The organism is Streptomyces sp. NPDC023157, assembly GCF_055560575.1.
In genome coordinates, this window is sequence record NZ_JBVHIL010000005.1 from 54,917 (window position 1) to 503,116 (window position 448,200).

Annotated in this window: 406 protein-coding genes, 6 tRNA genes, 3 pseudogenes and 1 riboswitch (2 of these 416 only partly in view); of the genes and pseudogenes, 180 read left to right on the forward strand and 235 right to left on the reverse strand. The window is 72.1% G+C overall.

Translation table 11 applies throughout. The annotated features are described in order from the left end of the window. Window positions 1-171, reverse strand: the 5' end (the start) of a protein-coding gene (locus tag ACZ3ZE_RS18885) for an ABC transporter permease (RefSeq protein WP_361620782.1). It extends 519 nt beyond the left edge of the window; only the first 171 of its 690 coding nucleotides appear in the window; its start codon is at window positions 169-171; its stop codon lies off the left edge, out of view. 139 nt (window positions 172-310) lie between these two features. Between ACZ3ZE_RS18885 and ACZ3ZE_RS18890 the strand changes: the two genes are divergently transcribed. Next, window positions 311-1,279 (forward strand): ABC transporter ATP-binding protein, encoded by a 969-nt coding sequence (locus tag ACZ3ZE_RS18890; RefSeq protein WP_361620783.1) that lies wholly within the window; start codon window positions 311-313, stop codon window positions 1,277-1,279. On the opposite strand, the gene ACZ3ZE_RS18895 is transcribed toward ACZ3ZE_RS18890, so the two are convergent. Beyond that, window positions 1,266-2,378 carry an alpha/beta hydrolase gene (locus tag ACZ3ZE_RS18895; RefSeq protein WP_361620784.1) on the reverse strand — a complete coding sequence of 371 codons (1,113 nt, stop codon included), beginning with the start codon at window positions 2,376-2,378 and terminating at the stop codon, window positions 1,266-1,268. The two genes, ACZ3ZE_RS18890 and ACZ3ZE_RS18895, sit on opposite strands and share 14 nt — an antisense overlap. Before the next feature lie 170 nt (window positions 2,379-2,548). On the opposite strand from ACZ3ZE_RS18895, the gene ACZ3ZE_RS18900 reads away from it, so the two are divergent. The 6 genes from ACZ3ZE_RS18900 to ACZ3ZE_RS18925 all read left to right on the forward strand — a co-directional run bounded on the left by ACZ3ZE_RS18900 (window position 2,549) and on the right by ACZ3ZE_RS18925 (window position 7,385). Then, window positions 2,549-4,390 (forward strand): phosphatidylglycerol lysyltransferase domain-containing protein, encoded by a 1,842-nt coding sequence (locus tag ACZ3ZE_RS18900; RefSeq protein ID WP_361176660.1) that lies wholly within the window; start codon window positions 2,549-2,551, stop codon window positions 4,388-4,390. A 28-nt stretch (window positions 4,391-4,418) separates the two neighbouring features. Beyond that, complete coding sequence (gene folP, locus ACZ3ZE_RS18905) at window positions 4,419-5,279, forward strand: dihydropteroate synthase (RefSeq protein ID WP_361176662.1); 861 nt, start codon at window positions 4,419-4,421, stop codon at window positions 5,277-5,279. Beyond that, a complete protein-coding gene (locus ACZ3ZE_RS18910; protein ID WP_361176664.1) occupies window positions 5,276-5,758 on the forward strand; it encodes a nuclear transport factor 2 family protein in 483 nt (160 codons plus the stop codon). The genes folP and ACZ3ZE_RS18910 overlap by 4 nt, the downstream gene beginning before the upstream one ends. Window positions 5,759-5,891: 133 nt before the next feature. Continuing rightward, on the forward strand, window positions 5,892-6,251 hold the full coding sequence (folB, locus tag ACZ3ZE_RS18915; RefSeq protein WP_361176666.1) for a dihydroneopterin aldolase: 360 nt from the start codon (window positions 5,892-5,894) through the stop codon (window positions 6,249-6,251). Further along, window positions 6,248-6,847, forward strand: coding sequence for a 2-amino-4-hydroxy-6-hydroxymethyldihydropteridine diphosphokinase (gene folK / locus ACZ3ZE_RS18920; RefSeq protein WP_361176668.1), 600 nt, complete (start codon window positions 6,248-6,250; stop codon window positions 6,845-6,847). The genes folB and folK overlap by 4 nt, the downstream gene beginning before the upstream one ends. A gap of 49 nt (window positions 6,848-6,896) precedes the next feature. Next, window positions 6,897-7,385 carry a DUF3180 domain-containing protein gene (locus ACZ3ZE_RS18925; RefSeq protein ID WP_361176670.1) on the forward strand — a complete coding sequence of 163 codons (489 nt, stop codon included), beginning with the start codon at window positions 6,897-6,899 and terminating at the stop codon, window positions 7,383-7,385. Between the two features lie 3 nt (window positions 7,386-7,388). On the opposite strand, the gene ACZ3ZE_RS18930 is transcribed toward ACZ3ZE_RS18925, so the two are convergent. The 7 genes from ACZ3ZE_RS18930 to dacB all read right to left on the reverse strand — a co-directional run bounded on the left by ACZ3ZE_RS18930 (window position 7,389) and on the right by dacB (window position 15,949). Continuing rightward, window positions 7,389-8,381 (reverse strand): hypothetical protein, encoded by a 993-nt coding sequence (locus ACZ3ZE_RS18930; RefSeq protein WP_467259860.1) that lies wholly within the window; start codon window positions 8,379-8,381, stop codon window positions 7,389-7,391. Between the two features lie 71 nt (window positions 8,382-8,452). Continuing rightward, on the reverse strand, window positions 8,453-9,058 hold the full coding sequence (gene folE, locus ACZ3ZE_RS18935) for a GTP cyclohydrolase I FolE (protein ID WP_361176674.1): 606 nt from the start codon (window positions 9,056-9,058) through the stop codon (window positions 8,453-8,455). A 101-nt stretch (window positions 9,059-9,159) separates the two neighbouring features. Further along, window positions 9,160-11,184 (reverse strand): ATP-dependent zinc metalloprotease FtsH, encoded by a 2,025-nt coding sequence (ftsH, locus tag ACZ3ZE_RS18940; protein ID WP_361176676.1) that lies wholly within the window; start codon window positions 11,182-11,184, stop codon window positions 9,160-9,162. A gap of 163 nt (window positions 11,185-11,347) precedes the next feature. Beyond that, on the reverse strand, window positions 11,348-11,887 hold the full coding sequence (gene hpt / locus ACZ3ZE_RS18945) for a hypoxanthine phosphoribosyltransferase (protein WP_132917781.1): 540 nt from the start codon (window positions 11,885-11,887) through the stop codon (window positions 11,348-11,350). Window positions 11,888-11,929: 42 nt separating this feature from the next. After that, the gene (tilS, locus tag ACZ3ZE_RS18950; RefSeq protein WP_361176678.1) at window positions 11,930-12,973 is read right to left on the reverse strand and encodes a tRNA lysidine(34) synthetase TilS; all 1,044 of its coding nucleotides are present in this window, start codon (window positions 12,971-12,973) and stop codon (window positions 11,930-11,932) included. A gap of 196 nt (window positions 12,974-13,169) precedes the next feature. After that, a complete protein-coding gene (locus ACZ3ZE_RS18955; protein WP_361176680.1) occupies window positions 13,170-14,312 on the reverse strand; it encodes a zinc-dependent metalloprotease in 1,143 nt (380 codons plus the stop codon). Window positions 14,313-14,449: 137 nt separating this feature from the next. Next, complete coding sequence (dacB, locus tag ACZ3ZE_RS18960) at window positions 14,450-15,949, reverse strand: D-alanyl-D-alanine carboxypeptidase/D-alanyl-D-alanine endopeptidase (protein WP_467259862.1); 1,500 nt, start codon at window positions 15,947-15,949, stop codon at window positions 14,450-14,452. Window positions 15,950-16,054: 105 nt separating this feature from the next. On the opposite strand from dacB, the gene ACZ3ZE_RS18965 reads away from it, so the two are divergent. After that, window positions 16,055-16,546: an inorganic diphosphatase gene (locus ACZ3ZE_RS18965; RefSeq protein ID WP_024758444.1), complete on the forward strand. Its 492-nt coding sequence runs from the start codon at window positions 16,055-16,057 to the stop codon at window positions 16,544-16,546. Between the two features lie 116 nt (window positions 16,547-16,662). Beyond that, entirely contained in the window at window positions 16,663-18,321 is a 1,659-nt protein-coding gene (locus tag ACZ3ZE_RS18970; protein ID WP_361176685.1) for a threonine/serine exporter family protein, read from the forward strand. A gap of 66 nt (window positions 18,322-18,387) precedes the next feature. Here ACZ3ZE_RS18970 and ACZ3ZE_RS18975 read toward each other — a convergent pair whose 3' ends face one another. Continuing rightward, on the reverse strand, window positions 18,388-19,092 hold the full coding sequence (locus ACZ3ZE_RS18975) for a DedA family protein (protein WP_361176687.1): 705 nt from the start codon (window positions 19,090-19,092) through the stop codon (window positions 18,388-18,390). A gap of 263 nt (window positions 19,093-19,355) precedes the next feature. On the opposite strand from ACZ3ZE_RS18975, the gene ACZ3ZE_RS18980 reads away from it, so the two are divergent. Then, window positions 19,356-19,724, forward strand: coding sequence for a YbjQ family protein (locus ACZ3ZE_RS18980; protein WP_351665998.1), 369 nt, complete (start codon window positions 19,356-19,358; stop codon window positions 19,722-19,724). A gap of 52 nt (window positions 19,725-19,776) precedes the next feature. Here the strand turns inward: ACZ3ZE_RS18980 and ACZ3ZE_RS18985 are convergent, their stop codons facing one another. After that, window positions 19,777-20,538: a MerR family transcriptional regulator gene (locus tag ACZ3ZE_RS18985; protein ID WP_361176689.1), complete on the reverse strand. Its 762-nt coding sequence runs from the start codon at window positions 20,536-20,538 to the stop codon at window positions 19,777-19,779. Window positions 20,539-20,674: 136 nt separating this feature from the next. On the opposite strand from ACZ3ZE_RS18985, the gene ACZ3ZE_RS18990 reads away from it, so the two are divergent. Both ACZ3ZE_RS18990 and ACZ3ZE_RS18995 read left to right on the forward strand, forming a co-directional pair. Continuing rightward, complete coding sequence (locus ACZ3ZE_RS18990) at window positions 20,675-21,961, forward strand: ion channel protein (RefSeq protein ID WP_361176691.1); 1,287 nt, start codon at window positions 20,675-20,677, stop codon at window positions 21,959-21,961. A 42-nt stretch (window positions 21,962-22,003) separates the two neighbouring features. Then, entirely contained in the window at window positions 22,004-23,422 is a 1,419-nt protein-coding gene (locus ACZ3ZE_RS18995) for a glutamate decarboxylase (protein ID WP_361176693.1), read from the forward strand. A 31-nt stretch (window positions 23,423-23,453) separates the two neighbouring features. Here ACZ3ZE_RS18995 and ACZ3ZE_RS19000 read toward each other — a convergent pair whose 3' ends face one another. The 4 genes from ACZ3ZE_RS19000 to ACZ3ZE_RS19015 all read right to left on the reverse strand — a co-directional run bounded on the left by ACZ3ZE_RS19000 (window position 23,454) and on the right by ACZ3ZE_RS19015 (window position 27,237). After that, window positions 23,454-24,068, reverse strand: coding sequence for a PadR family transcriptional regulator (locus ACZ3ZE_RS19000; RefSeq protein ID WP_467259864.1), 615 nt, complete (start codon window positions 24,066-24,068; stop codon window positions 23,454-23,456). Window positions 24,069-24,121: 53 nt separating this feature from the next. Then, the gene (locus ACZ3ZE_RS19005; protein WP_361176697.1) at window positions 24,122-24,661 is read right to left on the reverse strand and encodes a DinB family protein; all 540 of its coding nucleotides are present in this window, start codon (window positions 24,659-24,661) and stop codon (window positions 24,122-24,124) included. Window positions 24,662-24,791: 130 nt separating this feature from the next. Next, window positions 24,792-26,261 (reverse strand): aldehyde dehydrogenase family protein, encoded by a 1,470-nt coding sequence (locus tag ACZ3ZE_RS19010; RefSeq protein WP_467259865.1) that lies wholly within the window; start codon window positions 26,259-26,261, stop codon window positions 24,792-24,794. A gap of 103 nt (window positions 26,262-26,364) precedes the next feature. Next, on the reverse strand, window positions 26,365-27,237 hold the full coding sequence (locus ACZ3ZE_RS19015; RefSeq protein ID WP_361176701.1) for a helix-turn-helix domain-containing protein: 873 nt from the start codon (window positions 27,235-27,237) through the stop codon (window positions 26,365-26,367). A 348-nt stretch (window positions 27,238-27,585) separates the two neighbouring features. Here ACZ3ZE_RS19015 and ACZ3ZE_RS19020 point away from each other — a divergent pair, with 348 nt between their 5' ends. Further along, window positions 27,586-28,089 (forward strand): ATP-binding protein, encoded by a 504-nt coding sequence (locus ACZ3ZE_RS19020; RefSeq protein ID WP_361176703.1) that lies wholly within the window; start codon window positions 27,586-27,588, stop codon window positions 28,087-28,089. A gap of 90 nt (window positions 28,090-28,179) precedes the next feature. On the opposite strand, the gene ACZ3ZE_RS19025 is transcribed toward ACZ3ZE_RS19020, so the two are convergent. The 3 genes from ACZ3ZE_RS19025 to ACZ3ZE_RS19035 form a co-directional block, all read right to left on the reverse strand. After that, a complete protein-coding gene (locus tag ACZ3ZE_RS19025) occupies window positions 28,180-28,392 on the reverse strand; it encodes a DUF397 domain-containing protein (protein WP_063992029.1) in 213 nt (70 codons plus the stop codon). A 211-nt stretch (window positions 28,393-28,603) separates the two neighbouring features. Then, complete coding sequence (locus ACZ3ZE_RS19030) at window positions 28,604-30,661, reverse strand: FUSC family protein (protein WP_361620788.1); 2,058 nt, start codon at window positions 30,659-30,661, stop codon at window positions 28,604-28,606. Between the two features lie 109 nt (window positions 30,662-30,770). Continuing rightward, complete coding sequence (locus ACZ3ZE_RS19035; protein ID WP_467259867.1) at window positions 30,771-32,042, reverse strand: DUF2786 domain-containing protein; 1,272 nt, start codon at window positions 32,040-32,042, stop codon at window positions 30,771-30,773. A 158-nt stretch (window positions 32,043-32,200) separates the two neighbouring features. Between ACZ3ZE_RS19035 and ACZ3ZE_RS19040 the strand changes: the two genes are divergently transcribed. The 3 genes from ACZ3ZE_RS19040 (at window position 32,201) to ACZ3ZE_RS19050 (ending at window position 35,788) form a co-directional block, all read left to right on the forward strand. Then, entirely contained in the window at window positions 32,201-32,938 is a 738-nt protein-coding gene (locus ACZ3ZE_RS19040) for an ABC transporter ATP-binding protein (RefSeq protein WP_467259869.1), read from the forward strand. After that, window positions 32,932-35,100 (forward strand): ABC transporter permease, encoded by a 2,169-nt coding sequence (locus tag ACZ3ZE_RS19045; RefSeq protein ID WP_467259871.1) that lies wholly within the window; start codon window positions 32,932-32,934, stop codon window positions 35,098-35,100. Before ACZ3ZE_RS19040 ends, ACZ3ZE_RS19045 begins: the two co-directional genes overlap by 7 nt. A 205-nt stretch (window positions 35,101-35,305) precedes the next feature. Further along, the gene (locus tag ACZ3ZE_RS19050; protein ID WP_361176713.1) at window positions 35,306-35,788 is read left to right on the forward strand and encodes a DUF1877 family protein; all 483 of its coding nucleotides are present in this window, start codon (window positions 35,306-35,308) and stop codon (window positions 35,786-35,788) included. A gap of 77 nt (window positions 35,789-35,865) precedes the next feature. Here ACZ3ZE_RS19050 and ACZ3ZE_RS19055 read toward each other — a convergent pair whose 3' ends face one another. Further along, window positions 35,866-36,783: an NADP-dependent oxidoreductase gene (locus ACZ3ZE_RS19055; protein WP_361176715.1), complete on the reverse strand. Its 918-nt coding sequence runs from the start codon at window positions 36,781-36,783 to the stop codon at window positions 35,866-35,868. A gap of 158 nt (window positions 36,784-36,941) precedes the next feature. Between ACZ3ZE_RS19055 and ACZ3ZE_RS19060 the strand changes: the two genes are divergently transcribed. Next, on the forward strand, window positions 36,942-38,198 hold the full coding sequence (locus ACZ3ZE_RS19060; RefSeq protein WP_361176717.1) for a helix-turn-helix transcriptional regulator: 1,257 nt from the start codon (window positions 36,942-36,944) through the stop codon (window positions 38,196-38,198). A 60-nt stretch (window positions 38,199-38,258) separates the two neighbouring features. Then, window positions 38,259-39,947 carry a bifunctional 3'-5' exonuclease/DNA polymerase gene (locus ACZ3ZE_RS19065; protein WP_361176719.1) on the forward strand — a complete coding sequence of 563 codons (1,689 nt, stop codon included), beginning with the start codon at window positions 38,259-38,261 and terminating at the stop codon, window positions 39,945-39,947. Between the two features lie 70 nt (window positions 39,948-40,017). Here ACZ3ZE_RS19065 and ACZ3ZE_RS19070 read toward each other — a convergent pair whose 3' ends face one another. Together ACZ3ZE_RS19070 and ACZ3ZE_RS19075 are read right to left on the reverse strand one after the other, a co-directional pair. Then, complete coding sequence (locus ACZ3ZE_RS19070; RefSeq protein ID WP_467259874.1) at window positions 40,018-41,286, reverse strand: hypothetical protein; 1,269 nt, start codon at window positions 41,284-41,286, stop codon at window positions 40,018-40,020. 74 nt (window positions 41,287-41,360) lie between these two features. Further along, a complete protein-coding gene (locus ACZ3ZE_RS19075) occupies window positions 41,361-41,870 on the reverse strand; it encodes a SigE family RNA polymerase sigma factor (RefSeq protein ID WP_361176723.1) in 510 nt (169 codons plus the stop codon). Between the two features lie 135 nt (window positions 41,871-42,005). On the opposite strand from ACZ3ZE_RS19075, the gene ACZ3ZE_RS19080 reads away from it, so the two are divergent. Together ACZ3ZE_RS19080 and ACZ3ZE_RS19085 are read left to right on the forward strand one after the other, a co-directional pair. Beyond that, window positions 42,006-42,398 (forward strand): DUF6479 family protein, encoded by a 393-nt coding sequence (locus ACZ3ZE_RS19080; RefSeq protein ID WP_361176725.1) that lies wholly within the window; start codon window positions 42,006-42,008, stop codon window positions 42,396-42,398. 2 nt (window positions 42,399-42,400) lie between these two features. Further along, window positions 42,401-42,895 carry a sigma factor-like helix-turn-helix DNA-binding protein gene (locus tag ACZ3ZE_RS19085; protein ID WP_361620794.1) on the forward strand — a complete coding sequence of 165 codons (495 nt, stop codon included), beginning with the start codon at window positions 42,401-42,403 and terminating at the stop codon, window positions 42,893-42,895. Window positions 42,896-42,971: 76 nt separating this feature from the next. Here the strand turns inward: ACZ3ZE_RS19085 and ACZ3ZE_RS19090 are convergent, their stop codons facing one another. The 18 genes from ACZ3ZE_RS19090 to ACZ3ZE_RS19175 form a co-directional block, all read right to left on the reverse strand. Further along, a complete protein-coding gene (locus tag ACZ3ZE_RS19090) occupies window positions 42,972-43,172 on the reverse strand; it encodes a hypothetical protein (RefSeq protein ID WP_361620795.1) in 201 nt (66 codons plus the stop codon). Next, window positions 43,172-44,467: a cation:proton antiporter gene (locus ACZ3ZE_RS19095; RefSeq protein ID WP_467259876.1), complete on the reverse strand. Its 1,296-nt coding sequence runs from the start codon at window positions 44,465-44,467 to the stop codon at window positions 43,172-43,174. Before ACZ3ZE_RS19095 ends, ACZ3ZE_RS19090 begins: the two co-directional genes overlap by 1 nt. A gap of 31 nt (window positions 44,468-44,498) precedes the next feature. Further along, window positions 44,499-45,521 carry a guanitoxin biosynthesis L-enduracididine beta-hydroxylase GntD gene (gene gntD / locus ACZ3ZE_RS19100; protein WP_467259879.1) on the reverse strand — a complete coding sequence of 341 codons (1,023 nt, stop codon included), beginning with the start codon at window positions 45,519-45,521 and terminating at the stop codon, window positions 44,499-44,501. 51 nt (window positions 45,522-45,572) lie between these two features. Then, window positions 45,573-45,722, reverse strand: a complete 150-nt coding sequence (locus ACZ3ZE_RS19105) for a hypothetical protein (protein ID WP_165591009.1) — start codon at window positions 45,720-45,722, stop codon at window positions 45,573-45,575. A gap of 198 nt (window positions 45,723-45,920) precedes the next feature. After that, window positions 45,921-47,045 (reverse strand): ribosome small subunit-dependent GTPase A, encoded by a 1,125-nt coding sequence (gene rsgA, locus ACZ3ZE_RS19110; protein WP_467259881.1) that lies wholly within the window; start codon window positions 47,043-47,045, stop codon window positions 45,921-45,923. Further along, window positions 47,042-47,749 carry a 4'-phosphopantetheinyl transferase family protein gene (locus tag ACZ3ZE_RS19115; RefSeq protein ID WP_467259883.1) on the reverse strand — a complete coding sequence of 236 codons (708 nt, stop codon included), beginning with the start codon at window positions 47,747-47,749 and terminating at the stop codon, window positions 47,042-47,044. Before ACZ3ZE_RS19115 ends, rsgA begins: the two co-directional genes overlap by 4 nt. Before the next feature lie 5 nt (window positions 47,750-47,754). Further along, a complete protein-coding gene (locus ACZ3ZE_RS19120) occupies window positions 47,755-48,441 on the reverse strand; it encodes a hypothetical protein (RefSeq protein ID WP_467259886.1) in 687 nt (228 codons plus the stop codon). A gap of 7 nt (window positions 48,442-48,448) precedes the next feature. Then, window positions 48,449-49,708, reverse strand: coding sequence for an MFS transporter (locus tag ACZ3ZE_RS19125; protein WP_361176741.1), 1,260 nt, complete (start codon window positions 49,706-49,708; stop codon window positions 48,449-48,451). Next, window positions 49,705-57,954: an amino acid adenylation domain-containing protein gene (locus ACZ3ZE_RS19130; RefSeq protein WP_467259889.1), complete on the reverse strand. Its 8,250-nt coding sequence runs from the start codon at window positions 57,952-57,954 to the stop codon at window positions 49,705-49,707. The genes ACZ3ZE_RS19125 and ACZ3ZE_RS19130 overlap by 4 nt, the downstream gene beginning before the upstream one ends. Continuing rightward, window positions 57,951-58,190 (reverse strand): MbtH family protein, encoded by a 240-nt coding sequence (locus ACZ3ZE_RS19135; RefSeq protein ID WP_361176745.1) that lies wholly within the window; start codon window positions 58,188-58,190, stop codon window positions 57,951-57,953. Before ACZ3ZE_RS19135 ends, ACZ3ZE_RS19130 begins: the two co-directional genes overlap by 4 nt. 5 nt (window positions 58,191-58,195) lie before the next feature. Continuing rightward, the gene (locus tag ACZ3ZE_RS19140) at window positions 58,196-59,281 is read right to left on the reverse strand and encodes a thioesterase domain-containing protein (RefSeq protein ID WP_361176747.1); all 1,086 of its coding nucleotides are present in this window, start codon (window positions 59,279-59,281) and stop codon (window positions 58,196-58,198) included. Between the two features lie 58 nt (window positions 59,282-59,339). Beyond that, complete coding sequence (locus ACZ3ZE_RS19145) at window positions 59,340-60,122, reverse strand: SDR family oxidoreductase (RefSeq protein ID WP_361176749.1); 783 nt, start codon at window positions 60,120-60,122, stop codon at window positions 59,340-59,342. Further along, window positions 60,119-61,297 (reverse strand): alpha/beta fold hydrolase, encoded by a 1,179-nt coding sequence (locus ACZ3ZE_RS19150; RefSeq protein WP_361620798.1) that lies wholly within the window; start codon window positions 61,295-61,297, stop codon window positions 60,119-60,121. Before ACZ3ZE_RS19150 ends, ACZ3ZE_RS19145 begins: the two co-directional genes overlap by 4 nt. A 1-nt stretch (window position 61,298) precedes the next feature. After that, window positions 61,299-62,231, reverse strand: coding sequence for a chlorinating enzyme (locus tag ACZ3ZE_RS19155; protein WP_361176753.1), 933 nt, complete (start codon window positions 62,229-62,231; stop codon window positions 61,299-61,301). Between the two features lie 11 nt (window positions 62,232-62,242). Beyond that, the gene (locus ACZ3ZE_RS19160; RefSeq protein ID WP_361620799.1) at window positions 62,243-64,057 is read right to left on the reverse strand and encodes an amino acid adenylation domain-containing protein; all 1,815 of its coding nucleotides are present in this window, start codon (window positions 64,055-64,057) and stop codon (window positions 62,243-62,245) included. 259 nt (window positions 64,058-64,316) lie between these two features. Then, window positions 64,317-64,637: a hypothetical protein gene (locus ACZ3ZE_RS19165; RefSeq protein ID WP_361176757.1), complete on the reverse strand. Its 321-nt coding sequence runs from the start codon at window positions 64,635-64,637 to the stop codon at window positions 64,317-64,319. Window positions 64,638-64,842: 205 nt separating this feature from the next. Then, window positions 64,843-65,898, reverse strand: coding sequence for a helix-turn-helix transcriptional regulator (locus ACZ3ZE_RS19170; protein ID WP_361176759.1), 1,056 nt, complete (start codon window positions 65,896-65,898; stop codon window positions 64,843-64,845). 406 nt (window positions 65,899-66,304) lie between these two features. After that, window positions 66,305-66,931: a pyridoxamine 5'-phosphate oxidase family protein gene (locus ACZ3ZE_RS19175; protein WP_361176862.1), complete on the reverse strand. Its 627-nt coding sequence runs from the start codon at window positions 66,929-66,931 to the stop codon at window positions 66,305-66,307. Window positions 66,932-67,110: 179 nt separating this feature from the next. Between ACZ3ZE_RS19175 and ACZ3ZE_RS19180 the strand changes: the two genes are divergently transcribed. From ACZ3ZE_RS19180 to ACZ3ZE_RS19205, 6 genes are all read left to right on the forward strand, one after another. After that, window positions 67,111-67,515, forward strand: a complete 405-nt coding sequence (locus ACZ3ZE_RS19180) for an SHOCT domain-containing protein (protein WP_361176761.1) — start codon at window positions 67,111-67,113, stop codon at window positions 67,513-67,515. A 21-nt stretch (window positions 67,516-67,536) separates the two neighbouring features. Next, complete coding sequence (locus tag ACZ3ZE_RS19185) at window positions 67,537-67,956, forward strand: DUF6325 family protein (protein ID WP_361176763.1); 420 nt, start codon at window positions 67,537-67,539, stop codon at window positions 67,954-67,956. A gap of 238 nt (window positions 67,957-68,194) precedes the next feature. Continuing rightward, window positions 68,195-68,308, forward strand: coding sequence for an SHOCT domain-containing protein (locus ACZ3ZE_RS19190; RefSeq protein ID WP_361176765.1), 114 nt, complete (start codon window positions 68,195-68,197; stop codon window positions 68,306-68,308). Between the two features lie 29 nt (window positions 68,309-68,337). After that, a complete protein-coding gene (locus tag ACZ3ZE_RS19195; protein ID WP_361176767.1) occupies window positions 68,338-68,751 on the forward strand; it encodes a DUF7144 family membrane protein in 414 nt (137 codons plus the stop codon). 190 nt (window positions 68,752-68,941) lie between these two features. Continuing rightward, window positions 68,942-69,868, forward strand: a complete 927-nt coding sequence (locus ACZ3ZE_RS19200) for a hypothetical protein (RefSeq protein ID WP_442303668.1) — start codon at window positions 68,942-68,944, stop codon at window positions 69,866-69,868. A gap of 256 nt (window positions 69,869-70,124) precedes the next feature. Further along, window positions 70,125-70,322 (forward strand): hypothetical protein, encoded by a 198-nt coding sequence (locus ACZ3ZE_RS19205; protein ID WP_467260215.1) that lies wholly within the window; start codon window positions 70,125-70,127, stop codon window positions 70,320-70,322. Window positions 70,323-70,369: 47 nt separating this feature from the next. Here ACZ3ZE_RS19205 and ACZ3ZE_RS19210 read toward each other — a convergent pair. The 4 genes from ACZ3ZE_RS19210 to ACZ3ZE_RS19225 form a co-directional block, all read right to left on the reverse strand. Then, window positions 70,370-70,443, reverse strand: a tRNA-Thr gene (locus tag ACZ3ZE_RS19210). Window positions 70,444-70,538: 95 nt separating this feature from the next. Then, the gene (locus ACZ3ZE_RS19215; protein ID WP_467259891.1) at window positions 70,539-72,086 is read right to left on the reverse strand and encodes an alpha/beta hydrolase; all 1,548 of its coding nucleotides are present in this window, start codon (window positions 72,084-72,086) and stop codon (window positions 70,539-70,541) included. A gap of 79 nt (window positions 72,087-72,165) precedes the next feature. Beyond that, window positions 72,166-73,368 carry a DNA polymerase III subunit delta' gene (locus ACZ3ZE_RS19220; RefSeq protein WP_361176773.1) on the reverse strand — a complete coding sequence of 401 codons (1,203 nt, stop codon included), beginning with the start codon at window positions 73,366-73,368 and terminating at the stop codon, window positions 72,166-72,168. Window positions 73,369-73,462: 94 nt separating this feature from the next. After that, window positions 73,463-73,642 carry a hypothetical protein gene (locus ACZ3ZE_RS19225; protein WP_361176775.1) on the reverse strand — a complete coding sequence of 60 codons (180 nt, stop codon included), beginning with the start codon at window positions 73,640-73,642 and terminating at the stop codon, window positions 73,463-73,465. 295 nt (window positions 73,643-73,937) lie between these two features. Between ACZ3ZE_RS19225 and ACZ3ZE_RS19230 the strand changes: the two genes are divergently transcribed. Further along, on the forward strand, window positions 73,938-75,176 hold the full coding sequence (locus tag ACZ3ZE_RS19230) for a sensor histidine kinase (RefSeq protein WP_467259894.1): 1,239 nt from the start codon (window positions 73,938-73,940) through the stop codon (window positions 75,174-75,176). Further along, window positions 75,164-75,805, forward strand: a complete 642-nt coding sequence (locus tag ACZ3ZE_RS19235; RefSeq protein ID WP_361176779.1) for a response regulator transcription factor — start codon at window positions 75,164-75,166, stop codon at window positions 75,803-75,805. Before ACZ3ZE_RS19230 ends, ACZ3ZE_RS19235 begins: the two co-directional genes overlap by 13 nt. A 230-nt stretch (window positions 75,806-76,035) precedes the next feature. Here ACZ3ZE_RS19235 and ACZ3ZE_RS19240 read toward each other — a convergent pair whose 3' ends face one another. The 10 genes from ACZ3ZE_RS19240 to ACZ3ZE_RS19285 all read right to left on the reverse strand — a co-directional run bounded on the left by ACZ3ZE_RS19240 (window position 76,036) and on the right by ACZ3ZE_RS19285 (window position 92,522). Continuing rightward, a complete protein-coding gene (locus ACZ3ZE_RS19240; protein ID WP_467259896.1) occupies window positions 76,036-78,651 on the reverse strand; it encodes an FtsX-like permease family protein in 2,616 nt (871 codons plus the stop codon). Beyond that, window positions 78,648-79,403 carry an ABC transporter ATP-binding protein gene (locus tag ACZ3ZE_RS19245; RefSeq protein ID WP_361620825.1) on the reverse strand — a complete coding sequence of 252 codons (756 nt, stop codon included), beginning with the start codon at window positions 79,401-79,403 and terminating at the stop codon, window positions 78,648-78,650. The genes ACZ3ZE_RS19240 and ACZ3ZE_RS19245 overlap by 4 nt, the downstream gene beginning before the upstream one ends. Window positions 79,404-79,503: 100 nt before the next feature. After that, on the reverse strand, window positions 79,504-82,926 hold the full coding sequence (tmk, locus tag ACZ3ZE_RS19250) for a dTMP kinase (RefSeq protein ID WP_467259899.1): 3,423 nt from the start codon (window positions 82,924-82,926) through the stop codon (window positions 79,504-79,506). A 106-nt stretch (window positions 82,927-83,032) separates the two neighbouring features. Continuing rightward, window positions 83,033-85,882, reverse strand: coding sequence for a type I DNA topoisomerase (topA, locus tag ACZ3ZE_RS19255; protein ID WP_361176787.1), 2,850 nt, complete (start codon window positions 85,880-85,882; stop codon window positions 83,033-83,035). A 235-nt stretch (window positions 85,883-86,117) separates the two neighbouring features. Then, window positions 86,118-86,315, reverse strand: coding sequence for a hypothetical protein (locus ACZ3ZE_RS19260; RefSeq protein ID WP_361176864.1), 198 nt, complete (start codon window positions 86,313-86,315; stop codon window positions 86,118-86,120). Between the two features lie 269 nt (window positions 86,316-86,584). Then, window positions 86,585-88,117 carry a DUF7059 domain-containing protein gene (locus ACZ3ZE_RS19265; RefSeq protein ID WP_361176789.1) on the reverse strand — a complete coding sequence of 511 codons (1,533 nt, stop codon included), beginning with the start codon at window positions 88,115-88,117 and terminating at the stop codon, window positions 86,585-86,587. An 80-nt stretch (window positions 88,118-88,197) separates the two neighbouring features. After that, complete coding sequence (locus ACZ3ZE_RS19270) at window positions 88,198-88,821, reverse strand: prolipoprotein diacylglyceryl transferase (RefSeq protein WP_361620827.1); 624 nt, start codon at window positions 88,819-88,821, stop codon at window positions 88,198-88,200. Between the two features lie 235 nt (window positions 88,822-89,056). After that, window positions 89,057-91,411, reverse strand: coding sequence for a sodium-translocating pyrophosphatase (locus tag ACZ3ZE_RS19275; protein ID WP_467259901.1), 2,355 nt, complete (start codon window positions 91,409-91,411; stop codon window positions 89,057-89,059). Window positions 91,412-91,655: 244 nt separating this feature from the next. Then, on the reverse strand, window positions 91,656-92,114 hold the full coding sequence (locus ACZ3ZE_RS19280) for an ATP-binding protein (RefSeq protein ID WP_361176795.1): 459 nt from the start codon (window positions 92,112-92,114) through the stop codon (window positions 91,656-91,658). Window positions 92,115-92,168: 54 nt separating this feature from the next. After that, window positions 92,169-92,522, reverse strand: coding sequence for an STAS domain-containing protein (locus tag ACZ3ZE_RS19285; protein ID WP_361176797.1), 354 nt, complete (start codon window positions 92,520-92,522; stop codon window positions 92,169-92,171). A gap of 79 nt (window positions 92,523-92,601) precedes the next feature. Between ACZ3ZE_RS19285 and ACZ3ZE_RS19290 the strand changes: the two genes are divergently transcribed. Beyond that, window positions 92,602-95,217 (forward strand): DEAD/DEAH box helicase, encoded by a 2,616-nt coding sequence (locus ACZ3ZE_RS19290; RefSeq protein ID WP_467259904.1) that lies wholly within the window; start codon window positions 92,602-92,604, stop codon window positions 95,215-95,217. Between the two features lie 97 nt (window positions 95,218-95,314). Here ACZ3ZE_RS19290 and ACZ3ZE_RS19295 read toward each other — a convergent pair. The 7 genes and pseudogenes from ACZ3ZE_RS19295 to ssd all read right to left on the reverse strand — a co-directional run. Then, window positions 95,315-95,689, reverse strand: a pseudogene (locus ACZ3ZE_RS19295) (Rv3654c family TadE-like protein); the annotation flags it as partial. Further along, complete coding sequence (locus tag ACZ3ZE_RS19300) at window positions 95,578-95,934, reverse strand: TadE family type IV pilus minor pilin (protein ID WP_361176801.1); 357 nt, start codon at window positions 95,932-95,934, stop codon at window positions 95,578-95,580. The pseudogene ACZ3ZE_RS19295 and the gene ACZ3ZE_RS19300, both read right to left, overlap by 112 nt. Next, on the reverse strand, window positions 95,921-96,160 hold the full coding sequence (locus tag ACZ3ZE_RS19305; RefSeq protein WP_361176866.1) for a DUF4244 domain-containing protein: 240 nt from the start codon (window positions 96,158-96,160) through the stop codon (window positions 95,921-95,923). Before ACZ3ZE_RS19305 ends, ACZ3ZE_RS19300 begins: the two co-directional genes overlap by 14 nt. A gap of 207 nt (window positions 96,161-96,367) precedes the next feature. Further along, window positions 96,368-97,120, reverse strand: a complete 753-nt coding sequence (locus tag ACZ3ZE_RS19310; RefSeq protein WP_467259906.1) for a type II secretion system F family protein — start codon at window positions 97,118-97,120, stop codon at window positions 96,368-96,370. Then, entirely contained in the window at window positions 97,117-97,980 is an 864-nt protein-coding gene (locus ACZ3ZE_RS19315) for a type II secretion system F family protein (RefSeq protein WP_467259909.1), read from the reverse strand. The genes ACZ3ZE_RS19310 and ACZ3ZE_RS19315 overlap by 4 nt, the downstream gene beginning before the upstream one ends. After that, window positions 97,977-99,149 carry a TadA family conjugal transfer-associated ATPase gene (locus tag ACZ3ZE_RS19320; protein WP_361620831.1) on the reverse strand — a complete coding sequence of 391 codons (1,173 nt, stop codon included), beginning with the start codon at window positions 99,147-99,149 and terminating at the stop codon, window positions 97,977-97,979. The genes ACZ3ZE_RS19315 and ACZ3ZE_RS19320 overlap by 4 nt, the downstream gene beginning before the upstream one ends. After that, the gene (gene ssd, locus ACZ3ZE_RS19325; protein ID WP_467259912.1) at window positions 99,146-100,183 is read right to left on the reverse strand and encodes a septum site-determining protein Ssd; all 1,038 of its coding nucleotides are present in this window, start codon (window positions 100,181-100,183) and stop codon (window positions 99,146-99,148) included. Before ssd ends, ACZ3ZE_RS19320 begins: the two co-directional genes overlap by 4 nt. A 604-nt stretch (window positions 100,184-100,787) precedes the next feature. Here ssd and ACZ3ZE_RS19330 point away from each other — a divergent pair. Then, window positions 100,788-101,687, forward strand: coding sequence for an HAD family hydrolase (locus ACZ3ZE_RS19330; protein WP_361176809.1), 900 nt, complete (start codon window positions 100,788-100,790; stop codon window positions 101,685-101,687). A 348-nt stretch (window positions 101,688-102,035) separates the two neighbouring features. Here ACZ3ZE_RS19330 and ACZ3ZE_RS19335 read toward each other — a convergent pair whose 3' ends face one another. Next, on the reverse strand, window positions 102,036-102,854 hold the full coding sequence (locus ACZ3ZE_RS19335) for a Fic family protein (protein WP_361176811.1): 819 nt from the start codon (window positions 102,852-102,854) through the stop codon (window positions 102,036-102,038). Window positions 102,855-102,956: 102 nt separating this feature from the next. On the opposite strand from ACZ3ZE_RS19335, the gene ACZ3ZE_RS19340 reads away from it, so the two are divergent. Beyond that, entirely contained in the window at window positions 102,957-103,943 is a 987-nt protein-coding gene (locus tag ACZ3ZE_RS19340) for an ATP-binding protein (RefSeq protein WP_361176813.1), read from the forward strand. Here the strand turns inward: ACZ3ZE_RS19340 and ACZ3ZE_RS19345 are convergent. Beyond that, window positions 103,921-105,225 carry a polysaccharide deacetylase family protein gene (locus tag ACZ3ZE_RS19345; protein WP_361176815.1) on the reverse strand — a complete coding sequence of 435 codons (1,305 nt, stop codon included), beginning with the start codon at window positions 105,223-105,225 and terminating at the stop codon, window positions 103,921-103,923. The two genes, ACZ3ZE_RS19340 and ACZ3ZE_RS19345, sit on opposite strands and share 23 nt — an antisense overlap. 284 nt (window positions 105,226-105,509) lie before the next feature. On the opposite strand from ACZ3ZE_RS19345, the gene ACZ3ZE_RS19350 reads away from it, so the two are divergent. From ACZ3ZE_RS19350 to ACZ3ZE_RS19375, 6 genes are all read left to right on the forward strand, one after another. Beyond that, a complete protein-coding gene (locus ACZ3ZE_RS19350; RefSeq protein ID WP_442303658.1) occupies window positions 105,510-107,963 on the forward strand; it encodes a SulP family inorganic anion transporter in 2,454 nt (817 codons plus the stop codon). Window positions 107,964-108,106: 143 nt separating this feature from the next. Continuing rightward, the gene (gene acs / locus ACZ3ZE_RS19355) at window positions 108,107-110,113 is read left to right on the forward strand and encodes an acetate--CoA ligase (protein ID WP_361620834.1); all 2,007 of its coding nucleotides are present in this window, start codon (window positions 108,107-108,109) and stop codon (window positions 110,111-110,113) included. 269 nt (window positions 110,114-110,382) lie between these two features. After that, complete coding sequence (gene nhaA / locus ACZ3ZE_RS19360; protein ID WP_361176821.1) at window positions 110,383-111,786, forward strand: Na+/H+ antiporter NhaA; 1,404 nt, start codon at window positions 110,383-110,385, stop codon at window positions 111,784-111,786. Window positions 111,787-111,824: 38 nt separating this feature from the next. Continuing rightward, complete coding sequence (locus tag ACZ3ZE_RS19365) at window positions 111,825-112,289, forward strand: phage holin family protein (protein WP_361176823.1); 465 nt, start codon at window positions 111,825-111,827, stop codon at window positions 112,287-112,289. Continuing rightward, window positions 112,286-113,254 carry an alpha/beta fold hydrolase gene (locus ACZ3ZE_RS19370; RefSeq protein WP_361176825.1) on the forward strand — a complete coding sequence of 323 codons (969 nt, stop codon included), beginning with the start codon at window positions 112,286-112,288 and terminating at the stop codon, window positions 113,252-113,254. The genes ACZ3ZE_RS19365 and ACZ3ZE_RS19370 overlap by 4 nt, the downstream gene beginning before the upstream one ends. A 99-nt stretch (window positions 113,255-113,353) precedes the next feature. Then, a complete protein-coding gene (locus tag ACZ3ZE_RS19375) occupies window positions 113,354-113,542 on the forward strand; it encodes a hypothetical protein (RefSeq protein ID WP_329421752.1) in 189 nt (62 codons plus the stop codon). Window positions 113,543-113,566: 24 nt separating this feature from the next. Here the strand turns inward: ACZ3ZE_RS19375 and ACZ3ZE_RS19380 are convergent, their stop codons facing one another. From ACZ3ZE_RS19380 to nth, 3 genes are all read right to left on the reverse strand, one after another. After that, complete coding sequence (locus ACZ3ZE_RS19380) at window positions 113,567-114,766, reverse strand: MarP family serine protease (protein WP_361176828.1); 1,200 nt, start codon at window positions 114,764-114,766, stop codon at window positions 113,567-113,569. Window positions 114,767-114,813: 47 nt separating this feature from the next. Next, the gene (locus ACZ3ZE_RS19385; protein WP_361176830.1) at window positions 114,814-115,512 is read right to left on the reverse strand and encodes an NUDIX hydrolase; all 699 of its coding nucleotides are present in this window, start codon (window positions 115,510-115,512) and stop codon (window positions 114,814-114,816) included. Between the two features lie 95 nt (window positions 115,513-115,607). Next, window positions 115,608-116,684 (reverse strand): endonuclease III, encoded by a 1,077-nt coding sequence (gene nth / locus ACZ3ZE_RS19390; RefSeq protein WP_467259915.1) that lies wholly within the window; start codon window positions 116,682-116,684, stop codon window positions 115,608-115,610. Window positions 116,685-116,828: 144 nt separating this feature from the next. Here nth and ACZ3ZE_RS19395 point away from each other — a divergent pair, with 144 nt between their 5' ends. Then, window positions 116,829-117,503 carry a Crp/Fnr family transcriptional regulator gene (locus ACZ3ZE_RS19395; protein ID WP_361176834.1) on the forward strand — a complete coding sequence of 225 codons (675 nt, stop codon included), beginning with the start codon at window positions 116,829-116,831 and terminating at the stop codon, window positions 117,501-117,503. 77 nt (window positions 117,504-117,580) lie between these two features. On the opposite strand, the gene ACZ3ZE_RS19400 is transcribed toward ACZ3ZE_RS19395, so the two are convergent. The 5 genes from ACZ3ZE_RS19400 to ACZ3ZE_RS19420 all read right to left on the reverse strand — a co-directional run bounded on the left by ACZ3ZE_RS19400 (window position 117,581) and on the right by ACZ3ZE_RS19420 (window position 121,035). Then, the gene (locus ACZ3ZE_RS19400; RefSeq protein ID WP_361620836.1) at window positions 117,581-118,465 is read right to left on the reverse strand and encodes a prohibitin family protein; all 885 of its coding nucleotides are present in this window, start codon (window positions 118,463-118,465) and stop codon (window positions 117,581-117,583) included. A 118-nt stretch (window positions 118,466-118,583) separates the two neighbouring features. Further along, window positions 118,584-119,414: an MBL fold metallo-hydrolase gene (locus tag ACZ3ZE_RS19405; RefSeq protein ID WP_361620837.1), complete on the reverse strand. Its 831-nt coding sequence runs from the start codon at window positions 119,412-119,414 to the stop codon at window positions 118,584-118,586. Then, the gene (locus ACZ3ZE_RS19410; protein ID WP_361176840.1) at window positions 119,411-120,289 is read right to left on the reverse strand and encodes an NUDIX hydrolase; all 879 of its coding nucleotides are present in this window, start codon (window positions 120,287-120,289) and stop codon (window positions 119,411-119,413) included. Before ACZ3ZE_RS19410 ends, ACZ3ZE_RS19405 begins: the two co-directional genes overlap by 4 nt. 120 nt (window positions 120,290-120,409) lie before the next feature. Next, window positions 120,410-120,880, reverse strand: a complete 471-nt coding sequence (locus ACZ3ZE_RS19415; protein ID WP_351665834.1) for a RidA family protein — start codon at window positions 120,878-120,880, stop codon at window positions 120,410-120,412. Then, window positions 120,877-121,035, reverse strand: a complete 159-nt coding sequence (locus ACZ3ZE_RS19420; RefSeq protein ID WP_123954897.1) for a DUF4177 domain-containing protein — start codon at window positions 121,033-121,035, stop codon at window positions 120,877-120,879. Before ACZ3ZE_RS19420 ends, ACZ3ZE_RS19415 begins: the two co-directional genes overlap by 4 nt. A 179-nt stretch (window positions 121,036-121,214) precedes the next feature. Here ACZ3ZE_RS19420 and bagA point away from each other — a divergent pair, with 179 nt between their 5' ends. Together bagA and bagB are read left to right on the forward strand one after the other, a co-directional pair. Next, the gene (gene bagA / locus ACZ3ZE_RS19425; protein WP_361176842.1) at window positions 121,215-122,177 is read left to right on the forward strand and encodes an ATPase BagA; all 963 of its coding nucleotides are present in this window, start codon (window positions 121,215-121,217) and stop codon (window positions 122,175-122,177) included. After that, entirely contained in the window at window positions 122,174-123,472 is a 1,299-nt protein-coding gene (gene bagB, locus ACZ3ZE_RS19430; protein WP_361176844.1) for an ATPase BagB, read from the forward strand. Before bagA ends, bagB begins: the two co-directional genes overlap by 4 nt. 141 nt (window positions 123,473-123,613) lie before the next feature. Here bagB and ACZ3ZE_RS19435 read toward each other — a convergent pair whose 3' ends face one another. After that, on the reverse strand, window positions 123,614-123,958 hold the full coding sequence (locus ACZ3ZE_RS19435) for a WhiB family transcriptional regulator (RefSeq protein ID WP_207926774.1): 345 nt from the start codon (window positions 123,956-123,958) through the stop codon (window positions 123,614-123,616). A gap of 361 nt (window positions 123,959-124,319) precedes the next feature. On the opposite strand from ACZ3ZE_RS19435, the gene ACZ3ZE_RS19440 reads away from it, so the two are divergent. Beyond that, a complete protein-coding gene (locus ACZ3ZE_RS19440; protein ID WP_361176846.1) occupies window positions 124,320-126,554 on the forward strand; it encodes a transglycosylase domain-containing protein in 2,235 nt (744 codons plus the stop codon). A 94-nt stretch (window positions 126,555-126,648) separates the two neighbouring features. Here ACZ3ZE_RS19440 and ACZ3ZE_RS19445 read toward each other — a convergent pair whose 3' ends face one another. Continuing rightward, entirely contained in the window at window positions 126,649-127,113 is a 465-nt protein-coding gene (locus tag ACZ3ZE_RS19445; protein ID WP_361169017.1) for a GatB/YqeY domain-containing protein, read from the reverse strand. 74 nt (window positions 127,114-127,187) lie between these two features. Here ACZ3ZE_RS19445 and ACZ3ZE_RS19450 point away from each other — a divergent pair, with 74 nt between their 5' ends. The 3 genes from ACZ3ZE_RS19450 to ACZ3ZE_RS19460 all read left to right on the forward strand — a co-directional run bounded on the left by ACZ3ZE_RS19450 (window position 127,188) and on the right by ACZ3ZE_RS19460 (window position 128,972). Then, window positions 127,188-128,126 (forward strand): metallophosphoesterase, encoded by a 939-nt coding sequence (locus tag ACZ3ZE_RS19450; protein ID WP_361169014.1) that lies wholly within the window; start codon window positions 127,188-127,190, stop codon window positions 128,124-128,126. A gap of 47 nt (window positions 128,127-128,173) precedes the next feature. Further along, the gene (locus ACZ3ZE_RS19455; RefSeq protein ID WP_361620838.1) at window positions 128,174-128,860 is read left to right on the forward strand and encodes a Pr6Pr family membrane protein; all 687 of its coding nucleotides are present in this window, start codon (window positions 128,174-128,176) and stop codon (window positions 128,858-128,860) included. Between the two features lie 38 nt (window positions 128,861-128,898). Beyond that, window positions 128,899-128,972 (forward strand) — tRNA-Pro (locus ACZ3ZE_RS19460). 143 nt (window positions 128,973-129,115) lie between these two features. On the opposite strand, the gene ACZ3ZE_RS19465 is transcribed toward ACZ3ZE_RS19460, so the two are convergent. Further along, window positions 129,116-129,622, reverse strand: coding sequence for a MarR family winged helix-turn-helix transcriptional regulator (locus tag ACZ3ZE_RS19465; RefSeq protein WP_361169007.1), 507 nt, complete (start codon window positions 129,620-129,622; stop codon window positions 129,116-129,118). A gap of 116 nt (window positions 129,623-129,738) precedes the next feature. On the opposite strand from ACZ3ZE_RS19465, the gene ACZ3ZE_RS19470 reads away from it, so the two are divergent. The 3 genes from ACZ3ZE_RS19470 (at window position 129,739) to ACZ3ZE_RS19480 (ending at window position 132,861) form a co-directional block, all read left to right on the forward strand. Then, the gene (locus ACZ3ZE_RS19470) at window positions 129,739-130,332 is read left to right on the forward strand and encodes a malonic semialdehyde reductase (protein ID WP_467259917.1); all 594 of its coding nucleotides are present in this window, start codon (window positions 129,739-129,741) and stop codon (window positions 130,330-130,332) included. A 145-nt stretch (window positions 130,333-130,477) separates the two neighbouring features. Next, window positions 130,478-131,695 (forward strand): MFS transporter, encoded by a 1,218-nt coding sequence (locus ACZ3ZE_RS19475; RefSeq protein WP_467259920.1) that lies wholly within the window; start codon window positions 130,478-130,480, stop codon window positions 131,693-131,695. A gap of 140 nt (window positions 131,696-131,835) precedes the next feature. Then, window positions 131,836-132,861: a serine/threonine-protein kinase gene (locus ACZ3ZE_RS19480; RefSeq protein WP_442303650.1), complete on the forward strand. Its 1,026-nt coding sequence runs from the start codon at window positions 131,836-131,838 to the stop codon at window positions 132,859-132,861. Window positions 132,862-132,976: 115 nt separating this feature from the next. Here the strand turns inward: ACZ3ZE_RS19480 and ACZ3ZE_RS19485 are convergent, their stop codons facing one another. The 3 genes from ACZ3ZE_RS19485 to ACZ3ZE_RS19495 form a co-directional block, all read right to left on the reverse strand. After that, the gene (locus tag ACZ3ZE_RS19485) at window positions 132,977-133,258 is read right to left on the reverse strand and encodes a hypothetical protein (RefSeq protein WP_361620841.1); all 282 of its coding nucleotides are present in this window, start codon (window positions 133,256-133,258) and stop codon (window positions 132,977-132,979) included. Between the two features lie 64 nt (window positions 133,259-133,322). After that, window positions 133,323-134,336 (reverse strand): YdcF family protein, encoded by a 1,014-nt coding sequence (locus ACZ3ZE_RS19490; protein WP_361168992.1) that lies wholly within the window; start codon window positions 134,334-134,336, stop codon window positions 133,323-133,325. Between the two features lie 60 nt (window positions 134,337-134,396). Further along, window positions 134,397-136,232, reverse strand: coding sequence for a tetratricopeptide repeat protein (locus ACZ3ZE_RS19495; protein WP_361620842.1), 1,836 nt, complete (start codon window positions 136,230-136,232; stop codon window positions 134,397-134,399). Between the two features lie 611 nt (window positions 136,233-136,843). Between ACZ3ZE_RS19495 and ACZ3ZE_RS19500 the strand changes: the two genes are divergently transcribed. Next, window positions 136,844-137,206, forward strand: coding sequence for a DUF6191 domain-containing protein (locus ACZ3ZE_RS19500; protein ID WP_361168986.1), 363 nt, complete (start codon window positions 136,844-136,846; stop codon window positions 137,204-137,206). Here the strand turns inward: ACZ3ZE_RS19500 and ACZ3ZE_RS19505 are convergent. Continuing rightward, the gene (locus ACZ3ZE_RS19505; RefSeq protein ID WP_361168983.1) at window positions 137,175-138,014 is read right to left on the reverse strand and encodes a class I SAM-dependent methyltransferase; all 840 of its coding nucleotides are present in this window, start codon (window positions 138,012-138,014) and stop codon (window positions 137,175-137,177) included. The genes ACZ3ZE_RS19500 and ACZ3ZE_RS19505 overlap by 32 nt on opposite strands. A gap of 193 nt (window positions 138,015-138,207) precedes the next feature. On the opposite strand from ACZ3ZE_RS19505, the gene ACZ3ZE_RS19510 reads away from it, so the two are divergent. Together ACZ3ZE_RS19510 and ACZ3ZE_RS19515 are read left to right on the forward strand one after the other, a co-directional pair. Next, window positions 138,208-140,013 carry a S9 family peptidase gene (locus ACZ3ZE_RS19510; RefSeq protein WP_361169125.1) on the forward strand — a complete coding sequence of 602 codons (1,806 nt, stop codon included), beginning with the start codon at window positions 138,208-138,210 and terminating at the stop codon, window positions 140,011-140,013. 23 nt (window positions 140,014-140,036) lie between these two features. Beyond that, window positions 140,037-140,777, forward strand: coding sequence for an SURF1 family protein (locus ACZ3ZE_RS19515; protein ID WP_467259922.1), 741 nt, complete (start codon window positions 140,037-140,039; stop codon window positions 140,775-140,777). A gap of 24 nt (window positions 140,778-140,801) precedes the next feature. On the opposite strand, the gene ACZ3ZE_RS19520 is transcribed toward ACZ3ZE_RS19515, so the two are convergent. From ACZ3ZE_RS19520 to ACZ3ZE_RS19535, 4 genes are all read right to left on the reverse strand, one after another. Next, window positions 140,802-141,911, reverse strand: a complete 1,110-nt coding sequence (locus tag ACZ3ZE_RS19520) for a hypothetical protein (protein WP_361620845.1) — start codon at window positions 141,909-141,911, stop codon at window positions 140,802-140,804. Next, window positions 141,908-142,492 carry a SigE family RNA polymerase sigma factor gene (locus ACZ3ZE_RS19525; protein ID WP_361169122.1) on the reverse strand — a complete coding sequence of 195 codons (585 nt, stop codon included), beginning with the start codon at window positions 142,490-142,492 and terminating at the stop codon, window positions 141,908-141,910. The genes ACZ3ZE_RS19520 and ACZ3ZE_RS19525 overlap by 4 nt, the downstream gene beginning before the upstream one ends. A 473-nt stretch (window positions 142,493-142,965) precedes the next feature. Next, window positions 142,966-143,985 (reverse strand): aspartate-semialdehyde dehydrogenase, encoded by a 1,020-nt coding sequence (locus ACZ3ZE_RS19530; RefSeq protein WP_361169119.1) that lies wholly within the window; start codon window positions 143,983-143,985, stop codon window positions 142,966-142,968. Between the two features lie 130 nt (window positions 143,986-144,115). Then, window positions 144,116-145,396, reverse strand: coding sequence for an aspartate kinase (locus tag ACZ3ZE_RS19535; protein ID WP_329421824.1), 1,281 nt, complete (start codon window positions 145,394-145,396; stop codon window positions 144,116-144,118). Between the two features lie 280 nt (window positions 145,397-145,676). Between ACZ3ZE_RS19535 and ACZ3ZE_RS19540 the strand changes: the two genes are divergently transcribed. Genes ACZ3ZE_RS19540 through ACZ3ZE_RS19550 form a run of 3 tightly spaced genes read left to right on the forward strand, consistent with a single transcriptional unit; the run spans window position 145,677 to window position 148,257 of the window. Continuing rightward, a complete protein-coding gene (locus ACZ3ZE_RS19540) occupies window positions 145,677-146,570 on the forward strand; it encodes an ABC transporter substrate-binding protein (protein ID WP_361168973.1) in 894 nt (297 codons plus the stop codon). A gap of 38 nt (window positions 146,571-146,608) precedes the next feature. Next, window positions 146,609-147,454, forward strand: coding sequence for an amino acid ABC transporter permease (locus ACZ3ZE_RS19545; RefSeq protein ID WP_363290579.1), 846 nt, complete (start codon window positions 146,609-146,611; stop codon window positions 147,452-147,454). Further along, on the forward strand, window positions 147,451-148,257 hold the full coding sequence (locus tag ACZ3ZE_RS19550) for an amino acid ABC transporter ATP-binding protein (RefSeq protein ID WP_363290454.1): 807 nt from the start codon (window positions 147,451-147,453) through the stop codon (window positions 148,255-148,257). Before ACZ3ZE_RS19545 ends, ACZ3ZE_RS19550 begins: the two co-directional genes overlap by 4 nt. Window positions 148,258-148,422: 165 nt before the next feature. On the opposite strand, the gene ACZ3ZE_RS19555 is transcribed toward ACZ3ZE_RS19550, so the two are convergent. The 3 genes from ACZ3ZE_RS19555 to ACZ3ZE_RS19565 all read right to left on the reverse strand — a co-directional run bounded on the left by ACZ3ZE_RS19555 (window position 148,423) and on the right by ACZ3ZE_RS19565 (window position 150,172). Continuing rightward, complete coding sequence (locus tag ACZ3ZE_RS19555; RefSeq protein ID WP_363290455.1) at window positions 148,423-149,085, reverse strand: DUF5063 domain-containing protein; 663 nt, start codon at window positions 149,083-149,085, stop codon at window positions 148,423-148,425. A 47-nt stretch (window positions 149,086-149,132) separates the two neighbouring features. Beyond that, window positions 149,133-149,732: a recombination mediator RecR gene (gene recR / locus ACZ3ZE_RS19560; RefSeq protein ID WP_046911841.1), complete on the reverse strand. Its 600-nt coding sequence runs from the start codon at window positions 149,730-149,732 to the stop codon at window positions 149,133-149,135. A 104-nt stretch (window positions 149,733-149,836) separates the two neighbouring features. Further along, window positions 149,837-150,172: a YbaB/EbfC family nucleoid-associated protein gene (locus ACZ3ZE_RS19565; RefSeq protein WP_329428382.1), complete on the reverse strand. Its 336-nt coding sequence runs from the start codon at window positions 150,170-150,172 to the stop codon at window positions 149,837-149,839. A 279-nt stretch (window positions 150,173-150,451) separates the two neighbouring features. Here ACZ3ZE_RS19565 and ACZ3ZE_RS19570 point away from each other — a divergent pair, with 279 nt between their 5' ends. Further along, window positions 150,452-151,219, forward strand: a complete 768-nt coding sequence (locus ACZ3ZE_RS19570; RefSeq protein WP_467260217.1) for an SLATT domain-containing protein — start codon at window positions 150,452-150,454, stop codon at window positions 151,217-151,219. A gap of 88 nt (window positions 151,220-151,307) precedes the next feature. Here ACZ3ZE_RS19570 and ACZ3ZE_RS19575 read toward each other — a convergent pair whose 3' ends face one another. The 3 genes from ACZ3ZE_RS19575 to ACZ3ZE_RS19585 form a co-directional block, all read right to left on the reverse strand. Further along, complete coding sequence (locus tag ACZ3ZE_RS19575) at window positions 151,308-151,961, reverse strand: hypothetical protein (protein ID WP_361168960.1); 654 nt, start codon at window positions 151,959-151,961, stop codon at window positions 151,308-151,310. Window positions 151,962-152,147: 186 nt separating this feature from the next. Then, entirely contained in the window at window positions 152,148-152,894 is a 747-nt protein-coding gene (locus ACZ3ZE_RS19580) for a GntR family transcriptional regulator (RefSeq protein ID WP_363290457.1), read from the reverse strand. Between the two features lie 66 nt (window positions 152,895-152,960). Continuing rightward, on the reverse strand, window positions 152,961-154,322 hold the full coding sequence (locus ACZ3ZE_RS19585; RefSeq protein ID WP_361168954.1) for an aspartate aminotransferase family protein: 1,362 nt from the start codon (window positions 154,320-154,322) through the stop codon (window positions 152,961-152,963). Window positions 154,323-154,475: 153 nt separating this feature from the next. On the opposite strand from ACZ3ZE_RS19585, the gene ACZ3ZE_RS19590 reads away from it, so the two are divergent. Together ACZ3ZE_RS19590 and ACZ3ZE_RS19595 are read left to right on the forward strand one after the other, a co-directional pair. Then, a complete protein-coding gene (locus ACZ3ZE_RS19590) occupies window positions 154,476-155,069 on the forward strand; it encodes a DJ-1/PfpI family protein (RefSeq protein WP_361621003.1) in 594 nt (197 codons plus the stop codon). After that, entirely contained in the window at window positions 155,066-155,530 is a 465-nt protein-coding gene (locus tag ACZ3ZE_RS19595) for a MarR family winged helix-turn-helix transcriptional regulator (protein ID WP_361168951.1), read from the forward strand. Before ACZ3ZE_RS19590 ends, ACZ3ZE_RS19595 begins: the two co-directional genes overlap by 4 nt. Window positions 155,531-155,541: 11 nt before the next feature. Here the strand turns inward: ACZ3ZE_RS19595 and ACZ3ZE_RS19600 are convergent, their stop codons facing one another. After that, window positions 155,542-156,333 carry a DUF2785 domain-containing protein gene (locus tag ACZ3ZE_RS19600; RefSeq protein WP_363290458.1) on the reverse strand — a complete coding sequence of 264 codons (792 nt, stop codon included), beginning with the start codon at window positions 156,331-156,333 and terminating at the stop codon, window positions 155,542-155,544. 39 nt (window positions 156,334-156,372) lie between these two features. Then, entirely contained in the window at window positions 156,373-156,726 is a 354-nt protein-coding gene (locus ACZ3ZE_RS19605) for a hypothetical protein (protein ID WP_442303646.1), read from the reverse strand. Between the two features lie 237 nt (window positions 156,727-156,963). On the opposite strand from ACZ3ZE_RS19605, the gene ACZ3ZE_RS19610 reads away from it, so the two are divergent. Then, window positions 156,964-157,803, forward strand: a complete 840-nt coding sequence (locus ACZ3ZE_RS19610) for a helix-turn-helix domain-containing protein (protein WP_467259925.1) — start codon at window positions 156,964-156,966, stop codon at window positions 157,801-157,803. Next, window positions 157,800-158,036: a DUF397 domain-containing protein gene (locus tag ACZ3ZE_RS19615; RefSeq protein ID WP_467259928.1), complete on the forward strand. Its 237-nt coding sequence runs from the start codon at window positions 157,800-157,802 to the stop codon at window positions 158,034-158,036. Before ACZ3ZE_RS19610 ends, ACZ3ZE_RS19615 begins: the two co-directional genes overlap by 4 nt. Here the strand turns inward: ACZ3ZE_RS19615 and ACZ3ZE_RS19620 are convergent, their stop codons facing one another. Beyond that, on the reverse strand, window positions 158,037-158,930 hold the full coding sequence (locus ACZ3ZE_RS19620) for a glycoside hydrolase family 19 protein (RefSeq protein WP_361620849.1): 894 nt from the start codon (window positions 158,928-158,930) through the stop codon (window positions 158,037-158,039). Window positions 158,931-159,164: 234 nt separating this feature from the next. Here ACZ3ZE_RS19620 and ACZ3ZE_RS19625 point away from each other — a divergent pair, with 234 nt between their 5' ends. Beyond that, window positions 159,165-162,581: a hypothetical protein gene (locus ACZ3ZE_RS19625; RefSeq protein WP_467259931.1), complete on the forward strand. Its 3,417-nt coding sequence runs from the start codon at window positions 159,165-159,167 to the stop codon at window positions 162,579-162,581. A 39-nt stretch (window positions 162,582-162,620) separates the two neighbouring features. Here the strand turns inward: ACZ3ZE_RS19625 and ACZ3ZE_RS19630 are convergent, their stop codons facing one another. Beyond that, a complete protein-coding gene (locus tag ACZ3ZE_RS19630) occupies window positions 162,621-163,574 on the reverse strand; it encodes an NADP-dependent oxidoreductase (protein ID WP_361168927.1) in 954 nt (317 codons plus the stop codon). A gap of 183 nt (window positions 163,575-163,757) precedes the next feature. Between ACZ3ZE_RS19630 and ACZ3ZE_RS19635 the strand changes: the two genes are divergently transcribed. Together ACZ3ZE_RS19635 and ACZ3ZE_RS19640 are read left to right on the forward strand one after the other, a co-directional pair. Then, the gene (locus ACZ3ZE_RS19635) at window positions 163,758-165,239 is read left to right on the forward strand and encodes a substrate-binding domain-containing protein (RefSeq protein ID WP_467259933.1); all 1,482 of its coding nucleotides are present in this window, start codon (window positions 163,758-163,760) and stop codon (window positions 165,237-165,239) included. Between the two features lie 42 nt (window positions 165,240-165,281). Beyond that, entirely contained in the window at window positions 165,282-167,171 is a 1,890-nt protein-coding gene (locus ACZ3ZE_RS19640) for a serine/threonine-protein kinase (RefSeq protein ID WP_467259936.1), read from the forward strand. Between the two features lie 44 nt (window positions 167,172-167,215). On the opposite strand, the gene ACZ3ZE_RS19645 is transcribed toward ACZ3ZE_RS19640, so the two are convergent. Next, entirely contained in the window at window positions 167,216-168,166 is a 951-nt protein-coding gene (locus tag ACZ3ZE_RS19645; RefSeq protein ID WP_361168918.1) for a LysR family transcriptional regulator, read from the reverse strand. A gap of 93 nt (window positions 168,167-168,259) precedes the next feature. Here ACZ3ZE_RS19645 and ACZ3ZE_RS19650 point away from each other — a divergent pair, with 93 nt between their 5' ends. Beyond that, a complete protein-coding gene (locus tag ACZ3ZE_RS19650; protein WP_442303639.1) occupies window positions 168,260-169,090 on the forward strand; it encodes an oxidoreductase in 831 nt (276 codons plus the stop codon). Window positions 169,091-169,222: 132 nt separating this feature from the next. Here the strand turns inward: ACZ3ZE_RS19650 and ACZ3ZE_RS19655 are convergent, their stop codons facing one another. Beyond that, on the reverse strand, window positions 169,223-170,506 hold the full coding sequence (locus ACZ3ZE_RS19655; RefSeq protein WP_361168912.1) for an adenylosuccinate synthase: 1,284 nt from the start codon (window positions 170,504-170,506) through the stop codon (window positions 169,223-169,225). Window positions 170,507-170,649: 143 nt separating this feature from the next. On the opposite strand from ACZ3ZE_RS19655, the gene ACZ3ZE_RS19660 reads away from it, so the two are divergent. Together ACZ3ZE_RS19660 and ACZ3ZE_RS19665 are read left to right on the forward strand one after the other, a co-directional pair. Then, window positions 170,650-171,459, forward strand: coding sequence for a diacylglycerol kinase family protein (locus tag ACZ3ZE_RS19660; protein WP_361168909.1), 810 nt, complete (start codon window positions 170,650-170,652; stop codon window positions 171,457-171,459). 42 nt (window positions 171,460-171,501) lie between these two features. Then, window positions 171,502-172,953 (forward strand): hypothetical protein, encoded by a 1,452-nt coding sequence (locus tag ACZ3ZE_RS19665; protein WP_467259939.1) that lies wholly within the window; start codon window positions 171,502-171,504, stop codon window positions 172,951-172,953. On the opposite strand, the gene ACZ3ZE_RS19670 is transcribed toward ACZ3ZE_RS19665, so the two are convergent. Next, window positions 172,923-173,417, reverse strand: a complete 495-nt coding sequence (locus tag ACZ3ZE_RS19670) for a GbsR/MarR family transcriptional regulator (protein WP_361168904.1) — start codon at window positions 173,415-173,417, stop codon at window positions 172,923-172,925. The two genes, ACZ3ZE_RS19665 and ACZ3ZE_RS19670, sit on opposite strands and share 31 nt — an antisense overlap. A gap of 75 nt (window positions 173,418-173,492) precedes the next feature. On the opposite strand from ACZ3ZE_RS19670, the gene ACZ3ZE_RS19675 reads away from it, so the two are divergent. Next, the gene (locus ACZ3ZE_RS19675; protein ID WP_361168901.1) at window positions 173,493-174,425 is read left to right on the forward strand and encodes an ABC transporter ATP-binding protein; all 933 of its coding nucleotides are present in this window, start codon (window positions 173,493-173,495) and stop codon (window positions 174,423-174,425) included. Continuing rightward, complete coding sequence (locus tag ACZ3ZE_RS19680) at window positions 174,422-175,996, forward strand: ABC transporter permease (RefSeq protein WP_361168898.1); 1,575 nt, start codon at window positions 174,422-174,424, stop codon at window positions 175,994-175,996. The genes ACZ3ZE_RS19675 and ACZ3ZE_RS19680 overlap by 4 nt, the downstream gene beginning before the upstream one ends. A 96-nt stretch (window positions 175,997-176,092) precedes the next feature. On the opposite strand, the gene ACZ3ZE_RS19685 is transcribed toward ACZ3ZE_RS19680, so the two are convergent. From ACZ3ZE_RS19685 to ACZ3ZE_RS19765, 17 genes are all read right to left on the reverse strand, one after another. Further along, window positions 176,093-177,280: a cytochrome P450 gene (locus ACZ3ZE_RS19685; protein ID WP_467259941.1), complete on the reverse strand. Its 1,188-nt coding sequence runs from the start codon at window positions 177,278-177,280 to the stop codon at window positions 176,093-176,095. Window positions 177,281-177,355: 75 nt separating this feature from the next. After that, entirely contained in the window at window positions 177,356-178,018 is a 663-nt protein-coding gene (locus tag ACZ3ZE_RS19690; protein WP_361168892.1) for a response regulator transcription factor, read from the reverse strand. Continuing rightward, complete coding sequence (locus ACZ3ZE_RS19695; RefSeq protein WP_361621004.1) at window positions 178,015-179,280, reverse strand: sensor histidine kinase; 1,266 nt, start codon at window positions 179,278-179,280, stop codon at window positions 178,015-178,017. Before ACZ3ZE_RS19695 ends, ACZ3ZE_RS19690 begins: the two co-directional genes overlap by 4 nt. Before the next feature lie 221 nt (window positions 179,281-179,501). Continuing rightward, window positions 179,502-180,371: an alpha/beta hydrolase family protein gene (locus ACZ3ZE_RS19700; protein ID WP_361620858.1), complete on the reverse strand. Its 870-nt coding sequence runs from the start codon at window positions 180,369-180,371 to the stop codon at window positions 179,502-179,504. A 96-nt stretch (window positions 180,372-180,467) separates the two neighbouring features. Next, complete coding sequence (kynU, locus tag ACZ3ZE_RS19705; protein WP_361168886.1) at window positions 180,468-181,685, reverse strand: kynureninase; 1,218 nt, start codon at window positions 181,683-181,685, stop codon at window positions 180,468-180,470. Further along, window positions 181,678-182,538, reverse strand: a complete 861-nt coding sequence (locus tag ACZ3ZE_RS19710) for a tryptophan 2,3-dioxygenase family protein (protein ID WP_361168883.1) — start codon at window positions 182,536-182,538, stop codon at window positions 181,678-181,680. Before ACZ3ZE_RS19710 ends, kynU begins: the two co-directional genes overlap by 8 nt. A 117-nt stretch (window positions 182,539-182,655) precedes the next feature. Continuing rightward, a complete protein-coding gene (locus ACZ3ZE_RS19715) occupies window positions 182,656-183,225 on the reverse strand; it encodes a DUF3152 domain-containing protein (protein WP_361168880.1) in 570 nt (189 codons plus the stop codon). A 471-nt stretch (window positions 183,226-183,696) separates the two neighbouring features. Then, window positions 183,697-184,110 carry a DUF3151 domain-containing protein gene (locus tag ACZ3ZE_RS19720; RefSeq protein WP_361168877.1) on the reverse strand — a complete coding sequence of 138 codons (414 nt, stop codon included), beginning with the start codon at window positions 184,108-184,110 and terminating at the stop codon, window positions 183,697-183,699. A 47-nt stretch (window positions 184,111-184,157) separates the two neighbouring features. Then, window positions 184,158-185,636, reverse strand: a complete 1,479-nt coding sequence (locus ACZ3ZE_RS19725; protein ID WP_467259944.1) for an MFS transporter — start codon at window positions 185,634-185,636, stop codon at window positions 184,158-184,160. Window positions 185,637-185,708: 72 nt separating this feature from the next. Next, window positions 185,709-187,697 (reverse strand): WD40 repeat domain-containing protein, encoded by a 1,989-nt coding sequence (locus ACZ3ZE_RS19730; RefSeq protein ID WP_467259946.1) that lies wholly within the window; start codon window positions 187,695-187,697, stop codon window positions 185,709-185,711. A gap of 141 nt (window positions 187,698-187,838) precedes the next feature. Further along, entirely contained in the window at window positions 187,839-189,002 is a 1,164-nt protein-coding gene (locus tag ACZ3ZE_RS19735) for a MalY/PatB family protein (protein WP_361168869.1), read from the reverse strand. Between the two features lie 155 nt (window positions 189,003-189,157). After that, on the reverse strand, window positions 189,158-190,180 hold the full coding sequence (gene fbaA / locus ACZ3ZE_RS19740; RefSeq protein ID WP_361168866.1) for a class II fructose-bisphosphate aldolase: 1,023 nt from the start codon (window positions 190,178-190,180) through the stop codon (window positions 189,158-189,160). Window positions 190,181-190,401: 221 nt separating this feature from the next. Then, window positions 190,402-190,941, reverse strand: a complete 540-nt coding sequence (gene pyrE / locus ACZ3ZE_RS19745) for an orotate phosphoribosyltransferase (RefSeq protein WP_361168863.1) — start codon at window positions 190,939-190,941, stop codon at window positions 190,402-190,404. A gap of 24 nt (window positions 190,942-190,965) precedes the next feature. Beyond that, entirely contained in the window at window positions 190,966-191,757 is a 792-nt protein-coding gene (locus tag ACZ3ZE_RS19750) for an aldose epimerase family protein (protein WP_467259949.1), read from the reverse strand. 32 nt (window positions 191,758-191,789) lie between these two features. Next, entirely contained in the window at window positions 191,790-192,611 is an 822-nt protein-coding gene (locus ACZ3ZE_RS19755) for an SRPBCC family protein (protein WP_361168857.1), read from the reverse strand. A gap of 75 nt (window positions 192,612-192,686) precedes the next feature. Beyond that, on the reverse strand, window positions 192,687-194,306 hold the full coding sequence (locus ACZ3ZE_RS19760; protein ID WP_467259952.1) for a polyamine aminopropyltransferase: 1,620 nt from the start codon (window positions 194,304-194,306) through the stop codon (window positions 192,687-192,689). A gap of 75 nt (window positions 194,307-194,381) precedes the next feature. Continuing rightward, window positions 194,382-194,900, reverse strand: coding sequence for a DUF2617 family protein (locus ACZ3ZE_RS19765; RefSeq protein WP_329421895.1), 519 nt, complete (start codon window positions 194,898-194,900; stop codon window positions 194,382-194,384). 682 nt (window positions 194,901-195,582) lie between these two features. Between ACZ3ZE_RS19765 and ACZ3ZE_RS19770 the strand changes: the two genes are divergently transcribed. The 3 genes from ACZ3ZE_RS19770 to ACZ3ZE_RS19780 all read left to right on the forward strand — a co-directional run bounded on the left by ACZ3ZE_RS19770 (window position 195,583) and on the right by ACZ3ZE_RS19780 (window position 199,888). Then, a complete protein-coding gene (locus tag ACZ3ZE_RS19770; RefSeq protein WP_361620863.1) occupies window positions 195,583-196,764 on the forward strand; it encodes a pyridoxal phosphate-dependent aminotransferase in 1,182 nt (393 codons plus the stop codon). A gap of 82 nt (window positions 196,765-196,846) precedes the next feature. Further along, window positions 196,847-198,607 (forward strand): hypothetical protein, encoded by a 1,761-nt coding sequence (locus tag ACZ3ZE_RS19775; RefSeq protein WP_467259955.1) that lies wholly within the window; start codon window positions 196,847-196,849, stop codon window positions 198,605-198,607. Between the two features lie 150 nt (window positions 198,608-198,757). Continuing rightward, window positions 198,758-199,888, forward strand: coding sequence for a glycosyltransferase family 39 protein (locus ACZ3ZE_RS19780; protein WP_361168841.1), 1,131 nt, complete (start codon window positions 198,758-198,760; stop codon window positions 199,886-199,888). A gap of 24 nt (window positions 199,889-199,912) precedes the next feature. On the opposite strand, the gene ACZ3ZE_RS19785 is transcribed toward ACZ3ZE_RS19780, so the two are convergent. Beyond that, a complete protein-coding gene (locus tag ACZ3ZE_RS19785) occupies window positions 199,913-200,440 on the reverse strand; it encodes a type III secretion system chaperone family protein (protein ID WP_361168838.1) in 528 nt (175 codons plus the stop codon). A 122-nt stretch (window positions 200,441-200,562) separates the two neighbouring features. Next, entirely contained in the window at window positions 200,563-203,151 is a 2,589-nt protein-coding gene (clpB, locus tag ACZ3ZE_RS19790) for an ATP-dependent chaperone ClpB (RefSeq protein WP_361168835.1), read from the reverse strand. Between the two features lie 128 nt (window positions 203,152-203,279). On the opposite strand from clpB, the gene ACZ3ZE_RS19795 reads away from it, so the two are divergent. Next, the gene (locus ACZ3ZE_RS19795; RefSeq protein ID WP_361168832.1) at window positions 203,280-203,684 is read left to right on the forward strand and encodes a pyridoxamine 5'-phosphate oxidase family protein; all 405 of its coding nucleotides are present in this window, start codon (window positions 203,280-203,282) and stop codon (window positions 203,682-203,684) included. Window positions 203,685-203,866: 182 nt separating this feature from the next. Here ACZ3ZE_RS19795 and ACZ3ZE_RS19800 read toward each other — a convergent pair whose 3' ends face one another. Further along, entirely contained in the window at window positions 203,867-204,187 is a 321-nt protein-coding gene (locus ACZ3ZE_RS19800) for a Rieske (2Fe-2S) protein (RefSeq protein ID WP_046910328.1), read from the reverse strand. Further along, complete coding sequence (locus ACZ3ZE_RS19805) at window positions 204,184-204,387, reverse strand: hypothetical protein (RefSeq protein WP_467259957.1); 204 nt, start codon at window positions 204,385-204,387, stop codon at window positions 204,184-204,186. Before ACZ3ZE_RS19805 ends, ACZ3ZE_RS19800 begins: the two co-directional genes overlap by 4 nt. 127 nt (window positions 204,388-204,514) lie before the next feature. Here ACZ3ZE_RS19805 and ACZ3ZE_RS19810 point away from each other — a divergent pair, with 127 nt between their 5' ends. Next, window positions 204,515-205,525 (forward strand): helix-turn-helix transcriptional regulator, encoded by a 1,011-nt coding sequence (locus ACZ3ZE_RS19810; RefSeq protein ID WP_361168825.1) that lies wholly within the window; start codon window positions 204,515-204,517, stop codon window positions 205,523-205,525. Window positions 205,526-205,643: 118 nt separating this feature from the next. Here ACZ3ZE_RS19810 and ACZ3ZE_RS19815 read toward each other — a convergent pair whose 3' ends face one another. From ACZ3ZE_RS19815 to dnaK, 4 genes are read right to left on the reverse strand one after another with little or no spacing between them, the layout of a single operon-like run. Beyond that, window positions 205,644-206,111 (reverse strand): heat shock protein transcriptional repressor HspR, encoded by a 468-nt coding sequence (locus tag ACZ3ZE_RS19815; protein ID WP_361168822.1) that lies wholly within the window; start codon window positions 206,109-206,111, stop codon window positions 205,644-205,646. Window positions 206,112-206,115: 4 nt separating this feature from the next. Further along, window positions 206,116-207,300: a molecular chaperone DnaJ gene (dnaJ, locus tag ACZ3ZE_RS19820; RefSeq protein WP_361168819.1), complete on the reverse strand. Its 1,185-nt coding sequence runs from the start codon at window positions 207,298-207,300 to the stop codon at window positions 206,116-206,118. Between the two features lie 30 nt (window positions 207,301-207,330). Next, the gene (gene grpE / locus ACZ3ZE_RS19825) at window positions 207,331-207,981 is read right to left on the reverse strand and encodes a nucleotide exchange factor GrpE (protein WP_361168816.1); all 651 of its coding nucleotides are present in this window, start codon (window positions 207,979-207,981) and stop codon (window positions 207,331-207,333) included. After that, a complete protein-coding gene (dnaK, locus tag ACZ3ZE_RS19830; protein ID WP_361168813.1) occupies window positions 207,981-209,822 on the reverse strand; it encodes a molecular chaperone DnaK in 1,842 nt (613 codons plus the stop codon). The genes grpE and dnaK overlap by 1 nt, the downstream gene beginning before the upstream one ends. Before the next feature lie 227 nt (window positions 209,823-210,049). Here dnaK and ACZ3ZE_RS19835 point away from each other — a divergent pair, with 227 nt between their 5' ends. The 3 genes from ACZ3ZE_RS19835 to ACZ3ZE_RS19845 all read left to right on the forward strand — a co-directional run bounded on the left by ACZ3ZE_RS19835 (window position 210,050) and on the right by ACZ3ZE_RS19845 (window position 213,963). Further along, window positions 210,050-210,547: a sugar transferase gene (locus ACZ3ZE_RS19835; protein ID WP_361168810.1), complete on the forward strand. Its 498-nt coding sequence runs from the start codon at window positions 210,050-210,052 to the stop codon at window positions 210,545-210,547. 118 nt (window positions 210,548-210,665) lie between these two features. After that, complete coding sequence (locus ACZ3ZE_RS19840; protein WP_361168807.1) at window positions 210,666-212,927, forward strand: (Fe-S)-binding protein; 2,262 nt, start codon at window positions 210,666-210,668, stop codon at window positions 212,925-212,927. Between the two features lie 103 nt (window positions 212,928-213,030). Further along, window positions 213,031-213,963, forward strand: coding sequence for a Yip1 family protein (locus ACZ3ZE_RS19845; RefSeq protein ID WP_442303632.1), 933 nt, complete (start codon window positions 213,031-213,033; stop codon window positions 213,961-213,963). 99 nt (window positions 213,964-214,062) lie between these two features. Here ACZ3ZE_RS19845 and ACZ3ZE_RS19850 read toward each other — a convergent pair whose 3' ends face one another. Next, the gene (locus ACZ3ZE_RS19850; RefSeq protein WP_317596877.1) at window positions 214,063-214,560 is read right to left on the reverse strand and encodes a phosphoribosyltransferase; all 498 of its coding nucleotides are present in this window, start codon (window positions 214,558-214,560) and stop codon (window positions 214,063-214,065) included. Between the two features lie 13 nt (window positions 214,561-214,573). Then, entirely contained in the window at window positions 214,574-215,149 is a 576-nt protein-coding gene (gene dcd, locus ACZ3ZE_RS19855; RefSeq protein ID WP_361168801.1) for a dCTP deaminase, read from the reverse strand. Window positions 215,150-215,558: 409 nt separating this feature from the next. Here dcd and ACZ3ZE_RS19860 point away from each other — a divergent pair. After that, window positions 215,559-215,632: transfer RNA gene (locus tag ACZ3ZE_RS19860), tRNA-Gly, on the forward strand. A 120-nt stretch (window positions 215,633-215,752) separates the two neighbouring features. On the opposite strand, the gene ACZ3ZE_RS19865 is transcribed toward ACZ3ZE_RS19860, so the two are convergent. Then, window positions 215,753-216,388 (reverse strand): TetR/AcrR family transcriptional regulator, encoded by a 636-nt coding sequence (locus ACZ3ZE_RS19865; protein ID WP_361168798.1) that lies wholly within the window; start codon window positions 216,386-216,388, stop codon window positions 215,753-215,755. 123 nt (window positions 216,389-216,511) lie between these two features. On the opposite strand from ACZ3ZE_RS19865, the gene ACZ3ZE_RS19870 reads away from it, so the two are divergent. The 6 genes from ACZ3ZE_RS19870 to ACZ3ZE_RS19895 all read left to right on the forward strand — a co-directional run bounded on the left by ACZ3ZE_RS19870 (window position 216,512) and on the right by ACZ3ZE_RS19895 (window position 222,325). Then, a complete protein-coding gene (locus tag ACZ3ZE_RS19870) occupies window positions 216,512-217,450 on the forward strand; it encodes an alpha/beta fold hydrolase (RefSeq protein ID WP_467259960.1) in 939 nt (312 codons plus the stop codon). 512 nt (window positions 217,451-217,962) lie between these two features. Next, window positions 217,963-218,166: a cold-shock protein gene (locus ACZ3ZE_RS19875; RefSeq protein ID WP_266976802.1), complete on the forward strand. Its 204-nt coding sequence runs from the start codon at window positions 217,963-217,965 to the stop codon at window positions 218,164-218,166. A gap of 310 nt (window positions 218,167-218,476) precedes the next feature. Then, window positions 218,477-219,991 carry a DEAD/DEAH box helicase gene (locus ACZ3ZE_RS19880; RefSeq protein WP_361620867.1) on the forward strand — a complete coding sequence of 505 codons (1,515 nt, stop codon included), beginning with the start codon at window positions 218,477-218,479 and terminating at the stop codon, window positions 219,989-219,991. 46 nt (window positions 219,992-220,037) lie between these two features. Beyond that, window positions 220,038-220,442: a CBS domain-containing protein gene (locus ACZ3ZE_RS19885; protein WP_361168789.1), complete on the forward strand. Its 405-nt coding sequence runs from the start codon at window positions 220,038-220,040 to the stop codon at window positions 220,440-220,442. Window positions 220,443-220,685: 243 nt separating this feature from the next. Beyond that, a complete protein-coding gene (locus ACZ3ZE_RS19890) occupies window positions 220,686-222,023 on the forward strand; it encodes a S41 family peptidase (RefSeq protein ID WP_467259963.1) in 1,338 nt (445 codons plus the stop codon). A gap of 80 nt (window positions 222,024-222,103) precedes the next feature. Continuing rightward, on the forward strand, window positions 222,104-222,325 hold the full coding sequence (locus ACZ3ZE_RS19895) for a hypothetical protein (protein WP_361168783.1): 222 nt from the start codon (window positions 222,104-222,106) through the stop codon (window positions 222,323-222,325). Window positions 222,326-223,115: 790 nt separating this feature from the next. Here the strand turns inward: ACZ3ZE_RS19895 and ACZ3ZE_RS19900 are convergent. The 9 genes from ACZ3ZE_RS19900 to ACZ3ZE_RS19940 all read right to left on the reverse strand — a co-directional run bounded on the left by ACZ3ZE_RS19900 (window position 223,116) and on the right by ACZ3ZE_RS19940 (window position 231,481). Beyond that, window positions 223,116-224,297 (reverse strand): HTTM domain-containing protein, encoded by a 1,182-nt coding sequence (locus ACZ3ZE_RS19900; RefSeq protein ID WP_363290486.1) that lies wholly within the window; start codon window positions 224,295-224,297, stop codon window positions 223,116-223,118. Next, window positions 224,287-224,844: a DUF5819 family protein gene (locus tag ACZ3ZE_RS19905; RefSeq protein ID WP_442303629.1), complete on the reverse strand. Its 558-nt coding sequence runs from the start codon at window positions 224,842-224,844 to the stop codon at window positions 224,287-224,289. The genes ACZ3ZE_RS19900 and ACZ3ZE_RS19905 overlap by 11 nt, the downstream gene beginning before the upstream one ends. A 299-nt stretch (window positions 224,845-225,143) precedes the next feature. Beyond that, window positions 225,144-226,442: an ice-binding family protein gene (locus ACZ3ZE_RS19910; protein WP_467259966.1), complete on the reverse strand. Its 1,299-nt coding sequence runs from the start codon at window positions 226,440-226,442 to the stop codon at window positions 225,144-225,146. Between the two features lie 370 nt (window positions 226,443-226,812). Then, a complete protein-coding gene (locus ACZ3ZE_RS19915; RefSeq protein ID WP_361168771.1) occupies window positions 226,813-227,010 on the reverse strand; it encodes a helix-turn-helix domain-containing protein in 198 nt (65 codons plus the stop codon). Window positions 227,011-227,020: 10 nt separating this feature from the next. Continuing rightward, the gene (locus tag ACZ3ZE_RS19920; protein WP_467259969.1) at window positions 227,021-227,395 is read right to left on the reverse strand and encodes a hypothetical protein; all 375 of its coding nucleotides are present in this window, start codon (window positions 227,393-227,395) and stop codon (window positions 227,021-227,023) included. A 117-nt stretch (window positions 227,396-227,512) separates the two neighbouring features. Then, a complete protein-coding gene (locus ACZ3ZE_RS19925; protein ID WP_361620871.1) occupies window positions 227,513-228,283 on the reverse strand; it encodes a GNAT family N-acetyltransferase in 771 nt (256 codons plus the stop codon). A 141-nt stretch (window positions 228,284-228,424) separates the two neighbouring features. Next, window positions 228,425-229,381, reverse strand: a complete 957-nt coding sequence (locus tag ACZ3ZE_RS19930) for a sigma-70 family RNA polymerase sigma factor (RefSeq protein WP_361168762.1) — start codon at window positions 229,379-229,381, stop codon at window positions 228,425-228,427. 29 nt (window positions 229,382-229,410) lie between these two features. Continuing rightward, a complete protein-coding gene (locus tag ACZ3ZE_RS19935; protein WP_467259972.1) occupies window positions 229,411-230,667 on the reverse strand; it encodes an NAD(P)/FAD-dependent oxidoreductase in 1,257 nt (418 codons plus the stop codon). Window positions 230,668-230,812: 145 nt separating this feature from the next. After that, entirely contained in the window at window positions 230,813-231,481 is a 669-nt protein-coding gene (locus ACZ3ZE_RS19940) for an HSP18 transcriptional regulator (protein ID WP_361168757.1), read from the reverse strand. A 125-nt stretch (window positions 231,482-231,606) separates the two neighbouring features. Between ACZ3ZE_RS19940 and ACZ3ZE_RS19945 the strand changes: the two genes are divergently transcribed. From ACZ3ZE_RS19945 to ACZ3ZE_RS19970, 6 genes are all read left to right on the forward strand, one after another. After that, complete coding sequence (locus ACZ3ZE_RS19945) at window positions 231,607-232,041, forward strand: Hsp20/alpha crystallin family protein (RefSeq protein ID WP_361620874.1); 435 nt, start codon at window positions 231,607-231,609, stop codon at window positions 232,039-232,041. 101 nt (window positions 232,042-232,142) lie between these two features. Continuing rightward, complete coding sequence (locus tag ACZ3ZE_RS19950) at window positions 232,143-232,538, forward strand: DUF2267 domain-containing protein (RefSeq protein ID WP_361168751.1); 396 nt, start codon at window positions 232,143-232,145, stop codon at window positions 232,536-232,538. Between the two features lie 70 nt (window positions 232,539-232,608). Then, window positions 232,609-233,049, forward strand: a complete 441-nt coding sequence (locus tag ACZ3ZE_RS19955) for a DUF2267 domain-containing protein (RefSeq protein ID WP_442303623.1) — start codon at window positions 232,609-232,611, stop codon at window positions 233,047-233,049. Between the two features lie 298 nt (window positions 233,050-233,347). Then, entirely contained in the window at window positions 233,348-233,551 is a 204-nt protein-coding gene (locus tag ACZ3ZE_RS19960; protein WP_361168745.1) for a cold-shock protein, read from the forward strand. Window positions 233,552-233,800: 249 nt separating this feature from the next. Next, entirely contained in the window at window positions 233,801-235,300 is a 1,500-nt protein-coding gene (locus tag ACZ3ZE_RS19965) for a DEAD/DEAH box helicase (protein WP_361168742.1), read from the forward strand. Between the two features lie 145 nt (window positions 235,301-235,445). Then, window positions 235,446-235,757, forward strand: coding sequence for an SCO5918 family protein (locus tag ACZ3ZE_RS19970; protein WP_361168739.1), 312 nt, complete (start codon window positions 235,446-235,448; stop codon window positions 235,755-235,757). A 129-nt stretch (window positions 235,758-235,886) separates the two neighbouring features. Here the strand turns inward: ACZ3ZE_RS19970 and ACZ3ZE_RS19975 are convergent, their stop codons facing one another. Further along, complete coding sequence (locus tag ACZ3ZE_RS19975; protein ID WP_361168736.1) at window positions 235,887-236,246, reverse strand: hypothetical protein; 360 nt, start codon at window positions 236,244-236,246, stop codon at window positions 235,887-235,889. Between the two features lie 655 nt (window positions 236,247-236,901). Here ACZ3ZE_RS19975 and ACZ3ZE_RS19980 point away from each other — a divergent pair. Beyond that, window positions 236,902-237,240 (forward strand): MerR family transcriptional regulator, encoded by a 339-nt coding sequence (locus ACZ3ZE_RS19980; protein WP_361620876.1) that lies wholly within the window; start codon window positions 236,902-236,904, stop codon window positions 237,238-237,240. 60 nt (window positions 237,241-237,300) lie between these two features. Here the strand turns inward: ACZ3ZE_RS19980 and ACZ3ZE_RS19985 are convergent, their stop codons facing one another. From ACZ3ZE_RS19985 to ACZ3ZE_RS20000, 4 genes are all read right to left on the reverse strand, one after another. After that, window positions 237,301-237,915 (reverse strand): hypothetical protein, encoded by a 615-nt coding sequence (locus ACZ3ZE_RS19985; RefSeq protein WP_467259975.1) that lies wholly within the window; start codon window positions 237,913-237,915, stop codon window positions 237,301-237,303. Next, window positions 237,912-239,162 (reverse strand): MAB_1171c family putative transporter, encoded by a 1,251-nt coding sequence (locus ACZ3ZE_RS19990; RefSeq protein ID WP_361620877.1) that lies wholly within the window; start codon window positions 239,160-239,162, stop codon window positions 237,912-237,914. Before ACZ3ZE_RS19990 ends, ACZ3ZE_RS19985 begins: the two co-directional genes overlap by 4 nt. A 69-nt stretch (window positions 239,163-239,231) precedes the next feature. Next, window positions 239,232-239,780, reverse strand: a complete 549-nt coding sequence (locus ACZ3ZE_RS19995; protein WP_361168724.1) for a toxin — start codon at window positions 239,778-239,780, stop codon at window positions 239,232-239,234. An 86-nt stretch (window positions 239,781-239,866) separates the two neighbouring features. Beyond that, window positions 239,867-240,325: a hypothetical protein gene (locus ACZ3ZE_RS20000; RefSeq protein WP_361168721.1), complete on the reverse strand. Its 459-nt coding sequence runs from the start codon at window positions 240,323-240,325 to the stop codon at window positions 239,867-239,869. A gap of 746 nt (window positions 240,326-241,071) precedes the next feature. Here ACZ3ZE_RS20000 and ACZ3ZE_RS20005 point away from each other — a divergent pair. Then, window positions 241,072-242,727 (forward strand): glycosyltransferase family 2 protein, encoded by a 1,656-nt coding sequence (locus tag ACZ3ZE_RS20005; protein ID WP_361168718.1) that lies wholly within the window; start codon window positions 241,072-241,074, stop codon window positions 242,725-242,727. On the opposite strand, the gene ACZ3ZE_RS20010 is transcribed toward ACZ3ZE_RS20005, so the two are convergent. Further along, the gene (locus ACZ3ZE_RS20010; protein ID WP_361620878.1) at window positions 242,714-244,063 is read right to left on the reverse strand and encodes a hypothetical protein; all 1,350 of its coding nucleotides are present in this window, start codon (window positions 244,061-244,063) and stop codon (window positions 242,714-242,716) included. The two genes, ACZ3ZE_RS20005 and ACZ3ZE_RS20010, sit on opposite strands and share 14 nt — an antisense overlap. Window positions 244,064-244,178: 115 nt before the next feature. Here ACZ3ZE_RS20010 and ACZ3ZE_RS20015 point away from each other — a divergent pair, with 115 nt between their 5' ends. Further along, window positions 244,179-245,174, forward strand: a complete 996-nt coding sequence (locus ACZ3ZE_RS20015) for a D-2-hydroxyacid dehydrogenase family protein (protein WP_361620879.1) — start codon at window positions 244,179-244,181, stop codon at window positions 245,172-245,174. 121 nt (window positions 245,175-245,295) lie between these two features. Here the strand turns inward: ACZ3ZE_RS20015 and ACZ3ZE_RS20020 are convergent, their stop codons facing one another. After that, complete coding sequence (locus ACZ3ZE_RS20020; protein WP_361168709.1) at window positions 245,296-246,147, reverse strand: CbtA family protein; 852 nt, start codon at window positions 246,145-246,147, stop codon at window positions 245,296-245,298. Window positions 246,148-246,162: 15 nt separating this feature from the next. After that, window positions 246,163-246,393 carry a CbtB domain-containing protein gene (locus ACZ3ZE_RS20025; protein WP_361168706.1) on the reverse strand — a complete coding sequence of 77 codons (231 nt, stop codon included), beginning with the start codon at window positions 246,391-246,393 and terminating at the stop codon, window positions 246,163-246,165. A 257-nt stretch (window positions 246,394-246,650) separates the two neighbouring features. Between ACZ3ZE_RS20025 and ACZ3ZE_RS20030 the strand changes: the two genes are divergently transcribed. Next, window positions 246,651-247,205, forward strand: coding sequence for a histidine phosphatase family protein (locus ACZ3ZE_RS20030; protein WP_361169101.1), 555 nt, complete (start codon window positions 246,651-246,653; stop codon window positions 247,203-247,205). A 34-nt stretch (window positions 247,206-247,239) separates the two neighbouring features. Here ACZ3ZE_RS20030 and ACZ3ZE_RS20035 read toward each other — a convergent pair whose 3' ends face one another. Next, entirely contained in the window at window positions 247,240-247,596 is a 357-nt protein-coding gene (locus ACZ3ZE_RS20035; protein WP_361168703.1) for a GntR family transcriptional regulator, read from the reverse strand. A 2-nt stretch (window positions 247,597-247,598) separates the two neighbouring features. Further along, a complete protein-coding gene (locus ACZ3ZE_RS20040) occupies window positions 247,599-248,600 on the reverse strand; it encodes a DUF1648 domain-containing protein (RefSeq protein WP_361620880.1) in 1,002 nt (333 codons plus the stop codon). Window positions 248,601-248,777: 177 nt separating this feature from the next. On the opposite strand from ACZ3ZE_RS20040, the gene ACZ3ZE_RS20045 reads away from it, so the two are divergent. Continuing rightward, window positions 248,778-249,758 carry a nucleoside hydrolase gene (locus ACZ3ZE_RS20045; RefSeq protein ID WP_467259978.1) on the forward strand — a complete coding sequence of 327 codons (981 nt, stop codon included), beginning with the start codon at window positions 248,778-248,780 and terminating at the stop codon, window positions 249,756-249,758. 164 nt (window positions 249,759-249,922) lie between these two features. Next, entirely contained in the window at window positions 249,923-251,569 is a 1,647-nt protein-coding gene (locus ACZ3ZE_RS20050) for an ABC-F family ATP-binding cassette domain-containing protein (protein WP_467259981.1), read from the forward strand. Here ACZ3ZE_RS20050 and ACZ3ZE_RS20055 read toward each other — a convergent pair. Further along, window positions 251,547-252,032, reverse strand: a complete 486-nt coding sequence (locus ACZ3ZE_RS20055; RefSeq protein WP_467259984.1) for a hypothetical protein — start codon at window positions 252,030-252,032, stop codon at window positions 251,547-251,549. The genes ACZ3ZE_RS20050 and ACZ3ZE_RS20055 overlap by 23 nt on opposite strands. Before the next feature lie 128 nt (window positions 252,033-252,160). Continuing rightward, window positions 252,161-255,805, reverse strand: coding sequence for a cobaltochelatase subunit CobN (cobN, locus tag ACZ3ZE_RS20060; protein WP_361168688.1), 3,645 nt, complete (start codon window positions 255,803-255,805; stop codon window positions 252,161-252,163). 38 nt (window positions 255,806-255,843) lie between these two features. After that, window positions 255,844-255,986: riboswitch (cobalamin riboswitch) on the reverse strand. 140 nt (window positions 255,987-256,126) lie between these two features. Between cobN and ACZ3ZE_RS20065 the strand changes: the two genes are divergently transcribed. From ACZ3ZE_RS20065 to ACZ3ZE_RS20080, 4 genes are all read left to right on the forward strand, one after another. Then, on the forward strand, window positions 256,127-257,371 hold the full coding sequence (locus tag ACZ3ZE_RS20065) for a cobalamin biosynthesis protein CobG (protein WP_363290497.1): 1,245 nt from the start codon (window positions 256,127-256,129) through the stop codon (window positions 257,369-257,371). Beyond that, window positions 257,368-258,021 carry a precorrin-8X methylmutase gene (locus tag ACZ3ZE_RS20070; protein ID WP_467259987.1) on the forward strand — a complete coding sequence of 218 codons (654 nt, stop codon included), beginning with the start codon at window positions 257,368-257,370 and terminating at the stop codon, window positions 258,019-258,021. Before ACZ3ZE_RS20065 ends, ACZ3ZE_RS20070 begins: the two co-directional genes overlap by 4 nt. A 47-nt stretch (window positions 258,022-258,068) precedes the next feature. After that, a complete protein-coding gene (gene cobJ, locus ACZ3ZE_RS20075) occupies window positions 258,069-259,502 on the forward strand; it encodes a precorrin-3B C(17)-methyltransferase (RefSeq protein ID WP_442303686.1) in 1,434 nt (477 codons plus the stop codon). A 212-nt stretch (window positions 259,503-259,714) separates the two neighbouring features. After that, the gene (locus ACZ3ZE_RS20080; RefSeq protein WP_467259990.1) at window positions 259,715-261,430 is read left to right on the forward strand and encodes a PA14 domain-containing protein; all 1,716 of its coding nucleotides are present in this window, start codon (window positions 259,715-259,717) and stop codon (window positions 261,428-261,430) included. Here ACZ3ZE_RS20080 and ACZ3ZE_RS20085 read toward each other — a convergent pair. Next, entirely contained in the window at window positions 261,420-262,958 is a 1,539-nt protein-coding gene (locus tag ACZ3ZE_RS20085) for a serine hydrolase (protein WP_467259993.1), read from the reverse strand. The two genes, ACZ3ZE_RS20080 and ACZ3ZE_RS20085, sit on opposite strands and share 11 nt — an antisense overlap. A gap of 8 nt (window positions 262,959-262,966) precedes the next feature. After that, a complete protein-coding gene (locus tag ACZ3ZE_RS20090; RefSeq protein ID WP_363290500.1) occupies window positions 262,967-263,758 on the reverse strand; it encodes a cobalt-precorrin-6A reductase in 792 nt (263 codons plus the stop codon). Window positions 263,759-263,770: 12 nt separating this feature from the next. Here ACZ3ZE_RS20090 and ACZ3ZE_RS20095 point away from each other — a divergent pair, with 12 nt between their 5' ends. The 3 genes from ACZ3ZE_RS20095 to ACZ3ZE_RS20105 all read left to right on the forward strand — a co-directional run bounded on the left by ACZ3ZE_RS20095 (window position 263,771) and on the right by ACZ3ZE_RS20105 (window position 265,952). Further along, window positions 263,771-264,910: a cobalt-precorrin-5B (C(1))-methyltransferase gene (locus ACZ3ZE_RS20095; protein WP_467259995.1), complete on the forward strand. Its 1,140-nt coding sequence runs from the start codon at window positions 263,771-263,773 to the stop codon at window positions 264,908-264,910. 161 nt (window positions 264,911-265,071) lie between these two features. Beyond that, window positions 265,072-265,626, forward strand: coding sequence for a GNAT family N-acetyltransferase (locus tag ACZ3ZE_RS20100; RefSeq protein WP_361168664.1), 555 nt, complete (start codon window positions 265,072-265,074; stop codon window positions 265,624-265,626). Window positions 265,627-265,877: 251 nt separating this feature from the next. After that, window positions 265,878-265,952 (forward strand): 50S ribosomal protein bL37, encoded by a 75-nt coding sequence (locus ACZ3ZE_RS20105; protein WP_372460710.1) that lies wholly within the window; start codon window positions 265,878-265,880, stop codon window positions 265,950-265,952. 26 nt (window positions 265,953-265,978) lie between these two features. Here ACZ3ZE_RS20105 and cobM read toward each other — a convergent pair whose 3' ends face one another. From cobM to ACZ3ZE_RS20120, 3 genes are all read right to left on the reverse strand, one after another. Then, complete coding sequence (gene cobM / locus ACZ3ZE_RS20110) at window positions 265,979-266,728, reverse strand: precorrin-4 C(11)-methyltransferase (protein WP_467259998.1); 750 nt, start codon at window positions 266,726-266,728, stop codon at window positions 265,979-265,981. An 8-nt stretch (window positions 266,729-266,736) separates the two neighbouring features. Continuing rightward, window positions 266,737-267,951, reverse strand: coding sequence for a precorrin-6y C5,15-methyltransferase (decarboxylating) subunit CbiE (gene cbiE, locus ACZ3ZE_RS20115; RefSeq protein ID WP_361620889.1), 1,215 nt, complete (start codon window positions 267,949-267,951; stop codon window positions 266,737-266,739). Between the two features lie 66 nt (window positions 267,952-268,017). Further along, window positions 268,018-268,137: a DUF6126 family protein gene (locus tag ACZ3ZE_RS20120; protein ID WP_318110168.1), complete on the reverse strand. Its 120-nt coding sequence runs from the start codon at window positions 268,135-268,137 to the stop codon at window positions 268,018-268,020. A gap of 196 nt (window positions 268,138-268,333) precedes the next feature. On the opposite strand from ACZ3ZE_RS20120, the gene ACZ3ZE_RS20125 reads away from it, so the two are divergent. From ACZ3ZE_RS20125 to ACZ3ZE_RS20135, 3 genes are all read left to right on the forward strand, one after another. Continuing rightward, entirely contained in the window at window positions 268,334-269,422 is a 1,089-nt protein-coding gene (locus ACZ3ZE_RS20125; protein ID WP_361169097.1) for an LLM class flavin-dependent oxidoreductase, read from the forward strand. A 3-nt stretch (window positions 269,423-269,425) separates the two neighbouring features. Further along, a complete protein-coding gene (locus tag ACZ3ZE_RS20130; protein ID WP_467260001.1) occupies window positions 269,426-270,094 on the forward strand; it encodes an FMN reductase in 669 nt (222 codons plus the stop codon). Between the two features lie 66 nt (window positions 270,095-270,160). Next, a complete protein-coding gene (locus ACZ3ZE_RS20135; RefSeq protein ID WP_361168649.1) occupies window positions 270,161-270,604 on the forward strand; it encodes a universal stress protein in 444 nt (147 codons plus the stop codon). Between the two features lie 38 nt (window positions 270,605-270,642). Here ACZ3ZE_RS20135 and ACZ3ZE_RS20140 read toward each other — a convergent pair whose 3' ends face one another. Next, complete coding sequence (locus tag ACZ3ZE_RS20140; RefSeq protein WP_467260004.1) at window positions 270,643-271,770, reverse strand: protein phosphatase 2C domain-containing protein; 1,128 nt, start codon at window positions 271,768-271,770, stop codon at window positions 270,643-270,645. Window positions 271,771-271,987: 217 nt separating this feature from the next. On the opposite strand from ACZ3ZE_RS20140, the gene ACZ3ZE_RS20145 reads away from it, so the two are divergent. Beyond that, entirely contained in the window at window positions 271,988-272,521 is a 534-nt protein-coding gene (locus ACZ3ZE_RS20145) for a hypothetical protein (protein ID WP_361620891.1), read from the forward strand. Here the strand turns inward: ACZ3ZE_RS20145 and ACZ3ZE_RS20150 are convergent. Both ACZ3ZE_RS20150 and ACZ3ZE_RS20155 read right to left on the reverse strand, forming a co-directional pair. Continuing rightward, window positions 272,515-272,922, reverse strand: coding sequence for a hypothetical protein (locus ACZ3ZE_RS20150; RefSeq protein WP_361168641.1), 408 nt, complete (start codon window positions 272,920-272,922; stop codon window positions 272,515-272,517). The two genes, ACZ3ZE_RS20145 and ACZ3ZE_RS20150, sit on opposite strands and share 7 nt — an antisense overlap. Before the next feature lie 89 nt (window positions 272,923-273,011). Next, window positions 273,012-273,288: pseudogene (locus ACZ3ZE_RS20155) on the reverse strand (RrF2 family transcriptional regulator); the annotation flags it as partial. Window positions 273,289-273,358: 70 nt separating this feature from the next. Here ACZ3ZE_RS20155 and ACZ3ZE_RS20160 point away from each other — a divergent pair. The 6 genes from ACZ3ZE_RS20160 to ACZ3ZE_RS20185 all read left to right on the forward strand — a co-directional run bounded on the left by ACZ3ZE_RS20160 (window position 273,359) and on the right by ACZ3ZE_RS20185 (window position 279,273). Continuing rightward, window positions 273,359-273,790, forward strand: coding sequence for a DUF7144 family membrane protein (locus tag ACZ3ZE_RS20160; protein WP_361168638.1), 432 nt, complete (start codon window positions 273,359-273,361; stop codon window positions 273,788-273,790). Then, window positions 273,787-274,224 carry a hypothetical protein gene (locus tag ACZ3ZE_RS20165; RefSeq protein ID WP_363290507.1) on the forward strand — a complete coding sequence of 146 codons (438 nt, stop codon included), beginning with the start codon at window positions 273,787-273,789 and terminating at the stop codon, window positions 274,222-274,224. Before ACZ3ZE_RS20160 ends, ACZ3ZE_RS20165 begins: the two co-directional genes overlap by 4 nt. A 65-nt stretch (window positions 274,225-274,289) precedes the next feature. Beyond that, window positions 274,290-274,526, forward strand: coding sequence for a DUF2630 family protein (locus ACZ3ZE_RS20170; RefSeq protein WP_361168632.1), 237 nt, complete (start codon window positions 274,290-274,292; stop codon window positions 274,524-274,526). Between the two features lie 57 nt (window positions 274,527-274,583). Continuing rightward, on the forward strand, window positions 274,584-276,527 hold the full coding sequence (locus tag ACZ3ZE_RS20175; protein ID WP_361620893.1) for an FUSC family protein: 1,944 nt from the start codon (window positions 274,584-274,586) through the stop codon (window positions 276,525-276,527). Between the two features lie 253 nt (window positions 276,528-276,780). Beyond that, window positions 276,781-278,256 (forward strand): APC family permease, encoded by a 1,476-nt coding sequence (locus ACZ3ZE_RS20180; RefSeq protein WP_361168626.1) that lies wholly within the window; start codon window positions 276,781-276,783, stop codon window positions 278,254-278,256. 27 nt (window positions 278,257-278,283) lie between these two features. Further along, a complete protein-coding gene (locus ACZ3ZE_RS20185) occupies window positions 278,284-279,273 on the forward strand; it encodes a hypothetical protein (protein WP_361168623.1) in 990 nt (329 codons plus the stop codon). Window positions 279,274-279,299: 26 nt separating this feature from the next. Here ACZ3ZE_RS20185 and ACZ3ZE_RS20190 read toward each other — a convergent pair whose 3' ends face one another. After that, window positions 279,300-281,360, reverse strand: a complete 2,061-nt coding sequence (locus ACZ3ZE_RS20190) for a PhoX family protein (protein WP_467260219.1) — start codon at window positions 281,358-281,360, stop codon at window positions 279,300-279,302. A gap of 227 nt (window positions 281,361-281,587) precedes the next feature. Here ACZ3ZE_RS20190 and ACZ3ZE_RS20195 point away from each other — a divergent pair, with 227 nt between their 5' ends. The 3 genes from ACZ3ZE_RS20195 to ACZ3ZE_RS20205 all read left to right on the forward strand — a co-directional run bounded on the left by ACZ3ZE_RS20195 (window position 281,588) and on the right by ACZ3ZE_RS20205 (window position 286,014). Continuing rightward, a complete protein-coding gene (locus ACZ3ZE_RS20195) occupies window positions 281,588-283,450 on the forward strand; it encodes a VWA domain-containing protein (RefSeq protein WP_467260006.1) in 1,863 nt (620 codons plus the stop codon). Window positions 283,451-283,579: 129 nt separating this feature from the next. Then, window positions 283,580-285,187: a methionine--tRNA ligase gene (gene metG / locus ACZ3ZE_RS20200; protein WP_361168617.1), complete on the forward strand. Its 1,608-nt coding sequence runs from the start codon at window positions 283,580-283,582 to the stop codon at window positions 285,185-285,187. 269 nt (window positions 285,188-285,456) lie between these two features. Beyond that, entirely contained in the window at window positions 285,457-286,014 is a 558-nt protein-coding gene (locus tag ACZ3ZE_RS20205; protein ID WP_467260222.1) for a Uma2 family endonuclease, read from the forward strand. A gap of 84 nt (window positions 286,015-286,098) precedes the next feature. On the opposite strand, the gene aspS is transcribed toward ACZ3ZE_RS20205, so the two are convergent. Then, window positions 286,099-287,919 carry an aspartate--tRNA ligase gene (aspS, locus tag ACZ3ZE_RS20210; RefSeq protein ID WP_361168614.1) on the reverse strand — a complete coding sequence of 607 codons (1,821 nt, stop codon included), beginning with the start codon at window positions 287,917-287,919 and terminating at the stop codon, window positions 286,099-286,101. A gap of 139 nt (window positions 287,920-288,058) precedes the next feature. On the opposite strand from aspS, the gene ACZ3ZE_RS20215 reads away from it, so the two are divergent. Beyond that, window positions 288,059-290,197: a SpoIIE family protein phosphatase gene (locus ACZ3ZE_RS20215; RefSeq protein WP_361620895.1), complete on the forward strand. Its 2,139-nt coding sequence runs from the start codon at window positions 288,059-288,061 to the stop codon at window positions 290,195-290,197. Window positions 290,198-290,265: 68 nt separating this feature from the next. Next, window positions 290,266-291,078, forward strand: coding sequence for an MBL fold metallo-hydrolase (locus tag ACZ3ZE_RS20220; protein ID WP_361168608.1), 813 nt, complete (start codon window positions 290,266-290,268; stop codon window positions 291,076-291,078). Here the strand turns inward: ACZ3ZE_RS20220 and ACZ3ZE_RS20225 are convergent, their stop codons facing one another. The 3 genes from ACZ3ZE_RS20225 to ACZ3ZE_RS20235 form a co-directional block, all read right to left on the reverse strand. Beyond that, the gene (locus ACZ3ZE_RS20225) at window positions 291,079-292,143 is read right to left on the reverse strand and encodes an AI-2E family transporter (RefSeq protein ID WP_361168605.1); all 1,065 of its coding nucleotides are present in this window, start codon (window positions 292,141-292,143) and stop codon (window positions 291,079-291,081) included. It abuts the gene before it with no gap. 157 nt (window positions 292,144-292,300) lie between these two features. Further along, window positions 292,301-293,263, reverse strand: coding sequence for a pirin family protein (locus tag ACZ3ZE_RS20230; RefSeq protein ID WP_361168602.1), 963 nt, complete (start codon window positions 293,261-293,263; stop codon window positions 292,301-292,303). 170 nt (window positions 293,264-293,433) lie between these two features. Then, window positions 293,434-293,952 carry an SseB family protein gene (locus ACZ3ZE_RS20235; protein WP_046909367.1) on the reverse strand — a complete coding sequence of 173 codons (519 nt, stop codon included), beginning with the start codon at window positions 293,950-293,952 and terminating at the stop codon, window positions 293,434-293,436. A 125-nt stretch (window positions 293,953-294,077) separates the two neighbouring features. Here ACZ3ZE_RS20235 and ACZ3ZE_RS20240 point away from each other — a divergent pair, with 125 nt between their 5' ends. The 5 genes from ACZ3ZE_RS20240 (at window position 294,078) to ACZ3ZE_RS20260 (ending at window position 300,425) form a co-directional block, all read left to right on the forward strand. Continuing rightward, window positions 294,078-294,503, forward strand: coding sequence for a hypothetical protein (locus ACZ3ZE_RS20240; protein WP_361168598.1), 426 nt, complete (start codon window positions 294,078-294,080; stop codon window positions 294,501-294,503). A 5-nt stretch (window positions 294,504-294,508) separates the two neighbouring features. Further along, window positions 294,509-296,425, forward strand: coding sequence for an alpha/beta hydrolase (locus ACZ3ZE_RS20245; RefSeq protein WP_361168595.1), 1,917 nt, complete (start codon window positions 294,509-294,511; stop codon window positions 296,423-296,425). Further along, window positions 296,422-296,982, forward strand: a complete 561-nt coding sequence (locus ACZ3ZE_RS20250) for a hypothetical protein (protein WP_361620896.1) — start codon at window positions 296,422-296,424, stop codon at window positions 296,980-296,982. The genes ACZ3ZE_RS20245 and ACZ3ZE_RS20250 overlap by 4 nt, the downstream gene beginning before the upstream one ends. 192 nt (window positions 296,983-297,174) lie before the next feature. Further along, complete coding sequence (locus ACZ3ZE_RS20255; RefSeq protein WP_361169088.1) at window positions 297,175-299,004, forward strand: acyl-CoA dehydrogenase; 1,830 nt, start codon at window positions 297,175-297,177, stop codon at window positions 299,002-299,004. 128 nt (window positions 299,005-299,132) lie between these two features. Further along, a complete protein-coding gene (locus ACZ3ZE_RS20260; protein ID WP_361168590.1) occupies window positions 299,133-300,425 on the forward strand; it encodes a M18 family aminopeptidase in 1,293 nt (430 codons plus the stop codon). Between the two features lie 73 nt (window positions 300,426-300,498). Here ACZ3ZE_RS20260 and ACZ3ZE_RS20265 read toward each other — a convergent pair whose 3' ends face one another. Next, window positions 300,499-302,310 (reverse strand): NHL domain-containing thioredoxin family protein, encoded by a 1,812-nt coding sequence (locus ACZ3ZE_RS20265; RefSeq protein WP_361620897.1) that lies wholly within the window; start codon window positions 302,308-302,310, stop codon window positions 300,499-300,501. Window positions 302,311-302,462: 152 nt separating this feature from the next. Here ACZ3ZE_RS20265 and ACZ3ZE_RS20270 point away from each other — a divergent pair, with 152 nt between their 5' ends. From ACZ3ZE_RS20270 to ACZ3ZE_RS20280, 3 genes are read left to right on the forward strand one after another with little or no spacing between them, the layout of a single operon-like run. Continuing rightward, on the forward strand, window positions 302,463-303,923 hold the full coding sequence (locus ACZ3ZE_RS20270) for a hypothetical protein (RefSeq protein WP_467260009.1): 1,461 nt from the start codon (window positions 302,463-302,465) through the stop codon (window positions 303,921-303,923). Window positions 303,924-303,931: 8 nt separating this feature from the next. Beyond that, window positions 303,932-304,684 (forward strand): bestrophin-like domain, encoded by a 753-nt coding sequence (locus ACZ3ZE_RS20275; protein ID WP_361168581.1) that lies wholly within the window; start codon window positions 303,932-303,934, stop codon window positions 304,682-304,684. An 18-nt stretch (window positions 304,685-304,702) separates the two neighbouring features. After that, entirely contained in the window at window positions 304,703-305,194 is a 492-nt protein-coding gene (locus ACZ3ZE_RS20280) for an LURP-one-related/scramblase family protein (protein ID WP_361168578.1), read from the forward strand. Window positions 305,195-305,224: 30 nt separating this feature from the next. Here ACZ3ZE_RS20280 and ACZ3ZE_RS20285 read toward each other — a convergent pair whose 3' ends face one another. Next, window positions 305,225-306,424: a trans-sulfuration enzyme family protein gene (locus ACZ3ZE_RS20285; protein ID WP_361168575.1), complete on the reverse strand. Its 1,200-nt coding sequence runs from the start codon at window positions 306,422-306,424 to the stop codon at window positions 305,225-305,227. Window positions 306,425-306,496: 72 nt separating this feature from the next. Here ACZ3ZE_RS20285 and ACZ3ZE_RS20290 point away from each other — a divergent pair, with 72 nt between their 5' ends. Further along, the gene (locus ACZ3ZE_RS20290; protein ID WP_467260011.1) at window positions 306,497-307,966 is read left to right on the forward strand and encodes an aminotransferase-like domain-containing protein; all 1,470 of its coding nucleotides are present in this window, start codon (window positions 306,497-306,499) and stop codon (window positions 307,964-307,966) included. Window positions 307,967-308,102: 136 nt separating this feature from the next. On the opposite strand, the gene ACZ3ZE_RS20295 is transcribed toward ACZ3ZE_RS20290, so the two are convergent. Then, window positions 308,103-308,876: a carbon-nitrogen family hydrolase gene (locus ACZ3ZE_RS20295; RefSeq protein ID WP_361168569.1), complete on the reverse strand. Its 774-nt coding sequence runs from the start codon at window positions 308,874-308,876 to the stop codon at window positions 308,103-308,105. 159 nt (window positions 308,877-309,035) lie between these two features. On the opposite strand from ACZ3ZE_RS20295, the gene ACZ3ZE_RS20300 reads away from it, so the two are divergent. After that, a complete protein-coding gene (locus ACZ3ZE_RS20300) occupies window positions 309,036-309,863 on the forward strand; it encodes a maleylpyruvate isomerase family mycothiol-dependent enzyme (protein ID WP_361620902.1) in 828 nt (275 codons plus the stop codon). A gap of 51 nt (window positions 309,864-309,914) precedes the next feature. On the opposite strand, the gene ACZ3ZE_RS20305 is transcribed toward ACZ3ZE_RS20300, so the two are convergent. The 5 genes from ACZ3ZE_RS20305 to pdhA (ACZ3ZE_RS20325) form a co-directional block, all read right to left on the reverse strand. Next, complete coding sequence (locus ACZ3ZE_RS20305; RefSeq protein WP_361168563.1) at window positions 309,915-311,231, reverse strand: MFS transporter; 1,317 nt, start codon at window positions 311,229-311,231, stop codon at window positions 309,915-309,917. After that, on the reverse strand, window positions 311,228-311,899 hold the full coding sequence (locus ACZ3ZE_RS20310; protein WP_361620903.1) for a GntR family transcriptional regulator: 672 nt from the start codon (window positions 311,897-311,899) through the stop codon (window positions 311,228-311,230). Before ACZ3ZE_RS20310 ends, ACZ3ZE_RS20305 begins: the two co-directional genes overlap by 4 nt. A 90-nt stretch (window positions 311,900-311,989) precedes the next feature. After that, window positions 311,990-313,399 carry a dihydrolipoamide acetyltransferase family protein gene (locus ACZ3ZE_RS20315; protein ID WP_467260224.1) on the reverse strand — a complete coding sequence of 470 codons (1,410 nt, stop codon included), beginning with the start codon at window positions 313,397-313,399 and terminating at the stop codon, window positions 311,990-311,992. A 31-nt stretch (window positions 313,400-313,430) separates the two neighbouring features. Next, on the reverse strand, window positions 313,431-314,411 hold the full coding sequence (locus tag ACZ3ZE_RS20320) for an alpha-ketoacid dehydrogenase subunit beta (RefSeq protein ID WP_361168557.1): 981 nt from the start codon (window positions 314,409-314,411) through the stop codon (window positions 313,431-313,433). A 2-nt stretch (window positions 314,412-314,413) separates the two neighbouring features. Next, complete coding sequence (pdhA, locus tag ACZ3ZE_RS20325; protein ID WP_361168554.1) at window positions 314,414-315,595, reverse strand: pyruvate dehydrogenase (acetyl-transferring) E1 component subunit alpha; 1,182 nt, start codon at window positions 315,593-315,595, stop codon at window positions 314,414-314,416. A 343-nt stretch (window positions 315,596-315,938) separates the two neighbouring features. Here pdhA (ACZ3ZE_RS20325) and ACZ3ZE_RS20330 point away from each other — a divergent pair, with 343 nt between their 5' ends. From ACZ3ZE_RS20330 to ACZ3ZE_RS20340, 3 genes are all read left to right on the forward strand, one after another. Next, window positions 315,939-316,598: a response regulator transcription factor gene (locus ACZ3ZE_RS20330; RefSeq protein ID WP_361168551.1), complete on the forward strand. Its 660-nt coding sequence runs from the start codon at window positions 315,939-315,941 to the stop codon at window positions 316,596-316,598. 143 nt (window positions 316,599-316,741) lie between these two features. After that, window positions 316,742-317,194, forward strand: a complete 453-nt coding sequence (locus tag ACZ3ZE_RS20335; protein WP_361168548.1) for a pyridoxamine 5'-phosphate oxidase family protein — start codon at window positions 316,742-316,744, stop codon at window positions 317,192-317,194. 15 nt (window positions 317,195-317,209) lie between these two features. Next, window positions 317,210-318,250 (forward strand): phosphotransferase, encoded by a 1,041-nt coding sequence (locus tag ACZ3ZE_RS20340; RefSeq protein ID WP_361168545.1) that lies wholly within the window; start codon window positions 317,210-317,212, stop codon window positions 318,248-318,250. A 46-nt stretch (window positions 318,251-318,296) separates the two neighbouring features. Here ACZ3ZE_RS20340 and ACZ3ZE_RS20345 read toward each other — a convergent pair whose 3' ends face one another. Then, complete coding sequence (locus tag ACZ3ZE_RS20345) at window positions 318,297-320,012, reverse strand: protein kinase domain-containing protein (RefSeq protein ID WP_467260014.1); 1,716 nt, start codon at window positions 320,010-320,012, stop codon at window positions 318,297-318,299. 288 nt (window positions 320,013-320,300) lie between these two features. On the opposite strand from ACZ3ZE_RS20345, the gene ACZ3ZE_RS20350 reads away from it, so the two are divergent. The 6 genes from ACZ3ZE_RS20350 (at window position 320,301) to ACZ3ZE_RS20375 (ending at window position 328,117) form a co-directional block, all read left to right on the forward strand. After that, window positions 320,301-321,935 (forward strand): protein kinase domain-containing protein, encoded by a 1,635-nt coding sequence (locus tag ACZ3ZE_RS20350; RefSeq protein WP_361168539.1) that lies wholly within the window; start codon window positions 320,301-320,303, stop codon window positions 321,933-321,935. Window positions 321,936-322,124: 189 nt separating this feature from the next. Continuing rightward, the gene (locus ACZ3ZE_RS20355; protein ID WP_467260017.1) at window positions 322,125-322,913 is read left to right on the forward strand and encodes a hypothetical protein; all 789 of its coding nucleotides are present in this window, start codon (window positions 322,125-322,127) and stop codon (window positions 322,911-322,913) included. A 96-nt stretch (window positions 322,914-323,009) separates the two neighbouring features. Continuing rightward, entirely contained in the window at window positions 323,010-323,669 is a 660-nt protein-coding gene (locus tag ACZ3ZE_RS20360; RefSeq protein ID WP_361168533.1) for a PadR family transcriptional regulator, read from the forward strand. A gap of 180 nt (window positions 323,670-323,849) precedes the next feature. Beyond that, on the forward strand, window positions 323,850-324,587 hold the full coding sequence (locus ACZ3ZE_RS20365; RefSeq protein ID WP_467260020.1) for an ABC transporter ATP-binding protein: 738 nt from the start codon (window positions 323,850-323,852) through the stop codon (window positions 324,585-324,587). Then, window positions 324,584-327,448 carry an FtsX-like permease family protein gene (locus ACZ3ZE_RS20370; protein ID WP_467260023.1) on the forward strand — a complete coding sequence of 955 codons (2,865 nt, stop codon included), beginning with the start codon at window positions 324,584-324,586 and terminating at the stop codon, window positions 327,446-327,448. The genes ACZ3ZE_RS20365 and ACZ3ZE_RS20370 overlap by 4 nt, the downstream gene beginning before the upstream one ends. 114 nt (window positions 327,449-327,562) lie before the next feature. Then, window positions 327,563-328,117 (forward strand): bacterial proteasome activator family protein, encoded by a 555-nt coding sequence (locus ACZ3ZE_RS20375; RefSeq protein WP_361168523.1) that lies wholly within the window; start codon window positions 327,563-327,565, stop codon window positions 328,115-328,117. A gap of 104 nt (window positions 328,118-328,221) precedes the next feature. On the opposite strand, the gene ACZ3ZE_RS20380 is transcribed toward ACZ3ZE_RS20375, so the two are convergent. The 7 genes from ACZ3ZE_RS20380 to pdhA (ACZ3ZE_RS20410) form a co-directional block, all read right to left on the reverse strand. After that, window positions 328,222-329,208: an NAD(P)H-quinone oxidoreductase gene (locus ACZ3ZE_RS20380; RefSeq protein WP_363290518.1), complete on the reverse strand. Its 987-nt coding sequence runs from the start codon at window positions 329,206-329,208 to the stop codon at window positions 328,222-328,224. A 102-nt stretch (window positions 329,209-329,310) separates the two neighbouring features. After that, window positions 329,311-330,396 (reverse strand): potassium channel family protein, encoded by a 1,086-nt coding sequence (locus tag ACZ3ZE_RS20385; RefSeq protein ID WP_361168517.1) that lies wholly within the window; start codon window positions 330,394-330,396, stop codon window positions 329,311-329,313. Then, window positions 330,393-331,796, reverse strand: a complete 1,404-nt coding sequence (locus tag ACZ3ZE_RS20390) for a molybdopterin molybdotransferase MoeA (protein ID WP_467260025.1) — start codon at window positions 331,794-331,796, stop codon at window positions 330,393-330,395. The genes ACZ3ZE_RS20385 and ACZ3ZE_RS20390 overlap by 4 nt, the downstream gene beginning before the upstream one ends. After that, entirely contained in the window at window positions 331,793-332,863 is a 1,071-nt protein-coding gene (locus tag ACZ3ZE_RS20395; protein ID WP_467260028.1) for a DUF6457 domain-containing protein, read from the reverse strand. Before ACZ3ZE_RS20395 ends, ACZ3ZE_RS20390 begins: the two co-directional genes overlap by 4 nt. Window positions 332,864-333,162: 299 nt before the next feature. Continuing rightward, window positions 333,163-334,545, reverse strand: coding sequence for a dihydrolipoamide acetyltransferase family protein (locus ACZ3ZE_RS20400; protein WP_361168508.1), 1,383 nt, complete (start codon window positions 334,543-334,545; stop codon window positions 333,163-333,165). Then, window positions 334,545-335,576, reverse strand: coding sequence for an alpha-ketoacid dehydrogenase subunit beta (locus ACZ3ZE_RS20405; protein WP_361168505.1), 1,032 nt, complete (start codon window positions 335,574-335,576; stop codon window positions 334,545-334,547). Before ACZ3ZE_RS20405 ends, ACZ3ZE_RS20400 begins: the two co-directional genes overlap by 1 nt. After that, complete coding sequence (gene pdhA / locus ACZ3ZE_RS20410) at window positions 335,573-336,736, reverse strand: pyruvate dehydrogenase (acetyl-transferring) E1 component subunit alpha (RefSeq protein ID WP_361168502.1); 1,164 nt, start codon at window positions 336,734-336,736, stop codon at window positions 335,573-335,575. The genes ACZ3ZE_RS20405 and pdhA (ACZ3ZE_RS20410) overlap by 4 nt, the downstream gene beginning before the upstream one ends. Window positions 336,737-336,914: 178 nt before the next feature. On the opposite strand from pdhA (ACZ3ZE_RS20410), the gene ACZ3ZE_RS20415 reads away from it, so the two are divergent. Next, on the forward strand, window positions 336,915-337,520 hold the full coding sequence (locus tag ACZ3ZE_RS20415; RefSeq protein WP_442303599.1) for an Lrp/AsnC family transcriptional regulator: 606 nt from the start codon (window positions 336,915-336,917) through the stop codon (window positions 337,518-337,520). Window positions 337,521-337,591: 71 nt separating this feature from the next. Here the strand turns inward: ACZ3ZE_RS20415 and ACZ3ZE_RS20420 are convergent, their stop codons facing one another. Together ACZ3ZE_RS20420 and ACZ3ZE_RS20425 are read right to left on the reverse strand one after the other, a co-directional pair. Next, the gene (locus ACZ3ZE_RS20420) at window positions 337,592-338,185 is read right to left on the reverse strand and encodes a TetR/AcrR family transcriptional regulator (protein ID WP_361168499.1); all 594 of its coding nucleotides are present in this window, start codon (window positions 338,183-338,185) and stop codon (window positions 337,592-337,594) included. Then, entirely contained in the window at window positions 338,182-339,753 is a 1,572-nt protein-coding gene (locus tag ACZ3ZE_RS20425; RefSeq protein ID WP_361168496.1) for a 3-hydroxyacyl-CoA dehydrogenase, read from the reverse strand. The genes ACZ3ZE_RS20420 and ACZ3ZE_RS20425 overlap by 4 nt, the downstream gene beginning before the upstream one ends. 121 nt (window positions 339,754-339,874) lie before the next feature. On the opposite strand from ACZ3ZE_RS20425, the gene paaN reads away from it, so the two are divergent. Beyond that, entirely contained in the window at window positions 339,875-341,572 is a 1,698-nt protein-coding gene (gene paaN / locus ACZ3ZE_RS20430; RefSeq protein ID WP_361168493.1) for a phenylacetic acid degradation protein PaaN, read from the forward strand. Between the two features lie 72 nt (window positions 341,573-341,644). Here paaN and ACZ3ZE_RS20435 read toward each other — a convergent pair whose 3' ends face one another. The 3 genes from ACZ3ZE_RS20435 to ACZ3ZE_RS20445 all read right to left on the reverse strand — a co-directional run bounded on the left by ACZ3ZE_RS20435 (window position 341,645) and on the right by ACZ3ZE_RS20445 (window position 344,534). Beyond that, window positions 341,645-342,319 carry a TrmH family RNA methyltransferase gene (locus tag ACZ3ZE_RS20435; protein ID WP_363290583.1) on the reverse strand — a complete coding sequence of 225 codons (675 nt, stop codon included), beginning with the start codon at window positions 342,317-342,319 and terminating at the stop codon, window positions 341,645-341,647. A gap of 86 nt (window positions 342,320-342,405) precedes the next feature. Then, entirely contained in the window at window positions 342,406-343,629 is a 1,224-nt protein-coding gene (locus ACZ3ZE_RS20440) for an HTTM domain-containing protein (protein WP_363290523.1), read from the reverse strand. Further along, a complete protein-coding gene (locus ACZ3ZE_RS20445) occupies window positions 343,626-344,534 on the reverse strand; it encodes a DUF5819 family protein (RefSeq protein ID WP_467260031.1) in 909 nt (302 codons plus the stop codon). Before ACZ3ZE_RS20445 ends, ACZ3ZE_RS20440 begins: the two co-directional genes overlap by 4 nt. A gap of 112 nt (window positions 344,535-344,646) precedes the next feature. On the opposite strand from ACZ3ZE_RS20445, the gene paaA reads away from it, so the two are divergent. The 6 genes from paaA to ACZ3ZE_RS20475 all read left to right on the forward strand — a co-directional run bounded on the left by paaA (window position 344,647) and on the right by ACZ3ZE_RS20475 (window position 349,508). Continuing rightward, window positions 344,647-345,663: a 1,2-phenylacetyl-CoA epoxidase subunit PaaA gene (gene paaA, locus ACZ3ZE_RS20450; RefSeq protein WP_361620905.1), complete on the forward strand. Its 1,017-nt coding sequence runs from the start codon at window positions 344,647-344,649 to the stop codon at window positions 345,661-345,663. Then, window positions 345,660-345,947, forward strand: coding sequence for a 1,2-phenylacetyl-CoA epoxidase subunit PaaB (gene paaB / locus ACZ3ZE_RS20455; protein WP_361168481.1), 288 nt, complete (start codon window positions 345,660-345,662; stop codon window positions 345,945-345,947). The genes paaA and paaB overlap by 4 nt, the downstream gene beginning before the upstream one ends. Next, a complete protein-coding gene (gene paaC / locus ACZ3ZE_RS20460; protein ID WP_361168478.1) occupies window positions 345,944-346,678 on the forward strand; it encodes a 1,2-phenylacetyl-CoA epoxidase subunit PaaC in 735 nt (244 codons plus the stop codon). Before paaB ends, paaC begins: the two co-directional genes overlap by 4 nt. After that, a complete protein-coding gene (gene paaD / locus ACZ3ZE_RS20465) occupies window positions 346,672-347,199 on the forward strand; it encodes a 1,2-phenylacetyl-CoA epoxidase subunit PaaD (protein WP_361168475.1) in 528 nt (175 codons plus the stop codon). Before paaC ends, paaD begins: the two co-directional genes overlap by 7 nt. Further along, the gene (locus ACZ3ZE_RS20470; protein WP_467260034.1) at window positions 347,200-348,288 is read left to right on the forward strand and encodes a 2Fe-2S iron-sulfur cluster-binding protein; all 1,089 of its coding nucleotides are present in this window, start codon (window positions 347,200-347,202) and stop codon (window positions 348,286-348,288) included. A gap of 86 nt (window positions 348,289-348,374) precedes the next feature. Continuing rightward, window positions 348,375-349,508 (forward strand): acyl-CoA dehydrogenase family protein, encoded by a 1,134-nt coding sequence (locus ACZ3ZE_RS20475; RefSeq protein ID WP_467260037.1) that lies wholly within the window; start codon window positions 348,375-348,377, stop codon window positions 349,506-349,508. A gap of 12 nt (window positions 349,509-349,520) precedes the next feature. On the opposite strand, the gene ACZ3ZE_RS20480 is transcribed toward ACZ3ZE_RS20475, so the two are convergent. The 4 genes from ACZ3ZE_RS20480 to ACZ3ZE_RS20495 form a co-directional block, all read right to left on the reverse strand. Next, a complete protein-coding gene (locus ACZ3ZE_RS20480) occupies window positions 349,521-349,865 on the reverse strand; it encodes a rhodanese-like domain-containing protein (RefSeq protein WP_361168465.1) in 345 nt (114 codons plus the stop codon). Between the two features lie 65 nt (window positions 349,866-349,930). Then, entirely contained in the window at window positions 349,931-350,962 is a 1,032-nt protein-coding gene (locus ACZ3ZE_RS20485; RefSeq protein ID WP_467260040.1) for a hypothetical protein, read from the reverse strand. A 139-nt stretch (window positions 350,963-351,101) separates the two neighbouring features. Further along, window positions 351,102-352,568 (reverse strand): DUF2252 domain-containing protein, encoded by a 1,467-nt coding sequence (locus ACZ3ZE_RS20490; RefSeq protein ID WP_361620909.1) that lies wholly within the window; start codon window positions 352,566-352,568, stop codon window positions 351,102-351,104. 144 nt (window positions 352,569-352,712) lie between these two features. After that, window positions 352,713-353,840: an ABC-2 transporter permease gene (locus ACZ3ZE_RS20495; RefSeq protein ID WP_442303594.1), complete on the reverse strand. Its 1,128-nt coding sequence runs from the start codon at window positions 353,838-353,840 to the stop codon at window positions 352,713-352,715. A 114-nt stretch (window positions 353,841-353,954) separates the two neighbouring features. Between ACZ3ZE_RS20495 and ACZ3ZE_RS20500 the strand changes: the two genes are divergently transcribed. Further along, on the forward strand, window positions 353,955-354,428 hold the full coding sequence (locus tag ACZ3ZE_RS20500) for a MarR family winged helix-turn-helix transcriptional regulator (RefSeq protein WP_363290530.1): 474 nt from the start codon (window positions 353,955-353,957) through the stop codon (window positions 354,426-354,428). A gap of 1 nt (window position 354,429) precedes the next feature. On the opposite strand, the gene ACZ3ZE_RS20505 is transcribed toward ACZ3ZE_RS20500, so the two are convergent. The 3 genes from ACZ3ZE_RS20505 to ACZ3ZE_RS20515 form a co-directional block, all read right to left on the reverse strand. After that, a complete protein-coding gene (locus ACZ3ZE_RS20505; protein ID WP_361169076.1) occupies window positions 354,430-355,092 on the reverse strand; it encodes a response regulator transcription factor in 663 nt (220 codons plus the stop codon). A 73-nt stretch (window positions 355,093-355,165) separates the two neighbouring features. Continuing rightward, window positions 355,166-356,896 carry a sensor histidine kinase gene (locus ACZ3ZE_RS20510; RefSeq protein WP_363290584.1) on the reverse strand — a complete coding sequence of 577 codons (1,731 nt, stop codon included), beginning with the start codon at window positions 356,894-356,896 and terminating at the stop codon, window positions 355,166-355,168. A 280-nt stretch (window positions 356,897-357,176) separates the two neighbouring features. Next, window positions 357,177-357,263 (reverse strand) — tRNA-Leu (locus tag ACZ3ZE_RS20515). A 469-nt stretch (window positions 357,264-357,732) separates the two neighbouring features. Between ACZ3ZE_RS20515 and ACZ3ZE_RS20520 the strand changes: the two genes are divergently transcribed. The 6 genes from ACZ3ZE_RS20520 to pknB all read left to right on the forward strand — a co-directional run bounded on the left by ACZ3ZE_RS20520 (window position 357,733) and on the right by pknB (window position 365,920). Further along, window positions 357,733-358,650, forward strand: a complete 918-nt coding sequence (locus ACZ3ZE_RS20520) for a DUF3662 and FHA domain-containing protein (protein ID WP_361168453.1) — start codon at window positions 357,733-357,735, stop codon at window positions 358,648-358,650. Window positions 358,651-358,660: 10 nt separating this feature from the next. Next, window positions 358,661-359,185 carry an FHA domain-containing protein FhaB/FipA gene (locus ACZ3ZE_RS20525; RefSeq protein WP_361168450.1) on the forward strand — a complete coding sequence of 175 codons (525 nt, stop codon included), beginning with the start codon at window positions 358,661-358,663 and terminating at the stop codon, window positions 359,183-359,185. Between the two features lie 185 nt (window positions 359,186-359,370). Next, entirely contained in the window at window positions 359,371-360,861 is a 1,491-nt protein-coding gene (locus ACZ3ZE_RS20530) for a Stp1/IreP family PP2C-type Ser/Thr phosphatase (protein ID WP_361168447.1), read from the forward strand. A gap of 28 nt (window positions 360,862-360,889) precedes the next feature. Then, window positions 360,890-362,332: an FtsW/RodA/SpoVE family cell cycle protein gene (locus ACZ3ZE_RS20535; protein ID WP_361168444.1), complete on the forward strand. Its 1,443-nt coding sequence runs from the start codon at window positions 360,890-360,892 to the stop codon at window positions 362,330-362,332. Further along, window positions 362,329-363,795, forward strand: a complete 1,467-nt coding sequence (locus ACZ3ZE_RS20540; RefSeq protein WP_361168441.1) for a peptidoglycan D,D-transpeptidase FtsI family protein — start codon at window positions 362,329-362,331, stop codon at window positions 363,793-363,795. The genes ACZ3ZE_RS20535 and ACZ3ZE_RS20540 overlap by 4 nt, the downstream gene beginning before the upstream one ends. Window positions 363,796-363,952: 157 nt before the next feature. Further along, window positions 363,953-365,920 (forward strand): Stk1 family PASTA domain-containing Ser/Thr kinase, encoded by a 1,968-nt coding sequence (gene pknB, locus ACZ3ZE_RS20545; protein WP_361168438.1) that lies wholly within the window; start codon window positions 363,953-363,955, stop codon window positions 365,918-365,920. A 115-nt stretch (window positions 365,921-366,035) separates the two neighbouring features. On the opposite strand, the gene ACZ3ZE_RS20550 is transcribed toward pknB, so the two are convergent. From ACZ3ZE_RS20550 to ACZ3ZE_RS20575, 6 genes are all read right to left on the reverse strand, one after another. Next, window positions 366,036-366,713, reverse strand: a complete 678-nt coding sequence (locus ACZ3ZE_RS20550; RefSeq protein WP_361168435.1) for a class E sortase — start codon at window positions 366,711-366,713, stop codon at window positions 366,036-366,038. 39 nt (window positions 366,714-366,752) lie between these two features. Then, complete coding sequence (locus ACZ3ZE_RS20555) at window positions 366,753-368,021, reverse strand: class E sortase (protein WP_467260042.1); 1,269 nt, start codon at window positions 368,019-368,021, stop codon at window positions 366,753-366,755. Continuing rightward, window positions 368,018-368,656 carry an aminodeoxychorismate/anthranilate synthase component II gene (locus ACZ3ZE_RS20560; protein WP_361620912.1) on the reverse strand — a complete coding sequence of 213 codons (639 nt, stop codon included), beginning with the start codon at window positions 368,654-368,656 and terminating at the stop codon, window positions 368,018-368,020. The genes ACZ3ZE_RS20555 and ACZ3ZE_RS20560 overlap by 4 nt, the downstream gene beginning before the upstream one ends. Next, window positions 368,653-368,814 (reverse strand): hypothetical protein, encoded by a 162-nt coding sequence (locus tag ACZ3ZE_RS20565; protein WP_361168429.1) that lies wholly within the window; start codon window positions 368,812-368,814, stop codon window positions 368,653-368,655. Before ACZ3ZE_RS20565 ends, ACZ3ZE_RS20560 begins: the two co-directional genes overlap by 4 nt. Before the next feature lie 64 nt (window positions 368,815-368,878). After that, window positions 368,879-369,625 carry a class E sortase gene (locus ACZ3ZE_RS20570; RefSeq protein WP_442304594.1) on the reverse strand — a complete coding sequence of 249 codons (747 nt, stop codon included), beginning with the start codon at window positions 369,623-369,625 and terminating at the stop codon, window positions 368,879-368,881. Window positions 369,626-369,669: 44 nt separating this feature from the next. Beyond that, window positions 369,670-370,437: a DUF881 domain-containing protein gene (locus ACZ3ZE_RS20575; protein WP_361620914.1), complete on the reverse strand. Its 768-nt coding sequence runs from the start codon at window positions 370,435-370,437 to the stop codon at window positions 369,670-369,672. A 140-nt stretch (window positions 370,438-370,577) separates the two neighbouring features. Here ACZ3ZE_RS20575 and crgA point away from each other — a divergent pair, with 140 nt between their 5' ends. Then, the gene (gene crgA, locus ACZ3ZE_RS20580; RefSeq protein ID WP_046908700.1) at window positions 370,578-370,835 is read left to right on the forward strand and encodes a cell division protein CrgA; all 258 of its coding nucleotides are present in this window, start codon (window positions 370,578-370,580) and stop codon (window positions 370,833-370,835) included. Window positions 370,836-371,129: 294 nt separating this feature from the next. Here crgA and ACZ3ZE_RS20585 read toward each other — a convergent pair whose 3' ends face one another. Continuing rightward, complete coding sequence (locus ACZ3ZE_RS20585) at window positions 371,130-371,996, reverse strand: rhomboid family intramembrane serine protease (protein WP_361168419.1); 867 nt, start codon at window positions 371,994-371,996, stop codon at window positions 371,130-371,132. 209 nt (window positions 371,997-372,205) lie between these two features. Next, window positions 372,206-372,733 (reverse strand): peptidylprolyl isomerase, encoded by a 528-nt coding sequence (locus tag ACZ3ZE_RS20590; protein WP_361168416.1) that lies wholly within the window; start codon window positions 372,731-372,733, stop codon window positions 372,206-372,208. A 164-nt stretch (window positions 372,734-372,897) separates the two neighbouring features. Here ACZ3ZE_RS20590 and ACZ3ZE_RS20595 point away from each other — a divergent pair, with 164 nt between their 5' ends. Next, on the forward strand, window positions 372,898-373,590 hold the full coding sequence (locus ACZ3ZE_RS20595; RefSeq protein WP_361620915.1) for a DUF5324 family protein: 693 nt from the start codon (window positions 372,898-372,900) through the stop codon (window positions 373,588-373,590). 307 nt (window positions 373,591-373,897) lie between these two features. Here ACZ3ZE_RS20595 and ACZ3ZE_RS20600 read toward each other — a convergent pair. The 4 genes and pseudogenes from ACZ3ZE_RS20600 to ACZ3ZE_RS20615 form a co-directional block, all read right to left on the reverse strand. Next, window positions 373,898-374,206, reverse strand: a pseudogene (locus ACZ3ZE_RS20600) (DUF6344 domain-containing protein); the annotation flags it as partial. A gap of 159 nt (window positions 374,207-374,365) precedes the next feature. Beyond that, window positions 374,366-375,049, reverse strand: coding sequence for an MFS transporter (locus ACZ3ZE_RS20605; RefSeq protein WP_467260045.1), 684 nt, complete (start codon window positions 375,047-375,049; stop codon window positions 374,366-374,368). Next, window positions 375,025-375,600 (reverse strand): MFS transporter, encoded by a 576-nt coding sequence (locus ACZ3ZE_RS20610; protein ID WP_467260046.1) that lies wholly within the window; start codon window positions 375,598-375,600, stop codon window positions 375,025-375,027. The genes ACZ3ZE_RS20605 and ACZ3ZE_RS20610 overlap by 25 nt, the downstream gene beginning before the upstream one ends. Before the next feature lie 154 nt (window positions 375,601-375,754). Continuing rightward, window positions 375,755-375,827: transfer RNA gene (locus tag ACZ3ZE_RS20615), tRNA-Ala, on the reverse strand. 129 nt (window positions 375,828-375,956) lie between these two features. Between ACZ3ZE_RS20615 and ACZ3ZE_RS20620 the strand changes: the two genes are divergently transcribed. Next, on the forward strand, window positions 375,957-376,505 hold the full coding sequence (locus ACZ3ZE_RS20620) for a helix-turn-helix domain-containing protein (RefSeq protein ID WP_361168404.1): 549 nt from the start codon (window positions 375,957-375,959) through the stop codon (window positions 376,503-376,505). Window positions 376,506-376,536: 31 nt separating this feature from the next. Then, window positions 376,537-377,832, forward strand: coding sequence for a serine/threonine-protein kinase (locus tag ACZ3ZE_RS20625; protein WP_467260048.1), 1,296 nt, complete (start codon window positions 376,537-376,539; stop codon window positions 377,830-377,832). Here the strand turns inward: ACZ3ZE_RS20625 and ACZ3ZE_RS20630 are convergent. The 11 genes from ACZ3ZE_RS20630 to dnaA form a co-directional block, all read right to left on the reverse strand. Further along, entirely contained in the window at window positions 377,819-379,105 is a 1,287-nt protein-coding gene (locus tag ACZ3ZE_RS20630; RefSeq protein ID WP_361168398.1) for a hypothetical protein, read from the reverse strand. The two genes, ACZ3ZE_RS20625 and ACZ3ZE_RS20630, sit on opposite strands and share 14 nt — an antisense overlap. A 160-nt stretch (window positions 379,106-379,265) precedes the next feature. After that, on the reverse strand, window positions 379,266-379,400 hold the full coding sequence (locus ACZ3ZE_RS20635) for a DLW-39 family protein (protein WP_003958712.1): 135 nt from the start codon (window positions 379,398-379,400) through the stop codon (window positions 379,266-379,268). 146 nt (window positions 379,401-379,546) lie between these two features. Continuing rightward, window positions 379,547-379,620, reverse strand: a tRNA-Ile gene (locus ACZ3ZE_RS20640). Window positions 379,621-379,717: 97 nt separating this feature from the next. After that, window positions 379,718-380,284: a DUF3566 domain-containing protein gene (locus ACZ3ZE_RS20645; protein WP_329422168.1), complete on the reverse strand. Its 567-nt coding sequence runs from the start codon at window positions 380,282-380,284 to the stop codon at window positions 379,718-379,720. Between the two features lie 96 nt (window positions 380,285-380,380). Next, window positions 380,381-382,969: a DNA gyrase subunit A gene (gene gyrA, locus ACZ3ZE_RS20650; protein WP_361168394.1), complete on the reverse strand. Its 2,589-nt coding sequence runs from the start codon at window positions 382,967-382,969 to the stop codon at window positions 380,381-380,383. A gap of 41 nt (window positions 382,970-383,010) precedes the next feature. Beyond that, entirely contained in the window at window positions 383,011-385,041 is a 2,031-nt protein-coding gene (gene gyrB / locus ACZ3ZE_RS20655) for a DNA topoisomerase (ATP-hydrolyzing) subunit B (protein ID WP_361168391.1), read from the reverse strand. A gap of 393 nt (window positions 385,042-385,434) precedes the next feature. After that, window positions 385,435-385,989 (reverse strand): DciA family protein, encoded by a 555-nt coding sequence (locus ACZ3ZE_RS20660; protein ID WP_361168388.1) that lies wholly within the window; start codon window positions 385,987-385,989, stop codon window positions 385,435-385,437. A gap of 5 nt (window positions 385,990-385,994) precedes the next feature. Then, window positions 385,995-387,116 (reverse strand): DNA replication/repair protein RecF, encoded by a 1,122-nt coding sequence (gene recF / locus ACZ3ZE_RS20665; protein WP_467260050.1) that lies wholly within the window; start codon window positions 387,114-387,116, stop codon window positions 385,995-385,997. A gap of 59 nt (window positions 387,117-387,175) precedes the next feature. Beyond that, window positions 387,176-388,057 (reverse strand): phosphogluconate dehydrogenase (NAD(+)-dependent, decarboxylating), encoded by an 882-nt coding sequence (gnd, locus tag ACZ3ZE_RS20670; protein ID WP_467260227.1) that lies wholly within the window; start codon window positions 388,055-388,057, stop codon window positions 387,176-387,178. Between the two features lie 76 nt (window positions 388,058-388,133). After that, window positions 388,134-389,264, reverse strand: coding sequence for a DNA polymerase III subunit beta (gene dnaN / locus ACZ3ZE_RS20675; protein ID WP_189804961.1), 1,131 nt, complete (start codon window positions 389,262-389,264; stop codon window positions 388,134-388,136). A 951-nt stretch (window positions 389,265-390,215) separates the two neighbouring features. Beyond that, window positions 390,216-392,033: a chromosomal replication initiator protein DnaA gene (gene dnaA, locus ACZ3ZE_RS20680; RefSeq protein ID WP_361168378.1), complete on the reverse strand. Its 1,818-nt coding sequence runs from the start codon at window positions 392,031-392,033 to the stop codon at window positions 390,216-390,218. A gap of 379 nt (window positions 392,034-392,412) precedes the next feature. Between dnaA and rpmH the strand changes: the two genes are divergently transcribed. From rpmH to ACZ3ZE_RS20725, 9 genes are all read left to right on the forward strand, one after another. Continuing rightward, window positions 392,413-392,550: a 50S ribosomal protein L34 gene (rpmH, locus tag ACZ3ZE_RS20685; RefSeq protein ID WP_046908686.1), complete on the forward strand. Its 138-nt coding sequence runs from the start codon at window positions 392,413-392,415 to the stop codon at window positions 392,548-392,550. 21 nt (window positions 392,551-392,571) lie between these two features. Further along, window positions 392,572-392,943 (forward strand): ribonuclease P protein component, encoded by a 372-nt coding sequence (gene rnpA / locus ACZ3ZE_RS20690; RefSeq protein WP_361168375.1) that lies wholly within the window; start codon window positions 392,572-392,574, stop codon window positions 392,941-392,943. After that, on the forward strand, window positions 392,940-393,266 hold the full coding sequence (gene yidD, locus ACZ3ZE_RS20695; RefSeq protein WP_361168372.1) for a membrane protein insertion efficiency factor YidD: 327 nt from the start codon (window positions 392,940-392,942) through the stop codon (window positions 393,264-393,266). The genes rnpA and yidD overlap by 4 nt, the downstream gene beginning before the upstream one ends. 3 nt (window positions 393,267-393,269) lie before the next feature. After that, a complete protein-coding gene (gene yidC / locus ACZ3ZE_RS20700; RefSeq protein ID WP_361168369.1) occupies window positions 393,270-394,589 on the forward strand; it encodes a membrane protein insertase YidC in 1,320 nt (439 codons plus the stop codon). Between the two features lie 29 nt (window positions 394,590-394,618). Next, the gene (locus ACZ3ZE_RS20705; protein WP_361168366.1) at window positions 394,619-395,131 is read left to right on the forward strand and encodes a Jag family protein; all 513 of its coding nucleotides are present in this window, start codon (window positions 394,619-394,621) and stop codon (window positions 395,129-395,131) included. Between the two features lie 117 nt (window positions 395,132-395,248). Then, window positions 395,249-395,968: a 16S rRNA (guanine(527)-N(7))-methyltransferase RsmG gene (rsmG, locus tag ACZ3ZE_RS20710; protein ID WP_361168363.1), complete on the forward strand. Its 720-nt coding sequence runs from the start codon at window positions 395,249-395,251 to the stop codon at window positions 395,966-395,968. A gap of 259 nt (window positions 395,969-396,227) precedes the next feature. After that, a complete protein-coding gene (locus ACZ3ZE_RS20715) occupies window positions 396,228-397,316 on the forward strand; it encodes a ParA family protein (RefSeq protein ID WP_361168360.1) in 1,089 nt (362 codons plus the stop codon). Continuing rightward, on the forward strand, window positions 397,313-398,434 hold the full coding sequence (locus ACZ3ZE_RS20720) for a ParB/RepB/Spo0J family partition protein (RefSeq protein WP_361168357.1): 1,122 nt from the start codon (window positions 397,313-397,315) through the stop codon (window positions 398,432-398,434). The genes ACZ3ZE_RS20715 and ACZ3ZE_RS20720 overlap by 4 nt, the downstream gene beginning before the upstream one ends. 155 nt (window positions 398,435-398,589) lie before the next feature. Beyond that, the gene (locus ACZ3ZE_RS20725) at window positions 398,590-399,207 is read left to right on the forward strand and encodes a GNAT family N-acetyltransferase (protein ID WP_361168354.1); all 618 of its coding nucleotides are present in this window, start codon (window positions 398,590-398,592) and stop codon (window positions 399,205-399,207) included. 90 nt (window positions 399,208-399,297) lie between these two features. On the opposite strand, the gene trxA is transcribed toward ACZ3ZE_RS20725, so the two are convergent. From trxA to ACZ3ZE_RS20760, 7 genes are all read right to left on the reverse strand, one after another. Next, a complete protein-coding gene (gene trxA, locus ACZ3ZE_RS20730) occupies window positions 399,298-399,633 on the reverse strand; it encodes a thioredoxin (RefSeq protein WP_361168351.1) in 336 nt (111 codons plus the stop codon). 47 nt (window positions 399,634-399,680) lie between these two features. Beyond that, complete coding sequence (gene trxB / locus ACZ3ZE_RS20735; protein ID WP_361168348.1) at window positions 399,681-400,646, reverse strand: thioredoxin-disulfide reductase; 966 nt, start codon at window positions 400,644-400,646, stop codon at window positions 399,681-399,683. A 128-nt stretch (window positions 400,647-400,774) separates the two neighbouring features. Continuing rightward, the gene (locus ACZ3ZE_RS20740) at window positions 400,775-401,686 is read right to left on the reverse strand and encodes a hypothetical protein (RefSeq protein ID WP_361168345.1); all 912 of its coding nucleotides are present in this window, start codon (window positions 401,684-401,686) and stop codon (window positions 400,775-400,777) included. Beyond that, window positions 401,683-402,387: an RNA polymerase sigma factor SigM gene (gene sigM, locus ACZ3ZE_RS20745; protein ID WP_361168342.1), complete on the reverse strand. Its 705-nt coding sequence runs from the start codon at window positions 402,385-402,387 to the stop codon at window positions 401,683-401,685. Before sigM ends, ACZ3ZE_RS20740 begins: the two co-directional genes overlap by 4 nt. Before the next feature lie 25 nt (window positions 402,388-402,412). Then, window positions 402,413-404,119 carry a protein kinase family protein gene (locus ACZ3ZE_RS20750; protein ID WP_467260052.1) on the reverse strand — a complete coding sequence of 569 codons (1,707 nt, stop codon included), beginning with the start codon at window positions 404,117-404,119 and terminating at the stop codon, window positions 402,413-402,415. A gap of 117 nt (window positions 404,120-404,236) precedes the next feature. Further along, window positions 404,237-406,450, reverse strand: a complete 2,214-nt coding sequence (gene murJ, locus ACZ3ZE_RS20755) for a murein biosynthesis integral membrane protein MurJ (RefSeq protein ID WP_361620921.1) — start codon at window positions 406,448-406,450, stop codon at window positions 404,237-404,239. 45 nt (window positions 406,451-406,495) lie between these two features. Continuing rightward, window positions 406,496-408,856, reverse strand: coding sequence for a DUF6049 family protein (locus ACZ3ZE_RS20760; RefSeq protein WP_467260055.1), 2,361 nt, complete (start codon window positions 408,854-408,856; stop codon window positions 406,496-406,498). Between the two features lie 213 nt (window positions 408,857-409,069). Here ACZ3ZE_RS20760 and ACZ3ZE_RS20765 point away from each other — a divergent pair, with 213 nt between their 5' ends. Continuing rightward, window positions 409,070-410,539 (forward strand): CCA tRNA nucleotidyltransferase, encoded by a 1,470-nt coding sequence (locus ACZ3ZE_RS20765; protein WP_361168330.1) that lies wholly within the window; start codon window positions 409,070-409,072, stop codon window positions 410,537-410,539. Between the two features lie 99 nt (window positions 410,540-410,638). Here ACZ3ZE_RS20765 and ACZ3ZE_RS20770 read toward each other — a convergent pair whose 3' ends face one another. The 3 genes from ACZ3ZE_RS20770 to ACZ3ZE_RS20780 all read right to left on the reverse strand — a co-directional run bounded on the left by ACZ3ZE_RS20770 (window position 410,639) and on the right by ACZ3ZE_RS20780 (window position 413,796). Then, a complete protein-coding gene (locus ACZ3ZE_RS20770) occupies window positions 410,639-411,907 on the reverse strand; it encodes an MFS transporter (protein ID WP_467260057.1) in 1,269 nt (422 codons plus the stop codon). A gap of 79 nt (window positions 411,908-411,986) precedes the next feature. Further along, a complete protein-coding gene (locus ACZ3ZE_RS20775; RefSeq protein ID WP_361168324.1) occupies window positions 411,987-413,069 on the reverse strand; it encodes an inositol-3-phosphate synthase in 1,083 nt (360 codons plus the stop codon). A gap of 46 nt (window positions 413,070-413,115) precedes the next feature. Next, window positions 413,116-413,796, reverse strand: a complete 681-nt coding sequence (locus ACZ3ZE_RS20780; protein WP_361168321.1) for a PadR family transcriptional regulator — start codon at window positions 413,794-413,796, stop codon at window positions 413,116-413,118. A 403-nt stretch (window positions 413,797-414,199) separates the two neighbouring features. On the opposite strand from ACZ3ZE_RS20780, the gene ACZ3ZE_RS20785 reads away from it, so the two are divergent. Together ACZ3ZE_RS20785 and ACZ3ZE_RS20790 are read left to right on the forward strand one after the other, a co-directional pair. Then, a complete protein-coding gene (locus tag ACZ3ZE_RS20785) occupies window positions 414,200-416,950 on the forward strand; it encodes a transglycosylase domain-containing protein (protein WP_467260060.1) in 2,751 nt (916 codons plus the stop codon). 119 nt (window positions 416,951-417,069) lie between these two features. Beyond that, the gene (locus ACZ3ZE_RS20790; RefSeq protein WP_363290540.1) at window positions 417,070-418,632 is read left to right on the forward strand and encodes a glycosyltransferase family 87 protein; all 1,563 of its coding nucleotides are present in this window, start codon (window positions 417,070-417,072) and stop codon (window positions 418,630-418,632) included. A gap of 84 nt (window positions 418,633-418,716) precedes the next feature. Here the strand turns inward: ACZ3ZE_RS20790 and ACZ3ZE_RS20795 are convergent, their stop codons facing one another. The 3 genes from ACZ3ZE_RS20795 to ACZ3ZE_RS20805 form a co-directional block, all read right to left on the reverse strand. After that, entirely contained in the window at window positions 418,717-419,748 is a 1,032-nt protein-coding gene (locus ACZ3ZE_RS20795; protein ID WP_361168312.1) for an alanine racemase, read from the reverse strand. 98 nt (window positions 419,749-419,846) lie between these two features. Then, window positions 419,847-420,965, reverse strand: coding sequence for a lipid II:glycine glycyltransferase FemX (locus tag ACZ3ZE_RS20800; protein ID WP_329422232.1), 1,119 nt, complete (start codon window positions 420,963-420,965; stop codon window positions 419,847-419,849). A gap of 131 nt (window positions 420,966-421,096) precedes the next feature. Continuing rightward, window positions 421,097-421,396 carry a hypothetical protein gene (locus tag ACZ3ZE_RS20805; protein WP_361168309.1) on the reverse strand — a complete coding sequence of 100 codons (300 nt, stop codon included), beginning with the start codon at window positions 421,394-421,396 and terminating at the stop codon, window positions 421,097-421,099. Window positions 421,397-421,680: 284 nt separating this feature from the next. Between ACZ3ZE_RS20805 and rpsF the strand changes: the two genes are divergently transcribed. The 4 genes from rpsF (at window position 421,681) to rplI (ending at window position 423,386) form a co-directional block, all read left to right on the forward strand. Further along, entirely contained in the window at window positions 421,681-421,971 is a 291-nt protein-coding gene (gene rpsF / locus ACZ3ZE_RS20810; RefSeq protein WP_004950685.1) for a 30S ribosomal protein S6, read from the forward strand. A gap of 73 nt (window positions 421,972-422,044) precedes the next feature. Beyond that, window positions 422,045-422,626: a single-stranded DNA-binding protein gene (locus tag ACZ3ZE_RS20815; RefSeq protein ID WP_361168306.1), complete on the forward strand. Its 582-nt coding sequence runs from the start codon at window positions 422,045-422,047 to the stop codon at window positions 422,624-422,626. A 58-nt stretch (window positions 422,627-422,684) separates the two neighbouring features. Further along, entirely contained in the window at window positions 422,685-422,921 is a 237-nt protein-coding gene (gene rpsR, locus ACZ3ZE_RS20820) for a 30S ribosomal protein S18 (RefSeq protein ID WP_128983236.1), read from the forward strand. 18 nt (window positions 422,922-422,939) lie between these two features. After that, window positions 422,940-423,386 carry a 50S ribosomal protein L9 gene (rplI, locus tag ACZ3ZE_RS20825; protein ID WP_361168303.1) on the forward strand — a complete coding sequence of 149 codons (447 nt, stop codon included), beginning with the start codon at window positions 422,940-422,942 and terminating at the stop codon, window positions 423,384-423,386. A 115-nt stretch (window positions 423,387-423,501) separates the two neighbouring features. Here the strand turns inward: rplI and ACZ3ZE_RS20830 are convergent, their stop codons facing one another. Continuing rightward, complete coding sequence (locus ACZ3ZE_RS20830) at window positions 423,502-424,839, reverse strand: MATE family efflux transporter (RefSeq protein WP_361168300.1); 1,338 nt, start codon at window positions 424,837-424,839, stop codon at window positions 423,502-423,504. Window positions 424,840-425,280: 441 nt separating this feature from the next. Between ACZ3ZE_RS20830 and dnaB the strand changes: the two genes are divergently transcribed. Continuing rightward, entirely contained in the window at window positions 425,281-426,744 is a 1,464-nt protein-coding gene (dnaB, locus tag ACZ3ZE_RS20835; RefSeq protein WP_361169070.1) for a replicative DNA helicase, read from the forward strand. Between the two features lie 35 nt (window positions 426,745-426,779). Then, window positions 426,780-428,162 carry a serine hydrolase domain-containing protein gene (locus tag ACZ3ZE_RS20840; protein ID WP_467260062.1) on the forward strand — a complete coding sequence of 461 codons (1,383 nt, stop codon included), beginning with the start codon at window positions 426,780-426,782 and terminating at the stop codon, window positions 428,160-428,162. Between the two features lie 40 nt (window positions 428,163-428,202). Here the strand turns inward: ACZ3ZE_RS20840 and ACZ3ZE_RS20845 are convergent, their stop codons facing one another. The 4 genes from ACZ3ZE_RS20845 to ACZ3ZE_RS20860 all read right to left on the reverse strand — a co-directional run bounded on the left by ACZ3ZE_RS20845 (window position 428,203) and on the right by ACZ3ZE_RS20860 (window position 430,648). After that, a complete protein-coding gene (locus ACZ3ZE_RS20845; RefSeq protein ID WP_361168294.1) occupies window positions 428,203-428,655 on the reverse strand; it encodes a GNAT family N-acetyltransferase in 453 nt (150 codons plus the stop codon). 29 nt (window positions 428,656-428,684) lie between these two features. After that, the gene (locus tag ACZ3ZE_RS20850) at window positions 428,685-429,143 is read right to left on the reverse strand and encodes a MarR family winged helix-turn-helix transcriptional regulator (RefSeq protein ID WP_467260064.1); all 459 of its coding nucleotides are present in this window, start codon (window positions 429,141-429,143) and stop codon (window positions 428,685-428,687) included. 108 nt (window positions 429,144-429,251) lie between these two features. After that, window positions 429,252-430,115 (reverse strand): GNAT family N-acetyltransferase, encoded by an 864-nt coding sequence (locus ACZ3ZE_RS20855; protein WP_361168288.1) that lies wholly within the window; start codon window positions 430,113-430,115, stop codon window positions 429,252-429,254. Between the two features lie 5 nt (window positions 430,116-430,120). Further along, complete coding sequence (locus ACZ3ZE_RS20860) at window positions 430,121-430,648, reverse strand: DUF2269 domain-containing protein (RefSeq protein ID WP_361168285.1); 528 nt, start codon at window positions 430,646-430,648, stop codon at window positions 430,121-430,123. A 77-nt stretch (window positions 430,649-430,725) separates the two neighbouring features. Between ACZ3ZE_RS20860 and ACZ3ZE_RS20865 the strand changes: the two genes are divergently transcribed. Further along, window positions 430,726-431,379 (forward strand): HAD family hydrolase, encoded by a 654-nt coding sequence (locus ACZ3ZE_RS20865; RefSeq protein ID WP_467260067.1) that lies wholly within the window; start codon window positions 430,726-430,728, stop codon window positions 431,377-431,379. Between the two features lie 116 nt (window positions 431,380-431,495). Continuing rightward, on the forward strand, window positions 431,496-432,668 hold the full coding sequence (locus ACZ3ZE_RS20870; RefSeq protein WP_361168279.1) for a globin domain-containing protein: 1,173 nt from the start codon (window positions 431,496-431,498) through the stop codon (window positions 432,666-432,668). Window positions 432,669-432,723: 55 nt separating this feature from the next. Here the strand turns inward: ACZ3ZE_RS20870 and ACZ3ZE_RS20875 are convergent, their stop codons facing one another. The 5 genes from ACZ3ZE_RS20875 to ACZ3ZE_RS20895 form a co-directional block, all read right to left on the reverse strand. Further along, complete coding sequence (locus ACZ3ZE_RS20875; protein WP_361168276.1) at window positions 432,724-433,203, reverse strand: NUDIX hydrolase; 480 nt, start codon at window positions 433,201-433,203, stop codon at window positions 432,724-432,726. 35 nt (window positions 433,204-433,238) lie between these two features. Next, the gene (locus ACZ3ZE_RS20880; protein WP_467260069.1) at window positions 433,239-434,135 is read right to left on the reverse strand and encodes a LysR family transcriptional regulator; all 897 of its coding nucleotides are present in this window, start codon (window positions 434,133-434,135) and stop codon (window positions 433,239-433,241) included. A 252-nt stretch (window positions 434,136-434,387) separates the two neighbouring features. After that, entirely contained in the window at window positions 434,388-435,563 is a 1,176-nt protein-coding gene (locus ACZ3ZE_RS20885) for a cystathionine gamma-lyase (RefSeq protein ID WP_361168270.1), read from the reverse strand. Then, window positions 435,560-436,051 carry a low molecular weight protein-tyrosine-phosphatase gene (locus tag ACZ3ZE_RS20890; protein ID WP_467260071.1) on the reverse strand — a complete coding sequence of 164 codons (492 nt, stop codon included), beginning with the start codon at window positions 436,049-436,051 and terminating at the stop codon, window positions 435,560-435,562. The genes ACZ3ZE_RS20885 and ACZ3ZE_RS20890 overlap by 4 nt, the downstream gene beginning before the upstream one ends. Window positions 436,052-436,060: 9 nt before the next feature. Beyond that, entirely contained in the window at window positions 436,061-436,438 is a 378-nt protein-coding gene (locus tag ACZ3ZE_RS20895; RefSeq protein ID WP_361168264.1) for a phage holin family protein, read from the reverse strand. A gap of 50 nt (window positions 436,439-436,488) precedes the next feature. On the opposite strand from ACZ3ZE_RS20895, the gene ACZ3ZE_RS20900 reads away from it, so the two are divergent. The 4 genes from ACZ3ZE_RS20900 to ACZ3ZE_RS20915 all read left to right on the forward strand — a co-directional run bounded on the left by ACZ3ZE_RS20900 (window position 436,489) and on the right by ACZ3ZE_RS20915 (window position 438,767). Beyond that, window positions 436,489-436,806 carry a cupin domain-containing protein gene (locus ACZ3ZE_RS20900; protein WP_361168261.1) on the forward strand — a complete coding sequence of 106 codons (318 nt, stop codon included), beginning with the start codon at window positions 436,489-436,491 and terminating at the stop codon, window positions 436,804-436,806. A 181-nt stretch (window positions 436,807-436,987) separates the two neighbouring features. Beyond that, a complete protein-coding gene (locus ACZ3ZE_RS20905; RefSeq protein WP_361169067.1) occupies window positions 436,988-437,200 on the forward strand; it encodes a DUF5326 family protein in 213 nt (70 codons plus the stop codon). A 223-nt stretch (window positions 437,201-437,423) separates the two neighbouring features. Continuing rightward, window positions 437,424-438,194, forward strand: coding sequence for an IclR family transcriptional regulator (locus tag ACZ3ZE_RS20910; RefSeq protein ID WP_361168258.1), 771 nt, complete (start codon window positions 437,424-437,426; stop codon window positions 438,192-438,194). Window positions 438,195-438,332: 138 nt separating this feature from the next. After that, window positions 438,333-438,767, forward strand: a complete 435-nt coding sequence (locus ACZ3ZE_RS20915) for an SsgA family sporulation/cell division regulator (RefSeq protein ID WP_361169064.1) — start codon at window positions 438,333-438,335, stop codon at window positions 438,765-438,767. Between the two features lie 55 nt (window positions 438,768-438,822). Here ACZ3ZE_RS20915 and ACZ3ZE_RS20920 read toward each other — a convergent pair whose 3' ends face one another. Then, the gene (locus ACZ3ZE_RS20920; protein ID WP_467260074.1) at window positions 438,823-440,223 is read right to left on the reverse strand and encodes a YibE/F family protein; all 1,401 of its coding nucleotides are present in this window, start codon (window positions 440,221-440,223) and stop codon (window positions 438,823-438,825) included. Between the two features lie 214 nt (window positions 440,224-440,437). Between ACZ3ZE_RS20920 and thiC the strand changes: the two genes are divergently transcribed. Next, entirely contained in the window at window positions 440,438-442,222 is a 1,785-nt protein-coding gene (gene thiC / locus ACZ3ZE_RS20925) for a phosphomethylpyrimidine synthase ThiC (RefSeq protein ID WP_361168252.1), read from the forward strand. Between the two features lie 74 nt (window positions 442,223-442,296). Here the strand turns inward: thiC and ACZ3ZE_RS20930 are convergent, their stop codons facing one another. The 3 genes from ACZ3ZE_RS20930 to ACZ3ZE_RS20940 form a co-directional block, all read right to left on the reverse strand. Then, window positions 442,297-443,109: a hypothetical protein gene (locus ACZ3ZE_RS20930; protein ID WP_467260077.1), complete on the reverse strand. Its 813-nt coding sequence runs from the start codon at window positions 443,107-443,109 to the stop codon at window positions 442,297-442,299. 160 nt (window positions 443,110-443,269) lie between these two features. Continuing rightward, the gene (locus ACZ3ZE_RS20935) at window positions 443,270-444,637 is read right to left on the reverse strand and encodes a metallophosphoesterase (protein WP_467260079.1); all 1,368 of its coding nucleotides are present in this window, start codon (window positions 444,635-444,637) and stop codon (window positions 443,270-443,272) included. Between the two features lie 279 nt (window positions 444,638-444,916). Then, on the reverse strand, window positions 444,917-446,023 hold the full coding sequence (locus ACZ3ZE_RS20940) for a LacI family DNA-binding transcriptional regulator (RefSeq protein WP_361168246.1): 1,107 nt from the start codon (window positions 446,021-446,023) through the stop codon (window positions 444,917-444,919). A gap of 358 nt (window positions 446,024-446,381) precedes the next feature. On the opposite strand from ACZ3ZE_RS20940, the gene hisC reads away from it, so the two are divergent. After that, complete coding sequence (hisC, locus tag ACZ3ZE_RS20945; RefSeq protein ID WP_467260081.1) at window positions 446,382-447,479, forward strand: histidinol-phosphate transaminase; 1,098 nt, start codon at window positions 446,382-446,384, stop codon at window positions 447,477-447,479. A gap of 32 nt (window positions 447,480-447,511) precedes the next feature. Here hisC and ACZ3ZE_RS20950 read toward each other — a convergent pair whose 3' ends face one another. Then, window positions 447,512-447,892, reverse strand: coding sequence for a cyclophilin-like fold protein (locus ACZ3ZE_RS20950; RefSeq protein WP_361168240.1), 381 nt, complete (start codon window positions 447,890-447,892; stop codon window positions 447,512-447,514). 205 nt (window positions 447,893-448,097) lie between these two features. Between ACZ3ZE_RS20950 and ACZ3ZE_RS20955 the strand changes: the two genes are divergently transcribed. Further along, window positions 448,098-448,200, forward strand: the start of a protein-coding gene (locus ACZ3ZE_RS20955; RefSeq protein WP_361168237.1) for a cytochrome ubiquinol oxidase subunit I. Its footprint extends 1,403 nt past the window's final position; the window shows 103 of its 1,506 coding nt (coding positions 1-103); its start codon is at window positions 448,098-448,100; its stop codon lies off the right edge, out of view.

Sequence of the window (448,200 nt, forward strand, 5' to 3'; positions counted from 1 at the left end):
CCGGGCCCGCACGAGCAGGGCGAGCGGGAAGGCGACCGCGATCCCGAGGAGCACCGACACCGCGGTGATTCCCACATGCTGGACGGTGGCGTCGGTCAGCTCCTGGGAACGGGTGCGCAGATACTCCCCGCAGATCCAGTCGTTCGTCACCAGGCAGTTCGCCGCGGCCATGCGCACCCCCCTCCCACGCGCCTCACGAACATCTGTCCGGCGACCCTAACCCCCGCCACTGACAATCACCGAGGAGCGCCACAATGTGGAAATACTTCCTTCACACAACGCGGGCCGCGAAGGGTCAGAATGGGGAACCATGATCCGGTTCGAGCAGGTGACCAAGCGGTACGCGGACGGCACCCTCGCCGTCGACGACCTCTCCTTCGAGGTCGCCGAGGGGGAGCTGGTGACCCTCGTCGGCCCGTCCGGCTGTGGCAAGACGACCACCATGAAGATGGTCAACCGGCTCGTCGAGCCCACCGAGGGGCGGGTCCTGCTCGGCGGTGAGGACGTCGCCGCCGTCGACCCCGTACGGCTGCGCCGCACCATCGGGTACGTCATCCAGCAGGTCGGCCTCTTCCCGCACCGGACCGTCCTCGACAACACGGCCACCGTGCCCGCGCTGCTCGGCTGGAAGAAGGCCCGGGCCCGCGAACGCGCCGCCGAACTCCTCGACCTGGTCGGCCTCGACCCCGCCGTCCACGGGCACCGCTACCCCGAACAGCTCTCCGGCGGCCAGCGCCAGCGGGTCGGGGTGGCCCGCGCGCTCGCCGCCGACCCGCCCGTCCTGCTGATGGACGAGCCGTTCGGCGCCGTCGACCCGGTGGTCCGCGAGCGGCTCCAGACCGAGTTCCTGAACCTCCAGGCGACCGTCCGCAAGACGGTGCTGCTCGTCACCCACGACCTGGAGGAGGCCGTCCGGCTCGGCGACCGCATCGCCGTCTACGGACAGGGCCGCATCGAACAGTTCGACACCCCGGCCACCGTCCTCGGCGCCCCCGCCACCCCGTACGTCGCCGACTTCGTCGGCGCGGACCGCGGCCTCAAGCGGCTCGCCGTCACCCCGGTCACCGAGGCGGACCTGGAACCCGCCGCGGACGGTGCCGTCCCCACGCTCCCCCTGGGCGGCTCCCTCAAGGACGCCCTCGCGCTGCTCCTCCAGCACGACGCCGGCCGGATCGCCGTGCACGCCCCCGGAGACCCGGGCCGGGTCCTCGGCTCGCTCACCACGGCCGGTGTGCACCGGGCCCTGCGCCGGGCCCGGCCGGAGCTCAGCTCGCGCTGAGCTTCCCGCTCATCCAGACCAGGCCCGGCGGGATCTCGCGGTTCCACGTGTTGAAGTTGTGGCCGCCGCTCTCCAGCGTGATCGAGGAGACGCTCGCCGGGGCCTTCACCTTCTTGATGAAGGCCAGCGTCCCCTTGAGGTTGCCCTCGCCGTGCTTCGACGTGGTCACCAGGAAGGACGACGAGCCCTGGGGCACGTGGTCCAGGCTCCACAGCAGGTCGGCCCGCTTCTTCTCGGCCTGGTCGCCCTGGAACAGGTCGCCGGTCGTCACGTCGTCCGCCGCCCGGTAGTACGCGGAGAAGCCCGCGCCCGCGGCGAACCGGTCCGGGTGGTGCAGCACGATCTTCAGCGCGCAGTAGCCGCCGGTCGAGTTCCCCATGAAGCCCCAGTTCCGCGGCTTCGTGCCCACCCGGTAGGTCTGCGCGATCGCCTGCGGCAGGTCCTCGGCGAAGAAGGTCTCCGTCTGCGGCCCGCCCGGCACGTCCACGCACTCGGTGTCCCGGGGCGGCGCGACGGTCGGCCGCAGCATCACCAGGATCATCGGCTGCATCTTCTTCTCCTTGGCCTGCTGGAAGGCCGTCTTCGGGTACTTCAGCCCCTTCAGCAGGTTCTCCGCCGTGCCCGGGTACCCGGTCAGCACCACGGACACGGGAAAGGTCGACTTCGCGTACCGCCCCTGGAAGTACTCCGGCGGCAGGTACACGTACGCCTGCGAGTCGATCTTCGACTTCTCGCCCGCTATGACGACCTTCTGTATCTGTCCGCCGACCGAGGGACGCCCCCCGCCCGGCACGTCCATCGCCTGCGTGCCGACGACCTTCACGTCCTTGGAGCCGGCCGAGTGGTCGACCACCACGCCCATGTCCTGCTCCTGACCGAAGAGGTCCGCCCAGGAGCCGTAGAAGAGGAAGGAGTTGTTGGCGGCCAGACCGACCGAGGCGAACAGGGCCAACTGGGTGGCGAGCAGCAGCCCGACCCGCCCCAGGACCGCGCGCCAGCCGCCGCGCGCCAGCCTGGGCCACAGCCAGACCGTGGCGACGAAGAGCACCACGGCCAGCGCGACCGCCAACGCGAGAACTTTGTTGCTGGTGAGACCCATGAGACGTCCGAGCTTTCTGCCTGATTTTTCCCTGAGATTTCCCCGGCGGGGAGTGAACCCGCCCCATCGCTGCTCCGTCCTAGAAGGCGCAAACCTTCCGGTACGCCCACGATCCGCGCGGCCTACCGGATCAACGATCTCTCGCGGAGCCACGGGAAGCACGGGAAGCAATGTCTGTCACGGTAGATGGGGACAAATCCGGATCGGTTCCGGATCACGTACGCCGGATTCTGCGCGGACCCCGACCCGAAAGGGTCCCCGCGCTGATCGGCACGGCCTGCACACTGATCGGTCTGATCGACGTCGCCGCGGGAGTCTTCCCCCGGTTCCGGGCCAGCCGCATGCACGCCGTCGCGGAGATCCTGCCCGGCACCCTCGGACCGCTCTCCGCGGCCCTCTCCCTCAGCGCAGGCGTCCTCCTGCTGCTGCTCGCCCACGGCCTCAAGCGCAACAAGCGCCGCGCCTGGCGCGCCGCCGTGGTCCTGCTGCCGCTCGGCGCCCTCGCCCAGTTCGTCTGGCGCCACTCGATCACCGGAGCCCTGCTCTCCGTCGCGCTCCTCGCCCTGCTCGTACGCCACCGGGACCAGTTCGCGGCCCTCCCCGACCCCCGCAGCCGCTGGCGCGCACTCGCCAACTTCGTCCTCATGGGCGCCGGCTCCATCGCCCTCGGCCTCGTGATCGTCAGCGCCCACCCGCGCCGCGTCGTCGGCAGCCCCAGCCTCACCGACCGCCTCGAACACGTCCTGTACGGCCTCTTCGGCATCGAAGGCCCCGTCGCCTACACCGGCGACGTCGACTGGACCGTCGGCTACTCCCTCGGCGCCCTCGGCATGCTCACCGCCCTCACCACCATCTACCTCGCCTTCCGGCCCGAGCACCCCGCCGCCAGGCTCACCGAGGACGACGAGACCCGCCTGCGGGCCCTCCTCGCCCAGCACGGCGCCCGCGACTCCCTCGGCCACTTCGCCCTCCGCCGCGACAAGGGCGTCGTCTTCTCCCCCAGCGGCAAAGCCGCCGTCTGCTACCGCGTCGTCTCCGGCGTCATGCTCGCCAGCGGCGACCCCATCGGCGACGTCGAAGCCTGGCCCGGCGCCATCGAACGCTTCATGGACGAGGCCAAGGCCCACTCCTGGACCCCCGCCGTCATGGGCTGCTCCGAGACCGGCGGCCAGGTCTGGACCCGCGAGACCGGCCTCGACGCCCTCGAACTCGGCGACGAAGCCGTCGTCGACGTCGCCGACTTCTCCCTCTCCGGCCGCGCCATGCGCAACGTCCGCCAAATGGTCAAGCGCATCGAACGCAACGGCTACACCACCAAAGTGCGCCGCGTCGCCGACCTCAGCGACGGCGAACTCGCCCGCGTCCGCCGCGCCGCCGAGGACTGGCGCGGCACCGACACCGAACGCGGCTTCTCCATGGCCCTCGGCCGCATCGGCGACGCCGGCGACGGTGACGCCGTCATAGCGACCGCCCACAAAGAGGACCCCGAAGGAACCGACTCCCCCTACGGCGACCTGAAGGCGATCATCCACTTCGTGCCCTGGGGCAAGAACGGCATGTCCCTGGAGCTCATGCGCCGCGACCGCGCCGCCGACCCCGGCATGAACGAACTCCTCATCGTCGCCTCCCTCCAGGACGCCCCCCGCCTCGGCATCCAGCAGGTCTCCCTCAACTTCGCCATGTTCCGGGCCGCCCTCGCCCGCGGCGAGAAGATCGGCGCCGGCCCCGTCCTGCGCCTCTGGCGCGGCCTCCTCGTCTTCCTCTCACGCTGGTTCCAGATCGAATCGCTCTACAAGTTCAACGCCAAGTTCCAGCCCCGCTGGGAACCCCGCTTCGTCGTCTACCGCAAGAGCCGCGACCTCCCCCGCATCGGCTTCGCCGCCATGCAGGCCGAAGGCTTCGTGAACTTCACCCTCCCCCGCCCCTTCCGCCGCCGCTCCCACACCCCGACCCCCCGCCCCTGCGCCCACATCGTCGCCGCCCAGACCGAGCACGAGGTCCACGCGGCTTAAAGACGCCGCCGGGCCCTACGCTGGACGCATGAGTACGACGATCGACCGGGGCACGGCACTCGGCCTGCCGGAGTGGGACCGCTGCGCGGTCATGGGCGTGGTCAACGTGACCCCCGACTCCTTCTCCGACGGCGGCCGCTGGTTCGACACCACGGCCGCCGTCAAACACGGCCTCGACCTCGCCGCCCAAGGCGCCGACCTCATCGACGTCGGCGGCGAATCCACCCGCCCCGGCGCCAGCCGCGTCGACGCCGAGGAAGAACTCCGCCGCGTCGTCCCCGTCGTCCGCGGCCTCGCCGCCGAAGGCGTCACCGTCTCCGTCGACACCATGCGCGCCACCGTCGCCGCCCGCGCCGTCGCCGCCGGCGCCACCCTCGTCAACGACGTCAGCGGCGGCCTCGCCGACCCCGGCATGGTCGCCGCCGTCGCCGCCGCCGAAGTCCCCTTCGTCGTCATGCACTGGCGCGGCTTCAGCGACAACATGAACAGCCTCGCCGTCTACGACGACGTCGTCGACGAGGTCGTCACCGAACTCCGCACCCGCATGGAAGCCGTCATCGACGGCGGCATCGCCCCCGAACGCATCGTCCTCGACCCCGGCCTCGGCTTCGCCAAACTCGCCCCCCACGACCTGGCCCTCGTCGCCCACCTCCCCCGGCTCCGCGCCCTCGGCCGCCCCCTCCTCGTCGCCGCCTCCCGCAAACGCTTCCTCGGCCACGTCCTCGCCCACGACGGCGCCGCCCCGCCGCCCGCCCGCGAACGCGACGCCGCCACCGCCGCCGTCTCCGCCATCGCCGCCCACGAAGGCGCCTGGGCCGTCCGCGTCCACGAGGTCCGCGCCACCGCCGACGCCGTACGCGTCGCCAGAGCCGTCGAGGGAGCCGCGTGAGCCGCGCCCGCGAAGCCGACCGCGCCGCCGTCGAAGCGGCCAACACCGCCTTCTACGAAGCGATGGAACAGGGCGACTTCGACACCATCACCGACCTCTGGCTCGACGACGGCGCCACCCCCATCTCCTGCGTCCACCCCGGCTGGCCCGTCCTGTCCGGCCGCGGCGAAGTGCTCCGCTCGTACGCCCTGATCATGGCGAACACCGACTACATCCAGTTCTTCCTCACCGACGTCGAGGTCTCCCTCACCTCGGACGTGGCGGTCGTCACGTGCACCGAGAACATCCTCAGCGGCGGCCCCGCCGAGGACGGCGCCTCCCTCGGCCCCCTCGTCGGACAGCTCGTCGTCGCCACCAACGTGTTCCGCCGCACGTCGGAGGGGTGGAAGGTCTGGTCCCACCACGGCTCCCCGGTGATCCCCGAGAGCGACGACAACGACAACGACGGCACCACGGGCCCCGCCGACTCCGCCGACTGAGCCACCCCGACCGGCCGGACACCCCGGCCGCCGACCCGGCTGTCGGTGCCCGCAGGTAGATTCGTGGGTGGACACCCGGCCGTCCGCACCCGGCTGCGTGGCCACCCGTACTACGACAGCAGGAGTGATTCGCGTGGATCGTGTCGCGCTGCGCGGCCTCAAGGCCCGAGGACACCACGGCGTCTTCCCCAAGGAACGCGAGGAAGGCCAGACCTTCATCGTCGACCTCACCCTCGGCCTGGACACCCGCCCCGCCGCCGCCGGAGACGACCTGACGAAGACCGTGCACTACGGCGTCGTCGCCGAAGAGGTCGTCGACGTCGTCCAGGGCGAGCCCGTGGACCTCATCGAGACGCTCGCCGAGCGGATCGCCCAGCAGTGCCTCAAGCACGCCGGCGTCCAGGAGGTCGAGGTCGTCGTCCACAAGCCGGACGCGCCCATCACGGTCCCCTTCGACGACGTGACCGTCACCATCACCCGGAGCCGCGCATGAAGCCCCAGCACAGCGATCCGACCGTCCAGCCCGTCCCGGCGGCCGTCACCGCCGCCGTCGACGCGGCGGACGTCACCCTCTCCAACCCCAAATGGGCCGTCCTCGCCCTCGGCGCCAACCTCGGCAACCGCCTGGAGACCCTCCAGGGCACCGTCGACGCCCTGGAGGACACCCCCGGCCTGCGGGTCAAGGCCGTCTCCCCCGTCTACGAGACAGAGCCCTGGGGCGTCGACCCCGGCAGCCAGCCCACATACCTGAACGCGGTCATCCTCGTGAAGACCACCCTCCCCCCGGCCTCGCTCCTGGAGCGCGCACACGCCGTCGAGGAGGCCTTCCACCGGGTCCGCGACGAGCGCTGGGGCTCCCGCACCATCGACGTCGACATCATCACGTACGCCGACGTCCTCTCCGACGACCCCGTCCTCACCCTCCCGCACCCCCGCGCCCACCAGCGCGCCTTCGTCCTCGCGCCCTGGCACGACGTGGACCCCGAAGCCCAGCTCCCCGGCCACGGCCCGGTCGCCACCCTCCTCGCCACACTCGGCGGCGAGGGAATCACGCCGCGCACCGACCTGGAACTCCGACTCCCCGAGTAGTCGTTACGCTCGTCAGAGATCGTCGCTCCGACCACGCGAAGGACACCCGGTGAAACAACTGCGGCTCAAGGTGCTCGCCGGACTCTTCGTCGTCGCCGGCATCCTCTCCTGGGGCGCCGCCCGGCTCTGGGACGCGATCGGCACCCTCCCGAGCGTGCCGCTCGCCGCCCCCATCGTCCTGGCGGCCATCGCCGTCGTCCTCACCGCCACCGCCCTCTCGCTGCGCGCCCGCCTCAGGGCCCAGCGCGAGCGCCGCCCCGGCGCCAAGGGCGTCGAACCCCTGATGGCCGCCCGCGCGGTCGTCTTCGCCCAGGCCAGCGCCCTCGTCGCCGCCCTCGTCGCCGGCATGTACGGCGGCACGGGCGTCTTCCTCCTCGGCTCCCTCGACATCCCGGCCCGCCGCGACCAGGCCCTCTACGCCGCCTTCGCCGTCCTCGCCGGCATCGCCGTCATCGCCGCCGCCCTCTTCCTCGAACACGTCTGCAAGCTCCCGGAGGACGAGGACGACAACGGCCCGAACCGCGCGCCGGTGAGCTAGCCCCTACCAGGGCTCCCGCACCAGGTGCCCGTTCACCAGGAACGTGGGGTGCGGGGACAGCCGGTAGCTGTAGAAGGTGAAGGGCTTGGTACCGCCCGCCGGGCGGGGACGGACCTCGCGGACCTGGACCCAGGTGGACTCGGGCGGCTCGGTGGGGTGGTGCTCGGGGGCGAAGGTGTTGCGGCTCTGCCAGCGGTCCGATACGCACAGTTGTGACGCCACACTGTGCTTCGACGGGGTGAACCGGGCTCCGATGATGGGAGCGATCTCGGCGAGGAACGGGACATTGGCGCTCGTGATCATGCTCGCGGCCCAGTGCCGGAGGCGACAGCCGTCACCCTCTACGTACCCATCGAGGAACCCGCTGAAGGTTTCCATGTCACGAAGCACGACCCGTGGAAAGCGCTGCCGCATGTGGTGGGGGTCGCCTCCCACGTAGTGCCTGAGCGCGTCGGAGAGGTACGAGGACACCACGCGCACGCGGAAGCCCGCCAGGTCCCGCTTCAGGTAGCCGGAAGGCCGGCTCACCGGCTCCAGTCGCGCGGGAAGGCCCGTGCAGGCGGTCAGAGCGGTCGCGTACCGCGCCGCGAACCGTTCCTCGTTCACGACCAGCGAGACGTAGTTCTTTCCGACAGTCCCGTCGGCGCAGGTAGCACCTACGAAATAGCCGAACTCGTACCCCGCCCGGATAGCGAATCGTTCCCGGCACAGCTTCCGCGCCGGCGTCCAGGCAACCGTCGCTCCCGCCGCGTCCCTCGCGTGTGTCCACCCGTCCGGTGTGGCCAGCAGCAGATCCGGGCTCGCGACGAAGCCCATGTGGTCCGTGACCACCTCGACGGCCTGGCGAGCCTTGGCTCCCGTGACCTCCGTGACGGTGGTCCGCACGGCCCGGTCACCGTCCAGCGTCCACATCGCTGCCCCAGGCACCACGTTCTTCGCCTGAGCGCAGCCGTCGACCAGGTTCACCAGCATCTTGCTGGTCAGCCCGTACCCCATACCGGTCCCCCTTGATCAGCGATCAACTCCACTGATCGGGGACGGTATGGAGCAAGGCGGGCAGTCCGCTGCTAACGGGCCAATATCAGGGACATGGCCTCGGCGCGTGTAGTAGCGTCACGTAGTTGGCCACGTACCGCCGAGGTCGTCGTCTTCGCGCCGGGCTTGCGAATGCCGCGCACGGACATGCACATGTGCTCGGCCTCGATCACGACGATCGCGCCGCGTGCCTCAAGGATCCTCATGAGCGAATCGGCGATCTGCGTCGTCAGACGCTCCTGCACCTGCGGGCGACGGGCGAAGACATCGACCAGCCGCGCCAGCTTCGACAGCCCGGTGATCTTGCCGCTCTCTGCCGGGATGTAGCCCACGTGGGCCACGCCATGGAACGGGAGCAAATGATGTTCACAGAAGCTCACGAGCTCGATGTCCTTCACGAGGACCATTTCGTCGTGACCGAGGTCAAACGTCGTGGTCAGGACGTCTTCAGGTTCCTGCCTCATTCCCGCCAAGAGTTCCCTGTATGCACGTGCAACGCGTGCGGGCGTCTCACGCAAACCCTCGCGGTCCGGGTTCTCACCGACCGCGATGAGGAGCTCCCGTACGGCGTTCTCGGCGCGCTTCTCATCGAACTCGCCGATCGGGCCTTCGCCGTCCAGCGTCACCGGGTCGGTCATCTGTGCCTCGTTCCGTCTGTCTGAACATGACGCGAATAAGCCGCGCCCCCTCAGGCTAGAACCTGAGGGGGCGCGGCTTCCATTCCGGGTCCGGGGATCCGTCAGACCTCGGGGTGCTCCTCGGGGAGGGCGTCCGGGGTCTTGGTGGTGTCGACCGGGGTCGTCGCCGAGGAGGAGCCGTTGGCGCTGTTGGTCAGGGCCAGCTCCTTCGGGGAGAGGACCGGCGGGCGGGTGGACGGGGTCCGGCGGGCGGAACCGGTCCAGGCCGGGCGGGCCGGGCGCTTGGTGATGGCGGTGAAGATCTCGGCGATCTCCTCCTTGCCCAGGGTCTCCTTCTCCAGGAGCGCCAGGACCAGGTTGTCGAGGACGTCGCGGTTCTCGACGAGGATCTCCCACGCCTCGTTGTGCGCGGTCTCGATGAGCTTCTTGACCTCTTCGTCGACCAGCGCGGCGACCTCTTCCGAGTAGTCGCGCTGGTGCGCCATCTCGCGGCCGAGGAAGGGCTCGGTGTTGTCGCCGCCGAACTTGATGGCGCCGAGCCGCTCGGTCATGCCGTACTGGGTGACCATCGCGCGGGCCGTGGCGGTGGCCTTCTCGATGTCGTTGGCGGCGCCGGTGGTCGGGTCGTGGAAGACCAGTTCCTCCGCGGCGCGGCCGCCCAGCATGTAGGCCAGCTGGTCGAGCATCTCGTTGCGGGTGGTCGAGTACTTGTCCTCGTCCGGCAGGACCATCGTGTAGCCCAGGGCGCGGCCGCGGGACAGGATGGTGATCTTGTGGACCGGGTCGGAGTTCGGCGAGGCCGCCGCGACCAGGGCGTGTCCGCCCTCGTGGTACGCGGTGATCTTCTTCTCCTTGTCCGACATGATCCGGGTCCGCTTCTGCGGGCCCGCGACCACGCGGTCGATCGCCTCGTCCAGCGCCTTGTTGTCGATCAGCTTCTGATCGCTGCGGGCGGTGAGGAGCGCCGCCTCGTTGAGGACGTTGGAGAGGTCCGCGCCGGTGAAGCCGGGGGTGCGGCGGGCGACGGCGCCGAGGTCCACGTCGGGGGCGACGGGCTTGCCCTTCTGGTGGACCTTGAGGATCTCCAGGCGGCCCAGCATGTCGGGGCGGTCGACGGCGATCTGCCGGTCGAAGCGGCCCGGGCGCAGGAGCGCGGGGTCGAGGATGTCGGGGCGGTTCGTGGCGGCGATGAGGATGACGCCGCCCTTCACGTCGAAGCCGTCCATCTCGACGAGCAGCTGGTTGAGGGTCTGCTCGCGCTCGTCGTGTCCGCCGCCGAGGCCGGCGCCGCGGTGGCGGCCGACCGCGTCGATCTCGTCGACGAAGACGATGGCCGGGGCGTTGGCCTTGGCCTGCTCGAAGAGGTCGCGGACGCGGGAGGCGCCGACGCCGACGAACATCTCGACGAAGTCGGAGCCGGAGATCGAGTAGAACGGCACGCCGGCCTCGCCGGCGACGGCGCGCGCGAGGAGCGTCTTGCCGGTTCCGGGCGGGCCGTACAGCAGTACGCCCTTGGGGATCTTGGCGCCGACGGCCTGGAACTTGGCCGGCTCCTGGAGGAATTCCTTGATCTCGTGGAGTTCCTCGACGGCCTCGTCGGCGCCGGCGACGTCGGCGAAGGTCGTCTTCGGCGTGTCCTTGGTGATGAGCTTCGCCTTGGACTTGCCGAACTGCATGACGCGGGAGCCGCCGCCCTGCATCTGGTTCATCAGGAACAGGAAGACGACCACGATCAGGACGAAGGGCAGGAGCGAGAGCAGGACCGAGACGAAGGGGGACTGCTTCGTCGGCGAGACGGTGTAGCCCTTCTCGATCTGTCCGGCCTCGAACTTCTCCTGCAGCTTGTCGGCGAGGTCGGCGCCCTGGGTGCCGATGTAGCTGGCCTGGACCTTGCCCGACTTGTTGATCTGCTGACCGTCGACGAGGTCGATCTTGATGACCTGCTCGTCACCGGTCGTCAGCTTTGCGGATTTGACCTGGTTCTTGTCGATCGCCTGGACGACCTGGGAGGTGTCCACCGTCTTGTAGCCCTCGGACGAGCCGACGACCTGCATCAGCACGACCACGGCGAGGACGGCCAGCACGATCCACATGACCGGCCCACGGAAGTATCGCTTCACGTCCATCCATACGGGGCGCCAGGCACCCCGTCCCTCCTGCCCGTAGGTAAATGCTGCTGTGTGAGAAAAAGCTGTTCTTCGGACGGTACCCCAGCATTGTCACCCGCGGCCGTCTTCCCTTGCTTCAACGGAGGGAAGACGGTGCGGGTTCCCCTGGGGGCGGCGGGTGTCAGCCGCCGTAGACGTGGGGGGCGAGGGTGCCGACGAACGGGAGATTGCGGTACTTCTCGGCGTAGTCGAGGCCGTATCCGACGACGAACTCGTTCGGGATGTCGAAGCCGATCCACTTCACGTCGATGGCGACCTTGGCCGCGTCCGGCTTGCGCAGCAGGGTGCAGACCTCGAGGGAGGCCGGCTCGCGCGAGCCGAGGTTGGACAGGAGCCAGGACAGGGTCAGGCCCGAGTCGATGATGTCCTCGACGATCAGGACGTGCTTGCCCTTGATGTCGGTGTCGAGGTCCTTGAGGATGCGGACGACGCCGGAGGACTGGGTGCCGGCGCCGTAGGAGGAGACGGCCATCCAGTCCATGGTGACGGGGGTGGACAGCGCGCGCGCCAGGTCCGCCATCACCATCACGGCGCCCTTGAGGACTCCGACGATGAGCAGGTCCTTGCCCGCGTACTCCGCGTCGATCTTCGCGGCCAGCTCGGCCAGCTTCGCGTCGATCTCTTCCTTGGTGATGAGCACCGACTTGAGGTCGGTGCCCATGTCCTTCTCGTTCACCCGGGTCACTTTCGTTGCAGCCTTGCTTCAGCCTTGCCGAATGACCAGTCTGCCACCCTGGCGGCGTGCCTCGACGCGCCCGGGCAGGTTGATGGCCCCTTGGCCGCGCCAGCCGGTGATCAGCCGGTCGACCTCTTCGATGTGGCGGGCGAAGAGGGATCCGGCGGGGGCGCCTTCGGCGATGACGGCGCGGCGCAGGACGCGGCGGCGTACGGCGGGGGGAAGTCCGGAGAGTTTGGCGCATTCGAGGCGGCCGGTGTCGTCGCGTACGGAGGCTTCGGCGTCGGCGGCCCAGGAGTCGAGGGCGTCGGCGTCGTCGCGGGACAGCTGGGCCGTTCGGGCGAGGGCTTCGACGACTCCCTTGCCGAGGGCCTTCTCGAGGGCGGGGAGGCCTTCGTGGCGGAGGCGGGAGCGGGTGTAGGCGGGGTCGCTGTTGTGGGGGTCGTCCCAGACGGCGAGTTCCTGGGCGATGCAGGCCTTGCGGACGGTCTGGCGGTCCAGCTCCAGGAAGGGGCGGCGGTAGCGGCGGGCGGTGCCGGAGACCGCGGCCATGCCGGAGAGGGAGCGGATGCCGGAGCCGCGGGCGAGGCCGAGGAGGACGGTCTCGGCCTGGTCGTCGCGGGTGTGGCCGAGGAGGATCGCGGTGGCGCCGTGGCGTTCGGCGGCGGCGTCGAGGGCGGCGTAGCGGGCGTCGCGGGCGGCGGCTTCGGGTCCTCCGTCGCGTCCGACGGTGACCGTGACGGCTTCGACGGGGTCGAGGCCGAGGGCGGTCATGCGGTCGGCGACTTCGCCGGCGCGCTGTTCGGAGCCGGTCTGGAGTCCGTGGTCGACGGTGATGCCGCCGGCGCGGAGGTCGAGTTTGCGGGCTTCGAAGGCGAGGGCGGAGGCGAGTGCCATGGAGTCGGCGCCGCCGGAGCAGGCGACGAGGACCAGGGGGCGGGCGTCGGGCCGGCCGTGGTGGCCGCCGTCGGCGTGCCGGGTGGTGTGCTCGGTGGTGTGCTCGGTGAGGACGTCGTGGAGTACGCGGCGGACCGCCAGGCGTATCGCCGCGACCGCAGGATGGGGACCCATGTCCGGTGCCCTTCGTGGAGGAGTGCAGTGCCTCGGTCGGAGTCTTAACGGTCGGAAGTGGGGGTTCGGTCACTCAGAGTGCGTCGATGGTGACAGAACCTGGCCGTTACCCGAGCATTGCACGCCTTACCCGCCGTCTACGGTCCCTCGGATGGGTGATTGGTGGGGTGTTCTTACGCCATCAGGCTCATCCGCCTCAGGAGTCTGCCTTACGGTGCACCCTCGCGACCCAGTCGGCGGGGGCGGCGATCTCGGCCTTGGTGGGGAGTGTGTTGGGGGAGGTCCAGACGCGGTTGAAGCCGTCCATGCCGACCTGGTCGACGACGGCGCGGACGAAGCGCTCGCCGTCGCGGTACTGGCGCAGCTTGGCGTCGAGGCCGAGCAGTTTGCGCAGGGCGAGGTCGAGGCGGGAGGCGCCGCGGGCGCGGCGCTGCTGGAATTTCTCGCGGATCTCGGCGACGGAGGGCACGACGTCGGGGCCGACGCCGTCCATGACGTAGTCGGCGTGGCCTTCGAGCAGGGACATGACGGCGGTGAGGCGGCCGAGGATCTCGCGCTGTTCGGGGGTCTGGACGAGTTCGACGAGGGAGGGGGCGGGTTCGCCCTGTTCGCCTTCGGGGCGGCCGCCGGCGAGGGCCTGGGCGGCTTCGCGGAGGCGTTCGACGACGGTGGAGGGGTCGACGTCGGTGGCGGCGAGGAATGACTGGATCTCGCCTTGGAGGTGGTCGCGCAGCCAGGGGACGGCGGTGAACTGGGTGCGGTGGGTCTCCTCGTGGAGGCAGACCCAGAGCCGGAAGTCGTGCGGGGAGACGTCGAGTTCGCGTTCGACGTGGACGATGTTGGGGGCGACGAGCAGGAGGCGTCCGGCGCTGTCGGCGGGCAGGTCGCGGCCGGCGGGGGCGAAGGTCTCGTACTGGCCGAGGATGCGGGAGGCCAGGAACGACAGGAGCATGCCGAGTTCGACGCCGGTGACCTTGCCGCCGACGCTGCTGAGGACGGCGCCGCCGGTGGAGCCGGAGCGGCGTTCCTGCATCTTGTCGAGGAGCGGGGAGAGCAGTTCGCGGAAGCCGGCGACGTTGGCCTTGATCCAGCCGGCGCGGTCGACGACGAGGACGGGCGTGTCGGGGGTGTCGGCGGGGTCGCGGTCCTCGGGGATCATCCGGGTGTAGGCGCGGACGTGTGCCTCGGCGGCCTTGGCGTGTCTGCGGAGTTCGGCGACGACCTCGCGGGCCTCCTCCCGGGTCACCTCGGGGCCCGGGCGCACCAGGCGGGTCGCCGTCGCGACGGCGAGATTCCAGTCGACCATCCCCGATGTGCCTGCACCACCGATGCTCGTCATGCGTCAACCGTACGGTCTCGGCGCCCGTTCGGTGAGGGTTCGGGCGAGTGTTCCCCCGGGTCGGCGAGGGGTCGGCCCGGGATGGGCGCGGGGTGGGCGAGGGACGGGCGGGGGAGGGGCGCGGGGTCGGTGCCGGCTCAGCGGGCGGGGGCGAGGGCGGCCGAGAGGCGGTCGAGGGCGGGCTGGGCGGTGTCGGCGGAGCTGGTGCGGCCGGCGAGGAAGGCGAAGGCGAGCAGGCGTCCGTCGGCGGTGACGACGGTTCCGGCGAGGGTGTTCACTCCGGTGAGGGTGCCGGTCTTGGCGCGGACGAGGCCCGCGCCGCGGGCGGTGGTGTCGGTGCCGAAGCGTCCGGCGAGGGTGCCGCTGAAGCCGCCGACGGGCAGTCCGGTGAGGACGGGCCGCAGGGCGGGGTGTGCGGGGTCGGCCGCCCGGGTGAGGATGCCGGTGAGCAGGGCGGCGGAGACGCGGTCGCGCCGGTCGAGCCCGCTGCCGTCGGCGAAGCGGGCGCCGGCGAGGGGCAGGCCGAGGCGGGCGAGTTCGGCGTGGACGGCCTTGCCGGCCGCGTCGGCACTGGCCGGCTGCTTGCGGGCGAGGGCGGTCTGCCGGGCGAGGGCTTCGGCGAGGTCGTTGTCGCTGTTCGTGAGGGTGCGTTCGACGAGGTCGGCGAGGGGTGCGGAGTCGGTGCGGGCCAGGGGCGCGGCCTGCGGGCCCCGGGGGGCGCGGCCGGGGGCGGGGGCGCCCTGGACGGTGAGGCCGGCGGCGCGCAGGAGGCCGGCGAAGGCGGTGGCGGTGTCGCCGGCCGGGTCGGTGGTGCGGGGCGCGGGTCCGCTGTGGCTGCCGTCGAGGCGGCCCTCGTCGGTCATGAGGGCGCTGAGCGGGGCGAGGTTCTCGTTGGGGCCGATGGGGTGGAGTGCGGGGCCCCGGTAGAGGCTGGTGTCGTAGGTGAGGCGGATGGGGCCGGGGGTGCCGCCGCGGGCTTTGAGGGTGCGGGCGGTGGCGGTGGCGAGGGCTGTGAGGCGGGCCTTGTCGAGGGTGGGGTCGCCGCCGCCGACGAGGGTGACGGTGCGGCCGTCGGCGGTGCCCACGGTGGTGGTGGCGATGCGGTGGTCGGGGCCGAGGGCGGAGAGCGCGGCGGCCGCGGTGGCGATCTTGACGGTGGAGGCGGGGGTCATCGGGGTGCCCTCGCCCTCCCCGTACAGCCGGCGGCCGGTGGTGGCGTCGACGACGGAGGCGGTGCGGAGCGGGCCGAGGCCGGGGTCGGCGAGGAGCGGGACGAGGACGGCGGCCCAGTCGACCGGGCGGGCGGGGCGGTCCGGGGCTGTGGGGCTGGTGGGGTCGCCCGTCCGGGTGGTGCCCGGGGGGTCCGTGGTGCCGGTGGCGCCGGTGGTCCCGGGGGCGCCGAGGGCGCGGAGGACTCCGGCGGCGCTCGGGGCGGGGGCGGGGCGGTGGGGGGCGGCGGGGCCGGGGGCTCCGGCGTGATGTACGCCACCCCTGAGGTCGGCGGCGGCCGCGCGGGCCCGCTCGGCCTTACGCTGACCGGAGTCCCACGGGCCGGCCACGGTCACCGCTCCGGCGGCCAGGGCCAGTCCGAGCACGGCGGAGCCCGCCGCGAGCTGCCAGGTTCTCGGCTCCGGCATGTGATGACCAGCCCCTTTCGCGATCAAGCCCCTGCGTGAGGGACACTTAACCACCGCGCGTCGTCGCGAGCATTGACATGTGTTGATTCAGGAGGAGATCCACCCGTGGAGTTCGACGTTCTCATCGAGATCCCCAAGGGATCGCGGAACAAGTACGAGGTCGACCACGAGACCGGTCGGATCCGCCTGGACCGCCGTCTCTTCACCTCGACCGCCTACCCGACGGACTACGGCTACGTCGAGAACACCCTCGGCGAGGACGGCGACCCGCTGGACGCGCTCGTCATCCTGGACGAGCCGACGTTCCCGGGCTGCCTCATCAAGTGCCGCGCCATCGGCATGTTCCGCATGACGGACGAGGCCGGCGGCGACGACAAGCTGCTGTGCGTCCCGGCGACGGACCCGCGCATGGAGCACCTGCGCGACATCCACCACGTGGCCGAGTTCGACCGCCTGGAGATCCAGCACTTCTTCGAGGTCTACAAGGACCTGGAGCCGGGCAAGTCCGTCGAGGGCGCCGACTGGGTCGGCCGCGCCGAGGCCGAGGAAGAGATCGAGAAGTCCTACGCGCGCGCCAAGGAGCAGGGCGGCCACTGAGCCCTCTCTGTCGTGATCGTGTGAAGGCGGTGCACCTCTCCGGGTGCACCGCCTTTCGCACATCCGTCGCACCTTCATACTGGAATCCACGATTCCCTGGGGATGAGGCGGAGAGAGTGGTGGCGGAGCCGGAGGGCCCGAACGAGGCTCCGGAGGACCGGAAGCCGCAGTCGGACGAGGCGCGGAGCGCGTTCGTCCCGCCCGCCGGGGTGGCGCAGCCGGCGCCGCCCGAGGAGGAGCATCCGACCTCCGAGTTCGCCCTGCCGCCGGGTCTGACGGCGGAGCCGCCGCCGGAGCAGGAGGGTTCGGCGTTCGCGACGCCGGCCACGTATTCGGCGAAGACCTCGCCGCCCGCGTTCACCCCGGCGTACGGGATACCGCTGGTGCGGCTCTCCCAGGACGCGCCGTGGCAGGACCGGATGCGGACCATGCTGCGGCTGCCGGTGCACGAGCGGCCGGTGCCGGAGCCCTCCCGCAAGGGGGACGAGTCCGGGCCCTCGGTGCCGCGCGTGCTCGACCTGACGCTGCGTATCGGCGAGCTGCTGCTCGCGGGCGGGGAGGGCGCGGAGGACGTCGAGGCGGCGATGTTCGCGATCTGCCGCTCGTACGGTCTGGACCGGGTCGAGCCGACGGTGACGTTCACCCTGTTGGCCGTCACCTACCAGCCGTCCCTCGTGGACGATCCGGTGACGGCGAACCGGACGGTACGGCGCCGGGGCACGGACTACACACGGCTCGCGGCGGTGTACCAGCTGCTCGCGGACATCAACGCGCAGGCGCACGAGGTGACGCCCGAGGAGGCGTACCGGCGGCTCGCGGAGATACGGCGCAACCGGCACCCGTACCCCGGCTGGGTGCTGACGGCGGCGGCCGGGATGCTGGCGGGGGCGGCGTCGGTGCTGCTCGGCGGCGGGGCGACGGTGTTCTTCGTGGCGGCGCTGGGCGCGGTGCTGGGCGACCGGCTGGCGTGGCTGTGCGCGGGGCGCGGGCTGCCGGAGTTCTACCAGTTCCTGGTGGCGGCGATGCCCCCGGCGGCGATGGGGGTGGCGCTGACGCTGCTGCACGCCGATCTGCGGCCCTCTGCGGTCATCACGGGTGGCCTGTTCGCGCTGATCCCGGGGCGGGCGCTGGTGGCGGCCGTGCAGGACGGTCTGACCGGCTTCTACATCACGGCCTCGGCCCGGCTCCTGGAGGTCGGCTACTTCTTCGTGGCGATCGTGGTGGGCGTGCTGTCGGTGCTGTACCTGGCGGTGCAGTTCGGGGCGCAGCTGAACCCGGAGGGGGTGCTGCGGCCGGTCGAGCGGCCGGTGACGCAGATCGTGGCGTCGATGGTGCTGTGCGCGACCTTCGCGATCCTGTTGCAGCAGTCGCGGGCGACGGTGCTGTTCGCGACGCTGAACGGCGGGGTGGCCTGGGTGATCTACGCGTCGATCGCGGTGACCGCGGGCGGCTCGACGGTGATGGCGACGGCGGTGGCGGCCGGTCTGGTGGGCCTGTTCGGGCAGCTGATCGCCCGCTACCACCACACCTCGTCGCTGCCGTACGTGACGGCGGCGATCGGTCCGCTGCTGCCCGGTTCGGCGACGTACTTCGGTGTGCTGGCGATCGCCCAGAACAACCTGGACGGGGGCTTCGCCTCGCTGGCGAAGGCGGCGGCCCTGGCCCTGGCGATCGCGATCGGGGTGAACCTGGGAAGCGAGCTGGCCCGCCTGTTCATGCAGGCGCCGGGCGCGGCGGCGGCCCGCCGGGCGGCGAAACGCACCAGGGGCTTCTAGGACGACAGGCCCAGGCCTGTACGGCCCCGGAAGCCCCCGGTGGGTGGTGCGTGTGCGGCCGGGCGGTCAGCGCTTGGCGTGGCGGCCGCGCTCGGCCGGGGGGTTCGGGGTGCCGGGGGCGTCGTGGCCGGTGTCCTCGCCCCGCTTCTTCTTCGACTGGGAGCGGGCCCGCAGGTACTCGATCACGATCGGGACGACGGAGATCAGCACGATCGCGACGAGGATCAGCTCGATGTGCTTGTGCACGAAGTCGATCTTGCCGAGGGAGGCGCCGAGCAGGGTCACGCCGGCGCCCCAGAGGAGGCCGCCGATGACGTTGAAGGTGATGAAGGAGCGGTAGTTCATCCGGCTGACACCGGCGATGATCGGCGTGAACGTGCGCACGATCGGCACGAAGCGGGCCAGGATCAGCGACTTCGGGCCGTGCTTCTCGAAGAACTCGTGTGCCTTCTCGACGTTCTCCTGCTTGAACAGCTTGGAGTCGGGGCGGCTGAAGAGGGCCGGTCCGACCTTGCGGCCGAACAGGTAGCCCACCTGGTCGCCGATGATCGCCGCGGCCACCACCAGGGTGCACACCAGCCACAGCGGGCTGTCCAGCTTGCCCGTGGTGACGAGCAGGCCGGTGGTGAAGAGCAGCGAGTCGCCCGGCAGGAAGAAGCCGATGAGGAGTCCGGACTCGGCGAAGACGATGACGAGGACACCGATCAGACCGAAGGTCTGGATCAGATAGTCCGGGTCCAGCCAGCTCGGACCGAGGGCAAGCGTGTTCACGGGTTCCGGGCTCCTGCGATCTGTGGGGGCGGAGAAGGACGGGGCAAGGGCGGGGCAACGACGGGTTCCAGACAGGGGGACGCGCGGGCGCGTCGAGGAGATTGTCATACGGAACCGCCGCCCCAAGCTATCAACGCGGAGCGAACCCTCCGGGTTCCACCCGCGCCCACCCGGCTCAGGGCGGCCCCGTGGCCCCCGCGGCGGCCCTCCGGATGCGCCCCCGCCGTCCCGCCCCCAGGCTGAGGGCCAGGAGGTGGATGCGGATGAGCATCGACGAGTACGGCGGCGGCCAGGGCCCCCAGTCGGACGTGCTGGTGGTCACGACGAACGACGTGCCCGGCTACGAGGTGCGCCAGGTGATCGGCGAGGTCTTCGGCCTGACGGTGCGCTCCCGGCATCTGGGCAGCCAGATCGGCGCGGGCCTGAAGTCGATGATCGGCGGGGAGCTGAAGGGTCTGACGAAGACCCTGGTGCAGACCCGCAACCAGGCGATGGAACGGCTGGTGGAGCAGGCGAAGGCGCGGGGCGCGAACGCGGTCCTGATGTTCCGCTTCGATGTCACGGAGGCCGCCGACGTGGGCACCGAGGTGTGCGCCTACGGCACCGCCGTGGTCATCGCGCCGCGCGCCTGAGGCCCCGCGGCCGTGCTCCCCGGGCGCGGGCTCGCGCGCCCGGGGCCCGGTCTCAGCCGGCGAGGCGGCGCGCGTTGGCGTGGATCGCGGCGCGCAGGTGCTCGGCGAGGCCCTCGTGGATCGAGTCGTAGAAGGCCCGGAAGTTCTCCTCGGAGACGTACATCTCGGCCAGGCCCTGGTGGGTCCTCGGGTGGCAGTCGAAGAACCAGGTGGTGATGTGGGCGCGGTGGGCCTCGGCGAGGTCCATGGCGGCCGGGGAGCCGGGGGCCTCGCCCGCGTCCATGAGGGCGCCGTAGGCGGTGCCCCAGGCGTCGATCTCCTCCTTCATGCGCCGCCAGTCGTCCTTGGTGTACGTGGCGACGCGGGCCTGTGTCTCCTCGTGGGTGTGGGTGCCGCCCCAGCGGCGGGCGGACTCCTCCGCGTACCGCTCGGGGTCCTTGTGGCCGAAGACCTCGAACTTCTCCTCGGGCGTGAGGTTGATGCCCATGCGTCTCGCCTCCATGGCGTGTTCGACGGCCGCCGCCATCCGTCGCAGTTCCCCGATGCGCTCGGTCAGCAGCCGGTGCTGCCGCCGCAGGTGCTCCCGCGGGTCGGCGCGGGGGTCGTCGAGGAGGACGGCGACCTCTTCGAGGGGGAAGCCGAGCTCCCGGTAGAACAGGATCTGCTGGAGCCGGTCGAGGTCCGCGTCGGCGTAGCGGCGGTGGCCCGCCGGGCTGCGTCCGCCGGGCGAGAGCAGCCCGATCGCGTCGTAGTGGTGCAGGGTGCGCACCGTGACCCCGGCGAAGCCGGCGACCTGTCCCACGGAGTAGCTCATCGGCTCCCCGCCCCTTCTCTGTGTCGGTTCGCGTGCCAGCCTCGGTCCTGACGCGGCGTGAGGTGCAAGCCCGACCCGCCCGACTCCGCAGGCCTCTCGGGATGTTGTACGGCTTTTGTCCACTTATGGTGAGTCGGTGGCCACCGATACCCCCGCTACACCCGCTGCCCCCGTCCCCGAGGCACCCCACCGGATCCTGCTGCCCCAGATCCTGCCCGCCCTCGTGGTCGGCGTGGGATCGGCCCTGCTGTTCCTCGGGATCAGCGCGATCGCCGAGCAGCTCCAGCACGTGCTGTGGCACACCCTTCCGGACGCGCTCGGCATCGGGAACTACTCCTCGCTGTGGATGATCTCCACGCTCACCGCGACCGGCATCGCGGTCGGGCTCGTCGTCTGGAAGGTGTACGGGCACGCCGGCGGCGACCCGGCCGAGGGCGGGCTCGGCGGGCCGCCGATCGCGCCCTCGATCGTCCCCGGCCTGCTCCTCGCCAGCACCCTGTCGCTGGCCGGTGGTGTCAGCCTCGGACCCGAGAACCCGACGATCGTCTCGGCCATCGCCCTCGCCTTCTGGCTGGGCGGCCGGCTGCTGCCCGCCGTGCCGGGGCTGCTGTGGGTGTCGCTGGCCACCGCCGGCACCTTCGGCGCCCTGTTCGGCACCCCGGTGGCCGCCGCCCTCGTCCTCTCCGAGGCGCTGGCCACCCGGCCGGGCAAGGGCTCGCTGTGGGACCGGCTGTTCGCCCCGCTGGTCGCCGCCGGAGCCGGGGCCATGACCACCCAGCTCATCTCCGACCCCAGCTTCGACATCGGGCTTCCACCGCTGGACGACCCCGGCGTCTCCGACCTCCTCGCCGCGCTGATCGTCGCCACCCTCGCCGCCGCCTTCGGCCTGCTCGCCTGCTACGCCTTCCCGTACGTCCACCGGGCCTTCGAGCGGCTGCGGCACCCCATGGTGATGCTGCCGCTCGGCGGGCTCGTGCTGGGCCTCCTCGGCGCCCTGGGCGGGCATCTGACGCTCTTCAAGGGCCTGGACGAGACCAGGGAGCTCGCCGAGAACATCGGCGTCTACGGCTCCGGCGAGCTGGCCAAGATGGCCGTGGTCAAGACCGTCGCCCTGCTCGTCGCCGCGGCCTGCGGCTTCCGCGGCGGCCGGGTCTTCCCCGCCGTCTTCATCGGCGCGGCGTTCGGCCTGTGCGCGCAGGCCCTCGTCCCCGAGATCCACCCGGCGGTGGCCGTCTCCGCCGGCGTCCTCGGCATCCTGCTCGCCACCACCCGGCAGGGCTGGGTGAGCCTCTTCGTCGCCGCCGTCCTCGCCTCCTCCCCCTCGATGGTCGCCGTGCTCTGCGTGGCGATCCTGCCCGCCTGGCTGGTCGTCACCGGCCGCCCGTTCCTGGAACTCGACGAGCACGGCAAGTCCCTCCGCTGACCAACAACATCTGATCTCCCCCACCGCGAAGAAGGAGTCACCGTGGCACTGCACAAGGGACCCGCAGAGCAGGAGAGCGAGCACCACCGCCGGCTCTCCCTCAACCCCTTCTACGGCGAGGCCAACCCGGTCAGCGGCATGACCGAGGCCCCGCCCCGCCACCGGATGCCCGACCGGCCGCTGCCGCCGATGAGCGCCTATCAGCTCGTCCACGACGAGCTGATGCTCGACGGCAACTCCCGCCTCAACCTCGCCACCTTCGTCACCACCTGGATGGAGCCGCAGGCCGGGGTGCTGATGGCCGAGTGCCGCGACAAGAACATGATCGACAAGGACGAGTACCCGCGCACCGCAGAACTGGAGCGCCGCTGCGTCTCGATGCTCGCCAACCTGTGGAACGCCCCCGACCCGGCGGCCGCCGTCGGCTGCTCCACCACCGGCTCCAGCGAGGCCTGCATGCTCGCCGGCATGGCCCTCAAGCGCCGCTGGACCACCCGCAACGCCGACCGCTACCGGGGCGGCGCCCGCCCCAACCTGGTGATGGGCATCAACGTCCAGGTCTGCTGGGAGAAGTTCTGCAACTTCTGGGAGGTCGAGCCCCGGCTCGTCCCCATGGACGGCGAGCGCTTCCACCTCGACGCCGAGACCGCCGCCGCGCTCTGCGACGAGAACACCATCGGCGTCGTCGCCGTCCTCGGCTCCACCTTCGACGGCTCCTACGAACCCGTCGCCGAGATCTGCGCCGCCCTCGACGCGCTCCAGGAGCGCACCGGGCTCGACATCCCCGTCCACGTGGACGGGGCCTCCGGCGCCATGGTCGCGCCCTTCGTCGACGACGAGCTGGTGTGGGACTTCCGGCTCCCCCGCGTCTCCTCGATCAACACCTCCGGCCACAAGTACGGGCTCGTCTACCCGGGCGTCGGCTGGGCGCTGTGGCGCTCCTCCGCCGAGCTCCCCGAGGAGCTGGTCTTCCGGGTCAACTACCTGGGCGGCGACATGCCCACCTTCGCCCTCAACTTCTCCCGGCCGGGCGCCCAGGTCGTCGCGCAGTACTACACGTTCCTCCGGCTGGGCCGGGAGGGCTACCGGGCGGTCCAGCAGACCAGCCGGGACGTGGCCAGGGGCCTGGCCGAACGGATCGACGCGATGGGCGACTTCCGGCTTCTGACGCGCGGTGACGAGCTGCCGGTCTTCGCCTTCACCACCGCGCCCGAGGTCACCAACTTCGACGTCTTCGACGTCTCCCGGCGCCTGCGCGAGAGCGGCTGGCTCGTCCCCGCGTACACCTTCCCCGCCAACCGCGAGGACCTGTCCGTGCTGCGGATCGTCTGCCGCAACGGCTTCTCCGCCGACCTGGCGGGCCTCCTCACCGAGGAACTGGAGCGGATCCTGCCCGACCTCCGCCGCCAGTCCCACCCGTTCACCCACGACAAGCAGGCGGCGACGTCCTTCCACCACTGACCGGCACCCCGGCGGGCGTGCGGCGGGCGGGTCACTCCGTGAACGGGTTCTCCTCGCCCTCCGCCAGCACGCCCACGAAGGGCTCGCCCTCGCCCGCGAACACGTACGCCCCGCCCTCGATCCGGTCGATCAGGCCGAGCGTCCACGCGCGGCCCGCGTCGGCGGAGTGCACCCACAGGTGCATGATCTCCCCGATGTGACCGAGCTGCTCCGGCCCGCCCTCGGGGGTGTAGTACGTGGTGACCTCCGTCCGCCACGCGTCCAGGCCCCGCAGCCGCGCCCGCAGCAGCTCCACGGCCTCGGCCCGCGGCAGGTCCACGATGAAGCCGATGCCCGCCGACAGGACGTCCATCCGCTGGTCGTACGTGGAGAGCGCCTCGCGCAGCAGCCGCAGGTACTCCTCGCGGCCGGCGTCCGTGATCTCGTACTCGACCCGCGGCGGGCCGCCCGCCGTGCTGGGCGCGCTCTCGTCGGCGCGCAGCAGTCCCTGCTGCGCCATCCGCTTGAGCGCGTGGTAGATCGAGCCCGGCTTCGCCTGGGACCACTCGTGCGCGCCCCAGTACTCCAGGTCGTTGCGCACCTGGTAGCCGTGGGCGCGGCCGTGCTGCTTGACCGCGCCCAGGACGAGAAGGCGGATCGCCGTCATCCCACGGACCTCCCTGACTCACTGGTCAACGTTGACCAGGGTAGGGCGGGGGCTCAGCCCTGGCGCTCCAGGTCGATCAGTTCGAAGGAGCCCTTGCCGTCCAGGGACTCCCGGATGATGTCCGCGTGACCCGCGTGCCGGCCCGCCTCCTGGACCAGGTGCAGCAGCATCCAGCGGATCGAGACCCGTCCGTTCTCGGGGAACCAGGGCGCGGGCGGCAGCGGGAAGGTGTCGTCCAGGCTGGGCACGCTCCGGACGAACTCCTCGGTCTCCTTGGCCACGCCCTCCCAGAAGGCGACGATCTCCGGGATCGTCTCGCCGTCGACGAGCCGGAAGCCCTCGGCCCAGGTGCTCTCGTCGCGCTGCCGCTCGTTCGGGCGCTGCTGGGCCAGCCGGAGCCAGTTGAGCTCGACCTCGGCGACGTGCTTGATCAGGCCGGACAGGCTGAGCTCGCTGGCGCTCGGGCGGCTCGCCGCCTGCTCCTCCGTGAGGCCGTAGGAGGCCCGGATCAGCGCCTCGCGCTGCGACTGCACGAAGTTCAGGAACGCGCCCCGCTCGTCACCCTGCTGCTCCATGGGAACCAGAGCCACCATGATGTCCACCCTCCGTAGGTCGGTGTCGGCTTCTCTCCGACACCGACCAACTTACGGGCCATCTAGGTCAGATGATGTCCTAGACGCGAGGATCCGGCGGACGTGCCGGGCGGACGGCCCAAGAGACGACTTAGAACGGGAAGCGGCTGCGGCTGTACTGGATCGAGATCCACTTCTGGGTGGTGAAGGCCTCGATCATCGCCTCGCCGTTGAGCCGCCCGATGCCGGAGCGCTTCTCGCCGCCGAACGGGACGATCGGCTCGTCGTGCACGGTGCCGTCGTTGATGTGGATCATGCCGGTGTGGATGCGCTTGGCGATCCGTACACCCCGCTCGATGTCCCCGGTGTGGACGGCGCCGCTGAGCCCGTACGGGGTGTCGTTGGCGATCCGTACGGCCTCGTCCTCGCCGTCGAAGGGGACGATCAGGGCCACCGGGCCGAAGATCTCCTGGCCGAGGACCGGCGCGTCGGGGGCGATGCCGGTGAGGACGGAGGGCGACACGACGTTGCCCTCGACCGTGCCGCGCAGCAGCGCGGTCGCGCCGGCCTCGACCGTCTGGTCGACGAGCGCCGCGACGGCCTCCGCCTGCCGGGAGTTGATGAGCGGGCCGATGTGGGTGGCGGGGTCGGCCGGGTCGCCGACCCGCAGGGTCTTCACCTTCGCCACGAACCTCTCGCTGAACTCCGGCTCCAGCCGGCGGTCCACCAGGATGCGGTTGGCGGCCATGCACACCTGGCCCTGGTGCACGAAGCGGCTGAAGACGGCCGCGTCCACCGCGTAGTCGAGGTCGGCGTCGTCGAGGACGATCAGGGCGCTGTTGCCACCGAGTTCGAGCACGGTGTGCTTGAAGTTCTGGGCGCAGACGGTGGCGACGTGGCGGCCGACCTCGTCGGAGCCGGTGAAGGAGATGACCTTCGGGACCGGGTGGGTCAGCAGGGCGTCGCCGATCTCGGCGATGTCGGTGACGACGACGTTGAGCAGGCCGGCCGGCAGACCGGCCTCCTCCATGACCTTGGCGACGAGGGTGCCGCCGCAGACCGGGGTGTTCTGGTGGGGCTTGAGGACGACGCCGTTGCCCAGGGCGAGGGCCGGGGCGACCGACTTGATCGACAGCAGGAAGGGGAAGTTGAACGGCGAGATGACGCCGACGACCCCGACCGGCAGGCGGTAGACCCGGTTCTCCTTGCCGTCCACCGGCGAGGGCAGGATGCGGCCCTCGGGGCGCAGCGACAGCTGGATCGCCTCGCGCAGGAACTCCTTGGCCAGGTGCAGCTCGAAGGCGGCCTTGAGGCGGGTGCCGCCGAGTTCGGCGACGATCGCCTCGGCGATCTCCTCCTCGCTGTCCTCGACGACCCGCAGCGCCCGCTCGAAGACGAGCCGGCGGCTGTACGGGTTGGTCTGCGCCCACTCCGCCTGGGCCCGCTCGGCGGCCCGGTAGGCCTGGTCGACCTCGGCTGCGGTCGCGATGGTGATCGAGGCCAGCTTCTCCCCGGTGTACGGGTTGAAGTCGATGATGTCCCAGGAGCCGCTGCCGGGCTTCCACTCGCCGTCGATGTACTGGTGGGCCAGTTCGGTGAAGCCGGAGAAGACAGACGACATGAACAAGACCCCTTACCCGCTGCGGCGGACGTCGGCACGGACGGGCACGTCGGTGACGCACTGACCCACTGACGCACTGATGTCACGTCATCGTACTGACGTATCAGGAGAGTTGGAGGAGTCCCCGCAGAAGATCGCGGCTTTCGGCCGGGTCGGGGCTGTCCTCGCGCAGTCGCTCCATGACCCGCGCGTACTGCGCGACCTCCTCGCGCTTGTCGAGGTAGAGGGCGCTGGTCAGCTGTTCCAGGTAGACGACGTCCGAGAGGTCGGACTCGGGGAAGCTCAGCATGGTGAAGGCGCCGCTCTCGCCCGCGTGGCCGCCGAAGCTGAAGGGCATGACCTGGAGCGTGACGTGGGGGTGCTCCGAGATCTCGATGAGATGCCTCAACTGCCCCCGCATGACGGACCGGTCGCCGTACGGGCGGCGCAGCGCGGCCTCGTCGAGCACGGCGTGGAACTGCGGGGCGCGCTCGGAGACCAGGACCTTCTGGCGCTCCAGGCGCAGGGCGACCCGGCGGTCGATCTCGGCGCGCGGGGCGCCGGGCATGCCGCGGGTGACGACGGCGTGGGCGTAGGCCTCGGTCTGCAGCAGGCCGTGGATGAACTGCACCTCGTAGATACGGATGAGGGAGGCGGCGCCTTCGAGGCCGATGTAGGTCTGGAACCAGCCGGGCAGGACGTCGCCGAAGCTGTGCCACCAGCCGGCCACGTTCGCCTCGCGGGCCAGACCGAGGAGCGAACCGCGCTCGGTCTCGTCGCCGACTCCGTAGAGGGTGAGCAGATCCTCGACGTCCCTGGCCTTGAAGCTCACCCTTCCCAACTCCATACGGCTGATCTTGGATTCGGACGCGCGGATCGAATAACCGGCCGCCTCCCGGGTGATGCCGCGCGATTCACGCAGCCGCCTCAACTGGGACCCCAGCAGGATGCGGCGCACCACGCTCCCGCTCGCCCCGCTCGATTCGCCTGCCGTCACGGCTCCAGCCTCCCCATCACGGTGCTCCCGCCCCTCAAGATCAATCTGGATCAATCCGATGCCGAGCCCCCGTCGAGCCCCGGATTCTGCCACTAAACGCTTCAGCGCGTACACATTCGATTACGCATAGGGGGCGGGTTCCGGGCAGCGGGGTCACTCGTCCGGGGAGACTTATGCACAGATTCGGCACGGGGGCGGACAGGTCCGGCGCGTGCACGTGCATCTGCCCTTGCATCCCCACCGCGCATTCGGAACCATGGGGCCCGCACAGCCGTGTACTCGCGCGTGCTGCCGCACCGTTGTCGCACCGTTGTCGCACCACAGTCGCGATTCCCGGGAGTGCCTCGCATGGGACCGAATGGATCGACCATGCTCGAGCCGTTACGGCAGGGCCTCCCGCCGATCGATCCCGCGGCCGTCTCCAACTCCGCCTCCTGCGCCCTGCCGCCCCGCTACGAAGCGGTGCGCGGCGCACGGAAGTTCACCAGTCGGACGCTCACCAACTGGGATCTCGCGGACCGCTTCGACGACGTGGCCCTCGTCGTCTCGGAGCTCGTCACCAACGCGCTGCGGCACGCGGTGCCGGCGGACTCGCCCCCGGCGTACGAGGACGGCCTGAATCCACCCGTCCGCCTGCACCTCATGCGCTGGGCCTCACGCCTCGTGTGCGCCGTGCGCGACCCCAGCCAGGAGAGCCCGGAGGCGCGCGAGGGCGGCGAGGACTTCGCCGCCGAGTCGGGCCGGGGGCTGTTCCTGGTGGACTCCTTCAGCGACAGCTGGGGCTGGCACCCGCTGGCGGGCACCCTGCACGGCAAGGTCGTGTGGGCGCTGTTCCGGCTGGGCCCGGAGTAGCCGCGGGACACGAGGGACGTACGTACGTACGAGGTACGGGAAGGGCCCCGGTGGCAGTCGCCGCCGGGGCCCTTCCCGTACACCCATGCCTCAGACCAGGTGGTCGAACTCCCCGTCCTTCACGCCCAGCAGCAGGGCCTCTATCTCCGCGGGCGTGTAGACGAGCGCGGGGCCGTCGGGATGGCGCGAGTTGCGGACGGCGACGTCACCCCCGGGCAGCTTGGCGAACTCCACGCAGGAGCCCTGGGAGTTGCTGTGCCGGCTCTTCTGCCACACGACACCACGAAGCTCCGTGGCCGCCATGCCGTTGTACGCGTGATGCGCGTGGTGCACTGGTAGCTCCCCGGGATGCTTGGTGCATGTGTCAACTTCCTCGGATCATAGCTGCGTTCATATACCGATGCATGAGCAGATGCACGTGCACGCGGGGTGGCGTAGTGACTACGCGACTCAGCGTGCGGAGACTTGACGGCACGTCAGCGCAGGTGGGGGCCGGTGGGGCCGGGACGGCCGGCTAGCGGTGGGACGACTCCGTCAGCGCCAGCGCCAGGTCGTCCAGCGCCTCCAGGAGCAGCGGGGCGCCCTTGCGCAGCAGGAAGTGGTCCGGCGCCCCCTCCCCCGCGGCCCACGCCCCGACCGTCTCCCGCAGCTCGTCCCAGCGTGGCACCTTGCGCTCCCGGACCGCCTTCGCGCCCCGCTCCGTGCTGCGCCGCAGCGCCTCCGCCAGGGCCGCGGCCTCCGGGACGGGCGGCGCGCCGCGCTCGGGCAGATGGGCCTCCAGGAGCATGGCCACCCGGCCGAGCTGGGCCAGAGCGGCCTCGGCCCCGTCCGCCGCCGCGTGCGACAGGCCCCGGTGGCGGACCGGCTCGTGGGCGGCCCGGGCCAGCCCCTCCTGCCAGGCGATCCGGGCGGTGCGGGTGCCGAGCAGCGCCTCGCGCACATCGGGGCAGGAGGGCCCGGTGGGGTCGGCGTAGTGGGCGACGACGGCGGCCGCGTACCGCCCGTCGGCGACCAGCCAGTCCGCGAGCCGGCCGCGCAGCCTCGGCGTCTCCCAGGCCGGGTAGACCGCGTACGAGAGCATCGCGAGGACGCCGCCGAGAAGGGTCAGCAGGAGGCGGTCGCGGATGGTCTGGGAGAGGCCCTCGCCGGCCATGCCGAGCAGGAAGACGACGTACGCGGCGACGAAGACCTGGCTCATCGCGTAGCCCGTGCGCATCAGCAGGTACATCCCGAACGCGCACAGCACCGCGAGCGCCGCCGAGCCGTACACGCCCGGGTGCGCGGCCTGGACGATCCCCGACGCGAGGGTGACCCCGACGAGGGTGCCGCCGAAGCGGGCGACGGACCGCGCGTACGTCTGCGTGAAGTCCGGGCGCATCACCATCACCGAGGCCATCGGCGCCCAGTAGCCGTGCCCGAGCGGCAGGGCCGTCCCGATCAGATATCCGGCGCAGGCGACCGCCGTGACCCGGACCGCGTGGCGCAGGATCGGCGACTCGTGGCGCAGCTCGGCGCGCATCCTCGCGAGCGCCACCGGCACGAGCGCGACCAGGGTCGGGCGGCTGCGGGCCTCGGCGGCCGTCTCCGTGCGGGGCTCGGCGGTCTCCGTCACGTCGCCGAGCAGCGCGGCGAGCCGGATCGCGGCCCGGCGGGGCGCACCCGTCAGGATCGCGCCGGTGTCCGGGGTGCGCAGCGCGGCGACGGCCGCGGGCGGCAGCTCGACCGGTTCGCCGTGCCGGATGGCGTGCGCGGCGGCGTCCAGCACCTCGGCCGCCGCGGCCAGCAGCTCGCGCACCCGGTCCCGTTGCGGGCCCTCGGCGGGCGCGCCGACAGCCGGGTCGGCGAGGGAGGCGAGCACCGGCCGGATCCGCTCGGCCAGGCCACGGGCCCCGTGGAGTTCGGCGGGGCGGCGGCGGGCCTGGCGCGGGGTGACGGCGGCGGCACTGCGGGCCGTCATCAGCGGGACGGGGTCGAAGGAGGCGATCGGGTCGTGGCGCAGCCGCCGGGCGTAGTCGGCCTCCGCCGCGAGCGCGTCGGCGAGCGCGTCGCGCTGGGCGCCCCAGCGGCGCACCGGCAGGGCGACGATCAGCGCGGCCTGCACGAGACCGCCGACGGCGATCATCGCGGCGTGCCCGGCGGCGGTGGCGACCGAGGTCGGCAGGGTCACCGTGACCAGCATGATCGCCACGTTGGAGGCGGCGATGATGCCGACGGTCGGCCCGACGGCCCAGGCCAGGCCCGCGAGGAAGGTCCACACGGCGAGCAGGACGAGGAAGAGGGCCGGGTGGGAGGCGGTGAGGTAGCCGATGAAGGTCGAGACGGCGAGGCTCGCGCCGGAGGCCAGCGCGAGAGTGGGGCGCGGCCGGTACGAGCGCTGGAAGGTCGCGATCGCCGCCTGGAACGCGCCGAACGCGGACGACGCCGCCACCGCGGGCCCGAACAGCGCGAGCGACACCCCGACGACGAGCGCCAGCCCCAGCGCCCCGCGCGCGGCCACGGCGGGTTCCAGCCGCCGCCGCTCGACGGAGAGCCCCGAGCGCGCGGTCTCCTTCAGCGCCCGGAGCCAGCTCATGAGGGCGAGCCTAGTCGCGATGTGGGGCGAAACGGGCATTCGGGCGGTGTGGCCCCTGCCCGAGGGGGGGCGGGGTGCACGATCGTGGCGCGGTTGCCGCGCCCCCGCCTCAGTCGATCTCGCCCCTCGCCCGCGCCCCCAGGCCCGCCCGGTCCGCCGCCGTCGTGCCGTGGTTCCAGCCGTCCTCGTCCCAGGCGGCCCGGACCCTGCTGGTGCGGGTCTCCGGGAAGAGCTCGTCCGTGCGGGCGGTGACCGCGACGTCGCGGGTGGCGAGGGCCGGGAGGAGGGTCGGGGCCTCGGCGGCGACGCGGCGGGAGGTGGCGGAGAGGCGGGCGCCGAGCCGGTTCGCGTAGGCGAGGAGGAAGGACTGGCGGAACGACTTGGTGCGCTTGCGGCCGCCGGCCCGCTGCTCCGCCTCCGCCCGGGTCATCGCGGCCGTGCCCTGCACGAGCAGCGAGGTGTAGAGCAGTTCCACCGGGTCCAGGTCGGCCTCGAAGCCGACGACCGTCGAGAAGCCGAGCCCCTCGCTCCACACCGCCCGGCAGTGGTTCGCCGTCGCCACCGCGTCCAGCAGGATCGCCTTCGCCTGCTCGTACGGCGCGTCGACGCCGATCCGCAGCGCCCCCGGCGTCTCCGGCGAGGGCGCGCCCGCCGCGAGGGTCGCCTCGTCGAGGCTGTGGCGGGCCATCAGTTCCTGGGCCTTGGCGGTCAGCGCCTCGGCCTCCTCCGCGTACGTCGTCGCCTCGGCCTTCGCGAGCAGCGCGCGGATCCGGCTCAGCGTCTTGGGCTCGCCCGCGACGGGCGGCGGCAGGGCCTCGCCCGGCACGGGGCCGACCGCGTCGAGGCGGGGCAGCCGGACCAGGAGCCGGTACAGCTCCAGGACACCCGTCGCGTACGAGAAGCGGTCGGCGGTCCAGCCGGCCGGTTCGAGCGCGTCGAGCTGGGCCTGCCAGCGGTGCGGGAGGCGTTCGTAGCGGGCCGTCTCGGCGCGGACGAGGCCGGAGAGGAGCCGGACGTGCTCCTCGGCCAGGTCGCGGCGGGCCATCCGGACGAGGTCGGCCGGCTGCCAGCCGCGCGTCCACAGGGAGCGGACGAACTCCTCGCCGCGCCGGGCCAGTTCGGCGTCCGCGCCGGGGGCGGCGGCGAGCAGGGAGGCCGCCGTGTCCAGGGCCCGGTCGTCGTTCCCGTACAGCGCCTTGAGCGCCTCCTCGACGACGCGGATGGCCTCGCCCGTACCGTCGCCGCCGGTGCCGGTGCCGGTGCCAGTGCCGGGGGCGGATCGCGCGCCGGATCCGGTACCGGAGCCCTTGCCGCCGCCGGATCGGGCGCCGTTGCCGGTGTCCGCGCCCCCGCGCCTGCCGTTGCCGGTGCCTCTGCTCATGCCGGGTGCCTCCTCGACCGCACTGCGCCTCGCTCCTCCACACCCTGTGTGTCCCCCCGCCATCGTCCCAGGTCGCCGCCGGGGGTAGGGCCGGCCCTACCCCCGGGACGCCCGCCAGAGGGCGTGATCCGGGACGGCGCGGACGGTTCGCTGGGACCATGACCTCCTACGCCGTCCGGCTCCGCGGCCTGCGCCGCCACCACCGAGACGTCCGCGCCCTCGACGGCGTCGACCTCGACTTCCCCACCGGCAGCTTCACCGCCGTGATGGGCCCCTCCGGCTCGGGGAAGTCCACACTGCTCCAGTGCGCGGCCGGCCTGGACCGGCCCACCGCCGGAACGGTCGAGGTCGGCGGGGTCGCCCTGGACGGCCTGAGCGAACGGCGGCGCACGCTGCTGCGGCGGGACCGGATCGGCTTCGTCTTCCAGTCGTTCAACCTGCTGCCCTCCCTGACCGCCGCCCAGAACGTGGCCCTGCCCCTGCTGCTCGCCGGCCGCCGCCCGTCCCGGGCCCGGGTGCGGGACGCCCTCGGCCGGGTGGGCCTCGCCGGGCGCGAGCGGCACCGGCCGGGCGAACTGTCCGGCGGCCAGCAGCAGCGGGTCGCGCTGGCCCGCGCGCTGATCACCGCCCCCGCCGTCCTGTTCGGCGACGAACCGACCGGCGCGCTCGACTCCACGACCGGCCGCGAGGTCCTCGACATGCTGCGCGCGCTCGTCGACGACGACGGGCAGACCCTCGTCATGGTCACCCACGACCCGGTGGCCGCGGCCAGCGCGGACCGGGTGGTCTTCCTGGTCGACGGCCGCGTGCGCGGCGAACTCCACGCGCCCACGGCGGAGTCGGTCGCGGCCCGGATGGCGGGACTGGAGACGCGGAGCGGAGGCCGCGCGTGCTGACCGTCGTCGTCGCCGGGCTGCGGGCCCGCTGGGCGTCCTTCCTCGGCGGGTTCCTCGCGCTCGCGCTCGGGACGGGGCTGCTCGTCGTCATGGGGCTCGGTCTCGCCGCCACCGCGCACGCGCCCGAACGGGCCCCGCAGCGATTCGCGTCCTCGCCCGTCGTCGTGCAGGGTCAGGACCGGCTCTCCGCCGAGGTGCGGCGCGGGCCGGGGAGCGCCGTCGTCGCCCTCCCGCTCGACCGTCCACAGCCTGTGGATACCGAACTCCTGCGCGAGCTGCGGGCCCGCTGGACCGTCACCGTCTCCGGCGGACCGGACGCCGTCGGGGTCGACGCCCCCGCCGCCGAGGTCCTGGCCCTGGCCGACGGGCGGGCCCGCGTGCTCACCGGCGCCGAGCGGCGGCTCGCCGACCCCGACGCGGGCCGCGACGCGCAGGCGCTCGTCACCCTCAACGCCCTGCTCGGCACCGCGGGCGGCGTCACCGCCTTCGTCTCCGTCTTCGTCGTCGCCTCCACCTTCGCCTTCGCGGTCGCCCTGCGCGGGCGCGAGTACGGGCTGCTGCGCACCGCCGGGGCCACCACCGGGCAGGTGCGGCGGACGCTGCTCGCCGAGGCGGCCTGCGTCGGCGCCCTCGCCTCGGCGACCGGGTGCCTGCTCGGCTCGGCCGGCGCGCCGCGGCTCGCCCGGGTCCTGGTGGCCGGCGGGGTGGCCCCCGACTGGTTCACGATCGGGGCCGGTGGCGTCACCTGGCCGTTCCCCGCCGCCTTCGGCACGGGGGTGACGGTCGCCCTCGCGGGCGCCTTCGCCGCCTCCCGCCGGGCCGGGCGGATCGGCCCGGCGGCCGCGCTCCGCGAGGCGGACGTCGACGCGGGCGTCCTCCCCCTCGGCCGGGCGCTGCTCGGCGCGGGCCTGCTCCTCGGCGGCCTGGGCCTGCTGGCGTGGACGTGCGCGACGGACCCGTCCACGCTCCTGAAGCGCAAGACGTACGTCACCCAGCCCATGCTCCTCATCACCGGCACCGCCCTGCTCGCCCCGCTCCTCGTCCGCCCCGCCGCCCGCGCGCTGCGGCTGCCGGGGGCGGTCGGGACGCTCGTACGCGAGAACGGCGCGGCGGCCGTCCGCCGCACCGCCGCGGTCGCCGCCCCCGTCCTGGTGACGGTCGCCCTCACCGGCACCCTGCTCGGCTCGGCGGCCACCGTGACCGGCGCGAAGGCGGCGGAGGCACGGGCGCAGACGGGCGCCGCGTACGTCACGACGGGCACGGGGCTGCCCCGGGACGGGGCGGCGGCAGCCCGGGGCGGGGCCGGGGCGGTCCGGGCCGGGGCCCCAGCAACCACGGCCGGGTCCGGGGCAGTCCGCCCCCCGTCCCCCACCGGCCCGACCTCCGTCTTCGTACGGGAGGGCGGGGAGGCGCTGGTCAAGTACGGGGCGCGGGCCGTGGCCGACCCCGCCGCCTGGGCCTCGTACGCCCGGCTGCCGGTCGTCGCGGGTGATCCGCGCGAGCTGGACGACCGGTCGATCGTCGTCACCGAGGAGTTCGAGCGGCACACGGTCGGCGAGTGGGTGGAGGTGTGGACGGCGGACGGCCGGGGGCCGGTGCGGCTGCGGGTCGCGGCGGTGCTCGCGCGCGGGACCGGGGACAACGGACCGTTTGTGACCTGGGCGAACGCCCCGGGCGCGACCGTGGACCGGATCGACGCCGACCGGCCCGTGCCGGTGCCCGGCGGGACCGTCCGTACCGCGGACGCCTGGGCGGCGGCGGCCTTCCCCGCCGGCGCCGCGAGCACCCCGCAGACCCGCCTCGGCCTGCTCCTGGTGCTCGGCATCGCCGTCCTCTACACGGTGATCGCCCTGGCCAACACGCTGCTCATGGCGACCTCCGCGCGCGGCCCGGAACTGGCCTCGCTGCGCCTGGCCGGTGCCACCCGGGCGCAGGTCCTGCGGGTGGTCGCGGGCGAGACGCTGCTCGCCGTCGGCATCGGGGCGGTCCTGGGGCTGGTCGTCGCCGGGGTCTGCCTCGCCGGTCTGGGGGCGGGGCTCGCGGTGCTCTCCGCGCCGGTCGCGGTCACGGTTCCGTGGGCGTGGGCGGGGGCCGTGGCGGGGGCGTGCGCGGTGGTTGCGACGGGCGCCGCCGCGCTCCCCGCGTGGCGGCTCTCGCGCTGACGGGAGAGGCTGGGGAGTCGGGACGGGACAGGGACCGGGGTCGGAGCCGGGTCCCTGTCCCGTGCCGTCCGGCGGGGCCGCACCCCCGTGTCGCCCCCTCCGGTCCTGGTGGCCCCCGTGACGGCGGAGGCCGGGTCGGATGTCTGTGCGGGCGGGTAGGTTTTCGCCGGTCGGCCCGGTGTGCGGGCCGTCGAACGGGGGAACCATGCACATGCATCTGCGGGCCGCCGCGGAGGCCGAGATCCTGGACGACCACGCCTGGCTCGAAGCCTTCATGGCGACGGCCTGGGAACACCACCAGGTGGAGTACGCGGCGGGGGTCGCCGAGTCGCTGGAGAAGGACTTCGACCTGGTCCACGAGCTGTTCTCGGCGAGCGGGGACGCCGCCGGGTGGCTGCCGGTCTTCGGCGGCAGACAGCCGGCCGGGGCGCCCGACGGCCACCGTGCGCACCCGCCGCTGCTCCTCCTCGAACCGGCCGAGGTCCGTACCGCCGCCGCGTTCCTGGCGGAGGTCCCCTTCGACGCGCTGTGGGAGGCGGCGGGCGCCAAGATCCTCGCCGCCTTCGGCCCCGGCTGGGCCGAGGCCCTGGTCCTGGAGATCTTCCGGGGCCGTCACCGCGACCTGCGGGCGTTCTACGGGCGGGCGGCGGCGGCCGGGCACACGGTGGTCAAGGCCGGCTGGTTCTGAGCCGCCGCGACACCGCCCCGGGGAGCGGCCCACGGACGCCCCCCTGGACGCCCTCTTGGGCACCTCCTCGGACGCCCCTAGAGCAGGATCACCAGCTTGCCGCGGACGTGTCCCGACTCGCTGAGCTCCTGGGCGCGGGCGGCCTCCTTGAGGGGGAAGGTCTCCGCGAGGTCGAGGCGGAGCCGGCCGTCGGCCACCAGGGCGGCCAGCTCGGTGAGGAGGCGGCGTGCGACGGGCGCCTCGACGGTGACGCCGGAGAAGACGATGCCGTGCTCGTGGGCGTCGGGGGCGGCGATGGTCACGATGCGGGACTTCTCGCCGCCGAGCAGCTCGACGGAGACCGGCAGGGTGTCGTGGCCCGCCGCGTCGAAGACCGCGTCGACGCCCTGCGGGGCGGCCTCGCGGACCCGGTCCGCGAGGCCCTCGCCGTAGGTCACGGGGGTCACGCCGAGCTCCCGCAGGAAGGCGTGGTTCCGCTCCGAGGCCGTGCCGATCACCGTCACGCCCGCCGCGACGGCCAGCTGCGCGGCCACCGCGCCGACGGCACCGGCGGCGCCGTGCAGGAGCAGCGTCTCGCCCGCCCCGACGTCCAGCAGGTCGAGGACCCGCCGGGCGGTCTCGCCGGCGACGGGGATGCTCGCGGCCTGCTCCCAGGAGAGGGCGGCGGGCTTGGGGGCGAAGACCCCGGCGAGGGCGTACTCGGCGTAGGCGCCGGTCGTCGTCCAGCCGAACACCTCGTCGCCGACGCGCACTCCGGTCACGCCCTCGCCGAGCGCGTCGACGGTGCCCGCGAACTCCAGGCCGGGGACGGCGGGGAAGGTCGTCGGGTAGAACTCCTCGACCCAGCCGTAACGGCGCTTCCAGTCCACCGGGTTGACGCCGACCGCCGCCACCTTGACCCGTACCTCGCCCGCGCCGGGCTCGGGCACGGCCACGGCCGACTCGTGGCGCAGGACCTCGTGGCCGCCGAACTCCCCGTACACGATCGCTTCCATGACTCCCCGTCTCCCTGCTCCGGATCCGTCTTCGGTGATCCGCAGAAGTGCGTTGTGATCCGTTTCGATGGATCAAGCATCCGTCCGGGACCACCCCCGCCCCGCCATCCGAACGGACAGTCCCACCTGACCGAAAGGACGGCCGTACGCTGTCCCTCATGGAACTGACCGCCACCGGCGCCCTGTTGGCCGCTCACGACGTCATCCGGCAGCCGCTGGGCGAGATCCTGCCGCGCCTCTCCGAGGTCCTGGAGCCGCTGATCCCGCACCGCGCGGCGGTCGAACTGTCCACGCACTGCGCGCACTCGCCGTTCAAGCGGAGCGGCGGCGCCGAGCTGCCGTTCACCGCCGCCGAGCTCACCCCACTGCTCGCCGCCGGGGTCCCCGGCGAGCCCTGGCAGGGGCCCGCCTGGGTGGGCGGGGCGGAGCGTGAGGTGGTCGCGGTACGGAGCGACGCCACGCCCCGCGGGTCGGTCCTCGTCCTCGTACGGGAGGAGGGCGCCGAACCGGCGGGCGCCGCCGAACTCGGCCTGGCGCAGGCCCTGTGGGACCTGGTGACCAGCCACTTCGACCGCTTCGCGAGCGAGGCCGTGCCGGACGCCCTGGCCCGCTCGCGGACGGCGGCCGACACCCGGGCGCGGGTGACCGCCGAACTCACCACCGCGCACGCCGCCGCGCTCTCCGGGCTCCTCGGGGTGCTGCGCAGCCGCGCCCTGGACGACTCCGCCGCCCGCGCGACCGCCACCGACCTGGCCGTGTCGTCCCTGATCGAGCTGCGGGCCGAGTCCCAGCGGGACAGGTCGGTCGCCGAGGAACCCGCCCTGGAGGCCTTCGCCCGGCTCTCCGACGTGCTGCGCCCGATGCTGCGGCACAGCCCCGTACGCCTCGAACTCGGCCCGCCGGAGTCCGTCCGCACGCTGCCCGCGGACGTGGCGCACGGCACGCGGGCGATCGTCCGGGCGCTGCTCCTGATCGTCCTGGAGCAGGAGGCCGTCTCCCGGGTGCACGTCGGCTGGACCCTGACCGAGCACGAACTGCGGGCCACCGTCCGGGACGACGGGCCGGGGCTGCTCGACTCCTGCCCGCTCGGCGCGGGCAGCGTCACCGATCGCCTGGAGGTGCTCGGCGGGCGCCTGGAGCTGGACGCCGTGCCCGGCTGGGGCACCACGCTCACGGCGACCGTGCCGCTCGCCACGCCGGACGCCCCGGCCGCCGCGATGAGCCCGCTGACCGGGCTCGGGGAGCGCGAGGTCGAGGTGCTGACCCATCTGGCGCTCGGGCACCGCAACCGGCAGATCGCGCAGGAGCTGCACATCAGCGAGTCCACCGTGAAGTTCCACGTCGCCAACATCCTGAACAAGCTGGGCGTCGGCTCCCGGGGCGAGGCCGCGGCCCTCTTCCACAAGGCCGCCTGAGCGGCGGTGGCGTGGCTCGCCTCCCGCTGATTGTCAGTGGCGGGTGCCAGACTCGCACTCGTGACCGAGAGGTGGGCACTCGCGCCCGAGCCGGAGGGGGACGGGGCGCTGCTCGTCGCCCTCGGGCCCGACGGGCTGCCCGCCGGTGAGGTGCGGCGCGAGCCGGACCTGGTGGCGGCCGTCCGCTCCCGCCCGGACGTCACCCGCTGGGTCTGGCGCGCCACCTCCGAGGTGTACCCGCGGCTGCTCGCCGCCGGCGTCCGCGTCGAGCGCTGCTACGACATCGAGGTGGCCGAACAGCTCCTCCTCGGCCACGAGGGGCGGCTCGGCGAGCCCCGCTCGGCCGCCGCCGCCTGCGCCCGCCTGCACAACGCGCCGGTGCCGCCCGACCCGCCGCCGCGCGCCGCCGAACCCGGCTCGCAGGACTCCCTCTTCGAGCCGGTGCCCTCCGCCGGCCTCCCCTTCGACGCGCTCCTCGACGTGTACGCGGAACAGCAGCGGCGCCACGACCGGGCCGAGCACCCGGGGCGGATGCGGCTGCTCACCGCCGCCGAGTCCGCCGGCATGCTGGTCGCCGCCGAGATGAACCGGGCCGGGCTGCCCTGGCGGGCCGACGTGCACCGGGAGGTGCTGCACGGACTGCTCGGCGAGCGGTACGCGGGCGGCGGCGAGCCGCGCCGCCTCACGGAGCTGGCCGACGAGGTGTCCGCCGCGTTCGGGCACCGGGTGCGGCCCGACCTGCCCGCCGACGTGCTGCGGGCCTTCGCGCGGGCCGGGATCCGGGTGCGGTCCACCCGGCGCTGGGAGCTGGAGGAGCTCGACCACCCGGCGGTCGCCCCCCTCATCGCGTACAAGAAGCTCTACCGGATCTGGACCGCCCACGGCTGGTCCTGGCTCGCCGACTGGGTGCGCGACGGGCGCTTCCGCCCCGAGTACCAGCCGGGCGGCACGGTCACCGGGCGCTGGACCACCAACGGCGGCGGGGCACTCCAGATCCCCAAGGTGATCCGGCAGGCCGTGGTCGCCGACGAGGGCTGGCGGCTGGTCGTCGCCGACGCCGACCAGATGGAGCCCAGGGTGCTGGCCGCGATCTCCCGCGACCCCGGCCTGATGGAGGTCGCGGGACACCCCGACGACCTGTACACCCGGCTCTCCGACCGGGCCTTCTCCGGCGACCGCGACCACGCCAAACTGGCGCTGCTCGGCGCGGTCTACGGGCAGACCAGCGGCGACGGCCTGAAGAACCTGGCCGCGCTGCGCCGCCGCTTCCCGCGCGCCGTGGCGTACGTGGACGACGCGGCGAAGGCGGGCGAGGAGGGGCGCCTGGTGCGCACCTGGCTGGGCCGCACCAGCCCGAAGGCGGCGGGCGGCGGCGAGGACGAGGAGGCGGGCCTGCCGCAGGCCGCCGCCGTGGAGGACGCCCCCGAGCAGTACGTGCCGGGGTACGCGTCGACCGACGCCCGCGCCCGGGGCCGCTTCACCCGTAACTTCGTGGTCCAGGGCAGCGCCGCCGAGTGGGCCCTGCTGATGCTCGCGTCGCTGCGCCGCGCCCTCGCCGGGATGCGGGCCGAGCTGGTCTTCTTCCAGCACGACGAGGTCATCGTGCACTGCCCGGCCGAGGAGGCCGCGGCCGTCACGGAGGCGATCCGCGCGGCGGGCGACGAGGCGGGGCGGATCGCGTTCGGGGAGACGCCGGTGCGTTTCCCGTTCACGACGGCGACGGTGGAGCGGTATTCGGAGGCGAAGTGAGGCGGGGCCGGGCCGGGCGAAGGGGGGACGGGCCGGACCTCCGCCGAGGTCCGGCCCGTCGTTCAGGGGGTCACTTCCCGGTCAGCGCACGCCACTTCGGGCTCAGCGCGATCGTCTTCATCTGCTCCGTCGTCAGCGCCGGCTCGGGGCGGGTCGCCGCGTCGTGCTGGGTGCCGGAGTTGAACGCGGAGACGACGACCCGGAAGTCGTCGGGGGCCAGGGTGTCGGCGCTCCACCAGACGACGCCCTCGCCACCCTTCTCGCCCGGCCGCTCACTCAGGCTCACCAGCGTGCCGTCGGCCTCGGTGGTGACGCCGGGGACGCCGAAGACGTCGCCGCGGATGCCCGTCATGCCCGGCTGGACGTTGATCTGGACGAGGCTCCTGCCCTTGCCGTCGTCGACGACCAGGTAGGCGTAGCTGCCCTGGCCGCCCTTGTCGACGACCCGGAGGCCCTGGTTCTTGGGCAGCAGCGAGCGCAGCGTCGCCTGGACGGCGGCGCCGCTCGGCTCGTGCGCGCCGGGGTCCGTGGTGGAGCCGCCGGGCTTGGTCTGCGGGGGCGGCAGCTGCTCCAGGAGCGGACGCCAGCCGCCCGCCGTGACCAGGGTCTTCAGCTGCGTCGCGGAGAACGGGGGGTTCTCGCGGGTGATCGGGGAGTCCTTCTCGGCCGCCGCGTTGTACTCGCTCGCGTCGACGATGAAGCCCTCCTTGGTCTGCAGCAGCGCACGCCAGTTCTTGGTCTCCACGCGCTTGTCGGGGTACTCGTACCCCTCGACGATCAGCAGCCGGGAGCCGCCGGGCAGCTTCTCCGCGACGCAACGGTCGTAGGGGACGGCGACCCTGTCCGGGCAGCTCATCTGGTCCGCCGACCAGGCGCCCTCGGCGCGGTAGAGGCCGACCGTGACGCCCGCCTTGCCCCTGCCGTCGTCGTACACGGCGGTGACGCTCTGGCCCCGGCCCTCGGGGTCCTGGATCTCCCAGGTGCCGGCCGGGGTGTTGGCCTTGAGGACGGCGGCGAGGGAGGCGACGGGGATCCGCGGCTCGTCGCCCGGCTTCTCGCCCGTTTCGCCGCCGCTGGGCTTGGGGCCCGCCGCCACCGAGACGCCCGCGTCGTCGGTCGTACCGCCGCCGCCGAGCAGGGAGCCGCCGTACACCCCGCCCACGCCGATCGCGGCGAGGGCGAAGGCGCCGCCGGTCACGGCGAGGCGGCGGCGCAGCAGCCGGCGGCGGCCGCGGGCCAGGCCACCCGTGGCCAGCTCGCGGCGGTCCTCGGCGGCGAAGCCGTCGCCGGTGCGGCGCAGGACCGCGCCCAGTTCCTCCTCGAATCGTCCGTTCGTCACGTCGTGCTCCTCGTGCTGAGGCATGGCGGGATCACCGTCTCGGGTTCGTGGGTCGGGAAAGTGTGTGGGCCGGGTCAGCGGGCGGCGAACTCGGCGATGCTGCCGCCGAGCCGCCGGCGCAGCGTGGCCAGGGCGCGGGTGGAGCGGGTGCGGACCGCCGCCGAGCTGACGTGCAGGGCGTCGGCGGTCTCCTCGACGCTGCGGTCCTCCCAGTAGCGCAGGACGACCACCGCCCGGTCCTTGGGCGCGAGCTGGGCGAGGGCGTCGAGCAGGGCGATCCGCAGGGCCGGGTCCTCCCCGGTGTCGGGGGCCCGGTCGGGCAGCTCGCCGAGGGGGCGCTCGGTGGCCGAGCGGCGCCTGCGGTGGCTGAGGAAGCCGCGTACGAGCACGGTCTGCGCGTACCCGGCCGGGTTGCCGATCCGGGTCATGCGTCCCCAGTGGACGTACATCCGGCCGAGCGTGTCCTGCACCAGGTCCTCGGCGAGATGGGTGTCGCCGCTGGTCAGCAGGCATGCCGAGCGGAACAGGTGGCCCGAACGGGCTGCGGCGAACTCCAGGAACTCGTCCGCGCGGGAGTGCGTCATGTCCCCCCTTCCGTCGCGTGTCGTGTTCGCTGTCGGTGCGCTTACACCTCACATACGCGATGGGCTCCGGGAAATGTTTCAGAACCGGATTCCCCCCGCAGGACGAAACGGAGCAAAACGGGGTATCCCTGGAGTATGAACACTTTCCTCGTGGGTTCCGCCCAGGTCACCACGGCGGCCGGTGTCTGGCAGTCCGGTCTCGCCCAGGTCCTCGGCGGGCTGATCGTGGTCGTCGTCCTCATCGGCGCCTTCATACTCGGCATGCGCCTCAAGGACCGCGAGTCCAAGCCACCCGCCCCGGAGGAGCAGCCGCACCGCCCCGAGACCGACGCGCTGCCCGGCGAGATGTCCGAGTACCGCAGGCCGGCGGAGATGCCCCAGACCGACGGCGAACACCGGCTCATGCCGTACCAGCTCAAGGAATCCGGCAGCGAGACCTCACCCGACCCGCCGAGCGAGGAGAAGCGCAAGTGGGGCGGCATCTCCAGCGGCGGCTTCGGCAGCGGCGGGACCGGACACGGCGACTGACCGTGGACACCCATGCCGTACGCACCGGTACGCGACCGCGCGCGGTCGCGTACCGCCTGCTCGGCTCCGACGCCGAGGCCGACGCGGCCCTGCGGGAGGCGGAGCGCGGCGCCGGGCCCGGCGCGCCCGCCCCCGCCCCGGCCGGCCCACCCCCTGCCACCCTGCCCGGCCCCTCTGACCCCACCTTGTCCGGCCCCCCTGATCCCACCCTGTCCGCCCTGGTCCAGGTCTGTCTGGCCCGGCTGCGCGAGCGCGAGGCCGCCTGGAGCGGGCCCGAGCCGGGTCCCCTGGGCGCCGGTCCCGGTGAGGAGGCCGTCCTGGACGCCCTGCCGCCGGCCGAGCGGGTCGCGTACGTGCTGCACGACGACTTCGGGGTCCCCTTCGACGAGATCGCCCCGGCCATGGGGCTCACCCCGGCCGCCACCCGGCAGCTGGCCGCCCGCGCCCGGCGCCGGGTCGCGGAGACCGACGAGATGCCCGAGCCCGACCGGTCCTGAGACACGGAACGGACTGGAGCGGAACGGAACACCGCAGGGCCAGCCCCCGGTCCGGGGGACAGGCCCTGCGGTGCGTTCACACGGCCGGTACAGCGCCGGTCACCCAGCGGGCGAGCACCTGCTGTCTGCCGCTGCCCGCCGTGGCCTCGGCCAGTTCGGCCAGGAAGCGGTCGACCTCGCCGTCGCCGCGGACGACGGAGGCGATGCGACAGCCGCGGGTGATCACGACGGTGCCGTTGGCGCGGTGTTCGTAGCCGAAGAGGCGGGAGGGGTGCATCAGGCGGCTCCGATCGTTTCCTTGGCCGGCGTGCCGGTGAGCGGGGCGCGCTCCGGGTCGGGTGTCGGGCCGCCCACACCGAGCAGGCGCAGGATCGGGCCCGCCATGGCCGTGGTGACCAGGGCCATCAGGACCATCATGGTGAACAGCTCCGGCCCGATCAGGCCCAGTTCGCGGCCGATGCCGAGGATGACGATCTCGGTGAGGCCGCGGGTGTTCATCAGCGTGCCGAAGGCCCCCGCGTCCCGCCAGCTCATCCCGGAGAACCGGGCCGGGATCGCGGCGCCCGCGAACTTCCCGACCACCGCGGCGACCAGCACCAGGAGCAGGGCCGCGAGGCCGGACCAGCCGAGCCCGCCGATGTCGACGGAGAGGCCGGTGACCACGAAGAAGACCGGCAGGAGCAGCGAGGAGACCTTCTCCAGCGGCAGTTCGATCTGCCGGTGCAGCGCGGCGTGCTCGGCGCCCGCCCGCTGCCTCGGCATGATCAGGCCGAAGGCGAAGGCCCCGAAGATGGCGTGGATGCCGACCCACGAGGTGGCGTAGGCGGAGAGCAGCACACCGGCGGCCACGACGGCGAGCCGGCCGCTGCCGGACCAGCGCAGCGCCCTGTGCAGCAGGGGCCGCACGACGAAGAGCATCGCCGCCGCGTACGCCGCCGTCCAGGCCAGGACCTGGAAGAACCCGCCGGTGCCGCCGGAGCCGGCCATGGCGACCACCAGGACCAGCACGCACCAGGCGACCACGTCACCGGCCGCGGCGCAGGCCATGGCGGTGGTGCCGACCCGGGTGGTGCCGAGGTTCTGGTCCCGGATGATCCGGGCGAGCACCGGGAACGCGGTGATCGAGAAGGCGGTGGCCAGGTAGAGCACGAACATGTCGTGGCCGACCCCGGCCGGTGCCATCGAGTCGTACAGCAGCGCCGCCGCCCCGGCGCCCACCGCGAAGGGGACGCCCATCGCGAGGACCGCCGTGGAGCCGACGGAGGCGGTGCGGCCGCGCAGCTTGCCCAGGTCGAGCTCCCAGCCGGCCAGGAACATGAAGAGCGCCAGGCCGACCTGGGCGACGGCCGACAGCATCGGTCTGGCCTCGGGCGGGAAGAGCAGCGCGGGCAGGTTCCCCGGCAGGAGCCCCAGCAGGCTGGGCCCGAGCACCAGTCCGGCGGCGATCTCCGCCACCACGGGCGGCTGGTGGACCCGCCGGGCGAGCCGGACCATGACGGCCCCGACCAGCAGGACGATCGCCACGTCGGCCAGGACCACCGCCTCGATGGGTACAGCATGGGACGCCGCCATCGCGCCTCTCCCCCTTCTCCTGTCTGGTGGATCAGATCAGGACACGGCCGGCGGCGGTGTCCCGGGTCTCCCGCGACTTGCGCAGGTCACGGGTGATGATCGCCTTCTGGAGCCAGCGGTCCGTGCCGTCGTAGCGGGCGGTGAAGGCCTTGCGGCCGTGCACGGCGAGGTAGTTGTCGACGACGAGCAGCGTGCCGGCCTCGACCACCACGTCCCGGGTGGCCCGCTCCAGCTCGGCGACGAGCTCCTTCAGGGCCTGCTCGGCGCCCGCGTCACCGTCGACGCACCGCATGAAGAAGGGGTCGATCCGCAGGTACGGGGAGTCGGGGGAGCCGAAGAGGACGGCGACCGGCTCGGGGGTCTCGCGCATGGCCCGCATCCGGAGCAGCCCCGGGTGGTCGGGCTGCTGGACGGCGAGCTGACGCAGGTGCTCGTCGTCCGGAAGGATGTAGAAGCGGGGCTCGGACAGCGTCTTGCGGGTCTCCGCGCTGAGGGTCACGTCACGGATGGAGGCGACGGTGGTCGGCACCCGGTCGTGGTTGCGGATTCCGAAAAGGGCCAGATAGTCACAGCGGTACGGGTGGAATCCGTCCTCGGTGTGCCATTCCAGCAGGACATCGCTGCCGTGACCGCTCTGTTCGTTCTCCTCGCCGGCGATCGGCAGCACATTCTGGATCATCCGGCCGGACTGCAGGGTGGGCCAGCTGAATATCTCACCGAGGCATTTCCCGATGAGCGAGAGGAAGATTTCCTCGCGCCGGGTGTTCAACGAGGAGGCGGCGTCCGCCCAGTTACCGGGAGTAGGTCCGACGCCCTGGTCGTCGACGTGGAATCCCCGGATCTTGAACGCGGCGGCCGGGTCGTCGCGGCGGAACTCCGCGAGGAACTTCCGCAGCCCCACGGGCAGCCGGCCGGTCAGCTCCCAGGCCTCGTCGTGGAAGCTCGGGTGGCCCGGGTCGCAGTCCGCCTGCGTCACTTCGGCGATCAGCGCGTCCAGCTGGGCGACTTCGTCGGTGGACAAGTCGTAGTGGAGTACGCCCTGGTCAATGGTCACGGGAATTCGCCCTCTCTGGCATGGTGGGTAGGGGCCGTGGGCGGCCCTGGGCTAGTCCCAGCCCCAGCTGTCGCCGCTGTCGGTCACGCTCGTCTTGCTCGTGTGCAGGGTGTCCGCGGCCTGTGCGGCGGAGGCGCCCATCACCGTCGCCGAGAGGGCCACGGCGCACGAGACCAGGTAGACAAAAGCCTTGCGTCGCATTTCTTACCGTCCGATTCCCTCGAAGTGGCTTGTGGCTTACTCGATTTAGCCCGACAGAGGTTTGTGACCTGCCGTCGTCGAGTAATCTTCCAGGGCCGAACGGGCGCTACAAGAAGTTCGGTTGGCACCAAGGTGCAGTGGCTGCAAGTGGCCACATCCGCCGCCCTTGTCCGAGAAGCGGGTGTGGCCGGACCACCATCAGAACGCCTTACGGTGTTTCCCGCCGCGCTTGCGCTCGTACATCTCACGCCCCGCGGCCTCGCGTCGACGCCATTCACGGCCGAGCTCGGCGCGCAGCCGGGCATCGGTGCGCGAGGCGATCCAGGCGCTTTCGCGCAGCAGCTTGCGGTAGCTCTCGAACCGGCGGTGCGAGAGGGTGCCGTCCTCGACGGCGGCGAGGACCGCGCAGCCGGGTTCGGCGTGGTGCTCGCAGTTGTGGAAGCGGCAGCGGGCGGCCAGCTCCTCGATCTCGGCGAACACCTGGGTGAGACCGTCGTTCGCCTCCCACAGGCCGACCCCGCGCAGCCCCGGGGTGTCGATGAGCAGCCCGCCGGCGGGCAGCGGCAGCAGATCGCGGGCGGTGGTGGTGTGCCGGCCCTTGCCGTCGCTGCCGCGCACCTCCCCCGACTCCTGCTCCTCGGTCCCCAGCAGGGCGTTGACCAGCGTGGACTTGCCGACGCCCGACTGGCCGAGCAGGGCGGACGTCCGGCCGGCGAGGGCCGCGGCGAGGGCGTCCAGGCCGTATCCGTCGAAGGCGCTGACGGGGAAGACCTCCGCCCCCGGGCCGGCCTCGGCGACATCGGTCACCAGGTGGGTGATGTCGGGGACGAGGTCGGTCTTGGTCAGCACGACCAGGGGCTGGGCGCCGCTGGACCAGGCCAGCGAGAGGAAGCGTTCCAGGCGCCCGAGGTCCAGCTCGACGGCGAGCGAGACCGCGATGACCGCCAGGTCGATGTTGGCGGCGAGCACCTGCCCCTCGGAGCGGGCCGAGGAGGTGGAGCGCGTGAAGCGGGTGCGGCGGGGCAGCAGCGCCCGGACGACCGGCCCGCCGCCGGTGGCGGGGGCCGCCTCGACGGCCGCCCAGTCCCCGGTGCAGGGCGCGGTGGTGGGGTCGGCGCCCAGCACGGGCCCGGTGTCGGCGCGTAACGGCGCCACGGGCGCGAAGGCGTCGGCGGTGGCGGCGGCGACCACCTCGCAGCGGCCGCGGTCGACCCGTACGACCCGGGCCGGGACGAGCCCGGCCCCGGCGTGCGGGGCGAACGTGTCCGCCCAGTCGGAGTCCCACCCGTAGGAGGCGAGTGTCGGTTCAAAGGCGCTGGTCACAGCGGTCCCCTCGATCGGTGGTGCGGATCGGGGCCATTGTCGGGCCGCCGTACGGTCGTGGCCGTGAGGACCAGACCGTCCTTGACGAGAAACCCTCCTTCGAACCCGGTCAGCCGTACGCCGTCCACCACCGGCCCCTCGACGAGGAGCCGGGCGGTGAAGGTCGAGGTGCGCGGCTGGAAGGCGACGACGGCCTCCTTGAAGTCCAGCCACCGGCCGGTCAGCGGCGACCAGGCCTTGAAGACGCTCTCCTTCGCGCTGAACAGGGCCCGGTCCCAGTGGACGTCCGGCCGGACCTCGGCCAGTTCGGCCAGGTGGGCCCGCTCCTGTTCGCCGGTGACCAGGCCCAGCACCCCGGTGCGGTCGAGCGCGGCGTGCGGTTCGGCGTCGAAGCCGAGCGCCGCCAGGTCCGTGGCGCGGGCCACGGCCGCCGCCCGGTAGCCGGTGCAGTGGGTGATGCTCCCGACGATCCCGGCCGGCCAGCGGGGGGCCCGGTCGGTCCCGTACGGGATGGCGACGGGGGCCACGCCGAGCCGGCCGAGGGCCCGCCGGGCGCAGGCCCGGGCGGTGGTGAACTCGCGGAGCCGCGCGGGGACGGCGCGGGCGAGCAGGTGCTCCTCGCCCGGGAAGGGGACCGGCGCCCCGGCCGGGTCGCCGAACGCTTCCGCGGTCGCGACCGGCCGGGGCAGCAGTTCCTCGATCATCGGAGCTAGCCGGCCTTCCGCAGCTCGACCTTCGGACGCCCGGTCGGCTCGGCCCGCCCGGTCAGCGACGTCAGCGCCGTCACGGTCGCCTCGTCCTCCCACCACCGGACGGGGCGGTCGATCGGGTCGATCGGCATGACGGACTTGAACATGTCGTTCTCGAGGTTGGCGAGCTCCGCGTCGTACGGCTTGCCGGTCGCCTTGAAGGCGCGCTGGATGCGGACCCGGCGGCGGTCGATCAGCTCGGCGTTCCGCTCGAAGGTGGAGGCCGGCTGGAGCAGGAAGTAGGTCTGCGGGCTGCCGAAGTTGTACCGCGGCGAGTGCTCCGGGTAGCAGGGTGCGAAGGAGACGACGAAGAAGCGCTCGCCGCCGATCATCGCGTACCAGGTCTCGTCCGGATCCGGGTCGTCCTGGATGTACACCGACGGGTAGATCGCGCACAGGGCCTCGAAGAAGCGCCGGGTGAGCCGGGTCAGGGCCGGCAGGGTGGCGCCGAGCTCCGGATCCTCGAAGGTGAGCAGCATGCCGTCGAACTTCCGCTCGCGCGCCGAGGCGAAGAACTCCTCGATGGTGTCGCGGTGTTCGCGCAGTCCGGCCTCGACGTCGGTGCCGGTGACGCTGACCGGGGTGCCCATGCGGGACGGCTTGGCGAAGGGACAGTGGGTCGTCTGGACGATCTGGTCGAAACTCATGCTGACCTCACAGCTTCACTTTCTGCGGTTCGGTGACGGGTGCGGAGGCGCGGCAGCCGAGCACGTAGAACCACCAGCCGAGGACGACCAGGGCGATCAGAGCGGCGAACATCGCGGCCGGGGAGGCGTGCACGAGGAGGAAGCCACAGATGATCGGACCGATCGCGACCCCGATGTGGACGAGGTTCTGCGCGCCGAAGTAGCTGCCGCGGAGGTTCGCGGGAGCGATGTTGTCGATGAACATGTACTCGGCGGGGACCACGATGACCTCGCCGATCGTGAAGACCACGATCGCCGCGACGATGATCCACAGGTCGGTGGAGAGCGCCATGCCGGCCAGGCCGAGGACGAAGGCCCCGGTGCCCCAGGTGAGCCAGCGCAGCAGGGTCTTCTCCTTGAGCCGGCTGCCGATGACGTACTGGGTGGAGATCACGACGATCGCGTTGGCGGCCGAGATGTACGCGACGAGCCGGTAGGCGGTGTCACGGGACTCGACCAGGACCAGGTACTGGGACATGTAGGTCAGCAGCGGCCCGTAGACCACGATGCTGAGGATGCCGCCGAGGGTGAACAGGCCGAGCCGGCGGTCGGCCCGCATGACCCGCAGCACCTCGCGGAAGTTCATCGACTCGTCGGAGTCGGAGGACTCCTCGGCCGGCTCGGCGCCCGCGGCGGCCTTCGCCGGGCCCGCCGTGAACAGCCTGCGGAAGATGATCAGCGGCAGCAGGGCCAGGAAGATGACGCCGGCCGCGAGCCAGAACGGGCCGCCGGTGCCGGCCTTGACCGTGAACACGCCGAGGAAGGGGCCGACGGCCGCGCCGATGTTCTGCAGCGAGTAGCGCAGCGAGAACACCTTGGCGCGGTTCTCCGAGGGCAGCAGGTCGGCGAGGAGCGCGTTGGCGGTGACGCTCATCGAGGAGGAGGCCGTGTTGGCGACCAGCAGCACGCCGATGACCAGGACCGGGGAGTCCAGGAAGGGCAGCGTGCCGTAGAGGCCGGTGAGCAGCACGTCCAGGACGATCATGAAGTCGACCTTGACGAACCGGTCGGCGAGGTAGCCGCCGTAGACGCTCACCATGGTGCCGATGAGCAGGCAGACACCCAGGACGTAGCCGACGGTGGCGCCGTTCATGCCGAGCGAGTCGTTCAGGTAGATCGGCAGATAGGCGAGGATGCCGAAGAAGCTGATCGCGCGTGCCATGGCGCAGAGCAGCATGATCCGTACGGCGGTGGGCAGTTCGCGGACCAGCTGGACGAAGTTCTTCATGCCCGAGCCTCCCCCGCGATGGTCTCGATGATCTCGATGAGTGTGTCCTTGACGAATTCGATCTTCTTCTCGTCGAAGAGATCGGGGTGGTGGCCGAAGAGCAGTTCCAGGCGCTCCCCGGGGATCACGGTGATGCCGAGCGGGTAGTGCGAGACGCCCTTGGCGCCGTCGGTGCGTTCGCTCGCGCGCAGCCCGCCGAGGTCGGCGGCCTCGTCCTCCTGGTCGGGGTAGTTCTGGAATACGTAGTACGAGTCGAACAGCTCGCCCGTGCCCGCCAGGCGCTGGATCTCGGTGAGCCCCAGGTGGCGGTGGGGGAAGACGTCGAGCTGGGCGGACTGTACCCGGGTCAGGGTGGTCCGCAGCGGCTCGCCGGCCTCGGCGCGCACCCGCAGCGGCACGGTGTTGATGAGCAGGCCCACGACGGACTCGATGCCGTCGATCTCGGCCGGCCGCTCGGAGACGGTGGTGCCGAAGACGACGTCCTCCGTCCCGGTGAGCCGCCCGAGCAGCAGGCCCCAGGCGGTCTGCACGGCCGTGTTGAGGGTGATCCCGAGGCGGCCGCAGGCCCGCTCCAGGTCCCGGGTCAGCTCGGCCGGCAGCACCGCGCCCGTCATCCGGGGCAGCACGTGGGAGGCGAGCCCCGGGGTGCCGACGCGGGTCGGCCCGGCGAGCCCGTCGAGGTACGCCTGCCAGGCCGTGACGGCCTCGGCCGCGTCCTGCCCGGCCAGCCAGGCCAGGTAGGCGCGGTACGGGGTGACCGGCGGCAGTTGCTCGCCGCGGCCCGCGTACAGCTCGAACAGGTCGTGCCAGACGACCGGCATGGACCAGCCGTCGAGCAGGATGTGGTGGTCGGCGACGAGGAGTTCGTGCCGGGTGGCGGCGTAGCGGATCAGGCTGAAGCGGAGCATCGGCCCGTGTGCCAGGTCGAAGCGCAGCGCCGCGTCCTCGGCGACGATCCGGTCCCGCTCGGCCTGCTGGTCGGCGGGCGGCAGGCCGGTCAGGTCGTGCAGCCGCCACGGCATCTCGACGGTGGAGCGGATGACCTGGACCGGGTTCTCCAGGCCGCGGACGGCGAAGGAGGCCCGCAGGTTGGCGTGGCGCATGAGCAGCCCGTGGGCGGCGGCGCGCAGCCGCTCGGCGTCGAGCGGCCCCGCCAGGTCGAAGACGGTCTGCCCCTGGTAGGGGTCGTCGTCGTGCTCGGGGTCGGCGGAGGCGCTGACGTGCAGGAGCAGGCCCTGCTGGAGCGGGGCGAGCGGCAGGACGTCGGCGAGGCCGGGGTAGCTCCGCTCCAGTTCGGTGAGCGTGGACTGCTTGAGCGGCAGCAGGGTGATGTCGGAGGGGGTGAGCCCGCCGAGCTCGGGGTGGCCGGTGAGGCCCGCGAGGGCGGCGAGGAGCTGCTCGAAGCGGTCGGCGAGGGCGGCGACCTCCTCCGCGCCGAACAGCCCGGTGTCCCAGCGCCAGCGGACCGCCACGGCCTCGCCCTCGGGGCGGACCTCCACGAGCAGGGCGTACGGGGCCGCCGGGTCGGCCGGCTCGCCGGAGCCGTACCGGAAGGCGACCCGCGACGGTCCGAACCCCGCGTTGGCCGCAGCGAGTTCCGCGTAGTTGCGGCCCTCGGCCGGGGCCTGGCGGACCTGTTCCTTGACGCGCTTGAGGGCGCGGGCGAGGCCCTTCGGGTCGGTCAGGGCCCGGTCGATTCCGGCCAGGCCCGGGGTCAGCTTGACCGGGTACGGGTACGGGGCCGGGTCCGTCGCCAGGTCGACGCGGAGCGCGGACTGGGCGGCGGGCAGGCGGCGGGCTCGCCACTCGATGAGCGCGGGCGCGAACGCGGCGAGCGCGATGTGCTCGGGCGCGGCGTGGAAGATCCCGGGCAGCGCGCCGAGCAGCGCACCGGCCGCCTCCGCGCCGAGGTTCCGGTCGAACGCGGCGGATTCCAGGGCCGGTTCGCCGTACGAAGGGTCGGGGGTCTCCAGGGTCTTCAGCCAGTGCGGCAGCTCGGTCGCGGCGGCCGCGGCCGGGTCGACCGCCTCGGCGGCCTGCGCGGCGCAGGCGATCAGCGCCTCCACCGTCTGGTGCTGGAAGACATCGCGCGGGGTGATGACGAAGCCCTCCGCGCGGGCCCGGCTGACCAGCTGGATGGAGCGGATCGAGTCGCCGCCCAGGTCGAAGAACTGGTCGTCGACGCCGACCGTCTCCAGGCCCAGGACCTCCGCGAACAGCCGGGCGAGGGTGATCTCCCGCTCGGTGCGCGGCGGCCGGACGGCCCGCGAGGTGAAGTCGGGCGCGGGCAGCCTGCGGGTGTCCAGCTTGCCGTTCGGGGTGAGCGGCAGCCGGTCGAGGAGCACGACCGCCGCGGGCACCATGTGCTCGGGCAGCTGCCGGGCCGCGTGCCGGCGCACCTCCAGGGCCAGCGTGCGGGTGCGCTCCTCGGCGCGCGGGTCGTTGCCGTGCGCGTACAGGCCGCGGCCCTCGGCGGGCGTGTGCCGGAAGACGTCGGTGAGCCAGGGCGCACCGGCCCGCTCCGGTCCGAGGAGGACGGCGTCGAACAGGTCGCCGTCGGCGGCGTCGGTCCAGGTGAGCCGGGCCTCGTAGCCGTACTCGGCGGCCAGCGCGTGCAGGGCCTCCGGGTCGGTGCCGGGCCGCTGGGCGGGGACGAGGGCGCGGACGGTGGCCGTGCTCTCGGTGCGGATGCGCCGGGCGGTGACGACCTCGGCGGCGACCCGCCGGTTGGGGATGCCGGTGACGCGCAGCAGACCGGGCCGGCCGTCCGCGAGGTGCGCGCGCAGCGCCTCGGGTCCGTCCCAGGGCAGCTCGGCGGCTTCGGCGACGGAGACCAGCTCGGCGCCCTGCTTGTGCAGGACGACCTCGTAGCGGAAGTCGGTCAGCTCGTTGCTGTGGTGGCCGCGCTTGAGCTGGATGTCGACGCCCGCGACCTCGGGGATCTCCTCGCCGATGCGGCTGAAGAAGGCCGGGTCCAGGAGGAGTTCGCTCTCCAGGGCCATGGTGTGTTCGACCAGCTCGCGCACCACCGCGGCCTGCTCGTCCGCGTGCGCCCCGCCGTGCAGGGCGATCGCGGTGAGGAAGGGGTGGAGCAGTCCGAGGTGGCGGATGTCGCCGAGGAAGATCCGGCCGCCGGGCTCCAGGAGTGCCATGGCCTGCCGGATCACGTCGATCAGGTAGGGGACGCTGGGGAAGTACTGGGCGACGGAGTTGATGACGACGGTGTCGTAGCGGTGGCCCGCGAGGTCGCCGATCTCGTGGCCGGCGAGGCTGCGCAGCATGATCTTGTCGCGCAGTTCCCCGGAGGCGGCGGCCCGGTTGCCGAGGGTCTGGATGAGCGAGGGCGAGAAGTCGACGCCGGTGTAGTGGTCGACGTGCGGGGCGACCTTCCACAGGATGAGGCCGGAGCCGACGCCGACCTCCAGGACGCGGCGCGGCTTCAGGGCGAGGATGCGGCCGATGGTGGCGTCCTGCCACTCGCGCATCTCGTCCAGCGGGATGGGCCCGTTGTCGTAGCTGCTGTTCCAGCCGGTGAAGTCCTGCTCGACGCCCAGGTCCTCCTGCTCGCTGTACCCCTGCTCGTGGATCTCCTGCCACTTGTCGACGTGCTCGATGTCCTCGGCGAGGTCGTGCGCCCGCTCCTCGCCGCTCTTCGCCACGACGTAGCCGATGAGCTGCTTGTGGTCGGGGGTGTCCTCGCGGACGACGACGACGGACTGGGCGATGTCGTCGTGGGTGTCGAGGACGGCCTCGATCTCGCCGAGTTCGATCCGCATGCCGCGGATCTTGACCTGGTCGTCGGCGCGGCCGACGAAGTCGACGACGCCCTCGCCGGAGGGCAGGGTGCGCCACTTGGCGAGGTCGCCGGTGCGGTACATCCGGCCGCCGGGCTCCCCGTACGGGCAGGCCACGAAGCGCTCGGAGGTCAGTCCGGGCCGGTTGAGGTAGCCGCGGGCCAGGCCGTGGCCGGCGAGGTACAGCTCGCCGACGACACCGGGCGGCACGGGCCGCAGCGCCGCGTCGAGCACGTACACGCGGGTGTTGCGCAGCGGGCGGCCGACCGGCACCGAGTCGGCCTCGAAGGCGCTCCCGGCGTCGCCGACCCGCCAGTACAGCGCGTCGACGGTCGCCTCGGTCGGCCCGTACGCGTTGATCATCGTCCGGCCGCGCGACCAGGTCGCGGCGAGCCCCGGCGGGCAGGCCTCGCCGGCCACCATGAGGTACGGGACGGCGGCCAGCGCGTCCTGGGCCATCGAGCCGAGGATCGTCGGCGAGAAGGTGATGTGGGTCGGCCGGTAGCGGGCGGTCAGCGCCCGCTGGCGGTCCGGCGACAGCAGCTCCTCCGGCGAGGTGAGGATGACGGCCGCGCCCGAGAGCAGGGTGCAGCACATCTCGCAGAACGTCGGGTCGAAGTTGATCGACGAGAACTGCAGGAAGCGGGAGTCGGCGTCGAGCCCGAACCGCTCGATGTAGCTGCGGGCCAGGTTGGGGATGCCCCGGTGGGTGACGGCGACGCCCTTGGGGCGGCCCGTCGAGCCCGAGGTGTAGATGACGTACGCCAGGTCGTCGGCGCGCAGCGGGGCGCGCCGCTCGGCGTCGGTGGGCGCGTGCTCCGGGCGCGCGTCGAGCTCCGCCCGTACGGCCGCGTCGTCGAGTTCGAGCCGGAGCACGTCCCGGGCCTCGGCGGGCAGCTTGGCGAGGACGTCGCCGGTGGTGATGAGGACCCGCGGGCGGGTGTCCTCGACCATGAACGCCAGGCGCTCCGGCGGGTAGTCGGGGTCGAGCGGCAGATACACGCCGCCGGCCTTGAGGATGCCGAGGAGGCTCGCCAGCAGGTCGGGCGAGCGGCGCAGCGACAGGCCCACGACCTCGTCCCGGCCGACGCCCCGCTCGATCAGCCAGTGCGCGACCCGGTTGGCGCGCCGGTCGAGTTCGGCGTAGCTCAGCTCGGTGTCCTCGTGGACGAGGGCGAGCGCGTCGGGGGTCTTCGCGACCTGCGCCTCGAAGAGGGCGGGGAAGGTGGCGTCGGGCAGGTCGAGCGCCGTCGCGTTCCAGCCGTCGAGGACGGTGGCCCGCTCCTCGCCGTCGAGCAGGTCGATCGAGTCGAGGCGCCGCGCGGGGTCGGCGACGACCAGGTCGAGGACGCGCAGCAGGTAGCGGGAGAACCGCTCGACGGTGGCCCGGTCGAACAGGTCGGTGGCGTACTCGATCTCGCCGCGCAGACCGTCCGGGCGGCCCGCCCGGTCGAAGCGCTCGGTGAGCTCGACCGTCAGGTCGAACTTGGCGGTCCGGGTCGGCACCGTCTCGTGGACGGCGTCGAGTCCGGGCAGCCGCCAGTCGGGCTCCACGTTGTTCTGGAGCACCAGCATCACCTGGAACAGCGGGTGGTGGCTGGTGGTGCGGGCCGGGTTGAGGACCTCCACCAGGTACTCGAACGGCAGGTCCTGGTGGTCGTAGGCGGCCAGGTTCGACGCGTTGACGCGGGCCAGCAGCTCGGTGAAGGCCGGGTTGCCGGAGGTGTCGGTGCGCAGCACCAGCGTGTTGACGAAGAAGCCGACGAGTTCGTCGAGCGCGCTGTCGGCGCGGCCCGCGAGCGGCGAGCCGAGCGGGATGTCGGTGCCCGCGCCCAGCTTGCTCAGCATGGTCGCGGCGGCGGCCTGGAGCACCATGAAGAGGCTGGCCCGCTCGCGCTGGGCCAGTGCGAGGAGCCGCTCGGTCAGCTCCGCGCCCACCTCGAAGGGCACGACGTCGCCGCGGAAGGTGGCGAGCGCCGGGCGCGGCCGGTCGGTGGGCAGGTCGAGCAGCTCGGGCGCACCGGCCAGCCGCTCGCGCCAGTAGGCGAGCTGCCGGGACATGGCCGATTCCGGGTCGTCGGTGGAGCCGAGCAGCTCGCGCTGCCACAGCGTGTAGTCGGCGTACTGGACCGCGAGCGGCGCGGTCTCGGGCGCGGCGCCGCGCCGGGCCGCCTCGTACGCCTCGCACAGGTCCTTGACGAGCGGGGCGAGCGACCAGCCGTCGGAGGCGATGTGGTGGATGCAGAGCAGCAGGACGTGCGCGTCGGGGCCGGTGCGGAACAGGTCGACGCGGGTGGGGATCTCCGCCGACAGGTCGAAGAGGTATCCGGCGGCCTTGTCGACGGCGGCCCGCACCTCCGCCTCGGCGACCTCGTGGACCGTGAGGTCGACCCGGGCCTCGGCGGCCGGCACCACGATCTGCTCGGCGCCCTCGGGGCCCTCGCCGAAGTAGGTGCGCAGGCTCTCGTGCCGGGCGACCAGGTGGTCCACGGCCTCGCGCAGGGCGTCCGTGTCGAGCGCGCCGGTGAGACGGACCGCGATCGGCAGGTTGTAGGTGGTGCTGGGGCCCTCCAGGCGGTGCAGGAACCACAGGCGTCCCTGCGCGTACGAGACGGGCAGGTGCGCGCCGCGCTCCCGCACGCGGGGCGCGGGCCGGGCCGGGGCGCCCGCGTCGAGGCGGAGCGCGAGGGCGGCCGGGGTGCGCTCCTCGAAGACGGTACGGAGGGGGAGTTCGACGCCGAGCTCGGCGCGGACGCGGGCCACCAGGCGGGTGGCGAGCAGCGAGTTGCCGCCGAGGTCGAAGAAGGCGTCGTCGGCGCCGACCCGGTCGACGCGCAGCACCTCGCCGAAGAGCGCGGCCAGCGCCCGCTCGCCCTCGGTGCCGGGCGCGCGGTACGCGGTGGCGGTGCCGAACTCCAGCGGCGGCAGGGCCTTGCGGTCGACCTTGCCGGCCGGGGTGAGCGGGAAGCGGTCCAGGACGGCGACTCCGGCCGGGACCATGTGCTCGGGCAGCCAGGCGGCGAGCGCGGTGCGCAGCGCGGCCGGCTCGGGGCGGTGGCCGGCGGCGGGCACCACGTAGCCGGCGAGGTGGGTGGCGCCGGGGCCGTCGTCCTCGCGGACCACGACCCGGGCCTGCGCGACCTCGGGCAGGCGGCGCAGCGCCTCCTCGATCTCGCCGAGCTCGATGCGGTAGCCGCGGATCTTGACCTGCTCGTCGACGCGGCCGAGGAAGTCGAGGGCGCCGTCCGGGCGGCGCCGCACGACGTCGCCGGTGCGGTACATGCGGGCGCCGGGGGTGTCGCCGAACGGGCAGGCGACGAAGCGTTCGGCGGTCAGGCCGGGGCGCCCGTGGTAGCCGCGGGCCAGGCCGTCGCCGGACAGGTACAGCTCGCCTGGCTCGCCGTCGGCGACCGGCCGCAGCCGCTCGTCGAGGACATGGACGCCGGTGTTCCACATCGGGGTGCCGATGGTGACGGGCTCGCCCGCGCGGACCGGGGCGAGCAGCGACCAGATGGTGGTCTCGGTCGGGCCGTACAGGTTCCACACCTCGGCGTGCCCGTCGGCCGCGAGGAAGTCGGCGAGGTCCTGCGGCAGCGCCTCGCCGCCGCACAGCAGGCGGATGCCCGCCGGGAGTTCGGCCGGCGACCAGCCCGCCTCGCGCAGCAGCTGCCACAGCGCCGGGGTGCCCTGGACCAGGGTCGGCCCGGCCTCGGCGAGCCGGCGGCGCAGCGCGGCGCCGTCCACGGCGGTCTCCCGGGGCACCAGGTGCAGGGTGGCCCCGGCGACCAGGGGCAGGTACAGCTCCAGGCCCGCGATGTCGAAGGAGATCGGGGTCGTCGACAGGACCGTGTCGGCCTCGCCCACCGCGTACCGGTCCGCCATGAAGGCGAGGAAGTTGCCCAGCGAGCGGTGGGTGACGACGACGCCCTTGGGGCGGCCGGTCGAGCCGGAGGTGTAGATCGTGTACGCGCCCTGGCCGGGCCCGGTGGCGCGGCCCCGGGGGGCGGTGTCCGGCTCGGCGCTCTCGTCGCCCGGGTACAGCCGGGCCGTGCCGGCGTCCACCGGGCCGAGGCCCGGCTCGACGGCCGGGGTGGTGATCAGGGCCCGGGGGCGGGCGTCGGCCGTCATGTAGGCCAGCCGCTCGCTCGGGTAACCCGGGTCGAGCGGCAGGTACATGGCGCCCGCCTTGAGGGTGCCGAGCAGCGCGGCGACCAGCTCGGGCGAGGACGGCAGCGCGACGGCGACGGTGTCGCCGGGGCGTATGCCGAGGCCGCCGAGCCGGTGCGCGATCCGGTTGGCGCGGGCGTCGAGCTGCGCGTACGTCAGCTCGGTCGTGCCGTCGGTGACGGCGACGGCGGCCGGGACCCGGGCGGCCGTCGCCTCGAAGCGGCCGACGAGCCCGTCGGCCCACGGGGCGGCGGCGCCCGCGGCGTGCTCCAGCTGTGCGGTCATGAGTGCAGGTCCTGTCCGGTGGTCGCGGCCGGCGCGAGGGCCGTCCAGTGCTCCTCCACGTACCCGAGGCAGGCCGTGCGCGTCCCGGGGCCGAACGCGGCCTCCCAGCCGGCCGGCACCTCGGCGAACTCGGGCCACAGCGAATGCTCGCCGGCGGCGTTGGTCAGGACGCGGTAGACGCCCGCCTCGTTCTCGAACGGGTTGGTCGCCTCGTCCGTCTGCTGTGCCTTGCCCATGGTCCTCAGCCCTCGCCCACGAAGTCGTCGATGCGCGCGGCGATCTGGACCGCGTCGGTCATGCAGAGCTTCACGCCGTACGAGTCGGAGTCCATGACCTCGGCGGTCAGCTCCCCGGTGATCGCCGCACGCCACTGCCCGAAGGTCTCGTTGTCCTTGGCGAGCAGCATCAGCGCGTCCACGTCGAACGGCTCCGGACGGTAGGTCTCCAGGGCCCGGGCGGTGGTGCGGAAGGCCCGGTAGACGCGCTCGGCGAAGAGGGTCGCGCCGCCGCCCCGCGCCGCGGCCTCGGCGCCGAACAGCACCGCCGCCACCTCCGCGTACACCTTCTCGTGCTCGGCGTCGGCCGGGTCGAGCGAGGCGTGCTCGGTGTGCGGGGCGATGAGCCGCAGCATGTCGTAGCGGTAGTCGACCAGCCGGACCTGCTCCGTGCCGGGCTCCTCCGCGCCGGTGCGGGAGCCGTCCAGGTAGCCGTCGACGATCACCAGTTTCCGCAGGCCCAGGCCGCGTTCCTCTGCGATCCGGGCGATCTCGTAGCCGATCACCCCGCCCGCGCAGGCGCCCACGAGGTGGAAGTCGTCCTCGCCGAACTCGTCCTCGATCAGGTCCGCGTACTGCTGGGCCAGCTCCCGCATGTCGTCGGAGACGGACACGTCGCTGATGTGCGGGGACTGGATGCCGTAGCAGGCGCGGTCGGAGCCGAGCAGCCGCACCAGGTGCCCGTAGCCGTCGACCAGGCCGGTGCCCGGGTGGATGAAGACCAGCGGGGTGTGCGCGCCCTGGTTGCTCATCCGGATCATGGAGCGCTCGGTGGGCGCGGCCTGGAGTATCGCCTTGTTGGCGCACAGCTTGCCGATGGTGCGGTACCGCAGCAGGTCGCCCATGTTGAGGGACCAGCCGAGCCGCTGGTTGATCTGCTCGATGGTGACGAGCGCCAGGAGGGAGTCGCCCCCGGTCGCGAAGAAGTCGTCGTCGAGCCCGACGGTCTCCCGGTCCAGCGTGGTCTTCCAGATCTCGACGAGGGTCTGCTCCACCAGGCTCCGACCCGGCGTGACCTCGGACTCCTCGATGGTTGTCTGCCGAGCACTCACAGCGGAACTCTCACTTTCGTCGCTAAGGACAGCTATGGGGGGGACCGGACCGGCGGGGCTACGCCCAGCCGCCCGTGAAGGGGATGACGTCGCCGGTCAGGAAGTCGGCGGAACCACTGGCCAGGAAGACCACCAGGTCGCCGATCTCGCGGGCGGTACCGAGCCGGCCGGCCGGCAGCAGGCCGCGGAGCTTCTCCCGGCCCTCGTCCGTCGCCCACGCCTCCGGCGGGTAATAGGTCTCGGACTCCAGGAAGTTGGGGGCGACCGCGTGCACGACCACCCCGTGCGGCGCGAGTTCGCGAGCCGCGGCCTGCGCGTACACGGAGGCCGCGGCGCGCAGCGAGCTGTAGACGGAGAAACCGTGCTCGGGCCGGAGCGGGGCGGCCGAGGTCAGCACCACGATGTGGCCGCTCCCCCGCCGCTTCATGTGCGCGGCGGCCTTGCCGAGGACCGCCGCCGGGGTGACGAGCAGCGCCTCGGCGGCCCGCCGCAGCTCGGCCGCGTCGGGCTGGTCGACGGGCTGGAAGCGGGCCGGGTAGACGTCGTTGCTGACCAGCACGTCGAGCCGCCCGTACCGCTTCACGGCCTGCCCGACCGCCCCGGCCGGGGTCCTCGCGTCACTCGCGACGGCGCCGTCCCGGGCGTCCTCGAAGGCGGCCCTGGCCGCCTCGTCGAGGAAGTCGTCGTCCTGGCAGAACACCGTGTACCCGGCCTTGCGCAGCGCCTCGACCGCGCCGGGCCCGGCGTAGCGCGTCGCCTGCGTGACCAGGGCGACGCGCTCCGCCGGGGCGGCCGTGCGGGAGCCGGGGGGACCGGCGGCCGAAGGGGTGTCCGCGCTCACGCGCCACCGCCGATGAACTCCCGCAGCATCGTGTAGACCTCGGGGTCCGGGATCAGGATGTCGTGGTGGGTCCCCGACTCCCGCTCCTCGACCCGGGCCTCGCCCGGCACCACGTCGCCGAAGTGGCGGGCGGTGTCGGGGTGGGTCATCCGGTCCGTGCTGCTCGTGGCGATGAGCACCCGCTGGGTGATCGCCCGGGCCGCCTCGTTCGCGTCGTACGCCATGAGCGCGTAGTTCTGCTTCGCGTACCGGTGGAACAGCTCCACGTCCCCGTACGGGTAGAGGATGAACGGCGCGAGCCGCGGCTCCACGCCGAACAGCATGTTGGGGTCGAGGAAGAGGCTCAGCGTGTTCCGGGCCCGCTCGACGCCGGCCGCGGCCGTGGCCAGCACGCTCTGGAACTGCTTCTGGAACGGGGTGCGCATGACGCCCGCGCCGAAGTTCAGGTCGGGGTGGAGCACCGTGAGGGTCTCCACCCGGTCGCCGAACTCGGCCGCCGCGGCGACACCGACCGGCGCCCCGCCGCAGATCCCGACGAGGTGGGCGCGGGTGATCCCGTACTCCGTGAGCAGCGCGCCCATCAGGGCGGTCTCCTCGGCGAAGTCGCCCACCGGGGTGTCCAGGTCACGCCAGTCGCCGAACAGGTACGGGTTCTCGTACGTGACGACGAGCCGGCCGTCGGGGCCCGAGGACAGCTCCTCCAGCCAGGGCCGGAACAGCGTGGCCGGCACACCGGAGGGCAGGATCAGGACGATCGCCTCCTCGCCGGCCGGGCCCGCGGAGAAGGCCTCGAAGGCGGGCACGCCCGCCGCCTCGATCCGGCGCCGGCCCGGGAGGGCGGCGAGCCCCGACGGGCCCGCCGCGAGATCCTCCGGGTGCCCCGAGCTCTCGGCGACGGGACGCCAGCTGCCCAGCTCCAGGTCGACATAGGTGCTGAGGGCGACCTCCAGGGCGGACGGCTGCTGGGGTGCGGTGGCCTCGAACCACGGGACGACCAGGCCGTACGCGTCGCCGACGGCGGCCAGGACCTCGTTGCAGCGGGCCGCCTCGGCCGCGGAGTACTCCTCCGCGGCCCGCTCGCCGGCCGGGAAGACCCGCAGGGTCTTCGACGACGCGGCGAGCAGCGGCTGGCACAGTTCGAGGACCTCGACCACGCTCAGGGTCTTGGTGGTCATGTCAGAACTTCTTCCCCCGGGTGGTCTCCGTGACCATGCGGTTGTCGGCGTTGTTGTTCTCGCCGCTGACCAGGACGGAGCCGTAGCGCTCCAGGCTGATCCGGCCGCCGTACTCCTCGATGTGCTCGCTGTCCGGGTAGACCGTGACGGTGGACGGCACGTAGCGGGAGGCGAAGCCCATCCGCATCTCGTTGGTCTTGCCCTCGTGCGGGTGCGAGGCGTGCATCAGCGTCGACCAGAAGATGATGAACTGGCCCGGCCGCATGACCTGCGAGACGGCCTGGTCCTCGTCCGGCGTCCAGTTCGGGTCCTTCTGCAGCTGGCGGTAGTCGTAGCCGAAGAAGCCGCGGCGGACGCCGTCCTTGTCGACCGAGTTGATCGAGTTGGGGTCGTAGTGCATCCGCTTGGTCTCGTCGTAGTTCATCGACTCGTGCGTGCCGGGGATGAACTGCAGGCAGCCGTTCTCGACGGCGGCCTCGGTGAACGCCGACCAGACGGTGATGGTGCCGCCGAAGTCGGAGTTGTCCGGCCACAGGATCTGCGGGGTGCCCGAGGCGTTGGCGAAGGTGTCCGCCTGGTGCCAGTCGGTGCCCTCGTCACCCGGGTGCTTCGGGAAGAACTCGGTGCGCCAGCAGATGACGTCCGGGCCCAGGATGGAGTTCACCCGGTCGACGATCTCGGCGCGCCCGATGTGGGAGGCGAGGAAGTCGTTGTCGAGGTGACGGTCGTAGTTGGAGATGTTGGTGGCGCCGGCCAGCGCGTCGTCCGGGTACACGGCGTCGCTGCGGTCCAGCAGCTGCAGGCGCGTCTTGCGCCACTGCGCCTTCATCTCCTCCGGCGTGTAGAGCGTGAACGGGCCGATGAAGCCCTGCCGGTGGAACTGCTCGATCTCCTCGGGGGAGAGAGCGAAGGTCTTCTTGGCTTCGGTGGTCATGTCCTGGTCTCCTAGCGCGAGGTGAGGGAGAGCTGCTGCTGGACGGCGGCGGCGAGGGCGGCGATGTTCGCGCCCTCGGCGAGCGTCCCGACGTTGAGGCTCAGCCGGTAGCGGTCGTTGACGACGCTGAGCATGTGGATCAGGGAGAACGAGGTGCCGCCGAGGTCGAAGAACTCGTCGGTGTCCGCGATCGCGCCCGGGTCCCCGGTGCCGAGGACCTCGGCCCAGATGCCGCGCAGGGCGTCCTCGACGGAACCGCCGGCCGCGCTCTGCTCGCGGGCGCTGTCGGCGGCCTCGGCGAGCCGCAGCTCCAGCCGCTTGCGCAGGACGCTCTCGTCCAGCTTGCCGTTGACGGTGACCGGGAGTTCGTCGATGGCGAGGTACGTGGAGGGCGCCATGTACGCGGGCAGCGCGGCCGCCACGGCCTCCTTCAGCTCCGCGGCGAGGGCCTCGGCGTCCGTGCCGGCCTCGACGACCGGGTACGCCACCAGACGCGGGTCGCCGGAACCGAAGTCGGCGACGAGGACGACCGCGTCGCGGACGGCGGCGTGCTGCTGGAGCACGGCCTCGATCTCGCCCGGCTCCACGCGGTAACCGCGGATCTTCACCTGGCGGTCGGCACGGCCCGCGTAGGCGAACTGGCCCGGGGCGATCTGCACACCGCGGTCGCCGGAGTCGTACCAGCGCGCGGTGGAGCCGTCGGCCAGGGTCCGCTCGACGAAGCGCTCGGCGGTCAGCTCGGGGTGGCCGAGGTAGCCGCGGGCGACGCCCTCGCCGGCCACGTGCAGCCCGCCCTCGGCGCCGATCGGCAGCTCCGCGCCCGACTCGTCGAGGACGGCGAGCCGCAGGTCCCCGATGGGACGGCCGATGAGGCTGTCGCCCTCGCCGGCCAGGTCGCGCTCGGAGATGACCTTCCAGGTGACGTGCACCGTGGTCTCGGTGATCCCGTACATGTTGACCAGCGCGGGCGTCTCGATGCCGTGCCGCTCCACCCACGGCTTCAGCGAGCGGTAGTCCAGCTTCTCGCCGCCGAAGACGACGTACCGCAGGTCCAGCGGCTGCCCCTCGTCGACGTTGATCAGGTTGCGGAAGGCCGACGGCGTCTGGTTGAGCACCGTGACGCGCTCGCGGCGCAGCAGCGTGAGGAAGGCCTGCGGGTCGCGGGCTGTGTCGCGGTCCACGATCACCAGGCGGCCACCGAAGAACAGCGCGCCCCAGATCTCCCACACGGAGAAGTCGAAGGCGGTGGAGTGGAAGTTGGTCCACACGTCGGTCTCGTCGAACGCGAAGACCGGGGCGGTGGCGGTGAACAGCCGGACCGCGTTGCGGTGTTCGATCTCGACACCCTTGGGCTCGCCCGTCGAACCCGAGGTGAAGATGACGTACGCGAGGCTCTCGGCGTCCGCACCCCGGTGCCCGGCCGGCGCCTCGGCGGCGGCCTCCGGCAGCGCGTCCACCCGGACGACCTGACGGCCCTCGACGAGGGAGGCGGTCGCGGCGTGGGCGACGACCAGACCGGAGTCGCAGTGGCCGAGAACGAACTCACGCCGCTCGGCCGGGTAGGCGGGGTCGACCGGCACGTATCCGGCCCCGGCCTTCAGGATGCCGAGCAGACCGACGACGAGCTCGGCCCCCCGCTCGACGCAGAGCCCGACCCGCTGGTCCCGCCCCGCGCCCGCGGCCCGCAGCGCCCCGGCGAGCCGCTCGGCCCGCTCGTCCAGCTCGCGGTAGGTGAGCTGGGTACGGCCATCGGTGACGGCGACGGATTCCGGGAAACGGGAGGCGGTCCGCTCGAAATTCTCGTGGAGGGTGACACCGGGTTTCATTGGACGGAATACCTTTCCCAGAAATGAACGAGGACAGGAGGACAGCGGAATACGCAGGCGGAATGCACAAATGAATGCGCGGGTGGAATTCGGCGGGGCTCGCTGGCCTTCTCGAATGTGTCAGGAGCCGGAGGGCCCTACAAGGGATGCGCGCTGGCACCAAGGTGCAGTGGCTGCAAGTGGCCAGGAGGTGCGGGGGCGACGGGGGGCGGCGGGAGGCCCGACGGCGGGCGCCGCCGGTGCCAGGGGCGCCGGGGGCTCAGAGCGGCAGCGGAAGCCCGGCGTCCTCGACGACGGACACGACGCCATGGCAGAGCCCGATGTCCCGCCCCTCACGGGGAACCCGCAGCTCGACCCGTACCCGTTCACCGGGTGGCGGCCGCAGGAGCAGGTGCTGTACGGCGGCGAGGACCCCGGTGCCGGCCTCGGGGGCGGAGCCGGCGGTGACGTAGAGGACCGTCCGGTAGACGTGCTCCACGTGGCATCTGGAGACCTGGGGGACCACCCGGGCGAGATCGTCGAGATCGATCCGCGCCTGCCCGAATTCACCGGGCGGGAGGTCGAGATGGATGGCGTACATGGCAGAGAGAATCCCAGTCGCATACCGGACTTCGGCACGTTCTCCGGGGCAGCTTGATGCCATGGCAGCAAAGGGCCCACCGATATCCGGTGAGCCCTTTGTAATGTTCGGACCGTATACGACGAAACGGCGAACGACGCAGACGAACGATGCAGGGCGAACGATGCGGGACGAACGCCGAACGCCGAACGTATACGGCGAGGGGTCAGAGCCAGCCGGCCCGTTCGGCCAGCACGCCGGTCTCGAACCGGCTCCGGGCGCCGAGACGTTGGGAGATGGTGGACATCATGCGGCGGGCGGTACGGAGCGAGAGGCCCAGCTTGCGGGCGGCGACCTCGTCGGTGTGCCCCTTCTGCAGCAGCCGGAGCAACTCGATCTCCTGCTGGGTGGGTTCGTCGGTGACGGGCTGCTGTTTGCCGTGCAGCGGGACGGCGCTCTCCCAGACCATCTCGAAGAGGGCGAGGAGGGCGGTGACGACCCCGGGGGCGCGGAGGATGACCGCCCCGGCCCGGGTGTCCTCGGGGCTGACCGGGAGGAGCGCCACGTTCCGGTCGGCGATCAGCATGCGCAGCGGCAGCGAGGGCGTGGTCCTGATCTCGCCGCCCAGTTCGGAGAGCCAGCGGGCGTACTCGGTGGTGGCCCGGTCGTTGCGGACGCTGTCGAGGTAGATGGTGCGCAGTTTCACGCCGGAGGCCAGGGTCTGCTCGTCGAGCGGACGGCTGGCCTCCAGCGCCTCGGGGCTCTGGGCGCCGCCGGGCATGAAGGCCAGGATCTCGGTGTCGGCGTGCCGGGCGAGTTCGGACAGCCGGGCGCGCACCTCGTTGACGCCCTCCAGCTGCTCCAGACCGACATTGCCGTGCCGGGCGCGCTGTGAGGCGTAGATCGCGGTGAGCTCGGCGGTGGCGGCCCGTACGGCGGCCAACTCCAGCTGCTGTGAATGGATTTCGGTTTCCCGCCGGTGAATGTAGGAGGCGAGTCCGACCTCCGGACTTATCGGAGCGACGTCCGTGGCGTCCTTGGCGGGATAGAGCATGGACAGTTCCGCGAGTTTGTCCAGGCAGCCGCGGACGGTGGATTCGGCCGCCCCCAGCTCCGTGGCGATCTCGGTGATCCCCCACCGCGGTTGGGTGATCACGAGCCGGTAGACGTCGACACAGGTCTCGTCCTGCCCGATCAGCGACGCCAGCGACGAGAGCCCGGCACCTTGGCGCGTCCCTCCGCAAGGGTCGGCGAAGCCCCCCATTTTCTCACCTTCAGTCATCGGGTCGATCTTTCGAACCATTTGATCGCCCCGAATCAGTCGGCCCCGGAGTGGTCATTTCCGGCGGGAAGTTCAGGGCACCCTTTCGGGTGAGTGACATTACAGGACGGGGCCAGTACTGGATACTGCGTCAAAACGATGTTTAGAAACCGGACCCATGGGAACCGCCCGGCGAATGATGAAAAATAAATGAACGTCAGCCAGGGCGGGAGCGGCCCAGGTGATCGCGGGTAGCCTCATGGTTTCGGACAGCCCGGGAAGGCCCTTCCCGGCCGAGGGCTGGTGGGGGGCCTGCAAGCCCTCCCCGGCCCCCGCCCGGGAACGGACTCCAGGCCTCCCCGGCCCCCCGCCCGGGAACGACCTGACAGCGATACGGCAAGAACCGGCCACCGGCCCGGGAGGAGGGCTACGCCTCCCCGAGGACCCGCCCCGCCCTCCCGGCGACATGCGCGGGTGGCTCGATCCCGACGGGCAGTACGGGATCGGGGACGGGCGCGCCGAAGGTGGTGACGACCGGCAGGACGCCCGCCCACAAGCCCAGCTCGGCGTCGGGCGAGTCCCCGTCGTCCGGAGGCCCGGCGGCGACCTTGACGGAGGCCTCGGTGAGGTCGAGCGCGACGAGGGAGGTCGCGGCGAGTTCCTTGCGGCTGGGCCGCCGGGCGTACTCCCACTGTCCCGGCGTCGACTGCTCGGTGAGGGCGCGCAGCCCGCGCAGCTTCTCGTCGGGGTCGGTGACGACGCGCGGGACGCCGTAGATCATCGCGCAGCGGTAGTTCACGCCGTGCTCGAACACGGACCGGGCGAGCACCAGCCCGTCCACGTGGGTCACGGTGACGCAGACGACCCCGTCGGGCGCCCGCACGAGGCTGCGGCTCGCGACCGAGCCGTGCACGTAGATCGTGTCGCCCTCGACGCCGTACACGGTCGGCACGACCATCGGCGCGCCGTCCACGACCACCCCGAGGTGGCAGAGGAACCCGGCGCCGAGCACCGCGTCCAGGTCCTCCCGCCGATGGCTGCCCTTCTCCCGCATGCGCCGCAGCCGCGTCCGCTCGGTGACCTCCACGCCGTTCCCCTTCCCCCTGGCCGGCCTCCCGGCCGGCTCCTTCGCGATCTTCCCGCCGTGCGATCAAACCCCGGCGGGGCGAGAATGAATAGTGCGGACATCACACGTCCCGGCGGCTTCCCCTGCCGTCGACAAGGAGGCCGACCATGGACTATCCCCTCCTGAACATGTTCTGGACGATCATGTGGGTCTTCCTCTGGGTCCTCTGGTTCATGCTGCTCTTCCGCATCATCGGCGACATCTTCCGCGACGACGGCATGGGCGGCTGGGGCAAGGCGGGCTGGACGGCCTTCGTCGTCCTCCTCCCGTTCCTGGGCTGCTTCGTGTACCTCATCGCCCGCGGCAAGGACATGGGCATGCGCGAGATGCAGCGGGCCCGCAGCAACGAGCGGGAGTTCCAGGAGTACATCCGCGCCGCCGCCACCGCGAACGAACAGCCGCCCGGCGCCGGCCACGCCGACCAGCTGGCGAAGCTGGCCGAGCTGAAGGACCGCGGAGCCATCACGCCCGAGGAGTACGCGCGGGCCAAGGAGAAGGTCCTGTCCGGCTGAGAAGAAGGAGACGCCGACCCCATGGACGTAGGAGCGGTCGAATACGTCGTCATCGCGTTCCCGGGCAACCGCTTCCGCGGCGAGATCGCCCCGGAGCTGAGGAACCTGGTGGCGAGCGGCACGGTACGGATCCTCGACCTGACCTTCATCAAGAAGGAAGCCGACGGATCGGTCTCGTACATCGAACTGGACGCGCTGGACCCGACGGAGGCGTCGGTCTTCGACGACATCGACGGCGAGATCGGCGGCCTGTTCAGCGACCAGGACCTGGCCCTGATCGCCGAGGAACTCGCACCGGACTCGTCGGCCGCGGTCCTGCTGTGGGAGGACACCTGGGCGGCCGGGATCACCAGCGCGATCCGCAGGGCGGGCGGTGAACTCCTCGCCCACGAACGCATCCCCGCCGAGGCGGTGGAGCGCGCGTACGAGGACGCCGCCTGACGCGGTCTGACGCCAACTGACGCTGTCTGAAGAGGAGAGGGTGAGAACCATGCTGGGTCGTGGTCTCCGGCGCGAAGGGCGCCCCGGACTGATCGGAGTGGCGGCACGATCGGCCGTCGCGGCCGGCACGGCGACCGCGGTCTCGAACCGCGTGGCCCGCCGCCAGGCCGAACGAGCGGCACCCGCCCAAGCCCCGGAACCGATGCGGGCCCCTGAACCACCGGCCCCGGAACCGGCAATGCTCACGGACGAAGCCCTCAGCAGCCTGGAACGCCTGGGAAAGCTCCACGACCAGGGCGTGCTGTCGGACGAGGAATTCGCCCTCGGAAAGGACCGGATTCTCAGGCGCTGACGCGCCCCGCGACGAAGAAGGAGCAGGCCATGACCGAGCAACCGAGGGCGTCGAGGACGGGCGCCGAGAAATGGGCGTCGGGGGGCACCCTCTTCGGAGGTGTCGTGCTCAGCGTCGTGGGTGTCCTGGACATCTTCCAGGGAATCGCGGCGATCGCGAAGGACGACGTCTACACCCGCGTAGGCGACTACGTCTTCAAATTCGACCTGACCGCCTGGGGCTGGATCCACCTGATCCTCGGCATTCTCGGCGTCCTGGTAGGCCTCGGCCTCCTGAAGGGCATGAGCTGGGCCCGCGCCGCCGGCATCTTCATCGCCGCCCTCACCATCATCACCAACTTCATGTGGCTCCCCTACACCCCCTGGTGGGCCCTCATCCTGATCGGCGTCTCCATCTTCGTCATCTGGTCCCTGTGCAAGGACTGGGGCCACGAACACGGCTGACCCCCACAGCGATTACCCGGACGCCTCGGTGACACCACCGGGGCGTCCGTCGCGTGCATCCCGATGCGATTTCCCTCTCCTCGGAACAGGGTCGAACGGAAGGGTTCCACTTTCCCGGACATGCCCTGCCCGGCCCCCGACCGGCGGTAGCCTGACGCCCGGTCAGCTCGACTGGCGGAGGGAATGCCACGTGGCCGTAGCCATGTACCAGGCCGTCGTGCTCAAGCGAAGAAACGCACAGCGCCACGAGAAGCTGAGCGCCCGTCGCAAGAAGCTCGACCGGCACATCGTCCAGGAGAACGCGGCACAGGAGCAGCAGCGGCAGGCCACGTACGACCGTGCCCTCGTCCCCTTCCGGGACGCGTTCGAGCGGCTCAAGCAGGTGGATCTCGCCGAACTGGCCCCGGTGACACCCGCCGGGCACGCCACCGCCGACGTCGAACTGCGAGAGATACAGCGGCTCGCGATGTCCGCGGTCGGGTCACTCCTCGGCGGCGGGGTCGCCGGAGCGGGCATCGGCACGGCCACGTACCTGGCGGTCGGCGCCTTCGCCACCGCGTCCACGGGCACGGCCATCTCCGGCCTCTCCGGCGCCGCGGCGAGCAGCGCCACCCTGGCCTGGCTGGGCGGCGGTTCGCTCGCGGCGGGCGGCGGCGGAATGGCCGCCGGGACGATGGTCCTGGCCGCGGCCGTCGCCGTCCCCGCGCTGGTCGTGGGCGGCGTCCTCCTCGAATGGCGGGGCCGCTCGGCCCGCGGCGACCAGGAGAAGGTCGCCGAGGAACTGGAAGCGGCGGATTCCGAACTGGCCGCGGCCCGCCGGACCCTGTCGGAGGTGTTCCAGCGCAGCCGGGAGATCCGCCTCGTGCTCAAGGACCTCTGCGTGGCCATGGAGGACCGGCTTCCCGCCTTCGCGGCACTGGTCGCCGCCCGTGCCGACTACGGCACGTACGACGAGCGGCAGCGCGCCCAGGTCAAGGAGATCTTCGATCTCGCCTGCACGACCGTCACGGTGATGGCGGCCCCGCCGGCCGGGGAGGACGGCCGGGTCAGCGAGGTGTCCGGCCGCGTCGTCGCGGACGCCCGCGCCCACCTGGCCGAACTGGCCGCCGCCGCATGAGCCGTACGCTGCTGCCCGGCGCCGCCGACCAGGCCGCCTGGACGGTCGCGGACACCGCCACCCGCCGACTGGCCGAGGCCACCGTCGAGACCTGCGGAGGAATCGACCCAGGTCGCCGGTCGGCGTCCGGTCTCGCTCGGCATGTGCACCCCCTGCGCCTACCCCGAACCGTCGCAGGCCGCCTGACCAGCCCCTACACAAGCTCCAGCAGGCTGGTGTCGGCTTCGGCCCGCTGCTCGTCGGCGCGCTGACCGCGATCGCCGCGAACCTCGCCAACCTCGCGTTCCTCGCCGTCGCCCTCGCCCTCGCCCTCGCCATGCGGCGGATGGGAGACGCCTTCCTCCCGCAGCTCCAGGCGTCGGCCATCGAGGCCCCGCAGGGCCAAACTGAGACCGGGACTGAGACCGGTGACACTCGATCGGCCCGCGCGAAGCTACGCCGTCGCGTCCGCTGAAAGCAAAAGCCCCAGGTCACGGCGAGTGAGTCCTGGGGCTTTCACGGAGCCGCCTTCGGGATTCGAACCCGAGACCTACGCATTACGAGTGCGTTGCTCTGGCCAACTGAGCTAAGGCGGCATGCTGTGCGGTCCCATGGTGGGTGCAGCAGCGTCGCCAAGTCTACACAGTTTCCGGGGGTGCTCCGACCAGGGGCGGAGTGCGGGGGTGGGGGGCTATGAGCAGCGCTTTCCGTCGGTGGGGGCGGTGCCTTCCAGGAGGTACGTGTTGATCGCCGTGTCGATGCAGTCGCTGCCTCGGCCGTACGCGGTGTGGCCGTCGCCCTCGTAGGTGAGGAGGGTGCCCGAGGAGAGCTGGGCGGCCAGGGAGCGGGCCCACTTGTAGGGGGTGGCCGGGTCGCGGGTGGTGCCGACGACGACGATCGGGGGTGCGCCCTCGGCGGTGATGCGGTGGGGGCGGCCGGTGGCGGGGGTGGGCCAGTAGGTGCAGTTCAGGGCGGCCCAGGCGAGGCCGCGGCCGAAGACCGGCGAGGCCTGCTCGAAGGACGGCACCGCCTTCTCCGCGGCCTCGGGGCCCGTGTAGGCGGGCGGGAGGTCGAGGCAGTTCACGGCGGCGTTCGCGGACATCAGGTTCGCGTACGAGCCGTCCGCCTCCCGCTCGTAGTAGCTGTCGGCCAGCGCCAGCAGCGACGAGCCCTCCCCGCCCATCGCCCGGGTCAGCGCCTCCCGCAGCTGCGGCCACGCCGCCTCGTCGTACATCGCGGCGATGACGCCCGTCGTCGCCAGCGACTCGCCGAGCGGCCGGCTCTCCCCCGTCGGCACCGGCTTCGCGTCCACGTCGTGGAAGAAGCGCCGCAGTGCCGCCGTGGCCGCCGGGACGGACTCCGTGCCGAGCGGGCAGTCCCGCTGCCGGACGCAGTCCGCGGCGAAGGCCTTGAACGCGGTCTCGAAGCCGCCGGTCTGGTCGCGGTTCAGGTCCACCGCCGACAGCGACGGGTCCATCGCCCCGTCGAGGACGAGCCGCCCCGTCTTGTCGGGGAACAGCTCCGCGTACGTCGCCCCCAGGAACGTCCCGTACGACGCCCCCACGTACGTCAGCTTCCGGTCGCCGAGCACCTCCCGTACGACGTCCATGTCCCGGGCCGCCGCCACGGTGGAGACGTACGGCAGCACCCGGCCCGAGCGCTTCTCGCACGCCGCCGCGAACTCCTTGAACGCCGCTTCGAGCGCGCGTGTCTCCGCGGCGTCGTCGGGGGTCTGGTCGACCTGCGTGTACGCGTCCATCCGCGGGCCCGTCAGGCATTCCACCGGCTCGCTGCGGGCCACGCCCCTCGGGTCGACGCCCACGATGTCGTAGCGGGCCCGGACCGGGGCCGGGTAGCCGATGCCCGCGTACCCCTGGAGGTAGCCGACGGCCGAGCCGCCCGGGCCGCCCGGGTTGACCAGCAGCGAACCCAGCCGCTTGCCGGGGCCCGTCGCCCGCACCCGCGACACCGCCAGCTTCACGTCGCCCGCCTCGGGCTTCGCGTAGTCGAGCGGGACGAGCACGGTGCCGCACTGGAAGTCCGCCACCCCGCAGTCACGCCAGGACACCTTCTGCCCGTAGTACTTCTGCAGCGCCGTCGCACCCGCCGCCCCCGACGCCGTCCCGCCGCCGGACGAGGACGGCGCGGCGGCGTCACTGCCGCCCGTGCAGCCGGAGAGGATCAGGCCGGCGGCCGCGAGGGCCGTGGCGGAGATGCGGAACAGGCGCCTGGAGTCCATTCCCGGAGCGTATCGGGACGGGTACGGACCGTGTCCAATCACCCACCCCGTGGGTCGCCTCAGGCGCGTGGAACGGATCTCAGTCCCGCAGCTCCATCGTCATCGCCTCCACCGCCAGCAGCGGCGCCACGTTCCGGTCGAGGGCCTCACGGCACGCCAGCACCGCCTCGATCCGGCGCAGCGTCCGCTCCGGTGTCGTGTCGCGGGCGATCGTCTCCAGCGCGTCCCGCACGTCCTCGTTGGCCAGGGGGCTCGCCGCGCGCAGCTGCATCGCCAGCACATCGCGGTAGAAGCCGGTCAGGTCGGTGAGCGCGAGGTCCAGGCTGTCGCGCTGCGTCCTGGTCCGCCGCCGCTTCTGCCGGTCCTCCAGCTCCTTCATCGCCCCGGCCGTGCCCCGCGGCATCCGGCCGCCCTGTACCGCGCCGAGCGCCGCCTTCAGGTCCTCGGTCTCCTTGACGTCGACCTCCTCCGCGACCTGCTTCGCGTCCTCGGCCGCCGCGTCGACCAGCTCCTGCGCCGCGCGCAGACCGCCGCCCACGTCACCCACCCGCATCGGCAGCTTCAGCACCACCGCGCGGCGGGCGCGCGCCCGCTCGTCCGTGGCGAGGCGCCGGGCCCGGTCGATGTGCCCCTGCGTGGCCCGCGCCGCCGCCTGCGCCACCTCCGGCTCGATGCCGTCCCGGCGGATCAGCAGGTCCGCGACCGCCTGCACCGACGGAGTGCTCAGCGTCAGGTGCCGGCAGCGGGACCGGATCGTGGGCAGCACATCCTCCAGCGAGGGCGCGCACAGCAGCCAGACCGTCCGCGGCGCGGGCTCCTCCACCGCCTTCAGGAGCACGTTGGCCGCGCCTTCGGTCAGCCGGTCGGCGTCCTCCAGGACGATGACCTGCCAGCGCCGGCCGGCCGGCGACAGCTGGGCGCGCCGCACCAGTTCACGCGTCTCCTTCACGCCGATCGAGAGCAGATCCGTACGGACCACCTCGACATCGGCGTGGGTGCCGATCAGGGCCGTGTGGCACCCGTCGCAGAAGCCGCACCCCGGCGCGCCGCCCAGCGCCCGGTCCGGGCTCACGCACTGCAGGGCCGCCGCGAACGCCCGCGCCGCGGTGTCCCGGCCCGACCCCGGAGGGCCCGTGAACAGCCAGGCGTGCGTCATCTTCGAGGCCTCGGGAGCGGGCTCGCCGGCGGCCTGGGCGGTCACGAGCGCGTCGGCGTCCCGCGCGGCGGCCGCGAGCTGCTCCTCCACGCGCGCCTGTCCCACCAGGTCGTCCCATACGGCCATGTCTACAGCCCCTCCTCGGCCCCCTCACGTACGTCTCCCATTGTGGGGCACGGCACCGACAACCCGGCCTGACCTCCGAACGGGCGGGACCCACTCACGCCCGCCCCTCCACCCGAGCCCGGGTCAGCCACAGGCCCACACCCGCGCCGATGGCCACCACGCCCGTACCGACGCTCGCGACGATCTCGGTGGCCCCGGTGTAGCCGGAGAGGCTGGTGACGAAGACGTTGGCGACGACACCGACAGCGAGCAGGAGCCAGAGCAGGGGCCTCATGAGGAACCTCCAGGAGGAAGAGCGAAGGGGGGAGGGGACGGGGGCGGGGCGGGAGCGGGGGTGGAGGGAGGAAGGAGCGGGTCGCTCCCCCTGCTTCTCCGGTACCTCTCCGGTACCTGTCCGGTACCTCGTCCGGTACCTGTCCGTACCTCTCCGGTACGTCTTCGATCCTCCCCGTCCCGCCCCGCCCGCACAGCCGTGCCCGCTTCCCGGCCGAGGGTGTAGCCCGCTCCACCGTCCCGCTCCGCCGTCCCGCTCCACCGTCCCGCTCCGGCGCGTCGCCTAGCCTGGACCCATGCGTGAGTCGATCAAGGATGCGGCGAGGGCGACGCTCCACCTCCTCCTGGGAGCGGCCGTCTCCCTCCTCTGCTATCTGATGATCGGCGTCGTCCTCTTCACCGGCATCCTCGCGGTCACCGTCATCGGCGCCGGCGTGCTGCCGGAGAGCGTCCTGCTGCTGCGCCGCCTCGCCGGCTGGGAGCGCCGCCGTACGGCCGTACGTTCCGGGGCGCCGGTCCCGGAGGCGTATCTGCCGCTCGAAGGCTCCCTCCCCGAGCGGGTACGCACGGCCCTCGCCGACCCGTCCACCGTCGGGGACCTGCGATGGATGGTGGCGCAGCTCCTGTACGGCATGGTCCTCATGTACGGGGCGCTGGTGCTGTGGGCCCCGGCCCTGCTCGTCGACGGCGTCTGGGCCGGTCTCGCGGGCCGCCGCCCGGTCCTGCTGCCGCTGATCGGCCGGCTCGCCGACCTGGAGGCCGACTGGTCGCGGACCCTGCTGACCCCCGCCCCCTCCACCGCGCGGGACGCCGCGCTGGCCGCCCGTATCGAACAGCTGACCGCGACCCGGGCGGGTGCGGTCGCCGCGCACGGCGCGGAACTGCGCCGCATCGAACGCGACCTGCACGACGGCGCCCAGGCCCGGCTCGTGGCGCTCTCCATGCGCATCGGGCTCGCCCGCCGTGCGTACGACTCCGACCCGGCGACCGCCCGCGAACTGCTCGACGACGCCCAGGACCAGGCCGAGGAGGCCCTGGCCGAACTGCGGCACGTGGTGCGGGGCATCCACCCGCCGATCCTGACCGACCGCGGCCTGACCGGCGCCGTCCGGGCCCTCGCGGCGAGCAGCGGCCTGGAGGTGACGGTGAGTGTGTCGGTGACCGCCGGCACCGAGACGCCGCCGGGCGCCACGCCCGGGACCCCCTCCGAAGCCGCACCCGGCACCCCGCCCGACACCCCCCGCGCTCCCGCCGCCGTCGAAGCCGCCGCCTACTTCGCCGTCGCCGAGGCCCTCACCAACGCCGCCAAGCACAGCGGCGCCACCCACGCCTCCGTCCAACTCGCCCGCACCCCCACGGGTCTGCGCGCCGCCGTACGGGACGAGGGCCGGGGCGGTGCCGAGGGGCGCGAGGGCGCGGGGTCCGGGCTGCTCGGGCTGCGGCGCCGGGTCGCCGCGCTCGACGGGACCGTACGTCTGACCAGCCCCGTCGGGGGCCCGACCGTGATCGAAGTGGAGCTTCCGTGCGTGTGGTGATCGCCGAGGACAACGCCCTCCTCAGAGAAGGGCTCGTCCTCCTGCTGACCTCGGCGGGACACGAGGTGGCGGGGGTGGCGGCGACCGGCCCCGAGATCCTTCCGCTGCTCCTGGAGCAGCGGCCCGACGTGGCCGTCCTCGACGTCCGGCTGCCGCCCGGCTTCCGCGACGAGGGCCTGCGCGCGGCGCTCGCGGCCCGCACCGAACTCCCGTTCCTGCCGGTCCTCGTGCTGTCCCAGTACGTGGAGGAGACCTACGCCGCCGAGCTGCTCGGCGGCGGCGCGCGGGGCGTCGGCTACCTGCTGAAGGACCGGGTGGGCCGGGTCGACGAGTTCCTGGACGCGCTGGAACGGGTCGCCGCGGGCGGCACGGCGCTCGACCCCGAGGTCGTCACCGAACTGATGGCCCGACGCCGCGACGACCCCCTGGACTCGCTGACCCCGCGCGAACGCGAGTGCCTCGCGCTGATGGCCCAGGGCCACGACAACGCGACGATCGCCCGCTCGATGGTGGTGACCGAACGGGCCGTCCACAAACACGTCGGCAACGTCTTCGCGAAACTGGCCCTGCCCCCGAGCGACAGCGGCCACCGCCGGGTCCTCGCCGTCCTGGCGTACCTCAACGCGTAGGCCGTGGACGGAAAGTCGCGCCGTCTGCCGGCGGGGCGGGGCGGTCTGCCGACAGGGCGGGGCTCGCGTCGCCGGGCGCGAGGCACCGAGGTCCGTGCGAGCGCGAGGCGCCGGGGTGCCCTCGCAGCACAGCTACGTGGGCACCCCGGCAACGCGGCGATCGTGCGTGCCAGGCGCCGCGAACCAGGCGGGACTTTCCGGACCCGGCCTGGGGACGGCCGCCCGCCGTCTCAGCGGCGCCCGACAGGGCTCAGGACCACCGTCCCCGCGTACGTCGTGAGGATCACCGTTCCCGCGATCAGCGCGGCCTGGAGCGGCGGCAGGTACGGCGGACCGCCGGTCAGCGCCCAGCTGAACGCGGCCAGCGGGAGCGCCGCGACGACACCGCCGATCACGAGTCCGGTCCCGGCCAGGAACGCCGCCTCCAGGCGCAGCATGCGGCGCAGTTGGCGGCGGGAGGCGCCGACCTGGTGGAGCAGGCCGAGTTCGCCCCGGCGGCCGGCGGCGACGAGGGCGAGGGTGCTCAGGACCGAGAGCACCGTGAGCGCGCCGATCGCGGCGACGACGCACGCCGACACCAGACCGCTCGCCTCGGCCTCGTCCGGGACCACCTGTTCGGGCTCCGGGCGGGCCATGGCCCCGGCGACGGCGGCCCCGCCCGGACCCGCCACGAGGACGCGGGCGGGGCGTGGGTCGGCCATGTGCGCGGCGAGTTCGGCGCGGGGCAGAAGAAACTCCCCTAGGGCGAGGGACCGTTCGTAGACGGCCACCACCGTGAGCCGCCGCAGTGCCCCGTCGTCGAAGCGCACTTCCACCGTGGAACCGGGCCGCACCTCAAGGGAGTCGGCCCGGTCCGCGCCGACGGCGACCGTACCGGGCCGGGCGAGCCCCGCGAGGTCCCCGGCGACGACCGCCGGATCGAGCGTCTCGGCCAACCCTTCGGCGTCCACGCCCAGCACGGGCAGCCGGTCGAGCCGGGGCGAACCCGCCTCGGTACGCGCCAGGACGACCGTGGACCGCACCAGGCCGGTCACGGCCGTGACACCGGGCATCCGCCGGATGTCGGCCACGGAGACAGCGGCGGCGGCAGTGCCCTCGCTCCGGCCGGACGGGCCGGACCGGCCGGAGCCGTCGGAGCCGACGGGCGCGCCGGACCCGCCAACCGCGTAGTCCGCCACCATCGCCGCCCGCGCCTGCTCCGCAGTGGCCCGTTCCATCGTGGCGCCCGCCGCGAGTTGCACGGTCGCGAAGGCGCTGACCAGGACGATCGGGACCAGCGCGGCTCCGAGTCGGCGCGAGTGTGCGACCGCCCCGGCCGCCACGAGCCGTCCCGGCGCGCCGCCGAACCTGCGCGGTACCGGCCCCAGCACCCGCATCGCCGCTGCCGCGAGCCACGGCCCGAGCAGCGCGCACCCGGCCACGAGCGTCACGGTCGCCGCCCCGGCCGCCGCCCCCGCGGCCTGCCCCGCCTGGAGCGTGGCGGTCCCGGCCGACCCCGCCCCGACGACGAGCAGGGCGACACCGAACCCCTGCCGCACGCCCCCGGGCCGGCGGGCGGGCGTCCGGTCGCGCCGCGCCGCCGCGAGCACGACCACGCACCGCGCGAGCCCCACCGTCAGGCCGGCGGTCACGAGCGTCCCGGTGAACAGCCAGGGCGGGGCGGGGAGTTCGAGCGTGGCGGGCAGCAGGCCCCGGCCGCGCAGTTCGGCCCGGAGAGCCAGGAACGCCGGTACGGCCCCGAGGGCGCCCAGGACCGCCGCCGCGCCCGCCACCCGGTTCACCTCACGCCCGACGGCGGCCCGCACCTGCCGGGGCGTGGCGCCGATGGCGTACAGCAACTCGCGTTCGGGCGCGCGCTGTTGGAGGGCCTGGGCGACGAGCGAGGTCAGGACGAGGACGGTGACCAGGACGACGGTCGCGGCCACGGCCGCGAGGAGCTGGAGCAGGCCGTCCCGAGCGGGCAGGGCCCGCAGGTCCTCGACACCTCCCCTGCCGTTCCCCGTGAAAGCCCGCAACTCCCCCGCTCCGGAAGCGTCGAGGGCCTGTCGCACCCGCGCGTGGAGGGTGGCCACGGGGACGCCGGGCGCGCCGAGCACCCCGATCGCGTCGTGCCGTCCGGGATGCCCCGCGAGCCGCCCCGCCTCAGCCGCGCTGAAGTAGAGGGCGGCGGGCCCGTCGGCGAGGCCGACGACCCGATGCCCGGCGACGTACTGCCCGATCCGCGGCCCGGTCCCAGCGCCCTGACCCGCACCCGGGCCCTCCCCAGGGCCCGCGCCCAGCCCCGCACCGGCCACCACCTCCCCCGCGCCCGCTGGCGCCCGCCCGGCGGTGAGCCCGTACCCGCCGAGCCGCGCGGTCTCCCACGAGCGCCCGGGGTGCTCCCGTACGCCCTGGGGGTCCCGTACGGCCGCCTGGGCATCCCGCGCAGCCACCTGCGCACCCCGTACGTCACGGGGATCCCGTACGTCACCCGCATCCCGTACGACGAACCCGTCGTCCGGCACCACCGCCCGCACCCCCTCCACTCCCCGCAGCAGCTCCGCGACCGCGGTCGGCACCCCGATGCGTTCGGTCAGCGGGGCGGTGGTGGTGACGGGCTCGCTGGCCCAGGGCTTGGTGGTCCAGCGGACGTTCTGGTCGGCCGCGACGACGACGTCGGCCGCCGCGTACCGTTCCACGCGCGCGTGGGCCAGTCCCAGTGAACCGGCGGTCAGCGCGAGGGAGCCGAGCAGCAGCGAGACGAGGGTGACGGCCGCGAACACCGCCGCCCAGGCCCTGCGGTGGGCCCGCAGCGAGCGGGCCGCCAGCAGCCGGACGGCGGTCGGGGAGCCACGGAGTCCGCTCATCGCGCCATCGCCCCCGCCCCAGCCCCCGCCATCCCCGCCGTCCCCGCCACCGGCGCGAACATCCCCCGGACCCGTTCCGCGTCCGGCCGGTCGAGGTGGGCCGTGATCCTGCCGCGGGTGAGGAAGACCGCCTCGTCCGCCCAGGCCGCCGCGGCAGGGTCGTGGGTGACGAGGACGACCGTGCGGCCGTGCTCGTCGACGGCCCGGCGCAGCAGGGTGAGGACCTCCGTCGCGGTGACCGGGTCGAGGGCGGCGGTCGGCTCGTCGGCGAAGATCACCTCCGGTTCGGTGACCAGCGCCCGCGCGATGGCCACGCGCTGTCGCTGGCCGCCGGAGAGGGTGTCGGGCGCGTCGCCCGCGCGGTCGGCGAGGCCCACGGCGGCGAGACCGGCGAGGGCGCGGCCGCCGTCGTCGCGGGCGCCGGCGAGGAGCAGCGGCAGGGCGACGTTCTCGCGCACGTCGAGGGCGGAGACGAGGTTCAGCGACTGGAACACGAATCCGATCCGGTCCCGCCGCAGCCGGGTCAGCGCGGCGGGCTTCAGCCGGCCGAGCTCCGTGTCCCCGATGCGTACCGTGCCGGAGGTCGGGCGTTCGAGCCCGGCGGCGCAGCGCAGCAGCGTGGACTTGCCGGAGCCGGAACCGCCCATGACGGCGAGGAGGCGGCCGCGTGGCACGGTGAGGCTGACCGAGTCGAGCGCGGTGAGCCCGCCGTAGACCCGGCTGACCGCGTCGAGGGAAAGTGCTGTCTCCATACCGACAACGCTAGAAAAGCGCAGGTCAGATCGGTATGGAGCAGGCCGCCCGGTCAGGGGTGGAGCAGGCTCCACCCCTGACCGGCGACGGTCTCAGCGGTCAGCGGCGCCCTCGGCGCCCCTTCCCCTCGCCGTCCTCTTCGTCGTGCGGGCCGAGCAGCTCGTCCGCGAGGGTCGGGAGGTCGTCGAGCGGGGTCTCCTCGGCCCAGTCGGAGCGGCGCCGGGGTTGCCCCTTCTCGTCGAGCTGGGGCAGTTCGCGGGTGCGCTCGTTGGCGCCCTCCGGGGCGGCTCCGGCGTCGCGGAAGAAGTCCTGCGGAACCCGGTCGGCCGGGGCCGCGTCGTCCCGCACGGTCGGCAGCACGGCCGTCCGCTCGGCCTCGCTGTCGGTGTCGGCTCCGGCGCCGGCGCCGGAGCGGGAGCCGGAGCGCGAGCCGGAGCCACTGTCGACGCCCGCGCCCGCGTCCCGCCCGGAACGGATCCGGGGCAGCACCGTGGTCTCCTCGTCCAGCCGCACGATGGGCGTCGGCACGGTGACCTCGTTGGGCGACACGGTCGGCGCGTCGTCCGCGCCGGGGGCCGCCGGTCCGTCCGGCCGCACGATCGGCGTGGCGACGGTGATCTCGTTCGCCGACTCCTCCACCGACTTCGCGGACCTCGGTGACGTCGCCGACTTGGCAGCCGTCCCCGCCGCCGCAGCCGTCCCCGCCGTTGCGGCCTTCGCGGCCTTCGCGGCAGCCTCAGCTCCAACGGCAGCCGCCTCGGCCCGCTCGGCGGCACGCTTCTCCGCCGCGGCGGCCCGGTCGGCGGCGGCCCTCTCCGCCGCCGCGCGCTCCTCCTCGGCCTTCGCCGCGGCCTGCGCGGACGCGGCCTTCCGCTGGGCCTCGGCGGCCAGCGCGGCCGCGGCTGCCTCTTCCGCGGCTGCCTTGCGGGCGGCTTCCTCGGCGGCCTTGCGGGCGGTCTCCTCCGCGGCCTTCGCGGCGGCGGCCTCCGCCAGGCGGCGGGCCTCCTCGGCGCGGACGAGGGCGGCCTCGGCCTTGCGCTGCTTCTCCAGGCGCCGTTCCTCGGCCTCGGCGCGCAGCCGGGACTCCTCTTCGGCCTGCTTGCGGCGCCGCTCCTCCTCCTGGAGGCGGGCCTTCTCCTCGGCCTCGCGCCGCTTGTGCTCTTCCTCGGCGGCGATCCGGGCCTCCTCGGCGCGCTGCCGGGCCTCCTCCGCCTGGCGTTCGGCTTCCAGGCGGCGGGCCTCTTCCTCCTCGGCCTTGCGGCGGGCCTCCTCCTCGGCGCGCAGCTTGGCGAGCTGCTCCTGGCGCTCGCGCTCCAGGCGCTCTTCCTCGGCCTTGCGGGCGGCCTCTTCCTCGGCGCGGCGGCGGGCGTCCTCCTCGGCCTTGCGGCGGGCCTCTTCCTGGGCCTTCACCTCGGCTTCGGAGAGCGGCAGTACGCGGTCGAGCCGGTGGCGTACGACGGTGGTGACGGCCTCCGGTTCCTGGCCGGCGTCGACGACGAGGTAGCGGCCGGGGTCGCCGGCGGCGAGGGCCAGGAACCCGGCCCGTACGCGCGCGTGGAACTCGGGCGGCTCGGACTCCAGCCGGTCCGGCGCCTCGGTGAACCGCTCCCGGGCGGTCTCCGGGGAGACGTCGAGGAGGACGGTGAGGTGCGGGACGAGGCCGCCGGTGGCCCAGCGGTTGATGCGGGCGATCTCGGTCGGCGACAGGTCGCGGCCGGCGCCCTGGTAGGCCACCGAGGAGTCGATGTACCGGTCGGTGATGACGACGGCGCCCCGCTCCAGGGCGGGCCGGACCAGCGAGTCGACGTGCTCGGCGCGGTCGGCCGCGTACAGCAGCGCCTCGGCGCGGTTGGACAGGCCGGCGCTGGACACGTCGAGCAGGATCGAGCGGAGCCGCTTGCCGATCGGGGTGGCGCCGGGCTCGCGGGTGACGACCACCTCGTGGCCCTTGGCCCTGATCCACTCGGCGAGCGCCTCGACCTGGGTGGACTTGCCGGCGCCGTCGCCGCCCTCCAGGGCGATGAAGAAGCCGGTCGGGGAGGGCGCCTGGGCCGGGTCGGCGCCGCGCAGGGCGTCGCCGAGGTCGCGGCGCAGCGGGACGCCCGCCCGGTCGTCGGTCTTGGCGAGGACGATGGCGGCGACGGGCAGCAGCAGCGCGCCGATCAGCATCAGGGTGAAGGCCGCGCCGCCGTGGGCGAAGACGAAGCCGCCGGAGGCGAGCCGGTGCGGGCCGATCGCGGCGGCGAGCAGCGGGGCGACGAGCGCGCCCGCGCCGATGGCGACGCGGGAGACGGCCTGGAGGTGCTCGGTGACGCGGGGCCTGCGGGCCTCCTCGGTCTCCTGGTCGACGAGGCTGTGCCCGGTGCGGGCGGCGACGCCGGCCGCGTACCCGGCGAGGACGGCCAGGGCCAGCACGGTCGCCGTGTCCGGCACGAGGCCCATGGCGAGCAGCGCGACACCGGTGACGGCGACGGCGAGGGCGAGCAGGCGGCGCCGGGAGAGCACGGTGAGGACCGAGCCCGCGGTGCGGATGCCGACGGCGGTGGCGCCGCTGAGCGCGAGGATCAGCAGGGCGTACGTGACGGGCCCGCCGCCCAGGTCGTACGCGTGGAGCACGGCGACGGACGCCGCGGCGGCGATGGCGCCGGCGACGGTGCCGCAGGCGAGCACGAACAGCGGGAGCGCGCCGGTGCGGCCCTTGTCGGCGGGGAGCCGCAGGCCCTCCAGGGGCGAGCGGGGCCGCGGGGTCTGGCCGCCGGGCAGCGTGAGCGGGAACAGGACGGAGACGGAAGCGGCGAACATTCCGGCGGCGACGTACGCGCCGAGGGCCGCCTGGTGCTGCGAGAACCAGTCGATGCCGCTGCCGAGCAGGTTGCCGACGAGCGTGGCGAGCAGCAGCACGCCGGCCGCGGCGGGCACCGCGAGGAACGAGGTGCGCAGGCTGAGCGTGCGCAGCGCGCCCAGGTGGTCCGGGAGCGGCCGTACGGCGGCGCCCTCGGCCGGCGGGGCGGGCAGCAGCGCGGGGGCCGCGCCGTCCTTGGCGATCGTCCACACGCGTTCGGCCGCGCCGGTGACGAAGACGGTGCCGAGCAGGAACCAGAGCGCCTTGTCGGGGGTCCAGTCGATCCACAGCGGGGCGACGACGAGCAGCGCGAGCCGCAGCCCGTCGGCGCCGATCATGGTCCAGCGGCGGTCGAGCGGGCCGCCGGGCGCGGTCAGCGCGGTGAGCGGGCCGAGCAGGACGGCGCCGAAGAGGACGGCGGCGAGGATCCGCGTACCGATGACGGCGGCCACGGCGAACGCGGCGCCCCGGTAGCCCCCGCCCAGGGCCCCGTCGGCCACGGCCGCCTGGAGCCCGAGCAGGGTGAGGACGAGCACGGCGAGCGCGTCGCCCGTGCCGCCGACCGCCTGGGCGCCCCACAGACGCCGCAGCGGCTGATGGCGCAACAGGGCCCGTACGGCACGCTCCCGGGAATCGGCGACGAGTGCGGCGTCGGTTTCTGGCTGCTCTGCTCGCGTCATCCGTCCACCCTATCCGGACGCTCTTGCTCCCCGCGGCCTTCACCCGAACAAACAGACGGGGAGGGCGGGGGCCACGGCCCCTGCCCTCCCCGTCATGTCAGGAGAGTCACTCCGGCTTGGCGGCCGCCGTCTTCTTCGCGGCCGTCGTCTTCTTCGCCGTCGTGGTCTTGGCCGTCGTGGTCTTCTTGGCGGCCGTCTTCTTCGCCGCGGCCGTCTTGGTCGCGGTGGTCTTCTTGGCGGCGGTCTTCTTCGCCGTGGCCTTCTTGGCGGGCGCCTTCTTGGCCGCCTTCTTCGCCGGGCCCTTGGCCCGCTTCTCGGCCAGCAGCTCGTAGCCGCGCTCGGGCGTGATCGTCTCGACGCTGTCGTCGGTGCGCAGGGTCGCGTTGGTCTCGCCGTCGGTCACGTACGGGCCGAAGCGCCCGTCCTTGACGACCACGGGCTTCTCGCTGACGGGGTCGGTGCCGAGCTCCTTCAGCGGGGGCTTGGCGGCGGCCCGGCCACGCTGCTTGGGCTGGGCGTAGATCGCCAGCGCCTCTTCCAGCGTGATCGTGAACAGCTGCTCCTCGTCGGTGAGCGACCGCGAGTCCGTGCCCTTCTTCAGGTACGGGCCGTAGCGGCCGTTCTGCGCCGTGATCTCGACGCCCTCGGCGTCGGCGCCGACGACGCGGGGCAGCGACATCAGCTTGAGCGCCTCGTCCAGGGTCACCGTGTCGATGGACATCGACTTGAAGAGCGAGGCAGTGCGCGGCTTGACCGCGTTCTTGCCGGTCTTCGGGGTGTCCTCGGGGAGGATCTCGGTGACGTACGGGCCGTAGCGGCCGTCCTTGGCGACGATCTGGTTGCCGCTGACGGGGTCGGCGCCCAGCTCGAAGTCGCCGCTCGGCTTGGCGAGCAGCTCCTCCGCGTGGGCGACGGTCAGCTCGTCGGGCGCGAGGTCCTCGGGGACGTCGGCGCGCTGGTGGCCCTCGGTGTCCTTCTCGCCGCGCTCGACGTACGGGCCGTAGCGGCCGACGCGCAGCACGATGCCGTCGCCGACGGGGAAGGAGGAGATCTCCCGGGCGTCGATGGCGCCGAGGTCGGTGACGAGCTCCTTGAGTCCGCCGAGGTGGTCGCCGTCGCCGTTGCCGGCGTCGGCCGCGCCGCCCTCGCCGGAGCCGCCGCCCTCACCGAAGTAGAAACGCCTCAGCCACGGCACGGCCTGGGCCTCGCCGCGCGCGATGCGGTCGAGGTCGTCCTCCATCCGGGCGGTGAAGTCGTAGTCGACGAGCCGCCCGAAGTGCTTCTCCAGGAGGTTGACGACGGCGAAGGAGAGGAACGACGGCACGAGCGCCGTCCCCTTCTTGAAGACGTAGCCGCGGTCGAGGATGGTGCCGATGATCGAGGCGTACGTCGACGGGCGGCCGATCTCGCGCTCTTCGAGCTCCTTGACCAGGCTGGCCTCGGTGTAGCGGGCCGGCGGCTTGGTCGCGTGGCCGTCCACCGTGATCTGCTCGGCGGCCAGCGCGTCGCCCTCGGCGACCTGCGGCAGGCGCCGCTCGCGGTCGTCGAGCTCGGCGTTCGGGTCGTCGGCCCCTTCGACGTACGCCTTCATGAAGCCGTGGAAGGTGATCGTCTTGCCGGAGGCGGAGAACTCGGCGTCCCGGCCGTCGGCGGCGGTGCCGCCGATCTTCACGGTGACGGAGTTGCCGGTCGCGTCCTTCATCTGGGAGGCGACGGTCCGCTTCCAGATGAGCTCGTAGAGGCGGAACTGGTCGCCGGTCAGGCCCGTCTCCGCCGGGGTGCGGAAACGATCACCCGAAGGACGAATCGCCTCGTGCGCCTCCTGGGCGTTCTTGACCTTGCCGGCGTAGACGCGCGGCTTCTCCGGCAGGTAGTCGGCGCCGTAGAGCTGCGTGACCTGCGCACGGGCCGCGCCGACGGCCGTGTCGGACAGGATCGTGGAGTCCGTACGCATGTAGGTGATGAAGCCGTTCTCGTACAGCTTCTGCGCCACCTGCATGGTCGCCTTCGCGCCGAAGCCCAGCTTCCGGCTCGCCTCCTGCTGGAGGGTCGTGGTGCGGAAGGGGGCGTACGGGGAGCGGCGGTACGGCTTCGACTCGACCGAGCGGACGGCGAAGCGGGTGTCGGCGAGGGAGGCGGCGAGCGCGCGGGCCTTCTCCTCGTCGAGGTGGAGCACGTTCTCGCTCTTCAGACGGCCGTCGGCGCCGAAGTCACGGCCCTGCGCGACACGCTTCCCGTCGACGTTCGCGAGGCGCGCGACCAGGGAGGACGGGTCGGAGGGGTCACCGGCGCGGCCGGTGGAGAAGGTGCCGGTGAGGTCCCAGTACTCGGCCGAGCGGAAGGCGATCCGCTCGCGCTCGCGCTCGACGACGAGCCGGGTCGCGACGGACTGGACGCGGCCCGCGGACAGGCCCCGCATGACCTTCTTCCACAGGACCGGCGAGACCTCGTAGCCGTACAGGCGGTCGAGGATGCGGCGGGTCTCCTGGGCGTCGACCATGCGCTTGTTCAGCTCGCGCGGGTTGGCGACGGCCTCCTGGATCGCGTCCTTGGTGATCTCGTGGAAGACCATCCGGTGGACCGGGACCTTGGGCTTCAGGACTTCCTGGAGGTGCCACGCGATGGCCTCGCCCTCGCGGTCCTCATCGGTGGCGAGGAAGAGCTCGTCGGACTCGGCGAGCAGCTCCTTGAGCTTCCTGACCTGCGCCTTCTTGTCGGCGTTGACGACATAGATGGGCTGGAAGTCATGGTCGACGTCGACGCCGAGGCGGCGCACCTCGCCGGTGTACTTCTCGGGCACCTCGGCGGCGCCGCTGGGGAGGTCCCGGATGTGTCCGACGCTCGCCTCGACGACGTAGCCAGGGCCGAGGTAGCCCTTGATCGTCTTCGCCTTGGCAGGCGACTCGACGATGACGAGTCGGCGGCCGCCCTGTGCGGTCTCGCTGGTCGGGGACAACTTCGCTCTTCTCTCCGGTCGACGCTCTCCGGCACGTACTGCGTACGTTCGGCGCTGGCACGCACGGCAGCGGCACATACGGTGCACTGCCGTCGCTGCGGAGTGTGACGGTACAACCCGCCCCCGTGTCAAACGGCGAAAGCCCGCAACGGCCACTCGAACGGTAACCCGAGTCCTGCCCTTCCTGCCGCCCGGACTGCCGGACCGGCGGGGCGGGGCTCCCGCCCGGACGTCCTCACGGACGCCCGAAGCACCAGATCCCGAGGAGGAGGAAGGCGGCGCCGAACAGGCCCGACAGGACGGCGGCGGGCTTCGGCGCGACCCCGAGCGCGACGGGCTCGCCCTGCGCCACCCGGACCCCCGTCCACACCAGCAGTGCGGCCCCGAACAGCGTGAACGCCCCTCCCGCGAAGATCGCCGGCCCGCTCTCCATGCCCGTACCCCGTTCCGTCGCCATGCCGTCTCCGGCTCCCGGAGCCGAGGCTGGCACCTCCCGGCGTCAGGGGGGCGAAATCGCGGTGAACGGCGCGGAGGGCACCGCACGGTTTCACGAGGATGGCCGGTACTCCCCTGTCGTTCCGGCCTTCTTCGTCACGTCATCGGGTGTCGGACGGGGCGGATCCGGTCGGGAAGGCGACACGAAACGGTCGGTCCCGGTCGGTCGCCGACCCGTCAGGGTCGGCCGGTCGCCGCTCATTCGCCCTAGGTCGCCGGCAGCAGGAAGCCCTCCTCCACCAGGAGCCGGATCGCCTGCGGGGTGCGGTCCCGCAGGACGACCGGGTCCTCGCCGGTGAGCTGGCCGATGGCGTCGAGGATCCGGCCGGCGCTGAGCGTGCCGTCGCAGACGCCCGCGAAGCCGGCCGCCACGTGGTCCACCCGGGTGGCCCGGCGCATCCCGCGGTTCTGGCGCAGCAGCACGTGCTCGGGGTCCTCGGCGCCGGGCAGGCCGACCTGCTCCTGGACGACCTCGGGCGCGAGGGTGAACCGGTCGGCGAGCAGGGCCGCGTCGTCCCGGCCGCGCAGGTAGTCCTGGCGCTCGAAGTGGTCCCGTACGGTGTCACCGAGGGGCTGCTCGACGGGGTGCGGCCACTCCTCGATGACGATCGAGGGCTCGGCCGCTCCGGAGGCGACGGCCGCGCTCTTGCGCAGGGTGATCCAGCCGAAGCCGATCCCCCGGGTCTTGCGGGCCTCGAACTCGTCCAGCCACCGCCCGTACGCCAGCCGGTACGCGTCCGGGTCGCCGCGGTGGTCGCCGCTGTCGCGCAGCCACAGCTCGGTGTACTGGGTGACGTCCTGGACCTCGCGCTGCACGATCCACGCGTCGCAGCCGCGCGGCACCCAGGAGCGGAGCCGGTCCTGCCACTCCTCGCCCTCGACGTGCTGCCAGTTGGCGAGGAACTGGGCGTAACCGCCGTCGTTGAGCCGCTCCCCGGCCTCCTGCACGAGCGTGCGGCACAGGTCGTCGCCGCCCATGCCGCCGTCCCGGTAGGTGAGTCCGGAGCCGGGGGAGATCACGAACGGCGGGTTGGAGACGATCAGGTCGTACGTGTCGCCGTCGACGGGCTCGAAGAGCGAGCCGGTCAGCAGCTCGGCGCCCCGGGCCCCGGAGAGGGCGAGGGTGAGCCGGGTGAAGTCGAGGGCGCGCGGGTTGAGGTCGGTGGCGGTCACCAGCGTGGCGTGCTGGGCGGCGTGCAGCGCCTGGATGCCGGAGCCGGTGCCCAGGTCGAGGGCGGTGGCGACCGGGGTGCGGACGGTGATCCCGGCGAGGGTGGTGGAGGCCCCGCCGACGCCGAGGACGACCCCTTCGTCCTTCGTGCCGATGCCGCCGGCCCCGCCGACCGCACAGCCGAGGTCGGAGACGATGAACCAGTCCTCGCCGTCCGGGCCGCCGTACGGCCGTACGTCGACGGTGGCGCGCACGGTGTCGTCCTCGCGGACGACCCAGCCGTCGGCGAGCGCCTCCGCCAGGGGCAGCGCGGCGGCGGCCCGCTCGTGCTCCACGGCGCGCTGGAGCAGGAAGAGCCGGACCAGGGTCTCCAGCGGGGAGTCCCCGCGGGTCGCCCGGAGGGCGGGCACGGTCTCGCTGCGGGCGAGCGCGGCGTAGGCCTGGGCGCCGAGCAGGTCGAGCAGACCGTCGGCGGTGAAGTCGGCGGCGAGCAGGGCCTCGCGCAGGCGGACGGCGTGCGTGGGCACCGGGAGGCTGGGGTTCGTGCTGGTCGTACTCACGTGCCCCATTGTGACGGGCGCCACCGACAACGGCCGCCATCGACAGGGGGCGGGCCGGTCCGGCGGACGCGCCGGACCGGCCCGGGCGCCTACGGCTTGGGCGAGGCGGTCGACTTGGTGACCGGGGTGGAGCCCGTCTTCGGGGAGGCCGGGCCGCCCGGCTTCGGGGAGGCCGACGGGGTCTGGCAGCCGGGCTGCTTGGCCATGGCCTGGCCGAGTTCGCCGGCCTGCAGCTTGGCGACGGCGTCCTGGTCCATGTTCTGGATCTTGCCGAGGTTCTCGGAGACGACCTTGAGCCCGTCCGCGAACTTCTGCTGGTTGCCCGTGTCGAGCGCGTCGACCTGCTTCTTCAGACCCTCGTACGCCACGGCCGTGGCGTTGAGCTCCTTGATCGCGTCCTGCTGGATCTTCTCGCCGTTGTCGACCGGCGGGGCGCCCGCGGACTCCACGGCCTTGGCCAGGGCGCGGTCGGCGGCGGCGATGTCGGCGAAGGCCTTCGAGTCGGCGGCCTTGATCGTGACGGGCTTGCTGTCGGCCGCCGTGGAGATGATCAGCTGGTTCGCGTCGGCGCGCTTCTGGATCTGGGGCTGTGCCTGGTCACAGAACGTCTTGGCCCAGTCGTTGACCTTGTCGCCCTTGTCGTCACTGCACCCCGACAGCGCGAGCACCAGTACCGCGCAGCCGGACAACGCGGCCGCAAGATTCTTGTTCACCGGATCGGTCCCTTCCAAGGCTCTCGGCCCCGGAACATACACGCCGTACGGAGGACATCCACCGTTCGTGGGACCGATTCATCCGATATTGCAGCCTTTTGCACCAAGGAGACAGGGGCGGACGTCACGTCAGAACGCGCCGTCCGCGCCTGTTCTGACCGCACGTCACGACGACGGGGAGGCGGCGGGACTCCGGCCCGGCTACCGGCAGCGCGGTGGACGGGACCCGGCCCGGCTACGGCAGCGCCGTGGCGTCCCGTGAGGTCCCGTTCCGCTCCGCCGAGCCGTCGTCCACGGCCACCGAACGCCGCTTGGAGACCCGGACCGCGCCCACGACGACCAGGATCGCGAGGGCGGCGACCAGCGCCCGCAGGCCGCCACTGGCGTCGTCCCCGTAGCTGAACTGCACCACGGCGGGGGCGATCAGCAGCGCGACCAGGTTCATCACCTTCAGGAGCGGGTTGATCGCCGGTCCCGCGGTGTCCTTGAACGGGTCGCCGACCGTGTCTCCGATGACGGTCGCCTCATGGGCCGGGCTGCCCTTGCCGCCGTAGTGCCCGTCCTCGACCAGCTTCTTCGCGTTGTCCCAGGCGCCACCGGAGTTGGCGAGGAAGACGGCCATCAGCGAGCCGGTGGCGATGGCCCCGGCGAGGTACGAGCCGAGCGCCCCGACCCCGAGCGAGAAGCCGACCGCGATCGGCGCGAGGACGGCGAGCAGTCCGGGCGTGGCGAGTTCACGCAGCGCGTCCTTGGTGCAGATGTCGACGACCCGTCCGTACTCGGGCTGCTCCGTGTAGTTCATGATTCCGGGGTGCTCGCGGAACTGCCGCCGCACCTCGTAGACCACCGCGCCGGCCGACCGGGACACGGCGTTGATGGCGAGCCCGGAGAACAGGAAGACGACGGCCGCGCCGAGCACCATCCCGAACAGGTTGTTGGGCTGGGAGATGTCCATGGACAGGTTCATCTCGGTGGCCTTCGCGCCCACTTCGGCGACCGAGGTGGCGATGGCGTCACGGTACGAGCCGAAGAGCGCGGCCGCGGCGAGGACGGCGGTGGCGATCGCGATGCCCTTGGTGATCGCCTTGGTGGTGTTGCCGACGGCGTCGAGCTCGGTGAGGACCTGCGCGCCGGCGCCCTGGACGTCGCCGGACATCTCGGCGATGCCCTGGGCGTTGTCGGAGACCGGCCCGAAGGTGTCCATGGCCACGATCACGCCGACCGTGGTGAGCAGCCCGGTGCCCGCGAGGGCGATCGCGAACAGCGCCAGCATGATGGAGGTGCCGCCGAGCAGGAACGCCCCGTAGACGGCGAGGCCGATCAGCAGCGCCGTGTAGACGGCGGACTCGAGACCGAGGGAGACACCGGCCAGGACGACGGTGGCGGGGCCGGTCAGCGAGGACTTCCCGATGTCCCGGACCGGGCGCCGGCGGGTCTCGGTGAAGTAGCCGGTGAGCTGCTGGATCAACGCGGCCAGCACGATGCCGATGGCGACCGCGACCAGGGCGAGGACCCGCGGGTCGCCGCCGTGGGTGGGGATGCCGGGCTCGGTGACGCCCTCCAGGTCCGCGTAGGAGGACGGCAGGTAGACGAAGGCGGCGACGGCGACGAGGGCCAGCGAGATCAGCGCGGAGAGGAAGAAGCCCCGGTTGATGGCGGTCATGCCGCTGCGGTCGGTACGCCGCGGGGCGACGGCGAAGATGCCGATCATCGCGGTCACGACGCCGATCGCGGGCACCATCAGCGGGAACGCGAGCCCCAGGTCTCCGAAGGCGGCCTTGCCGAGGATGAGGGCGGCGACGAGCGTCACGGCGTACGACTCGAAGAGGTCGGCGGCCATGCCGGCGCAGTCGCCGACGTTGTCGCCCACGTTGTCGGCGATGGTGGCGGCGTTGCGCGGGTCGTCCTCGGGGATGCCCTGCTCGACCTTGCCGACGAGGTCGGCGCCGACGTCGGCGGCCTTGGTGAAGATGCCGCCGCCGACCCGCATGAACATCGCGATGAGCGCGGCCCCGAGACCGAAGCCCTCCAGGACCTTGGGCGCGTCGGCGGCGTAGACGAGCACGACGCAGGAGGCGCCGAGCAGGCCGAGGCCGACGGTGCACATGCCGACCACGCCACCCGTACGAAACGCGATCTTCATCGCCCGGTGCGCGACATCCGTCAGGTCCCGCTCCGGTTCCCCCGGCGCGGGCGTGGCCTCCCGGGCCGCCGCCGCGACCCGTACGTTCGCGCGGACGGCGAGCCGCATGCCGAGATACCCGGTGACCGCCGAGAAAAGCGCGCCCACCAGGAAGAACAGCGAGCGCCCGGCCCGCTGCGACCAGGTGTCGGCGGGCAGCAGAAACAGCAGGAAGAACACGACGACGGCGAAAATGCCGATGGTGCGCAGTTGCCGGGCGAGATAGGCGTTGGCACCCTCCTGCACGGCGGCCGCGATCTTCCGCATGGATTCCGTGCCCTCGCCGGCCGCCAGCACCTGGCGGACGAGCAGCCGGGCCACGACCAGCGCCGCGAGCGCCACCACCGCGACGACGCCCACGATCACGCGGTTCTCCTGAGTAAGCACCGCGGCTGCGAGACCCGCCATTCCGTCCTCCTTGACGTTGCGAGGTCAAGACAGAACGGATTCTAGGGAGGGAAACCCACAGAAAAGGGATGATGGCGGTGGTAATTCCCGAATACCTCATAAGTACCGCCGAATGCGGTAATACGGCGGCGGGGGCGGGAGGTCTGCGCGGTCCGGGAAATGGCGAAGAGGCCCTGCGGGGCAGGGCCTCTTCGCTCGGTCGCGGGGTCGGCCGGGATCGTCCGGTCCTGGGACTCCGGCCGGATCAGCTGAACGGGGCGTCCGGGTTGGCCGGCCAGCTCATGCGGATGGTGCCGCCGTCCTCGCCGGCGCTCACCTCCACGTCGTCGACGAGCCCGCGGATCACCGCGAGCCCCATCTCGTCCTCGCCGTCGGCGTCGTCGAAGTCCTCGGCCGGGGCGGCGTCGCGCGCACCGGGCACGCCGACGGCGTCCGCGGCCGCCACGCCCGCGCCGGGCACCTCGTCGCCGACCTCGATGGAGAAGGTCTTCTCCTCCTCGGTCAGCACGACCCGGACGGGGGTGGCGACCCCGTTGCTCCGATGCAGCCCGACCGCCCGGGAACACGCCTCGCCGACGGCGAGCCTGACCTCGTCGAGGACCGCTTCGTCGACCCCGGCCCGGCGGGCGACCGCGGCGGCCACGAGACGGGCCGTGCGGACGTGCTCGGGCTGAGCACTGAAGAGGAGTTCAACGGTGGCCATGCGATCCCCCTGGGGTTCTGGACGGCTACACGGGGCGAGGACGGCGCGTCGGCCTCAGTCGGCCGCTTGGACGGCGTCCTCGACGGAGGTGTGAATGGGGAACACCTTGGTGAGTCCGGTGATCCGGAAGATCTTCAGAATGCGCTCCTGGTTGCAGACCAGACGCAGCGATCCCTCATGCGCGCGCACGCGCTTCAGACCGCCCACCAGCACGCCGAGGCCGGTCGAGTCGAGGAAGTCCACCCGCTCCATGTCGACAACCAGGTGGTAGCTGCCGTCGTTCACCAACTCGACCAACTGCTCGCGCAGCTTGGGCGCGGTATACACATCAATCTCGCCACCGACCTCGACGACCGTACGGTCGCCGGCCGGGCCAGTCACAGTGCGAGTCGACAGAGACAGGTCCACGGGTCCTCCAGCACCTAGCTATCGAGCGGCCGCCCCTCGGAACTCCCGTGCGGAGTCACGGGACGGAACGCCGGCCGCGATGGCATTCAATCACTTACCGACTGCCATGCACGACGCCTTGGAAGCATTGTCCGTCACGCCGGTGACACACTCGATGCCGATGGCCAAGAATCACCGCCCCCGCCGACCCGCCGGGGAGACGGGCGACCGCCCCTCTCCAGGTCAGGTCCTCGACCGGCTCTCCGCAGGCGAGAGCCGGGCCGCGCGCATCACCCATACGGAGCATCTGCCCGCCCGAGCGGGCCGTCATGCCGTCTGGCCGCACCGCATCCGCGCGGAGGTGATCAACGCCATCCAGGCCGCCGGGATCGACCACCCGTGGGCGCACCAGGCCGAAGCCGTCGAGCACGCTCTGGACGGCACTTCTGTGGTGATCGCCACGGGAACCGCCTCGGGCAAGTCGCTCGCCTATCTCACCCCCGTCCTGTCCACCCTCCTAGACGGCGCCGAGGCCGCCAACGGACGCGGCACCACCGCCCTGTACCTGGCCCCCACCAAGGCCCTCGCCGCCGACCAGTGCCGTGCCGTACGGGAACTCGCCGCCCCGCTCGGCAACCGGATCCGGCCCGCCGTCTACGACGGCGACACCCCGGTCGAGGAGCGCGAGTGGGTCCGCCAGTACGCGAACTACGTGCTCACCAACCCCGACATGCTCCACCGGGGCATACTCCCGTCCCACCCCAGGTGGTCCTCCTTCCTGCGCTCCCTGCGCTATGTCGTCATCGACGAGTGCCACACCTACCGGGGCGTCTTCGGCTCCCACGTCGCCCAGGTACTGCGCCGCCTCCGGCGTGTCTGCGCCCGGTACGGCGCCGACCCCGTCTTCCTCCTCGCCTCGGCCACCTCCGCCGACCCCTCCCACGCCGCCGCCCGCCTCACCGGCCTGCCCGTCACCGAGGTCTCCGACGACGCCTCCCCGCGCGGCGAACTGGTCTTCGCCCTGTGGGAGCCGCCGCTGACCGAGCTCCACGGCGAGCAGGGCGCCCCGGTCCGCCGCACCGCCACCGCCGAGACCGCCGACCTGCTGACCGACCTCACGGTCCAGGGCGTGCGCTCGGTCGCCTTCGTCCGTTCCCGGCGCGGCGCCGAGCTGATCTCGGTCATCGCCCAGGAACGCCTCGCCGAGGTCGACCGCTCCCTGGCCCGCCGGGTCGCCGCCTACCGGGGCGGCTACCTGCCCGAGGAGCGCCGCGCCCTGGAGCGCGCCCTGCACTCGGGCGAACTCCTCGGCCTGGCCGCCACGACCGCCCTGGAGCTGGGCGTGGACGTCTCGGGCCTGGACGCCGTCGTCATCGCCGGCTATCCCGGCACCCGCGCCTCCCTGTGGCAGCAGGCGGGCCGCGCCGGCCGCTCCGGCGAGGGCGCGCTGGCGATCCTGGTCGCCCGCGACGACCCGCTGGACACCTTCCTGGTCCACCACCCCGAGGCGATCTTCCGCCGCCCGGTCGAGTCGACCGTCCTGGACCCCGACAACCCCTACGTCCTCGCCCCCCATCTCTGCGCCGCCGCCGCGGAGCTGCCGCTGACCGAGGCCGACCTGGCCCTCTTCGGCCCCGCCGTGCCCGAACTCCTCCCCCAGCTGGAGTCGGCCGGCCTGCTGCGCCGCCGCTCCACCGGCTGGTACTGGACCCGCCGGGAGCGGGCCGCCGACCTCACCGACATCCGGGGCGGCAGCGGCAGCCCCGTCCGGATCGTCGAGGCCGGCACCGGCCGGCTGCTCGGCACGGTCGACGAGGCCGCCTCCCACGCCTCCGTCCACGAGGGCGCGGTCCATCTCCACCAGGGCCGCACCTATCTGGTCCGCGAGCTCGACCTGAAGGACTCCGTGGCCCTCGTCGAAGAGGCGAGCCCGCCCTACTCGACCACCGCCCGCGACACCACCTCCCTCTCCGTCCTGTCCACCGACACCGAGATCCCCTGGGGAGCCGGGCGCCTCTGCTACGGCTCCGTCGAGGTCACCAACCAGGTCGTCTCCTTCCTCCGCCGCCGCCTGATCACCGGCGAGGTGCTCGGCGAGACCAAGCTGGACCTGCCGCCCCGCACCCTGCGCACCCGGGCCGTGTGGTGGACGGTCACCGAGGACCAGCTCGACGCCGCCCGGATCAGCCCGGAGATCCTCGGCGGCGCCCTGCACGCCGCCGAACACGCCTCCATCGGCATGCTGCCGCTCTTCGCCACCTGCGACCGCTGGGACATCGGCGGCGTCTCCGTCCCGCTCCACCCCGACACGCTGCTCCCGACCGTCTTCGTCTACGACGGCCACCCCGGCGGCGCCGGCTTCGCCGAACGCGCCTTCCACACCGCCCGCGCCTGGCTGACCGCCACCCGCGAGGCCATCGCCTCCTGCGAATGCGACTCCGGCTGCCCGTCCTGCATCCAGTCCCCCAAGTGCGGCAACGGCAACGACCCCCTCCACAAACGAGGCGCGATCCGGTTGCTCACGGAGCTGCTTCGGGAGGCGGAGGGCGAGGAGCCGGCGGGCGCGGAGACGTCGGGTGCCGAGTCGGAGGGGCCGGAGGTGCCGGAGGTGCGGGTCCCGGAAGCCGGGGAGGCTCCGGAGCCAGGGCGAGGCCAGGAGGCTCTGGATCCGGAGGGGCGGGGTCCGGCGGCATCGGGCTCGCCCGAGGCCACGTAAGGCCCGGTAGAGGGGCCTGAAGGCCCGCGGGGCCCGGCGGGCCCGCTCTGGAGGTGACCTCGGGGGACCACGCGCCGACCGACACGCGGGCGGTGACGTCCGCGATGTCCTCGCGCACCCGGCACCGGACCACCTCGGCCCCCTGCGCGGCGGCCACCCGCGCCGCGGCCGCACAGGCGTCCGCCTCGCCCCACAGCGCCCGGTCGGCGGCCGCGAGGGCCGCCAGGTCGGCCGCACCGCCCGCCCGGTGCCGGGCGGCCACCGCCTGGCCCAGCGCGAGCACGGCCCCGAACACCACGCACAGGGCGCAGGCCGCGAACGCCGTCCACACGGTCGCCGCTCCCCGGTCGCCGCCGCCCCTCACAGCGCCGCCACCCCCACCGTGTCCTCGGCGAGCGCCGCCGCACCGGCCCGCAGGGTCAGCCCCAGGCCGCCCGGGCCGGGCGCCGACGCCTCCACCGTCACCCGCCACAGCTCGCCCGACCGCTCGACGATGACCCTGGCCCCGTCCGGGGCGGCGGCCCGCGCCGCCGCCTCCGCCGCGGCCACCGGCTCGGAACGGGCGACCGCCCGCGCCCCGGCCCGGGCCGCGTCCACACATCGGATCTGCGCTCCGGCCGCGCCCAGGGCCCAGAGCAGGGCCGCCGTGAACAGCACCAGGGCCGGCAGCGCGACCGCCGTCTCCGCGGTCACCGAACCCCGGTCAGAACGGCGCATCGAGAGCCTTCCCGATCACCGACTCCAGGGCCTTCGTGACCGCCCCGCTGGTGAGCACCTTGTAGAGCACGGCCGCGAACGCCGCCGCCGCGATCGTGCCCATCGCGTACTCCGTGGTGCTCATGCCCGCGTCCCGGCGCGCCGCCGTCCGCCGGACCCGCCACCAGCCGTGGAGCACCGTCCTGAACGTGCCGACCTTCACCAGGTCCACCGCCCGCTCCGTCATCGTCCGAGTCATCGCCCACATCACGTCCGTCTCCTTCGCTTTCCTCGCGTTCATGGCGGTCACGGCCGTCGTGGCCGCCGTGGCTGTCACGGCCGTCATGGCCTTGGTCTCCGTCATCCCGGCTCCCCTTCGTCTCGTCGTCCCGGCTTCCCGTCATCCCGGCTTCCTCGTTCGCCCGCCGTCCGCCTTCCGCCTTCCGCCTTCCTCTCACCTCCCGCCGCCGAGCAGCCCGCTCGCCAGACCGATGACCACCGGGGCCACCCCCACCGCCAGGAAGGCGGGCAGGAAGCAGAGCCCCACCGGTGCGGTGATCAGGACCTGCGCCCGCTGTGCGCGGGCCGCCGCCGCTCGGGCGCGGGCCGCTCTCAGGCCCTCCGCGTGCCGGGCCACCGCGTCGGCCGCGGGTGCCCCGGAGGAGGCGGCCCGCTCCAGGCATCTGGCGAGCCCCTCCGCGCCCGGTATCGCGCCGAACCTCCGCCACACCTCGGCCGGTTCGCCGCCGAGCCGCAGTTCGGCCGCCGTGCGGATCAGGCGTTCGCCGACGGGCCCGCCCAAGGACCGGCCCACCGCCTCCGCCGATTCCCCGGGCCCGGCGCCGGCCGAGGCACAGGCCGCCAAAAGGTCGGCGGCCAGCGGGAGCTGACGGACGATCTCCGGGTCCTCCGGTGCCGCGCCCGCCGCGCGCCGGGTCCGCAGCCACCGCAGCGCCCAGGCCGTGGCGATCCCGGCGGCCAGGCCGGGCACCCCGCCGATCAGCACCCATCCGCCGAGACCCGCCGCGCAGGGCACGGCCCGGGCCCGCAACCGGGGTGGCAGGGAGGGGCGGGGTGCCCGCGTCGGTGTCGGCGTGGTCGCGAGGAGGGTCTCGATGCGGCGACGCAGCCGCCGTTCGCGGCGTCGGTCGGCCACGAGGCTCGCCGCCCACGCGACGGCGCAGAGCGCCACGAGTGCCGTTGTCACGGGCGCTCCCCTCGTCGCACGATCCGGGCCGCCCACCCCAGCCCCAGGGCTTCGAGGGCCCCGCCGACGGCCAGGCAGCCGAGGCCCGCCGGGGTGTGCAGGAGGACCCGCAGGGGGTGTGCGCCGAGCGCGGCTCCGAGGCCCAGTCCGGCGACCGGCAGCACCGCGAGGACCGCGACCGTCGCCCAGGCCCCGGCCAACTGGGCGCGCAGCCGCTCCCGCTGGTCCCGGTGGGCCCGCAGGGCCGCCTCCAGGCGGTCGAGTCCGGCGGCCAGGCCCGCGCCGCCGTCGACCGCGACCTGCCAGCAGGCCGCCATCCCGGCGAGCCCGTCGGCGCCGTCCCGTCGTGCCGCCCGGCGCAGCGCCTCGGGCACGTCCCCGCCGAACTGGGCCGCCGCCAGGACCGCTGCCTCCTGTCCGCCGAGCGCCCCTGTCGTGCGGGCGGCGAACGCGAGCGCCTGGGCGGGCTGCCATCCGGCTCTCAGCTCGCCCGCGACGGCCCCGCAGAGGGCCACCACCCCGTCGCCACGGGCCTCGCGTTCGCGCCGGCTCCGGGCGGCACGCAGCCGGCGGCCCACGAGCGGCACCGCCGCCGCGCCCACGAGCAGCGGCAGGAACGAGGCTCCCAGCAGCGCGAGGACCGCCGCCACGGGCAGGCACAACCACTCCGGGCGCTTCCGGGCGGCGTCCCGCCACCGTCCGAAGACCGTCGGCCAGGGGGCCGCGCCTCCGCCCGGTACCGCGAGGACCGTGCGTGCCCGGCGGAGCGCCCGCTCGCGTTCGGCCGTCCACCACAGCGCGCCGCCCGCGCACAGCGCTGCCGCTCCCTGCGCGGCGGCTCCGCCCGTGATCCCCGTCATCGGTGCTCCTCCTCTCCCGTCATGGCTGCTCCGATCAGCGCCCGCAGCCGCTCCCAGCCCCGCTCCCGTACGAAGCCCTCCGCTCCCCAGCGCAGCGCGGGGACGGTCACGACCAGCCCCTCCCGGTCCCGTGCGAGGACGTGCACCTCGGCGACGCGCCGCTGCCCCGAGCGGTCCCGCACCAGGTGCAGCACCGCCGAGAGTCCGGCGCCCAACTGACTGTGCAGGGCCGCCCGGTCGAGTCCCGCCGCCGTGCCGAGGGCCTCCAGACGGGCCGGGACGTCGGCCGCCGTGTTGGCGTGGACGGTCCCGCACCCGCCTTCGTGGCCCGTGTTGAGGGCGGCCAGCAGATCGACCGCCTCGGGGCCTCGGACCTCGCCGACCACCAGCCGGTCCGGCCGCATCCGCAGCGCCTGCCGCACCAGGTCCCGCAGGGTCACGGAACCGGCGCCCTCCTGGTTGGGCGGGCGGGCCTCCAGGCGCACCACGTGCGGGTGGTCGGGGCGCAGTTCGGCCGAGTCCTCGGCGATGACGATGCGCTCCCGCTCACCGACCAGGCCGAGGAGGGTGGACAGCAGGGTGGTCTTGCCCGATCCGGTGCCGCCGCTGACGAGGAAGGAGACCCGGGCCTCGACGAGCGCCCGCAGCAGCGGCGCGCCGCCCGGCGGGACGGTGCCGGCCTCCGCGAGCTCCGTCACGGAGAAGGCCCTCGGCCGCACCACCCGCAGCGACAGGCAGGTCGAGCCGACCGCGACCGGCGGCAGGACGGCGTGCATCCGGGTGCCGTCCGGCAGTCGGGCGTCCACCCAGGGCCTGGCGTCGTCGAGGCGGCGCCCGGCGACCGCCGCGAGCCGCTGCGCGAGGCGCCGGACGGCCGCCGCGTCCGGGAACGTCACCCTCGTCGGTTCGAGGCCCGCGCCCCGGTCCACCCAGACGCGGTCGGGCGCCGAGACCAGCACGTCGGTGACGCGCGGGTCGGCGAGCAGCGGCTCCAGGGGGCCGGTGCCGACCAGTTCGCTCCGCAACTCCTCCGCCGCGCCGAGCACTTCGGCGTCCCCGAGCAGGCGCCCCTGGGCCCGCAGCGCGGCCGCGACGCGCGCCGGGGTCGGGTCGGCGCCGCTCTCGGCGAGCCGCTGCCGCACGGCGTCGAGGAGCCCCGCCCCGCTCATGACGCCCGCTCCGGCACGAGGACCCGCTCCCAGAAGGCGGTGCAGAAGCGGGCGAGCCCGCCCCGGGCGTCGGCGCCGGGCGGTGGGTCGCCGTCCCGGGCCGCCGAGAGGCCGGGGTCGTAGGGGAGTTCACCGGCGAGGGGCAGGCGCAGGGCGTCGGCGATCCACCGCTCGTCGAGTCCGGGCGCGTACGGTCCGCGGACCACCGCGCGCAGGTCGCGCAGCACCATCCCGACCGTCGAGGCCACCCGGTGCGCGGCGGCGACCGCCCGCAACTCGCCGGGGACCAGAAGGAGTCCGAGGTCGAGCTGGGCCAGGGCTTCGGCGATCGCCCCGTCGACCCGGCGGGGCAGGTCGACCACGACCACTCCGCCGCGCCTGCGGGCCGCGGCGAGCACCGAGCGCATGGCCGCGGGCGGCACGACCACCGAGTCGCCCCGGTCCCAGCTGAGGACGCGGAGCCCCCGGACCGAGGGCAGGGACTCCTCCAGGGCCCCGCCGGCCACCCGCCCCTTCGAGGCGGCGAAGTCGGGCCAGCGCCGTCCTTCGGCCCGCTCCCCGCCGAGCAGCACGTCCAGTCCGCCGCCGAGCGGGTCGCCGTCGACGAGCAGGGTGCGCCGTCCGGCCCGCGCGGCGGCGAGCGCGAGGGCACAGGCGAGGGTGGAGGCGCCCGCGCCGCCGCGCCCGCCGATGACGCCGACGGTCAGTGCCTGCCTGCCGATGCCCTCGGCCGCGTCGGCGATGCGGTCGACGAGCCGGGTCTCGTCGCCGGGGAGTGTCAGCACCTCGTCCGCGCCGAGCTCGACGGCGCGCCGCCACACGCCCGGGTCGTCGGGGTCGCGGCCGACGAGCAGCACACCCGGCCTGCGGGTGGCGCCGCGGCACCGGGCCGCGGCGTCGTCTCCGACGAGGACGAGCGGCGGGTCGGTCCAGCCGCCGCCGCGCTCGGGCACGGTGTGGTGCACCTCGGCCTCGGCGCCCGCCGCGGCGCACAGCCGCAGCAGGTCGTCGAGGAGCGCGAGGTCCTCGGTCACGATCAGCGGCCTGGCCGGCCTGGCCCCTCCGCCGCCCGCGCCCGGCCCCGGCCGTGCCCCGCCGCCGGCCCGTCCACCCTCACCCCAGTCCGCACGCGACCCCGCGCCCGAACCCGCGTTCTCCGGCGTTCCGGAAGCCTTCGGTCCCTCCACGGCACCCACCCCTCACGTGATTCCTGCGGTCCGCGAACTTCGCGACCGGAATCACCGTGACGCCGACTGGGAAATCATGTGGATCTTGCTCGAAAACTGTGGATAACCCAGCGCTTGTGAATAACTTCGCCACCCGAACAGGGACTGCCCGGAGAGCAGCGCGACAACTACGCTGAGTAGCGAAATGAGGAGACACCCGTCCGCCCGGCCCTCGCCGGGACCCGGGTCGAGAGGAGGTGCGGAAGTAGTGGAACGACGGACTAAAACGTGTCCGGACATGCGACGACCCCCGCCGGGGGGGAGAGCGGGGGTCGTCTCTCCGGCCGACTCGGGGGGGGAGGAGCCGGACCGGGTTAGCACGGTCGCGAACGATCCGTGACTTCCATGGTGTACCCGAGAGCCTTCTCAGGCAAACCCACGCGCCCCAGCGTACGCCGAATGGCGGGCACCTATGCTCGGGCTCGTGGAAAACCACTCGATGCCGCGCGCGGCCGCCTTCTTTGACCTGGACAAGACGGTCATTGCGAAGTCCTCGACGCTGACCTTCAGCAAGTCCTTCTACCGGGGCGGACTGATCAGTCGCCGTGCCGCGCTGCGGACGGCGTACATCCAGTTCGTGTTCCTGGTGGGCGGAGCCGATCACGACCAGATGGAGCGGATGCGCGAATATCTTTCCGCGCTCTGCAAAGGCTGGAACGTCGCGCAGGTCAAGGAGCTCGTCGCCGAGACCCTGCACGACCTGATCGACCCGATCATCTACGACGAGGCGGCCTCCCTCATCGAGAGCCATCACGCCGCCGGGCGCGACGTCGTGATCGTCTCGACCTCGGGCGCGGAGGTGGTCGAGCCGATCGGGGAGATGCTGGGCGCCGACCGGGTGGTCGCCACCCGGATGGTGGTCGGCGACGACGGCTGCTTCACCGGCGAGGTGGAGTACTACGCCTACGGCCCGACGAAGGCCGAGGCGGTGCGCGCGCTCGCGGAGTCCGAGGGCTACGACCTCGCGCGCTGTTTCGCCTACAGCGACTCGGCGACCGATCTGCCGATGCTGGAGGCGGTGGGTCACCCGTACGCCGTGAACCCCGACCGGGCCCTGCGGCGCGAGGCGACCGCCCGGGACTGGCCGGTGCTCGCCTTCGACAAGCCGGTCCGGCTCAAGCAGCGGCTGCCGGAGTTCCGCATGCCGCCCCGGCCGGCGCTGGTCGCCGCGGCGGCGGTGGGAGCGGCCGCGGCCACCGCGGGCCTCGTCTGGTACGCCAGCCGCCGCAGACACGCCGCGCTCGCTCAGGCGGCCGGTGCCGGCAAGGCGGCCGGGACCACCGCACTTGCCCATCGCTTTGCCCGGATTTGAGGCGAAAGCAAAGAAGCGGAGTCAGGACTTTCGCTTCCTCCCGGACAGGAGTAGAAAGGAATCAGGCCCGCGAGACCTAGGACATCCGAGAGGATCACCTGTTGAGCATCACGGCCCCACGGACCTAAGCACAGAAACCTGGCACCCACGCGACGTCGACCCTTCGATTAAGGGCCAGCCGCACCAGGCGATGGGCAAAGTTCCCCGCCTGATGGGCACATATCGAGGACGCTTGGTAACTGGGTAGACGTGCCAGCGGCGGTACCGCTCCTTGGTACCGCCGCAACCCATGTTCCGGGCCGGTCCGGGCCGGTCCGGGCCGATCCGAGTCGGGCCCCGGACGGAGGATCAGGCCGCGCCGCGCTGCAGCGCCTCACAGACGGCCGTCGACTCCCGGACCCCCAGCTCCACCGCGCGCCCGCAGTGCGCGATCCAGGCGCCCACGCCCTCCGGGGTGCCGGACAGATAGCCCTCGAAGGCGGCGACATAGGCCGCCCGCCCCAGCTCCGCGTGGCCGACCTCGGCCGGGCAGATCGCCTTCGGGTCCAGTCCGCTGCCGATCAGCACGATCCGCTCGGCGGCCCGCGCGATCAGGCCGTTGCGCGAGGTGAAGGGGCGGAGGGCGAGCAGTTCGCCGTGCACCACGGCGGCCGTGACCAGGGCCGGGGCGTCGCCGCCCGCGATGATCAGGTCCGCGAGACCGTCGAGCCGGCCCGAGACCTCCGCCGGGTCCGGCAGCGGCGCCTCGATCAGCGGCTCGACGACCGGTTCGCCCGCCTGCCGCGGCCGGCCCGTCGTGTCGCGCGGCTCGCCTTCGGCGACGAGGTGCAACCGGGCGAGCACCCGCAGCGGCGACTGGCGCCAGATGGACAGCAGCTGGCCGCACTCGGCACCGAGCCGCAGGGCGGCGCCGACCGTGCGGGCCTCCTCGTCGCCGCTGAAGTCGGTGCGCCGGCGGACTTCTTCCAGGGCCCAGTCGGCACCCGAGAGGGCGGCCGAGCCGCGCGCGCCGCGCAGGGCCGCCTCGCCGGTGATCTCGTTGCTGCGGCGGCGCATCACGCGGTGGCCGTAGACCCGGTCGACGGCCTTGCGTACGGAGTCCACCGAGTCGGCGACGCCCGGCAGGGAGCCGAGGGCGGCCAGGGGGTCAGAGGCGTGCGTACTCATAAGTAGGGAGGCTACGCGCCCGGGGCCGCCGCCCCACCTTGGAGTGGTCTTCTTCACGCACTTCGACCACGGGGTGCGATGAACCCACTACCCTAGGTGAACATGAAGATCGCTTTCGTGGGGAAGGGCGGCAGCGGCAAGACCACGCTGTCCTCGCTCTTCATCCGACACCTCGCCGCCGCCGGGGCTCCGGTCGTCGCGGTGGACGCCGACATCAACCAGCACCTCGGAGCGGCGCTCGGCCTCTCCGACGAGGAGGCCGCCGCGCTGCCCGCGATGGGCGCGCACCTGCCGCTGATCAAGGAGTACCTGAGGGGCTCCAATCCGCGGATCGCCTCCCCCGACACGATGATCAAGACCACTCCGCCCGGGGAGGGTTCGCGGCTGCTCCGGGTCCGCGAGGAGAACCCCGTCTACGAGGCCTGCGCCCGGTCCGTGACGCTCGACGACGGCGCGATCCGCCTGATGGCGACGGGGCCGTTCACGGAGTCGGACCTCGGGGTGGCCTGCTACCACTCGAAGGTCGGCGCGGTGGAGCTGTGCCTGAACCACCTGGTGGACGGGGCCGACGAGTACGTGGTCGTCGACATGACGGCCGGCTCGGACTCGTTCGCCTCGGGGATGTTCACCCGCTTCGACATGACCTTCCTGGTCGCCGAGCCGACCCGCAAGGGTGTCTCCGTCTACCGCCAGTACAAGGAGTACGCGCGGGACTTCGGCGTCGCGCTGCGCGTGGTCGGCAACAAGGTGCAGGGCGCGGACGACGTGGAGTTCCTGCGCGCCGAGGTCGGCGACGACCTGCTGGTGACGGTCGGCCACTCCGACTGGGTCCGCTCCATGGAGAAGGGCCGTCCGCCCCGTTTCGAGCTCCTGGAGGCCACCAACCGCATGGCCCTGCAGGCCCTCCAGAACGCGGCGGACGACTCGTACGCCCAGCGCGACTGGGAGCGCTACACGCGCCAGATGGTCCACTTCCATCTGAAGAACGCGGAGAGCTGGGGCAACGCCAAAACGGGGGCCGACCTGGCGGCGCAGGTCGACCCCGGGTTCGTGCTGTCCGAAGGGGTCAGTGCCGTGCAGCCGGCTTGACCGCTGCCGGGGCGCCCGCGGGGGCGGCCGGCTGGGGGGTCAGGAAGGCCTTCCAGCCGGCCGGCGGTGCCTCGCCGACCTTCAGGGTGCGCATCTTGGCGATGACGTCCGGGTCCTGGGCGTCGAGCCAGTCGGCGAGCTGGCGGAAGGAGACGCACTTGACGTCCTTCTGCACGCAGACCGTGGCGATCGTGTCCTCGATGGCGCGCATGTACGTGCCGCCGTTCCAGGACTCGAAGTGGTTGCCGATGATCAGCGGCGCCCGGTTGCCCCGGTAGGAGCGCTCGAAGGCCTGCACGAGGCCGTCACGCATCTGCTTGCCCCAGTACTCGTGCTGGGACGGGTCACCCTGCGTCGTGCCGGACTGGTTGACGAGGAAGTTGTAGTCCATCGACAGCGTCTGGAAGGCGCGGCCCGGGACGGGGACGAGCTGCATCGACAGGTCCCACAGGCCCACGTCCTTCTTGGGCCAGATCTGGTCGTTGACGCCGCTGGTGTCGTAGCGGAAGCCCATCTGGGCCGCCGCCTGGACGAAGTTCTTGCGGCCCTCCAGGCAGGGGGTGCGGGCGCCGACGAGCTCCTTGTCGTAGTCGAACGGGAGCGGCTGCTCGCCCTTCAGTCCGGCGTTCGTCTTCCAGTTCTTGACGAAGGACTTGGCCTGGTTGATCTCGCTCTTCCACTCCTCGACCGACCAGGTGCCCACGCCCCCGTCCTTGCCGCAGAAGTGCCCGTTGAAGTGCGTGCCGACCTCGTTGCCCTCCTGCCAGGCGCCGCGCAGCTCGCGCACGGTGTCGCGGATGCCCTGGACGTCGTTGAAGCCGATGTCGGAGCGGCCCGCGGAGTGCTGCGGCGGGTCGTACATCTCGCGCTTGGACTCCGGCAGCAGGTACACGCCGCTGAGGAAGTACGTCATCGCCGCGCCGTACTGCTTGCCCACCTTGCGGAAGTGGGAGAAGAGCTTCTGACTGTCCTCGCCGGCGCCGTCCCAGGAGAACACCACGAACTGCGGCGGTTCCTGACCCGGCTTCAGGCGCTGCCAGACGGGCTGGTTCGGCTGACGGCCGGTGAAGGCGGTGGAGCCGTCGCCGATCAGCCGCACCGCGCTCTGCGGGGCCGCGGCCGGCGCCTTCTTCGCGCCCGCACCGCCCGGCACGCCCTGGTGGGCCGTGTCGCCGGAGCCCGAGCAGCCGGCGAGACCGGCGGTCAGGGCGACGGCGAGGGCGCCGACGGCGAGCGTCCTCCTGGGCGTACGGACAGGGTCTCTTCTCCCGGCGGCTGACATCCGCCCACCTCTCCTCGGATCCTCGGATTTCCGTACAAGCGGCGTCAACGTCGCACCGGAGCGGCCGAGGAGCGTCAACGACAAGCGGCATACCTACGTTCTGTCACTGGATCCAGTGATTCATTGCCCTATTTGCCCCGAAAATAATGCCGGAGTCTTTACTCCATTACCATCCATTTACCGAGCGTCATCAGGCGTTGACTCGACGCCCCCGATGTCACTCGGTGTCCCGCCGCTGCACCCCGCACGAGCCGCGACCGCGCCGCCCCGGAGGAGACGGGAACATGACCCTCTGCCCCCCTGCCCGAACGACCACGACGACCCGGCCCCGCGTCCAGCGGCCCCACGGACCGCCGGACGGACCGCCACGCCGCTTCCGTATCGCGGGCGCCGATTTCTCCGCCTCGATCGCCGTCTTCCTGATCGCCCTGCCGCTCTCCCTCGGCATCGCCCTCGCCACCGGAGCCCCGCTCCAGGCCGGGCTCGTGGCCGCCGCCGTCGGCGGCATCGTCGCCGGCCGCCTCGGCGGCTCACCGCTCCAGGTCAGCGGCCCCGCCGCCGGACTGACCGTGGTCACCGCCGAGCTGATCCAGCGCTACGGCTGGCGCACCACCTGCGCCATCACCGTCCTCGCCGGACTCGCCCAACTCGGGCTCGCCGCCCTGCGGGTGGCCCGGTCCGCACTCGCCGTCTCGCCCGCCATCGTGCACGGGATGCTCGCGGGCATCGGCGTCACCATCGCCCTCGCGCAGCTGCACATCGTGCTCGGCGGCACCCCCCAGAGCTCCACCGTGGACAACGCCCTCGGCCTGCCCGCCCAGCTGGCGGGCGCGTCCGCCGCCGCGCTCGCCGTCAGCGGCCTCACCGTCGCGCTGCTGCTGCTCTGGCCCCGCCTGCCCGGCCGTGCGGGTCGGATGCTGCGTACGGTGCCCGCCGCGCTCGCCGCGGTGGCCGCCGCCACGACGCTCGCCGCCCTCGCCGGGCTCGGCGTGCCCCGGGTCGACCTGCCGTCCTGGAGCAGCCACGCCCTTCCCGGTCTGCCGGAGGGCCCGGTCCTCGGCATCGCGGCCGGGGTGCTCACCATCACGCTGGTCACCAGCGTGCAGTCGCTGCTGTCCGCGGTGGCCGTCGACAAGCTGGCGGCGAAGCGCGCCGCCGGGGCCGGGGCGGGCAGCACCGCCCCGCGCTCCCGGCTCGACCGCGAACTCGCGGGCCAGGGCGCGGCGAACATGGTCTCGGGGGCGCTCGGCGGCCTACCGGTCGCCGGGGTCGCGGTGCGCAGCGTGGCGAACGTGTCGGCGGGAGCGGTCAGCCGCAACTCCTCGATCCTGCACGGCCTGTGGATCGTGCTGGCCGCCCTGCTGCTCGTCCCCGTCCTCGATCTCATCCCGCTGCCGGCGCTGGCCGCGCTGGTGATGGTCGTCGGCATCCAGATGGTCAGCATCACCCACATCCGCACGGTCACCCGTCACCGTGAAGTCCTGGTGTACGTGGTGACGCTGGCCGGCGTGGTGTTCGTCGGCATCCTGGAGGGCGTGGCCCTCGGCATCGCGGTGGCGGTCGCCGTCGCCATGCACCGCCTCGCCCGGACCCGGATCACCCGCGAGGAACGGGACGGACGGCATGTGGTCCGCATCCGGGGCCAGTTGACCTTCCTCGCCGTGCCCCGCCTGAGCCGGGCCCTGCACCAGATCCCGTCGGGCGCCGACGCGGTGGTGGAGCTGGACGGCTCGTTCATGGACCACGCGGCGTTCGAGACGCTGCACGACTGGCAGGCGGCCCATCTCGCCCTCGGCGGCACGGTGGAGACGACCGGCCCCGGCGGTGGCCGGATCGCCGAGCCCGCCCCGGCGGGACGGTCCGCCGCGGTCCCCGGCGCCGAGGCGGCCGACGGGCCGGGCACCGGGAGCTCCGCGGCCCGCTCCGGCTCGCACGCGGCGGGCGGCCACTCCTGCTGCCGCCCCTGGACGCCCTGGCGCAACCACCAGTGCGGCGAGCGGCCGCCGGCCGACGAGACCGGCGGCACCACCGGGCAGCGGCTGGCCAGCGGCATCGGCGCGTTCCAGCGGAACACGGCCCCGCTGGTCCGTGACGAGCTGGCCCGGCTGGCCCGGGAGGGCCAGCGCCCCTCCCAGCTCTTCCTGACCTGCGCCGACTCCCGCCTGGTGACCAGCATGATCACCTCCAGCGGCCCCGGCGACCTGTTCACCGTGCGCAACGTGGGCAATCTGGTGCCGCTGCCGGGCGAGGAGAGCGGCGACGACTCCGTGGCGGCGGCGATCGAGTACGCGGTGGAGGTGCTGCGGGTCGAGTCGATCACGGTCTGCGGGCACTCCGGCTGCGGCGCGATGCAGGCCCTGCTGAACAGCCGTGCGGACGACCCGCCGAGCCCGCTGCGCCGCTGGCTGCGGCACGGCATGCCGAGCCTGGAGCGGATGGCGAGCCGCAGACACGCCTGGGCGCGGATCTCGGGGCGGCTGCCCGCAGACGCGGTCGAGCAGCTGTGCCTGACCAACGTGGTGCAGCAGTTGGAGCACCTGCGGGCGTACGAGCCGGTGGCGCGGCGGCTCGCCGAGGGGACGCTGACCCTGCACGGGATGTACTTCCATGTGGGCGAGGCCCAGGCGTATCTGCTGGCCGGCACGGACGAGGTGCACAGCTACGACGACGTGTTCAACCAGGTCCCGCCGGGGGCCGCTTCGCAGGAGCGTCCCCTGGAGGCGGCCCGCGCGTCCTGAACCATTCGTTCCGTTCCCGCGTGAAAGTGTGTGGCCCCCGTTCCCCTCCGCTCGGGGAACGGGGGCCACCTCCGCGTGTCGCCTCACAGGTCTAAACCAATTACCCGGATGCTCTTGTCACCCGGGCATCCGCCTGATGAGCTATGACACGGGACACACAGGCACATACGGACGCCCTGGGAAAGGGAGATGTCGTGAGCAACGAATCCTTGGCCAATCTGCTCAAGGAAGAGCGCCGCTTCGCGCCGCCGGCCGCACTGGCCGCGGACGCCAACGTGACGGCGGAGGCCTACGAGCAGGCCAAGGCGGACAGGCTCGGCTTCTGGGCCGAGCAGGCCAAGCGGCTCTCCTGGGCCACCGAGCCGACCGAGACCCTCGACTGGTCGAACCCGCCGTTCGCCAAGTGGTTCGCCGACGGCGAGCTGAACGTCGCGTACAACTGCGTCGACCGCCACGTCGAGGCCGGCAACGGCGACCGGGTCGCCATCCACTTCGAGGGCGAGCCCGGCGACAGCCGGTCCCTCACCTACGCCGAGCTCAAGGACGAGGTCTCCCGGGCCGCGAACGCGCTGACCGAGCTGGGCGTCCGCAAGGGCGACCGGGTCGCGGTCTACCTGCCGATGATCCCCGAGGCGGCCGTCACCATGCTGGCCTGCGCCCGCATCGGCGCCGCCCACTCGGTCGTCTTCGGCGGCTTCTCGGCCGACGCCGTCGCCTCCCGCATCCAGGACGCCGACGCCAAGCTGGTCGTGACCGCCGACGGCGGCTACCGCCGCGGCAAGCCCTCCGCGCTCAAGCCGGCGATCGACGAGGCCGTGGCCCGTTGTCCGCAGGTCGAGCACGTCCTCGTGGTCCGCCGCACCGGCCAGGAGACCGCCTTCACCGAGGGCCGGGACGTCTGGTGGGACGACATCGTCGCCCGCCAGTCCCCCGAGCACACCCCGGAGGCCTTCGACGCGGAGCACCCGCTCTTCATCCTCTACACCTCCGGCACCACCGGTAAGCCGAAGGGCATCCTGCACACCTCCGGCGGCTACCTCACCCAGGCCGCGTACACCCACCACGCCGTCTTCGACCTCAAGCCGGAGACCGACGTCTACTGGTGCACGGCCGACATCGGCTGGGTCACCGGCCACTCGTACATCGTGTACGGCCCGCTGGCGAACGGCGCCACCCAGGTCATGTACGAGGGCACCCCGGACACCCCGCACCAGGGGCGGCTGTGGGAGATCATCCAGAAGTACAAGGTCAGCATCTTCTACACGGCGCCGACCGCCATCCGGATGTTCATGAAGTGGGGCGACGACATCCCCGCCAAGTACGACCTGTCGTCGCTGCGCGTGCTCGGTTCGGTCGGCGAGCCGATCAACCCCGAGGCCTGGATGTGGTACCGGAAGCACATCGGTGCCGACAACTGCCCGATCGTGGACACCTGGTGGCAGACCGAGACCGGCGCGATGATGATCGCCCCGCTGCCCGGCGTCACGGAGACCAAGCCCGGCTCCGCCCAGCGCGCGCTGCCCGGCATCTCCGCCACCGTCGTCGACGACGACGCGAACGAGGTCCCGAACGGGGGCGGCGGCTACCTGGTCCTCACCGAGCCGTGGCCGTCGATGCTCCGTACCATCTGGGGCGACGACCAGCGGTTCATCGACACCTACTGGTCCCGCTTCGAGGGCAAGTACTTCGCGGGCGACGGCGCCAAGAAGGACGAGGACGGCGACATCTGGCTGCTCGGCCGGGTCGACGACGTCATGCTCGTCTCGGGCCACAACATCTCCACCACCGAGGTCGAGTCCGCGCTGGTCTCCCACCCGGCCGTCGCCGAGGCCGCCGTGGTCGGCGCCGCCGACGAGACGACCGGCCAGGCCATCGTCGCCTTCGTGATCCTGCGCGGTACGGCCAGCGAGGACGAGGCCCTCGTCGCCGACCTGCGCAACCACGTCGGCAAGACCCTCGGCCCGATCGCCAAGCCGAAGCGCGTCCTGCCGGTGGCCGAGCTGCCGAAGACCCGCTCGGGCAAGATCATGCGCCGCCTGCTGCGGGACGTCGCCGAGAACCGTGAGCTGGGCGACGTCACCACCCTGACGGACTCCTCGGTCATGGACCTCATCCAGACCAAGCTGCCGGCCTCCTCCAGCGAGGACTGAGCCCCGGCACCCGCCCGAAGGCGCCCGCCCCGCACCCCGCGGGGCGGGCGCCTTCGCGTTGTCCACAGGCCCGGAGAGCGGTTGTCCACAGATGCGGGCGCACACATGCCCGCGTCCTGTTATGCACCTAAAGTGAAGATCGCCGGACACCACCGCGCGTCGTTAGGTAAAGTAAGGAACGCGTCAGTGACGCGACAAGAAAACCTAGGTGCGCCGGGAAGTCTGGTCGGCATGTGCTTCGTCCTGCCCACCGACCGGAGGTTCTCACCGTGTCCGCGCCCGAGCCCACCACCACCGACCGCAAGTTCCTCGGCCGCCTGTCGCTCCCGGAGCGCCGCTACCTCGCCGACGCGCTGCGCACCGAGACCGTCGGTGGCGTGCTGCTGCTCCTCGCCGCCATCGCCGCACTCATCTGGGCCAACACGCCCCTGAAGGAGAGCTACGCGACGATCCGGGACTTCCACATAGGCCCGGCCGCCCTCGGGCTCGACCTGTCGATCCAGCACTGGGCCGCCGACGGCCTGCTCGCGATCTTCTTCTTCGTCGCCGGCATCGAGCTCAAGCGCGAGCTCGTCGCGGGCGAGCTGCGCGACCCCAAGGCCGCGGCCCTCCCCGTGATCGCCGCCGTCTGCGGCATGGCCGTGCCCGCCCTGGTCTACACGCTGGTCAACGTGGTCGGCGACGGCTCCCTCAACGGCTGGGCGGTGCCCACCGCCACGGACATCGCCTTCGCGCTCGCCGTCCTCGCCGTGATCGGCACCTCGCTGCCCTCGGCCCTGCGCGCCTTCCTGCTCACCCTCGCCGTCGTCGACGACCTGTTCGCCATCCTGATCATCGCGGTCTTCTTCACCAGCGACCTGAACTTCGCCGCCCTCGGCGGCGCCTTCGCCGGACTCGTCGTCTTCTGGCTGCTGCTGCGCAAGGGCGTCCGCGGCTGGTACGTGTACGTCCCGCTCGCCCTGGTCATCTGGGGCCTGATGTACAACAGCGGCGTCCACGCCACCATCGCCGGCGTCGCCATGGGCCTGATGCTGCGCTGCACCACCCGGGAGGGCGAGGAGCACTCCCCCGGCGAGCACATCGAGCACCTGGTCCGCCCGATCTCCGCCGGTCTCGCCGTGCCGCTGTTCGCGCTGTTCTCCGCCGGTGTCACGGTCTCCGGCGGCGCACTCCGCGACGTCTTCACCCAGCCCGTCACCCTCGGCGTGGTGCTCGGCCTCGTCGTCGGCAAGGCGCTCGGCATCTTCGGCGGCACCTGGCTCGCCGCCCGCTTCACCAGGGCCTCGCTCAACCCCGAGCTCGCGTGGCCGGACGTCTTCGCCGTCGCCTCCCTCGCCGGCATCGGCTTCACCGTGTCGCTGCTCATCGGCGAGCTGGCCTTCGTCGACGACCCCGCCCTGATGGAGGAGGTGAAGGCCTCCGTCCTGGTCGGCTCCCTGATAGCCGCGGTGCTCGCCTCCATGCTGCTGAAGCTGCGGGTCCGCAAGTACCGGACGCTGATCGAGGAAGAGGAGCGCGACGAGGACCACGACGGCATCCCGGACATCTACGAGGAGCACAACCCCGAGTTCCATCTGCGGATGGCGGAGATCTACGAGAAGAAGGCCGCCGAACACCGGCAGCGCGCCGAACTGGCGGGGGCACCGCGCGACGAGGCCGACCGTCCGGCATGATCTGAGGTCGGACCGTTACAGGAGGAGAGGGAGCCGCGATGAGCGACCCGTTCGACGGAGCCGAGCGCAGCCTCGGCCAACTGGTCGCCTCGGCGACCGCCGAGATGTCCGCCCTGGTGCACGACGAGATCGCCCTGGCCAAGGCGGAGATCAAACAGGACGTCAAGCGCGGGGCGACGGGCAGCGCGGCCGGCCTGGTGGCCGTCGTGGTGCTGCTCTTCTCGCTGCCGCTGCTGAGCTTCGCGCTCGCGTACGGCATCCAGGCGTGGAGCCACTGGCACATCTCGGTCTGCTTCCTGCTCTCCTTCGCGGCGAACGTGCTGCTCGCCACGCTGCTCGGGCTCGTGGCGTACGCGAAGTTCCGCAAGATGAAGCCGCCGGAGAAGTCCATCGCCTCCGCCAAGCAGACCGCGGCGATCATGCAGAACGTCAAGCCGCACCCCCGTTCGGCCGACACCGCGGCGCAGGACAAGGCCGCGGTTGTGGCACGCTCGTCTGCATGACCGTCCCTGAGCGCAGCAACGGCAGCGGCACCGGAACCGGGCCCGGCACCGGAGGTCCGGTGCGGATCGAGGGACCGTGGACCCATCGCGACGTGGCGGCCAACGGTGCCCGTTTCCACATCGCCGAGATGGGCGACGGCCCGCTGGTGCTGCTGCTGCACGGCTTCCCGCAGTTCTGGTGGACCTGGCGCCACCAGCTGCCCGTGCTCGCCGAGGCCGGTTTCCGGGCCGTGGCGATGGACCTGCGGGGCGTGGGCGGCAGCGACCGTACGCCGCGGGGTTACGACCCGGCCAACCTGGCCCTCGACATCACCGGCGTGATCCGCTCCCTCGGCGAGCCCGACGCGGCGCTCGTCGGCCACGACCTGGGCGGCTACCTCGCCTGGACGGCGGCCGTGATGCGCCCGAAGCTGGTGCGCCGGCTCGTCGTGTCCTCGATGCCGCACCCGCGCCGCTGGCGCTCGGCGATGCTGTCCGACTTCGGGCAGTCGCGCGCCGGCTCCCACGTCTGGGGCTTCCAGCGCCCGTGGCTGCCGGAACGTCAGCTCGTCGCGGACGACGCGGCGCTGGTGGGGCGTCTGATCGAGGACTGGTCCGGGCCGCATCCCCGGTCGGCGGCGGACGACGAGGCACTCGACGTCTACCGGCGGGCGATGTGCATCCCGTCGACGGCGCACTGCTCGATCGAGCCGTACCGCTGGATGGTGCGCTCCCTGGCCCGGCCCGACGGGGTGCAGTTCAACCGGCGCATGAAGCGGCCGGTGCGGGTGCCGACGCTGCATCTGCACGGCTCGCTCGACCCGGTCATGCGGACGCGTAGCGCGGCCGGTTCCGGGCAGTATGTGGAGGCGCCGTACCGCTGGCGGCTCTTCGACGGCCTCGGGCACTTCCCCCACGAGGAGGACCCGGTGGCGTTCTCCACGGAGCTCGTCAACTGGCTGAAGGACCCCGAGCCGGACCGCTGACGCGCGGGCGTTCATCGAACTGCCATGTGCCCCGCGCATACGCCAATTGGCGGGCCCCCGGGCGGTTACCGACCTTGGGCCCCGGGCAGACGTCCCGGTATGGGCTGGACGCACGACTACGGTGACACCGCACGCGACCGCCGCTCGATCGGCGGCTCGGAGGCCCCGGAGGGGGGCGGCACGCGAGAGCACGGCCACGCGCACCCAGCGCGGGACGTGGGCATCTCGCGCATCCTGCGACGCAGGGCCCGCTGGGTCTCGGCCCGGCTGCGCCACCCGCGCACATAGGGCGCGGCCCCGGGCCGCGTCCGGCTAGAGGGCGCACCCCTGGGTGTCGACCTGCTGGTTGGCGGCGCGGCCCCGGGAGATGTCGTCCTGGATCTCGTCGACCGTCAGCGCGTAGCCGGTGTCGGCGTCATCGAGGGAGCGGGCGAAGATCACGCCGTACACCTCGCCCTCCGGGGTGAGCAGCGGTCCGCCGGAGTTGCCCTGACGGACCGTCGCGTACAGCGAGTACACATCCCTGCGCACCTCGCCGCGGTGGTAGATGTCGGGGCCCTTGGCGCTGATCCGGCCGCGGACGCGGGCCGAGCGGACGTCGTAGGCGCCGTTCTCCGGGAAGCCGGCCACGATGGCGCCGTCGCCGCTGTGGGCGTCCTCGTCGGTGAAGCGGAGCGGGGTGGCGTCGAGGGCGGGCACGTCGAGCACGGCGATGTCGCGCTTCCAGTCGTAGAGCACGACCTTGGCGTCGTACAGCTTGCCCTCGCCGCCTATCTGCACGGTCGGCTCGTCGACCCCGCCGACGACGTGGGCGTTGGTCATGACGCGGCGGTCGGCGAAGACGAAGCCGGTGCCTTCGAGGACCTTGCCGCAGCTCGGGGCGGTGCCGACGACCTTGACGATCGAGCGCTGCGCGCGGGCGGCGACGGGGCTGCCGGCGAGCGCCGGGTCGGGCGGGCGGACCTCGGTGATGGGCTCGTTCGCGAACGGGCTGAAGACCTGCGGGAAGCCGTTCTGGGCCAGGGTCGAGGTGAAGTTCGCGAACCAGGTGGACGCCTGATCGGGCATCAACTGCTCGACCCCGAGCAGCACCCTGGAGGTGCGCACCTCCTTGCCGACCGTGGGCATCGCGGTGCGGGCGAGCGCGGAGCCGAGCAGCCAGGCCACCAGCAGCATCGCCACCACGTTGACCAGGGCGCCGCCGGTGGCGTCCAGGGCGCGCATGGGTGACCAGGTGATGTGCCGGCGCAGCTTGTTGCCGAGGTGGGTGGTGAAGGCCTGGCCGACCGAGGCGCAGACGATGACCACGACCACGAAGATCACGGTCGCCGTGGTGGTGACCTGGCTGTGGTCGGTCAGCGCGTTCCAGGCGACGGGGAGCAGCAGGACGGCGACGAGGCCGCCGCCGAGGAACCCGATGACCGACAGGATGCCGACCACGAATCCCTGGCGGTAACCGATGATCGCGAACCACACGGCGGCGAGCAGCAAGATGATGTCCAGCACGTTCACCGTCAATAGCCTCGCAGATTCGTCTTCGGTCGACCGGGGTCAGCCTGTCATGAGCGCCAGTCGAGCGGGACCTGCTTGGACCGGTCCCAGGGAAGCTCCCAGCCGGCGAAGTGCAGGATCCGGTCGATCACTCCGGCGGTGAAACCCCAGACCAGGGCCGATTCGACGAGGAACGCCGGGCCGGTGTGGCCGCTCGGGTGGAGCGAGGTCGCGCGGTTCGCGGGGTCCGTGAGATCCGCCACGGGGACGGTGAAGACCCGGGCGGTCTCGGCGGGGTCGACGGCCCCGACCGGGCTGGGGGAGCGCCACCAGCCGAGCACGGGGGTCACCACGAAGCCGCTCACCGGGATGTAGAGCCGGGGCAGCACGCCGAAGAGCTGGACGCCGGAGGGGTCGAGGCCGGTCTCCTCCCGCGCCTCCCGCAGCGCGGCCCGCAGCAGCCCGCCGTCGGCCGGGTCGCCGTCCTCGGGGTCGAGGGCGCCGCCCGGGAAGGAGGGCTGCCCGGCGTGCGAGCGGAGGGTGCCGGCGCGCTCCATGAGCAGCAGCTCGGGGCCGCGCTCGCCCTCGCCGAAGAGGATGAGCACCGCCGACTGCCGGCCTCCGCCGTCCTCGGGCGGCAGGAAGCGGCTCAGCTGCTCGGGCGCGACGGTGCGCGCGGCCCGCTCGACCGGCGCCAGCCAGTCGGGCAGGCCCGAGCCCGTGATCAGCCCGCCCGTTCCGTGGATCTCTTCACCAGTGCGCGTCATAGGCACCCCCGTGGTTCACAACGCGATCGGAGTGTGGGTTCGTTCCCCGGGACGGGCCGTCGCCGGACGCCCGTCCCGGCCGGGCGCCCGCCCGCTCACGAGCTCGCGCCCAGCGGCGGGGCCGGTCGGCCGGGGTAGTCCGGGGGCGGGTTGAGCCGCTGGCCCGGGAAGCCGCCCTTCTCGTACTTCAGCAGCTTCTTCGCCTTCTCCGGGTCCGTCTCGCCCTCCCCGTATGCCGGGCAGAGGTGGGTGATCGGGCAGGCGCCGCAGGCGGGCTTGCGGGCGTGGCAGATGCGGCGGCCGTGGAAGATCACCCGGTGCGAGAGCATCGTCCACTCGCTCTTCGGGAAGATCTCGGCGACCTCCGCCTCGATCTTCACCGGGTCGTCCTGCTCGGTCCACTTCCAGCGGCGGGCGAGCCGCATGAAGTGGGTGTCGACGGTGATGCCGGGCACTCCGTAGGCGTTGCCGAGGACGACGAAGGCGGTCTTGCGGCCGACTCCGGGCAGCTTGACCAGGTCCTCCAGGCGGCCGGGGACCTCGCCCCCGAAGTCGTCCCGGAGGGCGGCGGCCAGGCCCATGATCGACTTGGTCTTGGCGCGGAAGAACCCGGTCGGCCGGATCAGCTCCTCGACCTCCTCGGGGACGGCGGCGGCCAGGTCCTCGGGGGTCGGGTACTTCGCGAAGAGCGCCGGGGTGGTCTGGTTGACCCGCAGGTCGGTGGTCTGGGCGGACAGGACCGTGGCGACCAGGAGCTCGAAGGGATTGCGGAAGTCGAGCTCCGGATGGGCGTACGGGTAGACCTCGGCCAGCTCCCGGTTGATCTTCCTGGCTCTTCGCACCATGGCGAGGTGCGACTCGGGCTTGGCCGCCCTGGGCGCCTTGGCGGTCTTCGGCGGGCTCGCGGCGGCCTTCACGGGCTTCGCCGAGGCCTTCACGGGCTTCGCGGGGGCCTTCACCACGGGCTTCACCACGGCCTTCGTCGTCTTGGGCTTCGACGCGGCCGTTTCCGGCGTCGGCTTCGCCGCCGGCCTCGCCCCGGAGGGCTTCACCGCTGCGCGTTTCGTCGCTTTCGTCTGTTTCGACACGCCGTGTTCGCCCACGGCGGAATTACCTTTGTCCGGCACTCTTCCAGCCCCCTTGGCCTGTGCTCTCACCGGCGAGTTGGACACCCGGCCAGCCTAGGCGTCGCCACCGACATCCGCCCCGCACGGTCCGGATCACGACCCAATCGGGCCCCTGACGTACGGAAAGGCCGTCCGGTGAGTCAAACTTGTTGTGATTGATCGCACTGAGGTCGACATAGGAGAGAACTCGTGGACGACGTTCTGCGACGCGCCCCGCTGTTCGCGGCGCTCGACGACGAGCAGGCCGCCGAGCTGCGCGCCTCGATGAGTGAGGCGACGCTCGCCCGCGGCGACGCGCTGTTCCACGAGGGCGACCCGGGTGACCGGCTCTACGTGGTCACCGAGGGCAAGGTGAAGCTGCACCGCACCTCGCCCGACGGGCGCGAGAACATGCTGGCGGTCCTGGGCCCCGGCGAGCTCATCGGCGAGCTGTCCCTCTTCGACCCGGGCCCGCGCACCGCCACCGCGACCGCGCTGACCGAGGTCAAGCTGCTCGGCCTCGGCCACGGCGACCTCCAGCCCTGGCTGAACGTCCGCCCCGAGGTGGCCAGCGCCCTGCTGCGCGCGGTCGCCCGCCGGCTGCGCAAGACCAACGACCAGATGTCCGACCTGGTCTTCTCCGACGTGCCGGGCCGTGTCGCCCGCGCGCTCCTCGACCTGTCGCGCCGCTTCGGCGTGCAGTCCGAGGAGGGCATCCACGTCGTCCACGACCTCACCCAGGAGGAGCTGGCCCAGCTGGTCGGCGCCTCCCGCGAGACGGTCAACAAGGCGCTCGCCGACTTCGCCCAGCGCGGCTGGCTGCGCCTGGAGGCCCGCGCCGTGATCCTGCTGGACGTCGAGCGCCTCGCGAAGCGCTCGCGCTAGTCGCGACGCACCCGACGCACGAGGAGGGGCCGCCCGGTCGAACCGGGCGGCCCCTCCTCGTGCGTCGTGCCTGGCTACTAGCGCTTCGTGCCGTCCACGATCAGCGGGTTCGCGCTGCCCCCGCCGCAAGGCACGGTGTAGACCGGGTTCTTGGCCGCGGCCTCCTTGTACGCGTCGATGCACTGGTTCATGAGGACCTTGTCGGTCAGCGAGTCGTTGAGGATCTTGTTGGCGCGGGCGATGCCCTCGGCCTCGATGCGGCGCCGGTCGGACTCGGCCTTCGCCGTACGGGCGGCCTCAAGGGCCCGCTCGGTGGCCTGCTGCTGCTGGATCTTGCGGTCGATCTGGCCCTGGAGGGCGTCCGAGGGCTTCACGTTGCGCAGGTTGACCGTGGTGACGTCTATGCCGCGCGGAGCCAGGCGCTCCTTGATGAGCCGGGCTATCTCCGCGTTGATCTTCTCGCGGTCGGAGGCGTACCCCTGCTCGCTGCTGTAGCGGGCGAAGACGTTGCGGACGATCTCCCGGCTGTCCGGGTAGACGAGACGCTGCTGGATGGCGTCCTCGCTGCCGGCCAGCTTGTACAGCTCGACGGCCTTGGACGGGTGTACCGCCCATTTCACGGTGACCTCGGCGTACATGACCCCGCCCTGCGAGGAGCGGACCTCGACCACGTCCTTGTCGGAGAGGTTGAGGTCCACCGGCCGCGTCGAGAAGGTCGTGACGTCGGTGAACGGCGACTTGACGTGCATCCCGGACGACATCGGCGAGCCGACCTTGCCGAAGGCGACCGGGACGCCGACCTCGTACGCGCTGATCACGTACGTCATGCTCACGATCAGCGAGAACAGGCCGGCGATCGCGGCGCCGAGGCCGCCGAACTTGAGACCGCGGGAGTCGTTCACGCGGCCGATGATGTAGAGCACCACCGCGGTGATGACCAACAGGATGGCAAGGACGAACACGGGCTTCCCCCCAGAGCTACGGCCATGTGTAAGCGGAGCGTAAGACACGCCCCAGGGCCGCCCGGTTGCGGGGCCGCCCTCACCGGACCGGCGGCCCTCCCCCCGGCGGACCGGCCCGCTAGATCAGCCCCCGCTCCTTCAGATAGTCCAGCTGCGCCCGTACGGAGAGCTCGGCGGCCGGCCAGAGCGAGCGGTCCACCGCCGCGTACACCTGGGCGACGATCTCCGGGGCCGACCGGGCCCCGTTCTCGACGGCCGTCTCCACCTGCGCGAGCCGGCTCGCTCGGTGGGCGAGGTAGAACTCCACGGCTCCCTGGGCGTCCTCCAGGACCGGGCCGTGCCCCGGCAGGACCGTGTGCACCCCGTCGTCGACGGTGAGCGAGCGCAGCCGCCGCAGCGAGTCCAGGTACTCCCCGAGCCGCCCGTCCGGGTGGGCCACCATCGTCGTCCCGCGCCCCAGGACGGTGTCCCCCGTCAGCACCGCCCGGTCCGCGGGGAGATGGAAGGAGAGCGAGTCGGAGGTGTGCCCGGGCGTCGCCACGACCCGCAGCTCCAGCCCTCCGGTCGTGATCACGTCGCCCTCGGCGAGGCCCTCGTCGCCCAACCGCAGCGCGGGGTCGAGCGCCCGCACCGCGCTGCGGGTGAGCTCGGCGAAGCGTGTGGCGCCCTCGGCGTGGTCCGGGTGCCCGTGGGTGAGCAGGGTGAGCCCGATCCGCTTGCCCAGCTGCTCGGCGGTCTCCACGACCCGCCGCAGATGCCCCTCGTCCAGCGGACCGGGGTCGATGACGACGGCCAGGTCGGACCCGGGCTCGGCGACGATCCAGGTGTTGGTGCCGTCCAGGGTCATCGCCGACGGGTTCGGCGCGAGGACGTTCACCGCGCGGGCGGTCGCCGGGCCGGAGACGACGCTGCCGCGCGGCTGCCCGGGGAGGTCGGAGGCGGTGCTCACGAGGCTCCGCCCGCCGGGATGTGCTTGGTGAACTCGTCGTGACCCGGCCAGCTCAGGACCAGCTCGTCGCCGTCCAGGCGCGCCTGCGCGAGGACCGGCGTCAGGTCCTGCTCCCCGGCGGCGGCGAGGGCCTCGCCCGCCGTGCCGAACCGCTCCAGGCCCCGCAGGGTCGAGATGGTCGGCGGCATCATCGTCAGCTCGCCCCGGTCGTAGCCGGCCGCCGCGTCCACGGGGCGGATCCAGACGGTGCGGTCGGCCTCGGTGGACGCGTTACGGGTGCGCTGGCCGGCCGGGAGGGCCGCGACGAAGAACCAGGTGTCGTAGCGCCGGGGTTCGAACTCGGGCGTGATCCAGCGGGCCCAGGCGCCGAGGAGGTCGGAGCGCAGCACGAGCCCGCGCCGGTCGAGGAAGTCCGCGAAGGACAGCTCGCGGGCGACCAGCGCCGCCCGGTCCTTCTCCCACGCGTCCCCGGTCGTGTCGCCGACCACGCTGTCGGGCGTCTCACCGGCGAGCAGCACGCCCGCCTCCTCGTACGTCTCGCGCACGGCGGCGCAGACGACGGCCTGGGCCTGCGCGGGGTCGGTGAGGCCGAGGCGGGCCGCCCACTCCTCGCGGGAGGGTCCGGCCCAGCGCACGGGGTGCTCGTCCCGGGGGTCGACCCCGCCGCCGGGATACGCGTACGCCCCGCCCGCGAAGGCCATGGAGGCGCGCCGCCGCAGCATGTGCACGGAGGGGCCCTCGGCGCCGTCCCTCAGGAGGAGCACGGTGGCTGCCCGCCTGGGTGTGGCGGGGACCAGCTCACCGGCGGCGAGGGCGCGGATGCGGTCGGGCCATTCCGGTGGGTACCACTGACCATTCGACTGACCATTCGACATGGCCGGATGCTATGCGCAAGCATCGAAATGCACGAGAGCCGATCCCCCGCCTGTGGAAAACCACCTGTGGAGAACCGGCTCTGCGCACGCCCGCGAACGCGGGCGGAATGCCTGGGGGCGTCAGTCCTGGACGAGCTCGACCTGGACCTCGACCTCGACCGGCGCGTCCAGCGGGAGCACGGCGACGCCGACGGCGCTTCGCGCGTGCACGCCCTTCTCGCCGAGGACGGCGCCGAGCAGCTCGCTGGCGCCGTTGATGACGCCCGGCTGGCCGGTGAAGTCGGCGGCGGAGGCGACGAAGCCGACGACCTTCACGACGCGCTTGACGCGGTCGAGGTCACCGGCGACCGACTTCACGGCCGCGAGCGCGTTCAGCGCGCAGGTGGCCGCGAGCTCCTTGGCCTCCTCGGCGGTGACCTCGGCGCCGACCTTGCCGGTGACCGGCAGCTTGCCCGCCACCATCGGGAGCTGGCCCGAGGTGTAGACGTACACGCCCGACTGCACGGCCGGCTGGTAGGCGGCCAGCGGCGGCACGACCTCCGGCAGGGTCAGGCCCAGTTCGGCCAGCTTGGCCTCGACGGCCCCGCTCACGACTTGGCCCGCTTCAGGTAGGCCACGAGCTGCTCGGGGTTGTTCGGCCCGGGCACGACCTGGACGAGCTCCCAGCCGTCCTCGCCCCAGGTGTCCAGAATCTGCTTCGTCGCGTGCACCAGCAGCGGCACAGTCGCGTACTCCCACTTGGTCATGAGCCGACTGTAGCCGCTGCCGGGGGCCCCTCCCGCCGGGACGGTCCCCCGACGGGAGGCCCGGAGGCCCCCTCGGGGCCGGGTCGGGGTCGGGTGGGGGACGGGTGGGGGACGGGTGGGGGTCTTCTCCGGGGCGGCCCTCTGATTGGGCCGGGCCGGCAGTGGTTAGGCTCGAAGGCGTGAGCAGGCTCCAGGTCGTCAGCGGCAAGGGCGGTACCGGTAAGACCACGGTCGCCGCCGCACTCGCGCTCGCCCTCGCGACCGAGGGCAAGCGCACCCTTCTCGTGGAGGTCGAGGGCAGGCAGGGCATCGCGCAGATCTTCGAGACGGAGCCACTGCCGTACGAGGAGCGCAAGATCGCCGTCGCGCCCGGCGGCGGCGAGGTGTTCGCCCTGGCCATCGACGCCGAGCGGGCCCTCCTCGACTACCTCCAGATGTTCTACAAACTGGGCGGCGCGGGCCGGGCCCTGAAGAAGCTGGGCGCGATCGACTTCGCGACGACGATAGCCCCGGGCGTCCGGGACGTGCTGCTGACCGGGAAGGCCTGCGAGGCGGTGCGGCGGCGCGAGAAGCAGGGCGGCTTCACGTACGACTACGTGGTGATGGACGCCCCGCCGACGGGCCGCATCACCCGCTTCCTCAACGTGAACGACGAGGTGGCCGGGCTGGCCCGGATCGGCCCGATACACAATCAGGCCCAGGCGGTCATGCGCTTCCTGAAGTCCCCCGATACGGCGGTGCACCTGGTGACGCTCCTGGAGGAGATGCCCGTCCAGGAGACCGCGGACGGCATCGCGGAGCTCCGCGCGGCCGAACTGCCGGTGGGCCGCGCCATCGTGAACATGGTCCGCCCGCACGTCCTCGACGAGGCGGCGGTACGGGCCGCCTCCGGCGACCACCGCGCCGCGATCGCCGCCACCCTGGCGGCGGCGGGCGTCAAGGGCGGGACGAAGCTGGTCGAGCCGCTGCTCGACCAGGCCGCGGAGCACGCCCAGCGGGTGGAGCTGGAGCGGGCCCAGCGCGAGGTGCTGGACGGCATCGGGGTGCCGACGTACGAACTGCCCTTCCTGGGCGACGGGGCGGACATCGCCGGTCTCTACCGGCTGGCGAAGGAACTGCGGAGGCAAGGGGTGGGCGCGTGACGGAGGCGCAGAAGGCCGCGACGGCGAACGGTCTCGACGCGGTCCCCGTCCTGGAGCTCGACCCACTGATCGACGACCCGGCCACCCGCATCATCGTGTGCTGCGGCGCGGGCGGGGTCGGCAAGACGACGACCGCGGCGGCGCTCGGCGTGCGGGCGGCGGAGCGCGGCCGGCGGGTCGTGGTGCTCACCATCGACCCGGCGCGCCGGCTGGCGCAGTCGATGGGCATCGACTCCCTGGACAACGTGCCCAGGAAGGTCGAGGGCATCAAGGGCTCCGACGGCGGTGAACTGCACGCCATGATGCTCGACATGAAGCGGACCTTCGACGAGATCGTCGAGGCGCACGCGGACGGCGACCGGGCCCGGGCGATCCTGGAGAACCCCTTCTACCAGTCCCTGTCGGCCGGTTTCGCCGGTACGCAGGAGTACATGGCGATGGAGAAGCTGGGCCAGCTGCGGGCCAGGGACGAGTGGGACCTGATCGTGGTGGACACGCCGCCGTCCCGGTCGGCGCTGGACTTCCTGGACGCGCCGAAGCGGCTCGGTTCCTTCCTGGACGGGAAGTTCATCAAGCTGCTGATGGCGCCGGCGAAGGTGGGCGGCCGGGCCGGGATGAAGTTCCTCAACGTCGGCATGTCGATGATGACGGGGACGCTGGGGAAGCTGCTGGGCGGTCAGTTCCTGAAGGACGTGCAGACCTTCGTGGCGGCGATGGACACGATGTTCGGCGGCTTCCGCACGCGCGCGGACGCCACGTACAAGCTGCTCCAGGCGCCGGGAACGGCCTTCCTCGTGGTGGCGACGCCGGAGCGCGACGCGCTGCGCGAGGCGGCGTACTTCGTGGAGCGGCTGGCCGCGGAGGAGATGCCGCTGGCCGGTCTCGTCATCAACCGCGTCCACGCCAGCGGCGCCGCCCGGCTGTCGGCCGAGCGGGCGCGGGCCGCCGCGGAAAATATTGACGAGGGGCGCATTGTGGATCAGGAGGGCGGGAAGACTGCTGGGCGTGGCCCCCGAGCCACCTCGCCCGAGACCGCCGCCGTACCGCCCGTGTCCGAGGCTGCCCCCACAGCCGAAGCGGACACGGATGTCCCACAGCTCACCGCAGGACTGCTCCGTCTCCATGCCGAGCGGATGCAGGTGCTCGCGCGCGAACAGCGCACGCGCGATCGCTTCACCGCGCTCCACCCCGAGGTGGCGGTCGCCGAAGTGGCCGCTCTGCCCGGCGATGTGCACGACCTCGCCGGTCTGCGGGCCATCGGTGACCGTCTGGCGACGGGTCGCATGCCGTCGTAAGCCGGACCCGTGCCGTGGACCGGACCAGTGCTGATCAGCGCTGACCGGTTCCGACCGGTGCCGACAGGCCAGACCCGTGCTGACGGGTCCTGACCGGAGCCGTCGTCCCGGTGTCGTCCGGTGCCGACCGGGTGGGCGGGCCTAGCCCGCCGCCGCGTACGTCTCGTACGTCGCGTCGTCGTCCATGGCCACGGGCAGCAGGCCCGCGCCCCGCTCGTACTCGGTACGCGCGGTCTCCAGGAGCCGGCGCCACGAGGTGACGGTCGGCCGGCGGCGCAGCAGGGCGCGGCGCTCGCGCTCGGTCATGCCGCCCCACACGCCGAATTCCACACGGTTGTCGAGGGCGTCGGCGAGGCATTCGGTCCGCACCGGGCATCCGGTGCACACCGCCTTTGCCCTGTTCTGCGCCGCTCCCTGTACGAAAAGTTCATCCGGATCGGTAGTGCGGCAGGCCGCCTGCGCACTCCAGTCAGCTACCCAGCCCATACCGGCGCCGTCCTCTCCCGAATCGAGGCTCCCCCACGGCGGTAGCGGCATATTCACCGCTGCCAGTTGGGACGTTACGGAAGGTGGGCACAGCGCAACACCCCCTTCGGGCCCAATCTTGAATGGTCCGAACGGACTATGCGTACGCGTCAGATCACCCAGGGGAGTGACCCGAGGACATAACGCCCCTATCGGACATGGGCCGAATTCGGGCATGAAGTTCCCGCGCTTCGGGTACACGGAATTTCACACCGACGTCACGCACGGGTCTTGATGCGAGACCACACTGCTGTGACAGTTGGGAGCAGCTTAGGCCAAGGCATATACGTGTGTCCGGCGAATGAGAACGTAGGCTGCCCCCATGGCAAAGAAGCGCTCGGGCGGTGGTCTGACCGGGACCCAGCAGGCCGCCAAGTTCCTTGGTGTCAGTGTGCTCTCCGGAGCCGTGCTGGCGGGCATCGCCCTGCCCGCGGCCGGAGCACTCGGACTGGCCGCCAAGGGCACGGTCGAGGGATTCGACGAGATCCCGTCCAACCTGAAGACGCCCCCGCTGAGTCAGCGCACCACCATCCTCGACTCACAGGGCGGCCACATCGCCACCGTGTACTCGCGGGACCGCAAGGTCGTGCCGATCGAGAAGATCTCGCCGTACATGCAGAAGGCGATCGTCGCGATCGAGGACTCGCGCTTCTACGAGCACGGCGCGATCGACCTCAAGGGCGTGCTGCGCGCCATCAACCGCAACGCGCAGTCGGGCGGGGTGTCGCAGGGTGCCTCCACCCTGACCCAGCAGTACGTGAAGAACGTCTTCGTCGAGGAGGCGGGCGACGACCCCGAGAAGGTCGCGCAGGCCACCCAGCAGACCATGGGCCGCAAGGTGCGCGAGCTGAAGTTCGCGATCCAGGTCGAGGAGGAGCTCGGCAAGAAGAAGATCCTGGAGAACTACCTCAACATCACGTTCTTCGGGCAGCAGGCGTACGGCATCGAGGCCGCCTCGCAGCGCTACTTCTCCAAGCCGGCCGCCGACCTCACCCTCGCCGAGTCCGCGATGATGGCCGGCCTCGTGCAGTCGCCGAGCCGCTACGACCCGGTCAACGACATCCAGGAGGCGACCAAGCGCCGCAACATCGTCCTCCAGCGCATGGCCGACGTGAAGGACGTCAGCCAGGCGGAGGCCGACCAGGCGAAGGCCACCCCGATCAAGCTGAAGGTGAAGACGCCGAAGAACGGCTGCATCACCGCCGTGGACGGGGCCGGCTTCTTCTGCGACTACGTCCGCAAGACGATCCTCAACGACCCGGTCTTCGGCAAGACGGCCGAGGAGCGCACGAAGCGGTGGAACCTGGGTGGTCTCACCATCCGCACCACGCTCGACCCGCGCGCCCAGGCCGCCGCCAACGAGGCCGCCGTCGCCAAGATCGACAAGGACGACAAGGTCGCCGCCTCGGTCGTCCAGGTCCAGCCCAACAGCGGCAAGATCCTGTCGATGGGCCAGTCCCGCCCGTACGGCCTCGACCAGAAGCTGCACCAGACGACGCTCAACCTCGCCGTCGGCAAGAAGATGGGCGGCACGACGTACGGCTTCCAGGTCGGTTCGACCTTCAAGCCGATCACGGCCGCGGCGGCCCTGGAGAAGGGGCTGAGCCCGGCGCAGTCGTTCTCGACGCCGTGGAAGATCTCGGTGCCGATGAGCTCGTACACCACCTGCAAGGGCGGCCCGTCCGGCGGCGGCAACTGGGACCTGCAGAACGAGATGCAGTCCGAGGCCGGCAGCTGGGACATGACCAGCGCGCTCGGCAAGTCCATCAACACGTACTTCGCGCAGCTGGAGCAGATGACCGGGCTCTGCGAGACGGTCCAGATGGCGAAGAAGATGGGGTACGAGAAGGAGCTCGGCAAGGACCTGAAGGAGCTCCCCTCCATCACCCTCGGCGGCCAGGAGTCCACCCCGCTCGACATGGCGGCGGTGTACGCGACCTTCGCCAACCGGGGCACGTACTGCACGCCCGTCGCCATCGAGTCGATCACGACGGCCAACGGCGAGAAGCTGAAGGTCCCGCAGACCGAGTGCTCGCGGGCGATGACCGAGAAGACCGCGGACACCGTCAACCAGATGCTCAAGGGCGTCGTCGAGGACGGCACGGGTACCCGGGCCGGTCTGAGCGACCGCGACAACGCGGGCAAGACGGGTACGACCAACGACCGCAAGGACGCCTGGTTCGTCGGCTACACGCCGAACCTGTCCACCGCGGTGTGGGTCGGTGACGACGTCGGCGAGAAGACCTCGATGTACGACATCACCATCGGCGGCCAGTACTACGACAAGGTCTGCGGTGGCTGCCTCCCGGGCCCGATCTGGAAGATCGCGATGACCGGGGCGCTCGACGCCTCCGAGACGCCGGGCTTCGTGCCGATCAACGTGCCTCGCGGCGCCCAGCCGGAGGACAAGGAGAAGGACAAGAACAAGCGCCCCGGCGACGACAACAAGCCGGGCGACCGGCGCCCCGGCGGCACCACCCTTCCGGGCGGCATCACCATCCCGCCGGACCTGATCGGCGGCAACACCGGGCGCGGCAACGGCCGCGGTCATGGATAGCGGCGCTTTCCAGGACGAGCACACGTGACACAAGAGGGGCGCCCCTCCCGGATTCCGGGAGGGGCGCCCCTCTGCGTACGGACACGGGGTCAGGTCACCCGGCGAGGAGGCGCTTCACCGTGGCGGCGACACGGCCGCCCTCGGCCTGGCCGGCGACCTTGGGGTTGACGATCTTCATGACGGCGCCCATGGCCCGCGGCCCCTCGGCACCGGCACCCTTGGCCTCCGCGACGGCGGCGGCCACGATGGCCTCCAGCTCGGCGTCGGAGAGCTGCTTGGGCAGGTACGCGTCGAGGATCACGCCCTCGGCGCGCTCCCGGGCGGCCTGCTCGGGGCGGTCGCCCTGGGTGAATGCCTCCGCGGCCTCACGGCGCTTCTTCGCCTCCTTGGCGATCACCGTCTGCACCTCGTCGTCGGAGAGCTCGCGCTTGGTCTTGCCCGCGACCTCCTCCTTGGTGATGGCGGTGATGGTCAGCCGCAGGGTCGAGGAGCGCAGCTCGTCGCGCTCCTTGATCGCGGCGTTGAGGTCGTCCTTGAGCTTGGCCTTCAGCGTGGTCATGGATCCAAGTGTGTCAGGTGCCGCGCCCGGACCGCCCGCGCATTTCCGCCCATCGGGTCTGCGACGATAAGGGGATGCGCGCACGGTACGGGATCCCCCTGAAGATCACGGCAGGCCTCACGGCGACGGCCGCGGCCGGCATCGTCTACGCGGCGGGCTTCGAAGCCCGCTCGTTCCGGCTCCGCCGGGTGACCGTCCCGGTGCTGCCCCGGGGCATGCGTGACCTGCGGGTCCTCCAGGTCTCCGACATCCACATGGTGAGCGGCCAGAACAAGAAGCGTGCCTGGCTCCAGTCTCTGGCGGGGCTCCGCCCGGACTTCGTGGTCAACACCGGCGACAACCTCTCCGACCCGAACGCCGTGCCCGAGGTGCTCGACGCGCTGGGCCCGCTGATGGAGTTCCCGGGCGTGTACGTCTTCGGCTCCAACGACTACTACGGGCCGCGGCTGCGCAACCCCGCCCTCTATCTCAAGGAGAAGATGCACGGCCGGCACGGCCTCAACGGCAACCCGCCGGTGGTCGGCGCCGTCCACAACCCCTGGGAGGGGCTGCGGGACGCGTTCGACGCGGCGGGCTGGGTGAACCTCACCAACACCCGCGGCCGGCTGAAGCTGCCGGACCTCGACCTCGCCTTCACCGGCGTCGACGACCCGCACATCAAGCGGGACCGGTACGAGCGGGTCGCGGGCGGCCCCGACCAGGACGCCGACTTCTCGGTGGGCGTGGTGCACGCGCCGTACCTGCGGGCGCTGGACGCGTTCACGGCGGACGGCTACGAGCTGCTGCTGGCCGGCCACACCCACGGCGGGCAGCTGTGCATCCCCTTCTACGGGGCGCTGGTCACCAACTGCGACCTGGACACCGACCGCGTGAAGGGCCTCTCCACCCACACCGTCGACGGGCGCACCTCGTACCTCCACGTCTCGGCCGGCTGCGGCACCAACCGCTTCACCCCGGTCCGCTTCGCCTGCCCGCCCGAGGTGACCCTGCTGACGCTGACGGCCCGCGGCTGAGGCCGCGATCCCGTACGGACGACCCGTACGGCGCATACGGTGACCCCATGCCGAACACCGTCGTCACCGCCCTGTTCCGCGGCCTGATCGCGCTGGCCGCGGTCACCGGCATCGTGATCGAGTGCGTCGAGGGGAACCCCCTCGTCGTGTTCAGCTTCTTCACGATCTGGTCGAACACCGCCGTCGCCGTGGTCCTCGGCCTGGGCGCCGTCCGCGCCTGGCAGGGCCGCCCGGCGCTGCCGCCGCTGTGGACCGGCGGGGTGCTGCTGTGCGTCTCGGTGGTCGGGCTCGTCTTCCACCTGGTCCTGGACAACGCGGCGAGCGAGTTCAACGAGGCCGCCGCGATCGCCCGCCTCACCGGCGCCCGCGCCGTCGCCAACCAGCTTCTCCACACCGTCACCCCGATCGGCGTCGTCCTCGACTGGCTGGTGCTCACCCGCCCCGGCGCCCTCCAGTGGCGCCACGCGGCCCAGTGGCTCGCCGCCCCCGGCACGTACCTGGTCTTCGCCCTGCTCCGCGGCGCCCTCGTCTCCCCCGACACGCCGACCCGCTACACGTACCCCTTCCTCGACGTCACCGCCCACGGCTACCTGGGCGTCCTCACCAACGCCGTCGTCCTGGGCCTGGCCTTCTACGCCCTGGGCCTGATCCTGGTCACGGTGGACCGTTTCCGGCCGTCTCTCGTGGGCCGCGAGAAACGGATTTCGTCTCTGGGCGCGGGTGGGCTAGAGTAATCGATGTCGCCGCGACGTGAAGAACAAAGCAGCGACATCGGGGTGTAGCGCAGCTTGGCAGCGCGCTTCGTTCGGGACGAAGAGGTCGTGGGTTCAAATCCCGCCACCCCGACAGCCGTAAGACCAGTAAGGGCCTGATTCGAGAGATCGAATCGGGCCCTTGCTGCTTTCCTCGCCGGTTTCGCGGGGCACGCGGGCGAGGTGCCGCGGCGTCAGGTTCGTTCGACGCCGCGGCGGACAGGTCCCGGGGTGGGGTCATTCGATGGTGGTGTCGCCCAGGGACTCAAGGACCTGGCGGAGGCCGTCGGCGGTGGTGGCGATCAGGGTGCGGTCCATGTCGGCGAGGAGGGTCGCGTAGCTCGCCAGGTGGTCGGCGAAGGCTGCGCGGGTCACCTCGTGGCCGTGGGCGGTGAGGCGGATCTGGATGGTGCGGCGGTCGTCGCCGTCGCGTACGCGTTCGACCAGGCCCTTGGCCTCCATCCTGTCGATGCGGTTGGTGATCGCGCCCGAGGTCACCATCGAGGCCTTCAGGAACGCGCCGGCGGTGAGGGTGTAGGGCGGGCCCGAGCGCTGGAGCGTCGTGAGCACGTCGAACTCGCCGTGCTCCACTCCGTGGGCTGCCGCCGCGGCCTTGGCCGACTTGTCGATCACCCGGGCCAGGCGCTGGATCCGCCCGAAGAGCTCGACGGGCCAGAGGTCCTCCGCCACATCGGGGCGTTCCTTGACCCACTGGCCGATGATCGCGTCCACGGCATCGCTCATCGCCGTCACTCCTCTCAATGGACATCTTCTCAACGTTAAGACACTTGACGTTGAGAGAGTCGCGGTGCTTTTATCTCAACGTTGAGATTATCAAGGCTGAACGACAGGAGCACCCCATGTCCCCGCTCGCCCTCCACCCCGCCGCCCAGGACCTCCTCTTCCGCGAGGCGCGCACCGCCAACACCTTCACCGACGAGCCGGTCACCGAAGAGCAGGTCCAGGCGGTCTACGACCTGGTCAAGTACGCCCCCACCGCCTACAACCAGTCCCCGCTGCGCGTGGTCCTGATCCGCTCCGACGACGCCCGCGAGCGGCTCCTGGAGCTCATGGCCGAGGGGAACCGGCGCAAGACCGCCGCTGCCCCGCTGGTCGCCCTCCTCGCCGCCGACAACGAGTTCCACCAGGAACTCCCCACGCTCCTCCCGCACTTCCCCCAGGCCAAGGACGCCCTCTTCGCCGACCGCCCGGTCCGCGAGGAGTCCGCGCTGCTCAACGCCACGCTCCAGGCGGCGTACTTCATCCTCGGCGTACGCGCGGCCGGGCTCGCCGCCGGGCCCATGACCGGCTTCGACTTCCCGGGCGTCCAGAAGGAGTTCCTCGACGCCGACCACACGCCCCTGATGGTCGTGAACATCGGCCGTCCTGGTGTGGACGCCTGGTTCCCGCGTGCGCCTCGGCTCGCGTTCGACGAGGTCGTCACCACGCTCTGAGGCGGGTGAGGCGACCGAGGCACCTGAGGCGTCTGAGGCGTCTGGCCTTGCCTGAGTTGTCTGAGTTATCTGAGTTGCCTGTGTCTCGCTCTTCGTCTGCGTCGTCTGCCCCGCCTCGCCTTCCTCTCGCCCTTCGGAGCCCGTCGTGTCCCTGCTCGCCCGTACGCGTCCCCGCCCCGCCGTCCCGGATGCGCGCCATGTTCCCGTCGCCTGGCTGGCCTTGCTCGCCGCTCCGATCGCCGCCAGTGCCAACAGCCCGGTCCTGATCCTGCCCGACATGGCCGGCTCGCTCGGGGTCCGTACGGCCACGGCCACCTGGCTCGTCACCGTCTTCGCCTGGGCCATGGCGGTCGGCACCCCGCTGATGGCGGGGCTGCTGCGGCGCCGGGGTCTGGGCGCCGCGCTCCGGCTGAGTGCGGTCCTGATCACGGCCGGCACCGCCGTCGTCGCCCTCGCGCCCTGGCTTCCGCTGGCCATGGCGGGCCGGGCCGCCCAGGCCGTGGGCGGCGCGGGCCTGGTCACCGCCGCGATGAGCCTCGCCGGATCGGTCCGCCGCATGGGGGTGATCACCGCCGGGTTCGGGACACTGGGCGCGGTCGGGCCGCTGCTCGGGTCGGCCGTGGCCGGTGCGCTCTCCTGGCGGGTGTCGCTCGCCGTCGGGGCCGTGGCCCTGCTGGCCCTGCCCGCGGTCATGCGCCGCGCCGACCTGTCCGCACCCGAGCGGACCACCCCCTTCGACGGCCGGGGCGCGGCCCTGCTGGTCCTGACCGCGACCGCCCTGGTGCTCATCCCGCGCCACCCGCTCCCCGCGGTGGCCGGCGCCCTGCTGGCGGGCGCGCTGCTGGCCCTGCACGTCCGGTCCCACCCCACCGGCTTCGTCCCCGCGACGCTGCTGCGCACCCGGGCGTTCACCCTCTCCGCCCTGCTCGCCTGCGCCTTCTCCACCTCGTACTTCACTCTGCTCTTCACCGTCCCGCAGCTGCTGCGCGACCGTACCGACTGGTCCACCTCCCTGATCGGCACCGGCCAGCTCGTCGCCCTCCTCACCGGCTCCGTGCTCTCCATGCTGATGGCCGCCGCCGCGGCCCGGCTGGGCCGCCCGAAGGTCCTTGCGATCCTGCTCACGGTCGGGGCGCTGGCCCCGCTCACCGCCGTACTGAGCCCCTGGGCGCCGCTGCTGCTGCCCGTCGCGACGCTGGCCGTCTTCACGACCAGCGCCGGACAGGCCACCCTCGCGGTGTACGCCACCCAGGCGGCACCGGCCGCCCAGCGCCCCACAGCGATCGGCCTGTTCAACCTCTGCTACCAGCTCGGCGGCGCCTTCGGCCCGGCCATCGCGGCCCTCATCACGCTGGGCGGCTGATCCGCCGACCCGCGATGCGCCGGGCGGAGTGGGCGTGCGCGTCCCCGGCCTGAGGTTGCCTCAGGAAGCCGCTCTACGATGGGGCGTCGAGAAGAAGGGTGGGTCAACTGGTGCTGGTCGCGGACCGATATCGGCTCCACATGTGTGTCGGGCGTGGCGGCATGGGCGAGGTGTGGCGAGCCACCGACGAGGTGCTCGGACGCGACGTGGCCGTGAAGCTGATGCTGGGTCACGAGCACGACCCGTCCGCCGCCGAGCGGTTCCGGATGGAGGCCCAGACCGCGGCGCGGCTGAGCCACCCGCACGTCGTCGGCGTCTTCGACTTCGGTACGTGGGACGGCAAGCTGTACCTCGTCATGGAGCTGGTCCACGGCGACAGCCTCGCCGGGGACCGGGGGCAGGCACCGGTGCTGTCGGCCGAGCAGGTCGCGACCGTCGCCGCGCACGCGGCGGCCGGGCTCGCCGCCGCGCACCGGCAGGGCGTCGTGCACCGGGACATCAAGCCGGGGAACCTGCTGCGGGACGCCGACGGGACGGTGAAGCTGGCCGACTTCGGTATCGCCCGCTTCGTCGACGACCCGTCGGCCGCGCTCACCACCACCGGGCAGATCGTCGGTACCGGCCTGTACCTGGCGCCCGAGCGGGCCCTCGGGCAGCCCGCCTCGTCCGCCTCCGACGTGTACTCGCTGGGCTGCGTTCTCTACCAACTGCTCACCGGGCAGCCGCCGTTCCGCGGCGACACGGCGACGGCTCTGCTCTACCAGCACATCGACACCCCGCCGGCGCCGCCGCGGCAGGTCGGGGTCGCGATGCCGGCCGCGTTCGAGTCCTTCCTGCTGACGCTGCTGGCCAAGCAGCCGGAGCAGCGGCCGGGGGCACAGGCCATCGCCGAGTGGTTCAGCTCCGGGGCGTGGCGGGACCAGCCGCTGCCACTGCCGCAGGCCGTGACCCCCGTCCCGGCCCCACCCGTACACCAGCGGCCGCAGCACGCGCCGGCGCAGCACCCGCCGCCGACCGCGCCCGTGTCCCGGGGGCGGCGGGCGCAGGCACCGGCCGAGAACCCGCTGGCCGCGATCTCGCGGCGGCGGCCCCGCAGGACCGCCGCGGTCGCCGGGGCGATCGCCTTCGTCGTCTTCCTGCTGATCGGGATGGCCTGGGTCTCCTGAGGCGGGCGGGCCGGGCAGCCCCGCCTGGGTAGCGCCGGCCCAGCCCCGGCGGCCCGGCCCCGGGAGCCCGGCCGAAAGCAGTCCCGCCCAGGACCGCCGGCGGACGCGCGCGCCGTCAGTAGATACGGGGGGCCATGACATGCCCGTCCGGGTGTTCCGGGGCGAGCAGCAGGCAGCGGGGTACTCCCGGGCCCGGGGTCGCCCGGACGGTGACCGGGGTCGGCGGGTCGGTGGGGAGCTCGATGCGGACCGTCACCGGGCGGTCGTCCCGGGTCGTGGCGTGGCCCGTCTCCTTGCCGTCCACCAGGACCTCGACGACCGGGGTGTGGCCGGTCTGGACGGTCGCGCTGACCGAGTGGCCCCGGTAGTCGATGTGGAAGTGGTGCCGTGCTCTCATGACGTCGCCTCCGCCGCGCGTGGCCGCCCCTTCGTTCCAGCGTAGGGCGGCGCCGCGGGGAACGTCAGCTGACGGCCCAGGCCAGGCCGCCCAGGAGGACCAGGGCCGCGCAGATGCCCAGGTTCACCACCCGGTACTCCAGGAAGACCGCCGCGAACTCGCGGATGGTCGCGCTCGGCCAGAAGTACGCGGCCGTCGGCGAGCCCACCACCTGCCCGTTCACCCCGGCCTTGCGGGCCATCAGCGCGGCCCGGAAGGCGTGGAAGTTGTTGGTGACGATCACGCACTCGGAGCCCGGGCGGTCCCGCTCCATCAGGCCCTTGCTGAAGAGCATGTTCTCCTCGGTCGTGCGCGAGCGGTCCTCCCTCAGGACGCGGTCCGCCGGGAAACCCCGCTCCACCAGGTAGTCCGCCATGGCGTGCGACTCCGGCAGCTCCTCGTCCGGGCCCTGCCCGCCGGAGGTGATGAGCACCGGCGTCCGGTCCACCTCGCGGCGCGCGGCGAGCGTCTCGTACACCTCGCGACCCCGGTCCAGACGGCTCGCGAGCAGCGGCGGAACCCGCCGGCCGCCGATCAGGCCCGAGCCGAGGACCACCACGTAGTCCGCGTCGCGGCGGATGCGCATCCTGCCGTACAGGAAGGCGTAGCCGATGAAGCAGAGGAAGAGGAACGAGACGTACGCGAGGACCATCACGAGCGTGCCCGCGACGATGCCCAGCGACGTCGAGTGGGTGATCACCGCGGCGGCCATCAGGGCGATGACGCCGAAGATGCCCAGGCCGGCCAGGAGCGAGAGCAGGTTGGCGGGGCGGCGGCCCTCCTTGCGGACCATCTTCACGCCGTTCGCGCACAGCAGCCCGGCCAGGACGACAGGGCCGAGAGACAGCACCAGCAGCAGGACGACCATCACCGTCACGGAGATGCCGGGGTGGGCGTCGTCGAGGCCGGCGAGCAGACCGAGGCCGAAGAACGTGACGGCGAGGCCCAGATACACCGCGTTGCCGAAGCGGCGCCGGTCGCGCAGCACACCTGCCCCGAAGAGCAGCAGGAACACGGCGCACACGACGTAGGCGAACATGCGCTCATCGTAGACAGCGCCGCCGACACCGTCGTCGATCACGCAGGTGCCCGCGTACGGTCAGGGCTCCGCGACCAGCGCGTGCAGGCCGCGCCGCGCGCCCTCCTCGTACGCCCGGCGCAGCTCGCCGGCCGAGAGGTGCTCGCGCAGGGCCGACTCGCTGCGCTCGCGCGACGGCGAGCAGAAGCCCGCGGGGTGGTAGCCGTCCTCGAAGGCGGAGGAACGCAGCACGTCGACCGCGCCCAGGAGATGGGCCGCAGTGGTGGGACGACCGCGCAGGATCCGCATCTGGGCGAGGAGCTCCGCCGCGCAGGCCGCTCCGGTGACGCAGCCGATCCGCAGGTGCTCCCGCAGGGCACGCGTGGCGCGCTCCGCCGCACGGCCCGGCTCGCCGTCCCAGTAGTGCAGCTCGGCGCGCGCGTACTGGGCCCAGGCGTCGGCCCAGACGTCCCGCCCGGCCCAGCTGTGCACGTCGGCCCGGTCCAAGGCCTCCTGGGCGGCCTCCGGGTCGGTGCGGACCCGCGCCAAGGCGAGAGCGGTCCAGCACAGCTGCCGGGTCGGGCCGAGGTCCGGGTACTCGGCGAGCTCCTCCAAGGCGTCGCGGAACTCGGCCGCGGCCGCCTCCGTACGGCCCTGGTACAGGGCGGTGGAGCCGCGCAGATGGGCCAGCAGCGTCAGGCACTTGTCGTCGCCGTCCCTCACGGCCGCCGCCCAGGACCGCACGAGCAGCGGGTCGGCGTCCTCGGGGTGGCCGGACTCCAGCTCCAGATAGGCGGCGAGCCACAGGGCGCGCGCGGGGAGCGGGCCCGGGTGGAGGGCGAGCGCGTGGCGCAGCCGGGAGCGGCCCTCGGTGACCCGGCCGCAGGCCACCCACAGGAACCACAGCGAGACGGCGATCTCGACGGCGGTGTCCGCCTCCGCGGCCGGAGACAGCGGCGCGGTCGTCGGGTCCATGGCGGCGGCCAGGTCGGGGAGTTCGAGCAGGGCGAGCGCGCGGGCGTCGAGCTGCCGCCCGCCCTGCCACCAGTCGTTCGCCCGCCGGGCCACCTTCACGTACCACCTCCGGTGGTGGAGGACGACGGCCCAGCGGTCCCCGCGCTCGGTGAGCCGGCGGGCGCCGACCGCGCGCATCGGCGGCGGCATCCAGTAGCGCTCCTCGCCGGGATCGCCGTCGTCCACGGGGAGCAGGGCGAGCCGGGCCAGCCGGTCCAGGACGTCGAGGACGATGCCGGCGGGCAGCGCCCCGGAGGCGCACACCTCACGGACGGCCTCGCGGCCGAAGGAGCCCTCGAAGACGGAGATCCGCTCCCATAGGAGCTGTTCCAACGGGTCGCACTGGGCGTAGCCGCGTTCGGCGGCGGCTAGTTGGGGGGCGGACGGGTTGTCTTGCGGGGTGGCTTGCGGGGTGTTTTGCGGGGTGGCTTGAGAGCTGTTCTGCGGGGTGGCTTGCGGGCCGTTCTGCGGGCTGTTCTGCGGGGTGGCTTGCGGGCCGTCTTCTGGGCCGGGGACCGCCAAGACCTGCTCCTCCGCGAGCCGTAGCGCCCTCAGCGCCGTGACCAGCACCGTCAGGCCGGGGGCGAAGGTGGATGCCTCGCGCAGCAGGCCCGCCACCAGGGCCGCGCCGCGGGGCCCGAGCCGTTCCCAGCCGTCCAGGACGAGGACGCGGGGTGCTCCGGGGGCGGCGAGTCTGCGGCGCAGCGTCCGGGCGAGCGCGGGCAGGTTCTCGGGGGTGAGGAGGTCGGCCGGCTCCCAAAGGGCCTCGACGCCCTCGCGCCGCAACGCCTCCCGTATGAGGCGGGACTTGAGCGGACCCGGGGGCCCGGTCAGGGTCAGCAGCCTCGCCCGGTCGCGTATCCACCCTCGCAGAACCGCGAGTTCCTGCTCTCGGCCCGCCAACGAACGCCCCGTTTCCGCCATCTGCCCCTGCCCGCCCCGTTGCCGTGGATCCGGTCTCTCCAGCCTGACTTCATGGCAGGGCACCGCCAGTACGGCTTGAATGCATATGCCCCTGGGACAAAATCCTGGAGGCCCGAAGCAAACCGGCCAAGCAATTGTCGTGAATCGCCCAAGGAGACGCATGCCATCCGGGGAATCCGTCCTGGAAGAGCCGGATCTGGCGCTGATCCACGCATTGCAGCTCGTTCCGCGGGCGAGCTGGACCCAGCTTTCGGCCGTTCTCGGCGCCGGCCCCGACACCCTCGCGCGCCGCTGGGAGCACCTGACGGCCGGCGGCTACGCGGGACCACGGTGCCCGTGCAGGGCGGGGCAGGGCGCGTTGCGGCGGCGATGGAGCGGGCGGCGCCCGCGCTGCGGATCACCGGGACCGCGCTGAGCCCGCGGACCCACAAGTCGGGCGCGCAGGTGCTGGGGCCCGACGGGCGCCGACTGCACCACGTACGTCCGGATCGCGCCGCTGTGGCACGACCGTCTCGTCTGAGGCTTTCCCCCGGCCGGTCTTTGCCTCGGTGAGGCTTTCCCCGCGTGAGGGCGACAGTAAGAATGGCGGCATGGAGTTCGCCGTGTTCGTGACCCTGCCGGGGCTCGTCATCCTGCTGACCGCGCTCGCGTTCGGCGACCAGCTCCTGCGTGCCACCGGGCGCGGGCGGCGGTCGGGCCAGATCTCCTCCACCGGCTTCGAGCAGCTGCACGCCACCTTCTCGCAGGGCAAGCAGAACGAGCTCAAGGAGCGGCAGAGCGCCCTCGTGATGCGTGACGACGAGGAGGACGGCGCCCCGCCGCACCACTCCACGGTGGATCTGGCGGGCGGGCACGCCGTCATCAGGATGCCGTCCTCGGCGCCGGTCACCACGGTCACGCCGCCCACCCCGGTCACCCCGGTTACGCGGCCTTCGGCGCCTTCGACGCCTTGATCGAGTACATCAGCGGGATCCGGGGCCGGTCGGCCGCGAAGCGGTAGTAGCCGTCCTCGTGCCGGGCGAGGGTCTCGAAGCGCGGGTACAGGGTCGCGTCGTGCTCGTGCAGGAACTCGATGCGCAGGCCCGCCTTCGCGAGGGCCGTGACGACCTCGCCGACCGGGTGGACCCACTCCACGCTGCGGTTGTGGACGGTCGCGGCGTCGAGGTCCGCGTACGTGCCGGACGAGGTGTCCACCCAGGGCTCGCGCACGAAGTAGTCGTTGACGATCCTGGTCCCGGTCTCGTCGTCGAAGGAGTCCGCCATCGGGTGGAACTCGGCGACGTACAGGAAGCCGCCGGGCGCGACCAGCGAGGCGGCCGTCTCCGCCCAGCGGTCGAGGTCGGGCAGCCAGCACAGCGCGCCGCCGCCGGTGTAGACGATGTCGTACGAGGAGTCCGGCACCGCCTCGGCGGCGTCGTAGGCGTCGGCCGCGACGAACGCCGCCCGGTCGGGCGTGAGGCCGAGGTCGGCGGCGAGGGACCGGGCGGTCTCGACGGCCGGTTCGGAGAAGTCCAGGCCGACGACGCGCGAGGCGCCGTGGCGGGCCCAGGACAGGGTGTCGAGGCCGATGTGGCACTGGAGGTGCAGCAGGGAGCGCCCGGAGACGTCGCCGACCTCCGCGAGCTCGAAGTCGCGCAGGGCTTCCTTTCCGGCGCGGAAGTCGTCGAGGCCGTAGAAGTCGCTGGCCACGTGGATCGGGACGCGTTCGTCCCAGCGGGCGCGGTTGGCGGCGTGCCAGTCGTCGGGGGTCGGTGCGTACATGTCCGGGAGGTTATCCACAGGCTGCGGACGCGGCGAACGAATTGTCGGCCGGGCGGAGCATCATGGCTGCATGACTGAGCGCAAGGCGACTGAGAGCACGGCGACCGACACGACGACGGAGAGCACGACGGCCGGCAGCACGACGGGCGGGAGCCCGGGCGGGGGCACGGCCGGGGGCGGCGGGGTCGCCGGGATGCCGCGGTGGGAGCAGCGGTTCCGTGCGCCGCGGGTCTCGCTGCCCGAGTGGGCCGAGGAGGCCCCGGACCGCTCGCTGTTCGTGTCGAACGCGACGGGGACGTACGAGCTGTACGCGTGGGACCGGGCGACCGGCCGGCAGCGGCAGGTGACCGACCGGCCGAACGGGACGACGGACGGCACGCTCTCGCCCGACGGGCAGTGGATCTGGTGGTTCGCGGACACCGACGGCGACGAGTTCGGGGTGTGGATGCGCCAGCCCTTCCACCAGGGTGAGGGCGAGGGCGGCGGGGACGAGCCGGCCGTGCCGGGGCTCGACGCCTCCTATCCGGCGGGGCTCGCCATCGGCCGCGACGGCACCGTCGTGGTGGGCCGGTCCACGGACGAGGACGGCTCGACCGTGCACCTGCTGCGGCCGGGCGCGGCCGGGCCGGTGGAGATCTACCGGCACCGCGAGTCGGCCGGGGTCGGCGACCTGTCGCACGACGGGAGCCTGATCGCGGTCGAGCACACCGAGCACGGCGACTCGATGCACTCCTCGATCCGGATCCTGCGCGCGGCCGACGCCTCGGTGCTGGCCGAGCTCGACGACACCAAGGGCGGCACGGAGGAGCTGGGGCTGAGCGTCCTCGGCTTCGCGCCGGTCGACGGCGACACCCGGCTGCTCGTCGGGCACCAGCGGCGGGGGCGCTGGGAGCCGATGCTGTGGGACGTGGCGACGGGCGCCGAGACCGACCTGCGTCTGGACCTGCCGGGTGACGTGTCGGCCGAGTGGTATCCGGACGGCTCGGGGCTGCTCGTCGTGCACAGCTTCGAGGCCCGCAGCGAGCTGTGGCGGTACGAGATCGGCACCGGCGCCCTGGTCCGGGTGGAGACCCCGGCCGGCTCCGTGTCGAGCGCGACGGCCCGCCCGGACGGCTCGGTGGAGTACCTGTGGTCCTCGGCCGCCCAGCCGCCGGTGGTGCGTTCCACGGACGGCTCGGTCGTCCTGGACCCGCCCGGCCCGAAGGCGCCGCCGTCGCTGCCCGTGACGGACGTGTGGGTGGACGGCCCCGGCGGGCGGGTGCACGCGCTGGTGCAGCGCCCGGCGGAGGGCGAGGGCCCGTTCCCGACGGTGTTCGAGGTGCACGGCGGCCCGACCTGGCACGACAGCGACGCCTTCGCGTCCGGTCCGGCGGCCTGGCTCGACCACGGCTACGCGGTCGTGCGGGTCAACTACCGCGGCTCCACCGGCTACGGCCGGGAGTGGACGGACGCGCTGAAGCACCGGGTCGGCCTGATCGAGCTGGAGGACATCGGCGCGGTCCGCGCGTGGGCGGTGGAGAGCGGCCTCGCCGACCCGGAGCGGCTCGTCCTGTCCGGCGGCTCCTGGGGCGGCTATCTCACGCTGCTCGGCCTCGGCACCCAGCCGGAGGCCTGGGCGGTGGGTCTGGCCGCCGTGCCCGTCGCCGACTACGTGGCGGCGTACGAGGACGAGATGGAGGGCCTGAAGGCGCTGGACCGGACCCTGCTCGGCGGCTCGCCCGAGGAGGTGCCGGAGCGGTTCGCCGCCTCCTCGCCGATCACCTACGTGGACGCGGTGAAGGCCCCGGTGCACATCACGGCCGGCGTCAACGACCCGCGCTGCCCGATCCGGCAGATCGACAACTACGTGGACCGGCTCGCCGCCCGGGGCGCCGTGCACGACGTGTACCGGTACGACGCGGGGCACGGCTCGCTGGTCGTGGAGGAGCGGATCAAGCAGGTCGCCCTGGACCTGGCCTTCGCGGCGAAGCACCTGGGGACCCGGTCGCAGGAGGGCTGAGCCCGCTTGCGTACCGTGGGGGTGTGTACCGGTTCCTGAGAACGCCCCGCTGGTGGGGGATCAACGTCTTCGTCCTGCTGGCGATCCCGTTCTGCGTGTTCATGGGGACCTGGCAGCTGGGCAAGTTCGAGGACCGCGTCGACTCCCACCGGGAGGCCGAGCGGCGACCCGACCCGGCGACCCAGCGCACCGAGCCGCTGGACGTGCTGCTGCCCGTCGACAAGGAGACCTCGGGCCGTGTGGCGCAGGCCAGCGGACGGTACGGGGAGCAGTTCCTGGTCCCCGACCGGGCGCTCGACGGGCGCTCCGGCGCGTACGTCCTCACCCTCCTGAAGACGGACGGCGGCAAGGTGCTGCCGGTGGTCCGGGGCTGGCTGCCCACGGGCGCCGCGGCGCCGGCCCCGCCGTCCGGCGAGGTCACCGTGTCGGGCGCGCTGCAGGCCTCGGAGAACCCGGGCACCAAGGGCGTCAACACGGCCGGCGGGCTGCCGACCGGGCAGCTCGGCATGATCAGCGCCGCGGCGCTGGTCAACGTCGTGCCGGACGACGTCTACGACGCCTGGATCACCCTCCTGGACTCCCCCGCCGGGCTCACCCCGGTGCCCGCGTCGGCGGCCGCCGGGACGAGCCTGGACATGAAGGCCTTCCAGAACCTGGGCTACACGGCCGAGTGGTTCGTCTTCGCCGGCTTCGTGGTCTTCATGTGGTTCCGGCTGGTCCGCCGCGAGGCGGAGGCCTCCCGGGACGCGGCCCTCGGGCTGTAGCGCCCGGGGCCGGTCGCCGGTCCCTCAGGACGCGTCCAGGACCCCGGTCCGGTAGATCGTGCCCGCGCACGCGTTGGGGATGGTCGCCTCGGCCACCGGGCCGCCGCCCTCCGCCGTGTGGGTCACGGCGACGCTGCCGTCGGCCGGGGTGCCGTCCGTCAGGAGCTGGCTGCTCGCCGTGTTGCCGGTCGTGCCCGTGCCCGCCGAGCCTCCGGTCGCACCGCCGTTGGACGCCGGGCCGCCGCTGCCGCCCGTGCTCGGGGTCGGGGTGGGCGTCGGCTCGGGGCCGGTGGTGGGGCAGGTCTCGCTGGGCACCCAGGCGAACCGCACCTCGTAGGCGTTGGCCGGGGTCAGGACCAGGGTGGGCGACTCCTGCGTGGGGTCGGGCAGCCCGCTCGCCGCGTCGCCGAAGGTGTGCTCGACGACCGCGATCTTCCCCGCGTCGGCCGCGCCGCGCGCCTGGAAGGCGACCCGGCCCGGGCCGCCGACCATGCAGTCCTTGCCGGACACGTTGGCGATGCGGAAGCTGCCGTACACCTTGCCGTCGGCGTCGGGCGTGCCCGCCTGGACGGCGCTGACGCTGAGCTGGCCGGCCTCGCAGGTCGGTGAGGGGACCGGCGGGCTCGTCGGGGTGCCGGCCTCGCCGCCGGAGCCGCCGCCGCCCGAACCGGGCACCGGGACGCTGGGCTTGCCCGCTCCCCCGGTCCCGCCCTGTTCCGGCGCCGCGGTCCCGACGGGCGGCGTGTGGCTCTTCTGCCCGCCCTCGACACCGGTCTCGGTGCCGGTGCCGCCCTGGGCCTGCTCGCCGTGGCCCGCGTTGACCGCCTTGTCGGCGCTGGTCCCGCCCGAGGAGGCCACGTGCACCAGCGCCGGGACGGCCGTGCCGACGAGGACGACGGCGGCGGCGATGCCGACGACGGCCTGCCGCTTGCGGGCCCGGCGCGCGGGCACGGCACGCCGCAGGTGCTCCAGCGTGCCGTCGGAGGGTTCGAGCCCGGACACCGCGCCCTGGAGCAGTCGCCGCAGCGCCAGCTCGTCGGCCGTGCCGGAATCCGGCCCTTCGTTCAGCATTCCGCGTCCGCTCAGGTCGTTCCGGTCATCGTGCTCGTCGCCGTCCCGCGGCCCGCCGCTCATGACGTCGCCTCCATCGCGACGCGCAGCGCCGCGATCCCGCGCGAGCCGTACGCCTTCACGGAGCCCAGGGAGATCCCGAGCGTCTCGGCGACCTGTGCCTCCGTCATGTCCGCGAAGTAGCGCAGCACCAGGACCTCGCGCTGCCGGCGCTGGAGCCCGCGCATCGCCTTGATGAGCGCGTCCCGCTCCAGCTGGTCGTAGGCGCCCTCCTCGGCGCTCGCCATGTCGGGCATCGGCTTCGAGAGCAGCTTGAGCCCGAGGATGCGGCGGCGCAGCGCGGAGCGCGAGAGGTTGACGACGGTCTGGCGGAGGTAGGCCAGGGTCTTCTCGGGCTCGCGCACCCGGCTGCGCGCCGAGTGGACCCGGATGAAGGCCTCCTGGACGACGTCCTCGCAGGAGGCGGTGTCGTCGAGGAGGAGCGCGGCGAGGCCGAGGAGCGAGCGGTAGTGCGCGCGGTAGGTCTCGGTGAGGTGGTCGACGGTGGTGCCGGCGGCCATCGCGTCGTCAGCGCCCTCGCGGGGCGACGGGACGCCGTTCACGGTCGGTCGGGTGCGGATGGGCATGGGGGCGATCACCGGCATGCCGCCGGCCGGGCGCGGCCGCCGGAGCGGGCGCACCGCGGTGCCGCGCAGCGGGATGACCGCCGTGATGTCGAGTACCTCTGCCACGCCTGTTGGACACGCATCCCCCCGTCAGGGTTGTACGCGTACGGCACCGTTTTTGACGGTGCGTCGTTTGTCCTCATGCGTACCCGTTCTCCCCCGATGCCCCGCTTTCGCGGTGTGCTTCGCGCTGTCCGGACGGCCACATAGTGATGGGTGCACCCGAAGACGCCGCCTGCCCGACCGCCGGTTGCGGAGGGAAGGGAACAGCATCGTCGTCCAGGACATCTGACCTGTTCAAGAGGCATCCGAAGCCGAATTGCTCACAAGGGCTTCACAGATCCTACAAAGTTGAGCGGTGCCGCGATGCCGATTTCCGGACGCTTACGGCCCTCGCGGACGCTTCGGGGCGCTCGGACAGCGAGGCCTCAGGGCCGTCCTGCCGGCAGGCGTTACGCGCCGATGATCGATTCGGCGATCTGCAGGGCGTTCAGGGCGGCCCCCTTGCGCAGGTTGTCCGCGCACACGAAGAGCTCCAGGGCCCGCTCGTCGTCCATCGACCGCCGCACCCGCCCCACCCAGGCCGGATCGGTGCCCACGACGTCGGCCGGCGTCGGGTAGTCGCCCAGGCCGGGGTCGTCGTACAGCACCACGCCGGGCGAGGTGGCCAGGATCTCGTGGGCGCGGGCGACGGTGACGGGCCGTTCGAAGCGGGCGTGCACCGAGACGGCGTGCCCGGTCACGACGGGGACCCGGACGCAGGTGGCCGCGACGCGCAGCCCCGGCAGGCCCAGGACCTTGCGGGTCTCCTCGCGGACGGCCAGCTCCTCCGAGGACCAGCCGTCGGCGGCGAGCTCCCCGGACCAGGGCAGCACGTTGAGGGCGACGGGCCCGGGGAAGGGGCCGGTGTGGTCGCCGACGGCCCGTCGTACGTCTCCGGGATGGTTGCCGAGCTCGCTGCCGGTGACCAGGGCCAGCTGGTGGCGGAGCGCGGCGGTGCCCGCGCGTCCGGCGCCGCTCGCGGCCTGCTGGGCGGTGACGACCAGCTCGTCGAGACCGAACTCGGCGTGCAGGGCGCCCACCGAGACGATCAGCGCCAGGGTGGAACAGCCGGGGCTCGCGACGATGCCCCGCGGGCGTACGCGTGCGGCGGGGGCGTTGAGCTCCGGGACCACGAGCGGTACGTCGGGGTCGGCCCGGAAGGCCGTGGACGTGTCCACGACCACCGCGCCCTTGGCGGCGGCGATCGGCGCCCACTGGGCGGCGACGTTCTCGGGTACGAGGAAGAGGGCGAGGTCGACGCCGTGCAGGGCGTCCTCGCTCAGCGCCAGGACCTCGCACTCCTCCCCGCGCACGGCCAGCTTGCGGCCGGCCGAGCGGGGGGAGGCGAGGAGACGAATCTCGCCCCAGACGTCGGCGTGGTGCGTGAGCATCTGGAGGAGCACCGCCCCGACGGCCCCGGTCGCTCCCACGACCGCGAGCGTCGGCCGGGCGGCGCCCGGAGCTTCGGCGAGGTCCCGCGCCTCGGCGAAGTCCCGCGCCTCCGTGACACCCCGCGCCTCCGTGACACCCCGCGCCTCCGCGTCGTCTAGCGGGGGCACGTCACCGGCCGGTGCCGCCGTAGACGACGGCCTCGTCCGAGTCGCTGTCCAGACCGAAGGCGGTGTGGACGGCGCGCACGGCCTCGTTGACGTCGTCGGCGCGGGTGACGACCGAGATGCGGATCTCCGAGGTGGAGATCAGCTCGATGTTCACGCCCGCGTCGGACAGCGCCTTGAAGAAGTCCGCGGTGACGCCGGGGTTGGTCTTCATGCCGGCGCCGACCAGGGAGATCTTGCCGATCTGGTCGTCGTAGCGCAGCGAGTCGAAGCCGATCACGGGCTTCGTCTTCTCCAGGGCGTCGATGGCCTTGCGGCCCTCGGCCTTGGGGAGCGTGAAGGAGATGTCCGTGAGGCCGGTGGAGGCCGCCGACACGTTCTGCACGATCATGTCGATGTTGATCTCGGCGTCCGCGACCGCGCGGAAGATCGCGGCGGCCTCGCCCGGCTTGTCCGGGACGCCGACGACGGTGATCTTCGCCTCGGAGGTGTCGTGGGCGACACCGGAGATGATGGCCTGCTCCACCTGCTCGGCTCCTTGCTCGACGGGTCGTGCGTTGCTGACCCAGGTGCCCTGCAGTCCGGAGAAGGACGAGCGGACGTGGATCGGGATGTTGTAGCGGCGCGCGTACTCGACGCAGCGGTGCAGCAGCACCTTGGAGCCGGAGGCCGCGAGCTCCAGCATGTCCTCGAAGGAGATCCAGTCGATCTTCTTCGCCTTCTTCACCACGCGCGGGTCGGCGGTGAAGACGCCGTCGACGTCCGTGTAGATCTCGCAGACCTCGGCGTCGAGCGCGGCGGCGAGGGCGACGGCGGTCGTGTCCGAGCCGCCGCGGCCGAGGGTGGTGATGTCCTTCTTGTCGGCGGACACACCCTGGAAGCCGGCGACGATGGCGATGTTGCCCTCGTCGAGCGCGGTGCGGATACGGCCCGGCGTGACATCGATGATGCGCGCTTTGTTGTGGACCGAGTCGGTGATGACACCGGCCTGACTGCCCGTGAACGACTGGGCCTCGTGGCCCAGGTTTTTGATCGCCATGGCCAGCAGGGCCATGGAGATCCGCTCTCCGGCGGTCAGCAGCATGTCGAACTCACGTCCGGCCGGCATCGGGGATACCTGCTCGGCGAGATCGATCAACTCGTCCGTCGTGTCGCCCATCGCGGAGACCACGACCACCACCTGGTGGCCGTTCTTCTTGGCTTCCACGATTCGCTTGGCGACGCGCTTGATGCCTTCGGCATCGGCAACGGAGGAGCCTCCGTACTTCTGCACGACAAGGCCCACGTGCGCTCCTCGCTCAGTCCTCGCCGCAGCACACGCTGCGGTCGGCTCAGTCTAACGAGGGACCGGGAAACGCCGACCTGATATCAGATGCTGAGATAGCGTGCTCAGAGAATGATCAGAATGATCCGAGGGGGTCGGCAGGCCGGCCGGAGCCGCCCGGCAGCCGTTCTTCCGGAGCAGCTCATAGCGCTTGGCAACACCCCTTTCACAAACGTTCCGGCATCCGAGACGGCAGCGGTGTGACCTGGACACATGCCCGTACGACTGCCACTCTCCCGCCATGCGCTCTCGCTCCGCCGCCATAGCCGCGGCCTCCGTCCTCGCCGCCCTCGTAGCGTCCGGCTGCGCGCCCCAGCCGACGGCCGGCAGCGCCTCGGGAGCGTCCGGCCCGGCCTCCGCGGGCGCCAAGCCCGGCGGCTCCTGCGCGGCGGACGCGCTCGCCACCAAGGCGAAGGGGAAGCTGACCGTCGGCACCGACACGCCCGCGTACGCCCCCTGGTTCCAGGACGACGACCCGGCCAACGGCAAGGGGTACGAGTCCGCCGTCGCGTACGCCGTCGCGCAGAAGCTGGGCTTCGCCAAGGGCGACGTCGTCTGGCAGAAGGTCGCCTTCAACAACGCCTTCGCCCCCGGCGCCAAGACCTTCGACTTCGACGTCAACCAGGTGTCGATCAACGAGGACCGGCGCAAGGCCGTGGACCTGTCCTCCGGCTACTACGACGTCCGCCAGACGATCATCGCGCTGAAGAACTCCAAGGCCGCCAAGGCGACCAGCCTCGCCGACCTCAAGGGCGCCAAGCTGGGCGCCCAGGTCGGCACCACCAGCCTCGACGTCATCAACGACCTGATCAAGCCGGACCAGGAGCCGTCCGTCTTCCAGAAGAACGACCTCGCCAAGGCCGCCCTCAAGAACGGCCAGGTCGACGCGATCGTCGTCGACCTGCCCACCGCGTTCTACATCACCGGCGCCGAGGTCACCGAGGCCAAGGTCGTCGGCCAGTTCGAGACCCCCGCCGGAGCCGCCAAGGAGCAGTTCGGCCTCGTCCTCGACAAGGACAGCGCGCTGACCTCCTGCGTCTCGCAGGCCGTCGACGCGCTGCGCGAGGACGGCACGCTCGCCGCCATCGAGAAGCAGTGGCTGTCCGACGCCGCGGGCGCCCCGGTGCTCAAGTGACCCTCACGGAGAAGACCGGGGAGGACACCCCCGGCCACATGTACCGGCCGTCGCAGCGGCGGATCGAGCGCGAACGCTACAAGCGCTCCCGCACCCGCCGCGCGACGGCGGTCGCCACCCTGAGCACCGTCCTCACCCTGGCGGTGCTCTACTTCGTCGTCACCGGCTCCCCGGGCTGGCCGCGCACGAAGGAGACCTTCTTCGACGCGGAGTACGCGCGCCAGGCGCTGCCGCTGGTCCTCGACGGCCTCTGGCTCAACCTGCGCCTCCTCCTCGTCTGCGGCGCCGTCACCCTGGTCCTCGGCCTGCTGCTCGCCGTCGCCCGCACCCTGCGCGGCCCGGCGTTCTTCCCGCTGCGTGCGCTGGCCACCGCGTACGTCGACTTCTTCCGCGGCCTGCCGCTCATCATCTGCCTGCTCGCCGTGATCTTCGGCGTGCCCGCGCTGCGCCTCCAGGGCGTCCCCACCGACCCCGTCGTGCTCGGCGGCACCGCCCTCGTGCTCACCTACTCGGCGTACATGGCCGAGGTGTTCCGGGCCGGCATCGAGAGCGTCCACCCCAGCCAGCGGGCCGCCGCCCGTTCGCTCGGCCTCTCCACCGCGCAGACCATGCGCTTCGTCGTCCTGCCGCAGGCCGTCCGCAGGGTCGTGCCGCCGCTCCTCAACGACCTGGTGTCGCTCCAGAAGGACACCGGCCTGGTCTCCATCGCGGGCGCGGTCGACGCCGTGTACGCGGCGCAGATCCTCGCCAGCAAGACCTTCAACTACACCCCGTACGTCGTCGCGGGCCTCGTGTTCGTCGTGCTCACCATCCCCATGACCCGCTTCACCGACTGGGTCACGGCACGCATGACCCGGCGCCAGTCGCAGGGAGGCACCGTATGACGGACGTGACGGACGCGACGAACGCGACGGACGTGACGGACCTGAAGGCCGGCCCCGAGAGCCCCGTCCTCCGCCTGGAGGCCGTCCGCAAGACGTACGGCGGGCATCCTGTCCTGCGCGAGGTGGACCTGGAGGTCCCGCCGCACACGGTCACCGTGCTCATCGGCGCCTCCGGCTCCGGCAAGTCGACGCTGCTGCGGTGCGCCAACCTCCTGGAGGAGATCGACGACGGCGCGATCTTCCTGGACGGCGAGGAGATCACCGACCCGCGCGTCGACGCCGACACCGTACGGCGCCGGATCGGCGTGGTCTTCCAGGCGTACAACCTCTTCCCGCACATGAGCGTGCTCGACAACATCACGCTCGCCCCGCGCCGCGTCCACAAGGCCGGACGCCGCGAGGCCGAGGAGCGGGCCCGCGAACTGCTCGTCCGGCTCGGTCTCGGCGACAAGGCCGGCGAGTACCCGGACCGGCTCAGCGGCGGGCAGCAGCAGCGCGTCGCCATCGCCCGCGCCCTCGCGAGCCGCCCGCGCCTGCTGCTCCTCGACGAGGTGACGGCTGCACTCGACCCGGAGCTGGTGGGCGAGGTCCTGAACGTGGTGCGGGACCTCAAGGAGGAGGGCATGACGATGGTCATCGCCACCCACGAGATGGGCTTCGCCCGGGAGGTCGCCGACCAGGTCTGCTTCCTGGCCGACGGCGTCGTCCTGGAGCGCGGCACCCCCGCGGAGGTCTTCGGCGCGCCCTCGCACGAGCGGACGCAGCGCTTCCTGAGGCGGATCGTGGAGGCGGGGCGGCTGTAGGGGCCGCCCCGAGGGGGCTGTCGACGGGAAGGGGCCGTGATGGAGAGCGCCGCTCCCCACCAGGGGAAGCCAGGCCCCTCTCCTGGATAGCGCCGCTCCCCACCAGGGGAAGCCAGGCCCCTCTCCTGGATAGCGCCGCTCCCCAAAAGCAGCCGCGCTCCCCCGTCAGCCCTTCGGGCCCCCCAGCCCCAGCGGTCCCGCGATCTCCTCGGCCATCACACGCCCCGCCTCCTCGGCGAGGTCGTCCTCGGTCAGGTCCTCGTCCGTGTCGAGGCCGTCCAGCGCGGCGAGCGGCTGGTCCAGGCGGACGTGGGAGACCAGGGACTGGAGGGCGCGCAGGGTGGCGGAGGCGGTGGGGCCCCAGTTGGAGAAGTACGAGAACTGCCACCACCACAGCGCCTCGCTGGTCCGGCCGGCCCGGTAGTGGGCCAGGCCGTGCCGCAGGTCCGTGACGATGTCGGCGAGGTTGTCGGAGATCCGGGCCGGGACCGGCGCCTTGCGCGGCTCGTACGGGTCGAAGACCTCCGAGAACACGTCCACCGGCTCCAGGAGCACCGCGAACCGCAGGCGCAGCTCGTCCACGTCCACGTCCGGGCCCGTGTCCGGCTCGTACCGCTCGTCCGGGACGATGTCCTCGTGCGCGCCGAGCCGCCCGCCGGCGAGCAGCAGCTGGGAGACCTCCAGGAGCAGGAAGGGCACCGCGCTGTCCGGCTCGTCGCCCTTGGCGACCTCGTTCGTCGCGACGATGAAGCTCTCGATCGAGTCCGCGATCTGGACGGCGAAGTCGTCAGGATCCTGCGTGATGGAGTGCAGTGTGGCGTCAGACATCGAGGAGCCTCCCTGAGAGTGCGCCGTCGTGCGCACGGACCCGGTCGTCATACATCTAGCAGCCGCCGCCCCTCGAAGGCACGCCCCAGGGTGACCTCGTCCGCGTATTCGAGGTCGCCGCCGACCGGCAGCCCGCTCGCCAGACGCGTCACCTTGAGGCCCATGGGCTTGATCATCCGCGCCAGGTACGTCGCGGTGGCCTCGCCCTCCAGGTTGGGATCGGTCGCCAGGATCAGCTCGGTGACCGCTCCGTCCGCAAGCCGCGCCAGCAGCTCGCGGATCCGCAGGTCGTCCGGGCCGACGCCCTCGATGGGGCTGATCGCGCCGCCGAGCACGTGGTAGCGGCCGCGGAACTCACGGGTCCGCTCGATCGCCACGACGTCCTTCGGCTCCTCGACCACGCAGATGACCGTCAGGTCGCGGCGCGGGTCGCGGCAGATGTTGCACTGCTCCTGCTGCGCCACGTTGCCGCAGACCGCGCAGAACCGGACCTTCTCCTTGACCTCCAGGAGGGCCTGCGCGAGCCGCCGCACATCGGTCGGCTCGGCCTGGAGGATGTGGAAGGCGATCCGCTGCGCGCTCTTGGGACCGACGCCGGGCAGCCTGCCCAGCTCGTCGATGAGGTCCTGAACCACGCCTTCGTACAACGGAACGCCCTTCTCGGGAGTGCTTGATTCTTACGGTAGTGGCTGGAAACCGGCCACAGAAGGTGTACGGGGAAGCCGACCGCGCCGCGGGCCCGGCGTACGGGTCAGAAACCCAGCCCCGGCATGCCGCCCAGCCCCTGCGCCAGCGGGCCCAGCTTGGCCTGCTGGAGCTGCTGCGCGTTGTCGTTGGCGGCCTGCACGGCGGCCACGATCAGGTCGGCCAGCGTCTCGGTGTCCTCCGGGTCGACCGCCTTCGGGTCGATGACCAGGCCGCGCAGCTCGCCGGAGCCGGTCACGGTCGCCTTCACCAGGCCACCGCCCGCCTGTCCCTCGACCTCGGTGCGCCCCAGCTCCTCCTGGGCGCGGGCGAGGTCCTGCTGCATCTTCTGAGCCTGCTGGAGGAGCTGCTGCATGTTGGGCTGGCCACCACCGGGGATCACGGTCACTCACTCCTGCGGGTCTGCGTAGACGGATACGAAAAGGGGATACGCCGAGCCTACGTGGTCGCCGACCGGCCTGCCGACACAACACTTTCGAGTGAGAAACTGCGGGCTCCTCTACCTGATCAACAGCTTCTTGCAGGCGGAATTCGCGGGATTCCGGGCCCACAGCCCACCATTCGGCGGTAGGAAGGGCAGGCACCACGTGCACCGCACGTCACAGAAGGACACGAGCGCTGAGCTGAACAGAGGAGTTCCCCGGTGAGCCAGCAGCCGGACATGCAGCCGCAGCCGGGGAATCCCGAAGACCCGGGCGACCCAGGCAGGGGCCAGGGCCAGGGCCAGGGCCAGGGCCAGGACGAGGGTCCGGCGCCGGACCGCGACCTGACCGGGGCGCCCTTCCCCCTCGGCGACTGGGGCGAGCCCGCCGAACGCCTCGACGAGCTCTACCGCTGGGTCGAGTCGAACGCGCTGCGCACCGCCGAGTGGTACCTCGCCGACCGCGTCTGGAAGCGCCGCTGCGCCCGCGCGCTGCGGATGGGTACGGCCCTCGGGGTGATCGCGGGCGCCGCGCTGCCGCTGCTCGACCTGACCAAGGCCGCCGAGGGCACCGCCGGCTGGGGCTACCTCTCGCTGCTGCTCGGCGCGGCCTGCCTGGCCTGCGACCGGTACTTCGGGCTCACCTCGGGCTGGATAAGGGACGTGGCGACCGCGCAGGCGGTGCAGCGGCGCCTCCAGGCGCTCCAGTTCGACTGGGCGTCGGAGAGCGTCCGCGAGGTCCTCGGCCCCACCGAGGGCACGGCCAGCGAGGCCGCCGAACGCTGCCTGGGCGTGCTGCGCCGCTTCTCGGAGGACGTGACGGAGCTGGTCCGGGCGGAGACGGCGGACTGGATGGTCGAGTTCCGCTCGGGCCCGGCGCCGCTGGCCCTCCAGTCGGTCGGCACCTCGGCGCCCCGCCCCGAGAGCGGACACCCCTCGGGCCGCTTCCCGCTGCCCCCGGGCACCCGCCCGAACATGCCGCGGCAACGCCCGCCGGAGCCGCGCTGAGGCCGTGGGGGACGGCCCGGGGCCTGGCCGTCAGCCGGGCGGGGGCGTCAGCCGGACGAGGGTGCCGGCCGGACGAGGGACGAGGACGTCAGCTCAGGACGATCATCGAGCCCTGGGCCAGGCTGCGGGTGGCCGCCGCGTGGAGGCCGAGCCAGACGTGCCGCTCGCGGGCGAAGGGGCTGTCGTCCTGGTACGGGACGGGGGCGGCGGGCTCTTCCAGGGCGGTGGGGCGCTCCGGGGCCTGGGGCGCGGCGGGCGGGTTGGCGGGGTCTATGCCGATCGCGGGCGCGACGAACTGCAGCTCGCGCAGCAGGCCGTGCGAGGAGCCCAGCGGGCCGCCGCCCTCCAGGAGCTCGTCGTTCGAGAGGGGTACGGGGAAGTCGACCGGCACGTAGGCGCCCGCGTGGTCGTAGTGCCAGACCAGGTGGGACTGCTGGGCGGTCGCCTCGAACATCTCCAGGAGCTGCTCGTAGTCGCCGCCGAGCTCCCCGACGGGTTCGACGGGCAGTCCGCACATCTGCAGCAGGTAGGCCCGGCGCAGGAAGTGCAGGGCCTCGTAGTCGAAGCCGGCGACGGGGGCGACGTCCCCGGAGAGTCCCGGCATGTACGCGTAGACGGGCACGGCCGGCAGCCCGGCCGTGGTGAGGGCGTGGTCGTAGGCGGCGATCTCTTCGGCGAAGGGGTTGTCGGCGCTGTGGCACAACACGTCGACGAGGGGGACCAGCCACAGGTCACAGGCCAAGGGAGGCTCGCTCTCCGTCAGTTCTGGGGTCGGTACGGGCGGTATGCAGGGACGGCCAGGGTAGTCGGGCCCTCCGGCCCGGCACACCCCGCCGGGGAACTGCCCCTGGAGGAACCACCTCAACCCGCCGCGGCCCGGCCCGGCGAGGCCCGGCCGTCGCGGCCCGCCCCGCGGCCCGCCCGGCGCTCAGCCGGTCCGCCGCTCCAGGCGGTCCGGGCGGTCCGGTCGGTCCGGTCGCCCCAGGCCGTCCAGGTGCTCCGCCCACTCCAGCGACCGGGCGTTGTACTCCCGTACGACCGTGACGGCGGCCTCCGCGTCGCCGCGCGTGATCGCGTCGACGAGTTCGACGTGGCCGCTCCACAGCCAGCGGGTGAACTCGCGGTCGGCGCGCAGGTGCGGGACGGAGAAGACCCAGGCCTGGACGCGCAGCCGGTGCAGAAAGCCGGCGATGTGCTCGTTGGCGGAGATCAGCCGGCCCAGTTCGCGCCAGTAGCGGATGTCGTAGCCGATGAGGACTTCCAGTTCGCCGGCGCGGGCCGCGCGGGCGGCGGCCTCGCCCCGGCGCCGTATGGAGACCAGCGTGACCCCGTACGACAGGTCGGGCTCGGCGGGCGTCTTCCGGGTGGCGGGGGCGTCGCGGCGGAAGATGCCGTCGACGACGAGCATGCGGGCCTCGACCATGCCCCGGTAGTCGGCGACCGAGAACTCGTGGACGCGGAAGCCGCGGTGCTGGTCGGAGTCGAGCAGCCCCTGGGCGCAGAGGTCGACGAGGGCTTCGCGCACGGGGGTCGCGGACACCCCGTACTGCTCGGCGATCTGCTTGACGGTGAATTCCTCGCCGGGGCGCAGACGCCCCGCGAGGACTTCGTCACGCAGCGCGTCCGCGATCTGCTGCCGCAAGGTGTTGCGGGTGACAGCTCCGCTCGCGGGCATGGTGGTCGGCCCCCTCCGTCCGGCTCCCGGACACCCTAGTCCAGGGCACGGAGGGGGCCGCTCTCGTCACACCGTGTGTTCGTCGGCCACGGTCAGGGCCGCGTCGAGGGCCGCCAGGCCCTCCTTGGCCTCCGCCTCGGAGACGTTGCAGGCGGGGACGGCGTGGGTGCGGTTCATGTTGACGAAGGGCCACAGGCCGTTCTTCTTCGCCGTGGCCGCGAAGGCCGCCATGGGGGCGAAGTCCGCGCCGGCCGCGTTGTACGGGACGAGCGGCTCGCGGGTCTCGCGGTTCTTGACCAGCTCAAGCGCCCAGAAGACGCCCAGGCCGCGCACGTCGCCGACGGACGGGTGGCGCTCGGCCAGCTCGCGCAGGCCGGGGCCGAGGACGGTCTCGCCGATGCGGGCGGCGTTCTCGACGACCTTCTCGTCCTCCATGACGTTGATCGTGGCGACGGCGGCGGCGCAGGCCAGCGGGTGACCGGAGTAGGTCAGTCCGCCCGGGTAGGGCCGCTTGTCGAAGGTCGCGGCGATCTTCTCGCTGATGGCGACGCCACCGAGCGGCACGTAGCCGGAGTTCACGCCCTTGGCGAAGGTCAGCAGGTCGGGCACGACGCCGTAGTGCTCGGCGGCGAACCACTTGCCGGTGCGGCCGAAGCCGGACATGACCTCGTCGAGGATGAGGACGATGCCGTACTTGTCGCAGATCTCGCGCACGCCGGTCAGGTAGCCGGGCGGCGGGGTCATGATGCCGGCGGTGCCCGGCACGGACTCCAGGATGATCGCGGCGACCGTCTGCGGGCCCTCGAACGCGATCGTGTCCTCGAGGTGCTGGAGGGCGCGGGCGCTCTCCTCGGCCTCGTTCGTCGAGTAGAACGCCGAGCGGTACAGGAACGGCGCCCAGAAGTGCTTCACACCGGCGGAGGCCGTGTCGGAGGCCCAGCGGCGCGGGTCACCGGTCAGGTTGATCGCGGTGGAGGTGGCGCCGTGGTACGAGCGGTAGGCCGAGAGCAGCTTCGTCCGGCCCGTGTGCAGACGGGCCATGCGGACGGCGTTCTCGACGGCCTCGGCGCCGCCGTTGGTGAAGAAGATCTTGTCCAGGTCGCCCGGGGTGCGCTCGGCGATCAGGCGCGCGGCCTCGGAGCGGACGTCCACGGCGAAGGCGGGCGCGAAGGTCGCCAGCTTCCCGGCCTGCTCCTGGATCGCGGCGACGACCTTGGGGTGCTGGTAGCCGACGTTGGTGTAGACGAGACCGCTGGTGAAATCGAGGTAGCGGTTTCCTTCGTAGTCCCAGAAGTACGAACCCTCGGCGCCGGCGACGGCGAGCGGGTCGATCAGGCCCTGGGCGGACCAGGAGTGGAACACGTGCGCGCGGTCGGCGGCCTTGACGGCCGCACCGGCCTGGGGGTCGGGCTCGACATGAGGGGTCATGTTTCGAGGGTAAGGAACCGCAGGTGGGGCGGGCCATGGCCATCTTGTCCACCGAGACCGGGACGGACGAGACAGGTTGCCGGACGGCCCGCACCAGGAGACCACATTGACAGCAGGCTGTCATCATGACAGTCTGCTGTCATGGATGCAAAGATGACCTCCCGGACCGTTCATCTCGCCGTCTACGACACGCTCGCCGACTGGGAGACGGGCCACGCCACCGCCTGGCTCGCCCGCGCCGGTTTCACCGTCCGCACGGTCGGCCCGGCCGCCGAGAAGCCCGTCACCACCCTCGCCGGGATCCGGATCCTCCCGGACCTCTCCCTCGACGAGCTCGACCCCGCCGACAGCGCGCTGCTGATCCTCCCGGGCGCCGAGAAGTACGACGAGGGCGACGAGCTCGCCCCCTTCACCGCCAAGGCCCGCGCCTTCCTCGACGCGGGCGTCCCGGTCGCCGCGATCTGCGGCGCCACGGCCGGTCTCGCCCGCGCGGGCCTGCTCGACGCGCTCCCCCACACCAGCGCGGCCTCCTTCTACCTCGCCGCCACCGGCTACGCGGGCGCCGCGCACTACGTGGAGGCCGACGCCGTCACCGCCGGCGACCTCATCACCGCCGGCCCGACCGAACCGGTGGCCTTCGCCCGCGAGATCTTCGCCCGCCTCGGCGCGTACGAGGGCAAGCGGGACGCCTGGTTCCGCCTGTTCCACGACTCGGACCCGGCCGCCTTCGCGGAGCTGAACGCGTGAGCCGCCGCCCCCAGGACGCCCTCTCCCGTACGGCCCTCGGCGTCTTCCGGCTCAACGGGCAGTTCCTCGCCGTGTCGGAACGCCTCGCCGAACCCGCCGGACTCACCGCCGCCTGGTGGCAGGTCCTCGGCGCCGTCCTGCACGAACCCCTCCCCGTCTCCGGGATCGCCCGCGCCATGGGCATCACCCGCCAGAGCGTCCAGCGGATCGCGGACCTCCTGGTCAAGGAGGGCCTCGCCGCCTACCAGCCGAACCCGGCGCACCGCCGCGCCAAACTCCTCACCCCCACCGACACCGGCCGCGCCGCCATCGGCCGGATCAACCCCGGCCACGCGGAACTGGCCGACCGGCTCCTGCGGGAGCTGGGCGGCCAGGAGGCGTTCGACGAGACGGTACGGGTGCTGGAGCGGCTGATCGGAGCGATGGACGCGATCGAGGCGGATGCGCCCGGCCCCTCCTGACCAGCGCCGGATCAGCGCTTGACGATCCTGTCCAGGACCTCGGCGAGGCGGGCCTTCACGGCCGCGCCGTGGTGCAGGGGTCGCAGCTCCTCCTCCCCGGGCGTGCGGACGCCCCGGTCCGCGAGGACGTAGAGCAGGCGGAGGGTGCGCAGGCAGTTGGTGAGGTGGGCGGGCACCGGCGTGACGATCCGGTCCGCCCCGAACTCCGCCTCGATCGCGTCCAGCCACCCGGTCGCGTCCCGCTCACTCAGGTCGGTCCGGGTGAGGACACGGGCGACCGCCCGCGCCAGCCGGTCGTCCTCCAGCTGGTCCAGGACGTGCCCGGTCGGCGCCGTCAGCCGCGCGGCGGCCAGCTCCAGCATCCGCGCCGGGTCCACCTCGGCGTGGCGCCCGAACCGGTCGAGCAGGTCCGCGCCGTGCGCGACCGCGTGCAGCCAGCCCAACTTCTCGTCGTAGCCGCGCAGATCCTCCTCCGCCGGGTACCAGCGCGCGAACGCGTCCACCCAGGCCGAGCTGAAACCGCCCGCCTCCACGATCATGTCGAGGACGAGCGGCGCGAAGGTACGGGCCTGGATCTCCGCGTCCCCGAACCGGGCGGCCATCTCGTCGCCCAGCTCCAGCCGCCGCCGCTCGTCGATCACCCCGCTCTGGAGCCAGGTGTACAGGACCCCGTAGGGCGCTCCGTCCCGGACCTCCGGGTCCGGATCGGCGAGGGCACGGGACAGCTCCCCCACGAGTTCGCCCAGGTCACGGTCGGCGGGCACGGCGTATTCGGCGTCGACGACGCCACTCCAGTCGGTCACGCCCGCACGATAATCGGACAGGGGTCGGCCGCGCCGGGATTAATTCCCGCCGTACGGATCGGCGAACAGCTCCGTCACCGCGCTCCTCAGGAGTAACGGGTGCACCAGCCGCCCCGGTTCCGTCGGCGGGAACCGCCACGAGAGCGGCCAGGTCTTCCCCGTCAGCGCCGGCACCGGCACGTAACTCACATGGGCCGGACCCGCGTTGAACCGCGTCACCCCTCGCGGCCACGCGCGGTGCGTCGTCGAGCCCGGCGGCACCAGGAAATACACCCCGCGCCGCCCGTTCGCCTCCATCACGACCGGCCCCGGGTCGCCCCCCGTAAGGGACTCCATCCAGTCGGCGAGGCGGCGGCCCTCGTCTCCGTCGACGCGGACGGCGTCGAATTGCACTCCCGCCTTGCGGAGGTGGAATCCGGAAAGCGGAATCCAATCACACGGCCCGGAGTCGCGCTCACTCTTCGAAGCATTCACAGGGACATGGTGACGCCTCGACGCTAGCGTTTTCCACGACTGCGGGGGCGCGTCGGCAAACCGTTGACCTGCGTCAACGCGCCTTGTCGGCAGTCGAATTCGGCGGGGAGCAGTTGAGACCGGTTGAGTCCGGTTGAGTTCGATTGGGGAACGTGGATGGCACGTGAGGAAATCAGGGAAAACGTCGGCCCGATGGCCCGAATGGCCGCGACATTGGCCAAAAAGATGCGGTTGCGAAAGGGGCTCACTCAGGAGCGAGAAGGGGCGCTCATGGGGTACACGGGGGCCGCGATCAGCGCGATGGAGCGGTTCGTCCATCCCGTCAGCGACGAGATGCTGGTGCAGCTGGAACGCGTGCTCGGGGACGGGCTCGGCATCTTCGAGGAGCTGCGGGTGCCGGTGAGCCTGGAGAAGCTGCCGGAGCAGTTCCGCAACTACTCGCAGATCGAGCAGAAGGCCGTCGCCCTGTGGCTGTACGCGAACCACGTCGTCCACGGGCTGTTCCAGACCGAGGCGTACATGCGGGCGCTCATCGCGGGCGGGTTCCCGGAGCCGACCCTTGAGCGGGTCGAGGAACTGGTCGTCGGCCGGATGGCTCGTAAGGCCCTGTTCGACCGCGAGAAGCCGGTGTGTCAGATCGAGCTGGTTCTCGACGAGTCGGTGCTGCGACGGCCGATCGGGAGCGAGGAGGTCATGCGGGAGCAGTTGCTGTATCTGGCGGAGTGCGCGAGGCGGAGGAACGTGAATCTGCAGGTGCTGCCGTTGGATGCGGGGCTGGGAGGCGAGTACGCGGCGGCCAGGGGCAACCTGAGCGTGGTCGAGACCCCCGCGCACGACCATGCGGTCTACCTGGAGATCCAGGACGAGAGCGTGCTCGTCTCCGACCGGTCGAAGGTGAGTACGTACATGCAGCGGTATGCGAAGATCCGGGCACAGGCCCTGGACCCGCGCACGTCACTGGGTCTCATCGAACGGTTGGCGGGAGTAGAGAGTTGAGCGACACCCTGCACTGGTTCAAGTCCAGCTTCAGCAGCGACAGCGGCGGCGAGTGCATCGAAGTCGCCTTCGACTGGCACAAGTCCTCCTACAGCGACGACGGCGGCGGTAGCTGCGTCGAAGTCGCCACCTGCCCCCACTCCGTCCACCTCCGTGACTCCAAGGTCCAGGACGGCCCGACCTTCGCGGTCGAGCCGTCCGTCTGGAGTTCGTTCCTCGCCTGGCAGGGCTGATCAGCAGGACAGGTTCGACCCGGCGGGGACGCCCAGGATCTGGGTGAACTGCTGGTACTTGGTGACCCGGCTCTGCACCTGGGCCGGGTTGCCGCCGTTGCACTCGAGGCTGCCGTTGATCGCCCAGATGGTCTGGCCGAAGCCCGCGCCGTTGACCATGGCGTTGTGGGCGGTCATGGTGCCGGGGCCCTTCTGGGTGTTCCAGTACCAGAGGCCGGTGGCCATGGCGATGGCCGGCTCGCGCTCGACGCGCCAGGGGTTGTTCAGCAGGTCGATGCCGAGGGCGTCACCGGCCGCCTTGTAGTTGAAGTTCCAGGAGAGCTGGATCGGGCCGCGGCCGTAGTAGGCGGCCTGGCCGGCGGGGCAGCCGTAGGACTGGGTCGTGTCGCAGTAGTGGGGGTAGTTGGCGGTGTTCTGCTCGACGATGTAGTAGAGGCCGCCGGTCTCGTGGCTGACGTTGGCGAGGAAGGCCGCGGCCTCCTGCTTCTTCACGGTGTCGCCGCCGGTGGTGGCGAAGGCCGGGTACGACTTGAGGGCTTCGACGAGTCCGGCGTACGTGTAGAAGGGGTTCCGGTTCGGGAACATCTGGTTGAACTGGGCTTCCGAGACGACGAATCCGGACGGGTCCGGGTTGCCGCCGCCGTCGCCGCAGGCGCCCTGGTCGGCCCAGACGCCCCATGGGCCGGTCGTGCCGGGGGTCTCGTTCTGGGTCCACCATTTGGCCTGCCAGTTGTGGCCGTTGTACGAGGCGGTCATGCCGCCGGTGTAGACCGCGCCGGAGCTCCAGGCCGCCGCGCAGGCGGGCGCGGCGGCGGCGGAGGTGGCGGGGAGGAGTACGGCGAGGCCGACGACCGTACAGATCGCGGCGAGAACGGTGAGAAGACGTCGCAACACGCGGTTCTTCCTTCCGGTGGGGGAAGGGCCAGCGAAGCGTGATTGGTCTGGACCCGTCAAGGTCTAGACCAAACGTAAAAGGCACGGGGACGGGGCGAGACGCGCTGTTAGGCTCCTTTTCGGCCTGCGCGGGGGAACGCGTGGACACGACTGTGGCAACACAGGCCACACAAACAACAGCGGGAGCCGGGGGGAACACCTGACTCCCGCAGGGGAACACGGGGAGAACACCAGGTGGTTCGTCATACCCTCGCGCGGAAGGCATCCCTCACCGCGCTCGGACTCTCGGTCGCCGCAGGTGGCCTGATACCGCTGGCCGCTCCGGCGGTCGCGGACACGCCGGAGGTGCCGCAGGAGCTGGTCATCCCGGCGGCCGTCAAGAACAACCCGCTCTGGGAGCGGGTCTACCAGGCCGGACAGGCCGAGTACGGCGACGCCGACAGCGTCGGCACCGAGGGCGTCTTCGTCCGCGAGGACGGGCGCAACCAGCCCGTCTGGACGCGCTACTCCGACGGCAGGACCTTCGACATCCCCGGCATCGCCTCCGCGACCGGCTCCGGACGCGGCACCGGCACGGACGCGCTCGCCTTCGTGACGGCCGACAAGGCCGAACTACGGCACGCCGACGGCCGGGTGGAGACCCTCGCCCTGCCCGCCGGGCTCAAGGACACGAACGTCTACGGCCTGCGCGCGGTCGGCGACGACGCCCAGGGCCGCACCCACATCCTCTCGGCGACGCCCGAAGGCGGCACCGCCGACCTGCTCGTCGAGGAGCCGGACGGCGTCGAGTACGGGCCCGCCGTCGCGGGCGACACGTCCTCAGTCCTGCTCCAGGGCCCCGACCTGGGCGGCCACCGCGCCTACACCCTGATCGACGCCACGACCGGCAAGGCCCAGGGCCGCTTCCCGGCCGTCCCCGCGGGCTACACGCGGGCCCGGATCTCGTCGAAGTACGTCCTGTTCTACGGCGACTACCGCACCGGCAAGGTCCTCGTCGGCTCCCGCGCCAACCCCACGGCCCCGCTCGTCGAGGTCCCCCTCGCCGTGTACGGCAACGAGGTCGCCCTCGTCGGCGACTGGGTCGTGCACAACCCGTACGGCAAGATCCAGGCCGTCCCCCTCAAGGGCGGCGCGCCCATCGACCTGCTCACCGGCCAGACCTGGGGCGGCATCGGCCAGGGCGCCGACAGCGCGGTCGTCGTCGGCGGCCCCGACAACTCCGACTGGGCCGTCCGCCGCATCACCGCCGGCCCCGACGGCAAGCCCGCGATCTCGGTCCTGAAGAAGGTCCCCGGCACGCCCGTCCCCGTCGAGCGCCTCGCGCTCGCCCAGGGACAGCTCGCCGTCATCGACCGCAGCGACGACTCGTCCGCCAACGGCAGGGCGTGGAGCCGCGGCCTGAGCACCAGCGGCGCCCTCACCGCCGGCAAGCGCGCCACCGAGAGCCTGTGGATCGACCCCTGCCCGGCCGGCGACACCGCGTGCGAGGAGTACTGGCCCACCGGCGACGGCGGCTTCCTCACCCACATCGGCGGCAGCGACGGCTACCTCACCGTCCAGGGCTGGGACAAGCCGACCTTCCGCACCGCCTACCCGGGCGGCGTGGCGCGCGTCCGCGACCTCAGCGGCTCGTACGTCGTCGTGGACAGCAAGAAGGACACGTCCACGAAGCAGCGCGTGCTGCTGATGACGCAGGACGCCGCGAAGACCCAGGTCCTGGAGGAGCGCACGCCCGTCGCGTCCGCCCTGTGGGGATCCTGGCTGTGGAGCGCGGGCGCCGACAAGGGCGCGGTCACCGCGAAGGACCTGAAGACCGGCAAGACCGTCGAGACCCTCAACACCGGCGCGCCGTGCGTGCCCGAGGAGCTCCAGGCCGTCGGCCGCTGGCTCTACTGGTCCTGCGGCGCGAGCGGCCCCGCCGGCGTCTACGACCGTACGGAGAAGGCCAACCGGACCGTGCCGTCCGACGAAGCCCTCCTCGGCGACGGCTACGTCGTCACCCACGACAAGGCCGCCGGGAAACTGGTCCTCACCGGCACCGACACCGCCGGGCCCGCCGTCAGCCGCGTCGTCGGCAGCCTCCCCGACACGGGCAGCTCCCAGCGCCGGATCACCTGGACCGTCGACAAGTTCGGCGGCCACCTCGCGTACGCCGACGCCCAGGGGCAGGTGCACGTGGTGCCGAGCGGCATCGCGCGCCAGCCGCTGACGCTGCTCACCCGCGAGGACACGCCGGCCGCGCTCGTCGACGGCCGCAAGCCGGAGAACCCGACCGTCCTCACCACCCTGATGCCCTCCCGCCCCCTCGGCGACTGGACCCTGACGGCCCGCCACCACACCACCGGCAAGGTCACCACCCTCGCCACCGGCACGGACGGGCGGGCGCTGCGCCCGGCCTGGAACGGCAAGGACAAGGCCGGCGCGCTCATGGCGAACGGCGCCTACACGTGGACGCTGACCGCCCGCCCCGACGGCGCCGCCGGCGCGCCGACGACGGTGAGCGGCGACGCCGTACTCCGCGGCGGCACGTCCCCCGCCGAGTCCAGCTTCACCAGCCTCCCGCCGCGCCGGGTCCTCGACACCCGTAACGGCACCGGCGTCGTCAAGGGCAAGGTCGGCGCCAAGGGCACGATCACCCTCGACCTGTCCGGCGTGCCGGGCGTCGACAAGAACACGACCACCTCCGTGGCCCTCCACGTCACCGCGACCAACGCGACCTCCGGGACCTTCGTCTCCGCGTACAACGGCTCCATCGGCCGCTCCGCCGCCTCCAACCTCAACGTCGCGGCCGGCCAGACGGTCTCCAACCTGGTCGTCGCCAACCTCGACCACGGCAAGGTCACCTTCTACAACCACGCGGGCACCGTCGACCTCGTCGCGGACCTCGCCGGGGCGAACACCGCGAACGACGCCAACGCGCTGTACCGGCCGATGACCCCCTGGCGGGCGCTCGACACCCGCGGCGGACTCGGCGCACCCAAGGCGAAGATCACGGGCGGCAACCGGGCCCACCTGTCCTTCACCGGCACCGAGCTCGACGCCCCCGGCGTCACCGCGGTCGTCCTCAACGTGACCGCCACCAACGTCTCCACCGGCACCTTCGTCACCGCCCTCCCCAAGGGCGCGGCGGTCGTCGGCTCCCACCTCAACCCCGGCGCGGGCGAGACCCGCTCCAACCTGGTGATCGTCCCCGTCAAGGACGGCGGCGTCGACCTCTACAACCACGCCGGCGCGGTCGACCTGATCGCCGACGTGGCCGGCTACTACACCAGCGACCGGGTGGGCTCCCTCTACTCGTCGCTGTACCCGCAGCGCCTCCTCGACACCCGCGCGGGCACCGGCACCCCCAAGGCGAAGCTGGGCGCGGGCGGCACGGTCACCCTGACGGTCGCCGGCAAGGCGGGCATCCCGGCGACGGGCACGACGGCGGTCGTCCTCAACGTGACCGCCACCAACACGACGACGAACACGTACGTCACCGCCTACCCCTACGACACCACCCGCACCAGCGCGTCGAACCTGAACGTGCCGGCCGGGGCGACGGTCTCGAACCTGGTGATCGTGCCGGTGAAGGACGGGAAGGTGACGTTCTACAACCACGGCGGGACGGCCGACGTGATCGCGGACGTGCAGGGGTTCTTCGCCGAGTAGCCCGTACGGACGGCGGCGGGCGCACCGGCCCCGGGCGGGTCAGATCATCAGTACGATCCGCCCCGGCCGGTGCCCCGACTCCGCTCTGCGGTGGGCCTCGGTGGCCTCCTCCAGGGGCATCACGTCGGCCACCCGGGTGATGAGCTCGCGGGCCGCGACCTGTTCCAGGATCGTCGTCAGGGCCGCCGCGTCGGGGCGGCCCACGACCGTGTGGACCTCGATGGCGCGTTCGGCCGTCGGGGTGCGGTCGGCGGCCAGGGAGACGAAGCGGCCGCCGTCCTTCAGGGCGGCCATCACCGGGGTGCCGACGAGGGCGCCGTCGAAGACGCCGTCGACGCGCTCGGGGGCGTAGTCCAGGATCCCGGTGAGCATCTGGGCCGGTTCTCCGCGGGGCACGCAGTGCTGGGCGCCGAGGACCTTCAGTTCGCTCTCGTCGCCCTCGTAGGTGACGGCCACCACCCGCAGGCCGGCCGCCGCCGCCAACTGGACGGCGAAGCGGCCGACGACGCCGCTGGCGCCGGTGACGAGGAGGGTGGAGCCGGCGGGGAGGGCGAGTCTGGCGAGGCCCTGGCGGGCGGTGATCGCGGCCAGGGGCACGGACGCGGCGGCGGTGAAGTCGACGTCGTCGGGGAGCGGGGCCAGCCATGCCGGGTCGACGCGGATGACCTCCGCGTACGTGCCCTCGCCGGTCAGCTCGTCGAACCAGGGCATGAAGCCCGCCACCCGGGTGCCGGCCGCGAGGGTGCCGGTCGGGCCGGGCGCCGGGTCGAGGAGGCGGCCCGCGAAGTCCGTGCCGAGGACGAAGGGCGGGCGCAGGCCCCCGATCGCGTCGACGTACCGGCCGGACCTGATCCTCAGGTCCGCCACGGTCACACCGGCCGCCTTGAGCCGTACCCGTACCTTGCCCGGCACGTCCCCGGCCTCGGGTTCCGGGCGGCGGGCCATGCTCAGGACCTCGGGTCCGCCGTAGGCGGTGACTTCGACGACACGCATGGGGTTTCTCCTCCTGCGGCAGCCCCCTCGTGGCCATTACACCCACGCCCGGCAGCCCCGGCAACAGGTGTGGGGGATTGGGGGACGCGGGGGAACCCCCGAAGTTGAAGGAAGGACGAACTCCGGGTGGCGGGAGCGGCGACCGCCCCGTCCGCTCGCACTCCTGTCCGTACCGTGGCGCTCGTGGACTGGGTCAGCCCCGAGAACGTCATCGCCGTCGTCACCGCGCTGCTCGGCGTCGTGGTGACCTTCGGCGTGCTCGCCATCGAGCGGCGGGTGCCGCGCCGCAAGCGGATCGGCTACCGCGTGCAACTGGACACCCCCGTGGGTGAGCGGGACAACCCCGACGTGGGGCTCTTCCACGGGCAGCCGGACATGGCGGACGCCACCCTCGTGCTGCTGCGGATCGAGAACGACGGCGCCGTCTCCATCGGCCGCGAGGACTACCAGCTGGAGGAACACGGGCTGACGGTGGAGTTCGGCCCCCGGCAGGTGCGGGCGGTCGCCGCGACCGAGGCGCCGTTCACCGCCGCCGCCCTGAGCCACGGCGGCAGCCAGGTCCGGCTCCCCAAGGTGCCGCTCAACCGGGGCCAGTACTTCAAGCTGCTCGCCCTGCTCACCGGCGGGCCCGTCGACACCCCCGTCACCGTCTCCGGCGGCCTCCGCGACGGTGACATCCACACCAACCACAGCACCACCCTGGACCACACCCCGCCCACCTTCAGCCGGGCCGCCCGGGCCGTGACGATCGTCCTCACCGCCTGCGTCATGGTCCTCGCCACGATCATCGTGGTCCGCGACGACGCCCCGCCGCCCATGGGCTGCGCCCACGGCACCCTCACCGTCACCGGCTCCACGGCCTTCGCGCCCGTCATGCGCGACCTGGCCCGGCAGTACGAGGAGGACTGCGAGGGCGCCACCGTCCTCGTCGACGTGCACGGCTCCACCGCCGGGATACGGGAACTCGCCGAACAGGGCACCAAGAACACCAAGGGCGCGCCCGCGCTCATCGCCCTCTCCGACGGGCGCAAGCCCGACGGCTACCCGCAGCTGCGCGAGAACATGGTCGCCGTCTCCCTCTTCACCCTCGTCCTCAACGACGACGTGCCGCTGCGCGACCTGTCGCTGGACGCCGTACGCCGGATCTACCGCGGCGACGTCGTCAACTGGAGCGAGCTCGGCGGACCCGACCTCCCCGTCCGGCTGGTCAGCCGCGACGCCAACTCCGGCACCCGCGAGGTCTTCCAGCGGCGGGTCCTCGGCCGCAACGAGCCCGCCAACTCCTCCCGCGACTGCACCCACACGGACGACCCCGAGGCACGGGTCGTGCGCTGCGAGCTCGACAGCACCGACCAGGTCCTGTCGACGGTCGCCACCGTCCCCGGCGCCATCGGCTACAGCGAACTGCGCTCCGGCAGCGGCTTGAAGGGCCTGCACCGGATCGGCATCGACGGGCGCCAGCCGAACGTGGACGAGATCGGCTCCTCGCCCTACCCGTACCGGGAGATCGAGTACGCCTACACCTGGGGCGTGCCGCCCGCGGACTCGCTGAGCTCCAGCTTCCTCACCTTCCTCAGCCGGGGCGGCGGCCAGGCCGTCATCAGCACCCACGGGCACCTGCCGTGCGCCACCCCGAAGGGGCTGAAGATCTGCGGCGAGGGGTGAGCGGGACCGCGTCCGCCGCCCCGTCTGGCATTCTCTGTCGACGTGGATCCCTTGAACGCGGAAGACCCGGTCACCATAGGGCCGTTCCGGCTGATCGGCCGGCTCGGCGTGGGCGGCATGGGCCGGGTGTTCCTGGCCCGGTCGGCGGGCGGGCGTACGGTCGCCGTGAAGGTCGTGCACGCGGAGCTCGCCGCGCAGGACGAGTTCCGGCGCCGGTTCGCCCGTGAGGTCGCCGCCCTGGAGCGGGTCGGCGGCACCGGCACCGCGCCCGTGCTCGGCTCGGACACCGGGGCCGAACTGCCCTGGGTCGCCGTCGGCTACGTGCCGGGGCCCTCGCTGCGGTCCGTCGTCGGAGACGCGTTCGGGCCGCTGCCGCCCGACAGCGTCCGCACCCTCGCGTCCGGGCTGGCCCGCGCCCTCGTCCATGTGCACGCGGCGGGGCTCGTCCACCGCGATCTGAAGCCCTCGAACGTCCTGCTGACGGTCGACGGTCCGAAGATCATCGACTTCGGCATCGCGCGGGCCGTCGACACCGTCACCGACGGCGGCCTCACCAGCACCGGCGCGGTCGTCGGCTCCCCCGGCTTCATGTCCCCCGAACAGGTGCGGGGCGAGAAGCTGACGCCCGCCTCCGACGTGTTCTGCCTGGGCTCCGTCCTCGCGTACGCGGCGACCGGGCGCACCCCGTTCGGCGGGGCGGACAGCGGCGTGCACGCCACCATGTTCCGCATCGCGCACGACGAGCCCGACCTGACGGACCTCGCGCCCGAACTCAGCGGGCTCATCCGGGCCTGCCTCACCAAGGACGCCGCCGGGCGGCCCACCGCGACCGAGCTCGTCGACACCCTCCAGGTCACCGAACCCTGGCTGCCCGCCGACCTCCTCGCCCGGCTCGGCCGGCACGCGGCCCTGCTCCTGGAGACCGAGGCGGAGGCCACACCGCTCCCGGAGCGCACCGCGCCGACCGATCGGCCCGATCCGGCCACGCCGGCCGCACCGACCGATCCGACCGCACCGGAGACCGCCCCGCGCCGCCCCCGTCGGCGCGGGCTCACCGCCGCCCTCACGGCCCTCGCCGTCGCGGGCGCAGCCGTCCTCGCGTACACCTACTGGCCGAGCCCGGGCGGCGGGACCGGCGGGCCGGACGGCAAGGGAGGGAACGGCAGGGGGAGTTCCGCCTCGGGCCGCCCCGCCGGGATCGTCCCGGCCGCGTTCCTCGGCGCCTGGGAGGGCGTCCTACGGGGCGCCGCGGACGCCCCGTACGAGACCAGCCGGATCGAGATCACGCAGGGCGCGGCGGGCAGCAGGAGCGCCGTCTACACCCATGTCACCGGGGAACGCCTGTGCATCGGGCGGGCCGTGCTGCTCTCCGCCACCGACGCCGAACTCGTCCTGGGCGACGCGGAGATCACCGCGAGCGTCCCCGGTCGGCGCTGCACCCCGGCCGCCCGCCAGACGCTCCGGCTGCGGGCGAACGACGTCGTCGAGTGGAGTTCCGGTGTCGCCCGGAGCACGTTCCAGCGGGCCAGGACCGGCGCGTCCGTCGTCCCGACCCCGCTGCTCGGCACCTGGAACCAGGTGCCGCTCGGTGGGATCGCGCCCCCCGACGCCGACCGCTGGGTCAACCGCCTGACCGTCTCCCAGGGCCCGGTCGGCGCCGCGCTGGTCCGCGTCGAGCAGGTCTACCCGCGCACCGACGCCGACGGCAACAACACCCCCGAGAACGTCCACTGCACCGCCACCGCCGTCGTCGGCGGCGCGGGCCCCCTCCTCGTCGTCGGCCCGCAGACCCGGGACCCCGACGTCTGGGACCCGGACTGCGTGGAGGACGGCTCCACCAACCTGCGGATCGTCCGCTACCAGGACAAGGACCGGCTCCTCGTCTACGGGATGTCCGCGGACGGGGAGCCGGGGGAGTACCAGCGGGGCTGAAGGGTGTTGCAGAAGGCTCAGTTCTGGGCATTTTGCAACACCCTTCAGGGGGCGGACGCCCCGGCCGCCGTCCCTGAAGGCGACCAGGCGGCCGCCGCCCCCGTCACCGCCCCCGCCGCGCGCGCGTAGTCGTGGACGGCCGGGCGGGGGTCGTCGGCGCGCCAGGCGAGGGCGAAGCGGCATTCCGCGATGCCGTCGACGGGGCGGGTGACGACGCCGTCGCGGGCGAGGAGAGGGGCGTTGCCGGTGGCGACCAGGCAGATGCCCCGGCCGTCGACGAGGGCCTCGTACGTCTCGTCGGCGGAGGCGATCTCGGCGCCGATGCGGGGCGGGCGGCCGCCGCGGGCATCGACGGCGAGCCAGTGGTCGCGCAGTTCGGGGCTGTCCTCAGGAAGGGCGAGGAAGGGTTCGTCGAGGAGGTCGGTGAAGGGGACGCGGTCGCGGGCGGCGAGCGGGTGGGTCTCGGGGAGGGCCAGCAGGCGGGGTTCGGTGGCGACGACGACCCAGCGGTAGCGCTCGGCGTCGGCGAGCGGCAGCCACACGAAGGCCACGTCGCTGGTGCCGTCGGCGAGGCCGGCCGTGGGGTCCTCCCAGCCGACCTGGCGCAGCCGGAGCCGGGCCTCGGGGTGCCGTTCGGTGAAGCGGGAGCGGATCGCGGGGAGCAGGCCGCCGCGGCCGGGGCTGGTGGACATGCCGATGACGAGCGTGGCGTGCCGGGCCGCCCTGACCTGCCGCAGCGCCTCCTCCCCCGCCTCCCAGGCCGCAAGGACCGTCCGCGCGTGCGGCAGCAGGGCCGTACCGGCGTCGGTGAGGCGTACGGTGCGCCGGTCGCGGTCGAACAGGGCGGTGCCGAGCTGCCGTTCCAGGGCGCGGATCTGTTTGCTGAGCGCGGGCTGGGAGACGTAGAGGCGTTCGGCGGCGCGGGTGAAGTGGAGCTCCTCGGCCACGGCGACGAAGTAGCGCAGATCCCGGCCGTGCACGTCGATGCTCGTCATGTCCTCTGGTTATCACAGTGGATCTTGGACGGGCAACGCCCTTCAGGCGCAGTCTTGTTGACAGAGATCGGGCTACGAGGGGAACGGAACACCATGAGCAAGGTCTGGCTGATCACCGGGGCGAACAGCGGCTTCGGGCGCGCCTTCGCCGAGGCCGCGATCGGCGCCGGCGACGTCGTGGTCGCCGCCGCCCGCCGTACGGGCACCCTGGACGACCTGGTCGCCGCCCACCCGGACCAGGTCGAGGCGGTCGCCCTGGACGTCACCGACCACGCCGCCGTCGACCGGGTGGTCGCCGGGATCGCCGAGCGCCACGGGCGGATCGACGTCCTGGTCAACAACGCGGGCCGGACCCACGTCGGTTCGGTGGAGGAGACGGACGACGCCGAGCTGCGCTCGCTCTTCGACGTGCACGTCTTCGGTCCTGCCGCGCTGACCCGGGCCGTCCTGCCGCACATGCGGGCCCGCCGCTCCGGCGCGATCGTGCAGCTCAGCAGCGTCGGCGGGCAGATGTCGATGGCCGGCTTCGGCGCCTACAGCGCCACCAAGTTCGCCCTGGAGGGCCTGTCCGAGGCGCTCGCCGCCGAGGTGAACCCGCTCGGCATCCGCGTCCTCATCGTGGAGCCCGGCGCCTTCCGCACGTCCCTCTTCGGCAACGGCAGCCTCAGCACCGACACCGTCGCCGACTACGCCGACACGGTCGGCGCCACCCGCGCGTTCGTCGAGGGCGGCGACGGCGGCCAGGCCGGCGACCCCGCGAAGGCCGCGGCGGCCGTCCTCGCCGCCCTGGACGCCGAGGAGCCGCCGCTGCGCCTCGCGCTCGGCTCCGACTCGATCGACACGATCTACGGGCACCTGGAGCAGGTGCGGGGCGACCTGGCGGCCTGGGAGAAGGTCGGGCGGGAGACCGGGTTCGACGCGTAGGGAACAGCCAGGCCGGTCGAAACGGCAGAGACGGCAGAGACGGCAGAAACGGCAGAAACGGTAGAGACGGTAGAAACGCAGAGGGCCCGTGCCCCGTCTTCACGACGGGGTACGGGCCCTCGGCTGTGCGGCCTAGAGGAACGAGTTGATCTCGATCGTCTCGGTGCGGCCCGGGCCCACGCCGATCGCGGAGATCGGGGCGCCGGACATCTCCTCCAGGGCCTTCACGTACGCCTGCGCGTTCTTCGGCAGGTCGGCGAAGGTCTTGGCCTTGGTGATGTCCTCGGACCAGCCCGGCAGCATCTCGTAGATCGGCTTCGCGTGGTGGAAGTCGGTCTGCGAGTAGGGCAGCTCCTCGACGCGCTTGCCGTCGATCTCGTACGCGACGCAGACCGGGATCTGCTCCCAGCCGGTCAGCACGTCCAGCTTGGTGAGGAAGAAGTCGGTCAGGCCGTTCACGCGGGTCGCGTAGCGGGCGATGACCGCGTCGAACCAGCCGCAGCGGCGGTCACGGCCGGTGGTCACACCGCGCTCGCCGCCGATGCGGCGCAGGGCCTCGCCGTCCGCGTCGAAGAGCTCCGTCGGGAACGGGCCGGCGCCGACGCGGGTCGTGTACGCCTTGAGGATGCCGATGACGCGGCTGATCTTCGTCGGGCCCACGCCCGCACCCGTGCAGGCGCCGCCCGCGGTCGGGTTCGAGGAGGTGACGAAGGGGTACGTGCCGTGGTCGACGTCGAGCAGGGTGCCCTGGCCGCCCTCGAAGAGCACGACCTTGTCGTCGTCGAGCGCCTTGTTGAGGATCAGCGTGGTGTCCGCGACGAACGGCTTGATCTGCTCCGCGTACTGGAGCATCTCCTCCACGATCTGCTCCGCCTCGATCGCGCGGCGGTTGTACAGCTTGGCGAGCAGCTGGTTCTTGCCCTCCAGCGCCGCCTCGACCTTCTGGGTGAGGATCGACTCGTCGTACAGGTCCTGGACCCGGATGCCGACGCGGTTGATCTTGTCGGCGTAGGTCGGACCGATGCCGCGACCGGTGGTACCGATCTTCCGCTTGCCGAGGAACCGTTCCGTCACCTTGTCGAGCGTGACGTTGTACGGGGTGATCAGGTGGGCGTTGCCGCTGATCAGGAGCTTCGACGTGTCCACGCCGCGCTCGTTCAGTCCGCTCAGCTCGGAGAGCAGGACCGCCGGGTCGACGACGACACCGTTTCCGATCACCGGGGTGCACCCCGGGGAGAGGATTCCGGAAGGGAGAAGATGCAGCGCGTACTTCTGGTCGCCTACGACGACCGTGTGGCCGGCGTTGTTGCCGCCCTGGTAGCGCACCACATAGTCAACGGATCCACCGAGGAGGTCGGTGGCCTTTCCCTTGCCCTCGTCACCCCACTGAGCACCGAGCAGCACAAGTGCGGGCACAGGCGTACACCCCTTCCGGGTGGGGCATGTCCAAGGTCAGGGGGCATACGCCGCCTCACCGGTGTGCCCCGGAATAGACGAAGCCCCTGGCGCAATAGCGCAAGGGGCTCTTGCACAAAGATGCTACCCGAGGAAGGACCGAGGTGTCGGATCACGACCAGCTGCTGGTCATCATCGACCCGGTCGCCCGCCGAATGGACGGCGAGTCCGTGCGCATCGCGAAGGATGTGCTGTCCGCCGGCGCGGAAACGAAGATCTGCCTGCCGGACGGTCCCGAGGAATTCGCCAGGATCCTGTCCCGGCGCGGCTCCCGGCGCCCCGTCGTCCTCGGCGACGACCGCGCGCTGCTCCGTGCGGTGACCCTGCTGCACCGGGACCGCGAGCCCTCCCCCGCGCCCCTCGCGCTCGTCCCGATCGGCGCCCCCGACCGGCTCCAGGTCGCCCGCGCGCTCGGCGTGCCGCCCGGCACCGTGGCCGCCGCCCGCGCGGTCCTGTACGGCGTGGCGCGCCGCCTGGACCTGCTCGTGGACGACAGCGGCGGAGTCGTCCTGCACCGCCTGGACGTCCCGGCCGCCCGCCTGCTCGCCGCCGCGCCGCCCACCGTCTGGGACACCTGCCGCTCCCTGGTCCGCACCCTGGTCCGCCCGGCGCCCGCACCGGTCCTGGCGCGCGCCCACCGGCTGCGGGTGGAGGCGGACGGGGTGCTGCTCAGCGACGTGGACACCCCGCTGGAGGGCCTGACCGTGCGCGCCCTGGGCGGCGCGGCCGCCCTCACCCTCGCCCCGGCCGGCGCCCCGCCCGTGCACGCCACCGCCCAGACCCTCACGGTCACCGGACCCGACTTCCGCTACCGCGCCGACGCCCTGGTGTCGGGGCCGGTGCGGCGGCGGGAGTGGACGGTGCGGGCCGGGGCCTGGGGGCTGACCCTTCCCCGGGAGGCGGGCGCGGTCTAGCCTCCCCCAGGGGTACGTGATCACACGGAAAACGGGGGGTTCGTGGTGGAGTGCGCGCTGGACCGGGAGGCGACCGGGCGGGGGCTCGGACGCTACCGGCGGCAGGCCGCGCGGGGCGCCGGGGCGGGGGCGGCCCTAGTGGTCCTCGGCCTCGTCTTCGTCCTGCTGCCGATCGACGCCTCCTGGGCCTCGGACCTGGCCGCCGGCCTCGGCGTCAGCGGCCTGATCGTGCTCGGCATCGGGCTCAGCGCCCTGCGGAACGCCGGGCGGATGCGACGGGCCCTGGCCGCCGGACCGTGGTCGGCCCACCCGGCCGTGGAGGTCGTCCGCGGCGGCATGGTGCCCCCGTCGGTCGTCCTCGGCGACCCGGACGGCGGACAGGCGTGGCCGTTCGCCATCGCGGCGACGAAGCAGCGCTACGAGCGGGTCCGGCCGGGCCCCGACGCCGTCCTGTGGTGGTGCGGCGACCCGGACCACGGCGGCGTACTCGCCGCGCCGGGCGGCGAGGAGCTGGTCTGGGCGCGGGCGGTACGGGGCCACCACACGCGTAACCGGACCATCGGGCTCGCGGGGGCCGCGGGTCTCTTCGGACGACCGGCGGCCGGGCGGCCGGCGGGCCCGGGGGCGGTGGACTCGGGGGCGGTGGACTCGGGGGCGGCGGGCTCGGGGCCGGCGGGTTCCGGGCCGGCCGGCTCCGGGCCGGCCGGCTCCCACGCCGAGCCCCGCCCCGAAGCCCGCCCCGAGCCCGAGGGCCAGAACCGGGACCAGGACCGGGACCGGGATCAGCCCCAGTCCCAGGACCACGACCCACTCCTCCCGACCCACGCCACCCTCGCCGCCGCCGCCCGGCGCCAGGCCCTCCCCCCGGCCGCCCGGCCCCGCCGCGAGGCGGACGTGCGGGTCGTGCCGTGGTGGCGGGTGCGGTCGTTGCGGCACGTGTCGGGGCTGCCGCGGCTGCTGGTGTCGCCGGTGCCCGTCGTGACCGGGCTGTTGATGCTGGGCGGTACGGGGGACTATCCCGCCGTGGTGGCGTACGCCGTCATCGCGCTCGGGGTGGGCGTCCTCGCGCACTCCGGGTGGCGTTTCCTCGGCTCCGGCCGCGCCACCGCCCAGCGGCTCGCCCGGGCCGCGCGGGGCCCCGAGCCCGTACCGAAGCGGTACGTCCTGCTGTTCGATCCGGTCGGCGGCGGGCCGGTCCTGGTGCTGTTCCCGTACGGCGGCGGGCCGGAGGACCTGCCCGAGGCGGTGCTCCGGCTGTACCCGCCGGGCACGCTGAAGGAGCCCCGCAAGGGGCTGCCCTCGGCCCCGTCCGGTCTGGCGGAGCTGCGGGGCGTGACCAGCCAGGGCACTCCGGTCGTCGTCCCCTGGATCGAGGGGCGGCCGGTGTGGCCCTGGGGTCCGTTCGAGGAGCTGCGGCCGGGTGACCGGGCGGCGCGGGAGTACCTGGAGCGGCTCGCGCCGCCTCAGGGGGCTTCGGGGGTCCCGGCTCGCTGAGCCTCCTTACGGGCCCGCCAGCGGTCCATGAGGCTGAGCATCTCCTCCTGGAGGAACTCGAAGAACTCGGCCGTCTCGGCCGTCCGGCTGCCCGCCGCCGTGTCGGGGCCGAGGGCCTCGGCGCCGTCCCTGAGGACCTTCTCCCAGCGGGTGAGGATCTGGTCGCGGCGGGTGAAGGTCTCGTACCAGAGCTCGTTGTGCAGGACGTAGCGGTCCCGGCGGGTGCCGGGGTCGCGCTCGCGGGTGACCATGCTGACCTGGCTGAGGTAGCGGATCGCGCCGGAGACGGCGGCGGGACTGATCTGCAGCCGTTCGGCGAGCTCGGCGGAGGTCATCGAGGCCGTCTCGGAGGCGAGCAGCGCCGCGAAGACGCGGGCGGCCATGCGCTGCATGCCGGCCTCCGTGAGTTCGGCGGCGAAGCGCTCGACGAAGCGGGAGACCGCCTCTTCGTTGGTCGTCGTCATGCCTTCCACTATCTCACCAACTTTCTACGCTTCCTTAACTTCACAAGTTTGTGAAAGTAGCGTACGTTCTGAAGCATGACGAAGGCAATCACGGTGGCCGGGCTCCACAAGGCGTTCGGCCGCACCCACGCGCTGGACGGCCTCGACCTCGATGTCGCCACCGGCGAGGTCCACGGCTTCCTCGGCCCGAACGGCGCCGGCAAGTCCACCACCATCCGGGTCCTGCTCGGCCTGCTCCGCGCCGACTCCGGACAGGTCCGGCTGCTCGGCGGGGACCCCTGGGCCGACGCCGTCGCCCTGCACCGCCGGATCGCCTACGTCCCCGGCGACGTCACCCTCTGGCGCAACCTCTCCGGCGGCGAGGTCATCGACCTGTACGGGCGGCTGCGCGGCGGCCTCGACCCGGCGCGGCGGGCCCGCCTCGTCGAACGCTTCGAGCTCGACCCGACCAAGAAGGGCCGGACCTACTCCAAGGGCAACCGTCAGAAGGTCGCCCTGGTCGCCGCCTTCGCCTCCGACGCGGACCTCTTCGTCCTCGACGAGCCCACCAGCGGCCTCGACCCGCTGATGGAGGAGGTCTTCCAGCAGTGCGTCACCGAGGCGCGCGAGCGCGGCGCGACCGTCCTGCTGTCCAGCCACATCCTCAGCGAGGTCGAGACCCTCTGCGACCGGGTCAGCATCATCCGCAAGGGCCGCACCGTCGAGACGGGCTCCCTCGCCGAGCTGCGCCACCTCACCCGTACCAGCGTCGTCGCCGAACTCGCCGCACCGCCCGCCGGGCTCGACCGGCTGCCCGGCGTCCACGGCCTCGACGTGCGGGGCCCGCGGGTGTCGCTCCAGGTCGACACCGACAAGCTCGACGCGGTCCTGCGCGCGCTCACCGACGCCGGGGTCCGCAGCCTCACCTCCACCCCGCCCACCCTGGAGGAGCTCTTCCTCCGCCACTACGACGACTCCGCCGCCACGGCCACGGAGTCCGGCGCGGAAGCCGGGGCGGTCGCGCGATGAGTACGGCCACCCTCACCGGCACCGGGTCCCTCACCCGGCTCGCCCTGCGCCGCGACCGGCTGACGCTGCCGGTCTGGGCCCTGGTCACCGGCGGCATGGTCGCCGGCGGGGCGGGATCCCTCGAAAGCCTCTACGGAACCGCCGCCCAACGCGCCGAACTCGCCGCCTCCATGAACGCCAACAGCTCGATGCGCTCCCTGTACGGGCCGGTCTTCGACGACTCGCTCGGCGGGCTCGTCGCCTGGCGGTTCGGCACCTTCGGCGCCGTGCTCGCCGCCGTGATGAGCCTGATCATCGTCGTACGGCACACCCGCGAGGAGGAGGAGACGGGCCGCCAGGAGATGCTGTCGGCCACCGCGGTGGGCCGCCGGGCCCCGCTGACCGCCGCCCTGCTCGCCGCGCTCACCGCCAACGCGGCCGTCGCCCTCATCGTCACCGCCGGGCTCGCCGGACAGGGCGCCGCCGGGGCGCTCGCCCTGGGCCTCGCGATCGGCGGGACCGGGATGGTCTTCGCGACCCTCGCCGCGATCGTCGCCCAGCTCACCGAGAGCGCCCGGCTCGCCAAGGGCCTGACGGCGGGCCTCCTCGGCCTCGCCTTCACGCTCCGCGCGGCCGGCGACGCGGGGGCGGCGGACGGCGGGTCGGCGCTCACCTGGCTCTCCCCCGTCGGCTGGGCCGAACACGTCCGCGCCTTCGCCGGCGAACGCTGGTGGGTGCTGCTCCTGACCGCCGCGGCCATCGGCGTCCAGACCTGCGCCGCGTACGCGCTGACCGCCCGCCGTGACGTCGGCATGAGCTTCCTGGCCACCCGCCCCGGCCCCGCCACCGGGCGGCTCGCGACGGCCGGCGCCCTCGCCTGGCGGCTCCAGCGCGGCACGCTGCTCGGCTGGTCCCTCGGCTTCCTGCTCGGCGGCCTGGTCTTCGGCGGCATGGCCGAGGGCGCGGCCGACCTCGTCGGCGACAACGCGCAGGCCCGGGAGATCTTCGAGCGGATGGGCGGACAGAGCGCCCTCACCGACGCCTTCCTCGCCACCCTGGGCGGCCTGTTCGGCATGGTCGCCGCCCTGTTCGCGGTCGGCTCGGTGCTGCGGCTGCACGGCGAGGAGACCTCGCAGCGCGCCGAACCGCTGCTCGCCGCCCCCGTCGGCCGGCTCCGCTGGGCGGCCGGGCACCTGGTCGTCGCGTTCGCCGGCTCGGCGCTGATCCTGCTGCTCAGCGGGGTGGGCCTGGCCCTCTCGTACGGGCACGACGTCGGCCCGGTCGTGGGCGCCTCGCTCGCCCAGCTGCCCGCCGTCTGGACCCTGGCCGGGCTCGCGGTGCTCCTCTGGGGCGCCGTCCCGAGGGCCGCCGTCGGCGCCTGGGGCGTGGCCGGGGTGTGCCTGGCGCTCGGCTGGGTCGGCCCGGCGCTCGGCCTGCCGCAGACCGTCCTGAACCTCTCGCCCTTCGCCCACCTGCCGAAGCTGCCCGGCCACGAGCTCGCCTGGACCCCGCTGCTCGCCCTCACGGCGCTCGCGGCGGCCCTGGTCGCGGGCGGCCTGGCGGGGCTGCGGCGGCGGGACATGACGAGCTGAGGAGCGTACGTACAGGAGGCTGCCACCTCGTACGTACGGGAGGGCCCCCGCCGGAACGATCCGGTGGGGGCCCTCCCGTATCCGCGCCTCCGCCGCTCACACCTCCACCAGCAGCTCCTCGACGCCCCGGATGACGTACCCCGGCTTCCACACCGGCTCGGCCGCGAGCCGCATCCCCGGCGCCCGCCGCAGCAGTTCGCCGAAGACGGCGGTCAGCTCCAGGCGGGCGAGCGGGGCGCCGAGGCAGTAGTGGATGCCGGCGCCGAAGGTGAGGTGCGGGTTGTCGGCGCGGGTGAGGTCGAGCCGGTCGGCGGTCGGGCCGAAGCGGGCGGGGTCGCGGTTGGCGGAGCCGAAGAGCAGGGCGACCTCGGAGCCGCGCGGGATGACCTGGCCGCCGAGCTCGATGTCGTCGAGGACCCAGCGCTCGAACATCTGGAGCGGGGTGTCGTACCGCAGAAGTTCGTCCACAGCTGTGGACAACTTTTCGGGATCCGGCCGCACGTCCTCCCGCAGCAGCGTCCACCAGCCGTTGACCGTGGTGTTCACGGTGGCCTCGTGGCCGGCGTTCAGGAGCAGCACGCAGGTGGAGATCATCTCCTGCTCCGACAGCTCCGCCACGCCGACCAGCCCCGAGATCAGATCGTCCCCCGGATCCCTGCGGCGGCGGGCGATCAACTCCCGCAGGTAGTCGGAGAACTCGATCGAGGCGGCGACCGCGCGGCGGGCCGTCTCCGCCGAGGGGTTCAGCTCGAACATGCCGCAGATGTCCGCCGACCACGGGCGCAGCCGCGCCCGCTCCTCGTCGCTCTCCGGGATGCCGAGCATCTCGGCGATCACCGCCACGGGGAGCGGTTCGGCGACCGCCGCGAGCAGGTCGCCGCCGCCGTTCGCGACCAGCTCCCCCACCAGCTCACCGGCGAGCCGCCGCACCGTCGGCGCCAGGTCCGCCACGGTCCGGGGCGTGAACGCCTTGGAGACCAGCCGCCGGATCCGGGAGTGGTCGGCGCCCTCCAGGTCGAGCAGCCCGTGGTCGTTGAGCGTGTGGAAGGGCTCGTGGGCGGCGTCCGGGGCCTCGCGCCCGAACTCCGCGTGGCTGAAGCGGTGCGTGTACGTACGCCCGAGGCGGCGGTCCCGCAGCAGCGCCGACACGTCCGCGTGGTGCGGGATCAGCCACTGGCGGGTCGGCGCGTACCAGTGGGCACGGCCGGCGGCGCGCAACTCCGCGTACGCGGGGTAGGGATCGGCGACGAACTCCGGGGACCAGGGGTCGAAGGCAGCGTCCATGACCGGACGCTACCCCCGTCGGCGGCCCCGGCCCCGTCCGACGCCGACCGCCACCGAGGCCTCGGGCCGCCGGTCTCAGCCGCCGACCTGCACCAGTCGTGCCTCGTACGCGAAGACCGCCGCCTGGGTCCGGTCCCGCAGGCCCAGCTTCACCAGGATGCGGCTGACGTGCGTCTTGATCGTGGACTCGGCGACCACCAGGTGGTCGGCGATCTCCACGTTCGACAGGCCCTGCGCGATCAGCACCAGGACCTCCGTCTCGCGCTCGGTCAGCTCGCCGATCTGCGCCATGGCGGGCGGCCGCGGGGAGACCGCGGAGCGGGCGAACTCCGTGATCAGGCGCTTGGTGACGGTCGGCGCGAGCAGCGCCTCGCCGGCCGCGACGACCCGGACGCCGTCGGCGAGCTGCCGGGCCGAGGCGTCCTTCAGGAGGAAGCCGGAGGCCCCGGCGCGCAGCGCCTGGTACACGTACTCGTCGAGGTCGAAGGTGGTGAGGACGAGGACCTTCGCGTCGGCGTCGGCGGCGACGATCTCGCGGGTGGCGTCGATGCCGTTCAGCTCCGGCATGCGGATGTCCATGAGCACCACGTCGGGGCGGAGCGCGGCGACCTGCGTGACGGCCTCGCGCCCGTTGACGGCCTCGCCGACCACCTCGATGTCCGGCATGGCGCCGAGCAGCACGGAGAAACCCTCGCGGACCATCATCTGGTCGTCGACGATCAGGACCCGGATCGTCATTCGACGACCTCCTCACGGGGGACGGGGATGTACGCGGTGACGGCGTAGCCGCCCTCGTCGGTGGGCTCGGCCGTCATCTCGCCGTTCAGCATGGCGACCCGCTCCCGCATGCCGGTGATGCCGTGCCCGGCGCCCGGCGAGGGCTTCACCAGACCCCGCGCGGGGCCGTTGACGATCCGCAGCCCGAGCCCCCCGAGGACATGGCTGACCTCGACCTTCGCCCCGGCGCCCGGCGCGTGCCGCAGCACGTTCGACAGGGCCTCCTGCACGATCCGGTACGCCGAGAGCTCCACGCCCTGGGGCAGCTCCCGCACCGCGCCGGTGACCGTCAGCCGCACGTCCAGACCGGCCTCGCGGACGTTGCCGACCAGGTGGTCGAGGTCGGCGAGGGTGGGCTGCGGGGCGTCCGGGGCCTCGTAGTCCTCCGCGCGGACGACGCCGAGGACCCGGCGCAGCTCGGTCAGGGCGGCCACGGCGTTCTCGCGGATGGTCACGAAGGCCTGCTCCAGCTCCGGCGGCGGGTTCTCGACCCGGTACGGGGCGGCCTCGGCCTGGATCGCGACCACCGACATGTGGTGGGCGACGACGTCGTGCAGCTCGCGGGCGATGGTGGTCCGCTCCTCCAGGAGCGTCCGCTTCGACCGCTCCACCGCGGTCACCGACTGCTGCGCGGTGACCTCCAGGGCGGCCTCGCGGCGGACCTGGCGGACGGTGACGACGAGCAGGATCAGCGCGGAGAAGAACAGCAGTTGGGGAGCGTCGTTGGTGAGGCCGATGCCGAGGAGGAAGCTGGTGACGAACGCGTACCCCGCGGTGATCAGCCACATCCAGCCGGCCGTGCGGGGGCGGGTGCGCATGGCGACGACGGTGAGGACGACGAGGTGGGCGGCGAGGGAGTTCGGCTCCCACGGCCACATGCCCGTGGAACCCATGTAGGCGAGGAACGGGGTCGCGGCGAGCGACAGCCAGAACGCGAGCACCGGCCGTACGAGGGTGAGCAGCACCGTCGCGGCGGGCAAGCCCGCGTAGAACATGCCGGTCAGGCCGCGGTAGCCGGCGCCGCCGGTGGTGAAGCCGATGGCGAAGACGATCACGGCGAGGCAGATGACCACGGCGTGCGGGAGCAGGCCGGCGTGGACCCGTATGCGCTGCGGGAGGAAGCGGGTCAGCCCGCGCTCCACGTCCATGCGGGGCAGCGGGCGGTAGGTGTTCGCGTGGTCGAGAAGATCCGCCCGCAGACCGCCGAGCGCCTTCATCGTCATGCGGAGCTCGGGGCTGCCGCTCGTTTCGGGGGTCCGGGTCGTCGAAGTCACCCGACCACGGTACGGGTGGGGGGTGACGGGGGTCGTCCCGCTGGATACGGATCCTCCGGGGTCCGCCTTGAGGACTACGGCGGGGGCGGACCGCGCGGAGGCGCGGGCGTGTCCCCGCCGGCGCCCGGCCCGCACCGGCGCCCGGCCCGCAGCGGACCGCGGGCCCCGGGCTACCAGGCCAGCTGGGCGATCTCCTCCGCGACGACCGCGCACGCGTCCGCCGCCGGGTCGATGAGGGGGAAGTGGCCGGCGTCCTCCAGGAGGGTGAAGCCGACCATCTCGCCCGCCTTGGCCGCCGCGTCGACGTAGGCCTCGGCGACGGCGGGCGGGACGACGGTGTCCTCGCGGCCCTGGACGACGGTGGTGGCGATGCCGGTCGGGAGGAGCAGCGAGGGGTCGGCGAAGGCCGCGCGGGCTTCCGACTCGGCGGAGCCGCCCAGGAGTTGGGTCACCGCGCCGCCGCACACGTCCAGTTCGACGGCCCGCGCGAAGTGCGCGATCGGGGCGAGGGCGACCACGCCGCGCAGCGCGGGCGGGGCGGGCAGGCGCCAGGGGGACCCGGCGGGCAGGACGTGGCGGGCGGCGGCCCACAGGGCCAGGTGGCCGCCGGCGGAGTGCCCGGTGAGGACGATCCGGCGCGGATCGGCGGCCGGGAGTGCCCGCGCCGCCAGGTCGGGGAGGGCGTCGAGGGCGGCGGCCACGTCGTCGAAGGTCTCGGGCCAGCGCCCGGCGACCGGCGCGGTGCCGCCCTGCCGGGGGATGTCGCCGCCGCGCCGGTACTCGACGTTCGCCACGGCGAAGCCGTGCCGGGCGAGGAAGTCCACGAAGGGGGTGAGGTGTTGCCGGTCGTAGGGGCCGCGCCAGGCGCCGCCGTGGAGGGCGACCACGAGCGGCGCGTTCGTGCGCCCGTCGCGTGGGGCGTAGAAGTCGACGACCTGGTCGGGGTGGGCACCGTACGCGGCGGAGGCGTCCGGGGCGACGGCCGGGTGCGAGAGGGCCGAGGCCTCTTCGGCGGCGTCGCGCGCGGCGGGGTCCGGCATCTCTGCTTCCAACCTCTCGGATTCGAGGCCGAATTGGCCTGACCTGCGGGGACGGTACCAGGAGTCCGGCACCCGCAGATCAGGCGATCATCTGACCTATGCCGGAGGCAGGTCCGCGGGGATGTCCGTCAGGACCTCCCCGAGCACCCGCGCCGCCCGCTCCGCGTCCGCGAAGCCGACGTACAGCGGGGTGAAACCGAAGCGGAGGATGTCCGGGCGGCGCAGGTCGCCGACCACTCCGCGCCGGATGAGTTCCGCCATCACGCGCGGCGCCTCGGCGCAGCGCAGCGCGACCTGGCTGCCCCGCTCCCCGTGGGCGCCGGGTGTCACGGAGACGACCCGGCCCTCGGGGGCGTACGCCTCGACGCACTCCAGGAAGAAGTCGGTGAGGGCGAGGGACTTGGCCCGTACGTCCTCGACGCGGACGCCGTCCCAGACGTCGAGCGCCGACTCCAGGGCGAGCGTCGAGAGGATGTCGGGGGTGCCGACCCGGCCCCGGAGCGCGCCGTCGGCGGCCCGGTAGCCGGGGGTCATCCCGAACGGGTCGGCGTGCGAGTTCCAGCCGGGCAGGGGCGAGTCGAAGCCGGCCTGGTGGCGTTCGGCGACGTACAGGTACGCGGGCGAACCGGGGCCGCCGTTCAGGTACTTGTAGGTGCAGCCGACGGCCAGGTCGACCCCGTGGGCGTCCAGGCCGACGGGCAGCGCGCCCGCGCTGTGGCACAGGTCCCAGACGGCCAGCGCGCCCGCCGCGTGGAGCGCGGCGGTGAGCCCGGGCAGGTCCTGGAGCCGGCCGGTGCGGTAGTCGACGTGGTTGACGAGCGCGGCGGCCGTGCGGCCGCTCACCGCCGCCGCCATGTCGGCCGGGTCGCACGGCACGAGCTCGTGCCCGGTCATCCGGGCCGCGGACCGCGCGATGTACCCGTCCGTGGGAAAGGTCGTGGCGTCGACGAGGATCTCGTCGCGGTCGTCACCGTTCAGACGGGCGGCGGCGACGACGGCCTTGAAGACGTTGACGCTGGTCGAGTCGCCGACCACGATCTGCCCGGGGGCGGCGCCGACGAGCGGCGCGATCCGGTCGCCGATCCGCTCGGGCGCGGTCCACCAGCCGGACTCGTCCCAGGAGCGGATGCGCAGCTCGCCCCACTCGCGGGTGATGACGTCGGCCATCCGGGCGGGGACGTGGGCGGGCAGCGCGCCGAGCGAGTTGCCGTCGAGGTACACGGTGTCGGCGTCGAGGGCGAACTTCTCACGGTGCGCGGCGAGTCCGTCGGCCCCGTCGAGCTTCAGGGCCCGCTCGGCGAGGAGGTCAGACATGGCTGCGCGCCGTCCACAGCTCGGGGAACACGTTCTTCTGGGCGCGCTTCTCCAGCCAGGCCACGCCGGCGGAGCCGCCGGTGCCGGTCTTGGCGCCCATCGCGCGCCGGGTCGCCACCAGGTGGTCGTTGCGCCAGCGCCAGACCAGCTCGGCGACGTCGCTCAACGCCTCGCCGAGGCGGACGAGTTCGGCGTTCTGGTCGGCGTCGGCGTAGATGCCGGCCCAGACCCGCTCGACCTCGGGGTGCGGCTCGTAGCGCAGCGCCAGGTCGCGGTCGAGGACCTCGGCCGGGACGGGCAGGCCGCGCCGGGCGAGCAGCCGCAGCGCCTCGTCGTACAGGCTGGGCTCCTGGAGCGCCTTCTCCAGCTCGGCGTGGACGCGGGGCGCGCCCCGGTGCGGCACCAGCATGGACGCCGACTTCTCGCCGAGCAGGAACTCCATGCGCCGGTACATCGCCGACTGGAAGCCGGAGCCCTCGCCGAGCGCGGAGCGGTAGGCGTTGAACTGGCCGGGGGTGAGCTGGGCGAGCGGCCGCCAGGAGTGGTTGAGGGCCTCCAGCTCGCGCACGGAGCGCTTGAGCGCGTCCCGGGCGACGGCCAGGTCGTCCTGGCGGAGGGCGCGGCTCGCGGTCTCCCACTCGTGGACGATCACCGTGAACCACAGCTCCATGACCTGGGTGGTGACCAGGAAGACCATCTCGCCCGGGTCGTCGGAGCGCAGGTGCTGGAGGTGGGTGAGGACGTCCGCCTGGACGTAGTCCTCGTACGGCGTGGTGCCCGCGAAGTCCAGGTTCGGGTCGTCAGTGACCGAACCGGCTCCGGAGGCATCGGGAGAACCTTGGAAGGTCGACATTTCTGTCTCCTCGATACGTACTTCCAGGTAGCGGTCCGCTCCTTCCGCGTGCCGTCCGGCACGGGGAGCCCCGGTCCCCTCAGGAGGCGTGCCTCGTCGCACGGCCTCCCACGCGCATCATGACACGATCGGGCCGGTGATGTAGATCCCGTCTTCGTCATACGGATACGCATTCGAACGACAGCCGTCCAGACCCTTGATCTGCTGCATCATCACCGGCGCCGGCCTGCCCGGACCCGGGCAGCCCAGGTGCCGGCGGAGGCCGATCTCGTGGCCGACCTCGTGGTTGATGATCAGGTGCCGGTACTCGGCGGGGGCGCCCGCGAAGGTCGGGGAGCCGAGCATCCAGCGCCGCAGGTTGACCACGACGCCCGCCGTGGTCTCGCAGTTCAGCTCGCCGTGGGTGTCCAGTCCGTTCTCCAGGCACAGCCTGTCGGCGGTGGCGGGGGTGGCGATCCGGATGACGAAGTCGGCGTCCCCGGAGACCAGCTGGAACCGGCCACGGCCGTGCGCGGCCCAGCCGCGCGGATGCGCCAGGATCCGCTGGATCTCGGCGGCGGCCTCCCGCGCGGAGACACCGACGCCGTCCTCGACCTGCACGCGGTAGCGCCGCAGCGCACCCCCGCTGCCGACGGGCGCGCCGGTGGCCTGGGCGGTGCCGAAGGTGCCCGGCCCCGAGCGCGGCACACCGGTCTTCCCCGCCGTCTGCCTCGCACTCGGCTTCGGGGCCGGTCTCGGCGGCGGCTCCGGCGCGGGGGTCACGGGCTTCGCCGTGGTCGCGCGGGGACGGGGCGGGCCGGTCGTGGGCCGTGGGCCGGCCAAGTCCGCCGAGCCACCGCCCTCATAGTGCGCGAGCGCCGCACCCCCGCCGAGCGAGACCACGATCAGTGCCAGCACGGACAGAAGCAGTCTCGCTCCCCGGCCCGGTCGGTCACGCCTGCGGCGGCGGCTCTGCGGAACGGCGCGCTTGCCCAAGACAGACTTCTCCCCCTGGCGGGGCCGGGGTGGGGAGAGGGACGTGGGGGCCTCTGCACCGGCCGCTCGGTACTGCGCGGTCCCGCAGGATCGTACCGGCCCGTTCGAACACCTCGAACGGCCCAAGGAGCGATGTCCGGAAATCCCCCGTCACGAGGACGGGGGCTCCGGGTACGGGGGAACTCAGCCCAGGGTGTCGGCCGCCGTCTGCGAGGAGTCCCGCAGGAAGGTGGAGCAGCGCTCGTACTCCTCCTTCTCGCCGATGTCGCCGGCCGCGCGGGCCAGGGCGTGCAGGGCGCGCAGGAAGCCGCGGTTCGGCTCGTGCTCCCACGGCACCGGCCCGTGGCCCTTCCAGCCGTTGCGGCGCAGGGCGTCGAGCCCGCGGTGGTAGCCCGTACGGGCGTAGGCGTACGACTCGACGACGCTGCCGCGCTCGTACGCGTCGTCGGCGAGCTGCGCCCAGGCGAGCGAGGAGGTCGGGTACTTCGCGGCGACGTCCGCCGGCGCGGTCCCGCCCGCCAGGAGCTCACGCGGCTCCGGGTCGTCGGGCAGGTGGGTGGGGGCCGGTCCCCCCAGGAGGTTCTCGTGGATGGCCATGGGGCCCAGTCTGCCTCAGGCGGCGACGGGGGGCCGTCGCCTGGCCCTCAGCCCCCGCCCCGCACCGCCGGCGGCTCCCCCGGCGCCTCCCCCAGCGTCCTCCCCGGATCCAGCGGCGGCGACGCCACCCCGCAGTGGTAGCGGCACTCCGGGTGGCAGGTCAGCGGGGGCGGGGTGCGGACGAGCGTCCAGGCCAGGGCGGCGCCCGCGACGAGGAGGCCCGCGCACAGGGGCATCGCCTTGCGGAAGGTGTCGCCGAACTCCTCCGCCGAGCGGTACGCCTCCGGGCTCATGCCGGTCAGCGCGGGCAGCGCCGCCACCGCGAGCAGCCCCGCGGCCCGCGCCGCCGCGTTGTTGATGCCGCTGGCCAGACCCGCCCGGGTCACCGGCACCGAGGCCAGCACGGTCGCCGTCAGCGGGGCGACCAGGGTCGTCATGCCCAGGCCCAGCACGACCATGGCGGGCAGCACGTCCGTCAGGTACACGGCGTCCTCCCCGACCCGCAGCATCAGCAGCATCCCCGCCGCGCACAGCAGCGGCCCCACGGTGAGCGGGAGCCGCGGCCCGGTGCGCTCGCCGAGCTCGCCCGACTTCGCGGAGCCCAGCAGCATCAGGACCGTCGCCGGCAGCATGGCCGTCCCGGCGGCGAGCGCCGAGTAGCCGGACACCACCTGGAGCTGGAGCGCGGCCAGGAAGAAGAAACCGCCGAAGGCCCCGTACACGCACAGGGTGACCAGGTTGACCGAGGTGAAGAGCCGGGACCGGAACACCGAGGGCGGCGCCATCGCGTCCTCGCCACGCCGCCGCTCCACGAACGCGAAGGCGGCGCCGACGCCCGCCCCGGCCACCCCCGCCCACCAGACCTGCGCGATCAGCGCGTACGTCACGAGCGCGAGCGCCGAGGCGCCCAGGGCCGCGCCGAGCACGTCGAAGCGCCCACGGGCGGTCTCGTCGCGGGACTCGGGCACGTGCCGCAGCGCGACCGGCACGCAGATCAGCGCGAGCGGCACGTTCAGGAAGAAGACCCAGCGCCAGCCGGGGCCGTCCACCAGCCAGCCGCCCACGAAGGGCCCGACGGCCGCGCCGACGCCGCCGAAGCCGGACCACAGGCCGACCGCCTTGGCCCGGTCGTCCTCGTGGAAACTGGCCTGGATCAGCGCCAGCGAGCCGGGGGTGAGCAGGGCCCCGCCGACGCCCTGGAGGGCCCGTGCGGCGACCAGGACGCCCGCGTTCGGGGCGAGCCCGCACAGCAGCGAGGCCACCGCGAACCAGACGACGCCGATCACGAAGACCCGCCGCCGCCCGTACCGGTCGCCGAGCGAGCCGCCGAGGAGGATGAGCCCGGCGAGGGTCAGCATGTAGGCGTTGACGGTCCACTGGAGGTCGGCGATGTCGGCGCCGAGGTCCTCGCCGATGTGGGGCAGGGCGACGTTGACGACGGTCGAGTCGAGCAGCGCCATTCCTGAGCCGAGGACCGTGGTGAACACGATCCAGCGCCCCGTCCCCGAGGCGAGCCGGATGTCCATGCCTGCATGGTCCCGCGAACGGCGGAGCCCCGCCCACCGGAGCGGTGGACGGGGCCCGTCGGGACGTGAGGGTCAGCGGGTGAAGTTGAAGTACTTCCAGGGCCCGTAGACCGTGCTGTTCACGTTGTCGCCCGCGGCGCCGTCGATGTACGCCGAGCGGACGCGGAACTTGTAGCCGGCCAGGGCCGGGTCGCCGTCGAAGCGGACGTACGACTTGCCGAACTGGTCCAGCTTGAAGTACTCGGGACCGAGGTCGCGCCAGGCGCCCGCGTAGAACATCTGGGCGTCGAGGCGGGTGCTGCGGTTCGGGTACGCGTTGTGCCAGGTGGTGATCAGCGCGTAGTTCGACGTACGGAACGTCTGGTAGTTGACGGTGCCGAACTTCGTCCACTTGTAGTGGCGCGAGAGCGAGGTGCTGACACCGGCGCGGGTGTAGACACCCGACACCGCCTGCGCCCAGCCGTAGCGCGCGTCACCGGCGAAGACGGCGGTCACCGTGGTGTCGCGGGACATCCACATCGACGCGGACAGCTTGCCCTGCGCGTTGACCGTGCCGCGCTTGAGGAGCCGCTTGGGCTCGTAGCCCCACGGGTCGGCCCAGATCTCCACGACGCGGTTCTTGTATGTCGGGCCGAGGGTGGCCGTGTACGTGACGGTGGTCGCGTAGTTGTACGTGCTCTTGTTCTTGTCGAGCGTGATCGCGGTCCTGTTGTGCGCGACCTTGACCAGCGCCGAACCGGAGGCCGCGGAACGCTGCGCGTCGCCCGCGTACGCCACCTTGTAGGTGACGTTGCCGGCGACGGCCGGGGTGTCGGCGAAGGAGAACGCGCCGTTCGCCCCGAGCGTCCTGGTGCCGAGGGACTTGCCCTGCGGGTTCTCGACGTCGAAGCGGGTCACCGCGAGCGGCGTCCCGGCCGGCAGCGGCACGGTGGCCGTGAGCGAGCCGCTCACGGTCAGCGGCTTCTGGACCGGCGCGGTGGCCGGGACCTTCACGGTGAGCGCCGGGGCGGACTTGGTCGGCTCGTCCAGGACGTGCAGACGGACCGAGCCGTTGTAGTTGCTCGTCACGGCGAAGAGGCGGCTGCCGCCCGGCTCCCAGACGAGACCGCCGTCGGCGAGGTTGTCCCCGCCGCTGCTGGTCCCGGTGGACGGGAAGTCGTAGGTGCGGACCGCGGTCTTGGCCGCCGGCTTGTAGACGAAGACGTCGTCGCCGTAGGACGAGTCGGAGCCGGCCGCGACGGTGCCGTCCGGGGCGATCGCCACGGCGGCGCCGTGGTAGTCGCTCGGGAGGGTGCCGGCCTCGACGAGGTCCGAGCTCTGCCACACGTGGTGCACGTTGCCCGCGTTGGCCGTGATGAGACGGGTGCCGTCCGGCGTGAACGCCAGGTCGTTGGTCATGCCGGACACCGTGCTGTCGTTGCGCGCGGTGCGGCTGGCCGTGCCCGTGGTCACGTCGTACTCCGCCAGCTTGAAGCGGTGGTAGTACGAGGAGGCCGCGGCGATCGTGTTCGGGTTGGCCGGCGAGGCGGCGAGCCTCGGGGCGCCCGAGTAGTTCGTCTCGGCGTCCTGGGCCAGCGCCACCACCGGCTCGGTGCCGGTGATGTCGAGCGAGCCGATGTCGCCGTGGTCGCTGGTCCCGTATCCGAACCAGATCTTGCCGCCCGCGAGGGCGAGGAACTGCGGATCGGTGCCGTCGCCGGTCGCGTAACGGGCCGTCTCGGTGCCCGTCGCGGTCTCCAGGGCGACGACGGAGTCCGCGCCCGGAACGGCGGCGTACAGGCTCGACGAGTCGGCGGAGAGCGCGAGGCCGGTGACACCCTGCAGACCCGTGGTGGTCCCGAGGACCTTGCCCGCGTAGTCGGTGGCGACGACCTTCCCGAGGTACGGGTCGCTGATGAAGATCTTCTGGTGGACGCCGTCCACCACGACGTCGCCCACGGACGACACCGGCAGGACGACGCTGCTGTCCGCAGCCGCCGAACCCGCCGTACCCGCGACCAGTGCCGCGGAGCTGAAGAGGACCGCGAGCGATGTCGCGGCCGAGAGAGTGCGCTTACGCACGATGAAGAGACCCCCCAAAAATGGCCTCCGGCCCCCAGATACGGGGCACGGTGATCCGCAGCCTAGATCACCCCTCGGACAGCGCGCCTCCCGGTATCCGTCAAACGGTCAACTTCGGCAAAAGTCGACTTCTCGACCCTCTCAGCCGCGCAGCCGCGCCGCCGCCCGCACCAGCGCGTCCACGCCCCGCTCGGCCTTGGCGCGCGGGCAGCCCACGTTGAGGCGCAGGAAGCCGGGGGTGCCGTACACCCCGCCCGGCATGATCGCGACCCGCTCGACGCTCACCAGCTCCTCCTGGAGCGCGGACTCGTCGATGCCCAGCGGGCGCAGGTCGATCCAGGCGAGGTAGCCGGCCTGCGGCGGGGACCAGACGACGCCCGGGAGGCCGTCGGCGATCCGCTCCTCGACCAGGCGCATGGTGCCCGCGACATAGCCGCGCAGCGCGTCCAGCCACGGCGCGCCGTGCCGGTAGGCGGCGATGTGGGCGGTGAGGGAGAGCACCGCGGGGGAGGCCAGGCCCTCGCCGGTCTCCATGCGCCGGACGAACGCGACCCGCTCGTCGGGGTCGCCGAGGAAGCCGTACGAGCCGGAGAGCGCGGGGAAGTTGAAGGCCTTCGTGCCGGAGGTGACCATCGCCCAGCGGCGGCCCCGGCCCGCTTCCGCGACGGCCGCCCACGGCACGTGGCGGTGGCCCTCGGCGGTCAGGTCGGCGTGGATCTCGTCGCTGACGACGGCGACGCCGTACCGCTCGGCGAGCCGCGCGAACTCCTTCAGCTCGTCCGCCCGCCACACCCGGCCGGTCGGGTTGTGCGGGGAGCAGAGCAGCAGCATCCGGCTGCCGGGCCGGGCCAGCTCGCGCTCCAGGGCCTCGGGGTCGTCGAGCGGCACCCCGCGCAGCTCGCGGCCGAGTCCGGTGACCGCCTTGCGGAAGCCGTCGTACGTGGGGGTGTGGACGACGACGCCGTCACCGGGTTCGGTCCACATCCGCAGCAGCTGGGAGAGCTGGCTGAGCACGGAGGGCGCGTAGACCATGGCCTCCGGGTCGACGACGGTCCCGTACCGCTCCGCGTACCAGTCCCGGACGGCCTCCCGGAACTCCCCGAGCCGCCAGTCGGTGTAGCCGAAGACGCCGTGGGCGACCCGCTCGCGCAGGGCGTCGAGGACGGCCGGCGGGGAGGTGAAGTCCATGTCGGAGATGGTGAACGGCAGCAGATCGGGGACGCCGAAGCGGTCGGCTATGCCGTCCCACTGCACGGACCAGGTCCCGCGCCGGTCTGTCTCCCGGTCGAAGTCGAACTCGGACACCCTGCCTCACTTCCGGATACGACGAGGGGCCCGGCCCCGTCGGAACGGTGCCGGGCCCTCGTGGACTGCCTGACTGCTACGGCGTGCTGCTCACATCAGCCGCTGACTTCAGCCGCTGACATCAGCCGCTGACTTCAGCTGCCTACTTCAGCTGCCTACTTCAGCTTCGTGCCGGCCGAGCGCAGCGCGACACAGGCCTCGCCGACGCGGGCGGCCATGCCGGCCTCGGCCAGCTTGCCCCAGGTGCGCGGGTCGTAGGTGGACTTCGTGCCGACCTCGCCGTCGACCTTCAGGACGCCGTCGTAGTTGCGGAACATGTGGTCCACGACCGGGCGGGTGAAGGCGTACTGGGTGTCGGTGTCGAGGTTCATCTTGACCACGCCGTTCTCCAGCGCGGTGGCGATCTCCTCGGCGGTGGAGCCGGAGCCGCCGTGGAAGACGAAGTCGAACGGGGAGGTCTTGCCGAACTTCTCGGCGACGCCCGCCTGCAGGTCCTTGAGCAGCTCGGGGCGGAGCACGACGTTGCCCGGCTTGTAGACGCCGTGGACGTTGCCGAAGGAGGCGGCCAGCAGGTAGCGGCCCTTCTCGCCCAGGCCGAGGGCCTCGGCGGTGCGGATGGCGTCGTCGACGGTGGTGTACAGCTCGTCGTTGATCTCGTGGCTGACGCCGTCCTCCTCGCCACCGGTCGGGGTGATCTCGACCTCAAGGATGATCTTGGCGGCGACGGCCTTGGCCAGCAGCTCCTGGCCGATGGCCAGGTTGTCGGCGAGGGTCTCGGCGGAGCCGTCCCACATGTGCGACTGGAACAGCGGGTTCAGACCCTTGGCCACGCGCTCGGCGGAGATGTCGAGCAGCGGGCGGACGTAGCCGTCCAGCTTGTCCTTGGGGCAGTGGTCGGTGTGCAGCGCGACCGTGATGTCGTACTTCGCGGCGACGATGTGCGCGAACTCGGCCAGGGCGACGGCGCCCGTAACCATGTCCTTCTTGTACTGGCCACCCAGGAACTCGGCGCCACCGGTCGAGATCTGGATGATGCCGTCGCTCTCGGCCTCCGCGAAGCCGCGCAGGGCGGCGTGGAGGGTCTGGGACGAGGTCACGTTGATGGCCGGGTAGGCGAACTTGCCTGCCTTCGCCCGGTCGAGCATCTCGTTGTAGACCTCGGGGGTTGCGATGGGCATTCGTCCGCTCCTTGTGATGTGCGGGTGTGTGGTGCTAGGCCCTGACCTAGAGGCGACGTCATCGTCGCCGCCCATCTTTCCAGACTCCTGTACGGGCTCCCACGGGCCGTACGGACACGAAGACGGGGTGTTTCACGTGAAACACCCCGCCTCTGGATAAAAACGCAGGTCAGGACCGCAATACCGGGGGTCCCGGGACCTAAGTCACGACTTGATGGCGGTTACGCCAGTCCGAGATCCCCCAGCTGGTAGCCGGTGAGGTACGGGAGACCCGCCTCGGCGATCGCGTCGGCCGCGCCCCGGTCGACGATGGTCGCCACGGCGACGACCTCGCCACCCGCCTCACGGACCGCCTCGACGGCGGTCAGCGGCGAGCCGCCCGTGGTGGAGGTGTCCTCCACCACCAGGCAGCGGCGGCCCTTCACGTCGGTGCCCTCGATACGGCGCTGCATGCCGTGGGCCTTCTGCGCCTTGCGCACGACGAACGCGTCCAGACGCGCACCGCGCGCGGCCGAGGCGTGCAGCATCGAGGTCGCGACCGGGTCGGCGCCCAGCGTCAGACCGCCCACGCAGTCGAAGTCCAGGTCGGCGGTCAGGTCCAGCATGACCTGACCGACCAGCGGCGCGGCCTCGCCGTCCAGGGTGATCCGGCGCAGGTCGATGTAGTAGTCGGCCTCACGACCCGAGGAGAGGGTCACCTTGCCGTGCACCACGGCCTTGTCCTTGATCTGCTGGAGCAGCTCAGCGCGTACGTCAGTCATGCTGACGAGCTTAAAGCCGCTTCCTCAGAGGCGACGCCAGCGCCAGGTCGTCGCGAGCTCCAGCGGGTCGATCGGGGTGACCAGGCGCGGGAGGGTGTTGAGGCCGTTCGGGGGGCCGGACTGCGGCTCGACGCAGACCGCGTCCGCCGGCTCGTCGTAGATCACCAGCCACTGGGCCCGGCTGGTCAGGCGCAGCTCCAGCTGCCCCGGCCAGGTGAGGGTGATGTCGACGCCGTCGGGCATCCCGAAGCAGTCGTCCCAGGGCCGGGGGGTCGGCTCGATGCGGCGGCCGGTGGGGAGGTGGTCGTCGCCGCGCTCCTCCTGCCAGCCGGGCGTGAAGTCGAGCTCGACGTCCTGGCCGCCGAGGTCGCGGCGGAACCAGGGGTGCCAGCCGGCCTGCGCCGGGAAGGAGCCCTCCGTCGCCTCGATGCCGAGCTGGAGCGTGAGGGAGTCCTCGGTCAGCTCGAAGGTCTGGGTGACCCGGCCCGGGTACGGCCACGGGGCGGCCAGGTCGGTGGTGAAGGCGGCGGTGGCCCCGGTGACCTCGGCGGTCTTCCACGGCACGTCGCGGACGGTGCCGTGCAGGGCGTGCGGGGCGGCGTGCTCGCTGACGGGGAGCTGGTGGACGGTGCCGCCGTTGCGGAACCGCCCGTTCGCGGTGCGGCCCGCCCAGGGTGCCATCACGAAGGAGCCGTACCGCTCTCCCTGGAGCAGGAGTTCGGTGCCTCCGATGCGCAGGCCGTCGATACGGCAGCCGTGCTCGGGGTCGATGGTCAACTCGGCGTCGCCGGCCGTCAGTCGCGTCAGATTGCTCACGCCACGACCTTATGGCCTGCCCCGACGCCTCGTCAGCGACGCCGCCGCAGGGCCCGGCCGACGACGACGGCGGACGCGATGGCCAGCACGGCGGCGGGGGCGATCCAGCGCAGGGTGGCGGTGGCACCGGAGGCCTCGGGGGCCGGAACGGGGGCGTACCGGCCGCGCGGCGGGGCGTGGTCGACCTCCTCCGCGCTGCGCCCGATCATCGTGCGGCGCGCGTGGGCGGCTTCGGCGGCCGGGGGGCGGGCGTCCAGGGGGTCGGTGCCGTCCACGGCACCGGCGGCGCCGGCGGCGTCATCGGAGGTCCGCGCCGTGTCGAGGGGGGTGTCCGCCGACGGGCGGGAGGGCTCCTCCACGCCGTCGTCCACCCCGTCGTCGTCGGTGTCGGTCCCGGCCGCCAGTTCCGCCGCCAGCTCGGCCTCCACGTCGGCCACGGCCACCAGCGCCTCGGCGAACCGGTCGAGCAGCCGGGCGCCCGCCGCGCCGCGGGCCTCGGGGCCGGCCTCGGCGAGCCGGCCGTCCGCCTTCACCGAGCCGGTGAAGGTGAGCGTGGTGCCCTCGGCCACCGGGGTGAGCGTGAGCGTCAGGTCCAGCGCCGCGGAGCCCTTGCCGCGCACCTCGCTGCCCGCGCCCTCGACGGCGAAGGCCCCGTTCCGCTCGCCGATCCGCAGCGCGCCGCGGTAGGTGATGGTGTTGCCGCCGACCCGGATCTTCAGCCGTCCGGCGAGCGGGTCCGCGTCCGGTTCGGCGTCCTGCTGGAGGCCGGGGACGCAGCGCGCGACCCGCGCCGGGTCCGTCAGGGTGGCGCGCAGGACCTCGGCCGGGACCGGGACGAACACCTCATGCTCCATGGGAGCCGAGCCTACTCAGGCGCGGGCCGCCCGTCGCCTGTTTGCGTCCCCCCGGGGGCCGGGGCTCCGCCGTGCTCAGTAGCGGGGGTGGACGAGCGTGGACGGCGGCAGGCCGGTCGCCTCCGCGGTGCGGGTGCGCTCGATCCGGGCCTCCGCCGTGGTCAGGGAGCGGGGGGTGAGGGAGCGCAGGCGGGGCGCGGCCGGGTCCAGGCCGAGGGCGGGCGGCCGGGGGGCCGGGGCGGCGAGGAGGAAGCTCCCCTGGCCGGGGGTCCGGTCGGGGGCGGAGCGGGCGGCCCGGGTGGGCGCCGTGGTGGTGCCGCCGGCCGCGCCGTAGGGGCGGGTGGCGAAGCCCGCGGCGCGGAGGGTGGCGTCGACGGTCCAGTACGCGCGGGGGCGGGCGGTCGCCGAGCCGGCGTGGACGACGAGGCGGCCGCCGTCGGCGAGGGCGCCGGCGACGAGCCCGTAGAACTCCTCCGAGTACAGCTTGGCGCCGGCGGTGGTGCCGGGGTCGGGCAGGTCGGAGATCACCACGTCGTACCGTTCCCGCACGGGCCGGGCCGCGCGCAGCCAGCGGAAGGCGTCGCCGTACGCGACGGTGACGCGGGGGTCCCGGAAGGCCTGCCCGTTGAGGGTGGCGAGCTCGGGGTCGGTGCGGACCAGGCGGACCACGCCGGGGTCGAGCTCGACGACGGTGACCGCGCGGACGTCGGGGTAGCGCAGCACCTCGCGGGCGGCCAGGCCGTCGCCGCCGCCGAGGATCAGCACCCGGGCGCGGCGCCCGTTCATCGCGGGGTGGACCAGGGCCTCGTGGTAGCGGTACTCGTCGTGGCCGCCGACCCGCAGGCGCCCGTCGAGGAACAGGTCGGGCGGGCCGCCGTGGCCGCCGGTCACCACCACCTCCTGGAGCGAGGTGCGGACGGCGACCCGTACATCGCCGTAGACGGCCCGGCGCGCGGCCTGTTCGAAGTCGTCGGCGAGGGCGGTCGCGGTGGCGAGGGCCCCGAGCACGGCGAGGTTGGCGCCGACCAGCAGCCACCGGGAGCGGGGCGTGAGGTCCCGGCGGAACAGCCAGAGCACGAGGGCGCCGCCCGCCACCGCGTTGACCGCGCCGGTGACGAGGGCGCCGGTGAGCTGCCCGAGCCAGGGCAGCAGCAGGAACGGGAAGGCGAGGCCGCCGACGAGGGCGCCGACATAGTCCGCGGCGAACAGGTCGGCGACGGTGCCGGCCGCGTCCTGCTCGCGCCGGCCGCCGCGCTGGATCAGCGACATCAGGAGCGGGATCTCCGCCCCGATCAGCACCCCGATGGCCAGCGAGAACGCGACCAGCACGTACCGCGCCTCGCCGAGCCAGGCGAAGGCCGCGTACAGCACCATCGCGGAGCAGCCGCCGATCAGCGCGAGACCGCACTCGACCAGGCCGAAGCCGACGGCCGCACGGCAGCGCAGCCGCTTGGCGAGCAGCGAGCCGACGCCCATCGCGAAGACCATGACGGACAGCACGACGGACGCCTGGGTGACCGAGTCGCCGATCAAGTAGGAGGCGAGCGCCACCAGTTCCAGCTCGTAGACCAGACCGCAGGCGGCGCACACGAACACCACCGCCAGGACCGGATACCGCACCGCGCGCGGCCGTTCCGGCGGCAACCGCACCGCCCGCTTGGGTGGCGGGGGCGCGGTCAGGGTCGGGTCGATCATGCCCGTAACGCTACGTCACACGTCCGTTGCCACTTGTCACCCACACGAGTGCATCTGGGGTGAACGGGCAGCGCATCAGAGTGTCGCGGGCATACGGGCGCCGATCCGGGTTCTGGTCACCACCAACTGCCCTTCCTGTGGGTACGCGTGCCAGGTGCGCCAGCGCACCTGGCCCTCGTGGCGCTGCGCCAGCATCGCCGTGAAGGCGTGCGGCGAGCCGGGGAAGGTCCCCGCGAGGCCGTGGGGATGGTCGGCGACGAGCGCGAGCAACTCCTGCGCGCGGCCCGCGAACGAGCCCTGGGTCAGGGTCTCGACGCGCGCCGCGAACTCGTACTCCCACTCGCCCACCCGCTTGGACACGCCCAGCGGCAGCGGCGTACTGCTGCCGGGCATGCAGGCGACGGTCTCCGAGCAGTTGCGTTCCGCCTCCTCCAGGAGCACCTGGTGGGAGGCGCCGAGCAGCCGCAACTGCAGCTTCGCTCCGGATAGTTCGAGGTCGAGCACCGCGAGGGCGGGAAGCGGGTCGCGCCCCAGCGCCCAGGCCAGGTCGGCCGCGCGGGTGTCGGTGTAGGAGGTCTTCAGGGTCGTGAGCATGGGTCGGCTCCGCAAACACGGTTTGACGGGTGGGCCGGGGGCGTCCCGGCGGAGAGGCTCCGACCGGAAGTGGGGATCGCCGGCTCGGTTCCACACACGGTCCGAGGGCTGGATGTTCTCAACAGCGAGGGAATCATGAACCGCGGCCAGCTCACAGCGTTTTTACCCAACTTGACGTGGTTTCCATCCCCTCGGGGGCCCCACGGTTCAACTGTTCAGTCGGATTCGATCGCGTGGTTCCCACACATGCCCAACGGATGCGCGTACGAGGCCCGTTGCGGACGTCAGCTGGAGCCGCAGCCACCGCCGCCGCAGGACGACCCGCACGAGGAGGAGGACGACCCGCACGAAGAGGACGACCCGCAGGACGAGGAGGACCCGCAGCCTCCGGAACCGCCGCTGCCGCCGCTCGACCAGCCGCCACGCCGCCGCCGGCGCCGCTTGCTGGAACCGCCGCCCTTCACTGCCGAGGTAAAGCCGATCACCACGATCGCGAAAGCCACGATGATGAAGAGTTCCATTTCCGTTCCCCCGTACTCCTGTATGCCGTTCCGGTGTTCCGTTCCGGTATTCCGTTCCGGTTGTTCCGTTTCCGATGCGCCGTTCCCCGGCGTGCGAGGGGGATTCCCGGCCCGCACCACGCCCAAAGCGCACTTGAGCAAGTCCAGAGCTTCACCCGAGGATGACGCCCATGACACGACCGCTGCTCAACCGCCGGCTCGCGGAGTTCGGCACGACGATCTTCGCCGAGATGTCCGCGCTCGCCACCCGCACCGGCTCGATCAACCTGGGCCAGGGCTTCCCCGACACCGACGGCCCCGAGGAGATCCGCGAGGCCGCGGTCCGGGCCCTGCGCGAGGGCCACGGCAACCAGTACCCGCCGGGCCCCGGCGTCCCCGAGCTGCGTGCGGCGATCACCGACCACCAGCTGCGTCGCTACGGCCTGGCGTACGACCCCGACAGCGAGGTCCTGGTCACCGCCGGGGCCACCGAGGCGATCGCCGCCGCGCTGCTCGCCCTGGTCGAGCCCGGCGACGAGGTGATCGCCCTGGAGCCGTACTACGACTCGTACGCCGCCTGCATCGCGATGGCCGGCGGCACCCGCGTGCCGGTCACCCTCCGCCCGCACGACGGCGCCTTCACCCTCGACCTGGACGAACTGCGCGCCGCGGTCACCGACCGGACCCGGCTGATCCTCCTCAACACCCCGCACAACCCCACCGGCACCGTCCTCAGCCGCGCCGAACTCACCGCGATCGCCGAACTCGCCCAGGAACGCGACCTGCTCGTCGTCAGCGACGAGGTCTACGAACACCTGGTCTTCGACGGCGCCGCCCACGTGCCGATCGCCTCGCTGCCCGGCATGCGGGAGCGGACCGTCACCATCGGCTCCGCCGGCAAGACGTACTCCTTCACCGGCTGGAAGGTCGGCTGGATCACCGCCACCCCCGAGCTGACGAGCGCCGTCCGCTCCGCCAAGCAGTTCCTGACGTACGTCGCATCCGGCCCCTTCCAGTACGCGGTCGCCGAGGCGCTGCGGCTCCCCGACAGCTTCACCGACGGGCTGCGCGCCGAACTCCAGGCCAAGCGGGACCTGCTGACCGAGGGCCTCGCCGCCGCGGGCTTCGGCGTCCACCGGCCGGCCGGCACGTACTTCGTCACCACCGACATCCGCCCCCTCGGCGAAACCGACGGCTTCGCCTTCTGCCGGGCCCTGCCCGAACGCGCGGGCGTCGTCGCCATCCCCAACGCGGTCTTCTACGACCACCGCGAGGAGGGCGCCCCCTTCGTCCGCTTCGCGTTCTGCAAGCGCGTCGACGTCCTCCAGGAGGCGGTGGACCGGCTGAAGCGGCTGGCGGGCTGAGGGGTGGTCGACCGGCACGGATAGGGTCCTCCTCGCCCTGATCGTTCTCGGTCAGGGCGAGACGACCAGGGGGTACCCACACATGTCCACGCCGAAGTCCTCACCCAGCCGCAGAGCGACGCTGCTCGCCTTCGCCGGGGTCGCGGCGGGCGGCGCCCTGCCGCTCGCCGCGGCGGTGCCGGCGGCCGCCGAACCGGTGCCGTCGGCCGATCCCCCGCTGGTGCCGTCGCCGCTGAACGGCGGGCCCGCGCCGGCGCCCGGCGCGCGGCTGCCGATGCTGATCGATCCCACCGACCCCTGGCACTTCACCCCGCACCCGGCCGGGGCGCTGACCACCCGCGCGATCGCCGGCGGACTGGAGGTCTCGGACACCAAGGGGGTGCTCGCGACCCTCACGACGGGGGCGAGCACCGTGACCATGCGCGGGCCGAAGCGCTGGTTCACCGAGGAGAAGCGGACCGTCACGGACGCCTTCGACCGGAGCCTGCTCACCGGCACCACCGGCTGGGGCGTGTCGCCCGACGGCGGCTCCTGGTCGCCCAACAGCAAGGACGACGCCAACGTCGGGGACTACAAGGTGGAGGCCGGGCGGGGCGTCATCACGCTGAACGCGACCGGTTCGAGCCGCCACTCCGTCCTCTCCGACAAGGGCCTCGGCGACGTCCGGGCCCGCGCCCGGTTCTCCTTCGACAAGAAGCCCACCGGCGCGCCCCTCTCGCTCGCCCTCACCTTCTCCCTGTCGGCCCTCTCCACCCACTACCGGGCCCGTCTGATCGTCACCCCGGCCGGGGACGTCCAGCTCGTCCTGGAGAAGGCCCTGGACGACGCGGTGACCGTCCTCGCCGCGGCCGTCACGGTCGGCACCGGCTTCGTGGCCTTCGACCACTGGTGGGTGCAGGTCGAGAAGGCCGGCGACGTGCTGCGCGCCCGCGCCTGGAAGAACGGCGATCCGACGCCCGACTGGCGCTTCAGCCTGCGCGACCCCTCCCCGGACACCGCCCTCGGCGCCGGAACCGTCGGCGTCCGGGCCTACGCGGCCACGGGCGCGGCCACCGGTGTGGAGGCCCGGGTCTACGACTTCCTCGTCGAGGAGGCGTCCTGGGTCGACCCGCCCGTCATCGCCCACGACACCTGGGTACGGGTGCTCCCGGAGCCCTTCGACGGCTCCTGGACGCCCGCCGTGGAGCAGCGGGTGCGCGCCTGGGCGGGCGACCTCTCGCCGGACGCCCTGTCGTACGCGGCGATGTTCCTGCCGTACGCGCCCGACGTCACCGACCCGGCGCGGCAGGGGGCGAGGGTGCTGGGCAAGGCGCGGTACAGCGATCCGGACGCGGTCACCGGCGAGCGCACGGTCGGCGCCGACTTCCAGGAGTACCTGGGGATCTCCTGGACCTTCCCCGGTTTCCCGGCCCGCGCCCCGGAGGCGCCGTTCCTCGGCTGCCTGGACTGCTCGGGCTTCGTCCGGATGGTCTACGGCTTCCACATGGGCCTTCCGCTGCTGCACGAGAAGGCGGCTCCCGACCACCGCGGTCTGCCGCGCACGTCGACGGCCCAGGCGAAGGACGGCCCCGGTGTGAAGATCGCCGACGGCGGCACCGCGGCGCCGGCGCTCGACGGGCTGCGCATCGGCGACACGGTCTTCTTCGACGCCGACACGGACCCCGAGTCGGGCGGCCACATCGGCATCTACGCGGGCGTGGACCAGCACGGCTTCCGGCGCTTCTTCTCCAGCCGCAAGACGCCCAACGGCCCGACGCTCGCCGATGTCGGCGGCCGGTCGGTCCTCAACGGCACGGCGGGCGAGACCTACACGGACAAACTCCGGGTGATCCGCCGCTTCTGACCCGCGCGCCCCCGCCGTGCCACGGCGTTCGTCCGGTAAACCGATTTGTCGGGTAAGACCGGATTCCCGCGCGCACGGAGGTGCCCCCTGTCCGCCGAGACCCTCGACCGCCCGGCGTCCAGCCCCCTCGCGGTCCCGGCCGCCCGGCGGGTGCCCCGTTGGCGGGCCTCGCTGCGGCGGGCGGCGCCCGCGCTCGGACTGTTCGCGGCCGCCCGGCTGACCGGGACGCTGGTGCTCGCCCTGTGGGCCTGGCACGTGGGGCGGTCGCCGCGGGCGCTGCTCGCGAAGTCCTGGGACTCGGACTGGTACACGCGGATCGCCGCGCACGGGTACGGGCGCACCCTGTTCTGGCCGGACGGGGGCGCCCAGTCCGACCTGGCGTTCTTCCCGCTGTACCCGGGGCTCGTACGGGCCGTGGCGACCGTGCTGCCGGTGGCGTACGGGACGGCGGGGCTGCTGCTGTCCTGGCTGGCGGCCGGGGCGGCGGCCTGGGGGATCTACCTGGTCGCGGAGCGCGTCGCGGGGCGGCCGGCCGCCGTGGTGCTGGTGCTGCTGTGGGCGCTGCTGCCGCACTCGGTCGTGCTGACCATGGCGTACACCGAGCCCCTGATGACCGCGTTCGCCGCCTGGGCGCTGTACGCCCTGCTGACCCGCCGCTGGCTGCTCGCGGGCGCCCTGGCCACCCTCGCGGGGCTCTCCCGGCCCAACGGGGTGGCCGTGGCCGCCGCCGTCCTCGCGGCCGTCGCCGTGGAGCTGTGGCGGCGCCGGGGGCGGGCGGGGTGGCGTCCCTGGGCGGCGGCGGCGCTCGCGCCGGCCGGCTGGGTGTCGTACGTGCTGTGGGTCGGGGCCCGGCGGGGCGACCTGCTGGGCGGCTACTTCGCCGTGCAGGACGGCTGGACCTCGCGCTTCGACTTCGGGCGGGGCGCGCTGCGCTTCGTCCGGGACATGGTGGCGAAGGGCCCGACCCAGTTCGGCTTCGTGATGGCGCTGGTGATCACGGCGGTCGGGGTGCTGCTCTTCGCGCTGCTGCTGTTCGTGGAGCGCCCGCCGCTGCCGGTGCTCGTCTACACGGGCGTCCTGGTGCTCATCACCGTCGGCGGTTCCGGCTTCTTCGAGTCGAAGCCGCGTTTCCTGCTGCCGGCCTTCCCGCTGCTGCTGCCGGCGGCCCTGGCACTGACGAGAGCCCGGCCACGCGCCGCGATCCTGGTGGTCGCGGGGCTGGCCGGGCTCTCGTTCGGCTACGGGGTGTACGTGCTGACGCTCGCACGCATGGCCCTGTAGGAGTCAGGCGTCAGGAGCGGCGATTCACTCGCCGGACTCCTTCTCCTCCGGGGTCTCCAGACCGAACTGCTCGACGATCCACTTGTCGAACTCGATCGACGCGCGGACCCAGCTGACGGTGGAGGACACGAAGTGCTCCAGCGACACGCCGGTGCCGATCAGCATCTGGGCCTCACCGATGAGGCGGAGGGTGGCGGAGCCGTCCTCCTCCTCGTGCAGGTGGGTGTAGACCTTGGGCCACAGGGTGCGCCGGTTCCAGTCGTCGATCGCGTCGAGGACCTTGGCGCGGTCGTCCGCCGAGTGCGGACGGTCGTAGAACGTGCGGACCGAGAAGACCTGCTGGTCGTCCTCGCCGCGGAACATGAAGTACGTGCGGAATTCCTCCCACGGCGCCGCGAGGTCACCCTCGTCGTCGACGACGTACTTCAGCTCCATCTGGTCGAGGAGCTGCTTCACCAGGTCCTGGTCGGGAACGACGGGGCCCGCCGGTCCTGCGGCCTGAGGCTGGGGCTGTCCCCCGAAATTCGGAATCGAGGACGGGTCGATGCTCACCGGGATTTCCCTTCGTACGGATGTGGCCATCCTCCCTCATGCCGGGCGGGGCGTGGCAAGCCCCCACGGCGCGGATCAGCTGCAAGCTGATCCGCGCCACCGGGACGGGCGGAACGAGCGGCTCAGGCCGAGGCCCGTCCGACGATCAGACCGTCCTCGAAACGGTCCACCCGGACGGTGTCCCCGTCCCGGACCTCGCCGGCCAGGATCTCCCTGGCGAGGCGGTCGCCGATCGCCGTCTGGATCAGGCGGCGCAGCGGCCGGGCACCGTAGGCCGGGTCGTTGCCCTCCTGGGCCAGCCAGGCCAGCGCCTCGGGGGTGACCTCCAGGCCGAGCCTGCGGTCGGCGAGGCGGCGGGCCAGCCGGTCGATCTGGAGCCGCGCGATGCGGGCCAGCTCGTCCTGGTCCAGGGCGGAGAACACGACGATCTCGTCGAGCCGGTTCAGGAACTCGGGCTTGAAGCTGGCGCGCACGGTCTCCAGGACCCGCTCCCGCTTCTCGTCCGCGCCGCTCACCGGGTCGACCAGGTACTGGCTGCCCAGGTTCGAGGTGAGGATGAGGATCGTGTTGCGGAAGTCGACCGTGCGGCCCTGGCCGTCGGTGAGGCGCCCGTCGTCGAGGACCTGGAGCAGGACGTCGAAGACCTCCGGGTGGGCCTTCTCCACCTCGTCGAGGAGGACCACGCTGTACGGGCGGCGGCGCACCGCCTCGGTGAGCTGGCCGCCCTCCTCGTAGCCGACGTAGCCGGGGGGCGCGCCGACGAGGCGGGCGACGGAGTGCTTCTCGCCGTACTCCGACATGTCGATGCGGACCATGGCCCGCTCGTCGTCGAAGAGGAAGTCGGCGAGGGCCTTCGCCAGCTCGGTCTTGCCGACGCCGGTGGGGCCGAGGAAGAGGAAGGAGCCGGTGGGCCGGTCGGGGTCGGCGATGCCCGCGCGGGTGCGGCGCACGGCGTCGGAGACGGCCCGGACGGCCTCGCTCTGGCCGATCAGGCGCCGGCCGAGCTCGTCCTCCATGCGCAGCAGCTTCTGCGTCTCGCCCTCCAGGAGGCGCCCGGCGGGGATGCCGGTCCAGGCGCCGACGACGTCGGCGATGTCGTCGGGGCCGACCTCCTCCTTGACCATGGTGTCCTTGGCGGCCTCCTGCTCGGCCTCGGTGGCCTCGGCCAGCTCGCGCTCCAGGGTGGGGATCTCCCCGTACAGCAGCTTGGAGGCGGTGTCGAAGTCGCCGTCCCGCTGGGCGCGCTCGGCCCGGCCGCGCAGCTCGTCGAGCCGTTCCTTCAGCTCGCCGACGCGGTTGAGGGACTGCTTCTCCTTCTCCCAGCGGGCGGTGAGTCCGCGCAGCTCCTCCTCGCGGTCGGCGAGGTCGCGGCGCAGCTTCTCCAGGCGCTGGAGGCTGGCCGCGTCGGTCTCCTTGGAGAGGGCGAGCTCCTCCATCCGGAGCCGGTCGACGGAGCGCTGGAGCTCGTCGATCTCGACGGGCGAGGAGTCGATCTCCATGCGGAGCCGGCTGGCGGCCTCGTCGACGAGGTCGATGGCCTTGTCGGGGAGGAAGCGGGAGGTGATGTACCGGTCGGAGAGGGTCGCGGCGGCCACCAGCGCGGAGTCGTTGATCTGCACCTTGTGGTGGGCCTCGTAGCGCCCCTTGAGGCCGCGCAGGATGGCGACGGTGTCCTCGACGCTGGGCTCGGCGACCAGGACCTGCTGGAAGCGGCGCTCCAGGGCGGGGTCCTTCTCGATCCGCTCGCGGTACTCGTCGAGGGTGGTGGCGCCGACCATGCGCAGTTCGCCGCGGGCCAGCATCGGCTTCAGCATGTTGCCGGCGTCCATGGCGGAGTCGCCGCCGGCGCCCGCGCCGACGACGGTGTGCAGCTCGTCGATGAAGGTGATGATCTGGCCTTCGCTCTCCTTGATCTCGGAGAGGACGGTCTTCAGCCGCTCCTCGAACTCGCCGCGGTACTTCGCGCCCGCGACCATGGCGCCGAGGTCGAGCGAGACCAGCCGCTTGCCGCGCAGCGACTCGGGCACGTCGCCCTTCACGATCCGCTGGGCGAGGCCCTCGACGACGGCGGTCTTGCCGACGCCGGGCTCGCCGATGAGGACCGGGTTGTTCTTGGTGCGGCGGGAGAGGACCTGTACGACGCGCCGGATCTCGTGGTCGCGGCCGATGACCGGGTCCAGCTTGCCCTCGCGGGCGGCGGCGGTGAAGTCGGTGCCGAACTTCTCCAGGGCCTTGTACGAGCCCTCCGGGTCGGCGGTGGTCACCCGGCGGGTGCCCCGGCTCTTCTCGAAGGCGTCCTGGAGGCGGGCGGCGGTGGCGCCCTGCCGGTCGAGGACCTGGCCGGTCTGCCCGCCCTTGGCGGCGGTCGCGACGAGCAGGTGCTCGGTGGAGATGAAGTCGTCGCCCAGCTTCCTCGCGCGCTCGGCGGCGTCGGCGATCACCGCGAGGAGCTCGCGGTTGGGCTGCGGGGGCGCGACCGTGGACCCGGTGACGCTGGGCAGGGCGGCGAGCAGCCGCTCCGCGCCGGATCGCACGGCGGCCTGGTCGGCCTCGACGGCGGCGAGCAGGTCGGTGATGTTCTCGTTGTCCTGACCCGCGAGCAGGGCGAGCAGAAGGTGCGCGGGGGTCAGATCGGCGTGCCCCTGGGACACGGCGCGGCTGCTCGCCGCGTTCAGCGCGTCCCGGCTCCTGTTGGTCAGTTCGGCGTCCACGTGCGGGGTCTCCTCCGGTGAGCTCGACTCGTACTCCTCGTACCCGTATGACTCATACAGCGTACATAAAGTTGAGTCTATTCCGCTCAAGGTACCGGCGGGGGCCTGCACGGCGGTAGTTTCCGGGCATGGCGACTGACCCGAGGAACCCCGGCGACTCGTATCTCAGCTTCTGGCGCGAGTACCACATGAGCACCCTGACCACCCCCCGGCCGAACGGCACCCCGCACGTCGTGGCGGTGGGCGTCACGTACGACCCCGAGAACGGGCTGGCACGGGTGATCACCAACAAGCACAGCCGCAAGGTCGCGAACGTCCTGGCGGCGGGCGCGGACGGCGCGAGGGTGGCCGTCTGCCAGGTCGACAAGGGGCGCTGGGCCACCCTGGAGGGCATCGCGAGGATCCGCACCGAGGCCGAGGTCGTCGCGGACGCGGTGGACCGCTACGCGGAGCGCTACGGCCGGACGCCGACGCCGAACCCGGACCGGGTGGTCATCGAGATCACGCTGACGCGCGCGATGGGCCGGGCGTAGGGGTCGCGCGGCCCAGAACGGCACGGAACGGCACGGAACGGCACGGCGCGACCGGCCGGCGAGTGGCCGGCCGCCCGTCCGCCCGGCCGGAGATGCACAACGGCGCCATCGCGTTTCAGGTTCGCGATGGCGCCGCTGTGTGGGGGAAGTACCTGAGCGATCTACAACGACGGGGGAACCGCTCAGGCACTGCGGGGGGTGGCGGTGATGGTCTCTGGTTCGACCAGCTGGTGGTCACGCTGGTCGAGGTTGACGAAGATCATGCCGTACCGGATGGCACAGCGGACGGGCTGCGGAGCGCCACGGGGCCGGCGCAGACACCGGTACGCACGGACGTCCTCGTCCTGCTCCCTGGCGACCACGATCGGTTCTCCGAAGAGGGTGACCATCAACGAGTCGCCACGGTGGGGGATGGCCGTGACGAGATCGACGAAGTGCCACCCGGACCGGTAGGCCGAAGCCATCTCCCGCCGGAAGGTCCGGTCGTCCGGAGGCACGGTCATGCGTCCGCGTCCGCCCGGCTGGAATCCCATACCGGGTCGAGCTGACCGACCGGGGCGAAGTCCCAGACGGGGTCAATCGGTGCCGCGACGACCTTGGCGGGCGCGCTGTCCCACACCGGGTCGCTGACGGCCAGCGCTCCCACTGCCGCCGCCCCAATGAAGACGGAAGCAAGTATCGAGCGAAGCAGTTTCGTGGACATGAGCGGCTTCGACCTCACTTGATGGTTTCCTCTCCCCCGCGTACAAGACGATGGCTCAGTCTTTGCGCTGGCACCACCTGGGCAATGCATCATGTTCCTGAAATACAGGATCCTGGGGGGTGTGCATATGCCGCAGAAACTGACAGAACCGACACATCCTCACGGGCATGTCGACCTCTGTGCAGCCGGAACGGACTTGTACGCAAGTGCGTTGCGGATCGGACGAATAACCAGGAGCGAGGCAGAAGCCGCACCCTGCCTCATGGATCTCGACCTGTTGCATCCGGATCCGGACGATCCGTCCTGGCTGCGGCCCGTCCCGCCGTCCGCCGCTCTCGCCCGGCTCGTCCAGCCGCTGGAGCGCGAGATCCAGGACCGGCGCGCCCTGGCCATAGGCCTCTCCAGCACGTTCGAGCCCTTCATGGCGATCAGCGCCCAGGACCCCTCGACCACCCACGCCATCACGGTGCTCGAAGGCATCCACCGCATCGACGCCGTCCTCGGCCGGGCCACCGCCGAGTGCTCCCAGGAGCTCCTCACCGTCCAGCCCGGCGGCGGACGCAGCGAACACACCCTCAACACCGCCCTCAACCGCGTCCAGCCGCTCCTCGACCGCGGCGTACGGGTGCGCACCCTCTACCAGCACACCGCCCGCCACAGCCCCGGCATGCAGGTCTACCTCGAACAGGCCGGCATGGACCGGCTCCAGGTCCGCACCCTGGAGGAGAGCATCGAGCGGCTCATCATCATCGACCGCTCCGTCGCCCTCATCCCCGCCCGCCAGGACCGCCAGGTCGCCCTGGAACTGCGCCACCCCGGCCTCGTGGAGTACCTGGCGACCGTCTTCGAGCAGTCCTGGGCCCGCGCCACCCCCTTCGGCGAGCAGGTCCCCAACGCGCAGCGCAGGGACGGCATCAGCGGCGTCCAGCACTCCATCGCCAAGCTGCTCGTCGAGGGCCACGTCGACGAGGCCATCGCCCGCCGCCTCGGCATGAACGTGCGCACCTGCCGCGCCCACATCGCCAAACTGGCCGCCACCCTCGGCAGCGGCAGCCGCGCCCAACTCGGCTTCCTCATCGCCCAGTCCGGCATCCTCGACGAACCGGGCCCGGGACCGGACCCCGAGCAGAACGACTGACGGGACCGGCGCCCGTGCCCCGGGCCCGGACGCGCGCACGCCCGAGGCCCCCTCCGCCGGAACGGAAAGGGGGCCTCGGGCGTGCGTACGTGCGTCCCTGCGAAGGGGAGCCGCGGGGCTACTCGCCGCGCTTGTGGGACGGCCGCCACACCACCAGGGCGCTCGCCTGCTGGACGTCCGTGTACGGCACCAGGTCGCGCCGGTACGAGGCGTGGACCTGGGCCTCGCGCTGGCGCATCGCCGCCGCCGCGCCCTCGACCGCCGTCGACAGCTCGGCGATCCGGCTCTGCAACGCCGCGACCTGGTGCTCCAGCTCGATGATGCGCTTGATCCCGGCCAGGTTGATGCCCTCGTCCTGCGACAGCTGCTGCACCTGGCGGAGCAGCTCGATGTCACGGGCCGAGTAACGGCGCCCACGGCCCGCGGTGCGGTCCGGGGAGACCAGACCCAGCCGGTCGTACTGGCGCAGGGTCTGCGGGTGCAGACCGGACAGCTGGGCCGCCACCGAGATGACGTACACCGGCGTCTCGTCGGTCAGTTCGTATGCCCTGTTCCCGAATCCGGGCGGTCGGCGACGGCCGTCCATGTCCTCAAGCTCCCTTCGCGGCCTGGAACAGCTCTGCCCTGGGGTCCTCGCCCGCCGTGGCCTCGCGGTAGGTCTCCAAGGCCTCACGGGCCTTGTCGGCCAGGTCCTTCGGCACCGCGATCTCCACGGTCACGAGGAGGTCGCCGCGCGTGCCGTCCTTGCGGACCGCGCCCTTGCCACGGGCGCGCATCGTGCGCCCGTTGGGCGTGCCCGCGGGCAGCTTCAGGGTGACCGGGGGGCCGCCCAGCGTCGGCACCTTGACCTCGCCGCCGAGCGCCGCCTCGTCGAAGCTGACGGGCACCGTGACGGTGAGGTTGTCCTCCTTGCGGCCGAACACCGGGTGCGCGTCGACGTGCACGACGACGTACAGATCGCCGTTCTGCCCGCCGCGCTCGCCCGGGGCTCCCTTGCCGCGCAGCCGGATCTTCTGGCTGTCGCTGACGCCCGCGGGGATGCGGACCTGCATGGTGCGCGAGGACTTGGCCCGGCCGCTGCCCTTGCAGACCTCGCAGGGGTTCTCGGCGATCAGGCCGCGGCCCTTGCAGTCCACGCACGGGTCGGTCAGCGAGAAGCCGCCGCCGCTGCCGCGCGAGACCTGCCCGGTGCCGACACAGGTCGGGCACACCCGCGGGGTGCCGTTCTTGTCGCCGGTGCCCGAACACGCCTTGCAGGGCTGCTGGCTGGACATGCGCAGGGGCACGGTCGCGCCCTCGATGGCCTCGGTGAAGCTGAGGGTCACCTCGGACTCGATGTCCTGGCCGCGGCGCGGCTGCGTACGGGTGCCCGCACCGCCCGCGCCCCGGTTGAACAGGCCGCCGAAGACGTCCCCGAGGCCGCCGCCGCCCCCGAAGCCACCGGCTCCGCCGGGGCCCTGGGCGCCGCCGAAGAGGTCGCCCAGGTCGAAGTTGAACGAGCCGCCCGCCCCGCCGGGTCCGGCGCGGAAGCCACCGTTGCCGAACAGGGCACGCGCGTCGTCGTACTCCTTGCGCTTCTTGGGGTCGCCGAGGACGTCGTTCGCCTCGGAGATCTCCTTGAAGCGCTCCTCCGCGTTGGTGTCGCTCTTGTTGGCGTCCGGGTGGTTCTCGCGGGCCAGCTTCCGGTACGCCTTCTTGATCTCGGCGTCGGTGGCGTCCTTGGGGACGCCGAGAACCTTGTAGTAGTCCTTCTCGACGAAGTCCTTCGTACTCATCGACGTCCCTCCTTCCGGACGGTCACTGCGTCACCCCTCTTCGGGGGCACCGCTCTCCTCGTCGGCCTTCGGCTCTTCCTTGCCGCCGGCGGCCGCGCCCGGCTGGGGCTCGGCGACGGCCACACGGGCGGGCCGGATGGTCCGCTCGCCGATCCGGTACCCCGGCTGCAGGATCGCCACACAGGTCGTCTCGGTGACGTCCGGCGCGTACGAGTGCATCAGGGCCTCGTGGATCGTCGGGTCGAAGGGCTCGCCCTCCTTGCCGAACTGCTGGAGGCCCATCTTGGCGGCGACGGTCTCCAGCGACTCGGCGACCGACTTGAAGCCGCCGACGAGCTCGCCGTGCTCCCGGGCCCGGCCGATGTCGTCGAGCACGGGCAGCAGCTCGGTCAGGAGGCTCGCCACGGCGATCTCCTTGACCGTCACCCGGTCCCGCTCGACCCGGCGGCGGTAGTTCTGGTACTCGGCCTGCAGACGCTGGAGGTCCGTCGTGCGCTCGCCGAGCGCCGTGCGGGCCTGGTCCAGCTGCGCCAGCAGGGCCACGTCACTCGCGTCCCCGGCCGGGGCCGCCCCCTCCGCCTGGTCGGCGGAGGCGGCGGCAGCGGTCGTCTCGGGCTCCTCGGGCGTGCCCTCGGCGGGGACTTCGGGCTTCTCCTCGAAGCCCGGGGTCTCCTCCGACATCAGGCAGCGCCGCCCTTCGGCTTCTCGTCGTCGACGATCTCGGCGTCGACGACGTCGTCGTCCTGCGCCTGCTGGGCACCCTCGGCGCCGGCGGCACCCTGGGCGGCCTGCGCGTCGGCGTACATCGCCTGGCCCAGCTTCTGGGAGACGGCCGCGACCTTCTCGGTGGCCGTACGGATCTCGGCGGTGTCCTCGCCCTTGAGCTTCTCCTTCAGCTCGGCGACGGCGGCCTCGACCTCGGTCTTGACCTCACCGGGGACCTTGTCCTCGTTGTCCTTGAGGAACTTCTCCGTCTGGTAGACGAGCTGCTCGCCCTGGTTGCGGCTCTCGGCGGCCTCGCGGCGGCGGTGGTCCTCCTCCGCGTACTGCTCGGCCTCCTCACGCATCCGGTTGACCTCGTCCTTCGGCAGCGAGGAGCCGCCGGTGACGGTCATCTTCTGCTCCTTGCCCGTGCCCAGGTCCTTCGCGGTCACGTGCATGATGCCGTTGGCGTCGATGTCGAAGGCGACCTCGATCTGCGGGACGCCGCGCGGGGCCGGCGGGAGGCCGGTCAGCTCGAACATGCCCAGCTTCTTGTTGTACGCCGCGATCTCGCGCTCGCCCTGGTAGACCTGGATCTGCACGGACGGCTGGTTGTCCTCGGCCGTCGTGAAGATCTCGGACCGCTTGGTCGGGATCGTGGTGTTGCGCTCGATGAGCTTCGTCATGATGCCGCCCTTGGTCTCGATGCCGAGGGACAGCGGGGTGACGTCGAGGAGCAGGACGTCCTTGACCTCGCCCTTGAGGACACCGGCCTGCAGGACGGCGCCGATGGCGACGACCTCGTCCGGGTTCACACCCTTGTTGGCCTCGTTGCCGCCGGTCAGCTCCTTGACGAGCTCCGCGACGGCCGGCATGCGGGTCGAGCCGCCGACGAGGACCACGTGGTCGATCTCGGACAGCGCGATGCCGGCGTCCTTGATGACGTTGTGGAACGGGGTCTTGCAGCGGTCCAGGAGGTCCGCGGTCAGCTGCTGGAACTGGGCGCGCGTGAGCTTCTCGTCCAGGTGCAGCGGGCCCTCGGCGGAGGCCGTGATGTAGGGCAGGTTGATCGTGGTCTCCGTGGAGGAGGACAGCTCGATCTTGGCCTTCTCGGCGGCCTCGCGCAGGCGCTGGAGGGCCATCTTGTCCTTGGACAGGTCCACGCCGTGGCCGTTGGCGAACTGCTTCACCAGGTAGTCGACGACGCGCTGGTCCCAGTCGTCACCACCGAGGTGGTTGTCACCGTTGGTGGCCTTCACCTCGACGACGCCGTCGCCGATCTCCAGGAGGGACACGTCGAAGGTGCCGCCACCGAGGTCGAAGACGAGGATCGTCTGGTCGTCCTTGTCGAGGCCGTAGGCCAGGGCGGCCGCGGTCGGCTCGTTGACGATGCGCAGGACGTTGAGGCCCGCGATCTCACCGGCCTCCTTGGTGGCCTGGCGCTCCGAGTCGTTGAAGTACGCGGGGACGGTGATGACCGCGTCGGTCACCTTCTCGCCCAGGTACGCCTCGGCGTCGCGCTTCAGCTTCTGGAGGATGAAGGCGGACATCTGCTGCGGGTTGAAGTTCTTCCCGTCCAGCTCGATCTTCCAGTCGGTGCCCATGTGGCGCTTCACGGACCGGATGGTCCGGTCGACGTTGGTGACCGCCTGACGCTTGGCGACCTCGCCGACCAGCACCTCACCGTTCTTCGCGAAGGCGACGACGGACGGCGTGGTCCTGGCGCCTTCGGCGTTGGTGATGACGGTGGGCTCGCCGCCTTCCAGAACGCTGACGACGGAGTTGGTCGTACCCAGGTCGATGCCGACCGCACGTGCCATTTTCGATTCCTCCAACGGAATGACTTGAGTGGAACTGACTCAAGGATGCATGAGGGGCCGACCCAAGTCAACAGACCTGAGTGGACCCGACTCAACTCTTCACCCTCCCCCCCGCTCAAAGGTCTTCCTCAAAGGGTCGCAGAGGGCGCGTCATTCCCCGATAAGGACCGGTGCGGCGTGAGAGAGTCCGGACATATCCCATGATTCTCGCCGGAAGGTGTGAGTGCATGACGGCGAAACGCGCGGTCGACGTGGCCGGCGGGCTGGCCCTGCTGGCCGTCCTCTCCCCGCTGATCGCCCTCGTCGCCCTCTCCGTCACCGTCGGGACCAGCAGCCCGCACGGGGTGCTGCGGCGCCGCCCGGTCGCGGGCCGGGGCGGCCGGACCTTCACGATGCTGACCTTCCGCACGAAGAGCCCGCTGGCCACGCTGCCGCTGCTGCTGCACGTCGTACGGGGCGAGATGTCGCTGGTGGGGCCGTGTCCGCTGCCCCCAGGACACCGGGAGTCCACCGGGGACGGGCGCCGCCGGCTCTCCGTACGCCCGGGGATGACGGGCCTGTGGCAGATCAGCGGGCGCTCGGAGCTGCCCTGGGAGGAGCGCGAGCTGCTCGATCTCCACTACGTGGATCACCACTGGCTGGGCATGGACCTGGTGATCCTTGCGCGTACGCTTCCTGCAGTCCGACGCCGCCGCCACGCGGAACCGGCGGCGAGGGTTGCCTGAGCGACACAGATCACCGTGAGCTCCGCTACAGTGCGGCGCCACGAACGGGTAATCTCGGCACGGACTAAATAAGTTACCGCTTAGTAGGCCCGACTGGCCCCCGCCCGAGGAGCCCCTCATGCAGCTCGCCGCGATCATCGTGTCGCTGGCCCTGACCGTGGTCGGCGTTGCCCTGCTCGCTCGCGCCATCGGTCAGTTCGTCCGCTACTTCAAGCTGGGCCAGCGCCTCCCGGCCGGCGCCCGCACCGACAACCCCTACCAGCGCAGCGTGACGCTCGTCCGGGAGTTCCTCGGCCACACGCGCATGAACCGCTGGGGCATCGTGGGCTTCGCCCACTGGTTCGTCGCCATCGGCTTCCTGACCCTGCCGCCGACGATCATCACCGCGTACGGCCAGCTGTTCCAGGCCGACTGGACGCTGCCGATCATCGGCGGGTTCCTGCCGTACGAGCTGTACATCGAGTTCATCGCGGCCATGACCACCGTCGGCATCGTCGTCCTGATGGCGATCCGCCTGCTGAGCCTGCCCTCGCGGCCCGGCCGCAAGTCCCGCTTCGCGGGCTCCAAGATGGGCCAGGCGTACTTCGTCGAGTACGTCATCCTCATCATCGGCCTGGCGATCTACGTGCTGCGCGGCCTCGAAGGCGCGATCCACCACGTCGAGCACTACGAGGCCGCGTACTTCGCCTCGTACCCGCTGGTCCTGGCCTTCAAGGGCCTCAGCACCGCGACGCTGCAGAACCTCATCTACTTCACCGCCATGGTCAAGCTGGGCACCACCATGGTCTGGATGATCACGGTGAGCCTGAACACCAACATGGGCGTCGCCTGGCACCGCTTCCTCGCCTTCCCCAACATCTGGTTCAAGCGCGAAGCCACCGGCGGCACCGCCCTCGGCGCGCTCCAGCCGATGACCTCCGGCGGCAAGGCGATCGACTTCGAGGACCCGGGCGAGGACGACGTCTACGGCGTCTCCCAGGTCGAGCAGTTCTCCTGGAAGGGCCTGCTCGACTTCTCCACCTGCACCGAGTGCGGCCGCTGCCAGTCGCAGTGCCCCGCCTGGAACACCGGCAAGCCGCTCTCCCCGAAGCTCCTCATCATGTCGCTGCGCGACCACGCGCACGCCAAGGCCCCGTACCTGCTCGCCGGCGGCGGCAAGGACATGGAGGGCAACGAGAAGGCCACCGAGGAGCAGCTCAAGGACGTCCCCGCCGCCGCGATCGCCGAGGCCGAGCGCCCCCTCATCGGCACCGCCGAGGAGAACGGCGTCATCGACCCCGACGTCCTGTGGTCCTGCACCACCTGCGGCGCCTGCGTCGAGCAGTGCCCGGTCGACATCGAGCACATCGACCACATCGTCGACATGCGCCGCTACCAGGTGATGATCGAGTCCGCGTTCCCGTCCGAGGCGGGCACGATGCTCAAGAACCTGGAGAAGAAGGGCAACCCCTGGGGCCTGGCGAAGAAGCAGCGCGTCGAGTGGACCAAGGAGGTCGACTTCGAGGTCCCGATCGTCGGCAAGGACATCGAGGACCTCACCGAGGTCGACTACCTCTACTGGGTCGGCTGCGCCGGCGCCCTGGAGGACCGCGCCAAGAAGACCACGAAGGCCTTCGCGGAGCTGCTGCACATCGCGGGCGTCAAGTTCGCGATCATGGGCGGCGAGGAGAAGTGCACCGGCGACTCCCCGCGCCGCCTGGGCAACGAGCCGCTGTTCCAGCAGCTCGGCCAGGAGAACGTCGCGATGCTGAACATGGCGTTCGGTGAAGACGACGAGGACGAGGCGACGAAGAAGCCGAAGTCGGCGAAGAAGATCGTCTCGACCTGCCCGCACTGCTTCAACACCATCGCCAACGAGTACCCGCAGCTCGGCGGCGAGTACGAGGTCATCCACCACACCCAGCTGCTCCAGCACCTCATCGACGAGGGCAAGCTGGTCCCGGTGACCCCGGTCGACGGCCTGATCACGTACCACGACCCGTGCTACCTGGGCCGCCACAACAAGGTCTACACCCCGCCGCGCGAGATCATGTCCGCCGTCCCCGGCCTGCGCCAGCAGGAGATGCACCGCCACAAGGAGCGCGGCTTCTGCTGCGGCGCCGGCGGTGCCCGGATGTGGATGGAGGAGCGCATCGGCAAGCGCATCAACACCGAGCGCGTCGACGAGGCCCTGTCCCTCAACCCGGACATCGTCTCCACCGCCTGCCCGTTCTGCCTGGTCATGCTGACGGACTCCGTCAACGGCAAGAAGAACGACGGCAAGGCGAAGGAGAGCCTCCAGGTCGTGGACGTGGCCCAGCTGCTCCTCGACTCGGTGAAGACCCCGGCGGACCCGGAGCCGGAGCCGGCGACCGAGCCGGAGCCGGAGCCGGCCGCGTAAGGCCGTGACGCTGTAAGGCCGTAAGGCCGTAACGCCGTCGAGAGGGCCGCCCCCGCGGAGAAGCGGGGGCGGCCCTCTCCGTCGTCCGGGCAACCCCTAGGGGATGTCACAGCTCTGCCGCACTCCGCCTCCGAGGAGCGAACACACGTCGGGACCGGGTACGTTCATGGACGTGGCTGGATTCAGGAACGGACGCGGCCGGGCCGGAGGCCCCCCGCAGCAACCGCAACAACCGCAGCGCCCGCAACGCCCGCAGCAGGGGCCGTACGGGTACGACGCGGCACCTCCGTCGTACCCGCAGCAGCAGTACCCGCAGCAGCACCAGCAGCAGGCGTACGGCGAGCCCGAGTACTTCGGCGACCCGCACCCGCAGCAGCACCAGCAGCAGTACGCGGCGGCGAACAACCCGGGCCACACCCAGGTCTTCAGCGTCCACGACGACCCGTACGGCGCGGGCGCCACGTACCAGGCCGGCGCCGCCCCCGCCCCCACGGGCCCACGGCTGCCCTGGAAGGCCCTGCTGAGCGGCATCGTGCTGCGCCCGGCGGACACCTTCCTGCGGATGCGGGACCACGCCGTGTGGGGCCCGGCGCTGGTCGTCACGTTCCTCTACGGACTGCTCGCGATCTTCGGCTTCGACAAGGCGCGCGACGAGGCGATCAACGCGACCCTGTCGACCGCCGTCCCGTACGTCCTGATGACGGCGGTCGGCTTCGTCGTCGGCGGCCTGATCCTGGGCGCGGTCACGCACACGCTGGCCCGCCAGCTCGGCGGCGACGGTGCCTGGCAGCCGACGGTGGGCCTGTCGATGCTGATCATGTCGATCACGGACGCGCCCCGCCTGGTCTTCGCCCTCTTCCTGGGCGGCGAGAACGGCCTGGTGCAGGTCATCGGCTGGCTGACCTGGCTGGCGGCCGGCGCCCTCTTCACGGTCATGGTGAGCCGCTCCCACGACCTGCCGTGGCCGAAGGCCCTGGGCGCGTCGGCGATCCAGCTGGTGGGCCTGCTGAGCCTGATCAAGCTGGGCACGCTGTAAGAGGACACACGCAAGGGAAGGCCCCCACCGGCTCAGGAGCCGGTGGGGGCCTTCTCACGTCGTACTCGCCACGGGGCCTCGCCGGCCCCCCGCGTCGCCTCAGGCGTCGAGAACCTGGCCCTCACGCCGTACGACGGGCGGCTCGACGCTCCACGGGAAGTTGATCCACTCGTCGGTCTTCTTCCACACGTACTCGCACTTCACGAGGGAGTGCGACTTCTCGTAGATGACGGCCGAACGGACCTCGGCGACGTGGTCGACACAGAAGTCGTGGACCAGCTTGAGCGTCTTGCCGGTGTCGGCGACGTCGTCGGTGATCAGGACCTTCTTGTCGGAGAAGTCGATCGCGTCGGGCACGGGTGCCAGCATGACCGGCATCTCCAAGGTGGTGCCGACGCCGGTGTAGAACTCCACGTTCACGAGGTGGATGTTCTTACAGTCGAGCGCGTAGGCCAGACCGCCGGCGACGAAGACGCCGCCGCGGGCGATGGAGAGCACGATGTCCGGCTCGTAGCCGTCGTCGGCGATGGTCTGCGCCAGCTCGCGGACGGCGGTGCCGAAGCCCTCGTACGTCAGGTTCTCGCGTACTTCACTCATGCCTGCGACCGCCTCACACCTGGGTCCGATGGAAGTTCAAGTAGGAGCGGGAGGCCGTCGGCCCCCGCTGCCCCTGGTACCGGGAGCCGTAGCGCTCGCTGCCGTACGGGAACTCGGCGGGCGAGCTCAGCCGGAACATGCACAGCTGCCCGATCTTCATCCCCGGCCACAGCTTGATCGGCAGGGTCGCCAGGTTCGACAGCTCCAGGGTCACGTGCCCCGAGAAGCCGGGGTCGATGAACCCGGCGGTCGAGTGCGTGACGAGCCCGAGCCGCCCCAGGGAACTCTTCCCCTCCAGACGCGACGCGATGTCGTCCGGCAGGGTGATGACCTCGTAGGTCGAGGCGAGCACGAACTCACCGGGGTGCAGGATGAACGCCTCGTCCCCCTCCGGCTCGACCTCGCGCGTCAGGTCCAGCTGCTCGATGGCGGGATCGATGTGGGGGTGGCGGTGGTTCTCGAACACCCGGAAGAAGCGGTCAAGCCTCACGTCGATGCTCGAGGGCTGCACCATGAATTCGTCGTACGGGTCGATGCGCACCCGTCCGGCATCGATCTCGGCCCGGATGTCCTTGTCTGAGAGAAGCACGCTCCCACGATACGCAGAGGGTGCGGAGCTCCCCCAATCGGGAAGCACCCGCACCCTCCGGACATCGTCAGCGCTGCCCGATCTCCACGGGCACCGCATGCCGCAGCCGCGCACACCGAGGACACCGGACAAGCCGCCCGGGCCCGATCCGACCCGCGTCGAGATGCTGCAACGGGAACGAAGAGGTGCTGAAGACGTGCCCTTCGGCACAACGGACGACGGTGCGCTCGATCAACCCGATCAAGTCCCTTCCCCGACAAGCAAGTGGTGGACGAGACAGCCACATTAGGGGATCAACGGGACACCGCTCCAGGCGGCACTCCGCACACCGAAAGCCATGAACTTCGCCTCAAGTGGCGCATGGGGTACAGTGTGCGACGATGGCGCACCGATCTTCGGGGCACCTTTCGCGGATGTAGTTTAATGGTAGAACATGAGCTTCCCAAGCTTATAGCGCGGGTTCGATTCCCGTCATCCGCTCCATAGCAAAGCCCCAGGTCAGCGACCTGGGGCTTGTTTGTTGTCCCCGCCCGACTCCACATCCGCCGGACCGGTACAGATCGGCACCTCACCCTGCGCCGCGCGCGAGCGCTTCGCGACACGTCAGGTTGAGCCCGCTCCCCTCTCGGACGTCCCGGCAGCCGTGAAGATCCGGTCCAGGTGGTGGCGGAGCACCGCGATCGCCGACTCCGGACTCCGCTGGCCCACGAGGATGCTGGTGCCCATGGCCGCCGCCATCGCGAGCAGGCTGATCGCCTCCGTGCGCGCGTCGGCGTCCGGGTCGGCCAGGCCGGCCCCCTGCGCCTGTTCGAGGAGTCCGGTCAGGGCGTTCTCCGCGGCGTCGGGCTTGTCGATGAAGGGCTGGGCAGCCAGCGCCTCGTCGGTCACGGACAGGATCGCGTAGGAGCTGTAGAGCAGGTGGAACGTGCGGCTCTCCTCGTCGGTCGGCAGCGAGGCCAGCAGCAGCGCCTCCACCGTGACGCGAGGGCCCGGGTCCGGGCCGACAGCGGCCAAGCGGGCACCCACCCTCGCGGTGAAGCGATCGGTCAGGTGCCGCAGGCCGTAGAAGAGCAGCTTCTCCTTGGTCTCGAAGTAGTACTGCACGAGCCTGAGCGACACACCGGCCTCAGCGGCCACGTCCCGCATGCCGACGGCATGCAGCCCCCGCCGCCCCGCCACCTGGATGAGCGCCTCGGCGATCTGGGCGCGCCGCTCCTCGTGGTCGACCCTCTTCGGCATGGGTGTCTCCGCCTGTCGATGGTGGGTTCGCGCTCCGCCGCCCGAACCCCTTCATGATACCGATGTACCACATTGGTGATACGGTCGTACCACGAAGGACGGATCTTCACCGGAGGTGCCGCCGTGCCCGAGAACACCGCCCGCGTACGCCGCGACGTCGGCCGCTACGTCAACGACACCCTGCGCGACCGCTACTTCGCCGCCGCCGACGTCCTCTACGCGATGGGGGCACCCGCCCGCTCCGAGACGGACGTGGAGACCAGCTTCGGCACCACGCACGTCTACCGGTACAGCCCCGAGGACCCCGCGGCCGAGTCCCGCACACCGATCGTCTTGATCCACGGCGCCGGGTACTCCTCCGCCATGTGGTATCCCAACACCCCCGGGCTCAGCCTCGACCGCCCCGTCTACGCCCTCGACACCCCCGGCGACGCCAACCGCAGCGTCCACCGCGAGCCCATGTGGCAACCCGAGCGCGCCGCGCAATGGATGGACGAGGCCCTCGACGCGCTCGGCCTCGACCGTGTCCACCTCGTCGGCTCCTCCTACGGCGGCTGGCTGGTGCTCAACCAGGCCCATCGGCAGCCCGGACGGCTCGCCTCGGTCACCGCCCTCGACCCCGGCGGTCTGGAGAAGGTCGGCCTGCGCTTCTTCGCCTGGGTCTTCGTGAGCCTGTTCGCCACCCTCGCCCCCAAGGCGCTGCGCCCCCGGCTAGCCAAGTGGCTGGACCAGCCGGTCATCGCCGTCCCCGAGATGCGCAAGTGGATTCAGCTCGGCGCCCGCGCGTACCGGATCCGCCGCCCCGCACCACTGCCGCTGGCCGAGGACGCGCTGCGATCCATCCGGACCCCGCTCTACGTCATCATGGGCAAGCACAGCCTGCTCGTACACCCCAAGCGGCAGCTGGAACGCGTTCCGCGCCTCGTCCCCGGAGCCCGCGCCGAGATCATCACCGCGACGGGGCACGGCCCGCAGATCGACCACCCCGACGTGGTCAACGCCCGGATGCTGTCCTTCATGGAGGACGTCGACTCCCTCGACCCTGCTGCGGTCGACGCATAGGGCTACGACAGGGGGAAACGACGTCGGCGGCGCCCGCGCCGTGCCACAACGTGCCAGCAGGGGCGGTAAACAGCGGTCGCCAAGGGGCTCACAGAAGCAGCCGGGACAGATCCGCCGGCGAACATTCCGGCAGGTCAGAGGGCACATGCACGCCCAAGTGCCGGGGGATTCCCAAGCTTATAGCGCGGGTCCGATTCCCGTCATCCGCTCTTGAAACGCCACATTCGGAGTGCATCAATACCTGTGTTCGCGACCTGAGATTTTACCAACCCTCACGGAGAGGGTTTTTGTCGGCGACGTCCAGGAGAAATATTTGACGCACAAATACTACGGGGACGTGCTATCGTCCATCTCAGTTGCAGTTTTGGTACCCAAAAACTCCGAGTGCTCCCGTCGCCGTGTACCGCGCGGAAGTCCTCTGTCTTTCCGGCGTTTTCCGGGCAGGGCATCATCGCGGCGATACGACATCCGTACGGTACGGATGCCGGTGTACTGCCCCAAGGAGATACGACATGACTGCTGGCACCGTAAAGTGGTTCAACGCGGAAAAGGGTTTCGGCTTCATCGAGCAGGACGGTGGCGGCGCTGACGTGTTCGCCCACTTCTCGAACATCGCCGCCCAGGGCTTCCGCGAGCTGCAGGAGGGCCAGAAGGTCACCTTCGACATCGCGCAGGGCCAGAAGGGTCCGACGGCCGAGAACATCGTCACCGTCTGACGCCGACGCGCATCTTGCAGCTGGGGCCCGCATCCCTCGGGGTGCGGGCCCCAGCTGCATGTATTTCCGCAGTGACTTCTCCTGTCGGAACACCCTCTCAAGGTACGCAGCCCCCACTTCGGAGCCGTACCCCTCGATGCCCCGGATTCACTTCCGCGCACATCTCCTTTCCGCCTGCGTCGCCACGAATTTACCGTGCGCCACGCTCGCTTTCTCTTCTCGAATTCCATTCGGTCCGTACCTGTGATTCCGCATGCCGCTCTTACGCTGCGGAACTCCTCGATACGTGCCGTATCAAGGAAGGTTCTTTGTGAACCCCACGCGTACGAACAGCCGCTCTTCCCGAACCCGCCGCACCAGCGCTCCCGCTTTCGGCTCAGCCGCCGGTTCGACCCGAGGCAGCCGCTTCACTGTGTCGTCCGCCCCGAGCCGTTCGGGTGCTCCCCGCCGCTCGGGAGGTCAGGGCCGGCGGCCCGCCCCGGTGCAGGGCGAGTTCGCCCTGCCGAAGACGATCACTCCGGCGCTGCCCGCCGTCGAGGCGTTCGCCGACCTGGACATGCCCAAGGCGCTGCTGGCCGCGCTCACCGCGCAGGGCGTGTCCGTGCCGTTCCCCATCCAGGGCGCGACGCTGCCGAACTCCCTGGCCGGCCGTGACGTCCTGGGCCGGGGCCGGACCGGCTCCGGCAAGACCCTCGCCTTCGGTCTGGGCCTGCTGGCCCGCACCGCCGGGCAGCTCGCCGAGCCCCGCCAGCCGCTGGCGCTGGTACTGGTCCCCACCCGGGAACTCGCCCAGCAGGTCACCGACGCCCTCACGCCCTACGCCCGTGCCGTGAAGCTGCGCCTGACCACCGTCGTCGGCGGGATGCCGATCGGCCGGCAGGCGAACGCGCTGCGAAACGGCGCCGAGGTCGTCGTGGCCACCCCCGGCCGCCTCAAGGACCTCATCGACCGCGGCGACTGCCGGCTGAACCAGGTCGGCATCACCGTCCTGGACGAAGCCGACCAGATGGCCGACATGGGCTTCATGCCCCAGGTCACCGCGCTGCTGAACCAGGTCCGCCCGGAGGGCCAGCGCATGCTGTTCTCCGCGACCCTGGACCGCAACGTCGACCTCCTGGTCCGCCGCTACCTCACCGACCCCGTCGTCCACTCCGTCGACCCCTCCCAGGGCGCGGTCACCACCATGGAGCACCACGTCCTGCACGTGCACGGCGCCGACAAGCAGCGGCTGACGACGGAGATCGCGGCACGCGACGGCCGCGTGATCATGTTCCTGGACACCAAGCACGCCGTGGACCGCCTCACCGAGGACCTCCTCAACTCCGGCGTCCGGGCCGCCGCCCTGCACGGCGGGAAGACCCAGCCGCAGCGCACCCGCACCCTGGCGCACTTCAAGACCGGGCACGTCACGGTCCTGGTCGCGACGAACGTCGCCGCCCGCGGCATCCATGTCGACAACCTCGACCTCGTCGTCAACGTGGACCCGCCCACCGACCACAAGGACTACCTCCACCGCGGCGGCCGCACCGCCCGGGCCGGCGAGTCCGGCAGCGTCGTCACCCTCGTCACGCCCCAGCAGCGCCGTGGCATGAACCGTCTCATGCAGGACGCCGGCATCGTGCCCGAGACCAGCCAGGTCCGCTCGGGTGAAGCAGAGCTGATCCGGATCACCGGCGCCCAAGCCCCCTCCGGCATCCCGGTCACCATCACCGCACCGCCTGCCGAGCAGCGCAAGCGCAGCACATCCTCCTCCCGCGGCCGACGCGGCACCGCCGCGGCTGCCCGGCGCGCCGGCGCCCGCCGGCCCGCCGTCGCCGCGGCCTGAGAACCACGTGATCCGGAAACTCGCCCATCTGTGCAGGAGGCATATCGTGACGGTGGTCCAGATGCAGCCCAGCTCGTCGAACACCAGGTCTGAGCCCCAGACGGTCAATGACGTCATGGAGGTGGCCGGACCACAGGTCGGCGATGACATGACGGTCGAAGTGGCCCTGGCCGTGATGGCAAGTGCGCGCACCCGGCATCTCCTCGTCTGCGACGAGGACGGCCTGTGCACCGGGCTGATCACCCGGGCCCAGCTCACCGCCGTCCGCGACAGCGCCGCCTACAACGACCGGATCCGGTTGCGCGCCGTACCCGGCGACCGCGGGCTGTTCACCTCGCCCCTGACCACGACGGCCGAAGCGGACCGCGCGATGCGCCACCGTCGGCTCGACGTGCTGCCCGTCATCGACGAACAAGGCAGCGCCCTGGGCGTCCTCGCCCTGGCCCGCTGAACCGCCTCACCACAGCAGAACCTTCCCTCCTTCTCTTCCTGTGAGGCATCAGGCGCTGTGTCATCGATCGAAAGCGCGTCCGGGGGGGGTACCCCCCGATCGGACCACCGGTTCGCCGGATGTTCCCGGGGCACGCGTCCCGGCCATGATCGTTTTCTGTGTGGGGCCGCACCGGCCCGAGACGCCGTGGACGAGAACGGGAACAACTGCATGCGACACAAGAGGCTCGGAGGAGCTATCGCCATGACGATGGTCATGGCATCGGCCCTGGCCGCCGGGACGACCCTGCCCGCCGTCGCGGCGGGGCACCCGACCGGCGCCGGGAGCCAGGTCGACGGCGTATGGCGGGTGGACGGCTACGGCACCATCCTGTCGATCGCGGACGGGCACCTACAGGAGTACCAGACCACGGCGATCAGCTGCGTACCCGGCGAGGCGGCCGCCCGGACGGCCCCGGGCACCTATCGCACCGAGGACAAGACCCTGCTCACGGTCCGCGCGCAGGGAACGCTGCACGTGGCCGGCGCCACCGGCGACCGCCGACTGCGGCGCCTCGCGGCGCTGCCGAAGACCTGCGACCACGTGCTGCCCACCGACAAGGTGACGGCACTGACGGCCTTCGACGTCTTCTGGCAGACCTTCGAGGAGAACTACCCCTTCTTCGCGGACCGGGGCATCGACTGGCACGCCGTCAGGGACACCCACCGCCCCAAGGTTCACGCGGACACCACCAGGGAGGAACTCCTCGCCCTCTTCGACGACATGGTGGCTCCGCTGAACGACGCGCACGTCTCCGTCTCCTACGGGGAGCTCCGTTCCGCCCCCCACTTCCGGCCCGGCACCACGAGCGATCTCCAGGGCCTTGACGCCAGGGCCAAGGAGCACATCGTCCGGCGGGACCTCGGCGGGAAGGACCCACAGGAGTTCGGGAACGGTCGCATCTCCTACGCCGACCTGCCCGACGGACAGGGCTACCTGCGGATCTCCGGATTCGCGGGCTACAACCCGAAGGACCGCACGTACGCCGGCCAGCTCGCCGAACTGGACCGGGCACTGGACACCGTCCTCACCCGTGAACGCACAAAATCCCTCCGAGGGCTGATCATCGACCTCCGGCTCAACGGCGGCGGCGACGACGCCTTGGGCGTGCACCTCGCCGGACGCCTGACCGACATCCCGTACCTCGCCTACCGCAAGCGCACCCGGTACACCCCGCCGCAGTCCGTCCGCGTGGAGCCGACCCGCGACGCCCCGCGCTACACCGGCCCCGTCGCCGTGCTCACGGCCGACACGACGTTCAGCGCGGGGGAGAGCTTCATCCAGGCCCTCGTCGACCGGCCCGGCCGGACCGTCCGCGTCGGCGGACCGACCCAGGGCGTCTTCTCGGACATGCTGGAGCGCTCGCTCCCGAACGGCATGGAGTTCACGCTCCCGAACGAGGAGTTCCTGACCCGCACCGGGAGGACCTTCGACATCACCGGCATCCCCCCGAACCTGCCGACGCCCGTCTTCACAGAGGAGGAGTTCGAGCAGAACCGAGACTCCGCCTTCGACACGGCCGTCGCGGCGCTGAAGCGCTGAGGCCGGCGGATCGAGGTACGAAGCACGGAAGCCGCGCCGGACAGGTGAGGGGAAATGCGCGTGGGCGCATACTGACAGCAATGACAAAGCCCAGTGCACCGAAGCGCTTCTTGCCCACCAGCCCCTTCAAAGCCCCGGTTACGCCGCCTCCCAAGCAGTTCGCCGTAGGCGACCAGGTCACACACGACGTGCACGGCCTCGGCCGGGTCACCGGCATCGAGGTCGGGATAGCGGCGATCGTGGATTTCGGATCGGCGCAAGAGCGGATCTCGAGTCCGTACGCCAAGATGAGCAAGCTGTAGGACCACCGTGCCCGGTCACAGCACACCAGATCCGTTCACGGACCCCACATGAAGAGGACTCTTGTCATCGACCTGACCTCGCCGTTCTCCGCTCCGGTAGAGACGTCCCCCTGCGCCGCCGCGGCATCGCCGTATCCCACCACACATCCCTTCCAGGCGCCCGACTTCGGGGAGATCGAAGCCTTCCTGTTCGACGAGGACGCGCAAGTGTCCCCCTCTGGCACGAGTGCGGCTCGACGCGAGGCGGGCTAGCTCCCACCCGTGACGACGGCTTCGCCTCGGGCCACGAGGCGTATCCGTTTCCGTCTCCCTCCACGGCGTGCGCCGGCCGGCTCCGTGCGGGCCCGGATAAGGCGACACGAGGGGCCCCTCCCCGGTCGGACGGGGAAGCTCGGCGGCGGCCAGCTGACCCGGTCCCACCGTCGCACCGTCCAGGCGAACGGACACCCACAGTGGCGCGGGGCAGAACCGACCGGGATCGCGGCCACAAGCTAAAGCGCGGGTTCGATTCCCGTCATCCGCTCCATAGCGAAGCCCCAGGTCAGCGACCTGGGGCTTCGTTGTTGTCTGAACCTCTTGGGGACTCCTCCCGCATCACCTACGCGGCGCCATGGCGTCGCGCGGGTGCGCCTCTGGCTGGAGCCTGACGCGCAACCGCGGCGGACCCTGGGGCGGCTCGGCCGGGAGAGGCTCGCGCGCGCACGGGACTCGGCAGGACTGGACCGTCTCCGGTCCGAGGTCAGCCTCCGGGAAGTCCGTCACAGGGCCCATCGCGTGGGCTGAACCGCTTCTACCCTCCACTCGGAACGACTTGGTCCTGCGGGGCGGGTAGCTCCGGTCTTCCCTGTGCGGGTACGGATCCCGATCCTGTGGCCCGGCCGGGTGCCGCCTGCCGCATTCCGGTGCGCTGTGCCGCACGGCGCCACAGCCGGGGCAGGAAGGTGTAGAAGCGGTCGGGCAGGAACACGGCGTCCGCGATGATCATCGCGCCGGAGAACAGCGGCAGCCCCATGAGTACGGCGATGCCGATGTGCATCCCGAGCAGCACGGCAAGAACGGGATACTTGAGCCGGCCGAAGAGTACGAACGGGAAGGCGACCTGGACGAGCACCGTGACGTAGCCGGTGATCGCGATCACCATCGGGAAATCGTCCACGAGGTGGGAGAGCGCGGGCCAGGGCTGGAACAGTTCGAGGTTCAGCGCGTAGTGCAGAGCGGTGCCGCCGCCCCAGGTGGAACCCTGGACCTTGTACAGGCCTGCCGATCCGTAGAGGAAGCAGACCTGTGCGGCGATGACGAAGACGCCGCAGTTGTGCACCACGGTCGTCAAGGTGACGCGGGCGTGGCGGAGTTCCTGCGCGTACAAGCCCCGCACCGGCTCCGGCACGTCGCCCGCACGAGCCGAATTGAGCCGGTCGCGGCGTGCGTCCAGGGACCAGCGCCGACCACACGCGGTCAGGACGAGGTACACGGCCATCAGCAGGACCAGGTTGTCGCCCCCGTCCGTCATGAAGATCGACCTCGCGTGGAACGAGATCACCACGACGGCGAAGAGGACGGACATGACGCGGGTCCGCCAGCCCAGGATGAACAGTACGGACGTGACGACGGCCATCGCGTAGCAGAACTCGAAATAGGCGGGGCTGTCGGACAGGGTCAGGACGCTGTTCCAGCCCGTCTGCTCGAAGAGCTGTTCCGCCAGCGCAGGCGTCCAAGGGGATTCGGGTCCCCAGATCTCTCCACGGTGCGGGAACTCGCGGAGCAGGAAGACCAGGTAGAGCAGCCCGTAGCCGATGCGCAGCACCGAGGCGGCATACAAGGACACCGGGCGGCCGGTGAGGAGGGCCCACAGAGCGCTGACCTGGCCGAGGAGCCACTGACGAGCGGCTCCGACGAGCGAAGTCCCCGGACCCAGGGGGCGTTGTGGTGCGGCTGCCGCAGGGGCGGGCCGGGAGGGCTGCTCAATTCCCATGGGGGGTCACCTTCCACCAGGGCAGGAGCCGGTTCTCGGTGGGTACCGGCGGGCGGTTGCCGGCGGCGGTGCCGGGAGCGGCGATGGGCGTCGTGACGACCCGAAGCTGAACGAAGTCGAACGTGTCGCCACCGTGGCGGGCGGCGAAGCGTTCCGCGACGATATTGCGCAGGTACTTCTGCATCATCACCGCCCGTTCCGAGCGTGCCGTGTCGCTTCCTCCGTGCGTCTCGACATAGGAGCTCCAGGCGCGGCGCAAAAGGTTCTGAGCCGTGTGGCTCGGAAATGCGTTGTGGTCGACTGCGGCATCGTCCACGGCGGCCAGGTCGAACCAGGGGCTCACTCGTAGCGATCCGTCGGAGGCCGTTTGTGCAGTTCTCGCCAGGACCTTCCGGTTGAAGGAATCGGGGTCCGGTGCGAAAAGTCGCCAATTCTGCTCGAAAAGGGGGTACACCCATCCGTTGACCTGTGGGCCGTACCGCTTCGATACGGGGTTGGAGGGGGCTACGTGAAGGAACACCATGACGACATGGACCAGCGTGGTCACCAGACACAGGGCCACGGCCGTGCGCAGCCCCGCTCTCAGTGCGCGCACCCTCATGGGCCGTCTGTCCGGCGGGGTCGCTCTGTCGTGTTCTGGTGACAGGGGGGCCGGATCGGAACCGGACTGCTGAAGTTCCTGTACGGCCGCTGTTTCGATTCCGCTCGACACCGCCCACCCTGTCCTTCGCGTATGCGCTGCTCGCGCCTGAGTCTCTGCGTCTCTCACCGGCGGCGCACGACGGAACCACTGAGGATTCCGCCGCGCGCCGTCATCCGATGAACGGTCTTGATACGGCCTGCTGCTCAGCCCTCGTGGACCGCGGGCTTGTCGGCGTAGCCGTAGTGCCCGTCAGCCTGGTCGCCGTACTCGCCGTACTCGCCGTACTCGCCGTGCTCGCCGTGCTCGCCGTGCTCCGGCTTGCCGGGCCCCTCGTCGTGCCCGTGCTCCGGCCCACCGTGCTCGGGCTTGCCGCCGTGGTCCGGCCCACCGTGGTCCGGCCCACCGTGGTCCGGCTTGCCGCCGTTCCCGCCGGCGACGTTCCCGCCGGTGATGGAGCCGCCGGTCGTGTTCCCAGCGCTGTTGCCCGACGTGTTACCGCCAGTCGTGTTCCCGGCGGTGTTGCCCACGGTGTTCCCCGAGGTGCCGCCGCCCACCAGGTTGACGCTGGGCCCGCCGATGAGGGTGCCGCCGATCAGACCCAGAGTCGTCCCCGTCGTCGCGCCGGTCGTCGTCCCCGTCGTCGCGCCGGTCGTCGTCCCCGCCGTCGCGCCGGTCGTCGTCCCCGCCGTCGCGCCGGTCGTCGCGCCGGTCGTCGTACCGGTCGTCGTACCGGTCGTCGTACCGCCGGTGGCACACCCGCCGAGGAAGATCCTGTTGTTGTTGAGCGTCACCTCGCCGTTGCGGGCCAGCGCCCTGCCCTCGACGCTCGCCCCCTGGTTCACGAAGATCGAGGTCAGCGCCATGATGGTGCCCACGAAGGTGGAGGTGGTGCCGAGAGTCGCCGAACTCCCGATCTGCCAGTAGACATTGCACGGAGAAGCGCCGTTGGTGAGGAGGATCCTGCTATTGGATGCCGTCGTCAGGGCTTCGGGAATCTGGAACACCCAGACCGCGTTGGGGTTTCCCCCGGCGTTCAAGATCAGGTCACCGGTGAGGCCGACACCGGATGTGGCCCTGTGGACGCCGGGAAGCAGCTCCTGACCCCCGCCGATCCCTGCAGCGAGCGGGAAGTCCGGCGCCTGGCCCGTGAGTTGGCCGGCCGCGTTGTTGTACGCCACGATCAGATCGCTCTTGGCCTGGGCGGCCGCGGCGTCCGCGGGATGCACAGCGCCGAGTACCAGGCCGGGCGGGAAGCCGGTGATGGCCGGGTTCGGGTGCGTCCCGAGGTCGTGGTCGAGCACTGAGTTGCCGGTGTTGGTGACTCCCTGCCCTGCCAGGACGGAGTAGCTGGCGGTCGTGCCCAGAGGAACGGGCGTCGCGATGGCAAGTGCCTGCGTCGACGTGACGGCGACCATGGCGGCGGCAACTGCTGTGGCGAGGGCCGAGGCCAGCCCGCCGGACAGAATGCGACGCTGAGTCGTTCGAGGGATGTGCAGCTTCATCAAGAGGCCATTTTCTGTGGGGGGCCATGGCACACGCCGGTCCTACGGATCACCCGGGGCGCCTTCTAGCTGTGGCGGCATATTACGCATGGAAATGCGCGCACCCGCACCGGGCGAAAACGAGGAGGGGGATGAATATAAAAAGATTCAATACCGCGGGGCGTGATGAAAATACGCAATCCCCGCACCGCCGACGATTCGGAACGTCGCCGGATGAGTGAAATTCGATCAGTTCACACGAAGCGGCACCGCACACCTGTCCTGAAACCGACCCCGATGTGAACACGGATGTACGCCGACTGGGTCGATTCAGGACCGCTGCGGCGTGGGCGTGGCGCGCCCGGGGCGAAAAGCGCAAGGAGGCGCGGCATCAGCGTCGGTGATGAAGTGCCGGCTCTGCTCCGGGGCGAGGGCCAGCACCCGGGTCGACGAGATGCTGGTCGGTGTCGCCGTAGAGCACGCAGAGATCACGTACGTCGCGGCGGCTGACCGCACGGCGGCCCGTCTCCATGTGACCGACCTTGGCCTGGGAGATCAGCAGATCCGCGGCGACCTGCGTGCCGGTCATACCGCGGTCCTCACGGAGCCGGCGCAGCTCCGCCCCCAGTCGTCGTCCTGCGACGGTGGGGTTGTTGTTCGCCGCCATGGGCGGTGTACCTCCGGCTCCAAGCCACTACGTGCCCGAGCAGATTGGCATGGAGCACCGGTTGTCGATCACGCGCCGCGCCGCCGGTGTCGTGCGTCGGGAAAAAGGATGGTGCCGATGTGACGTGCCCGGCGTCGCCCGTACGCATCAGCGCACCGACGAGCGTCGAGCGGGCGGTGATCAGCGCGACCACGACGATCAGCAGGCAGAACAGTCCTTCGGCGACCGCGCCGATGATGCCCAGCACGATCGCGGCAATGACGACCGTGCCCCATCCGTGCCCTTCGGAACGGTGAACTGCGGTCAACACGGGTATCGACAGACCACCGAAAGGAGCCGCAAGCAGGGGTGTTTAGCGCGGGTTCGATTCCCGTCATCCGCTCGTGAACGAAGGCCCTGGTCAGAGACCAGGGCCTTCGTCGTGTCACTGAGAGGCCCACCAGGTCGAGGACGCCGCGACCGTGTAGCCCAGCGACTCGTACAGCGGTCTGCCCAGTTTCGAGGCGGTGAGGGTGACCGGCAGGTGGGTCAGGTGGGCGAGGGAGCCGAGCATGACGGCCCGGCCCACGCCGCGCGAGCGGAAGGCCGGCGAGGTGCCGACCCAGTAGTGGCTGCCGATGCCGTCGTCCTCGACGCTGACGCCGACGCCCGCGGGCTCACCGTCGTGCAGGGCGACGAACACGTCCACGCCCGGCTGCTCGATCAGCGTCGTCGGGAACAGTTCGCCGGGGCGGTAGGGCGTGAATCCGGTCAGCTCGAAGCCCTCGATCGCGATCCGCTCGGCCGCCTGGAGGTCCTCGGGCCGCCGCACCCGGATCACGTCCAGCTCCGGTTCGGCGACGGGCCCGGGCTGCCGCAGCATGACCGGCATCTGCCAGCTGCGCATGCCCAGGTGGCTCAGGTCGGTCGAGCTGAACGGGTCCTCGGCGTTCGCCGGGCCCGCGGCCCGGCGTACCAGCTCGTTCAACTCGGCCAGTTCGCCCGGGTCGAGGTCCGGCTCCTGGATCAGGATCCGCAGGCCGGCGCGTACGTCGCCGTCGACCGCGACGAATCCGCGGCGCCGGATGACCTCATGCCCCCGGCAACGGCCGGTCGCGGTCCACAGGGCGGCGGAGTTACGGGCCTGACGCGTCGGCGCGTCGGACAGGGCTACGGACAGGAGGGGCTGGTCGGGCGATGTGGATCGTGTGGTCATTGCGCCTACGGTACTGGTCAATTGCCCTGCCTCAGGGGCCAATTGCGAGTGAGCCGGCTGGGCCACCTGCGGGGTCGGACCATCGGGCGGGGGCCTTGGCCTGCACTTGCTGAGGGCCGTTCGCGGCTCTCAGCTTTCGGGTCACCAGTGGGTGATGAGCGGCGCGTCCTGTTCGTGTCGGCGCCAGGCTTCGGTGAGGCGGGCGAGGCGGGTGGGGGCGGCGATGCCGTGCAGGGTGGCGATCCTGCCGTCCGCGAGGTCGAACATCGCGGAACCCACGACCCGGTCGCCGACCACGAAGAGGAGGGCCGGAGCGCCGTTGACGACCGCGTAGTGGAGGGCGGGCGTGCCGCCGGCCAGTCGCCGCTTCGCGTCGGTGGGTTTGAGACCGGCCCTGACGACGGCGGCGACGCGCTGCGGAGTGTCGTACCGGAGCAGTTTCGCGGCCAGCCCGCCCGCGCCGTCGGAGAGCGCGATCGCGTCGGCGGTGAGCAGTTCCACCAGCCGGTCGGTGCGGCCCGAGACGGCGGCGGCGAGGAATTCCTCGACGATCCTGCGGGCGGCGGAGGGGTCGACTTCGCCGCCGCCGCGGCGCGCGGCGGTGAGGTGGTGCCGGGCCCGGTGGAGGTGTTGCTGGCTGGCGGACTCGGTGATGCCGAGGATGTCGGCGATCTCGGCGTGGCCGTAGGAGAACGCTTCGCGCAGGACGTAGACGGCCCGTTCGAGGGGGGACAGGCGCTCCATGAGCATGAGGACGGCCAGGGAGACCGATTCGCGCTGTTCGAAGGTGTCGGCCGGGCCCAGCATCGGGTCGCCTTCGAGGAGGGGTTCGGGCAGCCAGGCGCCGGCGGTGCGTTCGCGGCGGGCCTGTGCCGAGCGCAGCCGGTCGAGGCACAGGTTGGTGACGACCTTGGTCAGCCAGGCTTCGGGCACCTTGATCCGCTGCCGGTCCGCGGCCTGCCAGTGCAGGAACGCGTCCTGCACCGCGTCCTCGGCGTCGGCGGCCGAGCCCAGCAGGCGGTACGCCAGCGAGGCCAGCCGGTTACGGCCGGCCTCGAAGCGACCGGTGTCGAAGCGATCGCCGGCGATGCTGTCCATGCGGGCCACCCTAGGCGTACCTTGATCGACTACGCGATCGCCTGCTCGGCGGCGACATCCGGCGCGGTGCGCGCGGCGGCGGTCATGGTGGCCACGGGGGTCACGTGGTGCTTGCGCCTGGGCAGGCCGAACGTCGGGTGCGAGCTGGTCCACAGCGACATTCTGAGGATGGCCGCCTTGAACCCCGCGGCCTTCCGGCCGCCCATGTACTTCGGCTTGGCGCGCCCTTCCTCGTCCACCATCTGCAGGATCCCGTCCCGCCGTCCGAGGCTGATGTGGTTGCCCACGTACTCCAGCTTGGTGTTCGCGATCTCGCGGCCGGTCAGGCGTCCCACGATCGCGGCCGTGGCCTGCAAGCCGGTGAAGCCGGCCGAAGCGCAGGACATCGGCAACGGGCTGCCGTTGTCGCCGATGGCGTGGGCGCTGTCGCCGACGGCGTAGACGTTCGGGTGCGAGACCGACCGCATGGTGCGGTCGACGACGATCCGGCCGTTCCCGGTGACCTCCAGCCCGCCGGCCGCCGCGATGGGGCTGACCGCGAAACCGGCCGTCCACACGGTCGCGTCGCACGGCAGGACGGAGCCGTCGGCGCACCGCACCCGCGTCGCGTCGACGGCCTCGACGCGGGTGTGCTCCAGGACGGTGACGCCCAGCCGCTCGCAGGCCCGGCGCAGGTGGCCGCGGGCTCCGGCGGAGAGCGGGGCACCCAGCTCGCCGCGGGCGACCAGCGTCACCGACAGGCGGGGCCGGGATTCGGCGATCTCGGTGGCGGTCTCGATGCCGGTCAGCCCGTCGCCGACGACCAGCACGCTCCCGCCCTCGTCCCGCCGTTCCAGGCTGTCCAGGCGCTCGCGCAGGCGCAGCGCCGAGGGCCTGGCGGCGACGTCGAAGGCGTGCTCGGCCACGCCCGGGATGCCGGCGTCGGCGCCGTGGCTGCCCAGCCCGTAGACGAGGGTGTCGTAGGCGAGCTCGCCTCCGTTGCCGCTGCTGTCGCCTCCGTCGGCTCCGTCGCCGCCGTCCACCGTGACGATCTGGCGCTCGGGGTCGACCGCCGCGACACGGGCCACCCGCAGGCGTATCCCCGTGCCCGCGAAGACCTCGGCGAGTCGCGGAGCCTCGATCTCCTGACCGGCCACGAGCTGGTGCAGCCGCAGCCGTTGGACGAAGTCGGGCTCGGCGTTGACCACGGTGATCTCGATGTCCGCCGGGGACAGCCGACGGGCCAGCGTCCCGGCCACGTAAGACCCGGCGTAACCGGCGCCGAGGACGACGATGCGGTGCTTCATGAGCTGCTCCTTGTCGGTTCGCTTGCTCCCGGTGGCTTGAGCGGGACAGCGACCCGATTCCTGACAGCAATCGCATGTGACGTGGATCACACGCACCCTGGGTCCTCGTCGTCCGGGCCTCTCGTGGCGCGCCACGGAGCGCGGATCACGTGTTGCGCTGGTCGTGGGTGTCCTGTCGGAGCCGGGCGGTGTGGCGGGTCAGGGCGTCGATGCGTTCGGTGAGTTCGGCGTCCTCGGGCCGCAGATGGGCGCGCGTGTCGACCAGGGGGCGTACGAGGCGGGCGGCGTCGTCTTCGGCGAGGGCCAGGTTCAGGTCTCCGATGGCGTCCGCGGCGCCGGCCGGGAGGCTGGTGAGGGCGGTGATCTGGCCGGCGAGGCGGCGCAGGTCGGCCGCGTTGTCGCGGGCCCAGGCGGTCACCGTGCGGTCGGCGGCGCGGGTGTCGCGGGTGGCCTGGACGCGTTCCTCGCCGGTGCTGCCGGTCTTGCCCGGGCGCAGCCGGAGGTAGCGGCGTTCGGCGGCCTGGCGGCTGGCGACTCCGAGGGGGCCCGCGAGCTCGGCCCAGCTGGCGCCCTGGCCGCGGGCGGTCTCGATGAGGCCGGTCTCCCAGCCGGCGAGCTGCTCGCGGACCTCGCGCAGCATCAACAGGGTGGCCAGGGCCGGGTGCGGTCCCGTGTCCGCCGGGGGTGCCGCCGTGGTGCCCGGCGTTCCGGCGGAGGCTCGCTGCGCGTCCTTGACGGCCTGGTTGATGGTCTCCAGCGCCGCGGCGGCAGCGAGAAAGGGGACGGGCGCGGTCGGCTCTGCGGCCTCGTTCATGAGGGCCTCCGTAGTGTCATCTTCCGGATGACTTCTCACTTGTCATCGTTTCGATGACATGTTACAACGGGAGCACGTTGAAGCGCATTGGCAGTTCCTGCCTGAACAACTGGAGGTGTTTCGCGATGTTGATGCGCACTGACCCGTTCCGCGAGATGGACCGGATCGTCCAGCAGCTCGCCGGGACATCGGGCACGTGGTCGAAGCCGTCCGTGATGCCGATGGACGCCTACCGCCAGGGCGACGCCTATGTGATCGCCTTCGACCTCCCCGGCGTGACCACCGAGGCGATCGACATCGACGTCGAGCGGAACATGCTGACCGTCAAGGCCGAGCGCCGGCCCGCGGAGGAGTCCGACGGCGTGCAGATGGAGCTCTCCGAGCGGCCCCTCGGTGTCTTCTCCCGCCAGATCATGCTGGCCGACACGCTCGACACCGAGCGCATCGAAGCCGACTACGACGCGGGTGTCCTGACCCTGCGGATCCCGATCGCCGAGCGCGCCAAGCCGCGGAAGATCGCCATCGGCGGCGAGTCCGGCCGCAAGCAGATCTCCGGCTGACACGAGCCGGCACCAGCGGCGGAGGACGGGCGGCCGTTCCCCCCGACGGCCCCCCGTCCCCCGCACCCCTCTTCCTTCGCCCTCCCCGGAGGTGACGTGAGATGTCGATGCGCCGGGAAGCCTTCCTGGAGCAGGTCCAGGAACGCGGTGGATACAAGACCCGGGAAGAAGCGGAACGGGCGGCCCGCGTCGTCCTGGCCCTGCTGGGCGCACACCTGGTCGGCACCGTACGGGCCGAGCTCGCCGCCCGGCTCCCCGAGACCTACGCGCTGATCCTCCTGAACCCGTTGCAGGCCGCGGAGCCGCTGTCCCCCGAACGCTTCATCCGCGCGACCACGGCCTGGATCGAGGGCGCCACCGAGAGAACGGCCCTGTGGGACATCGGCGCGGTCCTCTCGACCGTGGCCGCGGCGGCGGGAGACGCCCTCATGGACGAGATCCTGCTCCAGCTCCCGCCCGGCTACCACCTCCTCTTCGGCCACCCCCAGCCCCTCTGACCGGCCGACGCCACCGGCCGACGCCACCGGCCGGAACCCGAACCTCGAAGAGAAAGGCAACCGCAGCACCATGTACGACCAGCCTCGACCGAACCATGCCCGGCCCGCCATGACGTTCGACCAGATGCTGGAGCACGTGCGCTACGAAGGCGCCTACCCCACCCGCGAACGCGCCGAGGAAGCCGTCCGCACCGTCCTGGCCGCCCTCGGCCGGCAGCTCGTCGGAGACGAACGCGTCGACCTCGCGCAGTGCCTTCCCGTCGAGGCCGCCCTCGCCCTGACCGCACAGATCCCCGTCACCGGACAACTCAGCGGCTGGGGCTTCGTCAAGGACCTGGCCGCCCGCGGCGGCACCACCCCGGCCATGGCCCGCTGGGACACCGGCGCCGTACTCGCCGTCGTCACCCGCCTCGCCGGCCCCGACCTCCTCGCCCGGATCCTCCACCAGCTCCCCGACGGCTACGCGCTCCTCTTCGGCCAGGCAGAACTGCGCCGGCCCCAGGCCGCCTGACGGGGGCTGGCGACCCCTGACGGCTCCTGACGGCTCCCAGAACGCTCCACCCGCGGATAATCAAAATCTGTTTTTGCGGTCTGAGAGTTTTCCAGGACCCGCAGGGAGAATTTCCGTCGCACTCGCGCGGCGGGGAAATTTTCCGCGCACAAGCGCCTCCGCCGTGCTACTGTCGATGTCAGTTGCAGTTTTGGTTCCCAAAAGCTTTGAGTTCGGATCTTTCCGGCGGGGCATCATCACAGCGACACGGCGTCCGCACAGTGTGGACGCCGATGTACTGCCCTAAAGGAGATCTGACATGGCATCTGGCACCGTGAAGTGGTTCAACGCGGAAAAGGGTTTCGGCTTCATCGAGCAGGACGGTGGCGGCGCTGACGTGTTCGCCCACTTCTCGAACATCGCCGCCACCGGCTTCCGCGAGCTGCAGGAGGGCCAGAAGGTCACCTTCGACATCGCCCAGGGCCAGAAGGGCCCGACGGCCGAGAACATCGTCGCCGCCTGACGCACCGGCGCACATGCGTAGCTGGGGCCCGCATCCCTCGGGGTGCGGGCCCCAGCTGCATGCTTTTCCCCGCAGTGCCACCTCCTGCGGGCCACGGAATTCAGAATCACAGCACACGGGCTCCACGCCGTTCGATTCCGGATTCGCGTCCATCCGACGCAATTTCCCTTCGGCTCGGTCTCGAATTCCCTGCGCCGCGTTTCGTTGCGAGAATTCCTTGATACGTGCCGCTTCAAAGAAGGTTCTGACTTGAACCGCACACGTATGACCGGCCACTCCTCTCGCAACAGCAACGGCAACAGCAGCCGCAACAGCAACCGAAGCCAGCCGAACGGCCGTACTTTCGGCCAGTCCGGAGCTCCGAGGCGCCCGAGCGGCCACGAACGCCGTCCCGCCCCGGTCGGCGGCGAGTTCGCCCTGCCGAAGACCGTCACCCCCGGGCTGCCCGCCGTCGAGTCCTTCGGCGACCTCGCCCTGCCGGCCGAACTGCTGGCCGCCCTCGGCACGCAGGGCGTGACCGTGCCCTTCCCCATCCAGGGCGCCACCCTGCCCAACACCCTCGCGGGCCGTGACGTCCTCGGCCGCGGCCGCACCGGCTCCGGCAAGACCCTGGCGTTCGGTCTCGCCCTGCTGGCCCGTACGGCCGGACAGCGCGCCGAGCCCCGCCAGCCGCTCGCCCTCATCCTCGTCCCCACCCGCGAGCTGGCGCAGCAGACCACCGACGCCCTCACCCCGTACGCCCGCGCCGTGAAGCTGCGGCTGACCACGCTCGTCGGCGGCATGTCGCTCGGCAGGCAGGCCGGGGCGCTGCGCGCGGGCGCGGAGGTCGTCGTGGCGACGCCCGGCCGGCTGAAGGACCTCATCGACCGGGGCGACTGCCGTCTGGACCGGATCGCGATCACCGTCCTGGACGAAGCCGACCAGATGACCGACATGGGGTTCATGCCCCAGGTCACGGCGCTCCTGAACCAGGTCCGTCCCGGCGGGCAGCGGATGCTGTTCTCCGCCACCCTGGACCGCAACGTGGATCTGCTGGTGCGCCGCTACCTGACCGACCCCGTGGTGCACTCGGTGGACCCGTCGGCCGGCGCGGTGACGACGATGGAGCACCACGTGCTGCACGTCCACGGCGCCGACAAGCAACGGGTCACGACGGAGATCGCGGCGCGCGAGGGCCGGGTGATGATGTTCCTCGACACCAAGCACGCCGCCGACCGCCTGACCCAGCACCTGCTGAGCAGTGGCGTACGGGCCGCCGCGCTGCACGGCGGCAAGTCCCAGCCCCAGCGCACCCGGACCCTCACCCAGTTCAAGACCGGCCACGTCACGGTGCTGGTCGCGACGAACGTGGCGGCACGGGGCATCCACATCGACAACCTCGACCTCGTCGTGAACGTCGATCCGCCGACCGACCCCAAGGACTACCTCCACCGCGGCGGACGCACCGCGCGCGCCGGCGAGTCCGGCCGGGTCGTCACGCTGGTGACCCCGAACCAGCGCCGCGGCACGACCCGCCTGATGGACGCCGCCGGGATCGTCCCGGAGACCGCCCAGGTCCGCTCGGGTGAAGCGGAACTGAGCCGCATCACCGGCGCCCGGACCCCCTCCGGGATCCCGGTCACCATCACCGCGCCCGCGCCCGCGCCCAAGAGGCCCCGAGGCGGCAGCGCGTCCCGCGACCGCGGCAGGCCCCTCACGGCCGCACGGCGCAGGAGGGGACCCCGGCCCGCCCTCGACGCGGCGGCCTGAACCACGACGCGCGCCCTGCCCGTCATCGACGAGCAGGGCAGCGCTCCAGGCATCCTCACCGCCGCCCGGTGAAGTGCCCGGTGAAGTGCCCCGTAAAGCACCTCACCACCGCCCGCCCGTCTCCTTCGATCCTCTGTGAGGCACCATGCGCTGCGTCATCGCCCGCTTCCCGTTCGAGCTGACCAAGAACGGCGTCCTGGAGTCCATGAAGGGCGTCAAGCCGGAAGAGGTCACCGGCGCGTCCGTGATCATCGGCCGTCGCGCCTACCCGCCCAAGCAGGTCGGCCAGGTCGTCACCCGCCAGGACCCGCGGGACTTCAGCGCCACCGAGGTCCTCCGGGCCATGACCCGGCTCGGCTTCACCTGCCGCGAGGCCTCCCCGGTCCCCGCGCCCACCCACGCCTCCAGCCCGCTCCAGCGGGCCTCCGAGGCGCTCGGCGCGCCGGCGTCCGTCTGACGGGCAGCAGCCCGACGGCCGGTACGAACCGGCATCCGGACAACGAGCAGGGCCCGACCGGCACACGCCGGTCGGGCCCTCTTTCGTATCCGCGGCCCTCTCGCGGCAGAGCCGGTCAGCGGTCAGCGGTCAGCGGTCGGAATAGCTGAAGTCGCCCACGGTCCAGGCGCTGACATCCGCGATCGAGACGCGGTACATCCCGCCCGTCTCCGGGATCCCCACCGCGCCCTGGAGGATCCGGGCGACGTGGAAGTGCAGATGGGTGGGCGGCCCCTCCCGGGACGCCGCCGTCGCGAACGCGGCGGCGAACTCACCCAGTCGGGCGGAATCCGACAGGACCTCCGACACCCGCTGCCTCCAGACGGCTTCAGGAGCCAGCCTCCCGGTGATCACACCGCCGCCGACCACCACGGTCAGCGACATCTGATTGCTCGGCCCGGACTCCACCAGGGCAGCGATGTCAACGAGCAGCTCGTCAGGCTTCGACATGGGAGCCGATTTTATGCGCCGCCGCCCGCCCTGCCCTACCGGGCCCCTGCCGGCGGAGGGATCCTGACGGGCCGCCCTCCACACTGAACCGGCCACAGACGTCTAGCTCACCCCTGCAAGCGCAAAAATCTATGACGGCTGGAGTAGACATTGGTCGGTGACGTGGATATGGTTTCTCTCGTAGCCAGAAAGTCCGTAGGGCCCGGCAGAGACGAACTGCCGGGCAGCAGCACCCGCAGTCGCAGGACGGTGCGGTGGTGGAGTACCGAAGCCAGAGCGGTAGCAGGACGGCGACGGGACTGACCACCGGACCGGGTGGCCCGCAGTAGTCAGGGGCCGCCACGAGCAGTACCAGCAGTTCGCAGTCCCCTTTTGAGAAACACAGTTCACCACCGAGGGAAAGAACGGAGGAGCCCCAACGCCATCGGGATCGCCCGGACGGAGGTCTTGAGTCCGGGTACCGCAGGACATCGATAGTGAGGTGGTCTCCGGTCAGGCAACCGCGATCCCCGCAGACCCCGTCCCCCTCGGGACAGGTCGGCGGAAACACAAGGCCGGCGCAGGACTAGGGCCGGCAGATGGTGTAGTAGTTCCTTCGGGGCCCTGGTGCCGTACGGCACCAGGGCCCCTCCACGCGTTCCATGAGAGAGGTTCAATGACAGCGGACGAATCGTTCGACCGTCTCGACGACGACGACTATCCCGCCTACACCATGGGCCGGGCCGCCGAAATGCTCGGCACCACCCAGGGCTTCCTGCGCGCTCTCGGCGAAGCCCGCCTCATCACCCCGCTCCGCTCCGCCGGCGGCCACCGCCGGTACTCCCGGTACCAGCTGCGGATCGCCGCCCGCGCCCGGGAGATCGTCGACCAGGGCACCCCGATCGAGGCCGCCTGCCGCATCGTGATCCTTGAGGACCAGCTCGAGGAAGCCCAGCGCCTCAACGCCGAATACCGCCGCGCCGCCGAGTCCGACGATCCCCCGCCCAGGACCTGAAGCCCTGCGCCCCGCGCGTTGCCCTTCGCTCTGCGCTCTGCGCTCTTCGCTCTTCGCTCTTCACACGAAGAGGAACGCCGCCGCGGTGGTCGCGCCCAGGGTCGCTCCCGCGACCGTCTGGGCGACCGAGTGGTACGTCAGGGCGACGCGCGACCAGCAGACGCCGATCGTGAGGGTGTAGGCGAGCAGCCACCACGGGGAGTGGACCGCGGCCAGCAGCGCCACCACCGCCGAGGCCACGGCGGAGTCCACCGAGATCTTCCAGACGGTGTTCACCGCGAGGAGGCCGATCGTCATCACCCACAGGGCGAGCATCGCGACCAGGATGCGCGTCGGAGCCCCGCCGAGGAGCATGACCAGCGAACCGGTGCCGATGGAGCCGAGGATGACGAAGAAGATCGGCGCCCGCTGCGTACGGTCGACGACATGGCGGTCGCCCCAGGTACCGCGCTTGCGCTCCCACTCGATGTAGCCCGCCGGGATCAGACCGGCGCACAGGGCGCCGAGGAGGCCCCACAGCAGGCCCGTCCAGTGGCCGGCCGCGGCGAAGCCGATGCCGAGCATGCCCGCGAGAAGCACGTTGCGGGGCTGGAGGACGTCGGTGACGACGCGGGCCGTGGCGGTCAGGGACGTACCGGTGGAATCGGCGCCGGTGCTCTCGTCGGTGCGGGTCACGCGTGGGCCTCCAGACCGGCCCGGAGGACTCCGCGACTGCGCTGCTCCGGGATGGACTTGTACGCGGCGGCCACCCGTACGAGCCAGGCGACCTCACCGTCCTGGTCGGTGGCGTGCTTCGTGTCGAAGGCGGCCGCCTTTCCGGCGGGCGTGCCCTCGGCCTTCGCGACCAGCGCCGCCTTGATCCAGTAGGCGTCGGCGAGCGCGTCCGCCTTCCCGGGGTCCGCGCCCTCCCCCGCCGCGGCGTCCTTGGCGGCGGCCAGCAGGCCGTCGGGGACGTAGTGGCGCAGCTTCTCGACCGCGTCGGCGATGTCGGCGGCCCAGCGGTCGACGCGCAGGTCCGCGGGGGTGTCGAAGCGGGTCAGCTCACGGCCGAGGGAGGCCGGCGGGGCGAACGGCTGGTCGGGGAAGGCGGTCATGAGCTCGCGCCACAGGGGATGCAGGTTGACCTGGGCCCGCCAGAGCCTGGCGCGGCGCCAGCCCTTGCTGAAGGCGGGGAGGGAGGCGCCGAGCGCGAAGAAGGTGAAGAGCACCAGCTGAGCCGCCTCGGTGGCCTCGTCGAAGGCCAGCGCGAAACTCTCGCTGGGGCGGTCGACGACGCTGATCCAGAGGAAGAGGGTGCGGCTGAGGGTGTAGCCGACGCCGATGAACATCGCGAAGGTCATCATGCCGAGGCCGACCCGGAGATGGAGCAGCTTCGTGTCGGCCGTGGCGAGGGCCCATTGGTAGGCGCAGACGGCGGACGCGGCGCCCAAGTACAGGTAGAAGACGCTCATGTAGAGCGTGGCGCCCCACTGGCCGGCGTGCTCGGCCACGAACCGGTCCGCGGGGACCGTGCGGTCCACCACCGTGAAGAAGAGCACGGTGAGCAGGACGAGGGTGACCACGGAGGCCTTGGTGGCCACCTGCTGGATGAGGCGGGCGAAGCGCACATGGCGGGGGACCGGGCCGCCCGCCGGGAAGTGCCCGTAGATGGCGACGATGTAGCTGAGGATGGCGAGGATGGCGATGGTGGACGTGTAGTGCTTGATCAGCACCGCGAGGTCCACGACGGGGCTGTTGTTGAGACCAATGCGGACGACCTGCGTCTTGGTCCAGAGGGCGACGGCGAACCCCGCGTAGCAGCCCCACAGGGCGCGGCGGCGCTTGTCCTCCTCGTCGCCCCAGAGTGCGGCCGGCATGCGCCACAGGGCGACGGCGGTCATCAGACCGGCTATGAGGTAGCCGGCGAGGTCGAGCGCGGTCACGTGAGTTCCTCGGGTGGGGGGTGGTGTTCCGGGGGGACGGGTGGCGAAGGGCAGGCGCCGATCGACGGGCTACTCGGAGGAGCGGCGGAAGAAGCCGCGCCGGCGGTGAGCCACCGGTCTGGAGAGGGAGTTGGCGAGGCGGCCGACCATGTCGTCGCTCGTCACGTCCCGGGCCATACGGGGGATGAGGGAGGCGCCGAACTCGGCGACCCGCTCGTCGTGGGTGTCGTACTGCGCGCGGGCCTGGACCGTGTCGGAGGCGAGCACCCGCTTGATGAGGGAGGTGTCGAAGACCGGCAGCAGCTTCCGCAACTGGTCGGCGTCCAGGCTGGTGCCGTGGTCGAACCACTCGTGGCACAGCTCGTGCAGGATCACGTGCTGGGTCTGGTACGCGGTGGGGCGGCGCCGGTAGAGCACGTAGCTGGTGGTGCCGGACTTCAGGCGCAGGCCGCAGGCCGCGTTGACGCGGGCCAGGCGTTCGGGCAGCTCCTGGAGGACGATGGTGCGGCCGCGGGCCGCCTCCATGTTCGCCACCAGGCCCTCGATGGTGAAGGGCGCGGGGATGGGAAGGTCAGCCAGCCCGGCTTCGCACTCTTTGCGCAGTTCACGCAGGGACATTGAGGCCTCTTGGTCGTCGTCACGCGTGTGTGACATGCGGTCGGCGAGTTTAACCAACGCGGGTTGCCGACCGAGAGGCGCGTGCGCTAACTCCCCGGGTTCCCGCCCTCGGCGGCGGGGTCGGGGTCCTGCTTGGCCTTGGTGTCCGCGAGCAGGGAGAGGGCGAACTCCAGGAGTTCGGCGGGAAGTCCGTCGTCGTCGACGCCGCGGCCGGCGACGCCGCTGATCTCGCCGGTACGCCGCTTGGCGAGGAACTGGAGCCCCGCGACGACGTCGCCGACGACCTCCGACTCCTCCTTGAAGAACCGCCAGTCCACGCCGAAGCCCAGTCCGAGTGCCTTGAGGATCTCCTCGGAGGGCTGGGTGACCTTCCCGGCCAGGATGTTGGAGAAGTAGCTGTGGGAGAGGGAGCCGCCGCGCTCCCTGACCAGCTCGGCGAAGGTCCGTCCGGACACCTTCTGGCCGGGGAAGGTCTTCTCCAGCATGTACTCGACCTTCTGCCGCAACGACTGCAGCTCAGGCACGTGTTCGTCGCCGATGTCCATCCCGGTTACCTACGTTCACATCCTGCACCGGCGCAAGTGCCGGGCTTGCGTAAACACTCTACGTCACTGTTAACTGCAAAAAACACGGCCAGGGCACCACAGGGGAGTGCCCTGGCCGTGCACCACACCCACGCGCCACCCGGCCGAACCCACCGCCCGGCACCGCCTAAAGGTGTAGCCCTTCGCGACGGGGGATGCGCGAAGGGCTACCCGTGCAGTATGCCAGCCCCCCGGCGACACTCCACAGGACGCCCGGCGGCCCGCGCCTCGATGGGTATCGGCTCGGCGCCCCGCGCCAGTTGAGTTCCGGTGACATCGTCTCGCTCCGGGGACGCCGTCGGGACGGGCACCCTCGCGTCCGGCGGGCGCTGGTACGCCACAGCCCTCCGTACCGGCGACGGCACGCACCTGGCCACTCACCGACGTCCACGCCCCCACCGGACACGTGGAACGCAGGCGTGAGGCCTTGCCGGTGACCCACGGGGCACAACTCTGGGGCGCCCACCAGGCACAGCCGTAGGACCGGGCCCGACCACGACCACGACCGCGGCCACCACCACCGCCCACCAGCTTGATCATTTCCGGGGTTTCCTGTCCAAACGGGCGGAAGTCCGTGGAACCCAGGTGCGCTTCCCCCCGTCTTCCCCGCCGGAGAAGTCCGGCGTCCGCCGTCAGAGTGACACAAGGCGGACCTCGCTCGTTTAACGGCCAGACGGTTCACAGGATCCGCACACTGGGGGCGAACGATGAAGGTCCCGGCTCAGCCAACGGTCTCCGTTGTGCTGCCTGTCTACAACGCGATGCCCTACCTCCGGCTGACGCTCCGGTCCATCGAGCAGCAGACCGTCGGCCTGGACGCCCTGGAGGTCGTCGCCGTGAACGACGGCAGCACCGACGGCAGCGGCGAGGTGCTCGACGAGTGGGCCGCCCGGCATCCCGGGCGGGTGAAGGTCGTGCACCAGGAGGCCTCCGGCGGTCCGAGCCGGCCGCGGAACGTCGGGCTCGACCACGCCACCGGCCGCTACGTGTTCTTCGTGGACGGCGACGACTGCCTCGGCCCCGAGGCCCTGGAGCGGCTCGTCGCCATGGCCGAGCGGAACGGCTCCGACACCGTCCTCGCCAAGCTGGTCGGGGTGGGACGGCGGGTGCCCAAGCAGGTGTTCGCGAAGAACGTCGACCGGGCCGACCTGTCCAAGGGCGACGTCTACTACACCCTCATGCCGTTCAAGCTGTTCCGCCGCGAGATCATCGAGAAGCACGGCCTCCGCTTCCCCGAGCACATGCGGATCAGCGAGGACCAGCACTTCGTCGCCCGCGCCTACCTGCACAGCAAGGTCATCTCCATCGTCGGCGACTACGACTGCTACTACGTCGTCAAACGCGGCGACGACGGCAACATCACCGCCGACGGCATCGAGTTCGGCACCGCCCTCCGGCAGGCCGCCGAGATGGTCGAGCTGGTGAAGCGGATGACCTCCCCCGGGCCGCTGCGCGACCACCTCGTCGGGCGGCACGTCAACGTCGAGATGATCCGCCGCTTCGACCAGCGCTTCCTCGACGCCGACGCCGACGAGCGCAAGCTGCTCGTCGAGCTCGCCCGGCCCCACGCCCGCGAGTGGATCGGGCCCGGCGTCCTCGCCCGGATGCCCGTCCACGAGAAGCTGATCGCGCACTGCCTGCGCGAAGGACTCGTCGACGAACTCGCCGCCGTCCTCCGCTGGCAGCTCGCCGGGCGGCCCGGCAAGGCCCTCGTCCGGGACGGGCGGGTCTACGCCACCCCGCCCTACCCGCCGGCCGACTCCCCCGCGTACCCGGAACTCTGCGACATCACCGGCCAGACGCTCGGCGCCAGCCCGCGCCGCCGCGTCGACCGGCTCGCCTGGCGCGGCACCGTGCTCGAACTCGCCGGATACGCCTACCTCGACCAGGTCGACACCGACGACCTCGTCACCGAGGTCGTCCTGCGGCACACCGACAGCGGCCGCGAGATCGCCGTCACCGCCGAACAGACCCCCTCCCCGCACCTCACGGTGAGCCGCGGCAAGGAGACGTACGACTACGGGCGGGCCTGCTTCCGCGCCTCCGTCGACCTGGCCCGCGTCGACGCCGGCGGCCCGCTCCCCAAGGGCGACTGGCAGCTCTCCCTGCGCTGCACCGCCCACGGCCTGACCGCCCGCGGCGCCCTCGGCAACGCCCTGGGCGGCAAGGTCACCAAGCGGGCCGACGAGCACGCCGTCACCCTGCCCGGCACCTCCAAGCGGCCGCACACCGTACGGGTCGGGCCCAGCGACGGCGAACTGGTGCTGCGGCTGCGGCCCGCGCACTCCGCCGTCTCCGCGTACGCCGTCAGCTTCGGCTGGAAGGCGGCGCGGGCCGTGCGCGCGCGGGTCAACTGGAGGTGAGCCCCGTGTCGGCGGGGCCGCCGCCCTGTCCCCCCGTCGGACCCGCCGGGCCCGGCGGCCCCGCCGGCCCCGTCGGCGCCTCCGCCAGGAATTCCGTCACCGCGAAGGCGAAGAGCAGGGCGAGCGCCAGGCCGACCACCACCCAGCCCGTGGGGTACGACCAGAGGACGTACGTCAGCACGGCCGCCGCCACCAGCACCCAGACGATCCACCGGCGGTAGCGGCCGACGAACGGGCCCACCGGGCCGGTGCGGAAGCCCGCGTGGTCGGCGGTCGTGCGGGCCGCGCCGATGCCCGAGTGCCACACGCCCCGTACCAGCGTGGCGTACTTCCCGGGGCCGGAGAGCCAGGCGGCGAGCGCGACGACCACGGCGAGCACCGCGACCATCCGCACCGAGGTGCGCAGGTAGCGGATCAGGATGTCGTAGACGGAGCCGGCGGCGGCCGGGGAGACGCCGTTGGGCAGGGCGTTGAGGTAGACCGTACGGAAGACGGTCAGGCCGATCCCGAGGACCAGCGCCCCGGCGAAGACGCCCAGGGCCGCGGCGATCAGGCTGCGGCGCCGGTGGGCGGCGAGCAGGACGCCTCCGGCGACGAGCACGACGGCGATCACCGGCAGCCAGAAGCCCATCTTCTGCAGGAGCGCGAAGCCGGTCTTCACCTTCCCGATGTCGTCGGCCTGCACGAGGGTGAAGTCGGTGTGGACCTCGGGGATCTTGCCCGCCACCGTCAGGCCGGAGTCGACCAGCCGCTGTTTGACCTGGTCGACGACGGGCGCGAGGTCCAGGGTCACCGTGTTCTGCTCGATCTTCACGGCGCCCTCGTCGCTGCCGGTGAGGGCCCGGTCGAGGGAGGTGTGGACGGCGCGGTTGGCCTCGTTCCAGATGTTCTGGAACGTGTCGGACGCCACGACGTCCTGCGCCTTCTCGTGGACGAAGCTGCCGACGGCCCCTTCCAGGGAGTCGCCCAGCTTGCCCAGGGCCTTCTCCAGGACGGGGCGCTGCTCGGGGGCCACGCCTTCGAGGAGGTCGCCGAGGTTGATGTGCTCCATGACCACGTTGGTGACGCGGTTGGCGACGGCCGTCTGCACGTCGGCGTCGCTCGCGAGCGGGGCGACCGTGGACACGTACCGGTCGGTGTTGCCGAGCAGGTCGGCCGTCCAGGCGGCGACCAGGCTCAGCGGGGCCAGGACGCAGCCGATGACGATGAGGAGCGCCGAGAAGAAGGCGCGCACCCGGTGGTGGGCCGGGGCCGCCGGGCGGGCCACCGCCTCCGCCTCCAGGGCGGCCACCCGGGCCCGCAGCACCGCGAGTTCGTCGTCACCACCGGTCGTCATGCCGCCTCCGGAGTCCGTCCGGCGCACGGCGAGACGCCGAGGCCGATCATCCTGATTGTGTGCGGCGCTCCCCTGTTTGTCGCTTCGAGCGGGGCCATTTGCGATCATGCGCTCCATGCCGAACACGTCGAACACGTCGAACACGCCGACCGCCCGACTGCGCTGCGCCGTCCTCGACGACTTCCAGGGCGTCGCCCTGTCCTGTGCCGACTGGAGCCCGCTCGACGCCCGGGTCGAGGTCCGTGTCCTGCGGGAACACCTCACCGACCGCGACGCGCTCGTCGCCGCCGTCGAGGACTGCGAGATCCTCGTGGTGATGCGCGAGCGGACCCCGCTCGACGCCGCCCTCCTGGAGCGGCTGCCCCGGCTGCGGCTGATCGTCACCTCGGGCCTGCGCAACGTCTCGATCGACGTCGCCGCCGCCCGCGCCCGCGGCATCACCGTCTGTGGCACCGCCAGCGGCTCCGAGCCGCCGACCGAGCTGACCTGGGCGCTGATCCTGGGCCTGGCCCGGCAGGTGCACACGGAGAGCCGGGCGATGCGCGAGGGCGGGCCGTGGCAGTCGACGCTCGGCCTCGACCTGTCCGGGCGCACCCTGGGGCTCGTGGGCCTCGGCAAGATCGGCGGCCGGGTGGCGCGGATCGGCCTCGCGTTCGGCATGGACGTAGTCGCCTGGAGCCCGCACCTGACCGACGAGCGGGCCGCCGAGCACGGGGTGCGGCGGGCGGAGAGCCTGCCCGCCCTGCTGGCCGGCAGCGACGTCGTCTCCCTGCACATGGTGCTCTCCGACCGCACCCGCGGCCTGCTCGGCGAGGCGGAACTGCGGGCGATGCGCCCGAGCGCGTACCTCGTCAACACCTCCCGCGCGGGCCTGGTCGACGGGGCGGCGCTGCTGAGCGCGCTGCGCGAGGGCCGGATCGCGGGGGCCGGGCTCGACGTGTACGAGACGGAGCCGCTGCCCGCCGACGACCCCCTGCGGACCCTGCCGAACGTGCTCGCGCTGCCCCACCTCGGATACGTGACGGAGGCCAACTACGCCCGCTACTTCGGGCAGGCCGTCGAGGACATCGAGGCGTTCCTGGCGGGGGCGCCGGTCCGGGAGCTGGACTGAATCCACACCAGATAAGACGGTCACGCGGATCGGCCCCGTACCCCTGCGGGAGGGGTACGGGGCCGATGACCGCGTACGAGATGTACGAGCCGTACGAGGTGTACGAGCCGTACGGCGGGGCTCAGGCGGCCGGGGCCGGCTGTGCCACCTGGGACGGGGCGGGTCGCGGGGCGAGGAGCCGCTCCGCGAGCAGGCCGAAGGCGAGGCCGAAGACCACCCACAGACCGGCCTGGATGCCCAGGGTCGCGAGCCGGAACTCCCAGAGCACGGCGGCCGGGAAGGACGCCTGCACCGAGTCCCCGTTCCCGGGCAGGAACAGGCACGCGACCGCGATCGCGGCGACGAAGCCCGCGCCCGCCACGACGGTCGCGTTCCAGTTGCCGAGGCGCGGGGCGAGCCGGCGGCCCGCGACGATCGCCGCGATGCCGAGCAGCACGCTCAGCAGGATCATCAGGAAGAACAGGGTGGTGCGCTGCCCGATGGTGTCCGGATTGCCGACGGCCGGAGGGGTCGCCGGGTACTTCAGGAACGGCACCAGATAGACCGTGGTGAAGGCGCCCGCCGCGACGAGCGCCGCGGTCGCCTTCGGGGTGAAACGGCCCACCCGGCCCAGCACGAAACAGAACGCCAGCGACGCGATGCCGCCGAGGGCGACACCGTAGACGAGGACGCCGGTGGCGAGACCGGCCGTGGACTGGAGGTCCCGGCTGACGATCTCCTCCTCCTCGGCGGGGGCCGCGGCCTGCCCATGGCCCGCGCCATGGCTGTGGGCTGCCGCGTGCTCCGCCTTGGCGGCGGCCTCCTCGACGGCGATCGAGGCGTTGACGGACGGTTCACCCGCGACGTAGGCGACGCCGAAGGCGAACAGTCCGGCGATCAGGCCCGCGAGCATGCCGCGGACCAGGAGCCGCCCCACGAGCGAACCCGTGGGGGCGGCGGGGGACTGAGCGGGGGGTGGAGCGGTGGATGACATGTGCGCGGTTGCCCCTCAGTGGCAGGGGAAGCCGAGCAGGTGGCGCCCGTCGTGCACCCACTCGTGGACGTCGCTGCCAGCGAACAGGGACGTGGCACCCTGCTCGGCACCGACGAAGTAGAGCGCGACGAGCATCAGGACCCCGGCGAACAGCGCCCACGGGAGCACCGCGCGGACCGGCAGGGAAACCGGAACGGCGATGGACGGGGTGGACGTGACGGCGGGCGACGCGATGGCCTCGGCCATGGTGGAACCTCCTCGGGAACTCGCGTCCCATACGGTGGTGCGCGACGACGGTCGTCGGGTCTGACTCACCCGTCCCGGGGGCGCCGGGGCAGGCTCACAGTGGCGCGACCGTGCCGGACTTGCACCGGACTTCCGTCTCGCCGTCGTCGTTCTGTGGAAATGTCGACTGACCGTACCGCGCCCGTCACGCCACGCCAAGAGCGCCTGGGAGGCGGGCCGATGAAGTGAGGGATGAATCACCCATGCCCGTACGCCCCCTGACCGTACGGCTCACGCTGGTCTCCCCGGCGATGACGGCCGCCCTGCGCGAGGCCCGGTTCGACGACAGCGGTCCGGTCGAGGCGGTGGCCGCGGGCCCGCTGACGCTTCCGGCGGGGGTACGGGTGGTGGGCTCACCGTCCGGGCGGTGCCTGGCGACCGCGCGGGCCCTGGGCCTCGACCCCGCCTCCGTACGGGCCGAGCCCGCCCTCGCGGGGTGCGCGATGGGCCGCTGGCAGGGGCGCCGGCTCGACGAACTGACCGCCGCGGAACCGGAGTCGGTGGCCGCGTGGCTCGCGGACCCGGCCGCGGCCCCGCACGGCGGCGAGTCCCTGCGGGAGCTGCGCGCGCGGGTCGCCGGCTGGCTGGACGCCCTGGAACCGGGCCCCGTGCACGCCTTCGCCGAACCGGACGTCATCCGCGCGGCCGTCACCCACGCCCTCGGCGCCCCCGACTCCGCCTTCTGGCGCCTCGACGTACGCCCGCTGCACGCGGTCGAGCTGTCGGGGCGGGCGGGGCGATGGAACGTGCGGCTGGGGGCGGGGGTGGGGTGAGCCGCGGCCCGGGGTGCGACTCGCCCCACCTCCGTCAGTCCAGGGACACGCGTGCCAGGTCCAGGAACTCCGTGTCCGTGAGCCCCAGTTGGCGGGCCTCGGCGGCCAGTTCCCTGAGCCGGTCGACCAGTTGGGCGCGCCCCGGTGCGGCGGCGCCCGGCACGATGACGGCGCCGCGACCCCGGCGGAGCTCGATCAGCCCCTCCTCGCGCAGCCGTTGGTAGCCGCGCAGCACGGTGTGGACGTTGACCCCGAGGGAGTCGGCGAGTTCCCGTGCGGCGGGCAGCCGCTCGCCGGGCAGGGCGCTGCCGTCGGCGAGGGCGCCGCGGACGCAGGCGGCGATCTGGTCGCCGAGGGGGACGGAGGAGGCGGGATCCACCCGGAAGAGCACGGTCAGTCCTTTCGGGGGGCGGGGCGGCCGGGGGTCTGGCCCGCGGTGGCGTCCGGGCTCGTGTCGGGGCCGTTCCCGGTCCGTTCCACGAGTGCGTTGAGCAGGCCCGCGGCCGTCGTCGCGTCGTCGACGGTCACGACGAACTCGCGTCCGTCGCGGCGCCGTACGGCGAGCGCGGGGCCGGAGCGCAGGATCACGCCGGATGCTCCGGGCCGGACCCGGTAGCCCCAGCCGCCGAACTCGCCGGCCGGGGCGACGTCCCGGGTCGTCGCGCCGGTGATGTCGTCGAGCGGCACCCGCAGCCGGGGCCGGGTCGCGAGGGCGGGGCGGACGGTCAGGCCGCGCCGGTCGGCGGTCACCCGGACCCGGCTGAGCGCGGCGCCGGACAGGCCGACGGCCAGCGGGATCAGCGCGTACGGCCAGGGGGCGAGGAAGGGGACGACGAGCGCGGCGAGCAGGAAGGCGGCGCCGAGCAGGCTCATCGGGAGCGAGCCGGTGGTGCGGGCCCAGCCCGCGAGTTCCCCGGCGGCGAGGTCGAGCCGGGGCGCGTCGGCGGGCACGGGGACCTCCCGCGCGGGCTCCTCGGGGACGAGCCGGGTGAGCGCCCAGCCGGCGCCGGCGGCGAGGGCGCCGACCGCCAGGGCCACGGTCAGTACGGCGAGCGGCAGGCGGGCCTCGGCCGGGTCGGTCAGGTCCAGGTTGCCGCGCAGTTGCAGCGCGAGCAGCCCGCCGGTGAACCCGGCGGTCGCCCAGGCGCCCCACAGCGCCCGGCGCCGGACGAAGAGGGTCCAGCCGACGCCGAGGGCGATCAGCAGGGCCGAGCCGACGGCGAGGTACCCGCCGGCGGCGGTGAAGCCGTCGGCGCGTCCGTCGGTGCCGAAGTGGGTGGCGAGGCGGTCGGGCAGCCGGTCGCGCCAGAGCGCGAAGAGCAGCAGGCCGACGGCGAGTGCGAGCGGGAACGGCAGTGCGGCGAGCAGCCGCAGCCGGGTGGCGGCACGGTTCACAGGATCCTCCCCTGACTCCCATGGCGGTTCTCTGGGTTCTACTTGTTCGCAGTCTACTAGAACAAGTAGAGGAGTGTGGGGGGAGTGCGGATGTCAGGGCGGGCGGCCCGCGACGCCGAGAACCGCCGGGGGGTCCGGGACCGTGACGTGCGGGCGACGGTGTGGGACGGTGGGCGTATGCCGGTACCCGTGATCCTCGACTGCGATCCCGGACACGACGACGCCTTCAACATCCTGCTCGCCGCGGCCCATCCGGCCGTCGACCTGCTCGCCATCACGACCGTGGCGGGCAATCAGACGGTGGAGAAGACCACGCTCAACGCGCGCCGGGTGTGCTCCGTCGCCGGGATCCACGGCGTCCCCATCGCGGCCGGCCGGGACCGCCCGCTGCACGCCGGGCCGTACGGCGCGCCGCGCGTCGCCGAGCACATCCACGGCGACTCGGGGCTCGACGGGCCCGGCTTCGGCGAGGGCGAGCCGCCCGTGCCGCAGGACCCGCGCGACGCCCTCGCGCTGACCCGGGACATCCTGCTCGCCCACTCGGCGCCCGTGACGCTCGTGCCGACCGGCCCGCTGACCAACATCGCCGCGCTGCTGCTCGCCCACCCCGAACTGGCCGCCCGGATCGAGCGGATCGTGCTGATGGGCGGGTCGACGGGGCGGGGCAACACGACGCCCGCGGCCGAGTTCAACATCCTCTGCGACCCGGAGGCGGCGGACCTCGTCTTCCGCAGCGGGATCCCGCTGACCATGTTCGGCCTGAACGTCACCCACCAGGTCCGGGCCACCCCCGACGTGCTCTCGCGGCTCGCCGGGCTCGGCACCCCGCTCGGGCGCCTGTGCGTCGAGCTCCTGACGTACTTCGCCGCGACCTACCGCGAGGTGTACGGCTTCGACGCGCCCCCGCTGCACGACCCGCTGACCGTGGCCCATCTGATCGACCCCTCGCTGGTCAGCCTGGTGCGGGCGCCGGTGACGGTCGAGCTGGCCGGCACGTACACGCGCGGGGCGACGGTGATCGACCTGGACGGGGTGACCGGCCTCCCGGCCAACGCCGAGGTCGGCATCGAGGCGGACGCGGACCGCTTCTGGGACCTGATCGTGGACGCGGTGCGGGTGCTGGGGGAGCGGGCGTCCGGGGTGGCACCCCCGCCGTAACGAGACGTTGCGTCTTGCCTGAAGTGGCAGCGAGGCGTACGGTGAGCGCATCGAGTTTGCGAGACGGAACGTCTCGTCTCGATTGATCGGATCGCACGGCCCTGCTCTCACCCCGCCCTCACCCCGCGATCCGCCCCCTGTCGTCCACCCCCGGGAGGCCGCCCTTGTTCCGTGTCCATCTCACCGACGTCACCAAGCGCTACGACACCCGGCTCGTCCTCGACCGGGTCTTCCTCTCCGTCCGCGCCGGCGAACGGATCGGCGTCGTCGGCGACAACGGCTCCGGCAAGTCCACGCTCCTGCGGCTGCTCGCCGGCCGGGAGAGCGCCGACAACGGCACCGTCACCGTCGAGGCGCCCGGCGGCCTCGGCCACCTCGCCCAGACCCTGGACCTGCCGGGCACCGCGAGCGTCGGCGCGGCGATCGACCTCGCCCTCGCGGACGTACGGGCGCTGGAGCGGGCCATCCGTACCGCCGAGGCCGAGCTCGGCCGCACCGGCGACCTCGACCGGTACGCCGCCCTGCTCGCCGCCTACGAGGCGCGCGGCGGAGCCGACGCCGACCGGCGGGTGGAGAGCGTGCTGCGGCGGCTCGGCGAGCGCGAGCCGCTCGACCGCGCGCGGCCGCTCGGCACCCTCTCCGGTGGGCGCCGCTCCCGGCTCGCGCTCGCCGCGACCCTCGCCTCCGACCCCGAACTGCTGCTGCTCGACGAGCCGACCAACGACCTCGACGACGAGGCCGTCGGCTGGCTGGAGGAGCGGCTGCGCACCCACCGCGGGACGGTCGTCGCCGTCACCCACGACCGGACCTTCCTCGACCGGGTCACCACCGCCGTCCTGGAGGTCGACCACGAGACCCGTACGGTACGGCGCCACGGCGACGGCTACGGCGGCTACCTGACCGGCCGGGCCGCCGAACGGGCCCGCAGGGAACGGGAGTACGCGGAGTGGCGGGCCGAGTGGGCCCGGCACTCCGCGCTCGCCGACAGCACCATCGACCGCTTCTCCGCCATCCCCCGCAAGGCGCCCGCGGCCTTCAGCGGCGCGGGCGCGTTCCGGGCCCGGTCACGGGCGCACGGCGCGATGAGCAGGATCCGGGCCGCCCGCGAGGCACAGCGCAGGCTCGCCGAGAACCCGGCGCCCCGACCGCCCGACCCGCTGCGGTTCGCCGCCCGGATCGACGGCACGGCGGCGGCGGTCGACCTGGCGGGCGTCCGGGTCGACGGCCGGCTGCGGCTGGACGCCCTGCGCCTCGAACCGGGCGAACGGCTGCTGGTCACCGGCCCGAACGGCGCCGGGAAGAGCACCCTGCTGCGGGTCCTCGCGGGCGAACTCGCCCCCGACGCGGGCACGGTGAGCGCCCCGGCCCGGGTCGGCCTGCTCCGCCAGGACACGGCGGGGGACCCGGCGGGGGACCCCACGGCCGTGAACCCCGCGCACGACCCGCGCGCCGGGAACCCCGCGCAGGACCCGCGCACCCTGGCCGCCGCGTTCGGCGAGGGCCGGGAGGAGGAGCTGCTGGGGCTCGGTCTGTTCGCCCCGGCCGACCTGGGCACCCCGGTCCGGGAGCTGTCCGCCGGGCAGCGGCGCCGTCTGGAGCTCGCCCGCCTGGTCACCGCCCCGGCCGACCTGCTCCTCCTCGACGAGCCGACCAACCACCTCTCCCCCGGCCTGGTCGAGGAACTGGAGGCCGCCCTCGCGCACTACCCGGGCACGCTGGTGGTCGTCAGCCACGACCGGCGCCTGCGGAACGGTTTCCGGGGGCGGCGGGTGGAGCTGGAGCCGTGGGTCAGCGCACCGTGTCCGGTGTGAACGGGGGCTGCTCGAAGGTGGGGACCGGGACCACGGTGACGGGATCGCCCGGCCGGTACCCCGGCGGCGGCGCGTAGGGCGGCGGCGCCGGACGGTCCGGCGCCGGGGGCGGGTTCGGGCCCGCGTTGGGGTTCTGCGGTTCCGCCGCCGTCTTCCTCTTCACGCCGCCGGAGGTCCCGGGCCGGTACGGCTTCGCCGAGCGCCCGCCGGTCCCCGGGGTGATCCGGACCTTCGACGGGGTCGCGCTCGCGGACGGATCCGACGCCGGGTCCTCGGCCGGATCCGCGTCCGGGTCCGCGGACGGGGTCGCCGAAGGCGTCGGGGGTGCCGTCGTCGTGGGGTGCGCGGACTTCGGGGCCTTCGGCTTCGGAGGCGTACCCCCGTCTCCTCCGCCCGAGCAGGCGCCCAGGGCCAGGCCCAGACCCAGCACCACCGCCGTCGTCACAGCTCCGCGGGCACGCACGCCCACCACCCCACCCCAGGTCGACGTCCCGATCCGCACGCACGGCGCGCGCGGACCGGGAGCGTAACCCAGAGCCCCGCGCCGCCCGTCACCGCCCGTCGGGGTCGGTGAGAGCCCGTCGGGGCCTGTCAGCGCCCGTCGGGGTCCGTCGGGTCCGCCGCGCCCTCCAGATCACCCTCCGTCTCCAGGAACACCTGCCGCAGCGCCGCCAGCGTCTCCGGGTCCGGCTTCTCCCACATGCCGCGGGACTCGGCCTCGAGGAGGCGCTCGGCGATGCCGTGCAGCGCCCACGGGTTGGCCTCCTTGAGGAAGGCCTGGTTCTCCGGGTCGAGGACGTACGCCTCGGTCAGCTTGTCGTACATCCAGTCGGCGACCACGCCCGTCGTGGCGTCGTAGCCGAAGAGGTAGTCGACCGTCGCCGCCAGCTCGAACGCGCCCTTGTAGCCGTGCCGGCGCATCGCCTCGATCCAGCGCGGGTTGACCACGCGGGCGCGGAACACCCGGGAGGTCTCCTCGACCAGCGTGCGGGTGCGGACCGTCTCCGGGCGGGTGGAGTCGCCGATGTACGCCTCGGGCGCCGTGCCCTTCAGCGCGCGGACGGTCGCCACCATGCCGCCGTGGTACTGGAAGTAGTCGTCGGAGTCGGCGATGTCGTGCTCGCGCGTGTCCGTGTTCTTCGCCGCGACCGCGATCCGCTTGTACGCCGTCTCCATCTCGGCGCGCGCCGGGCGCCCTTCGAGACCCCGGCCGTACGCGTAACCGCCCCACACCGTGTACACCTCGGCCAGGTCGGCGTCGGTGCGCCAGTCGCGCGAGTCGATCAGCTGGAGCAGACCCGCGCCGTACGTGCCCGGGCGGGAGCCGAAGATACGGGTGGTGGCGCGCCGCTCGTCGCCGTGCTCCGCCAGGTCCGCCTGGGCGTGCGCCCGTACGTAGTTGTCCTCGGCGGCCTCGTCGAGGCCCGCGACCAGCCGTACGGCGTCGTCGAGCAGGCCGATGACGTGCGGGAACGCGTCCCGGAAGAAGCCCGAGATGCGCAGCGTCACATCGATGCGGGGACGGCCCAGCTCGGCGAGCGGGATGGGCTCCAGGCCGTTCACGCGGCGCGAGGCGTCGTCCCAGAGCGGGCGGACGCCCAGCAGGGCGAGCGCCTCGGCGACGTCGTCGCCCGCGGTGCGCATCGCGCTCGTGCCCCACAGGGAGAGGCCCACGGAGGTCGGCCACTCGCCGTTGTCGGTGCGGTAGCGCTCCAGGAGCGAGTCGGCGAGCGCCTGGCCGGTCTCCCACGCGAGGCGGGACGGCACGGCCTTCGGGTCGACCGAGTAGAAGTTGCGGCCGGTCGGCAGCACGTTGACCAGGCCGCGCAGCGGCGAGCCCGACGGCCCCGCCGGGACGAAGCCGCCGTTCAACGCGTGGACGGCGTGCGTGAGTTCGTCGGTGGTGCCGGCCAGGCGCGGGACGACCTGCTCGCAGGCGAAGCGCAGCACCGCGTGCACGTCGGCGCCGTACGCGCCGGCCACGGAGGCGATCGCGTCCACGGACCAGTCCGCCGCCTCCATGCCCTCGACCAGCTCGCGGGCCTTCGCCTCCGCCTCGTCGGCGGTGGTGCGGGTCGCCGCCGACTCGTCCAGGCCGAGGGCCTCGCGCAGGCCCGGCAGCGCCTGCGTGCCGCCCCAGATCTGCCGGGCGCGCAGGATCGACAGGACCAGGTTCACCCGGGCCTCGCCGACCGGGGCGCCGCCCAGGACGTGCAGGCCGTCGCGGATCTGGGCGTCCTTGACCTCGCACAGCCAGCCGTCGACGTGCAGCAGGAAGTCGTCGAAGCCGTCGTCCTCCGGCCGGTCCGCCATGCCCAGGTCGTGGTCCAGCTTCGCCGCCTGGATCAGCGTCCAGATCTGCGCGCGGATCGCCGGCAGCTTCGCCGGGTCCATGCTGCTGATCTGCGCGTACTCGTCGAGCAGCTGCTCCAGGCGCGCGATGTCGCCGTACGAGTCGGCGCGGGCCATCGGCGGCACCAGGTGGTCGACGAGCGTGGCGTGCACGCGCCGCTTGGCCTGGGTGCCCTCGCCCGGGTCGTTGACCAGGAACGGGTAGACCAGCGGCAGGTCGCCGAGCGCGGCGTCCGGGCCGCAGGCGGCGGACAGGCCGGCGTTCTTGCCGGGCAGCCACTCCAGGTTGCCGTGCTTGCCCAGGTGCACCATCGCGTCCGCGCCGAAACCCCCGTCCTCGGCGCGGGCGGCGATCCAGCGGTAGGCCGCCAGGTAGTGGTGCGAGGGCGGCAGGTCCGGGTCGTGGTAGATCGCGATCGGGTTCTCGCCGAAGCCGCGCGGCGGCTGGATGAGGACCAGCAGGTTCCCGCGGCGCAGCGCCGCGAGCACGATGTCCCCCTCGGGGTTGCGCGAGCGGTCCAGGAACATCTCGCCCGGGGCCGGGCCCCAGTGCTCCTCGACCTGGGCGCGCAGCTCCGCCGGGAGTTCGGCGTACCAGCGCTTGTAGTCGGCGGCCGGGATACGGACCGGGTTGCGGGCCAGCTGCTCCTCGGTGAGCCAGTCCTGGTCGTGGCCGCCGGCCTCGATCAGGGCGTAGATCAGCTCGTCGCCGTCGCCGGAGACCAGGCCGGGGATGTCCGCCTCGGGACCGAAGTCGTAGCCCTCGGCGATGAGCCGGCGCAGCAGCGCCACGGCGGAGGCCGGGGTGTCGAGGCCGACGGCGTTGCCGATGCGGGAGTGCTTCGTCGGGTACGCGGAGAGGACGAGAGCCAGCTTCTTCTCGCCGTTCGCGATGTGCCGCAGACGGGCGTGCCGGACGGCGATGCCGGCGACGCGGGCGGAACGCTCGGCGTCCGCCACGTACGCGGGCAGGCCGTCCTCGTCGATCTCCTTGAAGGAGAACGGGACGGTGATGAGCCGGCCGTCGAACTCCGGGACGGCGACCTGGCTGGCCGCGTCCAGCGGCGACAGGCCCTCGTCGTTCTCCTCCCACGCGGCGCGCGAGCCCGTCAGGCACAGCGCCTGCAGGATCGGCACGTCCAGGGCGGCGAGCGCGCCCGCGTCCCAGGCCTCCTCGTCGCCGCCGGCCTGCGCCTCGGCCGGCTTGGTGCCGCCCGCCGCGAGGACCGTCGTGACGATCGCGTCGGCACCGCGCAGCTCGTCGAGGAGCTCCGGCTCCGGGGCCCGCAGGGAGGCCACGTACAGGGCCTTCGCCCGGGCGCCCTTCTGCTCGATCGCGTCGCAGAGGGTGCCGACGAAGGCGGTGTTGCCGCTCATGTGGTGGGCGCGGTAGTAGAGCACGGCGACGGTGGGGGCGCCCTCGGGCGTCTCCCCCGGGGTCCGCTCCAGCGGGCCCCAGGTCGGCGCGGGGGCCGGCGGCTCGAAGCCGTGGCCGGTGAGCAGCACCGTGTCGGAGAGGAAGCGGGCCAGCTGGCCGAGGTTGGCCGGGCCGCCGTGCGCCAGGTACGCGTGCGCCTCGGTGGCCACGCCGACCGGGACGGTCGACGCCTCCATCAGCTGCGCGTCGGGAGCCTGTTCGCCGCTGAGCACCACCACGGGCTTCCCGGCGGCCAGGACCGTGTCCAGGCCGTCCTCCCAGGACCGCAGGCCGCCGAGGAGGCGGACGACGACGAGCTCGACGCCGTCGAGGAGAGCGGGGAGGTCGGCCAGCGGCAGCCGGGACGGGTTGGCGTACCGGTACGCCACCTGCCCATCGGCGACGGCGGCGTCCGCCGCGCGGGCGCTGAGCAGGTCGGTGTCGGAGTGCGACAGCAGCAGGAGCATGGCGAGCTCAGGCCCTTTCCTCGGGGTTGTCCGCGCCCCGGGTGGTCGTATGGACGGCGGGAGTTCCTGACTCACCGCCCCGGAACTCCGGACCGGCTCACAGTGGCGGGACCGCGCCGGATTCTCACCGGGCTTCCTCCCCGGGGTCCTGGGACCCCATGCCGTCTGCATCCTAGATCGTGAGCGGGCGCGGCGGGGGGAGAGCGGGGGGTCGGGCGGATCACACCGGGTGGGCGGGGGCCGTACGCGGCTGCCGCCGCCCCGCCCGTGGCCGGTTCGTGCCAGGTGGGAGCGGATCGTGCCGTGGGTATGCTCGCCGCCATGTCGGCCACCCCACGCACCTCGCCCGAACCGGGCGAACCTCTCATACGGGACCGCGGCGACGCCTGTCCGGGTGCGCTGCGACTGCACGCGGCGGACGACGGGCGGCTCGCCCGACTGCGCCTGCCCGGCGGGCGCCTGACGGAGGCTCAGGTTCTCGCTCTGGCCGACGCGGCCGAGTCCCTCGGGGACGGCAGCGTCAGCATCACCTCACGCGGCAACGCGGAGCTGCGCGGGCTCGGCGAGAGCTGCGGCACCGAGCTGGCCGCGCTCCTCGACCGGGCCGGGCTGCTGCCCTCGCCCAGCCACGAACGGATCCGCAACATCGTCGCCTCACCGGCCGCGGGACTGGACGGACTCGGCGGCCCCGACCCGCAGTTGTGGGCGCGGGAGCTGGACGCGCTGCTGTGCGCGGAGGCGTGGACGGCGGCGCTCTCGGGACGGTTCCTGTTCGTCCTGGACGACGGGCGGGGCGACGTCGCGGGGCTCGGCGGGGATGTGACCTTGCTCGCAGAACAGCCCCCCGCGGGCGGGGAGGCCCGCGCCCGGCTCCGCCTCGGCGACCACACCTTCCGGATCGCCGCCGCCGACGCCCCGCGCGCCGCGCTCGCCGCCGCCGACGCCTTCCTGCGGGCCGCCGAGACCGCCGGGACGGGGGCCTGGCGGGTGCGGGAACTGCCCGAGGGGTGCGTGCCGGACCTGGCGGCGGCCCTGACGCGTGCCGGGCTCGTCGCGGAGCCCGTCCCCCACGCCGTACCCCCGCTGCCCCAAGGGGAGCCGCCCGCCCCGGGGCCGCTGGGCGCGGACGCCCTGTACGTCCTCGCGCCGCTCGGCCGGCTGACCGCCGTCCAGCTGCGGGCGCTGCTGCCGGCGCGCGAGGTGCGGTTCACGCCCTGGCGCGGTGCGGTGGTCGCCGCGCCGCCCGGCCGGCTCGCCGAGCTGGCCTCGTACGGCCTGATCACCCGGCCCGACACCGCCGGCACCGGCGTCGGCGCCTGCACCGGGCGGCCCGGCTGCGCCAAGTCCCTCGCCGACGTGCGGGCGGACGCGGCCCTCGCGCCGCACGGGCGGCTGCCCGTCCACTTCTCGGGGTGCGCACGCCGCTGCGGGCACCCGCACGGCGCCTGGGTCGACGTCCTCGCCACCGAGGACGGCGCCTACCTGGTCGACGGCGTCCCCACCCCCCGTACCTCCCTGTCCGAAGCGGTCGCGGCGGCCCGCGGCCCGGCGACCCCCACGAGATGAGCGAGAGCACCAGGATGTTCGAGTACGAGAAGGACGGCGCGGAGATCTACCGCCGCTCCTTTGCCACGATCCGCGCCGAGTCGGACCTCGCGGGCCTGCCCGCCGACGTCGCCACGGTCGCGGTGCGGATGATCCACGCCTGCGGCATGACCGACCTCGTGCGGGACATCGCCCACTCCCCCGGCGTCGTCGCCTCGGCGCGCGCCGCCCTGCGCGCGGGCGCGCCCATCCTGTGCGACGCCCGGATGGTCGCCAGCGGCGTCACCCGCAAGCGGCTGCCCGCCGACAACGACGTGGTCTGCACGCTCTCCGACCCGTCGGTGCCCGCGCTCGCCGCCGAACTGGGCACCACCCGGTCGGCCGCCGCGATGGAGCTGTGGCGGGACCGCCTGGAGGGCTCCGTCGTCGCCATCGGCAACGCGCCGACCGCGCTCTTCCACCTCCTGGAGATGATCGCGAAGGGCGCGGGCCGGCCCGCCGCCGTGCTCGGCATCCCGGTCGGCTTCATCGGCGCCGCCGAGTCCAAGGACGCGCTGGCCGCCAACGACCTGGGCCTGGAGTACCTGGTCGTACGGGGCAGGCGGGGCGGCAGCGCCATGACCGCGGCGGCGCTCAACGCCCTCGCGCACGAAGCGGAGATCCAGCAGTGACCGGAAAGCTGTACGGGGTCGGGCTCGGACCCGGCGACCCGAACCTGATGACGGTGGCCGCGGTGAAGGCCATCGCCGGCGCCGACGTCGTCGCGTACCACTCGGCGCGGCACGGGCGCTCCATCGCCCGCTCCATCGCCGCCGAGCACCTGCGCGAGGACCAGATCGAGGAGCGGCTGATGTACCCGCTCACGGTCGAGACCACCGACCACCCCGGCGGCTACCGGGGCGCGCTCGACGACTTCTACGAGGAGGCCGCGGCCCGGCTCGCCGCCCACCTCGACGCGGGCCGCACGGTCGCCGTCCTCGCCGAGGGCGACCCGCTGTTCTACGGCTCGTACCAGCACATGCACAAGCGGCTCGCGCACCGCTACGACACCACCGTCATCCCCGGCGTCACCTCGGTCAGCGCCGCCGCGGCCCGCCTCGGGGAGCCGCTGTGCGAGGCCGAGGAGGTGCTGACGATCGTCCCCGGCACGCTGCCGGAGGACGAGCTGACGGCCCGTCTCGCGGGCACGGACTCGGCGGTCGTGATGAAACTGGGCCGCACGTTCCCCACGGTCAGGCGGGCCCTGGAGCGGGCCGGCCGCCTTGAGGACGCCCGGTACGTGGAGCGCGCGTTCATGGCGGGCGAGCGCACCGGCCGCCTCGACGCGATCGACCCGGACTCGGTCCCGTACTTCTCCGTCGCCGTCCTCCCCTCCCGCATCGACGCGCAGCCGCCGGTACGGGAACGGGGCGAGGTCGTCGTCGTCGGCACCGGCCCCGCCGGGGCGCCCTGGCTGACGCCCGAGTCGCGCGGCGCGCTCGTCAACGCCGACGTGCTCGTCGGCTACACCACCTACCTCGACCGGGTGCCGGTGCTGCGCGCCGGGCAGATCCGGCACGGCTCGGACAACAAGGTCGAGTCGGAGCGGGCCGAGTTCGCCCTCGACCTGGCCCTGCGCGGGCGGCGCGTCGCGGTCGTCTCCGGCGGCGACCCGGGCGTGTTCGCCATGGCGACGGCCGTCCTGGAGGTCGCGTCGGAGGAGCGGTACGCCGACGTGCCCGTCCGCGTCCTGCCCGGCGTGACCGCCGCCAACGCGGCCGCCGCCGCCGCGGGCGCCCCGCTCGGCCACGACTACGCCACCATCTCCCTCTCCGACCGCCTCAAGCCCTGGGAGGTCATCTCCCAGCGCCTGCGCGCCGCCGCCGAGGCCGACCTGGTCCTCGCCATCTACAACCCGGGCTCCAGGTCCCGCACCCACCAGGTCGCCGCCGCACGCGAACTCCTCCTGGAACTCCGCTCACCCGACACCCCGGTGGTCGTCGCCCGCGACGTCGGCGGCCCGGAACAGTCGGTCCGCATCGTGACCCTGAAGACCCTGGACCCGACCGAGGTCGACATGCGCACCCTGCTCCTGGTCGGCTCCTCCCAGACGCAGGTCACGGAGCGGGGCGACGGACGCACGATCGCGTGGACGCCTCGGCGGTACGGCTGACCGTCCCTCCTGGTTCTCTCGGGCCCGCTCCCCGCGCCGTCGGGGGGCGGGCCCTGTCGTGTGCCTGATCAGCGCGGGTAGAGGCGGGTAGAGTCCGTGGGCGGCGGACCACGGCCCCACCCGGACCCGCCCTTCCTCCCACGCCTCTCGGTCGTCACCCCGTCCGGCGTGCCCGCACGCCGCACACGGTCCGGAAAGGGCCCCTCGCACCTGTGATCACTCGCAACCGCCCGAAGGCCCGGCCGGCGGCCTCGGCCGCCCTCGCCGCCCTCGCCCTCGCCGGCGGCCTCGTCACCGCCACCCCCGCCGCCGCGGCCGTCACCTGCAACGCCCCCGTGTGGAAGGCGCAGTACTACGCCAACACCACCTTCAGCGGCACCCCCAAGCTCACCGCCTGCGACTCCGCCGTCGCCGAGAACTACGGCTACGGCGACCCGGCCGGCGTCACCCTCCCCAAGGACAACTTCTCCGTCCGCTGGTCCCTCACCCGCGACTTCGGCTCCGGCGGCCCCTTCACCTTCTCGGCCGAGGCCCAGGACGGCATCCGCGTCTACCTGGACGGCGTCCGGAAGATCGACCTGTGGCGGAACGTCTCCACCACCCAGAAGCGCACCGTGAACCTCACCGTCCCGGCCGGCCGCCACTCCCTGCGCGTCGACTTCGCGGCGTGGACGGGGGCGGCGAACGTGAAGTTCGGCTACGCGCCCCGCACGTCGGCCTCCGTCGACACGGTCCGGCCGCTCGCGCCGGCCGGCCTCTCCGCCTCGCTCGACCGCAACTCCGGCCGGGCGACCCTGCGCTGGGCCGCCAACAAGGAGATGGACCTGGCCGGCTACCGCGTCTACCGGCGCACCGGCACCGCCGGCTGGGCCCAGGTCAGCGGGACGGCCCTCCGCACCGGCACCTCGTTCGTCGAGATGCCGCCCGAGACCGGCGCGTCGTACGTGTACGAGGTCCGGGCCGTCGACCGGGCGGGCCGCGAATCCCTCGGCAGCGCCGACGCCACCGTCGTCAGCGTGGACCGCACGGCACCCTCCGCGCCCGGCGGGGTCACCGCCACCGACGGCGCCGCCGGAATCGCCCTCGCCTGGCAGCCCGTGCCCGGCGCGGCGAAGTACCTCGTCCACCGGCAGCGCGCCGGCACCAGCGATGCCGGCACCCCCGCACCCCTCGTCCAGGTCGCCACGGTCACCGCACCGTCCTGGACCGACCCGGACGTCACCGAGCGGACCGGCTACACCTACTGGGTCTCGGCCGTCGACGCCGCGGGCAACACCTCGCCCCGGACCACGCTGCCGACGGCCCACGGGGACTACGCGCCGGGGGCGCCTACCGGCCTGACCGCGACCTTCGTCCCCCAGCGGGGCATCGACCTGACCTGGACCGCCCCGGCCGACACCGACGTGGTCTCGTACAACGTCTACCGGAACGGGCACCTGAGCCGCGACGGCGTCTCCGGGCGCACCTACCGTGACCTCTCGGTCGACAACGGCACCACGTACACCTACACGGTGACGGCCGTCGACCGGGCCGGTCACGAGTCCCCGGTCTCCGCCGCGGCCTCGGCCACCACCGAAGGTGACCTGGTCCCCCCGGCCGCCGTCACTGGCCTGAAGGCGACCCCGCGCGAGGACGGCATCCTGCTCGAATGGGACGCCAACACCGAGCCCGACCTGCTGCGTTACGACCTCTACCGGGGCGAGTGGATCCCGGACGAGGAGAGCCCCGGCGGCGGGATCTGGATGTTCCGCCAGGTCGAGTGGATCGGCAAGGACGCCACCTCCCACCTCTACCCGGCCACGCCTGACGGCGAGACCTCCGCGTACGCGCTCGCGGCCGTCGACGTCTGGGGCAACACCCTGGCCACGGACATCGACCAGGTGTCCCGGGTCGAGGTCACGGAGCTGGGCACCCCCGCTACCGGCTGAACGTCCCCAACCCCTCCGCGTTCAGGTACTCGACGGTGAACGATCTCCCGTCCGGGGCGAAGGTGACCCCGGTGCGCCCGATGGCGTTCTCGCCCGCGGTCTCGAAGCTGAACGTGTCGCCGGCGTAGTGCGCCAGGCGGTACGACTGGGGCTTCGGGCCCAGGCGGAGGGTCAGGGTGCCGTCGGGGGCGGCGACGACCTGGGCCGGGCCGTAGTAGGCGTTGCGGTACGTGCCCGTGTAGGTGGCGGCGGCCTTGGCGGGCGCGGCGCCGGACGGCGGGTGGGCGTAGTCGGTCTTCGACCGGAGCGCGTCCGTCTGCTGCTGGTACACCTGCTGGATGAGCGGGATCCAGTCGCGGGTGGGCTGCCCGTACTCCGCGATGTCGAAGAAGTCGAGCGCGACGGCGTCGGCCACGCCGACCGGCGAGGCGTTGGTGAGGACGACGATGCCGAGCTGTTCGCCGGGCAGCATCGTCACGTTGGTGTGCGCGCCGAGTTCGAAGCCTCCGGTGTGCGACAGCCTGAGCCGGCCCGCGTCGTCGTAACTCACGTTCCAGCCCAGCCCGTAGAAGCCCGTGCGGGCGGCCGGGGCGTGCGGCGGGTTGGAGACCGCCTCGGGCCAGTGGGTGCGCTGGAGGGCGTCGGCCGGGATGATCTGCCGCCCGTCCAGCTTGCCGTCGGCGAGCTGGAGCTTCACGAAGGCCGCCATGTCACGGGCGGACGAGCTGACGCCGCCGGCCGGGGACTGGGCGTCCGCGTCACGCACGTACTGCGCCTTCCAGCTCCCGTCGGCGGCCTTCGCGTGACCGTAGGCGCGGTCGGGGGCGTTGACGAAGTCCTGGAAGCGGGAGCTGGTGTGGTCCATGCCGGCCGGCTTGTACAGGACGTCGGCGGACAGCTTGTCCCACGGCACACCCTTCTCCTCCGCCACGGCCACCGCGGCGCCCGTCAGGCCGAAGTTGGTGTAGGCGTAGCTCGCCCGGAACGGGGTGAGGGGCTCGTAGCGCAGGTGGGACAGGATGTACGCCTGGTCGTAGCCGAGGTCTTCGAGCAGGTCACCGGCGTGGTCGGGCAGGCCGCTGCGGTGCGAGAAGAGGTCGGCGGCCGTCATGTGCGCGGTGACCCACGGGTCCTTGAGCTTGAAGTCCGGCACGTTCGGCGCGACGGGTTTCGTCCAGCCGTCGAGCCCGACGGCGCCGGCGACCACCGTGGAGGCGACCGGCTTCGAGACGGACGCGAGCTGGAAGACGGTGTCGGCGTCGACGGTGGCCTTCTCGCCGACCTTCCGCACGCCGTACCCCTGGAGTTTGACCACCTTGCCGTCGTGGACGACGGCGACGGAGACGCCCGGCACGCCGGTACGTTTCATGGCGTCCTTGACCACCCCGTCCAGCCGGTCCACCGCCCGCTGCACCTCGGCGTCGTCGAGCTGGGACGGCGGCTGGGCCGGGGGCGGCGAAGGCCCCGGGGCCGTGGCGCCCAGGAGCGCCGCAAGTCCCGCCGCGGCAAGCCATCGAACGGTGCTCATCTCTCCATTCAAAGACCTGCGGGCGCGTCTGTCGCGCGCGGGGCGCGGGGTGGGGGTGGGGCGGCGGCCTCCTCCGCGCGGGCCAGCGCCCAGGCCGCCGCCGTCTCCGGGGTCGGCGCCGTCGGCACGCCCGCCGGGACCGGCGGGCGGCGTACGACGACGACCGGGACGCCGGCCTCGCGGGCGGCGGCGAGTTTGGGGGCGGTCGCCGCGCCGCCGCTGTCCTTCGTGACGAGGACGTCGATCCGGTGCCGGGCGAGCAGTTCGCGCTCTCCGTCGAGGGTGAACGGCCCGCGTTCCAGGAGGACTTCGGAGCGGGCGGGGACGGGCACGTCGGGGGCGTCGACGGACCGGACCAGGAACCACTCGGGGCGGTCGGCGAAGGCCGCGAGCCCCATCCGCCCCGTCGTCAGGAACACCCGCTCCCCCAGCCCGTCGAGGGCGGCGGCGGCCTCCGCCAGCGAGCCCACCTCGTGCCAGTCGTCCCCCTCGACCGGGACCCAGCCGGGCCGGCGCAGCGCGAGCAGGGGAACATGGGCGGTGGCGGCCGCCCGGGCCGCGTTGAAACTGATCCGCTCCGCGAAGGGATGGGTGGCGTCGATGACCGCGTCCACGCCGTGCTGCCGCACCCACGCGGCCAGCCCCTCCGCCCCGCCGAAGCCGCCGATCCGCACCTCGCCCGCCGGCAGCCGGGGCGCGGCGACCCGCCCGGCGAGCGAACTGGTGACCCGCACCGCCCCCGCGAGCAGGCCCGCGAGGACCCGTCCCTCGGTCGTTCCCCCGAGAATGAGTACGTGCATGGGAGTCCATCCGTGAGTGCGACGAGTTCCGGCGGCGGGCGCGAGGCCCAACTCAAGCACACCGGTCTGCGCCCCGGCTGGACGACTGGTGCCTGCGCGACGGCGGCGTCGACCGCCGCGTACACGGCGCTGCTCACCGGGGAGTTCCCCGACCCGGTGACGATCACCCTCCCGAAGGGCCAGACCCCGTCCTTCGCCCTGGCGGTGGAGTCGACGGACCCGGACTCGGGCTCGGCGACGGCCGGGGTGGTGAAGGACGCGGGCGACGACCCGGACGTGACGCACGGCGCCCTGATCCGCTCGACGGTACGGCTCCTGCCGCCCGGCTCGGGCGTCGTCTTCCGGGCGGGCCCGGGCGTCGGCACGGTCACGCTCCCCGGCCTGCCGCTGGAGGTCGGCGAACCGGCGATCAACCCGGTCCCGCGCCAGATGATGCGCGACCACGTGGCGGCGGTCGCGGCGGCGCACGGCGGGAGCGGCGACGTCGAGATCACGCTCTCCGTGGACGACGGCGCGGAGATCGCCCGCTCCACCTGGAACCCGCGGATCGGCATCCTCGACGGCCTGTCCATCCTCGGCACGACGGGCGTCGTCGTCCCGTACTCGTGCTCGGCCTGGATCGACTCGATCCGCCGCGGCGTGGACGTGGCCCGAGCGGCCGGCCTGACCCACGTGGCAGGCTGCACGGGCTCCACCTCGGAGAAGACGATCACCACCCTCTACGACCTGCCGGAGCTCGCCCTCCTCGACATGGGCGACTTCGCGGGCGCGGTCCTGAAGTACGTCCGCCGCCACCCGGTGGACCGCCTCACGATCTGCGGCGGCTTCGCGAAGCTGTCCAAGCTCGCCGCCGGCCACCTGGACCTCCACTCGGCCCGCTCCCAGGTCGACAAGCCCTTCCTCGCCGCCCTGGCCCGCACGGGCGGCGCCTCCGCCTCCCTGGCCACCGAGATCGAGGCGGCCAACACAGGCCTGGCCGCCCTCCGCCTCTGCGAATCCGCCGCGGTCCCCCTCGGCGACCTCGTCGCCACCCGAGCCCGCGACGAGGCCCTCACGGTCCTGCGCGGCGCCCCGGTCGCGGTCGACGTGGTGTGCATCGACCGGGCGGGCGTGGTGGTGGGACGGTCGGGGGTGGCGGGGCCGGGGGGCTGACCGCCCTCGGCTTCACCCGCACCACGCGTGCGTGACCGCCGTGGCCGGGGCGGGGCAAGGGATCCTCCGTCTCCCTCTGTCAGGCGGCGCTCGTCCCCACGGACTGCCACGTGCGGGAAAAGCTCACGACAGGCGGCGGGGCCGCGGCGGAGAATCACCGCATGGCCGACTTCTCCCTCAAGCCCACCCTCACCGGCGACCTCGTCACCCTGCGCCCCGTCACCGAGGACGATGTCCCCGCGCTGCTGCCGATGCTGAGCGACCCCGGGATCAGGCGGCTCACCGGCTCGCACGCCGACTTCACCGAGGCCGCGCTGCGGCAGTGGTACGGGACGCGGGGTGAGCAGCGCGGCCGGATCGATCTGGCCGTGGTGGAGCGGGCGACCGGGCGGGTCGTCGGCGAGGTGGTGCTGAACGAGTGGGACGCACCGAACGAGAGCTGCGGCTTCCGCATCTGTCTGTCGCCCGACACCCTCGGCCGAGGGCTCGGCACCGAGGCCACCCGGCTGGTGCTCGGGCATGCCTTCGGCGTGCTCGGGCTCTTCCGGGTCTGGCTGGAGGTCTACGCCTTCAACCCGCGCGCCCGGCGCGCCTACGAGAAGGCCGGGTTCCGCGCGGAGGGTGTGCTGCGTGGGGCGCTGTTGTGGGAGGGGGAGCGGGTGGACGCGACGGTGATGGCGGTGCTCGCGCCGGAGTGGGGGGTCACCCCCACCTGAGGTGACGTCACCCGCGTCCGAGGAGGCATCACTCCCGCCCGAGGAGGCGTCACTCCCGCCCGAGGGTCCGGCGGCGCTCGTGCTCCGCGTCGAGCGCCGCGAGCGCCCGGGAGTGGTCGCGCAGTTCCTCGATCCCCGGCAGCGGACGGGTCTGACAACCGGCCCCCGGCCGACGTGCGCCCCCCTCCCCCCGAACCTAGGCTTGCCAGGGCAAACCCCGACAGAACCCCCACGAGACCGGGAGGAACGCCATGTCGAAGCGAGGCAACAAGCGCCGGGCGCGGAAGAAGAAGGGTGCCAACCACGGGAAGCGGCCCAACACCTGAGCCGAGGTGCCCGGGCCGCCGCCCGTTCAGCAGGTGTGGCGGTCCCGGGCCGGGTCGTACAGGTGGCTGTCGCGGAACTCCGAGGCGGCCAGGGTGCGGCCCACGATGATCACGGCGGTCTTGGTGATGCCCGAGGCCTTCAGCTGGTCCGCGATGTCGGCCAGGGTGCCGCGCAGGACGAGCTCGTCCGGGCGGCTGGCCATCGCGACGACGGCGGCGGGGCAGTCCTCGCCGTAGTGGGGGACGAGTTCCGCGACGATCCGGTCGGCGTAGCGGGCCGCGAGGTGCAGGACCAGGAGGGCGCCGCTGCGGCCGAGGGTGGCCAGGTCCTCGCCGGCCGGCATGGGGGTGGCCTGCTGGGCGACGCGGGTGAGGATGACGGTCTGGCCGACGGTCGGGACCGTCAGTTCCCGCTTGAGGGCCGCCGCGGCCGCCGCGAAGGCGGGGACTCCGGGCACGACCTCGTACGGGATGCCCGCCGCGTCCAGGCGGCGCATCTGTTCGGCCATGGCGCTGAAGACGGACGGGTCGCCGGAGTGGAGGCGGGCCACGTCCTGGCCGGCCTCGTGGGCGGCGGCGATCTCGGCGACGATCTGGTCCAGGTCCATCCGGGCCGTGTCGACCAGCTTCGCGTCCGGCGGGCACTCGGCGAGCAGTTCGGTGGGGACGAGGGAGCCGGCGTAGAGGCAGACCCCGCACTTCGCCAGGGTCCGTGCGCCGCGCACGGTGATGAGGTCGGCCGCCCCGGGGCCCGCGCCGATGAAGTAGACGGTCATGTCGGTGTTCAACCCTTCGTTACGGACCATTGCGTGACCGGCATCGCCTGGCGCCAGCCGGTGAAGCCGCCCACCGGCACGGCGGCGGCGACCGCGAGCCGGATCAGTTCGCCGCCGTGGTGGCGGTAGCGCTCGGCGAGCAGCGCCTCGGATTCCAGCGTCACCGTGTTGGCGACGAGCCGGCCGCCGGCGGGGAGCGCGTCCCAGCAGGCGTCGAGCAGGCCGGGGGCGGTCAGACCGCCGCCGATGAAGATCGCGTCGGGGGCGGGGAGCTCCGCGAGGCCGGCCGGTGCCGCGGCCGTCACCACCCGCAGGCCCGGTACGCCGAGGGCCGCCGCGTTGCGGGCGATGCGCGCCGCGCGCTCGGCGGACCGCTCCACGGCGACGGCCCGGCAGTCGCGGTGGGCCCGGGTCCATTCGATGCCGATGGAGCCGGAGCCGCCGCCGATGTCCCAGAGCAGTTCGCCGGGGGCGGGCGCGAGCGCGGCGAGCGTGGCGGCGCGCACGTACCGCTTGGTGAGCTGGCCGTCGTGCTCGTACGCCTCGTCGGGCAGTCCGGGCGTGACGCCGAGCCGGAGCGTCCCGGGGTCGCGCACGCAGTCGAGGGCGATCACGTGGAGGGGGTCGGTGCGCTCGTGCGGCCAGTCGGCCGCGGTGCCGTCGAGGAGCCGTTCGCGCGCGGAGCCGAGCTGTTCGAGGACCCGGATCCGGGTGCCGCTCCAGCCCCGCTCGCGCAGCAGCGCGGCGACCCGCGCCGGGGAGTCGGCGCCCTCGCCGAGCAGCAGCAGCCGGTGACCGTCGTGCAGCCGGGCCGTGAGGGCGTCCAGCGGCCGGGCGACGAGGGAGACGGTCTCGGTGGCCTCCAGGGGCCAGCCGAGCCGGGCGCAGGCGTACGAGACGGAGGACGGGTGCGGCAGGACCCGCAGGCGGTCCGGGCCGACGGTGCCGGCGAGGGTGCGGCCGATCCCGTAGAACATGGGGTCGCCGCTGGCCAGGACCGCGAGGCGGCGGCCCTCGTGGGCGGCGAGCAGGCCGGGCACGGCGGGGAGCAGCGGGGTGGGCCAGGCGACGCGGGTGCCGGGGCAGTCGGCGGCGGGCAGCAGGTCGAGCTGGCGGGGGCCGCCGATGAGCACCTCGGCGGCGCGCAGGGTCCGGCGGGAGGCTTCGGGGAGCCCGTCCCAGCCGTCCGCGCCGATTCCGACGACCGATATCGCAGCGTTCACGCCGGGGACTCTACGTGAGCAGGGGCGGAGCCCTGCCGCGCGGTCACTTCGGGGCGGTCCGCGGGGTCACTTCTGGGCGTTCTGGCCCACGTAGAAGAGCAGCCAGACGAAGCCCGCGAAGGCGTGTGTCGCGAAGACGTACACGAAGACGCGGAGCATCACGCCCCGCTCCTTCCACCGCTCCATGTCGGTGCCGGGGTCCGTGCCGGGGTCGGGGTCGGTGCCGGGATCCGTCATGTCCCCAGGGTACGGGCGCGGGGACGGGTGGCCGGGAATACGGGGGCGGGGTGCGCCGTTCCCCGTGATGGTTTAAGATTCAACCACTGATGGACAGCCGGTGCGGACCGCATCGCGGCATCAGGAAAGGCGAGAGGTGAGCACGATGCAGTTCGGGATCTTCACCGTCGGCGACGTGACGGCCGACCCGACCACCGGCCGGACCCCCACCGAGCACGAGCGGATCAAGAACACCGTCGCCATCGCGCTCAAGGCGGAAGAAGTCGGCCTGGACGTCTTCGCGACCGGCGAGCACCACAACCCGCCGTTCGTCCCGTCCTCCCCGACGACCCTCCTCGGGCACATCGCCGCCCGCACGGAGAACCTGATCCTCTCCACCTCCACGACCCTCATCACCACCAACGACCCGGTGAAGATCGCCGAGGACTACGCCACCCTCCAGCACCTCGCCGACGGCCGCGTCGACCTGATGATGGGCCGCGGCAACACCGGCCCGGTCTACCCGTGGTTCGGCCAGGACATCCGCCAGGGCATCCCGCTCGCCATCGAGCACTACGCGCTCCTCCACAAGCTGTGGAGGGAGGACGTGGTCGACTGGGAGGGCAAGTTCCGCACCGCGCTCCAGGGCTTCACGGCGACGCCGCGCCCGCTGGACGGCGTCCCGCCGTTCGTCTGGCACGGCTCCATCCGCTCCCCGGAGATCGCCGAGCAGGCCGCGTACTACGGTGACGGCTTCTTCGCCAACCACATCTTCTGGCCCAAGCAGCACACCGAGAAGATGGTCCGGCTCTACCGGCAGCGGTACGCCCACTACGGCCACGGCACCCCCGAGCAGGCGATCGTCGGCCTCGGCGGCCAGGTCTTCATGCGGAAGAACTCGCAGGACGCCGTACGGGAGTTCCGCCCGTACTTCGACAACGCGCCGGTCTACGGCCACGGCCCCTCCCTGGAGGAGTTCAGCAGCGAGACCCCGCTGACCGTCGGCTCGCCGCAGGAGGTCATCGAGCGCACCCTGTCCTTCCGCGACTACGTCGGCGACTACCAGCGCCAGCTCTTCCTGGTCGACCACGCCGGTCTGCCCCTGAAGACGGTCCTGGAGCAGCTCGACATCCTCGGCGAGGAGGTCGTCCCGGTGCTCCGCAAGGAGTTCGCGAACCTGCGGCCCGCCGACGTCCCCGAGACCGCCCCGCTGCACCCCGCCGTGACCGCGCACCGCGCCCAGAAGGAGTCGTAAACCATGCAGACCCTCAAGCTGGTCGCCGTCTCCGCCGGCCTCAGCTCCCCGTCCTCCACCCGGCTGCTCGCCGACCGGCTCGTCCAGGCGGCCCGCTACCGGCTGGCCGAGCAGGAGTACGCGGTCGACATCGAGGTCGTCGAACTGCGCGACCTGGCCGTCGACATCGCGAAGAACCTCGTCACCGGCTTCCCCTCCGAGAAGCTGGGCGCGGCGATCGACGCGGTGACCGGCGCCGACGGCGTCATCGCCGTGACCCCGGTGTTCACCGCCTCGTACAGCGGCCTGTTCAAGTCCTTCTTCGACCTGATCGACCCGACCGCGCTGACCGGCGTCCCGGTCCTGATCGGGGCGACCGGCGGCACCGCCCGCCACTCGCTCGTCCTCGACCACGCCCTGCGCCCGCTCTTCGCCTACCTGCGGGCCTCCCTCGCCCCGACCGCCGTCTACGCGGCCTCGGAGGACTGGGGCTCGGGCGGCGACGAGTACACCGAGGGGCTGCCCTCCCGGATCACCCGGGCCGGGCAGGAGTTCGCCGGGATGGTCGCGGCCCGCCCGCGCCGCCGCGCCGACGGGGCGGGCGCCGACGGACTCGGCGGGCTCGATGAGGTCGACGGGCTCGATGAGATCGTCCCGTTCGAGCGTCAATTGGCCGACCTGCGGCTGGATTGATCCATTTGTTACGTTGGTCGGGAGGGCCCCGCACGGGGCCTCCCGACAGCGAAACGGAGGTCGGTCATGGCCGGCGGCAGGATCGTGGTGGGCGTGGACGGATCGGCTCCGTCCCTGAGGGCGCTGAAGTGGGCGGCGGCGCAGGCCGCCCTGGCCGGGGACTCGCTCCAGACGGTGATCAGCTGGGAGTACCCGGCCTCCTGGGCCACCCTCATGCCGGGCGTCCCGCCCGAGTTCGACCCGGAACAGCTGGCGAAGCAGATCCTGGACCAGGCCCTCGACCAGGCCCTCGATCCCGCCACCGCCGCCGCGGTCACCCGCACCGTCGTGGGCGGCAACGCGCCCCAGGCCCTGATCGACCAGGCCGAGGGCGCCACGCTGCTCGTGGTCGGCGACCGCGGCTACAGCGGCTTCAAGGCGGCCGTACTGGGCTCCGTCTCCTCCCACGTCACCCAGCACGCACCGTGCCCGGTGGTGGTCGTACGCGGGGAGATCCCGGGCGAGGAGTAGGGGCGGGCCCGGGGGGCGGCCCGTCCGGACGGGCCCCTCTAGGCGGCCACCACGTCCGCCACCACACAGGCCGCGTTGTCCGGACCGCCCCGCTCCCGTGCGAGCGCGATCAGGGCGTCCGCCGTGGCCTCCGGGTCGCCGGTCTCCGCGAGCACGCGCCGGATCGCGTCCGCCGGGACGACCGCCGAGAGCCCGTCCGTGCACAGCAGCAGGCGGTCCCCCGGCCGGGTCCCGTGCACCCCGAACTCCGGCTCGGGCGGCACGTCCCCGCCGTCCAGAGCCTTGAGGAGCAGCGCCCGGTCGGGGCGGTCCGCCACCTCGCCCGGGTCCAGCTCACCCGCGTCCACCAGTGCCTGGACGACGGTGTGGTCGCGGGTGAGACGGGCGAGCGCGCCGTCGCGCAGCAGGTACGCCCGGGAGTCGCCGATGTGCGCGACGGCGAGGCGGCCGGCCGTCCAGGCGGCGGCGGTCAGGGTCGTCCCGGAGCCGGTGAGCTCGGCGAGTGCGGCGGCGGCCCCGCGCACCCCGGCCTCCAGGGCGTCGAGGACGTCGCCGGTGCGGGTCCCCGGGGCGTCCGGCAGGTCCGTGTGCGCCGCGACCGCCGCTTCGACGGCCTCCCGCGCGGCCCTCGCGCCCTCGGGTCCGTAGCCGTCGGCGACGGCCAGCAGGTGCGGGCCCGCGTGGGCCGCGTCCTGCTGGGAGGCGCGGACCAGGCCGCGGTCCAGGCGCACGGCGGTCCGCAGCAGGGCGTGAGCGGGCGCCAATGCGGGAGTGGGCTCGGATGTGGGCGCGGATGCGGGTGTGGGTGTGCTCATGTCAGTGGTCCCCTTCAGCCGGTCGACCAGGGAGGACGCCAGGTCCCGCCGCGCCGCCGTCTCCGACTCGACCCGCGTCCAGTACGCGCGGATCGCGCGGGCCGCGGCCTCCGGATCCGTCGCGTACCGCTCGCAGACCCGTCCGACCTCGGCGAGCGGCATGCCGATGCGGCGCAGCCAGGCCACCAGGCGGGCCTGTTCGACCTGCTCCTCGGCGTAGTAGCGGTAGCCGGTGAACGGGTCGACGCGGGCGGGCGGCAGCAGGCCGAGTTCGTCGTAGCGGCGCAGCGCCTTGGCGGAGAGCCGGGAGGCGCGGGCGAAGTCCCCGATGGTCAGCATGGCTTCGGGCATGGAATCACGCTGGGCAGCTGCGTCGCGCACGGCTCCTGCTCCTCCCCGTGCCGGGCCCCTTGCCCGGCACGGCCGATGCTGGGCCTTCCCGGCGGGGGAAGGTCAACAGGGCCCACGGAAAGCGCTGTCGGGGAGGAGGCCGTCTCCCCCGCGCGGCGGAGGCGGTCGGCACGGCGGGGTGACGGCCCGGGGCGGGGCCGGGCGGGAGGCTGGGCGCATGCCGAGAATGAACGCCCTTCCCGATGTGCCCCGTTGGGCCGCGGTCGCCGCGCACGCCGTGCCCTTCCTGGTCCTGCCCGCCGGACTGTGGCGGCTGGCGCTGGCCTTCGGGCTGCCGGTCGCCGCGCACTCCCCGTACAGCGATCCGGGGCCGGGGATGCTGGCGTACATGATCGGGCTGACGGTCCTGTCCGAGCTGCTGGCCCTTCTCACGCTCGGGCTGGTACGGGGCTGGGGCGAGGTGTTCCCGGGGTGGCTGCCGCTGCTCGGCGGCCGGCCGGTGGGCGTGCGGGGGGCCACGGGGGCCGCGTTCGCGGGGGCGGCGGGGCTGCTCGCGGCGGGCGGCTGGTCCGGGTACGCGGTGTACGCGGGACTGGGCGAGGGCGACGGCACGGTGCTCACCGCCGCCCAGAACGCCCTGTTCCTCGGCTGCTATCTGCCGCTCGCGGCCTGGCCCGTCCTGCTCGTCGCCGTGGCGGTGGCGTACCGCCGGCGCCGGTCCGGGCGGGCCCGGCAGGAGGTGGCTCAGTAGGGCGCGGGGCGGCCGGCCGCGTCCTCGTGGGTGTAGAAGAGGTAGTAGGCGGCGCCGCCGTTCACCCCCGCCACGATCAGTCCGAGCAGCGACGACGAGTAGACGCTCGCGCCGGAGAGGCTGTAGAGGAAGCCGATCGCGATACCGGCGAGGGAGCCCCAGGCCACGGCGCGCAGTTCGCGCGGGAGCCGTCCACCGTAGCGGCGCAGCCCGTGGATCGCGACCGCGAGGACGACGGCGCTGATCACGCCGAGCCAGAACTGGCCCCAGGACAGGGCGCCGCCGTCGCGGACGATGACCGGGGCGTAGAGACCGTAGAGGATGCCGATGGTGGCGGGCACGGCCCAGCCGTGCGTGCTCAGCTGCCGCCGCCGGGCGGGTACCGCTGCGTGTGCGGCCATGACAGGAGCTCCTTTCCCCGGAACCTTTCCTGCACCCTCCAGGGCACACCCGCCCCCGGCGCCCCGCAAGTGGATCAGCCCGCCGCCGGGTCCAGGGTCAGGCCGGCCAGCTCCCGCCGCCAGGCCAGCTCGGCGCGGCCCATCGCGCCGGCGATGGCGCACTCGGCGGAGGGCGGGCCTCGCCGCGGCCGGTCCCTGGCCGCGGACCTCGGTGCAGCGGAAGGCCTCGTCCGGGCCCTCGATGGCGGTGACCACGTCCATGAGGGTGATCCGGTCCAGCGACCTGGCCGGCCGGAAGCCGCCCTTGGGTCCGGAGACCGAGCCGAGGACGCCGGCCCGGACGAGCGCCTGGAGCTGCTTGCCGAGGCGCCCTCCCCGTCACCCGTACGGCTCAACTGAAAGTTCGCGGGCGGGCGGGCGCTCCGAGGATGGGGCCATGAGCCAGAACACCGCATCACCGCACCGACAGAACCCGGCTGACAGCGGCGGCTGGGCCGCCGGGGGCACCCTCTTCGCCGGTGTCCTCATGCTGGTCACCGGCATCATGGACATCTTCCAGGGCATCGCGGGCATCGCCGAGGACGACGTCTACACCCGCGTCGGCGACTACGTCTTCAAGTTCAACCTGACGACCTGGGGCTGGATCCACCTCGTCCTCGGCATCGTCGTCGCCGTCGCGGGCTACGGCATCCTCAAGGGCGCCGAGTGGGGCCGGGTCGCCGGTATCGCGCTCGCCTCCCTGAACGTCATCGCCCAGTTCCTGTTCCTGCCCTACCAGCCGTGGTGGGCGCTGTTCTCCATGGCCGTCTCGGTCTTCGTGATCTGGGCGCTGGCCACGGACGACTCGCACGGCCGGGAGCGCGCGTGACCCGGGTACGCGCCACGGCGGGCGCGGTAGCGCTGCTGCTCGGTCTCTCCCTCGCCTCCACCGGCTGCGACCAGGCCAAGGAGGCGGCCGGCGGCATCGTCTCCTCCGCCACGGCGGCGGCCGCGTCCGCCGCCCAGGAGAAGATGAACGAGATCAAGGGCGGGGTGAACGCGAACGGCGACGTCAAGGCGGGACCGACGTCGACGGACGGGGACCGTACGGTCGCCGAGATCACCGCGACCAACCCGAAGGACAAGACGGCCGACTACACGGTCTGGGTCAACTTCCGTGACCCCGGCGGCAATCTGCTCGACGCCGTCGTCCTGAACATCGACGGCGTCGACGCCGGGAAGTCCAAGTCCGGCACGGCCCGCAGCAACCGGACCCTCACGGGCGACACGAAGGCCGAGATCCAGCAGGCGGTACGGCACTGAGCCGCCCGGCAGCCCGCCCCGGCGCTCGACCTGCGCGCCGGGCGCCGATCGGCCACGCTGAAGGCATGGAAAACGACGAGATCCTCGAGAACATCGGCTCCCTCGTCGAGGAGGAGCGCGCCCTTCGCGTGCGCACCGGCGGCCTCCTGGACGAGGAGCGCGCCCGCCTCGCCGAACTGGAGGTCCAGCTGGACCAGTGCTGGGACCTGCTGCGGCAGCGCCGCGCGAAGGCCGAGTACGGCGAGGACCCGGACACCGCGGCCGTCCGCCCGGCAGCGGAGGTCGAGGGCTACCGCAGCTGACGTCGAGGGCAGGGGGGCCGGTCTTCCGACCGGCCCCCTTCGTCCTACTTTGTAGCCATGGCGAAACCCGCACGGCTCACCCCGCCCTCCTGGCTCACCGCCGGACTCCGCCCGCAGTCCACCCCCGTGCCGTGGGCCGCCGTGCTGCGCGCCTCGGTCGCGCTCTCCGTGCCGCTGGCCGTCGGATTCGCCGCGGGACAGCCCGCGTACGGGGCGCTGGTGTCCATGGGCGCGCTCTCCGGGGTCATCGGCGACACCGCCGACGCGTACCGCATGCGGATCTTCAACATCGCCGTCCCGCAGCTCTTCGGCGCCCTCGGCGTCACGCTCGGCACGCTCGTCTTCGGGCAGGGCTGGCTCGCCGTCGTCGTCCTCACGCTCATCGCGCTCGTCTCCGGGATGATCTCCTCGATCGGCGCCGTCGCCTCCGTCTCCGGGCTGCTGCTGCTCCTCAACGCCGTCGTCGGCGCGGGCCTGCCGATGCCCGACCCCTGGTGGAAGGCGCCGCTGCTGCTGACCCTCGGCGGCGTCGTGGTCCTCGTCCTCACCCTGCTCGGCTGGCCGCTGCGCGGCGGCACGCCCGAACGGACGGCGGTCGCCGGGACCTACCGGGCCGTCGCCGCGCTCTTCGACGCCGCCGGCACCGACACGTACGACGAACGGCGGCAGACCGTCACCGCCTCCCTCAACCAGTCCTACGACCTGCTGCTCGCCCGCCGCGCCCGCCAGCACGGCCGGGCACCGAGCCTGGCCCGGCTGCTCTCCCAGCTCAACGCGGTCATCCCGCTCCTGGAGGCCGCGCCCGCCGCCCACCTCGCCGCGCGGCGCTTCCACCGGCCGCTGCCACCGGAGATCCCGGCCGCCGTGCGCGCCCTCGCCGACGCCGTCGAGCAGGGCCGCGGCGGAGCGCCCGAACGCGCGCTGCCGGAGGCCCGCCGCCCCTCCGAGAAGGCCGTCGACGCGGCCCTGCGCTATGCGGCGACCGTCGTCCACGAGGCGGAGCCGAACCCGTACAACATCGACGACCGGCTGGGGCGGCCCGCCGCGCTCCGCGTCCGGGTGCGCCGTACCGCCCGCGCGGTGCTGTTCTCCGAGGCGTCCTGGCGGTACGGGCTGCGGCTCGCCCTGTGCATCGGGCTCTCCCAGGCGCTGGTCTCGCTGATCCCCGTACCCCGCTCGTACTGGGTCGCCCTCACCGTCACCTTCGTCCTCAAACCCGACTTCGGCTCGGTCTTCTCGCGGGCCGTGCTGCGCGCCCTCGGCACCGCCGCCGGGCTGCTGATCGCCGCGCCGCTGCTCGCGGCGGTGCCGCGCGGCTGGTGGGACGTGCCGGTGATGATGCTGCTCGCCGCGCTCATCCCGGCGTTCTCCGCGAAGGGGTACGCCTTCCAGACCGCGGCCATCACCCCGGTCATCCTGCTCCTCTCCGACCTCCTCAACCACCAGGGCTTCGACCTCGTACTGCCCCGGCTGTACGACTCGCTGATCGGCTGCGGGATCGCCCTGGTCGCCGGCTACCTGCTGTGGCCCGAGTCCTGGCACACCCGGGTCGCGGACCGGCTCGCGGACGCCGTCGCCGACACCGCCGGGTACGTGTCGCTGGCCTTCGGCCCACCGACCGGGGACGACCCGGCCCGCCGGCACCGGGCCCGGCGCGCGCTGTACCGGGACATGTCGGCGGTCCGCTCCGAGTTCCAGCGGGCCCTGACCGAACCGCCGCCCGCCGGGGACCTGGCCGCCGCCTGGTGGCCGCTGGCGATCGCCGTGGAGCGGATCGTGGACGCCACCACCGCCGCCCGGATCCGCGTGGACCACGGCGCGCCCCCGCCCGAACCGGCCGAGGTCGCCGCCGTGGAGGGGCAGTTGCGGGAGCTCGCCGCGGGGCTGCGGTCCAGCCGGGTCCTCGTGGAGGTCCGTGCCGATCTCGGCGGCGACGAGGAAGGGGTCCTGGACCCGCTGCGGCAGGAGGTGCGGGCGGCGCGCGCCATCGCCTCGCCGTAGAGGGCGCCGGGGGCGGCGTGTTGGGCGGCGCCTTGGAGGCGGCAGAGGTTCAAACCTCACCAATAGGGCGTACGGAAGCCCTTACCGGCGGTTGCGGAACGGAACCCTCCCGCCGCCGTTACCCGAATCCACGTGTACGACTACGATGCGCTCGACTCACCGTGATCCGCGCCCCCATCCCCGGCCACAAGCGTCCTGGTGGCAGGGTCACTTGTCTGTGTCCCCCGTCCTTCCCCTCCCCGAGGACACCGCCATGCGCACCACCTCCGGCAGAGGTCTCCAGCCCAACGCCCTCGGCACGTTCGACACCATCGTGATGGCCGTGGCCGGCAGCGCCCCCGCGTACTCGCTCGCCGCCACGACCGCCGTGCTCTTCGGCGCGGTGGGCCTCGCCGGGCCCGCGGCGCTGCTCTACTGCGCGATACCGATGCTCGGCATCGTCCTCGCGTACGCCCGGCTCGGCCGCATCGACGTCAACGCGGGCGCCGGGTACTCCTGGGTGGGCCGCACCCTCCACCCCTTCCTCGGCTTCCTCTCCGGCTGGGCCCTGGTCTTCGCCGCGACCGTCTTCATGGTCGCCGGATCGCTGCCCGCGGGCTCCCTGACGCTCTCCCTCTTCGCCCCGGAACTCGCCGGGAACACGGCGCTGTCCTGCGCGGTCGGCGCCTGCTGGTTCCTGATGATGCTGCTCGTCGTCCTCGGCGGCGCACGGCTCACCGTACGGGCCCAACTCCTGATGTCCGGCGTGGAGTTGCTGATCCTCCTCGCCTTCGTGCTGGGTGCCGTGGCACACCGCGGGCACGCCACCGCCTTCGACTGGTCCTGGTTCGGCCTCGGGCACTTCGGCGGCACGTCCGGCTTCGCGTCCGGCGCGCTCATCGCCGCCTTCTACTACTGGGGCTGGGACGTCACCAGCAACCTCAGCGAGGAGACCCGCGACAGCCGCCGCACCGCCGGGCTCGCCGCGCTCGTCGGCATCGGCGTGGTCTTCCTGCTCTTCGAGGCGTTCACCGTCTCCGTCAACGTGCTGCTGAGCGCCGGGCGGATCGAGAGCGCCGGCGCCAACGTCCTCGCCGTCCTCGGCGAGGAGATCTGGCCCGGCACCGGCGGAAAACTCCTCGTCCTGGCCGTCCTGCTGTCCACGGTCGCGACCCTGGAGACCACCCTCATCCAGGTCACCCGCTCGCTGTTCGCGATGGGCCGCGACCGCACCATGCCGGCCGCGCTCGGCCTCGTGCACCGGCGCTGGAACACCCCCTGGGTGGCCATCGCCGCCGTCGGCGCCGCCGCGCTCGTCATGTTCGGGGCGGCGGCCGTCGCCGGCTCCGTGCAGCAGGTCCTCAAGGACGCGGTCAGCGCGATCGGGCTGCAGATCGCGTTCTACTACGGCCTCGCGGGCATCGCCGCCGTCGTCGCCTACAAGTCGCTGCTGCTGAGCTCCGTACGGGACTTCGTCCTGGGCGGGGTGTGGCCGCTGCTCGGCTCCGCCTTCATGCTGTGGGCCTTCGTCGAATCGCTCGGCGAGCTCTCCACCACCGCCCTGACCATCGGCCTCGGCGGCCTCGCCCTCGGCGTCGTACCGATGCTCGTGTACTGGGCCAAGGGCAGCGCCTACTACCGCCCCGCCCGCCTCGACGCGGCCCGCGCGCTCGCCGCCGCCGCGCCCTTCGCCTCACCGGACTCGCCGCGCGCCCGCCGCTCGGACGAGTCGCTCGCCACGGACTTCTGACGGCCACTGCCTTCGAGGGAGGAACGGATGGCCGCTCTCCGCAGACCGTCCCGCTCGTCGCGCCCGGCGCGCTTCACACCCGACTTCGACCCGGACCTCGGCGACCGGGCACTCACCGAGGCCCGCCACGACATGGTCATCGGACGCTGGCAGGGCGTCCGGGACCTGCTGCGGGCCACCGGTGACGACTGGCCGCGCCGCACCCACCGGCTGCGGCTCCTCTCGCACGCCGCCGCGGGCAGCTCCACCGTCGAGGCCTGGCGGGCCGCCGAGCCGGGCTGCCCCGACGCGGCCGTGCTGCGGGCCGCCACCGACGTGGTCCGCGTCTTCGACGCCGCCATCGCCGCCGGCCGGGGCGGCGCCCTCGACCGCGGCCGGATCGACGCCGCCGTCGACTCCTGCCGCGCGGCGGCCGAGGCGGCACCCGCCGACCCGATGCCGTGGGTGTCGCTGCTGTCCGTCGCGCGGCTGTACGAGGGCGGGGTGCCGCGCCGCGAACTGCGCCACTGGTTCGACGAGTTGCGGCGCCGCGACCCGTACAACACCGAGGGGCACACCCAGGTGCTGCGCTACTGGTCGGCGCGCTGGCACGGCACGCACGGCGCCATGTACGACTTCGCGCGCGACGCGGCGGGCGTGGCCCCGCCCGGCTCCCCGCTGCCGATCCTGGTGCAGATCGCCCGGGTCGAGGAGTACCGCTACATCGCCGACGGGGCCCTCGGCCGGGGCCCGGTACGCGGCTTCGACCAGCACTGGAAGCACGAACTCGCGGTGACCGAACTGCGCCGCACCTACGCCCGCTGGATCGGCGGCCGCGAACCGGGCCGCCCGGTGGCCCCCGAGGAGGTCGCCGACCTCAACTACCTGGCCCACGCCGCGTGCTACGCGGGCCAGGCGGAGGTGGCGCGGGAGCTGCTCGGGCTCCTCGGGGCCCGGGCGGTGTGGGTGCCGTGGGTGTACACCGGGGAGCCGGAGGAACAGTTCGTACGGTTCAGGGAGGGCCTGGGGGTCGGGTGACCCCGCCGGCCCTCCCCGGGGGGCCGTCAGACGCCGATGTCGCGTCCGTCGGCCCGCCAGACCGAGACGACGGCCGGCCGGACGATCCGGCCGGGCCCGTCGGGCCACACCGACGCCGGCTTCTCCACGGAGGCCCCGTCGATCTCGCCCGGGTGCTGGACGGCGACCAGGACCCGGCGGTCCTGCACGATCGGGCCACAGGTCTCGGCACCGGTCGGGACGGTCAGGAACTGCTTGAGCTCACCGCGCCGCTCGCCGTGCGTGGCCACACCGAACAGGCCGTCGTGGGAGCCCAGCTGGTTGCCGTCGGTGGAGATCCACAGGTTGCCGTGCGGGTCGAAGGCGACGTTGTCGGGGCAGGAGATCGGCGACACCTTGTCCTTCGGGAAGCCCGCGAAGTAGGTGGCCGGGTCGTTCGGGTCGCCCGCGACGAGGAACAGGCGCCAGGCGAAACCGTCCGAGGACGGGTCGTCCCAGTTCTCGGCCAGCTCCAGGATCTGCCCGTGCTTGTTGAGGTTGCGCGGGTTGGCCTCGTCGGCGCCCGGGTTGGTGCCCTTGCCGCGGTTCGAGTTGTTGGTGAGCGCGACGTACACGCGGCCGGTACGCGGGGAGGGCTCGATGTCCTCCGGGCGGTCCATCTTGGTGGCGCCCACCTTGTCGCCGGCGAGGCGGGTGAAGACGTACACCTCCTCGGCGGTCATGCCGGGCACGTGCGAAACGGCACCGTCCGGGCCCGCGGTGGCCAGCGGGATCCACACGCCGGAACCGTCGAACTCGCCGTCGGAGGGCAGCTTGCCGCTGCCGTCGACCTCGGCGGCCGGGCTGTCGCCGGTCAGCTTGGCGACATACAGCGTGCCCTCGTCGAGCAGGGTCAGGTTGTGCGCGTGCGCGGCCCGCGAGCCGCCCTTCTTCATCCGCTTGCTCGACACGAACTTGTAGAAGTAGTCGAAGCGCTCGTCGTCACCCATGTAGACGACGGGCCGCCCGTCGGCGGTCATCCGCGGCTGCGCCGCCTCGTGCTTGAACCGGCCCAGCGCGGTCCGCTTGCGGGGCGTCGACTCCGGGTCGTACGGGTCGAGCTCGACGACCCAGCCGAAGCGGTGCGCCTCGTTGGGCTCCTGCTTCAGGTCGAAGCGCTTGTCGAACCGCTCCCACTTGCGCTCGGTGGCGCCCGTGCCGATGCCGTACCGCTTGTCGGTGGCGCTCGACGCGTGGGCGAAGTACTGGTTGAAGTTCTCCTCGCCGTGCAGCGTGGTGCCCCACGGGGTGGTGCCGCCCGAGCAGTTGTTGAGCGTGCCGAGCACCTTGCGGCCCGAGGGGTCCACGGACGTCCTGACCAGCGCGCTCCCCGCGGCGGGGCCGGTCATCTCGAAGACGCTGGTGGCGGTCAGACGCCGGTTGAGGCGGTGGCGGGTGACGGCCGTCAGCGCGCCGCTGCGGTGCTCCTCCTGCACCACGACGACACCGAGGCCGTGCGCCGCCCAGGCGATCTCGACCTGCTCGCGGGTCGGGTTCTCGGGGTCGTACCCCCGGAACATCAGCACCTCGTCGGTGTACTCGTGGTTGGCCACCAGCACCTGCCGGTGGTGCTCGCCCGGCAGCGGCAGCAGCGACAGGAAGTCGTTGTTGTAGCCGAACTGGCCGGCCTGCGCCTTCGCCGTCTGCTTCTCCGGGTCGAAGGCCGGGGCGCCGCGCAGAATGGGCTCGCCCCAGCGGATGACCACGTTCTGCTCGTAGCCGGAGGGGACGGTGACCTGGTCGGCCGTGTTCGGCGCGACGGGGGTGAAACGGAGCCCACGGGCACCGTCCGCACCCGGCTTCGGCTTCGGCCGCCCGTGCGCCTCGGCGGCGGGCGCGTTGCCGACGGCGAGCGCGGTCCCGGCGGCGGAGGCCACGGTCACGACGGCGGCGGCGCGCATCACCGAACGGCGCGAGAGCGCACCGGCTATGACGTCGCCGACGTACTCGTTACCGCTCGTGTTGGGCACCTCCTGGAAGCAGGCGTCGCCACACCGGAACCGGCAGGTCATGGCGGAACGCCCGCCTCCATGCGAGTGGTTGCTCAGCATCGGCAGCAGGTTGCGCACGTCGTCCTCCGGTGTGTCGATCATCGTCCGGCGGTGACGTTATGTGTGCACATCTGCACAGCGGAGGCGACGGAATGAACGCCGAATGAATGCACGGCAACCAGGGGAGCCCGGGTCGTAGGGCCGGGCGGACGTGGCCGCTAACCTTACGTGTCCGCCCTGGCCAGGGATGAAGGACGCATAACGCCCAACTCATGCGAAGGGGTTCGCCCATGGGTATTCGGAGCTTGCTGCGCAAGGTATTCGGCCGCGACCACGCGAACGACGCCGAAGAGTCCTCCGCCCCGGCAACCTCCGTACCGGCCCAGTCGGCGGGCCCGGGGGAGACCACGGGAACCACGCCCCCGACCTCGACCTCGACCACGGAGGAAAGCCCCGCCGAACGCGCGGCGGCCGACCTGGTGGCCGCGTCCTTCGACAACCCGCAGGTACCGGCGGCACGACGGGCGTCGGACGGGGAGGCGGAGGCCGCCGAGGCCGCCGAGGCGCCGAGCGCGGACGCCGGTGAGGCGGCTGGCGAGGCGGCTGAGGCGACGGCTGAGGCGGAGAAGCCGTCGGCGACGGCTGAGGCGGACGAGTCGTCGGTGACGGCCGAGGCGGAGACCGTCGCGGCGAGCGACGCGGCTGAGGCGCCGGCGGAGGCCGAGACGCCGGTGGACACGGACACCGCCGAGGTAACGGCCGAGGCCGAGACGCCGGTGGACACGGACACCGCCGAGGTAACGGCCGAGGCCGAGACGCCGGTGGACGCGGACGCCGCCGAGGTGACGGCCGAGGCCACGGGCACCGTGGACACGGACGCGTCGGACTCCTCGGCAGTGGCCGAGACGCCGGTGGACACGGACACCGCCGAGGCGGCCGCCCAGGCGGACGAGGTGGAAGCGCCCGCTGCGGCGGGCGACGCGTCGGAGGCCCCGGCGGAGACCGAACCGACGGTGGACGCGGACGCGACCACGGCGGACGCGGACGACGCCGCCGAGCCGCAGGAGCCCGTGGACGCCACCGCCGAGCCGGAGGCGACGGCGGACGTCGACGCCGCCGAGCCGACGGCGACCGTGGACGTCGACGCCGCCGAGCCGGAGGCCCCCGCAGACCTCGCGGTCGAGGTGCCGGCCGCGCGTACCGCGGACGAGGAGCCCGTCGCCGCGCAGGCGGCAGCGGACGCGCCCCCGGCGCAGATCCCCGCAGCCCGCGAGTCCGCCGAGACGGCGGAGCCGACGGAGGAGCCGGCCGCCGCCGAGGCCCCGGTCGAGGTGCCCGCCGCCCCGGCCCCGGTCGAGGCAGTGGCCGCCGCGGACGCCACCGACGCCCCCGCCGACGAGCCCGCCGCCCCGGCCCCCGCCGAGGAGCCGACGGCCGCCGCCGAGGCCACCACGGAGGAGCCCCCCGCCGAGGAGCCCCCCGCCGACGCCCCCGCGCAGGACCCCGCCCTCTCCCTCGCCCAGGTCAAGGCCGTCGCCCCGCACCTCGCGGACGCGTACAAGGCCGCCGGGGCCGTGCTGAAGAAGCAGGGGCTGGCGGGGGCCCGGGCCGCCGTGTACCTCGTGGTGGACCGGTCGGGGTCGATGCGGCCGTACTTCAAGGACGGGTCCGTGCAGCGGCTCGCCGAGCAGACCGTGGCGCTGGCCGCGCACCTCTCCGAGGACGCGACGGTCACGGCGGTGTTCTTCTCGACGGACATCGACGGCACCGCCGAACTCCGCCCCGCCGACCTCACCCCGGACCGCGTCGAGACGGTCAACGCGACGCTCGGCCGGATGGGCCGGACCAACTACCACCGGGCGATCGAGGAGGTCCTGGCCCACCACGAGAAGAACGACCCGGCGCGCCCGGCGCTCGTGGTGTTCCAGACGGACGGCGCGCCCGAGTCCCGTACGGCCGCCACGCAGGCGCTGGCGGAGGCGGCGGACCGTCCGGTGCACTGGCGGTTCACGGCCTGGGGCGAGGAGGACGGCAAGGCCTTCGACTACCTGCGGAAGCTGCCCGCCACCGCCCCGAGGACCGGTGTCCACCTGGCGGGCCCGGCCCCGCTGGAGACCCCGCACGCCGCGTTCTACCGGGGGCTGCTCGCGGACGCCCCGGCGCTCTGACGGACGGTGTGGCGGGCCCCGGCCCGCCCGCCGGAACGGGGGCCCGGGGGGCGGGCCGGACGGCCTACCCCCCGGGCCCCCGTTCTAACCGTGTGAGGAGACCCTCTTCCGGCCGTTAAAATTCGCACCATGGCGGCCACTGGATCCGAGAAGCAGGGCACGAAGGCGTTCTACGTCTCGACCCCCATCTACTACGTCAACGACGCTCCTCACCTGGGCCACGCCTACACGACCGTCGCAGGCGACGTGCTCACCCGCTGGCACCGCCAGCGTGGTGAGAAGGTGTGGTACCTCACCGGCACGGACGAGCACGGTCAGAAGATCATGCGCACGGCCGAGGCGAACAACGTCACTCCGCAGGCCTGGTGCGACAAGCTGGTCGAGGAGGCGTGGAAGCCCCTCTGGGAGCACCTGAACATCGCGAACGACGACTTCATCCGCACCACGCAGAAGCGTCACACCGATCGCGTCCAGGAGTTCGTGCAGGACCTGTACGACAAGGACGAGATCTACAAGGGCGGCTACGAGGGCCCGTACTGCGTGGGCTGCGAGGAGTACAAGCTCCCGGGTGATCTCATCGAGGCCGAGGACGGCACGAAGCTGTGCGCCGTCCACAAGAAGCCGGTGGAGATCCTCAAGGAGGAGAACTACTTCTTCAAGCTGAGCGAGTACGGCCCGAAGCTGCTGGAGTTCTACGAGGCGAACCCGGGCTTCATCCAGCCGGAGTCGGCCCGCAACGAGGTCGTGAACTTCGTCAAGCAGGGCCTGGAGGACCTCTCCATCTCGCGCTCGACGTTCGACTGGGGCGTCCCGGTGCCGTGGGACGACAAGCACGTGATCTACGTGTGGGTCGACGCGCTCCTGAACTACGCGACGGCGGTCGGCTACAACGAGAACCCGGCGAAGTTCGACGAGACCTTCCCGGCCAACGTGCACCTGATCGGCAAGGACATCCTGCGCTTCCACGCGGTGATCTGGCCGGCGATGCTGATGGCGCAGGGCCTGCCGGTCCCCGGGAGGATCGCGGCCAACGGCTGGCTGATGGTCGGCGGCGAGAAGATGTCGAAGTCGAACCTGACCGGCATCAAGCCGCAGGACCTGACCTCGCACTTCGGCGTGGACGCGTACCGCTGGTACTTCCTGCGGGCGATCGCGTTCGGCCAGGACGGCTCGTTCTCGTGGGAGGACTTCTCCGCCCGCTACACCTCCGAGCTGGCCAACGACTACGGCAACCTCGCCTCGCGCGTGGCGGCGATGGTCGGCAAGTACTTCGGCGGCGAGCTGCCGGCGGCGACGGCGGACGGCGACGCGGAGAAGGCGGTCCACGAGGGCCTGGCCAAGGCCGTCGCGGTGGCCGACGCGAAGATCGGCGAGGAGCTGGACTTCCAGGGCGGCATCCTGGCGATCTTCGACTTCGTGAAGCAGGTGAACGGCTACATCACGGAGCAGGAGCCGTGGAAGGTCGCGAAGGACGAGTCGGAGGAGGGCCGGGCCCGCCTGGCGACGATCCTCTACACGGCCGCCGAGTCCCTGCGCGCGGTCGCGGTCCTGCTCAACCCGATCATGCCGGAGACCTCGCAGGCCCTCTGGGACTCCCTGGGCGCCGAGGCGTCCCTGGGCGCCCTGTCCGCCCAGCCGGTCCAGCACGCGGCCGACTGGGGCCGCCTGCCCGCCGGCGCGACGGTGACGAAGGGCGCGGTCCTGTTCCCCCGCCTGGAGGACCCGAAGAAGGACTGACCCCCCGGGTCGCCCCAGCACGCCCAGAAGGCCGCCGCTCTTCCCGTACGGGAGGGACGGCGGCCTTCGGCGTGGCCGGAGGAAGGCATCCTCACTCCCACGAGTGAACGCCGCTCGTTCCCACCCCACCCGCCCCTGGCATATGCCAGTGTCCTGGCGTGGCGACAGCGACGAATCCGTCCGCGCGATCGGACGAACACGTACCGTGGAAGGCACCACCGATCCCGGAGGAGGCCGCCGTGGAGGCAGTCGAGCAGCGGACCCGTGCCATGACCCAGGAGCTCTTCGAGGAGCTCGCACGGGTGGGCGACCGGCTGAGCGATGCCCTGCGCCTGGAGTTCATCGACGGGAAGATCGGGGAGAAGGTTTTGCCGGACGGCGACCACGGGCAGATCATCGAATGGCTGACCCGCTTGTGCATCCAGACGAACACGGCGTGGTGGCTATACCCGGACCAAGGGCTGCACGTCGAGAGCTACCGCAAGGGCAACGCCCGCCCGGACGGGTGTCTCGCCCCCAGCGGCACCTTCGCCGGCCAAGGCGAGTGGGCCAGCCCCGACGGCGTCCTCATGGCCGTCGAGGTCACCTCCTTCGACTCCGACACCGATCGTCGTGACCGCGTCGAGAAGCCCCGCGCCTACGCCGAGACCGGCATCCCCGTGTACCTCCTGATCGACCGCGCGGCCGGGGACGTGGTGGTCCACTCGCAGCCGGACGACGGGCGGTACGAGATGGTGGTGACCGTCGCCTTCGGCAAGACCGTGACCCTGCCCGAGCCGGTGAACATGGAGCTGGACACCGAGCCCCTGAAGGAATGGGTCGGCTGACCGGGCCGCACGCCCCCCGCGCAACCGGAAGGGCCCGGAACCGTCGACCGGTTCCGGGCCCTTCGTGTGCCCGAAGGCGGGGTACTAGCGGGCCGCGTCCGGGTGGACCGACTCCGTGACCGGGCGGTCGTCCGAGGGCTTCTCCTTCGCGACCGGCTTGCGGAGCTGGATGTTCAGCTCGCGCAGGCGGGACTCGTCGAGCTCCGTCGGGGCGCCCATCAGGAGGTCCTGGCCGTTGCCGTTGAGCGGGAAGGCGATGATCTCGCGGATGTTCGGCTCGTCGGCGAGGAGCATCACGATGCGGTCGACGCCCGGGGCGATGCCGCCGTGCGGCGGGGCGCCGTACTCGAAGGCGCGGAGCATGCCCGCGAACTCGGACTCGACGGTCTCGCGCGTGTAGCCCGCGATCTCGAAGGCCTTGAACATGATCTCGGGCTCGTGGTTCCGGATCGCGCCGGAGGAGAGCTCGATGCCGTTGCAGACGATGTCGTACTGCCAGCCGAGGACGTCCAGCGGGTCCTGGGTCTCCAGGGCCTCCAGGCCGCCCTGCGGCATCGAGAACGGGTTGTGCGAGAAGTCGATCTTGCCGGTCTCCTCGTCCTTCTCGTACATCGGGAAGTCGACGATCCACGCGAAGCGGAAGACGTTCTCCTCGAAGCGGCCGGCGCGCTTGGCGGCCTCGACCCGGACCGGGCCCATGATCTTGGAGACCTCGTCGAACTCGCCCGCGCCGAAGAAGATCGCGTGGCCGGGCTCCAGACCGAGGCGCTCGGTCAGGACCTTGACGTTCTCCTCGGTGAGGAACTTGGCGATCGGGCCGGTCAGGGCGTTGCCTTCGCCGACGCGGACCCAGGCCAGGCCCTTCGCGCCGAGGGAGACCGCGAAGTCGCCCAGCGAGTCGAAGAACTTGCGCGGCTGGTCGCCGGTCTCCGGGACGGCGAGCGCGCGGACGTGCTTGCCGGCGAAGGCCTTGAACTCGGAGTTCTCGAAGACGTCGCTGATGTCGACGAGTTCGAGGTCGGTGCGCAGGTCGGGCTTGTCGTTGCCGTACTTGAGCATCGACTCGCGGAAGGGGATCCGCGGGAAGGGGGAGGTGACGTGGCGGCCGCCGCCGAACTCCTCGAAGAGTTCGGTCATCAGCTTCTCGATCGGCTGGAAGACGTCCTCCTGCTCGACGAAGCTCATCTCGACGTCGAGCTGGTAGAACTCGCCCGGCGAGCGGTCGGCGCGGGCGTCCTCGTCGCGGAAGCAGGGCGCGATCTGGAAGTAGCGGTCGAAGCCGGAGATCATCAGCAGCTGCTTGAACTGCTGCGGCGCCTGCGGCAGCGCGTAGAACTTGCCCGGGTTCAGACGGGACGGGACGACGAAGTCGCGGGCGCCCTCGGGGGAGGTCGCGGCGAGGATCGGGGTCGCCATCTCGTTGAAGCCGAGGGCCACCATCTTGGAGCGGATGGCGGCGATGACGGCGGAGCGCAGCATGATGTTGCGGTGCATGCGCTCGCGGCGCAGGTCGAGGAAGCGGAACTCCAGGCGCCGCTCCTCGTTCACGCCGTCGTCGGCGTTGATGGTGAAGGGGATCTGCTTGGCCGCGCCCAGGACCTCGACCGTGGCGGCCTCGATCTCGATCTCGCCGGTGGCGAGCTCCGGGTTCACGTTGTCGGCGCCACGCGAGACGACCTTGCCGTCCACGCGGACGACGGTCTCCTTGGTCAGCTTGTCGAGGACCTCGGCCGCGGCGGTGCCGGGGCGGGCGACCAGCTGGGTGATGCCGTAGTGGTCGCGCAGATCGATGAAGAGGATGCCGCCCAGGTCGCGCCGATTGTGCAGCCAGCCGCTCAGCCGGACGTCGGTACCGACGTCAGAGGCGCGGAGCTCGCCGCAGGTGTGGGACCTGTACCGATGCATCGTTCATCCAGTTCTTCGGGATCCTTGGTGGGCGCCGGACGGACACACGTCCAGCCGTCCCAGGGTACCGGGCCACCCAAGATCGCGATTCGAATACTCTCAGTGGCGACCTGCTGTCCGATATTCATAAAGTAGGGCAATGCGCACCGAGGACGTCCTGGCCGCCATCGCGACCGGCCTGTGGCGCTGGGACAACGCGTCCGGGGTGGTCACCCTCGACGGCGAGGCGGCCCGGCTCCTCGGGCTGCCCGCGGAGCCCGTGCAGCTCACCGAGGCGGCCGTACGCTCCCGCTTCCACCCGGTCGACTGGAACGAGATCGACGGCGTGGTCAACCTGGCCGTCGCCGAGGGCACCCTGGCCGAGGCCCGGCTGCGCATCATGGACGAGCACGGCCGGGTGCTCCGTACCGTACGGAGCAGATCGAAGCCGCTCATCGAGGGGAACGACTACCAGCTGGTCGGCACCCTCCAGGAGGTCGCCGAACCACAGCCCGGCACCGCCGCCTCCACCCCCGTCACCGGCGACTGGCGCCGCTCCCGCGAGGCGTTCCTGCTGGACGCGGGCCGGGCGCTCGCGGAGGCCCGGTCGACGGCCGAGGTGCTGCGGGTGGCGGCCTCGCTGTCGATGCCCGGCTTCTCACCGGACGGGCTCGCCGTCTTCGGCCTGGCCGGCGACCGGCTGACGATCATCGGGCACCACGGGCACAGCGAGGGCGACGAGGGCCCCTTCACCTCGATGACCCTCGACACCGACTACCCGGCGGCGGAGGTGGCGCGGACCGGGCGGGCGATCTATCTGCCGACGCCCGAGGAGTACCTGCGCCGCTTCCCCATGACCTGGCCGCTCGCCCAGCGCTTCGGGCGCCGCTCCTGGGCCTTCGTCCCGCTGGTCGTCGCCGGGCGCACGATGGGCGCGTGGATGGCGGCGTTCAAGCACCCGGTCGCGTTCACGCCCGACGAGCGCTCGGTGCTCACCACGGTCGCGCGGATGCTGGCGCAGGCGCTGGCGCGCGCCGGGGTGGCCGAGTCGGAGCGCGAGCTGTCGCTGGGGCTCCAGCGCACGATGATGCCGGTGCTCGGCCCCGGCATCCCCGGCATCCAGGTGGCCGCCCGGTACGTGCCCACCGGCGGCGGCCTCCAGGTCGGCGGCGACTGGTACGACATGATCCGGCTGCCCGGCGGGTCCGGCGCCGGCCGGATCGCGCTGGTGATCGGCGACGTCCAGGGCCACGACGTGCGCGCGGCCGGGCTCATGGGGCAGCTGCGGATCGCCCTGCGGGCGTACGCCTCCGAGGGGCACCGCCCGGACGCCGTGCTCTCCCGGGCCTCCCGTTTCCTGTACGGCGTCAACGACGGCACGGACGGGGACGACGACGGGGCGTTCGGCGGCCCCCGCTTCGCCACCTGCCTGTACCTGGAGGTCGACCTGGAGTCCGGGGTGGTCGAGATCGCCCGCGCCGGGCATCCCGATCCGGCGGTACGGATGACCGACGGAACGGTTCTCCTCAGGCCCACGGCGGGCGGCCTGCCGCTCGGCATCGACCCCGACACCGACTACCCCACCACCCGGCTCACCCTGGAGCCCGGCGAGACCCTGATGATCTGCACCGACGGCCTCCTGGAGACCGGCGGACACGACCTCGACACCGGCTGGGAGCGGGTCCGCAAACTGCTGGAGGCCGACGACGGCGAGGACCTGGAGGTGCTCGCCGACCGCCTCGTCGAGGCCGTCCACGGGCCCGGCTCGCACCACACCACCGGGCCGCTCGCCGACCGCCGCGAGGACGACATCGCGGTGCTGCTGCTGTCCCGGCAGGGCGCCGCCGCGCTGCCGGCCCCGCGCCGCACGATGATGACGGTCGCCCAGGCCGAACCCGAGCGGATCGCCACCGCCCGCGAGCAGCTGCGCCAGCTCCTGCACGACTGGTCCGACGAGGACCAGGTCGACTCGGCGGTCCTGATGGTCTCCGAGATGGTCACCAACGTCCTGGTCCACACCGACGGCGACGCGCTGCTCGTCGCCGAGGTCGTCTGCGGCGACACGTCCCGGCGGCTCCGCGTCGAGGTCGCCGACGCGAGCGACGAGCTCCCGCACAAGCGGCACCCGGGCGAGATGGCGTCCAGCGGGCGCGGGCTGTGGCTGATGGAGATGCTGGCGCACGCGTGGGGGGTGGACCCGCGGGGCGAGGGCAAGTCGATCTGGTTCGAACTCCACGAGCTGCACGAGCCGGATGAGGCGGGCTACGGACGGGACGAGGGCGATGCCCCCTCCCCGTGACGCGCGCCCTCCCGCCCCCCGGAGGAGACTGGTTCTCGTACGGCCGCCAGGGGGACCGGGAGCCCGCCATGGACACGCACAAGGTCGGCAGTGACGTCACCGTCCTCGGGGACAGTCTCGACGTGCCGGGGATCGGCCACATCCCCGTCAACGCCTTCGTCCTCACCGCCCGCGAGCCCGTGGTCGTCGACACCGGGCTCTCCGTCGCCGACCGGGACTTCCTCGCCGCGCTCGGCGGCGTCATGGACCCGGCCGACGTGCGCTGGATCTGGCTCACCCACCCGGACCGCGACCACACGGGCGGCCTCTTCGAGCTGCTGGAGGCGGCGCCCCGGGCGAGGGTGGTGACGACCTTCGTCGGCGCGGGGATCATGACCACCGAGCGGCCCCTGCCGATGGACCGCGTGTACTTCCTCAACCCGGGCGAGCGCCTGGACGTGGGCGACCGCTTCCTCGACGCGTTCCGGCCGCCGCTCTTCGACAACCCGGCCACCGTCGGCTTCTACGACGAGAAGACCCGGATCTGCTTCAGCTCCGACTGCTTCGGCGGCCCGATGCCCACCGAGGAGCTCGCGCGCGGCGGGCACGCCAACGACCTCAAGCCGGAGGAGCTGCGGGGCGCGCAGCTGCTGTGGGCGACGGTCGACAGCCCGTGGGCGCAGATCGTGGACCGGGTGAAGTACGGGCTGTGGGTGGACGTGTTCCGGGAGATGAACCCGGAGATCGTGCTGAGCACGCATCTGCCGCCGGCGGTGCGGATGACCGCCCGGCTGATCGAGACGATCACGATGGCGCCGGACGCGGACCCGTTCGTCGGCCCCGACCAGGCCGCCCTGGAGCAGCTGCTCGCCTCCTTCGAGCCGGGCGGTCTGCCGGCCTGATCACCCGGGCCCGGCGTCCTGGGCCCCGTACCGGCTGCGCAGTTCGCCGATCACCCCGAACGCCGCGGCCGTCAGCGGGACGGCGAGCAGCATGCCGAGGATGCCGGCGACGGAGGCCCCGGCGGTGATGGCCAGCATGACCACGGCCGGGTGCATCTGCACGGTCCGGCTCTGGACCATGGGCTGGAGCACGTTCCCCTCCAGGACCTGGACGGCGAGGACGACGCCGAGCACCCACAGCGCGATGACGAAGCCCCGGTCGGCGAGGGCGACGAGGACGGCGACGGCGCCGGAGAGGAAGGCGCCGAGGTACGGGATGTAGGCGGTGACGAAGACGAGCGCGGCCAGGCCCACCGCGCCCGGCACCTTCAGGACGAGCAGGCCGATGCCGATGAGGACGGCGTCGACGAAGGCGACGAAGGTGGTGCCGCGCATGAAGCCCTCGACGGCCTCGAAGGCGCGCCGCCCCATGGCCTCCAGCATGTCGCCGGTGGAGCGGGGGGCGAGCGAGCGCAGCGCGTCGGCGGCCCGGTCGGAGTCGCGCAGGAAGAAGAAGATGAGGAGGAGGGCGAGGACGGCCATGGCGAGCATCTGGCCGACCACGCTGAGCCCGGAGATCACCCCGGAGGCGGCGGTCCCGCCGAACTTCTCCAGCAGCTTCTTGGCGTTCTTGGCGAGGTCGTCCAGGGAGGTGCCGGCCGCGCCGAGGTGGTCGGCGATGTCGACGGCGGCCTGCCGCAGCGAGGAGACGATCTGGTCGCCGGTCTCGATGAGGGCGGCGACGACGATGTACGTGGCGCCGCCGACGACCGCGACCACGGCGAGCACCGTGAGCCCGGCGGCCAGCGACCTCTGCACCTTCATCCGCAGCAGCCGGCGGTAGAGCGGGCCGAGCAGGGCGGTGCCGAGGAGGGCGAGCAGGACGGGGGTGACGGCCGTCTTGAAGACGACGCAGAGCCAGATGAAGACCGCCGCGACCCCGGCGACGAGGAGGGCGACGGCGCACCAGGCGGCGGTGCGGCGGGCACCCTCGGGAAGCAGCGGCGACGGGCGATCGGTGGACACCCGTCCACCGGACCACGCCGCCCGGCGTGTCGTCCTGCGGTGGGGGCCGGACGGGCGACGGCCCGTCCGGGAAGGGAGAACGGGAACGGAGAAGCCGCCGCGCGTACGAGGGCGTCGCCCCGTACGCGTGACGGCTCCGGCTCCGGCCGGGCGGGTCCTACTCGCCCATGCCGTGGACGGCCGGGATGGTGCCGAGGCGGCCGGCCTGGAAGTCCTCGAAGGCCTGGCGCAGTTCGGCCTGGGAGTTCATGACGAACGGGCCGTAGTGCGCCATCGGCTCGCGGATCGGCTGCCCGCCGAGGAGCACGACCTCCAGGTCGGGGGTGTTCCCGTCCTGCTTCTCGTCGGCGCGGACGGTGAGCGCGCCGCCCTTGCCGAAGACGGCGGTCTGGCCCATGTGGACCGGGCGCCGCTCGGCGCCGACGGTGCCGCGGCCGGCCAGCACGTACGCGAGGCCGTTGAAGTCCTCGCGCCACGGCAGGCTGATCTCGGCGCCGGGGCGCAGGGTCGCGTGGATCATCGTGATGGGCGTGTGGGTGACGCCCGGGCCCTGGTGCCCGTCGAGCTCGCCGGCGATGACGCGGAGCAGCGCGCCGCCGTCGGGGGAGGTGAGGAGCTGGACCTGGCCGCCGCGGATGTCCTGGTAGCGGGGGGCCATCATCTTGTCGGACGCGGGCAGGTTCACCCAGAGCTGGAGGCCGTGGAAGAGGCCGCCGCTCATGACGAGCTGCTCCGGCGGGGCCTCGATGTGGAGGAGGCCGGAGCCGGCGGTCATCCACTGGGTGTCACCGTTGGTGATGGTGCCGCCGCCACCGTTGGAGTCCTGGTGGTCGAAGATCCCGTCGATGATGTAGGTGACCGTCTCGAAGCCACGGTGCGGGTGCCACGGGGTGCCCTTGGGCTCTCCGGGCGCGTACTCCACCTCGCCCATCTGGTCCATCATGATGAACGGGTCGAGGTACTGGTAGTTGATCCCGGCGAACGCGCGGCGTACCGGGAAGCCTTCGCCCTCGAAGCCGGAGGGCGCGGTGGTCACCGCGAGCACCGGCCGGGCGACGGCCTCGGCGGGAGCGGCGACGCGGGGCAGGGTGAGCGGGTTCTCGACGGTCACGGCGGGCATGGCGGGCCTCCTTCTGCACGAACCACTTTAGTTGAAGCTCGTACGACTGCTTCGGTCCGACTTTAGTTGAAGTTTGAACTTTCTGCCACCTGGAACGCGGAACGCCCGGGAGGTATTCCTCCCGGGCGTCCCCACACCATCCGGTCCTCGACCGGTACGGCCAGCGTCCGTCAGCCGTACATCCGCCGCATCGCGAAGTCGACCATCTGCTCCACGGCCTTCGCGTCGAAGACCATGCGGTGGTCGCCCTCCATGTCGAGGACGAAGCCGTACCCCGTCGGCAGCAGGTCGATCACCTCGGCGCCGGTGATCACGAAGTACTTCGACTCCTTGCCCGCGTACCGCCGCAGCTCCTTCAGCGAGGTGAACATGGGGATCACCGGCTGCTGGGTGTTGTGCAGCGCGAGGAAGCCCGGGTTGTCCCCGCGCGGGCAGTAGACCTTCGAGGTCGCGAAGATCTGCTGGAAGTCCTCGGCCGCGAGGGTGCCGGTCGTGAACGCCCGGACGGCGTCCGCGAGCGACGGCGGCGACGGCTCCGGGTACAGCGGCGGCTGCTGGGCGTACCCGCCCTGCATGCCGCCCTGCATGCCGGCCTGCGCGCCCCCCTGCATCCCGCCGTGCATCGGCGGCTGCTGCGGGGGCTGGCCGTACTGCTGCTGGGCACCCGGATTCTGGTCGTAGCCGTACATGCGCCCAGACTATCGACCGGCGGGCCGCCCGGGGGGCGCATGGATGCCCCTCGCACTCTTCTTCGCACGGCACGGACTCTCTTGCTAAGTTCGCGGAAGCAATCCGGCCACCACGGGGGTGAAAGATGGCGCTCAACGCCAAATGGCAGGAAATCATCGGTGAAGAGCCCGCGGCGATGAGCCTCGCGGGGCTTCCGGCGCCCGACGGCGGGGGCGGCTCAGGACCCGATCTCAAGGCCGACGTGGGCCCTTGGCACAGCGCCGGGAACACCGCGGGCGAGCTGAAGACCTCCACGACCAGCTCGGTCACCGACCTCGACACCGCGAACGAGGGCGTCACCGGCGGCACCGCGGGATTCGACTCCTCCGCCGCGCTCACCGAGATCCTCGGCACCTGGAAGACCCGCCTCACCAACGTCCGCGACGAGTGCGGGCGCCTCGAAGGCGCCCTGAAGGCCGCCGGACGCGACTTCGGCGAACGCGAACTGGACACCAAGCAGAAGGTGGCCGCCGAGGGCAGCCAGCAGTCCGGCCCGAAGAAGGAGGGCTGACCGCCGTGCCCACCTGGCAGCAGCTGCGCGACGTGAAGCTGAACGAGTACACCGACGCCGCCGACGGCTGGGGCAAGGTCAGCTCCCGCGCCAACGCGGACAAGGACCGCGTGGACAACGGCATGTTCGCCCTGATCCACGACACCCAGAAGGGCGACACGGCGAACAAGGCGGGCGGCGACGTCCAGCAGCTCTCCCGCAACTACCAGTACCTGCACACCGAGTGCGGCCTCGTCCGCACCGCGCTCAACGGGCTCGCCGCCGAACTCGCGGCGCCGCAGAAGAAGTTGAAGCAGGCCCTGGAGGACGCGGAGAACCTCAAGTTCACCGTGAAGGAGGACGGCTCGGTCAGCTACCCGACCCAGTCGTACGTCCTCAAGCCGGGCGAGCAGACGGCCCAGGACGGCGCCCCCTTCCCGTACCTCCCGGGCAAGGCCGAGGGGATCGGCAGCGGCGACGCCAACAAGGGCAAGGCCGAGGACATCGCCCAGCGCATCGGCGACGCCGTCCGGGAGGCCAACGAGATCGACGGCCGCTACGCCGGCGCCCTGCGCAAGCTGAAGGCCGAGCCCGGCCTCACCGTCAGCGACGAGACCCTCGCCGACGCCGCCAAGGACACCAAGGCGCTGCAGGAGGCCGCCGGCAAGTACGCCGACGACGACAAGATCCCCCACGGCAAGTCCCCCAAGGAGAACGCCGACTGGTGGAACGGCCTCACCCAGGAGCAGCGCGACGAGTACGCGACGCTCTACCCGGCCTCCATCGGCGCCCTGGACGGCGTCCCCTCCGCCGTCCGCGACGACGCCAACCGGATGGTGCTCGCGGAGACCCGCGCCCAGACGCAGCTCGACCTCAACGCCATACCGAAGCAGCCCCAGGAGTACCTGCCGAACCCCAGCGGCTCCTACCCGGCGGTCATCAAGAACCCCGAGTGGCGCGAGTGGAACGAGAAGTACGGCGACCGGAAGAAGGAGCTGGAGGGCGACCTGAAGGGCATGAACGCCATCCAGGACCGCTTCGACCGCACCGGCAAGTCCGAGAAGCCCGGCGAGAAGCCGCTGCCCGAGGCGTATCTCCTCGGCTTCGACACCCAGGGCAACGGGCACGCGATCGTCGCCAACGGAAATCCGGACACCGCCACGCACACCGCGATGTACGTGCCCGGCACCACCGCCAACCTGGAGGGCATCGGCGGCGACATCAAGCGCATGGAGACCCTCTGGCGGGCCAGCGACAACCTCGCCAACGGTCAGAGCGTCTCCACCATCACCTGGCTCGGCTACGACGCCCCGCAGAACATCGTCAAGGACGCGCCCTTCAGCCACTACGCCGACGACGGCGCGCCCAAGCTGAACTCCTTCGTGGACGGCCTGCGCGCCACCCACCAGGGCGACGCGACCCACCTGACCGTCACCGGCCACAGCTACGGCTCCACGGTCGTCGGCTCCGCCGCCCGCCAGGGGACGCTGCACGCCGACGACATCTTCGTGGCGGGCAGCCCCGGCATGCAGGTGGGCAGCGCCACCGACCTGGACGTGCCCAAGGGGCATGTGTACGCGGCGGAGGCGGACAGCGACCCGTACCTCAAGGGCCTGCACCTGCCCGGCCCGCTCGGCGCGCTCACCGACGACAAGTACGGCGGCTTCAACATCCCCTTCGTCACCAGCGACCCGGTGCCGGACATCGGCGGCTGGGGCCACGCGCCGAAGAAGGTGGACATCGACGTCCTGCCCTCGTGGATCGACGGCGACGGGACGAGCGTGGTCAAGACGCTGACGCCCACCAACCCCGACTTCGGCGCGCACATCGTGGCGACGGACGGCTCCCGGGGCCACAGCGGCTACTGGGACAACGGCACCGAGAGCCTGAACAACCAGGCCCGGGTCGTCACCGGCCGCTACAAGGAAGTGACCTCCCAGTGAGCGCACGCACCGGACGTACGGGCGGCCTGACGGCCGCCGCCGCCACCGCCCTCCTCCTCGCGACGGGATGCAGCACCATGAACGACTCCGCCGGCGACCTGCCGTACGCACCGCAGGCGAAGAAGGTCGCCGAGGCCAAGGACCTCGTGCGGGCCAGGTCGAGCGAGATCTTCGACGCCGCGGGCCTGAAGCAGGCGAGCAACGGCGCCCCGGACGCCTCGCCCTGCGACGGGGTCGAGAACGGCTACCGGGTCCGCCACTTCTGGTCGATGTACGCGCCGACCGCGGACGCCCTGAAGCAGGCCATGGACCGGCTGCACAAGGACCTGCCGGCCAAGGGCTGGAAGGTGCTGCGCTTCGAGCCCGCGAAGTCCGAGGCCCAGCAGCTCCAGCTGGACGTCGAGCACGAGCAGGACCACCACACGGCGACGATCGAGCTGCTGCTGCCGTCCACGTACAAGGACGCCTCGAAGTGGGAGAAGCAGCAGAAGGACAGCCTGTCGGTCTCCCTCACCTCTCCGTGCTGGACGGACCCGGCGTACAAGGTGGGCGACTGACCGGCGCCCGACCGGCGCGTGACCGGCGGCCGCCCGGCCACTGAGTGCGGCGTCACAGACATCTTGGCCGGATAGGGGTTGCCGTTATTACCGGTGGGTAGCATCATCGTAGAGAGCGTGAGCTACCCGCCGGTAGTCGTCGTGTACGCGTATGAGGAAACCGCCTCCCCGAGCCTTTACGGAGCCGTCGCCATGGGGCACTACAAGTCGAATCTCCGCGACATCGAGTTCAACCTCTTCGAGGTGCTCGGCCGCGACAAGGTGTACGGCACCGGTCCGTTCGAGGAGATGGACGTCGAGACCGCGAAGAGCATCCTCGACGAGATCCGCCGCCTCGCCGAGAACGAGCTCGCGGAGTCCTTCGCGGACGCCGACCGCAACCCGCCGGTCTTCGACCCGGAGACCAACACCGCGCCCGTCCCGGCCTCCTTCAAGAAGTCCTACAAGGCCTTCATGGACTCCGAGTACTGGCGTCTGGGCATCCCCGAGGGCATCGGCGGCACCGTCTCCCCGCGCTCCCTGGTCTGGGCCTACGCGGAGCTGCTGCTCGGCTCGAACCCGGCCATCTGGATGTACTCCTCCGGCCCCGCCTTCGCCGGCGTCCTCTACAACGAGGGCAACGAGGCGCAGAAGAAGATCGCGCAGATCGCCGTCGAGAAGCGCTGGGGCTCCACCATGGTGCTCACCGAGCCCGACGCGGGCTCGGACGTCGGCGCCGGCCGCACCAAGGCCATCCAGCAGGAGGACGGCTCCTGGCACATCGAGGGCGTGAAGCGCTTCATCACCTCCGGTGAGCACGACATGGAGGAGAACATCCTCCACTACGTCCTCGCCCGCCCCGAGGGTGCCGGCCCCGGCACCAAGGGCCTCTCGCTCTTCCTCGTCCCGAAGTACGAGTTCGACTGGGAGACCGGCGAGCTCGGCGCCCGCAACGGCGTCTACGCCACCAACGTCGAGCACAAGATGGGCCTCAAGGCCTCCAACACGTGCGAGATGACCTTCGGCGACCAGCACCCCGCCAAGGGCTGGCTGATCGGCGACAAGCACGAGGGCATCCGCCAGATGTTCCTCATCATCGAGTTCGCCCGCATGATGGTCGGCACGAAGGCGATCTCCACCCTCTCCACGGGCTACCTCAACGCCCTGGAGTACGCCAAGGAGCGCGTCCAGGGCACCGACCTGGCGAACTTCATGGACAAGGCCGCCCCCAAGGTCACCATCACGCACCACCCCGACGTCCGCCGCTCGCTGATGACGCAGAAGGCGTACGCCGAGGGCATGCGCTCCCTCGTCCTCTACACGGCCTCCGTGCAGGACGCGATCGCGGTCGCGGAAGCCGCCGGCGAGGACACCAAGGCCCTGCACGGCCTGAACGACCTGCTGCTCCCGATCGTCAAGGGCTACGGCTCCGAGAAGGGCTACGAGCAGCTCGCCCAGTCGCTGCAGACCTTCGGCGGCTCCGGCTTCCTGCAGGAGTACCCGATCGAGCAGTACATCCGGGACGCCAAGATCGACACCCTCTACGAGGGCACCACGGCCATCCAGGGCCAGGACTTCTTCTTCCGCAAGATCGTCCGCGACCAGGGCGCCTCCCTGAACGCGCTCGCCGAGGAGATCAAGAAGTTCCTCGCCGTCGGCACCGGCGGCGACGAGCTGGCCGGCGCCCGCGACGCGCTCGCCAAGGCGGCCGTCGACCTGGAGGGCATCGTCGGCAAGATGCTCACCGACCTCACCGCCACCGGCGAGGACGTCAAGAACATCTACAAGGTCGGCCTCAACACCACCCGCCTGCTGCTCGCCTCCGGCGACGTGGTCGTCGGCTACCTGCTGCTGCGCGGCGCGGCCGTGGCCGCGGAGAAGCTGGCCGGCGGCGCCACCGGCAAGGATGTCGCCTTCTACCAGGGCAAGATCGCGGCCGCGAAGTTCTTCGCCGCCAACATGCTGCCCGGCGTCACCGCCGAGCGCCTCCTCGCGGAGGGCGTCGACGGCTCGCTCATGGACCTGGACGAGGCCGCGTTCTAGTACGCGCCTCCGTCCACACTGGAACGGCTCGCTCCCGGGGAGGGGAGCGGGCCGTTCTGCTGTCCGCTCCCGGGGCCCCGGCGGCGGCCGCCGCCGTCGCCGAAAGGCACCTGCGTAAGGTGAACAGCATGAGTAGCGCAGCTCCCCGGTTCGACCGCGGCCACACCGATGACCTCATGACCTTCCTCGCGGCCTCGCCCTCGCCGTACCACGCGGTGGCCAACACGGCCGCGCGGCTGGAGGAGGCCGGCTTCCGCAAGGTCGAGGAGACCGACGCCTGGGACGGGACGACCGGGGGGAAGTACGTGATCCGCGGGGGCGCGATCATCGCCTGGTACGTGCCCGAGGGCGCCGCCCCGCACACGCCGTTCCGGATCGTCGGCGCCCACACCGACTCCCCCAACCTGCGCGTGAAGCCCCAGCCCGACTTCGGCCGCGAGGGCTGGCGCCAGGTCGCCGTCGAGATCTACGGCGGCCCGCTGCTCAACAGCTGGCTCGACCGCGACCTCGGCCTGGCCGGCCGGCTCACCCTGCGCGACGGCAGCCACCAGCTGGTGAACGTGGACCGGCCCGTGCTGCGGGTGCCGCAGCTCGCCGTCCACCTCGACCGGGGCGTCAACGACGGCATGAAGCTGGAGCGCCAGCGCCACATGCAGCCGATCTGGGGCCTGGGCGAGGTCCACGAGGGCGACCTGATCTCCTTCGTCGCGGAGGAGGCCGGGGTCGACGCCGAGGACGTGGCCGGCTGGGACCTGATGGTGCACGCCGTCGAGGCCCCCGCCTACCTGGGCCGCGACCGCGAGCTGCTGGCCGGCCCGCGGATGGACAACCTCATCTCCGTGCACGCCTGCGTCGCCGCCCTCGCCGCCGTGTCGGCGCTGCCGGACCTGCCGTACATCCCGGTCCTGGCCGCCTTCGACCACGAGGAGAACGGCTCCGAGGCCGACACCGGCGCCCACGGCCCGCTCCTCGGCAACGTCCTGGAGCGCTCGGTCTACGCCCGCGGCGGCGGCTACGAGGACAAGGCCCGCGCGCTGGCCGGCTCGGTCTGCCTCTCCTCCGACGTCGGCCACGCCGTGCACCCCAACTACAGCGAGCGGCACGACCCGACGCACCACCCGCGCCCCAACGGCGGCCCGATCCTCAAGGTGAACGTCAACCAGCGCTACGCCACCGACGGCAGCGGCCGGGCCGTGTTCGCCGCCGCCTGCGAGAAGGCCGGCGTGCCGTGGCAGTCGTTCGTCTCCAACAACGACATGCCCTGCGGCACCACGATCGGCCCCATCACCGCGGCCCGCCACGGCATCAGCACCGTCGACATCGGCGTCGCCTGCCTGTCGATGCACAGCGCCCGCGAGCTGTGCGGCTCCGAGGACCCGCACCACCTCGCGAACGCGCTCGTGGCCTTCCTGGAGGGCTGAGCCCCCGGACCCCCGTGCCCCTCCCCCCGGCCGTGTCATGGTCCACGGACCGACCGGGGGAGGGGTACGCGTCTCAGCCGTCCATGCCCGCGAGGATCAGCGGCAGCCGGGCCGCGCCGCCCTCGGTGACGCGGACCGGGACGCCCCAGTCCTGCTGGTGCACATGGCAGGCCGGGTACTCGTTCTCCGGGTCGTCGTCGCAGGACGCGGCCATCGCCGAGACGTGCAGGACGCCCTCGGTCAGCTCCGGGTTCAGGGCCAGCTCGCGGAACAGGTCCGTGCCCGTGCCCTCGCCCGTGAGCAGCAGCTCCGGCGGGGTCGAGGAGACCAGCAGCCGGGTCGAGGGGCCGTACCGCTCGTCCAGCTTCTGGCCCTTCGGGGCCTGGAAGACCACGTCGAGGCGGAGGGCGCCGGGGGCGACCTCGGTGGCCTCCCGCTGGGTGCGGTGGGCGACCGACTCGACCTGGACGGCCTCCTCGGGCAGCCGCAGCCGGGTCAGCCGGTGCCGGGCCGACTCGACGACCACGACGTCCTCGCCGACGACGACCGCGTCGCTGGGCTCGCGCAGGTCGGTGGCGAGCGTGGTGACCTCGCCGCTCGCCGGGTCGAAGCGGCGCAGGGCGTGGTTGTAGGTGTCGCTGACGGCCACCGAGCCGTCGGGCAGCGCGGTCACGCCCAGCGGGTGCTGGAGCAGCGCCTGCCCGGCGTCGCCGTCACGGTGCCCGAAGTCGAAGAGGCCGGTGCCGACGGCGGTGTGCACGAACCCGTCGGGGTCGACCCAGCGCAGGGCGCTGGTCTCCGAGTCGGCCACCCACAGCCGGTCCTCGGTCGCGGCGAGCCCGGAGGGCTGCGCGAACCAGGCCTCGCCGGCGGGCCCGTCGACCAGGCCCTCGTTGGTGGTGCCGGCCGCGACCTCGACGGTGCCGCTCTCCGGGTCGTACGTCCACAGCTGGTGGACGCCGGCCATGGCGATCCACACCTTCCCCTGCCACCAGGCCACGTCCCACGGCGAGGACAGGTCCACGTCGAGGGCGGGACCGGAGGTGGGGGAGCCCTGCCACCACTGGCGGCCGGTGCCGGCGATCCGCTCGGAGGTGCCGGTGGCCGGGTCGAACAGCCGCAGCGCGTGGTGCACGGTGTCGGCGACGACGACCTTCCCTCCCCCAGACTTCGTCAGGGAGGTACCCCCAGGCAGCACCGCGAGGCCCTGCGGCTCCCGGAACTCCCCGTCGCCGATCCGGCGCACCACGGTCTCGCCGTCCGGCTCCAGCTCGACGAGCTGGTGTCGGGTGGTGTCGGAGACGAGGAAGTTCCCGGACGGCAGCAGGACCGCCTTGCCGGGGAAGCGCAGGTCGGTCGCGACCGGCTCCGGCGGCACGTACGGTCCGTCGCCGCGCCGCAGCGTGCCCTTCGCCCCGTGCTCGGCCTCCAGCTCCTCGACGAGCGTCCGGAGCGCGTTGGCGTGCCCCTCACCGGCGTGCTGGGCGACGACGTACCCCTCGGGGTCGATGACGACGAGCGTCGGCCAGGCCCGTACGGCGTACTGCTTCCAGGTCGCGAGCTCCGGGTCGTCGAGCACCGGGTGGTGCACCTCGTACCGCTCGACTGCGTCGACGACGGCCTGGTGCTCGGCCTCGTGCACGAACTTGGGCGAGTGCACCCCGATGATCACCAGGGTGTCGCGGTGCTTCTCCTCCAGCTCACGGAGCTCGTCGAGGACGTGCAGGCAGTTGATGCAGCAGAAGGTCCAGAAGTCGAGCAGAACGATCTTTCCCCGCAGGTCGGTGAGGGTCAGATCGTCTCCGCCGGTGTTGAGCCAGCCGCCCTTGCCGATCAGCTCGGGGGCACGGACACGGACGCGCGCGCGCACGGAGTCGTCGTTCATGGCTCAAGGGTGCCGTACGTCCGGCCGGACGGATGAATGAGGGGCCCGGTGGGCGGGACGACGGCGTGTCTTGCCCGGGGCGGGGGCGGGGGGCGTGGCGAGCATGACAGCCGGAACGATCATCGGACTTTTCGTTCGGCTGGGAGGGTGCCATGCGGCGGTTCCGGAGTGCTGCGCTGTCCCTGGTGCCGCTGCTGCTCCTCCCCCTCTGGGGGGCGCCCACCGCCCGGGCGGGCGGCGCCGGGGAGGGCGCGCTGAGCATGAGCGTCACCGTCAACGGGGGCGCCGGCCCCGGCGGCCGGGCCGTACGGACCGGCGCGACGGTCGTGAAGCGGTACCTGCTGGTCAACCGGGGTGAGGCCGATCTGTACGGGGTGCGGATCGCCGATCCCGGCGTCCCCGGCGACCTGGTCCGCTGCCCCACCGCCCCGCTCACCGCGCTCCGCACCATGGTCTGCACGGCCCGTTTCCGCGCCCTGCCCGGCACCCACACGGCCACCGCGCGGGCCACCGGCGACATCCCCTCCCTGCGCCGGCACGTCACCGCCACCACCCGCTCCGGATACGAGGGGGTGTCCGGGGCGCTCCGCCTGACCGAGACCGTACGGGTCGCCTCCGCGGCCGGACGCCAGGGCCGTTCCGCACCGCACGCCGCCCCCGGACCCGACGACCGCACGGCCGTCGTCCGCTACACCGTCACCAACCTCGGCAACCACCCCGTCCACACCGTCCGCCTCACCGACGCCGCCCTCGGCGCCGACACCCTCGCCTGCGGTACCGGCCCGGCGCCCACCGTCCCCGTCCTCGCGCCCGGCGCCTCCGCGGGGTGCACGGCGACGGTACGGCGGGCCCCGGGGACGTACCGCAGCACCGGGTACGCCTCGGGCACCGACGGCGTCACGACCTACGGCGAGCGCGGGGAGCCCGTCCCGGCACCGGAGCTCACGGCACGGGCTTCGGCGGTGTTCCGGGTGGTGGGGAGCGGTGGGACGGGGACGGGGACGGGGGCAGGGGTGGGGGCCGGGGCCGGGGCCGGGGCCGGGGCCGGGGTCGGGGTCGGGGTCGGGGTCGTTCCGGGGGTGCCTCCGGCGGTGCGGGGCGTGGTGCCGCCCGGCGGGGCGGGGGCGGGGACTGCGGCCGTCGCGGGTGCGGCGGCGGGGGTGGGCGGGGCCGGTGCGCCGGGGGCGCCGGGGGCGCCGGGATTGCTGGGGGCGCTGGGGTTGCTGGGTGGTGCGCCTGGTCCCGCCGCTGCGGCGGGCGGGGCCGGGGCGGGGGGCGTGGGAGGAGCGGGGGCCGTGGGAGGAGCGGGCGCCGGGACGGACGCGGGAGCCGGTACAGGCGCGGGAACCGGCGCGGGCGCAGGCACCGGGGCAGGCGCGGGAATCGGCGCGGGGGCGCGGCCCCCTGGGGCCCAGCCCCCCGGCGTACCACCGGCGCAACCCCCCACCACCGCGACCACCCGGGTCCCCACCGCCGCCGGTGACGAGGGGCTGCTGCCCCGCCTGCACCGCCGCTACCGCGAACTCCCGCACCTCGGTGTGGTCCTGACGCTGCTGCTCCTGCTCATCCCCGCGGCGATCGCCGCGGCCCTCTTCGGTTCCCGCCACCACTGAGAGACCCCATGGCCCTCCTGGAAACCCTCGTCGTCGTCGTCGGCGTCGCCGTCGTCACCGCGCTCGCCGTCGTCGCCAAGACCCGGCTGTTCCCGATGCGTGAGGAGGACGAACCGCGCGAGGACGTCGCCGAGTACATCGCGATGATGGTCTCGGTCCTCTACGCCATCGTGCTCGGCCTGTGCCTGGTCTCCGTCTGGGACAACCGGGCCGCCGCCGACGACCAGGTGCAGGCCGAGGCGAGCGCGCTGCACCAGACGTACCTCCTCGCGGACGCCTTCCCCGCCGGGCAGCGGGAGCCGGTGCGGCAGGAGGCCCGCGCGTACGCCGCCCACGTCGTGGACGTGGAGTGGCCGCTGATGGCCGAGCGCACCCCCCTCGGGCCGGAGGGCTGGACCCTGCTCGCCCGGCTGCGCGACGCGGGCCAGCTGCACGGCACCGGCACCACCGCCCAGCAGATCGCGGCGCAGGAGATGCTCGCCCAGATCGGCTACGTGGACGACGCCCGGCGCGGGCGGGAGGCGGCGGCCCAGGAGCGCCTGTCCCCCGTGCTGTGGACGGGGCTCATCCTCGGCGGTCTGCTGACGCTGGCCTTCATGTTCCTGTTCGGGATCAGCCGGAACACCACCCATGTGGTGATGGTGATGGGCCTGGCCGGCTTCATCGCCTTCACCGTCCTGGTGATCCATCAGCTGGACGCACCCTTCGGGGAGATGCTCGGCACGAGCCCGGACCCGTTCACCCGCTACTTCCCGGCGTGACGGGGAAGGCATTCCCCCATGAAATACCTGGTACGGGACAAGATCTTCGCGATCGGCGACGACTACTGGATCGAGGACGAGCGGGGCCGGCACGCCTTCCTCGTCGACGGCAAGGCGCTGCGGCTGCGCGACACCCTGGAGCTGAAGGACCCGGACGGGCAGGTCCTCATCACGCTGCGGCAGAAGATGTTCAGCCTGCGGGACGCGATGACGATCGAGCGGGACGACCGCCCGCTCGCCACGATCCGCCGCAAGCGCCTCTCGCTGCTCCGCAACCACTTCCGCGTCACCCTCGTCGACGGCACGGAGCTCGACGTCAGCGGCCGGATCCTGGACCGGGAGTTCACCGTCGAGTACGACGGCGAACTCCTGGCCCACATCTCCCGGCAGTGGTTCCACGTCCGCGACACGTACGCCGTGAACGCGGTCCGCGAGGACGCCGATCCCGCCCTGCTCATCGCGGTCGCGGTGTGCGTGATCCGGATGGCCGAGCGGGAGCGGGAGGACTGAGCCCGAGGCAGGGGCCCCGGCCGGCGGCTCCTACAGCGCCTTGTCCAGGGCCTGCTCCAGGTCCGTCCACAGGTCCTCGACGTGCTCGATGCCGACCGAGACCCGCACCGTGCCGGGGCCGATGCCCGCCGCCTCCAGGGCCGCCGCGTCCAGCTGGCGGTGCGAGGTGGAGGCGGGGTGCATGACCAGGGTCTTCACGTCGCCGAGCGAGGCGCTGAGGGAGGCGAGCCGGACGCCTTCGACGAAGGTCCGGCCCGCCTCGCGGCCGCCCGCGAGGTCGAAGGAGACCACCCCGCCGCCGCCCTTGGGCAGCAGCCGGGCCGCCACCTCGTGGTCAGGGTGCCCGGCGAGGGCCGGGTGCCGGACGGCGGCGACCGCCGGGTGGGCGGCCAGCCGGGCCCCGAGCTCCGCGGCGTTGGCGCACTGCCGCTCGATGCGCAGCGGCAGCGTCTGCAGGCCGCGCAGGGTCAGCCAGGCGGCGAACGGGTCGGTGGTGGCGCCCTGTTCGACGGCGTAGTGGCGGATCCGGTCGTACAGCTCCTCGTCCTTGAAGACGGCGATGCCGCCGAGGACGTCGGCGTGACCGGCGAGGTACTTGGTCGCGGAGTGCACGACGATGTCGGCGCCGTACTCGATCGGCCGGCACAGCAGCGGCGAGGCGAAGGTGTTGTCGACGGCGGACGGCACCCCCGCCTCGCGCGCGACGGCGATCAGGGCGGGCAGGTCGGAGACGCGGGTGGTGGGGTTGGCGATGGTCTCCAGGTACAGCAGCCGCGTCTCGGGGCGCAGCGCGGCCCGCACCTCGTCGGGGTCGGTGCCGGAGACGTACGTGACGTCGACGCCCCAGCGCGCGGTGAGGTCGGCGAGGAGGGCGTACGTGCCGCCGTACAGGCAGCGCTGGGCGATGACGTGGCCGCCGGTGGCGAGCAGTCCCAGCAGCACGCCGTTGATGGCGCCCATGCCGGAGGCGTACGAGAGGGCGGCGGTACCGCCCTCCAGGCGGGCGACGGCGGTCTCCAGGGCGCGGACGGTCGGGTTGCCCATCCGGCTGTAGAGGAAGGTGTCCGTCGAGTGGAAGGCCTCGGCCATGGCGTCGGCGGTCTCGAAGGCGAAGACATGGCCCTGGTGCAGCGGCACGCCGAGCGGCCTGCTGCCCTTGATCTCGGGCTGCGGAGAGTGGACGGCGAGGGTCTCGGGACGGGACGTGTCGGGGAGGAAGTCGGCGCTCATGACGTCAGTCTGAGGAAGGAACGCTTGCGCCCACAGGACCAATCCCGGCAGATTGGTCCGGCGATGGAGCCAATGACACCCTCCCTGGACGAGCTGGTCGCCTGGCTGGGCCGCTGGTCGGCCGGCCGGGGACCGATGTACCTGCTGCTGGCCGCTCGCGTACGCCAGTTGATCGACGAGGGGCTGTTGCCGCCAGGTGCCCCGCTGCCGCCCGACCGACGGCTGGCGACCGCGCTCTCGGTCGGCCGCACGACGGTCGTCGCCGCCTACGACACCCTGCGTCAGGAAGGGCGCCTGGTGCGCCGTCAAGGCAGCGGTACCCGGGTCGCGCCGACCGCGCTCACCCCGCCGGGGCCACGGCCGCCGGAGACCTCCAACCCGATGTTCCTCCACCTCCTCGAACCCTCCGACGGCGTCATCCTGCTGAGCTGCGCCGCCCCGCCGTCGCCACCCGCCCTGGTGGCCGAGTCGTACGCGCGGATCGTGCTGCCGACGGACGACCTCGGCTACCACCCGGCCGGCCTCCCGGTCCTGCGGGCGGCCGTCGCCCGCAGGTACCGGGCGCGGGGGGTGCCGACGGAGCCGGGCCAGATCCTGGTCACCACCGGGGCCCAGCAGGGCATCGGGCTGCTCACCCGGCTCCTGGTGGCGCCCGGTGACGCGGTCTTGGTGGAGGCGCCGAGCTATCCGGGGGCGCTCGACCTGTTCCGGGAGGCCGCGGCGGTGCCGACGCCGGTGGCGGTGGGGCCGGACGGGCTCGACGTGGCGGCGGCCGTCGAGGTGATGGAGCGCCGCCGGCCGGCCCTGGCCTATGTGGTCCCGCACCTCCACAACCCCACGGGGACCGTCCTGCCGCCGCTGCTCGGGCGGCGCCTCGTCGAGGCCGCGGAAGCGTACGGGGTGCCGCTCGTCGAGGACGAGGTGCTGAGCGAGCTGCGCTTCGACGATCCCGCCGTTCCCGACGCTTCCGCCGGCGCCGTGCCGCCCCTCTCCTCGTACGGCCGGGAGGTCATCGGCGTCGGCTCGCTGAGCAAGTGCGTCTGGGGCGGCCTGCGGACCGGCTGGGTGCGCGGTCCGGCCCCGCTGATCGCGCGCCTCGCGCGCCTCAAGGCGTTGCACGACCTCGGCAGCGACGTGCCGGGCCAGCTGGTGGCGGCCCGGCTGCTCGACTCCTTCGAGCCGCTGCTGCGGGCCCGGGTGGCCGAACTGCGGGCGGGGCACGACCTGCTGCGGGCCGAGCTCGCCCGTCGGCTCCCTTCCTGGGAGTGCCCGCCGGCCGCGGGCGGCCAGACCCTGTGGGTCCGCCTCCCGTACGGCGACGGAGTCTCCTTCGCCCAGATCGCGCTGCGCCACGGGGTGGCGGTGCTGCCCGGCTCCACCATGGACGCCCTGGGCGGCAGCGGACGCATGCTCCGGCTGCACTTCCTGCTGGCGCCGGACACCCTCACCGAGGCGGTGCGCCGGCTGGCGGCGGCGTGGGCGGAGTACCGGCCGGGCGTGGCGTCCGGGCCGGGCACCGCCCTGCACGCGATCGCGGTGTGAGGGCGGGCCCGGACGCCTGGGGTCCCGGAGCAGCCGGTCCGGCCGGTCCGGCCGGTCCGGCCGGTCCGGCCGGTCCGGCCGGTCCTCCGGCATCCGGCATCCGGCCTTACAGCAACCGGCCCGACAGCAAGCGGCCTTACAGCAACCGGTCCTTCAGCGCGGGGAACTGCTCCCGCGTCAGGTTCACCTTCGCCGGGTCCAGGACGACCCGCAGGATCTCCTCGTCCGGGCCCGCCTCCGCGAGGACCTCGCCCCAGGGGTCGACGACGATCGAGTGGCCGGCCTGCTCGACGCCCGCGTGGGTGCCTGCGGTGCCGCAGGCGAGGAGGTACGCCTGGTTCTCGACGGCACGGGCCCGCGCCAGCAGCGTCCAGTGGCCGAGGCGCCGGGCGGGCCAGCCGGCCGGCAGCACGAAGGCCTGGGCGCCCGCGTCGACGAGGCCGCGGAACAGCTCGGGGAAGCGCAGGTCGTAGCAGGTGGCGACGCCGACGGTGAGCTGCGGCAGATCGACGGTGACGAGGTCCTCGCCGGCCGTCATCAGGACCGCCTCGCCCTTGTCGAAGCCGAAGCGGTGGATCTTCCGGTAGGAGGCGACGAGTTCGCCGTCGGGGGAGAAGACCAGCGAGGTGTTGTAGAGCGCCCCGCCCGCCGCCTCGACGATCGAGCCCGCGTGCAGCCAGACCTCGGCGTCCCGCGCGGCGGCCGCCATCGCCTCGTACGTGGGGCCCTTCAGCGGCTCGGCCTCGGCCGCGAACGACTCGTAGGCGAAGGCCCCGACGGGCCACAGTTCGGGCAGGACCACCAGGTCCGCCGCGTCCCGTTCCTCCCGTACGAGGCGGGCGACGCGCGCCCTCCGGCTCTCGACCGGTTCGTCCGGGTCTACCGCGATCTGGATCAGCGAGGCGCGCACACTACCACCGTCCTGGCATTCGAGCCGTCAACACCGGCCTACGATCGTCACACGAAAGCACTGCCGGGGTGCCTGCGGGCAGCGTAACTTAGCCAGCGAGCCTCCCACGCAGTCGAGTTTTCAGCCCGCCCAGCCGTACCAGCGCCGCCGAGGGGTCCCGTGACCGTCCATCCCAGCCTCCAGAACTACGCCGACGCCTGGACCCACTCGATCGAAGCGATAGCCGAGCTGGTGGGGCCGCTCGCGGAGGGCGAGTGGAACCGCGCCACCCCGTGCCCCGGCTGGTCCGTCCGCGACATCGTGTCCCATGTCATCGGCATGGAGACCGAGATGCTGGGCGACCCGCGCCCGATCCACAGTCTGCCCCGCGATCTCTACCACGTACGCAGCGACTTCGCCCGCTACATGGAGATGCAGGTCGATGTGCGGCGCCACCACACCGCGCCGGAGATGACCTCGGAGCTGGAGTACATCCTGATCCGCCGGGCCCGCCAGATGCGCAACGAGAACCGGCTGCCCGACGCCCTGATCCGCGCCCCCCTCGGCGCCGAGCAGACCCTGGAACTGGCCTACCGGATGCGCGCCTTCGACTGCTGGGTGCACGAGCAGGACCTGCGGACCGCCCTCGGCGTCCCCGGCAACCTGGACTCCCCCGGCGCGTACATCACGCGGGACGTGCTCCTGGAGGCGCTGCCGTTCGTCGTCGCGAAGGAGGCCGGCGCGCCCACCAGCTCGGCGATCGTCCTCGACGTCACCGGGCCGGTCGAGTTCCTGCGGACGGTCCGGGTGGACGCCGAGGGCAACGGCTCGGTGGACGGCGCGCCGTCCCTCGGCCCGGCGGTCACGCTGGTGACCGACTGGGAGACGTACGTGCGCCTGGCCTGCGGCCGGGTCCGGCCGGCCGAGGTGGCCGACCGGGTCAAGACCGAGGGCGACGAGGACCTGGCGCGGGCGATCCTGGACCACTTCGCGGTCACGCCGAACTAGGCCCGGCGCCCGGCGGTCACGCCCACCCGGGCCCGGGACCGACCCCGGCGGTCACGCCGGTACGTGCACGACCTCGACCCTGCTGGCGACCAGCCGTTCCCGTTCCCGGCGGGCGGTGCGGGACTTCAGGCGGAGGATCTGCACGACGCCGAGGGCTTCGAGGACGAAGACCGAGGAGAAGGCGACCCGGTAGTCGCCGCCGGTGGCGTCGAGGAGGACGCCGACCGCGAAGAGCGTGGTCATCGAGGCGACGAAGCCGCCCATGTTGACGATCCCGGACGCCGTGCCCTGCCGCTCCGGCGGGTTGGCGGGCCGGGCGAAGTCGAAGCCGATCATCGAGGCGGGCCCGCAGGCGCCGAGCACCACGCACAGGGTGACGAGCAGCCACATCGGCGCGTGCTCGCCGGGATAGACGAGGGTGGTCGCCCACAAGGTGGCGGTCGCGGCGACGGTGCCCAGGGCGAGCGGGGCGCGGGCGGCGTGGTGGCGGGCGATGATCTGCCCGTAGACGAGCCCCACCACCATGTTGGAGGCCACGACCAGGGTGAGCAGCGACCCGGCGGTCCCGCGGCTGAGGCCCTGCGCCTCGACGAGGAACGGCAGCCCCCACAGCAGCAGGAAGACCATGGCGGGGAACTGGGTGGTGAAGTGCACCCACATCCCGAGCCGGGTGCCGGGCTCCCGCCAGGACTCGCCGATCTGGCGCCGGACGAAGGCGGCGCCCGCGTGCGGCAGGGGCTCGGGCTCGTACCCCTCGGGGTGGTCCTTGAGGAAGAGCAGCAGCAGGACGAGGACGACCACGCCGGCGGCGGCGCTGCCCGCGAAGGCGGCGGTCCAGCCGAGGCCGTGCAGGAGCCGGGCGATGACGAGCGTGGAGACCAGGTTGCCGGCCATGCCGACGAGTCCGGCGAGCTGGGCGACGAGAGGGCCGCGGCGGGCCGGGAACCAGCGGGTGCCGAGCCGCAGCACGCTGATGAAGGTCATCGCGTCGCCGCAGCCGAGCAGGGCCCGGGAGGCGAGCGCCATGCCGTACGTGGGGGAGAACGCGAAGCCCAGCTGCCCGAGGGTGAACAGCAGCACGCCGATGGTCAGCACCTTCTTGGTGCCGAGCCGGTCGACCATGAGGCCGACGGGTATCTGCATACCGGCGTAGACGAGCAGCTGGAGTATGGAGAAGGTGGACAGCGCCGACGCGTTGACCCCGAACCGGTCGGCGGCGTCGAGCCCGGCGACACCCAGCGAGGTCCGGAAGATGACGGCGACGAAGTACACGGCGACCCCGACGCCCCAGACCAGCGCGGCCCGCCGCCCGCCGGGCGGGTCCCCGGGCAGGGTGACGGCCGACCCGTATCCGTTGCCGCGGCTCACCTCGCCTCACCCCGGACCAGCACCTTGACCCAGCTCAGGTGCTGCCGCACACAGGAAGCGGCCCCTTCGGCGTCCCCCGCCTTGATCCGCTCCAGGATCTCGGCGTGCTCGACGATGTTCTTGGCGACCCGGTCGGGCTGGGACTGCATCACGGCGACGCCCATCCGCAGCTGCCGGTCCCGGAGCTGGTCGTAGAGGCGGGCGAGGATCTGGTTCCCGGCGTGCTGGACGATCTCGGCGTGGAAGGCCCGGTCGGTGGCGGCGACCTCCGCCAGGTCCCCCGCCTCGGCCCGCCGCCTCTGCTCCTCCAGGAGCTCTTCGAGCCGCTCGACGAGCCCGGGCGCCGGGGGCACGGCCCGCCGCACCGCGAACTCCTCGACGAGCAGCCGGGTCTCGACGACGTCGGCGATCTCCTGCGCGGAGACCGCCAGCACGAGGGCGCCCTTCTTGGGGTAGAGCTTGAGCAGCCCTTCCATCTCCAGCTTCAGCAGCGCCTCCCGCACCGGCGTCCGCGACACCCCCACCGCCTGGGCGAGCTCCCCCTCGGTGAGGAGCGTCCCCCCTTCGTACCGACGGTCGAGCACGGCCTGCTTGACGTGCATGTAGACGCGGTCGGCGGCGGGCTGCTGCTTGACGGGCTGCGGGGCGGGCGCTGGGGCTGAGGGCATGCGCACAGCTTAGATACAACAGGGGTGCAACAGACAGGCCCGTCCGCGATGCGGACGGGCCTGTTTCACGTGAAACGGTCACATGGGGTGTTACGCCCAGGTGATGAGCCGCTTCGGCTGCTCCAGGATCGCGGCCACGTCGGCCAGGAACTTGGAGCCGAGCTCGCCGTCGACCAGGCGGTGGTCGAAGGAGAGCGCGAGAGTGGTGACGTGACGCGGCTTCACCTTGCCCTTGTGGACCCAGGGCTGGAGCTTGATCGCGCCGACCGCGAGGATCGCGGACTCGCCCGGGTTCAGGATCGGCGTACCGGTGTCGACGCCGAAGACGCCGACGTTGGTGATGGTGAAGGTGCCGCCCTGCATGGCCGCCGGGGTCGTCTTGCCCTCGCGGGCGGTGGCGACCAGCTCGCTCAGGGACGCCGACAGTTCCGGGAGGGTCTGGGCGTGCGCGTCCTTGATGTTCGGCACGATCAGGCCCCGCGGGGTGGCCGCGGCGATGCCCAGGTTCACGTAGTGCTTGACCACGATCTCCTGGGCGGCCTCGTCCCAGGCCGCGTTGATGTCCGGGTTGCGCCTCGCCGCGACCAGGACCGCCTTGGCGATCAGGAGCAGCGGGTTGACCCGCAGGCCCGCCATGTCCTTGTCGGACTTGAGTTCCTCGACCAGCTTCATCGTGCGCGTGATGTCGAAGGTCACGAACTCGGTGACGTGCGGCGCGGTGAAGGCCGAGCCGACCATCGCCGCCGCCGTGGCCTTCCGTACGCCCTTGATGGGGGTACGGGTCTCCCGGGCCTCCGAGGAGACGGCGGGGGCGGCGGCAGCGGGCACCGCTGCCGGGGCCGCGACCGGGGCGGCGACCGGGGCGGCGACGGGCGCCGGGGTCTCGACGGCCGGAGCCGCCGCCGCGTGCACGTCCTCGCGGGTGATGACGCCGTCCGGGCCGGTCGGGGTGACCGCCGCCAGGTCGACGCCCAGGTCCTTGGCCAGCTTGCGCACCGGCGGCTTGGCCAGCGGGCGGCCGGCCACGGGGGCGTGGCCGTTGAGCTGCTCGGGCACCAGGACGGCGGCCGGGGCGGGGACCGCGGCGGCCACCGGGGCTGCCGGGGCTGCCGTCGTCGTCTTGCGGGCCCGGCGCTTGGTGGAGGTCGCGGCCACGCCGTAGCCCACCAGGACCGGCTGGCGGCCCTGCGGCTCGGGCTCCTCCTCGGGGGCGGCCGGGGCGGCGGCGGCGGGGGCGGGCTCGGCGGCCGGGGCCGCGGGGGCCTCCGGGGCCGCTCCGCCGCCCACGTTCACCGAGATGATGATCTCGCCGACGTCGACCGTGGTGCCCTCGGGGAAGCGCAGCTCGTGGACCGTCCCGTCGAACGGGATCGGGAGCTCCACGGCCGCCTTCGCCGTCTCGACCTCGCAGACGACCTGCCCGTCGGTGACGGTGTCACCGGGCTGGACGTACCACTTGAGGATCTCGGCCTCGGTCAGGCCCTCGCCCACGTCGGGCATCTTGAATTCACGGATCGTCACGATGCTCTCCTCAGAACGCCAGCGAGCGGTCGACGGCGTCGAGCACGCGGTCCAGACCCGGCAGGTACTCCTCCTCCAGGCGCGCCGGCGGATACGGCGCGTGGTAGCCGCCGACCCGCAGGACGGGGGCCTCCAGGTGGTAGAAGCAGCGCTCGGTGATGCGGGCGGCGATCTCCGCGCCGGAGCCGAAGAAGACCGGGGCCTCGTGCACCACGACCAGGCGGCGGGTCTTCTCCACCGAGGCCTGGATCGTGTCGAAGTCGAGCGGGGAGATCGAGCGCAGGTCCACGACCTCGATCGACTTGCCCTCCTCGGCGGCGGCCGCGGCCGCCTCCAGGCAGGTCTTCACCATCGGGCCGTACGCGAGGAGCGTCAGGTCCGTGCCCTCGCGGGCGACGCGGGCCTTGTGCAGCTCACCGGGGATCGCCTCGACGTCGACCTCGCCCTTGTCCCAGTAACGGCGCTTGGGCTCGAAGAAGATGACCGGGTCGTCGCTCTGGATCGCCTGCTGGAGCATCCAGTAGGCGTCCGAGGGGTTGGCCGGGGAGACGACCTTGAGGCCCGCGACGTGCGCGAAGAGCGACTCGGGGGACTCGGAGTGGTGCTCGACGGCACCGATGCCGCCGCCGTAGGGGATGCGGATGACGATCGGCATCTTCACCGTGCCGAGCGAACGGGCCCGCATCTTCGCCAACTGGGAGACGATCTGGTCGTACGCCGGGAAGACGAAGCCGTCGAACTGGATCTCCACGACCGGCCGGTAGCCGCGCAGGGCCAGACCGATCGCGGTGCCGACGATGCCGGACTCGGCGAGCGGGGTGTCGATGACCCGGTCCTCGCCGAAGTCCTTCTGCAGGCCGTCGGTGATCCGGAAGACGCCGCCGAGCTTGCCGACGTCCAGACCCATGACGAGGACCTTGGGGTCGGTCTCCAGCGCCTTGCGCAGCGACTCGTTGAGCGCCTTGGCCAGGGGAAGTTTCTGAACAGCCATGATTACTCGGCCTCTCCGCCCTCGAAGGACGCCTGGTACGCGGCGAACTGGGCGCGCTCCTCGTCGACGAGCGCGTGCCCGTCCGCGTACACGTTGTCGAAGATCGCCATGTGGTCCGGGACGGGCATGGCGCGGACGACCTCGCGGACGTGCTTGCCCAGCGCCTCGCTCTCCGACTCCAGCTCCTCGAAGAAGGCGGCGTCGGCGTGGCCCTCGTTCTCCAGGTACGTCTTGAGACGCAGGATCGGGTCCTTCGCCTCCCACTCCTCACGCTCCGCGTCGCGGCGGTAGCGGGTCGGGTCGTCGGAGGTGGTGTGGGCGGCCATGCGGTAGGTGTACGCCTCGATGAGCGTCGGGCCCTCTCCGCGGCGGGCGCGCTCGAGTGCCGACCGGGTCACGGCCAGGCACGCGAGGACGTCGTTGCCGTCGACGCGGACACCGGGGAAGCCGAAGCCGCGGGCGCGCTGGTAGAGCGGGACGCGGGTCTGCTTCTCGATGGGCTCGGAGATGGCCCACTGGTTGTTCTGGCAGAAGAACACGACCGGGGCGTTGTAGACCGCGGAGAAGACGAACGACTCGTTGACGTCGCCCTGGCTGGAGGCGCCGTCGCCGAAGTACGCGATCACGGCGGAGTCCGCGCCGTCCTTGGCGATGCCCATGGCGTAGCCGGTGGCGTGCAGGGTCTGCGAGCCGAGCACGATCGTGTACAGGTGGAAGTTGTTGCTGTTGGGATCCCAGCCACCGTGGTTCACACCGCGGAACATGCCGAGCAGGTTGGTGGGGTCGACCCCGCGGCACCAGGCGACCGCGTGCTCACGGTAGGTGGGGAAGACGTAGTCGTCGTCCCGCAGGGCGCGGCCGGAGCCGATCTGGGCGGCCTCCTGACCGAGCAGGGAGGCCCACAGGCCCAGCTCGCCCTGGCGCTGCAGGGCGGTGGCCTCGGCGTCGAAGCGGCGGCTGAGGACCATGTCGCGGTAGAGGCCGCGCAGCTCCTCGGCGCTCAGGTCGATGTCGTACTCGGGGTGCTGGACGCGCTGCCCCTCGGGCGTCAGCAGCTGAATGAGCTCGGGCTCGGCGCTCTGGGCTGCCGTCGCCTTCTTCGCGCTCGCGCTGGCGCTTGCGGTGCGCTTGGTGCCGCTGCTGCGTCGCGTCGTCTTGCGCGCGGCAGTGCTCTCCACGGTCACGTGCGTGCTCCTCCGTCGGTCCGGCCCCCGGGTTCGCCGGTGAGGCCAGTGCGGCTCCGCCTTCACCGTGCCCTTCGCACGGGGTGGGTGCGACTCGGCCGGGGTCGGGCGTGACAGGTGCCCCGGCGAGCGCCCTGTCATAGGCACGTTACCCACAGCGCCGCATTCCTGCGAAACCCCATTTGACCTGCGATTTTGCTTGGATTTCCAAGTAAATCGAGAAATGCGGGACTCGCCGCTGGTCAGCGGGCGTTGGGGGCAGCCCGAAGAGGCCGCCGGAACACCCGGCACGTTATCCCGGTCACCCCGGGCACGGGAAGAGTGAATATGTGAGACTGGCTGCGTGCGCGAAGAAGGAAAAATCCGGGTATTTCTGCTGGACGACCACGAGGTCGTGCGGCGCGGCGTCCACGAGCTGCTCTCCGTGGAGGACGACATCGAGGTGGTCGGCGAGGCCGGTACGGCTGCGGACGCCCTGGTCAGGATCCCTGCGACCCGTCCCGACGTGGCCGTGCTCGACGTCCGGCTGCCGGACGGCAGCGGCGTCGAGGTGTGCCGCGAGATCCGGTCGCAGGACGATTCGATCAAGTGCCTGATGCTGACCTCGTACGCGGACGACGAGGCGCTGTTCGACGCGATCATGGCCGGGGCCTCGGGATACGTCCTGAAGGCCATCCGCGGCAACGAGCTGCTGAACGCGGTGCGCGACGTGGCGGCCGGCAAGTCGCTGCTCGACCCGGTGGCGACCGCGCGGGTCCTCGAGCGCCTGCGGGACGGCAACAGCCCCAAGGGTGACGACCGGCTCGCCAATCTCACCGAGCAGGAGCGCAAGATCCTCGATCTGATCGGCGAGGGCCTGACCAACCGGGGCATCGGCGAGCGGCTCCACCTTGCGGAGAAGACCATCAAGAACTATGTCTCCAGCCTGCTGTCGAAGCTGGGCATGGAGCGGCGTTCCCAGGCCGCGGCGTATGTGGCGAGGATGCAGGCCGAGCGTCACTGAGGCCGGCGGGTTCCCGGACCCCGGCCGCTTCACCCGAACGGGTGCGGCCGGTCCGGGCGGCCCGCATTCGGGACCTACGTCCCCGGAGAACCGGGGCAGGGGCCCCTTTTCCGACAGGGTGCCGGTGGCGGAGAGTGGTAGCCATGTCCCCCGATGAGATCCGCGCCCTCGACCTGCTGAGCCGTGTGTCGTACGGCCGGGTGGCGACGAGCATGCGGGCGATGCCGTTCGTCGCCCCCGCCCGGCACATCGTGTTCGACGGCGACGTCCTGATCCGGCTCCACCGCGGCCTCGGCTACCACCGGGCCTGCAACGGCAGCGTCGTGGCCTACGGGGCGGACAACTTCGGCGCCGAGGCCGAGACCGTGTGGTCCGTGCAGTTCACCGGCACCGCCGGGATCATCGACCCCACCGAGGCCCAGCTGGCGGCCTTCGGCCCGGAGCCCCGCTCCGTCGACGGCGAGCCCTTCGACCCGGTCTTCATGCGGATCGAGCCCCAGTTCGTCACCGTGCACAGCCTCGACTACACGTCCGAGCGGCCGGCCCCCGCTCGCGCCCTTCCCTCCATCGAGCGACACCTCCACCACGTAGCGTGATCTAACATCTGCGGAGTGCCGCGCTCATCTGTACCCCTGGCCCCGCCCCGGTCGACCTCCCCCGCCCCGCCCCTCGGCGCCCTGCTGCGCCGCTACGGGGACACGGGCGAGCCGCTGTCCTGCGAACCCGTCGCCCAAGGCTTACTCAACCGCGGCTACCGCCTCTCCACCACGCGGGGCCGCTACTTCCTCAAACAGCACCTGGACGCCCGCACCGCCGACCGGGACACCATCACGCGCCAGCACCGGGCCACCCTCCGCCTGCACGCCCTCGGGCTGCCCGTCGCCCCGCCGCTGCACGACGCGCGGGGCCGCACCGTCGCCGTCATCGGCGGCCACTGCTACGCCCTGCACCCCTGGGTCGAGGGCCGGCACCGCGAGGGCGCCGAGCTGTCCACCGCCGGATCCCACCGCCTCGGCAGCCTCCTCGGGCACGTCCACACGTCCCTGGAGCAGGTCATGGACTCCCCGCCGCCGGACGCCGGCCACGAGAGCGCCTGCCCCGAGGAGACCCTCCGGCTCATCGAGGAGCTGTTACGCCTGGTGCGCACGCGACGGCGGCGCGACGGCTTCGACGAGCTCGCCGAGCACCGGCTCCGCGAACGCCGGGTGCTCCTCGACCGGCACGCCCACCGGCGCCCGCCCGCCGCCGCCTCGGGCGGCTGGGTGCACGGCGACTTCCACCCGTTCAACCTGCTCTACCGGGGCGCCGAACCGGCCGCGATCATCGACTGGGACCGGCTCGGGGTCCGTCCGCGCGCCGAGGAGGCGGTCCGCGCCGCCGCGATCTTCTTCGTCCGGCCGGGCGGCGAGCTCGCCCTGGACAAGGTGCGGGCCTACGCGCGCGCCTACCGGCGGGCCGCCGGCGTGGACCGCGCCGACCTGGCCGCCGCCGTCGACCGGGTGTGGTGGGAGCGGCTCAACGACTTCTGGACCCTGCGCTGGCGCTACCAGCTGCACGACCACAGGGCCGACCCGCTGTTCCCCGCGGTGTCGGCCCTGGCCGTGTGGTGGACCCGCGAGTACGAGGCGGTGCGTGACGCCTTCGCGGGCTGAGCGCTCTGAGCGGGCTGGGCGGGGGACGCGAGGCGCGCCCCGGCGGTCAGCCCGTGCCGGCGGCGGTGCCCGTCGTCGTGCCCGTCCCGGTCGTGGTGCCGGTGCCCGTGGACGTGCCCGTCGAGGTGCCGGTCCCCGTCGACGTGCCCGTCGAGGTGCCGGTGCCCGAGGACGTGCCGGTCGAGGTGCCCGTGGACGTGCCGGTCGAGCTTCCCTCGGTCGTGCCCTCGGTCGTGCCTTCCGTGCCGCCCTCGGACGTGCCCGTGCCACCGTCGGCCGTGCCCGTCGGGTCCGTCGACGGGGTGCCCGTCGACGTCGGCTCCTTCGTCGGCTCGTACGTGGGCTTGTACGTGGGCTTCCAGGTCTGCTGGCCGCTGCCGCCGTTCGACGTGTCCGGCGGATCGGGCTCGTCCGAGGGCTCGTCGGAGGGATCCGGCGACTTCGACTGGGTGGACGGCGAGTCGCTGACGGCCGGCGGCTTCGTGTTGCCGTCGTCGTTCTTGGCGCCGGCCTTGTCGATGGCGTACGCGACGCCCGCGACGATCGCGACCAGCGCGAGCGCCACGAACAGCAGCAGCTTGCCGCGGCCGCCCTTGCCGCCGCCGTGCCCGCCGTAGCCACCGTCCGGGGTGTAGCCGCCATGGCCGCCGTGCCCGCCGTCGTAGCCCCCGTCGTCCGGGTTCATCGGGGGCAGGATCGGGCCCTGCGCGGTCGTGTGGTGCGTCGGGTGGCCCATGGGGTGGCCGAGGACGGCCGTCGCGCCGACGCCGCCCATCCCGCCGCCCGGGGTGTGCATCGGGTCGTGCGTGTCGTACAGGTCGACCGGACCCGTGTTCCACACGCCGGTGTGGCCGCCCTGCTCCTGGAGCATCTGCAGCGCGTACTGGATCAGGCCGCGCATCTCCTCGGCGCTCTGGAACCGGTCGTCCGGGTCCTTCGCGAGCGAACGCATCGCCAGGCCGTCGAGCTCCGGCGGCGCCGCGGGCGCCACCTCGGACGGCGGGACCGGCGTGTCCTGGACGTGCTGGTAGACGACCGACAGCGGCGTCTCACCCGTGAACGGGGGCCGCAGCGCGAGCAGTTCGTAGAGCAGACAGCCCGTCGCGTACAGGTCGGAGCGGTGGTCGACGGCCTTGCCGAGCGCCTGCTCGGGCGACAGGTACTGCGGGGTGCCCATGACCATGCCGGTCTGGGTCATCGTCGACTGCGCGCCGTGCAGGGCGCGGGCGATGCCGAAGTCCATGACCTTGACCGCGCCGCCGTGCGTGATGATCACGTTCGCCGGCTTGATGTCGCGGTGCACGATGCCGTGCTGGTGCGAGTAGGCGAGCGCCTCCAGGACACCGGAGACGATGATCAGGGCCTGCTCGGGGCCCGGCGCCTCGGCGCTGATCAGCAGGTCGCGGATGGTGCGGCCCTCGACCAGTTCCATCACGATGTACGGCACGGAACGGCCGCCGACCAGGTCCTCGCCCGAGTCGTAGACCGCCACGATCGCATGGTGGTTGAGGCCCGCGACGGACTGCGCCTCGCGGGTGAAACGGGCCTTGGAGACCGGGTCCTCGGCGAGGTCGGCGCGCAGCAGCTTCACCGCGACGGTGCGCCCCAGGCGCACGTCCTCGGCCGCGAACACCTCGGCCATGCCGCCGCGTCCGAGGCGGTGGGTCAGCCGGTAGCGGCCGTCGCCGACCACTCCGTCGATGCCCCAGGACTCGGCGGAAGCGTCCGGGAGACCGCCGCCTGCTCCGGAATCGGGTGCCATCAGTCCTCGCCGTCGTCTCTTGTGCCGTGTCCAGTCGTCACGCTACAGGCTCCGTACGACATCACGGTCCGCCATGGACCGGCCATCCGACTCCCCACATGTACACCTGTGCAAATTCCGTGCCGTTCCTGTCACGCCGCCGTCACGGTTCCCGGAGCGCGGCTGTGCGGAGGGTCACGGAACGGGTACCGAACGGACACCCGGCTTGACGTGTCACTGCCCTCGGGCAGACTTGGCCGGACCATTTCCGGATCAGCGCCGCCACGCGCGCGTAGGGGGAAGCACGAGATGAGCCAGGACGGCGCACAGGGCCGCTATGCGGGCGGTTCGGTCGCGGGCGGCCGGTACCAGCTTCGCGACCTTCTCGGCGAGGGCGGCATGGCGTCGGTGTACCTGGCGTACGACAGCGCCCTGGACCGCCAGGTCGCCATCAAGACGCTGCACACCGAACTCGGCCGCGAACAGTCCTTCCGCGAACGGTTCCGGCGCGAGGCGCAGGCCGTGGCGAAGCTGTCGCACACCAACATCGTCTCGGTCTTCGACACCGGCGAGGACACCCTCGACGGCGCCGTCATGCCGTACATCGTCATGGAGTACGTGGAGGGGCAGCCGCTCGGCTCGGTGCTCGCCTCCGACGTGCGCCAGTACGGCGCGATGCCGGCCGACAAGGCGCTGAAGGTCACCGGCGACGTGCTCGCCGCGCTGGAGACCAGCCACGAGATGGGCCTGGTCCACCGGGACATCAAGCCGGGCAACGTGATGATGACCAAGCGCGGCGTGGTCAAGGTCATGGACTTCGGCATCGCGCGCGCCATGCAGTCCGGCGTCACCTCGATGACCCAGACCGGCATGGTCGTCGGCACCCCGCAGTACCTCTCCCCCGAGCAGGCCCTGGGCCGCGCCGTCGACGCCCGCTCCGACCTCTACTCGGTCGGCATCATGCTCTTCCAGCTCCTGACGGGCCGGCTGCCCTTCGACGCGGACTCGCCGCTCGCCATCGCCTACGCCCACGTCCAGGAGGAGCCGGTCGCCCCGTCCTCCGTGAACCGCGCGGTGACCCCGGCGATGGACGCACTGGTGGCCCGCGCCCTGAAGAAGAACCCGAACGAGCGTTTCCCCAGCGCCGCCGCGATGCGCGACGAGTGCCTGCGGGTGCTGTCGGCCGGGCAGACCGGTGCGCCGGTGATCGTCGCGGGCGGCCCCGTGCAGAGCGGCTCGGGCGTCGGCTCCGCCGTCTTCCCGCCGGTCGGCCAGACCCCGCCGCCCTCGACGCACGGCCTGCAGACCCCTTACCAGCCGACGCCGCAGCCGGGGCCCTACGGGCCTCCGACGCCGGCGCCGTCGTACGGATATCCGCAGCAGGTCCCGACGCCCCCGCCGGCGCCCGCCTACCAGACGCCGGCGCCCGTGCCCGCGCCCATGCCGGGGCCGTACACGATGCCCCAGCAGCAGACCCACGCCCCCGTCGCGGGCGGCGGCTCCTCGTCGAACCGGTCGAAGATCGCCATCGGCGCCCTCGCGCTGCTCGTGGTCGCCGGCGTGGTCACGGGCATCTCCCTCTACAACCGCGAGCCCTCCGGCGAGCCCACCGCGGACGGCCCGAGCCAGAGCAGCAGCGCCGCCCCCGGCCACAAGGGCCCGGACCTCACCCGGACCATCGCGGCCAAGAAGTGCACGGAGCCGTCCGAGTCGAGCAGCGACCCGGACAAGTTCGAGGTCCCGGACTTCACGTACAAGAACATCCAGTCGGTGAAGGCCTGCCTCCAGGCCGCGGGCTGGAAGGTCAAGGCCGAGTCCTCGGTCGACGAGGCGACCTGGGGCCAGGGCACGGTCATCACCCAGTACCCGCGCCAGGGCACGGACATCTCGAAGGACGACGCCGAGTTCACCTTCGAGGTTTCCACGGGCAATCCGCCGCAGTAGTTTCCCGGCCCCCTGGCCCGGAACCCGTCCGGATGATCCGGGATGCCGGGTGTGTCCCGTCATGTGACGCTGAGTCGAAGAACTCGGCGGCTCGGCACGGGAGGGGGTCACCCGGTGACTCCAGCACTCCGCACGGCACGGTCACGGGCCCTCGGACCCGTCCTCGCCTGCTGTTTCACGGCATGCGCGGTGTCCGTCGCCGGGCCGCAGGCCCCGTACGCGTACGGGGCCCAGGTCACCCCGGCCGGCCCGGGCGGCGCCGCCGCGACCGCGACCGGGAACGGGACGGGTGCCGGCGAGGGTGGCGGTGCCGGTGCCGCCGACAGCGAGAGCGAGAGCGACACGGGCGGCGAGGGCTCCGGCGGTACGGGCGGGGGCTCGGCGATCCCCTCGCGTACGCCGCCCGCACACCCGCGGCCCGCGCACCCGCGGCCCGCGAGCACGGCACCGCCCCGGGGGACCGGGACGCCGCCGCCGACCGCCGCCACCGTCGTGCCGCGCCCGACCGCGACCGGCTCCGGCCCCGGTTCCGGCGCGTCCTCCTCGGCCGCCTCCCCCGCGCCCGCGCCGAGCGGGTCCACCGCGGGGCCCGCCGGGCGGCCCGCCCCGAACGGTTCCGCCTCCCTCGCGGGGCGCCCCGCGGGCGAGGGCCGGGAGCGCCCCGGACGGCCCCCGGAGCCGAGTTCCCCCGTCGCCACGACCCCGTCGGCGCCTTCGGGAAGCCCCTCTCGTATCAAAACCGCAACAGAGGACGGGCCCGCCGTGGAGGCGGACGAGGGGGTCGGGGCGGTACCTGAGAGGGAGTTGCCGCTCGCGTCCTCCTCGGCGGCGGCGCTGCCCGCGGCGGCGCCCCGGATCGGCGCGGAGGCCGTCGGCACCCTCTCCGACCGGCGGATTCCGGTCATGACGCTGGGTGTGGGGCTCGCTCTGATGGGGCTCGGCATCGGCTTCCTCGGGGTCCGGATGCGGCGCCGCTGAACCCGCCCGGAAGCCCCGGGTCCTCCTTGAGTCGGATCCCGGGGGTCCACCTCAGGGCGCTTGTCGGCGGCGGCATACTCGGTATACATACTGAGTATGTCGATCCGCCACGGGCTTCTCGCCCTCCTCGAACGCGGCCCCCGCTACGGCTCGCAGCTCCGCACGGAGTTCGAGTCCCGCACCGGCTCCACCTGGCCGCTCAACGTCGGACAGGTCTACACGACCCTGGCCCGGCTCGAACGGGACGGCATGGTCGGCCAGGACGGCGAGGACGAGGCCGGACACGCGCTCTACGCGATCACCGACAAGGGTCGTGAAGAGCTGCGCGCCTGGTTCGAGAACCCCGTCGACCGCAGCAGCCCCGCCCGCGACGAGCTCGCCATCAAGCTGGCCATGGCGGTCGGGGCGTCCGGGGTCGACATCCGCGACGTCATCCAGTCCCAGCGCCGGCACACCGTGAAGGCGATGCAGGACTACACCCGGCTCAAGGCGCAGGCGATCACCGCCGTCGAGCGCGGGGGCGCCCGCGAGCGCGACGACGTCGCCTGGCTGCTCGTCCTGGAGCAGCTGATCTTCCGGACCGAGGCGGAGGCCCGCTGGCTGGACCACTGCGAGTCCCGGCTGATCCGCCTCTCGGCGATCTCCGCCGCCTCACCCGCACCACCTGCCTCACCCGCACCACCGGTTCCGCCCGGGGCCTCGTCCCACTCCGCCCCGACCGCTTCACCCCTGCCGGGAGCCACGGGGGTTTCGTAACCCGGCAGACCGCTTCCGACCGCTCCGCAAGCAACCCGACCAGACCCAGACCGTACGCACCGGCACCGGCACCGAGCCCGGCATCGGCACCGTCCGCGGCCCCGGCACACCGCCGCCCGCCACACGGCCGTCGGCACCCGCCCGCCACCCCGCCCGCGTACGCCCGAGGGGGATCCCGCCATGTCCATACAGCAGCAGCCCGTGCTGCGTCTGCAGCAGCTGACCCGCGTCCACGGCGCGGGCGCCACCGAGGTCCACGCCCTGCGCGGCATCGACCTCGACGTCTACCCCGGCGAACTCGTCGCCGTCATGGGCCCGTCCGGCTCCGGCAAGTCGACCCTGCTCACCATCGCCGGCGGCCTCGACACCCCCAGCTCGGGCCGGGTGATCGTCGAGGACACCGACATCACCTCCGCGAGCGTCAAGCAGCTCGCCGCCCTGCGCCGCCGCAGCATCGGCTACGTCTTCCAGGACTACAACCTCATCCCGGCCCTCACCGCCGTCGAGAACGTGGCCCTGCCCCGCGAGCTGGACGGCGTCTCCGCCCGCAAGGCCCGCACCGAGGCCCTCGCCGCCCTCGCCGAGATGGAGCTCGGCCACCTCGCCGACCGCTTCCCCGACGAGATGTCCGGCGGCCAGCAGCAGCGCGTGGCCATCGCCCGCGCCCTCGTGGGCGACCGCCGGCTCGTCCTCGCCGACGAGCCCACCGGCGCCCTCGACTCCGAGACCGGCGAGTCCGTCCTCGCCCTGCTGCGCACCCGCTGCGACGCCGGTGCCGCCGGCGTCCTGGTCACCCACGAGCCGCGCTTCGCCGCCTGGGCCGACCGCGTCGTGTTCCTGCGCGACGGCGCCGTCGTCGACCAGACCGTACGCAGCGAGGCCGACTCGCTCCTGACCGGCCGGGCGGCGCAGCAGTGAACACATGGCTCCACTCCTGGCGGGCCGCGATCCGCATCGCCCGCCGCGACGCCTGGCGCTCCAAGGGCCGCAGCTTCCTCGTCCTCGCGATGATCGCGCTGCCCATCCTCGGCGTGAGCGCCTTCGACGTCACCCTGCGCAGCTCCGAGCTGACCGCCGAGCAGCGGACGGAGCGCGTCATCGGCGCCGCCGACGCGCGTTTCAAGGACGCCCAGGTCAGCGGCGTGCCGATCTATCAGGACCCGGTGGGCGAGCAGCACACCCCGGTCAAGGACTACGACAAGGAGCCCTGGCCCGACGGCCCGACCGACGTCCGCAAGGTCATCCCGGCCGGCTCGACCGTCCTCACCGACACCTACGGCACCGCCAAGCTGACCACCGCCCACGGTCTGCTCCAGACCGAGGTCCGTGAGCTCAAGGCCGCCGACCCGGTCGCCCGCGGCATCATGCGCCTCCAGGAAGGCAACTTCCCGGAGGGCAACGACGAGATCGCCGCGACCACGCACTTCCTGGAGACCAGCGGCCTGACCGTCGGCTCCACCCTCACCGCGCGCGGCTTCGACCGCACGTACCGGATCACCGGCGCCTACGAGCTCCCCAGCGACCTCAAGTCCGACCAGGTCAACGCGCTGCCCGGGGCCTTCCTCGCGCCGTACGGGCAGGCCGTCGAGAAGGCCGGGATGCAGACGCCGGACCTCTCCACCACGTACCTGGTGCGCAAGCCCGGTGGTTTCACGTGGAACACGGTCCAGCAGATCAACGCCAAGGGTGTCGTGGTCGTCTCGCGCGCCGTGGCCCTCGACCCGCCCACCGACGCCGAAGTGCCGCTCTTCCAGAAGGACGGCTGGCGCAACTACGACAGCAGCCTGGCCTCCGACGCCGCCGCCCTCGCCGCCGTGGGCACCGTGGTCGGTCTCGCGATGCTGGAGATCTGCCTGCTCGCCGGTCCCGCCTTCGCGGTCGGCGCCCGCCGCTCGCGCCGCCAGCTCGGCCTCGTCGGCGCCAACGGCGGTGCCCGCAGCCACATCCGGGCCATCGTGCTCAGCGGCGGACTCGTCATCGGCGTCGCCGCGGCCGTCGTCGGCACCGTCCTCGCCCTGATCCTCACCTTCGCGCTGCGCCCGCTGCTCGAAGACGCGATGGGCCAGCGGTTCGGCGGCTTCACCGTCCGACCGCTCGAACTCCTCGGCATCGCCGGGCTCGCCGTCCTCACCGGACTGCTCGCCGCGATCGTCCCCGCCGTCACCGCCTCCCGGCAGACGGTCCTCGCCTCCCTGACGGGCCGTCGCGGCGTCCGCCGCAGCAGCAGGGTGCTGCCCCTGGTCGGCCTCGGCGCCGTCCTCCTCGGCGCGGTCATCGCCCTGTACGGATCGGTCGTCACCGACCAGTTCGTCATCGTCGCCGGCGGCTCGGCCATCGCCGAGCTGGGCGTGGTCGCCATGACCCCCGCCCTGGTCGGCCTGTTCGGCCGCACCGGCCGCTGGCTGCCGCTCTCGCCGCGCCTCGCCCTGCGGGACGCCGTGCGCAACCGGGGCCGTACGGCACCCGCCGTCGCCGCCGTCCTCGCCGCCGTCGCGGGCACCGTCGCCGTCTCCACCTACGCCGCCAGCCGGGACGCCCAGGGCCTCGCCGAGTACGAGGCACGCCTGCCGTACGGGGTCGTCGCCGCGCTCGTCACCGAGGAGGGCGGCCGGGACGCCCCGGCGGTCCGCGAGGCCGTCCAGCACATCTTCCCCGTCGACGTCCGCGCCGACGTCTCCCGGATCGCCGTCGGCAAGCCGGGCTGCGAGCCCTGGGGCGGCGGCAAGGGCTGCGGCCGCTTCGAGGTCATCGTCCCGCGGGCCAACGAGTGCCCCCTGTGGGCCTTCGCCGCCGACGGCTCCGACCCCTCCGAGAAGTTCACCAAGGAACAGCGCCGCGAGCTCACCACCAAGGACTGGCGCTGCCAGGCCAGCGCCGGCAACGGCGTCTACGTCGAGGGCGGCATGCTCATCGCCGACGCCCCGATCCTCACGATCCTCGGCATCGACGACCCCGGCGCCGCCAAGGCCCTCGCCGACGGCAAGGTCGTCAACTTCCTGAAGACGCAGGTCGACCAGAAGACCGGCACGGTCGGCGTCAAGCTGATCACCGACACCGAGGCCGCCGACCTCGCCGCCGAGAAGAACCAGCCGGTCCCCGGCGAGGTCAAGAACCTCCCCGCCTACCAGGTGCCCGGCTCCCCGCTCTCGTACGGCGTGCAGAGCATCCTCAGCCCGGCCGCCGCCAAGGCCGCCGGACTGACCACCGTCCCCATGGGCGCGTACTTCAGCACCGACCACCTGCCCGACAGCGAGCAGCGGCAGAAGCTGGACAGCGAGATCGCCAAGCTGGGCAGCACCGTCGACCTCACCCTGGAGGAGGGCTACGTCAGCAAGACCAGCCTCGTGCTCCTCGCGCTGACCGTCTTCGCCGGCCTGGTCACCATCGGCGCGGCCGGCATCGCCACCGGGCTCGCCCAGGCCGACGCCGAGGCCGACCTCAAGACGCTCGCCGCGGTCGGCGCCCCGCCCCGGGTCCGCCGTACGCTCAGCGGCTTCCAGTGCGGAGTCGTCGCCGCGATGGGCGTGGTCCTCGGCTCCGCCGCCGGAGTCCTGCCCGCCATCGGGCTGCGGCTCACCGAGGGACGCGAGCAGCTGCGCTTCTACGAGGAGAGCCTGGAGAACGGCTGGGCCGGCTCGGACGCCCCGCCGTACGTGCCGATCGTCGTCCCCTGGGAGACGCTCGCCGCCCTCCTGGTGGCCGTCCCGCTCGGCGCCGCCCTGCTGGCCGCCCTGGTGACCCGCTCCCGCGGCGCCCTGGCCCGCCGCGCCGCGCACTAGGGACCCCGCCGCCGCACACGCGTTCGTTGCCATGCCGTGCCCCTGTACGAGGGTGGATCACCCTCGTACAGGGGCACACCGTGTGGTGAGGCATGTGTGCGAGAGAATGGCGGCATGGAGATGCCGAGGAATGACAGGTCGCAGGAGCACCCCCAGGTCCTCATCGTGGGCCCGGACGGGACGGCGCTCGGCGGCACTCAGGGTGACGACGAATCCCGCGAGGTCCCGGTGACGGAAATGGTCGAACAGCCTGCGAAGGTCATGCGGATCGGCAGCATGATCAAGCAGCTTCTGGAGGAAGTCAGGGCGGCCCCTCTCGACGAGGCCAGCCGCGTCCGGCTCAAGGAGATCCACGCCAGCTCCGTGAAGGAGCTGGAGGACGGTCTCGCGCCGGAGCTGGTGGAGGAACTGGAGCGGCTCTCCCTGCCGTTCACCGACGAGGCCATCCCCTCCGACTCGGAGCTCCGGATCGCGCAGGCCCAGCTGGTGGGCTGGCTCGAAGGCCTCTTCCACGGCATCCAGACGGCGCTGTTCGCCCAGCAGATGGCGGCCCGCGCCCAGTTGGAGCAGATGCGCCGGGCGCTCCCGCCGGGCGCCTCGCACGACGATGACGACGACGACCACGGCCCGGGGCACGGGCGGGCGGTCGGGTCGGGGCCGTACCTGTAGGACGGACGTTTCCGAGGACGATGACGAAGGGAAGGCCCGGCGCTGGTGACAGCACCGGGCCTTCGGTCACTTCCGCGGCCGTGGTGACGGCGCCGGGCCTTCGGTCATTTCTGCGGCGCGCGCAGGAGCACCTTGCCGACGTGGCTGCCCGATTCGATGGCCCGGTGCGCGTCGGCGGCGTCCGGCAGCGGCACCGTGCGGTCGACGACCGGGGTGACGGTGCCCGCGCCGATCAGCGGCCAGACGTGCTCGCGGACCGCCGCCACCACGGCCGCCTTCTCGCCCAGCGGCCGGGAACGCAGCGTCGTCGCCAGGACGGCCCCGCGCTTGGCCATGAGCGCGCCGAGGTTCAACTCGCCCTTGACGCCGCCCTGGAGACCGATGACCACCAGCCGCCCGTTGACGGCGAGCGCCTTGATGTTCCGCTCCAGGTACTTCGCGCCGACGATGTCCAGGATGACGTCCGCCCCGGCGCCGTCCGTCGCCTTGTGCAGCTCCTCGACGAAGTCCTGCTCGCGGTAGTCGATGAGGATGTCCGCGCCCAGCTCGGCGCAGCGCGCCAGCTTCCCGGGGCCGCCGGCCGTGACCGCGACCCGCGCGCCGACCGCCTTGGCCAGCTGGATCGCCATCGTGCCGATGCCGCTCGCCCCGCCGTGCACCAACAGGGTCTCGCCCGGCCGCAGGTGGGCCAGCATGAAGATGTTCGACCAGACCGTGCACGCCACCTCGGGCAGCGCGGCGGCCGTCACCAGGTCCACGCCCTCGGGCTTCGGGAGCAGCTGCCCCGCCGGGACGGCGACCTTCTCCGCGTAGCCGCCGCCGACGAGCAGCGCGCACACCTCGTCGCCGACGGACCAGCCGGAGACCCCGGGGCCGAGCGCGACGATCCGGCCGGAACACTCCAGGCCGGGGTAGGGGGAGCTGCCCGGCGGCGGGTCGTAGTAGCCCTGACGCTGGAGCAGATCGGCACGGTTGACGGCGCTCGCCACCACCTCGACGAGGACCTCGCCCTCGGCGGGGACGGGGTCGGGCACCTCGGCCCAGACCAGCGCCTCGGGACCACCGGGTTCCGGAATCGTGATCGCATGCATGGCGGCGAGGCTACTCCGAGGGTCCCGGTGCCGGTCGCGGTCGCGTGGCCGGGGCGGGTCGGCGGCCGGGGGCTCGGTCCCGGCCCCGGCCCCGGTCCCGGTCTAGTCGTCGCTCGGCGTGGTGAGCGGGGTGACCGGCGCGGCCCGCATGATGGTGATCACACGGTCCGTCAACTTCAGCGGGCTGGCGGCGGGATCGTCGTACCCGAGCAGCCGGTGGCCGCGGAGCACGCTCACCACCAGGTCGTCCGTCTCCCGGACGCTCCGCCCCGCCTCGGCCTTGGTCACCGGCCGTTCCACGAGGTCGAGCCCGGAGCCCTGCTGGATCAGGTCCTCCATCACGGTGCCCGCGCTGGGGCTGAGCACCGACAGGCCGAGCAGCCGCCCGGCGGCACTGGCGCTGGTGATCACCGCGTCGGCGCCGGACTGGCGCAGCAGCGGCGCGTTCTCCTCCTCGCGGACCGCGGCGACGATCTTCGCCCCACGGTTGAGCTGGCGGGCCGTCAGGGTGACCAGGACCGCCGTGTCGTCGCGCTGGGTGGCGATGACGATCTGACGGGCCTTCTGCACCTCGGCGCGGAGCAGTACGTCGCTGCGGGTCGCGTCGCCGATGACCCCGACGAAGCCGTCGGCGTTGGCCGCCTCGATCACCTTGTTGGAGGGATCGACGATGACGATCTGGTCCTTGCGCAGGCCGGTCGCGCAGAGCGTCTGGATCGCCGAACGCCCCTTCGTACCGAAGCCGACGATGACGGTGTGGTCGCGCAAGATGGCCCTCCAGCGGCGCAGCCGGAACTCCTCGCGGGTCCGCTCCGTGAGGACCTCGAGGGTAGTACCGACCAAGATGATCAGAAACAGCACGCGCAGCGGCGTGACCAGCAGGATGTTCGCCAGCCGTGCCGAGTCGCTGTACGGGACGATGTCGCCGTATCCCGTGGTGGAAAGGGTGACCGTCGCGTAGTAGACGGCGTCGAGGAAGTCGACCGTCTCGTCGGCGTTGTCGTGGTAGCCGGACCGGTCGATGTAGACGATGAAGACGGTCAGGAGCAGCACGCCCAGCGCCATGAGCAGGCGTTTGCCGACCTGGCGCAGGGGATTCTCCACCACGCGGCGCGGCAGCCTGATGCGGGAGCCCGTCACCTTCTCCCCGGCCTCCCGGGCCATCACGTCCCGGTTGGGAAGTTTCACGTGAAACACACTCCTTGGGCTCCGCCGCCCGGACCTTCGGCCGACACGACCTGCCAGGGTAGATCCAGGATCTCCAGCGGCTGCCCGGGACGGGCACCCCCCGGCGGGATCACGCCCATTCCATGGGCGACGGCGATACCGCGCAGCATCGCCGGGCCGTTGTAATGCAGCGGCTCGACCCCGTCGCCCCGGCGGACCACGGGGACGAGCCGGGTGTCGTACGGATGCCCCGGGACCTCCGCGCGCACGGGCAGCCGGTACGGGGCGGGGGCGGGCGCACCGGCGAGGGCGCGCAGCAACGGCTCGGCGAGCGTGAGCAGCCCGGAGACGGCGGCGAGCGGATTACCGGGCAGGCCGACGAGGTGGCGGGGGTGGGGAGTGGCTTGGGTGCCGTGGGCGCCGGGGGTGGAGGCGGCTGGGGTGCCGTGGGCGCCGGGGATGGTGGGAGGGGCGTCGAGCCGCGCCAGGAGCATGGGATGGCCGGGCCGCACCTTCACCCCGTCGACGAGCAGCGTGGCCCCCGCCTGGTCGAGGACGCTGTGGACGTGGTCGACGGGACCGGCCGCCGTGCCGCCGGTGGTGACGACCACGTCGGCGGCGGAACCGGTGACCGCCGCGTACAGCGCCTCGGCGTCGTCGCCGATCCGGCGGGTGCCGAGCACCTCCGCGCCGAGCGCCGTCAGCCAGGGGCCGAGCATCGGGCCGAGCGCGTCACGGATCAGGCCCTCGTGGGGGAGTCCGCCGGTGAGCAGCTCGTCGCCGAGGACCAGCACCTCCACGCGGGGGCGCGGGCGCACGGTCAGCTCGTCGTAGCCGGCCGCGGCGGCGAGGCCGAGGACCGCGGGGGTCACCGGGCTCCCGGCGGGCAGCAGCAGGTCGCCGGTGCCGCACTCCTGGCCGCGGGGGCGGATGTCCTGGCCGTGGACGACCTCACGCAGGGCGTGCAGGTGCCCGGCGGTGTCGGTACGGGAGTGCTCGCGGCGGACGACGGCGGTCGCCCCGGTCGGCACGCGGGCGCCGGTCGCGATCCGCACCGCGTCGCCGTCGGCGAGCTCGGAGGCGGGGAGGTGCCCGGCGAGGACGGCACCCTCGGGGTCGATCCGCCAGGGGCCGGGCCCGGCGACCGCCCAGCCGTCCATGGCGGAGGTGTCGAAGGAGGGCAGGTCGGTGAGCGCGCGCAGCGGCTCGGCCAGCATGTGCCCGAGCCCCTGCCCGAGCGCCACCCGGACCGGCTCCCGCACGTCCGCGGCGCGGGCCGCGACGGCACGGGCCTCGGGCCAGGGGGTGGCGCGATGCGCCTCCGCTGCGGCGGCGGCGCGCGGGGAGTCCGTACGGGGACGGCCGACGAGCGCGAGGGCGTCGTCGACGCCGTCGTCGGGCAGCCGCTCCTTCATCGTCATCCGGCGTCGTCCTGCTCGGCGGCCCAGCGCTGGGCCAGCGCGGCCGCCTTGCGCGCGGCCTCCGCCACGGCCTCGGGCCCTGCGTCGGCACCGGCCTTGGCCGCCGCGTACCCGACCAGGAACGTGGTCAGCGGCGCGGCGGGCCGGGCGACGCCGTGGGCGGCGTCACGGGCGAGGTCGAGCAGGAGGCCTGTGTCGACGTCCAGGTCGATGCCCAGTTCGTCCTTGACTGCGGTGATCCATTCGTCCAGCACGTTCCCATGCTCCCTGATCCGCGCCCGGGCGGTGGCGATGTCCCCCCAGGTGTCGCAGTCGAAGGAGGCCCCGCCCTCCGCCGCGACCCGCACGACCTGCAGTTTCCCGGTGACGAGCCGCAAGGGCAGCCCGTCGAGCCCACCCCGGTCGGCGACGACCTCCGCGATCTCCCGCCGCAGCGCCCGCACCCGATAAGCCCCCACCAACGGCTGCTCCCGCCCCTCCCCGTCGACCAGCACGGCCGCTTCGGCCCCGGCCCCGGAGACGAGCGCATCCACGAGCCGGCGCGCGGTGTCGGCGCCGAAGAAGGGAAGGTCGGCGGAGAGGAGCAGGACGACGGGGTCGGAGGCGGGCGAGGAGAGGCCGGAAGGGGTGGCGGAAGGGTCCGTGGGCGCATCGGAGGGCGCCTCAGGGGCGGCGTCCGGCGCTGCGACGGCGCTGGAGGGGGCAGCGAGGGTGCCGGACACGGCAGCGGGGCCACCGGAGGGGGCGGCAGAGCCGCCCGTGGGGGCAGCGGGCCCGCCGGACACGGCGGCGAGACCGTCCGACGGAACCGCGGGGGCGAGGCGGCGCAGGCCGGCGTCGAGGGCGGCGAGGGGGCCGCCGCCCGGCGGGTCCTCCCTGGCCCATTCCACGGGGCGCGCGGTGGTCCGGGGGTCGGCGACGACCACGGTCGTCCCGGCGTCGCGGCAGCCCGTCAGGACCCGGTCGAGCAGGCTCCGGCCGCCGACCCGCACTCCTGGCTTGTCGGCCCCGCCGAGGCGCCGGGCGGCACCGCCGGCGAGCACGATGGCGTCGTACGCGGTCGTCATCCCAGCAGTATCGTCCGCGCCCGCCAGGGACGGGCCACCCGGGGCCCGGCGCGCGTCCGCGAAAGGGGTGGGGCGCCCGGCAGGGGAAAGGGGTGGGACGCCCGGAAGGGCGGGAGGCCCGTCCGGAAGTTGCGGCCGGCCCGCGCCCGCGCCCGCGCCCGCTTCTCAGGGCAGGCGGTGGTTCGGACCGGTCCGCGAGGACGTGTCCGGGACCCGGCGTGGGGTTGGGTCCCGGACGGGGCCGCCGGGAACCGCCGGGGCCCCGTGCCCCGGCCGGTGTCCGCCCCGGCGGAGTCCTGTCACAGCGTGCGCAGCAGCACCGCCGGATTCTCGACGCAGTCGGCGACGTAACGGAGGAAGCCGCCGGCGGTCCCTCCGTCGCAGACCCGGTGGTCGAAGGTCAGCGACAGCTGCACCACCTGGCGTACCGCCAGCTCGCCCTGGTGCACCCACGGCTTGGGGATGATCCGCCCCACGCCGAGCATGGCCGCCTCGGGGTGGTTGATGATCGGCGTGGAGCCGTCGACGCCGAACACCCCGTAGTTGTTCAGGGTGAACGTGCCGCCGGTCAGGTCCGCCGGGGTGAGCGTCCCCTGGCGCGCCGACTCCGTCAGCCGGGCGAACTCGGCGGTCAGCGACTCGGCGGTGCGCCCGCCGGCCTCCTTGACGACGGGGACGACCAGCCCGCGTTCGGTCTGGGCGGCGAAGCCCAGGTGCACGGACGGCAGCCGGACGATCTCCCGCGCGGCCGTGTCCACCGTGGAGTTGAGCTCCGGGAAGCGGGCCAGGGCGTGGACGCAGATCCGGGCGAGCAGCGCGAGCACGGAGATCTTCGGCCCGCCGGCCGCGTTCATGGCCGCGCGCGTGGCCATGAGTTCGGTGGCGTCGGCGTCGACCCAGCAGGTCGCGTCGGGGATCTCCGTACGGCTGCGGGACAGCTTGTCGGCCACCGCGCCGCGCACTCCGCGCAGCGGTATCCGCTCACCGGCGGCGGGCGCGACGGCGGCGGCCGCGGGGGCCGGGGCGGCGGGCCGGGACCGTACGGCGAGGGCGGCCTCGACGTCCGCGCGCAGGATCAGCCCGTCGGGCCCGGAGCCCTGGATCTCCCGCAGGTCGAGCCCTTCGTCCCGGGCCAGCTTGCGCACCAGCGGGGAGATGACGGGCACGGGCCCCTGGGCCACGGCGGGCACCGCGACGGGCACGGCGACCGGCGGCACGGCAGGCACGGCGACCGGCGTCACGACCGCCGCCACAGCGGGCGCGTCCCGCCGGACCCGGCGACGCCGCGCCGCGGGCCCGGCCGTGCCGTAGCCGACGAGGACGTTGCCGGAGTACTCCGAGGACTCGGCCGACTCGGCGGCCGACGCGGCGGATCCGCCCGTCCCCGCACCGACACCCGCGAGCGCGTCGGGAGCCGCTCCCGCGACTCCGTCCGCGCCGCCGACCGCGACCGTCAGGAGCGGCGCGCCGACCGGCAGTTCCGTGCCTTCGTCGCCGAAGCGGGCGGTGACCACACCCCCGTACGGGCAGGGCACCTCCACCATCGCCTTGGCCGTCTCGACCTCGACGACCGGCTGGTCGATGGCGACGACGTCCCCGACGTTGACCAGCCAGCGGACGATCTCGGCCTCGGTGAGGCCCTCGCCGAGGTCCGGCAGCTTGAATTCGAGCACCTGGGCCATCAGCTCCCCGCCTCCCACTGGAGCCGGGCGACCGCGTCCAGGATCCGGTCCACGCCGGGCAGGTGGTGCCGCTCCAGCATCGGCGGCGGGTACGGGATGTCGAAGCCCGCGACGCGCAGCACCGGCGCCTCCAGGTGGTGGAAGCAGCGCTCGGTGACCCGGGCGGCGATCTCGCCGCCGGGCCCGCCGAAGCCGGTGGACTCGTGCACGACGACCGCGCGGCCGGTGCGCTTCACGGAGGCGCTGACGGTCTCGTCGTCGAAGGGGACGAGCGAGCGCAGGTCGACGACCTCCAGGTCCCAGCCCTCGGCCCGGGCGGCCTCGGCGGCCTCCATGCAGACCGGCACGGAGGGGCCGTAGGTGATGAGGGTGGCGCTGGTGCCGCGGCGGCGGACCACCGCCTTGCCGATCGGCTCCACCGCGGCGGGCGCCTCGGGGGACCAGTCGGACTTCGACCAGTAGAGCCGCTTGGGCTCCAGGAAGACCACCGGGTCGTCGGAGGCGATGGCGGCGCGCAGCAGCCCGTAGGCGTCCTCGACGGTCGCCGGGGTGACGACATGGAGGCCGGGGGTCGCCATGTAGTAGGCCTCGGAGGAGTCGCTGTGGTGCTCGACCCCGCCGATCCCGCCGCCGTACGGCACACGGACCACGATCGGCATCGGCATCGCGCCGCGGGTGCGGTTGCGCATCCGGGAGACATGGCTGATGAGCTGCTCGAACGCCGGGTAGGCGAACGCGTCGAACTGCATCTCCACGACCGGCCGCAGCCCGTACATGGCCATGCCGACGGCCGCGCCGAGGATGCCCGCCTCGGCCAGCGGCGTGTCGGTGCAGCGTTCCTCGCCGAACTCCTTGGCGAGGCCGTCGGTGACCCGGAAGACACCGCCGAGGGTGCCGACGTCCTCACCGAGGACGTGGACCGTGGGGTCCTCGGCCATCGCGTCGCGCATGGCCCGCTGGAGTGCCTGCGCCATGGTGGCGGGCTTGGCCGCCGCCTTCACGGCCGGCCGCGCAGTCGCGTGGGTGGTCATCCCGCCTCACTTTCGGCGTCGAGCTCTGCCCGCAGCTGCTCCGCCTGCTCGCGCAGCTGCGCGGTCTTCTCGGCGTAGACGTGGGCGAACAGGTCCATCGGGTCGAGCACGGGGTCGGCGTTCATCCGCTCGCGGAGCGCCGCCGCCATCGTCTCGGCGGCCTCGGCCGCCGCGCGCCGGCCGTCCTCGTCGAGGAGGCCGCGCTCGGTCAGCTCCCGTTCGAGGAGCAGGATCGGGTCGTGCGCCCGCCAGGTCTCGACCTCGCTGTCGCCGCGGTAGCGGGTGGCGTCGTCGGCGTTGGTGTGGGCGTCGATCCGGTAGGTGATGGCCTCGACGAGGGTGGGCCCGCCGCCGCGCCGGGCGCGGGTGACGGCCTCGGTGAGCACCTGGTGGACGGCGACGGCGTCGTTGCCGTCGACGAGCCGGCCCGGCATGCCGTAGCCGACGGCCTTGTGGGCCAGGGAGGGGGCCGCGGTCTGCTTGGCGAGCGGCACGGAGATCGCGAAGCCGTTGTTCTGCACGAGGAAGACCACGGGGGCCTGCCACACGGCGGCGAAGTTCAGCGCCTCGTGGAAGTCGCCCTCGCTGGTGCCGCCGTCGCCGACCATGGCGAGCGCGACCACGTCGTCGCCCTTCAGCCGGGCAGCGTGGGCGAGGCCCACGGCATGCGGGAGCTGGGTGGCGAGCGGGGTGCTCAGCGGGGCTATGCGGTGCTCGTGCGGGTCGTAGCCGGTGTGCCAGTCGCCGCGCAGCAGGGTCAGCGCCTGGACGGGGTCGAGCCCGCGGGCGACGGCGGCGAGCGTGTCGCGGTACGAGGGGAAGAGCCAGTCCCGCTCCTCGAGGGCCAGCGCGGCGGCCACCTCGCAGGCCTCCTGGCCCGTCGTGGAGGGGTACACGGCGAGGCGGCCCTGCTTGGTGAGGGCGGTCGCCTGCGCGTTGTACCGGCGGCCGCGTACGAGCTCCGCGTACAGGCGGCGCAGCAGCTCCGGGTCGGCGTCGGCCACGGCGTCCGTGCCGAGCACGCGCAGCGGCTCGGCGTCCGGCAGCAGCGGGGCGGGGTCGGTGCGCGGCTGCCAGGCCGGCGGCGGGGTGGGCCGGTAGGCGAGAGCGGCACCGGGGGGCTCTTGGACTGTCGAACTGCGCTGTTGCAACGAGTCCACCTCCTCGTGGGAGCGGGCATAAGACCCGAAGGCGGGTGGCGCGAAATGTGGCGCGCCTCACCTACCGATTGTTCGGTCGTGGAGGCATTTTGGCTACAGGCACCTTCAGCCTGTGGACAAACGGTTCTCCACAGCTTGGGATGGGTGCAGGTCGTCCACAGGAGAGAGGCGGGGGGACATGGCGGATGAACAAATGGCCGACATCGAGGAGCGCACCATCGACGAGCTCCTGAACGCGCCCCCCGGCGCCGCCCCCTCGACGGGCGCTCCGGCGGGCCCGGCGGGAGCTCCGGCGGGCCCTGCCATCGTCTCCCCGATGCCGCCGGCCCGCCCGCTGGACGCGATCGACCGGGACATCCTGCGACTGCTCCAGGCGGACGGGCGCGCCTCGGTCCGCTCGGTGGCCGAGCGGGTCCACGTCTCCCGCGCCAACGCGTACGCGCGGATCAACCGGCTCATCGACGACGGGGTGATCCGCGGCTTCAGCGCCCGCGTCAACCACGAGCGCGCGGGGCACGGCGCCTCCGCGTACATCACGCTCAAGATCGTCCAGAATTCGTGGCGCACCGTGCGCGAACAGCTCCAGGCCCTGCCGGGAGCCGCGCACATCGCGCTGGTCAGCGGCGACTTCGACGTCCTGCTGCTGGTGCACACCCCGGACAACCGCACCCTGCGGGAGCTGGTGCTCACCCGCCTCCAGTCGATCCCGGAGGTGCTCTCCACCCGCACCCTGCTGGTCTTCGAGGAGACCGACCTCGACCCGGACCCGGAACAGCGGGGCTGAGCGTGGCGGGGGGCCCGACCGACACCGGCCAGGCCCCCGCCGCTCTCCCCCGGGCATCCCCCGCACCCGCCTCAGCGGGCCGTACGCAGCCCTCCGAAGGCCATCCGTACGACGGTCTCCGCCAGCTGGTCGCCCTCCGCCGGGGAGTCCGGGTGCGGCCGGTACCACTCCACCAGCGAGTTGATCATGCCGAAGAGCAGCCTGGTGGCGATCCGGATGTCCAGGTCGGCCCGCAGGTCGCCGTCGGCGGCCGCCGCCTTCAGGAGGTCCGCCACCCGGTGGTCGAACTCGCGGCGGCGTTCCATCGCCCACCGCTCGGTCTTCGTGTTGCCCCGCACCCGCAGCAGCAGCGTCACGTACGGAAGCTCCTCGATCAGCACCTCCACGGTGCGCCGGGTCACGTACTCGACCCGCTCGACGGCCCGGCCACGGCCCGCGCCCGGCTCGTCGAGGACCGCGAAGAGCCCGTCGAGCGCCCGGCTGACGGCCCGCCGCAGCAGCTCCTCCTTGCCCGCCACATGGTGGTAGATCGAGGACTTGGAGATCCCGGCCGCCTTCGACAGGTGCTCCATGGAGGTGCCGTCGTAGCCGCGCTCGTTGAAGACCCGCACGGCGACCGAGAGCAGCGTGTCAGGGGTGTACGTGTCGCGCCGCGCGGTGGTCATCGGCTCTCCTCCGGCTCTGCGGCCTCTTCGTCGTAGCCACGCCGCGCGAGGGCGAGCGAGGGCGCGTAACGGCCGGTGGGGTAGCGCTCGTGCAGGTTGCCGAGCAGGTCGCGCAGGCCCGCGAAACCGATCCGCCCGGCCCACTCCAGGGGCCCGGCCGGGTAGTTGACGCCGAGCCGCATCGCGGTGTCGACGTCCTCGGCGGAGGCGACGCCCCGGTCGACCGCGTCGGCCGCGAGGTCGGCGAGCAGGGCGACCGTACGGGCGACGATCATGCCCGGCACGTCGCCGATCACGGAGACCTGCTTGCCGAGCGCCTGGAAGAGCCCGACCGCCTCCTCCAGGGTCTCCGGGGAGGTGCGCGCGGCGGTGGACAGAACGATCCTGCCCGCCCGCGCGTAGTCCAGGGCGAGGTCGAAGTAGACGACCTCCTCGTTGAGGAACTCGAAGGACGTCTCGCCGTCCGCGAGGTGCAGCCGGCCGCCGCCGGGCAGCGCGACGTACCCCGTGCCGCCCTTGCGCCGCACGGTGATCCCCGCCTGCTCGAAGAGCTCGACGAGCGGCCCCGCGGGCCCGAGGTCGCCGCGCACGGTGACCGTCGCGGGCGCCTTCGCCGGGGGCGCGGTGTGCGGCTCGGGACGCGCGGCGCCCTCCGCGTACGGGAACCAGCCGTGCCCGGACTTGCGGCCGAGCCGCCCCGACTCGACCAGGCGCCGCTGCGCGAGCGACGGGGTGAACTTGGGGTCCTGGAAGAAGGACTCCCACACGGAACGGGTCACGGCCTCGTTGACGTCCTGGCCGATGAGGTCGGTCAGCTCGAACGGGCCCATCCGGAAGCCGCCGGACTCGCGCAGCGCCGCGTCGATCGTGGCGGGGTCGGCCGCGCCCTCCTCGTAGAGGCGCAGTGCCTCCGCGTAGAAGGGGCGCGCGATCCGATTCACGATGAAGCCGGGGGTGTCGGCGCAGCGCACCGGCGTCTTGCCCCAGCTCCTCGCCGTCTCGTACGCGCGCGTGGCGGCGGCCGGCTCGGTGGCGAAGCCGCTGACGATCTCGACGAGCGGCAGCAGCGGGGCCGGGTTGAAGAAGTGCATCCCGACGAAGCGCCCGGGCAGCCGCAGGCCGCCCGCGATGGCGGTGACGGAGAGGGAGGAGGTGTTGGTGGCGAGCACGGTGTCCGCGCCGACGAGCTCCTCCAGGTCGGCGAAGAGGCGCTGCTTGACCGCCAACTGCTCGACGATCGCCTCGACGACCAGGGCGGCGTCGGCCAGCTCCGCGAGCCCGGCCGCCGCGTGCAGCCGGGCGACGGCGGTGTCGCGGTCGGCCGCGTCGAGCCGGCCCTTCTCGACGAGCCGGTCCAGGCGGGCCGCGACGCCGGTCACGGCCTCCTCGGCGCGGCCCGGGGCGCTGTCGTAGAGGCGGACGGGATGGCCCGCGAGGAGGGCGACCTGGGCGATGCCCTGGCCCATGGTGCCCGTGCCGACGACGGCGACGGTGCGGCTCGGATCGATGGGTCCGGCTCCGTCGGCCGACACCGCGTCGCTCCCCTGGACGGTCGTGTTGGCGGTCATAGGAGTGATCCTCCCCGATGGGTTTTCCACAGGATCGCCGGACCCCCTTGTCCCGACCGATCGTTCGGTTACTCTAACTCCGTACGCCTGCCCCTGCCCAGCTCATTGAGGAGTTGCGCCCATGGCCGCCGCTCAGCTGACCACCGACCGTCTGGCCGACAAGCACCGGTCCACCCTGGATCAGGCCCTCGACACCATCCGCACGCGCGCGTACTGGTCTCCGTACCCGGAGCACCCCAAGGCGTACGGGGAGGGCGACTCGCTGGACGCGGCCGCCGGGCTCGACGCCTACAAGGCCCTGCTCGACACCCGCTTCGAGCTCGACCAGCCCGGCACCGACGACTGGACCGGCGCCGAGGTCTCGCCGTACGGCCCGGCCCTCGGCATCACGTATCCGCACGCCGACATCGACGTCCTGCTGCCCGCGATGCGCGCCGGCATGGGCGCCTGGCGCGACGCGGGCCCCGAGACCCGCGCCCTGGTCTGTCTGGAGATCCTCGCCCGGATCTCCGCCCGGACCCACGAGTTCGCCCACGCCGTCATGCACACCAGCGGCCAGGCCTTCATGATGGCCTTCCAGGCCGGCGGCCCGCACGCCCAGGACCGCGGCCTGGAGGCGGTGGCGTACGCGTACGCGGAGCAGACCCGCACGCCCGCCGGCCGCGCCGACTGGTCGAAGCCGCAGGGCAAGCGCGACCCCCTGGAGCTGTCCAAGGAGTTCACCCCGGTCGCGCGCGGCATCGCGCTCATGATCGGCTGCAACACCTTCCCGACGTGGAACGGCTACCCGGGCCTGTTCGCCTCGCTGGCCACCGGCAACCCGGTCCTGGTCAAGCCGCACCCCCGCGCCGTCCTCCCGCTGGCCCTCACCGTCCGCGTCGCCCGCGAGGTCCTCGCCGAGGCCGGCTTCGACCCGAACCTGGTGGCGCTCGCCGCCGAGCGTCCCGGCGAGGGCATCGCCAAGACGCTGGCCGTCCGCCCCGAGATCCGGATCATCGACTACACCGGCTCGACCGCCTTCGGCGACTGGCTGGAGGCCAACGCCCGCCAGGCGCAGGTCTACACGGAGAAGGCCGGCGTCAACACAGTCGTCGTCGACTCCACCGACGACTACAAGGGCATGCTCTCCAACCTGGCGTTCTCGCTGTCCCTGTACAGCGGCCAGATGTGCACCACCCCGCAGAACCTGCTGATCCCCCGCGAGGGCATCACCACCGACCAGGGCCCGAAGACGTACGACGAGGTCGTCACCGACCTCGCGGGCGCGGTCGGCGGTCTCCTCGGCGACGACGCCCGGGCGAACGCGCTGCTCGGCGCCCTGGTCAACCCGGACGTGAAGGCGCGCCTGGAGGCCGCCGCGAGCCTCGGCGAGGTCGCGCTGGCCTCCCGCGAGGTGCCGAACCCGGACTTCCCGCAGGCCGTCGTCCGCACCCCGGTCATCGTGAAGCTGGACGGCTCCAAGCCGGACGCGGACGCCGCGTACTTCTCCGAGTGCTTCGGCCCGGTCTCCTTCGCCGTCTCGGTCGACTCGACCGCCGACGCCCTGGAGCTCCTGCGGCGCACGGTCCGCGAGAAGGGCGCGATGACGGTCGGCGCGTACACGACCTCCGCCGACACCGAGCGGGCCGTGGAGGAGGTCTGCCTGGAGGAGTCGGCGCAGCTCTCGCTGAACCTGACGGGCGGCGTCTACGTGAACCAGACGGCCGCGTTCTCCGACTTCCACGGCTCGGGCGGCAACCCGGCGGCGAACGCGGCGCTGTGCGACGGCGCCTTCGTCTCCAACCGCTTCCGCGTGGTGGAGGTCCGCCGCCAGGCCTGACCTCCCCGGCCTGTGACCCCGGATCCTCCGGGGTCACAGGGCCTCGGGGCCGGCCGCTCCCGCGTTACTCCGCTACCGCGGGTCCGGGACGTCGGCGTACCGCTGCACCCAGGCGTGCATGGCGACGGCGGCCGCGGCCCCCGCGTTGATCGACCGGGTCGAGCCGAACTGGGCGATCGAGCAGACCATCGCCGCGTGCTTCCGGGCCTCCTCGGTGAGGCCCGGCCCCTCCTGCCCGAACAGCAGCACACAGCGGCGCGGCAGCACGGTGCGCTCCAGCGGCACCGCGCCCGGCAGGTTGTCGATGCCGATGATCGGCAGGTTCTCGGCCGCCGCCCAGGCGGTCAGCGCCTCGGTGTCCGGGTGGTGGCGCACATGCTGGTAGCGGTCGGTGACCATGGCCCCGCGCCGGTTCCAGCGCCGCCGCCCCACGATGTGGATCTCCTTCGCGAGGAAGGCGTTGGCGGTCCGCACCACCGAACCGATGTTGAAGTCGTGGCCCCAGTTCTCCACCGCCACATGGAAGTCGTGCCGGCGGGTGTCCAGGTCCTCGACGATGGCCTCACGCGTCCAGTACCGGTAGCGGTCGACGACATTGCGCCGGTCCCCGCCGGCGAGCAGCTCGGGGTCGTAACGCTCACCCCGCGGCCAGGGCTCCGGGTGCGGCCCGACACCGACCTCGGGGCCGTACCCCTCGTCGTACTGGATCGGCTGGCTCGGCTCGCTGCTCCCGGACAGCCCAGACAGCTCGGGCGACTCAGACGGCTCAGACAGCTCAGACGACTCGGACGGCTCGGTGCTCCCGACGGGCCGGGGCTGTTCCTCGGTGGTGCTCACCCGACGAGGGTACGGGGACGCGGCGCCGGAGCCTCCTCCTCCACGGGCGGCTTCCGGCGCAGCAGCCGGTCCCGGCCCCGTGCCGCCCGCACCCCCAGCCACAGCAGGAAGCCCGTCGGCAGGAAGACCGCGTCCGCGGAGATCATCGCGAGCGAGAAGAACGGCAGCCCCAGCAGCACGGCGATGCCGGCGTGCTCCAGCATCATCACCCCGAGCAGGACGTTCTTGACCTTGCGGTTGAAGAGCGTGAAGGGGAACGCGACCTGCACGATCACCGTGCCGTAGGTCAGCAGCAGCACCATCACCCCGCTGGTGCCCAGCACCTCGGAGAGGGCGGGCCAGGGGGAGAAGTAGTCCAGCTTGAGCGGGTAGTACAGCGCGGTGCCGTCCTGCCAGCGCGAACCCTGGATCTTGTACCAGCCGGCCGTGGCGTAGATCAGGCAGACCTCCGCCATGATCACGACGAGGGCGGCGTTGTGGGTGAGGTTGGCGATGACGTCGAGCAGGGTGCGCGGCTCGTCTGCGGCGTACCGGCACACCAGCCACCACAGCCCGTGCCCCAGCCACAGCACCCACAGAAGCACCACGAGCCACCATTCCCCGGTGATGTCGGAGAAGTAGGTGGTGGCCATCAGGAGGCCCCCGAGGAGCGTCCACAGCACCGGCCCCACGAGGTCGCGGTCCTGGCCGGCCGCCGCGCCGCTCCGTGCGCGGCGGGCCGCCCGCCGGGCATCGAGCGACCAGACCTGGCCACAGCGGGTGAGGACGAGGTAGAGCGCCATGATGTGGACGACGTTGTCGCCGCCGTCGCCCATGAAGATGGAGCGGTTCTGCAGGGACAGCACGCCGGCCATGAAGACCACGGACACGGCCCGGGTGTGCCAGCCGAGCAGCAGCAGGACGGAGGAGAGCACCGCGAGCCCGTAGACGAGCTCGAACCAGAGCCGCCCGTCCGACCACATCAGGACGGTGAAGGCGTGGTTGTCGGTGATCAGCCGGCGGCCCATCTCCCAGGACCAGGGGCCGTCGGGCCCGTACAGCTCCATCCGGTGCGGCCATTCGCGCAGCAGGAACAGCAGCCAGGTGAGCGAGAAGCCGATCCGGACGATCGCCGTCTGGTACGGGCCGAGGGCCTCGGCCGTGACCTTCTGGAGGGCCCGGGCGAGCCGCCGGTCGAAGGGGACGCGGGGCTGCGCGGGGGCAGCGGGGGTGCGGCTCATCGGCCGGCCTCCGTACGGTTCGGCGCGAGACCCCGGGCCTCGGCGCCCGCGGCCCCTGCGGGCCGGTCGGGATCGGTGATCCGCCACCACGGATACGTACGGAAGACCGGATCCGTGTCGGTCTTCTCGCCGCTCCACGCGGGCGACGGGATGGGCCTGGTCACGGAGCGCAGCTGAACGCGCTGGACCGTGCCGCCGAGCTCACGCTCGTCGAGGCGCAGCATCACGATCCGCCGCATGTAGCTCTCGGAGAGCTCTCCGCGCAGCCCGTTGGGGCGGTGGTCGTCGGTGTGGGAGTTCAGATAGAAGTCCCAGGCCCTGCGCAGCTCGTTCTGCTCGGTGTGGCTCGGCAGGAGGCTGCCGCGGATGTTCGCGGCGTCCTGACCGGAGAGGTCGATCCAGCCGGTGGTCCTGCGCCCGCCGTCACCGGCCACCGTGGCCCTCACCTGGACCGCGATGTTCTGCTGGAGCGGATTGGGGGCGAAGAGCTTCCAGTTCTGCTCGAACTCGGGGTAGATCCAGTCGTCGACGGCCTCGCCGTGCTGCTTGGTCAGCGTGTTCGACGGGGCGACGTGCAGGAACACCATCCCGAGATGCACACAGGCGAAGACACCGAGGACGGCGAGCGCGACGGCGGCGACCACCTGATAGGGCATCGAGAGCGCGGCGATGCCGACACGGGGGGTGGGGGCGTCCTGGGGGGTGGGGTCGGCATGCGGCTCGGGGCCGGCGTCCTGGGCCTGCCTGGCGGAGTCCTCGGTGTCGCCGGATTCCTCGGACGCTCCGGCGCCCCCGGCATCCGCGCTGTCCCCGGCATCCCCGCTGTCCCTGCTGGTCCTGCTGTCCCTGCTGGTCCGGGCCTCCCCGGCGTCCTCTTCCACGCCTCCGTCGTCGTACGAGTCCATCGCGCCCCGCTCCCGATCGGCCCAAGCAGTTATCCACAGAGGTTGACACCATACGGGCCGCCGAACGACCATTGAAGTCATTCAACCGAACGATCGGTCGGTAGGGGGTCCGATGACCGCAGGTACGGCAGAGACGACAGTGACAGCGACACCGGCGACGACAGGGACGGCGGCGACGCACGCGGCCCTGGAAGCGGTGTTCGACGCCGCCGTCGCCGCCGACGAGCGCATCGAGCCCCGCGACTGGATGCCCGACGCCTACCGGGCGGGACTGGTCCGGCAGATCGCGCAGCACGCCCACTCCGAGATCATCGGCATGCAGCCCGAGGCGAACTGGATCACCCGCGCCCCCTCCCTCCGGCGCAAGGCGATCCTCATGGCCAAGGTCCAGGACGAGGCCGGCCACGGCCTCTACCTGTACAGCGCGGCCGAAACGCTCGGCACCAGCCGCGACGAGCTCCTCGACAAGCTGCACTCCGGCCGCCAGAAGTACTCGTCGATCTTCAACTACCCGACGCTGACCTGGGCCGACGTCGGCGCCATCGGCTGGCTCGTGGACGGCGCCGCCATCACCAACCAGGTCCCCCTCTGCCGCTGCTCCTACGGGCCGTACGCACGCGCGATGGTCCGGGTCTGCAAGGAGGAGTCCTTCCACCAGCGCCAGGGGTACGAGGCACTCCTCGCCCTCTCCCGCGGCACCGAGGCCCAGCACGCCATGGCCCAGGACGCGGTGGACCGCTGGTGGTGGCCCTCGCTGATGATGTTCGGCCCGCCGGACGACGAGTCGACCCACTCCGCCCAGGCCATGGCCTGGAAGATCAAGCGGCACTCCAACGACGAGCTGCGCCAGCGCTTCGTCGACATCGCCGCCCCGCAGGCCGAGTCCCTCGGCCTCACCCTGCCCGACCCCGACCTCAAGTGGAACGAGGAGCGCGGGCACTACGACTTCGGCCCCATCGACTGGGCCGAGTTCTGGGACGTCCTCAAGGGCAACGGCCCCTGCAACGAGGAGCGGCTCACCAAGCGCCGCCAGGCGCACGAGGACGGCGCCTGGGTCAGGGACGCCGCCGCGGCATACGCCGGGAAGCACACCGCGAAGCAGCACACGGACGGGGAGGCACGGGCATGACCACCGACGGATGGCCGCTGTGGGAGGTGTTCGTGCGCTCGCGCCGCGGACTGTCCCACACCCACGCCGGCAGCCTGCACGCGCCGGACGCCGAGATGGCCCTGCGCAACGCCCGCGACCTCTACACCCGCCGCAGCGAGGGCGTGTCGATCTGGGTGGTCCCCTCCACCGAGATCACCGCCTCCTCCCCCGACGAGAAGGACCCCTTCTTCGAGCCCTCGGCGGACAAGCCCTACCGGCACCCCACCTTCTACGAGATCCCGGACGGGGTGAAGCACCTGTGACCACGCAGCCCGCCACCGCCCCGGCCGCCGCCCTCGCCCTCGGCGACGACGCCCTCGTCCTCGCCCAGCGCCTGGGGGAGTGGGCCGGCAACGCCCCGGTCCTGGAGGAGGAGGTCGCCCTCGCCAACATCGCGCTCGACCTCCTCGGGCAGGCCCGCATCCTGCTCTCCCTCGCCGGCGACGAGGACGAACTGGCCTACCTCCGCGAGGAGCGCGCCTTCCGCAACTGCCAGCTCGTCGAGCAGCCGAACGGCGACTTCGCCCACACCATCGCCCGCCAGCTCTACTTCTCCACCTATCAGCGACTCCTGTACGGCGAGCTCGCGGCCGGCGACAGCCCCTTCGCCGGACTCGCCGCCAAGGCCGTCAAGGAAGTCGCCTACCACCAGGACCACGCCGAGCACTGGACCCTGCGCCTCGGCGACGGCACCGACGAGAGCCACCGGCGCATGCAGCGGGCCTGCGACGCCCTCTGGCGGTACACCGGCGAACTGTTCCAGCCCCTCGACGGCCTGGACATCACCCCCGACACCACCGCCGCGATGGAGCGCGCCTGGCTCGACTCGGTCACCGCCGTCCTCGAGAAGGCCACGCTCACCGTCCCCACCGGACCGCGCACCGGCGCCTGGAAGGCCGGCGCCGGCCGCCAGGGCCTGCACACCGAGTCCTTCGGACGGATGCTCGCCGAAATGCAGCACCTGCACCGCAGCCACCCGGGGGCGTCATGGTGACCACCACCCCGGCCGGCCCGGCCACGGCCCCGCCGACCCCGCTCGAAGAGGAACTGGCGCGCATCGCCGGCGCCGTCCCCGACCCCGAGCTGCCCGTCCTCACCCTCGCCGAACTCGGCGTCGTACGCGGTGTCCACGTCCTCGGCCCCGGCCGCGTCGAGGTCGAACTCACCCCCACCTACACCGGCTGCCCCGCGATCGAGGCGATGTCCTCCGACATCGAACACGCCCTCCACGCCCACGGAATGCCCGAGGTCAGCGTCGTCACCGTCCTCAGCCCCGCCTGGTCGACCGACGACATCACCGAGGAAGGGCGCCGCAAACTCACCGAGTTCGGCATCGCCCCGCCCCGCCCCCAGGGCCCCACCGGCGGCCCCATACCCCTCACCCTCGCGATCCGCTGCCCGAACTGCGGCTCCACCGACACCGAGCTCCTCAGCCGCTTCTCCTCCACCGCGTGCAAGGCACTCCGCCGCTGCACGGCCTGCCGCGAACCGTTCGACCACTTCAAGGAGTTGTAGATGCAGTCCTCAAAGACCGGACGGGCCGGATTCCACCCGCTCCGGGTCAGCGAGGTCGAGCAGCTCACGGACGACTCGGTGGCCGTCACCTTCGCCGTCCCGCCCGAGCTGCGCGAGACCTACCGCCATACCCCCGGCCAGCACCTCGCCCTGCGCCGCACCGGAACCAACGGCGAAGAGATCCGCCGCACGTACTCGATCTGCGCCCCGGCCGCCCCCGAGGGCGAGACCCCCGTCCTGCGCGTCGGCATCCGCCTCGTCGACGGCGGCGAATTCTCCACCTACGCCCTCAAGGAACTCGCCGTCGGCGACACCGTCGAGGTCATGGAACCCATGGGCCGCTTCGTCCTCGACCCGCGCCCCGGACACTTCGCCGCCGTCGTCGGCGGCAGCGGCATCACCCCGGTCCTGTCCATGGCCGCCACCCTGCTCGCCCGGCAGCCCGACGCCACGTTCTGCCTCGTGCGCAGCGACCGCACCGCGGCCTCCACGATGTTCCTCGACGAGGTCGCCGACCTCAAGGACCGCTTCCCCGACCGCTTCCAGCTGGTCACCGCGCTCTCCCGCGAGGAACAACAGGCCGGACTCCCCTCCGGCCGGCTCGACCACGAGCGGCTCACCACTCTGCTGCCCGCGCTGCTCCCGGTCGGCGACATCGACGGCTGGTTCCTGTGCGGCCCCTTCGGCCTGGTGCAGAACACCGAGCGGGCCCTGCGCGACCTCGGCGTCGACCGCGCCCGCGTCCACCAGGAGATCTTCCACGTCGACGACGGCTCCGCCCCCGCCCCGGCCCCCGCGGCGGACGCCCCCGCCGACGCGACCCTGACCGCCACCCTGCACGGCCGCTCCGGCAACTGGCCCGTCCAGCAGGGCGAAACGCTCCTGGAGACCGTGCTGCGCGCCCGGGCGGACGCCCCGTACGCCTGCAAGGGGGGCGTCTGCGGCACCTGCCGCGCCTTCCTCGTCACCGGCGAGGTCCGGATGGACCGCAACTTCGCCCTGGAGCCCGAGGAGACCGACGCCGGCTACGTGCTGGCCTGCCAGTCCCACCCGGCGACCCCGGAGGTCGAGCTCGACTTCGACCGCTGACGGACGGAGCCCGCCCATTCCCTTCCGGTAGAACCTGTTCTATGTTGACGATCCGTCAGATCGACAGGGCCGGAAGGGACAGGGCAGTGGACTTCACCTTCACCGAAGAACAGCACGCCGCCGTCGAGGCGGCCAGGGCCGTCTTCTCCGACGTCGCACCCGACGCCGTACCCAGCCCCGCCCTCACCCCCGGCGCGGTCGCCGACGACTACGACCGCCCACTCTGGGCCCGCCTCGCCACCGCCGACCTCCTCGGCCTCCTCCTCGACCCCGCCCACGGCGGCGCCGGACTCGACCCCATCGCGCTCTGCCTCGTCCTGCGCGAATCCGCCCGGGTCCTCGCCCGCGTCCCCCTGCTCGAAACCACCGCGGTCGCCCTCACCCTCCAGCGGTACGCCCCCGCCGAAACCGCCGCCGCCCTGCTCCCCCGCGTCACCCGCGGCGAACTCGTCCTCACCGCCGCCGCCCACGGCCGCACCGGACACGACCCGGCACCCCTCGCCGTCACCGCACACCGGGACACCACCGGCTGGACCCTCGACGGCCATACCAGCGCCGTCCCCTGGGCCCACCAGGCCGACCACATCGCCGTCCCCGCGCACACCCCCGACGGCAGGACCGTCCTCGCCCTGCTGCCCCGCACCCACCAGGGCCTCACCCTCGCCGACCAGTACGGCACCCACGGCGAACTCCTCGCCGAACTCCACCTCGACGGCGTCCACCTCGACCCCGCCGACGTCATCGACACCGAAGGCGCCTGGGAACGGCTCCGCGACCTCCTCGCCACCGGAACCTGCGCCCTCGCCCTCGGCCTCGGCGAACAAGTCCTCACCATGACGAGCCAGTACACCGGCAAGAGGGAACAGTTCGGCCACCCCGTGGCCACCTTCCAGGCCGTCGCCGTCCAGGCCGCCGACCGCTACATCGACCTGCGCGCCATGGAAGTCACCCTCTGGCAGGCCGCCTGGCGCCTCACCACCGACGCCGGCGGACCACTCCCCACCGGCGGAGACATCGCCGTCGCCAAGATCTGGGCCTCCGAAGGCGTACGCCGCGTCGTCCAGACCGCCCAGCACCTCCACGGCGGCTTCGGCGCCGACACCGACTACCCCCTGCACCGCTACCACGCCTGGGCCAAGCACCTCGAACTCGCCCTCGGCCCCGCGGCGGCCCACGAGGAGGAACTGGGCGACCTGCTGGCCGCCCACCCCCTCACCTGAACTCCCGCCGGCCTACAGCACGTACGCGGGGCTCCCGCCGTCCGCGACCATCGGGCGCCCCGCACCCTCCCAGGCCAGCATCCCGCCGTCCACGTTCACCGCGTCGATGCCCTGCTGCACCAGATACTGCGTGACCTGCGCCGAACGGCCACCCACCCGGCACATCACGAACGCCCGCCGCCCGTCGGCCACGGCCTCCGTCACGTCACCGAACCGCGCCACGAAGTCGCTCATCGGCACGTGCAGCGCACCCTCGACATGACCGGCCGCCCACTCGTCGTTCTCACGGACGTCCAGCACCAGAGCATCGGCCGGCACGGAGGCCGCGTCCACCGACGGCAGCGGGGCGAAATTCATGGGACAGGCCTTCTCTCTCACACGACGGTGGCACCCCGCGGACGCGGACGCCGAACCATCGAAACCTACTGCACCGACCGCACCAGCACGTCGAGCTCCGCCTCACGCTCGGAGACCTGCGCCAGCAGCTGCTCCGCGATCTCCTCCAGCAGCCGGTCGGGATCGTCCGGAGCCATCCGCAGCATCGCGCCGATGGCACTGTCCTCCAGCTCCCGGGCCACCCCCGACAGCATCTCCTTGCGCTGCGACAGCCACTCCAGCCGCGCGTACAGCTCCTCGCTCTCGCTCAGCCGCAGCTCCGGCACCGGACCGGCCGCCCACTCCTCGGACAGCTCCCGCAGCAGAGCCTCGTCGCCACGGGCGTAGGCCGCGTTCACGCGCGTGATGAACTCCTCACGCCGCTGCCGCTCGCCCTCTTCCCGCGCCAGATCCGGATGCGCCTGCCGCGCCAGCTCGCGGTACAGCTTGCGCACCTCGTCGGACGGCCGCACCCGCTTCGGCGGCTGCACCGGCCGGTCGGTCAGCATCGCCGCCGCCTCGGCCGAAAGCCCGTCGGAGTCCATCCAGTCGTGGAACAACTCGTCCACCCCGGGCATCGGCATGACCGCGGCCCGCGCCTCCTGAGCCCGCCGCAGATCCTCCGGATCCCCGGTCCGCGCCGCCCGCGCCTCCGCGATCCGCGCGTCCAGCTCGTCGAGCCGCGCGTACATCGGCCCGAGCCGCTGGTGATGCAGCCGGGAGAAGTTCTCCACCTCGACCCGGAAGGTCTCCACCGCGATCTCGAACTCGATCAGAGCCTGCTCAGCCACCCGCACAGCCCGCTCAAGCCGAGCCTCAGGCCGCTCGTCGACGGGCGACTCGTCGGCGGGCCGCTCGCCAGCGAGCGGCTCGTCGGCAGATCGGTCGTCGACGGCTCGCTCGTCAGCGGCTCGCTCGTCAGCGGCTCGCTCGTCGACGGGTCGCTCGTCAGAGCGCTCACCACCAGGCTGTACGCCCTCGGGCGTCGCACCCTCAGGCAGCACGCCCTCGGGCAGCTCCTCCGCGGGCCGCTCACCCTCGGACCCGCCACCCACGCCCTGGTCCATGCTCACGTCCACGCCCGTCCACGTCCTCGTTCCGGCTCGTCCCATCCAGCCTACGGTCCTTCGGGGGGGGCCTCCCCCCTCCCTCCCCCCCTCCACCCCCTCGCCCCCTCGCCCCCTCCCCCCCCCGCCCCCTATGAAGGCGGCCCAGGCGTCAGACGCCCAGTTCCGCCGTTATCCGTCCCGTGCGGATCGCCGACAGCAGATCCTCGTGGTCCGCGGTGGTGCGGTCCGCGTAGGCGATGGCGAAGGCCGCGACGGCCTCGTCGAGCTCTTCGTTCTTGCCGCAGTAGCCGGCTATCAGGCGCGGGTCGGCGCTGTGGGCGTGGGCCCGGGCCAGCAGGGCGCCGGTCATGCGGCCGTAGTCGTCGACCTGCTCGGCGGTCAGGGCGGCCGGGTCGACGCTGCCCTTGCGGTTGCGGAACTGGCGCACCTGGTACGGCCGACCCTCGACGGTGGTCCAGCCGAGCAGGATGTCGCTGACGACCTGCATCCGCTTCTGCCCGAGCACCACCCGCCGCCCCTCGTGCCCCGCGTCCGGGACGGTGAAGCCGGCCGCCGGCAGGTAGGGCAGCAGCGCCGAGGGGCGGGCCTCCTTGACCTGGAGGACCAGTGGCTCGCCCCGGTGGTCGAGGAGCAGCACCACGTAGGAGCGGGTGCCGACGCTGCCGGTGCCGACGACGCGGAACGCAACGTCGTGGACGGCGTACCGCGCGAGCAGCGGCAGCCGGTCCTCGGACACGGTCCCCAGGTACTCGCCGAGGGCGGCGGCGACGGCCGCGGCCTCTTCGTCGGGCACCCGGCGCAGTACGGGTGGTGCGTCGACGAAGCGTCTGCCGCCGCCTTCCTCGTCGGTGACGGCCTCGGTCGAGCGGGCGGCGAACCGTGCGCTGGTGTTGTTGCGGGCCTTCGCGGAGACCCGTTCCAGGGTGCCTATGAGGTCGCGGGCGTCGGTGTGGGAGACGAGTTCCTCGTCGGCGATGGCGTTCCAGGCGTCGTGTGCGGGGAGCCGGGCGAGGAGCCGCATGGTGCGGCGGTAGGCGCCGACGGTGTCGAAGGCGGCGGCGCGGCACATCTCCTCGTCGGCGCCGACCTCGCGTCCGGCGAGCACGAGGGAGGTGGCGAGCCGTTTGAGGTCCCACTCCCAGGGGCCCACGACGGTCTCGTCGAAGTCGTTGAGGTCGATGACGAGGCGTCCTCGGGCGTCGCCGTAGAGGCCGAAGTTGGCGGCGTGCGCGTCGCCGCACAGCTGGGCGGCGATGCCCGTGACGGGGGAGCCGACGAGGTCGTGGGCCATGAGTCCGGCGGAGCCTCGCAGGAAGGCGAAGGGGCTCGCCGCCATCCTGCCGACGCGTATCGGTGCGAGTGCGGCGACGCGGCCGCGGCTCGATTCCTCCACGGCGGCCACGGCGTCGGGCCGTCCCGCGGCGAGGACGAGCGTGCTGTGCGAGGCCCGGGGGACGTCGCGGCGCAGTTCCTTGCCGCGCTGCTTGGCGGAGCCGGCGGCGGTGGCCTCGGTGCCGCCTGCCGTGCGCCGGGCGAATCCGGGCACGTGCGGGATCCGCCCGTCCCCGTGGGTGTGCGCGCGCTGCCCCGGAACCGTTGTCCTGGTCTCGTCCATGGGACGACCTCCCCCGACTCTTGCCTGTCCGCCAACATCAACTTCGTCGACTGGGCATGAAGGTACCGCCGGGGTCGCCAGGCCGTCTTCCCCTGTGGACAACGGCCTGTGGACAACTCTTTCCGAGGGTCGGACCGCCTGGGGTCAGACCCCGACGGCCTCCTCCATCTCCTCCTCGGCGTCCCGCTCGGAGCCGTGCTCGACGTCCCGCTCGGCACCCTTCTCAGCGCCCTTCTCGATCGTCTTCTCCGGCGTGTGTTCCGCTGCTCGTGTCCGCCGGGCCTCGGTCGTGCCCGCGAGGACGGTGAGCAGGACTCCGGCGAGGAACCAGAGGCTCAGCACGAGGACGTTGCGGCCGAGGGCGTCGCCGGCGAAGTAGACGTGGCCGCGGACGCCCTCGACGAATCCGGCGCCGTTCCAGAACGCGTGCAGCGAGCCGAAGAAGCCGGGCTGGAGTTCGGGGCGGTAGATGCCGCCGGAGCTGGTGAAGTTGAGCATCACGAACAGGACCATCACGCCGAGGGTGGTCCAGCGCTTGAGGAAGGTGTGGAGTCCGACGCCGATCAGGAGGATGCCGGCGCTGTACAGCCACGACAGGGCCCAGACGCCGCCGAGTCCCTGGTCGACGAGGTGGAAGAGCGGTCCGGCGAAGACGGTGCCGATGAGGCTGACGACGAGGGACATGCCGGCGGCCAGGAGGGCCCTGATCCGCATGGGCAGTACGGCGCCGGCGCCGCCGATGACGGCGACGGAGGCGTACGAGCCGATGCTGAGGGCGACGAGCAGGAAGAAGATGCCCTGGCCGGTGGGGTCGCCGGAGGCGACGGGTGCGACGTCGGTGACCTTCAGGGGTTCGCCGTGGGTGGCGGCGACCTTGGTGAAGACCTTCTCGACGGCCATGGCGCTGGTGTCGGAGGAGCCGGAGGCCACCAGGAGCTCAGGCCCCGCGGCCGCCCCACCACCGGGTATGTACGCGCCGAAGCTGGCCCGGTCGCGCAGGTGGGCGGTGGCGGTGGCGCGGTCGGGGACGGTGCGGACATCGAGGGCGCCGTCGCCCTTGTCCTGGAGGGTCTGGGCGAGGACCTGGGCCTGGGGGCCGGAGCCGACGATGTCGACGCGCAGGTCGTGGGGCTGCGGGGCATGGAAGGCGCCCAGGTAGGCGAGGCCCATGCCGACGCACATCAGCAGGGGGGTGAGCAGATGCCCGAGGACGTGGCGCAACGCTCCCTGGGTGGTCTGTCCTGCGGATCCTGCGGACACCGGAACCTCCATGGTTGGCTTTTACAACTAAATAACCGTTGTACTATACAACCGAAGAGGGGGATCGGGCCACGGGCCCGGCCATCAGGTCCGCCCAACGGGTCCCTCGGCGACAAGGAGCGCACCATGAGCGACGGCGCGCGGGAGACATCCCTCGACATCATCGAGCGGGAGCTGACCGCCTTCGCCCGCCGGGCGCGGGCCGCGGCCGCCCGGCTCCACCCGGAGCTGCCGCTGGTCTCGTACACGCTCCTCGCCCACATCGACGACCAGCAGGGTTGCCGGGCCACGGACCTGGCCGCCCACTACCTCCTGGACAAGTCGACGGTCAGCCGTCAGGTCGGCGCCCTGGAGAAGCTGGGTCTGGTCGAGCGGCGGCCCGATCCGGACGACCACCGGGTCCAGGTGCTGCACCCCACCGAGAAGGGCACCCGGCTGCTCGCCTCCACCCAGGCCAGCCGCCAAGCCGCCTACGGGGAACGCCTGAAGGACTGGTCGGCCGACGACCTCGCCCACTTCGCCGCGTACCTGCTCCGCTACAACGCGGCGGGCGGCGCCGGTCTCCCCGACACCAAAGGGCTGAGTGACACCAAGGGCTGAGTCAGAGGCGGGCGTCCCGCGCGAGCAGGGCCGCCTGGACCCGGTTCTCGCAGCCCAGTTTGGCGAGGATGCGGCTCACATAGGTCTTCACCGTCGCCTCGCTCATGTGCAGCCGACGGCCGGCGTCCGCGTTGGACAGTCCCTCGCCCAGCAGGGCCAGCACCTCGCGCTCCCGTTCGCTGAGCGCCGCCACCCGGGTCCGCGCCTCCTCCGCCCGGGCCGCCTCCCGCCCGGAGGCCAGCTGCTCGACCACGTGCCGGGTGGCGGCGGGGGAGAGATACGCGTCACCCGCCGCCGCGGCCCGTACGGCACGGATCAGTTCGGCCGGGGCGGTGTCCTTGAGGAGGAACCCGGCCCCTCCGTGCTCCAGCGCCCGCAGCACGTTCTCCCGCTCACCGAACGTCGTCAGCACGATCACCCGCGTCGACGGCGCCGACCGGCGCAGCTCCGGGAGGGCGGAGAGCCCGTCGAGCACGGGCATCTGGATGTCGAGCAGCAGGACGTCGGCGGCGTGGGCGCGGGCCAGGTCGACGGCCTCCCGGCCGTTCGCCGCCTCCGCGACGACCTCGATCTCCGGGTCCGAGGTGAGGATCATCCTGATCCCGGCCCTGATCAACGGCTCGTCATCGGCGATCACGACCCTGATGTGCCGGCTCCCTGCCACAGCCACAGCAACTCCCCCACGGCTCACTCACGAACACGGGCCCGCATCCGGGCCCCGCCGGCATCGGTCGTGCCTAGCGCACGACCTCGTACGACTTCTTCTCGATCAGCTTGCCGTCCTTGAAGCAGAACCGGAAAACGGGCTCGCTGTCCATGCTCTCGCCGGTCTCCGAGCTCATCAGCACCAGGCACGAGGAACCCTCGGGCTCCTTGGGGCCCTTGCCGTGCAGACCGGTGGTGGCGATGGTGTCACCCGAAGGAAGCCGGTCGCGTACGTCCTGCTCGCTCTGGCCGACCTTGACGGCGTCGTACTCGCCCGGGCCGATCATCCCCTTCTGCATCGACCCCATCAGGAAGTAGAGGCCGAAGCCGCCCGCCACCAGCAGCAGCACGAGGGCGGCGAACGCGATCCCGCACCCGATCGCTATCCCGCTGCCCGTGCTCCTGCCCCTGCCCGCGCGCATCGCCATCGCCCACTCCCGTTCGGTCACCGTCCAGTCGGCCTTTCCGACCGCGGCCCGACCACCGTCGCGCGAGCGGGGCCACCGCGACTGCTGCCGGAAGTCGTCGGCCGCATCGACGAAAGGATCGGCCGAGGAAGAGGGACGGTGGGGGCCGCCGGCGGACGGCGCGACGCCGAGTTCGATGCCTGCCGTGAGCAGGTCCGGCTCGACGTACGGGGCGGCTTCCACCGACCCGTACGGCAGGACGCCCGCTACGCGGAAGCCGCCGCCGTCCGCCGGGCCGGCGTGCACGATGCCGCCGACCAGCCGGGCCCGCTCGTGCAGTCCGGTGAGGCCCTGTCCGCCGCTGACGACATCGGTCGGCTCGGCCGTCGCCGGTTCGTTGAGGACCTCCACGACGAACGCGTCCGGCTCGTACCGCACTTCGACGGCTATGGGGGCGCCCGGCGCGTACTTGTAGGCGTTCGTCAGGCCTTCCTGGACGATCCGGTACGCGGCGTGGTCCACGGCCGGGGCGAGCGGCCGGGTCTCCCCGTGGCGGGCGAGCTCGATGGTGGTCCCGGCGGACCGGGCGGCGGCCACGAGTCCTTCGATGCCGGCGGTCCCCCTGGCCGCCTTGCCCGTCTCGTCGCCGGGCCGCGTCACGGACGGGCCGCCGGTCTCGTCGGGCGCCTCCACCCCGTCCCGGAGGATGCCGACGACCTCGCGCAGCTCGTGCATGGCGTCCACGGAGGCGTTCCGCAGCACGCCGACGGCCTCGCGCTGGCGGTCGGTCAGGTTCGGGTCCACCTCCAGGGCACCCGTGTGCACCGAGATCAGCGCCAGTTGGTGCCCGAGGCTGTCGTGCATGTCCTGCGCGATCCGCTGCCGCTCGCGCAGCCTGGCCTGCCCGGCGACCATCGCCCGCTCCCTGATCAGCTGGGCGTTGCGCTGCTGCAGGGCGTGCAGCAGGGTCCGGCGCTGGGTCCAGTAGCGGTGGGCGAGACCGGGCGCGAGCGTCGTCGCCAGGAAGTACAGCGTGCTGATGAACGCGAGCGTGAGGATCATGCGCTGGTCCCACGCCTCGATCACCGTGCCCGCGATGTTCAGCACGTACGCGGCGGTGAACGCGACCAGCGCCCGTCCCGCGCCCGCTATGTAGCGGCCGGCGGACCAGCCGATGAGGATCAGCAGCGCCAGGAAGCCCGGCACGAACGGCGCGAGGAACGACGTGACGATGAGCACGGTCGCGGGGAGCCGGCGGCGCAGCAGCGACAGCACGGCGGAGCCCAGGGCGACGGCGGCGAGCGTCCATCCCTCGCCGCCGAGCATGTCCTGGGTGCCCGCGGCCAGCAGCGCCATGACGACGGCGAGGACCAGCTCGCCGGCGGTCCTGCGCCTCGACCACTGACCGGGCACCACGAACCACCGCCGGGCGGCTTCGGACCATGTCCTGATCTTCGGAGGAGCTTCCACGTCCGCACGATAGGCGGCGCCCCGGCCCGCCCGCCGTCCTCTTTCGTCGCTCCCCGCACCGACGAACGTCGCACCCTCCGACGCCCGTCACCAGGCATCCGTCCCCAACCACGCAGAAGAACAACGCAGAAGCCCCGTAGATCTTTCGATCTACGGGGCTTCCGTCTGGTGCGCGAGGGGGGAGTTGAACCCCCACGCCCTTTCGGGCACTGGAACCTGAATCCAGCGCGTCTGCCTATTCCGCCACCCGCGCATTGGGTGTGCTCCGAGCTTCTTGGCTTTTTGGCCCGTCCGCCTGGCGACATCTGAAGATTAGCACGTCGGGGACGGCGGATTCACATCCGTTGTTTCGCCCCCGCCTCGGATGACTAGGAGTGGGGAGGAAGCACGAGCAAGGGGACGACGAGGGACGGCGGGGGGGGGCGGTGCGGGACGGCGGGGGGGGGCGACGCGAGACGGCGCGGGACGACGGAAGAGGAAGGAACGGCACCGGCCGAGAAGCACGAGTGACGCGCGGGGCCCTCCTGCTCCGCCGCCGGGTGCGGGACACTGTCCACAGGCCACCTCTACGATCCATGGGGAAGGTCTGCCGAAAGGTCTGCGGAAGGTCTGTGAGAGGTGACACTCGTCCACAGGGCAGAGAAGGGGAACCAGCCGATTTCCCGACGCGTGGATACGATCAGTAAGCAGTACCAGGACGACAACGACGGAGGAGGTGCCCCATGGGAGTCATGAAGCGGTTCGAGCAGCGACTCGAAGGTCTGGTCAACGGCACCTTCGCCAAGGTCTTCAAGTCCGAGGTCCAGCCCGTCGAGATCGCCGGCGCGCTCCAGCGCGAGTGCGACAACAACGCGACGATCTGGAACCGCGAGCGGACGGTCGTCCCCAACGACTTCATCGTGGAGCTGAGCGCGCCGGACTACGAGCGCCTCAGCCCGTACTCGGGTCAGCTCGGCGACGAGCTCGCCGGTCTGGTCCGGGACTACGCCAAGCAGCAGCGGTACACCTTCATGGGGCCGATCAAGGTCCACCTGGAGAAGGCCGAGGACCTCGACACCGGTCTGTACCGGGTGCGCAGCCGTACGCTCGCGTCGAGTTCGTCACAGTCCCAGCCGTCCCCGCAGTCCCCGCCGCCGCAGAACGCGCCCGGTGGGTACCCGCAGGGGCCCCAGGGTCACCAGCAGCCGGCCCGCGGTGGCTACGGCTACCCGCAGGGCGGTCCGCCGGCCGGTGCTCCGCCGATGCCCGCGGCCCCGCCGCCGGGTGCCCCGGCCATGCCCGGGCACCGTCCGGCGACTCCGGCCACGGCCCGCCCCGGCGGTGCGGCCGCGGCGCCCGCGGCGACGGGTGCGGGCGGCCAGGTGCGCCGTTGGATCGAGATCAACGGCACCCGTCATCAGATTTCCCGCCCGACTCTGGTCCTCGGCCGCAGCACCGACGCGGACGTGAGGATCGACGATCCCGGCGTCTCCCGCCGGCACTGCGAGATCCGGACCGGAACGCCCTCGACGATCCAGGATCTCGGGTCCACCAACGGCATCGTGGTGGACGGGCAGCACACCACCCGCGCTACGCTCCGCGACGGCTCGCGGATCGTCGTGGGCAGCACCACCATCGTTTACCGGCAAGCCGAAGGGTGAAGCGGGGGCAATGTCAGAGCTGACCCTGACGGTCATGCGGTTGGGTTTCCTGGCCGTTCTGTGGCTGTTCGTGATCGTGGCCGTCCAGGTCATCCGTAGTGACCTCTTCGGCACACGGGTCACCCAGCGCGGTTCGCGCCGCCAGGAGGCGCGTCCGCAGCAGAACGCGCGCCAGGCGGCGCCTCCGCAGCAGCGCGGCCAGCAGAGCGCGAGCGGCGGAGGCGGGCGCCAGCGGCGCGGCGCCCCGACGAAACTCGTCGTCTCCGAGGGCACCCTCACCGGCACGACGGTCGCCCTGCAGGGGCAGACCATCACGCTGGGCCGGGCCCACGACTCGACGATCGTGCTGGACGACGACTACGCGTCCAGCCGGCACGCGAGGATCTACCCGGACCGGGACGGCAATTGGATCGTCGAGGATCTCGGGTCCACGAACGGCACGTATCTCGACCGGACCCGTCTCACCACCGCGACGCCGATTCCGCTGGGCGCGCCGATCCGCATCGGCAAGACCGTCATCGAGCTTCGGAAGTAGTGCTACGTCATGATTGAGCGCGAGCGGAGCATGCGCGCCGGGAGGGTCCCCACGACGGGCCGTTCCGAGCGGCGCGTGGCAGCCCGGCCAGCGGGCCAGGGCGGGCACGGGCTCCCGACCGGAGGGTGGGCAGTGTGGCTCGAGACCGGCGGCACCCCGAGTCGGCGCCGACAGGGCAGGTGGGCATGAGTCTGTCCCTGCGTTTCGCCGCGGGCTCGCACAAGGGCATGATCCGCGAGGGCAACGAGGACTCCGGTTACGCCGGTCCCCGGCTGCTCGCCATCGCCGACGGCATGGGCGGCCAGGCCGCCGGTGAGGTCGCCTCGTCCGAGGTGATCTCCACGCTGGTGACGCTCGACGACGACGTCCCCGGCTCCGACATCCTCACCTCGCTCGGTACGGCGGTGCAGCGCGCCAACGACCAGTTGCGGATGATGGTCGAGGAGGACCCGCAGCTGGAGGGCATGGGCACGACGCTCACCGCCCTGCTGTGGACGGGTCAGCGCCTCGGTCTGGTGCACGTCGGCGACTCGCGCGCCTATCTGCTGCGGGACGGCGTGCTCACGCAGATCACGCAGGACCACACCTGGGTGCAGCGGCTCGTCGACGAGGGCCGGATCACCGAGGAGGAGGCGACGACGCATCCGCAGCGTTCGCTGCTGATGCGGGCGCTGGGCAGTGGCGATCACGTCGAGCCCGATCTCTCCATCCGCGAGGTGCGGGCCGGCGACCGCTATCTGGTCTGCTCCGACGGCCTGTCGGGTGTGGTGTCGCACCAGACGCTGGAGGAGACCCTCGCCAGCTACCAGGGTCCGCAGGAGACCGTGCAGGAGCTGATCCAGCTCGCGCTGCGCGGCGGCGGCCCGGACAACATCACGGTGATCGTGGCCGACGTCCTGGACGTCGACGGCGGCGACACCCTCGCCGGTCATCTCAGCGACACCCCCGTGATCGTGGGCGCGGTCGCCGAGAACCAGGCGCAGCTGAACGACGGCGGCGCGATGCACACGCCCGCGGGGCGGGCCTCCGGGCTCGGCCGGCCGGCGCCGCACCAGCAGCCGCCGGCCGGTGGTTTCGGCCCGCCCGGCAGCGGTGACGACCACGGCTACGGCGGGATGCCGCCGCAGGGCTCCTTCGGCGCGTACGTGGACGACGACTTCGTCAAGCCGCGGTCCGCGGGACGCCGCTGGCTGAAGCGGTCGTTCCTGCTGGTGCTGGCGCTCGCCGTGGTCGGCGGTGCGCTGTACGGCGGTTACCGCTGGACGCAGACGCAGTACTACGTGGGCTCGAAGGACGAGCACGTGGCGTTGTACCGGGGTATCAGCCAGGACCTGGCGTGGGTGAAGCTCTCGGAGGTCGAGACGGACCACCCCGAGATCGAACTCAAGTACCTGCCGGAGTACCAGCGCAAGCAGGTCGAGGACACCATCGCCGGCGGCAACCTCGACAAGGCGCGGACGAAGATCTCCGAGCTCGCGGTGCAGGCCACGGCCTGCAAGAAGACCGAGGAGCGCCGTAAGGCGGCCGCCGCCGCCCCGGACAAGCCGAGCACGCCGCGCGGCACGGAGAACAACGCGTCGCCGAACCCCACCAAGCCCACCACAGCCGCACCGTCCCCGGGTCCGACCCTGTCCGCGGAGGAGCAGAAGCTGGCCTCGAACTGCGGCAAGCAGTAGGCAGACCCGTAGGGGGCCTTTCACCACCATGAGCGTTGTCACCAACACGACCACGATCGGCGCCATCGAGGCGCCGAGCCGCCGGAACACCGAGCTGGCGCTGCTGGCTTTCGCCGTCGCCATCCCGGTCTTCGCGTACCTGAACGTCGGTCTGGCGATCGACGGCAAGGTGCCGCCCGGCATGCTCGGTTACGGGGCGGGCCTGACCCTGCTCGCGGGCGTCGCGCACCTCGTGGTGCGCAAGTTCGCGCCGTACGCGGACCCGCTGCTGCTGCCGCTGGGCACGCTGCTCAACGGGCTCGGCCTGGTGCTGATCTGGCGTCTCGACCAGTCGCCGCGGCTGATCCAGCGGGCGACGAGCGCGTACGGCTCGTTCAGCCCGGACGCGCCGAAGCAGATGCTGTACTCGGCGATCGGCATCGCCATGTTCGTGGGTGTGCTGCTGGTCCTGAAGGACCACCGGGTGCTCCAGCGGTACACGTACATCTCGATGGTGGCGGCCCTGGTGCTGCTGCTGCTGCCGCTGGTGCCGGGCCTCGGTTCGGACGTGTTCGGCGCCAAGATCTGGATCAACGTCGCCGGTTTCTCCATCCAGCCCGGTGAGTTCGCGAAGCTGGTCCTGGCCGTGTTCTTCTCCGGCTATCTGATGGTGAAGCGGGACGCGCTGGCGCTGGCGAGCCGCCGGTTCATGGGTCTCTACCTGCCGCGTGGCCGCGACCTCGGCCCGATCGTGACGATCTGGGCGGTCAGCCTCCTCATCCTGGTCTTCGAGAACGACCTCGGTACGTCGCTGCTGTTCTTCGGCATGTTCGTGATCATGCTGTACGTGGCGACGGAGCGGACCAGCTGGATCGTCATCGGTCTGCTGATGTCCGCGGGCGGCGCGGTGGTCGTCGGTTCGACCGCGAGCCACGTGCAGTCGCGTGTGGCCGCCTGGCTCGACCCGTTCGAGTGCCTGAAGACGGCCCCCCCGAACGGCAACATGGCCAACGCCTGTGACCAGATGACGCAGGTCCTGATGTCGTTCGGTTCCGGCGGCATCCTCGGCACCGGCCTCGGCCAGGGCAACTCGGACCTGATCGGCTTCGCCGCGAACTCCGACTTCATCTTCGCCACGGTCGGCGAGGAGCTGGGTCTCGCCGGCGTCATGGTCTTCCTGCTGCTGTACGGCCTGATCATCGAGCGTGGTGTGCGGACCGCCCTCGCGGCCCGCGACCCCTTCGGCAAGCTGCTCGCGATGGGCCTGTCGGGCGCGTTCGCGCTGCAGGTCTTCGTCGTCGCCGGCGGTGTGATGGGCCTCATCCCGCTGACCGGTATGACGATGCCGTTCCTCGCCTACGGTGGTTCGTCCGTGATCGCCAACTGGGCGCTGATCGGTGTCCTGATCCGGATCAGCGACACCGCGCGGCGCCCCGCGCCCTCCCCCGCCCCGAATCCCGACGCCGAGATGACGCAGGTGGTCCGTCCGTGAACAAGCCCCTGCGCCGGGTCGCGATCTTCTGCGGCCTGCTGGTCCTCGCGCTGCTGCTGCGGGACAACTGGCTCCAGTTCGTCCGTGCCGACGAGCTCAACGCGAACTCGAAGAACAAGCGGGTGCAGATCGAGCGGTACTCCAACGAACGCGGGAACATCATCGTCGACGGCAAGCCGATCACCGGCTCCGTCGACTCCGGTGACACCTTCTACGCGTACAAGCGGACGTACGTCGACGGCCCGATGTGGGCGCCGGTGACGGGTTACGCCTCGCAGGCGTTCGACGCCAACCAGATCGAGAAGATCGAGGACGGCATCCTCACCGGCAACGACGACCGGCTGTTCTTCGACCGCACGCTCTCCATGTTCACCGGGGAGAAGAAGAAGGGCGGCGACGTCGTCACCACCCTGAGCGGGGCCGCTCAGCGGGCCGCGTTCAAGGGTCTCGGCAGCAAGACGGGCGCGGTCGTCGCCATCGAGCCGTCGACGGGCAAGATCCTGGCGCTGGCGTCCACCCCGTCGTACGACCCGGGGTCCTTCGCCGGCTACCACGACAAGGACGCCCAGGCGTGGCAGGCGCTGGAGAAGGACAAGAACAAGCCGAAGCTGAACCGCGCGCTGCGCGAGATCTACCCGCCCGGTTCCGTCTTCAAGGTCGTCACGGCCGCGGCGGCGCTGGAGAGCGGCAAGGTCACCGACATCAACGCGGCGACGGACACCCCCGAGGGCTGGAAGATCCCGCTCTCCACGGTGCCGATGAAGAACCACGCGAGCGGCTGCACCAACGCCAGCCTGAACGAGGCGCTGCGGGTCTCCTGCAACTCGGTCTTCGCGAAGCTGGGTGACGACGTCGGCCGGGACAAGATGGTCGAGATGGCGGAGAAGTTCGGTTTCAACGCCGAACAGTTCATGCCGGTGCGTTCCGCAGCCTCCGTGTACGACAAGAAGGCCGACCGCGGTGGCAACGCGCTGTCGTCGATCGGCCAGTTCAACACGGCGACCACCCCGCTGCAGATGGCGATGGTGACGGCGGCGATCGCCAACGACGGCAAGCTGATGAAGCCGTACATGATCGACCAGCTGCGGGCGCCGAACCTGGACATCATCAAGAAGACCGAGCCGGAGGAGCTGAGCCGCCCGGTCTCGCAGAGCACCGCGCAGCAGCTCCAGGCGATGATGGAGAACGTCGTCGAGAAGGGCACCGGCGCCAACGCCGCCCTGGACATCGACGGGGTGCGGGTCGGCGGCAAGACGGGTACGGCGCAGCACGGCGAGAAGAACGCCAAGCGGCCCTACGCGTGGTTCATCTCCTACGCCAAGACCGACCAGGGTTCGCCCGTCGCGGTCGCCGTCGTCGTCGAGGACTCGGCGGGCACGGACCGTGAGGACATCACCGGTGGCGGCCTGGCGGCCCCGATCGCCAAGGCCGTGATGAAGGCGGTACTGAAGAGCAAGAGCTGAGCCGATCCCGGGGTCCGGGGCCGCATACCGGTCGGGTATCAGGTGGCGGCCGACGGACGAAGCGCCGTCCCGCGGCCGGTAGCGTATGCGCGAACAGCACACACCGCCGGACCACACACGGGTGCGGTCGGGACAGACGGAGAGGGCTGGAGAAGCTATGGAAGAGCCGCGTCGCCTCGGCGGCCGGTACGAGCTGGGCTCGGTGCTCGGCCGTGGTGGCATGGCCGAGGTGTACCTCGCTCACGACACCCGGCTCGGCCGCACCGTCGCTGTGAAGACGCTGCGGGCGGACCTCGCCCGTGACCCGTCCTTCCAGGCCCGGTTCCGCCGGGAGGCCCAGTCCGCCGCATCGCTCAACCACCCGGCGATCGTCGCGGTCTACGACACCGGCGAGGACTACGTCGACGGCGTCTCCATCCCGTACATCGTGATGGAGTACGTGGACGGGTCGACCCTGCGTGAGCTGCTGCACTCCGGGCGCAAGCTGCTGCCCGAGCGCACGCTGGAGATGACCGTCGGCATCCTCCAGGCGCTGGAGTACTCGCACCGCGCCCAGATCGTGCACCGGGACATCAAGCCGGCGAACGTCATGCTGACCCGTACCGGTCAGGTCAAGGTCATGGACTTCGGCATCGCGCGCGCCATGGGCGACGCGGGCATGACCATGACGCAGACGGCCGCGGTGATCGGCACGGCCCAGTACCTCTCCCCGGAGCAGGCCAAGGGCGAGCAGGTCGACGCCCGCTCCGACCTGTACTCCACGGGCTGCCTGCTGTACGAGCTGCTGACGGTCCGGCCGCCGTTCATCGGCGACTCGCCGGTCGCCGTCGCGTACCAGCACGTACGGGAGGAGCCGCAGCCGCCGAGCGTCTTCGACCCCGAGATCACGCCCGAGATGGACGCCATCGTCCTGAAGGCGCTGGTCAAGGACCCCGACTACCGCTACCAGTCCGCCGACGAGATGCGGGCCGACATCGAGGCCTGCCTCGACGGCCAGCCGGTCGCGGCGACCGCCGCCATGGGCGCGGTCGGGTACGGCGGCGGCTACGGCGGCTACCCGCCGGAGGACCAGCCGACGACGGCCCTGCGCCAGGCGGACCCGGCCGGCCAGACGACGATGCTGCCCCCGATGAACGGGGACGACGGCGGGTACGGCGGGTACGACGACCGTCCGGACCGGCGCCGGCAGAAGAAGTCCAACACCTCGACGATCCTGCTGATCCTGGCGGGCCTCCTGGTGCTGGTGGGCGCGATCTTCATCGGTGTCTCCCTCTTCGACAAGAAGGACGGCCCGCAGCAGGTCCCGGTCCCGCAGTTCGTCGGCAAGACGCTGAAGGAAGCACAGGGCCTCGCGGTCAACTCGCAGGTGAAGGTCGCGCAGACCGGCACCGAGCGCTGCGACCAGCCGAAGGGCGCGATCTGCAGCCAGACGCCGGCCTCGGACCCCACGGCGAAGATGAACATCAACGAGACGATCTCCGTCGTCGTCTCCGAGGGCGCGCCGCAGATCGAGGTGCCGGACGTCACGGAGAAGCAGCAGGAGGGCGCCGAGGAGCTGCTTCGCGGCAAGGGCTTCCAGGTCGTCGTGCAGACCGAGGAGTCCGACGAGGACCCGGGCAAGGTCCTCAAGCAGGACCCCGAGGGCGGCACGCAGGCGGAGAAGAACTCCAAGGTCACCATCACCGTGGCCAAGAAGCAGAAGTCGCAGCTGCCGGACGTCACCAGCCGCACCTACGACGTCGCCGTGCAGCAGCTGCAGGTCCTCGGCTTCACGAACGTCTCCCGGCAGGACGTGGACTCCGAGCAGCCGATGGGCACGGTCATCGACCAGACCCCGAAGGGCAACACGGACCAGTCCAAGGACGTGCAGATCGTGCTGAAGGTCTCCAAGGGCCCGCAGCAGAACACGCAGCCCGTCCCGCCGATCGTCGGCATGACGATCGACCAGGCCCGGGCCACCCTCACGGCGCTCGGCTACCAGCTGGGCAACGTCGACGGCCCGGCGGGCGGCGACGCCCGTATCAAGGAGCAGGACCCGCAGCCCGGCACGCAGGGCCAGCCGAACCAGGCGGTCAACGTGAAGACCGAGAAGGACGGCAACGGCGGCGGGGGCTGGTTCGGCTAGAACCGGCCCGCGCCCGCCCCGTAGGAGCAGGTCGCCTCGCATGAAGTAAGCCCCGGCATCCTGGATGCCGGGGCTTACTCGTTGTCCATGGGGGGGCGGGGGCGGCTCCGGGTGTCTAGCGCAGCTCCGCCGGCGGGGTGCGCCGGGCGTCGACCTTCTCGGTGCGTTCCAGCTCGCCCCAGACGATGTAGCGGAAGTCCGAGGTGTACATCGGGGTGCAGGTCGTCAGGGTGATGTAGCGGCCCGGGCGGGTCTTGCCGGACTCCTCGGGGACCGGCTGGAGGACGTCCACGTTGTACTTCGTGGTCTCCGGGAGCGTCTTGTAGACCTTGTAGACGTACCAGGTGTCCTTCGACTCGAAGACGATCGAGTCGCCGTTCTTCAACTTGTGGATGTTGTGGAACTTCGCCCCGTGCCCGTCGCGGTGCGCGGCGAGCGTGAAGTTGCCCTGCTTCTGCTGCGGCAGCGCCGACGTGACCGGGTCGGTGTAGTAGCCGGCGACGCCGTTGTTGAGGACCTCGCTGTCGGTGCCCTTCTTCACGAGCACCTCGCCGTTGCCCATCGCCGGCACGTGCAGGAAGCCGATGCCGTCCTTGGTGTCGAGCGCGCCGGGGCCGCTGTCGGCCCAGTGGTCACGGACCTGGTCGCCGTCCTTGTCGGCGGCCCGGTCGGCGATCACGTTGGTCCACCACAGCGAGTAGACGACGAACAGGCCGAGGACCAGGCCCGCGGTGATGAGGAGTTCACCGAAGACACTGATGAGCCCGGCGATCCGGTTGCGCGCACGTGACACTGGGTCGTCCCGTCGAAAAGTGGGTGGTCTCGGTGGGGCTCAGCCTACGAGCGCGGCCGGCTTCCCCTTGCTGCGCGGGCGTTCGTCGACCAGCTTTCCCCACACGATCATGCGGTACGTGCTCGTGAACTCGGGCGTGCAGGTGGTCAGCGTGATGTAGCGGCCCGGCCCGGTGAAACCGGAACCCTTCGGCACGGGGTCGATGACGGAGACGTTCGACGGCGAGGTCTGCGGCAGGATGCTCGCCATCTCGTACGTGTAGTACGCGTCCTGCGTCTCGACGACGATCGGGTCGCCGGGCTTCAGCTGGTTGATGTACCGGAACGGCTCGCCGTGCGTGTTGCGGTGGCCGGCGACGGCGAAGTTGCCCTGCTTGTCGGCGGGCATGGCGGTCTTCAGCTTGCCCTCGCCGTAGTGGCCGACCATGCCCTTGTCGAGGACCTTGGTCTTGCTGATGCCCTCGGCGATCGGGGCGACCACGTCCAGCTTGGGGATGTACATGATGGCGAAGCCCTGCCCGGGCTCGAAGGCGTCGGGCTGGCTCTCGCCCTGCGACCAGGAGTTCTCGATCTGCGCCTTGGCCTGGTCGGTCTCCTGCCCGGCCCGGACGTTCGTCCACCACAGCTGGTAGGTCACGAAGAGCAGCATGACCACGCCGAAGGTGATGAAGAGTTCACCGACGACCCGGCTGAGGACGACGCCCACGCTGTCCTTGGCGGCGCGGGCGGCCCGCCGCGCCTCGACACGGGAGAGCGGGGCGGCGGGCTCCGGCGCGGCGGCGGGCTCGGGCGCCCGCCCCTTGCGGCGGGCGGCCCGGCGCCGCTCGGCCCGTCCGGGCCCCGGCAGCGGCGCGGTGCCCTGCTCGGCGTACGGCGGCTCGGCATACGGCGGCTCGGCATACGGCGGCTCGGCGGCCACCGGCTCGTACGGCGGCTCGGTGTACGAGGGCTCGCTGTACGAGGGTTCGGTGTACCGCGGCTCGGCGGCCACCGGCTCGTACGGTGTCTCCGGCACCGGCTCGTACGGTGTCCCCGGCACCGGCTCGTACGGTGTCTCCCGCACCGGCTCGTACGGCCCCCCGTAAGCCGCCTCGTACGCCTCCTGGGGCGCTTGGGGCGGCTGAGGGACCTGATAGGCCTCCGGGGCCGGTATCGCCGCGTAGACGGCCGTCTCGGCCTCGTACGCGGGCGGCCTGGGCCCGGGGGCGTAGCCGTGCGGGGGTACGGGTCCGGGCGCGGGTGTCCGCTGGGGGTCCGGCTCGTCCTCCGGAGGGTTCGTCGCCCGGAACCACGGCGACCCGGCCGTCACGCGACGGCCTTGCCCACCACCGGCGCGAGTCCCGCCGACCGCGCGACGGCCCCCTTGTCGCCGCACTGCTCCAGCCAGTTGGCGAGCATCAGGTGGCCGTGCTCGGTGAGCACCGACTCCGGGTGGAACTGCACGCCCTCGACCGGCAGTTCCCGGTGGCGCAGCCCCATGATGATGCCGTCCTCGGTGCGCGCGGTGACCTCGAGCTCGGCCGGCAGGGCGGCGGGCTCGGCGGCCAGCGAGTGGTAGCGGGTCGCGGTGAACGGCGAGGGCAGGCCCTGGAAGACGCCCTTGCCCTCGTGGGTGACGGGCGAGGTCTTGCCGTGCAGCAGCTCGGGCGCGCGGTCCACGACCCCGCCGTAGGCGACGGCCATCGACTGCATGCCCAGGCAGACGCCGAAGACGGGCACCCCGGTCGCGGCACAGTGGCGCACCATGTCGATGCAGACCCCGGCCTGTTCGGGCGCGCCGGGCCCGGGGGACAGGAGCACGCCGTCGAAGCCGTCCTGAGCGTGGCCCAGCTCGACCTCGTCGTTGCGCAGCACCTCGCACTCGGCGCCGAGCTGGTAGAGGTACTGAACGAGGTTGAAGACGAAGCTGTCGTAGTTGTCGACGACGAGAATCCGCGCGCTCACTGGCCGTCCACCGTCACATCGTTGAACGGAAGCAGCGGCTCCGCCCAGGGGAACACGTACTGGAAGAGGGCGTAGACGACCGCGAGGACGAGCACGACCGAGATCAGTGCCTTGGCCCAGGCGTTGCCCGGCAGATGCCGCCAGATCCATCCGTACATGACGTCCGCCGCCCCTTCCGTTCGTTACGGGGACCAGAGTACGGGGCCCGGGGGCGCTGGGGGGTCAGCTGTCCAAAGCCTGTGGACGCCCGTCGGTCACGGGCTGGGTGGCGTCCAGGTGGGCCCAGGCGATCAGGCGGTGGCTGCTGCCCCACTCGGGGTCGCAGGTGGTGAGGGTGAGGTAGCGGCCGGGCCCGTGGAAACCGACCGCGCTTCTCTTCATGGGCCGGGGCACGGGCTCGATGACGCCGGTGTCGGTGGGCACGGTCCGGTAGGGCTCGCGGTCCACGCGGTACGTGAACCAGGTGGTGCCGTCGTTGAGGACGACGGCGTCGCCGCGGCGCAGCCGGGGGAAGTCCTTGAAGGGGTCGCCGTAGGTGCGCCGGTGGCCGGCGACGGCGAAGTTCCCGGTGTCGCCGAGGCGGGCGGTGCCGGTGTAGTGGCCGAGGCCCTTCTTCAGGGTGCCGGTCGAGGTGCCCTCCAGGACGGGCCACTCCCAGTCCTTGCCGAGCCGGGGCACGTACATGACGGCGAAGCCCTTGCCGGGCGTGTACGGCTTCGGGGGCGGCGCCGCGCGGGGGGCGCCGGCCGCCGCGACGGGGCGGTCCACCCACTCCCGCTGGAGGGTGTCGAGCTGGCCCGTGGTGGCGCTTTCGGCCTGCACTCCGGTCCAGTACAGGACGTACACGACGAAGAGGACGATCAGCGCTCCGGCGGTGATGCACAGCTCGCTGAAGCTCCGTACGGCCAGGCGCAGGGCCCGTCCTCCGGCCGGCGGTCCGGCCGGTCGCACCCTCGTCCCCGCCGTCACGGCACCCCGGCTCCCCCCGGTCGGCCGACCGGTCAGCTCACCGGTCAGCTCACCGGCTTCGCGTAGTGGAGGTCCACTGTGCCCGAGTAGCCGGGCAGAGTCACCGCCTTGTGCTCGTCGACTTTCCAGCCGAGGCCGTAGGCCTTCACGTACAGCTGGTAGTTCTGCAGGGCGGGGGAGTCGGCGAGGGCCTTGCTCAGCTTGCCGCGGTCACCGACAGCGGTGATCTTGTAGGGCGGCGAGTAGACGCGGCCCTGGAGGATCAGGGTGTTGCCGACGCAGCGGACGGCGCTGGTGGAGATGAGCCGCTGGTCCATGACCTTGATGCCCTGGGCGCCGCCCTTCCACAGGGCGTTGACGACGGCCTGGAGGTCCTGCTGGTGGATGACCAGGTCGTTGGCCTGCGGCTCGGGGTAGCCGGGGGCGGCCTGGGCGTTCGGCGGGGCGTCGTTCAGGGTGACGGTGAGGCCGGGGCCGGCCGTCTCGGTGGTGCCCGCGCTGCTCTCCAGGGCGCGCAGCCGCGCGTCCTGCGCCTGGGTGGAGCCGTCGTCGCGGGCGGCCAGGGCGTCGACCTGGCGGCGCAGGGCGGCGGTGGTCTCGTCGAGGCCGGCGTTCTTGTGGCTGCGCTCCTCGATCAGGTCCGAGAGCCTGAGGAGGGAGGCGTCGGTGCGCAGGTTCGTGCCCTTGGCGGTGTTGAAGCTGGTGACGAAGATCAGTCCGGCGAGGGCGAAAACGGCAGCGGTGAGGACCCGGACGGGGCGCCACCTCGTGGTTCGGCCCGGCCCTGTGGGAGTGTCGGCGGAATTGCTCAACGTACCCTGATCCCCTTCGGTGCCGTGGAACCACTACGCTAACGGACGCCCGGGGGACGCAGCGGTCCTCCTGCGTCACATCCCGGCGCCAGCCACAGTTCCCTGCGCGGTCACGCAGCGCATCGACAGGAGAGTCCCTCGTGCCGAAGTCACGGATCCGCAAGAAGGCCGACTACACGCCGCCGCCCGCCACCAAGCAGGCCGCCTCCATCAAGCTGACCAACCGCAGCTGGGTGGCGCCCGTGATGCTGGCGCTCTTCGCCATCGGTCTGGTGTGGATCGTGGTCTTCTACGTCACCGACGGCACGCTGCCGGTGAAGTCCATCAACAACTGGAACATCGTGGTCGGCTTCGGCTTCATCGCCGCGGGGTTCGGCGTCTCGACGCAGTGGAAGTAGCGGCTCACCCCGCCCCTCGTCAAGCTCTGCCCTGAGGTTATCCACAGCGTTGTGCACAGCACTGGATAACTTACGAAGATCTGTGGATAACTCCGAGGATGTTGACGCCGGTACGACCGCGACAACTCCGCCAAGAGAACTCCTCGCCCCTCACCTCTGAGAGAAAACACCTGCTCAGAGGCGGGGGGCGCAGTCATGTCCAGACCAAGGTGACGCTGTGGCCACGCATTGTGGATAACTCTGGGGAAAGCTCGCCCCAGGGCTTGTCCCCAGCTCGTCCACAAGCCCTCCCGCTCAGGTGAGCGCAGCGGTCCGGAAGAGCACGATCCCCAGGTCGACCAGCAGCACCAGGCCGCAGATCCCGTACTGCACCAGCTCCCGCCGCTCTCGGGGCGCGTGCACCATGGCGAAGGTGACCAGCGCTCCCCCGACGAGACCGCCGATGTGGGCCTCCCAGGAGATACCCGGTCGGGTGAACGTCAGCAGCAGCGACAGCGCCACGAAGAGGAAGACCGGCCGCATGTCGTAGCGGCGCCGGCGGGCCAGCACCACCCAGGAGCCGATCAGGCCGTAGACGATCCCCGAGGCGCCGAGCGAGGCCTGGTTCGGGGCGTCGACGAGATAGACCAGCGCGGAGCCCGAGAGGCCCGACAGCAGGCAGAGCAGCGTGTAGCGGACGCGGCCCAGCTCCGGCTCCACGATCCCGCCGATGACCCACAGGCCGATCATGTTGAAGAGGAAGTGCGGGATCTCCTGGTGCAGGAAGGCCGAGGTCAGCAGCCGGTACCACTCGCCGTCCGCGACCCCGACGACCTCGCCGAGCACCGGGTTGTACGCGTAGCCGATCATCACCAGCTGGTCGGTGAACCGGTCGCCGAGCACCTGGACCGCGATGAACAGCGCCAGGTTGATCCCGATCAGGATCTTGGTGACGAGCCGCCCGTCGGTCTCCACCCGGCCGCCGGCGAGCGTCCTCGGCCGGTTGGCGTCGGGCGCGTGACCGGTGCCGGAGCCGTTGCGCACGCAGTCGGGGCACTGGAAGCCGACGGACGCGGAGACCATGCACTGCGGGCAGATCGGCTTCTCGCAGCGGGTGCAGCGGATCCCGGTCTCGGTGTCCGGGTGGCGGTAACAGCGCGGCAGACCGGACTGCGGGTCCATGAGGCGTCCTCCCGAGGACGAGGCGACTGAGGAGACAGGGGCGGCGGCGTCAACAGAACGCCCCGCCCTCCTGACGGACGGGCGGGGCACCAAGGTTCCCGTACGGGGTACGGGCAGCTGTACGAGCCGGGCAGGAACCGCGGTCAGCACCGCGCGACACCGCGGTCGGCACCGCGCGACACCGCGGTCAGCACCGCGCGATACGGCGGTCAGCGCTTCTCGACGACGACCCGTTCGATGACGACGTCCACGACCGGACGGTCCGTGCGCGGGTTGGTCTCGACGGCGGCGATCGCGTCCACGACCTTCTTGCTCGCCTCGCCGACGACCTCGCCGAAGATCGTGTGCTTGCGGTTCAGCCAGGTCGTCGCGCCGAGCGTGAGGAAGAACTGCGAGCCGTTGGTGCCCGGGCCGGCGTTGGCCATCGCGAGCAGGTAGGGCTTGTCGAAGAAGAGCTCCGGGTGGAACTCGTCGGCGAACTCGTAGCCGGGGCCGCCGGTGCCGTTCCCCAGCGGGTCGCCGGCCTGGATCATGAAGCCCTTGATCACCCGGTGGAAGACCGTGCCGTCGTAGAGCGGCTCCGTGGTGACCGCGCCGGTCGCCGGGTGCGTCCACTCGCGCTCGCCCTGGGCGAGCTCGACGAAGTTCCTCACCGTCTTGGGGGCGTGGAACGGCAGCAGCCGAATCTCGATGTCACCCTGGCTGGTCTTCAGAGTCGCGTACAGCTGCTCGGCCACGATCCGCCTTCCTCCACCTCGCACGGGCGCTCCTGCGCCCGCGGTCCGATCCTCGCATGCCCCGGATGCCCGCCCCGCATGCCGGACAGCGGTCGGGCAGGCATGATTCCGAAAAGGATGGAAAGGTGAAAAACCGAACATCGCCACCGAGGAGGAGGAATCCTGTGACCCGCATGGACAGCGTGCGCGCCGCGACAGGTTCGGCGAAGGAGAGCGTCCTGCACGCCGCGGAAGTGGTGGCGCCGTACGCGGAGACGGCCAGGGACCAGGCCGTTCAGTATGCGCAGGAAGCGCGCGACAAGCTGGGCCCGAAGGTCTCCAAGGCCGCGTCGCAGGCCCGCGCTCAGGCGCGTCAGCAGTACGACTGCCATGTCGCACCGCATGTACCGCCGCGGGTCGACGAGGCCGCGCATCGTGCGGCGGCCGTGACCCGCAAGGCCGCCCGTCAGGCGACCGACTACACCGTTCCGCGTGTCGAGCACGCGGTGGCCGCGACCGCTCCGGTCCTCGACGAGGCCGGGTCGCGTTCGACCGCCGCCTGGGCCGCGCTACGCGGTCAGGTGACGCCGAGGGAGATCGAGAAGCTCATGAGGCAGCACGAGCGTCGGGCCAGGGCCGGACGCGTCGCCAAGGGACTCGTAGTCCTCGGCGTGCTGGCGGTGGGCGCGTACTGCGCCTGGAGGTGGTGGGACAAGCAGGCCAACCCCGACTGGCTGGTCGAGCCGCCCGCTCCCACCGAGGTGGACGAGGAGACCCGGCTGTCGTCCGTCGACGACGGCGGTTCGTCACTCGATCCCGGGGTGGCGGCCAAGGAGGCCGACACGGAGGCCACGGACCACGACGACGAGCGCCGCTGATCACCGGCCGGTCGCTCTGCGGAACACGGACGGACGCGAGGGCGTACGCGGGACATCCCGCCGCGCCCTACGCGGCCGTCGCGGCGTGCGCGGTCTGAGCGGTCTGCACGTCGGTCGAGGTCTGAGCGGTCTGCACGGCATGCGCGGCGTGGGCGGCGTACGCGGCGTGAGCGGCACGCGCGGTACGAGCGTCGTTCGCGCCCTGCACGCCTCGCGCGCCCCGCGCGGTCTTCGTCCGCAGTGCCGGGCCGGTCAGGTCGCCCGAGCCGGCGGCCGGGTCGGTGCCGGCCAGGTCACTGCCGGCCGGGGTGTCCGCGCGGAGGTGCCGGACGGCGGGGGAGGAACCGTGTGCCTCGGCGCCGATCCGCTGCTTGATGGTCGGCGGCAGCGCGCGGCCCTGCGCCGTGCGCCACTGATGGCTCCGCTGTGCCGGTACGGAGACGGCGGGACGTGCGGCGACGGTCCCGGCGCCACCGGCGACGGCCGGCTCCTCACCCTGCTGGAGGGCGGGCTGCTGGGCGGCGGTGGCGGGGCTCGCCAGGCCGAGGGAGGCGAACAGGGCGAAGAGGACGGAGATGAAGGCGGTCCAGAACTGCTTGACCTTGGCGGTTGCCATGACCCCTCACTTTCGTGTCGAGACAGATCCAGCGAACTCGGATGGTTCATTTCGGATTGCGGGCTTTTCGTACCTTCCTCATGATGTGTACGCGGGCCGGGATTTCCCGGAGCGACGCCACGTCCGCGCAGTTCTTCCGATGAACACCACCCGTCCGGCTCAGTAGGTGCGGGCGGGCTCCGCCACGCCCGACCGGGACCGCTCCGCCCAGCGCACCGCCGGCCCCGTCGCCAGGCCCGCGACCAGGAAGATCCCGCCCAGGACCAGCCAGCCGGCCGCGCCCCCTCCGATCAGGAGCGTGGTGACGAGCAGCGGCCCGAGGGTCCTGGCGACCGGCACGCCGGTGCCGTAGAAGCCCTGGTACTGGCCGATCCGGTCGGCCGGCGCGAGCCCGAGGCCGATCTGCCAGGAGCCCGCGGAGTGGCGCATCTCCGCGACCACCTGGAGGACCGCGCCCAGGACGAGCACCGCGACCGTCGGCCAGGGCCCGAACCCGGCCGCCGTCACCGCGAACACCGCGCACGAGGCGAGCATCACCAGGCTGGAGCGCCCCACCGCCCGGGTGGCCTCGGGCAGTCCGGTCACCGAGCGCGCCGCCCGCACCTGGAAGAGCATCACCGCGCCGGTGTTGAGGACGAAGAGCGCCGAGACCGTCCAGCCGGGCGCCGTCGTGCGCTCCACGATCCACAGCGGCAGGGCCAGGCTGAGCAGCGGCAGCCGGAGCAGCAGCAGCGCGTTGAGGAGGGTGAGCAGGGCGTACGGGCGGTCCCGCAGCACCACGAGACGGGCCGGGCCGTCGACCGCGCCGCCCGTGCCGGTCAGCGGCGGGAGGCCGCGCAGCACCAGGGCGCAGACGAGGAAGCCCAGCGCGTCGAGGGCGAAGACGGTGAGGTACGCGCCGCGCGTGCCGGCGTGTGCAGGGCGAGGCCGCCGAGCGCGGCGCCGACGGCGAGCCCGGCGTTGAGCGTGGCCTGGATCCTGGCGAGCATCCCGACCCGGTCGGCCGGCTCGACGAGCCCGGCGAGCAGGGCCTGGCGGGCGGCGGCGAGCCCGCTCTGGGCGGTGGCGTACACCGTGGCGGCGATCAGGAACGGCACGAAGGAGCGGATGAGCAGGAAGGAGGCGACGGCTCCCGAGGTGGCCAGGGCGAGCAGGACGGAGGTGCCGCGCGGTCCGCGCCGGTCGGCCAGGTGTCCGAGCGGTACCCCGGCGAGGGAGCCGATGCCCCAGGCGACGGCGAGTCCGGCGCCGATCTGCGGGGCGGAGAGCCCGACGACCAGCGAGAAGTAGAGGGCCGAGGTCACATAGAACGCGCCGTCGCCGACGGAGTTGCTGAGCTGGGCGAGGAGCAGCGCCCGGTGGGTGCGCGGGGTGGTTCCGCGGGTGTTCGGCATGGACACGACGCTAGGACCTGGTGGCCCAGGTCCCCTGGTCCATTCACCCCCTGCGCCGATGGGCCACTCGCCCACCTCCGCGGCCCCTACGAGAAAACCCCTCCCGGCCCGCGTACGCGCGGGTCGGGAGGGGTTTCCAGCAGAACTCTGGGAGTGGAGCCTAGGGGAGTCGAACCCCTGACATCTGCCATGCAAAGACAGCGCTCTACCAACTGAGCTAAGGCCCCGGAGTGACAACAGAGTACCGGGTCACCCCCCGGATCCCGCAAAAGGATTGGGACTCCCCGTCGGCGACCACGCTCCGTAAGATGCTGATCGAGGTTCGCAGTGGCGAACCGCAGGGATGGGGAGAAGTAATGGATACAGCGCAGCAGGAAGCCACGGCCAGAGCCAGGGAGCTTCAGCGCAGTTGGTACGGGGAGCCGCTGGGGGCGCTCTTCCGTCGCCTGATCGACGATCTCGGGCTGAACCAGGCCAGGCTCGCGGCCGTGCTCGGGCTTTCGGCACCCATGCTCTCCCAGCTGATGAGCGGCCAGCGGGCCAAGATCGGCAACCCGGCCGTCGTCCAGCGCGTCCAGGCCCTGCAGGAGCTCGCCGGCCAGGTCGCCGACGGCAGCGTCAGCGCCGCCGAGGCCACCGAGCGGATGGACGAGATCAAGAAGTCCCAGGGCGGTTCCGTCCTGACCGCCAGCGGCCAGGCCACCACCGGCGTGGGGGCGCCGACGGTGCGCCGGGTGGTCCGCGAGATCCAGTCCCTGCTGCGCTCGGTCTCGGCGGCCGGCGACATCATCGCCGCGGCGGACGCCCTCGCCCCGGCCCACCCCGAACTGGCAGAGTTCCTCCGGGTGTACGGCGCCGGGCGCACCGCCGACGCGGTCGCGCACTACGAGGCGCACCAGAACTGACGCCGGACGGCAGGGGGGCGGGCGCGGCGCGATGGGTGAGGTCTTCGCCGGCCGGTACGAGCTGATCGACCCGATCGGGCGGGGTGGGGTCGGCGCGGTCTGGCGCGCCTGGGACCACCGTCGCCGCCGTTACGTGGCGGCCAAGGTGCTCCAGCAGAGCGACGCCCACACCCTCCTGCGCTTCGTGCGCGAGCAGGCGCTCAGGATCGACCACCCGCACGTCCTCGCCCCGGCCAGCTGGGCCGCGGACGACGACAAGGTCCTCTTCACGATGGACCTCGTGGCGGGCGGCTCGCTGGCCCACGTCATCGGGGACTACGGCGCCCTGCCGCCCCGCTTCGTGTGCGTCCTGCTCGACCAGTTGCTGTCCGGGCTCGCCGCGGTGCACGCGGAGGGGGTCGTGCACCGTGACATCAAGCCCGCCAACATCCTGCTGGACGTCACCGGAACCGGACGGCCGCACCTGCGGCTGTCCGACTTCGGCATCTCCATGCGCAAGGGCGAACCCCGGCTCACCGAGACCGATCACGTCGTGGGGACGCCGGGTTACTTCGCACCCGAGCAACTGAGGGGCGCCGAGCCGGACTTCGCCGCCGACCTGTTCGCCGTCGGCCTGGTCGCGCTGTATCTGCTCCAGGGCCGCAAGCCGGACTCCCAGGCCCTCGTGGAGTACTTCCTGGCCCATGGCACCCCGGGCGCCCCACAGGGCATCCCGGAGCCCCTGTGGCAGGTCCTGGCCGGGCTGCTCCAGCCCGACCCGCAGTCCCGCTTCCGGACGGCCACGGGCGCGCGCAAGGCGCTGCACGCGGCGGTGGAGCTGCTGCCCGAGCCGTCGGCGGCCGACGAACCCGTCGAGGTCTTCGACCAGATAGGGCCGCTCCCCATCGGCTTCGGCCCGAACGGGCCCGAGCCGCACCTGCCGGGCATGTCCGAGACGGGCAGCTTCCACCTGCCCCCGCCGCCGCGCACACCCACCCAGCCCGTCCCCGTACCGCCCTCCCCGGCGTACGCTCCGGCGCCCACCCCCGTACAAGCGCCCCCGGCGCATCCGGCGCTCTCGGCATCCCCCGCGTCCCCTGCGTCCCCTGCGTCCCCTGCGTCCCCTGCGTCCCCCGCGTCCCCTGCGTCCCCCGCGCCTTCGCCCGCCGCCTTCGCCCAGACACCGACGGCCGCGGTCCCCCGCCCCCAGCCCCCGGCTCACGCCCGACCCGGCGCCCTCGATGTCCCCGCGCGCCGTCCCGGGCCGCCCGCGAAGGTCGCCGTCCCGGTGCTGCTCACCGCGCTGGTCTGTTTCGCCGTGGGGATCTGGGCGCTCATCCAGGCGTAGGTCCGGCGCCCGCCGCCCGGCGGGCCAGCAGCCACCAGGCGCCCAGGCCGAGCAGCAGGACCGTTCCGGCGCCGATCCCGGCCACGCCGACCACCCGCAGGCCGTCGCTGCGGGCCGCCTCGGGCGCGCTCTGTCCGCTGGCGGCCGCGTCCCGGTCGGCGTCGGTGACCGTGAACGGCCCGGCGGGCCCGGCGTACGCGGGAGCGGCCTTCGCCGGCCCGGTCACGTTCACCCGCAGGGTCAGCGGCAGCGGCTTGTCCCCGTACGCCGTGGCGACCTTCGGGCTGAGCGTGGCCGACAGGGTGTACCAGCCGGCGAACCGCATGCCGTTCGTGCCGTCGTTCGAGGAGAAACGGTTCTCGTAGGCCACCGGCCGTCGCGGGTCGAGCTCCAGGGTGGCCGGGTCGCCGCTGTAGCTCAGGGAGTCGCGGTCGACATGGCCGCGGGCCGGGTTCTCCAGGGAGAGCACGAACGCGTTGCCGACGAAGGCGTCCCCGTCCGGGCTGCTGCCCAGCTCGGCCTCGGCGAAGAGCTGTTGGCCCCAGTCGACGGGGACCCGGTAGTAGAGCGTCTGGCCCGGCCTGATGTCCGTGCGCCACTCGCCCTGCCGCAGCGAGGCGGCGTCCTGGAAGCCCGCGCCGCCCTCGCGCCGCCGCGGTCCGCCGGCGGGCGGCTGGGGCGTGCCCGAGGCCCAGTTCTCCGGGAGCGCCGTCGGACCGGCCCGGCGCACGCCCGGCTCGGTCAGGAAGCGGATCTCCAGCTCCCAGGCGCCGGGGTCGGAGTCGGCGGCCGAGTCGCGTTCGACGAGGACGTAGTACGCGCCCGCGTGCCGGCAGGTCGAGGAGCCGGGGGTGAGCGTGCGGTGGGCGTAGGCGGTGAGGGGGCGGGCGAACTCGGCGGGGCCGAAGGAGGTGTCCTGGTAGCCGCACCCCATGTTGAAACCGTCCTGCATGCTCACCCTGATGCCGTCGCCGTACGCGACCTTCCCGGCCCCTTTGGGGACGGCCACCACCGAAACGTACGCGTTCCGCTCGGTGTCGAGGTCGACGCGGTAGTAGAGCTTGCCGTTCTTCCCGATCGTGTCCCGGTAGCTCTGCCCCGGCTCCAACTGCTCGGCGTCCAGGGTGGATACGGCGCCCTTCACGCGCCGGGCCCCGTCGTCGAAGGCGTATCCGTCACCGGCCGCCCGCGCCGCGCCGGGCAGCGAGACGGCCAGGCAGGCCGCCGCGGCCAGTACTCCGGCCGTACGGCCCGTACCCCGTCGCCTGTTCACGCGCTCCCCCTCGTCGTGTCCGTGCCGGCCCATCCTGCCCGTCCGCCCGGCCACGACCCAAGAACTTCGCGACAGCAAGCGATTCATTCACTGTCGCGAACAGCACGAGGCCCCGGCCGCTCAGAGCGGCCGGGGCCTCGCACACACAGACTGTTGCGTCTCACACACCCGAACCTGCGGGCACGGAGTCGGTCGCCTCCGTCCACAGGTCCTGCTCGGCGCGATCCGCCTGGATCTGGCGGTACACGAGGAGCCCGCCGATGGCGGCCAGTGCGACCAGGAGCAGCTTCTTCACCGCGCGACCTCGTCTTTCGTTGACGTAGGAGACTTCTGACGCCCACTCTACACACCGACCGATACCGATCAGTGACCTAGGACGACAACGTGTCCGAACAAAGCAATCGGCCCGGACGGGTGAACCGTCCGGGCCGATCTTCTGTGTGGGGCTAACAGGATTTGAACCTGTGGCCTCATCCTTATCAGGGATGCGCTCTAACCAACTGAGCTATAGCCCCGCCGCGCTTGCGGTGTGTGTCCCGCGCGCTGACTCCTGAAGGTTAGCGCACGTGGGGGCCAGTCCCAAAATCGGTTCCTGACCGGCCCCCTCGGGACCTACTCGTCCTCGGCGAGGGTGAGCTCCACACCGCCCACGAAACCGGCCGACAGGTTGTAGATGAACGCCCCGAGCGTGGCCAGCGCCGTCATCAGGACGACGTCGATCACGGCGATCACCGAGGTGAACATCAGCACCCGCGGCAGCGACAGGAACGACTGCAGGTCGAAGCCGTTGGACTCGTTGGAGCCGGTGGCCTCGCTGATCGTGCCGCCCACGGTCGAGAAGACGCCCATGGCGTCCATGACCATCCACAGCACCGCGGCGGCCACGACCGTGCAGATGCCCAGCGCGATGGAGAGCAGGAAGCTCACCTTCATCACCGACCACGGATCGGCCTTCGCCACCCGCAGCCGGGCCTTGCGCGTGCGCGGAGTGGTCCGCGCACCCGTGCGCGGCTTGCGCACGGCGGCCGTGTTCTGGCCGCCGGACGTGCCGCCCTGCGCCGCGTAGGCCTGCGGCGGGTGGTACGGCGCGCCCTGCTGCGCCTGGCCCCCCGCACGCTCGCCGGGCAGCGGCCCGTTGTACGTCTCGTACGAGGGACGCTGCCCTCGAGTGTCCGTCACCGTAACCCCCTGGGAGTCCGTGGCGGAGCCACGGGCACCGCTCGATCCTGCGGACCGGCCGTCGGCCGAACCGGCGCCCGTGGCTCCACTCACGCTCTACTCCTCGTGCTCCCCGGTCGCGGGCTCCGTGCCCTCGACCGCCTCGACCGCATCGGCGCCCTCGGCCACCTCGGCGTCGACGTCCTCGTCCTCGCCGCCGGCCTCGGCGTTGCGCGCGATGCCGACGACGGCATCGCGCTTGCCCAGGTTGATCAGCTGGACGCCCATGGTGTCACGGCCGGTCTCCCTGACTTCATTGACTCGCGTACGAATCACACCGCCGGACAGGGTGATGGCGAGGATCTCGTCGGTCTCCTCGACCACCAGCGCGCCCACGAGCGAGCCGCGGTCCTCCACGATCTTGGCGGCCTTGATGCCGAGGCCGCCACGGCCCTGGACGCGGTACTCCTCGACCGGGGTGCGCTTGGCGTAGCCACCGTCGGTCGCGGTGAAGACGAACGTACCCGGCCGGACGACATTCATCGAGAGAAGCTGGTCGTCCTCGCGGAAACTCATCCCCTTGACACCCGAAGTCGCGCGTCCCATCGGGCGCAGCGCGTCGTCGGTGGCGGTGAAGCGGATCGACTGCGCCTTGCGCGAGACGAGGAGCAGATCGTCCTCCGAGGAGACCAGCTCGGCGCCGATCAGCTCGTCGTCGCTGCCGTCCTCCCGCTCCCGCAGGTTGATGGCGATGACGCCGCCGGAGCGCGGCGAGTCGTAGTCCTTCAGCACCGTCTTCTTCACCAGACCGGCCTTGGTGGCGAGCACCAGGTACGGCGCGGCCTCGTAGTCGCGGATCGCCAGGATCTGGGCGATCTGCTCGTCCGGCTGGAAGGCCAGCAGGTTGGCCACGTGCTGGCCGCGGGCGTCCCGGCCGGCGTCCGGCAGCTCGTACGCCTTGGCCCGGTAGACCCGGCCCTTGTTGGTGAAGAAGAGCAGCCAGTGGTGGGTGGTGGAGACGAAGAAGTGGTCGACGATGTCGTCCTGCTTCAGCTTCGTGCCGCGCACGCCCTTGCCGCCGCGCTTCTGCGAGCGGTAGTCCTCGGTCTTCGTCCGCTTCACGTAGCCACCGCGCGAGATGGTGACGACGATGTCCTCCTCGGCGATGAGGTCCTCGATGGACATGTCACCGTCGAAGGGCACCAGCTTGGAGCGGCGGTCGTCGCCGAAGCGCTCGACGAGCGCGGCGAGCTCCTCGCTGACGATCGACCGCTGGCGCTCCGGGGAGGCCAGGATCGCGTTGTACTCGTTGATCTTCGCCTGGAGCTCGTCGTGCTCGGCGACGATCTTCTGGCGCTCCAGGGCGGCGAGCCGGCGCAGCTGCATCTCGAGGATGGCGTTGGCCTGGATCTCGTCGATCTGGAGCAGGCCCATCAGGCCCGTACGCGCGACCTCGACGGTGTCGCTGCGGCGGATGAGGGCGATGACCTCGTCGATCGCGTCGAGCGCCTTGAGGAGGCCGCGCAGGATGTGGGCGCGCTCCTCGGCCTTGCGCAGCCGGAACTTCGTCCGGCGGACGATGACCTCGATCTGGTGCTGCACCCAGTGGCGGATGAACGCGTCGATCGACAGGGTGCGCGGCACCCCGTCGACCAGCGCCAGCATGTTCGCGCCGAAGTTGGTCTGCAGATCGGTGTGCTTGTAGAGGTTGTTCAGCACCACCTTGGCGACGGCGTCGCGCTTGAGCACGATCACCAGGCGCTGGCCGGTCCGGGACGAGGTCTCGTCGCGGACGTCGGCGATGCCGCCGATCTTGCCGTCCTTCACCAGGTCGGCGATCTTCTGCGCGAGGTTGTCCGGGTTGGTCTGGTACGGAAGTTCCGTGACCACCAGGCACTGGCGGTTCTGGATCTCCTCGACCTCGACGACCGCGCGCATCGTGATGGAGCCGCGCCCGGTGCGGTACGCCTCCTCGATGCCCTTGCGGCCGACGACGAGCGCGCCGGTGGGGAAGTCGGGGCCCTTGATCCGCTCGATCAGCGCGTCGAGGAGCTCCTCGTGGCTGGCGTCGGGGTGCTCCAGCGCCCACTGGGCACCGGCCGCGACCTCGCGCAGGTTGTGCGGCGGGATGTTGGTGGCCATGCCGACCGCGATACCGGCGCTGCCGTTGACCAGCAGGTTCGGGAAGCGGGCCGGCAGGACCGTCGGCTCCTGGTTGCGGCCGTCGTAGTTGTCCTGGAAGTCGACGGTCTCCTCGTCGATGTCCCGGAGCATCTCCATGGCCAGCGGCATCAGCTTGCACTCGGTGTAGCGCATCGCGGCGGCCGGGTCGTTGCCCGGGGAGCCGAAGTTGCCGTTGGAGTCGACCAGCGGCATCCGCATCGACCAGGGCTGGGCGAGGCGGACGAGCGCGTCGTAGATCGAGGAGTCGCCGTGCGGGTGGTACGTACCCATGACGTCGCCGACGACGCGGGCGCACTTGTAGAAGCCCTTCTCGGGCCGGTAGCCACCGTCGTACATCGCGTACAGCACGCGCCGGTGCACGGGCTTGAGGCCGTCCCGTACGTCGGGCAGGGCGCGGGACACGATGACGGACATCGCGTAGTCGAGGTACGAGCGCTGCATCTCGGTCTCGAGCCCGACGGGCTCGATCCGCAGCACGGGGTCGTCTTCGGTGGTCCCGGTCGGGGTGTTTTCGTCGGCCATTGCTGGTCGTCAGTCCTTTCGTACGGTCAGCTGAGACCGACTCAGATGTCGAGGAAGCGAACGTCCTTGGCGTTGCGCTGGATGAACGAGCGCCGCGCCTCGACGTCCTCGCCCATCAGCACCGAGAACAGGTCGTCGGCCTGGGCCGCGTCGTCCAGGGTCACCTGGCCGAGCACGCGGTGCTCGACGTCCATGGTGGTGACGCGCAGCTCCTCGGCGTTCATCTCGCCGAGACCCTTGAAGCGCTGGATCGAGTCTTCCCGGATCCGCTTGCCGTTCTGCTTGCCCAGCTCGACCAGGGCGTCGCGCTCGCGGTCCGAGTACGCGTACTCGAAGTCGTCCCGGCCCCACTTGATCTTGTAGAGCGGCGGGCGGGAGAGGTAGACGTGGCCGGCCTCGACCAGGGGCCGCATGAAGCGGAAGAGGAAGGTCAGCAGCAGGGTGTTGATGTGCTGGCCGTCGACGTCGGCGTCCGCCATCAGGATGATCTTGTGATAGCGGAGCTTCTCGATGTCGAAGTCCTCGTGAACACCGGTGCCGAAGGCGGAGATCAGCGCCTGGACCTCGGTGTTCTGCAGGATCTTGTCGATCCGGGCCTTCTCGACGTTCAGGATCTTGCCGCGGATCGGCAGGATGGCCTGGTACATCGGGTTGCGGCCGGACTTGGCCGAGCCGCCGGCGGAGTCACCCTCGACGATGAAGATCTCGCACTTGGCGGGGTCGTTCGACTGGCAGTCCGAGAGCTTGCCCGGCAGCGAGGCCGACTCCAGGAGGCCCTTGCGGCGGGTCAGGTCGCGCGCCTTGCGCGCGGCCACGCGCGCGGTGGCGGCCTGGATGCCCTTGCGGATGATGTCCGCGGCCTCGTTCGGGTTGCGGTCGAACCAGTCCGTCAGGTGCTCGTGGACGACCTTCTGCACGAAGGTCTTCGCCTCGGTGTTGCCGAGCTTCGTCTTGGTCTGGCCCTCGAACTGCGGCTCGCCGAGCTTGATCGAGATGATCGCGGTCAGACCCTCGCGGATGTCGTCGCCCGTGAGGTTGTCGTCCTTCTCGCGGAGCAGCTTCTTGTCGCGCGCGTACTTGTTGACCAGCGTGGTCAGCGCGGCGCGGAAGCCCTCCTCGTGGGTACCGCCCTCATGCGTGTGGATCGTGTTCGCGAAGGAGTACACGCCCTCGCTGTACGAGGAGTTCCACTGCATCGCGATCTCGACCGAGAGCAGACGCTCCTTGTCCTCGGCCTCGACGTCGATGATGGTCGGGTTGACCAGCTCGCCCTTGCGCGAGTTGAGGTACTTCACGAAGTCGACGATGCCGCCCTCGTAGTGGTACTTCACCGTGCGGGCGACGGCCTCGGTGGTCGCCTCGGCGTCCGGGTCGTCGGCGCCGACCGTGGCCTTGGCGGAGTCGCGCTCGTCGGTGAGCGTGATCGTCAGGCCCTTGTTGAGGAAGGCCATCTCCTGGAAACGGCGCGAGAGCGTCTCGAAGGAGTACTCGGTCGTCTCGAAGATGTCCGGGTCGGCCCAGAACGTCACCGAGGTGCCGTGCTCGTCGGTCGCCTCGTGCTGCGCGAGGGGCGCGGTCGGGGCGCCCATCTTGTAGTCCTGCGTCCAGCGGTGGCCGTCGGTCTTGACCTCGACGGCGACCTTGGTGGACAGGGCGTTCACGACGGAGACGCCGACACCGTGCAGACCGCCGGAGACCGCGTAGCCGCCGCCGCCGAACTTGCCGCCCGCGTGCAGGACCGTCAGCACGACCTCCAGGGCCGGCTTGCCCTCGGACTCGACGATGCCGACGGGGATACCGCGGCCGTTGTCGATGACGCGGACGCCGCCGTCGGCGAGGATCGTCACGTCGATGGTGTCCGCGTGACCGGCCAGGGCTTCGTCGACCGAGTTGTCCACGACCTCCTGCACCATGTGGTGCAGGCCGCGCTCTCCGGTCGAGCCGATGTACATGCCGGGGCGCTTGCGCACCGCGTCCAGACCCTCGAGTACCTGGATGTTGCTGGCGGTGTACTGGTTGTTCTCGTTGGGGTTGCCGGAATCGGCCACGAAGCGCCCTTTCTGGCACAGCACAGGCCGTTCTCCGGGCATACGGGAGCGGCTGCGTCGTTCGACATGTTCCGCAGGGTGGCGGGATTGTCTCCCAGTCTACCGGTACCACTGACACTCATGGGGGTTTGCCGGTACCTGAATGCTCATGTGCCGCCCTCGACGGGCGCGAGACGACTCCCCATATCCAGGGAGGGGCCCCAGAGGCCCCTGACGGCCACCTAGCGCTTCGGGTCGTAGCGCGGTGTGGGCATCGGGGGCACCCACGCCGCACCGGCTGTGGGCATGCGGTCCGCCGGGGCGTTTGGGGGTCCCCCGGACGAAGTCCGGGGGAGGGTGGGCGCAACGCCCCCGCGCACGGCGCCCTTCCGTCCGGACCCGCGCCTCCGGGGCCCGCCCTTCACGTACGCGCCCGCGCTACCCGTACGTGTCGCCGGGCCCGGTGGACCCGGGCGCCCGCAGCGGCCCGTACCCGCGCCGCGGCCCGCCCGGCCCCAGGACCTTGATCATCCGCACGGTCCCGTGCCCCAGGTCCTCGTTGAGCCGCGCCACCAGCGTCGGCGCGAGCAGCCGCAGCTGCGTCGCCCACGCCGTGGAGTCGCACTGCACGGTGAGCACCCGCACCTCGGGGTCCTCGTCGTACTTCAGCGGCACGCAGTGCTTGGCCAGGTCCGCGCCCACGATCTGCGGCCAGCGGCCCATGACCCCGCCGACCGCCGCCGGCGTCTCCCAGCCCCGCTCGGTGATCAGCCGGTTGATCGCGGCGCCGAGCGCCATGGGGTCGCGACCGTCCGCGCGGGCGCCGGAGCGCAGCCCGCCGCCGCGCCGCGCCTGCTTCTTCTGCTGGGCCGCCGCGCCCCGCGCCTTCGCCTGCTCCTTGGCGGCGCGCAGCGCGACCCGCGCGAGATCGACGCCCGACGGCTCGGGTGCCGCCGGCTTGTCCACAGGCTGGGGAGAGAATTCGCCGCTCATGCCGCTCACACCCGTTCGACCGTCCCACCGGAGACCTCGTACCGCGTTCCCGCGAGCACGCCCGGCACGTCGTCGTCGACGGCGGCCGTCACCAGGACCTGCTCGCCGGGGGCCACCAGCTCGGCGAGGCGTTCCCGCCGGCGGGCGTCCAGCTCGGCGAAGACGTCGTCGAGGACGAGGACGGGCTCGTTGCCCTCCGCGCGCAGCAGGTCGTACGAGGCGAGCCGCAGCGCCAGGGCGTACGACCAGGACTCGCCGTGGCTCGCGTACCCCTTGGCCGGCAGGTCGCCCAGCTTGAGGAGGAGCTCGTCGCGGTGCGGTCCGATCAGCGTGACGCCCCGCTCGATCTCCTGCTTGCGCACCTCGGCGAGCGCGGCGATCAGCTGCTCGTACAGCTCCTCGCGGGTGTGCCCGGAGCCGGGCGCCGAGGGCCGGTACTCCAGCTGAACGGGGCCGCCGCCGGGCGCCAGCTGCTCGTACGCCTTGTCGGCGAGCGGCCGCAGCACCCCGATGAGGTCGAGCCGCTGGGCGAGCAGTTCGGCGCCCGCGCGGGCCAGGTGCTGGTCCCAGACGTCGAGCGTGGACAGGTCCATGGAGCGCCCGCCGTGGCGGCGGGCCATCGCGGCGGACTTCAGGAGCGTGTTGCGCTGCTTGAGCACCCGCTCGTAGTCCGAGCGCACGCCCGCCATGCGCGGCGCGCGCGCCGTGATCAGCTCGTCGAGGAAGCGCCGGCGCTCGCCGGGGTCGCCCTTGATGAGCGCCAGGTCCTCCGGCGCGAACAGCACCGTCCGGACGATCCCCAGGACGTCACGGGGCTTGACCTGCGAGGACCTGTTGATCCGGGCACGGTTCGCACGGCCCGGGTTGAGTTCGAGCTCGACCAGCTGGGAGCGCTCGCCCTGGGTGACGGAGGCCCGGATGACCGCCCGCTCGGCGCCCATCCGCACGAGCGGGGCGTCGGAGGCGACCCGGTGGCTGCCCAGGGTGGCGAGATAGCCGACCGCCTCGACCAGGTTGGTCTTGCCCTGCCCGTTCGCCCCCACGAACGCGGTGACGCCCGGGTCGAGCGGGACCTCGACCCGGGCGTACGAGCGGAAGTCGGCCAGCGACAGATGCGTGACGTGCATGGTGGGCGCCGACCTTCTTCCCCCGGCGGCTGTGCACCGCGGGGTGCACAGCCTGTGGATTACTTCTTCGTCTCGACCGCGTGGCCACCGAACTGGTTGCGCAGCGCGGCGATCATCTTCATCTGCGGGGAGTCGTCCTGACGCGAGGCGAACCGCGCGAACAGCGACGCGGTGATCGCCGGCAGCGGCACGGCGTTGTCGATGGCGGCCTCGACGGTCCACCGGCCCTCGCCGGAGTCCGACGCGTAGCCGCGCAGCTTGTCCAGGTGCTCGTCCTCGTCGAGGGCGTTGACCGCGAGGTCCAGCAGCCAGGAACGGATGACCGTGCCCTCCTGCCAGGAGCGGAAGACCTCGCGCACGTCGGTGACGGAGTCGACCTTCTCCAGGAGCTCCCAGCCCTCGGCGTAGGCCTGCATCATCGCGTACTCGATGCCGTTGTGGACCATCTTCGCGAAGTGGCCGGCGCCGACCTTGCCGGCGTGGACCGAGCCGAACTCGCCCTCGGGCTTGAGCGCGTCGAAGACCGGCTGGACGCGGGCCACGTGCTCGGCGTCGCCGCCGTACATCAGCGCGTAGCCGTTCTCCAGGCCCCAGACGCCGCCGGAGACACCGCAGTCGACGAAGCCGATGCCCTTGGCCGCCAGCTCCTCGGCGTGCTTCTCGTCGTCGGTCCAGCGGGAGTTGCCGCCGTCCACGACGATGTCACCCGGGGAGAGCAGATCGGCGAGCTCGTCGATGGTGGACTGCGTCGCGGCACCGGCCGGGACCATCACCCACACGACACGCGGACCCTTGAGCTTGCCCACAAGCTCTTCGAGGCTGTGGACATCGGCGAGGTCCGGGTTGCGGTCGTATCCGATGACGGTGTGGCCTGCGCGGCGGATGCGCTCGCGCATGTTGCCGCCCATCTTGCCGAGACCGACGAGACCGAGCTCCATCAGATGATTCCTTAAGCGTCGTGTGCGGTTCGTACCCGCGTCCGAGCCTACGCCCGGACGCGGGTGCACACCTGTGGGGTCAGCCGCTCAGGCGTACCGGCATGATCAGGTACTTGTACGCCTCGTCCGCCTCCGCGTCGAGCGCCGGCTTGCCGCTCAGCAGCGCCGGCTTCGTGGAGGTGGTGAAGGAGAGCTGGGCGACCGGGGAGTCGATCGCGCTCAGGCCGTCCAGCAGGAAGGTCGGGTTGAAGGCGATCGAGATGTCGTCGCCGTCCAGCTGCGCGTCCACGCGCTCCACAGCCTGTGCGTCGTCGCTGGAGCCGGCCTCCAGGATGAGCACGCCCTGCTCGAAGCTGAGCCGCACCGGGGTGTTGCGCTCGGCCACCAGGGCCACGCGCTTGACGGCCTCGACGAAGGGCGCGGTCTCGATCACGGCGATCGAGTTGAACTCGGTGGGGAAGAGCGTCCGGTACTTCGGCAGGTCGCCCTCGAGCAGCCGGGTGGTGGTGCGGCGGCCCGCGCCCTCGAAGCCGATGAGGCCCTCGCCCTTGCCGGAGCCGGAGAGCGCCAGGGTGACCGTGTCGCCACTCGTCAGGGCCTTCGCGGTGTCCAGCAGCGTCTTCGCGGGCACCAGGGCGACCGCGGAGGCGTCCGGGGACTCCGGCTTCCACAGGAACTCGCGGACGGCGAAGCGGTAGCGGTCGGTGGAGGCCAGGGTGACGGTGTCGCCCTCGATCTCGATGCGCACACCGGTGAGCACGGGCAGCGTGTCGTCGCGGCCGGCGGCGATGGCCACCTGGGCGGCGGCGGAGGCGAAGACCTCACCGGGGACGGTGCCGGTCGCGGTGGGCATCTCCGGCAGCGCCGGGTACTCCTCCACGGGAAGGGTGTGGAGGGTGAAGCGGGAGGAGCCGCAGACCACGGTCGCCCGTACACCGTCTGTGGAGATCTCCACCGGACGGTTGGGGAGGGCGCGGCAGATGTCGGCGAGCAGGCGGCCGGAGACCAGGACGGTGCCGTCCTCCTCGACCTCGGCCTCGACGGAGACCCGGGCCGAGACCTCGTAGTCGAAGCTGGAGAAGCTCAGCGCGCCGTCCTCGGCCTTCAGCAGAAGGCCCGCGAGCACGGGCGCCGGCGGACGGGCCGGAAGGCTGCGGGCCACCCACGCCACCGCCTCCGCAAGTACATCGCGCTCCACCCGGATCTTCACCGGAACCGCCTCCTGCTTGTTGCTGGCTCTTCGTCGACTGCGGGAACCAGTCTGACGTACGCCACCGACACTCGGTGCGGCTCGGGGTCAAGTCGCGACGAGAGCGCGTCGAGGCTCCGGGCTCGAGTTGTGCACAGGCCCCGCTTCGAAGCGGATTCCTAGCTAACTCTCTGTGGGAGTAGTAGTAGGGGCTGTGGAAACGGTGGATAACGCCGTTGGCGCAGGTCAGCCCCTGTTTTTTGTCCACCGACCCTGTGGGTGGAGCCCGTGGAAAACCGGGCCGTTCTGTGGACACGCGAAAGTTCTGCACACCCGATTCACAGGGCAGGGGTAGTTCTCCCCAGTGCTGTCCCCAGCTTTCCCCAGGTTCCCCACAGCCCAAACGTCTCCCTTGGTGTGACCGCTTTCACTCGGTGCGGTGAGCGGGGGTGTTTCGTTGCCGAACAGTGGACAGCGGTGTGGAGAAGCTGTGGGCAACCGCCCGGAGCCTGTGGGCGGCCGGTGGACAACCGAGCCGGGCCCCCTGTGGACAGTTTTTTATCCACAGGCTGTGGAGATCGTTTGCCAACAATTCCACAGGCCCTTGACCAGGGATGATGGTCTGTCAGCCGGTCACCCTGTGGATGTAATCCGGATAACTTCGTAGTCCCCACCCTGTGGACGGAAGATCATCCCTCAATCTGTGGAGAACTCGCCACCGGAACGGAGTAATCGAACAGCGGGCGCTCGTACACAGGTGTGCACAGGGCCCGATCAGCGGCCGCGGACGGCTCGCGGAGGGTCCACAGAGGGCCCGCAGAGGGTCCGCAGAGGCTCGGGGACGGCCCACGGACGGCCCACGGACGGCTCGTGGACCCGGTGTGAGCCGCTTCCGGAAGGCTCCTGGGAACGCCGAAGGGCGCCCGGGGAGCTTGTCCCTGGGCGCCCTTCGAAGGGGTCCGCGGCGGCGTCTCAGCCGTTCTTGATGCGGTTGGTCAGCTCGGTGACCTGGTTGTAGATGGAGCGCCGCTCGGCCATCAGCGCGCGGATCTTGCGGTCGGCGTGCATGACCGTGGTGTGGTCACGGCCGCCGAACTGCGCGCCGATCTTCGGCAGCGACAGATCCGTGAGCTCCCGGCACAGGTACATGGCGATCTGCCGGGCCGTGACCAGCACCCGGCTGCGCGAGGAGCCGCACAGGTCCTCCACCGTCAGACCGAAGTAGTCCGCCGTCGCCGCCATGATCGCGCCCGCGGTGATCTCCGGCGCCGAGTCCTCGCCGCCCGGGATCAGGTCCTTGAGGACGATCTCGGTCAGCCCGAGGTCCACCGGCTGCCGGTTGAGGCTCGCGAAGGCCGTCACCCGGATCAGCGCGCCCTCCAGCTCGCGGATGTTCCGCGAGATCCGGGAGGCGATGAACTCCAGCACCTCCGGCGGGGCGTTCAGCTGCTCCTGGACCGCCTTCTTGCGCAGGATCGCGATCCGCGTCTCCAGCTCCGGCGGCTGCACGTCGGTGGTCAGACCCCACTCGAAGCGGTTGCGGAGCCGGTCCTCCAGGGTCACCAGCTGCTTGGGCGGCCGGTCAGAGGAGAGCACGATCTGCTTGTTGGCGTTGTGGAGCGTGTTGAACGTGTGGAAGAACTCCTCCTGCGTCGACTCCTTGCTCGCGAGGAACTGGATGTCGTCGACCAGCAGGATGTCCACATCGCGGTAGCGCTTGCGGAAGGCGTCGCCCTTGCCGTCGCGGATCGAGTTGATGAACTCGTTGGTGAACTCCTCCGAGCTCACGTACCGCACCCGCGTGCCCGGGTAGAGGCTGCGGGCGTAGTGCCCGATCGCGTGCAGCAGATGGGTCTTGCCGAGCCCCGACTCGCCATAGATGAAGAGGGGGTTGTACGCCTTCGCCGGCGCCTCGGCCACCGCGACCGCGGCCGCGTGCGCGAAGCGGTTCGAGGAACCGATGACGAAGGTGTCGAAGAGGTACTTGGGGTTCAGCCGCGCGTGCTGCTCGCCCGGCGCGCCGGGACCGCCGCCCTGCCCGGAGGGGCCGCCCATGCCGGGGCCGCCGGTCGGACCGGTGCCCATCGGTCCGGGGACGGGACCGCCCGGACGGGGGCCGCCGCCCGGCCGCTGGGGCTCGTGCTGCTCGCCGCGGTCGGGCCGCTGCCGCTGCTCGTACGCCGGGGGCCGCTCGTCGTACCGCGGCTGGGGCTGCTGGGGGCGGGCCGTCGCGTAGGGGTCGCGCTCCTGGAAGCCGCCGAGCCGCTGTTGCTGCCAGGACAGGTCCTCCTGGGCGCGCGGCCAGGACCCGGGCTCGGGGCGCTGCTGCTGGTACTCGGGGTAGGCCGGCCGGGCGGTCGGCAGACCGTCGTCCGGCAGCGGGCGCCCGTACTCGTCGTACTTCTCGTACTTGTCGTACTTCCCGTACGGCTCTGCCGGCGGGCGCTCGTCGTAGCGCTGCGGCGGCTGGGGCTGCGGCGCGTGCCGGACGGGCGGCGCGGGCGGGGTCGGCTCGCCGACCGAGTCGTCGACGGTGATCGCGATCCGGATCGGGCGGCCGCAGGCGTGGCTGAGGGCCTCGCTGATGAGCGGGGCGAGCCGGCCCTCGAGGACCTGCTTGCCGTACTCGTTGGGTACCGCGAGCAGGGCGGTGTCGGCCACCAGGGCGAGCGGCTGGCACCGCTCGATCCACTGCTTGTCCTTGGACTCGATGCCCTGCTGGCCTTCGCCGAGAAGCTCTTCCAGCACGCGCGGCCACACTGCGGCAAGATCGGCAGGTACGTCAGCCACGGGGCACGCTTCCTCGCAGGTCCCACGAATGTGTGGTTCTCGGGACGGCAGGTCGAAGTCCTGAAGGACAGGTAAGGACAGAACGGAAAAGATTGCGGAGTCCAGCCACGGTAGTCGTGGCGGCTGACGTGGTTCAAGTTTTGTCCACAGCCTGTGCACAATGGACCCCGGTGACCGGCCGGTTTGACCGGATGGCGTAGCCGCGCGTACCGTAACCAGGTCGAGTTGTCGATGGCTGCTGCCGCCTGCCTCCGATGGGCGAAGATCACCTTACGTGGTCGCGAAGCGGTGCACTCGGGCGTATTACGAGCTACTCGTGGGCGCACGGTGACAGCCAGGCGATGTCCCGCCACCAACGAATCATTTCTGGAGCCCCCGAGTGAGCAAGCGCACCTTCCAGCCGAACAACCGTCGTCGCGCGAAGACCCACGGCTTCCGCCTGCGCATGCGCACCCGTGCCGGCCGCGCCATCCTGGCGAACCGCCGTGCCAAGGGTCGCGCGGAACTGTCCGCCTGATCTGTCTAAACAGGTCATGACGTGCTGCCTACCGAGAATCGGCTGAGGCGGCGCGAGGACTTCGCGACCGCGGTACGCCGAGGGCGCCGGGCTGGACGCCCGTGCCTCGTCGTCCATCTGCACAGCGATGCAACGGACCCGCACGCGCCTGGGGAGAGCGCTCCCCCGACGCGTGCGGGTTTCGTCGTGAGCAAAGCCGTTGGCGGAGCGGTCGTCCGCAATCAGGTGAAGCGTCGTTTGCGCCATCTCGTGCGCGAACGGCTCACCGAGCTGCCCCCCGGTAGCCTGGTGGTGGTACGGGCGTTGCCCGGAGCCGGCGACGCCGATCATGCACAGCTGGCCCGAGACCTGGACGCCGCCCTTCAGCGGCTGCTGGGAGGGGGCACGCGATGAAGTACCCGCTGCTGGCCCTCATCAAGCTGTACCAGTGGACGATCAGCCCGCTCCTGGGCCCCGTCTGCCGGTACTACCCGTCGTGTTCCCACTACGGATTCACGGCCATCGACCGGCACGGCGCGGTCAAGGGCACAGCCCTGACCGCCTGGCGCATCCTGCGGTGCAATCCGTGGTCGCCGGGCGGCGTGGACCATGTTCCCCCGCGCAAGCGGCCGCGCTGGCACGAGATGCTGCGTGCCGCCCTGCGCGGAGACAAGGGCGGGTCCTCCGCCGACACGAGCCCGGCCGGAGAGACCTCGCCCAATGCTCAAGGAGCCTGATTAGTGGACACGATTGCCAGTCTGTTCAGCTTCATCACCACACCTGTCTCATGGGTGATCGTCCAGTTCCACAGCATGTACGGGGCGATCTTCGGCCCTGACACGGGCTGGGCCTGGGGTCTGTCCATCGTGTCCCTCGTGGTGCTGATCCGTATCTGCCTGATCCCGCTCTTCGTGAAGCAGATCAAGTCGACGCGGAACATGCAGGCGCTCCAGCCGAAGATGAAGGCGATCCAGGAGCGCTACAAGAGCGACAAGCAGCGTCAGTCCGAAGAGATGATGAAGCTGTACAAGGAGACGGGCACCAACCCGCTCTCCTCGTGCCTTCCCATCCTGGCGCAGTCGCCGTTCTTCTTCGCGCTGTACCACGTGCTCTCCGCGATCGCCTCGGGCAAGACGATCGGCGTCATCGATCAGCCGCTGCTCGAGAGCGCCCGGCAGGCCCACATCTTCGGCGCCCCGCTGGCCGCCAAGTTCACGGACAGCGCCGAGAAGGTCGCCGCCCTCAACGCCTCGCTGACCGATGTCCGCATCGTCACCGCGGTCATGATCATCATGATGTCGGCCTCGCAGTTCTTCACCCAGCGCCAGCTGATGATGAAGAACGTCGACCTCTCGGTGAAGACCCCGTACATGCAGCAGCAGAAGATGCTCATGTACATCTTCCCGCTGATCTTCGCGGTCATGGGCATCAACTTCCCCGTCGGTGTCCTCGTCTACTGGCTGACCACCAACGTGTGGACCATGGGCCAGCAGATGTACGTGATCAACCAGAACCCGACGCCGGGCAGCAAGGCCCAGGACGCCTACCTCCAGCGCCTGCTCAAGGGCGTCACCCACCACGGTGAGGTCCGCGGCCGTCGGCGCAAGAACATCGTCAAGGCGATCGTCGCCAAGGGCAGCGACCGCAACGAGAACGAGCGCCGCTTCTTCGCGGGTCTGGCCAAGGCCGGCTTCGCCGCCCAGGCCGACGGCACCGTGATCAAGAGCGACACCACGGCCGCCGAGGCCGAGGGCGGTGCCGCCACCCGGCGCCAGCAGCCCAAGCGCCAGACCAAGGCCCAGCGCCAGTCCGGCGGCCAGCAGACCCCGGCGAAGGAGGCCGAGGACTCGGCCCCGGAGGCCGAGGAAGCCGGTGCCGCCGCCGACGCCGACGAGAAGGCGGCTCCCTCGCTGGAGAAGAAGCCGCAGTCCGAGGCGAAGGACAGCAAGGCCGGGACCCAGGACGCGGGCGACAAGCCGGCGCGGCAGCGGGCCAACTCCGGCGGCTCCCGCCAGCGCAAGGGCCAGCAGCGGCCCAAGCACCCCTCCTCCAAGAAGTAAGCCTCCACGAAGCAAGAAGGAGTCCATCCGTGACGGAAGGCACCACCACCTCCGCCGCCGAGGGTGTCGACACCCTGACCCGCCTGGAGCAGGAGGGTGAGATCGCGGCCGACTACCTCGAAGGCCTGCTCGACATCGCCGACCTCGACGGTGACATCGACATGGACGTCGAGGCGGACCGGGCCTCGGTCTCGATCATCTCCGACTCGAACGGCCGTGACCTGCAGAAGCTGGTCGGCCGTGACGGCGAGGTGCTGGAGGCCCTTCAGGAGCTCACCCGGCTGGCCGTGCACCGGGAGACCGGTGACCGCAGCCGTCTGATGCTCGACATCGCCGGCTTCCGTGCCCAGAAGCGCTCCGAGCTGGCGCAGATCGGCGCCAAGGCCGCCGACGAGGTCAAGTCCAGCGGCCAGCCGGTCAAGCTGGACCCGATGACCCCGTTCGAGCGCAAGGTCGTGCACGACGCGGTCGCCGCCGCCGGTCTGCGCAGCGAGTCCGAGGGCGAGGAGCCGCAGCGCTTCGTCGTCGTGCTCCCTGCCTGATCGCTCTCGTAGTGTCGGCCCCGTCTGTTCGCAGGCGGGGCCGAATTTTGTCAGCCTGATAGTCAGCCACACAGTGCGCTCGCACGTCATGCGTGCGGTACGGAAGGACGGTTCCCCGTGACGGAGGCAGCGGAGCTTCCCCAGGCGCCGGAGCAGGCGCGGACGGTCTTCGGCGAGTACTTTCCGGAGGCCGTGCGCTACGCGGAGCTCCTCGCGGACGCGGGGGTCAAGCGCGGTCTGATCGGCCCCCGTGAGGTTCCCCGCTTGTGGGAGCGTCACATCCTGAACTGCGCCGTGCTCTCCGAGGTCGTCCCCGAGGGCGTCACGGTGTGCGACGTCGGCTCGGGCGCCGGCCTGCCCGGCATCCCGCTGGCGCTGGTGCGCCGGGACCTGAAGATCACGCTCCTTGAGCCGCTGCTGCGCCGGACGAACTTCCTCCAGGAGGTCGTCGAGCTGCTCGGCCTCGACCACGTGACGGTGGTCCGTGGCCGCGCCGAAGAGGTGCTCGGCACGCTGCAGCCCGTGCACGTCGTCACCGCCCGCGCCGTCGCACCGCTCGACCGGCTGGCCGGCTGGGGCGTTCCGCTGCTGCGTCCCTACGGCGAGATGCTCGCGCTCAAGGGAGACACGGCGGAGGAGGAGATCAACGGCGCCCGCGCCGCCCTGTCCAAGCTGGGCGTGGTGGGCACCTCCGTCCTGCACGTGGGTGAGGGGATCGTCGATCCGCTCTCCACGGTCGTGCGGGTCGAGGTCGGCGAGAGCCCCGGCGGTGTGAGGTTCGCCGCCAAGCGAGCCAAGGCGGCCAGGACCAGCCGGCCCCGCCGCGGCGGCCGCTGACCCCTGCCCACTGATCCGTACAAGCTGCGATACGTACAGATTTCGGAGTGTCGAGCGGTCCTGACCCTGCGGCGCGTGCATCGTGTTTCACGTGAAACGTCGCTCACTGCTGCAGGGGATCATCAGCCGCGGCCGCGCGGCTGCCACGCCCTGGGACCGCACACCTCCGGCGAAACCCCCCGTGAGGGTCAAGGGGTTGTCCACAGAGGTGGATTCCTCCACAGAACCACGGGCCTCGCTGGTTCACGACCCCGAAAGCATGGCAGGCTCTGTTCATCGCGAGCCTGAAGCCGAGGAGAGTGAATCCTTGCGGTCCGACGCCAACATCGCGGGACCGATGACCGATCCGGTCCCCGGTCCCCGAACCGAATCGGCGGGGGAGGATGTTTCACGTGAAACACCGCCCCCGATGGACGACACCCCCATTGGTCGTGCAGCTCAGCTGGCCGTAGAGGCCCTGGGCCGTGCGGGTGAGGGGCTTCCCCGGCCTGCCCAGACCCGCGTGATGGTGGTCGCCAACCAGAAGGGCGGAGTGGGCAAGACGACCACGACGGTCAACCTTGCCGCCTCCCTCGCCCTGCACGGTGCCCGTGTCCTGGTCATCGACCTCGACCCGCAGGGCAACGCCTCCACGGCGCTCGGCATCGACCACCACGCCGAGGTCCCCTCGATCTACGACGTCCTCGTGGAGAGCAGGCCGCTCTCCGAGGTCGTCCAGCCGGTCCAGGACGTCGAGGGGCTCTTCTGTGCCCCTGCCACCATCGATCTGGCCGGTGCCGAGATCGAGCTGGTGTCCCTGGTGGCCCGAGAGAGCCGTCTGCAGCGCGCGATCCAGGCGTACGAGCAGCCGCTCGACTACATCCTGATCGACTGCCCGCCGTCGCTGGGCCTGCTCACGGTCAACGCCATGGTGGCGGGGGCCGAGGTGCTGATCCCCATCCAGTGCGAGTACTACGCGCTGGAGGGCCTGGGCCAGCTCCTGCGGAACGTCGAGCTGGTGCGCGGGCACCTCAACCCCACGCTGCACGTCTCGACGATCCTGCTCACCATGTACGACGGTCGGACGAGGCTCGCCTCGCAGGTGGCCGACGAGGTGCGCACCCACTTCGGCAAGGAGGTGCTGCGAACCAGCATCCCGAGATCCGTGCGTATCTCGGAGGCGCCGAGCTACGGGCAGACCGTCCTCACCTACGACCCGGGCTCCAGCGGTGCCCTGTCGTACCTGGAGGCGGCCCGTGAGATCGCCCTGCGCGGTGTCGAGGTCCAGTACGACGCCACGCACGCCCACACCGGCCAGCCGGCCATGGGCCACCAGAACAGCCAGCGAATGTCGGAGGGGATCCAGTGAGCGAGCGACGTAGGGGGCTGGGACGTGGGCTCGGTGCGCTGATCCCCGCTGCTCCCCAGGAGCGACAGGTGCAGGCCGTGGCCGTGGGAAGCCAGGCGACCTCGTCCCCCGGTGCCGTTCCGGCGCTCGGCTCGGAGCGAGGGGTGGCGGCGGCGAAGCTGGCGACCCTTCCGGCGAGCCCGCAGTCGCCCGACTCCGTGGTGCCGGTGCCCGAGCCCGAGGTTCTGCCGGAGTCCCCCGCCGGGGCGCACTTCGCGGAGCTTCCCCTGGACTTCATCACCCCCAACCCGCGCCAGCCGCGTGAGGTGTTCGACGAGGACGCCCTGGCCGAGCTGGTCACCTCCATCAAGGAGGTGGGCCTGCTCCAGCCCGTCGTCGTACGCCAGCTGGGTGCCGAGCGCTACGAGCTCATCATGGGTGAGCGCCGCTGGCGGGCCTGCCGCGAGGCCGGTCTGGAGCGTATCCCCGCGATCGTGCGGGCCACCGAGGACGAGAAGCTGCTGCTCGACGCCCTCCTGGAGAACCTGCACCGGGCGCAGCTGAACCCGCTGGAAGAGGCCGCCGCCTACGACCAGCTCCTCAAGGACTTCCACTGCACCCACGACCAGCTGGCCGACCGGATCGGGCGTTCGCGTCCGCAGGTCTCCAACACGCTCCGTCTGCTGCGTCTCTCCCCGCCGGTGCAGCGCCGGGTCGCCGCAGGAGTCCTCTCCGCCGGCCACGCCCGCGCTCTGCTCTCCGTGGACGACCCGGAGACGCAGGACAAGCTGGCGTACCGGATCGTGGCCGAGGGGCTGTCGGTGCGGGCGGTCGAGGAGATCGTCACGCTGATGGGCTCGGAGCCGTCCTCTTCGGTCAAGCCGAAGGGTCCGCGGGCGGGTGCCCGGGTCTCCCCGGCCCTGAACCGGCTGGCGACCCGTCTCTCGGACCGCTTCGAGACCCGGGTGAAGGTCGACCTGGGCCAGAAGAAGGGCAAGATCGTCGTCGAGTTCGCCTCGATGGAGGATCTGGACCGGATCCTGTCGACGCTCGCCCCCGGCGAGGGGCGAGTGATGGACCAGGGAAACGCCGAGCAGGATGAGCAGGACGGGCAGGACGGGCAGGACTCCGAGGGCTGAGCCCTCTCTTCTTCTCCCCGGGCGGGGCGTGTTCCGGCTTTCACCGGAACGCGCCCCGCCCTTTGCCTGAGTGCGGTATCGCCCCCCTCACGCCCTCGTTACGATGCGAAGAGGCGTATTCGTCCGGCATTGGCCGAGGGAAACGAGGAGCAGCCGTGGGGCGTCGGCTCGTACCGCTCACCTTGGACAACCTTCCGGATCTCCCCAAGCGGTGCCGCTCCTGTGTCTTCTGGGAGCTCGATCCGGTGAGCGGAGAGGCCGCCGTGAAGGCCGGCCGGCCGGAGCTGGAGAAGGAGGCGTGGATCTCCGCCGTGCTCCTCGAATGGGGATCCTGCGGCCGGGTGGTCTACGTCGACGAGGTGCCGGTCGGCTATGTGCTGTACGCGCCCCCGGCGTATGTGCCCCGTGCCATCGCCTTCCCCACGAGTCCCGTCTCGGCGGACGCCGCCCAGCTGATGACGGCCTGGATCATGCCGGGGTACCAGGGCCAGGGGCTCGGGCGGATGATGGTGCAGACCGTGGCGAAGGATCTGCTGCGGCGGGGCTTCAAGGCGATCGAGGCGTTCGGCGACGCCCGCTGGAAGGAGCCGGCCTGTGTCCTCCCGGCCGATCACCTCCTGGCCGTGGGCTTCAAGACCGTGCGGCCGCACCACGCGTTCCCGCGGCTGAGGCTGGAGCTGAGGACGACGCTCTCCTGGAAGGAAGACGTCGAGCTGGCCCTGGACCGGCTGCTGGGAGCCGTACAGAAGGAGCCGGCGCTGCGGCCCCTGTGATCCCGGCGGGGACTCCTCGCGGAAACGACGACGGCCCGCCCCCTCGGAAGGGGGCGGGCCGCTGATGTTTCACGTGAAACAGCGAGAGTGTCAGGCCTTCGTCTGGACGAAGCCGTCGAGGTCGCGCAGGATCGCGGCCTTCGGCTTGGCACCGACGATCGTCTTCACGACCTCGCCGCCCTGGTAGACGTTCAGGGTCGGGATGGACATGACGCCGTACTTGGCGGCCGTGGCCGGGTTCTCGTCGATGTTGAGCTTCACGACCTCGATCTCACCGTGCTCGGAGGCGATGGCCTCCAGCGACGGGGCGATCTGACGGCACGGCCCGCACCACGCGGCCCAGAAGTCCACCAGGACGGGCTTGTCGCTCTTGAGGACGATCTCCTCGAAGTCAGCGTCGGTCACGTTCTTCAGGGCGCCGGCCACGGCGGCCTCCTTAATTCGCGGGGTGTGGGGTGATTGAGGCGGAGGGGTCAGACCGCGGGGGTCTCGGCAAGCTTCTCGCTGTCGGCGAGAGCCGCCAGGAAGCGCTCGGCGTCGAGCGCGGCCGAGCAGCCGGTGCCGGCGGCGGTGATCGCCTGGCGGTAGGTGTGGTCGACGACGTCGCCCGCACCGAAGACGCCCGTGAGGTTGGTGCGCGTGGACGGGGCGTCGACCTTCAGGTAGCCCTCCTCGTCCAGCTCCAGCTGGCCCTTGAAGAGCTCCGTGCGCGGGTCGTGGCCCACGGCGATGAAGAGGCCCGTCACCGGGAGCTCGCTGCTCTCGCCGGTCTTGGTGTTGCGCAGGGTCAGACCGCTGAGCTTCTGCTCGCCGTGGATCTCGGCGACCTCGTTGTCCCAGGCGAACTTGATCTTCGGGTCGGCGAAGGCGCGCTCCTGCATCGCCTTGGAGGCACGCAGGGAGTCACGGCGGTGGACGATGGTGACCGACTTGGCGAAGCGCGAGAGGAAGGTGGCCTCCTCGATCGCGGTGTCGCCGCCGCCGACGACGGCGATGTCCTGGTCCTTGAAGAAGAACCCGTCGCAGGTGGCGCACCAGGAGACACCGCGGCCGGAGAGGGTGTCCTCGTTCGGCAGGCCCAGCTTGCGGTGCTGGGAGCCGGTGGTGACGATGACGGCCTTCGCGCGGTGCACGGTGCCGGCGGTGTCGGTCACGGTCTTGATGTCACCGGTGAGGTCTACGGCGACGACATCGTCCGGAACGAGCTCGGCGCCGAAGCGCTCCGCCTGGGCACGCATGTTGTCCATCAGGTCCGGGCCCATGATGCCGTCACGGAACCCGGGGAAGTTCTCCACGTCGGTCGTGTTCATCAGGGCGCCACCAGCGGTGACCGCACCTTCGAAGACGAGCGGGTTCAGCGACGCACGGGCCGTGTAGAGCGCAGCGGTGTATCCCGCGGGCCCGGAGCCGATGATGATCACGTTACGGACGTCGCTCACGGGTTTGTTCCTCGTCTCTGCAGACTGCCTACTGCCTACGGGGGGCGATCCTGTCGGTCACTCTCACCCACCCAACCGATCCTACGGGGCAAGCATTCCCGAGACCGCCGCCTGGCACGGCGCGGAGTTCACGAGCGCGACACGGATTCCTTCAGCAGCACGTCGGCCCGGGCATTCCCGCTCCCCGTGGCGCAGGAGGCGTCGACCACATAGACCTGCACCCGGGTGCTGTCGGCGGTGTCGGGGAGGACGAGGAGATAGGCCTCTCGTCCCTGATAGGCGCCCTTCCGGAAGGCGAGGGCCGCGTCCGAGCGCTGAGTGCCGGCCTGGACGCAGGCGGGCAGGGGGGCGGTGAGGGACCGCTTCTGGCCGTCGCCGCCACTCTGGGCGGAGAGCGACTCGGGGCTGTCCTGGGGGGCCTTGAAGGTGCTGTCCTGCTGGAGGAGGGCGTGAGCGGCGGCCTCGACCGGAACACCGTCGAAACGGGCGGCACCGGCAGCGCTGGCAGCGGTGTCGGACGTCGTCTGGGCGCCCGCTCCGTCCCCGTTGACGTTCAGCACACCCGACTGGAGGAAGAACAGGCTCAGCCCCAGCGCCGCGGCGCCGACGGCCGCGCCGAGGACGGCGCCCCTGCGACGCCGACGCCCACGGGGCCGTCCGGGCCCGGTGGCGGCGGAGGGGCGCCCGACGGGCCGGTCCACGGGCCGGTCCACGGCCGGGGCGGTCTCGGCCGGATGGCTGCGCGGTGTTTCACGTGAAACATGCGCGGTGGTGTCCGGCGCCGTGGAGTCCAGGAGGGCTTCGGCGGCCAGGGCGGCGTCGATCCGTCCGGCGATCTCCGCAGGCATCCGGGGCGGCCCCGGAAGGGTGCCCAGCAGGCTCCGGATCTCGTCCAGGGAGGTCCGTACATCGGCGCAGAGGGAACACGCGTCGAGGTGGCGGCGTACGACCGCGCCACGGGAAGGCGGGAGGAGGCCTTCGGCGAGCTCGGAGATCTCCGAGACGTCGGGATGCTGAGTCGTGTCGGCCGTGGAAGTCACGCGCGCCCACCTCCGCCCTTCACAGCAGCTGGATTGCTCGGTCCGGTCTCCGTCGGTCCCGGCACCGGTGGGACGGATGTCCCCGGCGTCCGGTTCCTTCCCCGGTCGGGGCTCTCGTTACCCACCGTGTCGCCGCGCAGATGAGTGAGCATCGGCAGGAGTCTGGCCCGTCCGCGCGCACAGCGGCTCTTCACGGTGCCGGTGGGGACGTCGAGCACCCGGGCGGCCTCGGCCACCGGATATCCCTGCATGTCGACCAGGACGAGGGCGGCACGCTGCTCCGGGGGGAGCGTGGCGAGGGCGGCCAGGAGCTGGCGGTGCAGATCCTGGCGCTCGGCGGGGGCCTCGGCGGACTCGTGCGGTTCGAGGAGCTGCTCGAACCGTTCGGTGTCGTCCATCGGGGAGGTGCGGCGGGAGGCCGCCTTGCGTACCCGGTCGAGACAGGCGTTCACGGTGATGCGGTGCAGCCAGGTCGTGACGGCCGACTGGCCCCGGAAGGTGTGGGCGGCCCGGAACGCCGACACGAGGGCGTCCTGGACGGCGTCAGCGGCCTCCTCGCGGTCGCCGAGCGTCCGCAGGGCCACCGCCCACAACCGGTCCCGGTGGCGGCGCACGAGCTCACCGAAGGCGTCCTGATCGCCGGCCACATGGCAGGCCAGAAGTTCCTGGTCGCTGCGCTCGTCGCGTATGGCGTCGTCCAACGGTGAGCCCCTCCCCCCGCGCGGATCAGCTGGTGATCTTGATGTCCGAGATCTGGCCCTTGAAGCCGCCGCCACCGGCCGGCAGGTCGGTGAGCCAGACGAGCACGTAGCGCGTCTTGACCGGCTTGGCCGGAGTGAGCGACACCTGGGAACCGTGCCCCGAAGCCTGCGTGGCGAAGCCCCCGGCCTTGTCGGGCGGGGACGAGGTGCCCTCGGGCGCCGTCCGCAGTTCGACCGAGGTGCTGCCCTGGAAGGTCACGTCGACCTTGGCGACCTGCTGGACCGTGCCGAGGTCCAGGACGATGCCCACACCGTCCTTCAGATGTCCGAACTTCGAGTAGCCGTCGTAGCGCATGGTCGTCCACGAGGTGCTCGGGTCGCCGTCGTAGGCGTTCTTTATCTGGTCCGAGTTCTCCGCGCCGTCGCCCTGCGGGTCGAAGTCATGGGCGTCGACGATCGTGACCGGCTTGCCGTTCGGCTTGTCCTTCTCGTCCTCGCCGGTCTGCGGCTGGGTGACCTGTGGGGTGTCGGTGTCCTTCGGCTGGTTCAGGAGCCGGTCAGCGATCTGCCAGCTGCCCAGGCCCAGGGCGGCGATCAGCAGGGCGGAGACGGCCCACTTCAGCGCCTTGCCGGCACGGCTCTGCAGCGGAGGCGGCGGAACCACGACCGGCTGAGGGACCTGCGGGCGCGGCTGGGGGCGCCCGTACGTGCCCTGCTGGTAGGTCGTGCGCTGGTACTCGGGCGGCGTCGGGAGCGGGAACACCGGCTCCGGCGGGCGGATGCGCGGCATGGCCGCCACGGCCTTGGCCAGCTCGTCCGGGGTGGTGCAGGGCGGCTCCTGGCGCGAGGCGGTGGCCCCGTCGTTCGCCAGGGCGCGCATGGCGATCTCGGAGAGGCCGCGGTGGACCCCCGCGCGCACCTGGTCGGGCGCGAGCAGCCCGACGCCCTTGGGGAGCCCGGAGAGGCCGTAGGCGTCGTTGTCGTACGGCCAGCGCTGGGTGAGCGCCGCGTAGAGCAGGGCGCCGATCGCCTCGGTGTCGGTGCGCTGCGGCCGGTCGGCGCTGATGCCGCGCAGGGCGGCGTTCACGGCGAGGCCGCGGATGCGGTACTGGCCGGTGGAGCTGCGCAGCACGGCGCTCGGCGTGAGCCGGAGGTGCGAGAGCCCCTCGCGGTGCGCCGCGGCCATGGCCTGGGAGACCTGGCTGACCAACTGGTAGGCGTCGTGCGGCTCCATCGGCCCGGTGGCCAGGAGCGCGGTCAGCTCGGTGGAGTCGGGCAGCCACTCGTGCACGACGTACACGAGGTCGTTCTCCTCGACGGCGTCGAGGACCTGGACGAACCGCGGATCGCCGAGGAGCGCGGCGGAACGGGCCGCGGCCAGCACCGAGCGTGCTCTCGGGTGGTCGGCGGGCAGGATGTGCACGCCGACGGCGCGGCGGAGTTTCTCGTCCACGGCGCGCCAGCTGCTGAACCCGTCCAGTCGGGTGACGCACTCCTCCAACCGGTAGCGCCTGGCCAGCTTGTGGCCGCTGTGCAAGTCCGGTGCCGTGAGGGAGGGCTGTTCGTCGCTCTTCGGTTCGCCTGCCTTGTTGTCCGTGGCCTCGGCGGTCGTGACCGCCTTCTTCTGCGCTTCCGCCACCCCGTCGGTCGCGGCCTTCTCCGCCTTGGCGGTCAGCGGGTCGTCACCGCTGTTGTCGGCCACGTCGACGGCAGCCGTGCTACGTTCCGCCACCGTCGTTCCTGCCTCCCCATCCGTTGCGCCACATCCAACAGCCATGCCAATTGTGCCCACAGTCCGACGCTATGCACGACACGCGTCGGCAGGCGATGGTTGTGCGAAGCCCGTTCGTCAGCGTCCCAGACGCCCGCGGACCATGCCGACCATGGAGTTGAGCTCCGCGATCCGCATGCGCTTGGCGGCGACGAAGAAGACGCCGAGCAGGACCGCTCCGCCCACGAGCAGCGCCACCAGCGAGCCGAGGGCCCCTTCGCCCAGCACCTTCAGGAGGCCGAAGCCGACCGCTCCGGCGACGACCGCGGCCGGCAGCGACGCGAGGCACAGCCGGGCGTAGGTACGCATCACATGGGCGCCGTCGAGGTCGCCACCGAGGCGGTTGCGCAGGCGGCGCCAGGCGACGCCGACGCCGACCATGTAGGCCAGACCGTACGAGGCGGCCATGCCGACCACGGCCCACTGGGCCGGGAGCACGACGTAACAGACGGCCGAGGCGGCCGCGTTGACCGCGGCGACGATGACGGTGTTGTAGAAGGGCGTCCGGGTGTCCTCGTAGGCGTAGAAGCCGCGGAGGACGACGTACTGCACGGAGTAGGGGATCAGGCCGAGGCCGAAGGCCATCAGGATGAAGCCCATGCCCTGGGCGGCCTGGACGCCGCTGGACGCGTAGAGCAGGGTGCACATCGGGACGCCGAGCGCCAGGAAGGCGAAGGAGACCGGGACGATCGCCACGGCCGAGTTGCGCAGGCCCTGGGAGATGTCGTCCCGGACGGCGCCCGGGTCGTTGTCCGAGGCGGCGCGGGAGATGCGGGGCAGCAGCGCGGCCATGACGGAGACGGTGATGATGGCCTGCGGCATGCCCCAGATCAGCTGGGCGTTGGAGTAGGCCAGGAAGCCCGCGCCGTTCTTGCCGGACTCCTCACCGGCCGCGGTGGCGAGCTGGGTGACGACCAGGACGCCGGCCTGGTTGGCGAGCACGAACAGCACGGTCCACTTGGCCAGCTTGACCGTCTTGCCGAGGCCGTGGCCCTTCCAGTCGAAGCGCGGGCGGAAGCGGAAGCCGGTCTCGCGCAGGTACGGGATCATCGCCAGGGCCTGGACCACCAGGCCGAGCAGGGTGCCGATGCCGAGCAGCCGGATGCCCTCTTCGGGGATGGTCTGGACGCCCATGTGGGACTCGGCGGAGGTGCCGTAGACCCAGATGAACAGGCCGAACGTGGCGATCATGACGATGTTGTTGAGGACCGGGGTCCACATCATCGCGCCGAACTTGCCGCGGGCGTTGAGGATCTGACCCATCACCACGTGCACGCCCATGAAGAAGATCGTGGGCAGGCAGTAGCGGGCGAAGGTGACGGCGACGCTGTTGGCCGCCGCGTCGTCGGCGATGGTGTTCGACATCAGCCGGATCAGCACGGGGGCCGCGAAGACGGCGATGGCGACGATCGCGCCGAGCGCGACCATCACGAGGGTCAGCAGGCGGTTGGCGTAGGCCTCGCCGCCGTCCTCGTCGTTCTTCATCGAGCGGACCAGCTGCGGCACGAAGACCGAGTTGAGACCGCCGCCCACGGTGAGGATGTAGATCATCGTGGGCAGGGTGTACGCGACGGTGAAGGTGTCACCGAGCAGGGCGGCGCCGAGAGCACCGGTGATCACGAGGCTGCGGACGAAGCCGGTGAGGCGCGAGACGAGGGTGCCCGCGGCCATCACGGCGCTCGACTTGAGCAGCCCGGAGGCGCGGCCGGACTTCTTCGGGGCGGGCGCGGGCATGGGGTTCGGCTCCGTCGACGGCGGAGGTACCTGGCCGGGCGTCTGCTGGTCCCGGTAGAGGTGGGCGAAGGCGTCCGTCTCCGGCACGTCCTCCCCCGCCCGGGTCACCAGGTCGTCGACACCGGTGAACTGGACCGTGCGGGCGTCGTCGCCGTACGGCAGGTGCCGCGAGGGCCCGTCCGGCTCGGGCGCCGGGGTCTGCGCCCACACCCGGGGGTCCGGGGCGTGCGCGGGCGCGGCCGGCTGCTGGTAGAGCGGCTGGGGCTCCGCGTAGGTGCCGGGTGGCGGCGGCGGGTGCGCGGCGCGGTCGTACAGCGCCTCGGTCACCGGGTCCTGCGCCGAGAGGTCCCGGCCCTGGTACGGGTCCTGGGCGTAGGCGTCCTGGACGTACGGGTCCTGGGCGTACGGGTTCCGCTCGTTCGGTGCGTACGGGTCAGGCGCGGGCTGCTGCGGCGGCGGCACCGGCATGGGGCCGGGGGCCGGTGCCGCGGGCGTCCCGCCGGCGGGCGTGGTGCCGCCCGCGGCCTGACCGCGGTCACCGTCGTACGGCGCGTTCATGGTTACCCCACCTCATCGTCCCCGGCCGACCGGCCACGACATCGCTCAACGGTCCACTTTCTCACCCGGGCCCGACGGGTCGCCGCTTTCGGGACCGGTGTCCGGTGTCGGGTCACTCGGCTGCCCGGGATTGGCGGCCTCGGCACCCGCCTCCGGCTCCGCTTCGTCCGTGGCCTCGCCCTCGGCCCCGTCTTCCGCCTCCGCCTCGGCTTCCGCTTCCGCTTCGGCCTCGGCGTTGCGGGCGGCGGCCCGCTTGCGCTGCGAGTACATCCGCACGCCGGCGAGGACCAGCAGGAGCACACCGCCGGCGATGACGAGCATCACCGTGGGGGTGATCTCGGAGACCTTGACGGTGAAGTTCATCGGCGGGCCGTAGGGCGTGCCGTCCTCGGTGTAGAGCTGGGCCGACATCGGGACCGGTCCGTTGGCGTTGGCCGAGGCGGTGAACTTCACCGACTGGCTGTGCCCGCCCTCGATCTTCACCGGCAGCTCGGCGACGGCGTCGCCGTTCAGCTTCAGACGGGTCTTGTTGCCGGAGGTCAGCCGCAGCACCAGGTGGTCCACGCCCTGGAGCAGCTTGTTCTGCACCGTCACGGGGATGGTGGCGCTCCGCCCCGAGAGCAGCAGGTCCGACTTCTCGATCAGCTGCACCTCCCGGGTCAGGCTCTCCAGGTACTGGTGCACTTCCTGGCGGTACAGCGAGGCCGAGGCCTTCTGCCCCCGCCACGAGGTCGACATCTCGCGGCTGATCGCGTTGGTGAAGGGCGGCACCACCCGGTCCGGGGCCGTCAGGATGACCTTGAAGTCGTCCAGCTGGTCGCGGGTCTGCTTCATCTGCTCGAACGCCTCGGAGTCGAGCTCCTGGGCGCGCAGCCGCTTCGGGTAGGCGGCGCTGCCCGGTACCCGGGTGGAGGCGTCCGTGTCGGGCTTCACCGTCGTGGCGGCCGCCGTCAGGTCCAGCGGCTGCGTCCAGCGCTTCGCCGCGCCCTCCAGCACCGACGCCATGGCCTGCGCCTGGGCGCTGCTCGGCATGCGCTGGGGGGCGACCACGACGCTGCGCTGGTCCTCGGGCCGCTCCAGGGTCACCGCGAGCGACTGGGCCAGGAAGGACTGGACGGCGAGGGTGGAGTTCTCGGCCCGGATCAGATCGCCGGCGAAGGCCGTGGACAGCTCGGCGTCGCTGACGACGGCGGTCGTGCCACCGCCGACCGGGCGCGCCGCGTTCGGCGTGTACGGGAGGTCGTCGCGGAAGCTGTCGCTGCGGGCGATCACGTTGTGCGCGCCCGCGGAGGTGGCGACGGACATGATCGAGGGGTCGACCGCGCCGTCGACGGGCCAGGAGAAGTCGGTGGACGGCTTCACATGGAGGACGGTCTCGACCGTGGTCGTGGCGAGCGCCGTCGCCTGCTGGAGGTGGCTGAGCGAGCCGGGGACGTCCTTGCCGTGGTGGGCCAGGGAGGCGAGGTCGGGGTCGGCGAAGGGCAGCGCGACGACCTTCTGGCCCTGCACCGCCTTCTCCAGGAGGTCGAGCCACCGTTCGGCGACGTTCTGGTTCCTGCCCGCGATCTCGGTGCTGCCGCTCTTGACCCGGTACGGCTTGGCCATGGCGTCGACGCTGGCCAGCAGGTCCGGGTCGATCACCCAGGTGACCGGCAGGTTCGTGCCGAGGCTGACCATCTCGTGGAGCCGGCCGCCGGGGGCGAGCTCGGCGGCGAGCTCGTCGTTCTCGAAGACCGGGGTCTGCTGGAGGTCCGGTCCCGTCTCCGCGGAGACATGGGTGGTGGAGATCAGCGGCCAGAGGTAGGTGAGCTGGGTCTTCTTGTCGGTGTCCTCGGGCTGGTACGGCAGGAAGGTCCGCTCGATGCCGAGGACCCGGCCGTAGGACTGGCTCCCGGTCTGACCCGTCAGGGAGACCCCGAGCTGGTAGACACCGGGGTCGTCGACGCCCAGCTTGGAGACGGGGACGGAGAGCGTGAAGTCCTTGCTGAGTCCGGCCCCCAGCTTCGGGATCTTGACCGTGTAGCTGCCGCCGAGGGGAGGCGGGTCTCCGCCGTCCCGGTAGCCGCGGCGGCCGGAGACGTCCTCGATCTCGCTGCGGCTGGTCATCCGGGGGCCCACCCGCAGGTCCACGGTGGCGTTGGTCACGGCCTGCTTGCCGCGGTTGGTGACCGAACCGGTGAGGGTGAGGGTGTCGCTCTCGACCGGGGCGCTCGGCGTGAGCGTGTCGACCGACACATCGACGGTTCCGGCGCTGCTCGCGCTCTCGGCGGCCTGCGCCGCGGGAGCGGTCAGGGCCGGCAGGAACCCGGCCAGCAGCGGAGCCGCGACGGCGAGGGAGACCAGACGCCGCACCCGGCGGCGGGCAGGTGAGGGACCGATCCCCTGGATAGCTGCCGCCTCGGCCACGCGTCGCCCGTCCTCGTCGTTGTCTGTGGTGTGTGTGGTGTCGGTGGTTCCCGGTTGCTGTGTCCAGGCATGGTAACGAGGCACGCGGCGGCCAAGTGCCGGGGACTGCTCCAGCCGATCGGACGAAGGGCGCCGGAGACGGGCCGTGGGCCGCTGTGGGCGTGGGAAAAACGGGGGCATCGGTACGAGCTGGGGCACGTACCCTTTTCTGTTGTGCCGAACGCCAACGAAGACACCTCGACTGCACTGAGCCAGGTGCAACGCCGCGCGGTCAGTGAACTACTGCGTGTGTCCCCCGTCGCCGACGACCTCGCCCGCCGCTTCCAGGAAGCCGGGTTCAGCCTCGCGCTGGTCGGCGGCTCGGTCCGCGACGCCCTCCTCGGCCGTCTCGGCAACGACCTGGACTTCACGACGGACGCCCGCCCCGAGGACGTACTGAAGATCGTCCGCCCCTGGGCCGACGCCGTCTGGGAGGTCGGCATCGCCTTCGGCACGGTCGGCTGCCAGAAGGACGCCCGCGTCGGAGACGTGGTGCAGCGCTTCCAGGTGGAGGTCACGACCTACCGCTCCGAGGCGTACGACCGCACCTCGCGCAAGCCCGAGGTCTCCTACGGCGACTCCATCGAGGTGGACCTGGTCCGGCGTGACTTCACCGTCAACGCCATGGCCGTGGCGCTCCCCGAGAAGGAGTTCATCGACCCGTACGGCGGTCTGGAGGACCTGGCAGCCCGGGTGCTGCGGACCCCGGGAACGCCCGAGGAGTCCTTCTCCGACGACCCGCTGCGCATGATGCGCGCCGCCAGGTTCGCCGCTCAGCTGGACTTCGAGGTGGCCCCCGAGGTCGTCACCGCGATGACGGAGATGGCCGGACGGCTGGAGATCGTCTCCGCCGAGCGCGTGCGGGACGAGCTGAACAAGCTGCTGCTCTCCGCGCACCCCCGCAAGGGCCTGGGGCTGCTCGTGGAGACCGGCCTCGCCGCCCATGTGCTGCCCGAGCTTCCGTCGCTGCGGCTGGAGAGTGACGAGCACCACCGGCACAAGGACGTCTACGAGCACTCGCTGACCGTCCTCGACCAGGCGATCGACCTGGAGGAGGACGGGCCGGACCTGGTGCTCCGGCTCGCGGCGCTGCTCCACGACATCGGCAAGCCGCGGACCCGCCGGTTCGAGAAGGACGGCCGGGTCTCCTTCCACCACCACGAGGTGGTGGGGGCGAAGATGACGAAGAAGCGCATGACCGCGCTCAAGTACTCGAACGAGATGATCAAGGACGTCTCGCGTCTGGTCGAGCTGCATCTGCGCTTCCACGGCTACGGCACGGGCGAGTGGACCGACTCGGCCGTCCGCCGCTACGTACGCGACGCGGGCCCGCTGCTCTCGCGGCTTCACAAGCTGACCCGCTCCGACTGCACCACGCGCAACAAGCGCAAGGCCTCCGCGCTCTCCCGTGCGTACGACGGCCTGGAGGAGCGCATCGCGCAGCTCCAGGAGCAGGAGGAGCTGGACTCGATCCGTCCCGAGCTCGACGGCAACCAGATCCAGGAGATCCTGGGGATCCGTCCGGGGCCGGCCGTCGGCCAGGCCTACAAGTTCCTGCTGGAGCTGCGGCTGGAGAACGGGCCGATGGGGCACGACGAGGCGGTCGCCGCGCTCAAGGAGTGGTGGGCGACTCAGGGCGAGTAGGCGGGCGCCGCTGTTTCCCGCGCGATGTTTCACGTGAAACAGCGAGGGGCCGGCACCAGTGAGGGGCGATGTTTCACGTGAAACATCGCCCCTTCGGCGTCAGGCCCGCGTGGAGCTTCTGGCGCTCTTTGCCAGCGCCAGTGCGATCCCGGCGTAGAGCAGGGCCACGAGGATCACGAGCGGCGCTGAGCGCCCGTCGGGAGGCAGCATGAGCGCGGCGACTCCGGCCGCCCCGACGAAGGCGACGTTGAAGAGCACGTCGTAGAGGGAGAAGATCCTCCCGCGATAGGCGTCGTCCACCGAGGTCTGGACGACCGTGTCCGTCGCGATCTTCGCTCCCTGGGTGATCAGGCCGAGGAGGAAGGCGGCCACGAGGAACGGGGTCCGGGCGAAGGTCAGCCCGAGGGCCGGTGTGAGCACGGCCGCGGCTCCCGCGCAGAGGGTCATCCAGCCGAACGGGCCCAGCTTTCCGACCGCCCAGGGCGAGAGGACGGCCGCCGCGAAGAATCCGGCGCCGGAGGCGGCGACGGCGAGCCCGAGCGCGGCCAGCCCGTCCGAGTCCGTCGAGCTCCAGGCGTACCGGCAGAGCATGAGCACGGTCACGAACAGGGATCCGTAGCAGAAGCGCATCAGGGCGACCGCGGTGAGCGCCCTGGCGGCGGGGCGCCGCTCGGCGAGATGACGCAGCCCGCTCGCCAGCCCCCGGGCGGTGGACCTCAGCGCGGCGGAGAGGCGGGGCTGGACGCGCTCCGGGTCCGGGCCGAGGAGCGCGCGCGGCATCCGCAGGGAGACGAGCGCGGAGCAGAGGTAGAGGAGGGCGCCGAGGAGGACGACGGCGGCGTCGGAGTTGTCGGCGACCAGCCGCATTCCGAAGGCCAGTCCGCCGCCGAGGGTCGCTGCGAGGGTGCCGGCGGTCGGGGAGAGCGAGTTGGCGATGACCAGCCGCTCGTCGTCGACGACTCGGGGGAGGGCGGCCGAGAGGCCCGCCAGGACGAAGCGGTTGACGGCCGTGACGGAGAGGGCGGAGGCGTAGAAGAGCCAGTCGGGCGGGGAGGCCAGGACGAGCAGCGCGGTGCCGCAGGCGAGGACGGTGCGCAGCAGGTTGCCGTAGAGGAAGACCTGGCGCCGCTGCCAGCGGTCGAGCAGGACGCCGGCGAAGGGGCCGACGAGGGAGTACGGGAGCAGCAGCACCGCCATGGCCGAGGCGATGGCCGCGGGGCTGGTCTCCTTCTCGGGGGAGAAGACGACGTACGTGGCCAGGGCCACCTGGTAGACACCGTCGGCGCACTGGGAGAGCAGGCGTACGGCGAGCAGGCGGCGGAAGTACCGCAGGCGCAGAAGGACGCGCAGATCACGCACGACGGACATGGCAGCAAGACTCACATACGAAGAGGGCCCCCGGGCAGTGCCACGGGGACCCTCGTCAGTGAGCTGTTCGACCGTCAGGTCAGCGCTCGACCTCGCCCTTGATGAACTTCTCGACGTTGGCGAAGGCCTCGTCGTCGAAGTACTGCACCGGCGGGGACTTCATGAAGTACGAGGACGCCGAGAGGATGGGGCCACCGATGCCCCGGTCCTTGGCGATCTTCGCGGCGCGCAGGGCGTCGATGATGACACCGGCCGAGTTCGGGGAGTCCCAGACCTCCAGCTTGTACTCGAGGTTCAGCGGGACGTCGCCGAAGGCACGGCCCTCAAGGCGGACGTACGCCCACTTGCGGTCGTCGAGCCAGGCCACGTAGTCCGACGGACCGATGTGGACGTTCTTCTCGCCCAGGTCGCGGTCGGGGATCTGCGAGGTGACGGCCTGCGTCTTCGAGATCTTCTTGGACTCGAGGCGGTCGCGCTCGAGCATGTTCTTGAAGTCCATGTTGCCGCCGACGTTGAGCTGCATGGTGCGCTCAAGACGGACACCGCGGTCCTCGAACAGCTTGGCCATCACGCGGTGCGTGATGGTGGCGCCGACCTGGGACTTGATGTCGTCGCCGACGATCGGGACACCGGCCTCGGTGAACTTGTCCGCCCACTCCTTGGTGCCGGCGATGAAGACCGGGAGAGCGTTGACGAACGCGACCTTGGCGTCGATGGCGCACTGCGCGTAGAACTTCGCGGCGGCCTCGGAGCCCACGGGCAGGTAGCACACGAGCACGTCGACCCGCTGGTCCTTGAGGACCTGGACGACGTCCACGGGAGCCTCGGGGGACTCCTCGATGGTCATGCGGTAGTACTTGCCGAGGCCGTCGAGGGTGTGGCCACGCTGAACCGTGACGCCCGCGTTCGGGACGTCGCAGATCTTGATGGTGTTGTTCTCGCTGGCGCCGATGGCGTCGGAGAGGTCGAGGCCGACCTTCTTGGCGTCCACGTCGAACGCGGCCACGAACTCCACGTCGCCGACGTGGTAGTCGCCGAACTGGACGTGCATCAGGCCGGGCACCTTGGACGCCGGGTCGGCGTCCTTGTAGTACTCGACGCCCTGCACCAGCGAGGCGGCGCAGTTGCCCACGCCGACGATGGCTACGCGAACCGAACCCATTCCGGTTGCTCCCTGTGTGTCGTGGAAGCCCTGCTGACGCAGGGTTTCACTTTGCGGTGTCGTCGGACGGATCCGGCCGGGTGCTGCCCCCGTGCCGGGGCAGGCCGCCCGTTTCTCCAGAATCGTTGTGCTGCTGAGCGGGGTCGTCGGGGCGGGATCGCTGATCCCGTCCCGCTCGCTCGCTCTCGATGAGCTCGTTCAGCCAGCGCACTTCGCGCTCCACGGACTCCATTCCGTGGCGCTGCAGCTCAAGCGTGTAGTCGTCGAGGCGCTCGCGCGTCCTGGCCAGAGAGGCGCGCATCTTCTCCAGGCGCTCCTCCAGCCGGCTGCGGCGGCCCTCCAGCACTCGCATCCGCACGTCGTGCTCGGTCTGGCCGAAGAAGGCGAAGCGGGCGGCGAAGTGCTCGTCCTCCCAGGCGTCGGGGCCGGTGTGGGAGAGGAGCTCTTCGAAGTGCTCCTTACCTTCGGCCGTCAACCGGTAGACGATCTTGGCGCGGCGCCCCGCGAGTGAGGCGGCCAGCGCGTCCTCGGGGGCGCTGCCCGGCTCCTCGATCAACCAGCCGTTGGCGACCAGCGTCTTGAGGCAGGGGTAGAGGGTCCCGTAGCTGAAGGCCCGGAAGATGCCCAGCGAGGTGTTGAGCCGCTTGCGCAGCTCGTAACCGTGCATCGGGGCCTCACGGAGAAGGCCGAGAACGGCGAACTCAAGGATTCCTGAGCGCCTGCTCATTCGCCGCCTCCTCCGCTCTCGGGACTCGTCTCTCGGAACCAGAAAACTCTTATGACGAGTCGATGTGCCGCACCGATGTATCGACTCGATACATCCCGACGATAGAACGAGCCCCCGGTTGCGACAAGTGGGGCTCGGGTGACCGGCGTCACATCGTCAATTCACAGCGTTCGACTTGCCGGATTTGGGGTGAAGTCCGTCTGTAGGTGGGTTTTGGCCGTGCGTAGTCTGTGCGGCATGCAGACCACCGGGAACCGAGCGATGCCCCAGGGCGTCAGTGAAGCGGGTGACCGGCTGCGGCACGGTGGGGCTTTTTCCGAGGTCCGGCCGTGTGCATTTCGGGGGGACCGGAACTCAACTGCCGCTTCCAGGCGTACGCGCCTGCCCGAGGAGTAGTCGTTCGATGAGCGAGCACCGTCGCAAAATGCCGCAGCAGCAGCCGCCTAGTGGCGGTCGCGCTGCGGCCCGGCGCGCGGCCCAGCAGCCGATGGGCCGGAGGCCGGTCCAAGGCCATGAGGTCGGTTCGGGGTCCCCTTCGGACTCGTACGGACCGCCTTCCGTCCATGGGGAGGAGCAGCGTCCCTACGGGGGGCGTGCCGAGGCCCGGCGAGCCGCCCAGCGGGGCGGTCGCAGGCGTGCGCCCGAGGCCGGTGGCCCCGGCGGCCCGAGCGGCCCCGGCGGCGGTCGGCGCGGCGGCGGTGGCGGCCAGGGCGGTGGTCCCGGGCGTGGCCGCGGCGGACGTCCGCCCGGCAAGAAGCGGATCATCGACTACCCGCGCTACGGCAAGTACGGCTGGCGGCGCTGGATGCCGTCGTGGAAGCTGGTCACGGGCCTGTTCCTGGCCTTCTGCGGTGGCCTCATGGGTGCGGCCTCGATCGCGTACGCGATGGTGGGCATCCCCAACGAGGACCTGAGCGCCAAGCAGCAGAACAACGTCTTCTACTGGTCCGACGGCACGGTGATGGCCGCGACCGGTGGTGAGGTGAACCGCCAGATCGTCGGGATCGAGCAGATCCCGGTGGTCATGCAGAACGCCGTGGTCTCGGCCGAGAACAAGACGTTCTGGACCGACTCGGGTATCGACCCGATGGGCATCGGCCGTGCCGTGTGGAACATGGCCAAGGGCGGCGAGACCCAGGGCGGCTCGACCATCACCCAGCAGTACGTGAAGAACAACCGGCTCAACGACCAGTCGCAGACCGTGACCCGCAAGGTGAAGGAACTCTTCATCTCCATGCGCGTCGGCAACGACCTGGAAAAGCGCGACATCATGGCCGGCTACCTCAACACCTCGTACTACGGACGCGGTGCCTACGGCATCCAGGCGGCGGCCCGCACGTACTTCGGCACGGACGCCAGCAAGCTGAACGCCAGCCAGTCGGCCTTCCTCGCCTCGCTGCTCAAGGGCGCGACCTACTACGACCCGGCCGGCTCCCCCGAGATCGACCCCCAGGCCACGGCCCAGGCCAACCGCGACCGCGCCGAGAAGCGCTGGAAGTGGATCCTGGACGAGATGGTCAAGGACGGGAACCTCCCGGCAGCCGAGCGCGCCAAGTTCACCGAGTTCCCCCAGGTGAAGGGCCGGACCCAGGGTGCCCAGCTGAGCGGCCAGGTCGGCTACCTGGTGCGGACGGCCGAGGCGAACTTCCTCAACAACAACGACAAGGGCATCACCGCCCAGCAGATCGCCAAGGGCGGCTTCGAGATCCACACGACCTTCGACAAGAAGAAGGTCGCGTCCCTCGAGAAGGCGATCAAGAAGGTCTACAAGGAGCACATCGACCCGAAGAAGCGCCCGAAGGAGGACACCCACGTCCAGTTCGGCGGCGCTTCGGTCGACCCGAAGACCGGCGCGATCGTGGCGATCTACGGCGGCACCGACGCCACCAAGCACTTCACCAACAACGCCGACCAGACGGGTGCCCAGGTCGGATCGACCTTCAAGCCCTTCGTCCTGGCGGCGGCGATGCGCGACGGTGTGCGGGACAAGAAGCTGGGGGAGACGCAGGGACCGTCCTCGCGGACGATCGTCGACCCCGACAAGAGCCTCTACAACGGCCAGAACAAGCTGAGGATCAAGAGGTACGACGGCTCGATCTGGCACGACGAGAAGGGCGGCGAGTGGCTCCAGACGAACGACGACGGTGCGAGCTACGGGAACGTGACGCTTCGTAAGGCCATGCAGGTCTCCGCCAACTCGCCGTACGTGCAGCTCGGCATGGACATCGGCATCGACAAGGTCCGCCAGTCGGCCGTCGACGCGGGCCTCCTGGAGTCCTCGCTGATCAAGGCCAATGTGCCGTCGTTCTCGCTGGGTATCTCCTCCCCGAGCGCGATCCGCATGGCCGGCGCCTACTCGACCTTCGCGAACAACGGCGAGCAGAACGACCCGTTCTCCGTGACCAAGGTCCTCCAGAAGGGCGAGGTCGTCTACCAGCACGAGGCCGCGCCGAAGCGCGCGTTCTCCACGGCCGTCGCCAGCAACGTCACCGACGTGCTGAAGGACGTCGTGAAGAAGGGCACCGGCAAGAAGGCCGCGCTCGACGACCGCGAGGCGGCCGGCAAGACCGGTACGACCGACGGCAACAACTCGGCCTGGTTCGTGGGCTACACCCCGCAGCTGGCGACCGCCATCGACATGTACCGCTTCGCGGACGACGAGACGATCAAGGACCGTAAGTTCGAGTCCATGTTCGGCACGGGTGCCCAGCCGAAGATCCACGGTTCGTCGTTCCCGTCGCAGATCTGGCACGACTACATGACCGACGCGCTGAGCGGCACCAAGGCGGTGGACTTCCCGTCGCCCGAGGACCTGGGCGCCGAGGCGGTCTTCGGCGGCGGCGCGGTCAGCCCGACGCCGACGCCGACGGAGACCGAGTCCGAGTCGCCGTCCGCCACCGCCACGACGCAGACGCCCACCATGAAACCGACCAAGACGGTGGACCCGGGCAAGACCTGCTCCGTGTGGGACTGGCCGTGCGACCCGAACGGCGGCGCCAGCAACGGGAACAACAACGGCGGCGCGACCAACGGCGGAGCCACCACGACACCCCCGCCGACGTCGACGGACTCCCCCTCCACCGATCCCGCCGCAGCGGGCGGCGGGGGCGGCAAGCCCAACGGCGGCACCGGCTGGACCGGCCTGGGCGGCTGATCCGCCCGCCGGCCGAGCGGCCTCGTCGAGGGCCGCCGCGCCCGGTCCGTACCTCGTGTACGGGACCGGCCGCGGCGGCCCTCACCGTTTTCCCAGGCCCGTACGGCAGGATGTCCCCCATGCCGAGCCTCCAGAAGACGAGCCCTCCGCGGGAACCGGCGGTGGTCTGCCCCACGCGCAGCGACGACGTGGCCGCCGCGGGCAGCGAACTGATCGGCGGGCCGATCGGCCGCCGGGCGCTGCTGGGCGCCGGACAGCTCACCCCGGTGCGCGTGGTGGCCCTGGTGGCCATCGGGATGTTCGCGCTCGGCATGGTGCAGAAGCTGCCCTGCTACAACTGGGCCTGGTTCCGGGGCACCACCTCCCAGTACACCCACGCCTGCTACTCGGACATCCCGCACCTCTTCTCGGGGCGCGGCTTCGCGGACGGTCTGGTGCCCTACTTCGACCGGATCGGTGGCGACATACCGTTCCTGGAGTACCCGGTCCTGACCGGTCTCTTCATGCAGGTCGCGGCCTGGCTGACGCCCGGCGGCACCCTGTCGGAGCGGGAGCAGGCCTACTGGATGGTCAACGCGGGCATGCTGCTCGTGTGCACGGCCGTCCTCGCCGTGTGTGTGGCCAGGACCCACCGCAGGCGCCCCTGGGACGGTCTCCTGGTGGCGCTCGCGCCCGCCCTGGCGCTGACCGCCACGATCAACTGGGACCTGCTGGCCGTCGCCCTGACCGCCGCCGCGCTGCTGATGTGGTCGCGCGGCCGGACGCTCGGCGCCGGCGTGCTGCTCGGGCTGGCGACGGCAGCCAAGTTCTACCCGATACTGCTGCTCCTCCCCCTGTTCCTGCTCTGCTGGCGGGCCGGGAAGTGGCGCGCGTTCGGCACGGCGCTGCTCGGGGCGGTGGGCGCGTGGCTGGCGGTGAACCTGCCGGTGATGCTGCTCGCGCCCGAGGGGTGGAAGCAGTTCTACGTCTTCAGCACGGACCGGAACGTCGACTTCGGCTCCGTCTGGCTGCTCCTCAGCCAGACCACCGGCCGTCAGGTGCAGCCGGTGACCGCGAACATCTGGGCGCTGCTCCTGATGGTGCTGGTGGCCGTCGGTCTGGCGATCCTGGCGTTCTCCGCGCCGCGCAGGCCCCGGCTGGCCCAGCTGGCCTTCCTGATCGTGGCCGCGTTCGTGCTCACCAACAAGGTGTACTCGCCGCAGTACGTCCTGTGGCTGATCCCGCTCGCCGCGCTCGCCCGGCCGCGCTGGCGCGACTTCCTCGTCTGGCAGGCCTGCGAGGTCATGTACTTCCTGGCCATCTGGTTCTACCTGGCCTACACGAGCAGCGGGAGCAAGCAGGGCCTGCCGACCGACGGCTACCAGTTCGCGATCGTGCTGCACGTGCTCGGCACGCTCTACCTGTGCGCCCTGGTCGTGCGCGACATCCTCGCGCCGGACCGGGACCCGGTACGCCGGGACGGCTCGGACGACCCCTCGGGGGGCGTCCTGGACGGTGCCGAGGACGTGTTCGTCCTGGGCAGGGCGGCGCATCCGCCGCTGCACGCGGCCCCGGCGACGGAGGGCCCGCGGGTGGATTGGGGCGCTCCGGGAGGCGCCCCGGGTGGCCTGCCCGGGGGCGATCTCTGGGCGGCTCCAGGGAGCGATCCGTGGGCGGTTCCCGGGAGCGCCTCCCGGGAGTGAGCGGAGCGGAGACACGAGAGCGGCCCCCGGGTGATCCCGGGGGCCGCTCTCGTGTCCGTACGGTGTCCGCCGTCGGCTCGGTGCTCAGCGCTCGACGAGCCGGTCGTACTGCGTCGTGGTGTGGCGCAGGTGGGCGACCAGCTCGTCGCCGACGTGCGGCTCCTGCGCGTCGGCGGGCACGAACAGGATCGACACCTGCATGTGCGGCGGCTCGGCGAACCAGCGCTGCTTGCCGGCCCAGACGAACGGGGAGAGGTTGCGGTTGACGGTCGCGAGACCGGCGCGGGCCACGCCCTTGGCGCGCGGCATCACGCCGTGCATGGCCTTGGGGGCCTCCAGACCGACGCCGTGCGAGGTGCCGCCGGCGACCACCACGAGCCAGCCGTCGGACGCGGCCTTCTGCTGGCGGTAGCCGAAGCGGTCCCCCTTGGCGACCCGGGTCACGTCGAGGACGGCGCCCCGGTAGTCCGTGGCCTCGTGGTCGCCCAGCCACAGCCGGGTGCCGATCCGGGCCCGGAAGCGGGTCTGCGGGAACTGCTGCTGGAGCCTGGCCTGCTCTTCGGCGCGCAGGTGGCTGACGAACATGGTGTGCAGCGGCAGCCGGGCGGACCGCAGCCGGTCCATCCAGGCGATGACCTCCTCGACGGCGTCGGTGCCGTCCGGGCGGTCCAGGGGCAGGTGCAGGGCGAAGCCCTCAAGGCGTACGTCCTCGATGGCGGCGTGCAGCCGGCCGAGGTCCTCCTCGTGGACGCCGTGGCGCTTCATCGAGCTCATGCACTCGATGACGACACGGGCGCCCACCAGGGCGTGCACGCCGTCCACGGAGGACACCGAGCGGATGACCCGGTCCGGCAGCGGCACCGGCTCCTCGCCGCGCCGGAACGGGGTGAGCACCAGCAGGTCGCCGCTGAACCAGTCCTTGATCTTGGCGGCCTCGTAGGTGGTGCCGACCGCGAGCATGTCGGCGCCGAAGCGCGCGGCCTCGTCGGCCAGCCGCTCGTGGCCGAAGCCGTAGCCGTTGCCCTTGCAGACCGGGACGAGACCGGGGAACTGGTCGATGACCGTCTTCTGGTGCGCCCGCCAACGAGCGGTGTCGACGTAGAGGGAGAGCGCCATGGCCGGCCCGGAACCTTTCTGGTGGCTGCGGTGTGTCAGCTGCGGTGGATCAAAGGGGTGTACGTGTGTACGAGACTACGCAAGCCTCGGGCGTGGCGTCAGCGACGCGACATGTAGATGTCCAGCGCCTTGTGCAGGAGCTTGTTGAGCGGGAAGTCCCACTCGCCGACGTACTCGACGGCCTCGCCGCCCGTGCCGACCTTGAACTGGATCAGACCGAAGAGGTGGTCGGTCTCGTCCAGCGAGTCCGAGATGCCCCGCAGGTCGTAGACGGTGGCGCCCATCGCGTAGGCGTCCCGCAGCATGCGCCACTGCATCGCGTTGGAGGGGCGGACCTCGCGGCCGATGTTGTCGGAGGCGCCGTAGGAGTACCAGACGTGGCCGCCGACGACGAGCATGGTCGCGGCGGACAGGTTCACACCGTTGTGCCGGGCGAAGTAGAGCCGCATGCGGTTGGGGTCCTCGTTGTTGAGGACGGTCCACATGCGCTGGAAGTACGAGAGCGGGCGCGGGCGGAAGTGGTCGCGGACGGCCGTGATCTCGTACAGCCGCTGCCACTCGGCGAGGTCCTCGTAACCGCCCTGGACGACCTCGACGCCGGCCTTCTCGGCCTTCTTGATGTTGCGGCGCCACAGCTGGTTGAAGCCCTTGAGGACGTCGTCGAGCGAGCGGTTGGCGAGCGGGACCTGGAAGACGTAGCGGGGCTGCACGTCGCCGAAGCCGGCGCCGCCGTCCTCGGCCTGCTGCCAGCCCATCTTCCGCAGCCGGTCCGCCACTTCGAAGGCGCGCGGCTCGATGTGGGTGGCCTCGACGTCCTTCAGGCGCTTGACGTCCGGGTCCTGGATGCCGGACTTGATGGCGGCCGAGTCCCAGCGGCGGATGACGACCGGCGGGCCCATCTTCACCGAGAAGGCGCCCTGCTGCTTGAGGTGCGCCAGCATCGGCTGCAGCCAGTCGTCGAGGTTGGGCGCGTGCCAGTTGATGACCGGGCCCTCGGGCAGGTACGCCAGGTACCGCTTGATCTTGGGCAGTTGCCGGTAGAGCACCAGGCCGACGCCGACGAGCTCGCCGCCCTTGTCGAACCAACCGAGGTTCTCCGAGCGCCACTCGGTCTTCACGTCCGCCCACGCCGGGACCTGGCAGTGGCTCGCCGCGGGCTGGCTCTGGATGAATGCCAGATGCTGCTCACGGCTGATGGTCCTCAGGGTCAGGCTCATGCGGGGCGCTCCTCGGCAGGTGTGTCCCCATCGGTACAGGGGCTCCGGCTCTCGCGCCGAAGCCTACTGTGACCGGGGAGCGCCCCAGAGGGGACGTGTGTCCCTGAGCCTGTCCGGACTGTCGCGTGGGATCAGGCGAGGCCTCCGTAGAACATGCCGAGGTAGAAGCCCACGGCCGAGGCGCCGAGGCCGACGATCAGGACGAAGCGTTCCCTGGTGGTCACGGAGACGAACTGTCCGACGGCGCCGGTCAGGATGCCGATCAGGCCCGTCCAGGACGCCAGCACGTGCAGGCTGTGGAACTGGGCGGTGATGAAGGACAGGACTCCGAGGAAGAGCGTGACCGCCATCAGGGTGTCCTGGAGCGGGTGCGGCTTGCCGTCCGTGGCGAAGAGGGAGTGTCCGGGGTCGGGTCGCATTGCCTGTGCCATGGGGCACCTCCTGGCGTGGCTGCGGGAAGGCGGCGCACTGTGACGCCGCCGACATCCGTTGTGTACAGATTGCGTCCCCTCACCACAGGATTTCAACCGCAGGGCGATGTGCGGGTACTCTGTACGGTCTGCACCGGTGTCTGCCCAGGTCCTTCCTGGACCCCGACGGAACCCTCGCTCGTCGAGGGGGATTGTCAGTGGTGGCCGATACCGTTGCTTACGCATCACGACCCTCCTGCCACGGAACGACCGTGGCCGCTGAGTCCAAAGGAGGTGGGTTCCACATGCGTCACTACGAGGTGATGGTCATCCTCGACCCCGATCTCGAGGAGCGCGCTGTCTCCCCGCTGATCGAGAACTTCCTCTCCGTCGTCCGTGAGGGCAACGGAAAGGTTGAGAAGGTCGACACCTGGGGCCGTCGTCGTCTCGCCTACGAGATCAAGAAGAAGCCCGAGGGCATCTACTCGGTCATCGACCTGCAGGCCGAGCCTGCGGTCGTCAAGGAGCTCGACCGCCAGATGAACCTGAACGAGTCGGTCCTCCGGACCAAGGTCCTCCGCCCCGAGACCCACTGAGCCTTCGGCTCACAGGTTTTCGGGTTCGAGTAGCAGTAAGCAGCCAGAAGCAATCCCGCCGAGAGGTTCACCCATGGCAGGCGAGACCGTCATCACGGTCGTCGGCAATCTTGTCGACGACCCCGAGCTGCGCTTCACCCCGTCCGGTGCGGCGGTCGCGAAGTTCCGTATCGCGTCCACTCCCCGCACTTTCGACCGTCAGACCAATGAGTGGAAGGACGGCGAAAGCCTGTTCCTGACCTGCTCGGTCTGGCGTCAGGCGGCGGAGAACGTCGCCGAGTCGCTTCAGCGAGGCATGCGCGTCGTCGTGCAGGGCCGGCTGAAGCAGCGGTCCTACGAGGACCGCGAGGGCGTGAAGCGCACGGTCTACGAGCTGGACGTCGAGGAAGTCGGCCCCAGCCTCAAGAACGCCACGGCCAAGGTCACCAAGACCACGGGTCGCGGTGGCCAGGGTGGTTACGGCGGCGGGCAGCAGCAGGGCGGCGGCAGCGGTGGCAGCTGGGGTGGAAACTCCGGCGGTGGCCAGCAGGGCGGCGGAGCTCCCTCCGACGACCCCTGGGCCTCCAGCCCCCCGGCCGGCGGTCAGCAGCAGCAGGGCGGCGGTAGCTGGGGTGGAAACTCCGGCGGCGGCTACTCGGACGAGCCTCCCTTCTAGGGCACGCCCCCAAGAAGCAGCTCGTACCCAAACTTCTTGATCACACAGGAGAAACACCATGGCGAAGCCGCCTGTGCGCAAGCCTAAGAAGAAGGTCTGCGCATTCTGCAAGGACAAGGTCGCGTACGTCGACTACAAGGACACGAACATGCTGCGGAAGTTCATTTCCGACCGCGGCAAGATCCGTGCCCGTCGCGTGACCGGCAACTGCACGCAGCACCAGCGTGACGTCGCCACGGCCGTCAAGAACAGCCGTGAGATGGCGCTGCTGCCCTACACGTCCACCGCGCGATAAGGGAAGGGTGACCGAAAAATGAAGATCATCCTCACCCACGAGGTCTCCGGCCTCGGTACCGCTGGCGACGTCGTTGACGTCAAGGACGGTTACGCTCGCAACTACCTGGTCCCGCGTGGTTTCGCGATCCGCTGGACCAAGGGTGGCGAGAAGGACGTGGCGCAGATCCGCCGCGCCCGCAAGATCCACGAGATCGCGACCATCGAGCAGGCCAACGAGGTCAAGGCCCGGCTCGAGGGCGTCAAGGTCAAGCTGGCCGTTCGCTCCGGCGACGCCGGCCGTCTGTTCGGCTCCGTGACCCAGGCTGACGTCGCTTCGGCGATCAAGGCCGCCGGTGGTCCGGACGTGGACAAGCGTCGTGTCGAGCTCGGTTCGCCGATCAAGACCCTCGGCGCGCACCAGGTCACCGTGCGTCTGCACGCCGACGTGGTCGCCAAGCTGGGCGTCGAGGTCATCGCCGCCTAAGGCTGGCCTTCGGCAGACTCTGCTGAGCAGTGAAGAAGGGCCGTACCCCTCGGGGTGCGGCCCTTCTTCCGTTTCACGTGAAACATCGCGTTTCACGTGAAACATCACCGATCGGTCAGCGGGTGGCGCCGGTGACGATCCAGCGTCCGGAGCGGGCGCGGAGCCAGAGGGTGCCCAGGCGGACCGTCATCATCAGCGTCATCGCGCCCCAGAGCGCGGTCAGCCCGCCCCCGAGCGTGGGGACCAGCAGGGCGACGGGGGCGAAGACGGCCAGGGTCACGAGCATGGCCCAGGCGAGATAGCGGCCGTCGCCCGCGCCCATGAGGACGCCGTCGAGGACGAAGACCACCCCGGAGACGGGCTGGGAGAGCGCCACGACCAGGAGGGCGGGGAGTAGCGTGTCCTGGACCGAGGGGTCGCTGGTGAACAGCGGGATGAAGAGCGGGCGGGTGACGATGAGCAGCAGCCCGAGCACGACCCCGGAGAGCACGCCCCACTGCACCATCCGGCGGCACACCTGACGGGCCCCGTCCGCGTCCTCGGCCCCGAGGTAGCGGCCGATGATGGCCTGTCCGGCGATGGCGATGGCGTCGAGGGCGAAGGCCATCAGGCTCCACAGGGACAGGATGATCTGGTGCGCGGCGACATCGGTGTCGCCGAGCCGGGCGGCCACGGCCGTGGCGATCATCAGGACCGCGCGCAGGGAGAGCGTACGGACCAGGAGCGGGGCTCCGGCCTGGGCGCCGGCCCGGATCCCGGCGAGGTCCGGGCGCAGGGAGGCGCCGTGGCGGCGGGCGCCGCGGACGACCACGAACAGATAGGCGGCGGCCATGCCGACCTGGGCGATGACCGTGCCCCAGGCGGATCCGGCGATGCCGAGCCCGGCTCCGTAGACCAGACCGAGGTTGAGGAGCCCGTTGGCGGCGAAGCCGGCGATGGCGACGTAGAGGGGGGTCTTCGTGTCCTGGAGGCCGCGGAGGACGCCGGTGGCGGCGAGGACGACCAGCATGGCCGGGATGCCGAGGATGGAGATCCGCAGATAGGTGGTCGCGTAGGGGGCCGCGGTGTCGGAGGCGCCGAAGAGCCCCACGAGCCAGGGGGCGGTCGGCAGGGTGAGGGCGACGACGCCGGCACCCAGGAGGAGGGCGAGCCAGATGCCGTCCACGCCCTGTCGGATGGCGGACGGGAGGTCGCCCGCGCCGACGCGGCGGGCGACGGCGGCCGTGGTGGCGTAGGCGAGGAAGACGAAGACGCTCACCGCGGTGGAGAGCAGGGTCGAGGCGATGGCGAGCCCGGCGAGTTGGGGGGTGCCGAGATGGCCGACGATGGCGCTGTCGGCCAGCAGGAACAGGGGCTCGGCGACGAGTGCGCCGAAGGCCGGGACGGCCAGCGAGACGATCTCGCGGTCGTGCTGCCGTCGAACGGCCTTGGAGGGCGCGGGAGCCTGATGCATGGGGTCAATCTAATCTTCCACAGGTAAGAGATGCAATGCCATTACAACCCTTACTTGATGGGGGAGGGCGCCTTCGCGTGTGCGCCGTTTGTTCTGATCTTGGTCCAGACGGCGAAGTTTTTCTCCCCCACAGCCCGTGGATGGAAAAACAGCAGGTCAGATGGGTTCCGCCGGGGGTGATATGAGTTTGTCCACATGACTGTCCCCCGGTCCGTGCACAGGTTCTGGGGAGTTCTCCACAGCATCCGGGCCTTCACCCACAGGCCCTGTGGATAACCAGATTGGCTGACGGTGCCCGCGGGCCTACCGTGGACCGGCGCACGACGCGCCAGAAGCGGACTCAAAGCCCCTTGTTTGTCCGAGCCGTGGCGTAAGAAAGAGTGGCACGGCGAGGTCCGCGGAGCGGACGGGAGGAGGTGGCTTGTGAGCAGCCCCGAGCCCATGGACGATCCCTGGGCCGACAGCGGACCAGGTGACCGGCTGCCCACCCGTACCCGCGGCGAGGGCCGTGGCCGGGGGCGCGGTCGTGAGGACCAGCACGAGCGAGGCAGTGAGGACTCCTGGGACTCCGGGATCTCCGGCTTCGAGCGGGTCCCCCCGCAGGACCTGGACGCCGAGCAGTCCGTCCTCGGCGGCATGCTGCTGTCCAAGGACGCCATCGCCGACGTCGTCGAGATCCTCAAGGGCCACGACTTCTACAAGCCGGCCCACGAGACGGTCTACGCGGCCATCCTCGACCTGTACGCGAAGGGCGAGCCCGCCGACCCCATCACGGTCGGCGCCGAGCTCACCAAGCGCGGCGAGATCACCCGCGCCGGCGGCGTCTCCTACCTGCACACCCTCGTCCAGTCGGTGCCCACCGCCGCCAACGCCTCCTACTACGCGGAGATCGTCCACGAGCGTGCCGTGCTGCGGCGCCTCGTCGAGGCCGGTACCAAGATCACGCAGATGGGATACGCGGCCGACGGCGACGTCGACGACATCGTCAACCGCGCCCAGGCCGAGATCTACCAGGTCACCGAGCAGCGGACCACCGAGGACTACCTGCCGCTCGGCGACATCATGGAGGGCGCGCTCGACGAGATCGAGGCGATCGGCTCCCGCAGCGGCGAGATGACCGGTGTGCCCACCGGCTTCACCGACCTGGACGCGCTCACCAACGGTCTGCACCCCGGCCAGATGATCATCATCGCGGCCCGCCCCGCCATGGGTAAGTCGACGCTGGCGCTGGACTTCGCCCGCGCGGCCTCCATCAAGCACAACCTGCCCAGCGTCATCTTCTCCCTCGAAATGGGGCGCAACGAGATCGCGATGCGTCTGCTCTCGGCGGAGGCCCGGGTCGCGCTGCACCACATGCGCTCCGGCACCATGACCGACGAGGACTGGACCCGGCTGGCCCGCCGGATGCCGGACGTCTCGCAGGCCCCGCTCTTCATCGACGACTCGCCGAACCTGTCGATGATGGAGATCCGCGCCAAGTGCCGCCGCCTCAAGCAGCGCAGCGGCATCAAGCTGGTCATCATCGACTACCTCCAGCTGATGCAGGCCGGTGGCTCCAAGCGCTCCGAGAGCCGCCAGCAGGAGGTCTCCGACATGTCGCGAAACCTGAAGCTGCTCGCCAAGGAGCTGGAGCTCCCGGTGATCGCGCTCTCGCAGCTGAACCGTGGCCCCGAACAGCGCACGGACAAGAAGCCGATGGTCTCCGACCTGCGTGAATCCGGCTCCATCGAGCAGGACGCGGACATGGTCATCCTGCTGCACCGCGAGGACGCCTACGAGAAGGAGTCCCCGCGCGCGGGCGAGGCCGACATCATCGTCGGCAAGCACCGTAACGGCCCGACCGCGACGATCACCGTGGCCTTCCAGGGCCACTACTCGCGCTTCGTGGACATGGCACAAACCTGATCGAGTTCTCCGGGGCCGCGCGGCATGATCACCGTATGACCTCATCCTTCGAAGCCCTGCTTCCCAGCACCGAACGCGCCCTGCTGCACCGCGTCGCCGTCGCGCAGACCGAGGGACGCTCGCCCTCCTTCGCCGCCGGCGTGGTCCGGGAGGGCGAGACCGTCTGGTTCGGGTCCCGTAGCTGTGTCGACGGGCATGCCCCGGAGGCCGACACGCAGTACCGGATCGGCTCGATCACCAAGGTGTTCACCGCGGTGCTGGTGATGCGGCTGAGGGACGAGGGGCTGCTCAGCCTCGACGACCCGCTGGAGAAGCACCTGAAGGGCACCGGCGTCGGTGAGGTGACGATCGCTCAACTCCTCGGCCACAGCGCCGGTCTCGCCGCCGAGAGCCCGTCGCCGTGGTGGGAGCGGACGCCCGGCACGGTGCGGCCGGAGCTCGCCGACGTCCTGGGGGAGCAGCCGAGGCGGCACCCCGCCGGGCGGCTGCACCACTACTCCAACCCCGGCTACACCTTGCTCGGTTCGCTGGTCGAGGCCCTGCGCGGGGTGTCCTGGGAGGCGGCGCTGCGCACCGAGATCCTGGAGCCGCTGGGGCTGCGCCGGACGACCGCGCGGCCGGTCGCCCCGCACGCCGGTGGCTTCGCCGTGCATCCGTGGGCCGATGTGATGCTGCCCGAGCCCGCGCAGGACCTGGGGATCATGGCGCCGGCCGGGCAGCTCTGGTCGACCGTCGGCGATCTCTGCCGGTTCGGCGCGTTCCTCGCCGAGGGGGACGACCGGGTGCTCGCCAGGGCCTCCGTCGAGGAGATGCGGGTGCCCGCCGCGCCCCCGGCGGCCGGTGACGGGGAGTCGGGTTACGGCCTCGGTCTTCAGCTGCTGCGCAAGGACGGCCGGACGCTCGTCGGTCACACGGGTTCGCTGCCGGGCTTCGTGGCCTGCCTCTGGGTGAGCGTCGAGGACGGGCTCGCGGCGGTGGCGCTCGCGAACGCCACCTCGGGGCCCTTGACGGCCCTTGTGGCCGCCGATCTCGTACGGATCGTGGCCGAGGCCGAGCCGCGGCTGCCGGAGCCCTGGCGACCCCTTCCCGAGGCGGAGGTCGACGAGGAGCTCCTGGCGCTCACCGGCCCCTGGTACTGGGGGACGTACGCCTACGGGCTGCGGGTCGGTGCCGGGCGCGGGGTGACCCTGGAGCCCCTGCGTGGCGTCGGGCGCCGTGCCACGTTCCGGGCGCTTCCGGAGGGCGGCTGGATCGGCCTGGACGGCTACTACGCGGGGGAGACGCTCCGGGCGGTGCGGCGCCCCGACGGGTCGGTGAGCCATCTCGACCTCGGGTCCTTCGTCTTCACCCGCGAGCCGTACGGGCCGGAGGACGCCGTTCCCGGGGGTGTGGACGAGGCCGGCTGGCGCGGCCTCTGACCGGAAGCGCGCTGTTTCACGTGAAACAGCGCGCTCTCCTTCACAGGCTCAGCTTGAACCCGACGTGCGAGGCCTCGAAGCCGAGTCGCTCGTAGAAGCGGTGGGCGTCGGTGCGGGTGACGTCGGAGGTCAGCTGCACCAGGCGGCAGCCCTGGGCGCGGGACTCCTCGACGGCCCACTCGATGAGCCGGGTGCCGAGACCGCTGCCGCGCTCGTCGGCGTGGATGCGGACGCCCTCGATGAGGGAGCGGGTCGTGCCCTTGCGGGAGAGCCCGGGGATGAGCGTCAGCTGAAGCGTGCCGACGACCTTGTCCCCGCGCACGGCCACGACCAGCCGCTGGTTCGGGTCCTGGGCGAGCCGGGCGAAGGCGGCCGTGTACGGCGTGAGGTCGTCGGGCGACTCGCGCTGGGCGCCCAGGGGGTCGTCGGCCAGCATCGCCACGATGGCGGGGAGGTCGTCCTGCTCCGCGGGCCGTATCTCAAGATCGCTCATGGAGGGCAGGGTACGTCCCGCCCGGCGGGTCAGGCGGGAACGCCGAGGCTCTCGACGACCCGGACCAGCGGGGCCAGTTCCGGGTTCTCGGCCGCCGCGTCCAGGGCCTCGCGCAGGGCGCCGTCGTTGGTCGGGCGGGCCTCGTCGAGCAGCGTCCGGCCGGCCTCGGTGACATCGGTGTAGATGCCGCGCCGGTCGGTGGCGCAGAGATACCGGGTGAGCAGCCCGCGGTCCTCCAGCCGGGTGACGAGCCGGGTGGTGGCGCTCTGGCTGAGCACGACGGCGTCGGCGACCTGCTTCATCTGGAGGTGTCCGCCCGGGCCGTCGTGCTGGCAGCTGAGGACGTCGAGGAGCGAGTACTCGCGCACGCTCAGACCGTGCCGGGACTCCAGGGCCCGCTCGATGTGCGACTCGATCCTGCCGTGCAGCAGCGAGAGCGCACACCAGCCCTGGGAGAGGGCCGTCAGTGCGGGGTCCGTCGCGGTCATGAGCTCTCCTCGCTTCCACGTCTCCTCGGTCCGGAGCTCCGTACCAGCGTAGACGATGCGCGCAAAAATCCGCGTGTGCAAGTAATCGGCGGACGGGGCTCGGCCGGGTCAGCCCGCCGCGACGGTGAGCGGCGCGAAGCGGCGGCGCCAGTCGCCCGGGAGGTCGGGGAGGGAACGGATCATGACGGTGTTGTCGGCGATCCGCTCCAGGCCGTTCGCCTTCAGCCAGGTCGTCAGTGCGCTGTGCCGGCTGTCGACGTCCGTGCGCAGCGGGCGGTCCGAGGCGGCGGCGAGCGACGAGACCAGGGCCTGGGCCGTGGCGACGTCGCGGGCGATCAGTGGGCCGATGACATGGGTGTCCATGTTGGGCCAGAGTCCGGCGAAGCCGGTGATCTCGCCGTCCTGCTCCGCGACGCGCAGGTGGTCGGCGAAGGCCGGCAGCCGGGTGATCATCGCGGTGCGGTCGACGCCGAAGATCTCGTGGTCGAGGCGCAGCACCGCCGGCAGGTCCTCCGCGGTCGCGGGGCGGACCGGAAGGGCGGGAGCCGGTTCGGAGGAGGTGAAGCGCCCCTTGAGCATCTCCGAGCGGCCGACGCCGGCGAAGCCCAGCTCCTCGTAGAGGGGCTGCCCGTTCGACGTGGCGAAGAGGGTGAGCGGGGTGTCCCCCGCCTCGGCGAGCACGTGGCGCATCAGTCGGCGCCCGACGCCCTGGCGGGCGTAGCGCGCGGAGACCAGGACCATGCCGATGGCGGCGAGACCCGGCCCGTACGAGGTGACCACGCAGGCGGTCACGAGCCCCTTCCCGGACGGGTCGTCGATGCCGTATCCGGTGCCCGCGGTGAGCAGCAGCCCCCACTTGTGCTCCTCCCGGGCCCATCCCCGGTCCTCGGAGAGGTCGGCGCAGGCGAGGACGTCCTCCGGGGTGAGGCGTCGGATGGGGAGCTGGTCGAGCGAGGGGTGTGAGGAGGGCATGGGGGTCAGGCTCTCCGAAGTGGCGTGGGGGCGTCCACCGTTTTACGGGAGCGGGCGGATTCCCGCAGGCGGCGCCCGCGTCGGGTCGGCCCCCAGGGCTTGAGCACCGAGATCGCGGTCATGAAGAGATAGGCACTGGTGGAGACCGTGGGAGCGGCGACCAGGCTGAGGTCCGGCACGCCGGCCGTCGCCGCGTGGGCGATCAACGGGCGGAGCGCGAAGATCGTCGCGGCGGCCGTGGCGAGGGTGATCCAGAACTTGATCCAGACCCATCGGTGCCGGGCCAGCCCCCAGGGTGTCCCCAGCGAGAGCACCAGACCGGTGCCCAGGGTCAGCAGAGCGACCGGGGCGAGGAGCCAGTCCGCGAACACCCGCATGGCGCGGTAGGCCGCTTCCGTCAGGGAGGGGTCCTGGGTCGTGTACGCGGTGATGCCGAGGGTCAGCAGGCCCAGGCTGAGGCCGAGCCAGGCCACGGAGACGGAGACATGGACGACGAGGAGCGCCCGCCGGGCGGGCCGCCGGAGTTGTTTCACGTGAAACACGGTGCCGTCCGGAGCTCTTCTCCCGCGTCTGACCGGGGGAGTAACCGCCCGTACTAGCCTCGGCGTACATGACGACCCTCCGTGGCAGCCGCAGGCTCCATCTCTTCGACCTCGACGGCACCCTCATCCGGGGCTCGGCGGCCGCGGTGGAGATCTCGCGGCAGCTCGGCCTGGAGACGGAGATCGCGGAGCTGGAGCAGGGCTTCCTGCGGCACGGTCTCACCCCCGACGAGTTCGCGGTACGGGCCCGGGCGCTCTGGTCGGAGCTCACCACGGAGCAGGTGACGGCGGCCTTCGAGGGGGCTCCCTGGCTGGCCGGCATCCAGGAGGTCTGGGCCGCGATCCGGGCCGAGGGCGGCCACTGCGCGGTCATCTCGCTGTCGCCGGACTTCTTCGTCGAGCGGCTGCTGGCCTGGGGAGCGGACGCGGCCCACGGCTCGCTCTGGCCCTCCGTGCCGTTCACCGAGCCGATCCACCGCCCGGGGATCCTCGACGCGTCGGCGAAGGTGCGGATCGCCAGGGAGCTCTGCGCGCGCTTCGGCGTCCCGCTGGAGTCCTGTGTGGCGTACGGGGACTCGATGTCCGACGCGGAGCTCTTCGCGGTCGTGCCCGAGACGGTGGCCGTGAACGCGGACCATCACCTCGCGGGTCTCGCCCGGCACAGCTACTCCGGAGCGGACCTGCGCGAGGCGCACGCGCTGGTGCGAAAGAACGCAGCCTAGTCGCCGAAGGGGGGCGATCGGCCGGGAATTCCGCTTTCTGCCCGGGGTCCACGCCGGACTGTCATTCTGCGAACACGGAAGGCGACCACCAGGGTCGGCTGCGGGGAGGCGAGGACATGACGGATGCTCTGGCTACGGCCACGGACGCATCACCGCCCCGAATACCCCCGGACGAGAGCGGAACGCCCTCGCCGGACGCGGTGCTGGTGCGTCGCACGATGGCGGAGATCGATCCGGTCGCCGACCGGGTCACCTCGTACTTCTACGCGCTGCTCTTCACCCACCAGCCCGACCTGCGGGCGATGTTCCCGGCTGCCATGGACACCCAGCGCGACCGGCTGCTCAAGGCGCTGCTCACCGCGGCCGAGCACCTGGACGACGTGCCCGTGCTCACGGAGTACCTCCGGAACCTCGGCCGCGGGCACCGTAAGTACGGCACACAGCCCGCGCACTATCCGGCGGTGGGCGAGGCCCTGATCGGCGCCCTGACGCGGTACGCCGACAGTTGGGACGAGGAGACCGAGGCGGCCTGGGTCCGCACGTACACGACGATCTCGCAGATCATGATCGACGCGGCGGCGGAAGACGAGCAGCGCGCGCCGGCCTGGTGGCAGGCCGAGGTGGTCTCGCACGATCTGCGGACCCCGGACATCGCCGTGATCACCCTCCGGCCCGACCAGCCGTACCCGTTCCTCGCCGGGCAGTACACCAGCCTGGAGACGCCCTGGTGGCCCCGGATATGGCGGCACTACTCCTTCGCCTCGGCGCCCCGCCCGGACGGTCTGCTCTCGCTGCACGTCAAGGCGGTGCCGGCCGGCTGGGTCTCCAACGCCCTGGTGCACCGCGCCCGCCCCGGGGACGTCCTGCGGCTCGGACCGCCCGCCGGGTCGATGACCGTCGACCACTCCACCGACAACGGGCTGCTCTGCCTGGGCGGAGGGACGGGCATCGCCCCCATCAAGGCCCTGGTCGAGGACGTGGCCGAGCACGGCGACCGGCGGCGCGTCGAGGTCTTCTACGGCGCCCGCAGCGACCATGACCTCTACGACATCGACACCATGCTGCGGCTCCAGAAGACCTTCCCCTGGCTGGCCGTCCGCCCCGTCACCGAGGACCAGGGCAGGCTCCCGGACGCCGTGCGCCAGTACGGGCCGTGGGCCGAGTACGACGCCTATCTCTCCGGGCCGCTCGGCATGATCCGCAGCGGGGTGGACGCCCTGAAGGGCGTCGGCATCCCCACCGACCGGATCCGCCACGACTACCTGACCGAGCTGGTCCCCCAGAGCTAGGGCCTGATCCGGCCTGATCCAGAGGGCAGGCCCTAGCCCAGGTCGGGCGCGTGCATCAGCCCAGGTCGGGCGCGTGCATCGCCCGGACGCCCTCGATGTTGCCGTCCAGGTAGTGGCGCAGGGAGAGCGGCACCAGGTGCACGGCGGCGATGCCGACCCGGCTGAAGGGCACGCGGACGATCTCGTACTCGCCCAGCGGCTCCTCGATCTCGGGGCCGTGCCGCTGCGAGGTGTCCATGGACTCCAGCCGGCAGACGAAGAAGTGCTGGACCTTCACGCCGGAGACCCCGCCGTCGACGATGTGCTCGACGGTGTCGACGAAACAGGGCACCACATCGGTGATCTTGGCGCCGAGCTCCTCGTGCACCTCGCGGTGCAGGGCCTGGACGACGGTCGGGTCCGACGGCTCGACCCCGCCGCCGGGCGTCACCCAGTACGGATCCACTCCGGGCTTCGTGCGCTTGATGAGGATCAGGTCGTCCCCGTCGAGCAGGATGGCGCGTGCGGTGCGCTTGACCACTGGTCGTTCGGTCATGGGAAGAAAATGGCCCGTCCAGGGTGTCCTGAAACTCACCAGTCCCCCGCGGTCCGCACCAGCCGCTCATGGGCCCGCGCGAGATGCGGCAGCGCGAGCGTGCCGGTGCGCACCACCAGGAAGTAGGTGCGCAGCGGCGGTACCGGCGGTTCGAGCAGCGCCACGAGACGGCCGGTGGCCAGGGCCTCCTCGCACAGATAGCGCGGCAGGACGGCGAGCCCCGCGCCGGCGGCGGTGGCCTCCAGGACGGCCCGCAGGTCCGGTGCGACCACGGTCGCGGCGGCGGCCGGCTTCGACTCGAAGACGGCCGCCCAGTAGCGCGAGACGAACGGCAGCGGCTCGTGCACCTCGACCACGGGCAGCTGCTCCAGGACGACCGCGCCCCTGCGCAGCAGCACTCCGGGCGACAGGCGGGCGGCCCAGCGCGGGGCGGCGACCAGGACGTGCTCCTCGTCGCAGAGCGGAGTGGAGGCGAAGAGCCCGCCGCGGGGCCGCGCGGTGGCGACGGCCAGGTCGTGGTGCCCGGCGGCGAGGCCGTCGAGGGTCTCGTCCGCGTCGCCCAGGAAGGAGACGCGGAGCGTGAGGCCCTGGGCGACCAGCGGGGTCAGGGCGGGCAGCACCCGGACCGAGGTGAACTCGGGCGGCCCGGCGAGGTGCAGGGTGCGGATCCCGCTCTGCTCGTCGAGGCCGGTCTCGGCGATCTCGACGAGCGCGTCCAGGTGCGGGGCGGCGCGGTGGGCGAGCTCGTCGCCGATGGTGGTGGCGGTGACCCCACGGGCCTGTCTGAGGAAGAGCGGGCGGCCCAGCTGCCGTTCCAGGGTGCGGATCTGGCTGGTGACGGCGGGCTGGGAGAGTCCGAGGAGGGCGGCGGCGCGGGTGAAGGAGCCGGCCCGGTGCACCGTGACGAACGTGCGCAGCAGGGCCAGATCCATGTCCGCCCCCTCCCGGCCGCGGGGGCCGTTCGACTCAGGCGGTCCGCTGACGGCGCCCCAGGACCGTCCAACTATAAATAAGTCGATAGGTCGCTGTCGCTAGGGTGATTGGACACTGACGGAGAGTCAACTAGCCTTGTTCAGGCGGTCGTCCACGGCGCGAACCGCTGGGGGAGGCAAGGGGGAGAAAGGCGTTCCGAGCCACGAGGGGGGAGGTTCGGAACGCCTCTTCATGGGCCCGCTCTCCCCTGCTCAGGCGCCCTTGGCGGCGGCGTCGAGGGCTTGAAGGACGTCGTCGATCAGGTCCTCGGGGTCCTCCGCGCCCACCGAGAAGCGGATGAAGCCCTCGGGCACGGCGTCCCCGCCCCACCGTCCGCGCCGCTCGGCGGTCGACCGGACCCCGCCGAAGCTGGTCGCGTCGTCCACGAGCCGCAGCGCGTCCAGGAACCGGTCCGCCCACGCGCGGTCCGGCAGGACGAAGGAGACGACGGAGCCGAAGCGCCGCATCTGCCGGGCCGCCACCTCGTGCGAGGGGTCGCCGGGCAGCCCCGGGTAGCGCAGTCCGGTCACGTCCCGGTGCGCGAGCAGGGCCTCGGCGACGGTGAGCGCGGTGGCGCACTGCCGGTCGAGGCGCAGCTGGAGGGTGGCCAGGGAGCGGTGGGCGAGCCAGGCCTCCATCGGGCCCGGGATGGCCCCGACGATCTTCCGCCAGCGCCGCACCTCGGCGGCCCGCAGCGGATCGCGGCAGCTGACGTGCCCGAGCAGGATGTCGCCGTGCCCGGTCATGCCCTTGGTGTCGCTGGCGACGGAGAAGTCGGCGCCCAGTTCCAGGGGCCGCTGGCCGAGCGGGGTGGCCAGCGTGTTGTCGACGGCGACCAAGGCCCCGGCCTCGTGGGCGGCCCGCACCAGGCGGCGCACGTCGCAGACATCGAGCCCGGGGTTGGACGGCGTCTCCAGCCACAGCAGCTTCGCCCCGTCGAGGACGGAGAGCTGGGCGTCGCCGCGGGTCGGCGCGGTGCGCACCTCGACGCCGTACGCCCGCAGCTGCTCGTGCAGCAGCGGCAGCGCCTGGTAGGCGTCGTCGGGGACGACGACGGCGTCGCCGGCGCGCAGCTGGGAGAGCAGCACGGCGGAGACGGCGGCCATCCCGGAGGCGAAGACCAGGGTCTCGACCCCGGTCTCCCCCGGCGCCTCCAGCTCGCCGATGGCGCGTTCCAGGAGGGTCCAGGTGGGGTTCTCGTCGCGGCCGTAGGTGTAGGGGCCGGTGGGCTCGCCCGGGAGGTGGAAGTGGGCGGCGAAGACCGGACCGGGCAGGGTGGGCTCGTACTTCACGGGCTCGGGCAGGCCGGCCCGGACCGCCCGGGTCCCGTCGCCGATCCGGCCGGTCTCCTCGGGCCGGAGCCCTTCGCCGCCGTGGGTGCCGCTCATCGGGTCCGCTCCTCCACCTCGTCGCGCACCGCGGCGAGCAGTCCCTCGCTCGCGGCCTCCACCATGTCCAGGCACTCCTCGAACCCGTCCCGGCCGCCGTAATAGGGGTCGGGCACGTCGAGCTCGGTGCCCGCGCCGGGGTCGTAGGAGCGCAGCAGCCGTATCTTCGCGGCGTCCTCGGGGGTCGGGGCGAGCCGCCGCAGTTCCCGCAGATGCCCCTCGTCGAGGGCGATGACCAGGTCGAGCGCCGGGAACCAGGAGGCGCGGAAGCGGCGGGCGGCGTGCGCCGAGCCGTATCCGCGCTCCTCCAGCACGGCGACGGTGCGCGGGTCGGCGCCGTCGCCCTCGTGCCAGCCGCCGGTGCCGGCGCTGTCCACGACGACCGCGTCGGCCAGACCGGCCTCGGCCACGCGGGCGCGGAAGACGTGCTCGGCCATCGGCGAGCGGCAGATGTTGCCCGTGCAGACGAAGCAGACGCGGTACGTCATGGCCGGCCCTCAGTCGCCGTCGGGGAGGACGACGTTCAGCGCCCAGGAGACGACGGAGATGATCAGGCCGCCGAGCACGGCGGTCCAGAAGCCGTCCACGTGGAAGCTGAGGCCGAGCTGGTCGGCCAGCCAGGAGGTCAGCAGCAGCATGAGCGCGTTGACGACCAGGGTGATCAGACCGAGCGTCAGGATGAAGAGCGGCAGCGTGAGCAGCTGCACGAGCGGCTTCACGAGGAAGTTGACCACGCCGAAGACCAGGGCGACCAGGATCAGGGTCCAGGCCTTCTTCGCGGTGCTGTCACCGGTCAGGGTGATGTCCTGGAGCAGCCAGATGGCCACGGCCAGGGCCCCCGCGTTCGCGAGCGTCTTGACTACGAAATTCTTCATGTGTCAGATCGTGGCAGACATGATCGAGCCAAGGCAGGGGCGAACGAACCATGAAGGCATTCCGACTGGACGAGCTGGAGGCGGAGCGTGCCGCCAACGACGGCGCGTACCTCCAGTTCCTGCGGGAGCGGAACATGTCCGTCGGGCTGTACGCGCTCGACGCGGGGCAGCTCGACCCGCAGCAGCCGCACGGTCAGGACGAGGTGTACTTCGTGGTGAGCGGCCGGGCCGCGATCACGGTCGGGGAGGAGACGACCCCGGTGGCGCGGGGCAGCGTGGTCTACGTGCCGGCCGGGGTGCCGCACAAGTTCCACCACATCACCGAGGACCTGCGGGTCATGGTGGTCTTCTCGCCCCCGGAGGCGTGACCCCCACCCCCTAGGGGTCGGATCAGGGAAGAGCGGGGGCCGTGAGGCCCCCGTTCGCTTGGGGTGCGCGCCTAGCATCGAGGGTGTCGGCGACAGCGAACGCTGTGGACGCCGGCGGCCCCGGGTCCGGACGGATCCCGCGGGCCCGGACTCTTCGGGAGATGAGGTAAGCGCAATGGCGGTGAAGGAGATTCTCGCGGGGATGCCGTGGTGGGTGAAGTGGGTCGCCATACCCGTTCTCGCGCTCGTCGTCTTCGGTGGACTGATCACCAGCGTCCTGACCTTCGTGGTCGGCGTGCTCTTCAAGCTGCTGGTGTTCGTGGCGCTCGTCGGTGGCCTGATCTACGTCGTACGCAAGTTCACCTCGTCCTCCGGTTCGCGCGAGGACTGGTAGCACGCGGCCCCCGTTGGTACGGGCCAACGGCCGGGGATTAGCCCGGGCGGGGGAACGCACCGGTTGAAACCGGCCGAGGTCACAGGGGCTGCCATTAGAGTGGAAACCTCTGCCGCCCCAGGAGCAACAGGCGTAGACCCGGCGGTCCCAGGTCGCGGTGGGCGCGCGGGGGCGGCCCCCGCGGGCGGATGCGACGCGTCCGTCACTCGCCTGGGGGTGACCTTTGGCCACGGCTTCGCAGACCGCTGCTCCTACCCTGATCGGATCGGTACAGCGGGCGCTGAGACTTCTGGAGGCCGTCGGCTCCCATGAGGACGGAGCGCCCGCCAAACAGCTCGCCCGCGAAGCGGGACTTCCGCTTCCCACCGCGTACCACCTGCTCCGCACCCTGACGCACGAGGGCTATCTGCGTCGCGAGAAGGGTGTGTTCGTCTTCGGCGACGCCGCCGGCCGTCTGGTCGGCGGCGGAGTTCTGCAGAATCGTCGCACCAAGGTCGAGGACTCTCTCGCGCACTGGCGTGATGCCATCGGCGTCCCCGTGTACTTCGCGATCTACCGCGAGGGCGAGATCGAGCTCGTCGCCGTCGCCGACACCCCCGCGGCCCCCGCCGTCGAGGAGTGGGCTGATTTCCGGGAGACCGGCCACGCGCACGCCATCGGGCAGTGCCTGCTGAGTCAACTCGATCTGAAGAGTCGTCAAGACCACCTCGACCGCCATCCGGTGGACGCCATCACTCCGTATACGGTGCGTAATCGCCGTGCCCTTTTGGACCGTTTGGGCGGAATAGGGCGAATGGAGCCCCTGGTGGAGCGTCAGGAATATGCACTCGGCACAGTCTGCGCCGCCATCCCCATCACGGCGGGGTCCACGGCGGCCGCGATGGCCATTTCGGTGCCCCTTCACCAGGAAGAACGGTTGCTACCTGCGATCGCTCAGCTACAGAATGAGATCGGAGGGCTCTTCAGCTCCCTCGCGTTCTCTATCAGTATCTGAAAAATCACTCCTTGTGATCTGCTAGCGCTTACAGCACGATTGCGTCAAGAGGGCCATGAGGGATCATTCCTGGCCGTTTCGACCACAGCTTTCAGCAAACGTGTTTACACAACTGCTTCGTCTACTGCGGGGTACATGATGCGAGAGACGGTTCAAGCCGAACTCCTGATGAGCTTCCTCGTCTCCGAGGAGCTCTCCTTCAGGATCCCGGTGGAACTGCGATACGAGACCCGCGACCCCTATGCGGTGCGGATGACCTTCCACCTTCCCGGAGACGCGCCGGTGACCTGGGCGTTCGGCCGGGAACTGCTGCTCGACGGGATCAACCGGCCCAGCGGGGACGGCGATGTGCACATCGCGCCGACCGACCCCGACGGGCTCTCCGACGTGATGATCCGGCTCCAGGTCGGCGGCGACCGCGCCCTCTTCCGTGCGAGCGCGCCACCGCTGGTCGCCTTCCTCGACCGTACGGACAGGCTGGTCCCGCTCGGTCAGGAACGCACCCTCGGCGACTTCGAGGACAACCTGGAGGCGGAACTCGGCCGGATCCTCGCGGAGGAGAACGCCGGCTGAGGCGTGCCGAGGCGTACGGAGCCCCCTCGGACCCCGTACCTCCCGGCCGCTCCGGTCACTTGGCCCGACGGCGGCGTCCGCCCCTGCCCGGGCGCTGCTGCGTGGACGCGGGCCGGTCGGCCGAGACCACCAGCGCCGCGAGGGCGGTGGTGACCGGCACCGAGGCGACCAGGCCGATCGAGCCGATCAGCGTGCGGACGATCTCCTCCGCGACCAGCTCGCTGTTGGCCACCGTCCCCATGCTGCTCTGGGCGATCGAGAAGAGCAGCAGCAGCGGCAGGGCGGCACCGGCGTAGGCGAGCACCAGGGTGTTCACGACCGACGCGATGTGGTCGCGGCCGATCCGGATGCCGGCCCGGTAGAGCCCCCGCGGCCCCATCCGCGGGTCGGCCTGATGCAGCTCCCAGACCGCCGAGGTCTGGGTGACCGTCACGTCGTCGAGCACGCCGAGCGAGCCGATGATGACGCTCGCCAGCAGCAGACCCGACATGTCGATGTTCGGGTACAGGCCGTGGATGAGGCCGGTGTTGTCGTCGGTGTTGCCGGTGAGTGAGGCCCAGCCGATGAAGAGCGAGCCGAACAGGCCGATCAGCAGCAGCGAGACCAGGGTGCCGAGCACCGCCACCGAGGTCCGGGCGGACAGGCCGTGGCACATGTAGAGCGCGATGAGCATGATCGCGCTCGCTCCGACGATGGCGACCACCAGGGGATTGGAGCCCTGGAGGATGGCCGGGAGGATGAAGAAGGTCAGCACCATGAAGCTCACGACGAGCGCGATCAGCGCCATCACGCCGCGCATCCTGCCCACGACCACCACCACGAGCGCGAAGATGCCGGCGAGCACCGCCAGGGGCAGCTTCCGGTTCACGTCGGTGACGGAGTACTGGAGTTCGCGCGGCGCGTCGGGGGCGTAGGCGACGACCACACCCTGGCCGTCGTCGAGCTGGCGCGGGGCGTCCGGCTGCACGATCTCGGTGAAGGTCCGGCCCTTGTGCGGGCCCGAGGTGACCTCGATCGTCGCCTTCTCGCACTGCCGGGTGTCGCTCCCCGGCGCCGTCGAGGCGTCGCCGGCCGGCGGGGCCTGGGCGACGTTCACGTCCTTGCAGTCCACGTGGGCGACGGCGACCACCCGGCCCTGCTCGGTCTGCCGGTCGAAGCCCACCCCGGTGCGCTCGTGCGCCGGGGCGCCGCCCGGCCACAGCACCGCGAGGCCGATCAGCACGGCGGCGCCGAAGGGGATCAGGACCGCGGCGATGACCTTGCGCAGATGACGCGAGACGGGTGCCGCCGGGCCGTGGCTGTGGGTGTGCGCGTGGCCGTGGCCGCCGCCGTGGCCCCCGCCTTCGCCGTGGCCGCCACCCCCGCCCCCGTCTCCGCCGTCGTCGTGGGCGTGTCCGCCATGGCCCTCGTGGCCACCGGGACCGTGTGGTTCGGGGGTCTGCTGCGTGGAAGTCACCGACCGATCATCGCAAGAACGCGAGGGGACCCACTGTTCAGCACGCCAGGGAGGGCGCTAGCGTGGTGGCACCTTTGCACACGCGGGAGCTCGGAGCACCGGGCTGAGAGGGCGCTGATCACCGTACGCGCGTACTGGACGTACGTACGGGAGGAGGCTGCGCCGACCGCCGAACCTGTTACCGGGTAATGCCGGCGTAGGGAGATTCGGTCTCATGACCATTCAGGATGCACGCACGCCTGCCTCCGACCAGAACGGCCCGCAGGAGCGCACGCCGGGCTGGCACAAGGGATACGTCGAGGGCTCCCGCCCCGACCTCCGGGTGCCCGTCCGCCAGGTGCACCTCACCAACGGCAAGGACGTGACGCTGTACGACACGTCCGGTCCGTACACCGACCCCACCGTCGAGACCGACGTCCGGCGCGGCCTGGCGCCGCTGCGCGAGAACTGGATCATCGGGCGCGGGGACACCGAGGAGTACGCGGGCCGCCCGGTCCGCCCCGAGGACGACGGCATCAAGCACACCTCGCCGCGCGGCGGCGGCCTCAAGAACCTCGACGCCGTCTTCCCCGGCCGGCCGCGGCTGCCCCGCCGGGGCCGGGACGGCCAGGCGGTGACGCAGCTCGCTTACGCCCGCCGGGGCGAGATCACCCCGGAGATGGAGTACGTCGCGATCCGCGAGAACGTCTCCCCCGAGGTCGTGCGCGAGGAGATCGCCGCGGGCCGCGCGGTGCTCCCGGCGAACGTCAACCACCCGGAGATCGAGCCGATGATCATCGGCAAGCGGTTCCTGGTGAAGGTCAACGCGAACATCGGCAACTCCGCGGTCACCTCCTCCATCGAGGAGGAGGTGGAGAAGATGACCTGGGCGACCAAGTGGGGCGCCGACACCGTCATGGACCTCTCCACCGGCCGCAACATCCACACCACCCGCGAGTGGGTGCTGCGCAACTCCCCCGTGCCGATCGGCACCGTGCCGCTCTACCAGGCCCTGGAGAAGGTCGACGGCAAGGCCGAGGAGCTGACCTGGGAGATCTACAAGGACACGGTCGTCGAGCAGGCCGAGCAGGGCGTCGACTACATGACGGTCCACGCCGGCGTGCTGCTGCCGTACGTGCCGCTGACCGCCCGCCGCAAGACCGGCATCGTCTCGCGCGGCGGCTCGATCATGGCCGCCTGGTGCCTCGCGCACCACAAGGAGAACTTCCTCTACACGCACTTCGAGGAGCTCTGCGAGATCCTCGCGGCGTACGACGTCACGTACTCGCTCGGCGACGGCCTGCGCCCCGGCTCGATCGCCGACGCCAACGACGCCGCGCAGTTCGCCGAGCTGAGGACCCTCGGCGAGCTCAACACGATCGCCAAGCGCCACCACGTCCAGACCATGATCGAGGGCCCTGGCCACGTCCCGATGCACAAGATCAAGGAGAACATCGACCTCCAGCAGGAGATCTGCGAGGAGGCGCCGTTCTACACGCTCGGCCCGCTCACCACCGATGTGGCGCCCGCCTACGACCACATCACCTCGGGCATCGGCGCGGCGATGATCGCCTGGTGGGGCACGGCGATGCTCTGCTACGTGACGCCGAAGGAGCACCTGGGCCTGCCCAACAAGGACGACGTGAAGACCGGCGTCATCACCTACAAGATCGCGGCCCACGCGGCGGACCTCGCCAAGGGCCACCCGGGCGCGCAGGAGTGGGACGACGCCCTGTCGGACGCGCGCTTCGAGTTCCGCTGGGAGGACCAGTTCAACCTGGCCCTCGACCCGGACACCGCCCGCGAGTTCCACGACGAGACGCTGCCGGCGGAGCCCGCGAAGACGGCGCACTTCTGCTCGATGTGCGGGCCGAAGTTCTGCTCGATGAAGATCTCCCAGGACATCCGCCGTGAGCACGGCGGCGACCTGAAGGCGGACGAGATCGAGGCGGGCATGGCGGAGAAGTCGGCCGAGTTCGCGGCGGCCGGGAACCGCGTGTACCTGCCGCTGGCGGAGTAACCCGTACCGGAGCGCGCAGGGACCGGCCCGCGACCCATGGGGGGAGCCGCGGGCCGGTCCCGTTCTCGCGCGGGCTACTCCGGGTGGTGCTCCGGAGGGCCGAAGTCCGGGCTGCTGAAGTCCGGGCTCGAGAAGGTCGGCCGGGGGGCCGGGGTGCCCTCGGACGGACTGCTGAAGTCCGGGCCGCTGTAGCCGACCTTGGGGATCCGGCCGGTCGGCGGCTGCTGCCGCGGCTTCGGGAGGGCCGGGGGAGCGGGGGCGGCCAGGACGTCGTGGAGGAAGGGCAGGATGCCCCGGTCCACGAGGGCGCGGCCCCAGGCCTGTCTCGCGCGGGACAGGTCGTCGTCCGGTGGCCCGGCCGGCACCGCCGTGGCGCTGTTGCGCAGGGCTGTCACCAACAGGCCGACGGCCGCGCAGATCAGCCCCGCCGCGGCCACCGCGCCGAACATCAGGCCGGCGGTCAGCAGGGTGTCGGCGAAGGCGGGCGCCGGGTCGAGCAGCTTGAGGACCGCGCCGACCAGGAGCAGGAGCACGGCCGCGGTGCCCGCGAGGATCGGGGCGAGGACGGTGACGATGGCGACGACGCCCGCGCCGTCGGTGGGGTCGGCGGTGCCGCCCAGCGCCTCGCCCGCGCCGGCGGCGCCGGTGGTGCTCGCCGAGCGGAGCTGTTCACGGACCTTCACGAAGTGGTCGTACTCGACCGCGGCGGCCGTCGTGATGAGCGCTGTCGCGTTCAGCGCCATCTCGCGCAGCTGCGCGGTCGTGAACCGGTCGCCGAGGTGGGCGAATCCCGGCCGGTCGTGCGCGGAGCGCAGTGCCTCGTCGAGAACGCGCTCGAACTCGGCGCGATCCTCGGTCAGCAGGTGCGGAGCCACGTTCATGTGCATCCCCCGATGCTCCGTAGGGCCGCAACGGCCCTGGTGGAGCGGCCGGTGAGGCGGAAACGGAGGAGAGCCTGCTACGGATGAGCCGATGGTATTGCGGTTACGGCACGCGGTGACAGGGTGTTTCGGGAAATCGACTTCCCCGGATGCGTACGGTTATGCGTCAGGCGGGCAGCGGGAGTTGAACGACCAGCAGCTTTCCGGCCATGGTCACTCCGCCGTCCATCGCGATCGCGAGACCGTCCGCGTAGACGTGCGGACCCTCGACGGGCGTGCGCTCGCCCTCCTCGCCGTCCTCCGTGCCGACCTGGCCGAGGAGGTACGGGATGGGGCTGTGGCCGTGCACGATCCGGCGGCCGCCGTAGGTGCCGAGCAGCTCCTGGACGGCCAGCGGGCCCGCGGCCTCGTCGCGGAAGGCGAAGCGCTTGGTGAACTTCCGGAAGACGTCCCAGACCTCGTCCGCGTCGTTCCGGTTGAGGATCTCGTGGACGGTGTCGTTGACGTCCTCGATCGTGGAGCCGTACTCCAGATACGCGGTGGTGTCCGAGTGGAGCAGGAGGTGTCCGTCCTCCTCCACCACGGCGTCGAGCCGGGACATCCACTGGAGGTGGACGTCCTGGAGGCGGTCCATGTCGTGCTTCTGCCCGCCGTTGAGCAGCCAGGCTGCCTGGAAGGTGGCGGTGCCGGCGCCCGAGCTGACGGGCGTGTCGCCGAAGCGCTTGGCGCCGATGAGCAGCAGCTCGTGGTTGCCCATGAGCGCCTTGCAGTAGCCGCCGGCGGCGGCGGCCTCGGCGGAGAGGCGCATGACGAGGTCGATGACGCCGATGCCGTCGGGCCCGCGGTCGGTGAAGTCGCCGAGGAACCACAGGCGGGCGTTGCCCGCGGCCCAGCCGCCGTTCTCGTCGATGAGGCCCTGGGCGCGCAGGGCTTCGAGCAGCTCGTCCAGATAGCCGTGGACGTCGCCCACGACGAAGAGCGGGCCGGGGCCGTCGCCCGTGGCCGCGAGGGGCTGCGGGGCGGGGGCGACATGGACCTGGACCGTGTCGCCGCGGTTGATGACCGGGAGGTCGCGCTCGGTGGGGGTGTAGCCCTCGGGCGGCTCCCCCTCGGGGTACGCGTTGCCGGGGTGGCCGGTGGCGACGGCGACGATCGAGGAGCCGGGGTCGCCGTAGGGCTCGCCGTACGGCTTGCCCTGATCGGGGTTCGGCTCGCCGTGATCGGCGTACGGCTTGCCCTGATCGGCGTACGACTCGCCGTGATCGGCGGCGGAGGCCGCAGGAGCGGGAGGCGCCGGAGGAGTCGGAGCGGCCGGAGGAGCCGGGGGTGCCACCGGGGCCGGGTGCGTCGCGGCGCCGACCAGCTGGAGGGTGGCGTCGGCGGGTGCCGGGGGTGCCACGGGGACGGCCGGCGCGTCGGCGGGGAACGCCTCGGGCGCGTGCCCCTGGACGGGCACCCGGGCGTACGGAGGTACACGGAAGTCACGCAACGTCGCCGTGCGCACCACGGGTTCCTGCCCGGCCCCCTGTGTCATCGACCCCTCCACCACCGTCGCGATGCCCTGCACATCGCGGACCGTTCTGGTCGAGGTGGTCCGCGGTGTCGTCCGCCCATCATAGGAATGAGCGTCCTCCTGTGTGACGCACCAGGGGTGGTGAATCCGGGTCCACTCCGGGTTCACCGGTTGTTTCGCCCGAATTGGGAAGGTCTAGGCCAGGGATGAGGCCGGGCCGCCCCGAGGTTTTGCCTCGACGCGGCCCTGAAGAGACCTGCGATCCGATCCGCGGGGTCGCGGTCGGCGGGTTCCCCCGGATCAGTCCTTCGAGGGAGACCTCGGCGGGCTGACCGTCGTCCGCGGCGACCTTCGCTGCGAGGAGGTGCGGACGATCAGCTCCGTCGGTATCACCTGCTCGACCGGTCCGTCGGTCTCGATCCCCTCGATGGCGTCGATGAGGAGCTGGACGACGGCGGTGCCGATCCGGCGGGGCTTGAGCGAGAGCGTCGTGATGGGCGGCTCGGTGGTGGCGTAGACGGTCGACTCGCTGCAGCAGACCAGCAGCAGGTCCTCCGGCACGCGCAGCCCGTAGCGGCGGGCTGCCGCCAGCAGGTCGGTGCCGTTGGGGTCGAAGAGGCCGTACACGGCGTCGGGCCGGTCCGGGCGGGCGAGCAGCCGGTCGGCCGCGACGGCGCCCGCGCACGGGTCGTGCGCCGGATAGGCCTCGTAGACGGGGTCCTGGCCGACCCGCTCGCACCAGTTGAGGTACGCGGTGGTGGACAGGCGGGTGTAGGTGTCGGTGGTGGTGCCGGTGAGCAGGCCGATCCTGCGGGCGCCGGCGGCGGCGAGGTGGTCGAGCAGATCGAGGACGGCCGCCTCGTGGTCGTTGTCGACCCAGGCGGTGACCGGCAGGGTGCCGGCCGGGCGCCCGTCGGAGACGACGGGCAGTCCTTGGCGGACGAGTTCGGTGACGACGGGGTCGTGGTCGGAGGGGTCGATGACGACGGTCCCGTCGAGGGCGACGTTCGACCAGACGTCGTGACGGGAGGTGGCGGGCAGGATGACCAGGGCATAGCCGCGGGCGAGCGCGGCCGAGGTGGCGGCTCTGGCCATCTCCGCGAAGTACGCGAATTCGGTGAAGGTGAAAGGTTCATCCCCGTACGTGGTCACGGTCAGGCCGATGAGTCCCGACTTGCCGGTACGGAGCGTGCGGGCCGCTGCGGACGGGCGATAGCCCAGCCGGTCTGCGACTTCGCGGACGTGACGGCGGGTGGCGTCCGGGAGCCGGCCCTTGCCGTTGAGCGCGTCGGAGACAGTCGTGATGGAGACCCCGGCGGCGGCGGCCACGTCCCGGATGCCCGCTCGGCCCTGCCGGCTTCCCCGGGTCTGTGCCCGGCTCACCTGGTGCTTCCCTGCTGCTGTCATGGCGAGCCGATAGTAGGGCGAGGGGGGTGGGTTGGGCCGGTCGCATATTCACTCATTGACAGGCACGTTTCTGCATGATCAAAAACGGCTAACCTCCTGGGAAACAAAGGGTGTTCGGGCCTTTGTCATGCGACCTGTCGGCCCCGGTACCCATGAGCCTGGCGAGGGGGTCAGGTCTCGAAGAGGTCTCAACTCACCTCTACGGGGGATGCGCGCCACGGCGCCCGCCACCGGCGCGCGCCACCCCTGGGCGCGCTCCCCCCGTTGTCGCTCCGTTGTCCACAGGCCATTCGCAGGGGAGCCGAATCCTCATAAGGTGAGCAGCATTGGCGGTACGGACGGTCGAGGAGGCCACACTGTGAGCGAGACCAGCGGGACGAGCACCGGCAGCCCGAAGCTGCGCGCCGAGCTGGACGGCATCCCCGCCTACAAGCCGGGCAAGCCGGCCGCCGCGGGCGGACCGGTCGCGTTCAAGCTCTCGTCGAACGAGAACCCCTATCCGCCGCTGCCGGGGGTCATGGAGAGCACGCTGGCCGCGGCCGCCTCCTTCAACCGCTACCCGGACATGGCGTGCACGGAGCTGATGAACGAGCTCGCCGACCGCTTCGGCGTCCCGGTCTCGCACATCGCCACCGGCACCGGCTCGGTGGGCGTCGCCCAGTCGCTGATCCAGTCGACCGCGGGCCCGGGCGACGAGGTGATGTATGCCTGGCGCTCCTTCGAGGCGTACCCGATCATCACGCAGATCAGCGGGGCGACCTCGGTGCGGGTGCCGCTGACCGAGGGCGATGTGCACGACCTCGACGCGATGGCCGAGGCGATCACCGAGCGGACCCGGCTGATCTTCGTCTGCAACCCCAACAACCCCACGGGTACCGCGGTGCGCCGCGCCGAGCTGGAGCGCTTCCTGGACCGGGTGCCCTCCGACATCCTGGTGGTGCTCGACGAGGCGTACCGCGAGTTCGTCCGCGACACCGAGGTCCCGGACGGCGTGGAGCTCTACCGTGACCGGCCGAACGTGGCGGTGCTGCGGACCTTCTCGAAGGCGTACGGCCTGGCCGGACTGCGGGTCGGTTTCGCGATCGCCCACGAGCCGGTGGCCGCGGCGCTGCGCAAGACGGCGGTGCCGTTCGGCGTCAGCCAGCTCGCGCAGGACGCGGCGGTGGCCTCGTTGCGGGCGGAGGACGAGCTGCTCGGGCGGGTCGGCTCGCTGGTGGCCGAGCGCGCGCGGGTCCATGCGGGGCTCGTGGCCCAGGGCTGGACCGTGCCGGACACCCAGGCGAACTTCGTCTGGCTGCGGCTCGGCGAGCGGACCATGGACTTCGCGGCGGAGTGCGAGCGGCACGGCGTGGTGGTGCGTCCGTTCGCGGGTGAGGGCGTCCGCGTCACGATCGGTGAGTGCGAGGCGAACGACCTGTTCCTGAAGACGGCGGAGGGCTTCCGCCAGGAGGGCTGATCAGCCCTCGGAGCATCCCTGCGGCGGGGCGGTCAGCTGTGGGCCGCCTCGACCCGGATCGGGTCGCCGTCCCGCACGGTGGCCAGGATCCGGGGGTCCCCGTCGAGCGCGCCCAGGATGTTGCACGGGTTGGCGAGCCGCGGCTCGTCCGTCAGGGAGATGGGCGTCGGGCCGTAGGGGAGGGCCAGCGCGTCGCCCTCGGTCCAGAAGGCCACCGTGCCCGGTGCGACCACCTGTCGGGCGTCGGACTCGACGGGGACGGAGACGGGAGTGTCGAAGTAGACCTCCTCGCCCCAGGTCCGGGCGGTGGAGACGATCGGGAGAGCCCCCACGAGCGCCTTGCTCGTGGGGGTTTCGTCGATGGTGGCGGTGGTGTGGCCGGCGGGCCAGGAGATGCGTATCCGAAGGGTCATGGCCCGGATTCAACAATATGTTGAAACCCTTGGGAAGGGGTGACCCCTCAGTAGGGGGCCCCCGGACGTACGTACGGATTTCGTATGAGCCATAATGCTTGTGAATGTGAACGCGTTCACAAGCGTGTCCCTGTTCCTCCCGAGATTGGTGGGATTAAAGGGGCAAACTGCCGTCGTGACCACGGCGATGTAAGGAGAAGACGACGTGGACCTAGCTTTGGCGCCGGAGACATTGGCGCGCTGGCAGTTCGGCATCACCACCGTCTACCACTTTCTCTTCGTCCCGCTGACGATCTCCCTCGCCGCGC

What these genes read in the sequence shown, in the direction of transcription:
- ACZ3ZE_RS18890 (WP_361620783.1), top strand. Translation starts at nt 311, where the DNA reads ATGATCCGGTTCGAGCAGGTGACCAAGCGGTACGCGGACGGCACCCTC.
- ACZ3ZE_RS18895 (WP_361620784.1), bottom strand. Translation starts at nt 2,378, where the DNA reads ATGGGTCTCACCAGCAACAAAGTTCTCGCGTTGGCGGTCGCGCTGGCC.
- ACZ3ZE_RS18900 (WP_361176660.1), top strand. Translation starts at nt 2,549, where the DNA reads ATGTCTGTCACGGTAGATGGGGACAAATCCGGATCGGTTCCGGATCAC.
- folP (WP_361176662.1), top strand. Translation starts at nt 4,419, where the DNA reads ATGAGTACGACGATCGACCGGGGCACGGCACTCGGCCTGCCGGAGTGG.
- folK (WP_361176668.1), top strand. Translation starts at nt 6,248, where the DNA reads ATGAAGCCCCAGCACAGCGATCCGACCGTCCAGCCCGTCCCGGCGGCC.
- ACZ3ZE_RS18930 (WP_467259860.1), bottom strand. Translation starts at nt 8,381, where the DNA reads ATGGGGTACGGGCTGACCAGCAAGATGCTGGTGAACCTGGTCGACGGC.
- folE (WP_361176674.1), bottom strand. Translation starts at nt 9,058, where the DNA reads ATGACCGACCCGGTGACGCTGGACGGCGAAGGCCCGATCGGCGAGTTC.
- ftsH (WP_361176676.1), bottom strand. Translation starts at nt 11,184, where the DNA reads ATGGACGTGAAGCGATACTTCCGTGGGCCGGTCATGTGGATCGTGCTG.
- hpt (WP_132917781.1), bottom strand. Translation starts at nt 11,887, where the DNA reads ATGGGCACCGACCTCAAGTCGGTGCTCATCACCAAGGAAGAGATCGAC.
- tilS (WP_361176678.1), bottom strand. Translation starts at nt 12,973, where the DNA reads ATGGGTCCCCATCCTGCGGTCGCGGCGATACGCCTGGCGGTCCGCCGC.
- ACZ3ZE_RS18955 (WP_361176680.1), bottom strand. Translation starts at nt 14,312, where the DNA reads ATGACGAGCATCGGTGGTGCAGGCACATCGGGGATGGTCGACTGGAAT.
- dacB (WP_467259862.1), bottom strand. Translation starts at nt 15,949, where the DNA reads ATGCCGGAGCCGAGAACCTGGCAGCTCGCGGCGGGCTCCGCCGTGCTC.
- ACZ3ZE_RS18980 (WP_351665998.1), top strand. Translation starts at nt 19,356, where the DNA reads ATGAGCATCGACGAGTACGGCGGCGGCCAGGGCCCCCAGTCGGACGTG.
- ACZ3ZE_RS18985 (WP_361176689.1), bottom strand. Translation starts at nt 20,538, where the DNA reads ATGAGCTACTCCGTGGGACAGGTCGCCGGCTTCGCCGGGGTCACGGTG.
- ACZ3ZE_RS19000 (WP_467259864.1), bottom strand. Translation starts at nt 24,068, where the DNA reads ATGACGGCGATCCGCCTTCTCGTCCTGGGCGCGGTCAAGCAGCACGGC.
- ACZ3ZE_RS19005 (WP_361176697.1), bottom strand. Translation starts at nt 24,661, where the DNA reads ATGGTGGCTCTGGTTCCCATGGAGCAGCAGGGTGACGAGCGGGGCGCG.
- ACZ3ZE_RS19010 (WP_467259865.1), bottom strand. Translation starts at nt 26,261, where the DNA reads ATGTCGTCTGTCTTCTCCGGCTTCACCGAACTGGCCCACCAGTACATC.
- ACZ3ZE_RS19020 (WP_361176703.1), top strand. Translation starts at nt 27,586, where the DNA reads ATGGGACCGAATGGATCGACCATGCTCGAGCCGTTACGGCAGGGCCTC.
- ACZ3ZE_RS19025 (WP_063992029.1), bottom strand. Translation starts at nt 28,392, where the DNA reads ATGGCGGCCACGGAGCTTCGTGGTGTCGTGTGGCAGAAGAGCCGGCAC.
- ACZ3ZE_RS19030 (WP_361620788.1), bottom strand. Translation starts at nt 30,661, where the DNA reads ATGAGCTGGCTCCGGGCGCTGAAGGAGACCGCGCGCTCGGGGCTCTCC.
- ACZ3ZE_RS19035 (WP_467259867.1), bottom strand. Translation starts at nt 32,042, where the DNA reads ATGAGCAGAGGCACCGGCAACGGCAGGCGCGGGGGCGCGGACACCGGC.
- ACZ3ZE_RS19040 (WP_467259869.1), top strand. Translation starts at nt 32,201, where the DNA reads ATGACCTCCTACGCCGTCCGGCTCCGCGGCCTGCGCCGCCACCACCGA.
- ACZ3ZE_RS19050 (WP_361176713.1), top strand. Translation starts at nt 35,306, where the DNA reads ATGCACATGCATCTGCGGGCCGCCGCGGAGGCCGAGATCCTGGACGAC.
- ACZ3ZE_RS19055 (WP_361176715.1), bottom strand. Translation starts at nt 36,783, where the DNA reads ATGGAAGCGATCGTGTACGGGGAGTTCGGCGGCCACGAGGTCCTGCGC.
- ACZ3ZE_RS19060 (WP_361176717.1), top strand. Translation starts at nt 36,942, where the DNA reads ATGGAACTGACCGCCACCGGCGCCCTGTTGGCCGCTCACGACGTCATC.
- ACZ3ZE_RS19075 (WP_361176723.1), bottom strand. Translation starts at nt 41,870, where the DNA reads ATGACGCACTCCCGCGCGGACGAGTTCCTGGAGTTCGCCGCAGCCCGT.
- ACZ3ZE_RS19080 (WP_361176725.1), top strand. Translation starts at nt 42,006, where the DNA reads ATGAACACTTTCCTCGTGGGTTCCGCCCAGGTCACCACGGCGGCCGGT.
- ACZ3ZE_RS19090 (WP_361620795.1), bottom strand. Translation starts at nt 43,172, where the DNA reads ATGCACCCCTCCCGCCTCTTCGGCTACGAACACCGCGCCAACGGCACC.
- ACZ3ZE_RS19095 (WP_467259876.1), bottom strand. Translation starts at nt 44,467, where the DNA reads ATGGCGGCGTCCCATGCTGTACCCATCGAGGCGGTGGTCCTGGCCGAC.
- ACZ3ZE_RS19105 (WP_165591009.1), bottom strand. Translation starts at nt 45,722, where the DNA reads ATGCGACGCAAGGCTTTTGTCTACCTGGTCTCGTGCGCCGTGGCCCTC.
- ACZ3ZE_RS19115 (WP_467259883.1), bottom strand. Translation starts at nt 47,749, where the DNA reads ATGATCGAGGAACTGCTGCCCCGGCCGGTCGCGACCGCGGAAGCGTTC.
- ACZ3ZE_RS19120 (WP_467259886.1), bottom strand. Translation starts at nt 48,441, where the DNA reads ATGAGTTTCGACCAGATCGTCCAGACGACCCACTGTCCCTTCGCCAAG.
- ACZ3ZE_RS19125 (WP_361176741.1), bottom strand. Translation starts at nt 49,708, where the DNA reads ATGAAGAACTTCGTCCAGCTGGTCCGCGAACTGCCCACCGCCGTACGG.
- ACZ3ZE_RS19130 (WP_467259889.1), bottom strand. Translation starts at nt 57,954, where the DNA reads ATGACCGCACAGCTGGAGCACGCCGCGGGCGCCGCCGCCCCGTGGGCC.
- ACZ3ZE_RS19135 (WP_361176745.1), bottom strand. Translation starts at nt 58,190, where the DNA reads ATGGGCAAGGCACAGCAGACGGACGAGGCGACCAACCCGTTCGAGAAC.
- ACZ3ZE_RS19150 (WP_361620798.1), bottom strand. Translation starts at nt 61,297, where the DNA reads ATGACCACCAAGACCCTGAGCGTGGTCGAGGTCCTCGAACTGTGCCAG.
- ACZ3ZE_RS19155 (WP_361176753.1), bottom strand. Translation starts at nt 62,231, where the DNA reads ATGACCACCGAAGCCAAGAAGACCTTCGCTCTCTCCCCCGAGGAGATC.
- ACZ3ZE_RS19160 (WP_361620799.1), bottom strand. Translation starts at nt 64,057, where the DNA reads ATGAAACCCGGTGTCACCCTCCACGAGAATTTCGAGCGGACCGCCTCC.
- ACZ3ZE_RS19165 (WP_361176757.1), bottom strand. Translation starts at nt 64,637, where the DNA reads ATGTACGCCATCCATCTCGACCTCCCGCCCGGTGAATTCGGGCAGGCG.
- ACZ3ZE_RS19170 (WP_361176759.1), bottom strand. Translation starts at nt 65,898, where the DNA reads ATGACTGAAGGTGAGAAAATGGGGGGCTTCGCCGACCCTTGCGGAGGG.
- ACZ3ZE_RS19175 (WP_361176862.1), bottom strand. Translation starts at nt 66,931, where the DNA reads ATGCGGGAGAAGGGCAGCCATCGGCGGGAGGACCTGGACGCGGTGCTC.
- ACZ3ZE_RS19180 (WP_361176761.1), top strand. Translation starts at nt 67,111, where the DNA reads ATGGACTATCCCCTCCTGAACATGTTCTGGACGATCATGTGGGTCTTC.
- ACZ3ZE_RS19185 (WP_361176763.1), top strand. Translation starts at nt 67,537, where the DNA reads ATGGACGTAGGAGCGGTCGAATACGTCGTCATCGCGTTCCCGGGCAAC.
- ACZ3ZE_RS19190 (WP_361176765.1), top strand. Translation starts at nt 68,195, where the DNA reads ATGCTCACGGACGAAGCCCTCAGCAGCCTGGAACGCCTGGGAAAGCTC.
- ACZ3ZE_RS19195 (WP_361176767.1), top strand. Translation starts at nt 68,338, where the DNA reads ATGACCGAGCAACCGAGGGCGTCGAGGACGGGCGCCGAGAAATGGGCG.
- ACZ3ZE_RS19215 (WP_467259891.1), bottom strand. Translation starts at nt 72,086, where the DNA reads ATGGACTCCAGGCGCCTGTTCCGCATCTCCGCCACGGCCCTCGCGGCC.
- ACZ3ZE_RS19220 (WP_361176773.1), bottom strand. Translation starts at nt 73,368, where the DNA reads ATGGCCGTATGGGACGACCTGGTGGGACAGGCGCGCGTGGAGGAGCAG.
- ACZ3ZE_RS19225 (WP_361176775.1), bottom strand. Translation starts at nt 73,642, where the DNA reads ATGAGGCCCCTGCTCTGGCTCCTGCTCGCTGTCGGTGTCGTCGCCAAC.
- ACZ3ZE_RS19230 (WP_467259894.1), top strand. Translation starts at nt 73,938, where the DNA reads ATGCGTGAGTCGATCAAGGATGCGGCGAGGGCGACGCTCCACCTCCTC.
- ACZ3ZE_RS19240 (WP_467259896.1), bottom strand. Translation starts at nt 78,651, where the DNA reads ATGAGCGGACTCCGTGGCTCCCCGACCGCCGTCCGGCTGCTGGCGGCC.
- ACZ3ZE_RS19245 (WP_361620825.1), bottom strand. Translation starts at nt 79,403, where the DNA reads ATGGAGACAGCACTTTCCCTCGACGCGGTCAGCCGGGTCTACGGCGGG.
- tmk (WP_467259899.1), bottom strand. Translation starts at nt 82,926, where the DNA reads ATGACGCGAGCAGAGCAGCCAGAAACCGACGCCGCACTCGTCGCCGAT.
- ACZ3ZE_RS19260 (WP_361176864.1), bottom strand. Translation starts at nt 86,315, where the DNA reads ATGGAGAGCGGGCCGGCGATCTTCGCGGGAGGGGCGTTCACGCTGTTC.
- ACZ3ZE_RS19265 (WP_361176789.1), bottom strand. Translation starts at nt 88,117, where the DNA reads ATGGGGCACGTGAGTACGACCAGCACGAACCCCAGCCTCCCGGTGCCC.
- ACZ3ZE_RS19275 (WP_467259901.1), bottom strand. Translation starts at nt 91,411, where the DNA reads ATGGCGGGTCTCGCAGCCGCGGTGCTTACTCAGGAGAACCGCGTGATC.
- ACZ3ZE_RS19280 (WP_361176795.1), bottom strand. Translation starts at nt 92,114, where the DNA reads ATGGCCACCGTTGAACTCCTCTTCAGTGCTCAGCCCGAGCACGTCCGC.
- ACZ3ZE_RS19290 (WP_467259904.1), top strand. Translation starts at nt 92,602, where the DNA reads ATGGCATTCAATCACTTACCGACTGCCATGCACGACGCCTTGGAAGCA.
- ACZ3ZE_RS19300 (WP_361176801.1), bottom strand. Translation starts at nt 95,934, where the DNA reads ATGCGCCGTTCTGACCGGGGTTCGGTGACCGCGGAGACGGCGGTCGCG.
- ACZ3ZE_RS19305 (WP_361176866.1), bottom strand. Translation starts at nt 96,160, where the DNA reads ATGACGGAGCGGGCGGTGGACCTGGTGAAGGTCGGCACGTTCAGGACG.
- ACZ3ZE_RS19315 (WP_467259909.1), bottom strand. Translation starts at nt 97,980, where the DNA reads ATGACGGGGATCACGGGCGGAGCCGCCGCGCAGGGAGCGGCAGCGCTG.
- ACZ3ZE_RS19320 (WP_361620831.1), bottom strand. Translation starts at nt 99,149, where the DNA reads ATGAGCGGGGCGGGGCTCCTCGACGCCGTGCGGCAGCGGCTCGCCGAG.
- ACZ3ZE_RS19330 (WP_361176809.1), top strand. Translation starts at nt 100,788, where the DNA reads ATGCTCGGGCTCGTGGAAAACCACTCGATGCCGCGCGCGGCCGCCTTC.
- ACZ3ZE_RS19335 (WP_361176811.1), bottom strand. Translation starts at nt 102,854, where the DNA reads ATGAGTACGCACGCCTCTGACCCCCTGGCCGCCCTCGGCTCCCTGCCG.
- ACZ3ZE_RS19340 (WP_361176813.1), top strand. Translation starts at nt 102,957, where the DNA reads ATGAAGATCGCTTTCGTGGGGAAGGGCGGCAGCGGCAAGACCACGCTG.
- ACZ3ZE_RS19345 (WP_361176815.1), bottom strand. Translation starts at nt 105,225, where the DNA reads ATGTCAGCCGCCGGGAGAAGAGACCCTGTCCGTACGCCCAGGAGGACG.
- ACZ3ZE_RS19350 (WP_442303658.1), top strand. Translation starts at nt 105,510, where the DNA reads ATGACCCTCTGCCCCCCTGCCCGAACGACCACGACGACCCGGCCCCGC.
- acs (WP_361620834.1), top strand. Translation starts at nt 108,107, where the DNA reads ATGACACGGGACACACAGGCACATACGGACGCCCTGGGAAAGGGAGAT.
- ACZ3ZE_RS19365 (WP_361176823.1), top strand. Translation starts at nt 111,825, where the DNA reads ATGAGCGACCCGTTCGACGGAGCCGAGCGCAGCCTCGGCCAACTGGTC.
- ACZ3ZE_RS19370 (WP_361176825.1), top strand. Translation starts at nt 112,286, where the DNA reads ATGACCGTCCCTGAGCGCAGCAACGGCAGCGGCACCGGAACCGGGCCC.
- ACZ3ZE_RS19375 (WP_329421752.1), top strand. Translation starts at nt 113,354, where the DNA reads ATGGGCTGGACGCACGACTACGGTGACACCGCACGCGACCGCCGCTCG.
- ACZ3ZE_RS19385 (WP_361176830.1), bottom strand. Translation starts at nt 115,512, where the DNA reads ATGACGCGCACTGGTGAAGAGATCCACGGAACGGGCGGGCTGATCACG.
- ACZ3ZE_RS19410 (WP_361176840.1), bottom strand. Translation starts at nt 120,289, where the DNA reads ATGTCGAATGGTCAGTCGAATGGTCAGTGGTACCCACCGGAATGGCCC.
- ACZ3ZE_RS19420 (WP_123954897.1), bottom strand. Translation starts at nt 121,035, where the DNA reads ATGACCAAGTGGGAGTACGCGACTGTGCCGCTGCTGGTGCACGCGACG.
- ACZ3ZE_RS19435 (WP_207926774.1), bottom strand. Translation starts at nt 123,958, where the DNA reads ATGGGCTGGGTAGCTGACTGGAGTGCGCAGGCGGCCTGCCGCACTACC.
- ACZ3ZE_RS19440 (WP_361176846.1), top strand. Translation starts at nt 124,320, where the DNA reads ATGGCAAAGAAGCGCTCGGGCGGTGGTCTGACCGGGACCCAGCAGGCC.
- ACZ3ZE_RS19445 (WP_361169017.1), bottom strand. Translation starts at nt 127,113, where the DNA reads ATGACCACGCTGAAGGCCAAGCTCAAGGACGACCTCAACGCCGCGATC.
- ACZ3ZE_RS19450 (WP_361169014.1), top strand. Translation starts at nt 127,188, where the DNA reads ATGCGCGCACGGTACGGGATCCCCCTGAAGATCACGGCAGGCCTCACG.
- ACZ3ZE_RS19455 (WP_361620838.1), top strand. Translation starts at nt 128,174, where the DNA reads ATGCCGAACACCGTCGTCACCGCCCTGTTCCGCGGCCTGATCGCGCTG.
- ACZ3ZE_RS19465 (WP_361169007.1), bottom strand. Translation starts at nt 129,622, where the DNA reads ATGAGCGATGCCGTGGACGCGATCATCGGCCAGTGGGTCAAGGAACGC.
- ACZ3ZE_RS19470 (WP_467259917.1), top strand. Translation starts at nt 129,739, where the DNA reads ATGTCCCCGCTCGCCCTCCACCCCGCCGCCCAGGACCTCCTCTTCCGC.
- ACZ3ZE_RS19480 (WP_442303650.1), top strand. Translation starts at nt 131,836, where the DNA reads ATGTGTGTCGGGCGTGGCGGCATGGGCGAGGTGTGGCGAGCCACCGAC.
- ACZ3ZE_RS19485 (WP_361620841.1), bottom strand. Translation starts at nt 133,258, where the DNA reads ATGAGAGCACGGCACCACTTCCACATCGACTACCGGGGCCACTCGGTC.
- ACZ3ZE_RS19490 (WP_361168992.1), bottom strand. Translation starts at nt 134,336, where the DNA reads ATGTTCGCCTACGTCGTGTGCGCCGTGTTCCTGCTGCTCTTCGGGGCA.
- ACZ3ZE_RS19500 (WP_361168986.1), top strand. Translation starts at nt 136,844, where the DNA reads ATGGAGTTCGCCGTGTTCGTGACCCTGCCGGGGCTCGTCATCCTGCTG.
- ACZ3ZE_RS19505 (WP_361168983.1), bottom strand. Translation starts at nt 138,014, where the DNA reads ATGTACGCACCGACCCCCGACGACTGGCACGCCGCCAACCGCGCCCGC.
- ACZ3ZE_RS19510 (WP_361169125.1), top strand. Translation starts at nt 138,208, where the DNA reads ATGCCGCGGTGGGAGCAGCGGTTCCGTGCGCCGCGGGTCTCGCTGCCC.
- ACZ3ZE_RS19520 (WP_361620845.1), bottom strand. Translation starts at nt 141,911, where the DNA reads ATGAGCGGCGGGCCGCGGGACGGCGACGAGCACGATGACCGGAACGAC.
- ACZ3ZE_RS19525 (WP_361169122.1), bottom strand. Translation starts at nt 142,492, where the DNA reads ATGCCGGTGATCGCCCCCATGCCCATCCGCACCCGACCGACCGTGAAC.
- ACZ3ZE_RS19540 (WP_361168973.1), top strand. Translation starts at nt 145,677, where the DNA reads ATGCGCTCTCGCTCCGCCGCCATAGCCGCGGCCTCCGTCCTCGCCGCC.
- ACZ3ZE_RS19545 (WP_363290579.1), top strand. Translation starts at nt 146,609, where the DNA reads ATGTACCGGCCGTCGCAGCGGCGGATCGAGCGCGAACGCTACAAGCGC.
- ACZ3ZE_RS19550 (WP_363290454.1), top strand. Translation starts at nt 147,451, where the DNA reads ATGACGGACGTGACGGACGCGACGAACGCGACGGACGTGACGGACCTG.
- ACZ3ZE_RS19555 (WP_363290455.1), bottom strand. Translation starts at nt 149,085, where the DNA reads ATGTCTGACGCCACACTGCACTCCATCACGCAGGATCCTGACGACTTC.
- ACZ3ZE_RS19570 (WP_467260217.1), top strand. Translation starts at nt 150,452, where the DNA reads ATGCAGCCGCAGCCGGGGAATCCCGAAGACCCGGGCGACCCAGGCAGG.
- ACZ3ZE_RS19580 (WP_363290457.1), bottom strand. Translation starts at nt 152,894, where the DNA reads ATGCCCGCGAGCGGAGCTGTCACCCGCAACACCTTGCGGCAGCAGATC.
- ACZ3ZE_RS19585 (WP_361168954.1), bottom strand. Translation starts at nt 154,322, where the DNA reads ATGACCCCTCATGTCGAGCCCGACCCCCAGGCCGGTGCGGCCGTCAAG.
- ACZ3ZE_RS19590 (WP_361621003.1), top strand. Translation starts at nt 154,476, where the DNA reads ATGACCTCCCGGACCGTTCATCTCGCCGTCTACGACACGCTCGCCGAC.
- ACZ3ZE_RS19610 (WP_467259925.1), top strand. Translation starts at nt 156,964, where the DNA reads ATGGCACGTGAGGAAATCAGGGAAAACGTCGGCCCGATGGCCCGAATG.
- ACZ3ZE_RS19630 (WP_361168927.1), bottom strand. Translation starts at nt 163,574, where the DNA reads ATGCGTGTCGTCGAAGTCACCGCCTACGGCGGACCCGAGGTCCTGAGC.
- ACZ3ZE_RS19645 (WP_361168918.1), bottom strand. Translation starts at nt 168,166, where the DNA reads ATGACGAGCATCGACGTGCACGGCCGGGATCTGCGCTACTTCGTCGCC.
- ACZ3ZE_RS19650 (WP_442303639.1), top strand. Translation starts at nt 168,260, where the DNA reads ATGAGCAAGGTCTGGCTGATCACCGGGGCGAACAGCGGCTTCGGGCGC.
- ACZ3ZE_RS19670 (WP_361168904.1), bottom strand. Translation starts at nt 173,417, where the DNA reads ATGACGACGACCAACGAAGAGGCGGTCTCCCGCTTCGTCGAGCGCTTC.
- ACZ3ZE_RS19675 (WP_361168901.1), top strand. Translation starts at nt 173,493, where the DNA reads ATGACGAAGGCAATCACGGTGGCCGGGCTCCACAAGGCGTTCGGCCGC.
- ACZ3ZE_RS19680 (WP_361168898.1), top strand. Translation starts at nt 174,422, where the DNA reads ATGAGTACGGCCACCCTCACCGGCACCGGGTCCCTCACCCGGCTCGCC.
- ACZ3ZE_RS19685 (WP_467259941.1), bottom strand. Translation starts at nt 177,280, where the DNA reads ATGGACGCTGCCTTCGACCCCTGGTCCCCGGAGTTCGTCGCCGATCCC.
- ACZ3ZE_RS19690 (WP_361168892.1), bottom strand. Translation starts at nt 178,018, where the DNA reads ATGACGATCCGGGTCCTGATCGTCGACGACCAGATGATGGTCCGCGAG.
- ACZ3ZE_RS19695 (WP_361621004.1), bottom strand. Translation starts at nt 179,280, where the DNA reads ATGACGATGAAGGCGCTCGGCGGTCTGCGGGCGGATCTTCTCGACCAC.
- ACZ3ZE_RS19700 (WP_361620858.1), bottom strand. Translation starts at nt 180,371, where the DNA reads ATGCCGGACCCCGCCGCGCGCGACGCCGCCGAAGAGGCCTCGGCCCTC.
- kynU (WP_361168886.1), bottom strand. Translation starts at nt 181,685, where the DNA reads ATGTCTGACCTCCTCGCCGAGCGGGCCCTGAAGCTCGACGGGGCCGAC.
- ACZ3ZE_RS19710 (WP_361168883.1), bottom strand. Translation starts at nt 182,538, where the DNA reads ATGTCGACCTTCCAAGGTTCTCCCGATGCCTCCGGAGCCGGTTCGGTC.
- ACZ3ZE_RS19720 (WP_361168877.1), bottom strand. Translation starts at nt 184,110, where the DNA reads ATGGCCATCCACGAGAACCTCCTGGGGGGACCGGCCCCCACCCACCTG.
- ACZ3ZE_RS19725 (WP_467259944.1), bottom strand. Translation starts at nt 185,636, where the DNA reads ATGGACATCCGGCTCGCCTCGGGGACGGGGCGCTGGATCGTGTTCACC.
- fbaA (WP_361168866.1), bottom strand. Translation starts at nt 190,180, where the DNA reads ATGCCCATCGCAACCCCCGAGGTCTACAACGAGATGCTCGACCGGGCG.
- pyrE (WP_361168863.1), bottom strand. Translation starts at nt 190,941, where the DNA reads ATGACTGACGTACGCGCTGAGCTGCTCCAGCAGATCAAGGACAAGGCC.
- ACZ3ZE_RS19755 (WP_361168857.1), bottom strand. Translation starts at nt 192,611, where the DNA reads ATGGAGCATGAGGTGTTCGTCCCGGTCCCGGCCGAGGTCCTGCGCGCC.
- ACZ3ZE_RS19760 (WP_467259952.1), bottom strand. Translation starts at nt 194,306, where the DNA reads ATGATCGACCCGACCCTGACCGCGCCCCCGCCACCCAAGCGGGCGGTG.
- ACZ3ZE_RS19765 (WP_329421895.1), bottom strand. Translation starts at nt 194,900, where the DNA reads ATGCTCACGACCCTGAAGACCTCCTACACCGACACCCGCGCGGCCGAC.
- ACZ3ZE_RS19770 (WP_361620863.1), top strand. Translation starts at nt 195,583, where the DNA reads ATGACGCCCATGACACGACCGCTGCTCAACCGCCGGCTCGCGGAGTTC.
- ACZ3ZE_RS19775 (WP_467259955.1), top strand. Translation starts at nt 196,847, where the DNA reads ATGTCCACGCCGAAGTCCTCACCCAGCCGCAGAGCGACGCTGCTCGCC.
- ACZ3ZE_RS19795 (WP_361168832.1), top strand. Translation starts at nt 203,280, where the DNA reads ATGGCGACTGACCCGAGGAACCCCGGCGACTCGTATCTCAGCTTCTGG.
- ACZ3ZE_RS19800 (WP_046910328.1), bottom strand. Translation starts at nt 204,187, where the DNA reads ATGACCGTGCCTCCGGACGACCGGACCTTCCGGCGGGAGATGGCTTCG.
- ACZ3ZE_RS19805 (WP_467259957.1), bottom strand. Translation starts at nt 204,387, where the DNA reads ATGTCCACGAAACTGCTTCGCTCGATACTTGCTTCCGTCTTCATTGGG.
- ACZ3ZE_RS19810 (WP_361168825.1), top strand. Translation starts at nt 204,515, where the DNA reads ATGCCGCAGAAACTGACAGAACCGACACATCCTCACGGGCATGTCGAC.
- ACZ3ZE_RS19815 (WP_361168822.1), bottom strand. Translation starts at nt 206,111, where the DNA reads ATGGACGGCCGTCGCCGACCGCCCGGATTCGGGAACAGGGCATACGAA.
- dnaJ (WP_361168819.1), bottom strand. Translation starts at nt 207,300, where the DNA reads ATGAGTACGAAGGACTTCGTCGAGAAGGACTACTACAAGGTTCTCGGC.
- grpE (WP_361168816.1), bottom strand. Translation starts at nt 207,981, where the DNA reads ATGTCGGAGGAGACCCCGGGCTTCGAGGAGAAGCCCGAAGTCCCCGCC.
- dnaK (WP_361168813.1), bottom strand. Translation starts at nt 209,822, where the DNA reads ATGGCACGTGCGGTCGGCATCGACCTGGGTACGACCAACTCCGTCGTC.
- ACZ3ZE_RS19835 (WP_361168810.1), top strand. Translation starts at nt 210,050, where the DNA reads ATGACGGCGAAACGCGCGGTCGACGTGGCCGGCGGGCTGGCCCTGCTG.
- ACZ3ZE_RS19840 (WP_361168807.1), top strand. Translation starts at nt 210,666, where the DNA reads ATGCAGCTCGCCGCGATCATCGTGTCGCTGGCCCTGACCGTGGTCGGC.
- ACZ3ZE_RS19845 (WP_442303632.1), top strand. Translation starts at nt 213,031, where the DNA reads ATGTCACAGCTCTGCCGCACTCCGCCTCCGAGGAGCGAACACACGTCG.
- ACZ3ZE_RS19850 (WP_317596877.1), bottom strand. Translation starts at nt 214,560, where the DNA reads ATGAGTGAAGTACGCGAGAACCTGACGTACGAGGGCTTCGGCACCGCC.
- ACZ3ZE_RS19865 (WP_361168798.1), bottom strand. Translation starts at nt 216,388, where the DNA reads ATGCCGAAGAGGGTCGACCACGAGGAGCGGCGCGCCCAGATCGCCGAG.
- ACZ3ZE_RS19875 (WP_266976802.1), top strand. Translation starts at nt 217,963, where the DNA reads ATGACTGCTGGCACCGTAAAGTGGTTCAACGCGGAAAAGGGTTTCGGC.
- ACZ3ZE_RS19890 (WP_467259963.1), top strand. Translation starts at nt 220,686, where the DNA reads ATGACGATGGTCATGGCATCGGCCCTGGCCGCCGGGACGACCCTGCCC.
- ACZ3ZE_RS19895 (WP_361168783.1), top strand. Translation starts at nt 222,104, where the DNA reads ATGACAAAGCCCAGTGCACCGAAGCGCTTCTTGCCCACCAGCCCCTTC.
- ACZ3ZE_RS19900 (WP_363290486.1), bottom strand. Translation starts at nt 224,297, where the DNA reads ATGGGAATTGAGCAGCCCTCCCGGCCCGCCCCTGCGGCAGCCGCACCA.
- ACZ3ZE_RS19910 (WP_467259966.1), bottom strand. Translation starts at nt 226,442, where the DNA reads ATGAAGCTGCACATCCCTCGAACGACTCAGCGTCGCATTCTGTCCGGC.
- ACZ3ZE_RS19915 (WP_361168771.1), bottom strand. Translation starts at nt 227,010, where the DNA reads ATGACCGGCACGCAGGTCGCCGCGGATCTGCTGATCTCCCAGGCCAAG.
- ACZ3ZE_RS19925 (WP_361620871.1), bottom strand. Translation starts at nt 228,283, where the DNA reads ATGACCACACGATCCACATCGCCCGACCAGCCCCTCCTGTCCGTAGCC.
- ACZ3ZE_RS19930 (WP_361168762.1), bottom strand. Translation starts at nt 229,381, where the DNA reads ATGGACAGCATCGCCGGCGATCGCTTCGACACCGGTCGCTTCGAGGCC.
- ACZ3ZE_RS19935 (WP_467259972.1), bottom strand. Translation starts at nt 230,667, where the DNA reads ATGAAGCACCGCATCGTCGTCCTCGGCGCCGGTTACGCCGGGTCTTAC.
- ACZ3ZE_RS19940 (WP_361168757.1), bottom strand. Translation starts at nt 231,481, where the DNA reads ATGAACGAGGCCGCAGAGCCGACCGCGCCCGTCCCCTTTCTCGCTGCC.
- ACZ3ZE_RS19945 (WP_361620874.1), top strand. Translation starts at nt 231,607, where the DNA reads ATGTTGATGCGCACTGACCCGTTCCGCGAGATGGACCGGATCGTCCAG.
- ACZ3ZE_RS19950 (WP_361168751.1), top strand. Translation starts at nt 232,143, where the DNA reads ATGTCGATGCGCCGGGAAGCCTTCCTGGAGCAGGTCCAGGAACGCGGT.
- ACZ3ZE_RS19955 (WP_442303623.1), top strand. Translation starts at nt 232,609, where the DNA reads ATGTACGACCAGCCTCGACCGAACCATGCCCGGCCCGCCATGACGTTC.
- ACZ3ZE_RS19960 (WP_361168745.1), top strand. Translation starts at nt 233,348, where the DNA reads ATGGCATCTGGCACCGTGAAGTGGTTCAACGCGGAAAAGGGTTTCGGC.
- ACZ3ZE_RS19970 (WP_361168739.1), top strand. Translation starts at nt 235,446, where the DNA reads ATGCGCTGCGTCATCGCCCGCTTCCCGTTCGAGCTGACCAAGAACGGC.
- ACZ3ZE_RS19975 (WP_361168736.1), bottom strand. Translation starts at nt 236,246, where the DNA reads ATGTCGAAGCCTGACGAGCTGCTCGTTGACATCGCTGCCCTGGTGGAG.
- ACZ3ZE_RS19980 (WP_361620876.1), top strand. Translation starts at nt 236,902, where the DNA reads ATGACAGCGGACGAATCGTTCGACCGTCTCGACGACGACGACTATCCC.
- ACZ3ZE_RS19995 (WP_361168724.1), bottom strand. Translation starts at nt 239,780, where the DNA reads ATGTCCCTGCGTGAACTGCGCAAAGAGTGCGAAGCCGGGCTGGCTGAC.
- ACZ3ZE_RS20000 (WP_361168721.1), bottom strand. Translation starts at nt 240,325, where the DNA reads ATGGACATCGGCGACGAACACGTGCCTGAGCTGCAGTCGTTGCGGCAG.
- ACZ3ZE_RS20005 (WP_361168718.1), top strand. Translation starts at nt 241,072, where the DNA reads ATGAAGGTCCCGGCTCAGCCAACGGTCTCCGTTGTGCTGCCTGTCTAC.
- ACZ3ZE_RS20010 (WP_361620878.1), bottom strand. Translation starts at nt 244,063, where the DNA reads ATGACGACCGGTGGTGACGACGAACTCGCGGTGCTGCGGGCCCGGGTG.
- ACZ3ZE_RS20015 (WP_361620879.1), top strand. Translation starts at nt 244,179, where the DNA reads ATGCCGAACACGTCGAACACGTCGAACACGCCGACCGCCCGACTGCGC.
- ACZ3ZE_RS20020 (WP_361168709.1), bottom strand. Translation starts at nt 246,147, where the DNA reads ATGTCATCCACCGCTCCACCCCCCGCTCAGTCCCCCGCCGCCCCCACG.
- ACZ3ZE_RS20025 (WP_361168706.1), bottom strand. Translation starts at nt 246,393, where the DNA reads ATGGCCGAGGCCATCGCGTCGCCCGCCGTCACGTCCACCCCGTCCATC.
- ACZ3ZE_RS20045 (WP_467259978.1), top strand. Translation starts at nt 248,778, where the DNA reads ATGCCGGTACCCGTGATCCTCGACTGCGATCCCGGACACGACGACGCC.
- cobN (WP_361168688.1), bottom strand. Translation starts at nt 255,805, where the DNA reads ATGCTCCTGCTGCTGTCGCACTCCGACACCGACCTGCTCAGCGCCCGC.
- ACZ3ZE_RS20065 (WP_363290497.1), top strand. Translation starts at nt 256,127, where the DNA reads ATGTCGGCCACCCCACGCACCTCGCCCGAACCGGGCGAACCTCTCATA.
- ACZ3ZE_RS20070 (WP_467259987.1), top strand. Translation starts at nt 257,368, where the DNA reads ATGAGCGAGAGCACCAGGATGTTCGAGTACGAGAAGGACGGCGCGGAG.
- cobJ (WP_442303686.1), top strand. Translation starts at nt 258,069, where the DNA reads ATGACGGTGGCCGCGGTGAAGGCCATCGCCGGCGCCGACGTCGTCGCG.
- ACZ3ZE_RS20085 (WP_467259993.1), bottom strand. Translation starts at nt 262,958, where the DNA reads ATGAGCACCGTTCGATGGCTTGCCGCGGCGGGACTTGCGGCGCTCCTG.
- ACZ3ZE_RS20090 (WP_363290500.1), bottom strand. Translation starts at nt 263,758, where the DNA reads ATGCACGTACTCATTCTCGGGGGAACGACCGAGGGACGGGTCCTCGCG.
- ACZ3ZE_RS20100 (WP_361168664.1), top strand. Translation starts at nt 265,072, where the DNA reads ATGGCCGACTTCTCCCTCAAGCCCACCCTCACCGGCGACCTCGTCACC.
- cobM (WP_467259998.1), bottom strand. Translation starts at nt 266,728, where the DNA reads ATGACCGTCTACTTCATCGGCGCGGGCCCCGGGGCGGCCGACCTCATC.
- ACZ3ZE_RS20120 (WP_318110168.1), bottom strand. Translation starts at nt 268,137, where the DNA reads ATGGAGCGGTGGAAGGAGCGGGGCGTGATGCTCCGCGTCTTCGTGTAC.
- ACZ3ZE_RS20125 (WP_361169097.1), top strand. Translation starts at nt 268,334, where the DNA reads ATGCAGTTCGGGATCTTCACCGTCGGCGACGTGACGGCCGACCCGACC.
- ACZ3ZE_RS20130 (WP_467260001.1), top strand. Translation starts at nt 269,426, where the DNA reads ATGCAGACCCTCAAGCTGGTCGCCGTCTCCGCCGGCCTCAGCTCCCCG.
- ACZ3ZE_RS20135 (WP_361168649.1), top strand. Translation starts at nt 270,161, where the DNA reads ATGGCCGGCGGCAGGATCGTGGTGGGCGTGGACGGATCGGCTCCGTCC.
- ACZ3ZE_RS20140 (WP_467260004.1), bottom strand. Translation starts at nt 271,770, where the DNA reads ATGCCCGAAGCCATGCTGACCATCGGGGACTTCGCCCGCGCCTCCCGG.
- ACZ3ZE_RS20145 (WP_361620891.1), top strand. Translation starts at nt 271,988, where the DNA reads ATGCCGAGAATGAACGCCCTTCCCGATGTGCCCCGTTGGGCCGCGGTC.
- ACZ3ZE_RS20150 (WP_361168641.1), bottom strand. Translation starts at nt 272,922, where the DNA reads ATGGCCGCACACGCAGCGGTACCCGCCCGGCGGCGGCAGCTGAGCACG.
- ACZ3ZE_RS20160 (WP_361168638.1), top strand. Translation starts at nt 273,359, where the DNA reads ATGAGCCAGAACACCGCATCACCGCACCGACAGAACCCGGCTGACAGC.
- ACZ3ZE_RS20170 (WP_361168632.1), top strand. Translation starts at nt 274,290, where the DNA reads ATGGAAAACGACGAGATCCTCGAGAACATCGGCTCCCTCGTCGAGGAG.
- ACZ3ZE_RS20175 (WP_361620893.1), top strand. Translation starts at nt 274,584, where the DNA reads ATGGCGAAACCCGCACGGCTCACCCCGCCCTCCTGGCTCACCGCCGGA.
- ACZ3ZE_RS20180 (WP_361168626.1), top strand. Translation starts at nt 276,781, where the DNA reads ATGCGCACCACCTCCGGCAGAGGTCTCCAGCCCAACGCCCTCGGCACG.
- ACZ3ZE_RS20185 (WP_361168623.1), top strand. Translation starts at nt 278,284, where the DNA reads ATGGCCGCTCTCCGCAGACCGTCCCGCTCGTCGCGCCCGGCGCGCTTC.
- metG (WP_361168617.1), top strand. Translation starts at nt 283,580, where the DNA reads ATGGCGGCCACTGGATCCGAGAAGCAGGGCACGAAGGCGTTCTACGTC.
- ACZ3ZE_RS20205 (WP_467260222.1), top strand. Translation starts at nt 285,457, where the DNA reads ATGACCCAGGAGCTCTTCGAGGAGCTCGCACGGGTGGGCGACCGGCTG.
- aspS (WP_361168614.1), bottom strand. Translation starts at nt 287,919, where the DNA reads ATGCATCGGTACAGGTCCCACACCTGCGGCGAGCTCCGCGCCTCTGAC.
- ACZ3ZE_RS20215 (WP_361620895.1), top strand. Translation starts at nt 288,059, where the DNA reads ATGCGCACCGAGGACGTCCTGGCCGCCATCGCGACCGGCCTGTGGCGC.
- ACZ3ZE_RS20220 (WP_361168608.1), top strand. Translation starts at nt 290,266, where the DNA reads ATGGACACGCACAAGGTCGGCAGTGACGTCACCGTCCTCGGGGACAGT.
- ACZ3ZE_RS20230 (WP_361168602.1), bottom strand. Translation starts at nt 293,263, where the DNA reads ATGCCCGCCGTGACCGTCGAGAACCCGCTCACCCTGCCCCGCGTCGCC.
- ACZ3ZE_RS20235 (WP_046909367.1), bottom strand. Translation starts at nt 293,952, where the DNA reads ATGTACGGCTACGACCAGAATCCGGGTGCCCAGCAGCAGTACGGCCAG.
- ACZ3ZE_RS20240 (WP_361168598.1), top strand. Translation starts at nt 294,078, where the DNA reads ATGGCGCTCAACGCCAAATGGCAGGAAATCATCGGTGAAGAGCCCGCG.
- ACZ3ZE_RS20255 (WP_361169088.1), top strand. Translation starts at nt 297,175, where the DNA reads ATGGGGCACTACAAGTCGAATCTCCGCGACATCGAGTTCAACCTCTTC.
- ACZ3ZE_RS20260 (WP_361168590.1), top strand. Translation starts at nt 299,133, where the DNA reads ATGAGTAGCGCAGCTCCCCGGTTCGACCGCGGCCACACCGATGACCTC.
- ACZ3ZE_RS20265 (WP_361620897.1), bottom strand. Translation starts at nt 302,310, where the DNA reads ATGAACGACGACTCCGTGCGCGCGCGCGTCCGTGTCCGTGCCCCCGAG.
- ACZ3ZE_RS20270 (WP_467260009.1), top strand. Translation starts at nt 302,463, where the DNA reads ATGCGGCGGTTCCGGAGTGCTGCGCTGTCCCTGGTGCCGCTGCTGCTC.
- ACZ3ZE_RS20275 (WP_361168581.1), top strand. Translation starts at nt 303,932, where the DNA reads ATGGCCCTCCTGGAAACCCTCGTCGTCGTCGTCGGCGTCGCCGTCGTC.
- ACZ3ZE_RS20280 (WP_361168578.1), top strand. Translation starts at nt 304,703, where the DNA reads ATGAAATACCTGGTACGGGACAAGATCTTCGCGATCGGCGACGACTAC.
- ACZ3ZE_RS20285 (WP_361168575.1), bottom strand. Translation starts at nt 306,424, where the DNA reads ATGAGCGCCGACTTCCTCCCCGACACGTCCCGTCCCGAGACCCTCGCC.
- ACZ3ZE_RS20290 (WP_467260011.1), top strand. Translation starts at nt 306,497, where the DNA reads ATGACACCCTCCCTGGACGAGCTGGTCGCCTGGCTGGGCCGCTGGTCG.
- ACZ3ZE_RS20310 (WP_361620903.1), bottom strand. Translation starts at nt 311,899, where the DNA reads ATGCCCTCAGCCCCAGCGCCCGCCCCGCAGCCCGTCAAGCAGCAGCCC.
- ACZ3ZE_RS20315 (WP_467260224.1), bottom strand. Translation starts at nt 313,399, where the DNA reads ATGCCCGACGTGGGCGAGGGCCTGACCGAGGCCGAGATCCTCAAGTGG.
- ACZ3ZE_RS20320 (WP_361168557.1), bottom strand. Translation starts at nt 314,411, where the DNA reads ATGGCTGTTCAGAAACTTCCCCTGGCCAAGGCGCTCAACGAGTCGCTG.
- ACZ3ZE_RS20335 (WP_361168548.1), top strand. Translation starts at nt 316,742, where the DNA reads ATGTCCCCCGATGAGATCCGCGCCCTCGACCTGCTGAGCCGTGTGTCG.
- ACZ3ZE_RS20345 (WP_467260014.1), bottom strand. Translation starts at nt 320,012, where the DNA reads ATGGCACCCGATTCCGGAGCAGGCGGCGGTCTCCCGGACGCTTCCGCC.
- ACZ3ZE_RS20350 (WP_361168539.1), top strand. Translation starts at nt 320,301, where the DNA reads ATGAGCCAGGACGGCGCACAGGGCCGCTATGCGGGCGGTTCGGTCGCG.
- ACZ3ZE_RS20360 (WP_361168533.1), top strand. Translation starts at nt 323,010, where the DNA reads ATGTCGATCCGCCACGGGCTTCTCGCCCTCCTCGAACGCGGCCCCCGC.
- ACZ3ZE_RS20365 (WP_467260020.1), top strand. Translation starts at nt 323,850, where the DNA reads ATGTCCATACAGCAGCAGCCCGTGCTGCGTCTGCAGCAGCTGACCCGC.
- ACZ3ZE_RS20375 (WP_361168523.1), top strand. Translation starts at nt 327,563, where the DNA reads ATGGAGATGCCGAGGAATGACAGGTCGCAGGAGCACCCCCAGGTCCTC.
- ACZ3ZE_RS20380 (WP_363290518.1), bottom strand. Translation starts at nt 329,208, where the DNA reads ATGCATGCGATCACGATTCCGGAACCCGGTGGTCCCGAGGCGCTGGTC.
- ACZ3ZE_RS20390 (WP_467260025.1), bottom strand. Translation starts at nt 331,796, where the DNA reads ATGACGATGAAGGAGCGGCTGCCCGACGACGGCGTCGACGACGCCCTC.
- ACZ3ZE_RS20395 (WP_467260028.1), bottom strand. Translation starts at nt 332,863, where the DNA reads ATGACGACCGCGTACGACGCCATCGTGCTCGCCGGCGGTGCCGCCCGG.
- ACZ3ZE_RS20400 (WP_361168508.1), bottom strand. Translation starts at nt 334,545, where the DNA reads ATGGCCCAGGTGCTCGAATTCAAGCTGCCGGACCTCGGCGAGGGCCTC.
- ACZ3ZE_RS20405 (WP_361168505.1), bottom strand. Translation starts at nt 335,576, where the DNA reads ATGACCACCCACGCGACTGCGCGGCCGGCCGTGAAGGCGGCGGCCAAG.
- ACZ3ZE_RS20415 (WP_442303599.1), top strand. Translation starts at nt 336,915, where the DNA reads ATGGCGGATGAACAAATGGCCGACATCGAGGAGCGCACCATCGACGAG.
- ACZ3ZE_RS20420 (WP_361168499.1), bottom strand. Translation starts at nt 338,185, where the DNA reads ATGACCACCGCGCGGCGCGACACGTACACCCCTGACACGCTGCTCTCG.
- ACZ3ZE_RS20425 (WP_361168496.1), bottom strand. Translation starts at nt 339,753, where the DNA reads ATGACCGCCAACACGACCGTCCAGGGGAGCGACGCGGTGTCGGCCGAC.
- paaN (WP_361168493.1), top strand. Translation starts at nt 339,875, where the DNA reads ATGGCCGCCGCTCAGCTGACCACCGACCGTCTGGCCGACAAGCACCGG.
- ACZ3ZE_RS20440 (WP_363290523.1), bottom strand. Translation starts at nt 343,629, where the DNA reads ATGAGCCGCACCCCCGCTGCCCCCGCGCAGCCCCGCGTCCCCTTCGAC.
- ACZ3ZE_RS20445 (WP_467260031.1), bottom strand. Translation starts at nt 344,534, where the DNA reads ATGGACTCGTACGACGACGGAGGCGTGGAAGAGGACGCCGGGGAGGCC.
- paaA (WP_361620905.1), top strand. Translation starts at nt 344,647, where the DNA reads ATGACCGCAGGTACGGCAGAGACGACAGTGACAGCGACACCGGCGACG.
- paaB (WP_361168481.1), top strand. Translation starts at nt 345,660, where the DNA reads ATGACCACCGACGGATGGCCGCTGTGGGAGGTGTTCGTGCGCTCGCGC.
- paaD (WP_361168475.1), top strand. Translation starts at nt 346,672, where the DNA reads ATGGTGACCACCACCCCGGCCGGCCCGGCCACGGCCCCGCCGACCCCG.
- ACZ3ZE_RS20470 (WP_467260034.1), top strand. Translation starts at nt 347,200, where the DNA reads ATGCAGTCCTCAAAGACCGGACGGGCCGGATTCCACCCGCTCCGGGTC.
- ACZ3ZE_RS20480 (WP_361168465.1), bottom strand. Translation starts at nt 349,865, where the DNA reads ATGAATTTCGCCCCGCTGCCGTCGGTGGACGCGGCCTCCGTGCCGGCC.
- ACZ3ZE_RS20490 (WP_361620909.1), bottom strand. Translation starts at nt 352,568, where the DNA reads ATGGACGAGACCAGGACAACGGTTCCGGGGCAGCGCGCGCACACCCAC.
- ACZ3ZE_RS20495 (WP_442303594.1), bottom strand. Translation starts at nt 353,840, where the DNA reads ATGGAGGTTCCGGTGTCCGCAGGATCCGCAGGACAGACCACCCAGGGA.
- ACZ3ZE_RS20500 (WP_363290530.1), top strand. Translation starts at nt 353,955, where the DNA reads ATGAGCGACGGCGCGCGGGAGACATCCCTCGACATCATCGAGCGGGAG.
- ACZ3ZE_RS20510 (WP_363290584.1), bottom strand. Translation starts at nt 356,896, where the DNA reads ATGGCGCTGCTGGCCGCGGGCACCCAGGACATGCTCGGCGGCGAGGGA.
- ACZ3ZE_RS20520 (WP_361168453.1), top strand. Translation starts at nt 357,733, where the DNA reads ATGGGAGTCATGAAGCGGTTCGAGCAGCGACTCGAAGGTCTGGTCAAC.
- ACZ3ZE_RS20525 (WP_361168450.1), top strand. Translation starts at nt 358,661, where the DNA reads ATGTCAGAGCTGACCCTGACGGTCATGCGGTTGGGTTTCCTGGCCGTT.
- ACZ3ZE_RS20530 (WP_361168447.1), top strand. Translation starts at nt 359,371, where the DNA reads ATGAGTCTGTCCCTGCGTTTCGCCGCGGGCTCGCACAAGGGCATGATC.
- ACZ3ZE_RS20535 (WP_361168444.1), top strand. Translation starts at nt 360,890, where the DNA reads ATGAGCGTTGTCACCAACACGACCACGATCGGCGCCATCGAGGCGCCG.
- pknB (WP_361168438.1), top strand. Translation starts at nt 363,953, where the DNA reads ATGGAAGAGCCGCGTCGCCTCGGCGGCCGGTACGAGCTGGGCTCGGTG.
- ACZ3ZE_RS20565 (WP_361168429.1), bottom strand. Translation starts at nt 368,814, where the DNA reads ATGTACGGATGGATCTGGCGGCATCTGCCGGGCAACGCCTGGGCCAAG.
- ACZ3ZE_RS20585 (WP_361168419.1), bottom strand. Translation starts at nt 371,996, where the DNA reads ATGGACCCGCAGTCCGGTCTGCCGCGCTGTTACCGCCACCCGGACACC.
- ACZ3ZE_RS20610 (WP_467260046.1), bottom strand. Translation starts at nt 375,600, where the DNA reads ATGCCGAACACCCGCGGAACCACCCCGCGCACCCACCGGGCGCTGCTC.
- ACZ3ZE_RS20620 (WP_361168404.1), top strand. Translation starts at nt 375,957, where the DNA reads ATGGATACAGCGCAGCAGGAAGCCACGGCCAGAGCCAGGGAGCTTCAG.
- ACZ3ZE_RS20625 (WP_467260048.1), top strand. Translation starts at nt 376,537, where the DNA reads ATGGGTGAGGTCTTCGCCGGCCGGTACGAGCTGATCGACCCGATCGGG.
- gyrA (WP_361168394.1), bottom strand. Translation starts at nt 382,969, where the DNA reads ATGGCCGACGAAAACACCCCGACCGGGACCACCGAAGACGACCCCGTG.
- ACZ3ZE_RS20660 (WP_361168388.1), bottom strand. Translation starts at nt 385,989, where the DNA reads ATGAGCGGCGAATTCTCTCCCCAGCCTGTGGACAAGCCGGCGGCACCC.
- recF (WP_467260050.1), bottom strand. Translation starts at nt 387,116, where the DNA reads ATGCACGTCACGCATCTGTCGCTGGCCGACTTCCGCTCGTACGCCCGG.
- yidD (WP_361168372.1), top strand. Translation starts at nt 392,940, where the DNA reads ATGAAGTACCCGCTGCTGGCCCTCATCAAGCTGTACCAGTGGACGATC.
- ACZ3ZE_RS20715 (WP_361168360.1), top strand. Translation starts at nt 396,228, where the DNA reads ATGGCAGGCTCTGTTCATCGCGAGCCTGAAGCCGAGGAGAGTGAATCC.
- murJ (WP_361620921.1), bottom strand. Translation starts at nt 406,450, where the DNA reads ATGAACGCGCCGTACGACGGTGACCGCGGTCAGGCCGCGGGCGGCACC.
- ACZ3ZE_RS20770 (WP_467260057.1), bottom strand. Translation starts at nt 411,907, where the DNA reads ATGTCCGTCGTGCGTGATCTGCGCGTCCTTCTGCGCCTGCGGTACTTC.
- ACZ3ZE_RS20775 (WP_361168324.1), bottom strand. Translation starts at nt 413,069, where the DNA reads ATGGGTTCGGTTCGCGTAGCCATCGTCGGCGTGGGCAACTGCGCCGCC.
- ACZ3ZE_RS20780 (WP_361168321.1), bottom strand. Translation starts at nt 413,796, where the DNA reads ATGAGCAGGCGCTCAGGAATCCTTGAGTTCGCCGTTCTCGGCCTTCTC.
- ACZ3ZE_RS20785 (WP_467260060.1), top strand. Translation starts at nt 414,200, where the DNA reads ATGAGCGAGCACCGTCGCAAAATGCCGCAGCAGCAGCCGCCTAGTGGC.
- ACZ3ZE_RS20790 (WP_363290540.1), top strand. Translation starts at nt 417,070, where the DNA reads ATGCCGAGCCTCCAGAAGACGAGCCCTCCGCGGGAACCGGCGGTGGTC.
- ACZ3ZE_RS20795 (WP_361168312.1), bottom strand. Translation starts at nt 419,748, where the DNA reads ATGGCGCTCTCCCTCTACGTCGACACCGCTCGTTGGCGGGCGCACCAG.
- ACZ3ZE_RS20800 (WP_329422232.1), bottom strand. Translation starts at nt 420,965, where the DNA reads ATGAGCCTGACCCTGAGGACCATCAGCCGTGAGCAGCATCTGGCATTC.
- ACZ3ZE_RS20805 (WP_361168309.1), bottom strand. Translation starts at nt 421,396, where the DNA reads ATGGCACAGGCAATGCGACCCGACCCCGGACACTCCCTCTTCGCCACG.
- rpsF (WP_004950685.1), top strand. Translation starts at nt 421,681, where the DNA reads ATGCGTCACTACGAGGTGATGGTCATCCTCGACCCCGATCTCGAGGAG.
- ACZ3ZE_RS20815 (WP_361168306.1), top strand. Translation starts at nt 422,045, where the DNA reads ATGGCAGGCGAGACCGTCATCACGGTCGTCGGCAATCTTGTCGACGAC.
- rpsR (WP_128983236.1), top strand. Translation starts at nt 422,685, where the DNA reads ATGGCGAAGCCGCCTGTGCGCAAGCCTAAGAAGAAGGTCTGCGCATTC.
- rplI (WP_361168303.1), top strand. Translation starts at nt 422,940, where the DNA reads ATGAAGATCATCCTCACCCACGAGGTCTCCGGCCTCGGTACCGCTGGC.
- ACZ3ZE_RS20830 (WP_361168300.1), bottom strand. Translation starts at nt 424,839, where the DNA reads ATGCATCAGGCTCCCGCGCCCTCCAAGGCCGTTCGACGGCAGCACGAC.
- dnaB (WP_361169070.1), top strand. Translation starts at nt 425,281, where the DNA reads ATGGACGATCCCTGGGCCGACAGCGGACCAGGTGACCGGCTGCCCACC.
- ACZ3ZE_RS20840 (WP_467260062.1), top strand. Translation starts at nt 426,780, where the DNA reads ATGACCTCATCCTTCGAAGCCCTGCTTCCCAGCACCGAACGCGCCCTG.
- ACZ3ZE_RS20845 (WP_361168294.1), bottom strand. Translation starts at nt 428,655, where the DNA reads ATGAGCGATCTTGAGATACGGCCCGCGGAGCAGGACGACCTCCCCGCC.
- ACZ3ZE_RS20850 (WP_467260064.1), bottom strand. Translation starts at nt 429,143, where the DNA reads ATGACCGCGACGGACCCCGCACTGACGGCCCTCTCCCAGGGCTGGTGT.
- ACZ3ZE_RS20855 (WP_361168288.1), bottom strand. Translation starts at nt 430,115, where the DNA reads ATGCCCTCCTCACACCCCTCGCTCGACCAGCTCCCCATCCGACGCCTC.
- ACZ3ZE_RS20865 (WP_467260067.1), top strand. Translation starts at nt 430,726, where the DNA reads ATGACGACCCTCCGTGGCAGCCGCAGGCTCCATCTCTTCGACCTCGAC.
- ACZ3ZE_RS20870 (WP_361168279.1), top strand. Translation starts at nt 431,496, where the DNA reads ATGACGGATGCTCTGGCTACGGCCACGGACGCATCACCGCCCCGAATA.
- ACZ3ZE_RS20875 (WP_361168276.1), bottom strand. Translation starts at nt 433,203, where the DNA reads ATGACCGAACGACCAGTGGTCAAGCGCACCGCACGCGCCATCCTGCTC.
- ACZ3ZE_RS20880 (WP_467260069.1), bottom strand. Translation starts at nt 434,135, where the DNA reads ATGGATCTGGCCCTGCTGCGCACGTTCGTCACGGTGCACCGGGCCGGC.
- ACZ3ZE_RS20885 (WP_361168270.1), bottom strand. Translation starts at nt 435,563, where the DNA reads ATGAGCGGCACCCACGGCGGCGAAGGGCTCCGGCCCGAGGAGACCGGC.
- ACZ3ZE_RS20890 (WP_467260071.1), bottom strand. Translation starts at nt 436,051, where the DNA reads ATGACGTACCGCGTCTGCTTCGTCTGCACGGGCAACATCTGCCGCTCG.
- ACZ3ZE_RS20895 (WP_361168264.1), bottom strand. Translation starts at nt 436,438, where the DNA reads ATGAAGAATTTCGTAGTCAAGACGCTCGCGAACGCGGGGGCCCTGGCC.
- ACZ3ZE_RS20900 (WP_361168261.1), top strand. Translation starts at nt 436,489, where the DNA reads ATGAAGGCATTCCGACTGGACGAGCTGGAGGCGGAGCGTGCCGCCAAC.
- ACZ3ZE_RS20915 (WP_361169064.1), top strand. Translation starts at nt 438,333, where the DNA reads ATGCGAGAGACGGTTCAAGCCGAACTCCTGATGAGCTTCCTCGTCTCC.
- thiC (WP_361168252.1), top strand. Translation starts at nt 440,438, where the DNA reads ATGACCATTCAGGATGCACGCACGCCTGCCTCCGACCAGAACGGCCCG.
- ACZ3ZE_RS20930 (WP_467260077.1), bottom strand. Translation starts at nt 443,109, where the DNA reads ATGCACATGAACGTGGCTCCGCACCTGCTGACCGAGGATCGCGCCGAG.
- ACZ3ZE_RS20935 (WP_467260079.1), bottom strand. Translation starts at nt 444,637, where the DNA reads ATGACACAGGGGGCCGGGCAGGAACCCGTGGTGCGCACGGCGACGTTG.
- ACZ3ZE_RS20940 (WP_361168246.1), bottom strand. Translation starts at nt 446,023, where the DNA reads ATGACAGCAGCAGGGAAGCACCAGGTGAGCCGGGCACAGACCCGGGGA.
- ACZ3ZE_RS20950 (WP_361168240.1), bottom strand. Translation starts at nt 447,892, where the DNA reads ATGACCCTTCGGATACGCATCTCCTGGCCCGCCGGCCACACCACCGCC.